Origin of the sequence: Actinomadura citrea, assembly GCF_013409045.1 — a bacterium.
In the GTDB taxonomy this organism is placed as follows: Bacteria; Actinomycetota; Actinomycetes; order Streptosporangiales; family Streptosporangiaceae; genus Spirillospora; species Spirillospora citrea.
In genome coordinates this window covers 388,449-832,981 of record NZ_JACCBT010000001.1, presented here as the reverse complement: position 1 = coordinate 832,981, position 444,533 = coordinate 388,449, and the positions used below count along the sequence as shown (strand labels likewise).

Genomic DNA, 444,533 nt, shown 5'->3' with positions numbered 1-444,533 from the left:
GGCAAGGGACTCCAGGCACTGGCTGAGTCCCCACCGGTCGCTGATCTCGGTCAGCAGACCGGCCGCCTGGCGCATCCTGGCCGCGGTCAGGCTCGGGTCCTCCTGCCACCAGGCCGCGTACGCCAAGGTGATCAAAGCGTACGCCTCGAAGATCGACGCGTGGTGGGCCTCCGCCAGGGCGAGGAGTTCCTCCCCCAGGGCCGCCCCCTGTGCCGGGCTCTGGGCGGCCATGCCGAAGGAGGCGGCGTAGTGGAGGTTCACGGCGACGGCATGCAGGTCGCTCCTGGCGCGGTGGCGGGCCCGCGCGTCCTGGAGCAGCGCGAACCCGTCACCGGTGTCACCGCCGGCCAGCACCGCGATCCCGCGTGCCTCAAGACCGAGGGCGAGCGCCTTCTCGTCTCCGCTGCTCCTGGCGGCGGCGCCGCACTCGTCCGCACGCCGTCCGGCCGTGTCGAGATCGTTCTGGTAGGCGGCGAACAGCGCGTCGGCCCACAGCGCCTTGACGCGGCCGTCGTCGGTCGGATGTGACAGTTCGAGCGAGCGCTCCAGCCAGTGGCGGCCCTCCTGGACGGCACCCGCGAGCAGCCATGCCGACCACAGGCTGACCGCGATCCGCAGTCCGGAGGGGACACTGTCCTCCCGCAGGCACAGATCCAGTGCCAGACGCAGGTTGGGCATCTCCGCCAGCGTCGCCCGGTAGCGATCGAACTCGTCGGGCACCAGCAGATCGATCCGGTTCCGCTCGGCCAGCCGCCGGTAGTGGTCGCGGTACCGGCGGTGCAGTTCCGGCTCGTCCTCGTACGCCAGCCGCTCGCGCCCGTAGGCGCGAACGCTCTCCAGCATGCGGTAGCGGCTGCGGAGACCGCCGCGCTCAGTGATCAGTATGGACTTGTCGATCAGCCCTGAGATCAGGTCGAGGACGTCCTCGGATTCGATCCCGTCGCCGGAACAGACCGCTTCGGCGTCCTCGAGGTCCGCCCCGCCGGGGAACACCGACAGCCTCGCCCACAACCGTCGCTCGCCGGGCGTGCACAGACCGAAGCTCCAGTCGAGGGTCGCGTACAGGGTCCGGTGCCGTGGCAGGACCGCGCCGTCGGGGCCCGCGAGCCGGTCGAAGCGCCGATCGAGCTCCGCCGCCAGTTCCGCCAGCGGTATCGTGTGCAACCGCGCGGCGGCGAGTTCGATGGCCAGGGGGAGCCCGTCCAGGCGCCTGCACAGCCGGGCGAGCGCGGGCGCGGTCTCCGCGTCCAGCGTGAACCCCGGCCGCGCCCGGGCCGCCCGTTCGGCGAACAGGCGCACCGCATCGCTGTGCGTGATGTCCTGGACGGCGGCGCCGACCGGCGGGACCGCCAGCGGCGGCACCACCAGCACTTGTTCGCCGTCCACTCCCAGTGCCTGCCGGCTGGTGGCGAGGATGCGCAGCCGGGGCGCACCGCCGAGCAGCCTGGCGGCCAGTTCGGCGCACTCCGGGAGCAGGTGCTCGCAGTTGTCCAGGACGAGAATCAGACGTTTGTCGGCCAGATGGTCCACCAGGGCCGGAAGGGACCGCCGGCTGTTGCCGCGCAGTCCCAGAGCGGCCGCCACCGTCGTCTCCAGCAGCTGGACGTCCTGCATCGTGGCCAGATCCACGATCTCGACCCCGGCCGAGAACCAGCTCCGCAGGTCGGACGCCGCCCGGCGCGCCAGCCGGGACTTGCCGACCCCACCGGCGCCGGTCAGGGTCATCAGCCGCGTTCTGCGCAGCAGGTACCGCACCTCCGCGATCTCCTGGACGCGGCCGACGAATGCGGAGCGCTCCCAAGCCCTGTCCGGCACGATCTCCCGTTCACCCATGGCGCCTCGTCGCCCGGGGGGCCTGCGCGCCGGCCGCCCGTTCGTGATCGTTGAGCCAACCGGCGATCTGGACCCGGGAATGGAAACCGAGCTTGTTCATGATGTGCTCGATGTGCCCCTCCACAGTCCGCTGGGAGATCACCAGATCGGCGGCGATCCTCCTGTTGCTCGCCCCCTGCGCCACCAGCTGCGCGATCTGCGTCTCCCGAGGTGTCAGGGGGGACGGCACGTCGAGGTCGCGGTCCCCCGTGTCCGCGGGCGGGGTCTCCTCCAGCGCGTAGGCGAGCCCGTCCTCGGCGGACATGCCGGCTCCGCGCTCGGTCTCCGACCGGAGGGCGGACGAGCCGAGCGCCCGGCGCGTGTCGTCCTCGCACGCGTCGTGGTACCGCACCAGGTGCCCGTACCCGGACAGGACCGCGCCCACCGCCTTCCACACGGCCCCGGCGATCCCGAGCAACCGGGCCGCCCGCGTGAACTGCCTCTCGGTGGCGGCGACCCAGGCCAGCACCTCCAGGTTGACCCCGATGCCGAGGGGGTCGTCGAGCGAACGGTTGAACCGCAGGCTCTCCCGCTCCATCGCGGCGGCGCGCGCCGCATCGCCCTTCCGCCACACCTCCACGCCCAGGGCCATCATCGCGTACGCCCTGTGCCACCCTTCCCCGTGCGCCTCGCACACCGCGATGCCCCGTTCGCCGAGGGAGACGGCGCGTGTCGAGTCGCCCAGGAAGGAGTGCGCGAGCGAAAGTCTGATCAGTGCCAGCGCGTGGCCCACCGGGTCCCCGGTGGCGGTGTGGCGCTCCACCGCCTCCTCGTAGAGGCCGATCGCGGTGTCGGCGTCCTGCCGGTACATGGCGATCATCCCGGAGTAGAGGGCGACATAGCCCAGGATCTCCTCGCGTCCCCGCCGCTCCCCGATGGCCCGGCTCTCCTTCAGCATCGCGGCGGCGTCGTCCAGGTCGCCCTGAATTATCGCCAACCAGCTGTTGGACCACAGCGCCCTGGCACGGATCTCGCTCTCCCCGGAGTCCAGGGCGAGCGCCCGGTCCATCCAGCGGCGTCCCTCGGCCAGGTAGAAACTGGTGATCCAGTGGTAGAGCAGGTCGGCGGCCATCCCCAGGCCGACCTGGATCTCGGCCGGGTCGGCGAGGCAGCTCTCCAGCGCGGTGCGCAGGTTGGCGTGCTCAAGCTGGAGCCTGCCGAGCCAGGCGATCTGGTCGGGGCCGAACAGCCGGGCGCGGGCCTCGGCGGCCATTCCCCGGTAGTAGTCGCGACACGCGCGCCGGATCCGCGGCGCCTGCCCGGATTCGGCGAGCCGCTCGCGGCCGTACTGCCGGATGCTCTCCAGCAACCGGTACCTGACCACGCCCACGTGATCCTCACGGCTCAGGATCGACTTCTCCATCAGGGCGGCGATCAGGTCGACGATCTCCGCGCGGTGGATCCCGTCCCCCGAGCACACCTCCTCGGCCGCCTCCAGATCACAGCCGCCGGTGAAGACCGACATCCGGGCCCACAGCACGCGTTCCTGCTCCGTGCACAGCAGGTGGCTCCAGTCGATCAGCGCGCGCAGCGTCTGGTGCCGCGGCAGCACCGCGCGCGAGCCCCCGGTGAGCAACCGGAAACGATCGCCGAGCCGTTCCAGCAACTGCTCCACCGACAGCGCCCGGAGCCGCACGGCCGCCAGCTCGATGGCCAGGGGGAGCCCGTCCAGCCGCCGGCAGACGCTCTCCACGGTGGCCCGGTTGGCGTCGGTGACGGCGAACTCGGGGACCACCGAGCGGGCGCGGTCGGCGAACAGCTGCACCGCTTCCGGCATCGGCCGCGTCCCGGCCGTCCCGTGCGCGTCGAGGGAGCTCAGCGACAGGGGCGGGACCGGGAACGTCCGTTCGCCCGCGATCCCCAGCACGTGCCGGCTCGTGGCCAGTATCCGCAGTCGCGAAGCCGAGCGCAGCAGCGTCTCGGCCAGCACCGCGCACTCCTGTTGGAGGTGCTCGCAATTGTCCAGCACCAGCAGCGCGTGCTCGTCCCTCAGGCGTTCGACCAAGACGTCCATCGGCGGGCGATGGGAGTGATCCCTGATCTCCAACGCCTCCATGATCGACGCGATCAGCAACTCCGGCCTCTCCACCTCGGCGAGTTCGACCATCCACACGCCGTCCGGGAACGCCCGCCGGAGCACGGTCGCCATCCGCGTGGCCAGCCGCGTCTTGCCGACCCCGCCGACTCCCGTAAGGGTCACCATCCGCGATTCCGACAGCATGCTTCTGGCCTCCGCCAGCTCCTGCCGCCGGCCCACGAAACTCGTCGTGTCCGCGGGCAGCCGCGACGATCGACGTCCGCCTGCCGCGTTCGATGCCGCTGAAGCCATCACCGCCCCACACGGCGCATTTAGCACCTGTTACGCACCCGAATACCTCCAATCTAGGCACGCCGCTCACCGATCCATCGCCATGAGCTGGTCAAAAGGTCCTAGGCAGGAGTGGGGGCCGTCAGGCGGTCCATGAGCTGGTGCATGCAGGAGCGGAACCAGGCAAGGGCCGCCGGGTCCATGGCGCTCACCATCCCGTGGCCGCGGGCGAACACACCGGAACTGATGAAGCCGTACACGCACCAGACCATGGGGGACAGGACGAAGTAGGGGTCGATCTCGGGTGGGACCGCATCGCGAATTCTGCGGGTGCACATCCGGAGGAGGGGACGCTGGTAGCGGTCCTCCAGATCGCGGATGTCAAGGGCGTCGGCTCCCCACCGGTGCATCCACACCGCATGGATGAGCGGGTGAGAGACGTGGTAGTCCAGGTAGGCGTCCAGGATTAGGTGAAGGGCGGCGCGAGGGGAATCGGTCGTGTCGACCGCCTTCCGGAGCGTCTCGTACTCGTCCTCGTGAGCGCGTTCCATGATGTCCAGGTAGAGCTCGCGCTTGCCGCCGACCAGGTCGGTGAGCCGTGCGGCCGGTACGCCCGCGGCGTCCGCGATGAGCCGCAGATCCGTCTCGTCGTACCCCAGCGCGGCGAAGAGCCTGGTGGCCGCCTCGATGATCCGGCCACGCGCCGCAGCATCGTCCATGCCCTCACGCTACGGCGGGCCGCGCGACGCCCTTCTACCCTGGAGGTAAAGGAACCGGAACGGGACCGAGCACGGCGCGCCCGCCCTGGGTAAGGGTCTCCCCATGAGCAAGGTCAAGCGGCTGCCCCGGCGCGTGTACGAGCCGGAGCTGGCCCGCCTCCAGTCGGACCTGGTGAATCTCCAGGAGTGGGTGCGCAGCGAGGGCGCCCGCGTCGTCGTGGTCTTCGAGGGACGGGACGCGGCCGGCAAGGGCAGCACGATCAAGCGGGTCACCGAGCACCTCAATCCCCGCGTCGCCCGGATCGTCGCGCTGCCCGTCCCGACCGACCGCGAGCGCACCCAGTGGTACTTCCAGCGCTACGTCGAGCATCTGCCCGCCGCCGGGGAGATCGCCCTGTTCGACCGTTCCTGGTACAACCGGGCGGGCGTCGAGCGCGTCATGGGCTTCTGCTCCAAGCAGGAGTACACGCGCTTCCTCCACCAGTGCCCCATCTTCGAGCGGCTGCTGGTCGAGGACGGGCTCCTCCTGCGCAAGTACTGGTTCTCCGTGAGCGACGCCGAGCAGGAGCGCCGCTTCCGCAGCCGCCTGGCCGACCCGATGAGACGGTGGAAGCTGTCGCCGATGGACCTGGAGTCCATCACCCGCTGGGAGGACTACTCCCGTGCCAAGGACGAGATGTTCGTGCACACCGACATTCCCGAGGCGCCCTGGTATGTCGTGGACGGCGACGACAAGCGGCGCGCACGGATCAACATGATCGCCCACCTGCTGTCGACGATCCCCTACCGCACGGTGGAGCCGCCGCGGCTGCCGCTCCCCGAGCGGCCGCCCCCCAAGGGCTACGAGCGGCCGCCGCGCGACATGCAGACCTACGTCCCCGACCACTCCGCCTCCCTCCTCCGATGACGGCGGTCCGCATGCCCCGAGCCGCCGCCGGTCCGGTTAGCGTCGCCGCATGCCGCTGACCGTCGCCGGCCGCTTCGCCGCGTACGGGCCCTCGCACTGGGCGGCGCTCGGGCTGTTCGCGATCGGCTGCGCCGGCCTCGTGCTCGTCGGCCGCGCCCAGCGGGCGGAGACGGAGCCGGGCGCGGGGTTCGGCGGCCGGGCGCGGGGCTTCGGCAAGGCGTACGCGCTGGCGATCGTGTACGTGATGATCGGCACGCAGGTCCACACGCTGCTCCCCGGGGAGTGGCGGATCGGCGGTTCGCTGCCTCTCCAGCTGTGCGACGTGGCCTGGCTGACCTCGGTCGGCGCTCTGTGGACGCTCGGCCGGCGATGGTTCGCGCTGACGTACTACTGGGGCCTCACCCTGTCGGTCCAGGGCCTGCTCACCCCTGCGCTCAACGGCGCGGACTACCCCGGCATCGACTATTTGGGCTTCTTCGGGATGCACCTGATGATCGTGTGGTCCGCGGTGTACCTGACCTGGGGGCTCGGGATGCGGCCGGGCTGGGGCGACTACGGGTTCGCGGTCGCCGTCACCGTGGCCTGGGCCGTCGGCACGTTCGTCTTCAACGTGGGCGCGGGGACGAACTACGGGTACCTCAACGAGAAGCCCGGCACCGGTTCCGTCCTGGACGTGATGGGCCCCTGGCCCTGGTACGTGCTGGTCGAGGCGCTGGTCATCCTGCTCGGCTGGGCTCTGATCACCTGGCCCTGGACCCGCGGGAGCCGGACGCGCCGATCCCCCGAGGCGTCCCGTCAGCGGCTGTAGTCCAGGAACAGCGTGCCGTTCTTCCCCCGCTCGACCTCGGCCAGCCCCCACGCCTGGACGCCGTCGCCGTCGAACACCCGCCGGCCGTGTCCGACCACCGACGGGGCGACGACCAGCCGCAACTCGTCGACGAGCTGGGCCCGCAGCAGCGAGCGGGCCAGTTCGACGCTGCCGTGGAGGCCGATGTCGCCGCCGGGCTCCTGCTTCATGGCGGTGACGTAGCCGTGGACGTCGGTGGTGACTCGGGTGGTGTTCGCCCATTCCTTGCTGAAGGCGCTGGAGGTGACGACGTGCTTGTGGGTGCCGTTGATGAACTCGGCGAACGGCTGGAAGTCCGACGCGGGCCAGTGCCCGACCCAGTAGTCGTACGTCCCCCGCCCCAGCAGGACGTCGTCCTGCTTGGCGATGACCCGGCCGAGGTAGTCGACCATCTGGGGACCGTCGTCGGCGAGCCAGTCGCCGTCCTCGTAGGCGACCCCGTCCAGCGACATCAGGTGGTAGAGCACGACCTTGCGCATGTGGTTCCTCCGGTGATCGAGCGTGTGGGACGGCGGACGCGGCGCGGCGGCCGGTGCCGCTACTTCTTGACGGGGTCGGATCCGGCCCGCTTGACGATCTGGTCGCCGGGGCTCACCGACTCCCAGAGGGAGCCTTCGACGCGGACCTTCCTGGTCTTGCCGTCGGTGAAGGTGACCTTGAGGTAGTGGTAGAGGTTCGACCCGTCCGGCATGTTGCGGGACTTGCCGGCGACGACGCCTTCCCACGCCTCGTCCTTGTGCACCCGCCGTGACCTGAACATAAGCCCGCCTGCCCTTGGTGATGACGTTCTCACTTGCTGTGATCAGGTTAGGGCGCCGTGATCCCGCGGGGCCTCGGTCGCTGGAGGGGTCTTGTCGATGCGACTTCAGGGTGAGGGGCGGGGGCGGACGATACCGAGGTCGTAGGCCATCACGACGGCGTGGACGCGGTCGCGGGCGCCGAGCTTGCGCAGGACGGAGGAGACGTGGGTCTTCACGGTCGCCTCGGCGAGGGACAGATATCCGGCGATCTCGGCGTTGGAGGCGGCCCGGGCGACCAGCGTGAGCACCTCCACCTCGCGGTCCGTCAGTTCGGCCAGCCGTCCGGGCCGGACGGGTTCGGTCGGCTGGACGGCCACGAACCGGTCGAGGAGCCGGCGCGTCACGGTCGGCGCGAGCAGCGCCTCGCCCCGGGAGACCACCCTGACGGCGTCGGCCAGTTCCGGCGGGCGCACGTCCTTGAGCAGGAAGCCGCTCGCCCCTGCCCGCAGCGCGGCGTAGAGCGGCTCGTCCAGGTCGAACGTGGTCAGGATGATGACCTTGGGCGGGTCCGCGGCGGCGGTGATCTGCCGGGTGGCGGCGATGCCGTCGGTTCCGGGCATCCGCACGTCCATCAGGACGACGTCGGGGCGCAGCCGGGCGGCCTCCCGGACGGCCTGCTCGCCGTCGCCCGCCTCGCCGACGACCTCCAGATCCTCACGGGCATCGATGATCATGCAGAATCCGGCCCGGACCAGGTCCTGGTCGTCGGCGACGAGCACCTTGATCGTCATGGAGGCTCCCTCGGGGGCGGCCGGGCACGGCCCCGGACCCCCGGCCGGGTCGGGTCCCGCCGCCGGCGGCCCGCCCATCATCGCAGCGCGCCCGCGCGCCCCGGCGATGTCCCGCGAGAGGAGCGCCGCGGTCACCGGGTCGTCGTCTCCCAGAACCCGCAGCCGTGCTCCGCCGCGGCGTCGACGGTCCGGATCGCACCCGGCGCGAGGCTCAGCGGCGCGGTGCCGGGCCGCCAGCGCGGTGCGCCCCGGTGGTTCGGGTCGCCGGAGCGGGCGAAGGCGCCCCAGTAGCCGACCATGGTCCGGGCCAGTCCCTTGCGGTCCCGGTTCACCAGCAGGTCCCTGCCTCCCAGGTCGAAGAGGTACGGCAGGTCGGTGGCATGGGCGGCGCCTTGCGGGACGTCGGGGACATGCAGGCCGTTGACGTTGGGCGCGTTCTCGTCGGCGAACTCGTAGGAGTACACGGTCGTGCGCGCGGCGAGGTCCCGGGCGCCGGCCAGGGTGGAGCAGGCCCAGGACGCGTCGGTCAGGACCGTCGCCCAGGCCAGCCCGGCGGACGGGTACCGCGACAGCGGGTACCGGGCGGCGACCTTGCGCGCGTCGGCCCCGAACGCCTGCTCCAGCAGCCGGGGATAGGTCGTGGACGTGATCAGCTTCGGGTCGTACCGGATCGCGCCGGCGACGAAGGAGCGGGCCTCGTCGTGAGTCCCGCCGATGAGCACCGGAACGTGGGCGAACGCGCCCGCCCGCAGCGCCGTCGCCGGATCCCGCGGCAGCAGCTCGGTCCCGTAGGCGAGGTGGTCGGAGAAGGACGGCGAGTGCGGAAGGAGTTCGGCGTTGGTCTTGCCCCGCAGGCATGCCAGCGCGTCCTTGCCGGTACAGCCCAGCTCCTCGGCGGCGGCCAAGCCGTCGTCCTGCCCCTGGGCGACGGGGACGTAGGGCCGGTCGGCGGGCGCCCCGGGGAACAGGCCGCCGGCGGGCCAGCGCAGCCCGCACGACCCCGACGAGATGATCGCCTTGCTGATGAGCCCCTCGGCCTCGGGCGAGGTGAGCAGCGCGCAGGCCGACATCGCCCCCGCCGACTGGCCGAACACGGTGATGTTGCGCGGGTCCCCGCCGAACGCCGAGGCGTTGCGCCGCGCCCACCGCAGCGCCGCGATCTGGTCGGCGAATCCGAAGTCGCCCGAACCCGCGAGCCCGGGGAGCCCCAGGTAGCCGTATATCCCGAGCCGGTAGTTCACCGTGACGACCACGGCCTTGCCCTCGGTCGCCAGCCGGACGGCGTCGTAGTCCTTCCCGCTCCCCTGCGTGAAGCCGCCGCCGTGCCACCACACCATCACCGGCAGGGCACCGTGCTGTTCGCGCGGGGCGGTGACGTTGACGTAGAGGCAGTCCTCGCTGGGCGGCTTCTCGGTCTCCGGCGACGAGTCCTGCATGCAGTCGTTCCCCGGCCGTCCGGCGTCCCTGACACCGCTCCAGGGACGCGGATTGCGCGGCAGCGTCCAGCGGCGGGCACCGGTGGGCGGCTCGGCGTAGGGGATGCCAAGGAACTGCCGAGACTTCCCCTTCACGACGCCCCGCACGCTCCCGGAATCCACGCGCACGGTCAGCGGCGCTTGCGCGGGTTCATGCGCCGAACGGCACGCCATCAGCGCCCCCGTGGCCGAGACCGCCGCGAGCACCGTGGACACGCTTCGGACACCAGGGGACACGCTTGTGAGACCCGCCATCATCACGACCACCCGTCTGATCACGTCCGCCGTCCGGCGGCACCGGTTCGAGAGCAAGGACGGGATGACCCGCCGATTCGACGCTAGGGAACCCGGCGCCCCGTGGCCTCAGCCTGACGTTCGGTCTTGGACCCGCGACTTCGGACGGAGCGGCGGGTCCATCTCCGCCCACAGACGTAGGTGCGGGCCTGGACGTCCCGACCATCCCGGCGAACGGGCTCGCGTCAGATCCAGCCTTGTTGCCAGGCTCGGTGGGCGGCGGCGTGGCGGGTGGGGGCCTGGAGTTTGGTCATGGCGGTGGAGAGGTAGTTGCGGACCGTGCCGGGGGCCAGGTGGACCTGGGCGGCGATCTCGTTGACCGAGGCTCCGGTGCGGGCGGCGCGCAGGACCTCCAGTTCGCGGTCGGTGAGGGGGCAGGCGTCCTCGGTGAGGGCGGCCGCGGCGATGTCGGGGTCGACGTAGCGGCGGCCGGCGGCGACGTCGCGGATGATCTCGGCGAGCCTGGACGCTGAGGTCGTCTTCGGGACGAAGCCGCGGACGCCGGCGGCCAGGGCGCGGCGCAGGACGGCGGGACGGGCGTGCCGGGTGACCAGGACGATCTCGGTCGGCAGTGCGGCCCTGATCTCCTCGGCGGCGCGCAGGCCGTCGGCGGGCGGCATCTCCAGGTCCAGGACCGCGATGTCCGGAACGTGCTCGCGGGCCAGGCGGACCGCGTCGGTGGAGGTGGACGCCTCGGCGACCACCGCGAGGTCGTCCTCCAGCGCGAGGAGGGACGCCAGGGCACTGCGGAGCAGGTCCTCGTCGTCGGCGATCAGGAGTCGGATCATCGGCCCTCGCCGTTCCCGGCGGGCAGCGACGCCGTGAGTTCGAAGCGGTCGGCGTCGCGGGTCCAGGTGAGGTCGCCGCCCGCGGCCCTCAGACGTTCGGCGAGGGCGTTCAGGCCGGTGCCGGGGGCGGCGCCCGGCTCGGACGCGCCGTCGTTGCCCACCCGGAGGCGGGCGACGCCGCCGGTGACGCGGTAGTCGACGGACGCGCGGCTCGCCCGGCTGTGGCGGAGAAGGTTGGTGGTCGCCTCCCTCATCACCAGGCCCAGGAGGTGGCGGGCGGTGTCGCCGACGGCGGCGGGCTCCGCGGTCGTGCGGGCGTCGATGCCGGCGGAGGCGAGGATCCGGGTGGCGTTGGCGATCTCGTCGTCCAGGCTGGTGCGACGGTAGCCGAGGACCACCGCGCGGGTGTCGCGGAGTGCGTCGGCGGCCAGTTGCCGGACGTCCCGCATCTCGGTGGCGGCCCGCGGCGGGTCGGTCTCGGCGAGCCGGGCGGCCAGTTCGCTCTTCAGGGCGATGACCTGCAGGTGGTGGCCCTGGATGTCGTGCAGGTCGGCGGCGAACCGGAGGCGCTCGTCCTTGACGGCGAGTTCGGCCGACAGGCGGCGCGCCTCGTCCAGCCGTCCCGCGATGTCCCAGGCCCACAGGGGGCCGAGCATGGCCCAGACGACGAACGCGGTGATCCCGGGCGGGAACAGCGCGGCGTACGCCAGGTCGCCGTCCCCGCTCAGGAGGCTGACGGCGCCGCCGGGCAGCGCCGCGGCGAGGACCGCGCCGGCGATCAGCCGGCGGCGGTGCCGGCGGTCGAGGTAGGTCGCGGCGACCGCCGTCATGATCGCGGGTGCGATCGGCCACAGCCCGTAGTTGCGCACGGCGAGGGGGCAGACGGCGAGCACGAGCGCGGCCAGCGCCCCGGCGGCGGGCCCGCCCGCGGGCGGACGGGGCCGCGCACCGGCCGACAGCCGCGCGTTCAGCAGGGCCACGACCGCGGCGACCTCGACCGCCAGCGCGGCGGCGCTGAGGACGCGCGGCTGGATCGGCACGTCGCCGTCCAGGATCCATTCGCCGGTGAAGAGGATCAGGACGCCGACGTTGGTGCCCGGCACCGCCCACCAGGTGTAGCGGCGGAACCCCGCCAGCCCCGTCTCGTCGGCTCCTGTGCGCACGCCGTCATTGTTCCAGCGGACGGCCCCCGGGCCGGGGGTCATTTGTCCGGTATCCGCATGACAGATGTCATCCGCGCACGTGGTGGTCCGTCACTACCGGGGACGTTCGCGCTGCCCGAGGGTGAGGGCGTCGCCGACCGTAGGAGGAACACCGTGCAAGGACAGGAGACCGCGCACCATGGCCGGGGCCGCGCGCTGTTGCGGCGCTGGCCCACGGCGGTGGCCCTGGCCGCCGCGGCGCTCATCGTGGGCGGCGGTCTCGGAGACCTGGACGAGGCGGTGTCCGGGTTCGGCGAGCTGATGCTCCTGCTGCCCCTGGAGTACCTGATCCTCGACCGGATCGGCCGGCGCGGGGCGTCCTGGCCCGTCGTCGGGTCCCTGGTCGTGGCCATCGTCGCGATCGACATTCTGGACGTGGTCCCGCTGTCCGCCGTCATCGTGGCCGCCGCGCTGGTCCTGCTGGTCTGGGGAGTGGTGGCCGGGACGCCGGACGGGCGGGCGATCTTCGGGGCGCAGGCCGCGGGGATGCTCGGGTTCGGTGCGATGGCCCTCGTGGGCCTGGCGGTGGACCCCGACCTCGGCCGCTACCTGGTGGCGGCCGGCTGGCTCCTCCACGGGGTGTGGGACGTCGTCCACCTGAAGCTCGACAAGGTCGTCTCCCGCTCCTACGCCGAGGCCTGCGGCGTGGTGGACGTGGCGGTCGCCGCCATGCTCGTCTTCCTGCTCTGACCGCCGCCGGCACGGTCCCGCGGAGCCGATCTGGATCAGCACCGGCCCGCGCCCCGGGAACGGGAGGCCCGCGAGGACCGGAGGGGGGAGGTGGACGGTGAGGTGACGGTGTCGCCGAGGGGGGTGCGGGTGTAGAAGGTGCGGCCGGCGTGGCGGGCTTCGGTGATGAGGCCGTTGTCCCTGAGCACGGCGGCGTGGCGGGACAGCTGCGAGGCGGAGATCCCGGTGCGCCGCAGGATGGCGGTGGTGGGGGTGCCGAAGGTGACGGTGGCGAGGATGGCCGCGCGGGTGCCGCCGATCAGCTTGGACAGCGCGTCCGGGACGGGGCCGGGCGCGGGGGTGTGGTCGATCGGGTAGACCAGCAGGGGCGGCAGGTCCGTGTCGGCGAACGCCACGGGCGAGCCGGAGCAGAACCATGACGGGATCAGGGTGAGACCCCGGCCGTCCAGATGCACGCTGTGCTTGATCGGGTAGGGGGTTTCCAGAACGCGGTCGCGCGGGTGCCAGATCGCGGCGGGGAACAGGTTCGCGAGCATCGTGTGGACGCCGCGGGTGGCGTGGACGGCGGCGAGCCGGGTGCGTTCGGTGGCGATCCGGTCGGTGATCGCGGGCCAGAGCGGGACGAGTGCGCTGTTGAAGTAGGCGCGCATGGTGTCACCGAGCAGGTGCAGTGCGGAAAGGCGGCCGTGGGCGAGTTCGGCGCCCCAACTGGGCGCTCCGCTCCGCGTGGTGAGCCGGTGCAACTCGCTTCCGATCCGGCCGCGAGGAGTGGAGAGGACGGCGTCCAGACCTACCTCGAAGCCGTACATTCCTTCATAGGGCGTTAGGAAGTCTGGAAAGTAGGACGAGGCCGGCGCCAAGGGCAGCAGGTGGCGATGGACGCGCAAGCCGAGACTCTGCCCGGAAAGGGCTGCCAGAGTGTCGGCCCGCCACTGCGCCACATCGGCCGGAGACGCGCCGGGCGTGCTTCCGGGCTGGAGCTGGTGCAGGCTGAGTACCAGTTCCCACTGGAAGTGCGGGTCGGAGCAGACCCGGACGCGCGCCAGATCCTGCATTGTGAAATGTACCGATAACCGTGACATCGTTCCCCCGGTCGCGGTGACCACTCCGGCCAGTATGGTGCGAGCCGGCCTTTTGCGCGAGGACACAAACGGGTGGACCGGCTGACAGTTCTTTGTCCAAGCTGATATGTGTCCGAACCCGGACGATCATTCAGAACACAAAGAGCCAGGAGAGAACATGTCGAATCCGATGACGCGGTTCCGGGCGGCCGGGGTCGTGCTGGCGGCGCTGGCCGGTCTGGGCATCGCGCCCGCGCCGGGCGCGAGCGCCGAGCAGGCGGCGGCGACGGGCTACATGCACCTCTGCCGGAACAACAACGGTACGGCGTGCACCGCCTACTCCCCCGCGGGCGCCTGCCGCCCGATGGCGCCCGCGGTCTTCAAGTCCGCGATCAACGGCTCGAACCAGGGCCAGTACGTCTACCCTTCGCACAATTGCCAGGGTCCGGGCCGGTACCTGCCGCCGAGCGCTCACGTGAACGATTACACGATTCGCAGCTACCGGCACAGCTAGGCCTCCGGTGGGTGGTCCGCGGTGGTGCCGCCGACCACCCACCGTCTCCGGGCCGGCGAGGGACGCCGCGATCGGGCTATTCGTCGTCGGACTCCGTGGGGGCCAGGTCGGTGGAGGTGCCGGTCAGGGAGCCGTTCGACGAGCCCGGGGACATGCCGCTGGACGCGCCGCTCACCTCGTTGATGATGTCGCTTCCGGGGCTGCCGTCGCCCTTGGCGAAGTTGAGGGAGCGGTCCATCTCCAGCAAGCTGTCGTTTCCGGCGTCGTCGCCGCTGTTGTAGGTGTTCAGGGCGTTCACCCCGATGCTCGGAGAGTTCGTCGCCGAGGCCGAGGCGGTGTGCGCGCCGAAGGAGGCGAACGCGGCGATGGCGAGGAGGGAGGCGATGAGGAGGCGGTGCATGATGTCCTTTTCAGGCTTTCGCGGGGCTCGGCTCGGGGGCTGCGAAGCGTTGTGCGAGCCAGGAGCACACCAGTAGCTGGAGCTGGTGGTAGAGCATCAGGGGGAGGACGACCGTGCTGACGCGGGCGTCCTCGAACAGGACGGTCGCCATGGGCAGGCCGCTCGCCAGGCTCTTCTGGGAACCGCAGAACAGGATCGCGACGTGGTCGGGCCGGGAGAAGGCGCCGAGGCGTGAGACGAGTCCCGTGGCCGCGAGCGCGAGGGCGAGCAGGGCCGCGACGACGAGGGTCAGGGCGCCGAGTTCCGCCGGCGCGAGGTCGTTCCACACACCGTTGACGACGCCTCGGCTGAAGGCCGTGTAGACCACGAGCAGGATCACCGCGCGGTCGTAGCGGGACAGCGCCCGGCGCCGGGCGCGGACCTGGTCGCCGATCCAGCGCTGGGCGACCTGGCCGAGCAGGAAGGGCAGCAGGAGCCGGACCGCGATATCGCGGACGGTGCCGAGCGAGAACCCGCCGTCGCCCGCCGAGACGAGCGCGGCCGCCAGCAGCGGGGTGAGGACGACGCCGAGCAGGTTGGACAGTGAGGCGCTGCAGATCGCCCCCGCCTCGTTGCCCCGTCCGATGGAGGTGAGCGTGATCGACGTCTGCACGGTGGACGGCAGGACGCACAGGAAGACCACGCCCGCGTACAGGGGCTCGCTGAGCAGTGCCGGGGTCAGCGGCGCGCAGGCGAGCGCCAGCGCGGGGAAGACGAGGAACGTGACGGACGAGATCGCCACGTGCAGGCGCCAGTGGCGGAGCCCGTCCAGCGCCTCGGCGGTGCGCAGCCGTGCGCCGTAGAGGAAGAACAGCAATGTGATCGCGACCGTGCCCGCGTGGTCCAGGCCCGCGGCGAAGGCGCCGTCGGCCGGGAACATCGCGGCGATTCCCACGGAACAGAGAATCGCCGCGATGTAGGGGTCGATGTGCAGCCGCGTCAGCGTCGCGGAGATGGTGCGCATTGGCCCTCTGCTTCTTGTGACGTGCCGCCATCGGCCACCGGACGGGGTCAGGCGAGAAGGCCCGCCGGCTCCGGATCGGAGTGGTTGCGGCTGATGTTGCGCTCCAGCAGGGCCAGCGACTCCCGGACCCCGACGCTGTTCGCGGTGTGCTCGGGCAGGCGGCCGTCGTCGCGCTTGAGCCGGACGATCGCCTCCTCCATGGCGCTCTGGGCGGCGAACAGGCACGGGGTGCTGTAGATCGCGACCTTCACCCCGAGCTCGGTCAGCTCGGGCAGCGAGATGCGCGGCGACTTCCCGCCCGCGATCTGGTTGAACAGCAGCGGCTTGTCGCCGATCACCGACCGGACCCGGCGGATCTGCTCGATGCTCCGGACGCCGTCGACGAGGACGACGTCCGCGTCGGTCCGCGCCAGCGCCTCGGCGCGGGCCAGGACCTCGTCCTCCTCTCCGGCGTCGGTGCGGGCGACCACGACGAGGTCGCGCCGGGTCCGCAGCACCATGTCGAGCTTGTCGAGGTACTCCTGCAGCGGCAGGATCCGCTTGCCGTCCACGTGCCCGCAGCGCCGCGGCCGCTGCTGGTCCTCCAGGATCACGCCGGACGCGCCGATCAGCTCCAGCTGCTCGATGACGTGGCAGGCGACCTCGGGGTCCACGTAGCCGTCGTCGATGTCCACGAGCAGGTGCCGCCCGGGGAAGGCGAGTCGCAGCCGCTGCACGAACGCGACGATGTCGGGCCAGGCGATGAAGCCGATATCCGGAAGGCCGTAGTGCGACGCCGCGAAGCCGAAGCCGGACACGAAGAGTCCGTTGTAGTGCTGTGCGGCGACGGAGGCGGAGAACATGTCGAAAACCCCGATCAGCGGGGTGGTCCCCTCCGACAGGATCTCGCGTCGCAGCTCTTCTCCGTAGTTCACCTTTCTCTCCTTTCGTCGTGTTGGGCGCGGGCGACTTGTCCGTCTAAGACGGAACGCCACACTTTGTGGCGAGCACACGGCAGTCGGTATTCCGTGTCGTGAATAGTTACCCATGCATCAAGCAAAATGCGGGTAAAGAAAGTCGAGGGAAGAGGTAAAAAGGTAAAGGATTCAGTCCGCTTTGAAGGACATTAGGGGGAATTGCGCTTTTACTCGTCGAAGCCGTTCACGGAAGTGCGCTTGACCGTGCCGGCCCCGTCGCGAGCGCCCCGCCGTCCGCCGGCGAGCGGACGCTCCCGGTGAACACCAGGTGAACGCACCGGAACCGGCGGATTTCTATGCCCCTCGAAATACACATTGAATATCTAGTGCTTTTCACGTGCTAGAAGGAGGCCGTTTCCCTCAACTACTCTCCCGTAGCTGTGGTCCCCGCGAGAAGGCCAATACGCCGGCGCATGCACAGGAGCATGCGGGTCCGGCTCATGTCGGTCGCCGCCATCTTTCTCGCGAACGCATTTCCCCGCAAGCCCGCCGAGGAATTCATGGCGAGCGCGGCCCGCTGTGCGCGGGACAGGACGGCCCCCGGCGGCATGAACCCCCGATTGGAGAACCGTCATGCGCAAACTGCTGCACGCGACGCTGGTCGCGTGCGCCCTCGCGCTCGCGATGTGCGGTGTGACGTCCGCGAACGCCGCCGAGCCCGCCGGTGAGGGCGGGGTGCCGATCATCGGCGGCCACAACGCCACCGAGACGTACTCCTGGATGGTGTCGCTGAGCAACGGCTGCGGCGGCAGCCTGGTCGCCGCCCAGTGGATCGTCACGGCGAACCACTGCGGCGCGGCGTCGCAGGCCCGGATCGGCTCGACGTACAAGAGCTCCGGTGGCGAGGTCCGCCAGATCGACCGGCGCACCACCCGGTCCGGTACCGACCTCACGCTGATGCACCTGTCCGCCCCCGCCCAGTCGGCTCCGGTGAAGATGGCGCAGTCCAACCCCGCCGCGGGTACGCCCGTGCGGCTGCTCGGCTTCGGCTGCATGAGCTGGCCGAGCTGCAGGACCGCCTCCGTCCTCCAGGAGATCGACCTGACGATCCTGTCCAGCAGCAGGTGCGCGGCCGGCGGCGGCACCGCGAACGACGTGTGCGTCTCGGGCGACCGGACGCACTCGGCCTGCCACGGTGACTCCGGCGGCCCGGCGGTCGTCGGCACCCGCGGCGACTGGACGCTCGTCGGCGAGACCCACGGCCCCGGCGACAACATGGGCGAGTGCGCCACCACCACGCTCTACACCGGCATCGCGCCGTACCTGTCGTGGATCAACCAGCAGATCGGCCGTTGACCCCCGGTCCCCCACCCCGTAGGAGTTCCCCCATGTCACTTCGCAAGATCATGGCGGCGCTGGCCGTCACGCTCGGGTTGTCCTTCCTGGTGCCCGCGCTGGTCGTCGAGCCGGCGTCGGCCGCGGCCCCGGCCGCGGTCCGCACGATCTACTACGACGCCAGTGCCGCACAGGAGTTCAGGGCGGCCGTCGACCAGGGCGCCGCCGCCTGGAACGCGGCCGTGCCCGCGATCCAGCTCAGGGCCGCGACCGGTGCGCAGGCCACCGTCAAGGTGTACGCCGACAACGGCTGGCCCCGCACCTACATGAACGGTTTCGGCCGCGCCACCATCTACATGGGACGCGAGGCGGTCAACGACGGCTTCTACCCGCCGAGGATCGCCGCGCACGAGCTCGGGCACGCCCTCGGCCTGCCCGACAACCGCAACGGACGCTGTGACTACCTGATGTCCGGCCACAGCTCGCCGACGTCCTGCCAGAGCACCACCCCGCACTCGACCGAGGCGGCCCAGGTCACCCGCAACGCGGGCGGCCTGGTGCCCGCGGCGCTCAGCCGGGAGACCCGGTACGTGGACTGCTTCGTCTTCTGACCGTTCGCCACTCTCCTGACCGCGCCGCACAGCGGGCACACCGGCAGCACGTGCCCGCGGTGCGGCGCGTCCGGCCCTCCCCCGGGCGGCGCGGGCCCGCGGAGTCGTCCCGTGCTGGTGGCGGCGGGCCTCATCGGGTAGGGAGGAACAAAAGGGGAGTTCGGTCCTGGCCGAATCGCGGGGGCGGGCTCCCGGTCGTCGCGGGGGCGAGTCGATGCGAGGTGGGTGGCGATGTGCAGGTGGATGGCCTACTCCGGGGATCCCGCCCTGGCGGAGGCCCTGCTCTTCCGGCCGGCCCATTCCCTGATCAACCAGAGCCTGCGCTCCCGGCTGGGAGAGGAGACCACGAACGGGGACGGCTTCGGCATCGGCTGGTTCGGGGAGAGCCGGCTCCCGGGCGTGTACAAGAGCGTCCTTCCCGCCTGGAACGACCCGAACCTGCGCGAGATCAGCCGGGAGATCCGCACCCGGATGCTGTTCGCGCACGTCAGGGCCTCGACCGGCGCCTCGGTGCAGCGCAGCAACTGCCATCCGTTCCGGCACGGGCGGTGGCTGTGGATGCACAACGGGGCCATCGCGGACTACCCCAGGCTGAAGCGGGACGTCATGCTCGCGGTCGACCCGTCGCTCTACCCCGAGATCGAGGGCACGACCGACTCCGAGGCCCTGTTCTACCTGGCGCTCACCTTCGGCCTGATGGAGGATCCGCCGGGCGCCGTCGCCCGCACCATCGGCCTCGTCGAGGACCTCGGGCGGCGCCGCGGAGTGCCCGATCCGCTGCAGATGACGGTGGCCACGAGCGAGGGTGAGTCGATCTGGGTGTTCCGCTACTCCAGTCTGGGACGCACGAGGTCGCTCTTCTACTCCACCGACATCGCCCAGCTGCGCGGGCTCTATCCAGGGCTCGACGTCCTCCAGGGGCTCGGGACGGACGCGCGGTTCGTCGTGTCCGAGCCGATCCACCATCTTGAGGGCGCGTGGAGGGAGGTGCCGGAGAGCTCGTACGCGATCGTGCGGCCCGGCACGCACGAGCTGCACCCCCTCGTCCCCGTCCGGACGCGCCAGGAGACCACCGCCTGACCGTTCCGGCGGCGGTTCCGGCGGCACCTCCCTCAGGCGGGCTTGGCCGGGGCGATCAGCCGCCAGGCACGGGGGTGCAGGGTCCAGGTACGGCTGGTGTAGGGGCCGGACACCTCGCCGTCGCTGTTGCTCCGGAACTCCTGTCCGCTGATCCTGACCTTGCGGGCCGTGGTGTGCAGGACGTCGTCCCGGTAGCGGTGGCTGCCGTCGCGCAGGTGCAGGGCGTAGGCGATGCGCGCGACGGGTCCGGTGGCGGCGGAGACGACCAGTTCCAGCTTCCCGTCCCCGGGATGCGCGTCCGTGGCCAGCTGGGCGGAGCCGCCGGCGATGCCGGGCGCGTTGCTGAGCGCGACCATCAGGAACTTGCCCTCGGCGACGAGTTCACCGTCCGCCTCGACCCGCTGCCGCCACCCGGAGTGGCGCAGGCCCGCGATGATCGCGCCCAGCGGGAACGCCGCGACCTTGAGCCTCCTCTTGAACCGTGTCGCGCTCTCCGCCGCCGATGCGCCGATGCCCACGTGCACGGCGTTCAGCGTGACGCGGTCGTCCTCGTCGACGATCATGTCCAGCTCGCGGTGCCCGCCGTCCAGCAGGAGGCGGACGGCCTCGTCGGGGTCGAGCGGGATGCCGAGGTTGCGGGCGAGGTCGTTTCCGGTGCCCATCGGCAGCAGCCCGACCGTCCGGTCGAGCTCGCCGCGCCGGTGCAGGGTGCGGACCAGGCGGTTGATGGAACCGTCCCCGCCGGCGGCCACGACGACCGCCTTGCGGTCCTGGTCCAGCGCCTCGTCGAGGTCGTCGGGCGCGACGCACGGGCAGACGGTGACCTCCTGCCCGGCGTCCCGGATCAGCGCGGCGACCCGGTCCAAGGTCTGGGCGTCGTGCGTTCCGGCCTTGGCGTTGGTGAAGAGAATCATGGTCCTCAGATCGGCCGTGCGGGGCCTCCGGGGGGCATGGCACGGCGACGGAGGCCTGGGGGGATCCCACACCGCTTCTGCCTTCCCTCCCGCGCCCGGATGATGCAGGTCGCGGGGTGTCGGACGGGTCACGGCGTCAGGGCGCCGGGGAGTAGCTCTGCAGGTCGCCCTGGCGGGCCTGGACCGGGGCGTTCAGGGACCCGCTGCCCGCATGCTGGAAACGCAGGGTGAGCGGAACGAGCTCGCCGGACTGCAGCGGCTTCCTGAGCCCGCGCAAGATGATCTTTGGCGCCGGCCCGACCTGGACGTCCCGGCCGGCCGGGAGGGCGATGGTCCCGCCGACGATCTCGGCGGACGCGGCCTGGGGCGAGGAGACCGACGTCAGCGTGTCGGCCCCGGGCCGGGGGGCCGGGCTCCCGGAGGCGTTGAAGCTCTCGACCTCGCTGGGCGAGTTGACCATGGTGAGGTAGACGGGCGCCGACCCGCCCTGCGCGATCGTCCGCCCTTCCTCGCCGCCGAGGACGAAGAGGTTGCGGATGGCGACCTGCCCGATCTGCCCGGCCACCCCGGCCGCGGGCGACACGTCGGTCTCCGTGGGATCGTCGCCGCAACCGGCCAGGAGCGCGCTCGCCAGCAGTACCGGCGCGGCCGTGACGAGCGCGGCGCGTGCGGTCCGAGCGAAGTTCATCGTCTCCCCGATCTGACGTCACCCCGACCTGCCGAAGATCCCGCAGGGCGGAGCGGACCAAACCCTCGCGGACGTAAAGCCGCGGGAACCTCCGCACGAGCGGCGCCGCGGCTCCCCGGCCTCCTCACCGGGTGACGCGGATCTTGGATTGGCCGTGCGGGAGCTCTTCCCAGTCGTCCATGAAACGGGCGGTGAAGCCGTGGCTTTCGGCCAGGGACGTCAGGGTCTCGGTGCGGTAGTAGAAGTCCTCGCGCAGCACGTGGTGCTCGGTTCCGTCGGTGCGGTCGAAGGTGAAGTCGAAGAATCCGCCGGGGGCCATGACGCGCCCCACATTCGCGAGGCACTCGTCGATGACCTCCAGCGGCGAGTGGCTGAAAACGCTGTGCGCGTGCACGACCGTGAAGTGCTCCGCCGGAAGGAAGCGCAGTTTCAGGTCACCGACCAGCGTCAGGTGCGGCAGTTTCTCGCGGAGGTCGTTGCGGACGAGGGTGTGCTGCGCGGCGAGCAGGATGTCGGGCGAGATGTCGATGCCGTAGTAGTTGCCGGCGTCGAGGTGGTCGATGAACCGCCAGCCGGCGCGCAGGTTGCCGCAGCCGATCTCCAGGAGGCGGTCGTCCGGCTTGAGACCGTGCCTGAGCAGGTAGTCGAACTGCATCTGGCCGAGGGCGAGCCAGCGTTCGCGGGTCGGGCTGCCGACGGCGGCCTCCGGGCTCCTGGCCGCGTCCGCCTTCATGACGGCCCGGTAGTAGGCGACGTGGTCACGGCTGGAGACCCGGAATTTCAGATCTCGTGCCACTCGTGACAGATATGTGCCGATCTTTTCCGGGTTCTGCGCGGCATAGCGAAGCCGGTAGGCCAGGCTCGCGCGATTCCGGCTGGTGGGCGGCAGTGCTTTCGTCATCGGGCTCGTCCCCCAAAGAGCACCTGCGGTGATGCCCCGTGACCTACCCGTCCGCCGCGTTCCGTAAAAGCGGGGACGCGGCGGACGGGGCGAGCACGATCACACGTGGACCCGCGGAAGGTCGAAGTCATCGAAAAGGGACGGGTCCATAAAACTCGAAATGTGCGCGATTCCGGAATGGGTGGGAGTGATGACCATGATGGAATGCGCGCGCAGAACGCCGTCGTCGCCGCGCAGGTACGCGCCGAAGGCGGGCTGGCCGTTCGCATGGACGGGGACGAGCAGGTTGGGATCGCGGCCGGAGGGCAGCCGGGCGGCGAGCAGCCGGCCGATGGCCTCCCGGCCGCTGAACCAGTGCGGAACGGGCGGCATCTCCCAGGCCGCCTGCTCGGTGAGGAGCCGGGTGAGCGCGGGGATGTCGACCGTCTCGAAGGCCCTGGCGAACCGGTCGAGCAGTTCGCGGCGCCCCGGCTCGTCCGGCTCGGTGATCTCGTCGCTGGCGGGGACGAGCCGCTCCAGGCGGGACCGGGCGCGCAGCAGCGTGCTGTTGACCCCCGCACCGGTCATCCCGAGCATTCCGGCGACCTCCGCGGCGGGCCATCCCAGCACGTCCCGCAGGACCAGCACGGCCCGCTGCCTGGCCGGCAGGTACTGCAACGCCGCGATCAACGCCAGCCGCAGCCCGGCCCGCTCGGCGACGACCGTCGCCGGATCCTCCGGGACGCCGCCGACGAGGCGGTCGGGCAGGGGCCCCAGCCAGGGCACCTCCGGGACTCGCGACCCGGGCGGCGGCACGTCGTCGGTCGGCGACGCGAGACCGGACGGCAGCACCCGCCGGCTGCTGTGCTCCAGGGCGTTCAGGCAGGCGTTCGTCGCGATCCGGTACAGCCACGTGCGCAGCGACGCCCGGCCGTCGAAGGTCGCATACGACCGCCACGCGCGCAGGTACACCTCCTGGACCAGGTCCTCGGCGTCGTGGACGGAACCGAGCATCCGGTAGCAGTAGGCCAGCAGCTCCCGCCGGAACGGATCCGTCATCCGCCCGAACTCCTCGGGCCCGGCATCTCTCTCATCGGTCTTCATCAGGACGCACCTCCCCATGTACTGACCGGAGGCCAGGGCCGGATTCGTCGGCTTCCGCCCGCTGAACATCGCCCGCGCGGCCGGTTTGTACAGGCGATGGCGAGCCTCGCCTGACTACCTGGAGGGAACGCGCATGGCGCAGAGGACAAGCGGCAGGCTGCTCGGCCTGACCGCGACGGCGTCGCTGATGGTGGCGCTGGACGCGACGGTGGTGACGACCGCGCTGGCCAGGATCCGGCTGGACCTGTCCGCCACCATGGAACAGCTCGAATGGACCGTGAACGCCTACGGCCTCAGTTTCGCCGTCCTGCTGATGACCGGCGCCGCGCTGGGCGACCGTTTCGGGCGCCGGCGGATGTTCGTGAGCGGGCTCGGCCTGTTCACGGCCGCCTCGGCGGCCTGCGCGGCGGCGCCCGGCATCGGCTGGCTGATCGCCGCCCGCGCCGTCCAGGGGTGCGGGTCCGCGCTGGTGATGCCGCTGGCGATGGCGCTGCTGAGCGCCGGGTTCCCGCCCGAGCGGCGCGCCCGGGCCCTCGGCGTCTTCGCCGGGGTCACCGGCCTGGCGGTGGTGGCCGGGCCGGTGGTCGGCGGAGTCGTCACCGAGGGGCTGGCCTGGCAGTGGATCTTCTGGCTCAACGTGCCGATCGGGCTGGTGGTCGTCCCGCTGGTGCTCCGGTACGTCCCGGAGAGCCGGGGCGGCGGCGCCTCCTTCGACCTCGGCGGCGTCCTGCTGGTGACGGGCGGCGCGCTCGGGCTGGTCTGGGGCCTCATCCGCGCCGACGGCTCCGGCTGGGACGCCTTCGAGGTGGACGCCGCGCTGGCGGCCGGGGCCCTGCTGCTGGCGGCCTTCGTCGCGTGGGAGCTGCGCGTCCGGGAGCCGATGGTGCCGATGCGGCTGCTGCGCTCGCGCGGTTTCTCCGCGGGCAACGCCGCCGGGCTCCTCATGTACGCGGCGCTGTACGGTTCGCTGTTCTTCATGGCCCAGTTCCTCCAGACGGTGCTCGGGGCCGGGCCGATGACCGCCGGGCTCCAGCTCGTTCCGTGGACGGCGACCGTGACCGTGGTGGCGCCCGCCGCGGGGGCGCTCGTGAACCGGGTCGGGGCCCGTCCCCTCACCGCCACCGGACTGGCCCTGCAGGGCATCGGGCTGGGATGGATCGGCCTCACCGCCGGGCCTTCGACCGCCTATCCGGAGCTGATCGCGCCCATGATCGTCGCGGGGGCCGGGATCAGCATGGCGATGCCCGCCGCGCAGACCGCGGTCATCAACTCCGTCGCGGCGCGGGAGATCGGCAAGGCGTCCGGCGTCTTCAACGCCCTGCGGCAGCTCGCCGCGGTGCTCGGCGTCGCGGTCGCCGCCGCGCTGTTCACCGCCAAGGGCGGCTACGGGACCGCGGAGACCTTCTCCGACGGCTTCGGACCCGCCCTCACCCTCACGGGCGCGCTGTCGCTGGCCGGTGCTCTCGCCGGCCTGTTCATGCCCGGACCGGACCGGGCGGCCCGGACGTCCCCGGCGCCGCCGGTCCCGCGGCGCGCCCCCGAGCCGACCCGCTGAGACGCGGAGACGCCGCGCCGTCAGGCGGGTTCGCGGCTCACCGGAGTCCGGCGGCGTAGTCGGCGAAGCGCTCGTCGACCTGCTCCGGGGTGAGGCCGAAATCCGCGAGCGAGTACCGGTGGGCGGGTTTCGCGGCGCCGGTGGAGCTCTCGCCGTGGAGCCTCGTCATGGCGGCGCGGGCGTCGTCCGTCAGCGGCAGCCCGAACTGCGCGTAGACGGACTCGACCGTGCCGATCGGGTCGCGGACGAAGTCGTCGTAGTGGACGTCCGCGAACCGCGCCGGGTCGTGCCGCTCCCGTTCGGCGCGGAACCGGTCGAGGCCCCGGCTCCACAGGTCGAGCTGGTCGCGGCCGATCGTGGCGCCGGTGAACACGTCCGACCATCCGGCGGTGGCGTGCGCGGCGAGGCTGCACATGGACGCCATCGCGGTGCGCGGCGTGCGGTGCGTCTGGACGATCAGCGCGTCGGGGTAGACCTCCAGCAGCGCGTCCAGCGCGAACAGGTGGCTGGGGTTCTTCAGCACCCAGCGCCGGCCGGGGTCGTTCAGGCCGATGAGCCGGAGGTTGCGCCGGTGCCTGCGGTAGGCGTCCGTCCAGTCCTGCCCGGCGAGCCAGGACGAGTAGGTCGGCAGGTGCGCCAGGCACTCGAACGAGATCGACAGCATGCTCTGGCGGAGCAGCTGCCAGCACTCCTCGACCGAGTCCGCCGAGATGTAGTGGACGCCCATGAACTCGGGGTTCTCCACGTGGTGCCGCCGGTATCCGGCGTCGATCGCCTGGAAGACCGGGTCGTCGGCCCAGGTCCCGCGCGGCGGCCGCGGCTGCGGCACCTCGGCGAGCCACAGGTCGAGTCCCTGGTGCGCGGGGTCGGCGGTGAGGAGCCGGTGCAGCGCCGTGGTCCCGGTGCGGGGCAGGCCGGTCACGAAGATCGGCCGCTCGACGGCGACGTCCGCGTGTCCGGGGTGCCGCCGCCAGGCCGTCTCGGAGAACTGCCGGGCCACCAGGGCGCCGCGCAGCAGCGCGCGCTGCGCCTTGTTGCCGAGCGGTGTGAGCCCGGCGTCCCCGGCCAGCGACTCCAGCAGCACCTTCAGTCCGTCGAGGTACTCGTCGCCGCCGAAGTCGTCCGTCCCGGTGATCTTGCTGGCCGAGGCGTGGAGGTCCTCGACGGTCCCCACGCTGTCGCGACCGTTCGTCATCGGTCCGCCCTTCCTAGTGGTGCCACTCGCCGGAGTTGACGTCCAGGCACTGACCGGTGACGGCGCGGGCCAGCGGCGACAGCATGAACACGGCGGCGTCGGCGACCTCGTCGGGCTCGGGCAGCTTGCGCAGGTCGGTCGTCGCGGCGTTCTCGTCGTAGACCTGCTGCGCCGTCACGCCGCGCTTCTCCGCGAGGTGGTGGAAGTACCACTTGAGGTTGGGCGCCCAGATGTAGCCGGGCGCGATCGTGTTGACGCGGATCCCGCGCGGCCCGAGCTCGGTGGACAGGTTCTGTGCCATCGCCAGCAGCGCCGCCTTGGCCATCTTGTAGGCGCCGAACGTCCGCCGGGAATGCCGCAGCACCGCCGAGTTGATCATGACGACGGAGCCGCGGGACTCTTCCAGCACCGGGACGAACAGCCTGGTCAGATGGAGTGCGGCGAGGACGTTGGTCTCGAAGCCCGCCCGCACCGCGTCGAGGTCGACCTTCGTCAGATCGGTCAGCGGCGGGGTGGCGAAGGCGTTGTTGACCAGGCCGTCCACCCGGCCGAACGCCTCCCGCGCGGCCTCGGCGAGCCGCTCGCAGGCCGCCGCGTCCCGGATGTCGGTCGGGACGGTCGCGGTCCGCCGCCCGAGCTCCTCGACCTCCTTGGCGACCTCGGCGAGCCGCTCCTCGTTGCGCGCGGCCAGCACGACGTCGGCCCCGGCCTTGGCGCACTGGAGCGCGAGCCCCCGGCCGAGTCCCGGGCCCACGCCGGAGACGACGACGACCTTGCCGTCCAGCAGTCCCGCGCCCATCAGCCGAGCATCCTCTTCGCGACGGCGGTCTGGCGGGCGGCGATCCGCTCCGCCCATTCCTCTCTCCCGACGCGCTGGCCCTCGTGGAAGGGCAGGGCGCGCGGCAGATCCTCGAACGGCACGACCTCGACGCTCGGCCCGTCCTCGGGCGTGAGGTCCCGGGTGAGGCGCTGCCAGCGGAACTGCAGGTAACCGCGGCGGTGCCCGGTCCGCTCGATCCAGTTGGCGAGCCCGGGATCGCGCTCGCTGACGACGTACCGGATCATGCCGTCCTCGTCCACGCGGGCCTGGTCGGTGGTGAGGCTCGTCTGGTGGTTGATGTAGTCGAGCGAGACGTACCACATGCTGCCGAGCTGGAAGCCCTGGTAGGGCGCCACTTCACGGTCGGCGGCCGGGGCGGTGATGACCATCGCCTCGTCCTCGTCCAGGTCGTAGTGACCGACGGACGAGAACTGCGTCGCCAGCCCGCCGGGCGTGGGCCGCGGCTCGGTGAGCGTGTTGACCGGCAGTTGCAGGTAGTGCCATTCGGGGAAGGCCAGGAAGGTCCGGATCCGGGACACCAGCATTCTGCCCGCTATCTCGTACCGCCTGGCCATCCGGTCGGACGGGACGGGCAGCGGCGAGGTCCCGAGCGTGTCCGCACGGTGGATGCGGATCTCCCCCCGTCTCTCGCTCTCCCAGTCGCTGAAGACCTCGCGCACGATGAGCATCGCGGAGCCGGGGGCGAGCGCGACGTATCCGGGCCCGGCGTCCCGTCTCGGCGGGCCGAACCGCAACTGGAACGTCCCGTCCTTCGCGATGTCCAGCTCGCGGTCGTCGAAGGCGGTGAGGCTGTCGGGCGACTTCGCGGGCGAGTAGTCGCCGTTCATGATCTGGAAACTGAGGTCGGCGGTCGTCCCCCGGCGCCCGGTCACGACGTATTCGGCGTCGTCCCGGATGTAGGCGTGGAAGTACAGCGTGTCGGGATTGTCGAGCCCGAGCTTGGTGTAGGGCCCGGTGGACGACGCGAAGAACGGATAGTCCTGCTGGTAGGCGCCCACCATGTGCAGCGACGCCTTGATGCTGCCGGCCAGGTAGTCGAGGCCCTCGGCCAGGTCCTGGTCGGTCTTGACGTGCGGCGCGGCGCGGACGATCCGCTCCGCCTCCACGACCGCGTCGGCGAACGAGCGCGTCGCGGCGCCCAGGCGGTCGGTGCTGCCTTCGGCTGGGTCGGTGGCCACCGGGCTCTCCTCGGTTCGCGGGCGCGAGGCCGTGCTCTGGCGGAACGGAGATTAGAACGCGTTCTAAGTGGGCGGCAACACCCGCGTCCCGCTCAATGGGAGGTGGTGAACTTCAGGCTCGGCGCGTCGTCCAGCGACACCATGTACTCGTAGGTCCGCCGGTGCCCGGTCTTCTCGACCCGCCATCGGCCGCCGTCCCGCCGGTAGACGTCGTGGTAGAAGGCGGCACCCCGGATGAGCAGCCGGGCCCCCGGGAGGACGATCGTGTCGTCCAGCGACCAGATCCCCGTCGCCCGGTCCCCGTCGAGGTCGATCTCCGGGCATCCGGCCGTGTGCGCGCTGATCTTGTCCGGCCCGAGGTTGGACCGCATGTACTCGACGATCGCGTCCCGCCCCTCCAGCCTGAGCGTCTTACCGAGCACGGGCGTGTCGTACTCCGCCACCGCGTCCTCGGTGAACACCTCGGCGAACTCGTCCCACAGCTTCAGGTCGACGCACCGCAGGTACCGGTACTTGAGCCGCCGAATCTCTTCCAGGGCAACCAGGTCCATGCGCCCAGCCTCCTAGCTCCACCCGCAAAACACAAGAACACGTTCTACCCCCGCGCCCTGCGCCGGGGGCGGGGCGCACCTCTCCGGCCGGGCCAAACATCCGGCAAAAGGTTGGAATCGGTTGATCGGCACCCACCGGACCGACGCCCACCGGACCGGGCAAGATCCCCGCGCCCGGATTCCCGTGCCCGGCAGGGGAGGCGAGCGCCGGGCGTCCCAGGCGACGGACCCGGGTCCCCGGAGGCCGCCCCGCGCCCGGACGGCCGCGGTCGCCCTTCCGGTCCGGCGGCGGCGATTACGCTGGTAGGGGTGATGGCACCGGTCATTCTCGTGGTGGATCACGACGCGGGTTCGCGGCGTGTACTGCTCGCCGACCTCACGCGACGGCTGGGCGAGGCGTTCACCGTGAAGGGTGCGAGTTCGCCCGGGGAGGCCTGCGACGCGCTGGAGGAAATGGCGCGGGCGAAGGAATCCGTCGCGCTGCTGATGGTGGACGACGCCTGCGCCGACGTCCTCACGCGAGCGCATGAGTCGTATCCCAATGCCAAGCGCGTGCTGATGGTGGACCGCGACTACACCTCGACCAGTCCGGCGGTCCAGGCGATCGCCCTCGGGTACGCCGACTACCACCTCGTCCGGCCGTGGACGAACGACGAGACGATGCACCGCGCGGTGAGCGAGTTCCTGTCCTCGTGGACGGAGGAGCAGGAACCGACGTTCGAGCTGTTCCGCGTCGTCGCCGAATTGGACGACCCCCGGGTGCTGCGGCTGCGCGACGTGATGGCGCGCTTCAACCTGCCGTTCGTGGTCCACCCGCCCGGCGAGGAGACCGGGCGGCGGCTGCTGCGGGAGGCCGGCGTCGACGCGTCCCGGCTGCCGGTGGTGATCCGCTACGACGGCCGGGCGTACGTGGACCCGCAGGTCCCCGATCTCGCCTGCGCGATCGGCGTCAGCGTCGTGAACGACCTGGAGGTCTGCGACATCGCGATCGTCGGCGCCGGGTCGGCCGGGCTGACGGCGGCCGTGTACGCGGCGTCCGAGGGGCTCGACACCGTGCTGCTGGAGCGCGCCTTCTCGGGCGGGCAGGCCGGGACGAGCCCGATGATCAGGAACTATCCGGGGTTCCCCCACGGCATCGCCGGCGGCTACCTGATGGAGCGGACCTGCGAGCAGGCGTGGCTGATGGGCGCGCACATCGTCTTCGCCCAGCAGGCGGTCGCCCTCGAAGGCCGCGGCGACCGGCGGGTGGTCCGCATGGCGGACGGCTCCGAGGTCAGCGCACGCGCGGTGCTGATCTCCACGGGCGTCGACTGGCGGCGGCTCGGCGTCCCCGGCCTGGAGGCCCTCGTCGGCGCCGGAGTGTTCTACGGGATGGCCGTGGGCGAGAGCCGCGCGATGCGGGGCCAGGACGTCTTCATCGTGGGCGCCGGGAACTCGGCGGGCCAGGGCGCGCTGCACCTGGCCAAGCACGCTCGCACGGTCACGCTGGTCGTCCGGGGCGACAGCCTGGCGAAGTCGGCGTCGACCTACCTGGTGCGCGCCATCGAGACGACGCCGAACATCGTCGTCCGCCGGCGGACCGAGGTGGTCGGGTGCGGCGGCGGCGAACGCCTGCGGTCCCTGACGCTCGCCGACCGGGTGTCGGGCACCACCGAACGCGTCCCGGCCGCCGCGCTCTTCATCATGATCGGAGGGGAGCCGCACACGCGGTGGCTCCCGGACGGCGTCGCCGGCGACGAGCACGGCTACCTGCTCACGGGCCGCGAGATCTACGACCGGGACCCGCCCCGCTGGCCCCTCGACCGGGACCCGATGCCGCTGGAGACGAGCATGCCCGGCGTCTTCGCCGCGGGAGACGTGCGGAAGGACTCGATCAAGCGGGTCGCCTCGGCGGTCGGTGAGGGCGCCACGGCCGTCCGCTCGGTCCACGAATACCTGGCGCTCTGAGCCGCCCACGCCGGTTATCGGCCGTTTTCGGAGACGGTTGGCGGGTTCCGGGGACGGGGACGCGCTCGGCGCGGCACTCTGAGGCGGTCGAAGTCGCATGAAGGGCGCGGCGGCGGAGCGTCCTTCCGCTTGTCTTGGAGTGTGGTCCTGTGGTGGACGGTTCGGTTGAGGACGTCCCATCGGAAACGGCTGAGAGCGCCGAGCCCCGGGACGGGGAGGCGTCCTGGCTCGGACGTGGAGTCGCGTTGTTCACGCCCGTGTTCGCTGTGGCGGCCGGTTGGCTCGCCGGAGTCGTGGCGCAGCTCGTGCCCGGGGCTCACCTCGACGAGACGCAGGTGACGACGTTCATGGTGGCCGCGACGACCGCGGCGCTCGGTTCCGGGTGGAAGTGGCTCCAGGGATGGCAGCAGCACGAGCGGCTCGTCGCCGACGGAAAGGCCGCGCCCGTGAGGAGCAGCCGGGAGCGGCGGAGTCGCAAGGCGACGTGAGGCGGGTGCCGGAAAGGTAGGCATAGCTCTACCGCGATGCGGGGGGCACGCCCACGGACAGGCCGTGTCCCGCCCGGCAAAGTGTTCCGCAGATGCCGCCCCCACTCGCACTTGAGAAAGGCACTCTCGTGGACACAGTTCTCGCCCGGCGCTTCACCGGATGGTCGTGCCTCGCCGCCGCCGTCGCCCTCATCGTCGAGGTTCCGCTGTACTTCGTCTACTCGGGCCCGCCGCCGGACTCCAATGTCCTCTCCCGCCTTCTCCTCGGAATCCTGGCCCTCGGATTCCTGCTCCTCTTCGTGACGGGCTTCCGCGAATTCGTCAAGAGCGTCGACCCGCGGTACGAATGGGCCGGGAACTTCGCCTTCGCCGCCGGGCTCGCCTACGTTCTGGTCACCCTCATCTCCAGCGGCCTCGAGGCCGGGGCCGTCATCGCCGCCGACCGTCCGATCGACCCGACCATCTCCGTCAGCGGGACGTACATCCTGTACGGGTCCATCGGTCGCATGCTGCTGGGGTTCTTCCTGGTCGCGCTGGGCTACGCGGTGACGAAGACCGGTGCGCTGCCGCGCTGGACGGGGAAGTCCGCCTACGTGCTGGCCGCGGTCAACTTCGCCTTCATTCCCTCGCTCTTCTTCGGCAACGACCCGTCGTTCTTCTACGCCGCCAACGGCTGGGGCACCACCGCCTCCCTGGGCGCCATCCTCAGCTACTGGCTCCTCCTGATGGGCGTCGTCACGCTCAGGGGTGAGCGAGGCGCCACCGGCCGCCTGGCGCAGGGGACGCACCGAGTCCACGGCTGACTTCAGCGAAGTGCGCCTGACGGCTGCCGGAGGCATATCGCCCCGGCGGCCGTCAGGCCATTTGGCGACCTGGGCGCGTGCGACGGCGGTAAGGGTGCCGAGAGGTTCACCAGCCGGCATTGGACGGTCGCCTCACGTTCATCCGGCGGCCGTTTTCTCTCGCTAGTCATGGTTCGTGCGCGCCATTTTCGTGCTTCTAGCCCTCGCACTCGCACTGGTGGGATGTGCGACCGCCAAAGCCTCGATCCGCAGCCAGGACGTCATCGTGGTCGGGGTCAAGGCGGACCAGCCCGGGTTGGGGCTGAGGAAGAACGGGGTGCTCCAGGGTTTCGAGGTCGACGTGGGCGGCTACATCGCCCGCCGCCTCGGGGCGTCCCATGTGACGTTCCGCGAGGTCAGGTCCGACGACCGGGAGCAGCTGCTGAACCAGCACGCCGTCGACCTGGTGCTCGCGTCCTACTCGATCACACCGGACCGGGCCAGGCTCGTCCACTTCGGCGGGCCCTACTACGTCGCTCACCAGGACGTCATGGTGCGGCGGAGCGAGACCCGCGTCCAGAGCGTGCGCGATCTGGCCGGGCGGAAGATGTGCCAGGCCAGCGGGTCGGTCTCGACCGAGCGGGTGGTGGTCGGTCTGAGTATCGCCGCAAGGCTCGTCCCGGGATCGTCCTACAGCGACTGCGTGGCGAAGCTGCGATCCGGGACCGTGGACGCCATCTCCACCGGCGACCTGGTCCTCGCCGGGTTCGCGGCGCCGGACCTGAGGATCGTCAACGCGCCCTTCACCGACGAGCGGTACGGGGTCGGGATGCGCAAGGACGACGCGGACGGGTGCGAGGCGGTGAACCGGGCCATCACGACGATGTACCAGGACGGGACGGCCGGCCGCCTGCTGGACAGGTGGTTCGGGAAGAGCGGGCTCACGCTCGTCCGCGAGGTCCCCGAGTTCGAGGGCTGCGCGTAATGTCGGCGGCTCTGGCTATGGTCGGGACGTGGCTGAGGACAGGGACGCTTGGGACGAGCTCTTGGCAGCGGGCTTCCTGCACGCCCTGCGGGAGGCCCACCGCGAGGCGACGCTGGCCGTCTTCGGCGGGCTGAGCCGGGCGGCGGGGTTCACGGAGCGGACGTACGGGGTCGGCGCCTTCGACGCGCTCGCGTCGCAGATCGACCGGGTCTTCGAGGCCGAGCCGCAGGTCGTCCGCGACGATCTGAACGGCTCCCCCGGCTGGCGGTACGGGCCGTACCGCGTCCTTCTCAAGCGGCACGAGTTCGGGAACGTCAGGGGCATCCGGTGGGACCGCGACAGCCCCACCAAGCAGGCCGTGGCCAGGCAGACCTACGTCGAGGACCCGCAGCTCGTCCTCCCGCTGGGCATCGAGGCGCGCGACACGCCCGGGGTCGTGACGCTGGTGCTCGCGCACAGCGCCACCGAGGCGCCGCTGGAGATGGAGCTCTTCCTGGGCCGCCCCCGGTGGAACGCCGACGGCGGCACCGCCTGGCACTGGGTCACACCCCTGGACGACACCATCGGGCCCGATCCACGTCGTAAGCTCGTCGAGCGGACGATGCCGCTGTGGGACGACCGGGAGGACGACGTCCCGATGCGGCTCCGCGGGGAGACGAAGACGGCCTAGCAGAAGGTGGCGCGGGGTGCTGTTCGACTGCGAGCGGCTGACGCTCGCCCGGCGGCTCAGGGGCCTGCGCAAGAACCAGCTCGCGCAGGCCGTCGGGACGACGCCGAAGGCGATCGGGCAGTACGAGGCGGGCGTGCAGAGGCCCGAGGAGCCGACGGTGCGGCGGCTGGCCATCGCGCTGGGCGTGCCCGTCGAGTTCTTCCAGAGCGGCCGCAGCCCGGTCTCCATGGACGGGGCCCATTTCCGGTCGCTCCGCTCGACGACGCAGATCGAGCGGGACCAGGCGCTCGCCTACGGGCGGATCGCCACCGACGTCGTCGCCGTCCTCGAACGGCTCGTCGACCTGCCCGAGGTCGACCTGCCCGAGTACCCGGTCTCGCCGGAGGAGATCGCCGGCCCCGGGCCCGCCGAGGCGGCGAGGCTGACCCGCAAGGCGCTGGTCGAGCGGGCCGGGCCGGTGCCGCACGTCGTCCGGCTGCTGGAGTCCCACGGCGTGCTCGTCCTCGTGCTGCCGCGGGCGGCCGAGCGGGTGGACGCCTTCAGCGTCGGCGTCCACCCGAGGCCGATGGTGTTCTTCAACCCGGCCAAGGGCGACTACTGGCGCAACCGGTTCGACGCGGCCCACGAGCTGGGGCACCTGGTGATGCATGCCGACGCCGAGCCCGGCGAGAAGATCGTCGAGGACCAGGCGCACCGGTTCGCGGCGGAGTTCCTCATGCCGGAGGCCGACATCGCGGGCGAGCTGCCCGCGGGCCCCGACTGGGACCGGCTGGCGGAGCTGAAGGCGTCCTGGGGCGTCAGCATGGCGGCGCTGCTCTACCGGGCCCGCACGCTCGGGATCATGACGGAGTCCGCGTACCGCAACGCGATGAGCGCGCTGAGCTCGCGCGGCTGGCGGCGCCAGGAGCCGGGCCCGGCCCGTCCGCTGGAGCAGCCGACGATGCTCACCCGCGCGCTGGAGGTCGTGGAGGGCGCGGGCACGGATCGTGACCGGATCGCCGGAGACGCCCGGGTCACGCGCGCCGATCTGGACCTGCTCGTCCCGCGGCGGTGACCCCTACTGGAACGCTCCTGCCCGCGCGTTCCACACAATGGCGGGATTTGTAAAGCCGCTGCGCCAGATAGGTATCCCTGTCGAGGGGTTTCCTGCGCGTTCACCATTGCCTGTGAGACCCTCCGAGAGTGTTGCCGGACCACGTACGGAACGCTGGAGACCTGGTGCTTGACAATCGGCTGGCGAGTCCCACCGCGTTGCGCATGCAGCTCGGGGCGCGGTTAAGGCGGATGCGCGAGGAGAGCGGTCTCAGCCGGGCGGAGGCCGGCGAGGTGATCCGCGGCTCGGCGTCCAAGATGAGCAGGCTGGAGCTCGGACGGCACGGTTTCAAGATCCGCGACGTTCTCGACCTGCTCACCCTCTACGGCGTCGAGGACGAGGACGAACGGAATGGTTTCGTCCAACTCGTCCGGGAGGCGAAGAAGCCCGGCTGGTGGCAGGGCCACGGCGATATCGTGCCGGGCTGGTTCGAGCAGTATCTCGGCCTTGAACAGTCGGCGGCGACGATTCGCACTTACGAGGTGCAATACATCCCCGGCCTTCTGCAAACGCGTGACTACGCGCGGGCCGTCATCGGCCTGGAACACCATGACGCGGCCTATGGCGGCCTCGAACGGCGCCTCGCCCTGCGGCTGCGGCGGCAGGAGGTCCTGCACCGCCCGACCGGCCCGACCACGCTCTGGGCGGTGATCGACGAGGCGGCGCTGCGGAGGCCGATCGGGGGGCCGCGGACGATGCGCGGCCAGGTCGAGCACCTGATCGCGGTGTCGGAGGACATGGCCAACGTGAAGGTGCAGGTCCTGCCCTTCGCGGCGGGCGGGCACCTGGCGCTGGGCGGGCCGATCACCATCGTCCGGTTCGCCGAGCACGACCTGGACGACGTGGTCTACCTGGAGCAGCTGACCGGCGCCCGCTACCCCGAGGGCCAGGAGGCCGTCCGCTACCAGAAGATCATGGACCTGCTGGGCATCCGCGCGGCCCGCCCCGCCCGTACCGCGACCTTCCTCCGGGACCTGCTCGGCGAGCTCTGATCCCCCGTCAGGACGAGCCGCTCCCCCGCTGGTGGGAAGAGCGCCGCCCCCGCGCTCATTAGCGTCCCCCGTGACGTAAAAGGACGATTCTGCGGGCGGCGGAAAATGGACGGTTCGGCAACGATCATCGCTTTCCTCATCGGAACGGCGATCAACACCTGGGTCATGGCGTACGGGGCGAGGAGACTTCTCGACACCCGGTTCCCCCTGTTCCGGACGCTCGTGGCGGGCGCGGTCGGGCAGGCCGTCGCGAGCCCGATCATCAGCGCGCTGATCGGCGACCTGCGCGCGAACCGGGACCCCGCGCCGCTGGGGTGGTTCGTCTGCCTCGGCTTCGCGTGCGCCCTCCTCGTCTCGATGACGATCCTGGTGCTGTGGGAGGCGTTCGTCCCGACAGGGACGGTGCCGTCACCGCTCCACTGGTTCGGCAACGTGCGGTCGCGGATCGCGCGCACCCGCCGCTACCGGCGCATCTCGTTCATCTTCCTGCGCCACGGCCTCGGTCCCTACCTGCGCGGCCGCGCCCGCCCGAGCGCACACACCGCGCGCTCGTTCACGCACGCGCTCGAACAGGGCGGCGTCGTGTTCGTGAAGCTCGGCCAGGTCCTGTCCACACGGCGGGACGTCCTGCCGCCGGAGTTCGTCCAGGAACTGGGGCGGCTCCAGGACTGCGCCGCCCCCGTCCCGTGGCCGCAGATCGAACGCGTCCTCCGCGAGGAGCTCGGCGACCCGCACGAGGTCTTCGCCGCCTTCGACCGGACCCCGCTCGCCGCCGCGTCCATCGCGCAGGTGCACCGTGCCGCCCTCCGGTCCGGCGAGGAGGTCGTGGTCAAGATCCAGCGGCCGGGCGTCCGCGCGGTGGTCGAACGCGACCTCGACATCGTCGGCCGCCTCGCCCGGACGCTCCACGACCGCGCCGGATGGGCCAGGTCGTTCGGCGTCGTCGACCTCGCGAACGGCTTCGCGACCGCGCTGCGCGAGGAACTCGACTTCCGCGTCGAGGCCCGCAACATGGCCTCCGTCGCGGCCACCGCCCGCAGCGGCGACGTCGTCATCCCCCGTCCCCACGACGACCTCTGCACGAGCCGCGTCCTCGTCATGCAGCGCCTCGACGGCGTCGCGCTCAGCAAGGCCGGCCCGCGCGTCGACTCCGCCGGCCTGGACCGGACCGCCCTCGCGCGCACCCTCCTCGACACGGTGCTGCGCCAGATCGTCCTGGACGGCGTCTTCCACGCCGACCCGCACCCCGGCAACATCCTCCTGCTCGACGACGGCCGCCTCGGCCTGATCGACTTCGGCTCCGTCGGACGGCTCGACACCGAACTGCGCGGCTGCCTCCAGCGCATGCTCATCGCCATGAACCGGGGGGACGCGGTCGCGGTGACGGACGCGTTCCTCGAGGTCGTGGCCCGCCCGGACGAACTGGACGAGCAGGGCCTCGCCCGCGCGCTCGGCGCCTTCATGGCCCGCCACCTCGGCCCGGGGACCGCCCCGGACATGACCATGTTCACCGACCTGTTCCGCCTGGTCGCGAGGTTCGACCTCGCCGTCCCGGCCGAGATCGCGGCGGTGTTCCGGGCGCTGGCGACACTGGAGGGCGGCCTGAGCGAGCTCGCCCCCGGCTTCGGCATCGTCACCGAGGCGCACGCGTTCGGCGAGTCCTACCTGCGAGAACGGCTCCACCCCGCCTCCCTGCGCGATGCCGCGAACGACGAACTGCTCAACCTGCTGCCGATCCTGCGCCGCCTCCCCCGCCGTCTGGACCGCATCACCGCCGCAGCGGAGGCGGGCCGCCTGAGCCTGAACGTCCGCCTGTTCGCCGACGAGTCGGACCGCCGCACGGTCACCGGTCTCCTCCAGCAGGTCCTGCTCACCATCCTCGCGTCGACCGCCGGCGTGATGGCGGTGCTGCTGCTGGGCCTGAAGGACGGCCCCGCGATGACCCGGGACGTGACCCTCTTCCAGTTCTTCGGCTACTGCGGCCTGGTCATCTGCTCGGTCCTCTCCCTGCGCGTCCTGGCGGTGGTCTTCCGCCGCTGACCCCGTCTCACGGACCCGCTGATCGAACATGTGTTTGACCCGGGTGGGTACAGTGGGGGGATGTTTCAAGGGTCGTTGCTGGACGACACGGATGAGAGCGGTCCGCGGTCTCTGAGTGCGGCGCGGCGGACACTGTTGGAGCGCGGCGCCTGGGTGGACGTCCTGCCCGGGTGGATTCCCAACGCGGACGCGCTGTTCGAGCGGTTGCTCACGTCCGTCCCGTGGCGGGCCGAGCGGCGGCGCATGTACGACAAGGTCGTGGACGTCCCGCGTCTCCTGGCGTTCTACGACGAGGATGCGGAACTGCCCGATCCCGTACTGGACGAGGCGAAGACGGCGCTCGACGAGCACTACGCCGAGGAGCTCGGCGAGCCGTTCCGGACGGCCGGTCTCTGCCTCTACCGGGACGGACGCGACAGTGTCGCGTGGCACGGCGACACCATCGGGCGCGGCGCCACGCACGACACGATGGTGGCGATCCTGTCGGTCGGCACCCCGAGGAGCCTGCTGCTCCGTCCGCGCGGCGGCGGGCCGGCGATCCGCCGCGAGCTGGGGCACGGCGACCTCATCGTCATGGGCGGGAGCTGCCAGCGGACGTGGGAGCACGCGATCCCGAAGAGCGCGCGCGTGGCCGGTCCCCGGATCAGCGTCCAGTTCAGGCCGCGCGGGGTCCGCTGAGCGGGGCGGGCACGCCTCACCTCATGGCACCATGAACGGTGATTCGTGAGGAGGCCCGTTGCAGCGTCTGGTCGTGTCACACTCCTCCCCCCGGGCGTATCGGACGGTGCTGGAGGCGCTTCAGGCGCCACTGGCGTACGCCGCCGCCGGGCGGCACATCCTGATCGAGCCGGGGTTGTATCCCAACACCGGGTTCCGCAGTTCGGGCGACTTCGTCATGACGGCCGTGGGCGGACCGGGTTCGGTCACGCTGGACGGCGCCACGGACGCGACGGTCGAGGTCACCGGAAAGGTGACGCTGCAGGGACTGATCGTCCGCAACTGGAGCGCCGAGGGCCTCGCGCTCGAACTCGCGGAAGGCAGCGTCCTGGCGGAGCACTGCGAGTTCACGACCCGCTCCGACCTGGCCGTGCGTGCGTCCCACGGCGCGCAGCTGGCGCTCAGGGAGTGCCAGGTGCAGGACGGCGCGGTCGTGTACAGCGCCTCGTCCGGGGTCATGGAGGGCACCTCGGTCGGCGGGACGGAGGGCAACGCGGTGGCGATCCGCAGCGGCAGCACGGTGACCCTCCGGGAGTGCCGGATCAGCGACGCGGGCGGCCACGGCATCTGGGTGACCGAGGGGTCGCGCCCGCTGATCGAGCAGTGCACGATCAGCGACCCGACGAGCGCCGGGATCCGGGTGGACGACCGCGCGGACGCGGCCATCCGCAACTGCGCGTTCCACGGCTCGGGCCAGTCGTCCCTGATCGCCCTGGAGAAGGGCAAGGCGGTCGCGGAGGACTGCCTGATCCAGGACGCGGGCGCGGACGCGCTGTGGGTGGCGACCGGCGGCTCGCTGACCGCCCGGCGGATCAAGATGGAGTCGCCGCAGCGGACCGGCGTGGTCGTCGAGAAGGGCGTCGCGCTCCTGGAGGACTGCGACGTCAGGAATGCGGGCACCAACGGCCTGTCCCTCACCGCGCACGCGGAAGTCACGGTCGTCCGGGGCCGGATCACCGACGCGGGAAAGATCGGCGCGGGGCTCGGCCCAGGCGCGCGCGTCGTGCTGGACGGGACGAGGATCAGCGGCAGCGGGCTCGCCGGGGTGAGCGTGGAGGCGGGCGGCCGGCTCACCCTCCGCGACTGCACGGTGGTGGACAACCACGGCGCGGGCGTCATCGCCGGCGAGGGCGCGCACATGGACGTGACCGGCCTGACCAGCGAGCGCAACCAGAAGCCGGACAGGCTGGACGGCAGGCCGCGCGGCGGGACGACCACGCAGGTCACCGAGCCGACGCCGGCGGAGGAGCCGCCGAAGCCGGAGGGAGAGCCCACGGCCTCGAAGGGGCCCGAGGCGGCGCCGCCGTCCGGCGAAGGGGCCGACGGGAAATCGGCGGATGTGCTGCTCGCCCGGCTGGACGGGATGGTGGGTTTGGCGGGGGTGAAGCGTGAGATTCGTAAGTTGACGAATTTGCAGAAGGTGGCTGAGCGGCGGCGGTTGGCGGGTTTGCCGCCGGGGCCTTCGATTGGTCGGCATATGGTTTTTGCGGGTCCGCCGGGGACGGGTAAGACGACGGTGGCGCGTTTGTACGGGGGGATTCTGGCGGCTCTGGGTGTGGTGGAGAAGGGTCAGGTCGTGGAGGTGAGCCGGGCTGATCTGGTGTCGGAGAACGTGGGTGGGACGGCGTTGCGGACTTCGGAGGTGTTCCGGCGGGCTTTGGGTGGGGTGTTGTTCATCGATGAGGCCTACACGTTGTCGCGTAGGGCGACGGGTACCGATTTCGGGCAGGAGGCCATCGACACCCTGGTGAAGCTGATGGAGGACCACCGCGAGGAGGTCGTGGTGGTGGCGGCGGGGTATTCGGCGGAGATGCGTGAGTTCCTGGCGGCCAACCCGGGGTTGAAGTCGCGGTTCTCGCGGACGGTGGAGTTCGAGAACTACAGCCCCGCCGAGCTTTTGCAGATCACCGAGTCGCACGCGGTCAGGGACGGGTACCGGCTGGCCGAGGACGCGCGGGCGGCGATTCTGGCGCATTTCACTTCGGTGCGGCGGGATGCGACGTTCGGTAACGGGCGGGCGGCGCGGCAGGTGTTCGAGGGTGCGGTGGAGCGGCAGGCGCAGCGGCTGGCCGATCTGGAGGAGCTTCCCTCGGGTGAGGTGTTGAGTTTGCTGGTCGCCGAGGATCTGGATGTGGGCGGGGGGCTGGCGGCGCGGTTCGGGGAGGCCCGCGATCCCGCGCAGGTGAGCACCGTTCTGGCGCGGTTGACCGCGATGACGGGGCTGGAGGAGGTCAAGCGGGAGATCGGTGACCTGCTGGACGTGCTGGCCTCGGCGCGGCGGCGGCGCGCGGCGGGGTTGGAGGCCGAGCCGTTCACCGGGCACCTGATCTTCGCGGGGCCGCCCGGCACGGGCAAGACGACGGTGGCGCGGTTGTACGGGGAGTTGCTGACGGCGTTGGGGGTGCTGGCGCAGGGGCAGGTGGTGGAGGCGGCCCGGGTGGATCTGGTCGGGCAGTACGTGGGGCAGACCGCGCAGAAGACCACCGAGGTGTTCCAGCAGGCGCGCGGCGGGGTGCTGTTCATCGACGAGGCCTACACGCTGGCGCGGCCGGGCGGCTCGGGGCACGACTTCGGGCAGGAGGCCATCGACACCCTGGTCAAGCTGATGGAGGACCACCGCGACGAGGTCATCGTGATCGCCGCCGGATACACCACCGAGATGGAAGGGTTCCTGGCCACCAACCCGGGCCTTGCCTCCCGGTTCGCGCGGACGCTGAACTTCACCCCCTACCCGGTCGACGGCCTGGTCTCGATCTTTGTCGGCAAAGCCCAGGCCGCCGACTACCGCGTCCCCGAACACACCCGCCAGGCCCTCACCACCTACCTCACCACCAACCGCGACCGGTTCCGCGAAGGCAACGGCCGCGAAGTCGACAAACTGGTCCGCTCGGCCATGACCGCCCACGCACGCCGCACCGAACAACTCGCCAACACCGGCGCCCAACTCACCACCGAACAACTCGCCACCCTCCTCCCGGAGGACGTCACCCCGTAGCGGTGTGCAGCAGGTCGCGGACGGCGGTCCGGTGATCGCCGGTCCGCCACGCCAAGGCGAGCCTGCTCGGCGACAGTCCCGTCACCGGCACGGTGACGATCCCTGGGCGCCGGTAGATGGCGGCATTGCCGGACGCCATCAGCACCACACCGCTGCCGTCCTCGATGGCGGCGAAGGTCTCGTCGGCGTTGGAGACGGTCGCGCCGATCCGGACGGGCCTTCCGGCACGTTCGTCCAAGGCGAGCCAGAAGTCGCGCAGGGGCCCCGCCTCTTCCGGGAGCGCGATGAAGGGTTCGTCCAAGAGTTCTTCGAACGCGATGGCCTCGCGCCCGGCGAAACGATGGTCGTCCCTGAGCGCGACGCAACGCGGCTCCTCCGCGACTACCTGGACGTTGAACGCGTCCTGGCGCGGGATGGGCAGCCACACGAAGGCGACGTCCACGTCGCCCTCGCCAAGGCCGGCGGTGGGATCGTCCCAGTTCACCTGCCGGAACCGGATGCGCCACGTGGGGCGGCGCTCCGCGAACCGCTCCCGCATGTCGGCGAGAAGGCCGCGCCCGATGCTCGTGGACATCCCCACGGTCACCACGGACGCCTCGCTCGCCGCGGCGTCGCTGACCGCGCGCTGCGCCCCGTCCCACGCGAGGAGCATCTCGCAGGCCGCGGGAAGCAGCGCCCGTCCCGCCGCGGTCAGCGAGACGCTCCGCCGGTCGCGGTGCAGCAGGCGCACCCGCAGTTGCTCCTCCAGTTGCCTGATCTGCTTGCTCAGCGCCGGCTGCGACACGAACAGCCGCTCGGCGGCGCGGGTGAAGGAGAGCTCCTCGGCGACCGCGACGAAGTACCGGAGGTCCCGGAGGTGCGCGTCCATAGCCGAAGGTAATCACGGCCGGTATTGGACGCGCGACCCCGGGCCGCATGATGATCGTTCCAGCATCCAACGGGAGGGAACGGCATGACGGTCTCGCTGGTCACCGGGGCGAACCGGGGCATCGGCCGCGACGTGTGCGCGCAACTCGCCGCACGCGGCCACCGGGTGCTGCTCGGGGCGCGCTCGGCGGAGGCGGCCGAGCGCGCGGCGGCCGAGACCGGCGCGACGCCCGTCCGGCTGGACGTCACCTCCGCGGCGGACGTCGAGCGCGTCGCGGCCGAGATCGGCGAGCTGGACGTCCTGGTCAACAATGCCGCGATCACCTACGACACCTGGCAGCGGGCGTCGAGCGCGGACCTGTCCGTCGTCCGCGCGGCCGCCGAGACCAACCTGTACGGGCCGTGGCGGCTGACGCAGGCCCTCCTCCCCGTGCTGCGGCGCAGCCGGCACGGGCGGATCGTCAACGTCTCCAGCGAGGCCGCCTCGCTGACCAACATGGGCGGCGGCACTCCCGCCTACACCGCCTCCAAAGTCGCTCTCAACGCCCTGACCTGCATGCTCGCCGCCGAACTGCGCGCCGACGGCATCCTCGTCAACGCGGTCTGCCCCGGTTGGGTCGCCACCGACATGGGCGGCCCGGGCGGCCGCCCCGTCGCCGAAGGCGCGGCCGGCGTGGTGTGGGCCGCGACCCTGCCCGACGACGGACCGACCGGCGGCTTCTTCCGCGACGGCCGCCCCCTCCCCTGGTGAAAGGCCCCTTTGATGATCTTGGTGACGGGTTCCACCGGAAACATCGGCTCCGAGCTGGTCGACGCCCTCGCCTCGTCCGGTGAACCGGTGCGCGCCCTCGTGCGCAAGCCTCCGGCGTCCCGGCGCGACGGCGTCGAGTACGTCACCGGCGACCTCGACGACCCCGCGTCCCTCGCGCCCGCGCTGGACGGGGCCGCCGGCGTCTTCCTGCTGCCCGGCTATCGCGACATGCCGGGCGTCCTCGCCGAGGCCCGCCGCGCCGGGGTCGGGCGGGTCGTCCAGCTTTCTGGCGGTTCGGCGGGCAGCGGCGACATGACCAACGCCGTCAGCCGCTACATGATCATCACCGAGCGCGCCGTGCGCGACTCCGGCCTGCCGTGGACGATCCTGCGCCCGACCGCGTTCATGTCCAACGCGTTCCGCTGGCTCCCGCAGCTCCGGGCGGGCGACACGCTGCGGCTGCCGTTCGCGAACGTCCGCGCCGCCGCGGTGGACCCGCGCGACATCGCCGCCGTCGCCGCGAGGGCCCTGCTGCGGGACGGTCACGCGGGACAGATCTACCACCCCACCGGCCCGGAGTCCCTCCTGCCCGCCGAGCAGGTCGCCGTCCTCGGCGAGGTCCTCGGCCGCGACCTGCGCTTCGAGCCCCAGCCGGACGACGAGGCCCGCGCCGAGATGAGCGCGCAGATGCCGGTGGAGTACGTCGACGCGTTCTTCGACTTCTACGTGAACGGCTCGCTGGACGAGTCGGTCGTCCGCTCCACCGTCCAGGACGTCACGGGCGGGCCGCCCCGGTCCTTCCGCCAGTGGGCCGAGGCGCACGCCCCCGCCTTCGCGTGATCCCGCTCGCCGAGATCACCGCCGCGACGCGCGCCCTGCAGGCCACCGCCGACCGGCTGGACGACGACCGCGTCCGCGCGCCCTCCCTGCTCCCCGGGTGGACGCGCGGCCACGTCCTGACCCATCTCGCACGCAACGCCGACGGCGGGACCCGCCTGCTGACCTGGGCGCGCACCGGTGTCGAGACCCGCGAGTACCCCAGCCTGGACGCCCGCGCCGCCGAGATCGAGGAGGGCGCGGACCGTCCGGCGCGCGTCCTCGCGGAGGACGTCCGGCAGAGCGCGCGGCGGTTCGCCGACGCCTTCGCACTCATGCCTGACGAGGCCTGGGGCCGGGTCGTCCAGTGGACCGCGGGCGCCCGCCACCCGGCCGCCCGCGCCGCCGACGCCCGCCTCACCGAGGTACTCGTCCACCACGTCGACCTCGACGCCGGCTTCACACCCGCCGACTGGCCCGCCACGTTCACCACCCGGATGCTCGCCAGTGTCACCGCGTCCTACGCCCGCCGTGACGACGCCCCGCCCCTGCGGATCCACGCCACCGACACCGGCGAGGAACACGGCCATGGAGGCGTGCTCGTCACCGGTCCCGCACCCGCCCTCCTCGCCTGGCTACTGGGCCGCTCCCCCGGCACCGACCTCACCGGCCCCGAAGGCGTCGAACTCCCCTTCCTCTACTGACGCCTACTGCGCCGGGCAGGTGGTGCCGGGTGGAGGGAGGGTGAGGGACGTCAGGTAGGCGTCGATGGTGTTCTGCATGCAGGGGCCGCGGTCGTAGCTGCCGTGGCCTGCGCCTTCGTAGGTGAGCAGGCGTCCTGTGGGGCCGAGTTGCCGCGCGACGTTCCGTGCCCAGGCGTAGGGCGTGGCGGGGTCGTGGACGGCGTTGGACAGCAGGATCGGCGCGCTGCCGCGGACGTCCAGGCGGTGCTGCGGGTTGCGGACGGGCTGCGGCCGGCCGAGGCAGGCGGAGATCGCCATGACGGGACGCGCGAACGTCATGTCGGGCGCGACCTTCTCCGTGCGCCGCATGAGCCTCGCGTACTCGCCGTAGTCGCGGACGGGCAGGCTCCAGTCGGAGCAGAACTGCGCGGTGAAGGGGTCGGTGGCGGTCTCCCCTGCCGCCTGGGCGGCTGCCGGACGCGCGCCGGCCCTCAGGGGCGGGGCCGCGTCCAGTGCGGCCAGTTTCGACGCGAGCTCGGCCCAGTCGGGGCCGTAGAAGCTCTTGTAGGCCATCAGCACGAGACCGAACTCCGGCAGCGCGGTGCCCGGCGATGAAGGGTCGGGCAGTTCGCCGCGGTCGGCGCGGGCGCGCAGGTCACGCCAGATGGCCCGGACGTCCTTGCCGTGCAGGGCGCACTCCCGGGTGCGCCCGCACCAGGCGGCGAACTGGTCGAACGAGTCCTGGGCGGCGGCCAGTTCGGACGTCAGGAAGCGCCGGGCGTCGGGGATGCTGTGGTCGTCCACGCTCTCCAGCACCATCGCCCGGACGCGTCGCGGGAACGTCTCGGCGTACATCTCGCCCAGCAACGTGCCGTACGAACTGCCGTGGAAGGTCAGCTTCGACTCGCCCAGGGCGGCGCGAATCGCGTCCACGTCCCGGACGGTGCTGAGCGTGTCGGCGTGGTCGTAGAGCGGGCCGGTGCGGGCGCGGCAGTCGGCCCGCAGGCGCGCGTTGTGGTCGAGGGTCGCCCGGAACTGCGCCGCACTCTTGATCATCGGCGAGGGGGCGGCCCTGAGCAGGTCGGCCGAGCACGTCACCGGGTGGCTGGCGCCGATGCCCCGCGGGTCGAAGCTGACGATGTCGAAGCGTCGCCGCAGCTCGTCGCTGAACCGGTCGATCCCGCCCTTGAGCCTGGTGACGCGCTGGACGCCGGAGTCGCCGGGACCACCGGGGCCGAACACGAGGGTGCCGACGCGGGCGTCCTGGTCAAGGGCCTGGCGGCGCGCGATGGCGAGGCCGAACGTGGGGCCGTCCGGCCGGGACCAGTCGATCGGCAGCCGCAGGGTCGCGCACTCGGCCTTGCCGTCGTCGCCGCATGCGCGCCAGCCGATGGCGGACGGGGAGCGCGGCGCGGGCGGCGTGGGCGAGGCGGTGGCGGGGAGCGCGACGCCGGCCAGCGCCACGGTCCCGGCCGCGGCCGCGCCCACGAGAGCGAGCCTGTTCCTTCGCAGCATGGAAGTCCTTCCGGTGCGGGGACGTCGGAGCCCGCGTCCTCGGAAGCGGGCGACGGTCCCCGGCCCGGCCGTGGCCGGGGAACGCTGACGATCAAGCTAGGTGCGGTCCGCGCACCGGAACAGGGTGATCAGGGGCGATTCAGGGTGGTTTCAGGGTCCACTCAGGGTTCGATCCGACCCGACCGAAGTTATCCGGCCCTTGTCAGAAATCGCCCGTAAATACCAACGAAAGCCGTACTAATCGACAATTCGGGAGGCAGAAAATGAGTCCCGTGACTCAACGCCACTCGAGCTCTCCGTTCCTGATGGCGGTCAGGAGGGCTTTCCACTCGGCGGGGTCGAGCGTGAGGAAGCCTGCGGAGGCGGCGCGCGAGTCGCGGACCAGCACGGCCGGGCCGGCCACCGCCACCTCGACGCATTCCTGACCGCCGCCGCTGGCGCTGCTCTTCCGCCAGCTCACCGCCGCTCCCCGATTCGACCGGTACACCATCCAGCAACCCTCCATCCATTGCCGGCGGGTGCCGTCTCGCCAACCGATCGGACAAGAACACCCGCCAGGCGAGCACCAGCAGGGCACGACAAACCACGACCTTGTGGAAAATTTCCCGATCACGAGTGTAAACGGTTCTAGTTATCCCGCCTACAAGGGAACACAAGATCACCCTGCGTGTTATGACGGCCACTCGCCTTGTCGGTGTCCGATGCGGCAGTCACCTCCGTCGCATGGTCGGGTTCCAAACGGGAGTCAGGCCATGAGGTCCTCGGCGGCCTGCCGCAGCAGCGCGATCGACTCGTCCGCCGGCAGCGCCTGCTCCAGCAGCAGCTCGAAGGTGTCGCGGTACTCGGTGATCCGCTCGTCCTCACCAGTGATCATCACGCTGGCGCCCGGCCGCGCCTCCAGCCAGAGGACGTCGTCGAGGTCGCCGTCGAACTCCAGAAGGCTGAACGGCCCGTCCAGCCCGAGGTGCGCACCCGCCTTGAACGGGATGATCCTGACGGTCAGCAGGTCGTCCCGTTCGCACGCGTCCGCGATGTGGTTCAGCTGGGCGGGCATGATCGCCGGATCGCTCTTGATGCCGACATGCCGCCGGATGACGGCCTCGTCGATGATGTAGTGCTGGCGCGGCGGGTTCTGCCGTTTGGCGAACTCCAGCTGGCGCTGGATGCGCAACTTGGCCGCCAGCACTCTCGCCTGCTCAGAGATCTTGCCGGTGGACAGGACCTCGGCGTACTCGGCGGTCTGGATCAGACCCGGGATGACGGTTCCGTGGAACTGCCGGATGAACGCCGCGCCGGCGGAATACCCGACATAGGAGAGAAAGCTCGGGTCCAGGTCTCCGCGGTAGGCGTTCCACCAGGCGGGTTCCCGCGCACCGCGGGCGAGCGCCTGCAACCGCTCCTGGCGTCCCTCCGAGGTGACGTCGTACACCGCGAGCAATGCCTGCAGATCGGTGCGGGTGATGGCGTTCTTGCCGCCTTCCACCCGGATGAGCTTGGACGGAGACCACTCAAGCTGCCGTGCCACCTGCTCCTGCGTCAGCTTCTTCTCTTTGCGCAGGCGGACGAGCTCGGTGCGCAGCAGCGCACTCTGGACTATGGGGCCCTGGTCACTGACCATTGGTTCGCTCACTCTGAGTAGTGCATGCCACCCCACTGGATGCTACATGGCAGACGGGGACCTGGCATCCCACTCCCCGACACGACGCTACATGTCCCGGACATCTGATCTTCGCTCCGGCCACCAGACCCCGCCATATCGCCCAAAACTCGCGTCGGTAGCTTCCAGAGTGCTGCATACCGTCGGACTCTGTTGTAATGTGCTACATAGCAGATTAGCAGACGACGTCATGCAACGAGACGCGATGCCACATCCGAGGGCGGATGGGGTTGAACACAGGGTGAGGTCTCGGCCGGGGACGGCGCACCACGGCCAAGACGGACCGCAGGCGGAGACGGGCCGGCCGCAGGCGGGAACGAGGAGGACCGCACGCGCCACACGGGGAGGCCGAAAGGGGAGACAGGATTCCGGCGTCGCCAGGAGGCGGCACCGGACGAGGAACACCAGAAGAAAGCGATGCCAGCGAAGGCAACAGAGTCGCCCGCCGCTTCCCGCCGATCAACGGTTTGGCAGCCACGACGATCGGCAGGAGAGCGGAGAGCGACTCCCGGGGCCGCACGAGACAGCCGGGCCGATCCGCCCGCATCCTCTGCCAGGACGCAGAAAGATCCGGGCTGACCTGCCAAAATGTCTCTGCGGACTCATCTAGTCTAACCGCGACCACGCGGTGCGGACCATAGGTGATGTGACTCCGGTCACCCGCGGGCCACACCGGACCTACCCGGTGCCCCGGCGGACGACGGAGTCGCCATTCGAGGCATGGGGTCCCTGACATGTCCAGACAGCACGTACCGTCCCCCACCTTCGCCGTCCACCCCACGAGTCCGGCGGGCTCGTCGCCGCCCGCCCGGCGGGGCGACGGACGGGTGGACCGATGAACGAGCACGCCCGCCACCACGACCCGGACAAGATCGTCCCCACCGAGATCGTCCCGCGTTCCCGGTCCGTCCGGCGGACCGAGACCGCCCGGCGGCCCGGGTTCTGGCACGGGCTCACCACCGTCGAGCGCGCCGCGTTCCTCGCGCAGGCGCGGGAGGTCGTCCACCCGGTCGGCGCCGTGCTGTGGACCGAGGGCCAGGACGCCGACCACACCTTCGTGATCAAGTCCGGCTCGGTGCGGATCTCCGTGGAGCGGGACGGCCGCGAGCGCTTCGTCGCCTTCCGCGGGCCCGGCGACATCATCGGCGAGCGCGCCGCCCTGCTGCTGCGCCGCCGCTCGGCGACCGTCGTCGCCATGGACTCCCTCCACGTCCTGCGCCTGACCACGCAGGAGTTCGTCGCCTACCTGAGCGACCATCCGCACGTGGTCGCCGTCCTCGAACGCGAGATGTACGACCGGATGACCGAGCAGGGCCCGGGCCGGCCGCCGCGGCGCGCCCACCCCGGCGGCGCGGCGCACCCGTACGGACCCGCGGCGCAGTACGGATCGCCGCAGCCGTACGCCATGGCGCAGCTGCCGGTGGTCCCGAACTATCCGTACGCGATGGCCGGGCCGTTCGTGGTGGCCGCCCCGTACTCCGCGCCCGACCCGCGGGCCGGAGGCGCGACCTACATCGTGGAGCCCGCCGCCGCGATCAACGGCGCGGGCGCCGCGTCCGGGGCGACCCCGACCGTCCCGTGCCGCACCGTGCCCGCCAACTCGCTGCCGCCCGCCAACTCGCTGCCGCCCGCCCGCTCCCTCCAGCCGGCCCTGGAGGCGGTCGTCGAGGCACCCAGCGAACGGCCGACGCAGCCCATGGTCCTCCCAGACGACGACGCCCCGTCCTGGGCCGGCCAGAACTGCACCATCGTGTACACCGACGTCGCCGGGTTCAGCTCGCCCGAGCGCAACGACGCCGACCGGATCGGCGTGCGCCGCGCCATGTACCGGGCCCTCCGCGAGGCGTTCGAGGAGTCGGGCGTCCCCTGGGACGCCTGCCACGTCGAGGACCGCGGCGACGGCGCGCTCATCGTCATCCCGCCGCAGGTGCCGACGGCCACCGTGATCGACCCCATGCTGGTCTCGCTGGGCCTGCGGCTGCGCCGCCACAACCACCGCGCGACCGGGGCCGTCCGCGTCCAGCTCAGGGTCGCGGTGAACGTCGGGCCCGTGATGCCCGACCCGCCCGGAGTATCCGGCTCGTCCATCATCACGACGGCCCGGCTCCTCGACGCCGGCCCGCTCAAGGAGCGGCTCGCCGCGACGGGCGCCGACCTCGGCGTCATCGCGTCCAGGTTCGTCTACGACTCGGTGATCGTCCCCAGCCCCGGCCACGTGACCGCCGCCGAGTACGAGCGGATCACCTGCCGGGTGAAGGAGTCCCACCTCGAAGGCTGGATCCACCTGCGCGGCCTGGCCGCCCATCCGGCGGTCTGACCGGCCGCCCCCCGGCCCGTCCCCCGCGCGGGCCGCCCCCAGACCACCACGACCCCGCGCCGTCGCCGCGGGGTTCTCCGCTTTCACGCCGCCGTGCGGCTAACCGGGCGGCCTGCCGTCATGGTCGGGCGGTATCCGCAGGACGAACCGGGCGCCGCGCTCGCTGTCCTCGATGGTGAGGCTGCCGCCGTGCAGCCGTGCGATCTCCCTGGCGATCGGCAGGCCGAGGCCGGTGCCCCCGGGGTCGCGGGCCTTGCTGTCCTGCAGGCGGGCGAAGCGCTGGAACACAAGGTCCCGGTTCTCCTCGGCGACGCCCACGCCGTCGTCGACGACCTCCAGCACGGCGGTGCCGTCCTCCCGCGACACCTTGACGTCGACACGCGACTCGGCGTGCCGCTCGGCATTGTCCAGCAGGTTCGTCAGCAGGCGGACGAGCCTGAGCCGGTCCCCGCGCACCGTCACGCCCTCCTGGAGATGCGGGACGATCCGCTTCGTCCGGTCCGACCTCGCCAACTCGATGGTGACCAGCGCACCGAGGTCGACCGTCTCGACGTCCTGCCAGGCGGCGGCGTCCAGCCGGGCGAGCTGCAGCAGGTCCGTCACGATCGCCTGGAGCCGTTCCAGGCTCTGCAGGACGTTCCGCGCGGTCTGCGGCCAGTCGACGTCGTCGGGGAACAGGAGCGCCTCCTCGATCTGGGCGCGCGCGGCCGCGATGGGGCTGCGCAGATCGTGGGACGCGTCGGAGGTGAAGCTGCGCTGCCGTTCGAGGGCGCTGTCCAGCCGGTCCAGGGTCGCGTTCGCGGCCTCCGCGAGCCGCCTGATCTCGTCCCGGCTCTCCGGCACCGTCACCCGGCGGCCCGACCGGTGCGCGGTGATCTCCGCCAGCTCGGCCCGGATCGCGTCCACGGGGGCGAGGGTCTGGTCCACCGTCGTCCAGGCGCGCAGGCAGCCCAGCAGGATCACCAGCAGCGAGACGCTGGCCAGGAAAATGATCAAGCCTGGGCTCACGTACCAGGGGATGATCGGGACGGCGGCGTAGATCAGCCAGTCGCCGCCCGGCCTGAAGATGCGGAAGCCGATCACCCACAGGCACCGGTGGCGCCCCACCGGCGAGCACACCCTCCGGGTGGCGTACACGCGCGTCTCCGACGGGACGAAGCTGGCGAGCGGACGGTCGGCCGGCGCCCGGCCCGAGGTCCCCGCGATCACCGTCCGCTTCACGTCCACGACCTGCAGCATGACGCCCGGCACCCCGTCGAACCGGTCGGGCGCCGACCCGCGCCGCAGCTCGTACGACAGCCGGAGCGCGGCCGCGTTCGCCTCGCCGCGGGAGGAGTCGGTCTCCGATCCCCGCGCCTCCACGAGGATCAGCGTCGTCACGATGGCACAGATAACGGCGGTGACCGTCCCGGCAATAACGGTCATCCGCACCCGTATGGACCATGTGCGCCGTCCGTACACCCGACCTCCCGCAGGTGAGGTAATCACCGCACACGCCCGGATCAGTCCTCTGAACAGCAGCGATGCAGCCAAGACCGGCAAAAGAATTGGTTGCCGGACCGACCGGGCATGCAGAAGCCCGGGCGCTGGGAGGGCACGCGACTAGCATGTCCCGTTATGGAGCTGCGCCAGCTTGAGTACTTCGTGGCGGTCACGGAAGAGGCCGGCTTCACCAGGGCCGCGGCCCGGTTGCACGTCGCCCAGCCCGGCGTGAGCGCCCAGATCCGGCAGCTGGAGCGGGAACTGGGCCAGCCGCTGCTCGACCGCTCCGGTCGGACCGTCCGGCTGACCGAGGTCGGCGCCGCCGTCCTTCCCTACGCGCGCGCCGCGCTCGCCGCGGTCGAGGGCGCCCGGCTGGCGGTGGACGAGCTGACGGGCCTGCTCCGCGGGCACGTCACGATCGGCACGATCGACTGGATCCGGTCGCTGGACCTTCCCGGCATGCTGGCCGGATTCCACCGCGACCACCCGGACGTCGAGATCACCGTCGTCCAGGAGGATTCCGCGACGCTGACCGAAGGACTCCGCACCGGACGGATCGACCTGGCTTTCCTCAGCCTCGGCGGCGACCCGCCCGAGGGCGTCGCGACGCGGGTCGTCATCGAGCAGGACCTCGTCGCCGCCGTCGCCCGCGGCCACCCGCTGGCGCGCAGGTCCACGATCAGCCTGCGGGCCCTCGCCGAGGAGAACCTGATCTGCCTGCCGAAGGGCACCGGGCTGCGGGCCGTCCTGGACGGGGCCTTCGCGGACGCCGGCCTGCGCCCGCGCGTCGCGTTCGAGGCGGGCGAGCCGCCGGTCCTCGCCGAGATCGCCGCGCACGGCCTGGGCGTCGCCGTGCTGCCCGAGTCCGCCGCCCGCGGCCGCCCGGACGACCTGCGCGCGCTCCCGGTCGTCCGGCCGCGGCTGACCGGGCGGATCGCCCTGGCCTGGCGCACCGAGGGGCCGCGCAGCCCGGCGGCGCGGGCGCTGATCGCCCGCGCGCGCCGGTGGCCCGCCTGATCAGGCCGCCCGCTCCGCGGAGTCGTCCACGACGCGGTGCAGGACGTCCGGCCTGTTGGTGATGATCCCGTCCACGTCGAGGTCGATCGCCCGCTCCATGTCGCCGGGAGCGTCGATCGTCCAGGTGAGCAGGTCCATCCCGGCGTCGTGAACCTCGTCGACGTAGGACTCGGTCAGGCCACCGAAGGCGGGATTGACCTGATCCGCGTACTTCGCGAGCTTCGGCAGATCCGCGGCCTTCGGGGTACCGAGGAGGCCGGTCGGCACCTTCGGCAGGACGGCGTGGAACCGCCGCACCGACTCCCAGTCGAACGACTGGACGACGAGGCGCCGCTCCCGCGGGTCGTACCGGAGCCAGGACGGGAACCGCCTCAGCTCCGCCGCGATGCGTCGCTCGATGCCGGGGTACAGCCCGGGGTTCTTGATCTCCAGCAGCAGCCCGAGGCCCCTGCCGCGCATCCCGGCCAGCACCTGGCCGAGCGTCGGGACGCGCTCGCCCGCGTACTTCTTCGCGAACCAGCCGCCGGCGTCCAGCCTCCCGATCTCGGCGAGGGTGAAGTCGGCGACCTTCCAGGGCTTGCGGCCGGGGTAGACCTCCTCCGCGTTCGTCGTCCGGGCGAGGGTGGCGTCGTGCATGATCACGAGCTGGCGGTCCCTGGTCTCCTGGACGTCCAGCTCGAACATGTCCGCCTTCTTGGGCTGGGCGAGCCGGAACGCCGCCAGCGTGTTCTCCGGCGCGTACGCGGACGCGCCCCGGTGCGCGACGTTCAGGACGCCGGCGTCCGGATCCGGGGCCTGGGCGGGGGCGGTGCGCGGGCGCGGTTCCGGGGCGCCCGGCAGCAGGGACAGGGTCGGGTCGGGGCCTGGACGGGCGTCGGCGGGCGCCGCCGGGACGGCGACGGCCGCGGTGGCCAGGACGGCGAGGAGCGCGAGACGATTCCGCCGGTGCATCAGTCACCTCTCGGGAGCCGGGCTGTCCGCCCCAACCCTCGGCCCGTCCGGTGACGCCGGAGTTACAGATCGGTAGCAGACTGTGTACCGAAGGTGACGATACGCATCGGGTCCCGTCAGGACGAGTCAGACACGGCCGTACCGCCGGAATGGCCTCCGGGCTCTTCGGGACTGCCCTGCCCCGCGGCTTTTGCGCTCTTGGCCGCTTTCGCCAGCACCAGTGCCCCGAACAGCAGCCTCCTGCTGCGCCTCAGCGGGCGCGGGAACCTCGTCCGTCCCGTCCCCGGCGCGGCCCGTGGAGCGGGGATCACGGGACGCGCCGGGCGGCGGGGCGTGCCCAGCCGTGTCGGACGGCTCCGCCCGCGCAGCGTCACCGACCGTCCGAGGTCCCACTCGTCGGACTCGGCGAGGTGCGCCAGCTCCAGAACGGTCGCCGAGGCGAGCACCCGCCCCTCCTCGTCCTTGGCGAGGTCGCTGAGCCGCGCCGCCTCGTTCACCGGATCGCCGATCACCGTGTACTCGAACCGCTCCTCCGCGCCGATGTACCCGGCGACGACCGGGCCCGCGGACACCCCGATCCCCGCGTCCAGCATCGGCACCTCGGCGCGCAGCCGCACCGCCAGCTCGCGGGCCGCGCCGAGCGCCCCGCCGGCCGAGTCCTCCACCTGGGTCGGCGCCCCGAAGATCGCCAGCGCCGCGTCCCCCTCGAACTTGTTGATCCAGCCGCCGTGCTTGGCCACCGCCGACACCACGACGCCGAAGAACCGGTTGAGCAGCCCCACCACCTCGTCCGGGCTGCGCGTGTCGGCCAGCCTGGTGGACCCGGTCAGGTCCACGAACAGCACGGCCACCTCGCGCGTCTCGCCGCCGAGCGTGACGACGCCGCGCTCCAGCGCCAGGTCGGCGACCTCCTCGCCGACATGCCGCCCGAACAGGTCGCGCAGCCACTCGATCTCCCGCAGCCCCGCGACCATGTGGTTGAACCCGGCCTGCAGCTGCCCGACCTCGCTCGCGTCGTACACGTCCACCTCGGCGCCGAGGTCCCCCCGCTCGACCTGCGCCATCCCGCTGCGCACCGCCTTGATCGGATCGGCGATCGCGCGCGTCGCCATGTAGATCACGCAGACCCCCGCGAGCAGCGCGGCGCCGCCGAGGCCGAGGATCGTGATCGCGAGCTGGGTGACGTTGATGTCCGGCGAGGCCAGCGCGGCGATCGCGACGCAGATCAGGCCGAACACCGGGATCGCCGTCCCGAGCGCCCAGGCGAGCATCACGCGCGTCGTCACCCCGGGCAGCCGCAGCCTCTTCGGACGCTCCGCGCCCAGCACCAGCGCCGCCGCCGGCCGCAGCAGCCGCTCCGACAGCAGGTAGACGATCGTGCAGGTCGTGCCCGCGCCGAGCAGGCACGTCAGCCCCGTCTTCACCGCCAGCCGCCCGGTGAACAGCATCATGTCGAGCGCCGCCCAGCCGAGCGCGCCGACCCCCCACAGCGCCCCGACGAGCAGCGTCAGCCGCAGCGGCCCGAGCAGCACGGCCCGGCGCTGCCGCCGGTCGGGCTCTCCCCCGTCCCGGACGAACGTGACCACGGGACGCCACAGCCACAGCCCGCACAACAGCGCCGCCGGAGCCGCGACCACCGGATAGCTGAAGAACGCCACCGCGTTGACCAGATGAACGTAGTCGCGGTCGTCCAAGGGCGGATCGGGCACCACGAACGTCGCGAACAGCAGCACCACCAGCGAGCCGATGATGTTCGCGACACCCACCACGACCAGCAGGACCCACCGCACCCGGATCTCGAGCCTGCTGGTCACGCGCGCCTCCGGAGGGAAGGAACCGCCCATGAGGGATCATCCCACGGCGGGCGCCGTCCCGCCGTGGGATGTCCTCACTCAGGCGCTCGTACTCTCCTCCGCCAGCGGAACGGGCACCCGCGCCTCCTGCGAGCTACGCCGGACGAACAGCCAGCCGACCACGACCAGCGCTCCCCAGGCGGCCATCACGTAGAGCGCGATCCGCGTATCGGCCTCCCACGCGATCGTCACCGTGACGAACGCGAAGAACGCCAGCACGGCCCAGCTCGTGTAGGGCGCCCACGGCATCCGGTACGGCGCCCTCGGCAGCTCCCCGGCCGCCGACCGCCGCCGGTAGACCATGTGCGCGACCAGGATGACCGTCCACACCAGCAGGGCCCCACCGGTGGACACCGACGTGATGTACTCGAACGCCTTCTCCGGCACGACCGCGTTGACGACCACCCCGATGCCCATGACCAGCGCGGAGATGACGACCGTCAGAACAGGCACACCGCGCCCGTTGAGCCGTCCGAGCACCTTCGGACCGTCCCCGTTGACGCCCGCCGTCCGCAGCATGCGGGACGTCGAGTAGAGCCCGCCCGCGTTGCAGGACGACAGCGCCGCCGTCAGCACCACGAAGTTGACGATGTCCGCCCCGCCCGGAATGCCGATCTGGTCGAACGCCAGGACGAACGGGCTCGCCCCGCCCTTGAACGCCGTCCACGGCACCACCGCGAGGATCACCAGCAGCGACCCCAGGTAGAACAGCGCGAACCGCACCGGCAGCGCGTTGATCGCCCGCGGGATGTTCTTCTCCGGATCCTTGGCCTCGCTCGCCGTCACGCCCACCAGCTCGACGCCCAGGTAGGCGAACATCACCATCTGCAGCGTCATGATCGTGGCCCCGGCCCCCTCGGGGAACACGCCCCCGTGGTCCCACAGGTTCCCGACCCCCGCGGTGTCCCCCGCGTCGCTGAACCCGAAGACCAGCACCCCGAGCCCGACCAGGATCATCATCACGATCGCCGCGACCTTGATCATCGCGAACCAGAACTCCAGCTCGCCGAAGAGCTTCACCGAGATCAGGTTCACCACGAACAGGACCACCAGCGCCACCAGCGCCGTCTGCCACTGCTCGACGCCCGGCCACCACTTCTGGATGTACTTGCCGGCCGCGGTCAGCTCCGCCATCCCGGTCGTCACCCAGATGATCCAGTACGTCCAGGTCGTGGCGTAGCCCCAGAACGGCCCGAGGAACTCCCGGGCATACCCGGCGAACCCGCCCTCGGCCCGCCGGTACGTCAGCAGCTCGCCGAGCGCCCGCATGACGAAGAACAGCGCCAGCCCCGCCACGGCGTACGTCAGGATCAGGCTGGGCCCGGCCTTGGCGATGTTCTCCCCGGCGCCCAGGAACAGCCCGGTGCCGATCGTCCCGCCGATGGCCAGCATCTGGACCTGGCGGGTCCCAAGCCCGCGTTGGTAGTCCTCCGCGCTCTGGTCTGGGAGCTTCGCGACCACACGGCCTCCTCTCTACAGCCGCCCCGCAAGGGGCGGCAGCGCCACCCTCCGATCACGCACCGTTGCGCAACCCGGACAGAGTAGGAGCCCCAAGCACAAACACGAAACACTCTTGTCCGCCCGGTTTCTCCCCGCCCGGATCGTCCCCTCACCCGCCCGGGGTAATCGAGTTGGCGACCCCCTCGGCCATCGCGTATGCTCTCGGACGTCGCCAAGCGCCGGACACACCGGCCAAGACACCCCTCCAGAGCCGCTAGGCTCGGAGACGCAAGGTCCTGTGGAGCAGCTAGGAGTGCTCGCCACCCTGTCAAGGTGGAGGCCGCGGGTTCAAATCCCGTCAGGACCGCCAGACGCGCCGACGCGCGTCCTGGGCAGGTAGCTCAGTCGGTACGAGCGTCCGCCTGAAAAGCGGAAGGTCGGCGGTTCGACCCCGCCCCTGCCCACCTCAAGGACCAGCAAGAACGCCCCGGAGCCATGTGGCCCGGGGCGTTGTGTTTGACGGCAACGGACGTCATCAGGAAGCGGACGGTCAACCTCGCAGTATGAGCTAGAGGTTATATTGGTCGGGTGCCCTGGGACGTCATCCTCCTTGAACCGGTTGAGAGCTGGTTCCTCAAGCTGTGTGAATCCGAGACGGACACTGCGGCCTTGATCGAGCAGGCCGGCCGAGGTCGGGCCGACGCTGGGACGACCGCTGGTCGACACACTGGAACACAGCGAGCTACGCAACCTCAAGGAGCTGCGGCCCGGAAGCCGAGGCCGATCGGAGATCCGCATGCTGTTCGTATTCGATCCAGATCGGGCAGCGATCTTTCTTGTGGCCGGAGACAAGGCCGGGCAGTGGTCACGCTGGTACGACGAGGCGATCCCACTGGCGGAAGCCCGGTACGCCGAGTACCGGGCAGCGAAGGATAAGGAGGGCGGACGATGAGCACCGGACGTCGCTGGCAGGACATCAAAGCCGAAGCACACCGCCGCAACCCCGAACTGGCCGACCCCGAGCGCCAGGCCCAGGCCCGCGCCGAACTGGACGCCTACGTCGCCGGCCACCACCTCAAAGAACTCCGCAAGGCCATCGGCAAGACACAAGCCGAGGTCGCCCAGATCCTCGGCGTCAGCCAGTCCCGCGTCTCCCAGATCGAGAACGGCGACCTCGAAGCCATGGAGCTGGAGACACTCCGCGCCTACGCCACCGCACTCGGCGGCCACGTGGACATCACCGTCAGCGTCGGCCCCCACTCGATCAAGGTCGCCTGACAGCACTGACCGGTGACGGCAACCCTGACGGCAACGATGGCCACCAGACAGCACCGTGGGCGCACGTCGAGCACCGTCTGACCTTGGTCAACGGGGTGGCCGCAGGGTGGGTGCTACTTCTGAAAAGCGGAAGGTCGGCGGTTCGACCCCGCCCCTGCCCACCTCATGTGACCAGCCAAAGGCCCGGAACCACTCGCGGTTCCGGGCCTTTTGACAGCAACAGCAACGACGCGCGTTCGGCGCCTATCCGGCATGTCTACGCGGCAACCGAAGCCAGCGAGCCCTGGCCGCAGAACTCTGCGAGCTGACCAACTCTGACACCGTCACTCGACACGAGGTCTCGCTGGGAACGCGGCGAAAGCATCCCCGACGACTGGTTGCCCTACCTGGCCCGCGCGCACAACATCCCCCTAACCGTCCTAGAACGCAGCCCAAGCCCGCGCCACGACCCCCGCCCCGACGGGACTCCGTTCGACCTATCGGCCTTCTTCGCCGACGGCCAGTCCCTGAAGAACCGCGTAGCCAACGCATGGCACGGCCCTAAGTCAGGGCGGGGCGTGGCCTAGATGAACTGCATGACGACGAACCCCCGGAAATCGGTCCGCGACACCACTCAACCCCCTACGTGGCGCACATGAAGAAAGCCGTACGGCACCCCAGATAGCCGCCACAGCCCCGGCACCCGCAATTCGCAACTCCAACCCACAGAGCGTCACAGGGTGCCGAAAGTGGTTCCGATGGCCGTCATCCGCTCGACGGCGAGGGCCGGGTCGAGCAGGGCTTCGGGGGTGTGCAGGCCGGGGCCGGCGGGTTCGCCGCGCAGGCCGAGGAGCCGCTCGACGCCGAGGGCGATGCCGAGGGCCGTGAGGGGGCGCTGGCCGGCGGGGTGGAAGAGGTGGCGGCGGGTGCGGAGAGGGTCGCCGGACGGGCCGGTTCCCTCCAGGTCGATGAGGACCTCGGTGGAAGCCGGCTCGCCGCGTCTACGGCCGGCCGAAGCGCCGACGGCGAAGTCGAAGTGGACGTCACCCGCCCCGGTGGCCAGGGCGAGACTCGGGACGTCGAGGATGGCGATCCGCTGGCCGGGCAGCACGACACCGTCGATGCTGGGCACACCCACCTCCGCCTCGGCCCCGGAGACCCAGGTGAAGGCCCCGTCCTGGCGCACCAGGCCGGCGGAGGTGACAGCGGCCAGGCGCTCCAGGTCGTCGAGCGCTGCCGGTCCGCCGGCGTCCTGGTCGTCGAGGACGGCGGCGATCCGGATGGCGTCGAGCCGCCCGAACTCCCGGGCCAGGTCCATGACCACGAGGACGACGAGGCCGGCCAGATAGTGGCTGGCCAGCAGCACCGGAACGGCACTCGCCCGCTGGGCGGCGGCGACGACCTCCGGGGCGATGCCGACCAGGCCGCTGGAGATGCTGAGGTAGGGCAGGCCGCGCTCCTGGGCGTAACCGAGCCCGTGCAGGCGGGAGTCACGCACGGCTGCGACCACGGCGGAGAAGTCCTGCTCGGCGGGGAGGCCGAGGTCGGGACGCTGAAGGTCGAGGGTGACGGCGATGGCGTTGCCGAGTTCGTCGGCGACCTTGCGGGCGCGGTCGAGGTTGCGGCCCGCGATGGCCAGGGGCAGGTCCGGGTGCCACTCCCGTAGGACGGCAGCGGTGTCCGAACCCGCCTGACCCGATCCGCCCATGATCAAAACCGGCTGCTTCATCTGCAGAGTCCTCTCACTCACATCAAGCTACATTTTGTAGCCTACACTTTGTAGCTTAGGCTGGTGTCGTGACGCAAGGGAGGACGATGAGGGCACCGACGACCCGCCTGTCCAAACAGGCCAGGCGAGAGCAACTGCTCGACTCGGCGACGGCGATCGTCCGCGACCGTGGGGCCGACGGCCTGACCCTGGTCACGCTGGCCGAGGCCGCCGAGGTGAGCAGGCCGATCGTGTACGACCACTTCGGCACCCGTCAGGGGCTTCTCATCGCGCTCTACCGGCGGCTCGACGAGCAACACCGGGCCGCGCTGACGCAGGCACTGACGGAAGCAGGGCCTGACGCATACGGGGTCGCAGGGCTGATGGGCCAGGCCTACCTCACCTGCGCCACAGCCATGCCGGAGCTCAACGCGATCTCGGCGGCGCTGAAGGGGAGCCCGGAGATGGAAGCGGTCCAGCACGAACTGCTCGATGACTACACCGACCTGATGGCCGACGCGCTGGCCCCCCACTCCGGCCTCGGCGCCCAGGCGCTCCGGCTGCGCTGCGCCGGCGCACTGGGCGCCGCCGAGGCGATCGCCGCCGAACTCAACCACGGGCGCACGACCGCCGCCGACGCAACCGACGCGCTAACCGACCTGATCATGAGCTGCCTGGCCGCCGCGCCCCGCCGCTAACGCGACTCGCCGTTCGCATGGCTTCGTCCGCGTGTAGCGGCAACGTTCGTTGATGAGTTTGGGCAACACCCTTGATCGGACCTGTCCCATCGGGAAGTGGAACGCGAACGGCAGCCGCCACAGGTACGACGGCAGCACCAGCAGCGGCAGCGCGTAGGCCAGCCGCATAGCCCAGCGGGGGGCGGCCGTTCGGTGTCGCTGGTAGCCGGGACCTTGTGCGTAATTGGCTTGGGCGGCACCTTTCGTCCACGTACAGTGCGCTCCTGGTAGCCCTCCCGGAGGTCGCAGGAGAAGGCAAGGCGGTATGAGGAGCAGGAGCCCCCAGGAGAAGAAGCAGCTCAGTTACGCCAAGGACCGTCGCAACGCGTACGCGGAGAACGATAAAAGTTCCAGGAACGCGGTTCGGCTGAACAAGCGATTTCCCAATCGTGCCAACCGTCATCGCCTTCATCAGCTTCTTCAGGAAGCCGCGGGCAGTCCCGACATGGGGAAGGCGATTGAGGTTGAGGAGCGTCTGGCACGTCGGCGGCCGAAGACATGGCGCAAGGAGCCCGGCCTGCCGTTGGGAGATTGGGTCGAGAGCAGATTGCAGCGGCGTCTCCGTCTGGAGGACGACGCACGGGCCGATGAGGGACGTCTTGCCCGCGTTCGACGGCGTGGCCGGCGGGTCAAGCTCCGCACTCTTCCCAAGGCACGTGTCGCGACCGAGGGCACCGTCGAGCGGCGTTGGTAGCGACTACTTCTGTTCTCGCCGTGATCTGATGGTCGCTTCGAGTGACCGTCAGGGCGTGGACGAGGCTGGGGCGAGTGGGCGAGTCTGGCGGGAGCAGGTGCGTCGGCGATGGACCGCGGAGCAGGACCGGGACGCCCTGGCCCGTCTCATCGAGTACGACGCCGACCCGTTCGAGGTCGAGACAAGTCCGTTTCAGGAGTTGCTCGGGCCGGCCAGCGCGAGGTCGAGTACGTCGATGCCGACCGGTGTGCGGGCGGTGTCGATCCGGCTCACCGACCACGGACCGGGCAGCCGGTGCAGCAGCCCGCCTATCGCGATCGCGACCTGATGCCGGGCCAGGTGCGCGCCGAGGCAGAAGTGCACGCCGTGGCCGAAGGACAGGTGTTGGCCTGGAGCGCGGTCCGGCCGGAATCGGTTCGGCTCGGTGAACACTCTGGGGTCTCGGTTGGCGGAGAGGATCATGGTGATCACCCGCTGGCCGGCCTCGACCGCGTGTCCGGCGATGCTCGTCGGGCCGGTGGTGAACCGGTCGGTGCCACCGGTCGGCGGGAGAAACCGCAGGACCTCCTCGATGGCGCTGGGCACCAGATCGGGGTTCGCGCGCAGTGCGGCCAGCGCGTCCGGGTGAGCCGTCAGGCACAGCACGGTGTTGACCAGCAGCGTCTTGGTGGTCTCGTGGCCGTTGATGAGCAGCAGTGTGCAGAAGTTGAGCAGCTCGTCTTCGGTGAGCCGGGTGCCGTCCGGTTCGGCGGCCAGGAGGACACTGATGATGTCGTCCCGGGGGCGGGTGCGACGATCTGCGAACGCCTCTTGGAAGTACTCGGTCAGCTCGGTCCGCGCGGCTCGGAACACCGCCTGCCGTGCCGGGTCCTGGGCGAACGCGCCGGCGAAGGAGGTGATCGCCTCGGTCCAGCGCACGAAGTCCGGCTGCCGGGCGGGCTCGATGCCGAGCAGCGCGGTGATGGTGTGCACCGGCAGTGGGTAGCCGAGCCGGCCGATCACGTCCAGCTCACCGTCCACTTCGGTCAGTTGGGTTCGCACCGTGTCGGTGATCCAGGGCAGCAGCGTCTGAACCGCGCGAGGAGTGAAGGCCCGGCTGACGAGCTTGCGCAGCAGTTGGTGTCGCGGTGGGTCGATCGCGGCGAGGCTGCCCAGGACCGGGTTGTTCCGGTGCGGCACGGGTCGCGCGCTGTAACGCAGTTCGTCGGAGGAGAACGCCTGATAGTCGGTCAGTACCTGCTTGACTTCGGCATGGCCGTGTACAGCCCAGGCGCCCAGACCTTCCAGGTAACGCATGCCGTCGCCGACAAGACCGTGCCGCGCGGTTTCTCGGTGCCAGTCGAGGATCTTCTCGACGACCTCATTGCCCATGCCGCGAGCGTGTCATCCTGGGGCTGGCGAAGCTTGGAGAAAACGGACATCGCGCAGCAACGTGTTCGGCGGCACACCCACCGCTTCCCGGAACTCGGCGAGCAGGTGCGATTGGTCGTAAAAGCCACTACTTGCCGCGATATTGGCCCAGTTCGGAGGTTCGCCCCGAGCCAGTGCAGACTGCGCGGCGGCCAGTGCCTCGTGCAGTCGGACCACCCGGATGTAGGCCTTTGGCCGGAGCCCGACGGCGACCACGAACCGGCGCCGCAACTGCCGTTCGGACAATCCCACCTCAGCCGCGTGTCGGCCCACAGGAGCGCCCGGTGCCGCGTGCATGAACGCCACCACCTTGCGCACCCGTTCGTCGACGCGGCACTGCCCCGCCCGCGCCCGTACCAGCGCCAGCGCGCCCGCAAGCCGTGCCTGCGCCGGCCCTGGCAGGCGCCCGACCTCGATGGGTGCCCCGGCCAGCGGCACCTCGTCGGCCGCCACTCCGAACAACCCGGTCACGGTGCCCGGTCGCAACCGCACTCCGACCAGCGCTCCGCCCTTGGGCAGCGGCCCCTGCCGGCAACGTGTCTCCGGCCCGGCCAGCCGGCACCGCCCGTCCGGCATCACCACCAGGTCGACGGCGGGCTGCGGTAGTGCTCGAGGCGCCGCAACGCCTCCCACGATCCAGCACCCGACCACGAGGCGGGCCAGGTCGGCGGGAACGGGCAGCTCGGTCACAGGTGCAGTCAACCCGCCCGGCACCCGGGAGGCCAACGATTAACGCAGTGCGGCTCCTTCTGAAGAAGACCCTGACAGGCGGCTTGGCGGGACGCCCCGATCGGTGTGCCGGCGTCCTGCTTGGATGCGCCGGGGGCCGGTGCCTACGTCAGGGGTAAGAGGTGTCGTGGACGCCTGCCGGGGCGCCCATGGCGTCTTGGAGTGACTCCAGGAGCTTTTTCAGGTCGCGTCCCTTGGGCTCGTTCAGGAATGTGGTCACGGCGGCGTAGACGTCCACCGTCGCGTTCGGATGGGCTGCGTCGTGCTCACCCATGAGAAACCGGGCGAAGGTGGGGGATTCCGGGTCCTCGTCGAGCACCCATTCGCCGCCGACGTCGCTGAACATGTACTCGGCGCAGTACGCGGTCAGAAGCAGGTCGAAGGGCTTGTAGCCGATCATCTCGAACGGGGTGAGGTCCTCGGAGGCGCAGATCGTGCTCATGTGCGTGAGGCCGTGGCTCGGGTGTTCGAGGAGGATCTCGGGTGGGTTCCAACGGGAGAGCTGGCCCAGGTGGACGACCAGTTCGCGACTCGCTTCGGCCCAGGTCGGCAGCAGTTCCCGGCGCTCGTCGCGGACACGGGTGGCCGCGTCCGGGGTCAGCGGGTCGGGCAGCGGCTGCTCCGGATCGAACGGGTACGCCATGAACTCTCCTGATCTTGGAACGGTCGGACACCGACACCAGCGTCGAGCGATCGGACAGGATCGCAGACCTCGGCCCGCTGTTCCCTGAGCATCGCCTCTTCGAGATCACGCCCAGTGGTGCTCTGCTCGGAGACCGTCGACGAGGATCGACAGCAGGCGCGGTCCTCGTGCGTCGAGTTCGGCGTCGTCCAGCCGCGACAACCAGCTGATGAGCACGATGACGTCGCGGGCTTCGGCGTCGGCGCGGACGGTGCCGGCCGATCGGCCGGCGGCCAGCAGCTGCTCCACCGCCTCACCGATCGGGCCGAGGCTGTGGGCGGCGAGGTCACGCCACGTCGCGGCCTCGACGGCGGCGAACACGTCGCGCTTGACCCGGGCGTAGGCGGCCACCCGATCGAACCACGCCGCCAGCGCATCCAACGGCCGATGGGTCGCCAGGAGACGCGGAGCGGCGGCTACGAGGTCCTCCACTTCGTGGCGGTACACCTCGGCGAGGAGGTCCTCGCGTGTGGGGAAGTGCCGGTAGAGGGTGCCCTGCCCGATGCCGCAGGCCTTCGCGACGGCGTTGAGCTTCAGCTCCCCCGGCCCGCGCACGAGATCACGTGCGGCCTGAAGGATTCGCTCCCGGTTGCGCTGTGCGTCCGCACGCCGCGTCCCGCCGCTCTGGACGGAAGCGGACACGTGTCCGCTAAGGTCGTCGGTATAACCGGACATGTGTCCCATTCTAGGCGGAGGTTCCTCATGACCACTCACGGCAAGGTCATCGCCATCACCGGCGCCAGCAGCGGAATCGGTGAGGCGACGGCTCGCCACCTCGCCTCGCTCGGTGCGGCCGTCGTGCTCGGCGCCCGCCGCACCGAGCGGCTGGACCGGGTGGTCGCCGAGATCGAGGCCGCCGGCGGCGCGGCGGCCGCCACGCGGGTGGACGTCACCCGTCCCGAGGACCTGCAGTCGCTCGTCGCCCTCGCCGTCGAGCGCTTCGGTCGTCTGGACGTCCTGGTGGGCAACGCCGGGGTCAGCCGGATCGGTTCCGTGGCCGACCTGGACGTCGAGGGCTGGTCGGCGATGGTCGACGTGAACGTCAAGGGGATCCTGCACGGGATCGCCGCGGCCCTGCCGGTGTTCCGCCGTCAGGGCGGCGGCCACCTGGTCACCGTCGTCTCGACGTCCGGCCTGAAGATCGTCCCCACCCAGGCGGTGTACGCCGGGACGAAGAACGCGGTACGAACCCTTCTTGAGGGCCTGCGGCAGGAGAGCACCGACGGGGTCCTGCGGACCACGTCGATCTCCCCCGGCTACGTCCGCACCGAGCTCATCGACAACGCCGTCGACGATCCGGCCGTGCGGGAGCAGGCCAGGCGGAACATGGCCGACCTCGGTATCGACCCCATGGCGGTGGCTCGGGCGATCGCCTTCGCGATCGACCAACCGGACGACGTCGAGATCGGGGACCTGACCATTCGACCGACCCGCCAGGGCTGAGCCGTTCGGTTCGTGTCATGGCCATGCTCGCTCGGCGCGGCGCCATCGCTGCGGGGTGGTGCCGTAGCGGTTGCGGAAGCGGCGGACGAGATAGGTGGCGTCGCGCAGGCCGGTTCGGGCGGCCACGGCGTCGAGGGGCAGGTCGGTCTCGCGCAGCATCCGCCGGACTTCGATCATGCGCCGTTCGGTGATCCATTCGAGGAGGGGACGGCCGGTGCGCCGGCGGAGCACGGTCGTGAGGTGTCCGGGCGTGTAGCCGAGCGTGCGGGCGACGTCCGCGGCGGAGACGGGCTCGCGGAACGTCGCCTCGATCTCGGCGAAGACCTGCTCGACGAGCGGGTCCGGCGCGCCGGGAGCTGAGGGTGCCAGTCGTGCGGCCGCGACGAGGAGGCGGGTGAGCGTGGCGGCGATGGCCTCGCGGGCCCCGAGACGGCCTGGGTCGGCGAGTTCCCCGGCCAGGTCCGTCAGCAGCGCCGACCAGGTCGCCCGGTCGGGTTCGGCGACCCGGCCGTGCCCGGCGCCGGGCCCGAACAGGGCGAGGAGGGGATGGTGCGTCCAGGTCAACGGGGAGACCGAGGCCAGGGCGGGGACCGCGTCCGGCGTGAACGCCGCCGACCACGCGCGGCTGTGGGCGAGTTCGGTGACGTCCGCGACGCCGATGACCTGCCCGGGCGACACGGCGTGGACCTGTCCGGCGCGCAGCGGCCGTTCGGCGCCGCCGATGACGACCGAGCCCGCGCCTTCCTCGACGTAGACGAGGACGAGGAAGTCGTGGGCGTGCCGGTGGTCCGGCGGCAGGTCGGCGTGGGCGGTTTCGGTGTCGAAGCGGGTCACCGAGATGGGAGGCAGGCCGGGGCGCTGCTGGTAGCGGTAGACGGGCGTCCCGTCGAGCCGAACCGTGCGCAGCCTCGACTGGGAGCCCGGCGAGGCGCTGACCGAAGAATGTCCCATGACTCCCAACGTATGTCCTGCTCGGTAGCCGCGGAATGTCCAAGACTCGGAGGTGACGACGGCAGGCCTGTCAGGGACGCTTCACGGCAGACCGCCACCGAATCTCTGGAGGGGCACCCATGGACGTTCGCATCCTCGACCAGCGCACCCCGGAGGAGCGGGACCGCCCGTTCCTGCCTGGCGCGGGCAAGACCTGGCTCCTCCCGTTCTATGACGTCTTCTCCGGGGTGGCCGGCGTCCGGGCACTGCACGAGCGGGCGGTCGGACTCGCCGGTATCGAGCCTCGTCAGGCGGTGGTCGACGTCGGCTGCGGCACGGGGAACCTGTCGCTCGCCGTGCTCGCGGCCCAGCCCGCCGCGCGGGTGACCGGCCTCGACCCCGATGCGGACGCCCTGCGCAGGGCCGCCCGCAAGGCGCGCCGCCGCGGCGTCGATCTCACCCTCGTTCGGGGATACGCCGACCGGATCCCCGCCCAGGACGCCTCCCTCGACCATGTGGTCTCGTCGTTGGCCCTGCACCACCTCGATGACGACGGTCGGAGCGCGTTCGCGCGCGACGCGCTGCGTGCCCTTCGACCTGGAGGAACGGTCACCATCGTCGACTTCGGCGGCCCCTCGTCCAATGTCGGGGGCGCCGACCACTCCACGCATGGCCATGGCCACGGCCGCGGCCTCGCCCACGTCCTCCGGCACCTGCCCCGCCTCAGACGGGCCCGGCCGGCGCACAACCACGTCATGTCCCACGACCATGGCGACGGCGTCGTCGCGCTGCTCGCCGCGGCCGGGTTCGACGACGTCCGGGAGGTCGCGCACGCCCTCCGAAGGTTCGGCCGGGTCACCTTCGTGCAGGCGACCCGCCCTTCGAGCTGACACGCACGTCATCGATGCTTCGGACGAGGGCGGAGCGCCTCAGACGTCGGCGAACCTGGGCGCCGGGCTCGCGGTCCGGGTCAGGGGACGAAGGTGATCTCGGGGAACCTCGGGGACGGGCCGGACAGCAGGTTGCCGTCACGGTGCCGCAGGTGAAGGTCGAAGAACGCGGTCAGGTAGGCGCGCTGGGCGGCGATGGCCCGGTCCGCGGGGATCGTGCCGAAGGTGGAGTCCAGCCTCGCGATCACCTCGGGTGGGAGCGGCACGGCCTTCTCGAGTTGCCGCACGAGCGGGGGCATGTCGGTGTAGGTCTGGTGGGCGGCGCCGCTCAGCCGGAGGTCGAGGCGCCAGCCCCGCAGGTTCGACCAGAACTCCGTCCAGGTCGAGTCGTTGAATCGGCCGTGGGTGGGGCTGCCCATCAGCATGAACGGGCGGTCGAGTCCGGTGGCGGCGGCGGGCCCGTTGATGCTGCCGTCCAGGTCGACGCCGGCGCGGACACGGCGGTCCTCCGCCATGATCTCGGCCGCCGTGTCGCCGCCGACCGAGTGCCCGAACATGCCGGTCCTCGACAGATCCAGAGTCCCCCGCAGACCGCGGGGCAGCCTGCGGTGTTCGGCGTCGGGATTCTTCCCGGCGTCCAGCTTCGCGAGTGCGTCGAGGACGAACCTCGTGTCGGCCTGGCGGACCCTCAGCGACTTGGCGTGCTCGGCGTCGGACGGCTCGGGCGGCTGCTTCCCGAGCTCCAGCCGGCCACCGGGGAACTCCACGAACGAGGCCTCGTAAGTGTGGTCGATGGTGACGACCACGTAGCCCCGGCTGGCCAGGTCCTCGACCAGCGCCGTGTTGAACTGGCGCATCCCGGCGAATCCGGGGGAGAAGAGCACCACCGGATGGCTGCGCGGGCGTGGACCGGCGGCGGGCGCGTCCTGGTAGGCGTGGGTCAGCGGAAGGTCGACGTTGTCGAGTGATGTTCCGAGGCTCTGGCTGGTCTGCTTCTTGTAGAGCGCCGCCGACTTCGGCGGAAGCCAGGGGGCTCGGCGTTCTCCGCGGGTTCTCGCGGCCGGATACCACACACTGATCATCAACTCGCGCGGTGACGGACGTGAAATCCACGGGTCCTTGCGGGAACGGTCGACCAGGTGCAAGGACGTCGTTCCGATCCGGTGCGGACCGGTCGGCTCCGGCAAGGTCAGCTGGACGCGGCCGTTCCGCTGCCCGGACGAGGCGAGAGCGGCCTTCCCCGCAGGAGCGTCCCCTTTCGCGACGGCCACTCCCGCGGCGGCGAACACGAGCCCGATGGTCCCGGCGGCGGCCACCGCCGCCCGGAGCCGTACCGAACGGCGCCTCACTGTGCTGGAATCCGCGTTGGAGATCATTGCCTGAGACTGACATCGCGGGAACGCCGATGACAGGCCGCCGGCACTGGCTCAGGGTAAGACCCGGGACAACCCTGAAGCGGTCTCCGGGTCGGCACGACCGCCGCGGCGCAGGCCCTTGGCCGGGCGCTCAGGCGGCGACCTGGCGCCGGTCGCATCCCTCTCGGGTAGGGGCGGCGGGTTCCCCTTGCAGGACGATGCGTGGTCGATCACCCGCCGTTCATGCTCCGTGCATGCAACTGATCTCCAGGACGGTGGGAATGCCGGCGGCCGCGCTCGCCGTGGTCGCGGCAGGCGGCATGGCCGCCGGCCCGGCAGGAGCAGGGACTCCGCAGCCGACGCCGCAGAGCGGGGCGGGTTGCGTGCCGGTGGCCCGTGCGGTGTGCGGAACGATCCAGGTGCCGCTGGTGCGGGCTCGTCCCGAGCTCGGCGGCACCACGGTGGCCTACGTGTTGGTCGGGCACCGCGACACGTCCCGACCTGCCGAGGGAACGGTGACGATCAATCCCGGGGGCCCCGGCGATTCCGCAATCGCGTCCGCCTCCCGGTACGCGAAGATGTTCGGCGGCCTGTTGGAGGACCACGACCTGCTGCTGGTCGATCCGCGCGGGGTGAACCGCTCCGATCCGGTCACCTGCGGAGCCCTCGGTTCACTGCCCGCGACCCGTGACGGGTTCGTACGGGCGATCGGCGAGTGCGGTCGGGCGCTGGGGGCTCGCGCGCGCGGCTACACCTCGGCCGAGACCGCCGACGACATCGAGGCCGTCCGCGCCAAGCTGCGGATCGGGCGGCTTGACCTGCTCGGAGAGTCCTACGGCACCTACCTCATGACCGTCTACGCGCAGCGGCATCCCGGCCGGGTGCGCTCCGTGGTGCTCTCCAGCGCCTACCCGCTCGACTTCGACATGTGGGCACGTCCCAACGCGAGCGCCGCCCGCAGAGCGCTGCGGCTGATGTGCCGGCGCAGCGCGGGCGCCTGCGACGGTGACCAGGTCCTGCGGGATGTCGCGCGGCTCGCCCAGCGGCTGCGCGCGAGGCCGATCCCCTACACGCTGGACGGCCCGCAGCGCCTGCTGGACGACACCGCCCTGGCCGCGATCGTCTACGCCTCGGCCAAGTCGGCCCCCGCCGCGATCGGCGACATTCCCGCGATGGTCCGCGATGCTCTGCAAGGCGACACCACGGCGCTGGTCGACGCCGCCCGGCAGGTGGCACCGCTGAGCGGGTCGGCGCTCCGCCGGGAGGAGCAGCAGCCTTTCAATCCCGAACTGGCCGCGGCCGTGATGTGCAACGACTACCCGACGCTGTGGAACCGCAGGGCGCCGGTCGCCGCCCGGCTCCGGCAGTTCTCCGCCGGGCGCGCGGCACTGCCCGAGCGGACCTACTGGCCGTTCGGAAAGACGGCCTGGACCAGCATGAGCTACGACCAGGGCGACGCATGCGTTCGCTGGCCCGACCGCCGCGGCCCGGTGCAGCGAACCAGCGGGCCGTTCCCCGACGTCCCGGTGCTGGTCGTCTCCGGTGACCTGGACGCCAACACCCCGACCGCCATGGGACGGCAGGCCGCACGTCAGTTCCGCCGCGCCACGGTGGTGGAGGTGCCCAACGTCGGTCACGTGGCCGAGCAGGAGCCCAGCGGCTGCGTGGCCGCGATCCAGACCGGCTTCATCCGCGGCCTGCGAGTCCCCGGCACCTCCTGCCTGGCCGGCATCCCCCCCGCCCCCGTACGGCCCTGACGGGCTCGGATTCCGTGAACCGACAGCGAGGGCTTCGGTGTGTTCGGTCGTCCGGAACGCGTGCACTGACGGACCGGAATAGGTGGCTCTCCGTCGGCCCGGCGACACGGTGAGGGGTAAGGAGGGGGCACCTTGACCCTGTGCCCACAAACAAAATGAAAGAACAAGAAACGCTGCATATCCAGCAGCAGAGGCTCGGGGCGATACGGGACGCGATCTCGGATCTCCCCGGAGCGAAGTTGACCGGACCCGCCTGGACTCTCAGCTCCGAGAAAAGGGCGCTGGATCTGCTGATCGCCACAGCGCTCTCCCCGGTGTACGTGCCGACGGCCGCCGTCGGGGCTTCGCTGATGTTCCTGGCGGACGGCCGTGCGCCGGTCTTCCGGCAGTGGCGGATCGGCAGGGACGGCGTCCCGTTCAGGCTCCTTCACGTCCGGACGATGCGGGACGGCCGAGGGATGGACGCGAGTCGCGGCTCCGACGACCCTCGGGCGACCCGCCCTGGGAAAGTCCTGCGCAAGGGCACCTTCGACCAGTTCCTGGAGGTGTACCACGTGCTCCGCGGTCACATGGCGATGGCCAACCCGCGTCCCCTGCTGCAGTTCGACCGGCGGCTGATGAGGGAAGTCCTGCCCTCTTCCGTGTACAGGGAGTGGGACTGGGCGTCGACCATCGGCCGGCCCGGCATGTACAGCACGTTCGGGAACGAGAGCATCGGCCTGGAACCGCAGAGCGAAGCGTTCCTGCTCCGGCGGTCGGAGTGCGACATCGAGGACGCGCACTGCGCCTGCCTGGAACGGGACCTGAGAATCCTCGGTGACACGGCGAAGATCGGCTGGTCCTTCGTCAGCCGCGCTTCGTAGGTCGCCGGGCGTCAGGAAGGGAGGGCCCGGCCGCCGGCCGGGCCCTCCCCCATCTGTTCGCCCCCGTGCCGGCCGGGGACGCCGGTACACCCGCATCGCCCGGTTCCCTCCCCCGGACGGCGGCGCCGAGGGCCTGCTCGGGTGACGGGCCGGAAGTAGGGTTGGGACGTGTTCTCCGGGCAAGGGCCTTCTCTGCGGGAGTTGGCGGTTCAGGCGCTGTCGTCGGTCGAGCGCGGGTACGACCTGCTGGCTCCGAAGTTCGACGACACGCCCTTTCGGACGCCCGACCGGGTTCTTGATGCGACCGCGGAGTCGCTGCGGCCGTACGGGCCGTTCGGTCGGGGGCTGGACGTGTGCTGCGGAACGGGTGCGGGCATGCGGGTGCTCGGGCCTCTGTGCGAGGGACGCGTCACGGGGGTCGACTTCAGCGCGGGGATGCTGGCGCAGGCGCGGCAGGCGCACCCGGAGGCCGAGTGGGTCCGGGCGGACGTCCGGGCCCTGCCGTTCGACGGGGCCTTCGACCTCGCGGTCACCTTCGGAGCACTCGGGCACCTGCTGCCCGGCGAGCGGCCCGCGCTCTTCGCCGGGGTCCACCGCTCGCTACGCCCCGGCGGGCTCTTCGCCTTTCCGGTCGGGGCGCCGCCGCCCATCGCGTCCCGCCTGTACTGGGCACTGCTCGGGTTCGACGCGGTCATGCGGGTCAGGAACGCCGTGTGGCGTCCCCCGTTCGTCATGTACTACCGGACCTGTCCGCTGCACGCGCTCAGGAGCGATCTGGCAGCTGCCGGATTCACCGTGACGACCGTCCCGTTGGCGGCTCTGGGCACGCGTGAGGACGGCAGTCCGCGCGGGCGGCTCGTGCTGGCGCGCAGGCCCGAGTCGCAAGACTGAGGTCCGCGCTCAGCCGGGGTGGGCCGGAAGGTCCCGATGGCGGCGGAAAGGGCCTGCCAGGAGGGTCGTGCCGGTGAGGGCCAGCGCGCTCGTGGTGATCCACATGGCGGGCCGTACGCCCAGCGCCGTGCCCAGAGTGCCGCCCGCCAGGGCGCCCAGGGGGATGGTGCCGTACCCGACCAGTTGCATGCTCACGGTGATCCGGCCGAGCAGCGGGCGGGGGCTGTAGGTCTGCCGGAAGGTTCCCTTGAGGACGTTGCCCGCCGCGACACCAGCGGCGATGACGAACCCGCCGGCGAAGGCCGGAAGGAGCCCCGCTCCCGGTGCGGCGAGGGGGATCAGCAGGCCGAACGGCGCGGCGCCGATCTCGGCGGCGAGCAGGGTGCGGGCCGAGCCGAAGCGGCGGGACGGGACGGGCGCCGCGGCGGCGCCGAGCACGGCGCCCAGGCTGGTCGCGGCGGCGAGGGCGCCGACCGTGCCCGGGGTGACGCCGACCTCGCGGACGAGGAACACGACCAGGATCGACTGGTACCCGAACAGGCAGATGTTGCTGGCGGCCGAGAACAGGGTCAGCACCCGCAGGTAGGGGTCGCGGGCCACGAAGCGGAGGCCCTCGGCGATCTCCTGGCGCAGCGTCCCGCGCCGGACGCGCGCGGGGCGAGGCTCGCGTGTCCGGATCGCCAGCAGGCACGCGGCCGAGACGAGATAACCGGCCGCGTCGAGGAGGAGCGCGTTCACCGCGCCCGCGAGCTGGGTGACCAGACCTGCCAGACCGGGGCCGCCGACCTGGGCGGCGGCCTCGGTCGCCTGCACTCTGGCGTTGCCTTCGGCCAGTTCGTCGCGGTCCAGCAGGGACGGCAGGTACACCTGGTAGGCGGTCTGGAAGAACACGCTCGCGCCGCCGGCGCCCAGCGCGACGGCCGCCAGGTGGGCGAGGGTCAGCCGGTCGAGCCAGGCGGCGGCCGGGACGCTGAGGAAGAGCAGCAGGGCCAGCAGGTCACAGGCGAGCATCACCGGCCGGCGCGGCAGGCGGTCCACCCAGGCGCCCGCCGGGAGGCCGACGAGCAGCCAGGGCGCCCAGGCCGCGGCCGAGAGCAACGCCACTTGGAGGGTGCTCGCGTCGAGGGTGGAGACCGCGACCAGCGGGAGGGCCACGCTGGTGACGCTGCTCCCCAGCCTGCCCGTGGCCTGGCCGATCCAGAGCAGGCGGAAGTCGCGGTGCCGGCGCAGGCCGCCGCGCGCCGGGGCGGTGACGGTCACGGTCCGGCCGGGGCGGTGGTCACGGTTCGGCCGGGACGCCGTGGGCGAACAGGAAGACGGGCTCGCGGGCCTGCCCGTCGTCCGGGACGTCCCGCCGCTCCCACCGTTCGAGCAGCGCGAGGATCTCCTGCTCCAGCTCGCCGAGTTCGGCGGGCGTCAGGTGCAGCCACCTGTCGACGGAGAAGGCCGCCCCGTTCCATTCCTCCCGCTGCTCCCGGACGGCGTGCCAGGCGCGGACCAGGCCGATCTGCCGATCGAGGCCGAGCGAGACGGCCGCGCCGGCCACCGCCTGGCGGGACGGGTCGTCGTCGAAGTCGCCGGTGACCCAGCGCAGCTCCGGTGCCGCGAGCCGCCACCAGCGTTCGCGGCGGTCTCTGGCGAGTTCCGGCGCCTCCGTGATCAGACCCGCGGCGGCGAGCACCTTCAGGTGGTGGCTGATGTTGGCCACGGCCTGGTCGGTCCGGTCGGCGAGGGCGCTCGCGGTGGACGGGCCGTAGACCTTGAGGACGTCCAGGAGGCGCCGGCGGAGCGGGTGCGACATCGCAGCCAGCACTCGGGAGTCGGTCACCTTGGGCGCGCCGTTCGGGTCGGTCATGCGGCCATCCTCACATGCACAAGAACTATTGCGCAATAGCTCTTGTATAGTGCGCCAGCCGATGGTGGCCATGTCCAGGCTGGTCGAAGCCGGGCGGCCGGGGAATGCTGGCAGCAAGGGCGGTCGCGGGTTGGGGGGCGTCATGCCGGTACGGGTGGGCGGAATCGAGTTGCACGCGGGTCCGACGGCGCTGGGCGGGCCCGACGATCTGGACGCGGTGATCCGGGAGTTCATCGGCGGCGCGCGGCACACGCTGAGGATCGCGGTCCAGGAGCTGGACTCCCGGGCGGTCACGGACGCGATCCTCGCCGCGCGGGCGGCCGGGGTGCGGGTGCAGATCATCCTGGAGGGGGACTACCTGCGGGAGGAGCGGCCCGCCGCGGACCCGTGGGCGGCGGCCGGGTCCAACGAGGAGAACCGGCTCATCTACGCGGCGCTGCTGCGCGCGGGGGTGGATCTCATCACCGACCTGAACCCGGCGATCTTCCACCAGAAGTTCGTCGTGCGGGACGACGGCGAGTCGACGGCGGCGGTGCTGACCGGGTCGGCGAACTTCACGCTCACCGACACCGGCAAGAACCCGTCGGGGACGCAGAAGGCGGGCAACAACCTCAACCACGTGGTGGTGCTGCGGGGCCAGCGGGCCGCGTCCCTCTACCTGGAGGAGTTCCTGCGGATGCGGTCGGGGACGTTCGGGGCGCTGCACGAGCGGGTCGAGGCGCGTCCCGCGGAGTTCCGGCTGGGCCGGGTCCGGGTGAAGCCGCTGTTCGCGCCCCGGCACGGGCCCGAGATGGAGATCATGAAGCAGATGCTGAAGGCGTCGGCGAGCGTGGACTTCGCGATGTTCACCTTCGCCCGCTCGTCCGGCATCGACGACACCATGATCCGGCTCGCGCCGTCGATGCGGATCCGCGGCGTGCTGGACCACGGGCAGGGCGTCCAGGCCTGGGCCGCGACCGAGCCGCTGAAGGCCGCCGGGGTGGAGCTGTTCGCGAACAGGCGGGGCACCGGGGTACGGAAGGTGCACCACAAGCTGATGGTCGTGGACGAGCGGCTGGTGATCGCCGGCAGCTTCAACTACACCGCGCCCGCGACGACGCTGAACGACGAGAACATCATCGTGCTGGGCGACCTGGAGGAGACCCGCGAGGACGCCGAGACCGGCCAGCGGGCCATCGCCGCCTACGCGCTCAAGGAGATCGAGCGCGTCATCACCGAACTGGCGGAGCCCGCGTAGGCGGGTGGGCGCGGCAGGGCGGACGGCCACGGGCACAGCGCTGCCACATTTGCCTCAACGGGACGTCAAATGCATAGGCGGCATGGTTTGCCCAATACGCATCAAAGGGGACTTCTCGACATGAACATGCAGTTCGATCGGGAGGTCTCATGACGACGAGGATGTCCTACGGGGGCCGATCGGCCTCGACAAGCCAGGGCTACCGAATCTCCGGATGGCTCACCTTCGCGGGGGTGCTCTCCATCGTGGTGGGTGCTTTCAACGTCATCGACGGGGTGGTGGCCCTGTTCAAGGACAGCTACTACGTCGCGAACTCCAACCAGATCCTGGTCTTCGACTTCACCGCCTGGGGCTGGTACTGGCTCGTCCTCGGCGCCCTGCAGATCGTCGTCGGTGTCGGAATCCTCACCGGGAAGATGTGGGCGCGGGTGGTCGGCGTGTTGTTCGCGTTCCTCGCCGCCATCGGGCACCTCGCGTTCCTGGCCGCGTTCCCCCTCTGGTCGGTGCTCACCATCGCGCTGTGCATCCTGCTGATGTACGCGCTCATCGCCCCGCCCCCGGGCGCACGCGGAGACTGACGCCCGGGCGCGGGACGCGGACAGCGGGTGGGCGCCGCACCGGCGGACCGGCTGGGTGGGAGGCGCCAGGCGCGCGTCGTGGTGCTGATGGGCTGCGTCCTCGCGCTGAACGCGGCGGACACCGGGGTCATCGGCGCGATCGTCCACGAGCTGCGCAGCTCCCTGCACATCGGCAACACGCAGGTCGGGGTGCTGACGGCCGCGCCGGCGGCGGTCGGCGCGGTCGCGACGGTGCCGGTGGGGCAGCTCACCGACCGGGTGCGGCGGGTGCCGCTGCTCGCGGGCAGCGTGGTGCTGTGGAGCGTCGCGATGGTCGTCGGGGGGCTGGCGGAGTCCTACGAATGGCTGCTGGCCTCCCGGGTGGCGCTGGGCGCGGTGACGGCGACGGCGGGACCCACGGTGGCGTCCCTGATCGGGGACCTGTTCCCGCCCGAGGAGCGGGCCGCGACGTACGGGCGCATCCTCGCCGGGGAGCTGGTCGGGGTCGGGTTCGGGCTGGTGGCGGGCGGCAACATCGCCGCCTTCGCGAGCTGGCGGGTCTCGTTCTGGTTCGTCGCGCTGCTGGGGTTCGTGCTGGCCGTGCTGTTGTGGAGGATGCTGCCCGAGCCGGCGCGCGGCGCGCGGGCGACCTCCGGCGGACGGGGCGGGGAGGAGCTCGCGCAGCGGCAGGTGGGCGAGGCGGGCGTGCGGCCGGACCCGCGCAACGTCCTCACCGAGGACCCCGAGCGGATGACGCTGCCGCAGGCCGCCCGGTACGTGCTCGCCATCCGCACGAACGTGATCATCATCCTGGCGTCCGCGATGGGCTACTTCTTCTTCGCCGGGCTGCGCACGTTCGCGATGGTCTTCGTTCTGGAGCGGTACGCGGTCGGGCGGGGCGGGCTGTCGGCGTTCGTGCCGGTCGTCGGGGCGGCCGCGCTCGCCGGGGTGCTGATCGGCGGGCGGCTGGCCGACCGGCTCCTGCGCGGCGGGAAGGTGACCGCGCGGGTCGGCGTGCCGGCCGCGGCGTTCGCCGCGTCGGCGCTGCTGTTCCTGCCCGCGCTGCTCACCGACCGGGCGCTGATCGCGCTGCCCCTGCTCACGCTCGGCGCCGCCGCGCTGGCCGCGGCGAACCCGCCGCTGGACGCGGTGCGGCTGGACGTCGTCCACTTCCGGCTGTGGGGGCGCGCGGAGGCCATCCGGACGATCGTGCGCATGTCCGGGGAGGCGGTGGCGCCGGTGCTGTTCGGCTGGCTGTCGGGGGTGCTCGGGGCGGGCCGGGCGGCGGGCGTCGGCCTGGACCGGGTGTTCCTGCTGGCGCTGATCCCGCTGCTGGCCAACGGCCTGCTGCTGCTCAGGGCGCGGCGCGCCTACCCGCGGGACGTCGCGTCGGCGCTGGAGTCCGAGCGCCGCTACGCCAGGGGCTCCTAGTCGTCCTTCGGCGGGTCGTTCAGGACGCGGTAGCGGTCCAGGACGCGTTCGAGCTCGCGGCGGTCGCGCTTGGTGGGACGGCCCGCGCCGCGCTCGCGGCGGCCGATCGGGATGAGCGCCTCGCGCGGCGGCGGGGGCGGGCTCTTGTCGATCAGGCACTCCTGGGCGGCGGGCGCGGAGACCCGCTTGCGGACGATCTTCTGCACCACGACGATCCGCTCCCGCCCGTCATGGCGGAGCCGGACGACGTCCCCCGGCTTGACCGCGGTGGACGGCTTGGCGCGCTCGTCGTTCACGCGGACGTGGCCCGCCCGGCACGCGGTCGTCGCCATCGAGCGGGTCTTCAGCAGCCGCACGGACCAGATCCACAGATCGACCCGCACGGACCCCTCATCGCCCATGCGTCCATGATGTCACTTCGGCGCGGGCACCCGCTGCGTGCTGATCCACGCGTCCGCGCGCTCCCAGTTCTCGTAGAGCCAGCTGACGCGGGCGTCGCGGTCGCCGGGAATGTCCTCGGCGGGCACGCGCCACCAGCGGGCGCGGACGGGCCCGGTCAGCGGGACGCGCCGCCAGATGTCCCCGGCCGTGGCCATGTGGTCCAGCCCGCAGTGCGCGACGAACACCACGTCGGCGGACGGGGCGGAGTCGAGCACGGCCAGCACGCCGCCGGGGCGCGGGGGCATCACGTTGCGCATGGCGGCGGCGCGGGTCGCCTCGTCCGCGCGGCGCATCCGGGCCAGCCGGCGGATCGCGCGGCGGCGGCGCTCCGGGGAGAAGTTGCCGCCCTCGGGGAAGATCAGCAGCGCCTCGCCGGGGCCGAGTCCCTCGGCGAGCCGGCCGACGGCGCCGGCGGCGCCGCCCGGGGTGACGAACACGTTCGGCACCCGGTTGGCGGCGATGTCGATGCAGGGGTCGAGCTGGAGCAGCGCCTTCATGACCACCCGGGGGCGGCGCCGGTACTCGGTCAGCAGGTGGTGGACGATCAGCAGCGCGTCGCCCGGCCCGGCGTGCCGGCTGAGCACGATCAGGGGACGGTCGCCGCCGGAGCCGTCCCAGGTGCCGTCCACCTCGACGCGCAGGCCGAGCCGGCGCTCCGCGGACGCGTAGAGGGCGCCGACGTAGCGGCGGATGATGTCGTAGTGCCGGTCGTCGTGGGTGCGGCGCCGGAGCCACAGCCAGAGGCATTCCAGGACGGCCGCCGTCTCCCGCGTCCCCCACGTGAGGGTGAACCAGAGCAGGCGCAGGGCCCGCTTTCGCTCGCGTCCGGCCAGGGACGTCACCACGTAGCCGACCGGGAAGAGCACCACGACCAGAAGGGTCAGGACGAACAGCAGTGGCGTGCACACCAGGCGGCGCACGAAACGGGGTGGCAGCATCTCACGCTCGCTCTTTGAGGTATTTCAAAGATGCCTGATAGGCGCGCTCGATGTGACCCTGGATTCCGGACGCGTTCCTGTAGCGGACCTGGGTGAGGTCGACTCCTGCCTTCTGCGTCCTGGCCCCGGCGGGCAGGACGTGGACGTTCAGGCCCTCCGGGAGGTTCGCCATCTCCTCGAAGAAGCGGTGCCGGCGCGCGATCTCGAAGGCGACGAGGCCGACCTCCCAGGGCCGGCGCGGGGGGGCGAGGGCGCGCTCGATCCGGCCGACGTGCAGGACGTAGATGTCGGTGGCGCCGAGCATCACGGCCCGGCTGACCGGGATGCTGTGCACGAGGCCGCCGTCGTAGAAGTGCCGCTCCCCCACCCGGACCGGCGGCAGCAGCCCCGGCGCGGCCGACGAGGCGAGCACCGCCGGGATCAGCGGGCCCTCGGTGAACCAGTGCGCCATCGCCGTCTCGATGCCGGCGGCGACGCACTGGAACGGGACCTCCAGGTCCTCGAACGACGGGACGGGGAGCAGCTCGTCCAGCATGCGGCGCAGCGGCTCGCCCGAGTGCAGGTGCGTGCCGGACCGGGCGAGCCTCCACAGCCGGGCGAGGACGGGCGAGCCGAACACGTCGCGGACGGACTCGTCCGACCACAGGCTGGTGAGCCGCTCGACGGCCGCGTCCGGCCCGGCCGCGACGAACACGCCGTTGAGCGCGCCGATCGAGGTCCCGACGACGAGGTCGGGACGGACGCCGGTCTCCCGCAGCGCCCGGAGCATGCCGACCTCGTGCGCGCCGAGCACGCCTCCGCCCCCGAGGACGAACGCCGTCCGCGGCTCCCGTTCCACCCGGTCTCCCTTCGCGCTCCGCCCGTCGGGCGCTGGATGCAGCTTCACCCAGGGGAAGAGGGATAAACCGGACCCGGAACGGGCGACCCCATGACCTGCGGGGCATCCGCCGAGGGGGCCGGCCGCCCTGGGGGTGGGGCGGGCGACCGGCCCCCGGCGCCGGACGCCGGTCGGTGCTGGAAGCGGGTCAGTGGTGGACGCGGGTCAGTGGTGGACGCGGGTCAGTGGTGGACGCGGGTCTTCAGGCCGTAGCCGTAGGGGAACAGCGGCCGGTAGTCCCGGTCGCCGACGTTGATCGGCTCCTGCGCCTCGGCGCGCGGCCAGGTCACCGGGAGCCTGCCGGTGAAGGCGCGCCTGCCGAACAGGACGTCCGCGACACCGGCGCCCTCGCTGCCGGGCAGCCAGGACATGACGAACGCGTCCGTCTTCGCCAGCTGGTCGGTGACGATCTGCGGGCGTCCCGCGACGTCCAGGACGACGCAGGTCCTGATGGCCGAGCAGACCTTGTCGACGGCGGCCTCGTCGGCGTCGGACAGGTTCAGCGTGTGGCCGTTGCCGACGTCGCCGACGCCCTCGGCGTACGGCTTCTCGCCGACGACCACGATGCCGACGTCGTTGCCGGCCGTCGGCGCCGAGGCGTCCTGGCTGTAGGTGACCTGGGAGGAGTTCTGCCTGATGCCGTCCAGGATCGTCGTGCCCGGGATGATGTCGCCGGACGAGCCCTGCCAGGTGACCGTCCAGCCGCCGGCCTGGTTGCCGATGTCGTCGGCGTTGGCGCCGGCCACGTAGATGCGCTGGTTCCTGCGCAGCGGCAGCGCGTTCCCGGAGTTCTTCAGCAGGACCTGCGACTTGGCGACGGCCTCGCGGGCGACCGCGCGATGCTCGGGCGACCCGATCGTCCCGGCGTTGCCGCGGTCGGTGTAGGGGTGCTCGAACAGGCCGAGCTCGAACTTGGCCTTCAGGATGCGGGCGACCGCGTCGTCGATCCGCGACATCGGCACGCGGCCCGCCTGCACCTCCGCCAGCAGCGTCTGGACGAACTGCGGCGTGCTGTAGGGCTCCATGAACATGTCCATGCCGGCGTTCACCGACGTGCGGACCTGCGTGGCGTAGTCGCCCGGGATCTGGTGGATCGCCTCCCAGTCGCTGATGAGGAAGCCGTCGAACCCGATCTTCTTCTTGAGGACGTCGGTCAGCAGCTCCTTGTGCGCGCTCATCTTGACCGGGTTGCCGACGCCGTCCTCCTTCCAGTCCACGCTGGAGAACGACGGCATGATGCTGCCGACGCCGTACTTCTTGACCGCCACGACGTAGGGGGCCAGGTCGACCGCCGCGAAGTGCTCGCGGTCGGTGACGGTGACGCCCTGGTCGATGGTGTACGTGCCGCTGGTGGACGAGCCGAACACCGTGTCGCCGTCACCGGCGAAGTGCTTGGCCGTCGCCAGGACGTGGCGGTTCGTGGCGAGGTCGCTCCTGCGCCGTCCCTCGAAGCCCTCCAGACCGGTCTCCATCTGAACGACCAGGCGCGGGTCCTCGCCGAAGCTCTCGTATGCGCGTCCCCACCGCAGGTCACGGGTGACGCAGACGCAGGGGGCGAACACCCACTGGGGTCCGGTCGCCTTCGTCTCGATGGCCGTGATCTGCTCCTCCCGGCGGACGAGGCCGGGGTCGCGGGTCGCGCCCATCGCGATGTTGTGCGGGAAGACGGTGGCGCCGACGAGGTTGTTGTGGCCGTGCACCGAGTCGACGCCGTACAGGAGCGGGATCTTCAGGCGGGTCGCCAGCGCCTTGGACTGGTAGGCGTCGACCATGTCCGCCCAGCCCGCGGGGGTGTTGTCGGCAGGCGTCGATCCGCCGCCGGACAGCACCGACCCGAGGGCCAGCTTCGTGATCTGGTCGCGGTCGCCGTCGATGGCGCCGCGCTCGGCCTGCGCCATCTGGCCGATCTTCTCTTGCGGGGTCATGCGGCCGAGCAGGTCCTTCACCCGGTCCGCCACGGGCAGCCGCGGGTTCAGGTACGGGGCCTGCCGGGGGCCGTCGGCGGCGGCGGACTGCGCAGCGAGGGCCGAGGGAAGGGCGGCGACGGTCGCGAGCGCGACCAGTGATCGCCCGATCCGGGTGGCGATGGCACGTCTGCGGGAGTGTGGCAACTCGTCCCTCCTGGGTCGCTCCGAAGGACGCCGTGCGGCCCGGCGGACCGCGCTCGGCCGGACGCCGGGGTCCTGGCTCGCCCGGACGGCCATGACCCCTGCGCCGGCGACGTCACCTGGAACCTCCCCCGCCGCCGGGCGGCTGTCAATGGATCTTCACCAGCCCGGCCGCGGCCTTGTGGAAATCATGGAAGAGGGCTTGACGGAGACTAAATTCACAAGTTGAATCATGGATCGAACAAAGCCGGTCGGGCGGGTGGGGGGCGCGCATGCCCCACCCGCCCGGCCGCTGTGCGCTCGGGGCGCCCGCGCCCGCCGAAACGTGCCGCAACTCCTGCCCCGTTGGCCACACCCGGCCATCCAGCGTTCGCGCGGGGCCCTACCCCGGCAGGCACGACCCCGGCAGGCACGCCGGAGCGGGTGCCCCGCCGGCCGGCGGGTGAGCATCGACCGGCGGGACGCTCCGCCATCCGGGGTGGCTCGAAATCAGGTCACGCGGAGGGGCCGCCGCCCTCACCGCGCTCCTCGCGGCGGGGACCGCGGGCGCCGTCGTCGCGCGTGACCTCGATCCGCTCCTTGCGGAGCTCGCCGCGGACGGTCTGCTCGTCCTGCACCTGCTCGGTGCGGAGCCGGACGCGCTCGACCGGCACGGTCTCCTTGGAGATGACCGGACGCTCCTCGTAGAGGATGATCTCCTGGTCCGCCTCGGCGATGGTCACCTGCGGGTCCGGACGGCCGCCGGCGATGGGCTCGCGGTCGATCCGGATCTCCTCGTGCGAGACCGGGATCGTCTGCTCGACCATCTCGGTCTCGATCCACTTGCGCACCCGGACGCGGCCGGCCTCGTGCCGCTCGGTGCCGATGCGCATCTGCTCCTCGGACCGGGTGATCTCGGTCATCGGCGCCTCGGCGCCCTCGCGCGCCGACTGGGGCGGCATGGACCGCCCGGCGGCCCGCTCACCGGCCGAGCCGCGCTTGCCGCGCTCGGGGTGGACGGCCATCCCGGCGGCGCCCGCCGTCCCCGCGGTCCCGGTCGTTCCCGTGGTTCCGGCCGTTCCGGTGGTGCCCCTCGTCTCGGCGGTGCCCCGGGTGTCGGTGGTGTCGCTCGTGTCGGTGGTCTCGCTCGTGTCGGTGGTGCCCGTGGCGGCGGCCGTGCCTGCCGCGCCCGCCATGCCCGCGCTCTCGGTCGTCTCGGACGTGCCCGTCTCCGCCTCCCCGCCCGTGCGGCGGCCGCCCGGGGGACGCACTCCGTAATGCCGGTACAGGTCCACGATCTGCGCATGCGACAGGTGCTCGTCGGCGTCGACGTTCGGGGCGCCCTTGATGGTCTCCTTGTCGTACGGGACCTGCAGCGCGTCCTCTGCCTTGTGGGCCCCGGACAGCGGGACGAAGCTCTCACGCATCCCGAACCAGCCGGTGTGCACGGTCACCCACTCCGGGGAACCGGAGTCGTCGTTGAGGTAGACCTGCTTGACCGTGCCGACCTTCGTCCCATGGGTGTCGGTCACGCTCATCCCCATGAGCTCCCGCACCTGTGTCTGCGTCTGCACGTTGAGCACCTCCGCTTCCGTGAACGCTCCCGGACGGCGGGGGGCCGGGGGGAGGTGGAGCCCGCCACTCGGTAGCGGTGTTCAGTTGATCCCGAGTTGCCGCATTACCTGCTGCTTTTCCGGACAGGGTCGCTATAAACGCGTTTGCAGGATTATGGGGGACGATCTACCACATATTTACAGTGACCACCCCGTCGCCCCCGCCCCCCTTTTCCGACATAAGCCCACAAGCGACTCATTTGCGAATGGCGCCTTTGTCAATATGGTGATCATTTTATCCGGGCACGGTTTTCCTCGCCCCGCTCCACGCGAAGACTGCGAGGGACGTTCCCACACATCGGAGAACCGATATGCGTGACTTTTCTCGGACGCCCCGGCGGCCATGGGCGGCACCGGCGACAGCGGCGGCCACCCTGGCGGCGGCGGTGTCGGCCGCCCTGGCGTGCACGGCGTTCACGGGAGCCGGGGCCACCGCGGTCCGGCGCCCGCCCACCTGGTGCAAGCCCGGCGGGGCGCTCACCGCCCGCGCGATGCCACAGAAGATCAAGATCGCCGACTGCGACCTGCGCGGACGGGCGGTGCGCGGCGCGAACGGGCTCACGGCGACGGTCCCGTCCGACGGGACCAGCCTGATCGCGTACGCGCTGCGCACCGACGGCGCCGCCGAGCTGCGCATCCGGGTGGACTCCCGGGCGGGCGAGATCAGCATCGGCACGTCCGGCGACCGGGTGCCGCAGGGCAGGCCGCGCCAGTTCCGGGCGCCGGCGGACGCGTGCCAGGACGGCGCGTACCGTCCCCAGCCCAGCAGGTGGCCGAAGGGCACCGCCGTCCAGTGGAGCTACTACGCCGGGACGGCCGGCCTGCCGAGGGATCCCATCGCCAGGGGCATCGCCACCATGGCCGAGGCCCGCACCGACTGCACGGGCGCGGGACGCTTCACGCCCCCGCCGGACGTGACCGGGCGCTACGCGGGCCAGAGCAGCCGGCCCCCGAACGTGACGGGCGCGGCCGCCTGCGGGACCCGGGACCGGGCCAACACGTTCGGCTGGCTGGCCATGCCGAGCGCGGAGACCCCGGTCCTCGCGGCGACCTGCTCGTGGTTCTCCGGCGCGACGACGGTCGAGACGGACATGGCGGTGCAGGCGCGGGGCAAGCGGTGGTGGACCGGCGGGACGTGCCCGTCCGGGAGCTACTCCGCCGAGGCGGTCGCGGCGCACGAGGCGGGCCATGTCTTCGGCCTCTCCCACGTCGAGGGCGCCGAGCACCGCATGCTCACGATGACGCCGTCCCTCGCGTCCTGCGACAACGGCCCCGCCACGCTCGGCAAGGGCGACTACGACGGACTGATCGCTCTCTACGGCGGACGCTGAGCGGCGCGAGCCGCACGCGCCGTCCCAGCGTCCCGCCGCGGAGCGGAATCAGACCCGGTGCAAGTTCAGGCACAGGGCAGGTCGAACACGGAGCAAGTCGAACACGGAGCAAGCCGAACACGGAGCGGGCCGGGCTCGGCTCAGCGCTTGGGGTCGATCTTGCCGACCACGACGAGGCGGTGCCGGTCCGAACCCTTGGGCGTGCAGGTGACGAGCGTGAGGTACCTGCCGTGGGGCGCGCTGGCCCGCCTGAACGGCACCGGCTCCAGGGCCCGCCGGTCCCGGGGGTCGATCACGCGCTTGGTCCGCACCCGGTACACGTAGGATCTGCGGCCCACCCGCAGGACGATCCGGTCGCCGCGCCGCATCCTGTCGAGCTGGTAGAACGGGGCGCGCCAGGTCGTCCGGTGGCCGAGCAGGACGGCGTTGCCCTCGTGCCCGGGGAGCGCCGTCCCCGGGTAGTGCCCGGCGCCGCGCCGCAGCACCGCCTCGCTGACACCCTGCCTGACGCCCATCTTCAGGCCCATCCGCTTGATCCGGATTTGCGCGATCAGCGCGCCGGCCCGCGGCCGGGACGCGGTGACCGCCGCCGGAGCGGTGGCCACCGCCGGAGCGGCGTGCGCCCCGGTCACGACGCCGGTGACGGGCACGGCACAGCACGCGGCGAGAGCCGCCGCGAACAGGGACTTTCGGTCGAGCATGGTTCCCCTCCATCGATCGGGGCTCTGCTGACACCGGTGACATGGGAAGGGGCGGCACGTCTGCCGCCCCTTCTCCGTCGTTCGTCGGCCGCGGATCGTCATCCAGGCCGACGCTTGCTCAGTGCAGGATCGGAGTGCCGAGGTTGACGGGCGCGTCCTTGCCCGCGGGCACCTTCGGGCCGATCTGACCGGGCTTGACGTCGACTCCGGGCACCTTCACGGTCCTCCTGAGCCCGTCCACGAACCCCTTGACGGCCGGCAGGGCGTCCGCGCGGCGGTAGTTCGGGGCGGTTTTCGGCGCGGTGTTCGCGATGCGGGAGCCTTCCGAGCGCATCGTCGAGGGCAGCTTCTTGTGCTTGGCGGCCGGACGGTGCTTGGACGGCTTGTAGGGCTTCTTCTTCGGCGTCCGCAGGGTGGGCGGCAGCTCCTTGTGCCCGTGCCCTTCCTCGACGGTCGCCCCGCCCTTGCACTGCGCCTCCGCGAGGCCGAGCAGCGAGACGGCGTTGCCGCACGCGTTGATCGGGGCCTTGATCGGGATGTAGGCCTGGGTGCCGTTCGCGGCGCCGAAGTTGCCCTTGCTCGTCATCTTCACCTTGGGGTCGCCGGTCCGCTTGACGGACGCGCCGCCCTTGCACGCGGCCTGCGCGGCGCCGAGCACGCCGACGGCGTTGCCGCAGACGTCGACGGGGATGCTGATCGGCGCGAACACCTGGGTGCCGTTCAGCAGCCCGAAGTTGCCGGCGCTCGTCATGTCGACGCCGCGGCCGCCGTGGTCGCCGCCCCAGCCGCCGCCGTCCCAGTCGCCGGCCGTCCGGTAGGCCGAGCCTCCGGCGTGCCGGTAGCCGCTCTCCTTGACGGACGCGCCGCCCTTGCACTGGGCCCGCGAGAGCCCGGCGACCGCGACGGCGTTGCCGCAGACGTTGACGGGGATGCTGATCGGCGCGAACACCTGGGTGCCGTTCAGCAGCCCGAAGTTGCCGGCGCTCGTCATGTCGACGCCGCGGCCGCCGCCGTGACCGCCGCCGAACGCGGACTCGGCGGCGTTGGCCGGGACCGCGGTGGCGAAGGCGGTTCCGACGGCGAGGGCGCTCGCGGCCACCAGAGCGGCGCGGCCGGTGTTCCTGGACCAGATACGCATGATGTGTAGTGCTCCTGTCGGTTCTTTGCGAATCGGTGGTGATCGGTGGTGATCGCTGCGCGGCACCATCCGGGTGGGCGCAGGACTGGCAGCGGCCAGGCGCGGCCATTGCCTTCCGGGAAAGATCGAGGTGAGGGCGGGCGGCGTGCGTCGCGCACGCGGCCGCCGTGAACCGGCCGTTCACGGCCGGGCGGGGGTTCCTAGTCGGGGACGACGGAGGGTCCGCCGGGCGCGGCCACGTCGCGCAGCGCCGTACGGCGGAAGGTGCCCGGGTCCGCGGCGGACGGCGCCGCCGCGTAGGGGCGGTTCAGCAGATCGGCGATCGGGGCGAACGGATGCCCGCCCCCCGAGCCGCCGCCGCGCGGGCCGTCCTGACCGGACGGGAGCGCGGGCCCGGGTGAGGGAGCGCGGTGGTCGCCGCGGCAGCCCGTGCAAGGCTCGGCGCTCTCGTGCGCCGGTCCGGCCGCGGCCACCGTGAACGGCACGGCGGCGGACCTGGTGTGCGCCTTGGCGACGGGCGCCGCCTCGGCCGGTACCTGGTCGACGCCGCGCCGTGCCTTCGGCCCCTGCCGGGCGTCGGGCATCGCGCCCTCCGGCAGCAGCGGCCGCTGGTCCGTCACCCGGTGGACGAGCCCTCCGATGACGGGACGCCCCTGAAGGAGGTCGGGCACCCCCACGTGCGGGACACCGGCCTCGTCGGCCACGTCCCGCACCTGACGGACGGCCCGGTCCTTGCCATCGAGCACATCCTGCTGCCGCGCCCGAAGGTAGCGGACGGGATGGTCGCCGATCTCCCCCACGCCGCCGGAGACGGCGCCGGGAACAGAACCGGGGACCGCGCTTGGAACAGAGCCCGGGACGGCATCGGGAAGAGCTCCCGAGACGCCGACCGGAGACTCGAAGCGCCGCCCCTGCCCGTGATGGCGAACGTGCCCGTGATGGCGAACCCGCCCGTCGTGACGAACCCGGCCGTCGTGACGGACCAGCCCCTCATGGCGAACCCGGCCGTCGTGACGGACCTGCCCGTCGTGACGGGACCGGCGGGTGTGGTCGGCGGTGAGGTGATCGAGTGCGGCCGCGGCGTCCAGGTTGGCGACGCGCGGGGCCTGGCCGATCAGGCCGTGGTCGTCCTGCGCGGCGTCCGGGCCGGCGGCGGGGTGTGCGGCCCGCTCGGCGGCGAAGGCGGAGTGGGTCAGCGCGGAGAGCGTGAGCCATCCCGCGAACACGAGGCCCGCGATCGCGACCATGCGCACCAGAGCGGAGGGGAGGGCGTGCCGCGGCCGACCCTGCGGGCGCTCGGCCCCGCGCTGGATCGGTTCGGTGTGCACAGCCGCTTCCCCTCGTCGTCGCGGCCGTCTTCAGGCCGCTTTCTGGTCCCGGTCGTTCCGGTCGGCAAGAACGTAGCACCGCGACGGAACCGATCAAGGAGCCATTGGCCGGTCTCCCGGCGTGTCTTCCCATCATTTACCGTGGCATTAATCTGGCTTTTATCGCGGCCGGTTTCCCGGCACCCATCGCCCTTTTTGCCAGGCTCTTGCATTTTGTCGATACGCACACGCTTTCTTCGGGGCCTCGGTGCCCTTGCGGGACCGGCAGGCGCCGCCCGTATGCCTGGCGTCCGGGAGAAGCATGGCGGACGGTATCGGTGCGCTACATTCGGTGAACAGGCGGTCACTCCTGGCCGTCCAGCGAGGAGCCTGCGATGATCGATCCCTCGTCCGCGATGGGGCGCCTGCTGCCCGCGCGTACCCATCGCCCCCGGCGCGAGGCCCGCCGGTTCGTCACCCGCGCCGACGCCGACCTGATCATGCTCTCCACCGTTTCCACCGCTCAGGAGGCGACGCCCGCGCGCGGCCGGTGCGGCGCGTGGACGCTCTACTCGCGCCTGCAGTGGTCCGTGGCCGTCGCCAGGGCCGAGCGCGCGCGCCGCCGGGCGCGGCCGCCCTGGGTGTGACGACCGGCCGGTTCCGGAGAACCGGAAGCCGGCGGGCGCCCTGAGGCGCACCGCCGGCCCGGAGGAGGATTTTTCACCGCTGGGACGAGGTTCCCGGCTCCAGAAAGCCCGACGGCCGGCCGGCCGGCACCCGCACGCGCGGCGTCCGCCGGACGATGTGGTGCGCGATCCGCCGCGCGGCGAAGTCGGCGCCGTGCACGAACCGCATGACCGGCCCGAAGGTGGGGGCGGCGGCGAGGCCGGCGAAGTAGAGGCCTGGCGTGGACGCCTCGAAGTCGCGGCTGAGCACGGGCGCGCCGAGCCGGGTGGCGATGCGGTCGCGCAGTTCGGGCGCGAGCAGGCTGAGCCGCTCGACGTCGGGGACGTACCCGGTGGCGGCGATGACGTGCTCGACCTCCGTGACGAGGCGGCGCCCCTCGTGGTCGGTGGTGGTGAGGGCGACGCCGTCGTCCTGCTCGACGGCCTTGGCGGGCAGGCGGCCCGTCGAGACGCGGATCCGCTCGTCCAGCCGGTCGCGCAGCCACCACGCGCCCGCCGGCGGGAGCGTCTCGCGGACGATCCGCCGCCGGGTCCGCTCCGGCAGGTACCGGACGAGCCCGGGCCGCTCCGCCCACAGCCATGTCCGGTACCCGGTGCCGAGCCCGGACCTCGGGCCCTGCCGCAGCAAGGTGCGCGGCGACCGGTGCTCCTCGGGGACGGTGTTCCAGTCCAGGACGCGCCGCCGGGCGATCAGGTGCGGCCGCGCCCCGGCGTCGGCCAGCAGCACCGCCGTCTCCAGCGCGGACTGCCCGGCGCCGACGACCGCGACCTCCTTGCCCGCGAACAGGCCGAGGTCGCTGTGGGCGCTGCTGTGCGAGACGAGCCAGGACGGCATGCCCGCCAGCTGCTCCGGGATGTGCGCGAACGGCCCGACGCCGACCGCGACGACGACCGCGCGCGCCGCGATCGCCTCGCCCGACGACAGCGTGACGAGGTAGCCGCCCGCGACGCCCTGCTCGACGTTCACGACCTGCGCGTCCTCGGTGCCAGGGACGGCCTCCGCGGCGAACCAGCGCCCGTACTCCACGAACGTCTCCAGCGGGATCGGCTGCCCGACCCGCCAGCCGGGGTGGCGGTCGGTGAACCGCAGGCCCGCCTGCGGCGCCCCGAGATTGGATGCGAACGGCTCGGACTTGAGGAACATGCCGAGCGGCATGTTCGCGTCCCAGAACCGCATCGGCTCGCCGATGACCCGGACGTCGAGCCCGAGGTTCTGCAGGTAGGCCGCGGTCGACAGGCCGTAGGGCCCGGCGCCGGCGATGACGACGTCGCTGGCCGAGTCGCTCATGTTCGATTCCCCCCGTGTGTGCGTGGTGTTACCTGGTGCGGAGCCGCTCCACGGCGCGGAGCGCGCTGCGCCGCCCCATGGCTAGGAAGGGCGGCAGGTCGTCGCCCGCGTACCAGGCGAACTCGTCGGCCGCCCGCAGCGGGCGGAGGGTCTCCCGCAGCGGGCGCAGCCGCGGAAGCCGCGGCGATGCGGGACGCGAAGGCGTTCCGTGGCGCGGGCGCCGGGCCGACCGCGCGAGGTAGTGGTTCTCCACGAGCAGGTTGCGGCCGGGCGCGGGGCGCGCGTCCGGGACGGGCCGGCCCGACTGGTGCAGGTGCAGGACGCGCGCGAGGTCGAGGCCGTCCCGGTCGGTGAACAGCCGGAACTGCGCCCCGATGCGGGGGTTGAAGTCCAGCAGGTGGTGGACGCCGCCGGCCGCGTCGAACCGGAAGTCGAGGTCGACGAGCCCGCGGCAACCGAGCAGGTCGACGATGCGGACCGCGAGGCGTTCGAGGTCGGGGTTGGCGACCCACTCCCCCGCGACCGTGTGCCCGGCCTGCGGCGGGTGCGCGAGGTGCTTGCGGCCGGTTCCGCCGAACAGGCAGTCGCCGTTGTCGTCGAAGTAGCCCTGGAAGAACCAGTCGCCGCCCGCGGGCGGGATGCGCCGCTGCAGGATGAGCGGGCCCGCGCCGCCGTCCGGGTGACGGTCGCGCGTGGCGGCGAACAGCCGGTGCAGTTCGCCGAGCGTGGGCACCAGCGTGGTGCTGCGCAGCCCGGGGCGCAGCCGCCACGGCCGCGCCCATTTCGCGATCAGCGGCAGCCCGAGCGCGGCGGCGGCCTCGTCGACGTCGGCGGCCGACTCCGGCGTCAGGCTCGGCGGGCACGGGACGCCGTGCCGGTGGCACGCCTCCAGCAGCCGGGCCTTGTCGGCGACGCCGCGGGGGACGCCGGGGTCCTGGCGGGGGAAGACGAAGTGGGGTTGGAGACCGTCCGCGTGCTCGGCGACGAAGATCGCTCCCGCGTCGTCCATCGGGACGAGGAGCGCGGGTCGGCCGATGCGCTCGGCGATGGTCCGCAGGTGGAGCAGCAGCTCGTCCGCCCGTTCGGCGGGCGGGCCCCAGGGGTGCCCCCGGTACAGGTAGCGGGAGCGGGACGAGGGGTTGTCGCGCCCTTCGAGGATCGCGTGCACGGGGACCCCGGCGCGGCCGAGGCTGCGGATCACCGCCAGGGTGCCGTGGTGGAAGAGGTTGCGGTCGGTGCGCAGCAGCAGGACGGGAAGGCCCGGGTCGAGGCGCACGTTGCGGGACCGGGTGGCCCGCGGCCGGCTGTCGAAGAACATTCGTTCAGACCCATTCCCTCGTATCGCGGCGCACGGCATCCCTTCCTCACGGTAAATTTTCACATTTTCCGCCCGCCCGGCTTTTTCGCGGTGGGCTTCTAAGGGCATACGATACGCATGCGAGCTGCGGATATCCATTCGGCAGGACGACCGTCCGGACCCCGGCGGAAAAGGTCGCCGTTCTGGTGTCCACTCCCTCCTATTCTGGCTGCATCTGTGGTGCTGTTCGCGCTCATGGCGTCGGCTCTGGTGACGTGGCAGCAGCCCCGGGCAATTCACCGATGGACGGCACATGTGCCGTTGGGGGCGTTTCTGGGGTCGGGCCCGGAGGGCGTGGCCCGGGTGGCCCGCTTCGAGCGCTGGCTGGGCTCGACCGTGACGGTCGGGCGCACCTACCTGCCGGGTGACGACTGGCCGGGAATCGAGGGCCCCCGGGAGATGCTGGCCGCGTGGGCGCACTGGAAGGCCGCCGACCAGCGCCGCATGCTCGTGGTCAACGTCCCGATGATGGCGCCGAACGAGGCGGGGCTCCCCACGCCGGTGCTGGCCTCGCTGCTGCGCGCCGGCGCGCGCGGCACGTTCGACCGCCACTACCGGACGCTCGCCGGGCGGCTGGTCTCCCTGGGCGCGCGCGACACGGTCATCGTCCTCGGCTGGGAGATGAACGGGGAGGTCTACGCCGGGCGGTGCGCCCCGGATCCGTCCTCGTGGAAGGCGTATTGGCGCAGGATCGTCGGCACCATGCGCGCGGTGCGGGGCGCGCGTTTCCGGTTCGATTTCGCGCCGAACCGGGGACCGGACGCGATCCCGTGGACGGACTGCTATCCGGGTGACGACGTCGTCGACATCATCGGTTCCGACAGTTATGACCAACCCGAGGGAAAGTCGTTCCAGGATTTCGTCCACGAGCCGTACGGTCTGCGCGAGCAGGCGGAGTTCGCGACCGCGCACGGCAAGCCCCTCTCGTTTCCCGAATGGGGCTTGTTTCGCAATTCCGACAATCCCGCCTATGTGCGGGGGATGCACGACTGGATCATGTCGCACGACGTCCTCTACCAGACGATCACCGACTACTGCCCGCACGGGGTCTGGTCGTGCGGCGGCGGCAACCCGCGCTCCTCTGCCGCCTACCGGGAGCTGTTCGGCGGCGTGACCGCCCCGCCACCGCCGGGCAAGGGCCCCTTCACCCCGACACCGGCCGCCTCCGCTCCGGCCGCCTCCGCCCCGGCGGCCCCGGCCGCCCCGGGATCGGCCGATCCGGTGCCCTCCGCACCGACCGCACCCGCACCGACCCCACCCATGCCGACCCCGCCGGCGGCGCCCTCACCCGCGGCGCCGTCCGTCACCTCGTCGATCGGGCCGCCCTCCAGGCCGCCCGCCAAGCCGGTGACGCCACCGAGGCCGCCGTGGACGGGGCCGCCCGCCACCGCCCGCGCGTCCACCAGGGCCTCCGCGGGGGTCTCCCCGAACCCGGCGACGTCGCGGGTGACGGCCGCGAGGAGCGCCACCGTCCGGCCGATGTCGTAGGCGGCGGACGCGGCGGCCGCCGCGCGCCCCTCCCGCTCGGCGATGCCGGGGAACAGCAGCCGCCCGGCCATCTCCTCGGCGAGCGCCGCGGGGTCCTCCATGGGCACCAGCGCGCCCAGGCCCGGACGGACGACCTCGGTGATGCCCGGGATGTCCGTCCCGACGAGGGGGCGCCCGGTGGCCAGCGCCTCCAGCGCGGTCAGTGGCAGGCCCTCCCACCGGGACGGCAGCACGACGAGGTTGGACGCCGAGAGCCAGTCCCGCGGGTCCTCCACCGCCGGGACGAACCGGACCCCGGCCACCCGCTCGCGGCGCAGCCGGTCCAGGTCCTCGCCGTCGCCGACGATGGCGAGCTGGGCGGAGGGGCAGCGCGCGGTGACGCCCGGCCACGCCGCGACCAGGACGTCCTGACCCTTCTGCCGGGTCAGCCGTCCGACGCACACCGCGAGCGGCGCGGCCGCCTCCAGGCCGAGCCGGGTCCGGGCGGCGAGGCGCGCGTCGGCGTCGGCGGGCGTGAACCGGCGCCGGTCGACGCCGTTGCGGACGAGCCGGTACGGCCCGCGCACGCCCGCGCGCATGCCCTCGCGCAGCTCGCCGATCCCGACGCAGACCAGGGCGTCGCTCCACCGGGCTCCGGCGCGCTCCCACAGGCGGCTGAGGGTGTCCAGCCGGCCGGTGGCGGCGAGCCACGACCAGCCGTGCGGCTGGAAGATCGTGGGCGTGCCGAGCGGGCGGCGCAGCAGCCGCCCGGCCAGGCCCGCCTTCGAGGAGTGCAGGTGCACGACGTCCGGGGCGAAGCCCTTCACCAGGCGGCGGAGGCTCAGCGCCTCCAGCAGGGTGCGGGGGCCGGGGGCGCGCCCGGCGTCCCAGTTGAGCCAGGGCACCCCCGCCGCCATGCACCGTTCGGGCAGGTCGCCGCCCGGCGGGCAGGCGACGGCCACCTCCCAGCCGCGCCGGCGCTGGTCGCCGGCCGCCTGCCCGACGTAGACGGCGACCCCGCCCGCGTTCGGCTGGCTCACGTGCAGGATCCGCAGCGCGGTGTCGTCCCGCGGGTCAGTCATGGAGCAGCGGGGACGCGCTCCCGGACAGGCCGGCGTGCGCTCCCGGTCCCCCGCGCCGCCGCTCCGCCAGGTACGCGCGGGTCCGGGCGAGCCCGGCGTAGGCGGCGGCCGAGGCGGTCCGCCCGAGGATGATCCGCTCGTTCCGGACGGGCGTCGGCCGCCACTTCAGCTTGTACGGCTCGTCCCCCCGCAGGAGGCTGACGCCCTGGCGCTGCAGGTCGCGGGCGAGGGCGAGGTCCTCGCGCAGCATCATCAGCGAGACGTCCACGCAGGACCGCAGGTCCGGAAGCGCGCCGTACAGGTAGGCGCCGACGTGGCGGTGCCCGATCAGGACGAGGTCGCTGGCGACAAGCCGGTCGTCCCACCGGTACTGCAGGACGGCGGCGCGCCCGTCGCGGACCATCCCGGCCGCCGCCTCGGCGAGGTGGCGGCGGAACCGCCCGCGGGTGTGCTCGGGATTGATCGGGCGGCCCCGCCACTGCCGGACGTGCAGGTCGAGAAGCGCGTGCACGGCGTCCGGGACGCGGTCCGCGGGAACGCTCTCCGCCGTGATGCCGCGCACGTCGATCTTGCGGAGCTTGGCGCGCATCTTCCCGGCGGTGCGGCCCGGGAGCCGGTCCAGGACGGCGTCGATGCCCGTGTCGAAACCGGCGCCCCCGCCGGCGGGCAGTTCGAGGCACACCGAGGACGGCGTCCGCCACGCGCGGCGCGGCCACTGCGCCGCCACCAGGTGCGCCGCCGAGCCGGGACGGACCTCCCGCAGGTCGAGCGCGCACCATCCGCGCTCGTCCAGCAGGGCCCTGGCGAGGTGCCGGACGGCTCCGCCCGCGTAGTCCGGGTCGAGGAGGACGTCGGTGAAGTCGCTCTGGTCCGCGGCGATCGGGACGAGCACCGGGAACCCGTGCCGGACGCCCGCCGCCAGCGGCGCCGCCGCGACGAGCCGGCCGCGGCACCGGACGGTGGCGAGGCGGAGCCGCCCGCGCGCCCCGTACCAGCCCCACCACGCCTTGATCCACTCGTACGCCTGGAAGGGCGTCGCGGCCGGGCTGCGGTCGTAGAGGTCGCGCAGGTCGTCGGCCAGGGCGATGAGGGCCTGCTCGTCCCGGTGCACCTCCGCAGACCATTCGGTGTGGCCGCTCGGCGAGGCGGCCAGTGGTGAGGGCGCGGTCACGGTCATGAGCCCACCTCCACCCGTCCGGTGGGGACGGGACCGGGGATGGCGGCCGTGCCCCCCGCCGAGGGGACGCGGCCCCTCTCCCGCCGGCCCGCCCGCTCGCGCCGTCCGCTCATGACGGCGGCGGCGAGCCCGGCGAGCAGGATCCCCGACGCGGTGCCGACGGCGACGCCGAGCGGCAGGTTCGGCGACGACGGCGCGGCGGGCGGCTCGGCGAGCGTCATCAGCGCGACGCGGACGCCGGTGTCGGAGCGGTGGGACGTCCCGTACCGGACGAGCGCGTCGGCGGCGGCGTTGGCGAACGCGGCGGCGTCGCCGGCCGTCCGGCCGCTCCCCGCGAGCTTGATCAGCGGGGTGTCCGGCGAGGTGGACGCCTGGATGTGCTCGCGGGTGGAGCCGTTCTCCCCGTCCGGCAGCGGGAGCGAGGAGTAGGCGAGGGTCTCCGGGAGCGGCGCGAGCCGCCCGAACGCCTGCGCGAAGCTGACCGCCGCCGGGCCGGACTGGCCCTGCCTGGCCTCCACGACCAGGACGAACGCCGTCGCGGTGTAGGTGGTGGGCGCGAACACCGCGTAGCCGAGCCCGCCGAGGAACCCGGCGAGCACGAACGCGATGGGCAGGCCGAAGCGCCGGACCGTCGCGGTGACCCACCCGCGCAGGCGCCGGGCGGCCGGGCCGACCCGGCCGGCCCGACGCACCGATCCCGGCGGTCTCTGCGGCCTCCTCCTGGCGTCACGTCGCTGCATCATGAGCCCTTTCTCGTATCGGTTCGGCCCCGCCCGCGAACGGACCGGGGCGGTAGAGCCGGGCGAGCTCGGCGGCCCGCTCGGCGACGGCGTAGCGGGCGACGGCGGGCGGCACCCGCGTCCGGTCCCGGGGCCGGCGCAGGACGCGCCCGAGTTCGGTGCTCCAAACCCCGGCGTCGGAGGGCAGGCGGCGCGCGTCCGGGGCGTCGCCCGGCGGCAGGCAGTCGAGGGCGGGGCAGGCGGTGTAGCGGACGGGCAGCCCGGCGGCCAGCCCCTCCAGGACGCCGAGCCCGAACGTCTCCTGGACGGACGGCGCGGCGAGCACGTCCATGGCGGCGAGCGCGCCCGCGACGTCCGACGACGCCCCGGCGAAGACCACGCGGCCGGAGACGCCGCGCTCGTGCGCCAGCCGGGCGAGCGCGTCCCGCGCCGGACCCGCGCCGACGAGCAGCAGCCGGACGCCGTCCAGCCGCGCGATCGCCTCGACCAGCAGGTCGAACCGCTTGGTCGGGACGAGCCGCCCGACGCCGCCGACGACGGGCTCGTCCCGGCCGATCCCGAGGCGGCGGCGCGTCGCGGCCCGGCGCGCCGGGTCGAACGCGAAGGCGGCGGCGTCGACGCCGTTCGGGATCACGACGATCCGGCCGGGGCGCACGCCCCAGGCGCGGAGCCGGGCGGCGACGGCGGGCGACACCGCGACGGTGGCGGATCCGAGCCGCTCGGTCGCCCGGTACAGGGCCCGGACGCCGCGCGTCGTGGCCCGGCCCTCGATGTGGCCGTCGCCGAGCGAGTGCTCGGTGGCGATGACGCGGGGCGCCCCGGCCATGCGCGCGGCGATCCGGCCGTACACGCACGCCCGGTAGAGATGGGTGTGGACGACGTCGTACCGCCCCCGGCGGATCAGCCGGGCCAGCCGGGGCAGCGCCCCGAGGTCCCGGTTGCCGCGCATCCCGATCTCGTGGACGGGCACGCCGGAGCGGCGGATCTCCGCGCCGACGGCGCCGGCCCGGGTGAGGGTCGCGACCTCGCAGGAAACGGGCAGGTGACGCAGCAGCAACGCGAGCTGGCGTTCGGCGCCGCCGTGCTCCAGTCCGGTGATGACGTGCAGGACCCGGGTCACACGCGGCTCCTCCGGCGCAGCTCGTGCCGGACGAGCTTGACGCGCAGCCGCAGCGGGCCGTCCCGGTCGCCGACATAGGTGCGCGGCAGCGCGTGCCGTCCCGGCTCCTCGGGGCGGATGTCGCACGCGTAGTCGTATCCGGCGGCGCGCACGGCCTCGACCTCGCGGGCGGTGGCGTGCCCGTAGGGGTAGGCGAAGCCGGTGACGGGGCCCTCGACGAGGTCCTCCAGAACGGCGCGGCTCTCCTCCAGCTCCTCGCGCAGCTCGGTGTCGTCCGTCTCGGGGAGCGAGACGTGGTGGCGTCCGTGCGAGGCGACCTCCATGCCGACGCCCGCGACGGCGCGGATCTGCTCGGCCGTCATGAGCGGCTTGCGCGGTCCGTCGTCCCACGCGTTGTAGGTGCCGATCCGCCCGGACACGACGAACACCGTCGCGCCGAACCCGTACCGCACCAGCGCCGGGACGGCCCGGGTCGCGAAGTCGGCGTACCCGTCGTCGAAGGTGAGGCCGACCAGGCCGCGGGCCCGTCCGGCGGCGTGCGCCTCCAGCAGCTCGCGCGTGCCGACGCCGCGCAGGCCGCGCGCCCGCATCCACGCCATCTGCCGCCCGAAACGCGCCGGCGACACCGTCACCAGGTGCGGGTCCTCATCGAAGTGGTCGACCGAGTGGTACATCAGTACCGGCGGCGCGTGCCGGATGCCCTCCGCCGTCCGCGCCGGCCCCGGCAGCTGCGCCGGCCCCGGCAGCTGCGCCGGTTCGGTCAGATGAGTCGGTTCTGTCGGCTTGCTCACTGCTGTCCCCCGATTCGATGCGGCCGCGCCGGTGGCGCCCACCGAACGGCCGTGAAGCGATCCTTGGAGCGACGAGGTCGGGTCCCGCCAGGACGGCGAGGACGGCGAAGACGGCGGCGACCGCGAGCCCGCCGGCCGCCAGCTGGAGGAGCACCGGCGCGTCCAGGGCCCCGGCGGCGAGCATCCCCGCGGCGCAGGCCCCCGCGGCGGCGAGCACCAGCCGCGACACGTCGGCGGCGACCCGGCGCAGCGGGACGGGCGCGACGCCGCGCCGCAGCCCGGCCAGCATCAGGACGGCGGCGAGGGTGATCCCGGCGGCGTTCGCGGCGGCCAGCGCGAGCGTCCCGGCGGACGCGGCGAACGCGCCGCCGATCGCCGCCGTGACGGCCAGGCCCGCGGCGAGCACGGCCGCCGGGCGCCAGGTCGGCTTCCTGCCCGCGAAGAACGCGCGGGCGGCCAGGCCGACCGCCATCTGCCCCCACAGGCCGAGCGCGTACACGCGCAGGATGGCCGCGGTGCTCGCGGTGTCGGCGGACGTGAACTCGCCGTGCTCGAACAGCACCCCGATGACGGCCGGCGCGCACGCGACCAGGAACGCGGTCGCGGCCAGCACCATCGCGCTGGCGACGGCGAGGTCCTGCCGGATGCGGCGGGCGACCTGCGCGGTGTCCCCGTCCGCCGACGCGCGGGCGAGCCTCGGGAACGTCACCGTCACGATCAGCAGCGACAGCACCATCGGCACCTGCGCGACCTTCTGCGCGTAGTTCAGGTGCGAGATCGACCCGGCGGCCAGCCCGGCCCCGAGGAACCGCTCCACGAACACCTGCGCCTGCCGCGTGACCGTGTAGACGACGATGGGGGCGATGGCCGCCAGACCGAGCCGCACGTCCACGCTCCCGGCCGGCGCCGGCGCGTCCCGCAGGCACCGGACGAACGCCGGGAGCTGCACCGCGACCATCAGGAAGCTTCCGGCGGCGACACCGATCGCCGCACTGGTGATGCCGACGGCGCCGGACAGGCCCGCGATCAGCGCGAGGATGCCGACGTTGTAGGCGAGGTAGATCGCGGCGGGCGGCCCGAACCGGTGGTGGGCGCGCAGCGTCGCGCTCATGAAGCCCGCGACGCCGAACGTCACGACGGTGACCGCGGTCAGCCGGACGCACTGGACGGCCGGGCCCTGCTCGGCCAGGCCGGGCGCGAGGGCGTCTACCACCGCGGGCGCCGCGAACGCCAGCGCGCCGGTGATCACCGACAGGCCGAGCACCATGCGGGGCAGGGCCGTGCCGACGAGGGGGCGCAGGCCGTCCCCGCGCGCGAGGAGCCGCGTGATGACGGGGACCATGAGCAGCGCCATGGCGTCCTCGATCAGCAGCGGCGAGACGGTCTCGGGGATCGTCCAGGCGACGAGGAACGCGTCCGTGCTGCCGCTGGCGCCGAACAGGTCCGCCATCACGAGGTCGCGCAGGAACCCGAGCCCGGTGCCCGCCGCGATGAGCACCCCCGACACCATCGCGGCCCGTCCCACCGAACCGGGGGCCCGCTCCTTCCGCAGACGCTCGCCGCGCTCGGTCATGACGTCCTCCCGCCGGGGGACGCCATGGCCGCGGAAGCGCCGGCCGCCCCGAACGCGCGTGCCGCCGTGAGGCCGAGGATGACGCCGACGAGCGCGCACGTGGGCCCGCCCAGGTCCGCGTACAGGAAGTTGATCAGCAGAAAGGCCAGGAGCCCGACGCTCGCCAGCCAGAACGGGTCGCGGGCGTCCCGGCGCCTCCACAGCCCGGCGACGATCATGGCGAGCAGCGCGGCGAACCCGGCGAGGCCCACCACGCCCTGCTCGGACAGGAACAGCAGGTACTCGTTGTGCGGCGACAGGAGCGGCTGCCGCACGTAGCCGTTGACGGGGTCGTCGGTCTCGCTGCCGGACGACAGCTCGATCGTGGCGTAGGTGTCGCGGTAGGCCGGGAAGTTCTTCACCCCGACGCCGGTCACCGGGTGGTCCTCCCAGATCCGGACGGCGGCCGCCCACAGGTTGTAGCGGTCGTCCACGGACTGGTCCGGGTCGCTGACCGAGCCCACCGTCGACCTCGCGCGCTCGACGACGGCCTGCGACCCGCCGCCCGCGACGCCGAGCAGGACGAACATCAGCGCGCCGCAGCAGGTCAGCACCTTGACGGCCGTCCACCGGTCGAACAGCACCAGGGTGAGGACGGCGGCCGCGCCGAGCGCGATCCACGTCCCGCGGCTGAGCGCGAGCGCCAGCGCGGCGCCCATGACGGCGATCCCGGCGAGCGCGGACGGGACGGCCGCGGCGCCGTGCCCGGGCGCCGTCAGCGCGAAGGCGATCAGCACGAGGAACGCGAATCCGACGACGATCGACATGGCCATCACGTCGAGCGCGCCGAACGTCCCGACCGCGCGGATGTTCCGGCCGCCCATCGACGCGCCGTTCCCGGTGACCGCCTGCCAGATCCCGTACGCCGCCTCCGCGAGGCCGAGGCCGAGCACCGACCAGCAGACGGTGGCGAGGTCGCGCCGGTCCCGGACGAGGACCACGACGGCGAGCGGCACCAGCACGAAGACCTGGAGGTCGCGGACGAACCCGGCGAGGCTGGAGCCGATGTCGGCCGAGTGCACGGTGCTGATCCCGAGCGCCGCGACCAGCGGCCCGAACGCCGGCAGGGCCAGGCGGGGCAGGCGCGCTCTTCCCGTGACCAGCATCCCGGCCGCGACCAGCACGAGCACGACGCTGGCGACGTCCCCGGCCGTGACCTGCGTGCCGGGCCCGAACGCCTGCGCGCCGGGCGGGATCCCGGCGCACGCCACGACCGCCGCGACCAGCAGGCTCGGGCGCCTCGGCAGCGGCCTCGCCAGGAAGGGAGCGGTGGCGGCGTGCGCCGTCATGCGGGGTCCCGGAAGAGCATCGCCCGCGCCGTCAGAAGCAGGATCTTCAAGTCGCCGGTGAACGACCAGTGGTCGATGTAGTGGTTGTCGAGCCTCGCCCGGAGCTCGATGGAGGTGTCGCCCCGGAACCCGTGGATCTGCGCCCAACCCGTCATCCCGGCCGGGACGCGGTGCCGCGCCACGTAGCCGGGGCAGGTGCGGGAGAACTGCTCCACGAAGTGGGGGCGTTCCGGGCGCGGCCCCACGAGGCTCATGTCGCCGCGGATGACGTTCCACAGCTGCGGGAGCTCGTCCAGCGACGTGGCGCGCAGGAAGCGGCCGACACGGCCCATCCGCTCGTCGTCCTTGACGGTCCAGCGGGTGTCGGCCTCCTGCTCGTCCGCGGGCTTCAGCGTCCGGAACTTCAGCAGGACGAACTCCCCGCCGCCGAGCCCGATCCGCCGCTGCCGGAACAGCACCCCCGGGCCGCCCTCGGCCCGGACCGCGACCGCGCACGCCGCGAGCAGCGGAAACGCGAGCACCAGGACCACGAACGCCACGACGACGTCGAGCACCCGCTTGGCGCAGCGGGCAGCCGGGTCGCGCAGGCGCCACTCCACCCGCGCGCACGGCAGCCCGGCGAGGTACTCGCGCCGCCCCGGCGCGACCGGGACGACGTCCGACGGCGGCTGGACGAGCAGCGTCTCGCAGGGCAGCGCGAACGACAGCCGCAGCACCGCGTCCAGGCGGTCGGGCGGCACGTCCTCCGCGACGACGACCAGCGTCTCGATCCCGTGCGCCTCGACGAGCGACGGCAGGTCGGAGGTCTCCCCGAGGACGGGCGCCGCGCCCGGAGTTCCCTCCGGGTCCCCCGCGGACACCTGCCCCGCCACCGCGAGCCCGAGATCGCCGCGTTCGCGCAGGACGTCGAGCACGTGGGCGGCGGTCCCGCCCGTCCCGACGACCAGCGTGGAGCGGGCCCGGGAGCGGCGGCTGCGGTAGGTCCTCACCATCGCGTTCACGAACCCGCGCGTGCCGAGCTGCACCGTCCCGCAGAGGGCGGCCGTCCACAGCCAGGCCGGGGCGTCCGCCCGCAGCAGCGCCGCGATCCCGCAGACGAGCAGCGTGCGGAGCAGGAGCGGCGGCGCGTCGGCGAACAGGGACGGAGCGCGGCGCGCCCGGTACAGCCCGGCCGCGCCGTTGAGCCCGACGACCGTCAGGGCGGCGAGACCCGGCAGGACGCCGCCTCCGGTGAGTGACACGGCGGCCGCCATCGTCCAGCCGTCCAGTACGGCGAGGCCCACCGGGCACAGCCCGGCCAGCATCCGCGTCCTTCGCGGAACGACCGGCCGGCCGCCCGCCGAAAGAAGGTCCGGAGGGACCGCGCCGGAGTCGACGGAGAAACTCAGCCCCTGGGCTCTCATCGCGCGTCCCCTTCACAGACAAGCACCTTGCGGGGCCGTCGCAAGCGGCCACGGATCAGAATCGCACCTGGTCAGAGCACAAATCGCCGCTTTTAACCGGGGCCGCCGCAGTCTTGAAGAGAAGATCGACAGGGCGGTCGCCACGGACATGGCCTCAGAAAGATCATGCGAAGTGGCCACCGCATGCGAACCTCTGCGAGACCATGGACGTCTATAGGTGAGTCGGACGCCGAGACCTGCCGTCCCGCCTCCGAGTGGGACGGGAATAAAAGGCCGTTCCGTATTCGATCTTGTAGCCGGACCCGCGTCGCGCGGGATCCGGCGGGCTGTTGAGGGAGAACGGTGCGAGGTAAGGCGTTGGTGGTGGCGCTCGTCCTGGGCCTGGCGACCGCGTGCGGCGGGAGCAGCGGCGGCGGCGATGGCGGCGGCGGGACGACCACGAAGGGCGACGACGGCGCCCCCCAGGTGACGATCACTCCGGCGAACGGCAGCGGCAAGGCGCGCCCCGACCAGGGCGTCATGGTGTCGGCCGCGGGCGGCAGGCTCGGCGACGTGTCGGTGAAGCTGAAGGGCGCCGACGTCCCCGGCAGCCTCTCCGCCGACAAGACCAAGTGGCGCTCGACGTGGACGCTGCAGCCTGGCGGCAGTTACCAGGTGTCGGCCACGGCGACGTCCGACAAGGGCAAGTCCACCACCGCGACGAGCGCGTTCCGGACCACCCGCTCGACCGCCGCCACCCGCGTCAACAACGTCGTGCCGAGCCAGAACGAGACGGTCGGTACCGGGATGCCGGTCTTCGTCCAGTTCAACAAGGCCGTCCCGGAGAAGGCCAAGCCCGCCATCGAGCGCGCCATCGAGATCTCCTCCACCACGCCCACCGAGGGCGCCTGGCGCTGGCTGACCGCGGGCGAGTCCTTCAACGGGCTGCCCTCGGTCGTCTTCCGCCCGAAGCACCCGTGGAAGGCGCGCCAGACCGTCACCGTCAAGGTCCACTTCGCGGGCCTGAAGATCGGCGACGACGTCTTCGGCGACCGCGACACGATCCGCACCTTCAAGGTGGGCGACTCGCACGTCGTCAACATCAACGCCAGGACGCACCGCGCCGTCGTGAAGAAGAACGGCCGCGTCGTCCGCAACTGGGGCGTCAGCCTCGGCAGCGGCGGCGACGTCCAGGGCGACGGCGTCGACCACCTGCTCACCACCAGCGGCGTCCACCTGACCATGGACCACGTCCGCCTGGAGCGGATGCGCCCGCCCGGCAAGAAGAAGGGCGACCCCGGCTGGTACGACGAGAAGGTCCCGTGGGCGACCCGCATCTCCAACAGCGGCGAGTACATCCACCAGAACATGGACGACCCGACCTGCCTCGGTAACCGCAACTGCAGCCACGGCTGCGTCCGCTCCCCCGCGAGCGACGCGCAGTGGTTCTTCCACTGGTCCTACCGCGGCGACCTCGTCACCATCAGCGGCACCAAGCGCAGCCTCCAGTGGACGAACGGCTGGGGCTACTGGCAGCTCTCCTTCTCCAAGTGGACCAGCGGCAGCGCCCTCGGCAAGCCCATCACCACGTCCCACGCCTGACCCGTCCCGGCCACTACCCTTCGTGACCAACAGGTCGCGGGGGGGTGCCCGGGTGGCAGCGAGAATCATCCTTCACATCGGCGTGCAGAAGTCGGGCACGACGTTCCTGCAACAAGTGCTGCAGGCGAACGCCGAAGCACTCGCCGACGCGGGCGTCCGCTACCCCGTCAGCCCAGACTGGGCCCGGGGGAAGCGGACGGTCGCGAACCACGAATGGGCGAGCTACGGGCTGCTGGGCACGGAGTTCCCCTGGGTGTCGCGGGACCGCGCGTCCGAGGAGACCTCCTCCTGGCAGACCCTGCTGGACGACGTGAAGTCGACGCCCGGCACGGTGCTGCTCTCGGCGGAGGCCCTGGCGGTCATCCGTAAATCCGCGATCCACCGCCTCCTGGACGCCCTGGGCGCCGACGAGGTCGAGGTCGTGGTCACGGCCCGCACCCTGGGCTCGGCCCTGCCCTCCCTCTGGCAGCAGCACATCCGCAACGGCCGCACGATGACCTTCGAGCGCTACCTCTCCGGTCTCGCCACCCAGCGGGAGAAGGGCCGGGACCACATCGAGACGGACCCGTCCGCCCACCTGTGGCGCGCGTTCGACCTCGGCGGCCTGACCCGGCGCTGGTCGGACGCGGGCATCACCCGCATCCGTGTCGTCACCACTCCCGGCACGCCCCCGCGCCTCCTGTGGCAACGGTTCGCCGAGGCGATCGACCTCCTCGCCTTCGCCGAACCGCCCACCATGCCCACAGACCGCGCCCACACCGGCCTGACGGCTCCGGAGACACTGGTCCTCTCGTCGATGAACGCGGCCATGAAGCAGACGTCCTGGAGCGGCCAGAACGCCGACTGGATCCGCCAGGCCGTCACGGCCCGCTTCCAGGCCCGCCGCCAACGCGGCGGCAAGGTCGCCATCCCGCCCGAATGGCAGGCCCGTCTGGCGGAGTGGAGCGAGGAAGACCTGGCCGCCCTCCAGCACACGCCCGCCCAGATCGTCGGCGACATCGAAGACCTGCGCTACGACCCGTCCTCGGACCCGGCATCTCCGCCGACCCCCGAGGAGATGGCCCAGGCCGGCGCCGAAGCGGCCCTGGCCCTGGCAGCGGTGGCCCTCCAGGAGACCATGATCCAACGCAACATCCGCCGCCTACGCCAGCGCCTCACCACGTAGCCGGGAACATCCGCCCCTTCAGCACCAGATCGACTCGTTCCCCGGCAGCCTTGGCGTCCCCGCACGGGAAGAGGGCCTTCCCCCGCTGGACGTCCTGGTAGACCCACGCCCCACCGACGACCCGCACCCGCAGAACCATCCCCACGTCCTCAGCGACCCCACTGGCATAGACCCAGAGCAGCGGCGTGGGGAACTCGCGCCCGTACAGCTTCACGCACCGCCACCCACGCGCCCCGACCGCGAGCGCGAGCAGATCCAGATACCGGACGGACCTCCGCCTACGCCATCGCCTCAGCACGAGACCCTCGCCCACACCCACTTGCCGGTCTCGCCCTCGGCGACCCCGCACCCGGACGCCAACGCCTGCACAAGCGGCAGCCCCCAGCCACCCGTCCCGTCGTCGTACCCGTCGTCCAGCGCCCGAGCGTCCGGCCCGAAATCCCCCGGCCGCATCGCAGGCCGCGTCACCGGCCTCTCCTCAGCCGAGTCCCACACCGCGACCAGGACGCCCCGCGCCTCCCGCACGCACCTGATCCTGATCTCCCGCTCCCCCGCGACCCGCACGGCATTGGTGACGAGCTCCGCGACGATCAGCAGAACGCTCTCGGCCACCCTCTCCAGCCCCCATTCCGAGAGCCGCAGCCCGACCACCGTCCGCACCATCCCCGGCACCGTCCGATCAGCCAGGCAAGAAATGTCCACCTCGCCCACACCCACGGCTTCTACCACCATTTCCACCACCCCCCTCTCTCCAAGTCGTCGAGACAACAGTGCGATCGCCGAGTTAAATTGGCCACACTTTCAATCGGACCGAAAACAAAGGATCTTCAGGAGGGTCGGCAATGGAAAGTCACGACTCACTCGATCCGGGATCATCACTCTGGGACCTCGTAGCCGTTCAGCTGCGACTTCTCCGCCTGAACCACCGTTGGACGTGCCAGCAAGTGGGGGACGTGGCGAACGCCTCTCGGTCGCATGTTTCAAACTGGGAGGCAGGCCGCCGACGCCCCAACCAGGCGAATCTCGTGCCGTTGGACGAGGCATGGGGCACGGCAGGATTACTGACATCCCTCGCCGAACACGCCAAGGACGGCCACGACCGCCCCCGCGTAGGCGCCTTCTTGCAGTACGAGCGCAACGCCACGTCCATCAAGGCCTACACGTCCGACGTCGTGTTCGGCCTGCTCCAGAGTGAGTCCTATGCTCGCGCACTCTTCCAGAGAGGCGGCGTGGTGGAGGACGTCGAAGGAGCCGTCAGAGAACGCCTGGAGCGGCAGCAGCGCCTTTACACGGCCAACCCGCCTCACCTCTGGGTAATACTCGCCCAGCCGGTCCTGTGGTGGCAGGTTGGGGGCGCAGAAGTGATGGCCCAGCAACTCGCCAACCTGCTCCGAATGGCGGAGCTCGACCACGTCAGCCTGCGGGTGCTTCCCGTCTCAGCAGGATGGCCGGGAGTGAGTGGTTCACTCAGCCTCATGAGCACACGCAACGCAGAAGTCGCGTACCTGGAGTCCGGGCGCATGGGACGACTGGTCGATCGCCAGTCCGAAATACGGGAGTTCAGCGTACGCTATGACAAGATCGGAGCGCTTGCGCTCCCCGAGGACCAGTCAGCGGCGCTGATCAAGCACATGTTGAGGTTGATTGAATGATCACTTGGCGCAAATCCTCTCGCAGTGACGAGACTGGTGGCCAGTGCGTCGAGTTGGCCGCACTCCCCCACGCGATCGGCATCCGAGACAGCAAAGCCCCCGGCGCAGGTCACCTCACCCTCACCCCTCACGCCTTCGCCGACCTCGTCACCCGCGCCAAGCGAGACTCTCTGCCGCGTTGACCTGAGGACCCTTGCCCATGCTGACGATCCGGTGTGCTGGGCGCTCACGATCAAGCCATGGCCCACTGACCTATAGGCTGATCTGCGCGAACTTCGCCTATCAGGATCGATCGGGGTGACCGGACCGCGATGCCGACTCACGAGTGGACCATGGCCGATGATGACCATGGCTCGCGTCCGCGCCCGAGGCGGAAGACCTTCTTGATCTTTTCCCTGGGTGTGCCGGGGCTCCTGGGGCTGCTCGCCGCGCTCTACTCGATCGGCGCGCTGGGAGGGAACACCTCGTCCCCCGGCCCGAAGAGCTACAGCACCCAGGTCGAATGCCGGGTGAACACATCCGGGTCACAGGGCACGGTAACGATCAGTGGCACGATCAGGGGCGACGCGAAGAGCTACACGGTCACCGTCGAGGTCATGGATGCGGCCTCCCACCAGCGGGTCGGCCTTCAAACCTTCGAGGTTCGCGGCACGAACACCTTCGAGGGAACCACTGCGGCGCAGGCTCCGATCGGATCCGCAGGCATCGAATGCAAGATCACCAAGGTCGCCTGAGACGCCATCTCGTTCCCGGTGCGGGGCCAGGTCGCCCCTCCCCCGGCCGGTTTCGCGGCGGAGGCACCGCCACCGAGCCCTTCAGCACCAGCTCCATCCGCTCGCCAACTCTTCGCGGGCGTCCGGTGCGGCCCGCCCTGGGCTGCCGGCGCCGGGCCCGCTCAGATCGGTCCTTGCCTGACGCCGTTCGACGGCCCCGGGTGACTCGAGCAGATCAGGCGGCCGGGAACACGGTCCCGGCCGCCTGCAGGGGGTTGGTTCTCCGGCCTTACTTCTTCGAAGCGTCACCGGAGGACTTGAGGTCCTGCCCCTGAGGGGTCGCTGTTCCGGCCGCGCGGACCATGCCGGCGCGGCGGGTGATGGAGTCGGCGAGGACACCTGCGAACAGGGCCAGGCCGACGGCGCAGTAGACGGCTCCGCCGTGGCCGAAGACGAGCAGGTAGCCGCTCCGGCCGAGAGCCGCGAAGCCGGTCCCCAGGATGGCGTACCTGCCGACCGTGCCGAAGAGGGCGCTGACTGCGCTGGAGCTGATGGCGAAGAAGGCGCCGACAACACCGCCCAGCGTGGCGACCTCTCCGACATGGCTCGCGCTGATGGCGCCGGCCATGGAGACCACGAGGACCACACTGCCGGCGATACCACCGACGAGCGCGGCGACGAGGATGGCGCGAAGGATGGTGCCAGCCTTCATAGGTTCTCTCCCGATTTCGTTTTTGCCCGCTTACTCGCACGGGTTCGGAAGAAACCGTACCGAGTCGGCCGCATCGGCGGGGACCGGCGGGTCTCGTATGAGCTGAGACGAGATCGTCGGAGACGGTGTCGATTCACTGGCGTAAATCCACTCGGTCAGAAGATCACGGCAACTGCGTCGAACTGGCCGCACTCCCTCAGGCGGTCGGCATCAGGGACAGCAAAGCCCCCGGCGCAGGTCACCTCACCCTCACCCCCCACGCCTTCGCCGACCTCGTCACCCGCGCCAAACTGGGGAGACTGCCGCCCTGACCTACCGCCCTCCGGGACGGAACAAGTAGGAGACGATGTGACGGAAGATCTCCCCGTGTGGCGTAAAAGCACCCAGGGCACCTCCGTCCAGTGCGTGGAAGTGGCCCGGCTTCCCCACGCCGTCAGCATCAGGGACAGCAAGGCACCCGACGCCGGTCACATCACCCTCACGACTCACACCTTCGCCACCCTGCTCGACCTTGCCAAGCAGGGCGAACTCCCGTAGCACCAGGTGGGGCGGCGTGGACGAGCGGTCTTCCAGTCCGAGTTCGCCGTGGCTCCGATATCGATCGACCCACTTCGAAGCGCACGCCCGGGACACCCCATCTCGGCTGCGACATGCGCAATCGGTCTCGTCCGGCAACGCTCGACCAGTCGACGGCGTCCCTCCACGGTGAGGGGCACGTTCCGGTGTGTCATGCGGTGGAGCCAGGCGCGGAGGGCCGCTTGGTGGTGTCCCGCCTGGAGATGGCCTCTGCCACCTCATCAAGGGCGGTGCGCAGGAAGGCGCCATAGGCGTCCCGACGGAGGTTGGGGGCGTGCTCTTTGGCCGCGTTGATGTGCTCGGTGGCCGCGTCGAAGGACCCGAGTCGGCGGTAGGCGTCGGCCAGGTTGACCGGGACGCCGTGCTCCAGGCCATCAGTGATCTGCTCCAGGAGACGAGGAGACGCCGGTACTGACGGCCTCCCCCGCAAGCTCCCCGTCCCGCCCTCTGGGGCATCGCCATCACGATCACCGGCGTGGATCCCGGGCCTGCGTGCGGACACGCGTGCCGCTACCGTCCAGGTGTGATCACTCCGCCGCCCTTCGCCTTGCTGGAAGACCTGCTCGGCAGCCGGACCGACGATCCTCGGCTGGCCGACCTGCACCGGGCCCACGGTCTGCGACCGCCGCCGACGTTCCCCGACAGGGACGGCTGGGACGGCATGGGTGTCACCGAGCAAGGGTGGGAGATGGCCTACAAGGCCACCGTGAGGGTTCCCGATCGCTACCCCTCACTCCGTGTGCGCGGCTGCGGTCCGGTGATCGGCTATGTCACCAAGGTCTACATCACCGAGTCCTACCCTGCGCCGGTGCGGGACGGTCTCACGGTCGCGCTGCCCGAGCCGGAGGCGCGCGCACGGGCACTGGACAGCATGACCGCGGAGTACGGGAACGTGGTCCACGTGCTGCACCGCGACGAAGAGAGCACGTTCGAGGTGCGGTACCACGAGGACGGCCGGTTCATCTGGTACCTGCTGACCCTCAACGAACGCGCCGAGAACGACCCCGAGCTGCTGCGGGCGGCGGCACCGGATGCCCGGGAGATCCCGTTCTGGCCGTCCCTCGACCCCGATGAGTCCTTCCCCACCGCCCTGCGGGCGCTGAAGGTGCACCAGGACGCCTCCGGCCTCGACGGCCTCGACTTCGAGACGTCCGACCACTTCGAGTCGGGGGCGGTCGCGTCCTGGACCGGCGACGACGACGCCGACCGGGAGTTCCGCGTGTTCGGGACGGACGGCAGCGGCGGGCAGGTCGCGTTCTGGCGGGTCCATGAGGGACTCCCGATCGAGCAGCAACCCGTCGTGCTGTTCGGAAGCGAAGGCTACGTCGGCCCGGTCGCCAAGGACCTGTGCGACCTGCTCCACCTTCTCGCCGCCGGCGTCGGCCCTTTCGAGGCCGCCATGGCGTACACATCCGACGAGGACATCGACGACGAGGACACCGCCCTGCGACCCGAACTCGCCCGCATCGCCGAAATCCACCTCCAGCGCCGCGAAGGCCGAACCCCGAAGGCGGTCGTCGAGGACGCAGAGAACGCATACGCCGACGTCAGAGACCGTGTCGACGCCCTGAGCAGATGAACCTGGCGCGGCACGCCGGTGAGCTACGCACCACCCGAACCCGAGCACGACAGCCGGAGCATCACCAGCGTTACGGCAAGCTCTTGAGGAGTCGGGGAAGGGGCGGTGTCGGCGTGAGCGGCGTTCAGGATGATCTCGTGCTCCGGCCGGACTTCCGGGCAGGACTGATCGTTCTGGCCGTCCTGGCGGCGGCCACGGTGAGCATCGTCGCCGCGATCCTGATCGGCGACGCCCCGGCCGTTTTCGCCCTGATCGTGGGCGGCCTGTTCGCCGTGCTGATCCCCCTGGGGATCGGGGCCCTCCTCAGCGCCCGGATCACCCTGACGGCTCACGAGTTGGTCGTCCAGGGACTGTTCGGCCGGAAGCGCCGGCCACGCTCGCGCGTCGCAGAAGTCGTGCGCGCGAGCATCATCGCGCCCCGCGGAGGGGCGGGCGAGAGCCTGTTCCTACTCGACGCGCAACGCGCCCTGCTCTTCAGGGTGCAGGGCGGTCTCTACACGCGCGAGGATCTCACCCGGTTGGTGGACGCGCTCGGCGTGCCCTGCGGCGGGCCCGAGGGTCCCGTCGACGCCAAGGAATTCGCCAAGACGTATCCGGGCCTTGTGTCGTGGGCCGAGCGGCATCCCTACCGGATCGCCTTCGCGGTCGCCGGCGTCGTGTGCGCCGGAGCCATGGCGCTGGCGCTCGTTTCGATCGCGACGGCGTCCTGACCGGTCCTGAGTGCCCCCACTGCGGCCTCCACAGGGAACGCGGCCGTCACGGCGGAGTGGGGCCGGTCGAGGTCACCGGCCCCACCTGCGCATCGGGCTCAGTTCACCGCGGGGGGCTGGTCGGCGATGGAGATTTTCAGCTGCGCCGAGTTGGTCAGCACGCTCCCGACCGGCGCCTGCGCCTCCCGGGCCTTGGTGACGACGCTGCGATGTCCGAGGAACTCGTAGGTCTTCTCGTCGAAGATGTACTCCTCGCGGACACCAGAGCCGGCCGTGGCCAGCGTGACGGCGACGCCGGTCCGGCCCGCCGCGTCCACCGCGCGGCCGACGGTCGTGACGCCGTGGATGGCCGCCGCCGCCCGGAACAGCGCGGCCCTCTGCGCGCGGGGCATGTAGGCCTCGGTGAGCATGCCTCCGACGTTCTGCCACGCCGTGGCGTCGGCTTCGGGGCCGGTGCCCAGGCCGATGTACAGGTGCTCGTACATCTTCGCCGGATCGACCGGCAGGCGGCTCAGGTAGGCGTAGTCGTTGCGCAGGTGCTCGGCACGGTCGTCGAAGTCGGCGGCCTTGGACAGCGAACTGTTGCCGACGTCCTGACGGGCCTGGGACGGGACAGGCCATCCCGGGTAAGCCTTGGGCTCCAGCTTCTTGGCCCACAGGACGCCGTGTGTTGCGTCGCCGTCCACGGGCAGCCAGATCTTCCGTTCCTGCCGGTCCAGGTACCGTTCGTGGCGACCGCCGGAGTTGCTCTCGACGGTGTCCGTGGTCCGCGAGGCGAAGACCAGGAACTGGCCGGGACGGGGGTGCAGCTCCGGGGACTTGGCCGCGCTGTCGGCGGCCCGCTTGAGCACCTGCACCGACGCCACGGGCATCGTGTGCACGACCTGAGGAGCGCCGGGCTCCCCGCCCGCGTTGACCGCGATGACCCCGGCCGTGGCGGCGGCAGTCAACCCGGCCGCGAGACCGACCCATCCCCGCCGGGCCCGCCGGCGGCGGTCGGAGGTGCGCTGCACGGCGGCGCGCTCCCGATCCGGGCTCGTTTCCTGAATGGCGTTCATCAGTAGGCGCTCCTCGGCCCGCACGTCGGTCAGGTCGAGCTCGGGGACGTCCGAGCGGAACCGGTCGAGCTCGGTCATCTCATTCATGGACGGGCTCCTCACGGACGTAGATATTGGATTCGGTCGCACCGAGGTGCCTGCGAAGCCTGTGCCTGGCCCGGTTGATGCGGGACCGCACCGTCCCGACGCGCACGTCCAGCGCCTGCGCGGCCTCCGCGTAACTGAGATCGCCCCAGGCGACCAGGAGCAGCGCGTCGCGGTGCCCCCTCGGCAGCGCGGCCAGCGCCCTCGCCAGCGCCCTGGCGGACGCCCCCGCGCTGAGCCGTTCGTCACTTCGCTCCGTGAACGGCTCCATCACCGGGTCGGTGCCCATCCGCTCCAGGACGCGGAGCTGCCGCACCTCCGCCCGCACATGCCGGCCCATCAGGTTGGTGGCGATCCCGTACAACCAGGGACGCGCGTTCGGACGAGCCAGGTCGTACCGGTCGCGCTGCCGGAACGCGGCCAGGAACGTCTCGGCCACCACGTCCTCGGCCGCATCGGCGCCCAGCCGGCGGATCACGTACCGCTTGATGTCCGGGGCGTATCGCCGGAACACCTCGGCGAACGCCTCGGGCTCCTGCCGGGAGCGCCTGATGACGGATGCGTCATCGGCGTCCTCTTCACTCGCAGTGCTCATACACGGCCTCTCGGCTTCGGGTCGGGACACCCGTTGTTGCCGAGCCGCCCGCTTCCGGTTCCCACTTCCTGGCGGTGGCAGCCGACTCCGGGGGCACATCGCCGGGGCGGACACGGCGGCGCGCATCGGCCCTCAGCGCGGTCTCGATGACATGCCCGCCGCGACCATGTTGGCAGCCGCCTACCGAGGGATGATGTCCAGAATCATGTCGAGGGATCTTTGGCCGTCGGGCCCGGTGAAGGATCCGACCGTCCTGAAGCCGTTCTTCTCGTAGTAGCGGATGGCACGGGGGTTGTCCGCCAGGACGCCGCCCCACAGGATGATCCTGCGCTTGCCGAGTCGCCGGGCGACCTCGCATATGAGCGGAAAGACCTGCGTCGCCAGCCCCTTGCCCTGGTGTTCGTCGGCCAGGGTCGGGCCGAACCGGCAGTCGGTCCCCTCGTCCAGGTGGATTCCGGCCTTGCGGTAGCGCGCGACGTCGTTCTGCGGCAGCGAGAGACTGAACTCCAGCAGCCCTACGATCCCGCCCGACGCTTCTTCCTCCAGCACCAGACGAAGCTTGTCGTAGCGCGCGATGGCCGAACACAACTCCCGGGCGGCCGCCAGGTCGTGGCCGTCGAACGTGCTGAACCTTCGAGTCTCAGGGGACAGCCCCGTGAGGAAACCGGCCAGGCTCTCGGCGTCGGTGCGGGCCATGGGGCGAAAAACGAGGCGCGCGCCATCGGGCGACTCCAGATGGCGGGTCAGGACTTTCGGGGGCCTCGGCGATTCGCGCGAGGGCGAGCATAAGACTCCTTCGTACGTCCCTACTGCGCTGAGACCGCGGCGGCACGCGGGGATCACCGGGGGGCTGGAGGTGCTTCGAGAGGCGCGGACTAGTCTTCGGCACCATGACCTACCAGCAGGAACAGCGCACTGTCGAGGCCAAGTTCGAGATCACCGACTTCGACGAGAGCGTGTACGAGGAGCCTTCCGAGGGGCCCAGGATGACCCGGGTCGCGATCCGCAAGCGGTACCAGGGCGTGATCGACGGTACGGGCGTCGCGGAGGTGTTGACCACCCAGGGAGGTGCCGGCGGCGGCTATGTGGCATCCGAGCGGATCGAGGGGACGCTCGACGGGCGACAGGGCACCTTCGTCATCCAGCATTTCGGGCTCGCCGACGGGGAGGAGCAGAGCAGCCACGGCAGCATCGTCCCCAACTCCGGAACCGGAGGCCTGGCCGGCATCTCCGGCCAGGCGATGGAACGCGAATTCCAGGTTCTCACCCTCACCTACACGCTGTAGACCAACGCGACGAGGGGTGGCAATCCAGCGCGTTCACCGATGAGCGGCCAGCACCGCCGCGAGGCCTTCTTGCAGATCCTTGACGAAGTACTCGGGAACCTCCAGCGACGGGAAATGTCCCCCGCTTTCGGGCGACCTCCACCGGACGATCTGTCGGTACCGCTCCTGTGCCCAGGGGCGCGGACACTTCTCGATGTCGCGGGGATACATACTGATCGCCGACGGGACGTCGACCCGAAGTTCGGGATCGAGCGAGTTGTGGCTTTCGTAGTAAATGCGGGCCGCCGATGCGCCGCTTCGCGTCAGCCAGTAGAGGGTGACGTCGTCAAGAATCCTGTCTCTGGAGATCGTCTCGAACGGGCTGTCCTCGGTGTCCGACCACTCGGCGAACTTGTCGAGGATCCAGGCGAGAAGCCCGACCGGTGAGTCGACGAGCGAGTAGCCGATGGTCTGCGGTCGGGTTGCCTGCTGCTTCGCGTACGCCGCGCGGTGCCGCCAGAAATCGCGGGTTTCCTCGGTCCACCTGCGCTCGACCGCCGTCAGCCCGTCCGTCGTCAACCCGGGCGGCGCCTCCGCGAACAGTGTGTGGATGCCGAGAACGTGCGCCGGGAACCTGCCGCCGAGAACCGTGGTGATATTGCCTCCCCAGTCGCCGCCGTGGGCTGCGAACTTGCTGTAGCCGAGCCTTCCCATCAGTTCCACCCATGCGGCCGCGATCTTTTCGGTTCCCCACCCGGTGGTGGCCGGCTTGTCGCTGTAACCGAAGCCTGGCAGCGACGGGACCACGACGTGGAACGCCGGCGCGTCCGCATCTTTCGGATCCGCCAGCTCGTCCACCACATCGATGAACTCGGCAATACTGCCCGGCCAGCCGTGCGTCAGGATCAGAGGAGTGGCGTCCGCGCGCGCGGAGCGGCGGTGCAGGAAGTGAATTCCCAGATCATCAATGGTCGTGCGGTACTGGCCGACACGGTTGAGGCGCTCTTCGAACGGCCGCCACTTGTACCCGGTGCGCCAGTAGTTCACGACATCGACGAGGTCGGCGAGAGGAACGCCCTGTTCCCATCGGCGAGGGTCGGGCGCGGCGCGACGGACCGTCTCGGCCTCCGGTAGCCGCGCCGCGGCCAGTCGCGCCCGCAGGTCGTCGAGGTCGGCGTCAGTCGCGCGGGCTTCGAATGCTCGGACGTCGCTGGTCGGACGGGGCATGAGACCTCCTGGCCATCGAGGAACCGGCTAAGACGGTTCTAACATGCCGTCACGACGGCATGCAACCGGCTAAGGTGGTTCCATGCGTGCCGGCTTCCCTGACTTTCGCCTCGGTACCGTGCTGGCGACCAGCTTCACGGGGACTCTGACGGAGCGTCACGGCGACGCTCTGGAGCGCATCCCCACGCCGCACCGACTCGTCGACTGGCTGGCAGTGAACGGCCTCGCCGTGGACTCCTGCACCCCTGCCCAGCTCGACCTCGCCCGGGAACTGAGGGAGTCGATCCACCTCGCCGCGACAGCGGCCGCGATCCAGGACGCTCTCCCCGCATCCGCCGTCCAGGTCATCAATGACCGCAGCGCCGAGGGCCGGGCCGCTGCGATCCTGACGCCCGAGGGCAGGCGGCAATGGCGGCTCAGCTCGGCCTCGTGCGTGGAGGACGCCCTCAGCGTGATCGCCGCCGACGCGATCAGCATCCTTGCCGGCGAACGAGACGGAAAACTGGCCTTGTGCGCATCGCCGACCTGCCGGGCCGCCTTCTTCGACACCAGCCAAAGCCGCACCCGCAAATGGTGTGACATGAACACGTGCGGGAATCGCCAGAAGAAGGCGCGCTTCAATGCCAACCAGCGCAAACACTCCAGCTCAGCGGAGTGATCGTTGCGCCGCCGCCCCGCGGGTGAGCGCTCCCCCGGATCCACGCTCTCCACCGGGGCGCCGGCGCGGGCTCCGCTCGGCGTCAGCGGGGGACGGTCACGACGATCTTGCCGATCTGGGTGTTCGACTCCAGGTGGCGGTGGGCGTCGGCCATGTCGGCCAGGGAGAAGGTGCGGTCGATGACGGGGCGGAACGCGCCTGAGCGCAGGCCGGAGGTCACGAAGGCGGCGGCGCGGCGGAGGCGTTCGGGGTCCCTGGTCGTCTCCAGCATCGTGTACGTGCGCATGTTCAGTGCCGGCATGCCGAGGTCGATGCCCGGATAGGGGGTCGGTTCACCGCTCAGCGCCCCGTACACCAGGAGCGTCCCGTCGGGTGCGACCAGCCGGGCCAGGTCCGTCACGCCGGGGCCCGCGACGGCGTCGAAGACGAACTCGGCGCCCCGGCCGGTGGTCGCCGCGAGCACCCGTCCGGCCACGTCGTCCGACCCGGTGACGATCACTTCGGCCGCGCCCTCCCTGAGCAGCGCGTCCTTCTTGGCGGCGGTCCGGGTCAGGGCGATCGGGGTCGCCCCGATCCGGTCGGCGACATGGATGGCGGCCAGCCCCACGCTGCTGGACGCCGCGTTCAGCACGACCGTGTCGCCGGGCCGCATGCCGCCGACCTCGACCAGCGCGCCATAGGCCGTCAGATACGGCATCCACACCGCCGCGCCCTCGACCGCGCCGAGGCCCTCGGGACGGGGCAGGACGGCCGAGGCGGGCACGATCGCCCGCTCGGCGTAGACCCCGTACTCGTTCTGCGAGAACCCCGGCACGGTGCTGACCGGCTGCCCTGGCCGAAACCAGCCGGCGCCCACGCCGACCGCCTCCACCACGCCCGCCGCCTCGGTGCCCAGCCTGGCCGGGAACGCCTTCACCGGCTCGATGTAGCGGCCGGTCCGGAACAGCACCTCGGCCCGGTTGAGCCCGATCGCCTCCACGCGGATCCGCAGCTCACCCGGGCCGGGTTCGCCGACCTCCACGTCCTCAAGCCTCATCACCTCGGGACCGCCGAGCTCGTGGAACATCACCGTCTTGGCCATTGCGCAGGCCCTTCCTCGTAGCAGGTCGGTCTACTGAACCCCTAAGTACGATCGCTGTCAAACTTTGATGGGTGTCGTACTATGGGTTCCATGGAGGCCGACCGCATCCCGTCACACCCCGACGTCGGGACGATCCCGCTGCAGCAGATCCTCGAAGCCCTTGTCGACCCGGTGCGCCGGAGCATCGTCACGAAGCTCTGCGAAGCCTCCGCCGACATCCGTTGCGGGGCCTTCGACCTGCCGGTGAGCAACTCCACCGCCACGCACCACTTCCGGATCCTGCGCGAGGCCGGGCTCATCCGGCAGTACTACGTCGGCACCTCGCGGATGAACGCCCTCCGGCGCGACGAGATCGACGAGGTCTTCCCGGGGCTGGTCGACGCCATCGTCACCGCCGACCGCACGTCCCCTCAGCCCGCCTAGCGCCCTCGCGGGGGGCCACCGCCCGGCGAGCTTGGGTGGTGAAGGCTTCGACGGCGTTGACGACCGCCTCGAAGCGGAGCGAGCGGAAGAGGTCGAACGAGTGCTGGGCGCCCGGCAGTTCGGCGTACACGACGGGGTTCGTCGAGACGCCGCGCAGACGGTCGACGAAGAGGCGGGTGCCCTCGATGTGCACGAGGGTGTCGGCGGTGCCGTGCGCGACGAAGAACGGGGGAGCGTCCGGCCGGACGTGCGACACGGGCGACGATGGTGAGTCCACTTCGCCGTCGAGGCCCCCGTGGTATCCGTACAGGGAGATCGCCCCGGTCACGGAGGTGTCGGCGGCCTCGAAGCCGGGCTGGAACGCGGGGTCGCTCGGCGTCAGCGCCGCCATGGACGCCAGGTGCCCGCCCGCGGAACTGCCCGCCACGAACAGCGTCGAAGGATCGGCGCCGTACTCGTGCCCGTGCTCCCTCACCCAGGCGATGGCCCTCTTGGCGTCGACGAGGTGGTCGGGGAAGTCCGCGTCCGGCCGGAGCCGGTAGTTCGCGCTCACGCACACCCATCCCTGGCTCGCCAGGCGGTAGAGCAGCGGGCGCGCCTCCTTGTTCTTGCGCCCGCCGACGAACCCGCCGCCGTGGAAGTAGACCAGCACCGGGCCGCCCTCGGGACGCGAGCGGTGCCGGTAGACGTCCAGCCGGTTCCGCTTGCCCGCGGGCCCGTAGGCGACGTCGGCCACCCGCTCGACGTCGCGTCGCCGGACGGAGAAGGGCCTGAGCACGATGCGGACGAGCGGAACACCGCGCTGCGGTCCGGGCGCGTCGCTGCCCAATGCCTCGACCAGGGCGTTCTCCAAGACGGGGCCCGCCAGCAGCCCCCGCCGCGCGACGACCGCGAGCCCGGCCGAGGTGAGGACGGCGGCCCCCAGCGTGGTCCGGGCGGCGGGTGACGCGAGATCTCCCTGGACGGCCGCGAGCAGGGTGGACGCCAGGAGCCAGGCGAGGCCGACGAACGGGAGCTCGTTGATCGCCAGCCCCAGCCGGAAGCTCAGCGTCCCGAGGATCCGGGGGCCGCGCCGAGGCGCCACCGCGAAGCAGGTGAGGGCGGCTTCGACCGCCGTCAGCGCCCGCCCCGACTTTGGTCGGATGCCACGCCCCCGTCCGGCGCGTGGAGCGGGCCCTCACCGCACCGCGCGGCAGCCTCACCCGTCCCAGTCCGGTCAGTCGCCGGCGGCGATGCAGAACGGGTGGCCCGCCGGGTCGATGAGCACCGCCCACTCGCCCTCGCCGGGCTGGGTGTCCGGGCGGCTCGCGCCGAGAGCGAGCAGTTCCTTCACCGCGACCTCGACGTCCGTGACGGCGAAGTCCAGGTGCGCGTGCTTGGCGGGACCGGGCCACGCGGGGGGCCGGTAGCCCTCGATCCGCTGGAGCGCCAGCTGCGGCGCGGACCCGTTGCCGAGGTAGACGACGTCGTCGTCGCCGTAGGCGACCTCCCAGCCGGTGGCCTTCCGGTAGAACTCGGCCAGCGCGGTGTGATCGGCGCAGTCGATGATGACCGCGCCGAGAGCGTTGAGGACGGACATGGGACCCCCTGCTGACGAACATGACGGGAACGAACGACCGGGCGCCTTCTCAGCGCCCCGCGTGCGACCAGCCTGCCGACACCGGCGGTCGCGGGCTTGAAGATCCTTGTGCTCGGACCGTCCGGCCGCACGTCCGGCGGGGACGGGTCACAGATCGGGGACGAGGGCCGCGGCCAGGAAGCCTCCGTTGTGGAAGCGGGTGTAGGTGACGACCTCTCCTATGGGGACGACGCGGGCGAACGGGACCTCGGTGGGATAGGCGGCGGTCCGCAGGTCTGCCAGGAAGGCGTCGTCGGGGAGGCCGGCGGCGACCTCCGCCAGCCGCGGGTCGCCGGACGTTCGGGCCGTGGCGACGGGCAAGGGCTCGACGACGTCCAAGGGATGGCGGGAGAGGGAGTCGTCGGCGCCGTACAGCCATTCGGAGAACGCGCGGCGCAGGTCGGTTCCCGGCTGCGCCGCCTCCAGGGTGAGGCGCACTCCCGTGACCAGGTTGTCGATCCAGGTCAGGAAGTCCGGGGCGACCAAGCGGGCGTACGGCTCTTCCCAGAAGCTGAAGACGCGGCCCCATGCGCCGCTCTCGGGATCGACGTCCACGTAGTAGGTCGTCGCGGAGCCGTCGCTGTGCAGGATCCAGCTCGCGGACTCGTCCTGCAGCGGCCAGTACTCGTTGACCACCGGCACATGGTTGTCGGGAAGGTTGAAGTCGAAGACGTGCGGATGGCCTCCGACCGTGAAACCGGAGGTTCGTTCGAGGAGCGCGCGAAAGTCGTCGGGCACGCTCGTCGCCCACGAGGAGATCTCCTGGCCGCTCAGCGGCGGCGCGAGCTCGACCTGGCCCCCCGAGACCGCGGCGAGCGCCTCCAGCCGGGCGATGACCTCGTCCACCATCGGACACCCACTTCCCCATTCGTGTGACCGAATTCAAGCACCGGCCGCGGCCCGCCGCCTGCTGGTCAGCGAGACCACCGTGAAGACCCATCCGCTGCACCTCTACCGCAAGCTCGGCGTCCGGGACCGCGCGTCGGCGGTCGCGGCGGCCTACGAGCGCGGCCTCCTCGGCTATCCGATAACTACCTGTTCGCGGGGGAGGTGCGAAACAGGGTGGTTCACTAGGATGCTCGCGTGCGCGAAGATCAAGAGGTCCCGGACGACGGTGTGCTGACCGCGCCGATCCGGTTGCCGGGCGGCGCGCCGGCGGCCGCGGACGAGCCCGTGGAGCGCGCCATGAGCAGCGTTCCGGCGCCGGTGGGCGCGTTCGGGCAGGACGTGGAGCGGCTGGCCGGGCTGGTCGCGCAGCTCGTCGAGAGCGCGGGCGTGCTGGGCGTGCGGCTGGACGGCGAGGTCCGCGACGTGCTGGCCGGCGCGGAGAAGGCGTTCGCCGAGGCGCGGGACGCGCGGCGGGAGGCCGCCCAGGCGGACATCCTGGCGAGCGAGGCCGAGGCCCGCGCCGAGGCCGCCCGCCAGGAGGCCGTCGAGGCGCAGGAGGACCTGGTCAAGGGGCTCGCCGCCGCCAAGGCCAGCGTCACGGCGGCGCAGGAGAGCGAGGCCAACGCGTGGAAGGAGGCCGGCGCCCACCAGCAGGCCCGCGCCACGTCCGCCAACGAGGCCGCGAGCGCCGAGGGGCTCCGCAAGCGCGCGGAGGCGGCGTGGAGCACCGAGCACCAGGCGCGCACCGAGGCCGAGCGCGAACGCGACGACCTCGCCGCGCGGCTGAGCAACGACCAGATCGCGCTGGCCACGGCCAAGAGCGACCTGGCGGACGCACGGGTCGAGCTGGCGGACGTGCGGGCCGAGCTGTCGGAGGCGCGCGCCAAGCTGGAGGCCGCGGCCGAGAGCGAGCGGCGGCTGCGCGCGGAGCTGAGCGTCGTGCAGGGCGAGGTCGCGGGGCTGAGCGTGGAACGCGACGCCGCGACGGCGCGGGCCGCGGATCTGGCCGCGCGTGCCGAGCGCGCCGAGCAGCTCGCCGACACGGCGGACGCCCGGATCGACGGCGAGAGGGCGCGGGCCGACCGGGCCGAGGAGCGCGCGGACGCCGCCGAGATCCGCATCGACCGCGACGCCGCGACCGTGCGGGCGTTGCAGGACACCTTGCGCGCGGCGCTGGACCTCCCGTCCGTGGACGATCTCGACGACGGCCGTGGCGTGCGGGTCGGCGACGTGGGCGCGGTCACCGCCCAGCCCGGCGGCCTGGTCGGCGTCGACCAGGTCCCGGAGCTGATGGACGGTGAGCTGGCCGGACGGTTCGCCCGCGCGATCCTGGCCGTCCGCGTGCACCAGGCGACCCGCCGCGCGATAGAGGACCCGCCGGCCGAGCCCGAAGAAGCCGAAGCCGGGGAGTAGCCCCCGCGCGTCGGAGGCCGTCAGGCTTTGCCGGGACGGCCGGGTGCCCTGTTCTTGAGCGGGAGTTCCACAAGGCGGACGCAGAGCATCGTCACGGCGAAACCTGCCAGGCACTCCACCAGAAGGTGGGTGAGCACTGGAATGTCGCCGTACGCCCCGATATGGAACACACCGAGGCGGATGAGGAGCGGCAGACCCACCATGGCCAGGAGCGCGCAGGTCCGGCGGCCCTGGGCGGACCTCGACAGGGCGGCGCACGCGAGCACGGCGATGCCCAGAACGGCCGCCAACTGAAGGCGGCCCCACATCTGCGCGAAGCCGTAAGCCCGGTCAGGGTCCTTCATCAGATTCGGTATGTCGAGGTCGCCTTGGAGGAGGAGGGTGAACAGCGGCTGCGACGAGAGCGCGACCAGGAGACCCGCCGTGACCGCGGCCCCGGTGACCCGGGCGCGACCGAGCAGGCGGGCGCCGTGCCGGGGGCCCGGCGACGCGACCAGCGACGCTGTGGCCAGCAGCGCGAGCGGCAGCGGGGTACCCGCCACGGAGGACGCCACGAACGCGTACGGGGCCTCCTCGAAGTTCGCCGCCCAGATCGCGAGGACGACCTGCGCGGCGGTCACCGTGCAGGCGGCGGTGGCGGCGTGGCGGCGGGCTCCGCGCCAAGCCAGGGCCGCGACGACCGTCCACGCCAGCCAGAACGGCGCGGTGCCGAAGTAGACGGGGAGCATGCCCCACAGGGTGGCGCCGTCGTCGATCCGCCTGCCGGCCAGTATCCCCGTCTGCGGGACGTTGAGAGCGAACCGCGCCCCGTCGGCCAGCAGCATGAGCATCGAGACGAACCCGGCCACGGCGAGTGCACCCGGCCACGGCGACCCGGTGGCGTCGCCGGCGGCGCGGCGCAGGCGGATGCGGGCGGCGCCGAGGAGCAGGTCGGCCGCGTCGGCGAGCGACGGCCGGGTCTGCCCCGGCCGGGCCGCGGACAGCAGCACGTCCAGCATCTCCTCCCCGTGCTCGGCGCGGTGAGCGGCCGGGTAGCAGGCCAGGAGGCGGCGGTAGCGGAGTTCGAGCGCGCTCACCGAAGCCCCCCGAAGGCCGGGGCCGCACCGCCGCGCGGGCGCGGGAAGGCGGCCAGGCGGCGGGCGGCGACCTTCGTCCGGTGCTGGAGCGCCTCGACCTCGGCGGTCAGCGCGGCGGCGCCGTCCTCGGTGAGCCGGTAGTAGCGGCGCAGCCGGCCGTCCACGACCTCCTCGCGGTCGGGCGCGATGAGCCCCTCGTCCTGCAGCCGGTCCAGCGCCGCGTAGAGCGTGCCTGCGCGCAGCCGGGCGCGCCCGGCGGAGATCTGCTCGACGTCGGCCATGATCCCGTAGCCGTGCTGCGGGCCGTCCGCGAGCGCGGTGAGGATCAGGAACGTCGGCTCCTGCATCGTCTTGGGCATGTCATCGTTATATATCGATCATCTGACTATGGCAAGGGTCACCTCAGCGCCCCGGGGGCCGTGGGCGGGACGGCGGGACGGTCGGGCAGGACGCGGTCGATGCGCTCGTAGGGGCGGCCGGGTTCGGGACGGGGGTCCTTCTGGCCGCGGTTCGGCCAGAAGGCCATGGCGCGCTCGGCCTGGGCCGTGATGGTGAGGGACGGGTTGACGCCGAGGTTCGCGGTGACCGCCGAGCCGTCCACGATGTGCAGGCCGGGGTGGCCGTGGACGCGGTGGAAGGGGTCGACGACACCGGTGTCGGGCGTCTCGCCGATGACACAGCCGCCGATGAAGTGCGCGGTCGTCGGGATGTTGAAGAGGTCGAACCACGTCCCGCCGGGGGTGGCGTCGAGTTCCTCGGCGAGCATCCGGACGGCCTGGTGCGCGACGGGGATCCAGGTGGGGTTGGGCTCCCCGGCGCCCTGGCGCGCGACGAGCCTGCGGCGGCCGAGGCGGCCGCGCTTCTCGCCGACGGTGATGGAGTTGTCGGCGGTCTGCATGACGAGGGCGATGACGGTCCGCTTGGCCCAGTCCCTGAGGGACAGGCCGCGCAGGATGATCGTCGGATGCCGGGCGGCCTGGCCGAGGAACTTCAGCCAGCGGGGCGCGCCGCCGCCGTCGACCAGCAGGGTCCTGATGACGCCCATGGCGTTGTTGCCCGCGCCGTAGCGGGTGGGTTCGATGTGGGTCTTGTCGTCGGGGTGGAAGGACGAGGTGATGGCGAGGCCCGTGCTGTGGTCGACGTCCTTCTCGCGGTGCCAGACGGTCATGCGCTCGACGCCGAGAAGCGCCTCGGAGTTGGTGCGGGTGAGCTCGCCGAGGCGCGGCGACAGGTGCGGGAGGCGGCCGGCGGCGCGCATGCGGTGCAGGAGGCGCTGCGTCCCGTAGGTCCCGGCGGCGAGGACGACGTGCTCGGCGGTCAGCGTCCGGCGGCGCCTGCGGAGCGGGCCGGTGTGCTCGACGGTCACCTCGTACCCGCCGGGCTCCCGGGCCGCCAGGGCCGTGACGGTGGTGTCGGGGATGACGCGAACGCCCGCCTTCTCCGCCAGGTACAGGTAGTTCTTGGTGAGCATGTTCTTCGCGCCGACCCTGCAGCCGATCATGCAGGAGCCGCAGCCGGTGCAGGTGGTGCGGCGAGGGCCCGCGCCGCCGAAGTAGGGGTCGGCGGTCTCCTCGCCCGGCTTCTCGCCGAAGAACACGCCGACCGGCGTCGGATGGTAGGTGTCGCCGACGCCCATCCGGTCGGCGACCCGCTTCATCGCCTCGTCGGCGGGCGTGACGAGCGGGTTCACGGTGACGCCGAGCATGCGGCGGGCCTGGTCGTAGAACGGCGCCAGCTCGTCCTGCCAGTCGGTGATGTGGCCCCACTGGCGGTCCTTGAAGAACGGCTCCGGCGGGACGTAGAGGGTGTTGGCGTAGACGAGGGAGCCGCCGCCGACGCCCGCCCCGGCCAGGACGAGGACGCCGGCCTTCCCGCCCACCAGGTGGACGCGCTGGATCCCGCGCATCCCGAGGCGCGGCGCCCACACGTACTTGCGCAGCCGCCAGGACGTCTTGGGCAGCGTGCCCTCGTCGAAGCGGCGCCCGGCCTCGATCACCGCGACCCGGTAGCCCTTCTCCGCCAGCCGCAGGGCCGACACGCTGCCGCCGAACCCCGAGCCCACCACGATCACGTCGAAGTCACAGTCATCGGACACCGCACACCACCTTCGTCGGGGGGAACGAAGGGGCCGAGTGTGGCCCCTTCGCTGCGTCGCGCGCCATGCACGCAACGCAGCGATTACGGACCCGTGTTTGTCATCGGAGTGACAAACACGGGCACGACAAAGGGCCTCCCGGCGAACGATGCGCGACTTGAGTCGCATCGTGCCGAGAGGCCCTCCATTCAAGCCGGCTGACTTTTCAAGCCGGCTGGCCCTTCAGGTCGGTAGACCCTTCAGGCCGCCCTCCCCGTCGCCAAGACGAACCCGGGCTCGCCGGGACGAATCGGAGCAGGGTCCGGGTCGATGTGACGCACCACCAGGTCGGTGGAGCGCGACCCGAGGCTGGCCTCCACGTCCGCCACACCGACAGGGGTGGCGGGGAAGCGGATTCCGTCCACCTCGTAGCCGTGCGAGTCCTCCATGTACCCGGCGCAGAACGGCGATCCCGGCTCCATGGCATTGCCGAAGTTGCGGTTCGCCGTCTCGTACTCCGAGCGGAGGTCCGAGAGTGACTCGGCGACCCAGAACATCGTCCCCATGGTGAACCCCCGACCGCTCAGGTCAGTGAGGATCGACCCCTGCTCCACCGTGGCGATCTTGGACACCTTTCACCGTGCCCAAGCAAAATCCCCCACGTCGGCGTGCCGGCGGACCACCTTCCAGAACGGGGCCCAGGACGCGTCGAGCCTCGCCACCTGGCGGCGGAGGTACTCGACGTTCCTGAGCGAGAACTCGAGGAGGGTGATCTTGTCGCAGAACGGCAGCATGGCCAGCGCCGGGTACAGGTTGGCCCCTGCTCCGGCATCGAATCCGCTGCAGCCCCGTGCTCCCGACCCGGCGAACCACTTCACCATGATCTCGAGCATTTTCCTGTCATCGCCCCTCATCAGGCGATAGTTATTGCCGTGGTAGGCGTCCGAGTCGAACTCGGGCCACCTCGCCTCGGCGTTCGAGACCAAACGGTCTCGGTCACCTTTCATGGCAGTGCCCTTTGTTTGTGGCCACTGGAGAAGAATGGACCGTCGCCGTGGGATCCGACTCGAACGTCATTCCGAAGACGTTCAGCGACATTTCCCGCCCGCTTTTTCCAGACGTCCCCAGATGGTCGCCCTACCATGCCCTTTGCGGCATGGTCGGACCTGACAGTCCGGGCTCCGGGGGCATCGTCAACCAAAAATTCCCGCGCACCGGAATCTTGGCGGACCGTGCGCGATCCGCGCCGTAACGTGAGCATGGCCGACCGCGTCGAGCCGTCGCCGTCCCGGCGGAACCACCGGTCGCCCGCACCGCCCGGGGAAGAGACGGGCTCAGCGGGCGGGCGCCTGGCCGCGGTCGCCGTTGACCATTCGCGCGTGCAGGATCAGCTCCATTTCCCGGCACCGCCGCGGGTCGCGCAGTTCGTCCCCGAAAAGGTCCCTCAAAGCGCGCAGGCGGTAGCGGACCGTCTGCGGGTGGACCCGCAACCGGCGGCTCGCGTCGGCGGCGTTGAAATTGTGCTCCAGCAGGGCCAGCAGCGTTTCGGCGAGCCTTTCCCGGCGGGGCGGCGGGACGGCCAGCAGCGGCGCGAGCCGGACGGCGGCCGCGTCGTCGATCAGCTCCCCCGCCCGCGACACCACGAGCACGGGGACGTGCTCGGCGCTGCGGATCAGCCCGCCGTCCGGGATGACGCCGCGGGTCGCGAGGGCGAGGGTCTCGCGCGCCCAGCGCAGCGAGTCGGCGGCGCGCGCGACGGGTACGGCCGGGCCGAGGGCCACCGTCCAGTCGCGCAGCGGCGCGGCGGGCAGCAGGCCCCGTCCCCTCCCGTCCGGGTCGGGGACGATCAGGCACGGCTCCGCCGCGGCGAGGTCGGCCAGCAGGCCGTCCGGCAGCGCGAGGGGTGCCGGCGCGGAGCCCGATCGCCGTCGCCGGGCGGTCGCGACGGCGACGGTCACGGGCAGCGGCCACCGCGCGTCCGCCGCGAGGGCCGCGACCCGCGCCGGGGCGGCGGGCGGTTCGGCGAGCAGCAGGTGCAGCAGTTTCGCCCCGCGCCGCCGCCGGGTCGGCTCCTCGCGGCGGTCCCTGCGCTCGGCGACCTCGGCGGAGTACCCGGCGGCGATCACCTTCGCGACCGCGTCCATGTAGCAGAACTGGGCGTCCACGACGAGGCTGAGCGCGGCGCGGTCGAGGTCGAGGCCGCCGGGGACGGCGCCGAGCGTCCGCCACGCGACGAGCGCGGACCGGCGCAGCGCCTGGTGCGTCTCCACGGGGTCGCGGCCGTCGCGCGCCAGGTGCCGCCCGACCCGCAGGTAGAACGCGGCGACCCGCTCCCAGCCCGCGCCCGGGTCCTCGACGAGGTCGCAGAAGTGCCGTATCCCGGCGGCGATCCCGGCGCGGGCGCGCCCGGCCTCCTCCTCGCCGATCTGCGGGTCGGCCCGGCGCAGTTCGGCCAGCAGCCCGTCGGCGGCCCGGTCCACGTGCGGCCGCAGCCGCCGCGCCACCCACGCGGGCACCGCCTCGAACGCGCGGACGTCCAACCCGGTTCGCACCATGCGCCGATCCCCCCTGACGAACGCCCGCCGACCCGCGGAGCGCCTCCCCAGCTTCGCGGACCGCCCGGGAAAAGAGTTGTCGCCGAAATAACCTGTTCCGCGCCCTTTCCTGGAGTCATCTAACAAATCCCCAGCTCAGCGGCAAGCCAACGGCCTCCACGGCTCGCGTGGCGACAAAGCGAACCGGCTCCCACCCACAGGGTGAGAGCCGGACAAATTAACCGCCCAGGGCCTGTCCAGTGCGCGGGACCGGCCTCGGTCGGATTACTTCTTCTTCGGGGGGGTGAGCACCTTGATGACGAGCCGCGCCGTGGTGGTGATCGCCGTACCGGCGATCTTGCCCATGTCCGCGGCGACCTGGTCGGCCGGCTTCTTACCCTTGGTCACATCGGTCATCTCCTGGTTTTGCGCGAAATTGCTGCGATCGACTGTCGACCGCACGACGAACCGTCTTAGTTTCCGGCCCGGTTGTCAAGCGAAACGACCGCCTCCCTCGTGCGGCCGGGCCCGCCCGTCCGACCGATCCGAGGTCAGCCGGGGGTGAAGGTGTCGAGGGCGGTGATTTTCCATTGGCCGTCGCGACGGACGGCGGTGACGGTGAGCATGGCGGGGGCGTGGGTGCTCTCGCCGTCGCCGGTGCGGGTGGTCTGCTGGTCGGCGAAGACGAGCACGGCCGCGCGGTCCCCGGTCAGGGTGGTGACGGCGCTGTCGGTGACGCGGGTGCTGAGCACGGTCCGCGCCTTCGGGGCGTCCTCGCGGACCTTCCCGAAGACCGCTTCGTGCCGGCGGACGGCATCGCCGGTGAGGAACGCGCGGACGGCCTCCGAGGTGCGGGACGGATCGGTGTAGTCGTAGGAGAAGACCTTGCCGATCATGTCGGCGACGGCGCCCTTGACCTCGCTGGTGGCGGCGCCGTCGGTGAGGGCGGTGTTGCGGGTGGACGGGTCGTCCCCCAGGCCGTCCGCCTGCCGGAGCGCCCACACGCCGAGCGCGGCGAGCAGGACGGCGGCGAGGCCGAGCGCGATGGGCGAGGACGCGCGGGCACGCCACCACGCGGTGGTCTGCACGGCCCTGTCACCAAGCTCCGCCATGTCACGCGCCTTCCGCCGATGCCTGGCCCAGCGTGCTGAGCTTCCAGCCGCCGGGCGTCCTGGTCAGCTCGCCGACCAGGCGGCTCTGCCTGGTGGCGGGGTCGCCGTCCGGAGGGGTGACGGTGATCTCGACGGCGACCAGCATCCGGGCCTTGCCGGAGCGCTCGTCCAGTTCGGCGACGGCGGCGTCCAGGATGCGGGCGCTGGTGATCGTCCGGGCCTTGGCCACCTGCTCCTCGAAGGCCGGACGGCCCTGCGTGATCTGGCGGTGCAGGTCGCCGGTGGTGGAGTCCTGCCAGGTCTTCAGGCCGGGCCCGAGGGAGCGGTAGTCGAGGGTGTTGAGGTTCTGGACGCCCTGCTGCCCCGCCTCCAGGACGTCGTCGCGCGCGCGGGAGTAGGCCCGGGCGTCGTCGTGCGCGGCCGCATACCAGGACCAGCCGGCCCAGGCGGCGAACAGCGCGGCGAGGACGAGCAGGGCGGCCGCCGTCCGTTGCGGGGTGTCGTCCGGGCTGTGCAGGGTGCCGTCCGTACGGTGCAGGGTTGCGTCTGCCATGCGAGCCCCTCAGGCCGAGGTGAGACCGGTGATCGTCCAGTGGCCGCGGTCGCGGTGCGCGGTCACCATGAGCTGCGCGGCCGCGGGCGTCCCGTCCGGTTCGCCCGCGCGGGTGGCGGTCTGGTCGAGGAAGACCAGAAGCCGGGCGTCGTCGCCGGTCAGCGAGACGACCCCGGCCCGGACGACACGGGTGGCGAGCGTGACGCGCTGGGCCGGGGCCTGCTGCCTGACCTGCGCGAAGAGCCGCCGGTACTCGTCCAGTGCCCGGCCTGCCAGCTCCCGCCCCGCGGCCTGCTCGGTGGCGGCGACGTCGTCCGGCGCGTAGCTGAACACCCGGGCGAGGGCCGTCGACACGTCCCCGATCACCTCGGTCGTGGCCACGTCGTCCAGGACGGCGAGGTCGTGCGCAGGCTCCTTCTCGCCCCTCAGCCCGTGGTCACGTGCCGTCCCGGCGGCGGGACGCAGGGCCAGCGCGAGCACGACGAGCGCGAGCGCGACGGAGAACGGCCGGTAGAGCCCGAGCAGCCGCCTCATCGTGCACCGACCGGGATCGCGGTGAGCGATTCGAGCTTCCAGCCGGACGGCGTGCGGACCGTCCCCATCTCGAACCGCTTGCGCTGCACCGTGGGCGCACCGCCCTGCAAAGCCAGCTTCACCTGCACGGACGCGATGACCTTCGCCTTCCCCTCCCGGACGTCGAGCGACGTGACGGCGGCTCCGGTGACGGTCGCCGCGGCGGTGGTCCGCGACTGGCCGATCTTGGTGCGGTTCCGCGGCTCGTCCCGGGCGAGCTGGTCGTGCAGCGCGCCGGTGGAGGCGTCCCGCCAGGCGCGCAGCCCGGCGTCCACCCGCGCGGGGTCCATCGAGTTGAGCGCGGCGATCTGCTCTCGGGCGCTCCGCAGCACGACGTCCCGCGCGCGTTCGGGCCCGCTCCGCGCGTCCGGTTCGTCTCGCCACACCGTCCAGCCCGACCAGGCGAGGAACACGGTGGCGGCCGCGATCGCCGCCCACCCGACCAGCCCCCATCCGGCGAGGAGCCCGTCCCGCCGCCTCCGGGCCCCCCGCTCGGCGCTCGCGGTCATCCGCCTGCTCCCTCGACGCCGAGCAGGCCGCCCATGCCGGCGGGTCCGTCCGCGACGCCCGGCAGAGCGAGCGCGCCCGGAAGGGCGGGCGAACCAGCGGAGAGCACCGAGCCCGCCCGCGCCGGAGCCGGGACCGGACGTCGCGGAGCGTTTCCCGCGCCGCGCACGTTCACGCCGCTCGACGGCGGCGCGCCGCAGTGGGCGGCGGTGTTGAGCGCCGGGCCGCGCGAGGTGTCGAGGCCGTTGCGGTACTTCGTGCCGCCGTAGCCGCTCGTGCAGTCCGGCGGGTTGAAGAACGTCGTGACCATCCCGAAGTTGAGCCTGCCGTCCTGGGCGACCGACATGCCGGTGGAGACGGCCGCGGGCAGCTTCGCCAGGAGCTGTTCCAGGCCGTCCGCCCGGGGTTCCAGCAGCTCGGACGTGGTCAGCAGGTTCGCGACCAGGACGCTGAGGGACGGGTCGAGGTCGCGCACCAGCGTCCGGAACTCGCCCGCCGCGCCCGGCGCCGTCGCCACCAGCTTCCGGAAGGCCGGGTCGGACTTGCGCAGCTGCTCGGAGAGGAGCCGCGCGTTGCGGCCGAACGCCTTCAACGACGCGGCCTCCTGGTTCTGGGTGCGCAGGACGGTCTCGCCATCGCCGATGAGCGAGATGGTCGGCTCCGCGTTCTCGTTCGCGGCGCGGGAGAGCGACCTCGTGCCGTCCAGCAGGACCTGGAGGTTGGGTCCCTGCCCGGCGAACGCCTGGCCCAGCTCCCCGACGACCGTCCGCAGCGCGTCGGTGGGGACGGACGAGGCGAGCGCGTTCACGCTGGTGAGCAGGTCCGTCACCGGGGCCGGAGTCGCCGTGGACGAGCGCGGGATCACCGAGCCGCCCGCCAGGAACGGCCCCGCGGACGTGGCGGGGCGGAGGTCGATGTACTGCTCGCCGATCGCCGACCGGTTGGCGACGACGGCCTGCGTGCGTGCAGGAACCCGCGGCGCCGACTTCTTGATCTTCAGGTCGGCCAGCACGCCGTCGCCGGTCAGGTGCAGCGCGCCGACCCGTCCGACCGATGTGCCCCGGTAGGTGACGTCGGCGTTCTCCGCGAGGCCGCCCGCCTCGGCGAGGTCGGCCCGCACGACGTAGTGGTCGCGGTAGCCGACGTACCCGCCGAGGTCGGCGTAGGAGAGGCCGACGTAGCCCATCGCCAGCAGGCCGACGACGAGGAAGACGAGGTTCTTGACCCTGGTGGCGGCGGTCAGCATCAGTCCCCCTGCGCGGGCTTGATCGGCGGGACGACCTGCGTCCCGGGCCGGGCGGTGATCTGGAGGTAGACGTTCAGGTAGTCGCCCTTCACCGCGGGCAGGACGGCGTCGGTGAACGGATACGTCACCAGCACCTGCAACGCGTTCGGCAGGTCGCGGCCGGCGTCGGACAGCTTGCGCAGCGTCGGTTCGAGGGCGCGCAGGTCGGCGATCATGTCGTCCTTGCTGCGCCGGACGGTCGTGACCGCCGCACGCGACAGCCCGTCCAGCGACCGCAGCATCCGGACGAGCGCCCCGCGCTGCTCGGCCAGCACCGCGAGGCCGGGTTCGATGTCGTCGAGGGCGACGCCGATCTGGTCCTTGCGGCCGCGCAGCGTGGCCGACAGCCGGTTCAGGCCGTCGAGGGCGTCGGTGATGCCCTGCCTGTTCGCGTCCAGGTCGCCGACGAGCCTGCGGGCCTGCTCCAGCAGCGACCGGACCTGCGGCTCGTTGCCGCCGAGCGCCCGGTTCAGCTCGACGGTGATCGTCCGGAGCTGCGCGATGCCGCCGCCGTTCAGCAGCATCGACAGCGCGCCGAAGACCTCCTCGACCTCGGGGTTCCGGTTCGTCCGGGATTCCGGGATCACCCCGCCGTCCGCCAGCGCGCCCGTCCCCGCGGCGGTCTGGGCCCTGCCCTGGGGTCCCGCGCTGAGCTGCACGAACTTCTCGCCCAGCAGGCTCGACTGGCGCAGCTCGGCGTAGGCGTTCGCGGGGAGCCGGACATCGCCGTTGACCTTCATGGTGACCTCGGCCGTCCAGCCGTCCCGGGGCAGCGCGACCTTCACCACCCGCCCGACCGCGACGTCGTTGACCTTCACCGCCGACTGCGGGACGAGGTTCAGCACGTTCGCGAACCGCGCCCGCACCGTGTACGGGTGGTCGCCGAGGTCGGCGCCGCCCGGCAGCGGGAGGTCCGCCGCGCCGGAGAAGCCGCAGCCGCCGAGGGCGACGCAGGTCAGGGCCGTCCACACGACCTGCCGGATCATGGCTCCGCCTTCCGCGGCCCGGCCGCCGGCAGCGGCGGGGCCAGCTCGCCGAGGTTCTGCCGCCCCATCAGCGACCGCGTCGCCGGGTCGTAGGCGTTCAGGATGTTGGTCGCGTTGAGCGGCTGGACGTCCAGGGCCTCCGCCAGCGACCGGCGCTGCTTCACCAGCAACTGCGTGATGTCGGCGAGTTTCCCGACGTTCCCGGCGATCTGCTTCCGGTTGTCGTGCACGAACGCCTTGACCCGGGCGAGCGCCTCCGCCAGCGCCCGCAGCGCGGCGTCGAGCTCCTCCCGGTCGTCGGCGAGGAAGCCGGAGACGTCGGCGAGCTGTCGCTCCGCCTCCCTGACCTGCCCGTCGTTGGTCTTCAGCGTCGTCGTGAACGTCTGGAGGCCGCGGATCGTCGCGAACAGGTCCTTCTGCGAACCGGACAGCGTCCTGGCCGCCTGCGCCATCCGCTCGGTGGTCGTGCGGATGTCGCGCCCGTTGCCGCTCAGGTTCTCCGCGCCCGTTTCGAGGAGCCGCGACAGCGCGCCGTCCTTGTTCAGGCCCTTGGGCCCGAGGTCGGCGGCCAGCTTGCGGATGCTGTCGTAGACCCTGTCGAGCTCCATGGGCGTCGCGGTCCGGTCGGCCGGGATCACCGTCCCGGCCGCCATCTTCGGGCCGGACGTGTAGGCGGGCGTGAGCTGGACGTACCGGTCGGCCACCAGGCTCGGCGCGACCGCCACGGCCTTCGCCCCGGCCGGGACGTCCACGCCGCGGTCGACGGTCATGACCGTCCGGACCCGGGTCCCCTCGGCCCGGACGGAGTCGACCGTGCCGACCTTCACGCCGAGCACCCGCACGTCGGAGCCCCTGTAGACGCCGACCGCGGTCGGGAAGTACACGGTGATCCGGGTCCCGCCCAGGTCGCGCAGGGCGACCAGGACGACGGCGGCGACCACGACGGCGAGCCCGGCGGCGACCAGCGGGACACTCATCCGGCGCAGCATCAGCCGCCCCCCTTCTTCGGCGGCATGCACCCTTTGTCCGGAGCCTTCGCTCCGTACTCCTTCGGGACGAGCCCGCACAGGTAGCCGTCCATCCAGCGCCCGTTGCCGAGCGTGTTGCCGAGCAGCCGCGTGTAGGGGCCGGCCGTCCTCAGCGCCCGGTCGAGGTCGTCCTGGTTCCTGCGCAGCAGGTCGGTGACGCGGCCGAGGGCGCGCAGCGTCGGGCCGAGCTGCCGCTGGTTGTCCTCGACGAGCCCGACGAGCTGCCGCGACAGCGCCTGCGTGCCGGTGAGCAGCGCGTGGATCGCCTCGCGGCGGCGCCGGATCTCGCCGAGCAGCAGGTTCCCGTCCCGCAGCAGCGCCTCGACGTTCGCGCTCTGGCCCGCCATCGTCCCGGTGACCTGCCGCGAGTTGGCGAGCAGCCGCGCCAGCTCGGCGTCCCGCGACGAGATCGTCTTCGACAGCGCCGAGACGCCGTCCAGCGCCCCGCGCACGCTCGGCGCCGTCCCGGAGAACGTCGTGGAGATCGCGTCCAGGCCTGCGGCGAGCTTGGCCGAGTCGACCTGCCCGACCGTCCCGGCGAGGTCCTCGAACGCCTTCGTCACGTCGTAGGGGGAGGTCGTCCGGGCGAGGGGGATGCGGCGGCCCGGATCCTGCGGCCGGGCGCCGAGCGGGTCGACGGCGAGGAACTTGTCGCCGAGCAGCGTCTTGATCGCGATGGCGGCGGTGCTGGCGTCCCCGACCCAGGTGTCGCGCACCCGGAAGGCGACGGCGACCTTCGCGCCGTCCAGCCGGACCCCCGTGACCTCGCCGACCTTCACCCCGGCGACGCGGACCTCGTTGCCGGGACGCAGCCCGGCGGCCTCGCCGAACTCGGCCGTGTAGCGGGTGCCGCCGCCGATCACCGGCAGGTCCCTGGCGTTGAACGCCAGCAGGCCCAGCGCGATGATCAGCACGAGCGACACGACCGCGACCGCGACCGGGTTCCGCTCCCGGACGGGTCTCAGCCGGGGCCGCCGGCGGGCGGACGGGCGACTCTTCTTCATGCGCCGCACCTTTCGGCCGTGAGCGGGACACCGGTGGGCGGCGGATGCGCCTCGCCCGGGTACTGCCGGTAGGTGGCGCCGCTGAGGTCGGCCTCGCAGAGGTAGAGGTTCATCCACGACCCGTAGGAGGCGATGCGCCCGATCGCGGTCATCTTCACCGGCAGCAGCCGCAGGAACGACTCGACCTTCGGGGAGTCGTCCGACAGGTTCTCCGACAACCGCCCGAGCTGCGCGATGTCGCGCCTGAGCGGTTCGCGCCCGTCGCGCAGCAGGCCGGTGGTGGTGCTCGCGAGGTCGTCCAGCGCGCCGATCGCCTCGCCGATCGCGGCGCGGTCGGCGGCCAGCCCGGACACGAGCCGCCGCAGCGTCCCGATCAGGTCGCCGAGCTCGTCGCCACGCGAGTTGATCGTGTCGAGGACGGCGTTCAGGTTGTCGACGACCTGCCCGATGACCTGGTCCTTGTCGGCGATGCCGCGCGTCAGCGACCCGACGGTGGACAGCAGCCCCTCGACCGTCCCGCCCTCGCCCTGCAGCACCTGCACGATCGACCCGGCGAGCTGGTTCACGTCCCGCGGCGACAGCGCCTGGAACAGCGGCTGGAATCCGTTGAAGAGCTGCGTCAGGTTCAGCGCGGGCGCCGTCCGCTCGACCGGGATGGTGGCGCCGGGCCGCAGCGTCCCGCCGGTCCCGGCGCCGCGCCCGAGCTCGACGTACCGCTGCCCGATCAGGTTCAGATACTTGATCGTCGCGGTGGACGCGGCGGGCAGCCGGCGCCCGCGCTCGACGGAGAACGACACGAGCGCGACGCGGCGGTCCACGACCTCGATGCGGCCGACCCTGCCGACCTCGACGCCCGCGATCCGGACGCCGTCGCCCTCGCGCAGCCCGGACGCGTCGGTGAACCGCGCCCGGTAGGAGACGGTGTCGCCGCCGCCGGTCCGGGTGATGCTGAGCGCGAGCATCGCGGTCGCCACCACGGTCACCGCGACGAACACCAGCGACTTGACCAGCGGCTTCGCCAGCCCCCTCCGGTTCATTTCAGCCTCACCTCCGTGCCCCGGTAGACGGGCCCGACGAGGACGCTGCTCCAGTCCGGAAGCGCCTCCGGGACGTCCTGGAGCCCGGGGGCGAGCAGCTCGTTGACGAGGCGGTTCTCCTCGGGCGAGTTCGGCAGGCCGAGCGCGCCCGGCGCCACCGCGACGGGCGTGGCCGCATCCGCCGGGGCCGACCTCGGGACGGCGGTCCCGCCCACCGGGTAGCAGTGCGGGCCGCTCTTGTCGGTGTAGCGCGGACGGTCCTTGCCCGGGACGTAGCGCCCCTTGGACGGCAGCGTCCTGACGTTCACGTGCAGTCCGGGCCGGCCGGTGCCCTTGCCGAGCACCTTGTCCATCACCGGGACGAAGTCGGTCAGCATCCGAAGCGTGCACGGGTACTCGGGCGAGTACTCGCTCAGCAGTTCGAGCGTCGGACGGCTCGCGGCCGAGAGGCGGATGACGTTGGCGGAGTTCTCGTGCAGGAAGTCGGCCAGGTCCTGGGAGGCGTCCGTCACCGACGCGTACAGCCGCGCGAGGTCGTTCCTCTGCTCGACCAGCGACCGGCTCGTGTAGCCGAAGTCGTGGAGGGCCTGGAGGATGTCGGGCGCGGCCTCGGTGTAGTCGCGGCTCACCTCGACGAGCAGCCTGATGTCGCGGTTGAGGGCGGGCAGGCTCGGGTTGATCTTCTTGAGGTAGGCGTCCAGCTCGACCATCGTCCGCCCGAGGTCGGCGCCCCGCCCGTCCAGGGCCTGGGACACGGCGGTGAGCGTCGCCGCCAGCTCCGCCGGCCGGACGGCCGTGAGCAGCGGGTACAGGTGGTCCATCACCTGCTGGAGCTCGATCGCGTTCGCCGACCGGTCCTGGCTGATGACGCTGCCGGCGGTGAGCCGCTCGGGGGACGGCCGCGCGGGCGGGACGAGCGCGACGAACCGCGCCCCGAACAGCGTCGTCGGCAGGAGCTGCGCCGACACGTTGCGCGGCAGCAGCCTCACCTTGTCCGGCCGGATCGCGAGCCTCAGCGTGGCGACGCCGCCGTCCGAGGAGACCTCGCGGACCTCGCCGACGACGACGCCGCGCAGCTTCACGTCGGCGTGCGGGCGCATCTCGCTGCCCGCGCTCGCCGTCCGCAGCGTCACCCAGGCGACGCCCGTGAACTTCTTGCCGTAGACGGCGATCGACAGCCAGACCAGCAGGACCGGCACGAGCAGGAACGCCACCCCCGCGAGCCGCCGGCCCAGGGTCCCGCGGGCGTTCACCCGGCCACCTTCACCGTCGTGTTGGTGCCCCAGAGCGCGAGGCTGAAGAAGAAGTCGCTGACGCTGATCAGGACGATGGACGTGCGGACCGCGCGGCCGACGGCCCGCCCCACCCCGGCCGGTCCCCCGGCCGCGCGGTAGCCGTAGTAGCAGTGCGACAGGATCACCAGGACGCTGAATACCAGCACCTTGAAGAACGACAGGACGACGTCCACCGGCGACAGGAACAGCCCGAAGTAGTGGTCGTAGGTGCCCGCCGACTGCCCGTTGACCAGGACCGTGACCTCCCGGGACGCCAGGTAGGCGCACAGCAGCCCGATCGCGTACAGCGGGAGGATCGCGACGGCGCCCGCGACGATCCGGGTCGTCACCAGGTACGGCAGCGACGGGATGCCCATGACCTCCAGGGCGTCCACCTCGTCGCTGATGCGCATGGCGCCGAGCTGTGCGGTGAACCCCGCGCCGACCGTCGCCGACAGCGCCAGGCCCGACACCACCGGGGCGATCTCGCGGGTGTTGATGTAGGCGGAGGCGAACCCGGTGAACGCCGAGGTCCCGATCTGCTGGAGGGCCGAGTAGCCCTGCATGCCGACGACGACGCCGGTCGCGAGGGTCATCGCGACCATCACGCCGATCGTCCCGCCGATCACTCCGAGGCCGCCGCTGCCGAACGCGACCTCCGAGAGCAGCCGCTGCACCTCCTTGCGGTAGCGGTGGACGGCGCGCGGCGTCCACAGCAGCGCCCGGACGTAGAAGACGCCCTGGTCGCCGGGCTGGTCCAGCCACGCGAACCACCCGGCCGGTCCCGCTCTCAGTGCGGCCATGCTCAGCCTCCCTTCGGCGGGACGACCTGGAGGTAGATCCCGGTGATCACGAGGTTGAGCAGGAACAGGAGCAGGAACGTGATGACGACCGACTGGTTCACCACGTCTCCGACGCCCTTCGGGCCGCCCTTCGGGTTCAGGCCCCGGTAGGCGGCGACGATTCCGGCGACGAAGCCGAACAGCAGCGCCTTCGCCTCACCGACGTAGAGGTCGGGGAGCTGGGCGAGGGCGGAGAAGCTCGCGACGTACGCGCCGGGCGTCCCGCCCTGCATCATGACGTTGAAGTAGTAGCCGCCCGCGACGCCGACGACCGAGACCAGGCCGTTCAGCAGGAACGCCACGGCGACGCAGGCGAGGACGCGCGGGACGACGAGCCGCTGGACGGGCGAGACGCCGAGCACCTCCATCGCGTCCAGCTCTTCGCGGATCGTCCGGGCGCCGATGTCCGCGCAGATCGTCGAGCCCGCCACCCCCGACACCAGCAGCGCCACGATCATCGGGCTGGCCTGCTGGATCACCACCAGGACGCTGGCGGCGCCGGTGAACGACTGCGCGCCGAACTGCTGGGTGAGGGAGCCGACCTGCAGCGACGTCACCGCGCCGAACGGGATCGACACGAGCGCGGTCGGCAGGATCGTGACGCTGGCGATGAACCAGAACTGCTCGACGAACTCGCGGACCTGGAAGGGCCGCCGGAACGCCATGCCGAACACGGTGGCGCCGAGCGCGAACATGCGGCCGGCCTCGCGCAGCGCGCTCAGCGGATACGTGGCCAGGGGCGGCATGCGCACCTCCTTGCTGCTCTCCCGGTCCCCTCGGGTGGGCCGATATCGTCGAGGCCCCATCCCGCTGGAGGGACCCCTGTGAACCGACTTCATCTGGCGGCTCTGCTGCTCGTCCCGGCGCTGGCCCTCACCGCGTGCGGGGGCGACGGTGGGAAACCGAGACCGTCGGCCCCGGCACGGGCCGAGGCCACGGACTCTCCCTCCGACGCCCCGGGCGCGGGCGACTCGGCCAGGGGCGGTTCGGCCAAAGCCCCGGCGGGGGTGCCGACGTCCGCGCCGCCGAAGGTCGTGAACGCGTTCGTCGCCTGCATGCGGAGGCAGGGCGTCAAGGTGCCGAAGGACACGACCGGCTGGCGGCCCGACCCCCAGGACGGCCGGACGCAGAAGGCGCTCATGGCCTGCATGAAGTCCGCCGGAGCACCCAGGTCCTGATGCGGCGCCACCTCGTGGCGCGGTGTCGTCGCGTGGCGCGGTGTCATCTCTTGCATGCCGGCGCCTTGGCGAACGCCGCGGCCAGCTGCGGGTTCGCCCGGAGGTCCTGCTCGGGTCCCTGGTAGCCGCTGTACTGCCCGAACGCCTTGCCCATCTGGTCGACGGCCCGTTGCAGCGACCGCTTGTCGGTCACCTTCGCGCGCTTGAGGTTCTTGGACGCGGTGGAGACGGTCGAGTGCGTCCGGGTGAGGTTGTTCATGGTGGTGGAGAACACGGCCTGGCCGTTGTCGACGGGCGGCGCGCCGAGCCCGGACAGGTTCGTCTCCAGCGTCCGCATCCGGTCGGAGATGCCGTCGAGGAGCCGGACGAGCGACGCCTTGGACTTCAGCACGCTCGCGCTGTCCAGCTTCGGCGCCTGCATCGGGGCGCTCTGGGTGAGGACGCCGCAGGCCCTGCCCGCCCAGGCGACCTCGGGGCCGTCCTTCTTCTCCGAGCCGCATCCGGCCGCGGACAGTGCGGCCGCCGCGGCCAGCGCCACAAGGGCGACGGATCGCCGAACCATGGTTGTCTCCTTCTCGGGGGTGGTGACCGCTTCAGCGGGTCGGGTTCAGCAGTTGGAGGTCGCGGGCTTCCCGGCGAAGCGGTCCGCGAGGAACGCCATCGCGTCCTCGTTGCCGCGGTAGACGAGGGTGATGTGGCCGACGCCGTCCCAGGTCTTCCACGTGACGGGGACGCCGAGCTTGCAGTAGTCGTCCCGGAGCTGCCTGGCCTGCCCGTACGCGACGATCTCGTCGGAGACCGAGTGGTACTGGAAGACGGGGACCTTCACGGGTTCGGCGCCGAGCTGGTTCTCCGCCACCCGGTTCAGCCACGCCTCGGTCGCGAACGGGCTGGTGGTGAAGTAGTCGGGGATCGTCCTGCCCTTGTAGTCGAGCAGCAGCTCCAGGGTGCAGGCGCCGCCCTCCAGGCCGTCGACCATGGCGCGGCCGGCGTCGTTGAGGTAGGACGCGAGGTCCAGCTCGGGGTAGGCGTGGTCCATGCCGACCATCGAGTAGAGGAGGAAGCCGAACGGGTCCCGGCCCTCCAGCGGCAGGCCCACGGCGGCGAGGTCGGACGGCACGCCGCCGCCGACGACGCCCGTGAGCTTCAGCTCCGGCGCGTACGCCGGCTGCTTCTGTCCCGCCCACATCGCGGCCGCGCCGCCCTGCGAGTAGCCGCGGAACGCGACCTGCGCGTCCTTCGAGAGGCCCGACTCGGGGAGCCGCTGCGCCGCGCGGACCGCGTCGATGACGGAGTGGCCCATGGAGTCGACCACGTAGGTGGTCGCCGGGTTCTCGTGGTAGCCCTCGTAGTCGGTGACGGCGACCGCGTAGCCCTTGCCGAGCATCGCGTTCAGCGCGGCCTGCTCGTAGAAGGCGCCCTGGTCGATGAACCTGGACGGCGCGCAGCGGAACGCCGGGCCGCTGGTGCCGGGGCCGAACCCGACGATCGGGGCCTTCGCCGCGTCCGCCTTCTTCGGCACGAGGACGATCCCCGTGACGGCGACGGGTGTGCCGAGCGCGTTGGTCGACAGGTACATGACCTGCCAGGCGTCGGCGAGCGAGCGCGCGGCCGGAGGGCCGGCCTTCGCGGGGCGCGCCCGGATGACGTCGCCCGGGGAGCCGGCCGGCAGCGGCGAGGGCGGGGTGTAGAAGGCGTCCCCGGCCGGGCCGGGGTCGGTCGCCGGGGCCGCCGACGCGGGCGCGGTGGACGCGGGGACGGCGCAGAGCGCGGCCAGCAGCGCGACGGCCAGGGCGAGGAGCGCCGTGCGCCGGGGGTGGTGGTTCGGCATCCCTGCTCCTAGCTCGTCTTCTTCTGGGTGCTCGGCTTCGGGGTGAGCGTCACGGTGATCGCGTTGCCGGGGCCGGCGAGGGAGGAGCCGAGCGCGCCGGTGAGCGCGCCGCAGCCGTCGATCGGCGGCAGCTCGTAGACGCCGGTCAGGACGCCGCCCGCCTTCGGGTCGAACCCGGCGGCGGAGGTCAGCGTGATGCCGGACGGCTGGGACGTCCGGCACGCGTCGCCGCCCCCGACCGGCAGGAAGCCGAACACCGTGAACGCGGGGAAGCGCGCGGTCATCCTGGAGGTGGTCGTGAGGACGCCGTCCTTGTACGTCCCGGTCGTCCCGCCTTCGGCGGCGAACGTGACGTCGGCCGTCACGGGCAGGAAGCCGAGCATCGAGAACCGTGCCTGGGACGGGTCGAGCGTGAGAGCGCCGGTGACCGCGCCGCCGTCGACCTTCGTGTCGAGGGCGCCGGTCAGCGGGAGCGTCCCGCCGGACGCCTTGATCGTGGAGGAGCCCCGGAGGGCGTAGGAGTACGGCGCGGCCCCCGGGCCGCCGTCCTCGTCCACGATCTGGAAGGAGGCGAGGACGCCGTCCTGCCCCGGGTCCTGCGTGCATTCGGACTCGAACGTGCCGAGCCCGGAGGCGCCGCCGTCGTCCGTCCGCGGGGTCAGGGTCAGGACGAGGTTCCCGACGGTGACCTTGCCGGGCCCGGCCTGCGTGAACGTCAGGTCGGGCGCCGTGCCGCGTCCCTTCACGGTGAAGCCGCCGGACGCGGGGATGGGCGTCCTGTCCAGCGCGGAGTCGACCTCGACGGGCAGGCCGTCCGGCATCTCGGGGACGGTCAGCGTCGCGTCGGCCAGCGCGTGGCCCTCCAGGGTCGTCGCGTACAGCGCCCGCAGGCCCCGCGCGGACCCGGCGCCCACCGTCGACACCGAGTCGACGACGATCCCCGGCATCACCTCGCCGATCGCGACCCGTTCGGGGACGTCCGCGCTGAGCTCCACGTGCACCGGTTGGGGCCCGAGGAGCGGGAACGTGCAGTGGTAGTCCAGCCCGAGGGTGGCCGGGCCCGCCGCGGCGGTGCCCGTGCCGGCGAGGCTCGACGCCAGCAGGGCGGCGGCCAGGGCCAGGGCGGCGCCCGTTCTCTTCGTCTTCGTCACCTGTCGACCTCGCCTCGTACGGGACGGGCCCCTCACCGCGCCTGAACTTCATCGCGCCTGCTGCGCGCCGCGTTCGCGGCGCGGCGGGGGCCCGCCTTGGTTGACCGTCAGCTCACCGCCGCCGTCACGCCTTGGGCGTGAGGGTCAGGTCGATGGTGTTGCCGTCACCGGCGGTGAAGAGGTTGAGGATGCCGGTCAGCGGCCCGCACTGGTCGATCGACGAGAGCGAGTACTGGCCGCTGATCTTGCCGCCGACGCCCGGGTCGAAGAACTCGCCCGCGGGCGACTGGAGCTGGATGTCGGACGGCTTGGTCGTCTGGCAGTTCTCACCGCCGCCGATCGGGATGGCGCCGAACGCGTTGAACGACGACATCTTGGTGATGACCTTGCTGTTGGTCGTCAGCTGGCCGTCCTTGTAGAGCCCGGTGGTCGGGCCCTGCGTGACGAGGCCGATGTCGGCGGTCACCGGCAGGAAGCCGAGGATCTGGAAGTTGCCCTTCGTCGGCTCCAGCCTCAGGTCCGCGGAGACGGCGCCGGTGTCCAGGTTCAGGTCGGCACCGACGGAGCCGGTCAGGGGCGCCTTGCCGTTCGGCGCCTTCACGAACGTCTCACCGGCGAGGGTGAAGTCGTAGTGCTCACCGCCGGTGGGGGTCGGAGTCGGGGTGGGAGTGGGAGTGGGGGTCGGGGTGGGAGTGGGGGTCGGGGTGGGAGTAGGCGTGGGGGTGGGGGTCGGAGTCGGGGTGGGGGTCGGCGTGGGGGTGGGGGTCGGAGTCGGGGTGGGGGTCGGCGTCGGAGTAGGCGTCGGAGTGGGGGTCGGAGTCGGGGTGGGCGTCGGGGTGGGGGTGCCGCCGTCGGTGATGGTGAAGTGGGCGAACGGCTCGTCCTGCCCCGGGTCCTTGGTGCAGACGACGTCCTTGCCGCCGGCCCAGACCTCGCTGCCGTCGGCCTTCTTCGGGTTGATGTGCTGCGTCAGCCCGACGATGGTGATCTTGCCCTCGCCGGTCTGGCTGAACACCAGCTGCGGCGCGTCGCCCTCGGCGACCAGGTCCCAGGTCGCCCCGGCCTGCTGCGGGATGTCGACCTTGTTGATGACGACGTCCGTCGCGACCGGCAGGTTCGGGTCCTCGGGCACCGACACGACCGAGTCGGCGGAGGCCGTGCCCTCCAGCGTGACGGCCTTCACCGCGCGCAGGCCGTTGGTGATGGCGCCGGTGATGTGCGCCGTCGACTTGATGTGGAACGGCGGCGACAGCTCCCCGACCTTGATGGTCGACGGGAAGTCGCTGTCGATGTCGACGGTGAGCGGCTGGTTGCCGATCAGCGGGAAGACGCAGTGGAAGTTCAGCGTCTGGTGGATCGGGTCCGCCAGGGCGGGGCCGACGCCGACGACGCCGAGCAGGGAGAGGCCGAGGCCCCCGATGGCCGCGGTCGCGAGGCCCTTGGCCGTGCGCCGCTTGCGCGTACCGAGCTTGTCGTCCAACTTTCTGCCTTTCGTCCGGAACCAGATTTCCCGTACGTTTCGAATCGGTAAATTACCGGCCGCCATCGGGCGAGTCTCCACGATCGACTGACAAAAACGAAGACGTTCACGCTCACCGTTCAACGGCTTTTCAAAAATGTTGTCCCGCGCGCATGATCCGACATTTCCTCGACTTTCTCAGGGCAGCATCCGATCACCGGACGACAGTATTTCTGCACTTTGTCATCCGGTGCTCGAATTACCGGTGCGGGCCGATCAGAGGTGCTGGTAGGTGGTGTAGTCGGAGGCGAAGTCGTTGTAGTGGAGGAAGTTGGTGAAGCTCATCGTGATCGTGGCGTCGAGGCCCTCGACGTAGTGCCACCACCCGATCGGGATGAACAGGAGCTCACCGGGGGCGAGCGTGCACTCCAGCACCTGCGCCCCGCGCATGGCGGGGAACCTCTCGTAGTCGACGTCGCTCCCGTCGACCTCCGAGTAGCAGTGCAGCGTGTTGTAGACGTGGGCGGTGTCGTGCATCGGCACCATCCGGACCTTCTTGCGGCCCATCACCTGCGCCATGAAGTTGTTGGTCAGGTCGTGGTGGTAGGGCGTCTTCGTGCCGGGCGGGCCGAGCCAGAAGAAACTGCGGCCCTTGGCCTCGTCGCCGTCGAGGTACTCGGAGATCGGGTCGACGTCGTCCCACAGGACGTCCAGTGCCCGCTGGTTGCGGGACGCGTTGTTGGCCGTCATGTAGAAGTCGTTGGTCGTCCCGGCCGCCTCGACCATGTCGACGTATTCGCGGAACGGCATCAGCCGCTTGTGCTTCGGCCCGTTGATCTCGTAGTTCTCGTCGGACTCGCGCCCGAACTGCACCTCGACCTCGTTGTCGCCGCACGTCTCCCGCAGATGGTCGAAGTCCCACTTCGTGAGCGCGGGCCACGACTTGAGCATCCCGGTGATGATGACCGGCCTGTTCTGGAAGTAGTACTCCTCGAAGAACTCGTCCCGGGAGAGGCGCTCCCGCCGGACGATCTCGCCCCCGCCCGCGCGCATCCGGGCGAGCCGCCCGTAGACGGTCAGCGTCCACTCGCGCTTGCGGAGCCGGTTGGCGACGCGGGTCGCGCCCAGCACGTACGGGCTCGCCAGCGCGCCGGCCACCTCGCGGGCGGCCTCCTCCTCTGTGAACCCGTTGCTCGTCAGCCCCGCGCGGATCGCTTCCGGCGGGTTGCCGAGCAGCAGGTTCTCGGCGATCCAGCGGCGCCACTGGTCCTTCGGTCGGGTGGTGGTCACGGCGTTCCCTCCGTGTTCGGTCAGCAGGCGTGTTCGGTCAGCAGGCGTGTTCGGTCAGCAGGCGTTCGGTCAGCGGGCTCGACGTTCAGCCCGCAGGGAGTGGGGCGGTGCGCGCGGGCGCGGGGACGACCGGCGGGCAGCTGATGTCGGCGTCCGGGATGCAGGTGGCGCCCAGGCTGACGCGCAGCAGGTTCCCGGGGCCGGAGACGGTCCCGTTGAAGAGCGGGCCGAGGTCCTCGCCGACGCCGCAGCCGGTGAAGCGCGGGATGCTGAACGAGCCGTCGAGCATCCCGCCCTCCAGGACGCTGGTCATCTCGCCCTTGAGGGCGATGTCGGCGTCGGTCGCGGTGCGGCAGTTCCCGCCGACGTTCAGCGGTGTGCCGTTGACGGAGACGTCCGAGATGCGGATCGACATCCGCATGTGGGCGTTGACGGACTGGATGCCCGTCTGCATGTCGCTGACGGCCTCGAACGTCCCGTAGTCCTCACCGGGCCTCAGGGGACGCTGCGTCATCTCCATCGTCGCGGTCGTCGGCATGAACCCGAAGGTCAGGAACGTCGACCGCGATCGCAGGGGCGAGACGAACCGCTGCCGGACGGAGGCACCGGTGTCGGTGAGCGAGTAGACGAGGTTGGTGAGGGCCGGGCGGCCGAACTCCGGATCGTTCAGGATCGCGGCGCCCTTGAGCTTGGTGACGTTGGAGAACCCGGACAGGTAGACGCATCCGGGGTACCAGTCGTCGGTCGGCCCGGTGAACTTCCCGCACTCGGCCGGGGTCCCGCCGGGCGCCTCGGCTGCGGCCCGCTTCCCCGTCTTCGGCGGCATGGGCTTCGGCGGCGCGGGCGCCGCCGGGGCCGTCCCGGCGGGTACGGGCACCGTGGCGAGGACGTGCTCCCCGGACGGCTCGCACCCGATGGTGATCGCCGGCTTCGCGTCCTCGGGGACGCCGCCGTGGGCGTCGCGGGAACTCAGCTCCAGCGCCAGGTCTCCGGCGGTGAACGTGAGGTCTCCGGTCCCTGCGGGCGTGACCGGCGGGACGTCCCCGGACGCGGCCAGTACCAGGTCGGCGCCGTCCGTGACCGGGGTGGCGGGCGTGGCGAGCCCCGGCCAGGTCGCCGGGGCGGCCTGGCCGTTCTGCCGCACGGAGACGCCGAGTTCCGCGGTGCCGACGACGGAGGCGCCCCCCGGCGCGCTCACCTCGGGCACCGCGGCCTCGGGGATCGTCACGCTCACCGTGACGTGCCCGGGCCGCACGGGCCGCCCGGCCGTCCCCGTCGCGGGGAACGTCCCCCGCACCCGGACGCCGACCTCCCGCGACGTCCCGGACGGCAGCCGGCACGCGTACGTCAGGGCGGCGTCGGCCTCCTGCGCCCGCGCCGCGCCGCCCGGCAGCGATCCGGTCACGAGCGCGCCCAGCCCGACGGCCGTCACGGCACCGAGTCTCCAGCGGGCCGGGGTCCTCATCGTCGATCACCTCTCCTGGAACTGCTGCGGATGTGCGGGCCGGCGAGAGGTCACGTCCAGCCGGGGAGCCACAGGCGCGCCTGCCAGCCCGCCTCCGGGACCGGCCGGCCTGTGAGGATCGGCAGGAGGTGGGCCAGGTTCACCGCGACGAGCGCGAGGTAGGCGGCCCCGGCGGCGCCGAGCAGCAGGCGCGGCACCGGGCGGTCCCGGTACGGGGCGGAGACGCCGTCGAAGAGCAGGACGATCGCGAGGATCGCGAACGGCAGCATCGGCAGCGCGTAGGTGGAGTACATCGTCCGGCCGGCGAGCGCGGCCGGGAACCAGGGCAGCCAGCTCGCGAGGTAGCCGCCCACGACCGCCACGGCCCGCCAGCTGCGCGCCGCGAACGCCCAGACCACCATGCCGAGCAGCGCGACGATGGAGAACCACCAGATGGCGGGCGTCCCCAGGTGGGAGATCTCGCTGACGCAGGTCGCGGCGCCGCAGCCGTCCCTCCCCCGCGGCACGGAAGTGCGCCACATGACGGCCGGATGCCCGAGGACGGGCCACTGCCACGGCCACGACCGGCCGGGATTCACCTGCGTCACACCGTTGTGGAAGTCCAGCGTCATCGCGTGGTAGTGCCACAGCGACCGGAGCGGATCCACGAACGACGGCCACAGGCCGCTCGGATGCGCCTCGGCCCAGCGCCGCTGGAAGCCTGGGACGTTCTGGCCGAAGAGGGCCTTCTGCAGGGACGTCCCCGAGACGAACCAGCCCCACCAACTGGCCAGGTAGACGATCCCGGCGACGACCCACACCTGGAGCAGCGACGGCAGGAGGTCGAGCCCGACCATGCCACGCCACGGCCGGGCGGCCCCGGCGTCCTTGCGCGCGTTCCCGTCCCAGATCAGCGCGAGCGCCCAGAAGAACACGAGCACGTAGGCGCCGGACCATTTCGTGGCACAGGCGAGGCCGAAGCAGACCCCGGCCACCAGGCGCCACCCGTGCCAGACGAACGGCCCGCCAAGCCTCCCGTGCTCAGAACGCGCGACGAGAGCGACGCGGGTCCGGTTCCGATCGGCGACGAGGCAGCCGAACCCGGCCAGCACCCACACGAGCAGGAAGATGTCGAGCATGGACGCGCGACTCGACACGAGCCACGAGCCGTCCAGCGCGAGCAGCAGCCCGGCCGCGCAGCCGAGAACCGTCGAGCCGGTCAGCCGCCGGGCGATGCGGGCCAGCAGCAGAACCGCCAGCACGCCCGCCACGCCGGCCGCGCACCGGAAGCCGAACGGGCCGGAGCCGAAGACCGCCATTCCGGCGGCGATGAGCCACTTCCCGAGCGGCGGGTGCGCGGCCCACTCGCCGCCGCCCGCGAGCCCCGCCACCGGATGCCCGGCGAGGAAGGAGGAGTCGGCGAGGCCGCCGCTCGGTCCGCGCCGCCAGTTGTGCTCGACCCCGTAGTGCAGGAACGCCCAGGCGTCCTTGGCGTAGTACGTCTCGTCCCAGACGAGGGCGTGCGGGGAGCCCAGCCGATGGAACACCAGGAAACCGGCGAAACCCGCGACGAGCAGCGGCCCGAGCCAGCCCCACGCGGACGCGCGCCGGCCGGCCGGCGCGTCGGTCGCGGACGCCGGTTCTTCCACCGCTACGGAGGCGGTCACCGTGCTCCCCCCTTCGCTACGGCGTGGACGGGGAGAAGAACCGTATTGAGCGGCGGACCACCGGATGAACCCAGTCCGCGACGAAGAAAAGGAGCCGTTTACTCACCTCTGTGAGTTTTCTAACGCCCCGCCTCGGGAACCCGAATGCCGTTATAGAAACCAGCGACAACATTCCCGAAAGCCGCTGTCCCGCAATGCGCAATTTCCGCACCACGAAAGCGGCCATGCCGCGACCGGCGCGTCAGCCCGCCGTCCAACGGCGGAGTTTCTCGGGGTTGCGCACCACCCAGATGTGCTGGATCCGGTCGCCTGCGACCTGGAACGCGAACACCGTCACGATGACGCCGTCCTGCTGAGCCACCAGGCCGGGCTGACCGTTGACCGTGCGTTCCAGGAACGTCATGTCGCCGGGCCTGCGCCGGGCGATCTCGATCCAGGCGCGCGCGATCTCCTCGCCGCCCTCGATGGGGCGCGGGAAGGTGACGGCGAGGCCGCCGCCGTCGGCGATCGCCGTGGCGTCGGGGTCGAGCAGGCGGATGAGGGCCTCGATGTCCTTGGCCTCCCATGCCCGCTTGAAGGCTCTGACGATGCCGGCGTGCCGGGCCGCCGGAGTCGCGGAAGGCTGCGAGGCGCGGACGCGGCGGCGGGCCGAGGAGGCCAGCTGGCGGCATGCCGCCGGGGTACGGCCGACGATCTCGGCCACCTCGGCGAAGGGGTGGCGGAAGACGTCGTGCAGGATGAAGGCGACGCGCTCGGCCGGGGTCATCGATTCGAGCACGACCAGGAAGGCCAGGCTGAGCGACTCGTCCAGGGTGACCCGGTCGGCCGGGTCGGCGGTCGCACCGCCCGGCCGCCCGCTGATCCATTCCGTGCGCCCGGGCAGCGGCTCGGGGATCCAGTCGCCCACGTAGGTCTCTCGCCGGGCACGGGCCGAGCCGAGCATGTTGAGGCAGATGCGGCCGGCGACCGTCGTCAGCCAGGCGCCGGGCGACTCGATGGCGTCCTGCCGCTGCGGGGACATGGCGTACCAGCGGGTGTACGTCTCCTGCACGGCGTCCTCGGCCTCGGCCAGGGAGCCGAGGAGCCGGTAGGCGAGACCGATCAGCCGGCGCCGCTCACTCATGAGCGCGTCCAGGCCCGGATCGGGCCGGCCGTGTCCTTGCCCGGGTCCGGTGGTCATGGCGCCGGCACCTCCCTCGGTCGAATCCGCCCGCACCAGACCGACAAGGCAGGGCCCCGGAATGTGAGGCCGGTGCGTCGCCTCACGATCCGGCGGCCTGTGTTGTCGAACCGCTGAGACGAACCCGTCATCCAGCGAACAGGAAGCTCAGAGACATCATGACGACCCCCGTACCGGCCACACCGTTCACCCGCCCGGCGCCCGCGCGGCAGCTGGAGCGGGCGGCCGCCGCGCTGACCGCGCACGGTTTCACCGTGGAGATCCTCGACGACGCCGCCGCCGCGCGCGCCCGCGTCGGCGAGCTGATACCGGCGGGCGCCAGCGTGTTCACCGGGGCCAGCGAGACCCTCCGCCTGTCCGGTCTCGATGAGGACATCAACGGCAGCGGACGATATGAGGCCGTCAAGCCGCGCATCCTGGCCATGGACCGCGCCACCCAGATGGACGAGATCCGGCGGCTGTGCGCCGGCCCCGACGTCGTCGTGGGCAGCGTCGCCGCGGTCACCGAGACCGGGTCCCTCGTGGCCGCCTCGGGCAGCGGAAGCCAGCTGCCCGCCTACTCCGGCGGCGCCGCCCGTGCGATCTGGATCGTCGGGGCGCAGAAGGTCGTCCCCGACCTGAGCACCGCGCTGCGCCGCGTCGAAGAGCATTGCCTCCCGCTGGAGAACGCCCGGACCCAGGCGGTCCACGGCTGGCCCAGCGCGGTCAACCGCGTTCTCATCCTCAACGCGGAGTACCAGCCTGGACGCGGCACCGTCCTGCTGCTCCGCGAAACCATCGGTTTCTGAACCGGGCGGCCGGAAAGCGTTCAGGGCCGCCAGACCTTTCGGTCTGGCGGCCCTGGTCGGCCGGTTCACGGTCAGGCCTTGTTGTAGGTGCGCTTGGCCCAGAGGTAGGAGAGGACGGCGAGGCCGGCGCACCAGGCGGCGGCGATGGCGCCGCTGTTGCCGATCGGGGTGCCGAGCAGGAGGCCGCGGACGGTCTCCATGATCGGGGTGAAGGGCTGGTACTCGGCGAACCAGCGCAGGGCGGTGGGCATGGAGTCGGTGGGGACGAAGCCGCTGCCGAGGAACGGCAGCAGGATCAGCGGCATCGGAGCGTTGCTGGCGGCCTCGGGGGTCGAGGACTTCAGGCCGAGGGCGACCGACAGCCAGGTGACGGCCACGGCGAACAGGGTCAGCATTCCCGCGGTCGCCAGCCATTCGAGGGCGTTGGCATTCGGGCGGAAGCCGATCGCCAGGGCGATGCCGATGAGGACGGCCATCCCGAAGAGCTGCTGGACGACGCTGGCGACGACGTGGCCGGTGAGGACCGAGGCCCGGGAGATCCGCATGGTGCGGAACCGGGCGACGATGCCCTCGGTCATGTCGGTGGCGACCATGACGGCGGTCCCGGTCGCGGCGGTGGCGGCCGTCATGAGCAGGATGCCGGGGACGACGTAGTTGACGTAGGCGTCGCGGCCGCCGCCGAGCCCGTTCCCGAGCGTGCCGCCGAGGACGTAGACGAACAGCAGCAGGATGATGACGGGCGTGATGATCAGCTGCACGGTCATGGACGGGTAGCGGATCATGCGCTTGAGCTGGCGCCGGACCATGGTGGAGGAGTCGCGCGCGGCGAGGGTGAGGGTGCTCATCGGAGGGCCTCCTTGCTGTCGGCCTTGCTGTCGGCCTGGTCGTCGGCCTCCCGGCCGGTGAGGGTGAGGAAGACGTCGTCGAGGTCGGGCGTGTGCACCGACATCTCGTCGATCTCGATCGAGTGCTCGTCCAGGACGGCGAGCACGTCCCGGATCATCCGGACGCTGCCGTCGCTCGGCACCTGCAGGGTGAACGCCTCGGGGTCGGGGGTGCCGGCGCCGAGGGCCAGCGCGGCGGCGTCGAGACGGCCCGGGTCGCCGAACTTCAGCTGGATGTGGCCGCCGGGGATGCGCCGCTTCAGCTCCTCGGCGGTGCCCTCGGCGATCAGCCGCCCGTGGTCGAGGAGGGCGATGCGGTCGGCGAGCTCGTCGGCCTCGTCCAGGTACTGCGTGGTGAGGAAGATGGTGACGCCGTTCCGGACGAGGTCGCGGACGATGCCCCACATGGCGCGGCGGCTGCGCGGGTCGAGGCCGGTGGTGGGCTCGTCCAGGAAGATCAGGCGCGGGTCGCCGACCAGGGTCATCGCCAGGTCGAGCCGGCGCTGCATGCCGCCGGAGTAGGTGGAGGCCGGCTTGCCCGCCGCGTCGACCAGGTCGAACTTCTCCAGCAGCTCCTTGGCCTTCCGCCTGCCCTCGCCCTTCGGCAGGTGCTTCAGGTCGGCCATGAGGAGGAGGTTCTCCTCGCCGGTCAGCAGCTTGTCGACCGCCGAGTACTGCCCGGTCACCCCGATCGCGCCGCGCACGTCGTCGGCCTGGCGGCCGAGGTCGAACCCCGCGACGCGGACCTCGCCCTCGTCGGCGCGGATCAGCGTGGACAGGATCTGGACGGTGGTGGTCTTGCCCGCGCCGTTCGGGCCGAGCAGGGAGAAGATCGTTCCTTCGGGGACGGCCAGGTCGATGCCGTCCAGGACGACCTTCTCGCCCTTCTTGTCGCGGTAGGACTTGCGCAGTCCGCTCGCCGCGATGGCCAGGTCGGTCATGTGCTGCTCCTTGGGGGGTCGCTTCGGGGGCCGCGGGTCAGAGGCTGCGGGCGGTGATGTCGCCCTGCGTGGTGGTGGCGTGGATGTCGAGTTCGGCGGTGCCGTCGTTCTTGAGGGCGTTGCTGATGCGGCCGTGGCCGGTGCCGGCGTCCAGCGAGGCCGACGTCCCGGCGGCGGCGCCGACCGAGATGTCGCCGGACTGGGTGCGGAGGACGACCTTGCCGCGCACGGCCTCCGCGATCCGGATGTCGCCCCGCTGGGTGCTGATCTCCGCGGGGCCGCCCAGCCGGCCGACCTCGACGTCGCCGTCGGTGGCGGTGAGGCGGACGCTCGCGGCCTCGTCCAGCTTGATCGAGCGGTAGGCGCCCTCGAAGGCGACGTCGCCGAACCGTCCGACGGCCCGGAACTCCGTGCTGGCGGCCTTCGCCTCGACCCGGGAGCCGGTGGGCAGCTGGACCGTCACCTCGATGGATCCGGAGGCGCCGAGGTACTGGTTCTTCACCGGGACCGCGATCCGCAGGACGCCGTCGGCGTACTCGACCGTGGTCTGCTCCGCGGCCTTCACGTCGCGCCCCTTGGAGGCGTCGGCGGGCAGGACCTCGACCGCGGTGTCGGCCCGGTCGGCGGCGATGAGCTGGATGCGCCCCGCGGGGACGTCCAGGACGGTGGCGATCGGGGCGGGGGTTTCGAACTTCTGCATCGTGCTCTCCTTGCGGCTCGTCGTTTCTGACATCGCAAAAGCTACGTTGCTTTCCAGAATCGCACAACAAGCTCTTTGCATCGGAACAGCATCCTTGCAGGTCAGAGCACTGGAATCATTGCAACGTTCTGTCGACTAACGCAACACTCCATCCTTCGATCGTTGCAATGCAATGAAGGTGAACGCTATGGTGAAGGCGTCAGGCACCATCCGGCAACGCCAGGGCCCTGCGGGGCATGAAGGGGGTCGTGATGCCGGGAGGCAGGCTCACCCAGCAGGAACGCCAGCAGATCGCGGTCGGGCTCGCCGACGGACTGGCCTACGCCGAGATCGCCCGCCGCCTCGACCGCCCCACCTCCACGGTCACACGCGAGGTGATGCGCAACGGCGGCCCCACCGGCTACCGCGCCGACCTGGCCCACCACGCCACCCAGCGCCGCACCCAGCGCCGCACCCAGACCGCGCCCCGGGGGGCGCAGGCCGCGCCGCAGCCCTACGGACGCGACGCCGAGGCCGTGCAGGAGTTCCAGGAGGCCCTCACCACCGTGCTCATGACCTCGGGCCTGCCCAAGATGATGGCCCGGGTGATGGGGTGCCTCTACACCGCCGACACCAGCCTCACCGCGTCCGACCTCGCCCAGCGCCTCCAGGTCAGCCCCGCGTCCGTCTCCAAGGCGGTCACGTTCGTGGCGGACCTGGATCTCATCCGCCGGGAGAGCGACGGCCGCCGCGAGCGCTACGTCATCGACAACGACCTCTGGTACCAGTCGATGCTCCGCAGCATCCGGGACAACGACCGCTTCAGCGAGACCGCACGGCAGGGCGCCGCCGTCCTCGGCCGCGACACCCCGGCCGGCAACCGCCTGGAGAACGCCGCCCGCTTCCTCGACTTCGTCAGCGAGAGCCTGAACCGCGCCGTTGAACAGGCCCGCGACGTCCTCTACACCAAACCCGAGACGCCTCCGGCCGGCGCCGAGCCGGACCCGGACCGCGGCTAGCGGCCGCCCGGCGAGCCTGGCGCCGGCCCGCCTCATCACCGGGGCGGTTCCGCGGGGTCAGCGGACGCGGTAGAGGCCGGTGATCGGTCGTCCTCGTGGCGCAGCTCACACGAACGCCCTGTCAGAAAGATGGGGCCGCCGGTGTCTCGTGTCCGTCAGGAGGCCCCGCGAGCGATTCGCGTGGCACGCCGCACCACGAGTGAGGACGAAGTCATGGCGACCACGAAGGCGCCCGCGCCGCCCGGCTCGCGCCGCTGGGCCGCGCTGCCGTTCATCGGCCTGGCCCAGCTCATGATCGTTCTGGACGGGACGGTCGTGAACATCGCGCTGCCGTCGCTCCAGCGGGACCTGCAGATCTCCGACGGCGACCGGCAGTGGATCATCACCGCGTACACCCTGGCGTTCGGAAGCCTGCTGCTGCTCGGCGGCCGGATCGCCGACTACACCGGCCGCAGGCGGGCCTTCCTGATCGCCCTGCTCGGCTTCGCCGGCGCGTCGGCGCTCGGCGGCGCGGCGGCCGACTTCGAGATGCTGCTGACGGCTCGCGCCCTGCAGGGCGGGTTCGGCGCGCTGCTCGGCCCGTCCGCGCTGTCGCTGCTGGCCGTGACGTTCACCGAGCCGAAGGACCGCGCCAAGGCGTTCGGGATCTGGGGCGCCATCTCCGCCGCGGGCGGCGCGATCGGGCTGCTGGCCGGCGGGGCGCTGACCGACTACCTGGACTGGCGCTGGTGCCTGTACATCAACATCCCGATCGCCGTGATCGCGGCGGTCGGCGGGTTCGCGGTCATCACCGAATCCCGGCACGCGGGCCCGGCCCGGTTCGACCTCCTCGGCGTGCTGCCGGTCACCGGCGGGCTGGTCGCGATCGTGTACGCCACCGGCCGGGCCGGGTCGGACGGCTGGGGCTCGGCGAAGGTCATCGGCCTGCTGACCGCGGGCGCGGTGCTGCTCGCCGTGTTCGCCCTCGTCGAGAGCCGCGTCGCGCAGCCGCTGCTGCCGCTGCGCGTGATCGCAGACCGCACCCGCGGCAGCGCCTACCTGGCCGTGGGCCTGGCCGTCATCGGGATGTTCGGGGCGTTCCTCTTTCTCACGTACTTCATGCAGGTCGTCAAGGGATACTCGCCGGTCAGGACGGGTGTGGCCTTCCTTCCGATGGCCACGGCGGTGCTGCTGTCGGCCGGCGGGCTCACCACCCGGCTGCTGCCCAGGGTCCCGCCGCGCGCGCTGATCGTCCCCGGCATGCTCATCAGCTCCGCCGGCATGCTGTGGATGCTGACCCTGGAGCCCGGCACCCCCTACGCCGCCGGCGTCCTGGTCGCGCAGCTCCTGCTCGGATTCGGGGCGGGCATGATCATGCCGCCGGCCCTCGACTACGCCACCCACGGCGTCGACCAGGGCGACTCCGGCATAGCCTCGGCGAGCGTCAACACCGCGCAGCAGATCGGCGGCTCGATCGGCATCGCGCTGCTCAACACCATCGCCACCGGGACCACCGCGGACTACCTCTCCTCGCACGCCCCGCACGGCCCGAGCCCGGCCATCGCCCGGCAGGCACTGGTGGAGGGCTTCGGCGCGGCCGGCGCCTGGTCCGCCGGGATCCTCGTGGTCGGCGCGCTCATCGTCGCCGTCCTGATGAACACCCCGCGCCCCGAGCACCGCACCTCCCCCGAGCACGCCGGCGCCCCGAACCCGCAGCCGGAAACCCCCGCTCACAGAGTCTGACAGCGGCGCGTTCGCGTGGATTTCGGGTCCATCGCTCAGGGCCTCGAAACCCGCCCTGGGCCTCGCGGATTCACGCGGGGCCCGTGGCGGGGGGACGGCCGCGGAGGTAGGTCAGGACGGCGAGGACCCTGCGGTGCGTGTCATCGGTCTGGGGGAGGTCGAGCTTGGCCAGGATGCTGCGGACGTGCTTGCCCACGGTCGCGTCGGTGACGACCAGCCGCCGGGCGATGGCGGCGTTGGAGTGTCCTTCGGCGATCAGGGCGAGCACCTCGTGCTCGCGCGGGGACAGCGCCGCGAGCGGGTCCCGGCGGCGGCCGATGAGCTGCCGGATGACCTGCGCGTCCACCACCGTGCCGCCGTCGAGGACCTGGCGCAGCGCGGCGACGAAGTCGGCGACGTCCACCACCCGGTCCTTGAGCAGGTAGCCGACCCGGCGGCCGTCGCCGGAGTCCAGCAGGTCGGCTGCGTAGCTCAGTTCGACGTACTGGCTGAGCGCCACCACCGCGAGGCCCGGGTCGGCGCGCCGCAGCCGCACGGCGGCGCGCAGTCCCTCGTCGGAGAAGTCCGGCGGCATCCGGATGTCGGTGACGACCAGGTCGGGACGGTGCTCGGCGACGGCCGCGAGCAGGGCCTCGGCGTCGTCGACCGCGGCGACGACGTCGAAGCCGAACCTGGCGAGCAGCCCGGCCAGGCCCTCCCGCAGCAGGACACCGTCCTCGGCGAGGACTACCCGGACGGCGGTCGGTTCGGTTCGCAAGGGAGCTCCACACGGACGAGGGTCGGGCCCCCGGCGGGGCTCGACACGAGCAGTCTGCCGTCGATCACCGCCACCCGGTCGGCGAGGCCGGTCAGCCCGGTGCCGCGGGCCGGGTCGGCGCCGCCCGCGCCGTCGTCGGCGACCTCCACGGTGAGGACTCCGCCGGCCAGGCGCGCGGACACCGCGGCCCGGTCGGCGCCGCTGTGCTTGGCGGCGTTGGTGAGCGCCTCGGCGGCGGCGAAGTAGGCCGTGCTCTCGACCTGGCGGGGCGGCCGTCCGGGCAGGTCCGCCTCGACGGTGACCGCGAGCGGGGACCGGTCGGCCAGCTCGCCCAGCGCCGCCGCCAGGCCCCGGTCGGTGAGGACGCGGGGGTGGATCCCGTGGACGAGTTCCCGCAGCTCGGTCATGAGCCGTTTGGCCTCCGCGTGGGCGTCCGCGACGCTGTCGGCCGCCGGTGAGCCGGGAGGCAGGTCCACGCGGGCGATCCCGAGCTTCAGGGTGAGCGAGAGCAGTCGCTGCTGGGCGCCGTCGTGCAGGTCGCGCTCGATGCGGCGGCGCTCGGCCTCGAACGCGTCGACCAGCCGGGCCCGGGACCGCGCGACCTCGACCAGCTCGGCCTGGAGCCGTTCACCGGAGCCGTGGCGCAGCAGCGCCCGGGCGAGCGCGCCCTGCGCCCCGGCGACCAGGGCCAGCAGGTACGGGACGGCGGGCAGCAGCGCCAGCCCCGCGACCGCGTAGGGCAGCGCGGCCTCCGCGTCGGCGATCGTCACCGGGCCGAGCACCATCGGTCCGTCGCCGCCGAGCAGGATCAGCGGGGCGGCCACGGCGCCGAACTCGAAGGCCAGCGCGGACAGCAGCGCCGCGTACAGGACGGGGACGGCGGCGGACAGCAGCAGGAAGTAGCCGAGTGCGCGCCAGGTGACCGGCTCGGTGTAGCGGGTGCGGAGCCACGGCAGGACGCCCCGCTCGGGCGGCCGCCGATGCCCCGGTCCCGCCGGGCGGACGTCCACCATGCGGAGCCGGCGCCGTTCCACCCCGGTCAGCGGGATGGTCGCCGCCGGCCCGAGCCCGGCGACCAGCAGGAGGCCGAGGACGGCGGGCAGCGCCCGCTCGCCGAGAGCGGCGTCCGAGGCGGCGGCCAGGAGCAGCGGCATGCCGAGCAGCAGCAGCGGCAGGCCCGCCGCGACCACGACGGCCACGGTCGACAGCAGGTAGCCGGCGGCGCGCCAAGGCCAGGCCGTCAGCAGGAACCCGCGGCGTCCCATCGCGGCCAGCAGGGTGGGCGGCGGGTCGTTCGGCACAGGCGTACGGTAGCCGACCCCGTGACCCGCCCGGCCCGCGCGAACACCGAGGTAGTGACAGGCATACCTCCAAGTTGGTGGATCACCGTGATGCGGCCGGCGGCGCCTCGGCGGTGGGATCGGAGCATGAGACGAAAGCTCCCCGCGCGGATGGCCGCGCCCCTGGCCGGCATCACCGCGGCAGCGCTGATCGGCGGGCTCGGATACGCCTGGCCCCGTCCCGCCCCGGCCGCGGCGCAGGCGGCGTCCCACCGGTCCACGGGCTGGTCGCAGAGCTGGGGCGCGGCGATGCAGCGCCCGATCGCCGGCGGCGAGGACGAGGGGCCGAACTGGTCGGTGGAAGGCTTCGGCGACCACTCGCTGCGCCAGGTCGTCCGGCTCAGCGCGGGCGGCGCGAAGGTGCGGATCCGGCTGTCCAACCGGTACGGGACCCGGCCCCTGCCGGTCGCCGCCGCGGCCGTCGCCCGCTCGGCGGGCGGCGCCCAGGCATGGCCGGGCACCACGGCGGCGCTGACCTTCGGCGGGGCGCGGTCCGTCACCGTGGCGCCGGGCGCCGAGATCGTCGGTGATCCGGTGCCGCTGACCACCGCGCCGCTGGAGAAGCTGGCGGTCACGCTGCGGTTCACCGGCGCGACGGGGCCCGCGACCTTCCACCGCTTCACCACCCAGCCCGCCTACCGCGCCTCCGGCGACCACCTGTCCGACGAGGGCGGCGGCGCCTACACCAGCTCCACCGACGCGCTGTACTACCTGGCGGGCGTGGAGGTCACCGGCGGGAACGGCGCGGGCACGGTGGTCGCCTTCGGCGACTCGCTCATCGACGGCGTCGGAGCCGCGCCCGGCGCCGACGCGCGGCTGCCGGACGCGCTGGCCGAGCGCCTGGCCGCCGGCCGCGACCCGCTCGGCGTCGTCAACGCGGGCATCGGCGGCAACCGCCTGCGGCACGACTCGGCGTGCGGCGGGGAGAAGGCCACCGCCCGGTTCGCCCGCGACGTCCTGGACCGTCCCGGCGTGCGGGCGGTGATCGTCCACCTGGGCGCCAACGACATCCGCGACACCCCCGGCGACCCCTGCCTGCGGCCGGGCGGACCGGCGACCGCCGCGCAGGTCATCGCCGCCCAACGGCAGCTGATCCGCGCCGCCCGGGCCCGCGGCCTCAAGGTCGTCGGGACGACCATCCTCCCGATGAAGGGCGCCCTCTTCCCCGTTTGGACGCCCCAGGTGGAGAAGAACCGCGACGCCGTCAACCACTGGATCCGGACCAGCGGTTCCTACGACGCGGTCCTGGACGCCGACCGCATCATGGCCGACCCCGCCGACCCCGACCGCCCGCGGCTCTCGTATGTGTACCAGGACGGTCTGCACCCCAACGACGCGGGCTACCAGGCCATGGCACGCGGCGTCGACCTGCGGGCCCTGCGTTGACGGCTCCCGCCCCCGCGCATGCCGCCGTCCCGGTCGCGCCGGTGCAGCTGTACCAGGTGAGCAGGCACTACGGGACGGGCGAAGCGCGGGTTCAGGCCCTGGCCGACGTCAGCGTGACCTTCCCCGCCGGTTCCTGGACCGCCGTGATGGGCCCCTCCGGTTCGGGGAAGTCGACCTTGCTGCACTGCGCCGCGGGCCTGGACCGGGTGACCTCGGGGCGCGTCCTGCTCGCCGGGCAGGACGTCACCCACGCCACCGACGCGACGCTGACCGGGCTGCGCCGCCGCGCCGTGGGGTTCGTCTTCCAGAACTTCAACCTGATCGGCTCGCTCACCGCCGAGCAGAACGTCGCGCTCCCGCTGAAACTGGCCGGCGCCCGGCCGTCGCGCCGGGACGTGCGGGCCGCCCTCGCCGACGTGGGCCTGGACGACCGCGCGCGGCACCGTCCGCGCGAGCTGTCGGGCGGGCAGCAGCAGCGGGTGGCGATCGCCCGCGCCATGGTGACGCGGCCTTCGGTGCTGTTCGCCGACGAACCCACCGGGGCCCTGGACACCGGATCGGCCCGCACGGTCCTGCGGCTGCTGCGCCGCATGGTCGACACCGAGGGGCAGACCGTCGTGATGGTCACCCACGACCCGGTAGCGGCGGCGAGCGCCGACGCGGTCGTGTTCCTGTCCGACGGCCGGGTCGCGGACCGCCTGCCGCGCCCGTCCGCCGCCCAGGTCGCCGAGCGGCTCACCCGGTTGGAGGGCTGACCCGTGCTGCGCATCTCCGCCAGCACCGTCCGGGACCGCTGGCCGCTGTTCGCCGGGGCGCTGTTCACCGTCTCCCTGGGCGTGGCGCTGGTGCAGTCGTCGGTGATCGTGCTGGTCTCGACGGGCGAGCCGAAGATTCCGCCGGGCGCCTCCGGCCGGACGGCCGAGCAGATCCGGGAGGGGTACGTCGGGGCCGCCACGCTGCTGGGCATGGCCACACCGCTGGCGATGTTCCTGGCGGTGTTCATCGTGGGCTCGACGTTCGCCTTCGCCGTGGAGCAGCGGCGCAAGGACCTCGCCCTGCTGCGCATGCTCGGCGGGAGCCGTCCGCAACTGGTCAGGCTGCTGCTGGGCGAGGCGTTCCTGCTGGGCCTCGCGGGCAGCGTCCTCGGGATCCTCCTGGGCGTGCCGGGCACCTGGCTCCAGGCCCGGCTGCTGATCGGAATCGGGCTGCTCCCCCGCGGCTTCTCCGCGCACTGGTCTCCCGGGATCCTGCTGCTGTCGCCGGGCGTGGGGATCGGCGTCGCGGTCTTCGGAGTGCTGTCCGCCTCCTATCGGGCGGCCCGGGTCCGTCCGCTGGACGCCTTGCGCGACGCCCCGCGCGCGGCCCGGGTGATGACCGTCGGCCGCTGGCTGTCGGGGGTGTCCTCCCTGGCCCTGACGGTCATGCTAGTCACGGCCGGGCACGGCGCCGACCTGCTGGGCGCCCTGCTGATCGGGATGGCCGTGTCGATCTTCGGATCGATCGCCCTCAGCGCGCTGAGCCCGCTCGCCGTCCCGCTGGTCGGCCGGGTGCTCGGGACGGTGCTGCGCACCGGCGTGCTCGGCGAGCTGGCGCAGGCGAACCTGCGCGACGCGGTACGGCGCAGCGCCTCGACGGCCGCGCCCGTCATCGTCCTGGTCGGCCTGCTGGTCGGCCTGACCGGCGCGCTGAACTCGCTGGCCCGCGCCACCGGCGCGGACCTCGAACGGATCACCGCCGCCGACCTGGTGGTCAGCTCGGACGGGGCCGCCGCCGCCCGGATTCCGCAGATTCCCGGCGTCGCCCTGGCGTCCCCGCAGAGCCAGGTCGAGATGTCGGTGACGTCCCGGCATCGTGTGGAAGGCCGTTCCTACCGGCAGACCCGCTATTCGGGAATCACCGCCGTGGACGGCGCCGCCTACCGGCGCACCCACCGCCTCACCCTGCGCTCCGGCTCCCTGGACGCGCTGCACGGCCGCACCGTCGCGATCGGCCCCCAGCTGGCCGCCGAAGGCGTCCGCAGCGGCACCGTCACGGCACGGATCGGCTCCCGCAAGGTCGAGCTGCGCACCGTCGCGCGCCTGCCGGAAGTCCTGGAGAACGGCAGCGACAACTTCCTGGTGCCGCGCGACCTCGTCCCTGCCGAGATGCTCGCGGACGCGCCCACGGAGACCCTGGTGCAGGTCGCCCCCGGCACATCGGCGCAGGCGGTCGCCGCCCGGATCCGCGCCGCCGGAGGCGGCGAGGTGCGCACCCTTCACCAGTGGGCGGACGCCAGAGTGGCGGACCAGCAGCGCGGCACCATGGGGATCATGGCCGTCCTGATGGGCATGTCCGGCCTCTACGCCGCCATCGCGGTCATCAACGCCGTCGTGATCGCCGCCGCCGAACGCCGCACCGAGTTCGCCGTCGCCCGCGCCACCGGCCTGACCCGCGCCCAGGTCGTCCGGATGGCCGTCATCGAGTCCGCGGCGGTCACCTTCATCGGCCTGTCCCTGGGGGCCCTGGTCGCAGCGGGGGCTTTGGCGGGCTTCTTTCCGAAGATGCACGGCGTGCGCGTCCTCGCCGTGCCCTGGACCCTCCTCGGCCTGCTGACCGTGGCCGCCCCGGCCATCACCGCCGCAGCCGCCGCCCTGACCGCAGCGGCGGCGACCAGGCCGTCCCCCACGGCCCTGGTCGCCGCCCGCGAATAGATCCCGGCTCGGGCCGGTGCGGCGTCCATCAAGGTGGAAAAAGGGTTGGATCGAGGCGGCGCCGCGCTGATACCGTCGCGCTCGGCCGTGAAGACGTCGCTAGGAGGTGAGACCCGTGAACCCTGTCACCCATGGGTGCTCCCTCAGCCCGTCACGGTCCGGCGGCTGACGATCGGTGTCGCCAGGAGCGCCTGAAATCGAGGCACTCCTGAAGGAGACTCCGATGAACGCAAAGCCTTTTACATCCGGCCTGAGCGAGCACGCGGTGAGAATCACGCGCGTCGCGGACAGGCACTGGCACGCACTGGACGACGACCTGGTGGTCGGCCGCGGATATGCGGAGCACCGGCCCGACGGACGCCTGTTCGTCAGCATCGACGCCTGGCACGACGCCGCCTTCGACCAGCTCGCCGAGGCGATGTCGGCGGAACTGCCGGCACCGCTGTACGCGGTGGTCGATGAAGCCGATGTCGCATTGACGGCCAGGTGGCGCCGAGCCGGTTTCAGGATCCGGCGCCGCGAGTGGGAGTACGTCATCCCAACCGACCCGCGGGCCACGGGGCTCGAAGAGGTCCTGCCGCCTCCGGGCGTGACGATCGTCCCCGCCGGTCAGGCGGACGAGGGCATGCTGCGCGCGGTGGACCGCGCTGTCCGTGACGAGGTCGAGGCGACCGTCGGGTGGTGGCAGTCGATGCCCGCGGAGGTGCTCCCCCGCTCCGAAGACGACACCATCGTCGACCCGTCGAAGTACGCGGTGGCCGCGGCGCCGGACCGCTACCTGGGGCTGATCCGGGTGGTGACGGTCAGACGGCCGCGCATCGGGCTGGTCGCGGTCCGGGCCGGCGAGCAGCGCCGCGGCATCGCGCGGGCCCTGCTGGCCCACGCGCTGGGGACGCTCCACCGCTCCGGTTTCGCCACGGCCTGGGCCGAAGTCCAGGAGTCCAACCAGGCGGCGTCGGCACTGGTCGAGGGCATCGGGGCCCGGTCGGTGAGCAGCAACCTGGAGCTGGTCCGATGACGAGGAACAAGCACGGCCTCGAACTCGAAGGCAAGGTCGTCGAGTGCCTGCGCGCCGCCATGTTCACCGTGGAGTTCGAGAACGGCCACCGCGTGCTCGCGCACATCAGCGGCAAGATGCGCCAGAACTACATCAAGATCTACCTGGAGGACCGGGTACTGGTGGAGCTCTCGCCGTACGACCTGACGCGCGGCCGGATCGTCTTCCGCTACCGCAACTAGCGAGGCCCGGCACCTTCCGAGACAGCTGACCCTGGGGCCCCGGTCACGGCGTTCTCGCGTGGCCGGGACTCCGATGATCTCCAGCGCCACCCCCGGGGCGGCGATCACCCGATCGAACCCGGGGTGGACCCGTCGGAGGAGGGCAGGGGCTTTCGCGTCGCCCTCCCCCGACGTCTCAGGCGGACTCGGTGGGGAGGTCGGCCTCCACCCAGTCCTGGATGCCCTCGCGGTACTTGCGGACGTTGGTGTAGCCCAGGGCGGTGAGCCGGTCGGCGACCTGGCCACTGTTGGCGCATGCCGGGTTCGAGCAGTAGGTGACGATCGCGGCGTCGCGGTCAGGGAGCAGGGTCGGCGCCTGGGCGTCGACGTCGGCCAGGACCAGCTCGACGGCGCCGGGCAGGTGCTGCTTGGCGTAGTACTCGCCGCCCAGGGTGTCGAGGACGGTCACGGAGCCCGTCTCGATCGCGGCCTTCAGCTCGTCGCGAGCGATGAGTGCGGTCATGCCGCTACCTCCTGATTAATAGGACTATGGTCCGGTTGTGTTCGATGACGTTACCGGACCGCAGTCCGATTAAGCAAGGAATCCACGGACCCGCAGTCGGCGTTGAGCCCGCCCGTCCGGCGAGGTGGGGGAAATGCGGTCGCACCCCAGGGGGTCGGGTGCGGCCGCTCGCCGGACGGGCGGGAGTTCTAGAGGGTCAGCCGCGCCCAGACGACCTTGCCGCGACCGCCGCCGACGTGCCGGTATCCGCAGCCGCCCGTAGCGAGGAGCCTCACCATCATCAGGCCCCGCCCGCCCTCGGCCTCGACATCGGCTTCCGGTACCACCGGTGGCGCGTGGGACGGGTCCCACACCCGGAACTCGATGGCAAGGTCCACGAGCGTGACCCACGCCTGGATCTCGTGCCCCTCGACGGCGTGCACCACGGCGTTCGTCGCCAGCTCCGACATGATCGTCCGCCCGACATAGTCGAGACGAGCCAGCCCCCATGCCTCACACGCCTGAGACACGAGCGACCGCGTCAGATACACGCTCTCGGGATAAGCGCGCCAGCGGAGAGCGAACTCGTTCGGCGCCTTTGACGGACGCTTGTCCCGCATGTCCTGAATGCCATTCATCCCCGGGCCACCTTTCTCCCTGAACCCTGCCCACACCTTCCCGCCGCCGATTACGCTTGTCGTGTTTCGTTCAGTGATCCCTAGTTGAAGGATCTTGAATGGCGCGAGTGGATCGCTTGGACCCCGACCACAACCTGTGGCACTGGTTGTCCGTTGACCTGCGAGTTTGGCGCGAGGAGCGCAATCTTTCCCAGGTGAATGTAGCCCAGATCTGCGGCGTTGATAATTCCACAGTTTCGAACTGGGAATCGGGCAGCGCGAAAATCCCCCAACGACACACCGAAACTCTTGATCGAATTTGGCGCACTCGTGGCCACTTCGCCCGACTTCGGGGCCTTGCTGACAGCAGCCACGACCCGAACTGGTTCCAGCAGTTCGCCGCATACGAACGGCGAGCTTCAACCATCAGCCCATACTCAGCACTGGTGATCCATGGGCTCCTGCAGACTCCGGACTACATGCGCGCGTTGATCATCGGCGGCCAGAACATCGAAGATGTGGATGCCGCAGTCGAAGAGCGCGTGGCGAGGCAGGAAGTCCTGTCAGGGTCACATCCACCCAATCTCTGGGTGCTGATCAAAGAGTCAGTCCTCTGGGACATCATCGGCTCTATGGAGATCATGAGAGCACAACTTGCACATCTGATCGAGGTGAGCCAACGCCGCAACGTCGTCGTTCGTGCCGTGCCGCGCAGCGTAGGAGCACATCCAGGAGTTGATGGCTCCTTCACCCTCCTCGAAGTAGATCGAAAGGGAGTGGCTTGGTCGGCGGCGGTTGGCGGCGGGCGTCTAGTCACGGATCCTGCCAAGGTCCATGACTACCGGGTACGGTATGACCGAATTGGCGCTGATGCCCTGTCCCGAGACTCCACGCGGAATCTCATAGCCAAGGTCATGGAGGCAATGTGATGAGCAAGCCAATGTGGCGCAAGTCCCAGCGAAGCGGCACAGGTGGTGCTGGCGGCGAAGAATGTGTGGAGGTGGCCGCTCTCGCTGAGGGACGCGGCATCAGGGACAGCAAGGCACCCGACACCGGCCACCTGGCCCTCTCCCCCTCAGGGTTCGCGCACTTCATCGCCTGCGTGAAGCGCGGGGACATGGACATCTGACTCCTCCGCCGAACACGGACGGCCTCGCGCGCGATCAGGCGTTGGTGCTCTCCGACTGGCTCGACCGGATGGAGGGCAATGCGGAGTTCGCCAGGCTGGTGAACGAGGACCGAGCAGTGTGGTCGCAGTTACCGTTCGGGGGCGGGAGCCGTCGCTCCCTCGATCGCGCGTGCGGCGACGTCGGCGGGTGCAGCGGCGATCACGTCGTCGAGCGCGGACCGGGAGATTTCCAGGTCGGTGATGGCCTTGGTGATCCGCTCGCGCTCCCTGAACAGGTCGGCGAGCAGGTCGGAGCATGTCGGCACCAGGCGCTCGTCCTCGTCGCGCAGGCAGGGGAGGATCGTGGCGATGGAGGCGGTGCTCAGGCCGGCGGCGAGCAGGCTGCGGATACGGCGCACGGTGCCCACGTCCGCCTCGTCGTATTCGCGGTAGCCGCTGGGACGCCGCTGCGGGTGGAGCAGGTGCTGCTCCTCGTAGTAACGCAGCAGCCGTTCATGTACGCCGGTCCTGCGGGACAGCTCACCGATCCGCACGTGATCCTCCTCACGGATGCCCTGCCGGCGGGCGGCGCCGATTGACTCTCACATCGATGTGAAACTCTAGCGTCTCGCGCATGAGCAAGAGCTTCGCCTCACTCGCAGCCTTGTGCGCGAGCGTCTTCGTCGTCGGCACGTCGGAATACCTGGTCGCGGGCATACTGCCCGAGATCGGCGCGGATCTTCAGGTCGCACAGGGCACCGCCGGGCAGACGGTGACCGCCTACGCGCTGGGGGTGGTGATCGGCGGTCCTGTGGTGACGGTGGCGACCGCGCGGCTGCCCCGCAAGGGCCTGGCGATCGGGCTGATGCTGCTGTTCGCCGCGGGCAGCGCGCTCAGCGCCCTGGCCCCGACGTTGGAGATGCTGCTGGCCGGGCGGGTGATCTCCTCGCTCAGCCACGCCGCGTTCCTGGCACTGGCGCTGGTGATGGCCACCAGCGTGGTGCCTGAGCACAAGACCGGCTCGGCGATCGCCACCGTCGCCTCCGGGTTCACCGTGGCCACTTTGCTCGGAGTTCCCCTGGGCTCGCTGCTGGGACACGCTGCCGGGTGGCGCGCCCCGTTCGCGGTGCTCACCGCGCTCACCCTGGCCTCCGTCGCGTTGCTGGTCCTGGTGCTGCCGAGGCAGCAGGCGCCGGCCATGAGCGTGCGCGACGAACTGCGTGTGGTGACCCGCAAGCCGGTGCTGCTGGCCATCGCCACCACCGCGGTCGGCTTCTCCGGTGTCGCCGTCGTGTTCACCTACATCGCGCCCCTGCTCACCCGCGTCACCGGCTTCTCCCCGGCCGCCGTCTCCGCCCTGCTGCTCGCCTACGGCGCGGGCAGCTTCCTGGGCAACCTGGCCGCCGGGAAGCTGACCGACAAGTCCATGACCGCGACCGTGCGCGGCGTGTTCGGCGGCCTGACCGGCGTGCTGGCGGCCACGCCGTTCGCCGCCGCCTGGCAGCCCACCGCTGTTCTCGCCGTCCTCGTCCTGGGCCTGCTCGCCACCGCCACCATCGCCCCCTTGCAGGGCCTGATCCTGCGCCACGCCGGGGCGGCGCCGACCCTGGCGGTCTCCGTCAACGTAGGCGCGTTCAACCTGGGCGCCGCCGCCGGCTCCGCCCTCGGCGGGCTCCTCGTCGCCGCGGGCGCGCTGCGCTGGACCGGACTGGCCGGAGCCGTGCTGAGCCTGACCGGCCTGGCCCTGACCTACCTGATCCTGCCCCGCAACAGCACCACGCCGCAGACCGACAACGCCGCGGTCTCCATCGCCGCCTGAACGTCCACCCCTCACTCGCTGGAAGGTCCTCCCCTGACCATGCATGCCATCCAGATCGACCGCCACGGCGGCCCCGACGTCCTGACCGTCCACGACATCGCCGAACCCGCCCTCGTCGCCGGAGAAGTCCTCATCCGCACCACAGCCAGCAGCCTCAACCCGGTGGACTGGAAGACCCGAGCCTGGGAGGTCGGCCCGCCGCTGCCGGCCACGCTCGGCTGGGACCTCTCCGGCCGGATCGTCGCCGGCACCGACCCCGCTCACCAAGTCGGCGCGGCCGTTATCGCCATGTCCGCGCAGATCGCCACCGGCCGCGGCACCTGGTCCGAGCACGTGGCTCTGCCCGGCCATCTGGTGACCACAGCGCCGACCACCATCCCGTTGGCCGACGCTGCGGCCCTGCCCCTGGCCGGGGTGACCGCCCTGCAGGCCCTGCGCACCGCCGAACTGGCCGCCGGCGAGCGCATCCTGGTCATCGGCGCGGCTGGGGCGGTCGGCGGCCTGGCCGTCCAGCTCGCCCGTCGAACCGGCGCTCACGCCGACGCCCTGGTCTCCCGGCCCGGACACGAACACGCCGCCCGGGAGCTCGGCGCACAGCAGGTCTGGCACCGCCCGGACGACCTGCCCCGCGACCGCTACCCGGTCATCCTCGACACCGCCGGCGTCGACGCGGGCGCCGCCCTCGCCCCCAGGGGACGCTACGTCTCCATCGCCGACCACCCCCTGCCCGACGTGCCCGGCGCCCAAAAGAGCTATGTCCAGGAGGACGCCGCCGACCTCGCCCACCTCGCTCACCTCGTCGACACCCAGGAACTGCGCCTGCGGATCGCCGACCGCTACCAGTACACCGACATCCGCGCCGCCCACGAGCGCTACGAAGCCGGCGGCCTGCTCGGCAAGATCCTCATCACCTTCTGAAGCATCCCCGCCCACAGGGCTACTGCCAGGTCGCGGTCTCGGGGTCGATGCCGTGACCGCGGGCGGACTCGTCGATGATCTGACGGAACCAGGTGGCGAGGCCCTCACTGATCCCGTCGTAGTGCGATGCGAAGCCGGCGTCGGTCTCGAACATGCGCCCCAAGCACACCTGCATCTGCCGGGTCAGCGGAAAGAAGGTGGAGAACAGTTCGCGGTGCCGCTCGACGAGCGCGTCCGCATCCGGGCTGCCAGGAGCGGTCCCGCGCCCCATCGCGTCGGCCAGGTCGTGTTGGAGCGCGCCCATCGCGGCGGCGAGCGTCTGCCATTGGGCGCGCGTGCGGGACGCGGAACGCTCGGCGAACTGCGCCCACTGCACGGAACCACCCCAGACGGATCGGGCCGTTTCCGACCGGCGCGGGTCCCAGTCCTCTCCGAAGATCTCCGTCTGCTCCTCGTCGCCGAGAAGAATGCCGCGCTCGTGGGCATCGGTCATCCGCTCCAGCCGCTCGTCGAGCTGCTGGAGGCCACGAATGCGCTCGGCGAGCCGGGAGCGCTGCTCGCGCAGCCTGGCACCGATCTCCGTGGTCGCGTCATCGAGCACCGACCGGATCGCGTCCAGCCCGAGGCCGGTCTCCCGATACGCCACCACCCTGTGCAGGCGATCGAGATCCGATGCGGTGTAGAGGCGATACCCCGCCGACGTGCGACCGGACGGCGGCGCCAACCCGATCTCATCCCAGTGATGGAGGGTGCGAACGGTCACGCCGACGAGGTCGGCGGCAGCGCCGACCGTCGCGCCGCCATCGATCGCGTGGTCACCCATGAACGCCATTGTCGTCATCCGCCGCCGTGTCCGGGGCGACGATCCCGACCGATGCGAGGTACTTCCCCTCAGCGCTCTCGGGATCGAACGGCCTCGCCGCGGTCAGCACCACGCGCACGCCCTCCGGGGTGATCACCTCGACATCACGGGTGTTCCACGGGGTGTCACGAGGGTCCGTCACGTTCCCCGGCCGAAGCACGCGGCAGGCCGCGGCGAGAGGATCGAGCTGACCGAGGACGACCGAGAAGCTCACCCGCATCCCTGACGCGCTGGGCGTCGCGGTGTCCGCGGTCGCCGGCACAAGCAGAACGTCCTGGAACGCCCACCGGCGCAGATGCACCACCTGGCCGGGAATGCCGAACAGTTCGATGAAGCCGAGACCCCGCACCCAGAAATCGGTCGATGCTTCCAGATCGTCCGTTGGGATCGTCACGAACATGGGCATCCCGTAGATCCCGCGGAACGGATCCGGTGCGACCGCATCCGGGCCCGGCGCGGGCACAGGACTCATCTCGAAGGCATTGAAGAAATCGCTCATGCGCTCCAGCGTGAGCCCTCACGCTACGTCAGGGTCAACCGCCACGATGGTGGCGGTGGCCGTCATCGAGGGTTGCGACGGACGCCGATGTCCTCCAGCGTGACGGGGTTTCCTGCTTCGCTCCGCACCTCCACCCGGACGGCGGCACCGGTGTCGTGTTCGACGTGCAGAACCGGCGGACGGCCGTTGTGGAGGTACTTGTCGCCCCACTGGATGAGGCCGAGGATGGCCGGCAGTAGGTCGCGGCCCATCTCGGTCAGCACATACTCCTCGCGGGTGCGGTCGCCCTCGTCGCGGTAGGGGCGCTTGGCGAGAAGACCGGCCTCGGTGAGCTGGCGCAGTTGCTTGGCGGCCGCCCGTTCGGTGATGCCGACGCGCTGCGCGAAGCCGCCGAAGCGGGTGGTGCCGTAGTAGCACTCGCGCAGTATCAGCAGCGCCGACCGGGTTCCCACGACCTCCAGGGCCTTGACCAGCGAGCAGTGGACCGGCTTCCAGGATCCGAGGTCGGCGAGCGCGCCCTCCATGACAGCAGACATGGCCCCCATGCTATCCGTGGTGACTTGATCCGGTTATAGTCAGCTCGTGCTGGCTATACCGAGGGTCAGTCAGCATGCCGCTGCACAGGCTGGACCAGCAGCCCCAGAGCACCCACCCGGATTGGAAGCCCCATGCCCCCCGAAGCACTGACAGCCCGGACATCGCCGGCGCAGCGTGAGCGCCCGACCGCCATCGTCGTCGTGCTCTGCGCGGCGGCGTTCATGGCCATGCTCGACGTTTTCGTGGTCAACGTCGCGTTCACCGCCATCGGACGGAGTTTCCCGGGTTCGTCGTTGCCGGACCTCAGCTGGGTTCTCAACGGGTACGCCATCGTTTACGCCGCGCTGCTGATCCCGGCCGGACGTCTCGCCGACCGGCACAGCCGCAAGAGGGGATTCCTGGTCGGCCTGGCCGTGTTCACCCTGGCCAGTGCCGCGTGCGCGGCCGCTCCCTCACTGTGGTGGCTCGTGGCGTTCCGCGTTCTGCAGGCGGCCGGCGCCGCCGCGCTCACCCCGGCCAGTCTCGGCCTCATGCTCACCGCGCTGCCTCCCGAAAGGCGCGCGGGCGCGGTGAAGGTCTGGGCGACCACCAGTTCCCTCGCCGGCGCCCTCGGCCCCGTCGCCGGCGGCCTTCTGGTCCAGGTCTCCTGGCACTGGATCTTCCTGATCAACCTGCCCGTCGGGCTGCTGGCCTTCGCCGCCGCGCATCGCCTGGTCCCGGACAGCCGCGACGAATCCGTCGTCCGGACGCCCGACCTCACCGGCGCGACCGTCCTCGCCGTCGCGATCGGTGCGGCCGCGCTCGGCCTGGTGAAGGGCGACGCATGGGACTGGACGGGCGCCAGGACCCTGACCGCCTTCGGCGTCGCGATCCTCGGCGTCGCCGTCATCGCCGCCCGGATCTCGCGGCGTCCCGATCCGGTCATCGACCCGGCGCTGTTCCGGGTGCGGACCTTCGTGTGGGCCAACATCACCGTGCTGGTGTTCTGCACCGCGTTCGGCGCGCTCTTCTTCAGCGTCGTGCTGTGGCTGGAGACCGCAGCCGGGTTCTCCGAGATCCGCACCGGACTCGCCATCGCTCCGGGTCCGCTGATGGTGCCGATCTTCGCCGCCGTCGGCCAGCGCATGGCGAGGCGTGTGCCGGTCGGCCTCCTGGTGGCCCTGGGAAATCTGCTGTTCTGCGCCGGTACGGTGATGCTCGCCGTCGGCGCCTCCACCGACCCGCGCTACATGACGCAGATCCTGCCGGGATGGATCATCATCGGCATCGGCATCGGCCTGGCCCTGCCCGGCATGATCGGTGCCGCGACGAGCGATCTGCCGAGAACCCAGGCCGCCACCGGCAGCGCCGTGGTGAACACCTGCCGGCAACTCGGCTACGTCCTCGGCGTCGCCGTCCTGATCGCCGTCCTCGGCTCCCTCGACGGCTCGTCCCATCACGTGCGAACGGCCTTCCAGCACGGCTGGTGGCTCATCGCCCTCGCCGCGGCCCTCAGCGCCGCCACCGCCCTCGGCATCAGACCCGCACAAGCGACCACCACCGTCCAGCGTCCCGCTCGTGGCCGGTCGCGGGTGTCCGCCCGGCTCACGCGACGCCAATGAGCCGAGATTTGGTCGCCGCTGATGTCGAGAACGCGGGGCCGGCTCCGTCCCAGGGGCACGAGCGGCCGAGAACGGCCCGCTCGACGGCATCGAGACAGGAGCGACGACCATGGAGCAGCACGAGATCAACGAGATCCTCGACCGGCCGTTCAGCCAGGAGCTTCTGGCCCGCGATCTGACCCGCCTGGCCTACGTCGCCAAGGACGGCACGCCCCGCAACGTGCCGATCGCGTTCGTGTGGAACGGCTCGGAGATCGTCATGTGCACCTCGACGAACGCCCCGAAGCTGGCGCACCTGCGCCAGAACCCGATGGTCGCCCTCACGATCGACACCGAGGTGCATCCGCCGAAGATCCTCCTCATCCGCGGCAGGGCCGAACTGGACCTCGTCCAGGGCATCCCGGACGAGTACCTCCAGATGAACGGCAGCTACGAGATGACCGCCGAGCAGCGCGTCGAGTGGGAGGCCCAAGTCCGCTCGCTCTACGACGGCATGTTCCGTGTCGTCGTCACCCCGACCTGGGTGAAGCTCATCGACTTCGAGACCACGCTGCCCACCGCGGTCGAGGAACTGGTCCGGCAGAAGCAGGAACGCCAGAGCGCCTGAGATCAACGCGGCGGAAACGGAGACCACCACCCGAAGGAGAGAGCGATGGCCAAGTACCTGCTGCTCAAGCACTACCGGGGCGCGCCCGCGTCGGTCAACGACGTGCAGATGGACCAGTGGACCCCGGAGGAGCTCACGGCCCATTGCCGGTACATGGAGGACTTCGCCGCGCGGCTGGAGGCCACCGGCGAGTACGTCGACAGTCAGGCGATCTCCCCGCAGGGCACGTTCGTCCGCTTCGACGGCGAGGGCCGCCCGCCGGTCACCGACGGTCCGTTCGCGGAGACCAAGGACCTGATCGCCGGCTGGATGGTGATCGACGTGGACACCTACGAGCACGCACTCGAACTGGCCGCCGAACTGTCCGCGGCGCCCGGCGCGGGCGGGAGACCGGTCCAGGAGTGGCTTGAGGTGCGGCCGTTCTTCGCCGCGATGCCCACCGTGACCGAGTGATGAACCGCCGCTGCGCGAGCTCGCGCCCGCACTGAGGACGAAGGTTCCCGTGGCGTTACTCGTCCATCAGTGCGGGTCTTCGTAGCGGGCGGCGATCGTGGCTGCGCGGTCGCGCAGCGAGGTGCGCAACCACTGCGGGGCGAGGACTTCCGCGCCGGTGGCGAGCTGCCACAGCGCCCACACGGCGTGTCTCGAATCTTGGAAGGTCACCTCCAACCGCAGCCACCCGTCCGTGTCGTCTTCCTCGGCGAGGACGGCCAGCGCGGTGCCCACCAGTTCCTCCCGCCGCGCCGGGTGCACCCGCGCGAGAACGGCGACCTGGTCGCCGCCGGTCCGGAACCGCGTGCTGCGCTCTTGCCAGGCCCGGTCCAGGTCGACCCGCTCCGTCCGCTGTGCGGGTTCGTCGAGTTCCTCGGCGGCCAGGACCCGTGACAGCCGGTACGTGCGATCCGCGCCGGACCTCGTGGCCAGCAGGTAGCCCTGGCCCCGGACGGTGACCAGGCCGATCGGGTCCACCGTCCGCCACCGGGGGGCCTGGTCCACGGCCGCGTAGTGGATGCGCAGCTTGTGTCCGGCGAACACCGCGCGCCGGACCTCGGCCACTACCGCGTCGGGCACTTCCTCGGCGACCTGCCTGCGCGCGAGAAGGTCGGCCTCCGGATCGATGAGCAGTCGCCGGGCCGCGTCGGCCGCGGTGTCGCGATAGCTCGCGGGCAGCGCGTCGACCACCTTGAGCATGGCCGAGGCGAGAGCAGAGCCGAGACCGAACACCTGTGCCCCGCGCCGCGATCCGGCGACCAGGAGGGCGAGCGCCTCGTCGTGGTTCAGCCCGGTGAGCTCGGTCCGGAAACCGGGCAGCAACGCGAAACCGCCGTGCCGGCCGCGTTCGGCGTAGACCGGGACCCCGGCCGCGGACAGCGCCTCGATGTCGCGCAGCACGGTCCGGGTGGACACTTCCAGCTCGCGGGCCAGCGCGGTCGCGGACAGCCGGCCGTGCCGGCGCAGCAGCAACACCAGCGAGACCAACCGGTCGGCACGCATACCAGGAACCTACCGAAATACACGACAGGAGATGTCGTGATTCGTTGGGAGGCTCTCACCACGACGTCAGAGAGCGGCCACTGCGCCGGCGACGTCCGCACTGCCGACGAATCGACTGGAGCTGATAAGGCAATGGAGCGAACGACGATCAACCCGTGGACGTGGTCGGTGGACCTCGGCTACGACCAGGGCGAGGTCGCCTCCGGGCACACCCGGACCCTGTACTGCTCAGGACAGACCGCGATGAGCGCGGACGGCGAGCCCCAGCACGCCGGCGACATGGCGGCGCAGCTGGCACTGAGCATCGACAACCTGGAGGCCGTGCTCGGCGAGGCCGGGATGTCCCTGGTGAACCTCGTCCGCCTCAACGTCTACACCACCGACGTCGACCTGCTTTTCCAGCACTACGGCGTCCTGGCGGCGCGGCTGGGCGCCGCCGGGGTGGCGACCAGCACCACCATGCTGGGAGTGACACGCCTGGCCATCCCCACCTTGATGGTCGAACTGGAAGGAACCGCCGTCGCCTGACGCGCCCCGTCACCGCTGCTGCTCGTGCCGGCTCATCCGGCACGGGCGGCAGGCGGTGGTCGATGCCCGCTGCCAAGACCGGACGTGAGAGAAGCGTCCCGGCTTCGGGTGGCTCGATGCCACCTTCCGCCGGGACGCCCTACTACCCGAGATCCACGAAGCTCCAGCTCAGTGGACCTCAGTTGTGCCGTCGTCGCTGTCGCACAGCGACGCTTCAGGCCTCAGAGCCGGCCCGCGGCACCGTCAGGTGACGGAAGGCGGGCGGCCGAGTGGGGTCCACCCACAGCGGGAACATCGGCCTTGCCCAGCGGGCGCAGCCGGTCCTTGTGGACCTCGGCGACGACGACCTTGTTGCCGTTCACCGCCTCGGCGACCTTGAAGTCGACCAGGAGGCTGGAGAGCCGGTAGGCCTCGACGCCACTCATCGCCATGACGGTGACGAGGTAGTCGACGACCTCCTGGTTGGCGATCCTCATGGCCGTGTAGAGATCCGCGTGGATCCCCATGCACCAGACGTGATCGTCGTTCTCCGCGCGCGGGTACTTCAGGACGCCGCACTTGTGCACGATGAACTGGACGGTCACCGCCATCGAGTGCTCGATGGCGGTCTGGTCGACTTCGCCGTGACCTTGCGCGCCGTGGGTGTCGCCGATGTAGAACATACCGCCCGGCAGGAAGACCGGGAGGTACAGCGTCGAACCCGCGACGAGATCGCGAAAGTCCATGTTGCCGCCCCACCTGTCGGGTGGATTGGCGGAAACGATGCCGACCGAGGCCGGCGGCGCGACCGCCATGATCCCCGCGAACGGCCCGAAGGGGATCTCGATCCCGCCCTCGAAGGGGTAGAAGCGCTGATCGGGGTCGAGCCGGAACAGACGGGTGGATCGACGCTCCAGCAGATCGTCGAGCACCCCGCAGCCCGGGCCGGTGACGTTGACGCCGTAGGGAACGCGCGGCGAGACATCCAGAACGCGGATCTCCAGCACGTCGTCCGGTTCGGCGCCCTCGATGCCGATCGGCCCGGTGAGGACGTGGCCGCTGGCCCCGTTCGGGCGTGGCATCGTCGCCATTTCCAGCAGCTCGGGCAACACCTGGCCGGCGGGCACCCCCAGTGCCTCGAAGTAGGCGACCGGTCCCTCGGGGGCGGTCGCCCCGGCCCAGCTGACGGTGTTGATGGTGACGCACGCACCGGACTTCACCGTCAGTACGGGTTCCGGGTCGGGGGTGAAGCGACCCCAGCCCGCGGTCTTTCGACTGGTCTCCAGTACGACCGGCTTCGGCAAGCCGTCTCGGAGCCTGTCGGGCATCTCACTCATGCGAGACATCCCTTCTCTGGTTTTTTAGGCGCTTGGCCTTACCGCCTTGTGCGGCCTTGCAGCGGAGACCGTCCGTCCCCCATCGCGCCTGGCAAGCTCGGCTGCGGCCGGGCGCGAAAAGGCTTTGGGCCTCATTCGGCAGCTTCATCAGGAGGGCGGCAATTCGTCTTTTGTGAGGTCAGCCGGGTGGTGATGAGCAAGGAGCGCCGGGCCCGTCGAGGGGCCCGGCGCTCCTTGGTGTCGTCCGCGGGGTGTCAGATGCGGGTCATCGTGGACTGGTATCCGCCGCCACCCGGGTAGACCCACTCGCCGGTGAGGGACGAGCCGTCAGGACTGAAGGTGCCTTCGAAGTAGGCGGGGCTGCCTTTCGCGCCGCCCCAGATGGTCAGTTTGTCGCCGGTGAGCTCGTAGACGTAGTCGAAGGTGTTGCCGAACGAGTCGTAGTACCGCGACATCACGTCCTCGCCGGCGGGCTCGCCGAACGGGCGGAGGTTGCCGATCACTTCTATGCCGGTGGCGGGCTCGCCGAACTGGGTGAGGTCGACGTGCTGGAGCAGGAAGTAGCCGCCGGGCATCCACTCGTAGCGCACGGTCCCTTCCGCGCCGCCGGTGACCTTCCAGGTGCCGACCAGGCGGTCGAGGGCCTGCACTTCGGCGCTCGGCTGCTCGGTCTCGTTCGGGGTGGCCTCGGACATCGCGTCCTCCTCTGTGTGGATGTTCGCCGGTACCTCGGAGCGGCTGGACGATTTCGGACATGACGGTGGTGTGACGTAGGCCACTCCGCGATGGTGTCGAGATCCGGGACGCGGCCCCGAGGTAGCGGCGAGACCCCATCGAAGAGGAGATTCCATGGCCACCACCGCCGCCACCGCCCCCTCGGCCCGGGCCGCCCGCCGGACGTCCCGCGCGCTGATCGCCGGCGCGCTCGCCGGGCCGCTGTTCTTCGCCTCGGCCGTCACCCAGATGGTCCTGCGGAACGGCTTCGACATCACGCGACACCCGATCAGCCAGCTCGCCACCGGTGAGGTGCCCATGTCACCGGATCGCATGAGCCTGCAGATCGCCCTGAACGGCCTGGTCGCCTTCACCTGGACGACCGTCGTCGCGCTGGTTCTGCGCCGCCGGGACATACACCCCGGCTGACGTGGCTATACAACGGGAACCCGCCTCGCGCACGTTGAACCACGCGCACTGGTGAAACAGAGGAAAAATCATCATGAAGTACCTGCTGCTCAGCTATACACCCGCCGTCGCCTGGGACGCCGCGACCGCCGACACGCCGTCGGAGGAGGCGCTCGCCGCGTTCGCCGAGTACCAGAGGTTCGAGCAGGAGCTGATCGAGACCGGCGAGTTCGTCACCAGCGAGGGACTCGGTCACCCGGTGGTCAGCACCACGGTCCGCAGGGCACCGGACGGCGTCGTCGCCACCGACGGGCCGTTCGCCGAGCTCAAGGAGGTCCTGGCCAGCTTCGCCGTGGTCGACGTGGCCGGCCGGGAACGCGCCGTGGAGATCGCTTCGCGGATCGTCGAGGCGCTCGGGGAGCCGATCGAGATCCGGCCGATCATGGGGGAGGAGTTCACGGAATGAACGGCGACGTCGAGCATCTGCTGCGCACGGAGGCGCCACAGGTGCTCGGCGCCCTGGTGCGGCGCTTCGGCCGCTTCGACATCGCCGAGGACGCCGTGCAGGAGGCGCTGCTGGCCGCGAGCAGGGACTGGTCCGCCCACGGCGTGCCGGAGGACCCGCGGAGCCGGCTGATCAGGATCGGCTACCGGCGGATGGTCGACCTGCTCCGCTCCGAGCAGGCCCGGCGCCGGCGCGAGCACGAGGCCGGGATGACCGAGTGGGCCATGCAGGCGCCGGCCCGCCGGGCCGGTCCCCCGCAGGAGACCGATGACAGCCTCACCCTGCTGATGCTGTGCTGCCACCCCGCGCTGAGCACCACGTCCCAGGTCGCGCTCACGCTGCGCGCGGTCGGCGGCCTGACGACCGCCGAGATCGCGCACGCCCACGGCACGACCGAGGCCACCATGGGGACGCGGATCAGCCGCGCCAAGAAGCAATTGGCCCGCGCCGGCGCCCGCTTCACTCCTCCGACCGACGCCGACCGGGACGCCCGGATGGCCGCCGTGATGCAGGTGCTCTACCTGATCTTCAACGAGGGCTACACGGCCACGGCGGGCCGTGAACTCGCCCGCGTCGACCTGACCCGGGAGGCGATCCGGCTGACCCGCATGCTCCGCGCCTCGCTCCCCGACGACGCCGAGGCGACGGGGCTGCTGGCGTTGATGCTGCTCACCGACTCCCGGCGCCACGCGCGCACCGGCGCCGACCACGAACTGGTGCCGCTGGACGAGCAGGACCGCACGCGCTGGGACCCCGACCTGATCCGTGAGGGCACCGAGCTGATCGACGGCGTCTGGAACCGCGGCGCGGCGGGCCCGTACCGGCTTCAGGCGGCCATCGCCGCCGTGCACGCGGCGGCCGCGTCGCCGGAGGAGACCGACTGGCCGCAGATCGCGATGCTGTACCTGTGGCTCGAACGCCTCGCCCCCACCGCGCCGATCCGGCTCAGCCGCGTGGTGGCGGTCGCCCAGGCGTACGGACCGGCCCGGGGCCTGGCCCTTCTGGACGACCTCGACCACCGGCACCACCTGGACCGGGATCCCCTCACCCGGCAACGCGAACGCGCGGTCCGCGCCCATCTTCAGCAGATGACCGGCGACACCGCCTCCGCCGCCGCCTCCTACCGCCAGGCGGCCGCCCTGACCGACAACGAGGTCGAGCGGCGCTACCTGCTCGACAAGGCCGCTCGCCTCAGCTGACCGCACGGCCGGCCTCTGCGAGGGACGGCGTCCGGCCGACGCGGGCACGACCGGGGTGAGTCGGGTATCGAGATATCGTGGTCTGTCGGTTCGACTGGAAGGAGATGGGCTGATGGCCGCGGCGGCGGGGCTCGGGCCGGAGGAACTGATCGAGGCGTTCAAGGCCCTCGGCAACCCTGCCCGTCTGCAGATCATGCAGTGGCTGAAAGACCCCGAGAGGCACTTCGGCGACTGGGAGCCGATCGCGGACCGCCGGGCGGTCGGCGTGTGCGTCACGCACATCCAGGCGAAGGCGGGGCTCGCCCAGTCGACCGTCTCCAGCTATATGAGCACGCTCGAACGGGCCGGGCTCGTGCGTCCCACCCGGGTGGGCAAGTGGACCCACTACCGGCGGGACGAGGAGCGGCTGGCACGGCTGGCGGAGGCGCTCGCCGTCACCATCTGATTGACGAATCGCGATATGTCGATATGATTTTCTCATGTCGACCTCGGACGCTGCTCCCATCGCCCTGATCGTCCACGCTCATCCCGAGCCCCGCTCGTTCACCACCGCCCAGATGACCACCGCGGCTCAGGCCCTGCGCGACGCCGGGTACCGCGTCGACGTCCTCGACCTGTACGCGGACGCATGGGCTCCGACCCTTGCCCGCGACGACTTCGCATCGGTGGAAGGCCACTTCAAGCCGCAGGCCGAGCAGATGCGCGCGGTCAAGGACGGGACGCTCGACGCCACCGTCCAGGCCCATCTCGACCGCCTGCTGGCCGCCGACCTGCTGGTGCTGTCGTTCCCGATGTGGTGGTTCTCGCTGCCCGCCGTCCTCAAAGGGTGGGTGGACCGGGTCTTCGCCATGGGCGCGGTCTTCGGAGGGGAGTACGGCCTCTTCCGCGACGCGGCGCTCGCCGGCAGGCGAGCGATGCTGCTGTTCACGACCGGCGGTTCCGGTGAGTCGTTCCAGCCTGGCGGCGCCTTCGGCTCGTTGGACGACTTCCTGTTCCACATCCACCGCGGAATGCTGGAGTTCGTCGGCTACCAGGTGCTCGATCCCGTGGTCACCTACGGCCCCGCCCACATGACCGACCAGGAACGCGCAGCGGCTCTGGAGACCGTCAGAGAGTCCATCACGCTCGTCACGGCGGATCCCAGGTCACGCGACGCTTCCTTGGTGTGAGTCCGGTCATTGGGCTGAGTCCGGACGCCGCCGGGCCGTACCGTTCACCCGCCCGCTTGAGCATGTCCTACTTTTTCCTGTAATCGGGGGGAGGGCGGCGGGGTCTCTTTGACGTGGCCGAGCGGTTCGGTCCGGTGGCGCGAAGGGATGCGGATGGACGGCGGCGAGGAGCGGCTGGTCGCGGCGGCGCAGGCGGGCGACGCGGCGGCGAGGGAACGGCTGGTGTCGACCTGCCTGCCCCTGGTGTACAACGTCGTCGGCCGGGCGCTGGACGGCCACGCGGACGTGGACGACGTCGTCCAGGACACCATGCTGCGGATGCTGAACGGCCTCGGCGGCCTGCGCGACCCGTCGCGGTTCCGGTCCTGGCTCGTGGCGATCGCGATGAACCAGGTGCGGCGGCGCTGGTCGGCGAACCGGAGACGTCCCGCCGTCGGCCTGGACGCGGCGCACGAGATCCCCGATCCCGGCGGCGACTTCGTCGAGATCACCATCGTCCGGCTCGGGCTGTCCGGACAGCGCAAGGAGATCGCCGAGGCCACCCGGTGGCTGGACCCGGCCGACCGCGACCTGCTCTCGCTGTGGTGGTCAGAGGTTTCGGGCGAGCTGACGCGCGCCGAGCTGGCCGCGGCCCTGGACGTGAAGCGGCGGCACGCGGCCGTGCGCGTGAACCGGATGAAGGAGCAGCTGGAGACGGGGCGGTCGGTGGTCCGCGCGCTCGCGGCGACGCCGCCGTGCCCGGGCCTCGCCGAGCTGACGGCCTCATGGAACGGACGGCCCACGCCGGTGTGGCGCAAGCGGATAGCGCGGCACGCACGCGGATGCGACGCCTGCCGCGCGCACCGGCACAGGCTCGCCCCGGCCGAGGTGCTGCTCGCGGGCATGGTCCTCGTCCCGCCCCCGGCCCACCTGTCGGCGGCGGAGCTGGCGAACGTCAAGCTCTCGGGCGCGGACGTCGCCCTGCACGCGGCGCGCGGCGCCCGCACCGCGGTGATCGCCGGGACGGCCGCGGTCGTGGCGGCCGCCGTCGCCGTCTGGTTCCTGGCCATGCCCGACCACGGGCGGCGCCCGTCCGCCGCTCCCCCGAGCACGCCCGTGGCCACCCCGAGCGCGACGCGGGCCTCCCCCGAACGGCCGTCGCCCACTCCGTCCAAGACCCGCCGCTCGCCGGTGCCCCGCAGGACGTCCGCGGCGCCCCTCGGCCCGGGACGCCAGGTCATCCGGCTCGCCAACCTCCAGCGGGCCCGGCACGGCTGCCGGCCGCTGCGCGAGAATCCGATGCTGACCAGGGCGGCCCAGAGGCACTCCGCCGACATGGCCGCCCGGCGCGTGCTCTCCCACGACGGCGCGGGCGGGCAGGACCCGGGCGCCCGCATCACCGCCGCCGGATACCGGTGGCGGGCCTGGGCGGAGAACATCCAGCAGGGCGCAGCCACGCCGTCCTCGGCGGTGTCGAGCTGGATGACCAGCTCCTACCACCGCGCCAACATCCTGAACTGCGCCTACACCGAGATCGGCGTGGGCGTCGTGTCCGGCTCCGGCGGCCCCTGGTGGACGCAGGACTTCGCCTCTCGGCAGTGAGGCGTGCGCGCCGGGGCGACCTGCGGCGGCCCCGGCGCGCGCGCCCGCGCACCTCAGCGGGTGCCGAAGTTCTGCGTCCAGTACGGCGTCCCGGACTTGAGCGTCACGCCCACGCCGATGTTCTTGAACCGGCAGTTCAGGATGTTGGCGCGGTGCCCGGAGCTGTTCATCCAGGCGGACATGACGGCGGCGGGCGTCCGCTGGCCGTACGCGATGTTCTCGCCGTAGGTGGACCAGCGGTAACCGGCGGCGGTGATCCGGTCACCGGGGTTCTTGCCGCTGGGGTCGGTGTGGTCGAAGAAGTCGCGGGCGACCATGTCGTCGGAGTGGCCCTGCGCGGCGGCCTGGAGCCGGGAGTCGACCGTCAGGGCACCGCAGCCGTTCTTGGCGCGCTCGGCGTTGGTCAGGGAGACGACCTGCTGGGCGAGCGTGCCGCCGCCGCTTCCCCCGCTACCGGGCGCCGTGGAGCGGGGCGACGGTGTGGTCGGCCGCTTCTTCTTCGGCGGACGCTTCGTGGTGTGCTTCGCGGGCTTCTTCACCACGGTCGAGCGTTTCGCGGTCTTGGCGGCCTTGGGTTCTGCGGCCGTCACGTTCGTCTTGGCGGGGGACGGGGCGGGTGCAGGTGCCGCGTTGTCGGCGACCGGCCGGGAATCGGCCGGGGCGTCGGAAGAGACGGTCACGCCGTAGGCGACCCCCGCCGTCAGGGCGAGCACGCCCGCGCTCGCGCCGACGGCGGCCCACCACCGCCCGCTCGGACGCGTCGCGCGTCCGTAGCTCCCGCGACGCGTTCGGGGACTCCGCCTCGACCCCGCGCTGTTCCTCTCGCTCACGTCAGCCTGCCTTCCGGGTTTCCAGGGATTTGTCGGACACCTGGGAGACCCGGCCGCTCCATACGGATAACAGAAACTAAGTCCGGAATCCGAAAAACGTGGCTTACCTGCGGAAACGGCTCGGCAGCCGGCGAGCTTCGGCGGCTGCGGAGGTCCGGGCTCGCGTTCGTCGTGGAGGGAGAGAACGGTCGCGGCGCGATCGCAGCCGAAATAAAGCGCTTTCACTCACTGAGATCTTGCGTATTCTCCTCGTGACCCCTGGGGACGGCGACGGGAAGGACGCGGGATGAGCGGACGCGGAGGCGGGGCGCGGTGAATCCGTACGGAGGAGGCCAGGCGCCGGGACCGGGGTGGCAGCCCGGACCGCCGCCGCAGGGCCCGTGGCAGCCGCAGGGCCCGTGGCAGCCGCAGGGTCCGTGGCAGCCGGCTCAGAGGCGCCGGCTGACCTTCGGACGTCTCTTCAATCCGTTCGCCGTGGGGACCGCGGTGTTCACGCCGTCCCGGCCGGACCGTGTGCACGACCCGGCGGTGAAGAAGGTGCAGGTCTGGCGAACGATCGTCGGCCTGGTCGCCGTCACGTGGATGCTGTTCTCCTATGGGCTGGCATCGGACGCCGACGCCGTCATGGACGATCGCTTCGGCCAGATCCGTACCACCCTCATCACGCTGGCGGTGACGTTCCCCGTCGCCGTCGCGGTCTTCATCGCGGCGGCCCGCCCGCCCAACCGGCGCATCTTCCTGCGCCGCGCCGCCAAGCCCGCCGGGGCGCTGCTCGCGCTGTTCGTCACGCTCGGCACGCCGAGACTGATCACGGGGCGGGGCTGGGTGACCGAGGACACGAACTGGACGGCGTCACCGGGGCGGGTGGTCCTGCTGTTCGCGATCGGCGCCTTCCTGCTGTGGCTCGGCCCCTTCGGCCTCTACGGCATCGTGCAGTCGCTCGTGCACGTGTTCCGGACGGCGGACCTCCACGAGACGGTTCCACCGCTGCTCGCGACACTGCTCGTCTGGGAGGTCGCCGTCGTCGACCTGTTCCAGGGCGCCTACGCCGGTGTGCCGTTCGGGGTACGGGTGGCCTTCATCCTGGGAGCCCCGCTGTCCGTCACCGCCGTGGCGATGTGGGAGTTGCGGCGGCTGCGCACGCGGCACGGCATCACCCTGCGCGGAGCGCTCCGCCGCTGAACCGTCACGGTCGCCCGAGCGGATCGCGCCGTGCGAGGCGTCTCCGTTCGGCCGAGGCGCACAATGCGGGTAGGAGAGGGGCGGTGCGAAGAATGGAACGCGAGCACTACGGTCGCCTTCTGCGGCTCGCCTACCTGACACTGGACGACGGAGACCACCCGCTCTCGCGCGCTCGCCGGGCGGTCGCCGGGGCCATGCGGGTGCGGCGCGGTGGTTATCCGGCCATGCGGGCGCGGCTCGTCGCGATCCTGCTCACGGACCCGCCGACCGGGCGGCACCGGCTGCACGGCCTCCTCTTCGAGCCCGCGCGGATCGGGCCGGGTCCCGTCCGGGCGGCCTTGCTGGAATCCCCGCGGCATGAGCGGCTCGCCTACCTGCTGCGCCGGGACGGTCTCACCGCTCCCGAGGTCGTCGCGGAGCTGAGCGTCCATCTCCCGGTCGGCTTCGGGGACGTGGACCGGATCATCGACGCCGTGGACGGCCGGACGGACATGGACGAGGCCGCGCAACGGGCCGAGATCGAGGCGTTCGAGCCCGACCTCGTGCGGCTGCGCCCGCCGCTCGCCGTCCCGTCCGCGAGACGTGCCGCCGTGGCGGGCGTGGTCGCGGTGGCGCTGCTGGCGGTCGCCGGGGCCGTTTCCATCCGGATGGACGATGGGCGCGGCGCACCCGCCGTGGTCGGTCCCCATGCGTGGCGGGCGAGCGGCGCGCCCACCGTCGACGAGTGGCCCTCCCAGGGCGGGCTCCTCCACGACGCGAGGCTGCTGCGGCGGGCCGCGGACGCCTGGCGGGACGACCACCGCGATCCGCCGCTCGGCCGCGTCGCCGTCCTGTACGCCGGGACGGTGGACGGGGCGTCCCTGGTCGTGCTGCGCGACTCCCCCGGCCCTCGGGACACGCCCAGCGTGGCGCAGTACTTCGAGCGGCGGAGGTCGCGGGGCGTGGAGTCGGTCCGCAAGCTCGGGACGGACGCGGGGCAGCTCGTCATGGTGGGCATGACGTGGCGCTACCTCGTGCCGCCATGGCTGCGGGACGTGCGGGTGGCGGTGCCGTCCGGGCGGGCTCCGGACTGGCGGCCGGTGGCCGTCCGGGACGGGCTGAGCGCTCCGCTGCCGTGGCACTGGTTCACGCCGCGCTGCCAGAACTACCTGGTGTTCCAGATGACGGCCGGGTCGTGGACGGTCACCCAGCTCGCCTCGAACGATCCACGGTCCGCGGCGCCGCGCGTGTGGTTCCGCGACCCGCCGGAGCAGGGGGAACGGTCCAGGTGGGCGGCGTTGAACGCGGTCGCCTGCTCGGGGGCGGCGACGCTGAGCGAGTCGGGCGACCTGCGGCTGGGGCGGCTCTGGAGCGGCGAACTGCCCGACGGCGGCGGCCGGGCGACCCTGCTGACGGTGGACGCGTCCACGCCGTGGGGCGCTCCGGGCCGCTCGCTCCTGATCTCCGAGGACGGGCAGGCGCTGTCCGAGCGGGGCGGGACGAACAGCGACCACACCCCGTCCGGCGAGACGGCGGCCGCCGCGGTGTGGTGGCGGTCGTCCCGGCGCTGGCATCTGCTGGCCGCGGCCGGGCCCGGCGTCGCGCGGCTGAAGTCGGTCGGTGAGCTGGGCTCCCACGAGGACGCGGCGGACCGGCGGAGCGGGTCTCCCCTGCTCGTGGTGCCGGGCCCGCGCGCCGGCGCCGCGGCCCGCCTGCCGGTCGTCCAGGTCGTGGCGTACGAGCCGGACGGAGACCGCACGGTCGTCACCCCTCGGTGACGGGACCCGGAGCGTCGGCGGTCACTTGAGGTTGGCGGTGAGGGTCCCCTCGGCGCCGAAGAGCTCCTCGCGCCAGCGTTCCAGCACGTCGGTGCTGTCGAAGTCGTCCGGGTGGAAGCCGGGCCTGTTGTAGGCGCGCAGGCGCCGGATCACCTCGCGCTTGAGGAACGGGGAGTGCCGGAGCGCGGCGAGGCTGCGGCGCAGCCGTCCCGGACGGTAGGTGGCGGGGTCGCCCAGCAGCGAGATGAACGTGCCGGTGACCATGAGGAACAGGAACCCGGCGCTGATGACCCGCATGGTCCGGACGCGTGTGCGCTCGGTGCCGCCGACCTGCCGGAAGACGTCGAACGCGACGGCCTTGTGCTCGGACTCCTCCAGCGCGTGCCACAGCAGGATCGACCGGACGCTGGTGTCGCCGAGCAGCTCCTGCGCGCGGGGGTCGGTGAGCAGGCACTCGGCCGCGGTCGCGGTGTAGTGCTCCAGCCCGGCGGTGAAGCCGAGGCGGACGATCGGCGGCAGGAAGCGGTCGGCGAGGCGCAGGTCGCGCCGGACGACGGCGGAGATCCGATGGGTCGGGTAGCCCATCGCGCGCAGGGTCTTGTTGAGGTGGTCGTGCTCGCGGCCGTGGACGACCTCCTGCCCGATGAACCCGCGCACCTGCTCGGCGAGCTCCGGGTCGGTGATGCGGTCGCGGTAGTGCCGCACCGACCGGACGAAGAAGTCCTCGCCCGGCGGGAACGTCGCCGACAGCAGGGCCACGAGGTGGCTCATGACGAGGTCGCCGTCCACGTAGTGGCGGCGCAGGGATCCCTTCGGGTGGTCGAAGGCGACCCGGCGGGTCTGGATGGCGTGCTGGGTCATGCGGACTTCTCCTCGGACGCGGGGGACGTGTGGGGGGCCGAGTAGACGTAGTCGTCCAGCGGGAACGTGCGGGCGGCGTGCGCGGCCTGCGCCGCGCTCGTCGGCCGCAGGTAGGGGGTGTCGCCGTGATGGTCGAAGTAGTAGCTGTTGGCGGTCGCGCAGCCGTTGGTCGCCCACAGCGAGCCGGCGAGCCGCTCGCGCATGCGGTTCGTCCAGCGCTCGGTCGGCTCGGGACGCACCTCCACCGAGGTCGCGCCCCGGCGGCGGGCCTCCTGGATCACGCGGACGACGTGGGCCGAGGTCGTCTCGACGAGCTGGTGCCAGGTGCCGCCGACCCAGCCGTACGGCCCGAACATCATGAAGTGGTTGGGCAGCCCGGGGATGCTGATGCCCTCGTAGGACGCGAGCCGGTTCTCTGTGTAGAACGTCGCGAGATCGAAGCCGCCGCGGCCGCGCACCGGGGTCCGGCGGTAGACCTCCGGGTCGCTGGCCAGGCGGAACCCCGTCGCGAGGACGATGGCGTCCACGTCGCGTTCGCGGCCGTCCACGGTGCGGACGCCCGTGGGGGTGACCCGGTCGATGGCGTCGGTGACCAGTGCGACGTTCGGGCGGTTGAAAGTCCTGAGGTAGGTGTTGGAGACGGACGGGCGCTTGCAGCCGAGGCCGTAGCCGGGCGTCAGCCTCCGGCGCGTGTCGGGGTCCTTGACCTGCGTCCGGTACCAGAGCGATCGGGCCAGCCGCGCGCCCCCTTGCGCGAGGTAGGGCGCCTTGCCGTGCCCGACGACCAGGTCGACCAGGATCTTCTCGACGCCGCGTGTGGCGGTGCGGCGTACCGCGTCCTGGACGCGCGGGGCGCGCCGGAACAGCCACCGCACCGGGCTCGGGACGGGCGCGTCCAGCTTCGGGCCCACCCAGATCGGGGTGCGCTGGTAGACGTCGAGGCGAGCGGTCCGGGACGCGATCTCCGGGACGATCTGGACGGCGCTGGCGCCCGTCCCGACGACCGCGACCCGCTTCCCGGTCAGGTCGTAGCCGTGGTCCCAGCCGGACGAGCGCAGCACCGTGCCGGTGAAGTCGTCGAGGCCCGCGATGCCGGTCGGTTTGGGATCGACGAACGCGCCGATCGCGCTGACCACGAAACGGGCCGTCACCTGCCCGGCGGGCGTCCGCAGGCGCCAGAGCCCGGCGTCCTCGTCCCAGACGCGCTCGGTGACCTCGGTGCGCAGGCGGACGTGGCGGCGCATGCCGTACCGGTCGGCGAGCCGGTCGAGGTACTCCTTGACCTCGGAGCCCGGCGCGAACACCCGGCTCCAGCGCGGGTTGAGGGCGTAGCTGAACTGGTACGCCTGCGCGGGCACGTCCACGCCGATGCCGGGGTAGACGTTGTCGCGCCACGTCCCGCCGATGTCGCCGGCGCGCTCCAGGATGACGAAGTCGTCGATGCCGGCGCGCTGGAGCGCGATCCCCATCCCGATCCCGCTCAGCCCGGCCCCGATGATCGCGACCTCGGCGTCCGGCATGGCACCTCCTACTATTGGAGCACTTGTCGAATATACCCCTGGAGGTCCACCCCGCCAGGTGTCGTCAGGTACACCCCCGCTCGGGTTCTGGGCCCAGTGCCGCCGGGGGCGCCCGCCGGAAAGCTTGATCACGTTCAGCGGACGACCTTCCAGGAGGAACCCATGTCGCGGATGCCCCTCACCGCCTCGCTCGCCTCGGCCACCGCCCTGATCGCCGGGGCTGCCCTCGTCGCGGCCCCGGCGGCGAGCGCCGCCCCGTCCCGCGGCCCGCACGGGCTCGACCGGAAGGTGCGGGCCGCCGCCGACCGGCTCGTCGCCGACGGCGCGCCCGGCGTGATCGTGATGACCCGCCGCGGCGGGCACGTCTCGCATGTGACCTCGGGCGTGTCCGACAAGGCCACGGGCGCGCCGATGGACCACCGGCTGCTGTTCCGGATCGCCAGCGTGACCAAGTCGTTCACCTCGACGGTCGTGCTGCAGCTCGCCGCCGAGCACCGGCTGTCGCTGGACGACACCGTGGACAGGTGGCTGCCCGGCGCCGTCGCGGGCCACGGCAACGACGGCTCGAAGATCACCATCCGGCAGCTGCTCGCGCAGACCAGCGGCCTGAACGACTACACGCCCGATCCGCGAGTGATGTCCGACCCCGCGCGGGCCTGGACGCCCGAGGAGCTCGTCGCGATCGCGATGGAGAAGCCGCCGCAGTACGCGCCCGGGACGAGCTGGAACTACTCCAACACCAACTACGTCCTGGCCGGGATGATCATCGAGAAGGCGACCGGACGACCGGTGGGCACCGAGTTCCAGCGGCGCATCTTCACGCCGCTGCGGCTGCGGCACACGTCCTACCCGACGACCGATCCCTCGTTCCCCGGCCGGTACGTGCACGGGTACTACTACGACTACGGGGACGTGAGCACGCAGATCAGCCCGTCCAGCGCGCGGACGTCCGGCGGCATCGTCAGCACGGTGGACGACGTGGCCCGGTTCCACCGCGCCCTGTTCACCGGCAGGCTGCTGCCGCCGAAGCAGATGCGCGAGATGCGGAACGTCCGGCCGGTCGACGACGACGGGGTCGTGGAGGACTACGGCCTCGGCGTCGCCCGCATCAAGTTCTCCTGCGGGTACGCGTGGGGCCACGACGGCGGCTTCCCCGGCTACCGGACCTGGACCTACACCAGCGCCGACGGACGCAGCCAGGCCGTCATCACCTACAACGAGTCCAAGCTGGAGTACGACAAGACCTTCCGAGCCGACCTCGCCAAGGCCGCCGACACCGCCTTCTGCGCCTGATTCCGGATCCTTGGGCGGCGTCCCGGCGTCCACCCGAGGAACCGTCACGGCGGGTGTGCTCGGTTATAAGCAGATGAGCAGCGATCGCAGGGTTTTGTTCCTCCGCCCTACAGAAGAAGGGTGCGCGCGGTGCGTACGGTCGGGACGTCCCGTGCACAGCCGGGCAGACGGAGGTGTGCCGATGAACAGTACCGAGGTGTGCCGATGAACCGAGCCCTCGCCTCCGGCGTTCCCGCCGCGCATCTCCCGCCGCGGCTCGCCGAGCTGATCCGGCCGGAGCTGCCGAGCCTCGCCGAGGAGATCGTCGCCGAGATCCGCCGTGCCATCCCCGAGTACGCGCGGCCGCTCGACGGCCCCTACGGCCACGTGCTGCGGCTCGGCGTCGAGCGCAACCTGGCCGCGTTCGCCGAGCGGATCGCCGCGCCGTCCGGGTCGCCGGCCGGCGACGACCCCGCCGGGACGGCGCGGATGCTCGGCCAGTACGAGGCCCACGAGGGGCGCAGCATGGACAGCCTCCAGGCCGCGTACCGGATCGGCGGGCAGGTCGCGTGGCGCCGCGTCATGAAGGTCGCGCCGCGCCACGACATCTCCTCGGCCGTGCTGTCGCGGCTGGCCGACGCGCTGCTGGCCTACATGGACGAGCTGGCCGCGCAGTCGCTCGACGGCTACCTGCACGCCAAGGCGCGTCCCATCCTCGCCCTCGACGAGCGGCGCCGGCGGCTGCTGCGCCTCCTCCTCGCCGTTCCCGGCCCGGACGGCGCCGATCTCCAGGAGGCGGCGGACGGGGCCGGGTGGCCGCTGCCGGACGAGGTCACGCTGGTCGCCGTCGAGCCGGAGGCCCCCTGCGCCTGGACGGCGCTGGACGAGGACGTCCTCGCCGAACTGGAGTGCCCGGAACCGCACCTGCTCCTGCCCGGTCCGTTCACCCCCGGGCGCCGGGCGATGCTGGACGAGGCGCTCCCGGGCCGCCGGATCGCGGTCGGCCCCGCCATGCCGACAGGCCAGGCCGCGGACTCCCTGCGCTGGGCGCGGCAGGCGCTCGGCCTCGCGCTCGACGGCGTCCTCGACGGGCCGGTGACGCTGTGCGAGGAGAACCTCGTCACGCTGTGGCTGCTGTCGGACCCCGCGCTGGTCGAGCAGCTGACCCGGCGGCGCCTCGGCATCCTGGACGGCATGACCCCGGGCCAGCAGGACCGCCTGACCGAGACCCTGCGGACCTGGCTCGTCACCCGCGGCACGGCCGCCGAGATCGCCGAGCAACTGCACATCCACCCACAGACCGTCCGGTACCGGATGCGCAAGATCGAGCAGACCCTCGGGGACGCGCTGGCCGACCCGGAGGCCCGGTTCGGCATCGAGGTCGCGCTCCGCGCCGCCCATCTGCGGTCGCGCCGTCCCGCCCCCGCCCCGCACCATCCGGCGGTGGGGCACCGCACGCCCGCCCGCCCGCGCAGTCTCCGACATTTGCGATGATCTGCGGGTGAACATCACGAAGCGGACCCGTATCCGCCTGATCGGCGCGGCGGGCGCCGCCCTCGGCACGCTCGGCCTCGGCGCGTGCGGCTCCGCCGCCGTGCCCGCCGCGGGGCACGGCTCGGGGTCCGCCACGGGGCCGGGCGCCGCGACACCGGCACCTCCCACCATGCCGGCGGTGCAAGGGCTGCCCTCGTCGCCCACCCCGCCTCCTTGCACGCCGGAGGGCATCGCCGTCTCGATGAACGAGCCGGACAGCGCGATGGGCCTGCGCGCGGCGCAGATCGAGCTGAGCAACTGCGGGCGCCGCCCGTACCTGCTGAACGGCTACCCGGCACTGCGCGTCCTCGACGAGAGGCGGCAGCCGTTCGACGTGACGACCGTGCGCGGCACGAAGGAGGTCAAGGACGCCGGGCCGAAGCCGCTGACGATCCGTCCGGGCCGCAAGGCCGTGTTCGTGATCGTCTGGCGGAACAGGGTCACCGATGCGAACACGGTGGCGGTGGCCGGGAAGTACCTGGAGGTCCGCCCGGCACCCGGGCGGCCCGTCGTGATCGTTCCGGCCAACGGGCCGATCGACCTCGGTACCACGGGACGCCTGGAAGGGACCGCCTGGCGGCTCCCGACCCGGTGACTCAGCGAGGCGGCGCCTGGACCTTGCCGATGCCGAGCGTGTTCTGGGCGGGCATCAGGCCGGTCTCCAGCACCTTCACCAGGATCGGCATCGTGAGCTGCGCCAGCCGCTCGGCCTTGGCGGCGCCGAGCGTCCGCCACGGCTCGTGGGCGAGGTCGTCGGTCGTCCGCTCGACGTCGTCGCGCAGCTCACGTCCGCGGTCGGTCGCGGCGCCGTCCGCGTCGACCAGCCCGCGGGACGCGAGGCGGTCGCGGGCGGCGGCCCACTCCTCGCCCGTCCAGCCGCGGCTCGCGAACGTCTCCACGGACGCGGCCCCGACGGCGGCGAACGACACCAGCGCCTCGACCGGGTCGAGCCCGCGGGTGAGGAGCGCGGCCACGTGCCCGTCCCCGCGCTGCTCGCGCAGGATGCCGATGGCGTGCCACAGGACGAGGTGCGGCTCGTCCGGCCAGGGCAGGTCGGCGTTGGCGGCGGCGAGCGGGCGTCCGGCGGTGCTCGCGGCCTCGGCGGCGGCGCGGGCCAGCTCGGCGGCCTCGGCCAGGTCCGGGCCTGCGATGCCGTCGCCGAGGAGCGTCCGGTACATGCGGTCGACGGCGCGCATACGGGCTTCCAGAACGCGGTCGGGCGGCGCGACGGTCCAGGCGGCGGGGACGTGTTCGGCCACCATGCGCGGGCTGAAGCTGTAGAAGGCGGACGACACGGCCTGGCCACCCGCGGCGCCGAGCGGTGCGGCGCGCCAGGCGAAGTAGCTCGGCCAGCGTGTCTCGACGTCATAGCCGAGCCCCCGCGCCTCGGCGAAGACCTCGGGGGAGTACCAGAACAGGGCGTGCACGGGTTCGAGCTGATGCCACATCTGCCGTGCGAAGCCGGGATCTTCCGCCATCACGCGGTCCTCTCTCTCGGGATCACCTCCACTCTATCTTGACATTGCCTAGATTGACACTGCCCAGCTCGGTGCCGCTTTGGCGGGTCTCCCGGTTCCGCCCGCGGTCCGGTGCGACCGGCCATCCGCCGGGGGGCGCGCTGATCTGGGACGGCGGCACGGGCGGCGCCCCGCCCGGACGGGACGGCGGCACCGCGGGCCGCGGGTGCGGCCGGGACGGCAGGACGGCCGGCCGCTCGCGCGGCCCGCCCGATCCGGGGGACGTCCGGCCGCGGGGAGCGAGCAGGGCCCGGCGTTCGTGGCGGGGGAACGCCAGCAGCGCCAGGACGGCCAGCCCGACGCCCGCGGCCCGGAGCCAGAACGGACCGGCCTCGCGCGGCCACGGCTCCGCGTACAGCAGCGTGGCCGACAGCAGCAGGTGCGTCTTCGCCGTGACCGTGACGACGGTGACGATGACGGTGAGTCGGCAGCGCTGGAGGCCGATCGACAGCAGCCCGACGCCGAGCACGCCCGCGAGCAGGAACAGGTACGGGTGCGGCGAGGACGGCACGTCCGCCGCCCGGCCCGCCGCGAACATCATCGCCATGCCCTGCCCGAAGACCTCGGTCGCGCCGAGCAGGACGCCCGCGCCGATCCCGTAGGCGATGCCCGTCAGCGGGCGCGCGTGCCGGCCGCCGACCGCGCGGTCGCGCACGCAGAACATCCACAGCGGGACGGCCAGCGAGGGCCCGCACACCAGCGCGGCCTTCCACAGCGGCAGCGCGGCCGCCGCGGCGCCGACGCGGTGCGACGCCGCCCCGCCGTGGCCGGGCAGCCCCGGCAGCACCGACAGCGCCGCGGTGACCATGGCGGCGACCGTGATGAGGACGGCGAGCCACTCGCGCGAGGTGGGCCGCTCGCCGAAGCCGCTCATCCCGACGGCCAGCAGCAGGACGAGGCCGAGCCCGTAGGCGGGCAGCGTCGCCGCGACGGGCAGGGCGACCAGCGCGGTGGCGGAGAGTCCGAAGCCCGCCATCAGCACCGCGAGCCCGGCGAGCCAGCGCGGGCTCCGCACGAGCAGTCCGGCGGCGTGCAGCGGATGGCGGCCCGAGAGCGGGCTCATCCGCCCGGCGGCCGTCTTGAACAAGACATACGCGACGATGTAGACGACCTGCGCAGCGCAGGCGAGGACGACCGCGTGCATGCGTTCCTCCCAGGGGTGGGAGCCCCAGCGTGACATGGGGAAGGTGTGCGGTGATTCTGGCCGGAAGACGGAGAAGTTCCCGGTTTTGTGCGCCCGGGTGAGTAGTGCCCCACGCGACGGAGATGTTTTTCATGATGTGCGGTTGAAGCGGCGACTCCTGTCGTAAGCTCCGCCACCTAGGCCGACCTGTCACGGAAAGGCCGAAGATCAAAGCGTACGTCGCGTTACCCGGTCACTCAGTGCAAGTGAATGATTGCGGAGCGCTACTCGAACCGAGTGTGGTGATGCAGTGACCGAGGGGATGGAACGGCTCGGCGAACCGATCGGCTTCACCGGGGAGGGCGACGGCGGCCGCCGCGCCCGCCGCGCCGTCCGCGAGCGCGCCGCGAAGGTCTTCGCGGACGAGACGCTCCTCGACGACGTCGAGCTGATGACCGCCGAGGGCGTCGCCAACGCCATCCTGCACGGTTCCGGCCTCATCAGCGTCACGATCGCCACCGACGGAAGGCGCCTGCACGTCGAGGTGTCCGACGACGGCCCCGCCCAGTCCGACCCCGACGGCCCGCCCCGCCTCGACCACGGCCGCGGCCTCACCGTCATCGACGCCCTCGCCGACGAATGGGGCCTGGACCAGACCCCCCACCGCACCCGCCTCTGGTTCATCATCGACGGCCGCCGCCCCTCCGCCACCGTCTGACCCCGTCAGGGGTGGAGGGCGCGGCGGAGGACCTTGCCGGTGGGGTTGCGGGGCAGGGCGTCCAGGAAGCGGACGTCGCGCGGGACCGCGTAGCGGGCCAGGTGGTCGCGGACGTGGGCGCGGACGGCGTCTCCGTCGAGGGTCTCGCCCTCGCGCAGGACGACGAACGCGGCGGCGCGCTGGCCGAACTCCTCGTCCGGGACGCCGATCACGGCGACCTCCCGTACCTGCGGCAGCTTCTCCAGCACCTCCTCGATCGCGCTGGGGAAGACGTTCTCTCCGCCCGAGACGATCATGTCGTCGTCGCGGCCGTGCACGAAGAGCCGGCCCTGCCCGTCGAGGTGGCCGACGTCTCCGAGGCTCATCAGGCCGTCGCGCATCTCCTTGGTGCCGCCGCTGGTGTAGCCGGCGAACAGCAGCTCGTTGGCGGCGAAGATCCGGCCCGTGGTGCCGGGCGGGACGGGGTCGCCCGCGTCGTCCAGGACCGCGACCCGCGTCCCGGGCGGCGGCGTGCCCGCGGTGTCGGGGCGGGCGCGCAGGTCGGCGGGCGTCGCGATCGTCACCCAGGACGCCTCCGTCGACCCGTACAGGTTGTAGAGGACGTCGCCGAACCCGTCCATGAAGGCGGTGGCGAGCGTCGCGGGCAGCGCCGAGCCGCTGACGGCCGCGATCCGCAGCGCGGACGTGTCGTGCTCGCGGCGCGCGGCCTCCGGGACGTCCAGGACGCGTTGCAGCATGACCGGGACCGCGACCAGCGCGGTCGCGCGGGTCTGGTCGATCGTGCGCAGCGTCTGCTCGGGATCGAACCGGGCCCGCAGGACGATCGTGGCGCGCAGCGAGACCGCGATCTGGAGCATCGCGTAGCCCCAGGTGTGGAACAGCGGAGCCTCGATGAGCATCCGCTCGTGCACCCGGTAGGGGATGCGGGACAGGATCGACGCCAGCGGCGTCAGCCCGGGGCGCGAGTGCCGGTCGGCGCCCTTGGGGCGGCCGGTCGTGCCGGAGCTGAGCACGATCGTCCGGCCCGCTCTCTCCGGGGGGCCGATCGGCGCGGCGGGCGCCGTGACGATGAGGTTCTCCAGCTCCGAGCCCGTCCCGCCCGCGGTGACCACCCGCACGGTCGTCGGCACGGCCGCGATGAAGCCGGCGAACTCCGCGTCGGCGATCACGACCTCGACCTCCTGCTGCCGCAGGACGGTCACGAGCTGCTCGGTGCTCATGCCGGTGTTGAGCAGGACGAGGTCGGAGCCGCGCTTGCTGCACGCGACGAGCGCCTCGACCATGCCGCGGTGGTTGCGGCACAGGACGGCGACGCGCGGCGCGGCGCGGGAGCCGGGGCCGGAGAGGGCGGCCGCGAGACGGTCGGTGCGGGCGTCGACCTCGCCGTAGGTCAGCTCCCCGGCGTCGTCGACGATCGCGACGGCGCCGGGGTCGCGGGCGGCGGCGGAGGCCAGCGTCCCGCCGAGCAGGGTGCCCCAGCGGCGCAGGGCGCCGAGCTGGCGGGCGACCCTCAGCGGCGGTCCGGGACGCCACAGGCCGCTGCGGGCGAACATCCCGCCCGCCCGGCCGACCGACACCGCGCGGCGCCCGAACTCCGATCGTCCGCTCATCTGCCGCCTCCGGGGTACGGGGTTGGGGGTACCGACCGTACGGACGGAGGCTCTCGTCCTCTTCTGACTCGGCCCAGCTCTTCGACCGGGCTTTTGTCAGGAGCCTGACAACGCGCGGCCCTCCGCGGCGGGCGCGGGGACGTCCTGCCTCGCGGGTTCCGACGAGCCCCCGAGGTCGAGGCTGTCGCGCAGCGTCACCGGCTTGAGGAACGCCGCCGCGGCGATGCCGACGATCGCGATCGCCGCGGAGATCAGGAAGATGTGGCCGGTGGCGTCGCCGTAGGCGGCCCGGACGATCTCCTGGACGGGCGCGGGCAGCGCGCGGATGTCGAGGGTGCCCGCGTCGCCGCCGCCCGCGCCCGGGCTCACCCCGAGGCTGCGCAGCCCGTCGGCGATCCGGTCCGCGACCTGGTTCGCCAGGACGGCGCCGAGCACCGAGACGCCGACCGTCCCGCCGAGGGAGCGGAAGAACGTGACCGTCCCGCTCGCGGCGCCGATCTCGTCCAGGCGCACCGAGTTCTGCACGACGAGGACGAGGTTCTGCATCGTCATGCCGACTCCGGCGCCGACCAGGAACATCGCGGCGCCGATGAAGACGAGCGAGGTCTGGTGGTCGATGGTGGCCAGCAGGCCGAACCCGGCGGTCAGCACGACCGTCCCGATGAGGATGTAGGGCTTGACCTTGCCGGTCTTGGAGGCGAGCCGCCCGGCCACGGTGGACGCGCCGAACACGCCGAGCATCATCGGGAAGGTGAGCAGGCCCGCCTTGGTCGGGCTGTAGCCGCGCCCGATCTGGAAGTACTGGCCGAGGAAGACGGCGCCGCCGAACATCGCCATGCCGACGGCGAGGCTGGCCGTGATGGCGAGCGCGGTGTTGCGGCGCGCCACGATGTCCAGCGGGACGATCGGCTCCGCCGCGCGGGACTCGACCCACACGGCCGCGGCGAGCAGCGCGACGCCGGAGCCGGCCATCGCGGCCGTCTGCCACGACGCCCAGGCGAAGTTCTCGCCGACGAAGGTGACCCAGATCAGCAGCACGCTGACGCCGGCGGCGATGAGCGTCGCGCCCACATAGTCGATCTTGACGTCCGGCCGCCGGACGTGCGGGAGCCGCAGGGTCTTCTGCAGCAGCCCGAAGGCCACGACCGCGAACGGCACGCCGATGAAGAAGCACCAGCGCCAGCCGAGCGCGGAGTCGACGATGAGCCCGCCGAGCAGCGGCCCGCCGACCGTGGCGACGGCCATCACGCCGCCGAGGTAGCCGTAGTAGCGGCCCCGGTCCCGCGGACTGATCATCGCCGCCATGATGATCTGGACGAGGATCTGCAGCGCTCCGACGCCGAGGCCCTGCACCGCGCGGAACGCGATGAGCTGCGCGGTGCTGTGCGCGAACCCGGACGCCACCGACGCCAGGACGAAGATGCCGACGCCCGCCTGGAGCAGCATCTTCTTGTCGTAGAGGTCGGCCAGCTTGCCCCAGATCGGGGTACTGGCGGTCGACACGAGCAGCGTCGCGGTGACGACCCAGGTGTACTGCGACTGGCTGCCCTTGAGCGCACCGATGATCTGCGGCAGCGCGGTGGACACGACGGTGCTGCTCAGCATCGCCACGAACAGCACCAGCAGCAGGCCGCTGAGCGCTTCGAGGATCTGGCGATGCGACATCGGGGCCGATCTCGCGGGGACCTGCTCGGTCAAGGAACGCCTCCGGGTGAAGTGGGCCACGGTGAGGTGGGCCTCTCCGGGTGAAGTGGGAACGAGGGGATCAACTCCCGCCTCCGAGACTTTATTCCCACTGCGCAAAATTTCGCGCTGGGCAGGTTTTTGCCCGCTAGGCTGGTGCGACCATGGAGACCACCGGCGGGCTGCGCGAGCGCAAGAAGGAGGCGACGCGGAGCGCCCTGCACGAGGCCGCGATGCGCCTCGCCGTCGAGCACGGTCTCGACGAGGTCACCGTCGAGGCCATCGCCGACGCGGCGGGCGTGTCCCGCCGCACCTTCTCCAACTACTTCGCCGGCAAGGAGGACGCCCTCCTGTACGGCGACGAGCAGCGGATGCGCGCCGTGTTGGAGACCTTCTCGTCCCGTCCGCCCGGCGAGTCGTCCTGGACGGCACTGCGCGCCTCGCTGGACGTCCTGCACGCGGAGACCGGCGAGCTGGACCCCCGGTGGGCCGCGCAGACGCGCCTCGCGCGCAACCACCCGTCCGTCCTCGGGCGGCAGCTCGCCAACTACGCCGAGTTCGAGCGCGCCCTCGCCGACCAGATCGCGGCCCGGGACGGCCTGCCCCGCCTGCGCTCCCGCGTCATGGCCGGCGCCTTCATGACCGCGCTGCGCATCGCGTCCCTGACCTGGATCGAGGAGCAGCCTGTCCGCCCCCTCGCCGAGGTCGCGGCCGAGACCCTCACCGAGATGGCCCGCGACTTCCGCTGACCGGCCGGTCGCCGGTCCGTCAGGGGCGGGGGATGTTGCGCAGGTTGCTGCGGGCCAGGTCGAGCATCTTGCCGACGCCGCCGGTGAGGACGGTCTTGCCGGCCGACAGCGCGAAGCCCTTCACCTGCTGCGGCGTGATGCGGGGCGGGATGGACAGGGCGTTCGGGTCGGTCACGACGTCCACCAGGTAGGGGCCGGGCGCGGCGAGCGCGCGCTCCATCACGGTGCGGACGTCGGACGGGCGCTCCACCCGCGCCGACTCGATGCCGGCGGCCTCGGCGATCGCGGCGTAGTCGACGGGCTCGTGGTCGGTCTCGTAGGACGGCAGACCGTCCACCATCATCTCCAGGCGCACCATGCCGAGCGACGCGTTGTCGAACAGGATGATCTTCACGGGGACGCGGTGCAGCTTCACCGTGAGCAGCTCGCCGAGCAGCATGCCGAGACCGCCGTCGCCGGAGATCGAGACGACCTGGCGTCCGGGCGCGCCGAACTGCGCGCCGATGGCGTGCGGGAGCGCGTTGGCCATGGAGCCGTGGACGAACGAGCCCATCACGCGGCGGCGCCCGTTGGGGGTGATGTAGCGCGCGGCCCAGACGTTGCACATCCCGGTGTCCACGGTGAAGATCGCGTCGTCGTCGGCGAGGTCGTCCAGGACGCCGGCGACGTACTCGGGGTGGATCGGGATGTGCCGGTCGATGTCGCGGGTGTAGGCGGAGACCACGCCCTCCAGCGCCCGCGTGTGGCGGTGCAGCATCTCGTCGAGGTAGGAGCGGTCGTGCTTCTGCTCGACCTTGTCCAGGACGAGCCGGATCGTCTCCCCGACGTCCCCGTGGACCGCGAGGTCGAGCGGGGTCCGGCGCCCCGGCTTGGACGGGTCGTCGTCCACCTGAATGGTGTTCTTGCCCGGCAGGAACGGGTCGTAGGGGAAGTCGGTGCCGAGCAGCAGGACGAGATCGGCGTCCTGCATCGCCTCGTAGCAGGCGCCGTAGCCGAGCAGGCCGCTCATGCCCACGTCGAACGGGTTGTCGTACTGGATCCACTCCTTGCCGCGCAGCGCGTGGCCGACCGGCGAGAGCAGCCGGTGCGCCAGTTCGATCACCTCGGCGTGGGCGTCCCGGACGCCGGAGCCGCAGAACAGCATCACCTTCCGCGCCCGGTTCAGCGCGCCGGCGAGCTGCTCGACCTGGTCGGACGGCGGGCGGACGATCCCCTTGCGGACGAGGAAGTCGTGCTCGCCGGTGGGGGCGGCCGTGTCACTGCCCGCGACGTCGCCGGGGAGGGTCAGCACGGCGACGCCACCGAGCCCGATCGCATGCTGGATCGCGGTCCGCAGGAGGCGCGGCATCTGCTCCGGGGTGACGATCGGCTCGCAGAAGTGGCTGCAGTCGACGAACAGCCGCTCGGGGTGGGTCTCCTGGAAGTAGCCGCTGCCGATCTGCACGCTCGGGATCTGCGACGCCAGCGCCAGCACCGGCGCGCCCGACCGGTGCGCGTCGTACAGGCCCTGGATGAGGTGGGTGTTGCCGGGGCCGCAGCTGCCCGCGCACACGGCGAGCCTTCCCGTGGTCTGCGCCTCGGCCGCCGCCGCGAACGCGCCCGCCTCCTCGTTGCGGACGTGCACCCAGTCGATCCCGCGCGTCCGCCGCACGGCGTCCACGACCGGGTTGAGGCTGTCGCCCACCACCCCGTAGATCCGCCGGACGCCGGCCTGCCGCAGCACCTCGATGAACTGGTCGGCGACGGTCGCCATTCGCCTCTCCCCCGCTGAGTCCCCCCGGCACTTCTCTCCGCTCCGGCAATGCCCGATGGCTCACGTCTGACACCGGGCCGGCTGACACTCGCGCCCCACAGGAGTTAAATAGTCAATCCATGAACTAGATCGGCGGGCCGGCGAGGGAATGAGCACGGGCAAATGAGCACGCAGAGATGAGCACCCACAGATGAGCGCGGACGGCGGGGCGGAGCTGGACTTCTGGTCGTTCGTCGATCTCGCGGGACGGCGGCTCTCGGAGGAGTTCGGGTTCCGGCACCGGCTGGCGACGCGGCTGCTGCTGACGCTGAACCGGGCGTCGGCGATCGTCACCTACGACCTGGAGTCCACGGTGCACCGGCCGCGCGGGCACTCCTGGTCGGCCTTCCGGCTGCTGTTCGTGACCTGGCTCGCCGGGCCGCTGGAGCCGGGCCGGGCCGCCACGCTGGCCGGGATGAGCAGGGCCGCCGTCTCCAACCTGAGCAAGACGCTCGTCGCGGACGGGATGCTCGTGCGCACCCCGGGCGAGCGGGACGGCCGGTCGGTGATCCTGTCGCTGACCGAGCGGGGACAGGACGCCATGCTGGAGATCTTCGCCGGGCAGAACGAGCGCGAGCGGCAGTGGGCGGACGTGCTCACCGAGACCGAGCAGCGGATGCTCATCATGCTGCTGGACAAGCTCATGGCGGGGCGCGGGTCGTTCGACGTCCGCGAGCGGAGCTGAGATTAGGGACTTCCCTCCAGAGGGAGAACAGCCGTAGGGTCGACAGAAAGTAGTAAATGCATTAATCATCGGAGGCGAGGGAGCATGGCCCACTACCGCCGGGTCGGCCACGTGCCGCCGAAACGCCACACCCAGCACCGTCACATCGGTCACGGGGACGGCGAGGAGCGGCTTCACTTCGAGGAACTGATGGGCGAGGAGGGCTTCTCCTCCGACTCGTCACTGCTGTACCACCGGGAGATCCCGTCCGCGATCGTCGACTCGCGGGTCTGGGACGTTCCCGACCAGACCACGACGCCCAACCATCCGCTGCGGCCGCGCCATCTCAAGCTGCACGAGCTGTTCCCCAAGGAGACGTGGTCCGAGACCGACGTCGTCACCGGCCGCCGGGTCGTCCTCGGCAACGGCGACGTCCGGCTCTCCTACGTCGTGTCCGCCGCGGACTCGCCGCTGTACCGCAACGCGACCGGCGACGAGATCGTCTACATCGAGTCCGGCACCGCCACGGTCGAGACGATCTTCGGGGCGGTGGACGCGGAGCAGGGCGACTACGTCGTCATCCCGGCCTCGACCACGCACCGGTGGCTGCCGACCGGGGACCAGCCGCTGCGTGCGTACGCGATCGAGGCCACCGGCCACGTCGCGCCGCCGAAGCGCTACCTGTCGCGCTACGGCCAGTTCCTGGAGAACGCCCCGTACTGCGAGCGCGACCTGCACGGCCCAGGCGAACCCCTCCAGGCCGACGGCACGGACGTCGAGGTCCTCGTCAAGCACCGCACGTCGCGCGGCATCACCGGCACCCGGCTGACCTACGCGCGCCACCCGTTCGACGTCGTCGGCTGGGACGGCTGCCTGTACCCGTTCACGTTCAGCGTCCACGACTTCGAGCCGATCACCGGCCGCGTCCACCAGCCGCCGCCCGTCCACCAGGTGTTCGAGGGCCACAACTTCGTGGTCTGCAACTTCGTGCCGCGCAAGGTGGACTACCACCCGCTGTCGATCCCGGTGCCCTACTACCACTCGAACGTGGACTCCGACGAGATCATGTTCTACTGCGGCGGCGACTACGAGGCGCGCAAGGGCTCCGGCATCGGGCAGGGCTCGGTCTCGGTGCATCCGGGCGGCCTCGCGCACGGCCCGCAGCCCGGCGCCTACGAGCGCAGCATCGGCGTCGAGTTCTTCGACGAGCTGGCGGTCATGGTGGACACCTTCCGCCCGCTCGAACTGGGCGAGGGCGGCCTGGCCTGCGAGGACGAGGCGTACGCCTGGACGTGGGCGGGGCGGCGATGACCTCCCGGTTCGCGACCCCCCCGTTCACGCTCCCCCGGTTCGCGCTGGGCCTGTGCGACGACGCCGCCGTCTTCCCGCCGGGGCTCGCGCCGCTGGCCGACGCCGTCCCGGCGCACCGCGACCACCGCGCCGCCGCCTACGCCGGGCTCGTCGGCCCGCTCGTGCTGCCCGCCACCGCGCTCGACGCGCTGTACCCGCTGCTCGGCGGCGAGCCGCTCGACGTGTCGATCACCGCGCCGAACGGCCCGTGCGAGGCCGCGAAGGCGGTGGGCGTCGCCGCCGACCTGCCCGTCGAGGTGCGCGGGCTGGAGGTCGCCGTCCCGCCCGGCATGGACCCGGAGGAGTTCTTCCGCGTGCTCGGCCGCCCCGGCGTGCCCGTGTACGTCGAGATACCCCGCGACGAGCGGCGGCCCGCGTTCATCGAGGCGGTCGCCGCGCGCGGCGACCGCGCCAAGTTCCGCACCGGCGGGGTGAAGGCCCACCTGTACCCGGGCCCGGACGAGCTGGCCGCCGCCGTCACGGCTGTCGTGGCCGCCGGCGTGCCGTTCAAGGCGACGGCGGGGCTGCACCATCCCGTCCGGAACACCGACCCGGAGACCGGGTTCCACCAGCACGGCTTCCTGAACCTGCTGCTCGCGACCGACGCCGCCCTGGGCGGCCGCCCGGACGCGGAGCTCGCCGCCGTCCTGGCCGACCGCGACGCGCCGTCGGTCGCCGCCCGCGTGGCGGAGCTCGGCGAGGCGCGCACGGCCGCGGCCCGCGCCCGCTTCCTGTCGTTCGGGACGTGCAGCATCACCGACCCCCTGACCGAACTCGCGGACCTCGGGCTGCTCGGGTCCGCACTCCTGGAGACCTCCCGATGACCCGCATCGCGATCCCCGAGGACTCCCTCTTCGGGCTCGCCAACCTCCCCTACGGCGTGTTCTCGACCCCGGGCACGGCGCCCCGCGTGGGCGTCCGCGTGGCCGACTCCGTGGTGGACCTCGCGGCCGGCCTCGGCGACGGCGTCTTCGCCGCTCCGTCGCTGAACCCGTTCATGGCCGAGGGCCACGCGCGCTGGGTCGAGGTTCGCGAGCAGATCCTCGACCTGGTCTCCGAGGACGTCCCGGACGAGGCCGTCCACCCCCTCGACCAGGTGACGCCGCACCTGCCGTTCGAGGTCGCCGACTACGTGGACTTCTACGCCTCCGAGCACCACGCGTCCAACCTCGGCCGGCTGTTCCGCCCGGACTCCGAGCCGCTCATGCCGAACTGGAAGCACCTGCCGGTCGGGTACCACGGCCGCGCCGGAACGGTCGTCCCGTCCGGGACGCCGATCGTGCGCCCGAGCGGGCAGCGCAAGGGCCAGACCGCGCCCACCTTCGGGGAGAGCCGCCGCTTGGACGTCGAGGCCGAGGTCGGCTTCGTGGTCGGCACCGGCTCGGCGCTGGGCGACCCGGTGAGCGCGGACGACTTCGACGAGCGCGTGTTCGGGGTAGTCCTGGTCAACGACTGGTCGGCCCGCGACATCCAGGCGTGGGAGTACGTGCCGCTCGGCCCGTTCCTGGGGAAGAGCTTCGCGACGTCGGTGTCCCACTGGGTCGTCCCGCTCCTCGCCCTGGAGGCCGCCCGCGTCGCCACGCCGCCGCAGGATCCCGAGCCGCTGCCCTACCTGCGCGAGAAGAGCCCGTGGGGCCTGGACCTCGACCTCGCCGTCTCCTGGAACGGGCAGGTCGTCTCCCGGCCGCCCTATCGGGAGATGTACTGGTCGCCCGCCCAGATGCTCGCGCACATGACGGTGAACGGCGCCTCGTCCCGCACCGGCGACCTGTTCGCCTCCGGGACGGTCTCGGGCCCGGCCAAGGACCAGCGCGGCGCCTTCATCGAGCTCACGTGGGGCGGCAAGGAGCCCGTGACGGTCAACGGCGAGCCGCGCACCTTCCTGGAGGACGGCGACGAGGTCTCGATCACCGCCTCGGCCCCCGGCCCCTCCGGTGCCCGCATCGGCTTCGGAGAGGTGACCGGCCGCATCCTCCCCGCCCGCTGACGGGGTTTCAGAGGCCGGCGAGGAAGGCGAGCATCGCCTCGTTGACCTCGCCGGCCGCCTCCATCTGGACGAAGTGACCGGCGCCCTCGATGACGTGGACGTCGCGCAGGCCCGGGACGTGGGCCTCCATCTGCTCCAGGGCGTCGGAACCCATCATCTGGAGGACGGGGTCACGCTCGCCCACGAGGAACAACGTGGGAACGGTGACAGGCTCGTCCGGACGGTTCTGCTTCTCGTTCCAGACGTGGTCGTAGGCCCGGTACCAGTTGAGGCCACCGGTGAAGCCCGTCCGGCGGAACTCGTCGGTGTAGAAGGCGAACTCATCCCGCGACAACCACGGCCATGGCAGGGGCGGGGCTTCGGGGAGCACATCGAGGTATCCGTTGCCTTCGCTTGGATGCCGCCAGACATCGAGGTACCGGTAGCCGCCGCTGAGCGCCCAGAAGACGTTCGCCAGGAAGCGCTCCGGTTCGGCCCCCAACTCCTCGTCCGCAGGGCCCTCCTCCTGGAAGTAGTACACATGGACGAAGTGCTGTTCGGCCATCCGCGCGTAAAGCTCGGTGGGCGGGCGGTTCGAGACGGGCATGCGCGGCACGCTCAGCTGCATCAGCGCCTTGACCCGCCCGGGGGCCCACTGGGGCAGGTCCCAGACGAGAGCGGCCCCGAAGTCGTGGCCCGCGAAGACGGCCTCGTCGATGCCCAGGGCGTCCAGGACGCCGACGAGGTCGGCGACCGTGTGCCGCCGGTCGTAGGCCCGCGGCGAAGGCGGGCGGCTGCTGCGCCCGTATCCCCGCATGTCGAGGGCGATCGCCCGGTACCCGGCCTCGGCCAGCGCCGGGAGCTGCCGCCGCCAGCTGTACCAGAGGCCCGGGAAGCCATGGCACATCACCACCGGGACGCCGTCGCCCTGCTCGACCACGTGAAGGGTGACGTCGCCCGCGTCCAGCATGCGGTGACGTTCGCGGAAGCTCATGCCGGGCCCTCCCTCCGGTAGGACGATCCTGAGGCCTCGCGCTCGGCACGGTGCGCCGACCTCCCGTTCACCGGGACGGCGGCTGGACGGGCGGCCGTCCCGTCGGCCAAGGTCGGTCCACCATGTCGCAGTCCCCGAGTCCCGACCTCGCCGCGCGCGTCGCCCGGCTGGAGGCCATCGAGGAGATCAAGGCGCTCAAGCACCGCTACCTGCGGGCCTGCGACGCCAAGGACCCGGAGGAGTTCCGGGCCTGCTTCATCGCCTCGGGCGCCTCGATCGACTACGGCCGGCTGGGCGCGTTCGACGACGCCGAGGGCATGGTCACGGTCTTCGAGGCGATCGCGCTCCGGAAGGTCGACGGCAGGAACGTCGTCCTCGACATGCACCACGCGATGCATCCGGACATCACCGTGCACGACGGGACGCGCGCGTCGGGCCGCTGGACGCTCAAGTTCCGCCAGGTGAACCTGGAGGACGGCACCGAGTCGGTGAGCACCGGCGAGTACGACGACGATTACGTGGTCGAGGACGGCCGCTGGAAGATGGCCAGGTGCCACTTCCGCCGCCACTGGACGATCACCCGTCCGCTCGGCCCCGGCTGCCGCGTCGACCAGGCGACCGGCCAGGGAGCCGCGCGGCCCGGCTAGAGTCGCATCCGATGAGCAGCGCGAACCTGGTGAGCAGCATGGAACCGATCTTCCGGACGGCCGCGGCGGACGACGTCCCGGCCCTCGTCGCGCTCGTGGAGAGCGCCTACCGCGGGGACTCCAGCCGCGCCGGATGGACCACCGAGGCCGACCTCCTCGACGGCCGGCGCACGGACCCGGACGCCGTCGCGGCCGTGGTGCACGACCCGCGCGCGGTGATGCTGGTGGCCGAGTCGGACGGCGTGCTCACGGCCTGCTGCCAGCTGGAGGACCGCGGCGGGCACGCCTACTTCGGCATGTTCGCGGTCAGCCCGTCCCAGCAGGGCGGCGGGCTCGGCCGCCGGGTCCTCGCCGAGGCCGAGCGGCGGGCGCGCGAGCAGTGGGGCGCGGCCGAGATGCACATGACGGTGATCAGCCTGCGCGAGGACCTGATCGCCTGGTACGTCCGGCGCGGCTACGCCCGGACCGGCAGGACGAGCCCGTTCCCGTACGGCGACGAGCGCTTCGGCCTGCCCAAGCGCGACGACCTGGAGTTCGAGCTGCTGGTGAAGAAGCTCCGCTGACGCCTGACGCGAGGTGGGGCGCCCGGAGATCGCCGAGACGCCCGCGTAGCTGACGCACGGCGAAGCGCCCGGCCGGCAGGGGGCCGGCCGGGCGCTTCGCGGGGAGCAGGGTCAGGTCAGGTGATGTTCTTCGGCCGGTAGGCCTTGTACTGGCTGCCGCTGGACAGCCCGTACGTGCGGGTGCGGTGGTCGGTGCCGTAGCCGCCGCGCTGCTCGTACGCCCAGTAGGCGGTGTGCTTGCTGCTGGTCCACTTCTCGAAGATCACGACGTGCCGGGTCGTGTTGCTCCCGATCGCGTCGATGATGAGGTCGCCCTTCTTCAGCTGCGACATCGAGATCCGCTTGCTGTAGGTGGACGAGGCCAGGCCGACGGTGTTGGGGCCGGGCTTGGGCAGGCGCAGCGTCATGGACGCGTAGCCGGAGCAGTCGGTGCGGTAGCCGCCGTGGGTCTTCGACTGGCTGTAGGGGACGCGGCTGCCGGTGTGCGGGTGCCAGGTCTTGGCCCGGGCGATCACCTGGTTCCGGGTGACCTTCGGGACGGCCGCGACCGCGACCTGGCCGTCCGCCGCCTGGAGCTGGACGCCCCGCGCCGGCGCCGGGGGCGCGTCGGGGGTGGACACGCCGTACAGGCCGAAGGCGGTTCCGCCGGCCAGCGCCAGGGAGCTGACGCCGAGGAGAACGGTCCGAGGGGAAGCCATTGGCAATCCTCCGTGAATTGTGCGGGAATTGCGCCCCGTCGGGCGCGGAGTTCGGGGGTGTCGATCGACCCGGCACACGATAGGGATCATCATGCGCCATTCGGCAGGCCCCCCGGAAAGGTTGGGACACCGGGACGCACGAGACGCTTCCGAACTGCGAGAACGCCGTCCCAGCAAGGCATGGCGCGGGACAACGAGACAGCACTGAATGGGCATGGCGATCACATTCGGTACCTATTCGAGAACACTGGGTGATCAAGCTTCGGTTCACTTACCGGCGCAGAGGGAACTGGGCATAATGGCCAGCCCTGCCCGAGGGAGACAAGCAATGAGCCGAAGACGACCGCCGACTCCGCTGCCCGACGGCCTGCCCGAGGCGGTGCGGATCCTGCTCACCGAGCTGCGCGCCCTGAAGGAGGAATCCGGGCTCGATCTGCGCGCCCTGGAGCGCAGGACGCATGCGAGCCGCTCGTCCTGGAGCCGCTGGCTCGGCGGGGAGACGTGGATCCCGGCCGACGCCGTCGTCTCGCTCGCGGACCTGTGCGGCGCGGACGCGCGCCGCCTCGCCGTCCTGTGGGAGGTGGCGGACGAGGCCAGGCGCTCGGCCCCGTCCGCGGTGGAGGTGGCGACCACGGCCGAGCCCCTCACCGCCGCCCCGCACCCCACCGAACCCGACACCGCAGAGCCCGGCACCGATGCGGTGCCCGTCACCGACACGGTGCTCGTCTCCGACCTGAGCCGCACCACCGACCTCGGGCCCGGCGAGCCCGTGCACGCGGGGTCATGGGCCGGGCGGACACGTCCCCGCCGGTTGCTCTTCCTCGGTGCCGTCGCCGGTTGCACGCTCGTCGCCGGGAGCGCCGGGGTCGCCCTGGGCGCGGCGTTGCAGACACCGCCGGTGGCCGGGGACGCGGGCGCCCGGCCGTCCGAGACGGCCCGGCGGCCCGTCAAGGTGCTCAGCCGCCACGACGTCCTGGTCCGGACCCGGTCCTGGCATCCGCACAGCGCCCGGCGGGTGCCCTACGACCAGAACGCCGGCTTCCAGGGCTACCGGACCGACGGCTCGGGGTATGCGTCGATGGCGCTCGGGCTGCCGAAGCCCGGCCCCAACTCGGCGCTGCTCGAGGCGTCCTACTGCCGGCGGATCCCGATGGCCTCGCTGCTCCCCGGCGATCTCGTGATCAAGGCCAGCGGCGGCGCCGACGTGCGCGAGGTCCTGGTCTTCGAGCGGTGGACGAGCCCCGCCCGCCGCGCCTACTGGGCCTACCAGCAGCGCCGCGGCTACGGCACCGACCATCTGGTCCGCGGCGACGGCCTCACGCCCGGCGCCGACCATCACGGCTGCCGCCCCTACAACGTCCAGGACGACCCCGTCGGCTGACCCTGTCGGCTGATCCTGTCGGGCTGACCCCGCCGCACGTCCGGGCCGCGCGGCGCGAGTATCAGGACCGGGCCGGGACCAGGCGGAAGGCGACGAAGGCGGGGGACCGCTCCAGCTTGGCGTGGTCTTCGGGGTGGCGGTCGGCCATCTCCGGGGCGGGACGCGGCTCCAGGAGCTCCTCGATGAGGAACCCGGCCGCGCGGAACTCGGCGCAGATCGCCGTCAGGGGGCGCCGCCACGCCCGGATCGGCCAGTCCCGTTCAGTACTCAGCGACTCCTCCACCGGCTCTTCGAGGAAGTAGGAGCCGCCCAGGCGCAGCCACCCCGCCATCGGGTGCTCGGTCGAGAGGACGAGCGCGCCGCCCGGGGCCAGGAGGCGGCGGAACTCCCTCAGCAGCGCGACCCGGTCGTCGAAGTAATGCAGGGCCAGCGCGAGCACCACCAGGTCGACAGAGGCGTCCGGCATCCAGGCCACGGGCGTGGACAGGTCGTGGACGCGCAGGTCGGCGCGGCCTCCGGTGCGCTTCCGCGCCATGTCGACGAAGGTCGGGCTGACGTCGCAGCCGGCGACGTCGGCGCCGCGCTCCAGCAGTTCCCGGGCGTAGAGGCCGGGGCCGCACGCGGCGTCGAAGACGGTGAGGCCGGCCACGTCCCCCGCGAGGCCGAGGACGGCGGGACGGTCGTAGAGGGCGTTGTAGGAGCTGTCCTCGGCGTGGGTGGCGTACTCGTGGGCGAAGCGCTCGTACATGCCCCCGATCGTGCCATAAAGATCAACCGGGCGTGTCAGGAGGACGACCTGCCCCAGTCAGGCTCCGGCGGCCGGCTCCCGCTGCGCTTCCCTGTGGGCGGCGCGCGACTCCTCGGCGAGGCGGTCCAGCTGCGCGACGCGCCCCTCGTCGCGAGTCAGGTTCTCGCCGGTGGCCGGGTCGAACAGGTGCGCCCGCGTCGTGTCGATCCACAGCTCCGCCTCGCGCCCCGGCGCGATCATGCTGGCCGCGTCCAGCGCCACGACCGCCTGCGTCCGCAGCTGGTCGCCGTCGAGCTCCCGCGACAGGTCGCGCAGCTGGGCGGTGAGGTCCTCGGGCGCCTCGTACGGGATGTAGGCGTACTGCTCGTTGCCCAGCCATTCGGTCACGTCCACCCGGATCCGCACGAGGCTGCCGCGCGCCCGCTTCTCCTCACCGACGAGCGAGGCGTCCTCGAAGTGCTCCGGGCGGATCCCGACGAGGACGACCGACCGGTCGCCGATCGCGGCGGCCTTGCGCGCGTCGCGCAGCTCGAACCGGCCGAGCGGCGTCTCCAGGAACACGCCGTCGTCGGAGCGATCCACGGACGCCGGCAGGAAGTTCATGGACGGCGACCCGATGAACCCGGCGACGAACAGGTTGACCGGCTCCTCGTACAGCTCGCGCGGGCTCCCCACCTGCTGCAGGTCGCCCCTGCGCAGCACCGCGACCCGGTCGCCGAGCGTCATCGCCTCCGTCTGGTCGTGCGTGACGTACACGGTGGTGACGCCGAGGCGCCGCTGGAGCCGGGAGATCTCGGTGCGCATCTGCCCGCGCAGCTTGGCGTCCAGGTTCGACAGCGGCTCGTCGAACAGGAACGCGTCCGCCTGCCGGACGATCGCGCGGCCCATCGCGACCCGCTGCCGCTGCCCGCCGGACAGGTTCGCGGGCTTGCGGTCCAGATGCTCGGTCAGCTCCAGCAGCTCGGCGGTCTCGCCGACGCGCCGCCGCACCTCGTCGCCGGCGACCTTGGCGAGGCGGAGCGGGAAGGCGATGTTCTCGAACACGCTGAGGTGCGGGTAGAGCGCGTAGTTCTGGAACACCATCGACAGGTTCCGCTGCCGCGGCGCGATCTTGTTGACGACCCGGTCGCCGATGAGCATCTCGCCGGACGTGATGTCCTCCAGCCCGACGATCATCCGCAGCAGCGTGGACTTGCCGCAGCCGGACGGCCCGACCAGGATCATGAACTCGCCGTCCCGGACGTCGAGGGAGACGTCGTTCACGGCCGGGAAACCGTCGCCGTACCGCTTGACGATGTTCTTCATGGTGATGGCGGCCATGGTCTCCCTCTCAGCCTTTGACGGCGCCGGACGTCAGCCCGGCCACGATGCGGCGCTGGAACGCCAGAACGATGATCACGACCGGGACCGTGACGACGACGGCGGCGGCGCAGATGGCGGTGGTGGGCTGCTCGAAGTAGGACTCCCCGGTGAAGAACGCCAGCGCCGCCGGGACGGGCCGGGCCCGGTCGGTGGAGGTCAGCGAGATCCCGAAGACGAAGTCGTTCCAGCAGAAGAAGAAGGTCAGGATCGCGGCGGTGAACACGCCGGGCGCCGCCAGCGGGACGATCACCTTGCGGAACGCCTGCCAGGTGGTGGCCCCGTCCACCTGCGCCGCCTGCTCCATCTCCCACGGGATCTCGCGGAAGAACGCCGACAGCGTCCAGATCGCGAGCGGCAGCGCGAACGAGATGTAGGGGATGATCAGGCCCGGCCAGGTGTCGTACAGGCCGATGTTGCGCCACAGGTCGAACAGCGGTCCGACCAGCGACACCACCGGGAACATCGCGATGGCGAGCGCGAACGACAGGATCAGCCGCTTGCCGGGGAACTCCAGCCGCGCGATGGCGTAGGCCACCAGCGTCGCGAACACCACCCCGACGAACGTGGCGATCAGCGAGATGCCGATCGAGTTGATCAGCGCCGAGGTGAACAGGTCGGTCTTGAAGACCGTCTCGTAGTTGTCCCACGTCCAGGTCTTCGGGAAGAAGCCCTGGACGTTGCCGATCTCGCTGGGCTGCTTGAACGACAGCATCACGATCCACACGATCGGGAACGCCGTCCACACCAGGATCAGCAGCGAGGCGACGATCCACAGCGACTTCGAGCGCGCCGACTCCATCAGCGGTCACCTCGCACCTGGGAGAGGTCCACCCGGAACCCCTTGATGAACACGGCGGCGATCAGCACCACCGACAGGAACAGCAGCACCCCGACGGCGTTGCCGAGGCCGAGCTCGGTCCGGGTGATGATCTGCTGGTAGGTCAGGAACGACAGCACCTGGGTCTTCTCCTGGCCCGACGTCATGATGAACACGTTGTCGAAGATCCGCCACGCGTCCAGCGTCCGGAACAGCACCGCGACGAGGATCGCGGCCTTCATGTTGGGGATCGTCACCCGTTTGAGGCGCTGCCACGCCGTCGCGCCGTCCACCGTCGCGGCCTCGCCGAGGTCGGCCGGCACCTGTGCCAGCCCGGCGAGGAGCAGCAGGGACACGAACGGGGTCGTCTTCCAGATCTCCGACAGGATGATCACGAACAGCGCCGCCCAGCGGTCGGAGAACCAGGCGAAGTCGCCGAGCCCGAACCAGGAGTTGACGAACCCCGACTGGACGTCGAAGGCGTACTTCCAGGCGAACGCGGAGATGACCGTGACGATCCCGTAGGGCAGCAGGATCGCGGTCCGCACCGTCCGCCGCCCGAAGACGGCCCGGTGCATCACCATCGCGAGCGCGAACCCGATGACCAGCTCCACCCCCACCGTGGCCACGGTGATGATCAGGGTGGTGAGCACCGTCTGCCAGAACAGGGCGTCCGACAGCGCGGTCGCGTAGTTGCCGAGGCCGACGAAGTGCCGGTCCTCGGGCGCGGTGATCCGGTAGCTGAACAGCGACTCGTAGACGGCGTTGACCAGCGGATACGCGGTGACCAGCAGCATCACCACCACGGCGGGCAGCGAGAGCAGCAGCCCGAGCCTGCGCTCGGCGCGGCCGCGGTCGGAGATCTCCGGGCGGGCGGGGGCGCCGTCCGAGCGGTCGATCTTCGGTGCCGTTCCTGCGGACGTCATCCGGACACCTTCCTTTCCGAGCCTCGCCTCACAGCAGCGCCTGGTCGCCCAGGACCGCCCGGGCGAACTCCGCGGACCGGCGCGGCGTCGTCGCGGGGTTCACCGACGCGGGCGGATGCCAGCGGTTCTGGACGGCGCCGGACAGGTCGGCGTAGTAGGGGGTGGCCGGACGGGGCGCGGCCGCGGCGATGGAGTCCCGCATCAGCGGGGCCATCGGGAACTCCTTGAGGATGTCGGGATCATCGAAGATCGCCGGGCGGGCGGCGACGTTGCCCTCGTCGAGCATGTACCGCTTCATGTTGGCCGGCGAGGTGATGCACCGGGTCGCCTCCACGGCCAGGCCCTTGTGCCTGCTGTACGCGCCGACGCCGATCTCGATGCCCCCGAACGGGGGCTTGCTCGGCTGCCGCGGGTCGACCCGCGGGTAGCGGGCCCAGCCGAGGTCGCCGACGATGTTCTTGCCGATGGCGCCCGCGTCGGCGTCGCCCTTCTCGGCCCGCCAGACGTAGCCCCAGTTGAGCAGGAAGCCGCCGCGCGCGCCGTTGATCGTCGCCCGGGACTGCTCCTCGATGTCGGTGGACAGCGTCGGGCTCGCGGCGGAGGACCGGGCGAGCCTGCGGATGATCGACGCCGCCCGCCCGGCGGCCGGCGAGTCGATGTCGATGCTCGCGTCGTCGCCCTTCTCGGCGTTGCTGATGATGCGGCCCCCGGCCGAGGCGATCAGGGAGTTGATCCACACCATGTAGCCCTCGTACCGGTTGCCCTGGACGCCGATGGTGGTGTTCGTCCGGACGGCCGCGTCGATGAGCTTGTCCCAGGTGAAGTCGGGCGCGTTCGGGTCGATGCCCGCCTTCTTCGCCACCGACCTGCGGTACCACAGCAGCTGCGTGTTGGCCCAGAAGGGCGCCGCGTAGAGCTTGCCCTCCCACATCGAGCTCTGCACGGCGGGGGCGAACACGCCGTCGGTCAGCGGCGCGGCCTCGCCCTTGGTGAACGGGCGCAGGAACCCGGCGTTGGCGGCCTCGGCCACGAAGACCGGGTCCAGGCTCATGAGGTCGAGCCCGGAGTCCTTGGCGGCCAGCCGTCTGATCAGCTGCTCGCGCTGCTGCGTGGCGTCGCTCGGCAGCAGGGACGTCTCGATCCGGTACCGGCCGCCCGCGGCCTGCGTGCAGGACTTCGCGAGGGCCGCCTGGCCGCCGTTGTCGGGGTTGACGTACCAGGTGAGCTTCGGCGTCCCGCCGCCGTCCCCGCAGGCCGTGAGCCCGCCGGCCAGCAGCGCCAGCGCCACCGCGCCCCTGAGCCAAGCCGAACGCGCCCGTTCCGCGGGACCGTGCCGCCCGGCCGCCCTCTCCCGGGGCCGGGTCTGTCCCGCCTGGTCGCTCTCCGTTCGATCGACTCGCTCGCCCATGGGGCCTCCCGCAGCTCCCACCGGACTGCGGGCACTTCGCCGGGCCGCACCCTCGGCGGGATTGGTCCCCCATTCGACCATCGGATCGCGTGAGTGTCGAGATCCGGAGCGTCACCGGAAGGCGAGGGTCGTGGCACGTCTGTGAGAAGCCCCTGGTCGGCGCATGAAGAAGGCGCGGAGGGAGCGCGGGCCCCGACCGACCCGCGCTGCCCTCCGCGCCTTCGCCTGATGGGAGATACGGCGTGGTGGACGGCTCTAGTAGCCGCCGCCAGACCCGTAGCCGCCTCCGCCCCCGCCACCGGACCCCGTGCCGACGGCCTTCTTGCCGGTCGGGGTGGTGGCCCACCAGACCCCGCCGACGCCCTGGCCCTTGGTGTCGCCGGGCTGCTTGTCCTGCTCGTAGTAGTACATGGGCCAGCCGTCGATCGTGAGCTGGCACTTGCCGTCGTCCTTGCGCTCGATGAAGTTGACGACCTTCTTCGAGACGCCTTCGAGCTTGAGGTGCTTCCAGCCGTTGAAGACGGCCGGCGGCCACGCCTTCTTGCACGAGCCGAAGCAGTTGGTCGTCGGCGGCTTGTTCTTGTCCTTGTCGAAGCGGTAGAGCGTCATGCCCTTGCCATCGGTCAGGATCAGGCCGAGCTTCGGGTCTCGCTTGGCCTTGACGACCGTCCAGCCCTTCCAGCGGTTGCCGTTCGCCTGCTTGAGCGGGGCCGCCTTCTTGCCGGTCGGCGCCGCGGCGTACCAGGTTCCGCCTACGCCCTGCCCCTTCGTGTCACCGGGGCTGCCGTCCTTGGCGAACCGGTAGAGCGGCCACCCGCCGAGCGTGACCTGCCACTTGCCGTCCGGCCGCTTCACCTTGCCGACCAGCGACTGCTGGACGCCCTTGACCTCGGTGTTCCCCTGGCCCGCCCACACCGGCGGCCACGCCTTGGCGCACGCGTCCGCGCAGGTCGACGCGGGCGGCCGGGCGGTGTCGTTGTCGAAGCGGTAGAGCGTCATGCCCTTACCGTCGGTGACGACCCTGCCGAGCTTGGTGACGCTGGCCACCTCCAGCACGGTCGGCTCGGGTGCGGGCGACTCGGACGGCTCGGCCGACGGCTGCGTCTGCGTCTGAGAGCCCGCGGCGTTCTGCCTCCCCCCGGCCTTCTCCTGCCCGCACCCGCTCAGCACCAGTCCCGACGCCGTGAGGGCGGCAGCAGCCGGGATCGCCCAACGTGGGAATTTCATGTCGTGTCCTCCAGGTCGTCCTGGGCCCCGGCTCCGGTTCCAGGTCCCGCACGTCGATCGAGGTGGAGCCGCCGCTCTCCCGGATCGAGGAGGAATACGGTGAACGCCTCGGAGCGGGTTCAACCGCCTGGAACCGGTCACCCCCGCGCCGAGTCACATTCTGGTGCCGCATGCCTGCGGCGGTGGACGAGGAAGGCTGCGGTGACCACGGGAAACGACTCAGCGGGCGGCCCGGTCGACCTGACGAAGAAACGTCCCCCGGCGCCGGTACCGGATCGCGGTCCGGGTCCGGGTCCGGCGTGGATCGTCGTGCCGGCCCGCGTGGTGGCGCTGATCGTCGTGATCCCGCTGCGGTTCGGCTGGGACCTGGCCGTGCTGGCGGCCCGGGGCGTCCGGGCGGCCTGGAACGTTCTCGTGCGGGTTCCGGGCCGGTTCGCCCGGCTCCTCGGCCGGATGCTGCGCGGCGCCTGGCGCGCCCTGTACCGCCGGCTGCTCGCTCCGGCCGGACGGCTGCTGGCCGCCGTCGGACGGGGCGTCGCCGCGCTGCTCGACCTCGTCCTCGTCCGGCCGCTGCGCTGGCTCGCCGTCGTCGTGGTCCTCGGCTTCCTCCGGTGGTTCGGGCGCGGGACCGGACGGCTGGCCCGGTGGGTCCACCGCGTCCTCATCGCGCCGATCGGCCGTTTCCTGGCCCTGCTCGGACGCGGCCTCGCAGGACTGCTCGCGTTCCTCCTGCTGCGTCCGCTCCGGGCGCTCGGCCGCGGAATCGCCTGGCTGTTCGGCGTCCTCGGGAGCGGCCTCGGCCTGCTCCTCAAGGGCATCGGCCTGCTGATCGGAGTGCTCGTCGTCCTGCCGGCCGTGCTGCTGTGGCGCTACGTCCTGCGCCCGCCGCTGCTCGGCATCGCCTGGCTGGCCCGCGCCCTCTGGGCCGGGCTCACGTGGGTCGGCCGCCGCACCCTCACCCTCCTGGGCGCGCTCGGCGGCGCACTCGCCACCGGCTGGCGCGCCTTCGCGGCGGCGGTGGCCTGGTCGTGGCGGCTGATCGGGCGCTGCCTGGCCTGGCTGGGACGCGTCCTGATCGTCGCGCCCGCACGGGCGATGTGGCGGTACCTCCTGGCCCCGGTCGTCGCCGGTGCCGTGGGAGCATGGCGCCTCGCCGCCCGGATCCTCCGTTGGCTCTGGCGAACGCTCGTCGTCGTCCCGGTGCGGGTACTGGTCGTCGCCCCGGTCCGCTGGGTGCGGCAGAGCGTCCTGCGCCCGATCGGACACGGCATCCGCTCAACGTGGCGGGCAACCGTACGCGACCCTCTCCGCGCTGTACGCCGGACGATGCGGGAAGCCGCCCACGACGTCCGCCTCACACTCCGCCGCACCTTCCGCGGAAGGTAGAACGCGCCGGCCCCTGAGTGGACCGGCGCGTTCCGTTCGCTACTCGTCGTCGCCGGAGGTGCGCCGCTCGGTGCGTTCGCGCATCTTGCGGAGCAGTTCCCTCTTCCTCTCGGCCGCCGTACCGGCGCCGCCGTCGGCTGCCTGCGCTTTCCCGCCGCGCAGCTCGCTGCGCGACAGGTTCTTGCGCTGGCCGCCCACGCCGAGCATGCCGTTGCGGCCTCGGCTCTTGGACATGAGGTTCTCCCGTTCGGCTGGGTGTGTCGTGGTTCGTTCGCACCCAGGTCCGGCCGCGCGGGAGCGTGCAGCTCAGACGCCGATCGCGTCCCGGCCGGACCTGCCGGCGGGACGGTCGCGGTAGACGCGCTGCGGAGTGGGCCACCAGGCGGTGGCCTCGGCATGGAGAAGCATGCGGTCAGGTTAGGCGGCGGTTCGGCGCCCCGCGAACGATTTTCCCGCGGCCCGGCTGAGATACTGGCGGGTGATGTATCGACTCCTTTTCTCACTGGTCATCGCCCGCGTCCCGGCGGAGAGCGCCCACCATCTGACCCTGCGCGCGCTGCACGCCGTCCAGGCGGTGCCCGGAGCGGTGCCGCTGCTGCGGCGGCTGTTCGCGCCCCGCGACCCGGCGCTGGCCGTCCGCGCCCTCGGGCTGGACTTCCCGAGCCCGCTCGGCCTCGCCGCCGGGTTCGACAAGGACGCCGTCGCCTACGCGGCGCTCGGCGCGTTCGGGTTCGGCCACGTCGAGATCGGGACGGTGACCGGCCGCCCGCAGCCCGGCAACCCGCGCCCGCGGCTGTTCCGGCTCGCCCCGGACCGGGCGGTCGTCAACCGGATGGGCTTCAACAACGCGGGCTCCGAGGCCGCCGCGCGGCGGCTCGCCGACCGGGCGCCGGGGACGATCGTCGGCGCCAACATCGGCAAGACCAAGGTCGTCCCGGAGGCCTCGGCCGCCGCCGACTACGTGGCGAGCACCGAGCGGCTCGCCCCGCACGCCGACTACCTCGTGGTCAACGTCAGCTCCCCCAACACGCCGGGCCTGCGGAACCTGCAGGCCGTCGAGCATCTGCGCCCGCTGCTGACGGCCGTGCGCGAGGCCGCCGACCGCTCGTCCGCCCGCCGCGTCCCGCTGCTGGTGAAGATCGCGCCGGACCTCGCGGACGACGACGTCGACGCCGTCGCCGACCTCGCCCTCGAACTCGGTCTCGACGGCATCATCGCGACCAACACCACGATCGGCCGGGACGCCCTGCTCAGCCCGCCCGCGCTGGTCAAGGAGACCGGCGGGCTGTCGGGCGCGCCGCTGCGCGAGCGGTCGCTCGAGGTCCTGCGCCGGCTGCGGTCCCGCACGGGCGGGCGGCTCGCACTGGTCTCCGTCGGCGGGGTCGAGACGGCCGACGACGTGTGGGAACGCGTCCGGGCGGGCGCGACCCTCGTCCAGGGCTACACCGGCATGATCTACGGCGGCCCGCTCTGGGCGCACCGGGTCAACCGCGACCTGTCGCGCCGCCTGCGCGGCAGCGCCTTCCGCACCCTGGACGAAGCCCGCGGCTGACCCTCGGGAGACGTCCGTCCGGTTCAGGCGAAGAAGCCGTCGGCGATCAGCTCCGGCAGCACGGCCGCGGCGTGCGCGTGGACCTCACCGGGGTCCGTGTCCGTGAGCTCGGCGATGGCGTCCAGGAGCGGATCGAGGGGCAGGGTGCCGTCGCAGACACCCGCGAGGGCGGCCTCGACCGTCCCGACACCGGCGGCGCGGCGGAGCCGATCCGTCTGCCGCAGGACGATCCGCTCCGGGTCCTCGGCGCCGGGCGGGCCGATCTGTTCCTGGACGAGACCGGGCGCCGCGGCGAGCCGTCGTCCACAGGCTGTGGAAAACTCCTCCGCCTTCACGAGGCCGTCCAGCACCTCGTGGACGTACGCGCCGACGGGCTGCTCGACGGCGTGCCGCACCTCCTCGATCCGGACGGCCGGGCGCTCGCTGCGCCGCAACGTGATCCAGCCGAACCCGATCCCGGTGGCGTCCCGCTGCTCGAACTCGTCGAGCCACGCCTCGTACCGGGCGCGGTATTCGGGCGTGCCCGCCTCGCAGGAATCCCGCAGCCACAACTCGGCGTACTCCGCCGGATCCTGGACGTCCCGCTGGACGATCCACGCGTCGCAGCCGTCCACCCACGCGCCGACGCGCTCCTCCCAGGGAACCCCGTCGACATGCAGCCAATTGGCCAGGAGCTGGCAATATCCACCGTCGTTCAGGTACCGGGAGGCGCTCTCGACGAGCCGCCGGCAGAAGTCGTCGCCCGCCATCCCCGACTCGCGGTAGGTGAACCGCCGGTCGCCGGGCGGCGCGACGACGAACGGGGGATTCGACACGATCAGGTCGAACCGGCGGCCCTCGACCGGCTCCAGCAGCGACCCGCGCAGCAGTTCCGCGCCGTCCACGCCGGACAGCGCGAAGCTCATTTCGGCCAGTTCCAGCGCCCGCGGGTTCACGTCCGTCGCGGTGATGCGCGCGCCCGGCGAGCGCCCCGCCGCGTGCACGGCCTGGACGCCGCAGCCGGTGCCCAGATCGAGCACGTTGTCCACAGGCCTGTGGACAACCAGCCGGGCGAGATTCCCGGACGCACCTCCGGTCCCCACCACATGATCGTCCGCTGGAACGCGTCCGTCCCCGGGCCGCACCTTCAGATCGGACACGGCGTAACCGGCGTGCCCGTCGCCGTCCACCGCCTCCAGCGGCTCGACGCGCAGCAGCGCCCGCACCTGCCCGCCCGACACCTCGGCGAGCCCCACCGCCACCAGCGCGTCGGCGGCGACCGCGTCCTCGGGGACGGGCACCTGGAGCCAGAACAGCCGGGTCAGCACCTCGACCGGCGACCCGCCGGCCGTCGCCCGCAGCGCGGGCACGATCTCGTCCCGTGCCAGCGCCCCGCCGGCGACCGGGCCGAGCGACGCGCGCACCCCCGCGACGGTGTAACCGGCCCCGAGCAGCAGTTCGCGCACACGACGAAGATCAGGCATCCGCTCATCCTGCCCGCTGCGGGCCCGGCGCGCGTCCCGGATCGCCGTTCGCGATCAGCCCAGGTAGGCCTGGAAACCCGCGGCCAGGGACTCGGCGATGCGCTGCCGGAAGGACGCGCTGGACAGCTTGTCGGCGTCGCCCTGGTTCTGCATGTTGCCGCACTCGATGAAGACCTTGGGCACGGTCGACATGTTGAGACCGCCGAGGTCGTCGCGCCGGTCGATGGCCTTCTTGCCGAGGTAGTTGGAGTACGGGATGCCGGTGCCCTCGTGATAGGCGTTCCGCAGCGCCTCGCCCAACTCGGCGGAACCGTTCACCATCTCGGAGTTCCGGCCGATGGAGAGCGGCTCGATGATGTGGAAGCCGTGACCGGACGCCGCCGCCCCGTCGGCGTGGATGGACAGCGCGGCGTCGGCCTTGAGCCGGTTGCCGAGCGCGGCGCGCTCGGTGACGCAGGGACCGACGCTCCTGTCGTCCTTGCGGGTCAGCGAGACCTTCGCGCCCCGGGACTTCAGGATGCCGGCGAGCCTCTTCGACACGTCCCAGGTGAAGGCGTGCTCGGCGTAGCCGGCCCTGGTCTCGGTGCCGGTCGTGTCGCACGCCTTGCTGCCGTTGCCGATCTTCACCTGCCGGTTGATCTCCGACGGGTGGTCGGCGTTGCCGCCGTTGTGCCCGGGGTCGATGACGATCACCTTGCCGTCGAGCGACTCGGCGTCCCCCCCGGCGGACGCGGGCGCCTTGCCGCCCTTGGCGCCCGGGGACGCCGTCCCGGCCGTCGGCGGCCCGGCCGCCTCACCGCCGGACGCCCCGGAGGAAGCGTTGCACGCGACGAGCGCGCCCAGGCACAGCGCGATACCGGCGACCGCGGGGCCGCCTCGATGAATTCGCACAGGCCGTTTTCCTCCGTGATGACTTCGTTACCGACCCTGACAGTCTGCACACCGGCGCAGGTTCGTCAAACGGAGTCGGGGAAATCAGCCGCGCAGGGGGTCCTCCTTGCCCAGCAGGGCCGCGAGCGCGCGCGCCTCGTCGGCGTCCAGGCCGAGGACCACGCGGGGCCGCCCCCACGGGTGGTCGATCGAATGGGCCACGTAGCTGGCGACGGACTCCGACACCTGCTCGGCGAGGCCGCGGGCGTGCCGCCACTCCGACCACGCGCGTTCCAATTCGCTCGCCGCGCGCTGCGCGCACGACACCAGTTCCGGATCACGCACGACCTGTTCCCCTCTGGGTGAACGGACCCTCTCCCGACCGCCGGCAGGCCCGGCCCGGCGGCCATCTGCGAGGCCGCCCGGGACTGCCCGCCGACGATGAAGTCCCATTAACCACCTGGCCGCGGGTCCCGTCCCGGCGAATGCGGCAGGCTTGGCCTCCCCCATACCCGGCACGCACCGTCCCGGGAAACGATCGACCATCCCCGTACCGCGGCCATAACCGGCGCCGGCGGCGGCGACGCGGCCCCGACGCAGGACGTCACAAACCACGAGAGCACCGCGACGGCGCCGCGATCGTGGGTCACGTGAGCGACGGCCACCAGGACGACGGGCCTCGGGAGCACGGCCGCGCGGAGCGGGGCGGAGCTGCACGGGGGGCGTCGCGAGCCAGGGCGGCGGGCGTCACGACGCGCGGATCACGGCACGCAGCGGGCCGGCGGGAGCGAGGGGAAGGCGGGGGACGTCCTGAAGCGGCGCACAGGCGGGGTCACATGGCGGGAGCGGGCCCCGTCGTCGAGCGGACCACCAGGTGCGGGACGACCAGCTTCTGCCGCGCGGCGCGGGACGGGTCACCGATGCGCGCGGTGAGCATCTCGGCGGCCACCCGGCCCATGTCGCGGCGCGGCTGGTCGACGCTGGTCAGCGAGATGTGCCGGATCGCCGCGAGATGGGTGTTGTCGTAGCCGATGATCGAGAGGTCCGCCGGGACCCGCATGCCGAGCTCGTCGGCGGCCGACAGCGCCCCGGTGGCGACCAGGTCGTTGGGAGCGAAGATCGCGGTCGGCCGGGCGTCGCGGCGCAGCAGGGAGAGCGCGGCCCGGTAGCCGCCGTCCTCGGTGAAGTCGCCGGGCTCGACGACGATCTCGGCGGCCAGGTCGTGCAGCCGCATCGCCTTCTCGTAGCCGGCGCGGCGGTAGCGCGCGGTGGTGGAGCGCGCGCCCTCGATGTGCGCGATCCGGCGGTGGCCGTGCTCGACGAGGTGGTCGACCGCGAGGCTCGCGCCCAGCTCGTCGTCGTCCACCACGATGTCGACGCCGACCACGTCGCGCTCGCCGACGACCACCACGGGGACGCTGGCGGCGGCCTCCTTGAGCGACTCCGGGACGACGCTGAGCAGCACCAGCCCGTCCACCCGCATCTCCAGGAACGCCTCGACCGCCTCGGCCTCGAACATCGGGTCCCAGCGGCCGCTGCCGACCAGCATTCGCAGCCCGGCGCCGTGCAGGCTCTCCTGGAGCCCGTCGAGGAACTCGGCGAAGAACGGGTTGTGCAGGTCGGCGACGATGGCGCCGATCAGCCGGGTGCGTCCCTCGACCAGGCTGCGCGCCACGGCGTTCGGGCGGTAGCCGAGCTCCCGGGCGGCCTGCAGGACGGCCTGCCTCCGGCGTTCGCTCACGTGCGGTGACCCTCGCATGACCAGCGAGACGAGCGATTTGGACACTCCGGCGCGTTCGGCCACATTGCGGATCGTCGGTTTCGGCGCGGGCACCGCCTTGCCCTCGTCGCGCGGTGCGGGAGAGGGCTCGCTGCGCGGCCGGGGCACCGCGCCCTCTCCCAGCATGTCGTGCGGGGGATTTGCTTCTTCAGCTGACATGGCACTCCGTCCAGGGGAACCTGCAGGACCTGCCGCGGCAGCGCCCCGGTGGGGGGATTCGGCGCGCCGCCCTCCGCTCGGGAGGAGATGCCATGATGCCGCGCCTCACCCCCATAGCGCCGCGACAGCGAGTAACGGGCATCCGACAATGGTGGTTCGGGCCTGTGGTGTTCTGGATCACAGTCGCGCCGGGGAACGGACACGACCCGGCGGCGGGCCCGCCACCGGCGCGCTCGGTGTGCACCCCTGACCGCGCCCGGCTCGGATACCCTGCCCAGGTGGGAGATCGTGCGGGGGCCGGTGCAAAGGCGCGCAGCCGGCCGAACGGCGGGCGCGGCCGTCGTCGACTCAGCGTGGACGAGCGACGGGACGAACTGATCGAGGCGGCGCTGCAGCTGTTCAGCACGCGCTCGCCCGAGGACGTCTCGATCGACGACGTCGCGGCGAAGGCGGGAGCCTCCCGCGCGCTGGTCTACCACTACTTCGGCGGCAAGAACGAGCTGTACATCGCGGCGCTCGGCAGCGCCGCGAAGCACCTGTCGGTGCTGCTGGAACCTCCCACGGAGGGCAAGCCGCTCGAACGGCTCCGGATCTCGCTGAAGCGCTACTTCGATTTCGTGGAGAGCCACGCGGCCGGTTACACGGCACTGCTGCGCGGCGGGCCGGCCGACCGCTCGGGCGAGGCCGGCGAGATAGTGGACGGGATCCGCCGGCTGCTGCTGGACCGGATCCTGCACTCACTGGACGTCGACGTTCCGCCGCCGATCCTGCGCATCACGCTGCGCTGCTGGATGGCGACCGTGGAGACCGCCGGCCTGGACTGGCTGGAGAACCGCGACGTGTCCCGCCCCGACCTGGAGCGGCTGCTGGTCGACCAGCTCGTGGTGATCATGCAGATCTCCGGCAGGCACGACCCGGGCACGGGTGCCCTGTTCGACCGCCTGGCCCACGAAGAGATGAGCCATTAGCCGCGCGGAGACGAACCAGTAACCGTTCGACCTGCGGTTATCGCCACGACGTGCGCGGAATTTCGGACATCCAACTCGGCTGCGTCCACAACCGGACACAACCCCCGGAACGGAACTCCGTTGTTCCGACGACCGCGTGCTCTGCCTTCGGGAGCGAGCGCCGCGGCTCCGGGACCGCGGTCTGCCCCCGGGAGCGGGCGGTCTGGTGCCCGTCCCGGGGACAGTGCGGCTTCGGCGTTCGGGACCGACGGTTCTCGGATGACCGTGGTCCCGTGTCGGCCAGGAGACCACCGAGCGGGTCCCCGCACGCAACTCGGGCGCGAGGTCCGTTCAAGGGCCTCCTGGCCGCCCCCCTCTTGCGCTGTGCGCCCGGAGGGCTCCCCTGGAGCCCTGCCGGTCGGCGTGACTACTCCGAGCGCTGCTGCGGGATTCCCGCGAGCAGCGCCCGCACCTCCGCCTCGCGGTACCGGCGATGCCCGCCGAGCGTGCGGATCGACGTGAGCTTTCCCGCCTTCGCCCAGCGCGTGACGGTCTTGGGGTCGACGCGGAACATCGTCGCCACCTCCGCCGGCGTCAGCAGGGGCTCGGCCTCTGGCGTACGTGCTGACATGTTTGCGGCCTCTCCTCCGTGGACCGATGACAGCGATCCTGCGATTGATCCTCGCGTGGTCACTGATGTCCCCTATGGCCCGAAAGAGCCACTATGACATCACAACGTGTAACCTTGCCACCACTCAGCGCAACAAGCAAGTTCCTGGCGGTAGTTGCGTGCAAACATCCCCGCGAGAGCGGGGTGGTGTGCGTGTCCGGTGGCGACTGGGTCACGCTGCGTGATTCTAGCGACACGTATAGTCGTATCGCGCGCGGATTCGGGAAATTTGTTTTAGTTCGCGGCCTCCAGCGCCCGCACGGGGCGCCAGCGGGCCAGGAGACGCTTGTACATCGCGACGGTCAGCTCGACCTCACCTCGCTCCATACCGGTGAGGGCCACGGTCATCTCCGCGACCGACTCGTCAGTACGGAGCGTGGTGTCGTCCAGGAGATGGACGAGCCCGCCGTAGTCGAGTTCCACGAGCGCGCGGGGATGGAACTCGCCGAGCCACCGGCCGAGGGTCTCCAGCCGTCCCGCCGACAGGAGGTAGACGTCCTCCGTGCCCTCGCCGAGGTTCTCGCGCACCACCGGGAGCGCGGCCGCCACCCGGCGGCGGGCCTCCCCCATCGAGGTGACGTAGATCAGGGTCCGCGCGGGCGCCGCCGTCGCCGGGCCGTGGGCCGCGAACTCCTCGGCCGTGTCGTCCGCCGGCCGGTGCCCGGCCCCCGGCGTGCCGAGCATCAGGCACCGCTCACCGCGCGCGAACGGCACGAACCAGTCCAGCGGGACGTGCCAGGTGCTCGTCAGGATGTGCGGGCGGAGGGAGCGGCCGGCGTTCTTCCATTGCTCGAAGTCGCTGCGCACCCGCTCGGAGAGGGGCGGCGGGACGAAGGCCGCCGCCACGCCCGCCGCGTGCTCGTCCCTGAACCGCTCGAAGGCCAGCCAGGACCGCAGCCGCGTCCCCCACGGGCACACGTAGATCATGTCCTCCAGGCGCCGCACGTAGGCGTCCCTGCTCTCCCGTTCCGGGACGACCTCGGGCGGCGAGCCCGTCAGCCTGAGCACGGCCTCCCGGTTCTCCACCCCGAGCGCGTGGATCCGCCTGGGACGGCGCCTGGAGTCGGCGTAGACCGTCCACAGGGTCCGCGCGGGCTCCGGGAAGGCGGTCACCGGTTCATAAACCCGTAGGTACGCCGCGTACGGAAGCACCATCGCATCGTGACATGAGAATCGCATCGTGGCAGGAGATTCGGTCGGGCGTGGCGCCATCGCGCGCCCTAGGCTGATCTTAGAGACAGAGAGGAGGGCACTACCGTGCCTAATGTCTTCGGGGCGCCCCACAAGGGCACCGAACCCCGACACGAGCAGGTCGTCTTCTGCCAGGACGAGGCCAGCGGCCTGCGCGCCATCATCGCCATCTACTCCACCGCGCTCGGCCCGTCCCTGGGAGGCACCCGCTTCTACCCGTACGGCTCCGAGGAAGAGGCCCTCGCCGACGTGCTGAACCTGTCCCGGGGCATGGCGTACAAGAACGCACTGGCCGGGCTCGACCTCGGCGGCGGCAAGGCCGTCATCATCGGCGACCCCGCCACGGACAAGTCCGAGGCGATGCTGCGGGCCTACGGGCGGTTCGTCCAGTCGCTGAACGGCCGGTACTACACGGCGTGCGACGTGGGCACCTACAGCGAGGACATGGACATCGTCGCGCGCGAGTGCCGCTTCGTCACCGGACGGACGGTCGCGCACGGCGGCGCCGGCGACTCGTCCATCCTCACGGCGTTCGGCGTGTTCCAGGGGATGCGGGCCGCGGCCGAAACGGTGTGGGGCCGTCCGACGCTGCGCGGCAGGCGGGTCGGGGTGGAGGGCGTCGGGAAGGTCGGCCACCGCCTGGTGGAGCACCTGCGCGAGGACGGCGCGGACGTCGTGATCTGCGACGTGTCCGAGGCCGCCGTCGACCGCGTCCGGGCGCTGCACCCCGAGGTGGAGGTCGTCTCCGACGCCGACGCCATGGTCCGCACGGAGCTCGACGTGTACGCGCCGTGCGCGCTGGGCGGCTCCCTCGACGACGACACCGTGCCCGTGCTGGCCGCCAAGGTCGTCTGCGGCGCCGCCAACAACCAGCTCGCCCACACGGGCGTGGAGAAGCGCCTCGCCGACCGCGGCGTCCTGTACGCGCCCGACTACGTGGTGAACTCCGGCGGTGTGATCCAGGTCGCGGACGAGATCGAGGGCTTCAACTTCGACCGCGCCAAGGCCCGCGCAGCGGGCATCTACGACACCACCCGGAAGATCTTCGCGCTGGCCTCCGACGAGGGCGTCCCGCCGGCGGTGGCCGCCGACCGCCTCGCCGAGCGCCGGATGTCGGAGGTCGGCAGGCTGCGCGGCATCCTTCTCTGAGCTCCCGGAAGGCGCGGCCTCCGCGCTTGCGGAAGGCGCGGCCGGGGGGTGGGATCCCTAGACCTGTTTAGACCGTTGCAAAACCGTTGTGAGGGCCGCCGTGGGGCGGCGTACGACCGTCCCACGGTGGCCTTCCCACGTTGACGTGACCACCGGATACACTGCCGTTATCAGCAACAGGGGCGCCGCCACGTACCGTCGATGTACCGAGCCAGGCGCAAAACGGGTACGGTTGTACTCGTGACTGACGCATGGCTCATCAGGCACCGGTTCGTGTGGTACACGCGCGCGTTGATGGGCCCACGAAAGCCCTGACCATCGAGGGGGTCGAGCCAATGGGTCGCGGCCGAGCCAAGGCCAAGCAGGTGAAGGTTGCCCGGCAGCTCAAGTACAACACCGGCAACACGGACCTCGACCGCCTTAAGGATGAACTGGGAGTCAGCGACTCCGGCGAAGACTCCTATGACGAGCTCGTCGAGAAGTACGCCGACTACGCCGACGACTACGGCACGGAGACCCGCAAGGACGGCACCTCCGGTTGACCGTTGGACAGCACGCCACCGCCCGCACCGCCGGGCGGTGGCGTTTGTCATGAGCCGGAGCACGCCCGGGGACCGCCGCTCACGCTGAGCGACCCCACGGGCCGCGTCCGGTGTCCGGCATGCCCTTGTTGACCTGAGAGGTCCGAGAGACGCTCAGCGTCCCGTTCAGCCCCGCCCGCGAGGCGGGCAGGGCCGGCGGGTCAGCGGAGGGTCGCGTCGCCGGTGCCTTCGGTGATCTCGCCGAGGGGCCAGGACGGGACGCCGCGGGAGGCCAGCAGGCGGAGCGCCTCGTCGGCGCGGTCCGGGGCGACGATCGCGGCCATGCCGACACCGAGGTTGAACGTCTTGTCCATCTCGGCCTGCGGTACGTCGCCGTGCGCCTGGAGCAGGCGGAAGACGGCCGGGACCTCCCAGGACGAGCGGTCCAGCACGGCGTCCACCCTCGGCGGAAGCGACCGGGCCAGGTTCGCCGCCAGCCCGCCGCCCGTGATGTGCGCGAACGCCCGCACTCCGCCGGCCTCGGCCAGGGCAAGGCAGTCCTTGGCGTAGATGCGCGTCGGGGTGAGGAGCTCCTGGCCCAGCGGACGGTCGAGTTCGGCCGGGCGGGTCTCCAGCGTCAGGTCCGTCGTCGCCAGGATGTGCCGGACGAGCGAGTACCCGTTCGAGTGGATACCGGACGACGCCATCGCGAGCACGACGTCGCCCGCCCTCACCCGTTCCGGCCCCAGGATCCGGTCGGCCTCGACGACGCCCGTCCCGGCGCCCGCCACGTCGAACTCGTCGGCCTCCAGCAGGCCGGGGTGCTCGGCCGTCTCGCCGCCCACGAGGGCGCACCCGGCCAGGGCGCACGCGTCGGCGATCCCCCCGACGATGTCGGCGACGCGCTCCGGAACGACCTTGCCGCAGGCGATGTAGTCGGTCATGAACAGCGGTTCGGCCCCGCACACCGCGAGGTCGTCGATGACCATGCCGACCAGGTCGTGCCCGATCGTGTCGTAGACGCCGAGACGCCGCGCCAGGTCGACCTTGGTACCGACGCCGTCCGTGGACGTCGCGAGCAGGGGTCTGGTGTAGCGCAGCAGTGCCGAGGCGTCGAAGAGCCCCGCGAACCCGCTGACGTCGTCGACGACCTCGGGCCGCCGCGAACGGGCCACCCGGGACTTCATCAGCTCGACGGCGCGCTCGCCCGCCGCGATGTCGACGCCTGCGGCCTCGTAGGAGGTCGTCGGGCGGTCCGTCATCGAGTGGCCTCCAGCAGGTGCTTGCCGCGGGCGTCCTGCTCCACCGGGATGGGGTACTGGCCGTCGAAGCACGCCCGGCACAGGCTGTCCTTGGCGATGTGCGTGGCGGAGATCAGCTCGTCCAGGGAGACGTAGCCCAGCGAGTCGGCGCCGATGGAGTCGCGGATCTCCTCCACCGACAGGTTCCCGGCGATCAGCTCGGCCCGGGTCGCGAAGTCGATGCCGTAGAAGCAGGGCCAGGAGACGGGCGGGCTGGAGATCCGCACGTGCACCTCGGCGGCGCCCGCGTCCCGCAGCATCGACACGATGGCGCGCTGGGTGTTGCCGCGCACGATCGAGTCGTCCACCACGACCAGGCGTTTGCCCTCGATCGCCTCCCGCAGCGGGTTCAGCTTCAGCCGGATGCCGAGCTGGCGGATCGTCTGGGACGGCTGGATGAACGTCCGGCCGACGTAGGAGTTCTTGACCAGGCCCTGGCCGTAGGGGATGCCGGACGCCTCGGCGTAGCCGATCGCGGCCGGCGTGCCCGACTCGGGCGTCGGGATGACCATGTCGGCCTCGACGGGGTGCTCGCGGGCCAGCCGCCGCCCGACCTCGACGCGGGTGGCCTGGACGCTGCGCCCGGCGATCGTCGTGTCGGGCCGCGCCAGGTACACGTACTCGAACAGGCAGCCCTTCGGGCGCGCCTCGGCGAACCGCTCGGACCGCACGCCCTCGCCGTCGAGCGCGATCAGCTCGCCCGGCTCGATCTCCCGGACGAACCGGGCGCCGACGATGTCGAGTCCGGCCGTCTCCGAGGCGACCACCCAGCCGCGGTCCTCCAGGGCGCCGAGCACGAGTGGCCGGATGCCCTCGGGGTCGCGGGCCGCGTAGAGCGTCCCCTCGTCCATGAAGACCAGGGAGAACGCGCCGCGCGTCGCCGGGAGGATCTCCCGGGCCGCCTCCAGCGCGCCGCCCTGGCCGCGCGCGGCGAGCAGGGCGGTCAGGACCTCGGTGTCGGTCGTGGCGGTCAGCTCGCCGGGGTCCAGCCGCGCGGCCAGCTCCGGCGTGTTGATGAGGTTGCCGTTGTGGACGAGCGCCAGCCCGCCGTCGTCGGTGGACCGGAACGTAGGCTGCGCGTTCTCCCACGTGGGCGAGCCCGTCGTGGAGTAGCGGCAGTGGCCTACGGCGATGTGGCCGCGCAGGGTGTTCAGCACCGACTCGTCGAAGACCTGGGCGACGAGGCCCATGTCCTTGAACACGACGATGCGCGAGCCGTCGCTGACGGCGATGCCCGCCGACTCCTGCCCGCGGTGCTGGAGCGCGTACAGCCCGTAGTACGTGAGCTTGCTCACTTCGGCCCGGGCCGCCTCCTCGGCGGGAACCCAGACGCCGAAGACCCCGCAGGCGTCCTGCGGAGCACGGTCGGAGGGATCGATGTCGTGGCTCAGACGTCCGTCACGGAGAGGCACGTTCGCCAGTCTAGATGCCCGGTTCACCTGCTCCGATCGGTGGCATCTCCTTAACCGACCTTTACTCCCTGAAACCACGGGGATCACGGGGTGCGGGGGAATCTGGGGACGACACGTGGAGGAACGCATGACGATGCCCGGGTACCGCACCCACTCGCCCCCCGCGCCGCCGTGGCGGAGCACCCTGGCGCGGGCCTCCCAGGTGCTCGGGATCGTCGGCCTGGCCGGGCTCGCGGCGTGCTTCGCGGGGATGATCCCGGCGCTCGTGGGCCTCGTCCTGGGGACGGTCTCGCTCGTGCGCCGCGACCCCGACCGGCGTCCCGCCCTCGTGGGGGTGGTCTGCTCCGCGGTCGCCCTGCTGATCGGCTCCGGGGCGCTCTTCTGGCTGGTGAGCAAAGCGGCCCAGTGCGGGGACGCGGCCCGGTACCCGGACGACCTGTCCCGGCGGAGCTGCGTCGAACGCGAGTTCCCGTTCGCCCAGGCGACCCCCTAGTGACCCGGTCCGGCCCGGCCGGATCTAACCGCCCGGCTGGTCGGCCAGGGCGCGGACGGCCTCCTGCCCGAGCGCCGAGGCGTACACGCGCAGATCTTCGATGAGGCCGCCGAAGCCGGGCTTGGCGGGCTCTCTGCCCAGGTAGATGGGCCCGGCCGGGGTGACGACGGGATGTTCCAGCGAGGCGGCGGAGTCCTGCTCCCCGTCGACGTAGAGGGCCATGCCCCGGGTGTCCACGACGAAGGCGATGTGGGCCCATTCGCCCACGGTCAGCCTGGCCTGGCTGTCGATGTAGTCGGGCCCCTTGACGGTGAACAACTGGACGCGCAGCCGCATCGCGTCCGGGTAGAGCCACAGGCCGAGGCCGCGCGCGTCGTTCTCGGCGACGGGCTTGTAGAGGAGGCTTCGCCACTCACCGGTGGGCCCCTCGTCGACCCGGACGAAGAAGGCCAGGCCGAACCCGAAGATCTGGCTCAGGACGAGTTGCGGCGCCGCGGGGATCACGGCGCGGTCGTGCTCGCCGAGCGCCAGCGCCTCCCCGTCCCGTCCGGGGACGATCCGGGCGGTCTCCGCCAGCTCGGCGGAGGGGGCGGCTCCGGCGGTGTCGGCCGCCCGGCGGCCGTCCACGGTGCCGGCGTCGAACGTCCAGTGCGCGATCAGCACGGGGATCACCTCCGGTAAGGCGCGCGTTACCCGCGCACGCTATGCGCGCCTTACCGTCCCGTCGAGCCCGTCCCGTCGAGGGGAACCCTCAGTCGAGGGGCAGCGGGAGGTGGGCCGTCAGGTCGGCGCGCGGGCCGCTCGCCCGTACCCGTCCGTTCGCCGCGGCGTCTTCCCAGGTGAGGCGGCCGGTGGCCAGCGCGATCCACGTGGCGGCGTCCATCTCCACCACATTCGGTGGCGTACCCCGGGTATGGTGCGGGCCGTCGATGCACTGAACGGCGGCGTGCGGAGGGACCCGGACCTCCACCGAACGGCCGGGGGCAAGCTCGGCCAGCCGGTCGAGCAGGTACCGCACCGCTCCCCTGACCACCGGACGGCTCGCTTCGGCGCCTCCCGCCTCGATGCCGGCGAGGACCGTGTCCAAGGCCGCGCGGCGCAGCGCGGCGGGCTCGTCCGCGCCGGTGTAGGGCGCCAGCCCGAGCGCGGCGCGCTGCTCGTTCAGGACGGTGGGGGAAAGCGGTGTTCGCGGCATCGCCGACGACGCTACCGGGTCGGCCCCGGTACCGCGCAGGCGGTAGAAAGGACCCCGGTGCCAGGCATGGGGGTGCAGGGAACGGGAAGGCCGGGGACGCCGTCCCCGGAGGAGACGGAGGTTCGTCAGATGCCCGAGGCGCTGCCCCTGCAGCCGGGCGACCCGAGACGGCTCGGCTCGTTCGAGATCACGGGACGGCTCGGCGTGGGCGAGCAGGGCGCCGTCTTCCTCGGCGGGGACCCGTCCGGGCGCCCCGTCGCCGTGAAGGTCCTGCACGTGCGGTTGAGCGGCGAACCGGTCGCCCGGTCGCGGTTCGCCGACGCGTTCGCCCCGGCCCGGAAGGTCTCCGGCTTCTGCACGGCGGCGATCCTGCACGCCGACGTGGAGGGCGACCGCCCCTACGTGGTGAGCGAGTGGGTCGACGGGCCCTCCCTCCAGCAGCTCGTGGACGAGGAGGGCGTGCGCGGCGCCGTCGTCGTGGAGCGCGTGGCGATCGGCATGGCGATCGCCTTGGCCGCCGTCCATCGCGCGGGCGCCGTCCACCACGATCTGAAGCCCGGGAACGTTCTTCTCGGCCGGGACGGCCCCCGGATGAGCGACTTCGCCATCGCCCACGCCATGGAGGCCGTGAACGTGGCGTTCCGCGGGCACATGACCGAGGACCCCGGCTACAAGTCCCCCGAGCAGTTGAGCGGCATGGGCATCGGCCCGGCCGCCGACGTGTTCGCGTGGGCGTCGACCGTCCTGTTCGCCGCCGCGGGCAAGCCGCCGTTCGGCGAGGGCTCGCCGTCCGAGGTGATGCAGCGGATCGTCTACGACGAGGCCGACCTGTCGGAGCTGCCCGACTCCCTGCGCGAGGTGGTGACGGCCGCCCTGGCCAAGGACCCGGCCGAGCGTCCGATGGCCAGGACGATCCTCGAACGGCTGCTCGGCAGGGGCAGCGCGCTCACCGAACGCCTGCCGGCCTCGATGGTCGAGGAGGGCCGCGCCCTCGCGACCGGCGTGATGGTCCGCCACACCCTGCCTCGGGTCACGCCGCCTCCGCGTCCCCCCATGGATGCCCCGGGAAGCCCCATGGGAGCCGCTCCCCCGGCCGGGTTCACGCCGGGCCCCGCCACGCCCCCCGGACCGCTTCCGGGACCGCCTTCGGGCCCGCTTCCGGGGCCGGCCGCGGACTCCGCGTCGCCTTCGGTGCCGCTGCTCGGGAAGCTCTCGCGCTCCCGCCGGGCGCGTCCGGAGCCCGGCCCGCAGCCCGAACCGTCCGCCGCCGACCTCGACCCCGCCGCGTTCGAGGCGACCACGACCTTCAACGCGGTCGGCCTGAACCGGCCCGAGCAGCACGCCCACGCGGGCGGGCGCGACCAGGCCGAGCAGACGGCGAGGTTCGACGCCGTCGGGACCGACCGGACGGCCACGTTCGACGCCGTCGACATGACGCCCCCGCCGGACCCCACCGCGCCGAACCCGCTCATCCCAGGGCTGGGACAGGGGCGCGAGGGCGGCGGGCACCGCTCCCCGAACCGCCCCTCGCCCTTCGCGGCCCTCGCGAAGATGCGGCGCCCCGGCAACCACGTCCTCGGCCTGGCGCTGTCGCTGGCCATCGGCGTCAGCGTCGGCATCGCCATCATCGCCCTGGTCCTGTGGCCCCAGTTGAAGGCGGACGACGACGGGTCGCCGCCCGACAGCACCAACACCTCCGACAACCGCCCGGTGACCACGATCCCGGCCTCGTTCGCGGGGACGTGGAAGGGGACGGTGGTCAACACGGGCCGCAACGCGTCCTTCCCGGTGGAGATCACGTTCCAGACCGGCGGGACGACCGGGCGCGCCCTGTACCCGCGGGAGAACTGCAACGGCACCCTCCGGCTCGCCCGGGGCACCGAGAGCGCGCTGAAGATGAACCTGGAGATCGGCAAGCCGTGCACGTCCGGGGTCGTGCAGGTCACCCGGCAGCCGGACGGGACGCTCCAGTACACCTGGACGAGGCCGGGGACGAGCCTCGGCTACGGAGGACGGCTCAGCCGGACCTGACCCGCTTCTGCCAACTCCGGCAATGCGTCCACTTTGTCGCCTCATATCAGGACAGTTCCGCTAAGGTTTTCCCTCGATCGAAACCATCGATCATGAGCGGGACGCCTCCGCGCGCTCCCCGGCAGAAGGAGGAGCCTTGCGGGCTGTCCACCGAAGGCTGCTGCTCGTCGGCTCGGTCGCGGCGTGCCTCGGCGCCGCCGCGGCGTTCCCGGTGCTCGCCGACGACGCGTCGTCCCTGGTGAAGGTGACGGCGGCGGAGGGCACCCCGGTGCCCGGCCGGTACATCGTCACGCTGAAGTCCGGCGCGTCCACCGACGCCGCCGCCAAGAACGTCAAGGCGACGGGCGTCCGGCGCTTCGACGGCGTCCTGAACGGCTTCGCCGCGCGGCTGAGCGACGACCAGCTGAACAAGCTGCGCCGCGACCACCGCGTCGCCGCGATCGAGCAGGACCAGATCGTCAGGGCCACCACGACCCAGCGCGCACCGCTGCCCTGGGGACTCGACCGCATCGACCAGCGGTCGGCGAAGCTGTCCAAGACCTACACCTACAAGTCGTCCGGCGCGGGCGTGAACGCCTACATCATCGACACCGGCCTGGACGTCAAGCACAAGGAGTTCGGCGGCCGCGCCTCGATCGCCTGGGCGGCGAGCAGGTTCAACGGCGACGGACGTGACTGCAACGGCCACGGCACCCACGTCGCGGGCATCATCGGCTCCAAGACCTACGGCGCCGCCAAGTCCGTGAAGCTGCGGGCCCTGCGCGTCCTCGACTGCAACGGCGAGGGCTCGATGTCGGACATCGTCGACGCCGCCAACTGGCTGCGCACCCACGCCGCCAAGCCGGCCGTGGCGAACATGTCCCTCGGCGGCCCCAAGTCCACGGCGGTGAACACCGCCGTGATGAACCTGTCCAAGTCCGGGGTGTTCACCTCCGTCTCCGCCGGCAACTCGAACGCCGACGCCTGCAAGGTCTCGCCGGCCGGTGCCGGCTGGGTCATGGCGGTCGGCGCGACCACCAAGAGCGACACGCGCGCCTCGTTCTCCAACTGGGGCAAGTGCGTCGACATCAACGCCCCCGGCTACGGCATCTACTCGACCTGGCCCGGCGGCGGCCACAAGGCGCTCAGCGGAACGTCCATGGCCGCCCCCTATGTCAGCGGTGTCGCCGCCCTCTACCTGTCGACCCACCCGAAGGCCACCTTCCCGACGGTGCAGAAGGTGCTGAACGACAACTCCACCCACACCCTCAAGGGACTGCGTTCGCAGCCCAACAGGCTCCTGTGGAAGGGCAAGCTGTGAGTCCCGTCACGTAGGATGGCCCGGCTCCCAGCAAGGGAGCCGGGCATCTCGCGCCTTCGCCTCGCCCCCTCACCGCAGGGGTCTACCCTTGGCGAGGCAGACGGCTCTTTAACGTTCCTTGACCTTCGGCCATGACGAGAGGAGATCATGTGGAGACCCCCGCCTCCACCCGTCGGCACGCTGACCGCCGCCCTCGCCGGCGACACGCCGCCGCGGCTCTCGTGGCCCTCGCCGCCGCGGTGCCCATGGTCGCCGCCGCCACTCCGTCCGCGGCCGCGCCGGCGTCCCTGCCCCTCGACCCGGGCGACAGCGGCAAGTTCGCGAAGCTGAACCGTCAGATCGAGCAGCTCGACAAGGAGTACGGCGGCGACCTCGCCAAGCTGAAGGACGCCGAGTTCGCCGCGAAGAAGGCGCTGGACAAGTCCAACGACCTCCAGCGCGACCTCCAGGAGGCCCGCGGCGTCGTCGCCCAGCTCGCCGCGTCCCAGTACATGACGAACGGCGAGGACCCCACCGTCACCTTCCTGGCCGACGCGGACCCCTCCGACCTGCTCAGCAACGCCACCCTGGTCAGCCACCTCGCCCAGAACAAGGCCGGCAAGGTCGCCCAGATCCAGAAACTCGTCAACGACCAGCTGACGGCCCGCAAGCAGGCCCAGCAGAAGATGACGGAGCTGACCAAGGAGATCAAGGACCTGAGACGGCGCAAGTCGCAGATCCAGTCCCTGGTCAAGAAGTACAAGCCCGAGTCCCCGAGCGTCGGCATGGGCGGCGTCACCCCGCGCATGCTCAAGGTGAAGAACACCCTCGACCTGGAGATGGGCCCCTTCCCCACGATCGGCTGCGTCCGGCTCACCGGCGACCCCCAGGACCACGGCTCAGGCCACGCCTGCGACTTCATGGTGACCACGGGCGGCGTCATGGCCTCCGGCAGCGCCAAGTCCCTGGGCGACCGCACCGCCGACTACGCCATAGCCCACGCCAGCGCCCTCGGCATCAAGTACATCATCTGGCGCCAACGCATCTACGACCTCCGCAGCCCCGGCTGGCGCTCCATGGAGAACCGAGGCGGCGTGACCGCCAACCACTACGACCACGTCCACATCTCGGTCTTCTAGCCGCATCCAGCCCGGCCAACGCCGCGACTGAACCGTTGACGACCGGCTGGACGTACCCCGGCTCTGCAAGGCTCCGCTGGTAGACGCGTGCGCCTTGGGCGCAGGTCAACGCCATGACCGACGGCAGTGCCATTGCGTGTGCCCGTTCGGTCGGGTGCGCAGCGGTCAGCGGCGGGCGAGTTGGCGTTCGCCGCCCGCGCCGGGTCGGTACTCCAGGCCGTAGTGCCGGAAGACGGCTTCCTCGTCCTCGGCGGGCAGGACGTCATCGGTGCCGATCGCCGGGCAGTGCTTGACCAGCGACCTGTCGTGGGCGACCCGCACGTAGCCGGGCCCGGCGGTCGCGCCGTCCAGCGGGACGAAGGTCAGCCGGTGGCGGGTGGGCAGGCCGATCCGCACGGTGGCCATGGCGGGTTCGTCGGTGCTGGTGTCGACGTAGACCGACTCCAGCGTGCCGATCTTGCGTCCGCCGGGGTCGATGACGGGATGCGTGCGCCATTCCCGGATCTCGGCCAATTGGATCATCATGGCTCCTTTCACTGGGCCCCATGGGATCGGGGGCCCCAGTCTTCGTCGTCCAACCCGTCCCAGGTCGGCAGGTCCCTTGCCGGTCCGCGTTGCCGGCGGGTGCCCGTGCCTCGTGGCCGCGCGGCACGGGGCGATATGGCGGCGGGTTCGTCCAAGCGGGGTTTGAGTCGCCGGTAGCGTTCCTCGGCTTCCTCGACGCTGAGGTCGAGGACGGCGGCGATCTGTTCGAAGCCCATGCCCGAGGCTTGCGCGGTGTTCAGCAGGCGAGCTTCGGTCTGGTCCATGACCAGGCGGGCGGTGCTCAGCACCACCAGTGCCGCGGCCACATCCACCGGCTCGGGGCTGTCGCCGTTGCCCTGCAGAGCCTGGTCACCGGCGGTGATGACCGCATCGATCGCCTCGCGGTCGGGCAACGGCCGCTTGCTGGCCTCCCAGAGGAATTCGTCCACGCCGGTCGCGTGCCGGGCGGTCAGATAGGCCCGTGCCTGCTGGACACTCTGGGGCGCCGGAACGGGCAGGTCGACGAAAGCGACCGCCTGCGAATGGAGGACGGCGTCGTTGTGCGGGGGAATGCGCTGCGGGGCGTGGCCGGCCAGGCCCGGGTCCGTGGGAGCGTTGCGGATCGTCGGGCTCCGGATGATGGCGGCGCGGTCTGTGGCGGTCATGGGGCTCATCTCCGGTTCACTCGCGTCGATCAGGGATCGTGACGTCTCCAGATCCGCAACAGGGGAAGGAGTCCAGGGCCGCCCTGCTCGGGGAGGAGCGGGACGACCCTGGAGCAGACCGGCGCAGCCCCCGCGGTGACCGGCCAATCTCAGTCAACTCCTGCGCCCCGATTATGGACACAGGCGATCGACGCACATGCCATCACTTTTGCTGATGACCGTCGCCCGACAGGAACAGCACGTTTTTTCCAGTATATCCCTTCAGAAATCATTTCTGGATTTTACGGATATTGCCGAATATGCGGGTAGACTTAAATTATCCGGCAAGACGACATCCCCGTTCTGAGGTTGATCCGCCGTACCGGCTCACCCCGAGAGGGGAGTCATGCCGATCTCGCACAGTCCGCGGGTCAGCGAACGAACTGGTCGCACCAGCCGAACCGGTCCGGCGCCCGAGTCGACCCCGCCTCGCCCTGGATTCCCCGAGCCGCGCGAGCCCCGGCTCGCGCCGCGGGTGACGGCGACCCGCACCGGAGTGGTGTGGTCCGGTCTGTGGGCCGTCGCGGTCATCTTCATCGTCTTCATGGTGTTCGTGGTGAGCAACACCGGCGATGTGCGGGTCTCATTCGCCGGTACGAGCGGCGTCCTGCCGCTGGCGGTGGTGCTCATGGCGGCGATGGCCGCCGGGACCGCGGTCGCGCTGATCCTGGGCACCGCCCGTCTCACCCAACTGCGCCCGCTGACCCGCAAGCGCCTCCGATGAGAAGCGGCCCGCCGCATCACCCGAACTCCAACGGAAGGCGCCCACCATGTGGACCACCACCGAACGCCGCACAACGATCAGCCTGTCGCCACCTTCGACTCCACGGCTGCGGCTGCGTCCCGTGGCCCCTCCCGGCTCGGCGCGAACTGTGCTGGACGGTGCCTGGTGGCCCCGGTCGACCGACCCGGTCGCGGAGTTGCCAGGGCTGATCCTGGCCCTGCAGGACCACGGCCCCATCGACGACCACAGGCCCATCACCCATGTCCTGCTCCGGGTGGACGACTGGGACGACCGTCCACGCCGGCTGCGCATCGACGGCCCGGACGACGCGCGGGTGGTGCGGCTCAGCTGGTTCGACTCCCTTCCACCCGGGCTGCTCACGGCGATCCACGCGGACGGCCGGCGCGTCGATCTGCTCACCGTCCCGGCCTCCACGTCTCGGGCCGAGGCCGAGGCCGCGATGGAACTGGCGTCGCACCCCGCCAACCACCTTCACACCCCCGACCTGCTGGCCCCCCTCACCCCACCATCCGGCCGGACGAACCGGGCCGGCATCCGCGACGAGTCGGAGAGCGCCTGGGAGTCCGAGGGCGGGCGCTTGCGAGAAGACCTCGCGGCGCACTGATCCGGCCCCCGCCCGTCATCGGACCGGGCCGAGCGCCAGGGCCCTTCCACGATCGGAGATCGTCATGACCGCTGTCACTCCCGCCCCCGCACAGGCCGCCGGGGGCCTGGTCCGGGCCCCAGACGAGGTGAGCATGCCCACCCGCCGGCGTCCTGGGCACACCATCGTCGCGTTGACGGGCGCCTTGGACCGCGCCGCCGCTCCGGCGCTGCGCGAACACCTGATCGGAGTGTTGCGGCACAGCGGCCGACTGCTGATCCTCGACCTGAGCGAGGTGGCGTCCGCCGACGCCGCCGGGCTGGCCGTGCTGATCGGTGCCCAACGCCGCGCCGCCGGATTCGGCGTCATCGTGCGCCTGACCGCCCCCGGCCCGCAGGTCGCCGCGCTGCTGCGCTCCACTGGGCTCGAGCACGCACTTACCGTCCAGCCCACCCAGGAACTCCGGGCCGGACTCGCCGCCTGACCGCGATGACGCCCGGTGTCCAGCCGTCTCGCACTGTGGTTCCTCGATCTCGGCCGCGTCAGGAGACGACGAAGGCGACCCCTGTGATGACCAGGCAGATCACGGCCACCGCGATGGCCATGCCGCCGACGAGCCCCATCATCAGCCGCAGATATTCATCTCTCATGGTCATCGGACATACCTCCTGTCGTCCGGCACGGTCACCGAGCCCGGGGGACCGGCGCCGCGAAGGCGGCTAGCGTCGGCTCCGTCGCAGCCGCCGGGTGCGGCCGTCGCGGGTGAGAACGTCAGCGTCGGGCGGGTCGTCGCGGCGCGACGGCGCGAGGGGGTTCTGCGGCCCGCCGTCCGCTTCGTCGTCGATGGCGTCTCGGCGGCTACGGGCGGACCATGGCTTCGGGGGTGACATGCCGCCCACGACCAGCGGGAGCAGCAGCACGGCTACTCCGGCGGCCATCAAGATGGTGCCCACCGTGGGCAGATCGATACCGCGTATGGATCCGGTGATGGCGAATGTGAGGATCGCACCGATGGTCAGCAGCGCGATGCCGCCGGCTACCGGCATCACACGCCGCCCTTCAGGGAATTCGAGTGATCGATCCAGGCGATGAGGTTCATGACCGAACTCCTAGACGAGCCATGAATTCGATGACTGCCAGGATCGGTCTTCCGGACCGGTCGAAGCAGCGGCCCCAATGCGCCGCAGAGAGTACGGCCACCGGGCCGACATGCCCGTTCGTTCTTATCCAACCCCGTCCCACCATCGGGGGAAACAGTCGATTTCCGAACATTCTTTCTCCCGAGGAGATGACGGCCGGACGCCGCCAACGGACCAGGCGACGTCGGAGACAGGAACTGGGAGCGGACGGGGCGTCCCCACAAGGTCGTTGACCGCCTGTCCCCTGGATGGATCACCGGGGTCCGGCGTCGACTCGGCCATGGCTTCCCGACCCGGACAAGCCGACCGGGTTCCGAGGTTGCCGAGAGCGCATGTCCGGACCTAGGCGCTGTCGCTGGGGAAGCAGGGCGTGTGCTCGCGGATGATCCGGTGGTGAGCCCGGCGGCGAGCAGGGTGCGGATGACAGCCGGGTTCTTCGGTCACAGCAGTGGTCTGGTGAGGTGGTCGGCGGAGCCGCCGCGCCACTCGATGAGGAAGAGGCTGGCATCGTCGCTGGTGACCCCGCCTCTTTCCCGCATGAGCGTGTGGGAGAGTTTCCGCACCATCTGCTGCACGGTCGCACTCGCGGGCCCGACGCGTTCGATGGTGGCGATCAGGCGTTCCTCGCCGAACTGCTCCCCGCCGGTCGTGTGCTCTTCGATGAGGCCGTCGGTATAGGCCAGGACCCGGTCGCCGCGGCGGAGCTGCTCACTGTTGATCCGGGGTGTCGAGCCGCCGAAGCCCACGGGCAGCGTCCCGGGACCCTCCAGCACTCCGATGACTTTGTGATCACGGATCAGCATCGGCGCCGGGTGGCCGGCGTTGACCCATTCCAGGTGGCCCGTCCCGATGTGCAGGCGCATCATCTGCGCGGTGACGAAGTGGTCGGGGCCGAACTGCTGGTCGATGGCGGTGTCCATGAACGCGTACAGCTCGGCGAGGCCGGCGTCGGCGCGCCTGGCGTGCCGGTAGGCGCCCACGGCGACGGTGGCCAGTACGGCGGCGTTCAGGCCGTGGCCCATCGCGTCGATCATGGCCAGGTGCAGGATGTCGTCGTTGAGGGCGTAGTCGAGGCTGTCGCCGGCGACGTCGTAGGCGGGCTCCAGGATCCCGGCGATGGCGACCTGCGGCGTCATCATGGTGAGCGGGGGCAGCAGTGACCACTGGATCTCCGCGGGCACGCTCATCGGCTCGCGTCGCCGGGTCCGGAAGAACTGGTCGGTGTAGCGGTTCTTGGTCACCAGCATGTCGGCGACGAGCCCCGCGAGCCGTCGGAGCAGTCGGCGTTCGTCGTCGTCGACCTCGTCGAGGGTCAGGGACATCACCCCGATCTCGTCGCTGCCGTCCAGCAGGGGCAGGAACATGCGCACACCGTCGGTCTGCGGGTCTTCGACGATGCGCTCCGTCAGGAACGCGCGCCCGGCGGGGGAACCCTCCAGCGGCAGGGGCTCACCGTGGGTGAGACCCCTGCCCCGCAGCGGCACCAGCGCCAGCTGGGCGTAGTCCTGCAAGAGGATCGAGACGTCCCGGCCGCCGATCGCGCGTATCTCCTCGGCCACCAGCGGTGCGATGAGCTGGGGCGGCATCTCGTGCGCCCGGTCCAGCAACTGGCCCAGCAGCCGCTCGCCGAAGCCTTCGCTGCGATCCAAGGCGCCCTCGGGCCCGGTCCGTTCCCCCACAGCCGGTTGTGTTCCCCCATGTCGACCTGTTGACTCTATGTGTCCGAGAATATTCAGATTGCGAACGACTCGGCCCGGCGGGTCGTCGGCCACCGGACGCTTGGCTGGATTCAGACCCTGCGTTCGTGGACGTAGCACCATCGCCAGGTGGATCCCGGCCCCATGGCGGCCGCGACCGGATGGTCGGTCTCCTGGTAGTGCGCTTGTGCGTGCCGGTGCGGCGAGTCGTCGGAACAGGCCACCCAGCCGCAGGTCAGGCAGATGCGAAGAGCCGTCCACACGCCTCCGTGCGCCTCGCACGCCGGGCAACCGCGCGATCGTGGAGCGACGGGCGTCAGCCGGTCCGCGTGCTCGCAGTGGGGTGCCGAGCCGTTCGGGCTGGCGGGCGCAATCGAGGTCATGATGTGGACTCTCATCTCGTGGTTCATCGAGAGCCCCCTTTCCGAGCACCGCGGCGCGCTGCCATTGGATCAGTACTCGAGTTCTGGACGTGCTGACGCCGACGGCGTGCATGCGATGTGGCACCTGCCGAGGCAGGAATCAGGCTTGTGGTCCCTGGAGAGAATCGGTGTGCCCTTAGCGCCCACTACGTGCCCTTAGCGCCCACTACCAGTCGACCTCAGTTTTCAACCGACCGTAACGAGCGATCCGAGCAAGCGCGATCAGTGGGGGCGATAACCGCCGGTAGAGGCCGTTACCCGTAGCGTGCGGTCGGCTCCAGCGGGGCGCGGCTCGTTCGCGCACGGCATGAGGGGGTGTCCGGCGCCGGGTCGGCGAACTCTCCAGGCGCACGCCGCGATGTAGTCTCCTTGAGAAGGTCTCGCTGTTCGGCCTCAGAAGGCGGGGACGTGGAACTGCGCCAGCTCCGCTATTTCGTGGCCGTTTCCGAGGAACTCAATTTCGGTCGCGCCGCCGCCCGCGAGCACATCGTGCAGTCGGCCCTGAGCCAGCAGGTACAGCGGCTGGAGCGGGAGCTGGGCGTGCGTCTGCTGGACCGCACCACGCACTATGTCGCGCTGACTCCCGCAGGAGCGGCGTTCCTGGTCGAGGCGCGGCAGATCCTCGCTCACGTGGAGCGCGCCGCCCAGGTCGCCCGTACCTCGCAGGGCATCTTGCCGACGTTGCGGGTGGGCATCATCGACGCCAGTTACGACTCGATGCCGCAGATCCTGCACGAGGCCCAGGCGCTCTACCCCGACCTGGTGATCCACCAGGTGGAGGTCGGTGTCCCCGAGCAGTACCAGCAACTCCTCGACGGGCGCCTGGACGTGGGCATCGGCCGCGCCGCCCTGGCGCCGCAGGGCGTCGCCTCGCACATGTTCCGCCGGGACCGTCTCGGAGTCCTGGTCCCCCGCGGGCACCGGTTCGCCGACCTGGACGCGGTGCCGGCCGAGGCCCTCGTCCGTGAACCGCTCCTGCTCGCCGAGGAGATGAAGGCCCCGGAGTTCAACCAGTTCACCGTCGAGATGTGCAGGGCCGCCGGCTTCACCCCGACGGTGTACCAGGGCACCGTCGACAGCATCCGCGCCGCCTCCACCCTGGTCGCACAGGGCCGCTGCCTGTACTGCGTACCCTCCTCCTGCATCTCCGCGCTCCCGGGGACCATCTGGCGGCCGCTCAGCGAACCGGCCTCCTTCTACCCCTGGTCCATCCTGTGGCGCGCCACTGACGACTCCGACCAAGTGCGCGCCGTCGTCACCTGCGCCCGGAACATGTCCGAACGACTCGGCTGGCTGCCCGCGGCGGACCGAACGACCAACTGAGCCCCGAGCCCCAGCCCGCTCCCGGCGATCGGCCGCTGTGATCTAGGGTCGGGGGATGGGTGAAAAGCGGGAGCTTCCGCGGTATCGGGTTCTTACCGGGCCTGATGACGAGACGTTCTGCCGGCGGGTCAGTGAAGCGCTCGACTTGGGCTATGAGCTGCACGGATCCCCGTCGGTCACGTTCAACGGGGATCGCGTCATCGTCGCTCAGGCGCTCACTCGCCGGCCGGGCTAGCGGGTGACATGCGAAGGGCGCCCCCGGCATGGGGGCGCCCTTCGCTTTGCCTGAGTCAGTCGGCGTAGGTGGGGAGCATGCGTTCGTGGGCCTCGCGAAGCTCGGAGAGGCCGATGCTGAACAGCTCCTGCTGGTCGCCTTCGGGGCCGCGGCCCGTCACGTGCAGGCTGTCGCCGCCTGCCACGCCGATCTGGCTGACCGGGACGCCCGCCGACTCGCACAGGGCCGCGAGGCGGGACTCGGCGCCCGGGCGGACGACGACCATTGCGCGGGCGACCGACTCGCTGAACAGCGAGACGAACGGGTCGCCGTGCAGGGTGATGCGGGCGCCGAGGCCGCCGCGCAGGCACGACTCCACCAGCGTCTGCGACAGGCCGCCGTCGGAGAGGTCGTGCACGGCGTTGACCAGGCCGTCGCGGACGGCCGCGACCATCACCGACGCCAGTGCCGCCTCGGCCTTCAGGTCGACCAGCGGCGGCAGGCCGCCCAGGTGGCCGTAGACGACGTGCGCCCATTCCGAGCCGCCGAACTCCTCGCGGGTCTCGCCGAGGAGGGCGATCGTGGCGCCGTCGGTGGTCAGCGACATGTTCACCCTGCGGCGCACGTCGTCGTGGACGCCGAGGACGCCGATGACCGGGGTCGGGTTGATCGGGGTGGTGCCCGTCTGGTTGTAGAAGCTGACGTTGCCGCCCGTCACCGGAATGCCGAGGTACTGGCAGCCGTCCGCCAGGCCCTCGACCGCCTGCGCGAACTGCCACATGACGCCCGGGTCCTCCGGGGAGCCGAAGTTCAGGCAGTTGGTGACGGCCAGGGGCCGTGCGCCGGTCGCGGCGACGTTGCGGAACGCCTCGGACAGCGCGAGCTGCGCGCCCGCGTACGGGTCGAGCCGGGCGTAGCGGCCGTTGCCGTCCAGGGACAGCGCGATGCCGAGGCCCGACTCGTCGTCGATGCGGACCACGCCGGCGTTCTCGGGCATCGCCATGACGGTGTTGCCCAGGACGTACCTGTCGTACTGGGAGGTCACCCACGTCTTGCCGGCGAGGTTCGGGGACCCGGCCAGCCAGAGGACGGTCCGGCGCAGCTCGTCGCCGTTGGACGGGCGGGTGAGCCGTCCCGGGGTGTCGGACTGCAGGGCGCCGAGGTCGTGCGGGGGCGCCAGCGGACGGTGGTAGACGGGGCCCTCGTCGGCCGCCGTGACCGGCGGGATGTCGACGATCGTCTCGCCCCGCCACGTCATGACCAGCCGGCGCGTGTCGGTGACCGTCCCGATCACGGTGGCCGGGATCTCCCAGCGCGCGCAGATCTCCATGAAGCGCTCGACCTTGGCGGGCTCGACCACCGCCATCATGCGCTCCTGCGACTCGCTCATGAGGATCTCCTCAGGGCGGAGCGTCTGGTCGCGGAGCGGGACGGTGTCGAGGTCGACGTGCATGCCGCCGGTGCCGGCCGCGGCCAGCTCCGTCGTCGCGCACGACACCCCGGCGGCGCCGAGGTCCTGGATGCCGACCACGAGGTCCTCGTGGAACAGCTCCAGGCAGCACTCGATGAGCAGCTTCTCCATGAACGGGTCGCCCACCTGGACCGACGGCCGCTTCTGGTGCGACTCCTCGTCGAAGGTGGCCGAGGCGAGCACGGACGCGCCGCCGATGCCGTCCGGGCCGGTCAGGGCACCGAACAGGATCACCTGGTTGCCGGGGCCGGGGGCCACCGCGCGCTTGATGTCCTCGTGCTTCATCACGCCGACGCACAGCGCGTTCACGAGCGGGTTCTGCTCGTAGCAGGCGTCGAAGACCGTCTCGCCGCCGATGTTGGGCAGGCCGAGGGAGTTGCCGTAACCGCCCACGCCGGCGACGACGCCGGGCAGGACGCGCTGGGTGTCGGCGGCGTCGGCCGGGCCGAAGCGCAGCGAGTCCATGACGGCGATGGGACGCGCCCCCATCGACATGATGTCGCGGACGATCCCGCCGACGCCGGTCGCGGCGCCCTGGTACGGCTCGACGTAGGACGGGTGGTTGTGCGACTCCACCTTGAAGGTGACCGCCCAGCCCTGGCCGATGTCGACGACCCCGGCGTTCTCGCCCATGCCGACGAGGAGCTTGTCGGTCTTCGGGGCCTTGTCGCCGAACTGGCGCAGGTGCACCTTGGAGCTCTTGTAGGAGCAGTGCTCGCTCCACATGACCGAGTAGATCGCCAGCTCGGCCGAGGTGGGCCGGCGTCCGAGGATGCTGCGGACGCGCTGGTACTCCTCCTCGTTCATCCCCAGCTCGGCCCACGGCTGCGGACGCTCGGGGGACGCGGCGGCGACGGCGACCGTGTCCGTGCCCTGGTCGTAGTGCGCGGACGCCTCGATGGCGGGCTGCGGACCGGTGCCGCGCCCGAGGGCGGGCTGCGGCCCCGTTCCCCGTCCGACGGCGGGCTGGGGGCCCGTCCCGGAGCCGATGGCGGGCTGGGGGCCCGTGCCGCGCCCGACGGCGGGCTGGGGGCCGGTGCCCGAACCGACCGCGGGCAGCGGACCCGTTCCCGGGCCGACCCTGGGCAGCGGGCCCGTCCCTGGGCGGACGGCGGGCAGGGGCCCCGTGCCGAGGCCGACCGCGGGCTGGGGACCCGTGCCCCGTCCGATGGCGGGCATCGGGCCGGTGCCCGGGCGCACGGCGGGCTGCGGGCCCGTGCCGCGGCCGATGGCGGGCTGGGGGCCGGTACCGGTGCCCACGGCGGGCTGCGGGCCGGTGCCGTGACCGACCGTGGGCTGCGGGCCGGTGCCCGTGCCGCGGGTGGGCGGCGGCGGCGCGGCGAAGGGGCTCAGGTCGGGCACGGTGAGCGACGGGTCCACGACGGTGGACGTGGGGTCGCCGCTAGAGCGCTCCTCTTCCAGGGCGCGCGCGAACTCCTGGTCGGACACCCCCTGGGACGCCGCAGGGCCCGGGGCGGGCTCCGCGTCGTTCAGCACCGGGATGGGCCCGGTGAAGGGCCCGGGGGCCGGTTCGGGGGCCGGGCCCTGGGAGCCGGGCTGGTCCTCTTCGAGGATCGCCTTGAAGCCCTGCGTCACAGCAGGGTTGATGGGCTGGAGCTCCGGGTCGTCCGCGTCGGACTTGAGCTCGCCGAGCCACTCCATCGAGGGCTCGTCCTCGTCTCGCATAGCCCTTCCGGAAGCGTGGGGCCGTTGCTCACTCATGCGTTGACCAGTCTCTTGACGATCGAGGTGAAGAAGCCGAGGCCGTCGGTGGACGGCCCGGTCAGCGACTCGACGGCGTGCTCGGGATGGGGCATGAGCCCGACCACGTTGCCGGCCTCGTTGCAGATCCCGGCGATGTCGTCCTGGGAGCCGTTCGGGTTCAGGTCGAGGTAGCGGGCGACGATGCGGCCGGAGTCGGCCAGTTCGATCAGCGTCTCCCGGTCGGCGGTGTAGCGGCCGTCCCGGTTCTTCACCGGGATCACCAGTTCCTGGCCCTCGTGGTACTCGGACGTCCAGGCGGTGTCGCCGTTCTCGACGCGCAGCCGCTGGTCGCGGCAGACGAAGTGCAGCCCCGCGTTCGGGAGCAGCGCGCCGGGCAGCAGATGCGACTCGCACAGCACCTGGAACCCGTTGCAGATGCCGAGGACCGGCAGGCCGTCGCCGGCGGCGGCCACGACCTCGGACATCAGCGGCGCGAACCGGGCGATCGCCCCGGCCCGCAGGTAGTCCCCGTAGGAGAACCCGCCGGGCAGGACGACGGCGTCGACCCCCCGCAGGTCGCGGTCGCCGTGCCAGAGGGCGATCGGCTCCGCGCCGGCAAGCCGCACCGCGCGTGCGGCGTCCTTGTCGTCAAGGGAACCTGGGAAGGTGATGATCCCAACCCGGGCAGCGTCCATCTGTTCTGTTCCTCCGAAATGAGGTGCGGCCGAGACGATCGGGATCTCCTCCGCCGATCAACCCCGATGCGCGTCGCATTCCCCCGCGCGCAGGTCCCAATCTACCCGGCGTTGGGAATGAGGTTGCTGTCGAGGCGCCGTACCAGCGCCCCGTCCCTCCAGGTCAGCCGCTTTCGCAGGTGAACGACGGTACCCCGGTCGGGCGCGGAGTCGATGTCCAGGTCGTCCACCAGCGCGCGCATGAGCCTGATCCCGCGCCCCGACTCGCTCAGCGGCTCGGGTTCCGGCGGGGCGGACCGGAGCCCGCGGCCCCAGTCCACGATCTTGAACAGGCAGGTGCCGTCGTCCACGTGCCCGGTCACCTCGTAGTCGCCGTTCGCGCGGGCGTGCTCGATCACGTTCGTGCAGGCCTCGGAGATCGCGACCAGCAGGTCGTCGACGCAGTCCTCCGCGACGCCGAGCCCTCGCAGGGCGTCGCCCGTCACCCGCCGGACCACCGGGATGCTCAGCGCGTCGCGCGGCAGCGCGAGCGAGAACCGCATATCCACCCGGACACCTCGTGTCATGCTCCGGGCGTCCCGACCGTGCCCCCGGTCCCGGAGCGTGCTCGACGACTCAACGCAGCTAACACTTCCCCGGAGGAATCTTCCGTAACCGCCACAGTCGCGGTCCCGCCATTTGGAACGGGCCATGTCGCGGCCGGAAACCGAGCGCCGTTCTACCGCCGGTGCGGGCGGCGGGCCGGTATCGGCCACGCCCCCGGACGGTTACAGAACGTGAACCTCGTAGTTCTCGATGACCGGGTTCGCCAGCAGCGTCTCGGCGATCTTGCCGACCTTCTCCAGGGCCGCCTCGTCGGCGTCCCCCTCCAGCTCCACCTCGAACCGCTTGCCCTGCCGGACGGCCACGACCCCGTCGAACCCCATCTGCGGCAGCTTGCGGGCGATCGCCTGCCCCTGCGGGTCGAGGATCTCCGGCTTGAGCATGACGTCCACGACGACACGCGCCACGGTCGCCCCCTCACTGATCTGCGCTTTTGCTTACGATCCTGAAGCGTACGGCACCATGGCCCATCACGAGCCATCAGCACCCCCGGAGCCTGCCGATGAACATCGAGGACCTCACGCCCGTGGAGCGCCGCCTGTGGGAGGCGTTCCCCAAGGGCGAATCCATCGACCTGTCGTCCGGCGACCAGGCGATGGACGACATCACACGCTCCGACCGGTGGGGACGTGACCGGATGGTCAGGGCGGAGGTCCTCGTCGCGCTGCTCGTCGGCGCGGTGGAGGCCGAGCCCGGCCAGGTCGCCGCCGTGCGGCTCGGCGGCGCCCGCATCACCGGCTCGCTGAACCTCGGGCACGCCGAGGTCCACGTCCCGCTCGCGCTCACCGGCTGCGACTTCGACGAGGCGCCGCACCTGTACTGGGCGAGCATGAACAGCGTCCACCTGATGCGCTGCCGGCTGCCCGGCCTGATCGCCTCCGGCACGCGGGTGGACGGCCACCTGTGGCTGGAGGGCAGCCGCATCAACGGCGGCCTGTGGCTGGACGGTGCGAACATCACCGGCATCCTCAACATGTCGGGCGTGCACCTGTCCAACCCGGGCGGGGACGCGATGCTCGCCGACCGCCTCTCGGTCGAGGCGAACGTCTACTGCGACCAGGGGTTCGCCGCCAACGGCGAGGTCCGGCTGCCGGGGGCCCGCGTCGGCGGCCAGCTGATCTTCCGGGGCGCGCGGCTGTACAACCCGTCCGGCGCCGCCCTGTACGCCAGCCGCCTGGACGTGGCCGCGAACGTGTTCTGCGACGGCGGGTTCAGCGCCGAGGGGGAGGTCCGGCTGCGCGGCGCCCGCGTCGGCGGTTACCTGTCGTTCGTCGGCGCCCGCCTGTCCGCCCCCAAGCGGACCGCCCTGAACGCCGACGACCTGTCCGTCGAGACCGACATCTACTGCTCGGACGGGTTCACCGCCGTCGGCGCCGTCAGCTTCTCCGGAGCCCGCGTCACCGGGCAGCTCAGCCTGCGCGACGCCCGCCTGCTCCACGACGAGGGGACGGCACTCGGCCTGCAGCGCCTCCAGGCCGAGGAGCTGCTGATGCGCACCGCCGAGCCGATCAAGGGGACCGCGGACCTGTCCTACGCGCGCATCAACCTGCTGCGCGACGACGCCGCTTCCTGGCCGGAGCGCCTCCAGCTCGACGGCCTCCAGTACGAGACCCTCGAACCCCCGCTCACCGCCCGCGAGCGGCTGGCGTGGCTGCGCCGCGACACCGACGGCTACGCCCCGCAGCCCTACGAGCGGCTCGCGCAGACCTACCGCTCGCTCGGGCTGGACGCCGACGGCCGCTCCGTCCTGCTCGCCAAGGCACGGGACCGGCGCAGGACGCAGGGCGTCCCCCGGAAGATCGTCGGCTGGTTCCAGGACGGGCTGGTCGGCTACGGCTACCGCCCGTTCCGCGCCGCGAGCTGGCTGATCGGCCTGCTCGCCTTCGGGACGATCGTCTTCTCGATCCACCGGCCCGACGTTCTGGACGAAGGCCACAAGCCGCATTTCAACGCGTTCTTCTACACGCTCGACCTCCTCCTGCCGATCGGCAGCCTCGGTCAGGAGATGGAGTTCGCGCCCAAGGGCGTCTACCAGTGGATCGCCAACTTCATCGTCGCCGCGGGCCTGCTCCTCGGCCTGACGGTCGCGGCCGGGGCCACCCGCGCGCTCTCCCGGGAGTAGCGGGGGTCGGGGGCCGACGCCGGGAAACGGCGGACGTAACGTGCGTCACGTCCGGGTCGCGGGGTAGGGCCGGGGGTAGGACCTCCGGTGGTGGGACTCGCATCGCGGTGACGGGGGCTTGCATCGCAGGGTGTGATGTCTGCCACGATGGCCTTGCGGCTTTTGTCCCTTACCGGGGACGGGGCCGTTGGCATCGGCCGGCCACGCGGCGACCCCGCGTGACGGCCCCGAACGAGGAGTGTCATCGATGACGATCGACTCCGTGCGCGGCGCGCCCGACACCCCGAAGGTCGCCGAGCCCGAACTCGTCCAGCTGCTCACCCCCGAGGGCGAGCGGGTCGAGCATCCGGACTACCCCCTGGACCTCGGCGCCGAGGACGTGCGCAGCCTCTACCGCGACCTGGTGATCGTGCGGCGGATCGACCAGGAGGCCGTGGCGCTCACCCGGCAGGGCGAGCTCGGCCTCTGGGCGTCGCTGCTCGGGCAGGAGGCGGCGCAGATCGGCTCCGGGCGGGCGGCGTCCGCCAACGACATGGTCTTCCCGACGTACCGCGAGCACGGCGTCGCCTGGTGCCGGGACGTGGAGCCGCTGAAGCTGCTCGGCATGTTCCGTGGGATCAACCACGGCGGGTGGGACCCGAAGGAGCACGGCTTCCACCTGTACACCGTCGTGATCGGCAGCCAGACGCTGCACGCGACCGGGTACGCGATGGGCATCCAGCGGGACGGCGTGCTCGGCACTCCGTCGGCGGGCGCCACGATCGCCTACTTCGGGGACGGGGCGACGTCCCAGGGCGACGTGAACGAATCCTTCGTGTTCGCCTCGGTCTTCAACGCGCCGATCGTGTTCTTCTGCCAGAACAACCAGTGGGCCATCTCCGAGCCCCTGGAGCGGCAGTCCAGGATCCCGCTGTACAAGCGTGCGCAGGGTTTCGGCTTCCCGGGCATCCGGGTGGACGGCAACGACGTGTTCGCTTGCCTGGCCGTCACCAGGAAGGCCCTGGAGAACGCCAGAACGGGTCAGGGCCCCACTCTCGTCGAGGCGTACACGTACCGGATGGGCGCCCACACCACGACCGACGACCCCACGCGCTACCGGCTCAAGGCCGAGGAGGAGGCGTGGAAGCTCAAGGACCCGATCGAGCGCGTCAAGGCGTATCTGGTGCGCGGCGACCTGGCGGACGCCGGGTTCTTCCAGAAGGTGGAGGACGAGGCCAAGCAGATCACCAGGGAGCTGCGTGAGGCGTGCCTGGCGCTGCCCGACCCGGAGCCGCTGTCGATGTTCGACCACGTGTACGGGGACGAGCACCAGCTGATGACCGAGGAGCAGGAGCAGTTCGCCGCCTACCTGGCGTCGTTCGAGGAGGAGGCGAAGTGAGCACCCTGACCCTCGGCAAGGCCCTCAACGAGGGCCTGCGCAAGGCCATGGAGGACGATCCGAAGGTCCTGGTGATGGGCGAGGACGTCGGCAAGCTCGGCGGCGTCTTCCGCATCACCGACGGCCTCCAGAAGGACTTCGGCGAGGAGCGGGTCATCGACACCCCGCTGGCGGAGTCCGGCATCGTCGGGACGGCGATCGGGCTGGCGCTGCGCGGCTACCGTCCCGTGGTGGAGATCCAGTTCGACGGGTTCGTGTTCCCCGCCGCCGACCAGATCATCACGCAGCTGGCGAAGATGCGGATGCGCTCGCTCGGCGCGCTGGAGCTGCCGGTCGTCGTCCGGATCCCGTGCGGCGGCGGCATCGGCGCGGTGGAGCACCACTCCGAGTCGCCCGAGGCGTACTTCACGCACACCGCCGGCCTGCGCGTGGTGGCGTGCTCGAACCCGCTGGACGCCTACTCGATGATCCAGCAGTCGATCGCCTCGCCCGACCCGGTGATCTTCTTCGAGCCCAAGCGCCGCTACTGGGACAAGGCGGAGGTCGACACCGACTCGGACGCGACCGGCTGGACACCGCTGCACCGGGCCGCGGTCGTGCGGCCGGGCGAGCACGCGACGCTGCTGGCCTACGGGCCGGCGGTGAAGACGTGCCTGGAGGCCGCCGGGGCCGCCGCCGAGGAGGGGCGGGAGCTGGAGGTCATCGACCTTCGCTCGCTGAACCCGCTCGACATCGGCACGGTGACCGACTCGGTGAACCGGACGGGACGCTGCGTCGTCGTCCACGAGGCCCCGGTCTTCAACGGGTACGGCGCCGAGCTGGCCGCCCGGATCACCGAGAAGTGCTTCTACCGGCTGGAGTCGCCGGTGCTGCGCGTCGGAGGGTTCTCCACCCCGTACCCGCCGTCCCGCATCGAGGACCATTACCTGCCCGACCTCGACCGCATCCTGGACGCGGTCGACCGGACCTTCGCGTGGTGACGCCGGTGAGCCAGCCCAAACTGTTCAAACTGCCGGATGTGGGCGAGGGCCTGACGGAGGCCGAGATCGTCAAGTGGCACGTCCAGCCCGGCGACACCGTCGAGGTGAACCAGACCATCGTCGAGATCGAGACGGCGAAGGCGATCGTGGAGCTGCCCTGCCCGTTCGAGGGCGTGGTGACCGAACTGATGGTCACCGAGGGGCAGACCGTGGACGTCGGGGTCCCGATCATCGCGGTGGACGCCGGCGGCGAAGGCGGCGTGGCGACGCCGGTGTCCGAGCCCCCGGCGCAGGCGGCCGCGCTCCGCGAGGAGGGCGTCCCGACCGTCAACGAGCCGGGCATGGTGTCGCCGCAGGAGCCGCCGAAGCGCACACCCGTCCTGGTCGGCTACGGCGTGAAGGAGGGGACGACCAGGCGCCGTCCCCGCAGGCCGGCCAACGGCGCGGCGCCCGCGGCTCCGGCCGTGCCCGCACCCGCGCCCGTCCCGCAGGCGCCGGCCGCCCGCCCGAGCCCTGCCGGGAACGGACTGCCGCTGGCCAAGCCGCCCGTCCGCAAGATGGCCAGGGATCTCGGGGTGGACCTGGCGTCCATCACGGGGTCGGGTCCGCAGGGATCGATCACGCGCGAGGACGTCCTCGCCGCGCAGTCCGGGGCCCCGTCGCACGCTCACACGGCTCCCGCCGCGCCGGTCCAGGCGGGCCCGCGCGAGGAGCGGATCCCCGTCAAGGGCGTCCGCAAGGCGACCGCGGCGGCGATGTCCGGGTCGGCGTTCACCGCACCGCACGTCACCGAGTTCCTCCAGGTGGACGTGACGCGGACGATGGAGACCGTCAAGCGGCTCCGTGAGCTGCCCGAGTTCGCGGACGTGAAGGTGTCGCCGCTGCTGCTGGTGGCGCGCGCGCTGCTCACCGCGGTGGCGCGCAACCCGATGGTGAACTCCACGTGGGCGGACGGCCCGGACGGCGCGGAGATCGTCCTCAAGCGCTACGTGAACCTGGGGATCGCGGCGGCCACCGACCGCGGCCTCATCGTCCCCAAGGTCAAGGACGCGCACGACCTCGACCTGCCGGGCCTCGCTCGCGCCCTGAACGAGCTGGCGGCGAAGGCCCGCGCGGGCAAGGCGTCCCCCGCCGACCTGTCCGACGGAACGATCACGATCACGAACGTCGGCGTGTTCGGGGTGGACTCCGGGACCCCGATCCTCACCCCGGGCGAGGCCGCGATCCTGGCGTTCGGCCAGATCCGGGACATGCCGTGGGTCCACGAGGGCGAGCTCGCGATCCGCAAGGTGACCACCCTGGCGCTCTCGTTCGACCACCGCATCGTGGACGGCGAGCTGGGCTCCCGCGTCCTGCGCGACGTCGGGGACATGTTGGAAGACCCGATCCGCATGCTCGCCTGGAGCCGCTGACGGTTCCGTGGGGGCCGGCCCAGAGCCGGCCCCCACGCTCAGGAGACGGGAACCTTCTCGACCTTGCCGAACGGTCCGGCGTCAAAGGTCACGGACGTGACGTCGCCGGGCGGGGCGGGAAGGTAGACGAAGCCTCGAACGGGCTGGCTGACCGCGGTACGGAACACTGCCCTTCCAGGGTCGACGTAGTTGGTCGGACGGCCTGGCGTGGCAGGGCCGACACGAACGGCGCGGTAGACGTCCTTCTGGCCCGGCACCTGGATCGAGAACGCCCCGAACACGCCACCCGGGTAGCTCGGGTTCGGATAGGACGCGTCCGGCGGCGTGGTCCCGGGGCCCTCGTTCACGATGTCGAACACGGCGACGACGTAGGCGCCGTCCCGGTAGAAGGGCTTGACCTCAAGGCGCCTCTTGGCGGCGCCAAAGGGAGCCGTGCGTGAAGCGACCTTCTGACCGTCCTGCGCCCGGAAGGAGGCCGGCTGGACGGAGCCCGGCGCGGTCGACTTGAGCTGGTAGGTGATGTCAACACCGTCACCGTCCTGCTTGCCGTTGGCCGTGTAGGTGAATCCGGCGCCGAGCTTGGTCTTCACCTCGCTCAGGACGGCCTGGGCCCGCTCCCCGGACAGTTTCGCGTCGCCGGCATGTCCCTCGAACGTCAGCGCACCCGCCGCCTTCGCCTTGATCTGCTGAGCGACCTCGTCGAGGACGGCCTTTCCCTGGCTCGACAGTTTGCCCGAATTGCTCTCGAACAGGCCGTCGCTGCGCAGGCTGACCGTAACGCTCGATCCGCCGGACGAGACGGTCCGCTTCTCCCCCTCGACGATGTCGTACAGGTCGACGGGGTTTCCACCCGGCACGGTCGTCGAGGGCGAACCCGACGGGGAGGTCGTGATCGGGGACGGGGCACCCGCCATGAACGGCTCGGCTCCGACCTCCGGCTCGGCCCCGACCGAAGGGGAAGACGACGCCGAGGGGGACGACGGGACCGACCCGCCAGGCGGCGCGGACGAGAGGGACGGCGTCGCCGTCGCGGACGGCGTGCCAGACGCGGCGACCACCGGGATCCCGGTGAACTCTCCGCCCGTCCCGGGTGTGATCGCGGTGACCTTCTGGACGGTCGCCGGAATCAGCGGGTAGTCGGCCGCCATCTCCCGGGTCGTGCCGGGCGCGAAGCCGGAGCCGCTGGTGGTGCCCGTCGGCTTGTAGAGCCGGCGCCCGGCCGTGTCCAGCAGCGCGACCTCGAACGGCACCGACTTCACCGACGAGTCCAGCGACGTCACGCTGTAGCGCAGCACCGACTTGGCGGCCTGCCGCTCGACGCCCCTGATGTCCACGCGCGCATGCAGCCCGTCCGCACCGCCGAACCACCCCTCCTTGGCGAACGCTCCCGGAGGCTCCACGGTGGGACGGGCCCCACCCGCACGGACCGTCGGCGGAGCGACCTTCTCAGCCCGGTCGGCATCGGCGCATCCGGCGACGACCAGCAGTCCAGCAACAGAGACGGCGAGGGGCAGCGCACGCATCGTTCATCCGGTCGAGAGGAGACGGGCGAGGGACCCGGGCAACAGTAGTCAACCGCGACACCCCCCGCCATAACCCCAGCAAGGCCCACCATCTCGCGCCATCTCGCACAGAATCCGAGTCGGGGGGAGCCGCTCGTCCAGCCGGTACACGGCGCCGCCGAGGGGCCCGAGACGGCTGTAGAGGTTCAGGACGATCTCGGGTCCGGACGGCGGGAGTCTCGGCACACCCGGGCAACCGGAACTCGCTAGAATAAGGCAGTTTTTTCACCCGGATACCGGTTCAGTCGACGCTTCCAGCGCCAAATGGGGAGTCGTCGCGGCAGCGACTGTCGCATACCCGGTCGAGCAGCAGGCGATCCACCCAGCGAAATGAAGAGGCGAGACGATGCCGGTGACCGACCACCAGATAGCCACCTTGCGAGCTCAACTCACCGGACGAATCGACGAGCACCGGCGACTGCTCTCCCAGATGGACATCGCCACGGCCAACCAGTACCTGTCACTGGCGACCGCCGCCTTCTTCGAGGCGGCGCTGCGGCGCTTCGTCCGCGATGGATCACCTGTGGACGACGCCGAGATCATCGAGTTCGTCACATCGGTGCGGCTCCGGCTCGGCGACCCCGACGACCTGGACGCCCAGACGGCCGAGACACTCATCAAGATCGCGGTCGAGAAGTCGCCCGTGGAAGCCCAGAACGGCATCAGCGCTGACGCCGCCAATGGCACGAGGATCATACTTCTGTCAGGTATGGTCGGCGATTTGGACCTCACCCCTGACCAGCTTGAGGAATTCCTGAACGCGGCTCGACGCATGACGGACACGGCATTCGCGTGACGGCTTGTCCAAAGCCGTGAGAACGGCCGCCAGACCGGCGCGGCGGCCGGTGTCCTGGCTCGGACACCGGCCGCATGGGCCTATTCCTTGATCTCGTAGCGCAGGAGCAGGATGCCGTTGTCGAAGGGGGCGGCCTCGATCAGGTTCAGGTCTTGGCGATCCTCGAAAAGGCGCGTTCCCCTGCCCCGTGACGCCGGGCAGACCAGCATCCGGACTTCGTCGACGACGCCGGCGGCCAGCAGGGAGCGCATGAGGCTCAAGCTCCCCCACAGCCAGATGTCCTTGCCGCTCTGCTCCTTGAGTTCCCGGACGGTGGCGGCCGGGTCGCGCGTCACGGTCGCGGCGGTGAAGTCGCCCCAGGGGGCGTCATCCAGCTTCGAGGAGGCGACGAACTTGGCGAGGTTGTTGAGCTTCTCGCCGTACTCGCCTTGCTCGGAGGCGTTCGGCCAGTAGTCCTTGGTCTGCGCGTAGGTGTTCGCACCGAGGATCATCGTGTCGACCGAGTCGATGAACCCCATCACCGCGGCCTTGAACGCGGGATCGGACTTGTCGGAGAACGGCTCCACCGCCACGTAGCTGAGCCCGCCGTCCTCCTCCGCGGCGATGTTGTCGACGGTGACCCACTGCTGGACTATGAGCTTTCGCATGGTGCCGGATCTCCTTCGTCACGCGGCCGGTCGTGGCCGCTGGTGACCCTGGGACGGAGCCGGCACCACGTTCTCGACATCCTCCACGGGTCGTGTCCGAAAATATTTCAGCGGCGGCGTCCCGGCAGCACTGTGGCCCTGCCCGGGCGGGCAGGGCCACAGTGGCGGGGGCTAGAAGGAGTCTTCGGGGAGGTCCATCACGTCCAGGGTGGTGGACTCGGTGATGGCGCGGTCGGAGGCCAGCCGGGGCAGGACGGTCTGGCAGAAGAACTGCGCGGCCGCGACCTTGCCGGTGTAGAACGCCTGGTCGGCGTCGGACACGTCGCCGCCGAGCGCGTTCAGCGCCACCTCGGCCTGGCGGCACAGCAGCCAGCCGACGATCAGGTCGCCGAGGGCGAGCAGCAGGCGCGAGGAGTTGAGCCCGATCTTGTAGAGCTCCTTCGGGTCCTCCATCGAGCCGAGCGCCCAGCCGACCATCGGGTCGATGATGCCCTGCACGTCGTCGAGGGCCCGGCCGAGGAGCGCGCGCTCGTTCTTGAGCCGGCCGTTGCCGGCCTCGGAGCCGGCGAACTCCCGGATCTCCCCGACGAGCACCTTGAGCGCCTCGCCGCTGTCCCGCAGGATCTTGCGGAAGAACAGGTCCTGGCCCTGGATCGCGGTGGTGCCCTCGTACAGGGTGTCGATCTTGGAGTCGCGGATGTACTGCTCGATCGGGTACTCCTGCAGGAACCCGGACCCGCCGAGCGTCTGCAGCGACTCCGCGCCGAGCAGCGCGTACGCCCGCTCGGAGCCGAAGCCCTTCACGATCGGGAGCAGGAGGTCGTTCACCTTCTCGGCGGTCTCGTCCTTGCGGCCCTCGAACTCGGCGAGCTGCACGGCGTCCTGGTAGGACGCGGTGAGCAGCACGAGCGCGCGCATGCCCTCGGCGTAGGCCTTCTGCGTCATGAGGCTGCGCCGGACGTCCGGGTGGTGGGTGATCGTCACCCGCGGAGCGGACTTGTCCGTCATCTGCGTCATGTCCGCACCCTGGACGCGCTCCTTCGCGTACTCCAGCGCGTTGAGGTAGCCGGTCGACAGGGTGGCGATGGCCTTGGTGCCGACCATCATCCGCGCGTACTCGATGACGAGGAACATCTGCCGGATGCCCTGGTGGACGTCGCCGACCAGGTAGCCGATCGCCGGGTGCTTCTCGCCGAGGGTGAGCTCGCAGGTCGTGGAGACCTTGAGGCCCATCTTCTTCTCGACGTTGGTCACGTAGGCGCCGTTGCGCTCGCCGAGCTCACCGGTCTCCACGTCCACCAGGTACTTCGGGACGAGGAACATCGACAGGCCCTTGGTGCCGGGGCCGGCGCCCTCGGGGCGGGCCAGCACCAGGTGGAAGATGTTCTCGGACATGTCGTGCTCGGCCGAGGTGATGAAGCGCTTGACGCCCTCGATGTGCCAGGTGCCGTCCGGCTGCTGGACGGCCTTGGCGCGCCCGGCGCCGACGTCGGAGCCGGCGTCCGGCTCCGTCAGCACCATCGTGGCGCCCCACTGCCGCTCCAGGGCCAGCTCGGCGAACTTCTTCTGCTCGGGCGTGCCGATGTGCCAGAGGATCTGCGCAAAACCGGGGCCGGAGGCGAACATGTAGACGGCCGGGTTGGCGCCCAGCACCTGCTCCGCCACGGCCCAGGTCAGCGAGCGCGGGGCGCCGCTGCCGCCGAACTCGGGGGCGAGGTCGAGGCGGTACCACTCGGAGTCCATCCACGCCTTGAACGACTTCTTGAAACCCTCGGGCATCGTGACCGTGCCCGTGGCGGGGTCGAACGCCGGCGGGTTGCGGTCCGCGTCCTCGAAGGAGGCGGCGAGCGGACCCTCGGCCAGCCGGTTCACCTCGTCGAGGATGCTGCGCACGGTGTCCTCGTCCAGTTCGGCGTACGGGCCGCTGCCGAGGAGGTCCTGGCGCCTGAACACCTCGAAGAGGTTGAACTCCAGGTCCCGGAGGTTGCTCTTGTAGTGCCCCATTCGAGACTCCGTCTGGTTCCGGCGGTGACCGGAGGCCCCGCTACGTACTGGTCAGTAACTCAACATCATGCTACCCGCTGGTAACCACTGACAACCACCCCAATCGTGCGGTTTCCGGGGAGGCAGGCCACATCGATACCACGTCCGACAACTCCGCGTGACCCACGTCACGGAGAGCCCCTGAGCCGCACCCTCCTACGCCCCGCGCGCGAGGGGTGGCAAGATCAGGCGGGCGCGAATTCACCGCGGTGCACGAGGAGGTGCCCAATGAGGCAGGAGGAGGAGGCCGCCCCGAGGCTGACCGTCATCGGGACCGGCTACCTCGGTGCCACGCACGCGATCTGCATGGCCGTGCTGGGGTACGAGGTCCTCGGCGTGGACGTCGACCGGCGCAAGATCGAGCGGCTGGCGTCGGGCGAGGTCCCGATCTTCGAACCCGGGCTGCCGGAGCTGCTCACCAAGGCGCTCGACTCGGGCCGGCTCCGGTTCACCACCTCCTTCGCGGAGGCCGGAGAGTTCGGGGACGTCCACTTCGTGTGCGTGGGGACGCCCCAGCAGGCCGGTTCGGACGCCGCCGACCTGACCTACGTCGACGCGGCCGTCCGCTCCCTGGCGCCGCATCTGCGCCGCAGGTCCCTGGTCGTCGGCAAGTCCACCGTGCCGGTCGGGACGGCCGCGCGCCTCACCGGCCTCGTGCAGGAACTGGCGCCCGCGGGGACCGACGTCGAGCTGGCCTGGAACCCCGAGTTCCTCCGCGAGGGCTTCGCCGTGGACGACACGCTGCGCCCCGACCGGCTGGTGTTCGGCGTCACGTCCGACTGGGCGCACGAGCGGCTGCGGGCGGCGTTCAGGCCCGTCCTCGACCTCGGCACCCCCGTGATCCGCACGGACCTCGCGACCGCCGAGCTGGTCAAGGTCGCGGCGAACTCCTTCCTCGCCACGAAGATCTCCTACATCAACGCGATGGCCGAGGTCTGCGAGGCGGTCGGCGCCGACGTCAAGGACCTCGCCGACTCGCTGGCGCTGGACGACCGCATCGGCGGCAAGTTCCTGCGGCCGGGCCTGGGGTTCGGCGGGGGCTGCCTCCCCAAGGACATCCGGGCGTTCGCGCACCGCGCCGAGGAGATCGGCGTCGGCCAGGCCGTGTCGTTCCTGCGCGAGGTGGACGACATCAACCGGCGTCGCCGCGCCCGCACCGTCGACCTCGTCCGGGATCTGCTCGGCGGCGACCTCGCCGGCAAGCGCGTCGCCGCGTGGGGCGCCGCGTTCAAGCCCAACTCCGACGACATCCGGGACGCGCCCGCGCTGGACGTGGCGCGCACCATCCACGGTCTCGGCGGGGACGTGCGCGTCTACGATCCGGTGGCCCTCGACAACGCCCGCAGTGCGTTCCCCGAGCTGACCTACGGCGAGAGCGCGTTCGACGTGGCGCGGGAGGCCGACGTCGTCGTCCTGCTGACCGAGTGGTCGGACTTCCGGGAGGTCGAGCCGGAGGCGCTGGCCGGGGTCGTCCGGCACAAACGGGTCGTGGACGGGCGGCACGCGCTCGACGCCGCCCGCTGGCGCGCGGCGGGCTGGGAGTACCGGGCCCTGGGCCGCTCCTGAAAGAGGTGTCCCCGCGCCGAGCGGCGCGGGGACGGGTGAGGCGGGAGCCGGCTCGCTACCGCCCGGGTGTCACTGGCTTCCGCCGGTGAGGCGGCGAGCCTCGGCCGTGGTCTCGGTCGCCTTGTCGTGCGCCTCGTCCATGGCCGTCTTGTTCTCCGGGGTCGGGTCCTTCAGGTACGCCTGACCGGCCTGGTACAGGTCGGTCTGCGCGGCGTCCATGTTCTGCCCGGCCTCGTGAGCCTCGGGGTTCTGGGCGCTTTCGTTTGCCATGGGTCTCTCCGTTGTGAGTGCGTCACCGCGGCTACCGCGGCGGAGCTCCGCATCCGATCGTCCGCGCAGGCCTCACCTGCGCGGGCCCCAGAGGATGAGGAGGCTCATGGAGAGCCGTCCGGCAAGCCGACGGACCCGCAACAGGCGGCCGGGGCAAGCGCTCATCGGCGATGCGTGCGGGGCCGGACCATTTCCGGCGCGGGGGGAACATCGCCCGTTCCCGGGCCGTTGGCGATGGTGAGGGCCACGCTCAGAGCGGGGCTTCTCCCGGACGAGGTGCGCCGTACCCGGAACGCGAAGACGGCGCGTGACAGTACTCGTCTCGTTCTCCGGGAGCGCCACCATGGCCTGGATCCTCGTCATCGTCGCCGGCCTCTTCGAGGTCGCCATGGCCCTGTGCCTGAAGGCCAGCAAGGGCTTCACCCAGCCGCTGGAGTCGGCGGGATTCCTCGTGTTCGCCGTAGCGTCCTTCGGCCTGCTCACCGTCGCCCTCAAGCACCTGGAGGTCGGCACCGCCTACGCCGTCTGGGTCGGCATCGGGGCCGTCGGGACGGCGACCCTCGGCATGCTCGTCATGGGCGACGAGGTCTCCGCGACCCGCATCGTCGCGCTCGCCCTCATCGTCCTCGGGGTCGTCGGGCTGAACCTCGCCGGAGGCGGCCACTGACCGGCAGGACGGAGGAGCGGCACGAACGGCCAGGAACGGCCACCGCCATCGCAGGTAGGCCAAGTTTCCGGAACGTAATCTCCCGTAACAGCGTCTATGGGACGAGAGCGCGGGGAGTCGCTCGAACACGGGAGGACGGACCTTGGTCTTCAAGAAGCTGCGTCAGGCGATGGGCATCGGCGGCCCCTCGATCGAGACGGTTCTGCACGACCCGAACACGACGCCCGGCGGCGTCGTCACCGGCGAGATCGCCATCATCGGAGGCCAGTTCAACTCCGACATCACGTCGGTGAATCTCGCCCTGCGCACCAAGGTCGAGGTCGAGTCTGGCGACAACGAGTACAGCTCCAACCTGGAGTACGCCAAGTTGCCGGTCGCGGGCGGGTTCAGCCTGCAGGAGGGCGCGCGGCACAGCATCCCGTTCCAGTTCCCGATCCCGTGGGAGGCGCCGCTCACCCACATGTACGGGCGGCAGCTGCACGGCACGACGGTCGGGATCGCGACGGAGCTTGAGGTGGCGGGCGCGGTCGACCCGGGCGACCTCGACCCGATCGCCGTCCACCCGCTGCCCGCGCAGGAGCGCCTCCTCGTGGCGTTCTCCAACCTCGGCTTCCAGTTCCGCAACGCCGACTGCGAGAAGGGCCGCATCTGGGGCGTCCACCAGGAACTGCCCTTCTACCAGGAGATCGAGTTCTATCCGCCGGGGCAGTACGCGCGCGGCATCAAGCAGCTCGAAGTGACGTTCGTGTCCTACCCGCAGTCGATGGAGGTCGTGCTGGAGCTCGACAAGCGCGGCGGGGTGTTCACCGAGGGACATGACGCGTTCAGCCGGTTCACGGTCGACTACGCGACCGTCGAGCACACCAACTGGGAGCAGCAGCTCGACGGCTTCCTGCGGGACGCCGGGCGCAGGCGGGGCTTCTTCTGATCGCCGTCCAGCCGTCCGGCCGCTCATCGGAGATCCCCTTCGCGATGTTGATCGCGGAGGGGACCTCCGCGTAGAAAGAGGCCCGTGCCCCTGCCCCCCGGACTGAGCGAAGCGGAACGGCGCCTGTGGACGGCGTTCCCCAACGGCTCGGCCGTCGTCCTCGGCGACGACCGCCCCGCCGGCCCCCTGCCCGACCGCATCGTCCGCGCCGAGATCATCACCCGGCTGCTGCTCGGCGAGTGCGAGCCCCGTCCCGGCGCGGTCGCGGCCGTCCGGCTCCGCGGCGCCTACGTCACCGGGCGGCTGGACGTCGCGGGCGGCCGCGTCGAGGCCGAGCTGCTGCTGGAGGACTGCCGGCTCGTCAAGGAGCCGGTGTTCGCCAACGCCGAGACGCGCCAGCTCCGGTTCTCCGACTGCCGGATGCCCGGCTTCGACGGCGGCGGCCTGCGCGCCGACGGCTTCCTCAGCCTGTCCGGCTCCGAGATCGAGGGGGAGGTCCGGCTGCCGCGGGCGCAGATCCTCGGCGGCCTGCGGATGAACGGGACGCGGGTCACCGCGTCCGCGCCGGAGAAGTGGGCGGTCTCCGGCGGCGCCCTCGTCGTGGACGCCGGGGCGTTCATCAGGGACGCCGAGATCACCGGCGGGATGCGGTTCGTGGGCGCGCGGATGAACGGCGGGCTGTTCATGGAGCGCACGACGCTCACCAACCCGGGCCGCATCGCCCTGGACGCGCAGAACATGGTCGTCGAGGACACCGCCGAGCTGAGCCACGGGTTCAGCACGCTCGGCACCATCCGCCTGCGCAGCGCCCGCATCAACGGCGTCCTGTCGTTCTCCCGCAGCCGCCTGGACTCCTCCGACCCGGCCCGCATGGCGCTGCACGCCAGCCACATGCAGGCCGACGAGCTGCTGCTGTGGCCGGCGGAACGGATCAAGGGCCGGGTGTCGCTGTCGTACTCCAGGATCGACCTGGTCATGGACCATCCGGACATCTGGCCGGACGAGCTGTACCTGAACGGCATGACGTACCAGACGCTGCGCGGCGCCGAGTTCAAGGACCGGCTCAGCTGGGTGTCGCGGGACGCGGAGTTCCACCTCCAGCCGTACGAGCAGCTCGCCAGCTGGTACCACAGCATCGGCCACGACGATCTGGCCCGGAAGGTCCAGCTCGCCAAGCTGCGGGCGCGCCGCCGCGGGCTGCATCCGGTCCCCGGGGCGTGGAACCACGTGCTCGACTGGACGGTGGGGTTCGGCTACCGGCCCTGGTTGGCGTTCGCGTGGTTCGCCGCACTGCTGGCCGTCGGGACGACGGTGTTCTCGATCGAGCATCCCCGCGCGGTCAAGCCGCCGGACGAGCTGCCCTCCTTCCACGCGCTGATCTACACCCTGGACCTGCTGATCCCGCTCGACACGTTCGGGCAGCAGCTGTCCTACGACGCGGTGAACTGGTCCCGCTGGGTGGCGTACGCGCTGGTCGCGACGGGGTGGGTGCTGGTGACGGCGTTGATCGCCGGCGCGACGCGGGTGCTGCGCCCGAACTGAGCCGCGGACCGTCCCGGGGCGGAACCGAACCAGGGCACCGCCCCGGGCGTCCATCCGGGGTAGGAATCCACGAGAATGGGACGCCATGGGCACGTATCTGATCACGGGCGCGACGGGCGGCATCGGCACGGCGGTGGCGGAGCTGCTGCGCGAGCGCGGGCACGACCTCCTTCTCACCGGCCGCTCCGCCGAGCGCCTGGACAAACTCGCCGCGACGCTGCGCGGAGGCGCGCACGCGGCCACGCAGGTCATCAACCGGGGAGCGGTCGCCTCGCCGCCGCGCGCGGCGTCCATCGGCACGATCGCACTCGACCTGACCGAGCCGCGGCGCATCGAGGCGCGGCTCGCGGCGGCCGGGATCCCCGCCCGGCTGGACGGCGTCGTCCACGCGGCGGGGATGGTGCATCTGGGGACGGTCGCCGGCACCGAGGCCGACGAGTGGCTGGAGCACCTGTCGGTCAACCTGGTGTCGGCGGCGGAGCTGACGAGGCTGCTGCTGCCCGCGCTGCGCGCCGCCGAGGGGCACGTGGTGTTCGTCAACTCGACCGCCGGGCTGCGCGCCAACCCCGAATGGTCGGCGTACGCGGCGAGCAAGTTCGGCCTGCGCGCGCTGGCCGACTCGCTGCGCGCGGAAGAGCCGTCCCTGCGCGTCACGACCGTCTACCCGGGGCGGACGGCCACGGAGATGCAGCGCAGCGTGCGCGCCCAGGAGGGCCACCCCTACGCCGAGGACGACTTCGCGGCTCCCGCCACCGTCGCGCGCGTGCTGGTCGCCGCGCTGGAGACGCCCCGGGACGCGGTCGTCTCGGACGTCACCGTCAGGCCGAACCCTTCGCGGAGCTGACGGCCGCGTCGCCGCGCCACGGCGACGCGGCCGCCCCTCACGCGTCAGGACCGACGGGGCCGAGGTCGTACCGCCCCGTCGCCGCCGCGCCGATCAGGCGGGACCGGTCGCCCGCCGCCGTGCCGCGAGCGCCATCCCGCCGCCGGCGAGGACGGTGGCCAGACCCGCCGCGGCGAGCGCGGAGTCCATGCCGGCGAACGTGCCGGTGGACCCGCCGGTGGACGTGCCGCCGGCGCCCGTCTCCACGCCGCCGGTGGGAATGACGCGGATCCTGTGCAGGTACTTGACGTCGATGAACCCGTGCCGGAGCTGGACCGGGACGTTGCCGCGAATCTCGGTGAACCCTTCCTTCTTGCAGTCGGCCCACGGCTTCTGCTGGTACTTCAGGACGCCCACGATCTTCGCGTGCACGCTCGGCAGCTCGTGGACGTTGAGTCCGTCCCGGGCCGTGACGGAGTATTCGCAGAGCTGCGTATCCGCCCGCGCCTCCGCCGCCCCCGACCCCATCACGACGAACGCCCCCGCGGCCGCCCCGGCGGCCGCTACGGCCATCGCTCTTCGCACGCTCATCCTTCTCCCCCTGCTCGTTCCCCCTGGTGGGCGAGCTCGCCCGCCTCGGGGTGACCGATACCCGGCGAAAATCAAGAAGAGCCATGGCAACGACAAAACAATGGAGTCACCAGATTGACATCCATTCTCCGCAAAAGGGATTTTTAGCGACATACCCGGGATGGCGATCGGGCGGTGCTCAGGGCCCTGCTCGCGGAGAGCCTCCGCTCCCGCTTCGCCTGCACGCGGCGGGCGGCCGGCGTCAGCCGGATGCTCCCCGGGGGGCCTCGATCTTGCCGCGGCGCAGGAACCACGAGGCGAGGACGCCGCCGAGCAGGCCGAAGAGGTGACCCTGCCAGGAGACGGTGGGGTCGCTCGGGAGGACGCCGAGCAGCATCGTCCCGTAGACGGCGACGACGGCGACCGCGATGGCGATGTCGGGCAGCCGCCGCTCGAAGATCCCGCGTCCCACCAGGTAGCCGAAGAACCCGAAGATCAGGATGCTGGACCCGAGGGTGTTGGCGGGACTGAGGAACCACACCCCGAGCCCGCCGACCACGATGATGATCAGGCTGGCGGCGAGGAACTTGGCGATGCCCCGCGCCGCCGCGGCGAACCCGAGGATCAGGAACGGGACCGTGTTGGCCGTCAGGTGCCCGAAGCCGGCGTGCATGAACGGCGCGGTGAAGATGTCCGGCAGGTCGTTCACGTCGCGCGGCTGGATCCCGAACCGGTCGAGCCAGCCGTTCGTCGTGTAGTCGAACGCCTCCAGCACCCACATCACGATGGTCACCGTGAGGATCAGCACCGCCGACCCCAGGGCGCGGACGCCGTGCTTCGCCAGGCCCTCGGAACGTTGCCGGTCGGGGGTAAAGCTCATGTCAGCCACCGTAAAGTCTGTGCGTCCCTGAATCCCCCAACGCACTGGACGGTCGAAAGGTGCCGGTGGCCTTCCTGCGGGGCGGCCCCTTCGTCCGGCTGCCGCCCGAGCGGCCCGCTAGGCGGCCGACGCGTGCTCCGACTCGGAGGCGTCGCCGCGCACCACGATCACCGGCAGCGGCCGCCGCGCCGGGGCGTCGGCCGTCCGGCGCAGGTAGCGCCGCTCCTCGGGGGTCGTCCCGCCCCAGATGCCGTCGGGCTCGCCCACCCGCAGCGCCCACGCGAGGCAGTCGGCCCGCACGGGGCAGTGCGAACAGATCTCCTTGGCCGCGTCCTCCTGGGCCTGGAGCACGGGCGCGGAGTAGCCGATCGGGAAGAACAGGTCGGGATCCGCGCCGCGGCAGATGGCGTGGTCGGTCCAGTGTTCCTCGTTCTCGGTGTTGTGCATTGACTGGGTGTTGTGCATTGACCCGGTGTTGTGCATTGCCTTCTCCCTGCGCGGCGATGAGACCGCCGTCCGAGCCGGGGGGTCTCCACTCAGCGTAGTACTACACATCGTAGTACTACAAGACATGAGCGAACGCTGCAACTTAGCGCCCCGATAACCTTGGAGGTGTGCAGAGTGATCAAGAAGTGACCTTCCGCGAGGCGACGGTCGACGATCTGCCCGAGATCGTCCGGCTTCTCGCCGACGATCCCCTGGGATCCACCCGCGAAACACCGGGTGAGGAGATACCGGAGGCCTACTTCCGAGCGTTCACCGCGATCGAGGAGGACCCCAACAACACCCTGGTCGTGGCCGAGATCGCCGGCGCGGTCGCCGGCACGCTCCAGCTCACCTTCATCCCCGGCCTCACCTACACCGGCGGCGAGCGCGCCCAGATCGAGGGCGTCCGCGTGGCCGCCGAGCAGCGCGGCGCCGGGCTCGGCCAAGTCATGATCACCTGGGCCATCGACCGGGCGCGCGCCCGCGGCTGCCGCGTCGTCCAGCTCACCACCGACCGCCAGCGCCCCGACGCGATCCGCTTCTACCAGAAGATCGGCTTCCGCCCGTCCCACATGGGGATGAAGTACCACCTCGCCTGAGCCCGCCAGGCGAGACCGCGTCACGGGACGAGGGCGTCCCGCCACCGGGCCGTGTCGGTGTACTGGTGCAGCCAAGAGATCCTGCCCTCCGTGACACGCCAGAGATGCGCGAACTCCGCCTCGTACGAACGGCCGGTGGCCCTGGCCCTCCCCCGGTAGCGCCCGGTCACCACGACAAGGCCGTCACCGGTCTCATGCCAGGTCTCGGCATAGGGGGCCGTGTCGAATTCGGTGAAGACCGCTCCCCACACCCGCACGAGGGTCTCCTCGGGGCCGCGGAAGGCGCCGCCCGCGCCGCACGGCAGCCCGGGCGCCGTGTGCGCCTCGAACTCCGGGTGGAGGAGCGCGAGGATCGCCGCCCCGTCGGCCGCCTGGGTCGCGGTGTAGAAACCCCGAACGATCTCGGACGCCGTCATGGCCGCTCCTTTTTAGAGGTTATGTTCTAGAATATCCTCACTACTATCATCGGAGGGCGCGCGATGGGAAGACCGGCCAAGTTCGGCGAGGACCGGATCCTCGACGCGGCGCTGGCGGTGACGGCCGAGGGCGGGCCGTCCGCCGCGACGATCGCCGCCATCGCCGAGCGCCTCGGTGCCCCGTCCGGCTCGCTGTACCACCGCTTCGGGTCGCGCGACCTGCTGCTCGCCACCCTGTGGACCCGCTGCGTCCGCCGCTTCCAGGAGGGCTTCGTGGCGGCCCTGGACGCCGGCGACGCCGTGGCGGCCGCCCTGCACACGCCTCGCTGGTGCCGCGGGCACCCCGCCGAGGCCGCCGTCCTGCTCCTGCACCGCCGCCGCGACCTCGCCGCCGCCTGGCCCGCCGAACTGACCGGCCCCCTCGACGCCCTGAACGCCCGGACGGCGGACGCGCTGACCGCGTTCGCCCGGCGCCGCGGCGTCGACCGCGAGCGCGTGCTCTTCGCCACGGTCGACGTCCCCTACGGCGCCGTCCGCCGCCACCTGCTCGACCACCGGGCCCCGCCGCCGGAGGTCGACGAGCTGATCATCACGGCCTGCCGCGCGGTCCTGGTTCCGTAGCCGTCGCGGAAGGATTCTGTTGGTGTTCACCTTGGCGTGGAATGCTGGCTACCTGGGTGTGTTTCCCGATTGTCACCCATCCTGAGGAGCAGCGCGTGGCCGAGCGGCATCTGGAGATCGAGCAGAAGTACGACGCCTCGGCCGGGTTCGTCCTGCCGGATCTGGACGGGCTCACCGGCGTGGCGTCGGTCGGGGAGCCGGAGGTCCGGGAGCTGCACGCCACCTATTTCGACACCGCGGACCTGCGGCTGGCGGCCAACAAGATCACGCTGCGGCGCCGCCGGGGCGGGCCCGACGCGGGCTGGCACCTGAAGATGCCAGCCGGGCAGGACGAGAAGCACGAGTTCCGGGCACCGCTCGGGCGGCCCCTCCTCGTCCCGGCGCGCCTGTCCGCGCTGGTCGCTGCGCACACCCGCGGGGCGGAGCTGCGGCCCGTCGCGACCCTGGAGACCCGCCGGACGGTCGTGCGCCTGCTCGGCGCGGACGGCGAGGCCCTCGCGGAGGTCGCCGACGACCTGGTGACCGGGCGCGGGCGCGAGGCCGAGCCCGAGCGGTGGCGGGAGATCGAGGTCGAGCTCGGCACGGGCACGCCGGAGCTGCTGAAGGCCGCGGGCAAGCGCCTGCGCAAGTCCGGCGCGAAGAAGGCCAAGTCGGCGTCCAAGCTGGCGAGGCTGCTCGGGGACGGCGTCGCGCCGTCGGAGGCCGCGCGGCAGCGGGCCGAGGCCCGGTCGCGGATCACGGCGGCGACCAGCAACGGGAAGGCCCCTGCGATCACGACCGGCGAGGTCGTGCTGGCCTACCTCGCCGAGCAGGTCGAGGCGATCCTGCGGTTCGACCCCGGGGCGCGGCTGGGCGAGGACGACGCCGTCCACCGCATGCGGGTGGCCGTGCGCCGGACGAGGAGCGTCCTGCGCAGCTACCGGCCCGTCCTGGACGCGGAGCGGACCGCGCCGCTCGGGCCCGAGCTGCGGTGGGTGGCGCAGACCCTCGGAGAGGTCCGCGACCTGGAGGTGCTCCGGGTCCGGTTCGCGGAGGCGCCGCGCTTCCTGCTGGACGACCTGGAGCGGCACGAGCGGGCCGCGTACCGGCACCTGAACTCGGCACTGCGGGACGCGCGGTACTTCGCGCTGCTCGACGGCCTCGACGGGCTGGTCGCCGACCCGCCGCTGGCGGCCGTGGCCGGCAGGAAGGCCCGCAAGGAGCTGCCCGCGCTCGTCACCCGGGCCTGGGAGCGGATGGCCGGGGACTACGCCTCGATCAAGACCTCCGCCGATCCCGACCTCGCGCGCCACGAGACGAGGAAGGCGGCCAAGCGCGCGCGGTACGCGGCCGAGCTGGCGGTCCCCGTGCTGGGCGCGGCGGCCAAGCGGGTGGTGAAGGACACCAAGCGCATCCAGGAGGTCCTCGGCGCCCACCAGGACGCCGTGATCGCGATGGAGCACCTCGAACGGGCCGCCGCCCGCGCCCGCACGACCGCGGACGCCTTCGCGGTCGGCGTCCTCTACGGCAGGGAGCAGGCGGAGGCGGAGAAGGCCCGCGACCTCCTGACGACCACCTGGTCACGGACGCTGGGCCCGTCGTTCTAGACCCGCATGAATCCCGGGTCCGGGCCTGCGCCGGACCAAGGGCCGTGCGGATCCGGGCCGCACAGGTTCAGCGACGCGGGCGTGCCTAGGACTCCGCAGTCCGGGGGGTGTGGCGTTCCAGGGCGGCCAGCGTGCCGTCGGCCAGGTGGACGGTCCAGAACTCGGCCTTGTCGAGGGTCGTGTCGTCCGGGACCTTCTCGCCCAGCTTCCGGCAGAGGCCGGCGATGAGCTCGGAGACGATCTCGCCGTGCGTGCTCACCAGCGCGGGCGTGCCCGCCATGGACAGCAGCCGCTCCACGGCCTGGTCGGGGTTGGTCTCGCCGACCGTGAACGCCGCTTCCGTCTCGACGGGCACGCGGACGCGCCGCGCGTAGGGCAGGACGGTCTCCAGGCAGCGCGCGGTCGCCGAACTCACGGTCCGCAGGGGCCCGTAGGAGAGCAGCAGCGCGGCGAGGTCCGCCGCCTCGGCGCGGCCGGCCTCGTCCAGCGGGCGCAGCTCGTCGGCCTCCCGCCACGCCCTCTTCTCCCCCGCCTGCGCGTGCCGCAGGATCACCAGCGGCGCGGTGTGGAGCGGCCCCCGCAGGAACTCGCGGAGCAGGTCGGCGTCGTGCCGGTAGCTGAGCCGGGCCTCGGCCTCCTCCGCCGGCAGCCACACCAGCTCGTCCACCTCCTCGTTGGGAGTGAACGCGCTCACGGCGACCGGGCGGGCGGCCCAGTACTCGACCCGCTTGGTCCGGGTACCGATCGGATAGGAGACGGTCGGCAGCCGCCGCCCGAGGCGGGGGACGACGCCGGTCTCCTCCTCGATCTCGCGGACGGCGGCGCGCAGCACGTGCTCGCCCGGGTCGACCTTGCCCTTGGGGAGCGACCAGTCGTCGTGGCGGGGGCGGTGGATCAGCGCGAACTCGGGGCCGTCCCGCCACAGCAGCGCCCCGGCGGCCCTGATGACGTCAGGCATCGATCGTCCTCCACCGGCGGCTCTTCACCAGGTGGGTCTGGATGTCCTGGAGGACCTCGCCGGGACGGGCCCGGCTGCGCGTCCAGGTGCCGTCCGAGTCCAGCGCCCAGGCGTGGGTGTCCTCCTCCATGGCCCGGTCCATCAGGGCGAGCAGGTCGTCGCGCTGGGGCCGGTCGTTGACGGTGACGAGGGCCTCGACGCGGCGGTCCAGGTTGCGGTGCATCAGGTCGGCGCTGCCGAGCCACACCTCCGGCTCGCCGCCGTTCTCGAACGCGAACACGCGGGAGTGCTCCAGGAACCGGCCGAGGACGCTGCGCACCCGGATCGTGTCCGACAGGCCGGGCACTCCGGGACGTAGCGCGCAGATCCCGCGAACCCAGACGTCCACCGGTACCCCGGCCCGGGACGCCCGGTAGAGCGCGTCGATGATCACCTCGTCCACCAGGGCGTTGCACTTGATCCGGACGCGGGCGGGGTGCCCGGCCCGCCGGTTGTCGATCTCGTGCTCGATCCGCTGGACGAGCCCGGAGCGCAGGCTGTTCGGCGCGACGAGCAGCCGGTGGTAGGAGCTCTGCCGCGAGTAGCCGGTGAGGTGGTTGAACAGGGCGCTGACGTCCTCGCCGACCTCGGGGTCGGCGGTGAGCAGCCCGAAGTCCTCGTACAGGCGGGCGGTCTTCGGGTGGTAGTTGCCGGTGCCGATGTGGCAGTAGCGGCGCAGCTGGCCCTCGGACTCCTGCCGGACGATCAGCGCGAGCTTGCAGTGCGTCTTCAGCCCGACGAACCCGTAGACGACGTGGCAGCCGGCGGTCTCCAGCTTGCGCGCCCAGGCGATGTTGGCGCGCTCGTCGAACCGGGCCTTCAGCTCGACGACGACCACGACCTGCTTGCCGGCCTCGGCGGCGCTCATCAGCGCGTCCACGATCGGGGAGTCGCCGCTCGTCCGGTACAGCGTCTGCTTGATCGCCAGGACGCGCGGGTCGGTCGCGGCGTCCTCGATCAGCCGCTGGACGGTCGTGGTGAACGAGTCGTAGGGGTGGTGGACGAGGACGTCGCGCTCACGGATGGCGCTGAAGATGCTCGCGTCCTCGGGCAGCGCCTCCTTCGACGGGACGAAAGGGGGGTACCTCAGCTCCGGGCGGTCCAGGTCGGCGATGGCGGCGAGGCCGCCGAGGTCCAGCGGCCCGACGACGCGGTAGATCTGGCCCTCGTCCACCCCCAGCTCGGAGGTGAGCAGGTCCAGGACCCCCTCGGAGATCGACTCCTCGACCTCCAGCCGGACGACGGGGCCGAACCGGCGGCGCAGCAGCTCGCGTTCGAGCGCCTGCAGCAGGCCCTCGCTGATGTCGTCGTCGATCTCCAGGTCCTGGTTGCGGGTGACCCGGAACGCGTGGTGCTCGACGACCTCCATCCCGACGAACAGCTGCCCGAGGTGCGCGGCGATGACGTCCTCCAGCGGCGTGAACCGGTCGGGGGACGCCTCGATGAAGCGCGGCAGCAGCGGCGGCACCTTCACCCGGGCGAACATCGTGGCGTCGGTCTCCGGGTCGCGGACGATCACCGCGAGGTTCAGCGACAGGCCCGAGATGTAGGGGAACGGGTGCGCGGAGTCGACGACGAGCGGGGTGAGCACGGGGTAGATCCGGTCGCGGAAGAGCCGCCGCAGCCGCTCCTGCTCGGTCTCGGCCAGCTCGTCCCAGCGCAGGAGGTCGATGCCCTCGTCTTCGAGCGCGGGCAGGATCTCCTTGCGGAAGCACGACGCGTGCCGCTGCATCAGCTCGTGCGCGACCGCGCCGGTGCGCGCCAGCACCTCGCGGGGCTGGCGGCCGCTCGCGGACTGGACGGCCAGGCCGGTCGCCATCCGGCGGGCGAGCCCGGCGACGCGGACCATGAAGAACTCGTCCAGGTTGCTGGAGAAGATGGACAGGAAGCGGACGCGTTCGAGCAGCGGCAGGCCCGGATCCTCGGCGAGCTCCAGGACGCGCTGGTTGAACCTCAGCCAGCTCTCCTCCCGGTCGAGGAAGCGGTCGTCGGGCAGCGCCTCGGTCTGCGGGGGGACATGTCCTGGGTTGACGGTCATGCCAGAATTTTCCCTGACTTAGGTTAACGAAAGTCGAACTTGCGGGTTCCATCGATGTATCTGATACGTCGATCATTCCCGCGGTTCACGCAGATCACTCCGTCCGGCCCTCCCCGCCGGGCGTGGCCGGGTGGTTGCAACGACCTGGCCACCGGGAGACCTTCACTGCGCGCCCCCGCGTGGGTAGAACGAAGACCGTGACTCCTCACGAGGCTTCGCCGCCCACGGTGTTCTGGCCGCGCTGCACCGCCGTCGACGGCTGCACCGGCCGGGCCGCGGGCGACCTGGGCGGCTGCCCCGCCCACCTGCGCCCCCGCGAGTTCGAGCGGTTCATGGGCTCGCTGCGCCCCGGCGCCGATCTCGACCTGCGCGGCGTCACCGTCCCGCCGTGGCTGCTGGACGGGGTGCTGGACGCCGCCACCGGGCCCGACGGGCGGCCCCACCTCGGCCGGACCCGGTTCGACGGGGCGGTGCTGCCCGCGGACGCGGGACTGCGCGGCTTCTGCGTCGAGGGCGACAGTTCGTTCGACGGCGCCCGCTTCCTCGGCGGCGCGTCGTTCTACGACGCGCGGTTCTTCGGGAACGTGTCGTTCCGGGGGGCGCGCTTCGGGCGCAACGTGTCCTTCCACGAGGCCCGGTTCCACCGGCACGCCTCCTTCGAGGAGGCCGTGTTCACCGGCGACGCCCTCTTCGGCGCGACGCGGTGGCACGCCGACGCCGCCTTCCGCGGCGCCGTGCTCATGGGCGCGGCCTGCTTCGACCGCGCGCGGTTCGGGCGGGACGCGGCGATGCAGGGGGCGTGCTTCCGCGGCGACGTGTCGTTCAAGCGCGTCCAGGTGACGCGGCACGCCCGGTTCGAGCGGGCGCGGTTCCGGCACGGCGCCTGGCTCGGCCCGCTGGCGGCGGGCGGCCGGATCGCGCTGTCGGACGCGACCGTGCACGGCGGGCTGCGGGTGCACGCGGCGGCGCGCCAGGTCATCGCCCGCGGCGCGATCGTCCACGGGGAGGCCGACTTCCGGCTCCGCCACGCCGAACTCGACCTGGAGGACGCGGTGTTCGAGGGCCCGGCCGCCGTCCGGGCGCTGGCCCACCCGATCCAGGGGCTCGCCGAGCCCGCCGGGACCGGCCCGTCCGGCGTCCGGCTGCTCTCGCTGCGCCGCGCCGACGCGACCCGGCTGCTGCTCGCCGACGTCGACCTCAGCGGCTGCGGCTTCCTCGGGCTGCGGCGGCCGGACGCACTGCGGATCACGGGCGACTGCGCGTTCGCGACCGCGCCCGGACGGCGCAGGCCGCGGCCGTGGCGCCGCCGCGACCGTGCCGTCCTCGCCGAGGACCTCGCCGGCGGCGCCGGCCACGACGACCGGCTGCACACCCTGTACCTGGCGCTGGCACGCGCCACGGCCGACTCCGACCACGACCGCCTCGCCCGCGACTTCCGTTACAGCGCGCTGGAGATGCGGCGGCACGGCGAGCGCGACCCGTGGCGCCGCGCCGGCCTGCACCTTCTGTGGATCACCTGCGGATACGGGCTGCGGGCCGGACGCGCCGTGGCCTGGCTCGCCGTCATCATCGCGCTGCTGTGCTGCGGCGTGTCATTGGTCCGCCACGACGACCGAACGCGCCACGACAACCGCATGGGGAGCGTCCGCGCCGCCCACCCGGGCGCCCGTAGCACATAGGCGCCCGGAAGCCCGCTAAAGGCGGGGGGTTGTTTTGTCAGACCCACGCGTAATGATTCTTGTTATGAGCAGAGACACCCATCCGGGGGTGCAGTGCCCGCACTGCCAATCGCATCTCGCGCTCGTCCCCGTGACTGGAAACCCCGTGTCCGGAAACTCCGCCGCCGCACCCGTCCCCGTCCTGCCGATCGTGGCGAAGGAGGAATGGCAGCCTCCGCCCGTCGCCGAGGTGCTCGCCGTTTACGCCGGCCGCGCCAAGGACACCGTGACCGCGGCGCGCGGCGCCGCCAAGGTCCGCGAAAGCCTGAACCGCGCCAAGGCGGCCGCCGCGGGCCGCAAAGCCGCACAGAGAACCGCGCGCCGCACTCCCAGAAGCGCCTGATCACAACCCGGCCACTAACGCCGGGAAGGGACGGCACCGCGCCGGCACCGTCCCTTCCGCAATGACGTCAGCGCGGCTTGGAATCGGTCCATTCGGCGCCGACCAGGGCGGTGGAGTTCATCGTCCGCCCCACCGGGACGCTCGCCCCGGCCGCCGGCGCCACCATGACGTTCCTGCTGGCCAGCGCGGTGCCCGACGCCAGATCAATGATCATTTCTTCCCGGATCACGCCCTGCGGCGTCTTCTCGTCCACCGCGATGGCGTTCCCCGTCCGCCCCTGCGAATCGGTGACCTTCCCGAGCGACCGCACCGCCGGGAGCCCCGCCAGCATCCGGAACGCGGCCGCCCGCACCCCCGGCTTCACCGGCATGTCCATCACCAGTCCGCGCGCCACGGTGTAGAGCCACCGGTCCGACGCCATCGGCCGGTTCGACTCGGTGTCGTGGCCCTTGTACCAGCGCAGCAGTTCGGCCTTGAGCCGCTTCGGGTCGGACGGCAGCGACCGCAGATCCTTCATGGTCACGTTCCGGCCCAGCCAGAACACCTTGTCGCCGTCGACCAGCGCGGAGCCGTTGAAACTGCGCGGACCGGGCGACGTCTTCACCGTGAACCCCTTCAGGCGTCCCTTGCCGCCAGGCACCACGGGAATCTCGATCTTGAATGTCCCGGGCGACCCGGCACGCCGCCACGCCTCCTCGTCCTCCTTCGTCGCGGGCTTCGCCCCCAGTTCCTGCCCCGCGGCCCACGCCTTGCCGCCGGGCCTGCTCGGCGTCCAGCTCTCCGCCCTGCTCCTGACCGTGACGGCGTAGCGGCCGCCGCCCTTCCCGACCGTGTACGTGGAGGACGAGACCGTCACCTGGTGCCAGAAGGCCCGCATCGTCTCGGTCTGCCCGTCCGCCTTCTCGGCCGCCGCGAGCAGGACGGTCCGCGCGTCGAGAACCCGCTCGCCGCCTCCGCCCTGCTTGCCCGGCTCCGTCCCGTCCCCGCCGGGGGCGACGAACACCGCCGCCGCGGCGACCGCACCCGCCGCTGCCACCCCGGCCAGCCCCAGCCCCCAGGCCGGCCGCACCCGCCGCCGCACGGGCACGGCGCTCCCGGTCTCCGGACGCGGCGCCGCCATGGCCCGCGCCAGCTCGTCCCGCCGCACGCCCTCGTCCACCGGCGCCCCCGGGCCCATCTCCTCAGGCCTGGCATCCCGCAACACCCGCATCACATCCTTCATGCCGTCTCCTCCTTGATGAACCCGACCTGCGAACGTGCTCCCTGCGCCGCCGCGCCACCCGGCCCCGGTCTCGTGTCGGCCCGGGTGGGCGGGTGGGGCGGGTCCGGTCGGGCGCGTGCCGTCCGGGCGTCGGACTGCTCGTCCTCGGCCGCGCGGACCAGGCGGCGGCGCGCGCGGTGCAGGCGCACCCGCAGCGCCGCCGGCGAGCAGCCGACGACCCGGGCGGCCTCGCGCGGGGTCAGGCCCTGCCAGGCGATGAGGATCAGGATCTCCCTGTCCCCCTCGGGCAGCGCCGCCATCGCGCGCAGCACCGCGAGCCGCTCCGCCACGTCCTCGGCGACGTCGCCGGTCTGGCGCGGCGCCCACCGGCCGAGTTCGGCCGCGAACGACTCGCGGCGCACCCGCGCGCGGTGCCCGTCGCGCAGCACGTTCCGGGCGACGCCGAGCAGCCACGGCAGCGCCGGGTCCGGGACGTCGGCGAGGCGCCGCCACGCCACGGCGAAGGTCTCGCTCACCACCTCGTCCGCGACCTGGCCGCCGGCGCGGGCGGCGGCGTAGGCCCACACGCGCTGGCGGCACTCGTCGTAGATCGCGGTGAAGCGCTGTTCATCGGGGGCCTCGTCTGCCACCGCGTGCTCCTCCGTCCGTCCGTTCAGGTCATGTCACGAGGTAGTGGCGCGGGGGGCGGCATCGTTACCGGAAGGCGAGCAGGTTCCGCCGGGAGAGCGCCGTTTAGCCGCTCCGCGTGCCCCCAGGGCGCCCGATACCTCTAACATTTGCTCGATGACAAGGGCCTCCCACCTGACATCGGCCCGGCCACGCCGGACAGAAGGAGCTGAGACATGGCCGCGATGCCCAGTCGCGGTGCGGAGCGGCTTCTCGGTGTCGCCGGTTCCCCGCACCTCCTTCTCGTCGAGGACGATCCCGGCGACGCGTTCCTGTTCGAGGAGCTGCTGACCGAGGCGCAACCCGGCCTGCGGATCACCGTCGCGGCCACGCTCACCGAGGCCCTCGCCGCGCTGCGGTCCGACATCCAGTGCGTCATCGTCGACCTGTCCCTCCCGGACGCGCAGGGCCTCGACGCCCTCCACCAGGTGCGCGAGCACGCCCCGACCACCGCCGTCCTCGTGCTGACCGGCCTCGCCGACGCCCACGTCGGCGTCGCGGCCGTCGCCGCCGGCGCCCAGGACTACCTCGTCAAGCAGGACGCCGACGGCGCGCTGCTCACCCGGGCGATCAGCTACGCGATCGAGCGCAAGCGCGCCGACGAGTCCGAGCGGCAACTCGTCGAGGCGCGGGCCCTCAGCAGGGAGAACGCCCGGCTGGAGCGCGGCCTGCTGCCCGTGCCGATCCTGCACGACACGACGCTGCGGCACCACACCCGCTACCGGCCTGGACGCGACCGCGCGCTGCTCGGCGGCGACTTCCACGACACAGTGGAGACCGCCGACGGCGCGGTGCACGCCGTGATCGGCGACGTGAGCGGGCACGGCGCGGACGAGGCGTCCCTCGGCGTCCGGCTCCGCATGGCATGGCGGACGCTCGTCCTCGCCGGGCACACGGGCTCGCGCCTCCTCGACACCCTCGACGCCGTACTGCAGCACGAGCGGTGGAGCGACGAGATCTTCACGACCGTCTGCATGGTGACGATCGCGCCCGACCGGCGCACCGCCCGGGTGCACCGGGCCGGGCATCCGTGCCCGCTGTTCTTCTCCCCCGGCGGCGTGGAGCCCCTTCCGGACGAGCCGCGGGGCCCGGCGCTCGGGCTGCTCCCGGGCGCCCGATGGCCCGCCGCCGACCTGGAGCTCGGCGACGAGTGGGGGCTGCTGCTCTACACCGACGGGCTGATCGAGGGGTCCGCCGGCGAGGACGGCGGGCACCTCGACGTGGCCGGCCTGCTGCGACTCGCCGAGGCCGCGCACGAGGAGGGGAGGCAGGGCGACGTGCTCGTCGACGGGCTCATCACGGAGGCCGAACGGCTGAACGGGGACGTCCTGGCCGACGACCTCGCTCTGCTGATGCTGAGCCGCGGGGACGACCGGTGACCGCCGCCACGCCCGCCGAGACCGGCGAGGAGCCGCGGGCCGCCGGACCGGGCGCCGTGCTGCCCGGCGCGCAGATCCCCGAGGGTCGGGGGATGGGCCGGGTCCGGCTCGTCCAGATCTACCGGATCGGCTCCGCCGTCCTCGGCGCCCTTCTGCTGGCCACGTTCGTGCAGGCCGGCATGGCGCTGTACGGCAACGAGCAGGCCCGCGACGTCCTGATCGAGCGCGTCGACCCGGCGACGCTGGAGCAGTTCCGGCTCTCCACCGCCGTGACCGGCCAGGACACCGCCATCCGCGCGTACGCCGAGGAGGGCGGGCGCGAGCACGTCGAGCAGTACCGGGCCGCCGTGCGCCAGGAGGCGGCGTCCGCCGCCCGCATGCGCCGCCTCCTCGCCGGGGTTCCCGGGCACGAGGAGGTCGACCGGCTCCTCGCCAGGGCGACCGCCGACTCGCGCGCCTGGCGGGCGGGGTTCGCCGACCGGGTCGCGGCCGGGCCCGGCGGTCAGGGCATCGACCGCGGTGAGAGCCGGCTGGCGAGCCGGCTGCTCGTGCAGGCGCGCGGCGACATGACGCCGCTCCAGACCGGCATCACCGCGCTGCACGACCGGGCCGCCGCGAAGCTGAACTCCCGCGCGAGGACCGCCCAGTGGTCCACGTTCGCCGCGCTCGCCATGGTCGTCGCCGCCGCGCTGCTGCTCGCCCTGCTGTTCCGCCGGACCGTCCTGACGCCGGTGTCGACCCTGACCGGACGCGTCCGCGCCGTCTCCGAGGGCGACTTCGGGCACCGCCTCGACGTCCCCGGCCCGGCGGAGATCAACGAGCTGGCGGTGATCATCGACGCGATGCGCGCCCGGATCATCGAGGAGTGGCGCACCAGCGAGGACAAGTCCCGCCGGCTCGACGAGCAGACCGAGGAGCTGCGCCGCTCCAACGGCGAACTGGAGCAGTTCGCCTACGTCGCGAGCCACGACCTGCAGGAACCGCTGCGCAAGGTCGCCAGCTTCTGCCAGATGCTCGAACGCCGGTACGGGGACCAGCTCGACGAGCGCGGGCGGCAGTACATCGCGTTCGCCGTGGACGGCGCCAAGCGCATGCAGGCCCTGATCAACGACCTGCTGAGCTTCTCCCGCGTCGGCCGGCTGTCGCGCCCCGAGGACTCCGTCGACCTGGACGAGGTCGTCCGGCAGGCGCTGGACAACCTCTCCACGCTGCGCGAGGAGACCGGCGCCGAGGTGGACGTGGCGGAGCTGCCCGACGTGCCCGGCGACCGCACCCAGCTGGTCCAGCTGTTCCAGAACCTCGTCGGCAACGCGATCAAGTTCCGCCGGGAGGGCGTGCCGCCGCGCGTCACCATCGACGTCCGCCGCACCGGGGACGAGTGGGAGTTCGGCTGCGCCGACAACGGCATCGGCATCGACCCCCGCTACGCCGACCGGATCTTCCTCATCTTCCAGCGGCTGCACTCGCGCGAGGAGTACACCGGCACGGGGATCGGCCTGGCGCTGTGCAAGAAGATCGTCGAGTACCACGGCGGCCGCATCTGGCTCGCCGCCGACGAGCACGCCGAGCCGGACACGGTCACCCCCGGGACCACGTTCCGGTGGACGCTGCCGGCACAGCCGTCGACCGGCACTGAAGACGGTGCCGGAGAGGGCACCGGAGATCCGGACGACTGAGCACCCCGGGTGAGCTGGTCCGGAGCCCGGCGAGGGCATCCTGATCCCCGCCCCCACCACCGCGCCCATGTCCCCCGACCCGGGCGAGGACGGGCTGTTCGGCTTCGGCGTTCGCCGGATCGACGGCTGCGTCGGCAGGATCGTCAGGCGTCCTCACCGGCCGCGTCGGCCTTGCCGGCGTCCGGGTCCCGTCCCGTCCAGTCGACGCACACGACCACGGCGTCGTCGGCCGGCTCGGTGCCCTCGTGAAATTCGACGTAGTGGCGGACCATGGTGCGGACGGCCTCGGGCGGATCCTGCAGCCGGGTGGCGCGCATCGCCTGGGGCAGCCCGGCGTCCCCGTACATGACCCCGGCGGGCGACCGGGCGGCGTGCACCCCGTCGCTGACGATGACCAGGCGGTCGCCCGGCTCGACGGCGAACTCCTGGGGCACGTAGCGGGTGTCGCCGAACATCCCGAGCGGCATCTGCGCCACGAAACCGATCTGCTCCGTCGCGCCGCCCCGCATCCGGCTGATCCTCGGTGAGCCCGCGTCGATGGCCCGGACCCGCCCGTCGGCGAGGTCGAACTCCAGCAGCAGCGCGTCCACGAGCCGCTCGCCCCGGTGCCGTCCGAACACCGCCTCGTCGGCGAGCTCGGCCTGCTCGACGATGTCGCCGCCGGACCGGCGCGCGTTGCGCAGGGCACTGATCGCCAGATGGGTGAGCTCCGCCGACTCGGTGCCCGACCCCATCCCGTTGCTGACGGTCAGCGTGAACCGCTCGCCGGACGTGGCCCAGTCGAACGCGTCGCCCCACACCGCGTACGCGGGCTCCAGCTGGCCCGCGAAACCGAGCTCGGGCGCCTGGTAGGCGGGCGCGGGCAGCAGATCCCACTGCATCTCGGCGGCCAGGGTCAGCCGCGTGCGCCGTCGCAGGCGCCGGTACCGGTCGGTGGCCTGGTCGGCGATCTTGAGGGCGCGGGCGAGCACGCCCGCGAAGTCGTCCAGCCAGGGCGGTCCGCCGTCCGGAAGCCGCACCGACAGGATCCCGATCCGCTCCCCCTTCACGGTCAGCGGCAGGTGGGTGAGCCCGTCCCCGTCCTCCCGGACGACCCGCTGCGACGCGAACGCCCGGCCGGGCGGGGTGTTGTCCACGGGGACGTCGTCACCGGCGGCGAGCGTCCGGACGAGGTACGCCTGCCGGTAGTCGATCATCAGGACCTCGGTGTCCGCACCGCCGGCGTGCCGGCCGAGGATGGCGGCCGCGACGGCGATCACCTCGTTCGGCGGGGCCGCCCAGATCGCCTTCCTGGCGGCCTCGAACGGCCCGTTCTCCCCAGGTGCACCGTGCATCTCGATCCTCGCCTCGTCGCGCACGGTCCCGGCGGCCGGCGGACCCGCAGGTCCCGGGATGCCGTGGGCGACGTCGTGTGTAACAGTGGAGGGCATGGTGGCCACGTCGGGTGAGGACGCCGCGGAATCCGCGGCTGCGCTCGATGATGCGGCCTCCACCCTGTTGAACGTGTGGTCGCGCGCCCACAATGCCCCGGATGTCCCTATTCCGTCCACGCAACTGCGTGCGCTGTTCGTCCTGGAGCGGGGGCCCGTCAACATCAGCAGCCTGGCGGGCGAACTCGGCGCGCTGGTCTCGTCGGCGAGCCGGCTGTGCGACCGGCTGGAGGCCGCCGGGCTGCTGACGCGCGACCCGGGGCGCGACCGGCGCCAGGTCACCGTCCGGCTGAGCGCCGACGGTCAGGCGCTCCTCGACCGGCTCCGGCTGCGGCGGCGCGAGGACCTCACCCGCGTGCTGGCCGAGATGCCGGCCGCCGCGCAGGCCGCGCTGCTGTGGGGGCTCGCCGAGTTCCACGAGGCGGCCACCCGTCCCGGCGACGACGGCGGGTCCCTCTCCATGCTCGCGTGAACCGTCCATTGAATCCGTTTTCCCCGAAAAGTCGTGACGCTCCGCAAAGTGTCTTCTAAATAGAGCATTATCTACATTTACGGCGGCGGCCTCCGGAGCGTTTTCGCCATTCTCGATACGGCCGCCCTCACCACTACTAACATCCCCGCTCATGGCGACCATACGTGCCCCTCGGCATTCCCTGCGTGCCGCCACCGCGGGCGGGATCACCGCTGCCCTGCTCCTTTCCGCCGCCGGCTGCGGCGGCTCCTCCTCCGGGCACGGCGCGGCGTCGGCCGGAACCAGGGGCGGGGCCAAGGGCGGAAACGCCGCGCCCGCCAAGGTCCCCGAGGCCACGACCTTCACGACCGTCACCGGCGCGCCGGCGGACACCACGCCCGACGGCGCCACCGACGGCCTCGTCGTGCACCCGACCAGCCCGGCGCCGGTGTTCGACCGTCCGGCCGGCCACCGCTTCGCCACCCTTCCGACCACCGAACTCGACGGCCCCACGTGGGTGCCCGTCGTGGAGACCTCCGGCGACTGGCGGAGAGTGCTCCTGCCGAGCCGTCCCAACGGGGCGACCGGTTGGGTTCCCGGCACCGCGCTGAAGACCGCGCGCACGCCCTACACCGTCCGCGTCGACCTCACCCGCAGGCGGCTCGTCCTGGAGAGGTCCGCGCGCCCGGTGGGACGCTGGCCGGTCGCGGTCGGCGACGTCCGGACCCCGACGCCGACCGGCCGGACGTTCGTCATGGCGACGCTCGCCCCGGCCAAGAAGACGCCCAGTCCCATCGTCCTGCCGCTCGGTACCCACTCGGCGACCCTCGACACCTTCGGCGGCGGTCCCGGCACCGTCGCACTCCACGGCTGGCCCGACACCTCGGTGTTCGGCAAGGCCGTCACGCACGGCTGCGTGCGCGTGCCCGCGGACGCGCTGAAGGCGCTGTCCCGGGTGCCGCTCGGTTCCCTGGTGTTCATCTCGGCCTGACCGGCCGGCACCACTCCCAGCTCACACCAGAATCGGAGTACGTTCATGCGTCACATCCATGCCGCCAGACGTTTCGCCACGGCCGGGCTGCTGGCCACCGGCCTCGCCGCGGCCGCCGCCCCGGCGCCGGCGCTCGCCGCCGCCCCCGGGAGCGAGGGCTCGGCGTACGGTCTGACCGTGACCGGGCCGCTCGCCGTCCCGCCGGTGCCCGCCGTCTCCTCCAGCACCGGCCGGGTCAGCAAGAGCCTGCTCCGCGAGGACCGCACCAAGCTGGTCAAGGCGTCCGCGCTGGACGTCGACGCCTCCGCCGCCCGCGCCCGCTCGGCCGTCACGCACCTGTCCGTCCCGTCCGCCAAACTGCTGGCCGACGCGGTCACCGCCAAGTGCACAGCCGGGAAGGGCGGCGCCCACCTCGCCCGCGCCACGCTCGCCGGTAAGCGTCTGGACTCCACCCCGCCGCCGAACACCACCGTCCCCGTCGACGTGGACGGCCTCGGCCGGACGGCCCTGGTCCTCAACAAGCAGCAGCGCATGGCCGACGGCCGCCTCGCCGTCACCGCCATGGAGCTGGCCCTGCCCGGCAAGAAGGGCGCCATCCGGGTCGCGTCCGCCACCTGCGGCAAGGCCGCCGGCCCCGCGCACGGCCCCGCCGAGGCGCCCGCGCCGACCCCGGTCGAGCACGACCTGCCGGTCACCGGCTGACCGCTCCCGAGAGCCGCGGCCCGGCGGGCACCCGCCCGCCGGGCCGTTCCATGCCGTCAGCTCGCCAGCGACTTCTCGAAGTGCACGATCGACCCGTTCCGGTGAGCGCGCCCGGCGATCTGAACCCCCTCCGTGAAAGCCCGCATCAACCGAAGCCCCCGCCCGTGCTCGGCCAGCGGCGGCGCCTCCACGCGCTCCCACGCCGCGGCCCCGTCCGCCCCGTCCACCGTGCCCCCGTCGATGACGTCCACGACGCACCGCGCGCCGTCCATCCGCGCCCGGACCTCGTACTCCATTCCGGCCGCGGCATGCTGAATGACGTTCGCGCACGCCTCGCCCAGGGCGAGCGCGATATCGGCACGGATCTCGGAACCCACTCCGAGCCCGCGGAGAGAGGCGTCGAGCGTGTGCCGCACCAGCGGAGCGCTCTCTGCGTTCCTCGGCAGGGTCATTTCAAGAACGACCTCCATGCCAATCGCCTCCGTTCCCTCTAGCACACAGATTTCCCAGCGCTAACCGAGAGAAACTTTTTTGTGCTTATTGCAGCGCTCTCCTCCGGCCGGCGCATGGGTGTCGCGGGCCCGGTCACCGGGGTGGAAACATCACCGTGGAGGGTGCGCCCCTCCTCACGGGGCTTACTCGTCCACGTCGCCTGCCAGGTGGCGGGCGGCCGCGGCCTGGTTCTCGTCCAGGCCCTGGTAGTCGCTGCGACGGTTCTGTTCGGCCTGGTCGTCTATCCACTTGCCGTGCGCTTCCCAGGCGGCCTGCTTGCTGACGCCCATCGCGCCCCCGATCTGGGCCCAGGAGGCGCCCGCGCGGCGGGCCGAGCGGACGGCGAGTTGCCGTCCGTAGACCGCCTTCCTCGCGATCACCTCCCCCAGCGCGAGGAGTTCGAGGACCTCCTCGCGCCGGAGCGGCGGTTCCCCTACGGCGTCCCGGACCCACAACTCGTCGTACCGGGCCGCCGCAGTCGTCAGCGTGACGTCTCGCTCGATCCCATCTGGAGTGACCATGATGCGAGTGTGTTCGTCAAGTGGTCTTGACGTCAAGCATCCTTGACTACTTTTCCAGGGCGCGTGCCTGCTCCACCCATCCGGTGAACAGGTCGGCGTCGACGTCGTCCAGGTCGCGCAGCTTCACACCGGCCATCTGCCTGGACATGGACTCCAGGCGGACGGAGCCGCCCTCGATCAACTGGCCCTTCCAGAAGCCGAACGTCACATGCTTGGAGTACGCCTTGAGGAAGCAGACCGGCTTCTGTCCCGGCTTGTCCCCGAGGCTCCAGGTCGGCTGGCCGTGCCACAGCGCGGGCTCGATCTCGGGCATCGCCTCGCCGACCACCGCGAGCGCCTTCTCCAGGACGTCCCGCAGCCCCTGCGGCACGTCCGCCACGTACTGCTGAACATTCGCGTGCTTACCCATGTCGATCCCCTCTCGTCACGAACGCGTCGCTCGGCGGACGGGCGGATCGACAATCGGGAGAGATTTCTTGCCTGTGGCGTGGGTCACTTGACCCTGCGGAGGCGCCGGGCAGACTGGGGCCGTGGTCAAGTCGCTGCGTCCCCAGAACTACAACGAGGTCCTGTACGTCGGGCACTTCTTCCGCAAGGGCGTGCCCGTGCTCATGGACCTGACGGACCTTCCGGACGGCGACGCCAAACGCCTCGTCGACTTCGCCACCGGCCTGGTCTTCGGCCGCGGCGGCGCCCTCGACCGCGTCGACCGAAAACTCTTCCTCCTCCAGCCCTGAGAGCCGGATGCGCGCGGGGGCGGTCGATCCGCCCGCGTCGAGGTCGCGGTCGGCGTGATGGGGTTCATGTGCGCGAATTCCGTTCCGCGCTTCCCTGATTCTGTCGGGCGACGACACTATTCTGCCCCGCATGCCCCAGAACGAGAATCTTCTCGTCATTCCTGATGATTGGCGTGCCGCACTCCATCCACGTCGCGGTGGGACGCACGGACCTTCGCTCGAACTCGACACCGGCGCCGTCTACGCCGTCCAGCAGTGGGTGAAGGAGACGCGCGACGAGATCGACCACCTGCTCGACGACCCGCAGAGCCTCGGAGACCTGGTCGGGCCCGCCCGCGCGCACCTGCGGGGCGAGGCGAACCCTCAGGGCGCCGCCGTGATCGCGGCCGGCCTCGCCGCGGAGTGGCCGTTCAGGGACGACTACGCCTACGGCGAGGAGCCGTTCGCCACCTTCGCGGACGCGTGGATCGCCGAGCACGGCCTGGTGTTCGCCGCCACGGCCACGGTCGAACTCAGCGGCGTCTTCGTCGACGGCTACGCCTGGGAGGAGCGGGAGGACGGGCGCCATTTCAGGCTCCGCCGTCTGGACGAGCAGGACCCCGGTTACAACCGCGGTCTGGATTGCCTCGAACTGGTCGCGGCTCGGGTTCGCGGCTTTCTCGCGGCCGCCGACGAGTCGGAGTACCGGCAGGCGGTCGACGCGCTGGGCGAGCGCCGCCGTGACGGCATGCGGCGCCTGGCCGCCGCGTACCTGGTGCCGACGCAGACCGCGTGGGTCGACGAACTCTGCGCCTCCCTGCCCCGGTTGCAGCCGCATACCTGGATGATGGTGCTGCGCACGATGGGGTCGGCCGACCATCTCGCCACACTGCTCACCGGGGAGAGCGGGTGGTACTGGCTCAACGGCAGACCGGGCGTGCTCCCCACGGCCGTCGAGGGCGTCGGTCCCGCGCTGGCCCCGACGCTGGCCACCGTCGCCGAGGAGGAGACCGAGACCGGCCGCGACCCCTACGAGTTGCTGCGGGCACTCGGTGTGCTGGCCACGGACGAGGCATTCCGGCTTCTGGTGGACCGCCTCGACCGGCCGCACGCGCACAAGGCCGTGATCGAGACGGCGCGCCACTTTCCCCGGCGGGCGCTGCGGCTGCTCGGCGAGGCGGCCGCGTCGGGGCCGTCGCCGATCTCCTCCTACGCCGTCCGGCTGCTACGCGACCATGTGGCGGCCGGCCCCGACCTCGTCGCCGCTGTTCTGCCGCGGCTGTCCGCGCCGGCCCGCGCAGTCGTCGAGTCGATCGACGAGTCGGCCGCCCGCTGGGCGCCGGAGGCCGCGGCGGAGTCCCTGCCGAGGCTGCTGGTCGAGCCACCGTGGACACGGGAGCGTCCCCAGTTCAAGCGGGTGGCCGTCAGGGGCCTCGAACCGCTGACCGCCAGGAAGCCGGAGTCGGAGGGGCGGGCGGAGATCCGTGCCCTCATTCCCGCCGCGCTGGGAAAGACCGGCCCGCAGCGTTTCAAGGCGGAGGCGGCTCTTCGGCGCATCGCCGGGGCCGAAGGCGACGAAGGAATCCTCGAAGTGGCCGGTGAGTACGGCGCCAAGGCCGCGAAGGCCGCCAAGGCGCTGCTCGCCGCAGACCCCTTGGACGACCTTCCGGCGGAGATGCCGCGGCGGCCGGTCTGGCAGGACCCCTACCTCCTCCCCCAAGTGCTCCTTCGGGAGAACGGCCGGGCTCTTCCCGCCCACGCGGTCGACCACATCGTCACCATGCTCTCCATCTCCAAGCCGGACAAGCCGTACGCGGGCATCGACGTCGTCAGGGAGATCTGCACCCCCGCCTCCCTCGCCGCACTGGCCTGGCGGCTGTTCGAGTTGTCGGGCCTGCGCGAGCAGAGTTACGCCGCAGATGACTGCTCCTGGGTGCTGACGGCCCTGGGGCTGTTCGGCGACGACGAGACGGTGCGCAGGTTCACGCCGGTGATCCAGGCCTGGCCGGGCGACGGCGGCCACAGCAAGGCGGTCAAGGGCCTGGACGTCCTGCTCGCGATCGGCGGCGACGTGGCACTGATGCACCTCCACGACACGGCCACCAAGGTCAGGTACAAGGGCCTCAGAGGGAAGGCGCAGGAGCGGATCGACGTCCTGGCCGAGGATCTCGGGTTGAGCCCCGATCAGCTCGGCGACCGGCTCGTTCCCGACTTCGGGCTGGACGAGCGGGGCGAGATGTTCCTCGACTACGGCCCGCGCGGCTTCACCGCGGGCTTCGACGAGCGGCTCCGGCCGTACGTCGTCGACGACACCGGTCAGCGTCGCGCCGCCCTGCCCAAGCCGGGCGTCCGCGACCACCAGGAGCTGGCCCCGGCCGCCCACCAGCGGTTCGCCGCCCTGAAGAAGGACGTCCGGACCGTGGCGGACGAGCGGCTCCGGCGCTTCGAGCGAGCCATGATCGTGCAGCACCGGTGGAGCGTCCAGGAGTTCCGGACCCTCATCGTCGATCATCCACTGGTGCGCCACATCGCCCGGCGGCTGGTGTGGATCACTGAGGAGGGCCGCGCGTTCCGCCTCGCCGAGGACAGGTCGTTCGCCGACCTCCACGACGACGAACTGACTCTGGCCGAGACGGCCCGGGTGGGGGTGGCCCACCCGCTCCACCTGTCCCGCGACCTGGAGGCGTGGGCCGAGGTGTTCGACGCCTACGAGATCAACCAGCCCTTCCCGCAACTGGGCCGTCCCACGTACGCGCTGACCGAGGAGGAGCGCGCGGGCACCGAACTGGGACGCTTCCACGACGTCACGGTGCCGGTCGGCAGGCTGGTCGGCATGGAGAGGCGCGGATGGCGGCGGGGCAGCGCCGAGGACAACGGCATCCAGGTCAGCGTTCTCCGGGAACTGCCCGGCGGCCGAGCCCTCGTCATCAGCGTCGATCCGGGCATCGTCGTCGGTGACATCGGCCACTGGCCCGAACAGCGAATCGACCGCGTCCGGCTCGACCAGGACGCCGACCTCGGTCGGCGGGCCGGGCCCCGGCCCCTGCGGTTCTCCGAACTGGACGCGATCACCGCCTCCGAAGTCCTCGCCGACCTCGCCGAACTGACGGCCACCTGATCGCCGGGACGGCCTGGACCCGCCCGATCGGGCGACCGGACGTGGGCGGGTGAGGCCGGTTCTTCCTAGCCGAATTGTTTGAGGATGCGTTTGGCGGTGCTCTGGATGTGGACTTCGTCCGGGCCGTCGTAGATGCGGGCCTCGCGGGCGTGGCGGTACATGCGGGAGAGGGGGGTGTCGTCGGTGAGGCCGGCGGCGCCGTGGGTCTGGATGGCGCGGTCGATGACGTTGTGCAGCATGCGGGCGCCGACGACCTTGATGGCGCCGATCTCGATGCGGGCCTGGTCGCCCGCGTCGATCTGCTCGGCGGCCTGGAGGGTGAGCATGCGGGCGGCCTGGATCTCGGTGTAGGAGTCGAAGACGTGCTGCTGCATCAGCTGCTTCGCCGAGAGGGGCTCGCCGAACGCGACGCGGGAGCCCAGGCGTGCGCACATCAGCTCGAAGGCGCGCTGGGCCTGGCCCAGCCAGCGCATGCAGTGGAAGATGCGGCCGGGCCCGAGGCGCTCCTGCGCGATGACGAAGCCGTGGCCGCGCGGTCCGAGGAGGTTGTCCGCGGGGACCCGGACGTCGTTGTAGGCGACCTCGTAGTGGCCGCCGTTCAGGCCGAGGACGGGCGTCTCCCGGACGATCTCGTAGCCGGGCGTGTCCGTCGGGACGATGATCATGCTGAACGAGCGGTGCGGGGACGCGCCCTCGGGCTCCGTCCGGCACATGACCGTGGTGTAGGCGGCCTCGCCGGCGCCGGTGGTGAACCACTTCCGGCCGCTGATGACCCAGTGGTCGCCGTCCAGGACGGCCTTCGTCTGGAGCTGGGTGGGGTCGGAGCCGGCGTAGGCGGGCTCGGTCATCGCGAAGCTGGGGGAGACCTCGCCGGCGACCATCGGGGCGAGGTAGCGGTCGCGCCACCGGGGGCTCGCGTACTTGTGCAGCATGAGCGAGTCCTGGAGGGTGAACGTGCCGAGGGCGAGCTGCCCCCACTCGCTGCGTCCCTGCACCTCGTTGATGTAGACGTAGTCGAGGAACGGCATGCCGCCGCCGCCCAGTTCGGCGGGGTGGCCGAGTGCCCAGAGTCCCTCGTCCTTCGCCTCCTGGCGCAGTTTCAGCAGTTTCTCGCGGTCGCCCGCGTTCAGGGCGGGCTCGGCCGGTTCGACGCGTTCGGTCATGAAGGCGTGGACGGCGTCGCGGACGTCCCGGACACGATCGGGCACGGGGAACAGCATCAGCCCTCCCCGGTGAGGTCGGCGGAGATGTCGCGATCGCCGTACCCCTCGGGCGCCGCGACCTCGACGATCGGTTCGGGACGGTCGTCGAACTCCAGCCGCAGGGCCCGGGACATCGTCGCGTGCATGTCGTACATGCAGGTGATGTAGGTGAGCTGGAGGATCTCCTTGTCGGGGAGGTGCTTCCGCAGCACCTCGAAGACGGCGTCGGGGACGCGGCCGCCGTCCAGGACGAGGCAGTCGGTGTAGGCGAGGACGGCGCGTTCGAGGGGCGCGTAGCAGTCGGCCGTCTGCCAGTGCGGGATGGACTCGATCTTCTCTTCGGGCATGCCGAGGGCCCGCATCTGCTTGCAGTGCTGGGAGAAGACGAACTGGCTGCCGCGCGCCCACCCGGCCCGGCACTGGCCGAGCTCGCGCAGGACGGGGTCGAGGTCGGCGCCCCGGTACAGGGCGAAGCCTCGGACGGCGTGCCGGAACACGTCCGGGGACTGGGCGAACACCGTCCACCAGTCGCCCGGCGAGCCGGTCGCGGTGCCGTGGTCGACGGCCGGGTCGCGGTCGGGCGCGAACAGGTGGTCGTAGAAGAAGAGGATCTGCTCGTCGGTGACTTCGGCGCGGGGGACCTCACGCAGTCGCGGCATGCCTGTCCTTCCCGGCGGTCCGGTCGGCGGCGGTCTTCGGTTCGTGGGAGACGTCGGACGCCTCGAACGTGCGCGTCCAGCAGGCGAATTCGAGGAGGATCCCGTCCGGGTCCTGGAAGTAGAACGACCGGACGAAGACGCCGTCGTGCACCTCGCCGGAGACGCCCAGCGGGCTGTCGTCGTGGTTGAGGACGGGGCTTACGGTGACGCCCTTGTCCTTGAGCCGCCGCCGGTACTCGTCGAACTTGTCGGTCGGGACGTGGAACGCGACGTGGTTCATCGATCCGACGGCGCTGAGCAGTTCGCCCTGCTCGGGCCGCCCCTTGGGAGCGGAGACCCCGGGGACGCCGTCCGGCGCGTCCGGGAACCAGAAGAACGCCACGCAGTCGCCGCCGCCGCAGTCGAAGAAGAAGTGCTGCCCCATGCCGCCCGGCAGGTCGATGGTCTTGATCAGGGGCATGCCGAGGACGCCGGAGTAGAAGTCGACCGTGCGTCTCATGTCCGACGACACCAGCGCCAGATGGTTGATGCCGCCGAGTTCGAACTCGGTGTTCATGGAACCTCCTTGCGGCGGGAGTGCGCCACGGAAGTTGACTTGACAGTCATATCAACTTGCCTGATGCTCGAATATCGTTCCCGGGTTGTCAACCCCCGGCGGGAGGAACCACGGCGATGCGCAGCGGCGACGATCCCGGCGGCCGGCCGCTCACCGAGCGCGGCGCCCGGACCAGGGAGCGCCTGCTCGCCGCCGCACGCGAGGTCTTCGAGGAGCGCGGCTTCCTGGAGACCCGGGTCGCGCACATCACCCGGCACGCGGGCGTCGCCTACGGCTCCTTCTACACCTACTTCCCCACCAAGGAAGCGGTGTTCCTGGAGGTCGCCGACCGGCTGTTCGAGGAGATGACCGACCACGCGCTGGTGCCGTCCGCGGGGCCGGGCCCCGCCGACCGCGTCCGCCGCGCCAACCGCGCCTACTACGAGGCCTACCTGCGCAACGCCCGAATGATGGCGATCATCGAGCAGGTCGCCACGTTCAACGAGGAGTTCCAGGAGCTGCGGCGCAAGCATCGGGCCTCCTCGGTGGGACGGTCCGCGCGGGTGATCGCGCGCTGGCAGCGGGAGGGGCTCGTCCCGTCCGACCTCGACGCGGAGACGGCGGCGGGCGCCCTCGCCACGATGGTCGACCACTCCCTGTACCTGTGGATCGTCCAGGGCAGCGATCCGCAGGGCGCCGAACGCCTCCTGGAGACCCTGGACACCCTCAGCGTCCGCGCCCTCGGCCTTCCCGACTAGGAGAGCCATGGAACCGACCCGCGACCTCGCCGCCTCGCTGGCGGACCGGCTCGGCGCCCGGGTCACCGGGCTGCGCCGGCTGTCCGGCGGCGCCAGCCGGGAGACCTGGTCCTTCGACGCGGACGGCCGTCCGCTCGTCCTGCGCCGCGACCCGCCCGGCTCCCTCGATCCCACCGCGATGGGCCGCGAGGCCGGCCTGCTCGCCTCCGCCGCGGCGGCCGGCGTCCCGGTCCCGGGTCTGGCCGATCACGGCGACGACCTGGACGGCGCCCCCTACATGATCATGGAAAGGCTGTCCGGGGAGACGATCCCGCGGCGGCTGCTGCGCGACGAGCGCTTCGCGGGCGTCCGTCCTGGCCTGGCGCGTGAGCTGGGCGGCATCCTGGCCCGGCTGCACACGATGTCGCCCGTCCCGGGGCTGCCCGGCGACGACGCCCTGGCCGCGCTCACCGAGCACTACGCGGCGTTCGAGGCCCGTCCGGCCGTGGAACTGGCGCTGCGCTGGCTGGACGGGCATCGCCCGGCGCCCGGCGCCCGGACGGTCGTCCACGGCGACTTCCGCAACGGCAACCTGATGATCTCCCCCGGCGGCGTGACCGGCGTCCTGGACTGGGAGCTCACCCACCTCGGCGACCCGGCCGAAGACCTCGGCTGGCTCTGCGTGAAGGCGTGGCGGTTCGGCTCCCCGCACCCCGTCGGCGGCTTCGGTACGCGTGAGGACCTCCTCGCCGGCTATGCCGCCGCCGGGGGCACGCCGCCCACGCTCGAAGAGCTGCACTGGTGGGAGGTCTACGGCACCCTCCGCTGGACGATCCTGTGCCGCCACCAGGCCGAGCGTTTCCTCAGCGGTTCCGACCCTTCGATCGAGTACGCCGTCCTGGGCCGGAAGGTCTGCGAGCAGGAACACGATCTGCTCCTGGCCCTGGGATTGACGGAGCCGGCGACCGTGCGGGATCCGCTGGAAGGTGCGGTCACGCCGGACAACGCCCCGCACGACCGGCCGGACGCGCACGCTCTCATCGACGCCGTGGGTGCGTTCCTCGCGGAGGCCGAACAGCCCGACGACCGCCTCCGCTTCCATGCCCGCGTCGCCGCGTCCGCCCTCCGTATGGCCCGCAGGGAACTCCTTCTAGGCGACGCCCACGGAATCGCCCACCAGAACCGGCTGAAGCCCCTGGGATGCGCGACCGACGCCGATCTGGCGGAGGCCGTCCGCACGGGTGCCCTCGACGACCGGATGGACGAGGTCGTGGCCGCGGTCCGAGCCTCGGTGACCGACAAACTGACGGTCGCGAACCCCCGCCACCTCTCCCGCCCCGGCGGCTGACGCCGCCTGACGGGAATCGCCGGACCCGCTCACGGGGCCTCGACGGCAGAGATCACGTACCTCAGCACCTCGGCGTCGCGGATGCGCGCCGCCTGCTCGGGCCCGGGGCCGTCGCCGCGGAAGCGTTCGACGTCCTCGCCGGACTCCCAGCGCTCGTACACGTTGATCCGGTCCGGTTCCAGCATGTCGGCGGACAGCGCGAAATCGAGGCAGCCCGGCGCGGACCGCGCCGTTTCGACGACCTTCCGGCAGCCGGCCAGATAGGCGTCCCGGGCCTCGGCGTCCACGTACAGCCTTCCCGCAATGATGATCATTTGGGCCTCGCCGTCCACTCGGTGCCGGCGGCCGGGTCATGCGCGAGCGTCCTCGGCATCCCCTGCCGCACCCTGGTCACCAGTACGGACACGGCCGGCGCGAAGAAGTCATCGCCGGTGCGGCGACTTTCCGCAGCCGGGGCCTGTGCCCCGAGCGGCCTGGGAACGGCGGCGAGCCACCGGCCCGGGAGGACCGGTGGCTCGCGCTCAGGGCGACGCGGACCCGTTCAGCAGTACTTCGAGGAACCCGTCCGACCCCACGAGCACTTGTCCGCCACCCGGCCATCGGCGTACAGGAGGTACGCGGTGTCACCGGTGTTGTTCCACACGTACCACTTCCGGCCCCAGTAGCGGTGCGCCGCGCTGTTGGAGCCCCTGCCGGTGTGAAGGTAAACCGACTTGCGGCCCTTCAAGGTGAAGGAACCGAAGGTGTACGTGTACCCGGTCTTGTCGCGGACCTTGACCCCCTTCAAGCTCCTGGACGACTTCGACGTGTTGAACAGCTGCACCCATTCGCCGTTCAGCGACGCGTTCGACCCCTTGTCGCTCCCGGGCGAGTCGTAGTACACCCGGTAGATCTGAACGGCGCTCGCGGCCTCCGCCGGCGTCGCCACCAGCACCCCGCCCGCCACCGCGACGGCGGCGGCCCCCGTAACGAGAAGCTTCCTCACCCCTGGGCACCCCTTCGATCGACGAATCCCTAGATGTACCGGTATTCGCCGACCCGTGGGGGGTTATGGCCGTGTCCGGGCCGGAGGCCAACCGCAGGCCCCGACCGCGCGTCCCACTTACCGCGTTGTCCCAGGTAGTCCGGGGAAACACGGGGTTCTCAGACCTCCTCGGGATCGCGGCCGACCGCGTGCCGCCCGCCGTCCACGGGGACCACGGCGCCGTTGACGAAGCTCGCCTCGTCCGAGAGCAGATACGCGACGGCGGCGGCCACCTCGTCCGGCCGCCCGACCCGCCCGACCGGGTGGAGCAGGCGCATCTCGTTCTCGATGCGCGCGGCCTCCCCGGGCTCCTGCCGCCGGAGGAAGTCCTCGTACCGCGCGGTGGTGATCGACCCGAGCGCGACGACGTTCGTCCGGATACCGTGCGGCCCGTAGTCGACGGCCAGTGCGCGGCTCAGCCCCTCCACCGCCGCCTTCGCCGTGGCATAGGGCAGCGAACCGCGCACCGGCCGCTGCGCCTGATGCGACGACACGTTGACGATGGCGCCGCCCGCCCCCGCGTCCAGAAAGCGCCGGACGGCGGTCACCGACCCCACCACCGCCGGGTCGAAGTTCAGCGCCACGAGTCGGAGCAGCTCCTGCGGGGACGGATCGACGACGTCCCGGAACACCGCCGCGTTGTTGACCCACCCGGCGAGCGTCCCCGCGTCCTGCGCCGCGTCCGCGGCCCGCTCCGCGACCTTCTCGTCCGCCGCGCTCCCCACGACCGCCGTCACGTCCGCCCGCTCCCGAGCCCAGTCGACCGCCGCCGCGTCCACCTCGATGACGACGACATGCCCGCCGTCCGCCGCCAGCCGCTCCACGATCGCCCGCCCGACGCCGCGCCCGCCACCGGTCACCACATAAGCCCGACCCACGCCGCCCCCTCCCCTGGACCCATCTCCATGATCGCCCGCCCCCGGCGCGACGACCACACCCGGCGTCCGGCTCCCGGGCGCCCTGGGCGGCGGCGTCGGCGCGGCCACTTCGGACGTTTCCGCTGATGCGGCCCGCAACCCGCACTCTCCGCGATAGGTTCGCTACGTTCCGGAATGGATCGCGACAAACCGGAGGGGCCATGCACGCCCGGGACTCACTGGACCCGTCACGCTCGATGTGGCATTTCATCGCGGTTCATCTGCGCCGCCACCGCGAGGCGAACGGCATGTCGGGGCAGGCCCTCGGCGACGTCCTCGACTGCGACCGCTCGACCGTCTCCCGGTACGAGTCCGCGACGCTTCACCTGAAGCCGTCCCACGCCGAGACCGTCGACCGCCTCTGGAACACCGGTGGGATGTTCACGGACCTGGTCGGCTTCGCCGGCGCGGCGGACGAGGGCGACTGGCTCTCGTCCCTCGCCGGGTTCGAGCGGCGCGCGTCCCGGATCCGCATGTGGGAGCCCACGGTGATCCCCGGCCTGCTCCAGACCCCGGACTACGCCAGGGCGGCGCTCACGGCCGGGCCGGCGAACGACCTGGACGCCGACCTGGAACGACGGATGGCACGCAGGTCCGCCGTCTTCGACAGGGAGACGCCTCCCCGGATGACCGCGTTCGTGAGCTGGGCCGCCCTGGCGCAACTGGTCGGCTCGCGCGAGATCATGCGCGACCAGATCACCCACCTCCTGGCGCTCGGCGAGCTGCCGCAGGTCAGCATCCGCGTGGTCGAGAACCAGGCGGGAGCCCACCCGGGCCTCGACGGACCGATCACGGTCCTCACGGTGGACGACCGCGATCTCGCCTATGACGAGGCGACGACGCGGGGGCGGTTCCTGATGGATCCGCTCGCCGTCCAGGAAGTGGTCGTGAAGTACGACTCGATCAGTGACATCGCCACTCCGATCGGCCCTTCCAGGCTCCTTCTGGAAGCCGAATCGGAGCGATGGGCATGACCTCTTGGCGCAGGTCGAGCCGCAGCGGCACCAGCGGGCAGTCCAACTGTGTCGAGGTCGGCCGACTGTCCGGCGATATCGTGATCCGCGACAGCAAGAACCCGGCCGGCTTCCGGTTCAGGCTCTCGGCGGACGACTTCCGCCGGCTCGCCGCCGATATCAGGCGCGGAACCTACGACGCACCCTGATGCGCCGTTACCATTCGGCCGCCATGGCGGTTCTCGTTCGGCCCGCCATAAGCCGTACCGGAGCAATATTCACGAACTCATGGCGCAAGTCAAGCCACAGCGGTACTGGAGAACAGTTCGACGGTGCCGAGATCGCACGGCTCCCCCAGCCATCGTGTTCGTGACCGCGGGGGCCCGCCCGCTCGACAGTTCGCACCATTGGTGAGGGATTTTCGGCACCCGGCCGCCCGGATCAAGGACGTAGCCCGCGACCTGCACCGACTCGCGTCGTCGCCCAGAAAAGGTCCCGCTGGCGGGACCTTTTTCGGATGTGCCTTAAACCGCGCCACGGCAGTATCCCGGATCGAATGGCACAAGTCGAGTCGCGGCGGGACCGGCGGGACCGGCGACGCCGTCCACCTGTGGCCGCCCATAAGAGCATTTCGAAAGACGCGCCCATCTGCGATACGTGTTGAGATGAGGAAGGTCTCCGTCATCTCATGGAAGGTGATCGCCGGTGGCGAACGTACTGGAAGAACGCGGCGGGCTGCGGTCGGTGGTGCATTTGCTCAACACGCGTCACCACCGCGCGGCCCTGAACATCTACGCATTCATCGTCATCGCCCACTGGGCCGAGCACATCGTCCAGGCCATCCAGATCTGGGTGCTCGGCTGGCCGGTCCCCGAGGCGCGCGGAGTGCTGGGCGTGCCGTTCCCGTGGCTGGTCACCTCGGAGTGGATGCACTACGGCTACGCGCTGATCATGCTGATCGGGCTCTTCCTGCTGCTGCCCGGGTTCACCGGACGGGCCCGCACCTGGTGGGCGGTCTCCCTCGGCATCCAGGTCTGGCACCACTTCGAGCACCTGCTGCTGCTGGTGCAGGCGATGTCCGACTCCAACATCGCGGGACGTCCCGCGCCCACGAGCATCATCCAGCTGCTGGTGCCGCGCGTGGAGCTGCACCTGTTCTACAACACGCTCGTCACCATCCCCATGGTGGTGGCGATGTACCTGCACAACAGGCCGAACGCGGCCGAGCGCGAAGCCATGCGCTGCTCGTGCGCCGCACCGCTCCGGCGCAGGCCCGTCCCCGAAGCGGCGTGACGGCCGGTGACGCTCGAAAGGCCGCGGACCGCGCCGCCCCGGCGCCCGCGGGGCGTCTCGCCGTTCGGAGTGCTCATGGCGGTGTTCGGGCTGGGTCTGATGCTCCTGGTGATCCCCAACGCCGGGCCCGTGCTGCGCGCGTCGCAGACCGGGAAGGGAACGCCCGGCGTCTTCACCGCGCGCGAGCGGAGCTGCATCCGGCATCCCGGTCATGAGGCGTGCACGCTGCGCGGGGCCTTCCGCTCCGACGACGGCTCGGTGGAACGTCCCACCGTGGCCCTGTACGGCAGCGGCAAGGGCCTGCGCGAGGGGGGCGGCGCCCGCGCCCGGGACGTCGGCCGCTCGGGGACCGTGTACCTGCGGGACGCGTCCCACGAGTGGATCATGAATGTGCTGCTGCTGGCGGCCGGCGGCCTGCTGATCTTCGTGGGCCTGCGCCGGCTGCCGGCGCGCCGCGGGCGGGAGGCCGGATCACCGGTGGCGGACGAGTGAGCCGAGGGCGGCCTCTCGCGGCAGGCGACCGGCGCCGGGCGTCAGGCGGGTGAGGACTCGCAGAGTTCGACGATCCGCTCGCAGGCTTCGGTGATGTCGGTGATCGGGAGGCCGCCCGACTCTCCGGAACCGGTGCGCCAGCGGAACCTGGCCGCCTCGCACCAGACGGTCAGGCCGCGGCCGTCGGTGAGGGCGGTCCCGCCCGTGCCCTCCTCGGCCTCGAAGTGGCCGAGGCCCCGCTGGACGAGCATGGCCTGGAGGTCCTTGGTCGCGTAGGGGCCCTCGACCCTCCACACGTGGCGGCGGCGGACGGTGTGCGGGAGCGGCAGGGCGAACCAGGTCGCCTTGCCGCGGGCCGCCGGCGTCCGCAGCCGCGACCGGGACGGGTGGTGGCCCCAACGGCCCTGCGTCAGGAGCTCGACGATCGTCAGGCCGCGGCCGTGGTCGGACCGGCCGGGGGCGGTGCCGCGGGGACACCAGTCCCTGCGCGTGTCGAAGGCCTTGACGACCAGTTCGTCGCGGCCATGGCCGTCGCCGCGCTGGTAGACCCAGAGTTCGGCGCCCGAAGGGCCGTCGGCGGACGGCGCGTGTTGCAGGACGTTCGTGGCGAGCTCGCTGACCATGAGCTTGATGTCGTGGACGTCCTGGACGGACAGGCCGAGCGCCGGGAGCAGGGCCGTGACATGGGAGCGGGCGACACGGGCGATGGAGTCGTCCGCGGGCAGGGGCAGCGCCGCGCAGCCGCCGTCCTCCAGCCTCCAGGGGATCTCGCACATCGTCGCGGTCTTCGTCATGGCGCCCACCCTCGGGGTTGCGGAGAGATCGCATTCAGACAATCGCGACATGTGCCTTTTTCTTCGCGAGTCGCTATGTGTGAATCACAGATCTAGCGTCGCACACCTTCCGCCGCCCGGCCCGCGTCATGAAAAGAAAGTTGCATCTACGAGTGAGACGTTCACTCAGACGCCCAAATGTCCCTATACCACGCTTCACTCTCGCGTCCCCTGCGCGTACCGGCGGTACCGGGACGCGCCACCCCGCGCGCTGTAGCGTGGTCGGCGCCTGAGAGAGGGCAACGCACATGAAAGATCCCCCAGGGGTGCAGCCCTGGGGGATCCGCGTGCGGCCCGGTCTCAGCGGTCGTACCGGCCCGCCCGCACATCGTCGAGGAACGCGGCGAACACGGACCGGGAGACGACGTGCGCCCCGGCCTCCGGTGTCCTGCTGTCGCGCAGCGCCGCGGCCGTGTCGAGATCGGCGACCTCGACACAGCCCCCGTTGCTGCTGGCGCTGGCGGTCGCCTTGACCCACCGTGCCTGGGAGAGGTCCATGTCGGTGCTACTCCAGAGTTGAGATCACTTTCCTCAGATGCTCCGCGGTGTCGGCGGGACTGAGCGCCGCCTGGCGGATCTGCTCGAAGATCTCGTCATAGGCCTCCACGTCGTCGGGGATGTCGATCTCCTGGACGTCCGCGTCGTTCTCCAGGAAGACCATGGGCGGCTCGCCGCCGGGGAACCGGAAGATGTTGACCAGCGTGGACATGCCCGGGTGCATCCCGTCGGCGAGGCGCAGCAGTCTCAGCTCCACGTTCGGACGCTCGGACATGGCGAGCAGGTGGGCGAACTGGGTGCGCCGATCGCCCGGATCGCCCCACTCGTACAGCAGGGACGCCTCGGTGATGACCGCGGTCAGCTCCGGCGCCGTCCCGTCCCCGCGGTCGAGGATCTGCTGTCGCCGCAGCCGCGCCCGCATCGCGCGCTCCCGCCACTCCGGCGTCCTCGTCCCGACCGACAGCAGCGCCTGCATGTACGGCAGGGTCTGCAAGAGCCCCGGCAGGACCAGCGGCATGACCACCCGGATGCTCGACGCGTCGCTCTCGAAGCCCGGGAACTCGTTGCCGAACACCTCGGGGTAGTCACGCCACCAGGCCCGCCGCCGGGCGCGGCCCGCCAGTTCCTCCAGCTCGCCGAGATCGCTGCCCTCGTAGATGCGCGCGAGGTCGCGGATATCGCTGAGCTCGGGCCGCACCCAGTTGTTGGCCTCGAACCGGCCGACCTTCCCCCGCCCCCAGTTCAGCCGGTCGCAGACCTGGTTGGCCGTGTATCCGGCCTCGACGCGCAGCTCCTTCAAGCGGCGTGCCAGCCCCCGCTTGGCGATGGTGGCCCCGTAAGCGTCGCTCACCGGCGCCACCTCCCTCGACCTACGGCCGGCATCAGCATACGCCTTCCGAATTTGTGAATCACAGATTTGGCCGGTTCAGGAAGCGGCGTGGTCGAACTCTCCCTTCCGTACCCCGTCGAGGAAGCAGGCCCACTCGTTCTCGTCGAACACCGAGATCAGTTCCCCGGTCGTGCGCAGCAGGGTCCACTCGCCGGCGAAGGCGACCTCGATGCCGCCCTCGTCGGTCTGCGTGCGCCGCCACTCCAGGACGCCGGGGTCGAGGCCCAGTTCCTCGACGGACGGCTTCCTCACCCTTCCCTCCTCGCCACCGCGCAGTAGGCCCACCGCGAGCCGTCACTGTCGGCCGCCTCCGGATCCTCCGCGCCCCATTCACCGATGTAGCAGACCTTCGCCGCCGCCCCCTCCCACGGCGGGACGATCTCCATTCCGGTGAAGAAACGCTCGATCTCCGTGCGCGACCGCGGATGAACGCTCGCGGTGGACTTGGCGTACACCTCCCTGAGCGTGCCGACCGCCCGGTCGGCCTGCCGGTCGCCGGTGCCGGCCGACAGCACCAGGTAGCTGCCGGGCGCGAGCCGGTCCATGTACTCCCGGACGATGCCCCACGGGTCGTCCTCGTCCGGGATGAAGTGGACCAGCGCCACGACCAGCAGCGCGACGGGCCTGGTCAGGTCGACCATCTTGCCGGTGACCTCGTGCCCGAGCAGCCCGTCGGGGTCGCGGAAGTCGGCCGTGATGAACGCCGTCCCCGTGGACCCCGCCAGCAGCTTCTCGGCGTGGGCCCGCACCATCGGATCGTTGTCGGCGTACAGGACCCTCGCGTCGGAGGCGACCGCCTGGGCCGCGTCGTGCGTGTTGTTCATCGTCGGCAGGCCCGCGCCGATGTCGATGAACTGCCGGATCCCGCGCAGGGCGAGCCATCGCACCGAGCGCTGGAGGAAGCCGCGGTTCGCCCAGGCCGTGTCCCCGGCCTCCGGCATGTTCACCAGGACCTTCTCCGCCGCCGCGCGGTCGACCTCGAAATTGTCGGTGCCACCCAGGTAGTAGTCGTACATCCGGGCGGGGGTGGGGACCGTGGTGTCCACTCCGGGTGGAGCCTGCTCGGTCTCGCTCACCCATCGCTCCCTTGCCACAACTTGTGATGCACGAATTATGAAGCAAGGGTCGCCCCTCCCGCGCCTTTTCCGCAAGGGTCCTCCGGATTCCGCTCGGCCCGCGCCCGCGGGGTTCGCGCCCCCTTCGGAGGGCATGACCGGCCCCAAGGGGGAAAGGCATGAAAACCGAATCGGATCTCGCGCTGCGCCACCTCTCGTTGCAGTTCATCGGCAACACGACGACGCGCTGCCGCACTGCGGTCCGTACACCCTGCTGACCGACGACTCCACCGCCGCGCCTGGGGAGACCCACGCCCTCCGTCACCCGTGAGGCCCGGCTTATCTGCTGTGAGCTGGGTAAATACACCAGAGAACCTACGGTTGGACAGAACATGTTCGAGATCGAGGACATCCGTCAATGGCGCGGCCGGGACGTGATCGACCCGTCCGGGAGCAAGATCGGGCCGCTGGAGGCCGTCTACGTCGACACGCTCACCGACCAGCCCTCGTTCGCCACGGTCAGGGTCGGCATGCCGACCCGGCAGCGCCTGGTCTTCGTGCCGCTGGCCGGTTGCACGCTGGGCCCGGCCCACCTCCGCGTCGCGCACGACAAGAAACAGGTCAAGGGCGCTCCGGGGATCGACACCAACGGCGAGCTGTTCGCCGAGGCCGAACCGGAGGTCTTCGCCTACTACAGGCTCCCCTACCGGGCGGCCCCCGACGAGCGGCTCCTCGCCCGGCGCTGACGTCCCGCCCGGCGCTAGCGTCCGTCGAGCAGGGGGCGGCGGGGGTCCCACACCGTCCCGTCGCGCTGGTCGCGGCGGCGCCGGGCGATGCCCGCCAGCGCCTCCAGCACGACGCGGTTGGCCAGGGCCGAGGTGATGTCGGCATGGTCGTAGGGCGGGGAGACCTCCACGACGTCGACGCCGGCGACCGGCAGCTCGTAGGTGACGCGCCGGACCGCGTCCAGGAGTTCTCGCCCGGTCAGCCCGCCGGGCTCGGGCGTGCCGGTGCCGGGGGCATGCCCCGGATCGCACACGTCGATGTCGACCGACAGGAACACCCCGTCGCACCCGTCGGTGGCGATCTCGAACGCCTCCGTCAGGCACTCGTCCAGGCCGCGGGCGACGATCTCGGACATCTCGTAGGAGCGCATGCCCTGCGCGGCCATCCATTCCAGCGTCTCGGGTCCGGGCCAGTACCCGCGCAGGCCCAGCTGCAGGAACCGGTCGCCGCGCACCGCCCCGGACTCGATCAGCCGCCGCATCGGCTGCCCGTGCCCGACCAGCGAACCGAAGTTCACGTTCCCCGTGTCGGCGTGCGCGTCGAAGTGGACCATCGAGACCCGTCCGGCGCCCAGGTGGTCGGCCACCCCTGCGGCGTCGGGCCACGCGATCGTGTGGTCGCCGCCCAGGATGAGGGGGATCGTCCCGGTACGGGCGACCGCGTACACCGCCTCCTGCAGTGATCGGACGGAACGCTCGGCGTCCCCGGAGTACATCTCGACGTCGCCGGCGTCGTAGACCGTGAGGTCACCGTGGAGTCCGTCCACCCGCAGGGCCAGGGACGGGCGCGAGCCGTTGTGGGGCAGGTAGCAGGACTGCCGGATGTACTGCGGCCCGAACCGGGTCCCCGGCCGGTGGGACGTGCCGCCGTCGAACGGGGCCCCGATGATGACCACGTCGGCGTCCCCATACGTGGACGGGTCCGACCAGGTGCAGCGCGGCACCCCCAGGAACGTGAGGTCGGGACCGAACTGTGGACCGTACCTTTCCGGCATTGGCCACCTCCACCGTCTCCCTTCCCCCACCGGGCTCGTCCGATGTGCGAACGGCCCCGTCCCGAACGGATCTCGGGACGGGGCCGTGCCGTCGGGCGAGTGTCAGCCGCCGACTCCGGAGGCCTCCGCGGCCGCGATGATCGTCGTCGCGTCCTCGGGCAGCAGATGACCTGCGCTCACCGACGCCTGCGCGGCCGCCCGGACCTTGCCGACATAGTCGGCATGCGTCGGGTACAGCGCGCTGAGCACCGGCTCCGCCGTCCACGGAAGGGACGGATCGGACGGGTCGCCCGCGTCATGCCGGTCCCAGGGATCGGCGCCGCCGTTCCACGGGTCCCGGGCGCCGTACAGGCCGCAGAAGACGCCGCTGCCCGCGGTGTCGCGCATCCCGGTGAGGGTCCGGGTCGGCACCGCGACGTCCGGCAACCGGACTCCCCCGGCCGCCAGCCCGGTGCGCGGGTCGCGCAGGACCGTGTCGAGCGGCGCCCCGCTCGCCGGCCGCGCCCCGCCGCGCGCCCACGCGTCCAGACGGCGCAGCGCCGCGTTCATCGAGTAGTGCCCGGGCCCGTCGTTGAACGGGGCCGACCCGGCCGCGCAGTCGGGCGCCGGCGCGGCCGACCCCGCCGACTTCTTCAGCGTCGGGCCGCCCAGGTCATAGGCCCACTGGTCGCCGTGCGAGGTGCCGGCCAGCTCCCAGTGCACGACCCGGTCGGTGTCCGGCTGCCGCGCGGCCGACGCCAGCGGGACGTCGGTCTCGGTCAGCACCACGAAGGTCGGCACGGTCAGGTCCGTCCGGATCCGGGACGGGTTCGGCATCCACAGGGTGTCGGCCAGTTCGCCGCTGATCGGGGCCCCGACCGCGCCGTTGCTGTGGATCATGAAGCCGTCGTAGACCCGCGCGACCGGCTGGACGGCGTTGGCGTAGGTGGTCATGAGCCCGGCGGACTGCGACTCCCCGTCCGCCAGCAGCGTCCTCACCGCCAGCCCGCCGAGCGGGTCGGGCCCGTCCGGGCTGCGCAGCGCCTGCCCGGCCTGGGAGAAGATGTCGTAGGAGAAGGCGTCTCCCGGGTGGACGAGGCCGCCGTACCGGGCCGGGTCCCACCCCTTGAGCCCCCGGATCTCCCCGAGCCCCCCGTTGACGCCGACCGACTGCGCCGAGACGCCGACCCAGGCGTACCCCTTGCGCAGCAGCTCGTCCCGAGCGAACCAGTAGTCCGGGGACAGCTCCATCTGTCCGCTGACGTTGAGCCACTCGACCACGACGGTCCCGTTGAACTTCGCCGGATCGGAGGGGCGCCGCACCAGGAGCCTGGTCTTGTAGGGGGCCTGCCCGGACGCCCGGACGTCCCACCGGCCGTTCGACGTCCACAAGCCGGACTTGGCGTACGAGGTGGCGGTGCCGGCGATGAAGTACTCGCTCTCGGTGTACCCGAACGACCCGAGATCCTCGGCCGCCGCCAGGAACGGGAAGCCGTGGCCGCCCGGCGGCGGGACGGTGACCACGGGGCCGGGTGCCGCGGCCAGGGCGGGCGGCGACGCGGACAGCAGGGCGGCGAAAAGCCCCGCCCCCGTCGCCGCGGCGGCGACCCGCCGCCAGGGAACCCGCAGGGAGAAACGCACGGTGACCTCCACGATGTCAGGGGGCCACAGTGTGCGCCGCCCGCGCCGTCCTCCACATCGCGCGAATCACCAGTCATGGAAACGGCGCCGCCCCGTCCAGAACATGGACGGGGCGGCGCCGTTCTCTGGTTTACCAGCGGTACCAGCGACCGCGCTTGCCGGACGGGCCGGCGCTGCGGAGCACGAAGCCCAGCAGCCACAGGATCAGGACGATCGCCGCCACGACCCACAGGATCTTGAGAGTGAAGCCGACGCCGAACAGGATCAGCGCCAGCAGAAGCACCAGGATCATCAGCCACGGCATGGGGGGTCCTCCTCGGTGGTCTGCCTTATGTTTCATTCGGGCCGTTTTGTCCCCGGCAAATGAAGCTTGATGCACGGCAAAGGTCTCATTTCGGACACGCAGCGGAATGGTCCGGGAGGCGGCACCGAGCAGACCGCCCACATCCGACCACCGCGCCCATGACACGTGGCCGGCTCAGAACTCGGTGAGGGGTTCCGCCTCGTAGGCCCGGTGGAGCAGGTCCAGGAAGCGGGGGGCTTCGGGCACGGGGGTCGGGCCGATCCGGTGGACCGCGACTCCCGGGGTCCAGGAGTTCATGACCACGGCGCCGGCCAGGTCGGGAAGGTCGGCGGGGGTGATCTGCCGGACGCGCTGGGGGACGCCGAGGCGGTCCAGTTGCCGGCGGACGATGCCCATCGTGGTCCCGACCAGCATCTCGGCGTCGGGCCACACCACGGCGTCGCCGTCCCAGAAGGCCAGGTTCCAGATCGTCGCCTCGCTGAGGCGCCCCCGGCGGTCGACGAAGGCGGCGTCGTCGAAGCCGTCCTGGACGGCCCGACGCATGAGGTAGGTCTTGGCCACCTCACCGACATGCTTCAGGGCGGGCAGGAACCGGTCGTACTCGACCGTCGCCAGCGTCAGCGGTCCCGCCGGACCGGACGCGGGCGGCCCCGTCCGGACCAGGACGTCGGGCTCCGCGTGATCCCCATCCGCGCTGAACTCCCCCGACGACGAGTACATGGTGGCCGTCAGCGAGACGTCCGCGGGTCCCGCTTCCAGCGCCGCCCGCAGACAGGACCGCACCCGCTCGTCCGGCAAGGCCCTGCCGAACAGCTCCATCGAGGCGGACCCCAGCCGTTGCAGATGAAGGTCGAGGCCCCGAACCTTGCCGCCGCGCACCTGCATGGCGGTGAAGTGGGCATAGCCGGCGAAGGCGAGCGGCGCGAGCTCGTCGATGGACGCGGCGTGGCCGTTGCGTTGGACGACAGGAGTGGGCATGGTGCTTCTCTCCAGCGGGGCGGAACGATCGCTTGCACGTCGACGTTAGGCATTCACACTGGTGAGAAGGTCAATCCAGGGCGGTGACATGCTGATCGGGGAGTTGTCCCGGCGTACGGGGGTCAGCCCGCGGCTTCTGCGGTACTACGAGGAGCAGGGCCTGCTCCAGGCCGAGCGCGGCCCGAACGGCTACCGCCGCTACGGCGACGACTCCGTGCTCACCGTGCGGAAGATCCGTGTCCTGCTGGACGCGGGCCTTTCCTCCGAGGTGATCCGTCAGGTGCTCCCCTGCACCCGCAGCGACCAGCCGGATTTCGACTGGTGCGCGGACATCCGCGATCTCCTGGACCGAGAGATCGCGGCGCTCCACGCACGTATCGAGGGCCTCCAACGCAACCACGACGCCCTCACCGGTTTCCTCGCCCGCCGTTCACCAGACGAGTAGCCACCGGCCCGCGATCGATGACCGAGGCTTCGCCACCGGCGTGCGAGGGGGCCGGGCCTGGTCCAGCGCGGCCAAGACGACGCCCGGCCGTCCCTCGGGCGCCCCGCTCCTGCGGTTACCACGGGCCCCTACGAGCCACGCGTGACCTGGGGGGCGGCGCTATGAGGCTGGGGTTCGGGTGAGGAGGTGGCGGGTCCTTCGGTGGGCGCCCTCGTTGGCCATGTCGGACTGGGCTCCCGGTGGGGGCACCCGGACTTCGATGCGTCCGTTCTGGATCCGCGCCTCGTAGCACGGTTGCGGCGCGCTGGCCGGGCCGCGCTCGATGCCGCCGTCGTCGAGGCGGAACGTGCTGCCGTGCCACGGGCAGGTGACGCAGCCGTTCTCGATCGTCCCCTCGCCCAGCGGACCGCCCATGTGAGTGCAGGTGGCGGCGATGGCGTGCAGCTTCGTGGCCGTCCGGTAGAGCAGGATCCGCACTCCGTCCGCGTCCGCCGTGCGGTGCTCGCCCTCGGCCAGTTCGGACGCCGCCAGTACCGGAGTCCAGTCGTCCGGGCCCTGCTGCCACGCGGTGCGGTTGACGTTGAGGCCCCTGGTGAAGGTCAGGTGGCCGCCGAGGTAGGCGCTGACCCCCATCGCCGTGAAGCCGGCGAACCGCAGGGCCTTGGCCTTGCGGGTGCGCGCGAAGAGGGACGCCGCGTACAGCGCCAGCGCCGCTGTGTTGATGCCCGCGTGGACGAGCCCCACCCTGCGCTCAGCCCCCAGCGTGTCGCACCAGTCGTTCAACCCGGTGAGGGCGGTGGGCACGGCGGCGGCCACTCCGGCCGCCGTCAGCAGGTCGGCGACGGGTTCGGCCTCGGATCCTCCGGCGAGGTCCAGCAGCCCGGCCATGCTCCACGCGCCGATCGCGGCGTCGGTGAGCGCCGGATGCAGCGGGTGCCCCAGCTTGGTCCCGCTGAGGAGATCGCGGACGATGCGCGGCCGGACCGCCCATTGGACCGCGGAACTGACCGGTTCGGCGACCTTGTCCAAGCCCTCCGCGTTCTCCAGCCGGTGGACTGCTCTGTGCGGCATGCTCATAACGCCCTCCCCCAGACACGACTACACGTTCGCTCCCTATCCCCCGAACACCCCCTGAAACCGTTCACCCCTCACCTCGCCCCAGCCACAGGCGACATCGGGAGCCTCCGGACGTCCCTGCGCAGCGTCTCGGTCTGGCCCACGGCGCCCTCGGTGAGCACCGCCCCACATGTCCACTATGCTGGACGCCGACCGCTTCGCGGTCGTCTGGAGCGGGTGACGTGGAGGCTGGATGATGTTGCGCTTCGAGCTCGACGACCTGGCCCGGCCAGAGGTGCACCGGCTGCTGGAGGAGCACCTGGCCGACATGCACGCGACCTCGCCGCCCGAATCGATCCATGCGCTGGACCTGAAGGGGCTGCGCGGCCCGGCGGTCGCGTTCTGGTCCGTCTGGGACGGGCCGGAGCTGCGCGGATGCGGCGCGCTCAAGGACCTCGGCGGCGGCGATGTCGAGCTCAAGTCCATGCGGACGGCGCGAGCCGCGCGGGGGGCGGGGATCGGATCGGCCATGCTCCGGCACCTGCTGACCGTCGCCGCCGAGCGCGGTCACCGGCGGGTCCTGCTGGAGACCGGAAGCCAGGAGTTCTTCGCGCCGGCCCGGCGGCTCTACGCGCGGCACGGATTCACCCCGTGCGCACCGTTCGCCGACTACGTGCACGACCCCAACAGCGTCTTCATGGAGCTGCGGCTCGACGCCGAGGTGACGGCATGTCCACTTTGATGGAGGATCCGAACGTCCTCGGACGGCGCGTCAAGGCGGAGCGCGCGCGGCGCGGCTGGTCACTGGCTCGGCTCGCCGACGTCTCCGGTGTGTCCCGAGCGATGATCAGCAAGATCGAGCGCGGTCAGAGCAGCCCGACCGCCGCCCTCCTCGGCAAGCTCTCCGCCGCCCTGGAGCTGAGCATGACCGAGCTCCTGTCATCGGCGGACGGCGCCGCCCCCGGCCAGGTGCGTCGCGCGGCCGACACCCCTGACTGGACCGACCCCGACACGGGCTACCTGCGACGGCAGATGTCGAGGCCGGGATTTCCCGCCGACGTCACCGAGATCGTCCTGCCCGCCGGTGCCCGGGTGCCCATGCCGGCCGCGTCCTACGCGTTCATCGCCCAGCTCGTCTGGGTGCTGGACGGCAGGCTGAGCCTCGTCGAAGGGACGGCCACGCACGTCCTCACCGCGGGTGACACGCTCGAACTCGGCAGGCCCCAGGCGCGCGAGTTCGTCAACGAAGGCGACGGCGAATGCCGTTACGTCGTGATCGTGACCCGCAAGGCCACAGCCTGACCGGGGACGGGACCACGTCCTCCGCCGACCGGCGACGTGGAGGCCGCAAGGCTCCCCCCGAACATGCTCCTGTCCGCCCGGACATAGGATCAACGCCATGGCAATGCGGCTCGTGCAGATTGCGGTCAAGGCTCACGACGACTCCGCACTCGGCCGGTTCTGGGCGGAGGCGCTCGGCTGGAGTATCTCCAGCGAAGGGCCCGGCGTCACCAACCTCCAACCTGAGGGCTTCACCTATCCCGACCCCGTCGCCGTCTGCATGGACATCCTTGCCGTCCCGGACCCCAAGACGGTGAAGAACCGCGTGCACGTGGACTTGGCCACCACCTCCGCGGCCCACCAGGCGGAGTTGGTCGCGCGCCTCCAGGATCTCGGGGCGACGCCCGTGGACGTGGGCCAGGGCGACGTTCCGTGGACGGTCCTCGCCGATCCGGAAGGCAACGAGTTCTGCGTGCTGGAGCCTCGGCCGATCTACCGGGATACCGGACCGATTGCCGCGGTGGTGGTCGACTGCGCGGACCCGCGGGCCATGGCCCGGTTCTGGGACGAGGCGCTGGACTGGACCCTGCACGAGGTGACCGACGACCATGCGGTGATGCGCTCGGCAACGGGCGTCGGACCGTATCTCGAGTTCCTCCGCACGCCCGATGTGAAGACCGTGCTGAACCGCATCCATATCGACCTCCGGCCGTACCCCGGCGACGATCAGGCGGCGGAGGCGGCCCGGCTGCGGGCTCTCGGCGCCACCGACGCCGACGTGGGCCAGGGCGACGTTCCGTGGACGGTCCTCGCCGACCCGGAGGGCAACGAGTTCTGCGTTCTCACGCCGGGCTGACGCAGAGCCGCGCGCTCATCCGCCGGCGCAAAGGAAGGCGCCAAGGCCTTCGTGGAACGCCGACTCCCAACTGGACCCCCACTGACCGCAAAGCCCGATCGCGAACGGGAAGTGAGCACGCGGGCCTTTCTGTGCCGCGCCGGATGGCGGGAACCGCGCGAGGCGGCCAGGAGGCCGACGCAGTTCTTCTCTTGGACCGGTGAATGGACATCCGGCCCGGTCCGTTTTCTGATCCAACCGGGGGGAAGCCAGCAGTTGAGCCATGACGGACGCACAATGCTCGGGTGACCCGACCCAGAATCCGTGTCGCCGCCTACGTGATCAGGCATCGCTCCGGCCCCGAACTCCTCGTCTTCGACCACGTCGGCATGCCCCAGGCCGGCACCCAGGTCCCCGCCGGCGGCGTCCACGCCGAGGAGGAACCAGAGCAGGCCGTCCTGCGCGAGGTCGTCGAGGAGACCGGCCTGCGCACCATCTCCGTGGTGGAGCGACTCGTCGTGGACGACAAGCCCCATCCCGACACCGGCCGGCCGCGCAGGACCACCTACTTCCACCTTCACGCTCCGGCGACCACCGCGGACGCGTGGAACCACGCGGTATGCGGCGATGGCGACGACACCGGCCTGACCTTCGCCTGTCGTTTCCTGCCGCTGCCGCTGACACGACCCCTGGCAGATGATCAAGACGCCTGGCTGGGCCGGATCGCCCCCCAATGGGCCACCACGCCTGACGACCAGCGGTGACAGGCGTCCTCTCGCCCCTCAGGCGAACAACAACGGCGCGTCTCGCCGGAGTGTCCATTCCGGCCGGCCCGAGAACCTGGCGGGAGCCATGCGGAGGCTCAGGGAGGCACGGCGAACCCGCATGATCGCCCCGGGCGGCCGACTCCATGGCGTCGGCGCGGAAGCTGCCGGGATTGTTCGGGCCCGCCACGGAACCGATCGGCCGTCACAAGCATCACATTAGGCGAGAAAGGTGCAACGGCACCCGGCAGTCTCTCGCTGCGGTACCTTGCACGCTCCCCCCATTCCCAAGCATGGAGGAATACATGCGGCGTGTCGCCATAGTGACCGTCCTCTCCGGCGCCCTGGCCGCCGGAGTCCTCGCCGCGGGTCCGGCCGCGCAGGCGGAGACCAAGCCCGCCGACAAGTTCGGCAAGGAGGTGACCACCACCAGCCAGGAGGCGCTCTCCAAGAAGGACCTCATCTCCGAGGCCCAGACATCGGGGCAGCCGCTGACCGCCGCGGAGAAGTACTCGGTCCAGGCGGCCGAGTACTGCCGGACCTACACGCGCATCCGCGGCTACAAGGCCTCCAACGGCAAGTGGATCATCGCGGTGACCAACCGCCTCAACTGGTGCTACAACGGCTCTTACGTCACCCGCTACCGCGCCTCCTACAAGGCCTACACCTACAACAAGTACAAGTGGGTGTGGAAGGGCTGGGCGATGAAGAAGGTCACCCACCCCAGCAACTGGGCCTACGCGACGTCCTACGCCCAGGGCGCGTTCCGCTACACGGGGAACGGCAAGACCTACAAGCCGTACGTCATCATCCGCGGCTACAAGAACGGCGCCTACAAGTGGAAGGCCGGCGGCTGAGCCTGCCGCGTCGAAGCACGACCGCACCATGAGCCGCCGTTCCATTCGCCGACAGTGGTCAACCACTGCGCTGGGGCCGGCCCGGGCGACCGAACCGGCGCCATGGTGACGAAAGCAGATCACGCGGGCTGATTCACAGGCCGAACACGGCCCGCACAAGGTGATCAGGGAAGCTCCTGGTCGGCCGGGTGTGCGCACACCCTGGCCGCCAGGAGCTTCCTGCTGTTCCGGGTCCGCGGTGGGCGCGATGGCAGCAGGCGGCTTGTGACCCCAGCCGAGGTCCATCGCGGGAACGGCGCCACGGCGAACGCTCGCGGCCGACTATGCCGGCGCGCTCGACGATCCCAGTCGATCAGCCAGGAGCCCCTGAAAACGCGGGCACGTCATGATGTCGTCATGCGGGCATTCACCCTCGATCATGTCGAGGGCGGCCTGCGCCCGGGCGATCCGCACCAGCAGCCTCTCGCGGTGCCGGACCGTCACCTCATGGCGCTCCGACGTGGACCGGGCGGCCAGCATCGTGCGGATGTCCGCGAGTCCGAAGCCCGCCTCCTTCGAGATCAGGATCGCCGCCACCCGGTGCACGTCGGCGTCGGTGTAGCGGCGACGGTCGCCCGCGCGGGCCGGTGCCAGCAGCCCTTCCGCCTCCCAATGGCGCAGCACGTGGGTCGGCAACCCGAACTGCGCCGCCACCTCGCCGATTGACTTCATGTCGACATTAAGTCGCACAATGACGGCCATGTCCAAGCTGCTCACCATGCTCGACGCCTTCGACGAGCTGCCCCAGGTCCGCAACCTGCGAGAACACACCTACGAAGCGCTGGGCGACACGATGGTCGACGTCGGCTGCGGGAGCGGCCGCGCCATCGGCGAGCTGGCCGCCCGAGGGGTGAGGGCCATCGGCGTCGACCTGGATCCCGCCATGATCGAGATCGCCGTCGAACGCTGGCCCGCAGGCGAGTTCCACGTCGCCGACGCCACCGCGCTGCCTCTCGACGACGGCTCCGTCACCGGCTACCGCGCCGACAAGATCCTGCACGCCCTCGCCGAGCCCGAGCAGGCCGTCGCCGAGGCCCGCCGGGTCCTGACCCCCCATGGCCGCGCGGTGCTCATCGGCCAGGACTGGGACACGTTGGTGATCGACTCCGACGATCCCGAACTCACCCGCTCCCTCGTCCACGCCCGCGCGGACCGTATGGCGCATCCCCGGATCGCCCGCCGGTACCGGAACCTCCTGCTGGACAACGGGTTCACCGACGTCACCGTCGAGGTCCACACGATCGTGTGGACCGACGCCGCCTGCCTGCCGACTCTCGCCAACATCGGCGGAGAAGGCCCCTGGCTCGACGACCAGGCCGCCAGGGCCCGCGACGACCGCCTGTTCGTCGCCATCCCGATCTTCGTCGCCTCGGGAACCCGCGCCGCTTGAGCACCGGTCCGGCCTCGGCGGCCGACACCCGCTCACCCGTCACAGGTGAGCGATCAACACGCACGGCCGCCCCGGAGGGCGCGCTCATGCGAAAGCGGCGGGGAAGCAGTGATACCTCCCCGCCGCAGAGTTGGTGCGGCGTCATGAGAACCGCACTCATGGTGCCGACCGGCCTGGATCACCCGTAGGCGAACCCGCGGCCGACCAGCTTCTTGAGGCGCCGGACCACCCTGCGGAACCTTCTCCGCTGAACGGCCCTCGCCTCGGGCGGCAGCCGGAGCAGGGACGCTCCGGCGGCGATCACACTGATCCATGACATCCCGACGACCTGCCAGATCGTCGGGACCTTCTGCTCCATGATCAGGTCGACCAGCAGCCCGAGCAGCGGAATGACGCTCCACAGAATCGTGTAGACGGCGTCTCCGAGCGCCTTCCTCGCCCTCATGTGCAGGTACCTGGGTACGACGACGGTCATCAGCGCCGTGCAGAGCAGCGCCAAGAGGACCCCCCAGGACCAGCCGACCGACAGGTCCTCGCCCGCCAGCTTGGCCCAGATGGCGAGACCGACCACGCCCAGGCCCGTGCCCAATGCCTGGAACTGGTCGGCTTCGGCACCGCCCCGATCGACGTAGCTTCGGGAAAGCGCCATGTAGATGATGCCGGAGAGAGCCGATCCGATGGACCAGATGACTCCCCACGGACGCGCCGCGATGTGCCATGCCTCGATGGAGACGGCAAGGCCCAGCACGATGAGCAGCGGCACCAGCATCGCCGCGAACCGCTGCCCCGTCTGCCAGACCTCCTTGGAGTAGGTCATGGTCGAGACGGCGAACGTGATGGCGTTGATGGTGGCGAGAGCCGTCCCCGTCGACGTCATCGCCAGGACCATCATCCCCCGGCCCATGATGTTGCAGCCGGCGAAGACGACGATGGCCCCCACCGCTCCCCAGGTGAACAGGAGCCGCTGAGGCCGCGGTTCCGTGAGACGGGACGGCCCCAGAATCCGGAGCCTGAGCCTGTATGCCACGAGCAGCAGGACTGTCGCGCCGATGCCGTACTCGGCCGTCGTGATGACCAGAAAGCACAACGCGACCGCACACATGGCCTTCACGGCTCTCCGGGTGTACCGGAGCCGCTCAGGCCGCTGCAGCATGTGGCGGAACAGCCCCAGGATCTGGAACCTGCGCCCGTACACCACGAGCAGCAGGACTGTCGCGCCGATGCCGTACTCGGCCGTCGTGATGACCAGAAACGACAACGCGACCGCACACATGGCCTTCACGGCTCTCCGGGTGTACCGGAGCCGGTCAGGCCGCGGCTGCGTATGGCGGAACAGCCCCAGGATCTGGAGCCTGTACGCCACGAGCAGCAGGACCGCCGCGCCGATGCCGTACTCGGCCGTTGCGACGACCAGCGCGGACATCGTGATGCCTTCGAGCAGGTAGTTCTTGAAGATCGACCGCCCGAACAGCTTCGACGAACCCTCGACGAGGGTGAGACCCGCGCCTAAGGCCAATCTCTCCGGCCCCACGGCCGGTGGAGTTTTCATTTGTAGATCCCCTCGAACGGGCGCGCAAGGAGATCAGCTCTGAGCCGGTCCCCTGGAGATCGCGCCGATGGATGCGACGAGACTCCGCAGAACCGGAAAATTTCTCTGGTTTGTGAAGTTCGAGAGGATCATATGCCCGGCATAGCGCCGGACGGCAGGACCGACGGCCAGAGATGCATCAGGCATCCGTTCGGAAGGCGCCCCCGATCGATCGCGGGACCTTCGCACACCCACCGTCAGCAAGCACTGGCACTCCGCGCCCACCGGTCCGGACGCTCGGGGCGGCGCGGCGGCGGCCAGGGGCCGACCACGCGCAGCCACGTCAAGCCTCGCCTACGAGTTCGGGCTTCGCGGTTGCCGATGGCGTCGGTTCCACGACGGTCTTCTCCGGAATGTGCCTTCGGGCACCCACTACAAACGAAAGAAGTCTGTGATGCTTTTGTCCGCTGTCGTCATTTTCCTGCTGGGCGTCCTGGGAGGGCGCGAGGCGAAGGCGAAGCCCTGCGAGAACCCGAAGGACTGCAAGAGGCTGAAGGACCGCGGGGGCCTCATCACGGCCGCCGCCGGGTTCGTGGTCTTCGTCCTGGCGGGCCTGCCCAACGTGATCCTCGCCGCTGCCGTGCCGGGTTTCCTGGTGGGGCTGCTCACGACGAAGAAGCCCTGGGTGGTCTGGCCCGTGGCCATCGTGGCGATCCTGATCGCCCTGAAACTGAGCAGCTGAGCCTCAGGACCACCATCCTGAGGGCCGGCAGGCTCATGGTCTGACAACCCGGTCCGAGCTCATGTGCGGACGGGGTGACCCGGTGTCCCGGCGGAGAGGCGCAAGCCTCCCCGCCGGGACATTCTTGTCATAGGACCAAAGACCCGCAGGTGGAGCCATCTACGGCGCAGAGATCGACCTCGTATCCCGACGGTCGACGGGCAGTGCGCTACGCAAGACGCGGGCTATGAACCTGCCCAACCAGCGGCATTCGAGTAGGGACTCGTGCCATTGGGAGATCCCCAAGGCGCTCGTCCAGGCTGCTCGGAAGCGGGCCGCAGGGCACCTCCTCCGATCGTTGCCGATCTTGGTCCGCCGAGGACTGTAGAGAGGAGTCGGCCAGAAGGCCATGGACCCCTCACCAGAGGGTCCATGGCTTGATCGGCCATAAACCCGTCCCGGCCAGGCCAGGATCAGGAGAAAACAAATGAGATCAATGAGATTGCCCATGCTCAGGGGCCCGCAGATGGGGGCTGCCCTCATGCTGGGCTCGGTAGTGATCGTCGGGGTGGGCTTCGTGTTCACCCGGGTGCTGTCGGCCCCTCTCCAGGGGACCCTGGGGATGACGGTCTTCGGTGGTGGCATCCTCGTCGCGATCGCGCTCGTGAAAGACGGCGTCCAGGGACTGGACCCGCGCAAGCTGACCCCGCGTCAGCGGAGGGGGATGCTGCAGCACGCGCTGACCAGCTCGCTGATGAAGATCGGCGGGCCCATCGCGTTCGCTTTCATCGGTGCGGGCCCCTACGCCAGCATCACCGCGTTGGGGAGCCTCCTCGCCGGCCTTCCCAAGACCACGGGGACGGGTCGGGCCCTTCGGGTTCCGATCTTCCTCGCCGTACTGATCGCGACCGGTGCCCTGCTGGGCGACCAGAGCGTCAGCCTCCTGGGGATCGGTGCCGCACTCGCCGCGGCCACGCACCCCTTCAACCTGCCGAGCCAGGCCAAACTGCTCGGCGACAAGCGCGACCAGGGTGTCGCACAGGCCAACGTCATCTGCATGTTGGTCGTCATCCCGGTGTGCTTCCCGTTGGCCGAGTACCTCGGGACACCCATCGGGGACTGGTCGTGGGGCCCCACCGAGATCGTCGCCATGGTGGGGGCAGGGCTGTTCGCAACGGCCCTTGCCGCCGTCATGCAGACGCGCGCGGGCATCTACCTGACCAAGGGCGGCATGGGGGTCTGGGCCGCCACGGCCCCGGCTCTCCAGCCGATGGTGGCGGTGGCACTGGCTCCCGCCCTCTTCGCCCTGTTCGGCATCGCAACGGTGAACCCGGGCCCCGTCCAGTGGGTCGCCTTCGGGATCGTCACCTCCACGTCCGCCATCACCGCACGGCTGGACGCGGAGGCCGCCGAGGCCACGGCGGCCGCGAAGGCCGCGGCGGCTGCGGAGGAGACACCGACAAGACGGGACTGACCCCGTCCCAACTGTTCCGGTGACGCTACGACAACTGCGTCGACGCGCCACCCGGACAGCCGCAACACGAGAGCCCGGCCTCCGCCGGGCTCTCACATTTTCGCGACCTCACCGTCGCCTCCAGAAGTCACCTGCAAGCAGGTGGGCCCTACAACGCGTCCTTCGGCGTCCGCCCGGCTCTGGCAGCCCGGACGTCCGAGGTGTTCGCTACGGTCCCCGCATGATCACCCGTCCTACCGAAGACCTTCGGCGGCTCGGCACCCTTCCCGACTCGTTCCTGGAGCGGGTCGACCAAGCGCTGCTCGCCTTCGAAGCCGAGCTGACCGTCCTTGACCTCACCTCCGACCAGGCCATCATGGCCACGGTCGAACGCGTGGTCGTCGCGCTGAACCAGATCGACGGCACCGACGACCACAGCTTCGACACCATCGACCGCGAAGCACTGTGCGAATACATCGACCAAGCTCTCACCCAGACCGGAGTCGATGTCGAGGCACTGGCACACCGGCAGGGCATCGACCCGGCCGCGCTCACAGACCAGTGGCGAGACTGGTGAACACCCGGGCAAACCGGTTCGGTTCCGCCTGGAGCGCTGCCGGAGTCGCACGGTTCAGGCCCGGTGCGGCTCGGGGGCACCGCTCGGGATCGCGTTGAGGAGGCGCTCCCAGTCGGGGTACATCGCGAGCTTCTTCTGGTGCATGGCGATGATCTTCTCGTTCAGATGCGGGTCGGAGTCGTCCGAGAACCGGACGTGGGTGAGACGGGCCAGGTACGGCAGGATCTCGGGGTCGCCCGCCAGGTGGGCCGGGTCGTGGATGTAGCGTTCCAGCGCGGCCAGGTCCGGGATCGCCACGCAGTATCCGTGGGTGAGGCCGTCGTCGGCGTCGCCCAGCTCGGGCCCGACGAACGAGAAGGACGTCGACTCCACGGCCGAGGTCCGCCGCATCGCGGCGAGGACGGCCTCCTTTCGTTCCGGAGTGGTGTCCGCCTTGAAGCCGAAACGCTGCGTGATCACGATCATTCCGCTCTCCTTCACAAGGTGTGCTTGTGACCGTAGGGCCCGTCGGCAAGACGACCAATGCCGCAGAGTCTCGATTTCATAAGTGATCGTCTTCCGACTAGCCTTTCCGCATGGACGTGCTGAGCGACGTGATCGCCGTGATGCGCACCGGTGCGCCCCGGTCGGCGCGAGTGGAAAGGCACGCGCCGTGGGGCCGGCGGTTCCGCCACGCGCCCGGCACGGCCGGGTTCGAGGTCGCGCTGGCCGGGTCGTACTGGCTGCTCCCCCGTGAGGGCGACCCGATCGCCGTGGGCGCAGGCGACGTGCTGTTCTTCCCTCATGGAGGCGAATACGGCCTGGCGGACGCGCCCCTCACGCCGCTTGCCGATATTCCGTTCCCGGGGGTGGACGAGGACGACCCGGACCGCCCGTCCGCGACCGGGCCGCCGAGCGCCGTCGTCCTGTGCGGCGCCTACCAGCTCGACGCCGACCGCGGGCATCCTCTGCTGGACGACCTGCCCGGCATCGTGCACCTCCCAGCCCGGGTCGGCCGCCAGTCCTGCCTGCGCGCTGCGGTCGACCTGCTCGGCTCGGAACTGCAGGAACCCGGCCCGGGCGCCGGCGCGGTCGTGCCGTCACTGCTGGACACGCTGCTGGTCTACATCCTGCGCACCTGGCTGGACGAGCAGCCGGCCTGCGGCGGGACCGGCGGGTGGGCCACGGCGCTGGCCGACCCCGCGGTGAGGGCCGCGCTCGACGCCGTCCACAGCGATCCGGCGCGGCCCTGGACGGTAGCAGAGCTGGCGGACCGGGCGGGACTGTCGCGGGCGGCGTTCGCCCGCCGGTTCAACGCACTCGTCGGACGGCCACCGCTGGCCTATCTGACCTGGTGGCGGCTGACCACTGCGGCGCGGCTGCTGTGCGAGTCCGACGCGCCGCTCGGCACGGTGGCCGAGCAGGTCGGATACAGCTCGGAATACGCCTTCGCCAACGCCTTCAAGCGCGCTTTCGCGGTCGCTCCCGGCCGCTACCGACGGATGCGCTGACCCGCCGCGGGCACGTCCACGACCGCTCAAGAGATCCGGCGGCCGGCAGGCCGCCTGCCAGGGCGCGCCGCGGTACGGACGCCGGAGGGCTGGCGCTTCCGCGAGGTACGGATCACGCCCGCCTGGACACGCGAGAACTGATCTCTCCGGGAGGAACGCCGCTTCAAGATCGCGAGTGAGGCCCAGCGCGGGGCAGCGCGTCGACCAGGTCCACGTCGGCGGCCGGGACCTCACCGACGTGGACCTGGTCGACGCCAGCGCCCACCTGGTCGCTCACCCCCCGGAGTCCTAGGTCACCACTTGTTGGACCAGTAGATGGCGTCCATGGCCACGCGGACCGGCGGGGCGCCGTTCCGGATGTGCTTCCAGTTGGCGTCGTTGAGGCTGTAGTTCAGCCGGTAGTGGCCGGAGGCCCTGGTACGCAGGTCGCTGTGCCGGAGGCCGGCGATCGGGGCGTAGCGCACCCGGTGCTGGGCTCCGATGAGCGCGGGCGCGGCGCTGGAGGAGTTGACCGCCTCGTCCCGGTCGGTGGCGAGCAGCGTCCAGTCGGTGCCGCCGTCGGCCTGGGGCAGCTGCGGGCCGAGCCAGTTCAGGAACGAGTTCATCCCGCTCATCTCCCGGCACTGCTTGTCGGACGCGCAGAACGTCGGCACGATGGCGCCCTTGTGCGGCGTGCCGAGCGTGACCACGTCCTGGATCAGCAGCTTGGGCGGCCAGCCCGGCTCGTGGCGTGCGGAGCCGGCGATCGCGGCGCGGGCGACCAGGCCGCCCATGGAGTGCGCGACGATGTCGACGGTCTGGCCCTTGGACGAGTAGTTCTTGTAGATGTTCTGGGCCAGCTGCCTGCCGAGATCCTTGATGGAGGTGTCGGTCGACCCCTTGGCGATCCGCACACAGCCCTTCGGATCGTCGGTGGAGTAGTAGCCGACCCGGTGGAACTTGCCCGTCCAGCCCCAGCCGCGCATCGCCTTCACCGCGCCGGTCCACTTCTCGGCGCATCCGGTGTCGGTGACCTTCTGCCGGTACCCCTTGATGAGGTAGACGGGCGTGTTCGCCGAGTCCCCGCTGACACGGGTGGCACCGGCTGCGATCTGCGCGGCGGTCAGACTTTGGGCCGCCTGGACGGTCTTGGTGCCCCCGGCGCTCAGCTTGGTCTCCCGAGCGGGCAACGCGTCGCATGCCACCAGTCCCAGACCGGTCGTCATCACGAGGCCGGCGGCGGCGAAGGCAGCCTTTCTCCGGACGGTGATCGCCATGATTCATCTCCCCTTCGGTAACTGCTGGAGAAATTACTTGAGGTAAATCACGGGAGGGCAGGGCTGAAGGACCTCAATGCGCCGCTGGAATTTTGGGGCCCTAGGGCTCTAGTGGGATGCAGGGACCCCGGCAGCGGGCCCGGGCCCGGGGTCCGTGCAACCTCCCCCAAGTATCTCGTCCGCGCAGTTCAGAGCCTCGCAGAATCATCCGTTGAGTTTCAGAGATTGCCAAAGAAGCGCTGACGAAGAACTTCGTCAGGTATTCGCCGGCGCCGATCACAATTACACGATGATCAAGGGTTGACCTGCTCACCCGGCCCCTCTAATCAGCACGCCGAGGTCAGCCGAAGCAAGTGGCTGGGCGGCGCCACGGGCCCCAGACATCGGTGCACGCTGGCACGCCTGGAGCCAAGCGCCGACGGCAAGTGGCCCACCACCGCTGAGGTCACCACGCCGAGGAGGACCTCCACTTCGCGTTCAGCGCAGGTGGTGCCGTACGTGACCACGGTCCCGTGAAGCTGCATCGCTGAACTCGCCGAAACCGGCTGCCGCGCCACCGAAAGCATCACCCGGCACCAGCAACCCGAACCGCCGGGACCTGCGGTCCGCACCGACGCAGAGTTCACTTATCGGCTCCACCGGGGTTATGGTCGGCCGGTGTACGTCCTCCTGTCCCTGCTCTTGGTCATGGCGCTGGCGCTTCTGCTTCTGCTCACCCTGGTGATCTACGGACGGCTCGTGGTCCGCAACCAGCGCAAGGCCCTCGGAGCACTGCGTCAAAACGGCCTCGCGTTCCTATGCCGTCCAACGCTGGGCATGCAGAACCTGGCTGGATTCATCCTCAGCGTCGACCAGAACTCGGTCGCACTGTGGAAAGTCGGGCTCGGTCAGCCGGTGCAGATACGGATCTTTCCCAGCACTGGTGCCAGAGTCGCCCCGACCACGGTGAAGGTCAATCTTGCACGCAGGTCGTCCGGGCTGTCCATTACCTCCGCCGCCACAGAACGCCTGGACGTCGTCATCTATCCAGATCCTACGATGTCGTACTCGTCCCCCGCTGACGGCGCTTTTCTCGACCTCGTCCGCGACAAGATCCAGGAGAGCCTGGCACGCACTCCCGGGTCCTACGAATGACCGCCGGCCGCCTCCAGCAATGCTGCCACTTACTTCCGCCACGCCTGCACGAACGCGACAGGCCCCGGGCGCTGCTTGCCCCCTCGCCTGGCCGACCTGAGGCGCGAACCTCCTGATCCGCAGCAACGAGGCGCAGCGTCAGTGATGAGTCACTGGCCTGGGCCTCCAGCCTGGTAGCGGTGACGGGAATTGCCGGCGCCCGCCTGCTGACCTGGCCGCTCTCCAACGCCGTGGCGGCCTTTCTCTTTTGAGACGTTGGCCGCGATGCCACTATGATCGCTCGATGTCGCTCACGGTGCGATGGATTCGGCTGCTGATGGCGGTATCGGCAGCCGGCTTTGCAGGCGCCGCCTACGCAATCCGCGCCACAATGGACGGGCCCATCGAACAGTACTCAGGTGCCGCCTTGTCCGCGGCCATCGTCTACACGATAGTCATCTTCATACGGCCCCTGATCTCCCCCCTGCCCGCTGGCAGCGCCGCGACCGCATACTGCTGGCTCATCGAGTTCGCACAGCTCACCGCCCTGCCCGCGGCACTCTCCCAACGCAGCTGGCTCGCGCGTCAGCTACTAGGCGCCCAGTTCGACCTCATTGACGTTGTCTGGTACCCCGTCGGCGTCATCCCCTTGGTCGCCGCGCATTGGTTCCTTCAGGCCCGCACACGTTCCCGAACAGGCCCGACACCCGTTGAGCCTTAGCTGAGCGCTATCAGGATATTCATACTCTCGGACCCGGGCCTCCTCGATGGAGGGGGGACGGGAACCGAACCCGCTGCCAGCTTGGAAATCAAGCCGATCATGCACGCCAAGGCCGCCGATCTGGCAGACCACGGTGCCGCAAGTGACCGTGAATGACCCCTGCTCCCGCTGGCTAATGGCTCCCTGATCGTCCGCCGCCGCACCTGTCGACCTCCTGAAGGTACGGGCACGTGGCCGCGCGTCGTCTCGACGGCCGGCGCCCGAGACGGCGGCCGGGCCGGTGCCGCCGGAGCCGCCCAGGCCCTGCCCACCCGGCCCGCCGCGATTCCCCAGGGCATGCCCTACGAGCCCGTGTCCGCACCCCGCGGCCGGCCCGCCCTGCAAAAGGCCGCGGCCGCGCCCGGGTCGTACACCGCGAAGATCATCGGGCAGTACCAGAGCAAGAACAACTGGTGCGTGCCGACGTCGAGTTCGATCAGCCTGCGCACCCTCGGCATCAAGGTGAGCCAGGCCACCCTCGCCAAGAAGATGAAGACCGCGGGCCCCGGCACCACGGCCAGGCAGGCGCTCCCGGTGCTCAACGCCTACGCCAAGCCCAAGCACCTCGCCTACCGGACCGGGGACGACATCAGCACCGGCACGAAACTGCTGACCAAGGTCAGGTACGACGCGGGCGTGCTGCACCGGGCCACGGTCCTCGGCGTATGGGCCGACGATCTGCCCTGGAACACCAAGCAGGGCTTCCCCAACCACACTGGGCACGCGATCGTCGTGTACGGCTACAACGCCAGCAAGAAGACCATCACCGTCTGGGACCCGTGGAAGGCGACCGGCGGCAAGCACACCATCAGCGCCGCCAAGCTCTCCGCCGTCTCCCAGAAGGGCGGAATGTTCGTCATCAACCCCACCCTCTGACCAAGCCGAACCGGCCGTGCCTGAGCGGCGGACGCCTCTGCCGACCGACGCGCTAGAAGACCGCCGCCGGGCCCTGGCCGCCGCCGATGCCCATCGCCTCCAGGCCGTACCGACTCAAGTGCGGTCTATGCCGTACGTGGGGTCGGGGCGCTGGGTGGCTTGGCGTTGGCGTGAGAGCTGGTCGAAGATTTCCTGGTGGTATCTGTCTTCGAGGGCTTCCTTCCCGCTCGGAACCAGGGCGATGAGCATCAGGGTGATGACGGGGCACCCGCCGATCCAGATGATCAGCGGCCAGGTCAGGGAGAGTACGCCCGCGCCGGTCGGGGCCGGTGCGCTGTGGTCCATCGTGAAGCCGGCGGCCGCCATGCCGGTGTAGTGCATGCCGCTGACGGCCAATGCCATGATCGGGATCGCGCCGGCCATCGCCAGTTTGCTTCGGACATCGCGGGTCACCCACAAAGCGGCGGTAGCGGCCACGACGGCGATGACCACGGACAGCGCGACAATGCGCATGTCGTAGTGAATCGATCCCTGGACCTGCATCGCCGCCATGCCCGTGTAGTGCATGGCGGCGACGCCGACGCCGGTGAGCAGGCCGGCCAGCAGCAGCGCCGGCAGCTTCGCCCGGCTGTAGCCGACCACGAACATGCCGACTGCGACTATGCCGACCGCGATCAGAAGACTCAGAGCGGTCAGGGGGATGTTCCAGCTGACCTCCGAGCCCTCGACGGTGGTACCCACCATCGCGATGAAGTGCATGGCCCAGACCCCGGTGCCGCCGATCGACACCGCTGACCAAGCTAGCCACAGGTTGCGAATGGCGCGGGTACCCACCCATGCCCGGCTCGTGCACGCCAGGCCGAGTCCGCAGCCGAGGCATGACACCAGATAGGCGAGCAGAGGGGCATACGTCCAGTGTTCCATCCCGGTTTCCATGTGGCCCAAGGCGAGCTCCAAACCCTCTTCTTGTGAAGAGTGGTGCCGTGAACGCGGTCGTTCGGACGGACCGTAATCGACTACGTTGGGTAACTATCAGGGTTCCTAGTTCGCCTCATCGAGGTTGCGCTGACGCTCCGGCCGGAGAAGATTGCCAAGTCAACACACCATCCGCGGCAATTGCAAGATCATCTCAGCGCATCCCGTCATGCACAGTGTGTAGTTATAGTCGTGTCGTTTCACGGCGAGGCGGCCGGAACTGTGCGGTTCTCAGGTGGCAGGAGCCCCTTGCCGGAAGGCGAAACCGCCCATGCGGCCCCACCGCCACGCGCGCGCTGCCGTGCCCGCCGGAGGTGCGAGTCGAGCCACACATCAGGGCGACCATAGGCAGAGAGACGTGTTGCCGAATCGTGCTGTTGGGGCGAGCGCGGCAACCTGGCGGCGGTCGTCGCCTCGTGTCGTTGTTGCAAGCCCTGCGTGACTGGAGCGTCCATTGACCGTCATCACGACGTTTCTCGACCGCCAACTGGCCGCGGATGCCAAGTACGGAGGACAGGCGGACCTGGATGAATGTCCGCCGCTGCCTCCAGCACTCGATCGGCATCTGCGGTCCTGCACCCGATATTCGCCCGCCTGGCTGCGCGTCAACCAGGAGATTCGGGCCCGCTGCACCCAACGCCCCGCGCTTGTTCGGCTGCTGGCGTACACGTATGCCGGGATGCCCGACTACCGGCCCGCCTGGCGGCCGATCCTCACCCAGGGCCGTGTCCCCTCAGGTCCGGGCACCGATCTCTTGCTGGAGCGGTGGCGCGGTGAGGAACGCTTGGCTCGCGAGGCCGCCGAGGAAGCCGGCCTGGACTTCGCCTGGCGGGAAGTGGACCGCCAGGATGGCCAGGGCCTGGTCGTTGATGGTGCCGGTCGCCCTCTGTGGGAGGCCGCCGTCTATCCGGAAGACGGCTTTGTCATCTCCCGCTACGGGCCGGGCCGTGTTCTCCGCGAACTGGCGGCCCGGCGCGAGATGCTGGCGCGTCTCGATCTCTCTGCCGGAACCGACCAGCTCCTCCGCCTTCTCGCCGAGCCGTATGCAAGGTAGGTGGCCAGGGGAATGTTGCCCACGAGCTGTGGACGGGCCCGCTGGCGAATTTCTGCAAGAGGAGCGGGCGACGGGCTACGTCCGCTTCAGGTCATTGCAGAGCGCGTCGCCATCAGCCTGACGCTAGAAGCGCTGGACTGACGTGTAGCGACAGCCTTTCGTCTTCGCTTCGACAAATTCGATCCCGCTATACGGGGTGAAATCACTCTCACAGTTCAAGAACTTCAGTCCGGATTCCTTGAGTTTCTGCCGAAGGATGGCTTCGATCTCGTCACTGGCACCTCCGGTGTCCCGGACGGTGAAGCCCATTCCGACCCTCTCCGAGGAGACGGAGTCGTAGTTCTTGTAGAACCGCTCGATCGTAGAGTTGTCCGTATCGATGAGCAGGAACTCGACCGCGAACTTCTGCTCCTGATACCAGCAGATGGCCTTCTTCTTTCCACCGCGGCTCCTGTCGGAAACCTGGAGCTCCACGCCAGGACCGGTCGTCTGCATCCGCTGGCAAGAACCGAGGGCCGGTTTGAGAAGTTCGGCGATCTCCTCGAACGAGCTCGCCTTGGGCATCTTGGTGCCCTTTTCGGAGTCGCCCTTGCTGTTGGCACCAGCGCCGCCGGCGCAGCCCGCCGCCAACAAGGCCGTGATGGCCAGGCAGGCAAGATTCCGAAACTTCATGACGTTCCCTCTCTCAGCGATGCGCACAAAGTTGAGACAGGCAGGGCAGAGCATGCCCTGTCCAAGGTCTCGGTGGAGCATGGTCACACCGTAGGAGAGCTGAGCATCCGGCCAAGCGGAAGTTTTCTGCTGGAGGAGAATTATCCAGGTCAGCCGGGGTTGTTTTCGGTCGTGAGGACCGCTCCGCGAGGGGTCAGGGTGTGCAGGACGTGTTGGCCCTGCCGTTCACTTTCGACGAGCCCGGCGTTGCGAAGGATCTTCAGATGTCCGGAGACCACTGAAGGACGCAGTCCGGCCATGGCGGCGATACCGCCCGTCGTTGACGCGGTGCGCAGAGAGACCAGGACCTTGGCGCGGTTGTCGCCCAGGAGGGCACCCAACGCTTCGTCGTGTGCAGTTCTTCGCGATGCGACCTGCAGTGGGTAAACCACCACAGGAGGAAGCTTGGGGTCGACGATTGCTACAGGCGATCGGTCGCAAAAGTAGGAAGGAATAAAGCAGATGCCACGCCCTCCCAGGCGGATGTCCCAGTCCATGGGATAGGGCGCGGAGAGCACGGGATCATTCCAGGTGAACGGGTACATGGAATCGAGCAGGGAGGAGAAACTGCGCTCCAGCGCGCTCAGCCTCTGCGAGCGATCCATCTCGAGAGCCGCTGCCACCTGGGTCCAGTCCGGGCGTATCAGCCTGTCATTAATGATCTGAAAGGATCGGGCCACGTCCTGCATGGCCTCCCCTTCGCCGCGGGCAAGGCTGCAGGTCCAATTGGGGAGAGCGCGACGCTTCGATGCGAAGCCCAACTCGTGCCTGATCCGGCTGCGCGGCGTCGAGCGAAGGGCGTCCAGTCCCGCGTCAAGACCCTCCATGGCCTCAATGGGCGTGAGGAAGTCGGGAAAGTAACTCGCATCAGCAGGTGCGAGGTCCATGAGGAGACGGCACGCTGAACGGACTTCAGGATCGATCTTCCGCCGGGCGTTCGCCTTCCAAGCGCTCAGCCGTGGCGTCAACCGGCCCGCGGGTGCGACGAGGACGTGGGTTCCAAGCACCGCCTCCCACATCGGGTCGGATTGCCCGGCCAACTGCATGAGCAGCAGGTCTTGGCGCGTGAAATGGATCCGCAGGACGCCGGCCATGGCCAGGAGCCTAGCGGCGGCACCGGTGAGGTCCGCCTGGCCGTTGGAACGGGCCAGTGAACGCGCTGCCTTCAACTCATGGCGGCCGAGCTGCTGACCTGCGCATCTCGGCCTGCTCGGAACGGCGACAGCCCCCGATCCTCCGAGGGTGAGCGGGGAAGCGGGGCCGGACACGGCCCGAACACCGGAAATCGTGTGGCAGCGACCGCCCCTACCACCAGCCCGCCTCAGCGAGATGGTGCGACAGACAGTTTCGCGCGGGTGAGCGCTTCGGCTCGCGGGGGCTGGGGGTACGGTCAGGCGACCGTCGAATGTATTGGATGGCACCATGGCGGGTCCGACACCTGGGCAGATCGAGCACTATGTGCGAATGTTCGAGCAGTTGAGCGACCTTTCGGAGTATTCCTCGGTTAAGGAAAACCTGGCTTGGACGGTGGTACGCCCTCGCCAGGCGCGGTTGACCGTGGATGACGTAGTACGCCGGCTGCACGGTGAACCGGACACCATGACGACGGACCGGCCGGCTGATTGTGTCTCTGACCTCGAATACGACGACCTAGCTGACACGGTCTTCCTCGAGCAGCGCGGCGACGCCGTCATCATCGTGGGGTTCGGCACCGCCACCGCCGAGGAGGAGGCGTTGCGGCGGCTTAGCCAGAGCGCCACCGTCCATTCGGTGTTCTGGGCGATCAACAACTTCAACAGGCTCTACTACATCGTCGATGGCGTGGTGGTCACCGAACTGGACATGCTGCGCCCGCTGGACCGGTGGGGTACCGCCCCGGAGGCATTGACCGACCACCTCGATGCGTTGCGCGACCTCCACGATCGCTCCGGCCCGGGCCCGGACTGGGAGACCGCGATGGCCACCCTGGAGTCGTTGACCGCCCAGCGACTCGATCCTGACTGGTTTGCCCGTCCTCAACTGCTTGCGAAGGTAGGCAGATCGCATCATCGCGGACGGGCTTGACGCGCTCGTCCGGGCCGAGCAGGGCCAAGACGACGATGATGACGGCGGTGCGGCGGGCTCTCTGATCCGGCTGCCCAAATGGCACGCGGGTGTGACTGAGCCCCCACAAGGCCAAGGCCCAGGCTCGGCGGAAACCGCTGACCTGGGCCTTCGTTATGGAGCGGGTGACGGGAATCGAACCCGCGCTGTCAGCTTGGGAAGCTGAAGTTCTACCATTGAACTACACCCGCGTGGGGGCGGCCTGGAGGCGCCCGCGTTTTGGTTACTGTACCGGATCGTCGGTGGGGGTGTGGCGTGGGATAGCTTTCTGGGGTGCTGCTCTCCGATCGCGACATCAGGGCCGAGCTTGAGTCTGGGCGAGTGAAGATCGACCCGTACGAGCCGGTCATGGTTCAGCCGTCCAGTGTGGACGTGCGGCTGGACCGGTACTTCCGGGTGTTCGAGAACCACCGGTATCCGCACATCGATCCCGCTGTGGAGCAGCCGGATCTGACGCGGCTGGTGGAGGTGGAGGCCGACGAGGCGTTCGTGCTGCATCCCGGGGAGTTCGTGCTGGCCTCGACGTACGAGGTGTTCGGGCTGCCCGAGGATCTCGCGGCGCGGCTGGAGGGGAAGAGCTCGCTGGGGCGGCTGGGGCTGCTCACGCACTCGACGGCGGGGTGGATCGATCCGGGGTTCAACGGGCACGTGACGCTGGAGCTGTCGAACGTGGCGACGTTGCCGATCAAGTTGTGGCCGGGGATGAAGATCGGGCAGATGTGCCTGTTCCGGACGAGCTCGCCGGCGGAGTACCCCTACGGGTCGGCGAAGTACGGGTCGCGGTACCAGGACCAGCGGGGGCCGACGCCGTCGCGGTCGTACCAGAACTTTCACCGGACGAAAGTGTAGTCAGTTCGTTACCCGAACGTGACGGAAATCACCAAAAGATGAAACATGTTCTCTGGCCGGGTAGTTTCGGGCGACGCACAGGCATGGCGTCTGGTTGACAGCCTCTTTAGGTGAGGCCCGGGCGCCTGGACGGACGAGGCGACCCGTTTCCGCGCATCGACGTGGGAACCCGGAAGGAGATCGTGTCAGTACTCCGCGCGGAAAGCGTCACCAAACTCTTCGGCCGTAAGGCGGCGGAGGCACAGCGGAAACTCAGGGCGGGGGCCGATCTGTCGGTGGTCCGCGACCTCGGGGTCACCCCGGCGGTGGTGGACGCCACGTTCGAGGTCCGGCAGGGCGAGATCTTCGTGGTCATGGGCCTGTCGGGGTCGGGGAAGTCGACCCTCATCCGGATGCTGAACGGGTTGCTCGGCGTCACGTCCGGAAGTGTCGAGATCGACGGCCAGGACATCGCCAAGCTGCCGCCGAAGGCGCTGCGCGCGCTTCGGCAGAACAAGGTCAGCATGGTCTTCCAGCACTTCGCGCTGTTCCCCCATCGGACGGTTCTGGCCAATGCCGCGTACGGGCTCGAGGTCCGCGGTGTTCCCAGGGAAGAACGAGAGAAGACCGCCCGGGAGTTCCTGGCCCTGGTGGGTCTCGAAGGCTGGGAGAACAAGGTCCCCGGTGAGTTGTCGGGCGGAATGAAGCAGCGGGTGGGGCTTGCCCGCGCGCTCGCTTCGGGCACCGACATCATCCTGATGGACGAGGCCTTCAGCGCTCTGGACCCGCTGATCCGCCGGGAGGTCCAGGACCTGCTCCTGGACCTGCAGAGCCGGTTCGGCAAGACGATCGTCTTCATCACGCACGACCTGAACGAGGCCATGCGCATCGGCGACCGCATCGCGGTGATGCGGGAGGGCCGGATCGTGCAGATCGGGACGGCCGAGGAGATCCTCACCGATCCCGCCAACGACTATGTCGCTCAGTTCGTCGCGGATGTGGACCGTACCAGAGTGCTGACGGCGGCCTCGGTGATGGAGAAGCCGCTGGTCACGGTGCTGGCGTCGACCGGGCCCAGGACGGCCCTGCGGACGATGCGCGAGCAGCAGACGTCGGCGGCGTTCGTGGTCGGGCGGGACCGCAGGCTCGTCGGACGGGTGCGGGCGACCGTGATCGCGGACGCGGTGCAGGAGAACGTCCAGACGCTGGACGGCCTGATCGACCCCGAGGATCCGGCGCCGGTGGCGCCGGACACCCCGGTCGCGGACCTGTTCGTGCGGGTCGCCGAGAGCGATCTGCCGGTGCCGGTGGCGGACGAGAAGGGGACGCTGCTCGGCGTGATCCCCCGGGTGACGCTGCTGGCGGCGCTCGGCGCGATCAACTCCCACGTGGAGGAGATGGTCGAGGAGGACGAGCCGGAACTGGCGCTGACGAAGGAGGGCGGCGGCGATGAGTGACGCTGCGATGAAGCTGCCCCGGGTTCCGGTCGGCGAGTGGTTCGACAGCCTGGTGACCTGGTGCACCGACAACCTGGCGTGGCTGTTCGACGGGATCGGCTCGGCGATCGAGGCGTCGGTGGACGGGCTGACGAGCGTCCTGACCGTCCTGCCGCCGCTGGGGCTGACGCTGGTGCTGGCCGTGATCGCGCTGGTGCTGAGCGGCTGGAAGCTCGGCCTGTTCACGATCCTCGGGTTCGCGCTGGTCGACAGCATGGAGCTGTGGGAGTCGGCGATGGACTCGCTGGCCCTGGTGCTGGTGTCGGCGGTGGTGTCGACCGTGGTGGCGATCCCGATCGGCATCGCGGCCGCGCGCAGCGACGTGGTGAGCCGGATCGTCCGGCCGGTCCTGGACTTCATGCAGACGATGCCGGCGTTCGTGTACCTGATTCCGGCGATCTTCTTCTTCAGCATCGGCTCGGTGCCCGGCGTGGTGGCGACGGTGATCTTCGCGATGCCGCCGGGGGTGCGGCTGACCGAACTCGGCATCCGCGGGGTGGACCCGGAGATGGTCGAGGCGGGCGAGGCGTTCGGCACGCCGCCGGGCCGGATCCTGACCCGGATCCAGATCCCGCTCGCGATGCCGTCGATCATGGCCGGGGTCAACCAGCTGATCATGCTGTCGCTGTCCATGGTCGTCATCGCCGGCATGGTGGGGGCGGGCGGCCTCGGCGGCGAGGTGCTGGAGGGCATCAACCGGGTGGACGTCGCCAAGGGCTTCGAGGGCGGCATCGCCGTCGTGGTCCTCGCGATCTACCTGGACCGCCTGACCGGCGCCCTGGGCGAGGGGCCGAGCATGCTGCGCGCGCTGTTCACGCGCCGCCGCGCCGCCGCGACCGTCCCGGTCGCCGTCGCCTCCGCCGCGGGAACGTCCAACTGACTTCCCGCTCCCCCCACTTCACCATGCAAGCCAACGAAAGGACGCGCATGCGCTCCAAGTTCAAGGGCCTGACGGTCGCCGCGCTGACGCTGACGCTCGGGCTGAGCGCCGCGGCGTGCGGCGACTCCGACTCCGGCGGGGGTGGGAACGACAAGGAGATCACCATCGGCATGGTCTCGGGCTGGGCCGAGGGTGAGGCCGCCACCGCCCTGTGGAAGAGGCTCCTGACCGACAAGGGCTACAAGGTGGAGGTCAAGACCCTCGACACGGGACCGCTCTACGCGGGCATGTCGAAGGGCGACGTCGACCTGTTCGTGGACTCCTGGCTGCCGGGCACGCACGAGGACTACTGGAAGCAGTACGGCGACAAGCTGGAGAAGGTCGGCGTCTGGTACGACTCGGCGCCGTTGACGATCGCGGTCCCGAACTACTCCCCGCTCAAGACGCTCGACGACCTGAAGGGCAAGGGCGGCCAGTACGGCGGCAAGATCGTCGGCATCGAGAAGAGCTCCGGCCTGTACCGGGTGTCGCAGGAGGAGATGCTCCCCGCGTACGGCCTGAAGGACGAGTACAAGGTCACGACGTCCTCGACGGCGGCGATGCTGACCGAGCTGAAGAAGTCCATCGACGCCAAGAAGGACATCGTCGTCACGCTGTGGCGCCCGCACTGGGCGTACACGAAGTACCCCATCCGCGACCTGCAGGACCCGAAGGGCGCGATGGGCAAGCCGGACGGCATCAACACCATCGCCCGCAAGGACTTCGGCAAGGACCAGCCCGAGGTCACCGGCTGGCTGAAGAAGTTCCGGATGGACGACAAGCAGCTCGGCTCCCTTGAGGACCTGATGGAGAACCAGTACAAGGGCAAGCCCGAACAGGCGGTCGACGCGTGGCTGAAGTCGAACCAGAGCTACGCCACGTCCCTGACGGGCTGACGCCGGGAACGTTCCCGAGGAGGGCCGTCCGGATTTCCGGGCGGCCCTTCGTCAGCTCGCGAGCCCGACGCTGAGCAGCACGGCGAGGAGCCCGAGCCCGGTGGCGGCCAGGGTCATGATCCGCGGGTGGACGCTGTGCGCCTCGGGCAGGATCTCGGCGGCGGCCAGGTACAGCAGGACGCCGGCGAAGACACCCAGGTAGGGGCCGAGGACGGCGTCCGGGACGGTCGCCAGCATGCCGATGGCGGCCCCGGCGACCGGGGCGGCGGCGTCGGCGAGCAGCAGCAGGACGGCGGGGCGCCGGTCGCCGCGGTACAGCGAGGCGGCGGTGAAGGTGTTGAACCCGTCCGCGAAGTCGTGGGTGATGACGGCGAGCGCCACGAAGACGCCGGTCTCGGTGCCGGACTGGAAGCCGAAGCCGATGCTGAGGCCGTCCACGAGGCTGTGCAGGACGAGGGCGAGCGCGGCGAGCAGCCCGCCGGAGCCTGAGCCGTGGACGTGCTCGTGCGGGGCGTACTCCTCCTCGTGGGCGCGGTGGATCGCCACCGCCTGCTCGACGACGTGCAGGAGCACGAAGCCCGCCGCGAAGCCGATCATGGAGGCGGGGACGCCGAACGGGCGGTGCCGCGTCAGCTCCAGCGACTCGGGGATCAGGTCGAACGCGACGACGCCGAGCATCAGTCCGCCGGCGAGGCCGAGGACGAGGTGCCGGTGGTCGCGGACGCGCATCGCGGTCAGGCCGCCCGCGAGCGTCATCAGGAACGCGAGGAGGGACACGAGCACGGCCATCCCCAGGTCTTACCAGCGAGCCCGCCCCTCAACCGTGGCCGGAGCGCGAACCGGCCCCGCCCCCGCCGGAGCGGGAACGGGGCCGTCGAGCAGGCGCCCCTATTCGGCGGCGACCGCCTCCTTCGCGGGGGCGGTGCCCTCGCCCTTGATGGAGCGGATCAGGAGCTGGGAGACGTCGACGACCTCCAGCGACTCCTTGGCGTCGCCCGCGTTCTTCTTCTCGTTGATGGCGTCGCCCAGCATGACCAGGCAGAACGGGCAGGCGGTGGAGACGGTGTCGGGGTCGGTCTCCAGTGCCTCGTCCACGCGCTCGGTGTTGATCCGCTTGCCGATGCGCTCCTCCATCCACATCCGGGCGCCGCCGGCGCCGCAGCAGAAGCCGCGGTCCTTGTGCCGGTGCATCTCCTTCGTCCTGACGCCGGGGACGGTCGCCATGATGTCGCGCGGCTGCTTGTAGACCTTGTTGTGGCGGCCGAGGAAGCAGGGGTCGTGGTAGGTGATGTTCTCCTCGATCGGCGTGACCGGGGTGAGCCTGCCCTCCTCGACCAGGTGCGCGAGCAGCTGGGTGTGGTGGACGACCTCGTAGTTCCCGCCGATCTGCGGATACTCGTTGGCCAGGGTGTTGAAGCAGTGGGGGCAGGTCGCGACGATCTTCTTGACGCCGGCGTCGTTCAGCGTCTCGACGTTCTGCTGGCCGAGCATCTGGAAGACGAACTCCATGCCGAGGCGGCGGGCCGGGTCACCGGTGCACGCCTCCATGGGGCCGAGGACGGCGAACTTGACGCCCGCGATGTGCAGCAGCTCGGCGACGGCCTTGGTGGTCTTCTTGGCGCGGTCCTCCAGGGCGCCGGCGCAGCCGACCCAGAACAGGTACTCGGTGTCCTCGGAGACCTTGTCGTCGACGACGTCGACCTCGAAGTCGAGCTCCTCGATCCATTCGAGGCGCTTCATCTCGGACATGCCCCACGGGTTGCCCTTGTTCTCCAGGTTCTTCAGCATGACGCCGGCCTCGGAGGGGAACGAGGACTCGATCATGACCTGGAAGCGGCGCATGTCCAGGATGTGGTCGATGTGCTCGATGTCGACCGGGCACTGCTCGACGCACGCCCCGCAGTTGGTGCAGGACCACAGGACGTCGGGGTGGATGACGCCGTCTTCGCCGACGAGGGCCTTGTCCACCTCCATGGCGAGCTTCTGCTCGTCGGTGAACGCGCCGCGCGCGTCTTCCGACGCGGTGAAGTAGGGCGCCTTGGCCAGGGCGTGGTCGCGCAGCTCCAGGACGAGCATCTTCGGCGACAGCGGCTTGCCGGTGTTCCAGGCGGGGCACTGCGACTGGCAGCGACCGCACTCGGTGCAGGTCGCCATGTCGAGGAAGCCCTTCCAGGTGAAGTCCTCGATCTTGCCGCGACCGAAGACGTCCTCGTCGGGGTCGGCCTCCTCGAAGTCGAGCGGCTTGCCGCCCGACATCATCGGCTGCGCGGCGCCGAGGCCGTCCGGGCGGCGCTTGAACATGACGTTCAGCGGGGCCAGGAAGATGTGCAGGTGCTTGGAGTGGACGACGAAGACCAGGAAGATCAGCGCGACGGCGATGTGCACCAGCAGGCCGACCGACTCCAGGACCTCCAGCGTGTGGTCGCCCAGCCCGTCGAACAGGTGGCCGACCAGGTAGGAGAAGTAGGCGCCCTTGCCGTAGGGGAGGTTGCCGCTGGCCCACTCGACGCCGCGGAAGAAGAACATCGTCCAGATCACGTTGAAGATCATGAACAGCGTGATCCAGGCGCCGGACAGGTGCGAGCCCTTGAACCGGGACCCTCGGTCCAGCCGCTTCGGCGAGTTCTTGATCCGGATCGCGGTGAAGACGACCAGGCCGGCGGTGCAGGCGAGGGCGATCGTGTCCTGGACGAAGCCGATCGGCGGCCAGGTCTGCAGGCCGGGGATCTTGGCGTCCAGCCCGAACAGCAGCGCGACGCCCGCCTCCAGGTAGACGGTGATCAGCAGGATGAACGCCCACATGACCGCGGCGTGCGCGGCGCCGGCGACGGTCCACTTCAGCAGCTTGCGCTGGCCGAGGACCTCGACGGCCTGGCCCTCGACGGCCTTGGTGGGCTCACGCTTGACCTGCAGCGTCCGCTGGGGGTCGGGCTGCCCGCTCTTGGCGATCGCGTACAGGAACAGCACTCGCCTCCCGGCGAGCGCCAGCGCGACCGCCGCTCCGGCGAGCCCGATGACCAATGTGATCCAGAACACTGTTCCGTCCTCCTGGGGTACGGGCGATGGCAGCCAGCGTAGGGCTCGCGTCAGACTGCTCTCCATCCGGGGCCCGAATACTACTCGGTAGTAGCTTACGAGTCACATCCCCTGGTCAGAACAGTCTGCGCGATGTCCGGACCGCTGAGGCCCTCGATCTTGGTCTTACCCGCGCAGCGATGAGTATCCGGCGGTTCCCGAGTCCATATCACGGGACGGGATACGTCCACCTGCGTCCCGTCCAGCGGTATACGAAACGGAAGGATCCCAGATGACCTCGATGCCCGACCTCGGTCCGGCCGCGCGGCGGATGGCCGGCCTGCTCGCGGAGGTGCGCGACTCCCAGCTCACCGGGCCGACGCCCGCCGGCGGGATGTCCCTCGGCACCCTCGTCGACCACGTGCACGGCCTGGCCCTGGCCTTCACCCGGGCAGCGGCGAAGGACTTCCCCGACGGCCCGTCGCAGCCGCCTTCCGCCGACGCCGCCCGGCTCGCCCCGGACTGGCGGTCCCGCGTCCCCGAGCAGCTCGACGCGCTGGCGGCGGCATGGCGCTCCCCGGACGCGTGGCAGGGCATGACCCAGGCCGGCGGCATCGACCTGCCCGGCGGCCAGGCGGGCCACGTCGCGATGAACGAGCTGGTCGTGCACGGCTGGGACGTCTCCCGCGCCATCGGCCGGCCCTACGACGCCGGTGCGGACGAGATCGAGGCGTGCCTCGCCTTCGTCGCCCCGTCCGTCGAGCAGAGCGGCGGCCAGGGCGTCCCGGGCCTGTTCGGTCCCGCCGTCGACGTGAGCGGGGACGCGTCCGCTCTCGACCGCCTCATCGCCATGACCGGCCGGGACCCGTCCTGGACGGCGGAGCGGACCTAACTCTCGGAGCGCTCGGAGACCTTCAGGAGGAGGTCGTGGACGAAGTACGCCTCCATCGGGCGTCCTCCAAGCTGGAACGGCATGACGTGGTAGTACATGTACGGGCTGCGCGTGGGCTCCCACCCGAAGAACGCCTCGGCCTCCAGCCGCAGGACCGACCAGGGGCGCATGTCGTCCGCCGACCGCATCGGCTCGCCCGCCCTGCGCACGAACCTCCGGTCGAGGACGTACTCGCCGACCTCGGTGTCCATGCTGGTGTGCTCCAGCCAGAAGTCGGGCCAGAGCGGGAGGGCGAACCGGTGCCGGGAGGGACCGCCGCCGACCGGATCGCCCAGGATCGCCGCCAGATCCTTGATCTTCGGTGACTGCATGGCGCGCCACCGGCGGACCTCCTCCACCAGGCCGGCCGGAGGGTCGTCGTAGGGCGCCGGAAGGGCCGGGAGAGACTCCGGGGCGATGCCGCGCATGTCGTCGAGCACGTACAGCTGATAGCCCTCCACGGTCATCGAGCGAGGGGGGCGCGGCTCGGGGTCGGCGAACCGCTCGCACGACCAGCACCACCACGGCTCGGGCCCGCCCATGCAGCCGCCGGTGAAGTAGATCTCACGACGCTCGTGCCGCCGGTACAGCTCGTCGCCGACGGGCATGCCGGACTCGACCGGGACCAGCGGACCATCACACCGTTCGCACTTCGGACTCATGACCCCTCAGACGCCACCGGCCCCCCTCGTGTTCGGCGAAGGCGGGGGCGGATCGGAACCGTCTTCGGGGGTCACGCATAGGACGGGCGGGCGGGGGTCAGATGATGCCGCTGGTGTAGATCTTCGTGTACGCCTGGCTGCCGACGAAGGGGTTGTCAACGGCCCACAGGTACCCGTTCTGGTATTCCGGCACGTCGAAGTTGCACATCACCCAACCGCCGTCCGCACCGCGGTCGTTGAAGCATTCCCGGTACCACGAGGCGGACGATTCGTTGTCCTGGAGCGTGGCGGCGGCGGACGCTCCGTTCGCCTTGGTGTCCTTCACCCACACGCGGTCGCCGTACTCGGCGAAGCATGCCTTCGCGCCGCTCGTCGACACGCACCAGACGCTGGAGTCGTCCTCGGCCGGCGGCGCGCCGCTCGGCGTGCCCGTCGCGGCCGATGCCACGGCCGCCGTCCCGGCCGTGATGAGCACCGCCGTCGCGGGAACCACCATCAGCGCGCGCATCAACCTGTTCATGCCATTCCCTCCACTGCCCAGCCGATTCGCTGGTCTCACGGTGACTCGCGACATCCAACCACGGGCCGCCCGCGACGCATGCGGCCGATGTGATCGCGATGTGGGCGTTCCGGCGGCGCCACCGCGTGCCGGTCAGACCCGCTCGAAGATCGCGGCGAGGCCCTGGCCGCCGCCGATGCACATGGTCTCCAGCCCGTACCGGGCCTCCCGGCGGTCCATCTCGCGCGCGAGGGTGGCGAGGATGCGGGCGCCGGTCGCGCCGACGGGGTGGCCGAGGGAGATGCCGGAGCCGTGCACGTTGACGCGGTCCCAGTCGGCGTCCTTCAGGCCCCATGCGCGGGTGACGGCGAGGACCTGCGCGGCGAACGCCTCGTTCAGCTCGATGAGGTCCATGTCGGCGAGGGCGAGGCCGGCGGCGGCGAGGGCCTTGGCGGTGGCGGGGACGGGCCCGATGCCCATCGTCTCGGGCGGCACCCCGGCGCGGCCCCAGGAGACGAGCCGGACGAGGGGCCGCAGGCCCAGCTCGGCGGCGCGTTCGGGGGTGGTGACCACGCAGGCGGCGGCCGCGTCGTTCTGGCCGCTGGCGTTGCCCGCCGTCACGGTGGCCTCGGGGTCCTTCCCGCCGAGGACGGGACGCAGCCTCGCCAGGCCCTCGACGGTGGTGCCGGGACGCGGGTGCTCGTCGGTGTCGACGACCGTGTCGCCCTTCCGCGACCGGACGGTCACCGGGACGATCTCCTCGGCGAACACCCCCGAGCGCTGGGCGGCGACGGCGCGCTCGTGGGACCGGACGGCCAGCTCGTCCTGCTCCCGGCGTCCGATGCCGTATTCGCGGCGCAGGTTCTCGGCGGTCTCCAGCATCCCGCCCGGGACGGGGTGGTGGACGCCGCCGGCGGTGACGCGGCCCCGCGCGAGCGCGTCGTGCAGTTCGAGGGACGGCCCGCGCACGCCCCAGCGCGCCGCGGTCGTGTAGAAGGGCGCGCCGCTCATGCTCTCCGCGCCGCCCGCGATGACCACGTCGCTGACGCCGGTCTGGATCTGCATCGCGGCGTTCAGGACGGCCTGGAGCCCCGACCCGCAGCGCCGGTCGAGCTGGGCGCCGCCGACCGTGACGGGGAGCCCGGCGTCCAGCGCGGCGACGCGCCCGATGGCGGGGGCGTCGGAGGTGGGGTAGCAGTGCCCGAGGATCACCTCGTCGATCGCGTCCCCGGGCAGGCCGGTCCGCTCGACCAGGGCGCGGACGACGGCGGCGGCGAGCTCGGCGGCCGTGACGGTCGTGAGGGCCCCGCCGAACCGGCCGATGGGGGTCCGCAGCGGCTCGCAGATCACCGCGTCGCGCATGGTGGTCTCCTCGGGACGGGGTCGCGGGGCACTTCGCAGGGTACGGCCCCCGCCCGGGAGGGTGGCGTCCGGGCTTGCGCCCGGTGGAGGGTTGAATGCTGGGTACCCACGGCGGTGGCGAACCGGGACGTGGGCCAGAGGGCTGGGCGAGCGCGGGAGGCGACGTGGAGCAGTGGGCGGGCCGGGCGACGACGATCCGGGTGATCGGGGCCGGGGCGATGGGGCGCGGGATCGCGCAGCTCGCCGCGGCGGGCGGGCTGACGGTGGAGCTGGCCGACCTGCGGACGCAGGCCGTGATGGAGGCGACCGAGTACGTCGCGGCCATGTTCGACAGGCTCGCCGCGAAGGGGCGCATGACGGCGGCCGACGCGCAGGCGGCGAAGGGACGGCTCCGGCCTGTCGGCGAGCCGCTCACCCCGTTCCAGGACTGCGACCTCGTCGTGGAGGCCGTCCGGGAGGACATGGAGACCAAGCGGGAACTGTTCAGGTCTCTGGAGAAGGTCTGCCCGGAGCACACGATCCTCGCGACCAACACCAGTTCGCTGCCGGTGACGGCGATCGCCGCCGCACTGGACGACCCGTCCAGGCTGGCGGGGCTGCACTTCTTCAACCCGGTGCCGCTGATGAAGCTCGTCGAGGTGATTCCGGGGACGCGCACGGCCGAGTGGATCCCGGACGCGCTCGCCGACCTGGTGAGGCGTCTCGGTCACACTCCGGTGCTCGCGCCCGACGCGCCCGGCTTCCTCGTCAACCACGCTGGGCGCGGCCTGGTGACGGAGGCGTTGCAGATCCTCTCCGAGGGCGCCGCCGAGCCCGTGGACATCGACCGCATCGCGCGGGACGTCCTCGGACTGAAGATGGGGCCGTGCGAGCTGCTCGACCTGACCGGGATGGACGTGTCGCACCCGGTGATGGAGTCCGTCTGGACGGGCTTCTACACCGAGCCGCGGTTCCGTCCGTCCAGGATCGGCAGGGCGCGCCTGGAGGCCGGGCTCCTCGGACGCAAGACCGGCGAGGGCTTCTACAGGTACGTGGACGGGGTGAAGCAGGAGCCCGCCGAGGCCGGCGTCCCCGCCACCGATTTCCGGCCCGTCTGGTTCCAGGAACCGCAGCACCGCGAGACGCTGGGGATGCTGTTGTCCGAGGCCGGGGTGGAGGTCGAGGCGGGTGACGAGCCGTCCGGGGAGGCCCTCCTGCTGGTCGACGCATCGACGGACATGAGCGTCGCGGACCAGGTCGCGAACGGCCTCCCCGGGGAGCGGACGCTGGGGATCGACGGGTTCTTCGGGTTCTTCAGCCGGATCACCCTCACCGTGCAGCCCGCGCTCGATCCGGAGGTGGGCCGCGCGGCTCTCGCGTCCCTGCTCGCCGCGGAACGGCCGGTGACCGTCGTGCGGGACGCGCCCGTCGCCGTCGCGCCGCGGCTGCTGGCGTCGATCGTCAATGTGGGCTGCGGCATCGCCGAGCAGCGCCTCGCCGCCCCGGAGGACATCGACACCGCCGTCCGGCTCGGGCTCGGCTACCCGCGCGGGCCGCTGGAGTGGGGCGACCACGTGGGCGCCGACCGCGTGCTCGGCGTCCTGAACCAGATGCACGAGTCGACCCGCGACCCGCGTTACCGTCCGAGCGCCTGGCTGGCCGAGCGGGTCGCGCTCGGCCTGCCGCTCACCGAGACGGGCACGGCCCCGTCCGACCTCATGTCCTGACGGCCTCCGGCGCGTCCGCGGTCACGGGACGGCGGGCGCGCACGACGAACGCTGCGAACAGCGCGGCGGCCAGCATCGCGCCGCACGCGGCGAACGAGGCGGTCGACACCGCGTGGGCGAAGGCGTCGCGTGCGGCGCGGGCGAGGCCGAGGTCGCCGAGGGCCAGGGCCTCGCCCAGCGAGTGGCGCGCCGCCGCGGGCGCGGTGCCCGGCAGATCGCGGGCGTAGGCGGCGGAGACGACGCTGCCGAGGACGGCGACGCCGAGCGCGCTGCCGAGCTCCTGGCCCGCGTCGTTCACCGCCGAGCCGACCCCCGCCTCATCGGGCGGGACGGCGGCCATGAGCGTGCTGTAGGCGGGCGGTGTGCCGAGCCCGGCGCCGAAGCCGACGACGACGAGTCCGGCCGCGAGCGCGGCGTAGCCGTCGTCCGGTCCGGTCAGCCCGAGGGCCCCGAACCCGGCCGCGAGGACGCAGAACCCGGCGACGAGGGCGGGACGGGCACCGAACCGCGACTCCAGCGACGCGCCGAGGCCGTTGCCGAGGCCGGCGGAGACGGCGACCGGCAGCAGCGCGAGCCCGGCCTTGAGCGGCCCGTAGCCGTGCACGAACTGGAGCAGCTGGGTCAGGGCGAACAGCATCCCGGCCAGCGCGAACCCGAACAGGGCGATCATGGCGGCGGCCCCGGAGAAGTCGCGGTCGCGCAGCAGGCGCAGGTCGAGCATCGGCTCGGGGTTGCGGTGCTGCCAGGCGGCGAACAGCGCCAGCGCGGCGGCGCCGGCGGCGAGCCCGCCGAGCGTGCGGGCGCCGGTCCAGCCGTGCGCGGGGCCGGAGATGACCGCCCACACCAGCGCCGACATCCCCGCCGTGGACAGCACGGCGCCGGGCACGTCCGGGCGGCGGCGCACCCCGCGCGACTCGGGGACGAGGACGAGCAGCCCGGCGACGGCGGCAACGGCGACGGGAACGTTCACCAGGAAGACCGAACCCCACCAGAAGTGCTCCAGCAGGAACCCGCCGAGCGTCGGCCCGGCGGCGAGCCCGACCATGGAGGTCGCGCCCCAGATGGCGAACGCCTTGCCCCGCTCGTCCGGCCCGAACACCTGCGCCATGATCGACAGCGTCCCCGGCATGAGGAACGCGCCCCCCACGCCCATCAGCGCCCGCATCGCGACGAGCTGGGCGGGGCTCTCCGCGAAGGCGGCGAGCAGCGAGCCGGCGCCGAACAGGGCGAAGCCGACCAGCATCGCGCGGCGACGCCCGTACCGGTCGCCGAGGCTGCCCGCCGTGATCAGCAGGCCGGCGAACACCAGCGAGTAGGCGTCGATCACCCACTGGACGTCGGACGTGGTGGCGTCGAGGTCCCGCAGCAGGGACGGGATCGCCACGTTGAGGATCGTGTTGTCGACCACGACGACGAACAGGCTGAGGCACAGCACGCCGAGGATCTGCCAGCGCCGCGGATGCGGGGCGGGGGGTTCGTCCATGACCACTCCCAATTCTCGTACAGCGTTCGAGTTGACTCGCACACTGTACGACCTGACTCGCACGGTGTTCAAGTCCCGGTACTCTGTACGAGAACTGGGGAGGGGCATGCCGATGGCCGAGGAGAACAGGACGCCGTCCGTCTGGGTGCGGCCGGAGCGCGCGCGGCGCGCCCAGCCCGCCCTCAGCCGGAGGCAGATCGTCGACGCCGCGCTCGACCTGCTCGACGCCGAGGGGCTGGACGGCCTCAGCATGCGCCGCCTCGGCACCCGCCTGAACTCGGGCGCGACGTCGGTGTACTGGCACGTCGCGAACAAGGACGAGCTGCTGGAGCTCGCCCTCGACCGGGTCATGGCCGAGGTGGCGGTCCCGTCCGGGGACGACTGGCGGGCCGACGCGACCGGCTACGCGCGCAGCCTCCGCGCGATGATCCACCGGCATCCGTGGACGGTGACGCTGTTCGGCGGCCGCCCGATGATCGGCCCGAACGCGACCCGCGTCCTGGACGAGGTCCTCGCCGCGTTCGGCTCCGCCGGGTTCACCGGCTTCGACCTCGAATACGCCTGGTCGGCGGTGGTCGACTACGTCATCGGCGCGGCCGGCAGCGAGGCGAGCTGGCAGCGCGCCCAGCCCGGCACGTCCGCCGCCGAATGGGTCGACAACCTCGGCCCCTACCTGGACCGGCTGGACGAGGAGCGCCCCGGTCTCGCGTCCCACATCCGCGAGATCTGGATGAAGGAGACCGGCGACGTCCTGGAGGGCCGCTTCGCGTTCGGGCTCGCCTGCGTCCTCGACGGGCTGGAAGCGCGCAGGCCCCCCGCCCGGTAGCGGGCGGGGGGCCTGCGGCGGACGCCGGTCGGGAACCCGATCAGAAGGGCAGCTCCGCGGGCGGCTTCGGCCTGGCGTCGGTCCAGCCCGCCCCGCGGACGGCCTGGTACTCGATGACGAAGCCCGGCTTCATCTGCGCATACGGACCGCCCGGCTGGGTCAGCACGTACTGCCGGGACAGCAGCGCGCCGGTCCGCTCGTCGAAGACGATCGTCTGGCGGGCGCGGTAGGTCCCCTGCTCGGCCTTCGGCCCGCCGTACTCCCCGGTGACCGTGACGGCGCGCTCGTCGGAGGCCAGCGCGACGCCCCGGCGGCCCAGCGGGTCGGTGACCCGGCCGATCGCGTGGACGCCCGGCTGCGCGGCCAGCGCCCTCATCAGGCCCGACCGCACCTTCGGCGGGATCGGCGTGCCGAGCAGCGCCGACACCCGCATGATCTTGAGGGTGGCGAGCTGCCCGGGCCCCAGCCGCAGCTTCTCCGCCTTCGCCCGCTTCGGGTCCCGGCCCACCGCCATGCTCATCGCGTCGTCGTCCAGGAACATCTCGGCGAGCTTGGCCGGGTCGGTCGGCAGGTTCCGCAGCTCCTCAACCGACTTGTCCAGGAACGTCCCGCCCCCCTCCCGGTCGATGCCGACCTCGGGACCTTCCGACCGCCACCGCGACGCCCTGGTGGTGTAGGTGAAGTAGTGGTCGTTGGACCAGACGCGGATGGCCGACGGCGACCCGGCCTTGCGCCACAGCGCCTCGTCCTCCGGGGTCTGCGGGCGGGCCGGCAGGTCACGGGCGTAGTAGGCCTCGCCCATGCCCTTCCTCGCACCGGCCCAGTTGAACGTCTCGTCGTGCGCACCGAAGATCGCGTACGTTCCCGTCCTCGCCCGCACCACGTAGGCCTGTCCGCTGATCCTCTCGGCGGACCAGTAGTTGCCCGTCGGCTGCTCGGCGGCCTTGTCCGCCGCCACGAGCACCGCCTGCCTGCCGAGGTCGAGGGCCCCGGGGGGCGCGTCCGGCGGCGAACCCGGCGAGCCCTGGCCGGTGACCACGATGGCGACGGCCGCCGCGACTCCGGCCGCGACGAGCCCGGCGCCCAGCTGGACCGGCCGGCCGAAGCGGCGCCTTCCCGTCCTGGACGGCCGGACGCGCTTCCCGCCCGGCGCCATCGCGTCCTCCAGCCTGGCCAGCGCCCGCGCCGACGCCTCCGCCGACGGGGGCGGCGGCTCGCCCAGCAGCCGCCGGACCCGGGCCGTCTCGTTCATGTCGATCTCGTTCACGCGGGGGTCTCCTCAACGATCAGCGCGGGATTGGTTCCGCCGAGCGACTCCCTCAGGCGGCGCCGGGCACGGTGCAGGCGGGACGCGACGGTGCCCGTCTTGAGGCCGAGCGCCTGCCCGACCTCCTCGTAGGTCAGGTCGGCCAGCGCCACCAGCAGCAGGACGTCCCGGTCCCCGCGCGGCAGCCGGGCCAGCGCGTCGGCGAGGTCCGCGCCCGCGCCGCCCGCAGTGACGCGCGCCGTGACCCGGTCCTCGTGGCCGTCCTGGACGTGCTCGGCGGGCGTGCGCGCCAGCGCCCGGTAGCGGCGGCCCTCCGTCCGCCGGTGCAGCCCGATCAGCCGGGTCGCGATGCCGTACAGCCACGGGCGGACCGTGCCGCGGTCGGGGTCGAACCGGCCGCGCTTGTTGAACGCGGCGAGGAAGGTCTCGGCGGCGATGTCGTCCGCCGCGTCGGCCCCGAGGCGCCGCGCCGCGTACCCGTGGATCGCGGAGAAGTGACGGTGGAAGATCTCCGCGAACGCGGCGGGCTCGCGCCGCGACCGGACGATCGCCGCCGCGTCCGAGGCGTCGGAGCCGGACGCGTCCGGCTCCGCGCCGGAACGGGACCCGGGATCCGGCGGGTGGTGGTGGGCCATGGGGGTGATCCTCGTCGTCGGGGGAGTGCTCGGTCACCCGTTCTCAACCGATCCCCCGATCACCCTTCACGCGAACGCGCCCTCCGCCCGGACGTCGGGCGGAGGGCGCGCGGGCGGACGCGGCTACCGGACGCGGTAGGCGCGGATGATGCGCTGGTCGACGCCGCTGCCGCCCGCGTCCTTCGCGCTGACGCGCAGCGACACGGCCTGCCCCTTGACCGGCGCCGGGAGCGGAGCGCTGAACCGTCCGCCGCCGAGGGACCTCGCCTGGACGGCCTGCCAGGTCCCGCCGTCGTCCGCGGACGTCCAGAACCGCAGCCCGGTGACCTCGGCCCGCCCGGAGCCCGCCATCCGTGCGACGGTGAACAGGGCGGGCTCACCGGACGGCTGGTTGAGCAGGTCGAGTTTCAGGTCGTAGTCGACGAGAAGGAGCGGCAGGTTGGCGCTCCTGTGGCCGGGCGGCTCGCTGGAGCGGAACGTCCACGACGTCGACGTGCGGGTCGACACCGGAATGACGGCCGACGCGTCGTTCTCGTACGTCAGCCGGTACTCCGCCTCCTTGGACGGGACGGTGAACTCGCCGAACGGGCCGTTCTTCTCGCCGACCTTCTCGTCCCCCGCGAACAGCGCCATGTGGCCCTTCACCTCGTGCATGGCGCAGTCGAAACCGTCCGGACGGGTCTGGAGGTCGACGAGCGCGACGCGCATGCTCTGCCCGGTGCGGGCCGCGGGGTACCGGGCGCAGCCGCTGGGCGTGACGCCGGTGCCCGAGTAGGGCCCGGGGCGCAGCGGCTGGCGGCCCCAGCGCTCGGAGACCCGCTCCCCCGGCTTCAGCTCGCTGAAGGGCGCCTGGTCGACCCAGAACTCCTCACCGAACTTGACGAACCCCTCGTCCCCCCACAGCAGGCCGGGGCCGGTCGAGACGTAGTCGGTACGGGACGTTCCGGGCTTGACGTCACCGCTCCCCTCGAACGCCAGCAGGCCCTCCGGGGTGGTGCCGTAGCGCTTCTCGATCATGGGAGTGCCCGGGTCCCCGTCGAACGCGGCGAACCGCTGGTCGACGCGCGCCATCCGCTGGAGCTCGGCGCCGGTGACCACGTGCGTCAGATCGGCGGGGATGCCGTTGCCCAGGGGGTGGAGGACGTCGTAGACCGTGCCGGGCGCGGTCAGCCGATGGTTGGTGTACGCGCGGAACGTCCCGGTCTCCACGCCGTCCATCGGCTGGGCGTACACGGGCGCGTTCGCGGGATCGAAGGCGTACGCGCTGAACCACCACAGCCCCTGGCCCGCGTCGCGGACGATGTCCGCGGACAGCATCGCCTGCTCGGTCTCGGTGCCCTCGACGCGCGCGCCGACCCGTACGGCGGCGGCGCCGTCGAGCGTGACGGTCGTGGGCCCGCCCACGACCACCTCGGGATCGCCGGCCAGGGCCGAGCGCCAGTCGCCGCCGTCGTCCACGTTGCCGAGGACCGAGTAGCGGCCGTCGGGGACGCGGACCGTCGCCGTCCCGGTGGCGTCGACCCACTCGGCGAACAGCGCCATGTCCGCCAGGTTGACCACCGTGGCCGAGGCGGAGAAGTTCGCGGGGTCGGTGCCGGGCAGCGGGGTCGCCCTGATCGTGAGATCGTGCGACGGAGGCTCGACGTAGAACGTCACGGGCGTTCGGAGGACGGCGCCGCCGCCCTCCGCCGTCACCACGGCCGTGTACAGGCCGGGACGGCCGGCGAGCCCGGCCGCGTCCACGGTCAGCGGGGCCTCGCCGGTTCCGCCCGCCGGGACCTCCACATCGGACGGGACGCTCGCGGCGCCGTTCGCCGGATGACCGCCACGGTCGACGACCTCCACGCTCAACCGCATGCGGACGGCCTCGGGGGCCTCGGACGTCCAGCCGAGCCTCGCGGACAGAGCGCCGTGCTCGGGGAACCGCGACGTGCCGAGATCGACGATGCCCTGCACGGGGAGGACGGGCCTGCTCGCGGCCTCGCCCACGTCGAGGCGCCCGGCACCGCGCTCGTAGGCGTCACCGCCGGTCGCGGGGTCGGCCGTCCCGACCAGGGCGGCCTTGAGCCGGGAGGGCTCCCAGTCCGGGTGCTTCGCGGCGAGCAGCGCGGCGGCGCCGGCGACGTGCGGCGCGGCCATCGACGTCCCGGACGCCCTGGTGTAGGCCGCCCCGGTCGGGGTGCCCATGGCGGTGCCCTCAGCGCGGGCCGCGATGATGTCGACGCCCGGCGCGACGATCTCCGGCTTGGCGACGTGCCCGCGCGGCCCCCGGCTGGAGAACTCCGCGAGCCGGTCGCGGGCGTCGACCGCGCCGACGGTCAGCGCGGCGTCGGCCGTACCGGGCGCGCCGACCGACCCGACCAGGCCGTCGTTGCCCGCCGCGACGACGAACAGCGTCCCGTGCGTCTTCGTCAGGTCGTTCAGGGCCAGCGAGAGGGGGTCCGTGCCGTCGGTGGGGCCGCCGCCGAGGCTCATGTTGACGACGTCGGCGCGCGACGCGGCCCACTCCATCCCGGCGATCACGCTGGAGTCGGTGCCGGAGCCCTCGTCGTCGAGGACCTTGCCGATCAGCAGGTCCGCCTGCGGGGCGACGCCCCTGCGCTCCCCGTGGGAGGCGGCGCCCGTTCCGGCGACGGTCGAGGCGACGTGCGTGCCGTGCCCGACACGGTCGAGGGCGTCGGCCGCCTCGGAGAAGTTCCTCGTCTCGACGATGCGTCCCCGGAGGTCGGGGTGCCCGGCGTCCACGCCGGTGTCCAGGACGGCGACCTTCGCGCCCTTGCCGGTGTATCCGGCGCTCCAGGCTCCGGGCGCGCCGACCTGCCGCAGGTTGCGGTCGAGCCTGTCCGCGGGAGCCGGGGCGAGGGCGCGGGGCGGCGTGGCGAAACTCGCTTTGACCCTGCCGTCCAGCCAGATGTGCCTGATCCCGCCGGTGGCCTTGACCGACGGCATCCCGGCCAGCGCGTCGCCGAGGCGCCGCGCGCCGCTCTTGGGCTGCCGGGCGGCGACGGCGCCGATGCTCGGGAGTTCCCGCGTCGTGCCGAGCGTCCCGCCGAGCGCCTTGCGGGGGCTCGTCCCCGCGGACCGCTGCACGATCAGCGGCAGGTCGTCGCTGCGGGCGTCGTCGTAGCCCTGCGCGATCAGGGCGGTGACGTCGAACAGTTCGGGATCGATCACCCGGCCGACCAGGCCGGCGACGTCGACCGGGGTGACCACGACGTGCCCGTCCGGACGGATCTCCTTGCGGAACGAGCGCTTCTCCCGGCCCGGGGCGGGGGTCACCGAGACCATGGGCGGGCGGCCCTTGACCGTCCGCACCCCGACCACGTCCCCGGTCAGCAGGGTCACCTTCCAGGAGCGGCCGGTGTCCAGGCCGCCCGCCGGGCGCGGTGCGGCCTGGGCGGGCGGCGGGACCGCGGCCAGCGCCCCGGCCGCCAGCAGGAGGCCGAGCAGGGCCCGGCTCCGGCGTCTGTGGGTCATCGAGTCTCCTCAGCCATCGCCGTCCCGCGATGGGACGGTCGATGTTGATCAACCGCAGCGGCTGATCGGCTTCACGGCGGAGACTCGATGGGCCCGGTTCCGGAGCCGAACGACGAAGGGCGAAAGTCATGCCGCAGTCGGAGAACGGGTTTCGACCGTGGTCGGATGACCGGGAGACGCGGGCGGCCGAAGCTGGGCGGCATGACATCACAGACGAAGGCTCCCCCGGCGATCAGGGTCGAGGGGCTGACGAAACGGTACGGCCGGCGCACGGTGGTCGACGATCTGACGTTCACGGTCCGGCCGGGCGCGGTGACGGGCTTCTTCGGCCCGAACGGCGCGGGCAAGACGACGGCGCTGAAGGCGGTCGTGGGACTGGCGCGGCCCTCGGCGGGCACGGTGTCGGTCCTGGGAGCGCCGGTGGCCTCGACGGTGCCGGACGCGCGCCGGATCGGCGTCCACATCGAGCCGTGCGGCGCGCACCCGGCCCGGTCGGCCCGCGCGCATCTGCGGGCGCTGGCGCTGTCGGCGGGGTTGCCGCGCCGCCGCGTCGAGGAGGTTCTGGAGGTCGCCGAGTTGACGCGGGCGGCGGGCCGCCGGGTCGGCGCCTTCTCGCTCGGTATGCGGCAGCGGCTCGGGCTCGCCGCCGCGCTGCTGGGCGACCCGGAGATCCTGGTGCTGGACGAGCCTGCCAACGGGCTGGACCCGCAGGGGATCCGCTGGCTCCGGACGATGCTGCGGGACAGGGCGGCGAAGGGCGGCACGGTGCTGCTGTCCAGCCACCTGCTCGCGGAGGCCGCGCAGACGGTCGACGACGTGGTCGTCATCGACCGTGGCAGGCTGGTGCACGAGGGACCGATCAGTGAGGTGGAGTCGCTGGAGGACGTGTTCCTGGAGCTCACCGGAGGGTTGGAGCGGTGATCGGCCTGCTTCGAGGGGAACTGCTCAAGTCGATGACGACCCGTGCCGTGTGGGGATTCGCGGCCGGGGGGATGGCCTTCGCCGCCCTGAACGCGGTGCTCGTCGCCGTGGCGTCGGGAACGCTCGACGAGGTGCCGGAGAAGAAGGAGGCGCTGTCGGGGCTCCCCGTCCTGCTGCTCCTGTGGGGACTGGTCGGCGCGGCGGGCGAGTACCGCCACCGGACCGCCGCGCCCACGGCGCTGGTGGCCCGGCGCGGCCGCGGAACCGTCCTCTCGGTGCGGATCGCGGCGTACGCGCTGACCGGGCTCGGGCTGGCGCTGCTGATCAACGCGGTCGCGGTCGGCGTGGCGCTGCCGCTGCTGGCGGACCAGCCCGGCCCGGATCTGACGTCCGGCCAGGTGGCCGGGGTCGTGGCGGGCAACGTCTCCGCGCTCGTGCTGGCGACGGTGCTGGGCGCGGCGCTCGGTGCGCTGATCCGCAGCCCGGTCGTCGGCGCGGTGGTCCTGCTGATCCTGGCACTGGTGGTGCAGCCCCTGGTGGGCGGGGCGTATGAGCGGGAGGCGAACCTCTCACCGTTCGGCGCGGCGGGCGTCATGACGGGCGGGACCCACAACACGACCCTCACGGTCACGCAGGCCGGCGCGGTGTTCGCGGTCTGGACGGTGCTCGTGGTGCTGGTCGCGGTCGGGTTCGAACGACGGCGTGACCTGGCGTGAACGTCGCGGAGAGGATTCGGGCGGTGCGGGGCCTGCAGGCCGCGCACCGCCCGGTGCTGTTCGACATCGTGCTCGCCGTGGTGGCGACCGTCGTGGAAGTGGGGCTGCTGTTCAACGACGGCACCCGGGCCGCGCCCCTGCCGATCGCCGTGACCGTCCTCGCCGGTGCGGCGCTCCTGGCCCGCCGCCGGTTCGGGGTGGCGGTGACGGCGGTGACGGCCGTGACGGCTGCCGCGGTGACCGCGGCCGGGTACTCGCCCGGGGGCGCGCCGGCCGTCGTCGCGCTGTGGTCGCTCGCCGGAACACGCGACCGGCGCGTCTCGCTCGCGGTGCTGGCACCGATGGTCGTCTTCCTGGAGGCCGACGACATCTGCAGCCCGCCGGTGTCGATCGGGGCGTGGATGCTGGGCGCCTACATGCAGACGCGCCGCCGCTACGTCCAGGCGGTGGAGGAACGAGCCGCCACCCTCGAACGCGAACGGGAGCAGCTCGACCTGATCGCGGCGCAGCGCGAACGCGACTCGATCGCCCGCGAACTGCACGACATCGTCGCCCACTCGGTGACGGTGATGCTGATCGGGGTGCGCGGCGCCCGCGACGTCCTCGCCACCGAACCGCAGGTGGCCGCGCGGACGCTGGAGCGGGTGGAGACCAGCGCCGAGCAGAGCCTGGCCGAGTTGCGCCGGATCCTCGTCCTGCTGCGCGGGCGGGAGGCGGCGGACACGCGACCGCAGCCGTCACTGGCGGACCTGGGCGAACTGGTCGCCGGGTACCGCGCGGCGGGGCTGCCGGTCCGCCTGGAGATCGCCGGGGAACCGCTGGACCTGCCGAGCGGGGTGGAGTTGTCGGCCTACCGGATCATCGAGGAGGCGTTGACCAACGTGCTGAAACACGCCGGGGCGACACTGGTCACGGTACGGCTGAACTACGGCGGAGCGGACCTGGAGGTCCGGGTCCACGACGACGGGGCGGGAACCGGCGAGCCGGGCCCCGGCGGGCACGGCCTGGTGGGGATGCGGGAGCGGGTCGCGGTACTCGGCGGCGAGCTGGAGACGGGCCGGGGCCCCGGCGGCGGGTTCCGGGTAGCGGCACGGCTGCCGATCGGGGGGCGGGCGTGACGATCCGGGTGCTGATCGTCGACGATCAGGAACTGATCCGGATCGGTTTCCGGCTGTTCCTGCAGACCCGGGGCGACCTGGAGGTCGTCGGCGAGGCCGCGGACGGCCGCGAGGCCGTCGAGCGGGCGGCGGAGCTGCGGCCCGACGTCGTCCTGATGGACGTCCGGATGCCGCGGATGGACGGCGTCGAGGCCACCGCCCGCCTCACCGCTGCCGGCCGTCCGCCTCGCGTGCTGATCCTCACCACATACGACCTCGACGAGTACGTGTTCGGCGCGCTGCGTGCGGGGGCGTCGGGATTCCTGCTGAAGGACGCGCCCCGCGAGCGGCTCCTGGAAGCGATCCACGTCGTCCACCAGGGCGAGGCGCTGCTGTCCCCGTCGATCACCCGCCGCCTGATCGAGGACTACGCCGACCGCACCGACCCGGTCCGGCCGTCGCCGGACCTGCTGACCGCGCTGACCCCGCGCGAGCGCGAGATGCTCCTGCTCGTGGCCCAGGGCCTGTCGAACCAGGAGATAGCGGCGCGGCTCGTCGTCACCGAGGCCACCGTCAAGAGCCACGTCGGCAGCGTGTTCGCCAAGCTCCACCTCCGCGACCGCGTCCAGGCCGTCGTGCTGGCCTACGAGCACGGCATCGTCGTCCCGGGCCGCCGTCCCGACCCTCGCTGAGGACCGCTGGTCACGGTCGGGACGGGGACGTCGCCGTCAGGGCCGGTGGGCGGACCCGCCGACGGAACCCGTGCCGGGAACCGGAATAGGGCACTCATTCGTCCTGTTGTAGAGGTCGTCAGCAAAGTTGAGTCCGGTCGACTCAAGTCATTTGACAAGGACGAGGGGCGCCGGGCAACCTAGCGGACAGAAGACTCAACCGGCCGCGCCTCGGGGGCGACCGGGGCTGCGATAACACCGGATACGACGGAGGACGAGAAACATGGCACGTGCGGTCGGCATCGACCTCGGGACGACCAACTCGGTCGTCGCGATCCTGGAGGGCGGCGAGCCCACCGTCATCGCGAACGCGGAGGGGTCGCGGACCACGCCGTCCGTCGTCGCCTTCGCCAAGAACGGCGAGGTCCTGGTCGGAGAGGTCGCCAAGCGCCAGGCGGTGACCAACGTCGACCGGACGATCCGGTCGGTCAAGCGCGAGATGGGCACCGACTGGAAGACCAAGATCGACGACAAGGACTTCAACCCGCAGCAGATCAGCGCGTTCGTGCTGCAGAAGCTCAAGCGGGACGCCGAGTCCTACCTGGGTGAGACGGTCACCGACGCGGTCATCACCGTCCCCGCCTACTTCTCCGACCACCAGCGGCAGGCCACCAAGGAGGCCGGCCAGATCGCGGGCCTGAACGTCCTGCGCATCATCAACGAGCCGACCTCGGCGGCGCTGGCCTACCACCTGGAGAAGGAGAACGAGGCCACCATCCTGGTCTTCGACCTCGGCGGCGGCACGTTCGACGTGTCCCTGCTGGAGGTCGGCGACGGCGTGGTCGAGGTGAAGGCCACCAGCGGCGACAACCACCTGGGCGGCGACGACTGGGACAACAAGGTCGTCGACTGGCTGGTCGAGCGGTTCAAGAACGCCAACGGCGTCGACCTGGCCAAGGACAAGATGGCGCTGCAGCGGCTCCGCGAGGCCGCGGAGAAGGCCAAGATCGAGCTGTCCGGCTCGTCCGAGACGCAGATCAACCTGCCCTACATCACCGCGTCCGCCGAGGGCCCGCTGCACCTGGACGAGAAGCTCACCCGCGCCGAGTTCCAGCGGATGACCTCCGACCTCCTGGAGCGCACCAAGGCGCCGTTCCAGCAGGTGCTGAAGGACGCCGGCATCTCGGTGAAGGAGATCGACCAGGTCGTCATGGTCGGCGGCTCTACCCGGATGCCCGCGGTCTCCGAGCTGGTCAAGGAGCTGACCGGCGGCAAGGAGCCGAACAAGGGCGTCAACCCCGACGAGGTCGTCGCGATCGGCGCCAGCCTCCAGGCCGGCGTGCTCAAGGGCGAGGTCAAGGACGTCCTGCTGCTGGACGTGACCCCGCTGAGCCTCGGCATCGAGACCAAGGGCGGCATCTTCACCAAGATCATCGAGCGGAACACCACGATCCCGACCAAGCGGTCGGAGACGTTCACCACCGCCGACGACAACCAGCCGTCCGTGGAGATCCAGGTCTACCAGGGCGAGCGCGAGATCGCCGCGTACAACAAGAAGCTCGGCACCTTCCAGCTCACCGGCCTGCCGCCGGCGCCGCGCGGCGTCCCGCAGATCGAGGTCACCTTCGACATCGACGCCAACGGCATCGTGAACGTCAGCGCGAAGGACCAGGGCACCGGCCGCGAGCAGTCGATGGTCATCACGGGCGGCAGCGCGCTGCCCAAGGACGACATCGAGAAGATGATGCGCGACGCCGAGCAGTTCGCCGAGGAGGACCGCCGGCGCAAGGAGGAGGCCGAGGTCCGCAACCAGGCCGACACCCTCGCGTACTCGACCGAGAAGTTCCTGCGGGAGAACGACGAGAAGGTCCCCGCGGAGCTGAAGACCGAGGTGGGCGATGCGGTCGCCGAGGTCAAGAAGGCCCTGGAGGGCACCGACGTCGACGCGATCAAGGGCAGCGCCGAGAAGCTCGCGCAGGTGAGCCAGAAGATGGGCGCCGCGATGTACGCGCAGAACCCCGAGGGCGCCCAGGCCGGCGCCGAGGACCACGGGCCGACGGCCGGCGCCCAGGGCGGCGAGCCGCAGGACGACGAGGTCGTCGACGCCGAGATCGTGGACGAGGACAAGCCGAAGGGTGATGCATCGTGACGTCCTCTCCCAACGGGGACGAGGAGAAGGAGGGCCCGGTGATCCGCGACAAGCGGCGCATCGATCCCGAGACGGGGGAGGTCCGGGCGCAGGCGGGGGAGTCCTCGCCGGCCCCGGAGGCCCCGGTGGGCGGGGGCGGCGCCAAGGCCACGGGTGAGGAGGACTCCGCGCTGAAGACCCAGCTGGCGGAGCGGCTCGCCGACCTCCAGCGCCTGAAGGCGGAGTACGACAACTACCGCAAGCGCGTCGAGCGCGACCGGGTCGCGGTCCGCGAGCAGGCCCTCGGGCAGGTGCTGTCCGAGCTGCTCCCGGTGCTGGACGACATCGGCCGCGCCCGGGACCACGAGGAGCTCACCGGCGGGTTCAAGTCCGTCGCGGAGAGCCTCGAGGCGGTCACCGGCAAGCTCGGCCTGGAGCGGTACGGGGAGAAGGGCGAGCCCTTCGACCCGGTCGTGCACGAGGCGCTGATGCACTCGCTCTCGGCCGAGGTGACCGAGACGAGCGTCACCGACGTCCTGCAGCCCGGCTACCGGATCGGCGAGCGGATCCTGCGGCCCGCCCGCGTGGCGGTGGCCGACCCCGACCCGGGCTCCGGGGCCGGCGAACCCGGCGACGGGCCGGGCGACGCGGACGACGAACCGGGCGAATGACTCCCAGGGGGCCCGCCCGCGAGGGCGGGCCCCGCAGGGGCCTGAAGACATGTGGCAAGTGGCGATAGCAGAAGGCGGGGCGCCGTGAGCACCAAGGACTACCTGGAGAAGGACTACTACAAGGTCCTCGGTGTCGCGAAGACGGCCTCGCAGGAGGAGATCAAGAAGTCCTACCGGAAGCTGGCCCGCAAGTACCACCCGGACGCCAACAAGGGCGACGCGGAGGCCGAGGACCGCTTCAAGGAGGTCTCGGAGGCCTACGACGTCCTGTCCGACGAGAAGCGCCGCAAGGAGTACGACGCGGTGCGCTCGATGCCGGGCGGTTTCCGCGGCCAGCAGGGGGGCGGGTTCGGCTTCGACCTCGGCGACCTGTTCGGCCAGACCGGCGGCGGGACGCAGCCGGGCGGCGCCGGGGAGCGCATCGGCGACCTGTTCGGCGGCCTGTTCGGCGGGCGCGGCGGCGCCGGCGGCGGCACCCGCACGGCGGGGACGCGGCGCGCGCGGCGCGGCGCGGACGTCGAGACCGAGGTGACCCTGTCGTTCGGCCGCGCGATGAACGGCGTCACCGTCCCGATCAAGCTGACCAGCGAGGCGGCCTGCAACGGCTGCCGCGGGACGGGCGCCAAGGCCGGCACCGTGCCGCGCGTGTGCCCGAACTGCGAGGGCACCGGGCACGAGACCCGCAACCTCGGCAACTTCGGCTTCCAGGAGCCGTGCAAGGAGTGCCGCGGCCGGGGCCTGGTCGTGGACGACCCGTGCCCGATCTGCCACGGCAGCGGCCGCGCGACCGGCACCCGCACGATCCAGGCCCGCATCCCGGCGGGCGTGGCGGACGGGCAGAAGATCCGGCTGAAGGGCAAGGGCGCCCCCGGCGAGAACGGCGGCCCGGCCGGCGACCTGTACGTGAACATCAAGGTGCTGCCGCACAAGGTGTTCGGGCGCAGCGGCGACAACCTGACGCTGACCGTCCCGGTGACCTTCCCCGAGGCGGCGCTCGGCGGCGAGATCCGGGTGCCGACCTTCCAGGGGCAGCCCGTCACGCTGAAGCTGCCCGAGGGCACCCCGAACGGCCGCAAGTTCCGCGTGAAGGGCCGGGGCGCGCCGCGGCGCGACGGCACGAAGGGCGACCTGCTGGTCACCGTCGACGTGCACGTCCCGCAGAAGCTCGACGAGCAGACGCGCGAGGCGCTCGACCGGCTCCGGACGGCGGGGGCGGGAGACGACCTGCGCGCCGACCTCCTCCAGCAGGCCAGACAGGAGTGATCTTCATGGATCCCTTCGGCGACGACACTCCGGTCTACGTGATCTCCGTGGCGGCGCAGCTGTCCGGACTGCACCCGCAGACGCTGCGCACCTACGACCGGATGGGCCTGGTGTCCCCCGGCCGGACGGCGGGCCGGGGTCGCCGCTACTCGATGCGGGACATCGTGATGCTCCGCGAGATCCAGCGGCTCTCCCAGGAGGAGGGCATCAACCTGTCCGGCATCAAGCACATCCTGGAGCTGCAGCGCGACAACGTGCGGCTCCGCGAGGAGCTCGCCAAGGCGCACGCCGCGCTGGAGGAGCTCGCGAACGAACTCGAATCGACCCGTGCGGTCGCGGCGCGGCTGGCGCAGCAGCGGCGGCACGGGGAACCGGGCCGCACTCCCGGCGCCGACCTCGTGCCCATCAGGCGCACGAGCGTCGTGGTGTGGCACGAGCGCAACTCGGACTGAACAGGGCAACTGTCGGGGGTCTGGGGGGTCCCCCAGATGGAACACGGCTACGGGGTGGGGTCATGGACTACAAGCTGACGCAGAAGAGCCAGGAGGCGCTGTCGGTCGCGGTCCGCAGGGCGGCGGCCGAAGGGCACCCCGAGGTGGATCCGCAGCACCTGCTGGTGGCGCTGATCGGGCTGCCGGACGGGACGGCGGTGCCGCTGCTGGAGGCGGTCGGCGCCGACTGGCAGGTGATCCGGCGGCGGGCCGAGGAGCAGCTCGCGGCGATGCCGAAGGCGCAGGGGTCGACGGTGGCGACGCCGCGGCTGTCCGGCCAGCTCCAGCGGTCGGTCAACACGGCGGCCAACCGCGCGCAGCAGCTGGAGGACGAGTACGTCTCGACCGAGCACCTGCTGGTCGGGCTGGCGGCGGACGGGGGTCCGGCGGCGGGCCTGCTGAAGGAGTTCGGCGCGACGCCGGAGGCGCTGCTCGACGCGTTCGAGAAGGTGCGCGGCCACGCCCGCGTCACCAGCGAGAACCCCGAGGGCACCTACCAGTCGCTGGAGAAGTACGGCGTCGACCTGACGGCGGCGGCCCGCGACGGCCGGCTCGACCCGGTCATCGGCCGCGATCCGGAGATCCGCCGCGTGATCCAGGTGCTGTCGCGCCGGACGAAGAACAACCCGGTGCTGATCGGCGAGCCCGGCGTCGGAAAGACGGCCGTGGTGGAGGGCCTGGCGCAGCGGATCATCGCGGGCGACGTCCCCGAGTCGCTGCGCGGCAAGCGGCTGGTCTCGCTGGACCTCGGCGCGATGGTCGCGGGCGCGAAGTACCGCGGCGAGTTCGAGGAGCGGCTGAAGGCCGTCCTGAACGAGATCAGGCAGAGCGAGGGGCAGGTCGTCACGTTCATCGACGAGCTGCACACCGTCGTCGGGGCGGGCGCGGCCGAGGGCGCGATGGACGCCGGCAACATGCTGAAGCCGATGCTGGCCCGCGGCGAGCTGCGGATGATCGGCGCGACGACGCTGGACGAGTACCGGGAGCGGATCGAGAAGGACGCCGCCCTGGAGCGCCGGTTCCAGCAGGTGTTCGTCGGGGAGCCGACCGTCGAGGACACGATCGCGATCCTGCGCGGGCTGAAGGGCCGGTACGAGGCGCACCACAAGGTGCAGATCAACGACTCGGCGATGGTGGCGGCGGCGACGCTGTCCGATCGCTACATCACCTCCCGGTTCCTGCCGGACAAGGCGATCGACCTGGTGGACGAGGCCGCGTCCCGGCTGCGCATGGAGATCGACTCCCGGCCGGTCGAGGTCGACGAGCTGCAGCGCGCCGTCGACCGGCTGAAGATGGAGCAGATGAACCTGGAGAAGGAGACCGACGAGGCGTCCCGGCAGCGCCTCGAACGGCTCCGCGCCGACCTCGCCGACAGGCAGGAGCAGCTGAGCGGCGTGAACGCCCGCTGGGAGCGGGAGAAGGCGGAGCTGAACCGGGTCGGCGAGATCAAGGAGCGGATCGACCAGCTGCGCGGCGAGGCGGCGCGGGCCGAGCGCGACGGCGACCTGGAGACGTCCTCGCGGCTCGTCTACGGCGAGATCCCGGCGCTGGAGAAGCAGCTGGAGGAGGCGTCGGAGGCGACCGAGACCCGCGACACGATGGTCAAGGAGGAGGTCGGCCCGGACGACGTCGCCGACGTGGTCGCGTCCTGGACCGGCATCCCGGCGGGGCGGCTGCTCGAAGGCGAGACCGCGAAGCTGCTGCGCATGGAGGACGACCTCGGCCGGCGGCTGATCGGGCAGGAGGCCGCGGTCCGCACGGTGTCGGACGCGGTGCGCCGCGCCCGCGCGGGCATCTCCGACCCCGACCGCCCGACCGGCTCGTTCCTGTTCCTCGGCCCGACGGGCGTCGGCAAGACGGAGCTGGCGAAGGCGCTCGCGGAGTTCCTGTTCGACGACGAGCGGGCGATGACCCGCATCGACATGAGCGAGTACTCCGAGAAGCACAGCGTCGCCCGCCTGGTCGGCGCGCCGCCCGGATACATCGGGTACGAGGAGGGCGGCCAGCTCACCGAGGCCGTCCGGCGCCGCCCCTACTCGGTGGTCCTGCTGGACGAGGTGGAGAAGGCGCATCCGGAGGTCTTCGACATCCTCCTGCAGGTGCTGGACGACGGCCGCCTCACCGACGGCCAGGGCCGCACGGTCGACTTCCGCAACACGATCCTCATCCTCACGTCCAACATCGGGTCGCAGTTCCTCGTCGACCCGACGCTGGAGAACGGGGCCAAGCGGGAGGCGGTGTGGAACGCCGTCCGGAACTCGTTCAAGCCGGAGTTCCTCAACCGCCTGGACGACGTGATCCTTTTCGACGCCCTGTCGACCGACGAGCTGACCCGCATCGTCGACCTGCAGGTGGACCGGCTGGCCGACCGCCTCGCCGACCGGCAGCTCACGCTGCGGGTCACGCCCGCGGCCCGCGAGTGGCTAGCGCTGACCGGCTACGACCCGCTGTACGGCGCGCGCCCGCTGCGCCGCCTCGTGCAGACGGCGATCGGCGACCAGCTCGCCCGCGAGCTGCTGTCCGGCGAGGTCCGCGACGGCGACGAGGTGGTCGTCGACCTCGACGAGGCCGCCGACCGCCTGACCGTACAGCGGTCCGGCGGCCTGAAGCTGACGAAGTGACGCGCTGACGAGGTGACGTGAGAAAGGCGGCCCCGGGGACTCCCCCCGGGGCCGCCTTCGCGGTGCGTCAGACTTCGAGGTTCTCCTCGATCTCGCGGAGGCGGTGGCGGGCCAGCGCCAGGTTTCCGCGGGTGCGGTCGAGGGCCATGTAGAGGAACAGCCCCTTGCCCTTGCGGCCCGTGACCGGCCGGATGACGTGGTACTGGCTGGAGATGCTGATGAGGATGTCCTCGATCTCCTCCTTGATGCCGAGCTGCTCCATCGTGCGGAGTTTGGCGCGCACCACCTCGGTGTTCCCGGCGCCCGCGACCTGCAGGTCGAGGCCCTTGGAACTGCCGAGCTGGCCGAGGGTCATCCCGCTGTTGTAGTCGACGACGGCGACGCCGATGGCCCCGTCGATCGTCATCATGTCCTTGAGGGCGAGGTCGAGGTTCGACATGGGTACTCCTCTTTCCTGGTCGTGGGTGGTTCGTTGTCGTGGTGCCGCGCCGTCGTGGGCGCCGCTCCGTCAGGGACGGCGCGTGCCCGTGAGGCAGGCGGCGACGGCGCGGGCGGCGGGCCGCGACTCCAGGTGGAGGCGGCCCACGTTGACGTCCGGATCCGCGAGGACGGTGAGGGACGCGGTGGGGCCGGCGGCGTAGATGACCACGTAGCCGTCCACGCCGCGGATCACGACCTCGTGGAAGGCGCCGCCGTGCGCCGTCTGCGCGATCCGGTGCGCGAGGGACAGGCCCGTCGCCGTCACGGCCGCCATGCCCGCGGGTTCGACCGATCCGGGCAGGTCGTGCGCGATGAGCAGCCCGTCCACCGAGGCCACCAGGCTCCCGCCGAGCTGCGGGACGCGGGCCCGCAGCGACCTCAGCTCGGCCACCACCGCCTGCTCGGCCGGCCGCACCGCCGCGGCCCCCGCGCCCGGCCCGCCGGGCGTGCCCGGTAGGCCCGCCCCCGCTCGTTTCGCCACCTTCGCCAGCCTTTCGATCAAGTGAGCCACTCGGTCCCCAGCACGATCAGCGGAGCTCCACCAGCGCCGTGTGGAGCCGGACGAGCAGGTCGCGGTCCGCGGGCGCCCAGTCGGCGGAGACCTCGTCCCGGACCGGCGCGGCGCCGGGCCCGTCCGGTGGGCCGGTCCTTACCAGCGACGCCGCGGCGAGCCCGCGCACGGCGAGCAGGCACGCGAACACCGTCCGCCCGAGCTCGCCGGCCAGCTGCGCGGGGGTGCGCAGGCCGTCGGCGTTGAGCAGGATCTCCGCCTGGAGGCCGGTCAGGATGACGCGCTGCCGCCTGACGCGCCGGACCGGCACCACCGGCGCGACGTCCACGCTCCCGTCGGGCCAGGCGGCGTCGAGGAGGGCGCGGCGGCGGCGCTGCTCGTGGACGAGCGTCGCCACGGTGACCCGCCGGGAGCCGCCGCCCGGCGGCCCCTCGGTGAACGCCGGCTCGGCCCGCGAGGCGAGCAGGAGGCAGGCGGCGTCGAACATCGCGAGCAGCCCCGCCAGTTCCGGGTCGGGCCCGTCCGGCAGGTCGCCGGGACCCGGCGTGTGCCGGCTCTCGGCGAGGGTGACGGCCCCGCGGTCGACATGGAACGCGCCGTCGCCGCCCACCCGCAGCAGGCCGGTGGCCTTCTCCCGTTCCAGCGCCGCCAAGGCTCCGGCGACCCCTCCCGCGTTCGCGTCCGCCATGTCATCCGCCCGTGATCTCGCCGAGGAGGTCGCGCATGCGGAGCCGGGCGAGCGCGATGTTGCCCTTTTCCCGATCGAGCAGTAAATGGACGAAGAGATGCCCGTCGAGATTCGCTCCGGTCAGGGCCAACACGTGATATCCGTCCGTTCCGCAAACGATGATCTCCTCGACGTCGTCACCCGCCGCGGTGGCGCTGAGCGCCGGCGACGCCAGCACCGCCCGCACCACGTCGGTCGCGCCGGCCGCGTCCTCGTGCTGGTCGAGGACGTCCTCCCGGCCGGCCGCCGCCACGGCGAGCCCGCTGGCGCAGTCGACCAGCGTGACCCGCCGCGCCCCCGGAATGGTCATCATCGACGCGAGGCACCCGTCAATGCCCAAGCCCATTTCCCCACCGAATGAGAGTTGCAAGAACTCGACCATAGCCAGAACATTGCCGCTCGCAACGCCAATCCGTAAATTTCCCGCGACAATCATGTATGGGGTATAAATACCGCACGGTATGACGGGCGGTCAGGATCGTTGTGAGGCGCCGGCCCTGGAAATCGGCTCCCTCCGGGCCACCGATGGGGGTCGTCCGCAATCGCGTCGGCCGGCGCGCCGGGGCGGCTCTTTACGCTGTGAGCGTGCAGTCGTTCCGTACAGAACGTACAGAAGGCAGAGTTCTCTCATGAGGCTTCTGATGCTGGGCGGGACGGAGTTCGTCGGACGTGCCATCACCGAAGAGGCGCTTGCCCGCGGCTGGGACGTCACGGTCTTCCACAGGGGGCGCCATGAGCCGCCCCAGGGAGTCGCGTCGTTGCGCGGCGACCGCACCGCAGAGGGCGGCCTCAAGGCGCTTGAGGACGGGGAATGGGACGCCGTCGTCGACACCTGGTCCGGCGCACCGTTCGTCGTCCGAGAAACGGCGCGCCTGCTCGATGGACGTGTCGCGCGGTACGTCTACATCTCCAGCCGTTCGGTGTACCGGTATCCAGAACCGTCCGGGCTCGGCGAAGAAGCCGAGGTGGTCGACGGCTCCCCGGACGACGGCGAGGTCGACTACGCGGCGGCGAAGCGCGGCGGAGAACTGGCAGCACTCGACGTGTACGGGGACAACGCCCTCCTGGTGCGGGCGGGCCTCATCCTGGGCCCGTACGAGAACATCGGGCGGCTGCCCTGGTGGCTGTCACGTATGGCGCGGGGCGGCGACGTCCTGGCGCCCGGCCCGCGCGACGCCGGTCTCCAGTACATCGACGTGCGGGACCTCGCCATCTGGACCCTGGACGCCGTCGAACACGGACTCGGCGGCCCCTACGACCTGGTCAGCCCGCCCGGCCACACGACGATGGGCGAGCTGCTCCAAGCCTGCACCGACGTGACGGGGTCGAGCGCGAACCTCGTCTGGACGGCCCCGGAAACGATCCTGGAAGCGGGCATCGAGCCGTGGACCGACCTTCCCGCCTGGCTTCCGCCCGGCGAGGACTACGACACCCTGCACCAGGGCAACGTCGGCAAGGCCCTTGCCGCGGGGCTGCGTTGCAGGCCCGTCCAGGAGACGGTCGCGGACACCTGGGCCTGGCTCCAGTCGATAGGCGGCACGGCACCGCAGCGTCCCGACCGTCCCGTGCTCGGCCTGCCTCCCGAGAAGGAGGACGAGGTCCTGAACCCCCGCTGACCTCCGGCGCGGGCCCGGCCCTCACCACCCTCGCGGCCCGGTCACAGGGACGCCGTGCGGCCGGCCGCGCGGTGGACACAGGGGCGCCCGTCCGCTAGAGAGGCGTTCTATGACCGCTTTGGTACTCGGCCCCCACCTCCGGCACGTGAGTCACCGCACCGCGACGATCTGGGTGGAGACCGATCGTCCGTGCGAGGTCAGGGTCGTCAACCGGGAGCAGGGGGTCGACGCCGCCGCCCGCACCTTCACGGCGCACGGCCACCACTACGCCGTCGTCGAGATCGACGGGCTCGCGCCAGGGGCGCGGATCCCGTACGAGGTGGTGGCGGACGGCGAGACCGTCTGGCCCGAGGCCGGCGCAGGATTCCCCCCGTCCCAGATCAGGACCCTGCGCGAGCACGGCGAGCTGCGCATCTCCTTCGGCTCCTGCCGCCGCTCGCCCGGCACCGTGGAGGAGTACGGGCACGACGCCCTCACCGCGTTCGCCGACAGGCTCCGGACCGGCGGGGAGGACGCCGTCTGGCCGGACGTCCTGCTCATGGTCGGCGACCAGGTGTACGCCGACGAGCTGACCCCCCAGATGCGCGAGTTCATCGGCGGCCGCCGCGCCCCGGGCTCGCCGCCGGACGGCGAGGTCGCCGACTACGAGGACTACACCCAGCTCTACAAGCTCGCCTGGCACGACGACCCGGCCGTCCGGTGGCTGCTGTCCACCGTCCCCACCTTCACGATCTTCGACGACCACGACATCCGCGACGACTGGAACACCTCCTACACCTGGCGCCGGCAGATGTGGGCCCAGCCCTGGTGGAAGGCGCGCATCACGGGCGGCATCGGGTCGTACTGGATCTACCAGCACCTCGGGAACATGTCGCCCCAGGACCGGGCGTCCGATGCCGTCTTCGAGGCCGTCCGGGCGGCCTCCGACGAGACCGGCGACGCGGGCGACGTCCTGGACGCGTTCGCCGAGAAGGCCGACAAGCACCCCGAGACCATGCGCTGGAGCTACTCCCACGACTGGGCCGGCACGCGCCTGATCGTCGTCGACAGCCGGTGCTCCCGCCTGCTCACGGCCGACCGGCGCGGCATGCTCGACGACGAGGAGTTCGACTGGCTGGACGGCCGCTGCCAGGGCGGCATGGACCACCTGCTCATCGCCAGCTCGCTCCCCTACCTGCTGCCCATGGCGATCCACCACGCCGAGTCGTGGAACGAGGCCGTCGCCGAGGGCGCGTGGGGCAGGCGCGGCGCGGCGGTCGGCGAGAAGATCCGCCAGGCCGCCGACCTGGAGCACTGGGCCGCGTTCGAACGGTCGTTCCGCGCCGTCGCCGCCGGCGTCGTCTCCGTCGGGCGCGGGGAGCGCGGCCCCGCGCCGGCGAGCATCTCGTTCCTGTCCGGCGACATCCACTACTCCTACCTGGCGCGGATCACCGAGCCCGCCACCCAGTCGAAGATCACCCAGATCGTCTGCTCGCCCCTGCGCAACCCGCTGGAGGGCAAGTTCCGGTGGGCGAACCGCATCGCCTACTCGCGGGCCGCCGGACGGCCGTTCCGCTTCCTGGCGAAGCTGGCGAAGGTGCCCGCCCCGCCGGTCCGGTGGCGGATGACGAGCGGCCCCTGGTTCGACAACGCCATCGCCACCGTCGAGCTGTCCGGACGCGACTGCGGCGTGCGGTGGGAGACGCCGGGGACCAGCGGCACGATGTCCGAGATGGGACGCGCCGGCATCACGTGACGGGGCTGGGTGTCCCGGCCATGACGCGGCTCGCGTTGATATCTGTGACCAAAACGAGCGACAACAAGTGGTCACTCAGTCACAATGAGCAAGCATGGAGCCAGGGGACGACAGGACGGCGCCCGGCGACGCCGAGCCCAGCGATGCCGCGCTCATCTCCCGGATCCGTGAGGGGGACGACGCCGCCTACGGAACGCTCTACCAGCGGCACCTGCCCGCCGCGCGCGGGCTCGCCGGCCATCTGGCCGGGCGCGAAGCCGCCGACGACGCCGTCCAGGACGCGTTCGCGAAGGTCCTCTCCGTCCTCAGGCGCGGCGGCGGGCCCGACTCCGGGTTCCGGCCCTACCTGCTCACGGCCGTGCGGCGGACGGTCTACGACCGGCAGCGCCCCGACGTCCACCCCACCGACGACACCGGGACGTACGACGTCGGGGAGCCCTTCGACGACCCCGCGGTCGAGGAGTGGGAGCGTTCGATCGTCGCGAGGGCGTTCCTGTCGCTGCCCGCGCGATGGCAGACCGTCCTCTGGCACACCGAGGTCGAGGACGGGAAGCCGGTCGACGTCGGCCCGATCCTCGGCCTGACCGCGAACGGCACCGCCGCGCTCGCCCACCGGGCCCGCGAGGGGCTGCGGGAGGCCTACCTGCAGATGCACCTGAACGGCCTCGACGCCGGCGACGCGTGCCGTCCCGTCCTGGACAAGCTCGGCGCCTACGTGCGCGACGCCTTGCCGGGCCGCGAGTCCCGCAGGGTCAAGCGCCACCTGGACGGCTGCAAGCGCTGCAAGAGCCTCCATGGGGAACTGGCCCATGTGAGCACAGCGCTGCGCGACGTCATCGGACCGCTCGTCCTGGGCTCGGCGAGCGCCGCCTACCTGGCGTCCAGGGGCGGCTTCTTCCTGTGGGTGCGGCGCCTGCCCAGGCGGCAGCAACAGGTACTCGCCGGGGCCGTGGTCACCGTCGCCGGGGCCGTGGCCCTCGGCCTGACGCTCGTGTCCGACGACCGGCCCGCACCCGAACCGCGCACACCGCCGCCCGCCGCCGAGCCGGTCGCCCCGCCCGCCGCCCGACCGCCCGCCGTGACGCCGCCCGCGGCCAGGCCGCCCGCCGCTGAGCCCCTTGCGAAGCGGCACGCTCCCGTCCGTCCGGCTGCGGCCGAGCCTCGGGCCCGGCCACCGCACCCGGCGCCGAAGCCTCGGGAGAGACCGCCGCATGTGAAGAAGCCCGCCGAGCCCAGCCCGGCCCCATCTCGTCCGATCGAAAGCCCTGGAGGGCTGCTGGTCCACATCAAAATGCGGGTGCCGCTGCTGTCGGCCGAGGTGGGCGTCCATCTGGACATCGACCTGCCAAGCGGCGAAATCCCCTCCATACGGCACTGCGCCACCCTTACGGCACCGCTCACGGCCACGGCCGCCATCCGGGGTTGAAGCGAGGGTCGCGGGCACGCCTGGACTGAACCCGCCACCTGATTCTTCCCGTAAAGATCCTTCGGAAGGGCCGGACGGAGCCTAAAGGGCTGGTAGCGTCCGCCGCGGCTCCCGAATCCTTGTTACCGAGGAGTCGCCAACCGGCGGCTTGCCATGAAAGAGTGGCGAATCGCCGTAACGGCCTACCGGGCAGACGGGCTTCACTACGCTATAAGCGCCCGGTGACGTTACGCCGAAATGGGCACGCTGTGAGCTCCCGTGTTGAGGAAGGACGGTGCCGCATGGATCGCTGCGCGCTGTTCGTGGACGCCGGCTACCTGCTGGCGGACGGTGCCATGGCGGTACACGGCACGCGCCATCGCGAGACCGTCTCGTGGGACTTCGGCGGCCTCCTGCAACTCCTCGGCAACCTCGCCAGGGAACGCACCGGCATGCCGTTGCTGCGCTGCTACTGGTACGAGGCGACGGTCGAGGGGCGCCGCAACCCCGAGCACGACGCGCTGGCCGACCTGCCCGGCCTCAAGCTGCGGCTCGGCCGGATCCGCCCCGGCCGCCGCGAGGGCGTCGACACCGAGATCCACCGCGACCTGATGGCCCTGGCCCGCAACGCCGCGCTCGCCGACGCCGTCCTGGTCAGCGGCGACGAGGACCTCGCCCAGGTCGTCGCGGACGCCCAGGACCTCGGCGTCCGCGTCACGGTCGTGCACGTCGCCGTCGACGGCAACTGGACGATCTCCCGGGTGCTGCGCCAGGAGTGCGACGACCTCATCGAGATCGGCTCCGGCCACCTGCGCCCCTACGTCAACCTTCTCGCCGGCGTCGACGGCGGCTCCTCGCTCGGGACGAGCCCGCTGTCCAACGGGCACGGCGCCACGAACGGGCACGCCGCCTCGCTCGGCCCGCTCCAGAGCACGTCGAGCAACGGGCCGCCGCCCGCGTCCCCGCTGAGCATCCCGCCCGCGCCCGCTCCCGCGTCCCCGTCCCCGGCCGTCCGCGACCTCGGCCCGGCCATGACGGGCGGGCTGGGCGGCGGATCCTCGCCGGCCGGCGGATCGTCCTACGGCACCGGCCCCATGCCGCTGCCCGGCGGCACGGGCGGCGGGCTCGGCGGATCGTCCTACGGCACCGGCGGGCTGCCGCTCCCGCCGAACCCCGCCCCGACGGCCGCGCCGTCCCCGGCGCAGGCCCCGTCTCCGCCCGCGCCGCCGCCCTCCAGCCCGCAGTACGGCTCATCCCCCAGCCCGCAGTACACCTCCTCCCCCATCCCGGCGCCCTCCCCGCCGCCTCCTCCGCAGACCATGCACTCGCAGCCGGCGCCGTCCGGCGGCCAGCACGGCCCCTACACCGGCCCGCAGCAGATCTCCCCCGTCCCGGTGCAGCAGACGCCGACCCTCTCGGACGCCGTCAAGGCCGCCCACCAGGAAGGCCAGGACTTCGGCGAGTCCGTCGCCCGCGACGCCCCCGCGCTGTGGCTGGAGGCCGTCCTCGCCCGCAAGCCGCGCATGCCGTCCGACCTGGAGGCCCGGCTCCTGCAGGGCTCCTCGCTGCCCATCGACTTCCTGCTGCACGACGAGGTCCGCCACGCCCTGCGCCGCGGCTTCTGGGACGCGCTCGAACGTTCACGCAGGTGACGTCCAGTCATTAGCACCGGTATTCCACGATCATCATCGATTCGCCCGCTTCGGCCGGGCGGTGCCGGGTAGCGTTGAACCGTGACGCATGTGACGGAAGACGATCTCGACGACCTGGAGTTCGACACCCTGCGCACCGGCGATCACATCTCGGCGGCCCGTCGGCTGTCCGAGCTGGCCGAGTCGGTGTCCGGCGGGGTGACACGCGCCAACGTCCTGCTGCGCGCCGGCGAGCAGTGGCAGCACGCCGGCGACCACGCGAGGGCCGCCGAGCTGTACCGCAGGGCCATGGAGGACGGCGGCGAGACCTACGGCGACCCGCGCGCCTACCTCGCCGACGCGCTCTTCGAACTGGGCCGCGGTGACGAGGCCCGCGCCCTCGTCGACGAGATCCGCGCCGACAAGCCGCGCGACCCCGAGGTGTACCGCGCCGTCGCCGAGGTGCTCTACGCCCAGGGCGACGCCACCGGCGCCCACGAATGGGCCACCAGCGGCGCCGACGTCGTCCTGGCCCTCCGCGACCGCGCCGTGGGCACCGGCATGGGCGGCGGCCCCGACGAGGCCCCCGCCCCGGACGCCGACTCCCTCACCCCGGGCCTGGACGACGTCGCCCTGGCCGAGGACAGCCTCGAAGCCCTCCTCCGCCTCCGCTACCGCGCCCGCATAGACCTGGGCCGCAACGAAGACGACTACGACGCCCTCCTAGACGACCTCCTAAAGAACTCCTGATCCCCCAGGGGGCGCCCCCTGGAACCCCCGTCACGAGCCGGGCGACCTCCAGGCGCTTGGAGCGCCTTCCAGCCACCCGACCCGCGCTGTGTCTGCCCAGGAGGCGTCCCCCTGGAAAGACACCTCACAACCGGGCTATGAGTTCGCTTAGGGATTGGGCTGCGGCGGTGGGGGGCTCGTGTTCGGTTGCGGGCCAGCCGCGCAGGTGCGCCTCTCTGACGGCCTGATCGTGCTTGGGGGAGGCGGAGCGGTCCGCGTGGGTGCGGAGGTAGCCGCAGGGCGCCTCCGGCCAATCTGGGGCCGTGGGGAGGTCGTCCTGCGGGGCGCCGTGGTCGTGTCGGGCCGGGCGGGGGAGATCGGCGTCGACGAAGACGTAGCCGCCTACGGGGCGGTGGGCGGCGCGCTGGGCGAGGCCGATGCCGGGCAGCAGGGGGCCGGCGGCGCCGTGGGCCACGAGGACGAGCGGGGGCACCGGGTCGGTCGCGGTGATGGTGAGCGAGACGCGGGCGATGTAGCGGGGGCCGGCGTCGTCCGGGACGTCCGGTGCCACGACGTCCAGGCCGTAGGAGCGGAGCATCTCGGGCAGGTCGCCCCAGGAGGCCGCGGTGGCGCCGGGGGCGTGCAGCAGGACGACGGTTCCGGGTGTCACCCCGCGAACGTACACGGCGGCGGCGGAGCGCGTACGCAGGGTGATTAGGGTTCTGCACGTGAGCGATCGCGAAGAGCTGCTGCAGAAGATCAAGAACAAGGCCGTAGTGCACGGGGACTTCGTGCTGTCCTCGGGCAAGCGGGCGTCCTGGTACGTGGACCTCCGCCGGGTGACGCTGGACGGGGCCGCGGCCCCGCTGGTGGGACGGGTCATGCTGGACGAGACCGCCGACCTCGACTACGAGGCCGTGGGCGGGCTGACGCTCGGGGCGGACCCGGTGGCCGCCGCCATGCTGCACGCGGCGGCGGCGCGCGGACGGGCGCTGGACGCGTTCGTCGTCCGCAAGGCGGGCAAGGCCCACGGGCTGCAGCGCCGGATCGAGGGGCCGGACGTGGCGGGCCGGCGCGTCCTCGCGGTGGAGGACACCTCGACCACGGGCGGCTCCGTGCTCACGGCGGTGGAGGCGCTCCGCGAGGCGGGGGCGGAGGTGGTGGCGGTCGCGACGATCCTGGAGCGCGGCGCTGCCGACCGGATCGCCGGGGAGGGCCTGGAGTACCGGCACCCCTACGAGGTCGCCGACCTCGGTCTCGGCTAGCGGGCCTTGACGAGCCACTGGGCGCGCTGGCCGTTCGGCTCGCGCGGCTGGACCTTGCCGTAGATCGCGACCTGCAGGGAGCCGCCGTTGAGGGCGACGACCTGCAGGGGCGCCTCCTTGAACTGCAGGGTGTCGCCGGTGTTGAGCGTGCTGTTGGCGAGCACCTTGCCGCCGGCGTCGGCGACGCGGACGACGACCGTCGTGGGCTGCCCGGTCACGCGGATCACCAGCGGGAGCGGCGCCGTGGGCGACGTCGTGGTCTCGTTGCTGCTGGGCGTGGTCCGCCCGCCGCCACCCGACGGCGAGGCCCCCGTCGCCGGGCCCTTCTTGTCGGGCTCGCTCATGATCGCGTTGACCAGGGCCATGCCCCCGACGATGAGCAGGGCCAAGGCAGCCATCACGGCCAAGGCCGCGATGACTATGCGCGCGAGACCCCTAGGGTCCGACCGGTGACGTCCCACATGGGGAGGTTAGCGATAACTGTCACCGCTGAGCGACGGACGGGACTCTTCCGGACCATTCTTATTCGGACCGTGGTCCGCTTTGCGGCCCTTCAGGACCTCCCGAATGATCGGAATGACCGAGAGAACCAGGATGACCGCTACGCCCGGGAGGATGTATTTCTCAACGTCGGGCACTTCGGACCCGAGGAAGTGGCCGAGGAGGAACAGCGCGTCCGTCCAGACGATGCCGCCGATCGCGTTCCAGATGAAGAATTTCTTCGCGTCCATGCCGAGCATCCCGGCGAGCGGGTTCAGGAACGTCCGGACAATCGGGATGAATCGGGCCAGCACCACCGCCTTCGCGGGGCCGAACCGGTTGAAGTAGTGCTCGGCCTTCTCCACCCACTCCTGCTTGAAGATGCGCGAGTCGGGCCGGTCGAAGAGCCTGCGGCCGTAGCGGGCGCCGAGGAAGTGGCCGAGCTGGGCGCCGGCGATCGCCGCCACCGGGCCGCCGACCAGCAGCCAGGGCAGCGACAGCGACTGGAACTCCTGGCCGTTGACGGTCGAGACCGCCGTGAGGATCCCCGCCGTGAACAGCAGCGAGTCGCCCGGAAGGATGCAGCCGACCAGCAGGCCGGTCTCCGCGAAGATGATGGCGAGCACGCCGATCGTCGCGAACGTGCCGAAAAGCTGCAGCCATGCGGTGGGATGCAGCCACTCGGTGATGTCAAGGGGAAGGGCAGTGAGATCCACACCGCGAGCGTACCTTTCCCCACGCTCCGATTAGGCGAGATACTGGGCGCGGACGGCATGCCCGACCCGGAAACCGCGTGACCTGGGCAGTCACTGGGTACGCGGACGTCCGGGAGCTACCGCCCGGCCGGATGCCCGGCGGCACCCTGCGTATGAAAGGACGCTGACAATGCCCATCGCAACGCCCGAGGTCTACGCGGAGATGCTCGACCGTGCGAAGCGCGACGGCTTCGCCTTCCCCGCGATCAACGTGACGTCCAGCCAGACGCTGAACGCCGCGCTGCGCGGGTTCGCGGAGGCCGAGAGCGACGGCATCGTGCAGGTGTCCACCGGCGGAGCCGACTACCTGTCCGGCTCCACGGTGAAGGACATGGTCACGGGCGCGACCGCGCTGGCCGAGTACGCCCGGGTCGTGGCGGCCAAGTACCCGGTGAACATCGCCCTGCACACCGACCACTGCCCGAAGGACAAGCTGGACGGCTTCATGCGGCCGCTGGTGAAGATCTCGCAGGAGCGGGTGGCGCGCGGCGAGGAGCCGCTGTTCCAGTCGCACATGTGGGACGGGTCCGCGGTCGAGCTGCACGAGAACCTGCGGATCGCCGCCGACCTGCTGGAGGAGTGCGCCAAGGCCCGGATCATCATGGAGATGGAGATCGGGGTCGTCGGCGGCGAGGAGGACGGCGTCGCCAACGAGATCAACGAGAAGCTGTACACGACGCCGGGCGACGCGCTCGCGACCGCCGAGGCCGTCGGCGTGGGCGAGAAGGGCCGCTACATCCTGGCCGCGACGTTCGGGAACGTGCACGGCGTCTACAAGCCGGGCTCGGTCAGGCTGCGTCCCGAGGTGCTCAAGGAGATCCAGGACGCGGTCGGCGCCAAGTACGGCAAGGACAAGCCGTTCGACCTGGTGTTCCACGGCGGCTCGGGCTCCACGCTGGAGGAGATCCGGGAGGCGGTGTCGTACGGCGTCGTCAAGATGAACGTCGACACCGACACGCAGTACGCCTTCACCCGCCCGGTCGCCGAGCACATGTTCCGCAACTACGACGGCGTGCTGAAGGTCGACGGCGAGGTCGGCAACAAGAAGCAGTACGACCCGCGCGCCTGGGGCAAGGCGGCGGAGGCCGGGATGGCCGCCCGCATCGTCGAGGCCGCCGAGAACCTCCAGTCCGCCGGCAAGAAGCTGAAGTAGCGGAGCCGGCCGGGGGCCGCACGGCCCCCGGCCACGCCCGTTGCCTGACGAAACGCGGGTAGGCTCCGAAGCGTGGCACTGCCCCGCACGTACGACTCGCAGAACTGCTCGATCGCCCGCTCGCTGGAGGTCGTGGGCGACCGCTGGACGATGCTGCTGATCCGCAGCGCGTTCCAGGGCGTGCGGCGCTTCGACGACTTCCAGGACGCCCTGGGCGTGGCCCGCAACGTCCTCACCGACCGGCTCAACCGGCTCTGCGACGAGGGCATCATGCGCCGCGTCCCGTACCAGCAGCGGCCGGAGCGGCACGAGTACCGGCTGACCCGCAAGGGCGTGGAGCTCTGGCCCGCGGTCATGACCCTGATGATGTGGGGCGACCGCCACTACGCGCCCGGCGGCCCGCCCTTGATCATCGGACACCGGGGCTGCGACGGCACGCTGACCCCCGCGTTCACGTGCGGCTCCTGCGGTGCGCACCTCGGCCCCGCCGACGTCGACCCCCGCCCCGGCCCCAGCGCCTGATCAGCCGGACGCCCCTCCGACCGGAGTCGGTTCCCGCCTCGCCTCCCTTTCCGGACGGGCCCTTTCCGGACGGGCCGAGACGCGGCCCGAGGACTCGCGAACCTCGGCGGAGCGGCTGTGCTTCCCGCCCTCCCTCGGTACCATCCGAGCGCAGGCGCGCAGAGAGGACGGCAGGGCGCGCGGTTCGGCGTGGAGAAGAAAGAGCTGCTCAAGCGCCGGCAGCCGTGGTCGACCCGCGGCCGCCGGGGGCCTGGGTACGCTACCGCCGCCGCTGACCCGCGACTGATCGGCGGTTCGATGAACGACCGTTTCGTCCGGGTGGCCCGGAGCGGCGCGGAGGAACAGATCGCGCACGTCTCGCTCGTCCGCCACGCCTCCGCCGAGGGGCTGGTCGCGCGGGTCTACGACCAGCTCGAACGCGACTTCGGCATCCTCGCGCCGCCCGTGATCCTGCACTCCCCCGTCCCCGACCTGCTCGCCGCCGTGTGGATGATGCTGCGCGAGACCCTGGTCGCGACGGGGAGGGCCGACCGCGCGGCCAAGGAGGCCGCCGCCGCGGCGGTGTCGCTCGGCAACTCCTGCCCCTACTGCGTGGCGGCGCACAGCACCACGTTGCACGGCCTCGTGCGGGGGCGCGACGCGGCCGCGATCGCGGCGGGCAGGCTCGGCGACATCGGCGACCCGCACATCCGCGCGGTCGCCGGGTGGGGCGAACGGTTCGGCACGCCCGGGGCCCCCGAGCGACCGTTCCCGCCCGAGCAGGCGCCCGAGATCGTCGGGACCGCGTTCGTCTTCCACTACTACAACCGGATGGTCAACATCTTCCTGGGCGAGTCGCCGTTCCCCCCGAACGCCCCGGTGCGGGCGCACGGCGCGGTGAGCCGGGTGGTGGGCCGCCTGATGGCCGCGAGCTCGCGCGCCCGCCATGCCCCCGGCGAGTCCCTCGGCCTGCTGCCGGCCGCGCCGGCGTCCGGCGACCTGCCCTGGACGGCGGGCAACGAGGTGATCGCCGATGCGTTCGCGCGCGCGTCGGCGGTCATCGACCGGGCGGGCGAGCGGGTGGTGCCGGAGCCGGTCCGGGACCTGCTGGCCGCCGAGCTCGCCGGATGGGACGGGCGCACGGCCGAGCCCGCGCGGATCGACGAGGCCGTCGGCGGTCTGCCCGCGCCGGACCGTCCCGCCGGGCGGCTCGTGCTGCTGACCGCGCTCGCCTCGTACCGGGTCGGCCCGGCGGTCATCGCGGAGTTCCGCCGCGACGACGGCGCGGACGCCCGCCTGCTGGGATGCCTCGCATGGGCCGCGTTCACCGCCGCGCGGGCGGCGACGGCCTGACCTGCGGACCGCGGCGACCGGGGCCGCCTCGCACAATTCCGTCCTCCTCGGGGCCCTTGCCCGGCCCGCAGGAAATTGCGACCATCGGCCCATGGTGGTTCGGCTCACCGAGGAGAACTGGGCGGCGACCCGGAAGTATCTGCGCGAGACCGGCGACCGGTTCGCCGGGCTGCTGACCTCGCCCGGTTCCCAGACCAAGGCCACCGCCACCTGGACGGTCACCGATACGGCGGCGCACGTCGCCACCCTCGCACGGATGTATCACCAGATGGTCGATCCCGCCGGTTGCGAGGATCCACTGGCCGTATCCGAGGACCTCATCCGGAGCACGATCGTCGATACGGTCGACACCGCGAACGAGGAATTGCTGCGCCTTTTCCCCGAGCGCGATCCGCAAGCGCTCGCGGACGTCCTGGTCCGCGATATCGACCGGCTCCTGACGGCGACCCGGGACGCCGATCCGGCGACGGCGCTGCCCTGGCTGGGAGGCTCGCGCGTCCCGGTCGGCGGGCTCCTGGCGCATCTGCTCAACGAGCTCCAGATCCACGGGCGCGACATGGCCCGGCCCATGCGCATGCGCTGGGACGTCCCGCCGCAGGAGGCGGCGCCCTTCTTCGAGATGTTCCTCGTCGGGGTGACCGAGTACGGGTACGGGCGGCTGCTGGAGGGCCACGGCCCCGCGCCCGCCGGACGGATCGCCGTCGAGTTCCGCTCCGACCACACCGCCCCCGTGGTGATGGCGATGACCGACGGGTTCGTCACCGTGGAGGAGCCCGGCGACCGCCCCGACGTGCGGCTCTTCTTCGACCCGACGGCGCTCAACCTGATGCTGTTCGGACGGATCGGCAGAGCGCGGGCGGTGCTGAGCCGAAAGGTCGTCATTCGGGGCCGGCGGCCCTGGGTGCTCCCCGCATTCCTCCGCATCATGCGTCTTCCCTCATAAACGGCGACGCTTCGCTTTCGCCGGCCCCCCTCACGGGGGAATCGGCCGCCGTCACCGATGACTTCTCGCCGCGCCGGAGGTCTGTACAGGTGATCATTCCAGCGAGCTGAGGAGCCGAATGCGTGAGGCGACCGGCGCATCGGCGCCCCCCCGATCGAGCGCGTGCATCCTGGAGCGCTCGATCGGTTTTCTCCTGACCGCCGTCCAGCCCGTGACGCGGTCCATGCTCGCGCACCCGACGCCGTGTGCGGCATGGGATCTCAACATGCTGCTGCTGCACGTCGACGACTCCCTCGCGGCGGTGCACGAGGGCCTGGCGGCGGGCCGGGTCGGCATCCGTCCGGTCGCGGTCGACGCGTCCGGCGACCCGGTGTCGGCGCTGCGCGTCCGCGCCGTCCGCCTGCTCCGCCACTCCATGGCCGCCTCCGGCCGCCCGGACCGCGGCGCGGGGACGGCGGCGGTCGGCGACCTGCGCCTCCCCGTCGAGGCGGTGGCCGGCGCGGGCGCCCTGGAAGCGGCCGTGCACGGCTGGGACATCGCCCAGGCGACCGGAGAGAGGCGTCCCCTCCCTCCGGACCTGGCCGCCGACCTCCTGGACGTGTCGAGGACGCTGGCGCCGCCCCGCTGCCGGCGGCCGCTGTTCGGCGAGCCGGTGGATCCCCGCCCGCACGCGTCGCCCGGCGACCGGCTCGTCGCCTTCCTCGGCCGCCGCCCGATGACCTGAGAGGACCCTCCCAGGAGGTTGCTTCACACAACTTTCTGCGATCCAATAAGTTTCGTGAAGCAACTCGATGTGCGCAGCGTCGCCCGCATCCCCACCGCGCCGGACGACGTCCGGATCCGCCCGTACGGCGTCACCGACCGCGACCGCGTGCGGCGGATGTCGGACCGGCTGTCGGCCGCCAGTCTCTACACGCGCTTCTTCTCCGGCATGCCCCGCATACCCGACCACTACGTCGGCCTCCTGGAGAGCCTCGACCACTGGGACCGCGAGGCCCTCGTCGCGCTGGACGGGGACGAGATCCTCGGCATCGCCGAGTACGTCCGCGACGCATCGCGGACCTGGCGCGCCGACCTCGCCGTCCTCGTCGCCGACCCCTGGCAGCGCCGGGGCCTCGGCAGCGTCCTCGTCGGCTGCCTGTCCGAGCTCGCCGGACGGCGCGGCATCACCGAGTTCGACGCGGACGTCATCCTCACCAACCGGCAGGCGCTGATGTTCGTCCGGAGCGGCTGGCCGGCGGCCCGATCCACCAGGGACGGCGGCTCCGCCCACTTCCGCCTGCCGCTCCCCGTGCCCGCCTGACCCCGGCCGGTTGAATCCGGACGGGGGCGCCCGCTTACCATGACCGGCATGACCCAGAACCTGCTCGGCGGCCCCGCTCCGACCGAACTTCCGGACAACGTCGAGGCCCGGACGGCCCTGGAGGAGGGCGTCGACCCGTTCGAGGTCGCCGCGCGCCACCCGGACCACCCGGGCGCGTGGGCCGAGCTGGCCGACCGTTCCTTCGCCAAGGGCAGCGTCATCGACTCCTACGCGTTCGCCCGCACCGGCTACCACCGCGGGCTGGACCAGCTGCGCCGGGCGGGCTGGAAGGGCCACGGCCCCATCCCGTGGGAGCACGAGCCGAACCGCGGCTTCCTGCGCGCCCTGCACGCCCTCGCCAGGGCCGCCGCAGCCATCGGCGAAGAGTCCGAGGCCGAGCGCTGCAAGACGTTCCTGCGCGACAGCAGCGCCGAGGCCGCCGACGCCCTCAACGGCTCCTGACGCACGGGACGGTCCGCCGCCGGCGGACCGTCCGAGGGCCCGGCCGCCAGGGAAAGGCGGGCGGGCCCTCCCACGGCCCGGCCGGCCTCCGGTTTCCTTGTCGCCCTCCTGCGGGTACGCTTTGATCGCAAGAGGCCCCTTCGCGCTTGCAGCGACCGGGGCCTTCGTCGTGGGAAGGAAAGTGGCATGCCTGCCATCGTTCTTGTCGGTGCCCAGTGGGGAGATGAGGGCAAGGGCAAGGCGACAGACCTGCTCGGTGGGGACGTCGACTACGTCGTCCGCTACCAGGGCGGCAACAACGCGGGCCACACCGTGGTCATCGGCGACAAGAGCTACGCGCTGCACCTGCTGCCGTCCGGAGTGCTGTCGCCCGACGTCATCCCGGTGATCGGCAACGGCGTGGTGATCGACCCGGCCGTGCTGCTGCAGGAGATCGACGGCCTGCGGGACCGCGGCATCGGCTGCGAGCGGCTGCTGATCTCGGCGAACGCGCACCTGATCATGCCCCACCACCGTGCCCTCGACAAGGTCACCGAGCGCTACCTCGGCAAGGCCCGGATCGGCACCACCGGCCGCGGCATCGGCCCCACCTACGCCGACAAGATCAACCGGATGGGCATCCGCGTCCAGGACCTGTTCGACCCGAACATCCTCACGCAGAAGCTCGACCTGGCCCTGCGCGAGAAGAACCAGGTCCTGACGAAGGTCTACAACCGCCGCCGCATCGAGACCGGGCCGATCGTCCAGGAGTACCTGGCCTACGGCGAGCGCCTCAAGCCGTTCGTCGCCGACACCACGCTCGTCCTGAACAAGGCGCTGGACGACGGCAAGGTCGTCCTGCTGGAAGGCGCGCAGGGCACGCTGCTGGACATCGACCACGGCACCTACCCGTTCGTGACGTCGTCCAGCCCCACGGCCGGCGGCGCGTGCGCGGGCTCCGGCGTCGGCCCCACCAAGATCAGCCGCGTGATCGGCATCCTCAAGGCCTACACGACCCGTGTCGGGTCCGGGCCGTTCCCCACCGAGCTGCTGGACGAGCAGGGCGAGTACCTGCGCACGACCGGCGGCGAGTACGGCGTGACCACGGGCCGCGACCGCCGCTGCGGCTGGTTCGACGCCGTGATCGCCCGCTACGCAACCCGCGTCAACGGCATCACCGACTACTTCCTGACGAAGCTGGACGTCCTGTCCGGCCTGGAGCAGGTCCCGGTGTGCGTCGCCTACGAGGTCGACGGCGTCCGGGTGGACGAGCTGCCCACGACGCAGACCGAGTTCCACCACGCCAAGCCCGTCCTGGAGTACCTGGACGGCTGGCAGGAGGACATCACGGGCGCCGAGAAGTTCGAGGACCTCCCCGCCAACGCGCAGGCGTACGTCCGGGCGCTGGAAGAGATGTCCGGCGCCCAGATCTCCGCGATCGGCGTAGGCCCAGGCCGCACCCAGACCCTTTCCCTACGACCCCTGGTCTGACCTCGCGTTCCCCTTGAGCTCACCCGTTCCTCACCGGGTGTTCGGTGACGGACGGTAGCGTGCGTTCGGTGATCTCTTCCGTCGAGGTGCACGGACACCGGGGGGCGCGCGGCCTCCGTCCGGAGAACACCCTGCCCGGCTTCGCCCACGCCCTCGACCTCGGCGTCGACACGATCGAGCTGGACGTGGGCCTGTCCTCGGACGGCGTCGTCGTCCTCGGCCACGACCAGGTGCTCTCCCCCGCCGTCCTCGCCGACACGGGCCCCGCCTGGCCGGGCGACCCCGCCTACCCTTACCTCGGCAAGCCCGTCCGCGAACTGTCCCTCGCGCAGTTGCGGACGCTCGACGCGGGCCGCGGCTGCGAGGCCGCCCCGATGCCCGGCACCCGCATCCCCACGCTCGCCGAGGCGTGCGCCCTGCTGGCCCCCAGCGGCGTCGGGCTCTCCGTCGAGCTCAAGACCGACCCGTCCTGGACCGGCGAAGAGGTGGAGCTCCTGACCGCCTCCGTGGCGGCCGTGCTGAGGGCCTTCGGCTGCACCGGACGCTCCCAGCTCCTGGCCTTCGACTGGCGCGTCCTGGCCGAAGCCCGCCGAAACCACCCGGACCTGGGCCGCGTCGCCCTGATGGAGCGCAAGACCCTCGTCCCGGAAACCGACTGGCTCGCAGGCCGCTCCCCGGCCGACCCGGTGGCCGCCGCCTTCACGCTCGGCGCCACCGCGGTCTCCCCCGAGCACCACATCACCACGCCCGCCCTGATAGACCAGGCCCACTCCCTGGCCCTCCCGGTCATCGTCTGGACGGTGAACACCCCCACAGACATGGCCCGCTTCATCAACTACGGCGTAGACGGGATAGTCACCGACTACCCAGACCGCCTCGGATCCCTCCAAGCACCAGCCCCCGCCCTCTGAAACAGGGCCTCACCCGACCCGCGCCCCCAAGCGCACAGACCCCAGCCACCGCCGCAACCCCGCAACCCCGCAACCCCGCAACAACCTCAAGGGTCGCGATCGCGTCCGAAGGCAGATTCGAGCGAAGCAAGAATCTGATCGCGCAGCGAGCCGCAAGGCGAGCCGGAGCGATGCCAGCGATCGCCGCGTTTCTCGACGATGGAGGGCCGCCAGGCCCGAAGGAGGAGAAAAACGCAAAAAACTAGAGCCAGCCGTTGCGGCGGAAGCCTCGGTAGAGGGCGAAGCAGGCGAGGGAGATGACGCTGAGGATCATGGGGTAGCCGTACTGCCAGCGGGTTTCGGGCATGTGGTCGAAGTTCATGCCGTAGACGCCGGCGATGGCGGTGGGGACCATGAAGATGGCGCCCCACGCGGAGATCTTGCGCATGTCCTTGTTGTCGGCGACGGTGACCTGGGTCATGTGCGCCTGGAGGATCGGGTTGAGGAGCTCGTCGTAGGACTCGACCTGCTCGCGGACGCGGGTGAGGTGGTCCTCGACGTCGCGGAGGTACTCCTTGATCTCGGTCGGGACGAAGCGGCGGCCGGTCAGGTTGCGCAGCGGGCCGGCGAGCGGGCCCACGGCGCGCTTGAGCTGGATGACCTCGCGCTTGAGCCGGTAGATGCGGCGGGACTCGTCGGTGCGCTCGGGGGAGAAGACGGCCTCCTCGACCTCGTCGATGTCCTCCATGACGGCGTCGGCGACGCTCACGTAGCCGTCCACGACGCGGTCGGTGACGGCGTGCAGGACGGCGGCGGGGCCGAGGGCGAGGCGCCCGGGGTCCTTCTCCAGGTCGCGGCGGACGGGGCCGAGCGCGCCGTGGGCGCCGTGACGGACGGTGACGACGAAGTCGGGGCCGCAGAACAGCATGATCTCGCCGGTCTCGACGACCTCGGCACCGCTGGGGCCGCTGGAGACGTAGCCGACGGTCTTCATGACGACGAAGTGGACGTCGTCGTAGCGCTCGAGCTTGGGGCGCTGGTGGGCGTGGATGGCGTCCTCGACGGCGAGCGGGTGCAGGCCGAAGACCTCGGCGAGGTCGGAGAGTTCGCCGGCGGACGGCTCGTGGAGGCCGACCCAGACGAAGCCGGCGCTGTCACCGTCGGGGACGAGCCGGCCGTCGCGGACGAGGCGGACGGCGTCGGCGACGGTGGCGGTGCAGACGCGGTGGCCGTCGATGTAGGCGGCCCAGTCGATGACGGCGGAATCGCGGTTCGCAGCCTGCACGCCGCTGGGGCGGCCGCGCGTCTTGAACAGCGCGCGGCTCGGGCGGACTCGTGTCATGGCCATGGGAGGTGCTCCTAACCCGCCGGCCACGCACGTAGCGCGCGCTCAACCCAAGCTGGTCAGCGAAGGGAGCGCGCGAGGGCGACGGCCGGGCGCCAGAGGTAGGCGGACGGTGGAACAGTCCTGCTCGGACTGTGAGGGTTCTCCGGCGAACTGCAAGTATCACCAGGACTCATCCCGACCACCTCCTTTCGGGCACCTCGACACCGGGCGGTCAAGCCCGTGGCAGCCTACCAGCCGATATGTAGGACGCCGCCCGTATCGTTGAGGTTCACACATCCCCGGTGTGATGGGGGCCTCACCCCGCTGCATGCCCCTTCGCGCAAGGGTTATGCCCGCCCTGCACGGGGCGGGGGACCAGTAGGCTCGCGACGTGCGAGTACTCGTCCTTGGATCAGGTGGCCGCGAGCATGCGCTCGCCCGCGCCCTGCACCGCGACCCTTCCGTCACCGCCCTCCACTGCGCCCCGGGCAATCCGGGCACGGCAGAGATCGCGGACAATCACCAGCTCGATCCGACGAACCGCACGGCGGTGGTGGAACTGGCCGCGCGGCTCCGGGTCGGCCTGGTCGTCATCGGTCCGGAGGCCGTGCTCGTGGCCGGCGTCGGCGACGCCCTGCGCAAGGCCGGCATCCCCTGCTTCGGGCCGGACCGGGCCGCCGCCAAGATCGAGGCGTCCAAGGCGTTCGCCAAGGAGGTCATGGCCGCGGCGGGCGTGCCCACCGCCGACGCGCGGGTGTGCGAGTCGAGCGGGGAGGTCGAGGAGGCGCTCGACGCCTTCGGCCCGCCGTACGTGGTGAAGGACGACGGGCTCGCGGCCGGCAAGGGCGTGGTCGTCACCGAGAGCCGCGACGAGGCATTGCGGCACGCCGACGCCTGCGACCGCGTCGTTGTGGAGGAGTACCTGGACGGTCCCGAGGTCTCCCTGTTCGCGCTGTGCGACGGGCAGCAGGCCGTCCCGCTGCTGCCCGCGCAGGACTTCAAGCGCGCCTACGACGGCGACGAGGGCCCGAACACCGGCGGGATGGGCGCGTACACACCGCTGCCCTGGGCGCCGCCCGAACTGGTGGACGAGGTCATGTCCACGGTCGTCCAGCCCACCGTGGACGAACTGCGCCGCCGCGAGACCCCGTACGTCGGCGTCCTGTACGCCGGGCTCGCGCTGACGTCCAGGGGCGTACGGGTGGTGGAGTTCAACGCGCGCTTCGGCGACCCCGAGACCCAGGTGGTGCTGGACCGGCTGGCCACCCCCGTCGCCACGCTGCTCCAGGCGTGCGCGATCGGCGGGCTCGACCCGAGCCTGCGGCTCGAATGGCTGCCGGGCGCGGCCGTCACCGTGGTCGTGGCCGCCGAGGGCTACCCGGCCGCCCCGGTGAAGGGCGACGAGATCACCGGCCTGGACGAGGCCGCCGCGGTCGAGGGGGCCTACGTCCTGCACGCGGGCACCGCGCTCGGCGGCGAGGGGCAGCCGGTCGCGAACGGCGGACGGGTCCTCAACGTCGTCGGCACCGGGCCCGACCTCGCCACCGCCCGCGCCGCCGCCTACGAGGCCGCGTCCAAGATCGGCCTGCGCGGGTCCCACCACCGGACGGACATCGCGCTGAAGGCGATCTCCATGCCATGATTACCTGATTACCTGATTACACCGATACAAGGTAGGTCGAGCATGGCTTCCCCCTCCGTGCCGGTGGGCGGAGAGGTGTACCGCGTCACGACGCTGGAGCTCTTCTTCGACCTGGTGTTCGTCTTCGCGGTGACCCAGCTCAGCCACGTGCTGGTCAAGGAACTGAACGTGCTGGGCCTGGTCCAGGTCGTGCTGATGTTCGGCGTCCTGTGGTGGATGTACGGCGGCTACGCCTGGCTGACCAACACCCTCACGCCCACGACCGCGGGACGGCGCCTGCTGCTCCTGGTCGGGATGGGCGGGTTCTTCATGGTCGCGCTGGCCACCCCGACGGCGTTCAAGGGCGGCGGTGTCCTGTGGGGCGTCGGGTACCTGGTCCTGGTGCTCGCCCACGTGACGCTGTACGCGCAGGGCAACCCGAACATCCTGCGCGTCCTGCCGGCCAACCTCCTCGCGGCCGTGCTCATCATCGTCGCCGGGATCTTCGACCACGGGCCGGCGGTGTACGTGCTGTGGACGCTCGCGCTCGTCGTCCCGATCGTCCAGCCGTACATCGTGCCGGCGGGCGGGCTGTTCACCATCCAGCCCGCGCACATCGTCGAGCGGCACGGGCTGCTCGTCATGATCACGATCGGTGAGTCGGTGATCGCGGTCGGGGCGGGGGCCGAGCACGCGCACCTGGACGCGGGGCTGGTCGTCGCCGTGCTGCTCGGGCTGGCGCTCGCGGCGGCCTTCTGGTGGAGCTACTTCGCCCGCGACGACGAGCGCGCCGAGGAGTCGCTGACCGCCGCCGACGACGTGCGCCGCACCCAGATGACGATGTTCGGCTACTTCTACGCCCACATCCCGCTGGTCGTCGGGATCATCGTCGCGGCGGCCGGCATGGGGACGGCCGTCGGGCACGCCTGGGACGGCCTGCACACCGGCTCCGCGCTCGCCCTGGCGGGCGGCGTCGCGCTCTACCTGGCGGGCGACGTGGCGTTCCGCCGGGCCGTCCGCATCGGGCCGTCCCGCATCCGGCTCGGCGCCGCCGCGGTCGCGCTCGCGGCCGCCCCGCTGGGCCTCTGGCTGGCCGCCGCCGAGATCGCCGCCCTCGTCCTGGTGGTCGCCGCCGCGCTGGCGCTCGAACACGCGGCGACCCGGCCGGACGCCGCGGTTCCCGGCCTGGGACAATCGTCGGGTGATTGAGCGCTACACCCTTCCGGAGATGGGACGCGTCTGGAGCGACGCGCACAAGTACGAGCTGTGGTGCCAGGTGGAGGTCCTCGTCGTCGAGGCCCACGCCGAGGCCGGCACGATCCCGCCGGAGGTGGTGGAGCCGGTGCGCAAGGCGCCGCCGCCGACGCCGGAGGCCGTGCACGCCATCGAGGCGGTGACGCAGCACGACGTGATCGCCTTCCTGTCGGCGTGGGCGGACAACACCGAGCCCCGCGAGGCCGCCCGGTTCGTCCACTTCGGCATGACGTCGTCCGACCTGCTCGACACGGCGCTCGCGCTGCAGCTGGTCGAGGCCACCGACATCCTGCTGGAGAAGGCGGACGCGCTCGTCGCGACGCTGCGCGACCACGCGCTGGCCCACCGGGCGACGCTGCGGGTCGGGCGCACGCACGGCATCCACGGCGAACCGGACGTGTGGGGCCACCGCGTCGCCGACTTCGCGTTCGCCATGGGCCGGTCCCGCGACCGGCTGCGGCGCGCCCGCGAGGCCGTGGGCGTGATGGCGATCTCCGGTGCGGTCGGGACGTACTCCAACATCGACCCGGCGGTCGAGCTGCACGTCGCGCGCAAGCTCGGCCTGAAGGCCGCGGACGTGTCGACGCAGGTCGTCCTGCGGGACGGGATCAGCGAGTGGGTCTCGTCCCTGGCGATCATGGCGACGGTGTGCGAGGCGATCGCGCTGGAGGTGCGGCACGGGCAGCGCACCGAGGTCCGGGAGCTGTGGGAGCCGTTCGGCAAGGGCCAGAAGGGCTCGTCGGCGATGCCGCACAAGAAGAACCCGATCATCTCCGAGCGGCTGGCGGGGATGGCGCGGATCGTGCGGGCCCAGATCGTCCCGGTGCTGGAGGGCATCCCGCTGTGGCACGAGCGCGACATCTCGCACTCCTCCACCGAGCGGATCGCGCTGCCTGACGCCTCCGTCGCGCTCGACTACATGCTGAACCTGACGAACCGCCTCATGTCCGGCCTCGTCGTCGACGAGGCGCGGATGCGGGAGAACCTGGATTCGACCGGCGGGCTCATCTACACCTCGACCGTCCTGCTGGAGCTGGTCGAGGCGGGCATGTCGCGCGACGACGAGGCCTACCCGCTCGTCCAGAAGGCCGCCATGCAGACGTGGGAGACCGGCGCTCCGTTCCGCGAGACCCTGCGCGTGCACGCGGCGGAGGCGGGCCTCACGCTGGACGAGAAGCGCCTGGACGAGGTGTGCCGCCCCGAGCGCTTCGTCAAGCGCCTCGGCCCGATGTTCGACCGCCTGACCGCTCTCAGGTAGGAGGGGCCGTGCAGGGGACCCTGACCGAGCTGAACGCCTACCCGCTCAAGAGCGGCGGCGGGACCGCGCTGCGCAGCGCCGAGCTGACCCCGCGCGGCCTGCCGTTCGACCGCGAGTTCATGCTGGTCACCCCCGAGGGCCGCTTCCTGTCCCAGCGCGACCACGCCCGGATGGCGCTGATGCGCCCGTCCTACGACGGGACGGTCCTCACGGTGGACGCCCCCGGCGCCCCGCGGCTCGTCCACAAGGCCGCGGACGAGGGCGAGGTGCGGGAGGTCTCCGTCCAGCGGTCGCAGTGCCAGGGCGTCGACCAGGGCGACGAGGCGGCGGCCTGGTTCGGCGACCTGCTCGGCGCCGACTGCCGCCTCGTGCGCTTCACCGGCCTGCGTCCCACGTCCCGCGGCGGGGGCGAGGTCATGTTCGCCGACGGCTACCCGCTGCTGGTGATCTCCGCCGAGTCCCTCGCCGACCTCAACGCGCGGCTGGACGAGCCGCTCCCGATGAACAGGTTCCGCCCGTCCCTCGTCGTCGAGGGCCTCGGCCCCTACGGCGAGGACGAGGTGCGCCTGCTGCGCGTCGGCGAGACCGTCATCGAGATGGTCAAGCCGTGCACCCGCTGCGTCATCACCACCACCGACCAGCGGACCGCCGAGCGCGGCCGTGAGCCGCTGCGGACGCTCGCCTCCTACCGCACCCGGGACCGCGGCATCCAGTTCGGCCAGAACTGCGTCCCGCGCGTCCTCGGCACGCTCAGGGTGGGCGACCCGGTGGAGGCCGTGGCGGCCCGCACCCCCTGATGATCTTCAAAACCCCGGCGGCGGAGGGCCGCCGCCCCTAGGCTCCCCCTGGGAATTTTCCCGGGGAACGCGAACCTTTGGCGTGTTCCGGAGGTCTCAACGAGCAGACTGACGCCCGCGGGGCCGGGCCGGACGCCACACCTCCGGCCCGATGGTTTACTGGGGTCGCGTCGGCAGCGGGGGGACACCGTCAGGCACGCTCGGCCCTCGTGCTCCCAACTGGATCGCACAGCAAGCGCACCCGAGAGGAAGTTAGGCGGCATGAGCATGGGCCACGAGGTTCGCTACCGCATGCGCGGCGGCCGACAGCTGCACGGCACGGTCTTCATCCAGGGGGCGAAGAACGCAGTCCTGCCGATGATCGGCGCCTCGCTGATGGCCTCCCGGGGACGCACCGTGCTGCGCAACGTCCCGATCATCGAGGACGTGCGGCGGGCGGTGGAGCTGGCGCGGGCCATCGGCGCCAAGGCCGAGCTGCACGAGACCGAGCGCACGCTGGTGATCGACGCCTCGACGCTGAGCAGCCCCGTGCTGCCCGCCGAGATCGCGTCCCGGTTCCGCGGCTCGTTCCTGTTCGTCCCGGCGCTGCTGCACCGCCTCGGCGAGGCGGTCATCGAGGGCGTCGGCGGCTGCAACCTCGGCAGCCGCAACCTGGACTTCCACTACAACGGCTTCAAGCGGATGGGCGCCACGGTCACCGAGCACGTGGCCGACAACGGCGACGGCATCATCCACATCAAGGCCGGCGACCTGCGCGGCGGCACGCTCTACTGCGACACCCCCTCGCACACCGGCACCGAGAACCTGATCATGGCGGCGGCGCTGGCGCACGGCACCACGCTGATCAAGAACGCGGCACTGGAGCCGGAGGTGCTGGACAACATCGCCATCCTCCAGGCGATGGGCGCCCGGATCAGCGGCGGCGGCACCGGGTTCATCACGGTCGAGGGCGTGGACGAGCTGACCGCCGTCGAGCACACCGTGATGCCCGACCGGATCGACGCCGGCGTGTTCGTGATGGCCGCCGCGATCACCGGTGGCGACCTCAGCCTCGTCGGCGCCTCGCTGGAGCACCTCGGCGTCGCCGCCGACAAGCTGGAGCAGATGGGCGTGGAGTTCCACCAGCAGGGCGCCGTCCTGCAGGTGCGCCGCGACCGGACGCTCCGCCCGATCAACGTCATCACCGACGAGTACCCGGGCTTCGCCACCGACCTGCAGTCGCCGATCATGGCGGTGTCCTGCCTGGCCGAGGGCCCGTCCTACATCTACGAGCGGATCTTCGACGGCCGCTTCAAGCTGGCCGGCGAGCTGGCGAAGATGGGCGCCGACATCGAGGTGGACGGCAACCGCGCGAAGGTCAACGGCCCGCGCGGGCTGCGCGGCGCCGAGGTCGAGGCCCACGACCTGCGCTGCGGCAGCGCCCTGGTGCTGGCCGGCCTCGCCGCCGAGGGCGAGACCACCATCACCTCCGCCTACTACCTCGACCGCGGGCACGCGCACACGGCCGAGCGGCTCTCCCAGCTCGGTGCCGAGATCGTCCGAGAAGTCGGTTAGCGCCGGGGCGCCCTCGCGGCGCCGCGAGGTCCGGGGCCACCGCGCGCCGCTCGGCCGAATGTGGCCTCGGGCCTGACCAACTCCTGGTTGATCCCTGACGAGCCGTGTAACGATCCGCGGCAAATCCGTTGAGCCGTGCGTTACCGCCTGGTCACGCACGGCTCGGGCGGAGCTTCCTTACCGCCCGAACACCGACTCTCTGACCTGCGATGTCATGCGTGGAACGGTCCGAATCGACCGGACCGTAACGCGGTAAAAAATCACCGACCGCCCCGGGGCGCACGGTCTGGACGGATCACTCGTCTTTCCGGAGCAGGCGAGATCGGGTCGCCGGATTTCGGCCCTCGCGTAAACCAAACGGACACCGCAGGGGTCCCTCCAGTACGTAGGAGCGTCAGGAAGGGGCCCCCGCTGTGATTTCGGGTCTTGTTTTTCAACTTCGGACATCCGAAGATGCAGGATCAAGACTGGCCGATTGGTGACAAATTACTGACCAAGGGGTCGCGTAGGTTACTTTTTCGCCGCACTCTTGATTCGATTTCGCGTCTGGGTGTCACATCGCGTCGCCCTGACCCGATCTGCCAGCTAGAAGGAGATCTCCTCCGCTTCGCGAGGCGGGAGGGAGCTCGGGCAAGACGGACCTCCTCCACTTTCCGGAGGCGGGTTCGCGGGAAGTCGAATCGCACGGGAACTGCGGGTGCTGGGTCAGAAGGCAGGGGCGTCAAGCCATGAGTCAACCGTTGGGCGGAACGTGCGCGATCAGATGGCCGGGGCGGCGCCCCCGCCGAGAGGCCGGATGGGAAGCGAGCGATCACCGATGACGGCGGCGCGAACGGGGTCCGTCACCCCCGACCTCACGATCGGGGTCGTCGGCCCCCATGACCTCGTCGAACGGGTCATGCTCATGGGCCACGGCCCCACACCCGTACCGAGCAGGCTGGTGGCCGCCGCGTACCGCGACGAGCAGGAGGCGGCCGACAAGGTCGTGCGCCTCGGCTCGGGCGTGGACGTGTGCCTGTTCGCCAGCCCGGTCCCGTACGACTTCGCGCGCAAGGCCGGCGTCCTGACGATGCCCGCCACCTACGTGCCGCTGAACGGCGCCGCGCTGCAGGGCGCGCTGCTGCGGGCCTCGCTCGACGAGCGCTTCGACCCGTCCAGGGTCAGCATCGACGTGCTCGGACGGGCCGAGGTCGAGGAGGCCTACTCCGAGATCAGCCTCGGCACCGAGCAGGTGCACCTGCGCGAGGAGGCCGCCGGTCCCGGCACGCTCGCCGCGTTCCACGAGCGGCTCTGGCGGCGCGGCGCGACCACCGTCGCGATGACCTGCGTGCACGCCACCGCCGAGCGCATGGAGATGGCGGGCGTCCCGACCATCCGCGTCCGGCCGACCGGCGCCGCGATCCGCAGCTCCCTGCAGACCGCCGCGCTCCTCGGCGCGCACCACCGCCTGGAGGAGTCGCAGCTCGTCGTCGTGCTGGTGGACGTGCCGACCCTCCGCGAGACCCCGCGCCGCGTCACCCCGCGCTACTGGCGCGACGAGCTGAAGCTGGCCCTGCACCGGGTGCTCCTCCAGGAGGCGCACCGGATGAACGCCTCGGTGTGGCCCGTCGACGACCACAGCTACCTCGTCATCGCCACGCGCGGCTCGGTCACCGCGTCCACCGAGGGCTTCCGGACGCCGCCGTTCGTCGAGCGCGTCCGCGAGGAGCTCGGCCTGGCCATCGAGGTCGGCATCGGGATGGGCCGCACGGCCCACGAGGCGGAGAACCACGCCCGCGCCGCCCTGGCACGCTCCCAGAGCTCCCAGCGGGCGCAGGGCTTCGCGCTGGACCGCGACGGCCGCGCGCTCGTCCCCGCGCCCCGCACGCCGCCGCGCACCCAGCCGCAGGCCAAGCCGAAGGGCCTGGAGATCCTGGCCCGGCTCGCCGACAAGCTCGGCGACCAGGAGCAGCCCCTCATCGTGGACGCGGAGAACGCCGGCAAGATGCTCGGCGTCACGCCCCGCACGGCCCGCCGCCTCCTGCGCACGCTCGTCGAGGAGGGCCTCGCCTGGCCGCTCCCGCCGAACCGCACCCCCCAGCCCGGCCGCCCCCGCCAGCTCTACCGCCTGATCGTCGAAAAGCTGGGGCCGGCGAAGACGAGCTGAGGGGGCGGGCTGCGGTCAGCGCCTGAAGGTGCCGGCGACGGCCAGGAAGGCGTCGTTCTCCTCGGGGGAGCCGATGGAGACGCGGGCGCCCTCGCCGTCGAAGGGGCGGACGCTCACGCCGTGGGCGTCGCAGGCGGCGGAGAACTCCATCGTGCGGTCGCCGAGGCGCAGCCACACGAAGTTGGCCTCGGTGGGCGGGACCGTCCAGCCGTCGGCGAGGAGGGCGGCGCGGACGCGGTCGCGCTCCTTCACCGTGCCCTCGACCCGTTCCATCAGCTCGTCGGTGGCGTCCAGGGACGCGATGCCGGCGGCCTGCGCGACGGAGTTCACGCTGAACGGCAGGAACGTCTTGCGGATGGACCCGGCGACGAGCGGATGCGCCACGAGGTAGCCGATGCGCAGGCCCGCGAGCCCGTAGGCCTTGGAGAACGTGCGCAGGATCGCCAGGTTCGGGCGGTCGCCGTAGAGGGTGAGGCCGTCGGGCACGTCGTCGTCGCGGACGTACTCGCGGTACGCCTCGTCCAGGACGACCAGGCAGTCGGCGGGGACCCGGTCCAGGAACGCCTCGATCTCCGCGCGGCCGACGGCGGTGCCGGTGGGGTTGTTCGGGTTGCAGACGAAGACCACGCGCGTGTTCTCGGTGATGGCGTCCGCCATCGCGCGCAGGTCGTGGGTCTCGTCCCGCAGGGGCACCTGGACGCTCGTCGCGCCCGACAGCGACACCAGCAGCGGGTACGCCTCGAACGACCGCCACGCGTACACGACCTCGGCGCCCGGCTCGGCGACCGCCTCCAGCAGCATCTGGGTCATCCCGACGGAACCGCAGCCCACCGCGACGTGGTCGGCGGGGACGCCGCAGAACGACGCGATCGCCTCGGTCAGCGAGGTCGCGTTGTTGTCCGGGTAGCGGTTGACGTTGCGCGCCGCCTCGCCGATCGCCTCCACGACCGAGGGCAGCGGCCCGTGCGGCGACTCGTTGGACGACAGCTTGAACGAGCGCCCCTCGGGCGACACCACGACCTTGCCGGGCCTGTAGGCCACGAAGCGGTCGAGGACGGAGCGGAAGCGGGGTGTGGTTGCCTCGGACACCGTTGTCCTCCAGATTGCACAGGGGTGATGATCCCCAGCCTACGCAGCGTTCCTCATCATCCAACAAACAGCCACGATCCGGACGAACTCCCAGTCCTGGGTGTCCTGCGGCCACCATCCCCGCTTGAACGCGTCCTCCGCGAAACCGTGCAGGTACCCCATCAGCTCGTCCGCGCCGGGGGGTTGGCCGGGCGCGCCGAGCTCGTCGCGGAGGCTGGCCACGTGCTGGTCGACGGCCGCCGCGAGGCCCGGCGAACCGGCCATCTCCGCGACGCCCGCCTCACCGATGTCCCGGACGAGCAGGCCGAGCACTTCGGGCGAGTCACCGTTCATAGGGGGTGAAACTAGCAACGGTCCGGCGCTGCTCGGAACATCACCCCAGGTAAAAGCTCATCCGCGGGGCCGCAGCATGGGCGGCCTCAACTGCTCGGCATCGCCCCTGCGGTAAAGGCGCGCGGGACGTCCGCCGTCGCGCGTCGTGGTCTGATCGGTCGGGATGAGGAACCGGTCGGCGCCGGTCACCTTCCGATGGAAGTTCCGCGGGTCCAGGGTGGTGCCCCACACGATCTCGTAGACGCGCCGCAGCTCGGCGACCGTGAACTCGGGCGGGCAGAACGCCGCCGCCAGGGAGGTGTACTCCAGCTTCGCGCGCGCCCGCTCCATCCCGTCGCCGAGGATCCGGCGGTGGTCGAACGCGGCCCGGTCGTGGTGGAGGAGGTCGTCCACGGCCGTCCACAGCACCTGGGCGCGGCTGGAGGCGGGCAGGTCCGGCGCCAGCCCCAGGTACGCCACGCTCACCACCCGCTGCCGGGGGTCGCGGTCCGGGTACCCGTAGGTGGCGAGCTGCTCCAGGTGGATCCGCACGTCCGCGAGCCCGGCCCGCTCGGCCATCAGCCGGGCCGCGGCCACCGGCAGGTCCTCGTCGAGCTGGATGAACCCGCCCGGCAGCGACCACGCCCCCTCGTACGGCGGCCGGTCGCGCCGCCACCGCAGAGCGCACAGGCGCTGCTCCCGGACGGTGAGCACCACGAGGTCGACGGAGACGGCAAGCCGGGGCACGGGCATGCAACGAACTTAGCGGGGCCGGCCCCCCACTGAGGCCAGGAAGGCCCGGCGGGGCCGGGCCTTCCGCGCATCGGCGCCTAGTCTTCCTTGGGGATCTCGACGGGGACGGTCGCGGCCGGGACGCCGTTGTGGCCGTTGGCTCCCGCGGGGGCGCTCTGGTTCAGCCCGGCGAGCAGCTGGCGGGCGACGCCGAGGCCGGTGCCGCCGAGCGTGAGGGCCTTGGCGAGCATGTCCTCGACGCCCTGGGCGCCGTTCAGCACGACCATGTTGTCGACGTTGCCGAACACGCCCGCGCCGGCCTCGACGATCTGCGGCCACTGCTCGGCGAGCTGCTGGGCGATGACGGCGTCGGTGTTCTCCGCCAGCGCCTCCGCGCGGGCCTTGATCGCCTCGGCCTCGGCCAGACCCTTGCGCCGGGTCGCGTCCGCCTCGGCCTCACCCATCAGCCGGATGGCCTCGGACTCGCGCTGGGCCTTGAGCTGGACCTCGGTCGCCGCGGCCTGGGCGTAGGAGATGCGCTCCTCGCGCTCGGCCTCGGCCAGCTTGACCTGCTCGTAGGCGCGGGCGTCGGCGGGCTTGCGGATCTCGCTCTCCAGCCGCTTCTCGGTGCGCTCGGCCTCCAGCTCGGCGTTGCGGGTCTCCTTGAGGATGACCTCCTGGCGCGCCTGCTGCGCGGCCTGCTGCACCTGGCCCTCGTACTCGGCCTTCTTCATCTCGGTGTCCCGGATGACCGCCGCGTTCTGCCGCTCGGTCTCCTGCTCGCGCTCGGTGGCCTCCTGGTTGCGCTCGGCCTCGGCGATGCGGGCGGACGAGGCGACCCTGGCGGCGTGCGGGCGGCCGAGGTTGGTGATGTAGCCGGTCTCGTCGTCGATCTCCTGGATCTGCAGGGAGTCGACGACCAGGCCGAGCTTGCTCATCTCGTCGGCGGCGGAGCCGCGGGTCTCGGAGGTGAGCCGCTCGCGGTTGAGGATCAGGTCCTCGACGGTGAGGTTGCCGATGATGGAGCGCAGGTGGCCGGTGAACAGCTCGTGGATCGCGCCGTCCATCGAGTTCTGCTGCTCCAGGAAGCGGCGCGCGGCGTTGGCGATCGACACGAAGTCGTCGCCGACCTTGTAGATGACCACCCCGCGGACCTTGACCGGGATGCCCTGCTGCGTCACGCAGTTGACCTCCAGGTTCGCGGCCCGGCTGTCGAGCCGCAGCCGGCGGGCGACCTGGAAGCCCGGCAGGACGGACGTCCCCTTGCCGGTCACGATCTTGAACCCGAGGCTGTCCACGCCGTCGATCGGCTTGGACCTGGCGCCGAGCCCGGAGATGATCAGGGCCTCGTTCGGCTCGGCGACCCGCCACACCATCTTGAACAGAACGATCAGCACGATGACGGCGACGACGACACCGATCGCCAGGACGAGCACGGGCATACGGGCCTCCTCCTCCGGGGGTAGGGCGGCCGGCCCGAAGCGTCAGGCCCGTCCGCGTTTCCCATCAGACGCGGCAGAGGGGTGTTCGGTTCGGTCTCCGAACCGGATCTTCACGTCCGCATCAGGCCAGGCTCCGCGGGACGCTCAATGGGCCAGCGCGGGCGCCACGTACACCGTCCGGGGCGGGTGGTACTCGACCACGACGACGATCGAGCCGACGCCGATCTCGTCGCGCGGGTCGACGGAATGGGCGTAGAACGCCTCCGCCCCGCCGCGGACCGCGATCATGACCTCGCCGACCAGCCCGGGTCCGATCCGGCCGGTCACCCGGCCCTCCTTACCGATCAAGGAAACCCCCTGGCCCGGTCCGCCCGGAGCCGCTCTCCGCGCCGCGTAGGGCGAACGCTATCCGCTGCGCGGCGGGGACGGCGAGCGGCGGGACTCAGGACAGGACGCGCCCGGCCTGGGCCAGCGCCTCGCCGGCCAGGCGCTCGGCGTCGGCGCGGGTGGCGCCGGGCCCGAAGACGGTGATCGTGGCGAGGTAGCGGGGGCCGCGGAACACGACGTACCACGTCCGGGTGCGGGTGCCGCCGCCGACGGTGGCGACGCCGATGGTGCGCGAGCCCTCGCCGATCTCGCCCTTCGGCGCCTCGGCCACCTTGTGCGCGGCCCAGGTGGACCCCACCCGGGTGCGGAACTTCAGGCAGCCGGGAGGCACGCGGGCGTTGACCTGCTTCTCGGCGTCGGCGGCGGACAGGCTCATGAGGGTCTCGGTCGCGGTCAGGCCGCGGCCGCCGGTGAACGAGACGAGCGCGGCGGGCACGTCGCCGGCCACGTCGCCGCCCGGACGGGCCTTCCCGCAGGAGGGCTTGTCCAGGACGGCCTCCCGCTGGAGCCTGGAGGCGTTCTGGATGGCCTTCAGCGAGCCGTACTCGCCCCAGTCGGGCTCGCCCGCACGCCGGTAGCCGGACGGCTGCTGGAGCAGCGCCTGCGCGAGCTGGGCGGAGGTGTGGCCGATGCCCGCCACCTCGGCGCGGGCGGTGCCGCGCACCTGGCGGGCGCGCTCGGCGTCGCCGCCGCACGCGGTGGCCGCGACGGCCGTCGACAGCAGCAGCGTGACCGGGAGGAGCCTGTGCGCCATGGCGGCGACACTACGGCGCGAAAGGGGCGCACCGCCCCGGACGACACGCGGGTCAGCCCTTTTCGGCCCGCTCGTTGTACTCCGCGGCGTACTCCTGGCCGGACATCTTCTGGATCGTCTCGACGATCTCGTCGGTGATGGCGCGGCGGGCCTTGGCGGGCGGCAGGTCCCGGTAGTGGGAGAAGTCCATCGGCGGGCCGATCCGCACGGTGGGGCGCGGGCCGAACACGCGCGGGAGCCCCGCGCCGATCGGCTGGATCTTCTCGGTGCCCTCCAACGCGACCGGCAGGACGCGGGCGCCGGACTCCAGGGCGAGCCAGCCGATGCCCGTCCGGCCGCGGTAGAGGCGGCCGTCGGGCGAGCGGGTGCCCTCGGGATAGATCGCGAACGCGCCGGCGTTGTCGAGGACCTCGGCGGCCTGCTCCAGGGCGCCCATGGCGGCCCGCCGGGCGCCGCGCCGCACCGGGACGTGGCCGAGGTTGGTGAGGAACCAGCGGACGAAGCGGTTCTTGAGCCCGCCGCCCTCGAAGTAGGCCGCCTTGGCGATGTAGGTGACCGGGCGCGGGACCGCCAGGGGGATGATGAAGCTGTCGATGAACGACAGGTGGTTGCTCGCCACGATGAGCGGCCCGTAGCTCGGCACGTTCTCGCCGCCCACCACCCGCGGACGGAAAAGCAGCCAGAGGATCGGACGCACCACGCGCGTCATGAACGTGTAGAACACCCAGCCTCCCGAATTTCGCCACCGCCACTGTAACCTCTGCACCGATCCGGGCCCGGGTCAGCGTCCTCCTTTCCCGCCCCAGAGAGTGCCATGAATGACCAAAGTGCTGGTCAAAGGCCGGGTGGACGGGATTCGAGGCCATTCCTTACTGCCAAGTAAGTTTCTCTTCGGTAAGTTATTACCTCGTTTACCGGATCTCCCGGGAGGCACCCGGATGCCCCGGGCGCATCGTCAGGTACAGTCGGGACCGGGGATCAGACGGGCGTCCGGACCCACGTTACGGTCCGAGCCGGGGGCGGGCGACCTGGTCCCTTACCCGGGAACTGCTTGGAATGCGGGCACGGGTGCGCAATCCTGAGGAGTCACCTGAGATGGCCGGGTACCACCGGAGTGGGGCGTGAGGTGACGATGGACTTCGACATCAGCCTGATGCGCGACGACCGCTGCACGCTCGTTCGCGTGAAGGGCGACATCGACGTCGTGTCCCGAGCGCGCTTCGAGGAGGCCCTCTTCGAAGCCGTCGAGTCGGGCGAGGCGATGGTCGTCGACATGCGCGAGGTCACGTTCTGCGACTCCACCGGCCTGAACGCGATCGTCGCCGCCAACCGCCGCGCCGGCGAGCACGGGACGCACCTCGCGCTGGTGGCGCTGCCGCCCCGCGTCCAGCGGGTCTTCCGCATCACCGGGCTCGACAAGTTCATCCCGATCCACGAGACGCTGCGCGAGGCCGTCACCGCCTTCCCGTCCACCACTCCGTAGGGCCCTGCCCGGCCGGGTCAGGTACAGCCCTCGAACTGGGGCACGCTGGTCGTCAGCTTGAGCCCCGACTTGCCGAACCACGTGTTCAGCAGCCGCTGGGCGGTGCCGTCCTGGTACATGTCCGTGATCGCCCGGTTGACCTCCTCGCAGCCCTTGAGGTCCCCCTTCTTCAGGCCGACGCCGTACTTCTCGTCGGTGAACGGCGCGTTGATCATCCGTCCCGGGCGGCCGGTGGCGAACCCGGCGAGGATCAGGTCGTCGGTCGACACCGCGTCGAGCCGGCCGCCGGCGAGCGCGTCCATGCAGGCGCCGTAGGTGTCCACGGTGACCGGCCGCGCGGCCACCTTGCGCTCCTCGATCACGCGGCGCCAGGAGTTCGACCCCTTCACCTCGCAGATCCGCTTGCCCTTCAGGTCCCGCACGTCCTTGATCGCGGCGGCGTCGGCACGGACGAAGGTGTCCTGGTGGGCGACGTAGTACGGCCCGGCGAAGGTGACCTTCGACTTCCGCTTCGCCGTGATCGAGTACGTCGCGACGATCATGTCGACGTCGCCCTTGGCGAGCGCGTCCTCACGGACCGAGGAGTTCGTCGTCCTGAACGTCAGGCGGCTCTTCGGGACGCCCAGCTTGCCGGCGATGTAGGTCGCGACGTCGACGTCGAAACCCTCGTAGACCCCGTCCGGGCGCTTCACGCCGAGGGCCGGCTGGTCCTCCTTCACGCCGATCACGAGGGAGCCCTTCTCGGCGACGGACTGCTCCTCCTCGGCGCCGAGGCCGCAGGCGGACAGCAGCGCCGCCGCGGCGAGGACGGCCCCCGGGGCGGCGATGGCACGGGTCGCGCGCATGGCTTGGTCTCCTTGATCAGGCGAACTCGGTCAGCGGAACTCGGCCAGCCGGGGACGGACCCCCGCGATGATCAGTGCGGCGATGACGACGGCGGCCACCGGCGGCACCGCGTTCCAGCCGCGCAGCCCGCCGTCGGCGTCCCTGATCGCCTTGTCGAAGGCGTCCTGGTGGACGGCGGTCAGCGAGCTCAGCGCCGCGTCGTAGGCGTCGAAGTCGCGGATCGCGTTGGACGTGCGGCCCATCCGCAGGTCGACCGCGCCCGACCGGTTCCCCGCCGACGCCAGCTGCCGCATCCGCGCGTCGTTGCGCTGGACGGCGATGTACGCGCGCAGCATCTTCACCACCGCGTCGCCCTCACGGCCGCTCCAGGCCGTGCTCGCTTCGCTCTCGAAGAGGCCGAGGAACGGCTCGGGGCCCTTGTCGGGCCTGTACGGGGCGACCTTCTGCTCCAGGCCCGCGTAGTAGTTCTCCAGGTTCACCGGCTTGTCGCCGATGTCGGGGTAGATGACCGACAGCGACTTGTCGAGGTAGGTCTGCTCGTAGGTGTCGGCGCGGCCGGGGTCGAGGAGGTAGCGGCTCTCGTCCCCGAACGCGCTGTGGCTGATCGCGCGGGCCCGCGAGAGCTGCAGGATCGAGTCGAAGCCGTCCTCCTTGGCGGTCCTGATGTGCCCCGCGTGGGCGGTGAGCAGGCCCGCCCCGACCGCGGTGAGGACGACGGTCGCGAGCGTCGCCAGCACCAGCGCCGGGTTGAGCACCCGCCGGAACGTCCGCACCAGGTATAGCTGCGTCGCGATCAGGAGCAGCAGCACGACCAGACCGGTGAGGGCGACCCAGGTGCGCCCGGTGAGCACCGCGGACCGCTTCGTCTCGTACGACTGCCGGACGTTCGCGCCGGTGTCGAGCGTGATGTTGTACGCCTTCGGCAGCAGTTGCAGCCTCATCAGGTCGGTGGCCTGCCGGTAGGCCTCCAGTACCTGCTGCGGCGTCTCGCCGGGCGCGTGGTTCGACTGCGCGTCGAGCTGCATGGCCTGGCCGACGAGCCGCTCGTACCTGCCGAGGCCGTTCAGCACCTCCTGGACGGTCCGCCGCAGCGCCGGGTCGCGCCCGGCGAGCTGCGCGGCCTGCACCGCCGCCGCGTCGGCCTCCGCGCGGCGCCTCTCGTACACCCGCAGGGTCTCGTCGTAGCCGATGCCGAGGCCGTGCTCGCGGCCGATCAGCAGGATGCTGGAGACCTGCGCGTCCATGTCGCTGAGCGCGAAGTACAGGGTGCCGGTCGCGACGACCTGCGGGCCGGCGTCGTGCCCGATCGTCTCGACGGAGTCGCGCGCGTTGCCGATGGCCACGGTGAGGACGGCCAGCAGCGCCACGAGCGCGGCCACGCAGAGCACGACATGCGCCCGGATGCGGCCCGGGATCGTCTTGAGCCACCGTCCGCGCACGAACGTCCTCAGGCGGCCGCCGCGCCGCGTTTCGGCAGGCGTCCTTCCCGGGGGCTGTGCGGGCGGGGCGGGCGGGGCGGGCGGCCGTGGAGCGGGAGCCGCCGGCGGTGCGGGACTCATCGTCATGACGTGCCCTCCTGCAGGGACAGCGTGATGGTCGTCCAGGCGCCCACATGGATGCGGTCGCCGTCACCGACCGGAACGGGCACGTTCACCGGGATCGGCTCCGTTCCGCCGTTCACCGTGGTGCCGTTGGTCGAACCGGGGTCGATCAGGTTCCACGCGCCGTCCGGCCGTGCGAGCAGGACGGCGTGCAGATGCGAGACGCCCGGGTCCTCGGGCGGCGCGCTGAGGTCGATCTCGGGCAGCAGCGCGCGGGAGGCGCTGCGCCGCCCGATCCGGATCTGGCCGCCGAGCAGCGGGACGCGGCGCTCCGGGCAGTACGGCGGGAACGCGAGCCCGCCTCCGTCCGGTCCCATCTCCGCGACGACCGAGTCGAAGTAGGCGCGGTCGGCCATGACCAGCGCGTGCGGGCCGGCCGCGGGGGCCGGGACCGGCCGCGGGACGACGGGCACGCTGCCGTCCCGCTGCTGCGGCACCAGCGGCACCGCGTGCGCGGTGCCCGCCGGGGTGAACTCGACGGTGTAGACCGTGCCGGTCTCGAAGTCGTACCCGTCCTCCTCGCAGAAGCGGCCGGAGCGCGGCGTCCCGCAGTGCGGGCAGGCCGGCTCCTCCGCCGCCGCGGGCTCGGCGGCCGGCGCGGGCGCGGGCACCGGCGCGGGCGCGGGCTCGGCGAACTCGGCGCGCTGCGCGCCGTCCATGAGGTCGCCGCACACGTCGCAGTAGTCGGTGGACTGGGACGTGTGCCCGCTCGGGCAGACCGGCATGGGCCTCAGCCCCCTGCCTCGTCGCCGTGCCGGGTCCGCACGGTCCGGACGGAACGGGTGTCGAGCGACATCTCGTCCGCCTTCGCCACGTCCCGTTTCAGCCGCACGGTGCCGTGCGCCGGGTCGACCACGTCCACGACCTTGTCGAGCAGGCCGGAGATCTGCTCGTTGCCGACCTCCCGCGCCAGCACCACGGCGCGCCCGAGCCGGGCGGTCGCGGTGTCCTCGTCGCCCTCCCGCCGCGCCTCCAGGCCCTGCTGGATCGCCTCGGCGAGCTCGGACTGCCCGGTGTGGTGCGCGACGCGGCCGTTGATGCGCGTCGACCTGGCCTCGTCGTCGGTCCACTCGGCGATGACGTTGCCGGACGCGAGGACCTGGTCGCCCGCGACGAGCTTCACCCATGCGGCCCGCATCTGCCGCCCCACGTCGCCGGGCTGCACCTCCACGCACAGGTGGTACTCGCGGTTCTCGTCGCCCCACGCGCCGAGCGGGTAGTCGCCGGTCTGCGCGCCCGAGGCGCCCCGGCGGCCGGTGAGGTCCTCCACGGCGGGGACCATCTGCTTGATGAACCGCAGCCGCGCCTGCTGCGGCGTCCACACGCGCAGCGTCACGTCCGCGACCTGCTTGCTCATCGCGGCCCGCGTCATCGCCAGGAAGTCGGCCTCCAGGTCGGCCGGGTCGGGGACGTCCAGGAACCCGCCCAGCAGCACCGAGGTGATCTTGCGGAGCTCGGCGACGTTCCAGTCGGTGCCGACGCCCCGCGCGTCGCACAGGAAGCGGCCGGTGCACTGGCGCAGCGCCGCGTCCAGTTCCTCGTCCGACTCGTGCTGGTTCTTGCCGTCGGTGAGCAGGATCGCGTGCTTGACGGCCCCTTCGGCGACGGCGTCGTGCCCGGTGAACAGCCGGTCGGCGAGCCGCAGCCACGACCCGATCGCCGTCCCGCCCGCCGCCTCCAGCCGCCCCACCGCGTCCACCGCGCCGCGCCGGGACGCCGCGTCCGCCCGGACGAGCCGCTCCCCCTGCGGGTAGACCATCCGCGGCCGGTTCGCGCCCGCGACCACCGCGAAGTGCACGCCGTCGCGCAGCACGTTCACCGCCGCCCGCGCCGCCCGCTTCGCCGCCGCCATCTTGCCCCGGTAGGACATCGACCCGGAGGTGTCGATCATGATGATCTCCGCGGCGGGGGCGCGCCCCCCGTCCGCCACCGGGCCCGGACCGCCGGACGAGCGCGCCTCCACCGAGACGATCGCGTGCATCTCCCGTCCGCCGGCCGGGAGATAGGGGTTCTGGTCCACCCGCACGGTGAACTCCGGAAAATCGCTCATCTGCCCCGCTCCCTGCTCGGTCCTGGCGGCGGGTAGCGAAGGACCGCCACCGTCACGTTGTCGTGCCCGCCCGCGTCCAGTGCCGCCCGCAGCAGCCGCCGTGCCGCGTCCAGCGGGCCGTCCCGGCCGGTGAGGGCCACGGCCGCGAGGTCGGACGGCTCCGGCAGGTCGTTCCACAGCCCGTCGCTGCACAGCACCACCAGCCCGGGGCCCGTCGGCCGGAACGCCGCCACGTGCGGGTCGAGCGGGCCCGCGTCCGCCCCCAGCCAGGCTGTCAGCACGTGCGCCCGCCGGTCGGCCCACGCGTCCTCGGCGCTCATCGCGCCCTGCTCGATCATGGACGAGGCCCACGAGTCGTCCGTGGTGAGCCGGCACGAGCCCGCCGCCGACAGCCAGTAGGCGCGGCTGTCGCCGACCCACCCGACGGTGATGCCGCCCGCGTCCACGACGGCCGACACGAACGTGCACGCGGGCGAGGAGTCGGGATCGCCGGGCATCCCCGCCACGACCTCGCCCGCCCGCGCCGCCGCGTCGCGCATCGCGCCCCGCGGATCCACGCCGGCCGTGACGCGGCCCGTCAGCACGGCCAGCGCCGCCTCGGCGGCCAGCCGCGACGCCTCCTCCGACCCGGGCGCCGTCGCGACCCCGTCGCAGACCACCGCGCACACGCCCGCGGGCAGCGCCGCCAGCGCGAACGCGTCCTCGTTGCGGCTGCGCCGCAGCCCGAGGTCGCTCACCGCCGCCCCGAACCGCCCGGCCTCGGCCTCGACGTGCTCCCGCCCGCTCGGCTGCCGCAGCCCGCACTGCTCGCAGTACCCGTCGGCCCCGACGGCCCCGCTGCCGCAGTCCACGCAGGCGCTCCCGGCGGCGATGCCCCCGCCCGGACCGGCCGGGGGCGTGCGGGGGTCGGGCCGCCGCTCCGGCGGGAGGGCCCGGCGCGGGGCCGGGACGGGCACGGACGGGACGCCGCGCGACGCCGGGGGCGGCGAGGCGTGCGGAAGGGCGGTGCCGAGCGGCGGGGTCCTGGGCGTGGTGGGGTCGGGGCGTCCGCACTCCTCGCAGAAGCGGTCGCGTTCGTTGACGGGCTGGCCGCAGGTACGGCAGAGCGCGACGGGGGTGTGCTGGTCCGCGTTCATGGTCAGAAGAGCGTCCTCGGGCGGACGGCGTTGGCCCGTTTGACCATCGCGTGGCGGTGCTCGGCCCCGTCGGCGAGCTTGGCGAGCACGCGGTAGACGTCCTCCAGCTTCTTGCGGAGGGCCTGCTCGTCCAGGTCGGTGCCGAGGATCTGCTGCCGCACGCCGGGCGGGGCCGAGCCGCGGTCGGCGCGGACCCAGGTCAGCGCCGCCTCCAGCACCTCGGCGGCGAACGCGGCCGACCGCTCGGTGTCCAGGCGCAGGGCCGACAGCCGCCGTCCCGCCTCGATGAGCGCGGGCGCGTCCAGCTCGGCGGGCCCGCGCCCCCGGACGGTGGTGGCGACGGCGGCGAGCTGCGCGGCGAGGTAGTGGCTGGAGATGCGCGGGACCGAGTCGAGGACGCGTTCGGCGGACGCGCGGTCGCCCGCCGCGAGCCGCGTGCGGGCCAGCCCGAACGCGGCGCTGACGTGGGTGGGATCGGTGCGCCAGACCGTCTCGTAGTAGTAGCCCGCGGCGGCAGTCTCGCCCAGGGTCTCGTGGCAGAACGCCAGCGCCAGCTTGGGCGCCTGCTCGCCGGGAGCGAGGTCGTACAGGTCGTTGAACACCGCGACCGCCTCGGTGCCGCGCCCGCCGGCGAGGGCGCGCACCCCCCGGTACCAGTCGACGCGCCAGTCGTCGGGGGCCTCGGCGGCGATGTCCTCCAGGAGGTGCGCGGCCCCGTCGAGGTCGCCCAACTCGATGCGGACGCGCACCAGCGCGAGCCGCACCTCGCGGGACGCGGCCGGCGCGGAGGCCAGGGCCGCGGCCAGGTCGGCGGGGTCGCGGGCGGTGAGCCCGGCGAGGAACGCCGCGGCCGGGTCGGAGGCGTACACCAGCGGGACGGGCAGCGCCGCCGCGGCGGCGGCCGGCTCCACCGGCGCCAGGATCGGCGGCGCCCCCTCGCTGCGCCCGGCGCCGTCCAGGCCGCCGACGATCTCCGTTCCGGCGGTCTGCTGCTCGGGCCCGAACAGCGGGGACGGCGCGGGGCGCGGGCGGCCGTCCTCGGCCGACAGGACCTCCCGCAGCACGCCCGTGAGCTGCTCGGCCATCTCGGCGGCGGTCTGGAACCGGCGGGCCGGATCGGGGTGCGTGGCACGGCGCAGCAGCCGGTGGTAGGACTCGTGCCGCTGGAAGAGCGGCACCTCCTCGCGCGGCGGCAGGCTGCGCAGGTGCCGCCCGGTGTAGCCGCGGAACGCGAAGCTCAGCACGGCCAGCGTCCGGCCGACGGTGTAGAGGTCGGAGCTGACCGAGGGACCCTGCGAGCCGATCTCGGGGGCCTGGTAGCCGGGCGTGCCGAAGATCGGGCTGTCCGCGTCGAACGCCCGCCGGACGCCGCCGAGGTCGATCAGCTTGAGCTGCTCCTCGGACTGGATGGCGTTGTCGGGCTTGAAGTCGCAGTACAGCAGCCCGACGCCGTGCAGGTAGCCGAGGGCGCTCAGCACCTCCAGGCCGTAGGCGATGACCTGGCCGAGCGGCAGCGACGCCTGGTCGCCCTGCGCCTGGCGGGCGCTGAGCAGGATGTCCTTCAGCGAGCGGCCGCCGACGTACTCCATGACGATGTAGCCGGACTCGCCGTGCCGCACGAAGTTGTAGATCTTGACGATGTTGGGGTGCTCGACCTCGGCGAGGAACGCGCGCTCGGCGGTGGCGGCGGCCAGCGAGTCGGCGTCGCCGGTGTCGAGCAGGCCCTTGAGGACGACCCACCGCTCGCTCACGTTGTGGTCGCGGGCCAGGTACACCCAGCCGAGCCCGCCGTGGGCGAGGCAGCCGAGCACCTCGTACTGCCCGCCGATCATCTCGCCGGGCCGGAGCTTCGGGGTGAACGAGAACGGGTGCCCGCAGTTGCGGCAGAAGCCCTCGGTGCGTCCCGGGCGCCCGCCCCGGCTGCGCCCGACCTTCTCGTCGCACTTGCTGCAGAAGCGCCGGTTCTCCGGCACCTCCGGGTTCTCCATGATCGCCGAGGCCGGGTCGCGGGCCGGCACCGGCGGCACCTCGACGAGCCCGGCGCCGAGCATCCCGCGCCTGGCCGAGCCGCTGGAGCCCGTCCCCCGGGTGCCGCCGCGCGAGGCCGTCCGCCCGGACCCGACGCTGCCCGACCCGCTCGTCGGCGCGCTGCCGTACGAGGAGCCCTGCCCGCCGCGCCCGCTCTGGCCGGACGAGCCCGGCGGCATGCCCGCGGGCGGCGCGGGGGTCACCGGATTGGTCACCGGCGTCTGCCCGGGGGCGGCCGCCGGAGCCGGGCCCGGGGGCCGCCCGTACGCGCCCGGGTAGCCGGGCATCGCGGGCCCGGCCGGACGCACGGGCGCCGCCGTCCGCGCGGGCTGCGCCGGACCGGCGGGCGACGGACTGATGGGCGCCGGACCGGTGTGCGACGGGCTGAACGGCGCGGAGGGACGCGACGGCGCGGACTGGGGCGCCGACTGGGGTGCTGGATGGGGTGCCGACTGGGGCGCGGAAGGTGCTTGCTGGGGCGCCCACTGCGGTGACGAGTTCGCCGGGGGCGGCGCGGCGGCGGCGGGAGCCATGCCGCAGACGTCGCAGAATCCGTCCGCCTCCACCTCGCCCGTGCAGCCGGGCTGGGTGCATCGGTTCATCGCCGGGTCCCCGTCTCGCTCTCGCACGCCCTGATCGCTCGCTGGTACTCCGCCAGGACCGTGGTCGCCCTGCGCAGGTCGCAGGGCGCCGTCCACAGCACCTCGCGCGCCTCCCCGTACAGCACGGTGAGCCGCTCGTCCTCGGCCAGGCCGAGCCTCGCGGCCTTCGCCCGGTACGCCTCCAGGCGCCCCCGCAGCTCGCCCCGCCGGTCGAGCAGGCCGGCACTGAGACGCAGATCACCGCGCGCCCGTTCCAGCGCCTCCTCCACGGCGCGCTCCAGTTCGGCGAACCGTCCCGCCATCTCGACCCAGCGGCCGGCCTCGCGCAGCCGTTCGAGGGCGGCGAGCCGATCCCGCAGCGCGGCGCCGAGGCCCCGCGCGGGCTCCGGGAGGTTCGGGGAGTGGATCTTGTCGAGTGCCGTCGCGTGGGCGTCGTGGGCCCGCCGCTCCGTCTCCTCGACCTCCCCGACGGAGGCCGCGACCCGCGCCGCGAGCTCCTCGTAGTCCTCGCGCATGCGGGCGACGCCGGCGAGTTCGTCGCCGAGCGAGGTCAGTATGGCGCAGACCCGGTCGAGGCGGGAGGTGTCGGCGCGACCGTCCTTGACCAGCGAAAGCGGGTCGGTGCGGACGAGCCGGCCGAGCGCGGTCAGCTCGCGGCCGACCCGGTCCAGCTCCGGATGCCGGGTGCCGTCCAGCGCGTGCGCCAGCCGGGCCGTCCTGCGCCAGCTCTCCTCGGCGTCCTCCAGCGGCTGCAGCAGCGCCGACCAGGCGGCGTCGGCGGCGGCGATCTCGCCCGCGACGAACTCGTAGGCATCCGCCATCATCCCGACGGCCTCGTCCAGCGTGATGCGGCGCTCCTGCGGGCCGAGCAGCGTCCGGTGCTCCAGCGGGATCTGCCCGTCGGGCAGTTCCACCGACTGGCCCGACAGCAGGCCCGACAGCTCCATCAGCGCGGCCGGGTCCAGCCGGGGCGAGCGTTCGCGGAGCTCGCCCGCCGCGTCCAGGACGCGCTGGTAGGCGTCGAACAGCCGCCACAGCGTCGCCAGCCGGCCCTGCGCGACCTCCCAGCGCCGCCACGTCTCGCCGGTGAGCCGGGCGCCCTGGAGCAGGCGGCCTCCGTCGTGGCTCTCCAGTTCGAGGAGGTTCGAGGCGATGCGGTCGCGCTCGTCCCGCAGCGTGCGCAGGGCATGGTCGACGCCTTCACGGCTCATGGGCGCAGCGGCCCCTGCCCCGCTCTGGTCCAACGTCTGCCCCGCGATCGTCTTCTCCGGTCCCCCCTGAGCATGCCCGCAGAGCCGGTCTGGGAGCACGGACCGGTCCAGTATCGGACGTACGCTCTCATACAAGTGTGATCCGTGACACTAACCGAGACAAGGTGCTTTCCGTCTCGACAGGTCCGCGTCGCGAGACCGCCGCTCTCCGCTGATCCTCACGTGCCCGTACCCTGTGCAGGGGGAACCTCGTTGTCCCTGGTGACGTTACGACAGATACGTCATTTAACGAGAGGAGTGGTGAGTCCGCGGTGTCGGACCCCAGTCATAGACCCGGTGCCACATGCTGAGCGCGGCACTGGGTGTTCTCGCGGTGATCGTCCTTACCGCCGCCACCGGATACTTCGTCGCCCAGGAGTTCGCCTACGTCGCCGCCGACCGCGCGACCCTGGAGCAGGCCGCCGAACGCGGCGACACCTCCGCCCGCAGGGCCCTCAAGGTCATCGGCAGTGTCTCCTTCATGCTGTCGGGCGCGCAGCTCGGCATCACGATGACGACCCTGGTCGTCGGCTTCATCGCCAAACCCGCCCTCGCCGAGCTGATCCAGCCGCTGCTGGGCCTGGTGGGCATCCCCGAAGGGGCCACGGGCGCGATCGCCCTCGCCACCGGCTTCGTCGTGGCGACGCTCATCCAGATGCTGCTCGGCGAGCTGTTCCCGAAGAACCTGGCCCTGGCCCGCGCCGAGCAACTGGCGCGCGTGCTGGCCGCGTCCACGCTCGTCTACCTGACGGTCGCGGGGCCGCTGATCCGGCTGTTCGACCGCGCGGCGGAGCGGCTGCTGCGCGCCGTGGGCGTCGAGCCCGTCGAGGAGCTGCACAGCGGCGCGACGCTGGAGGAGCTCGGCGACATCATCGGCAAGTCGCACAGCGCCGGGCACCTGCCCGCCGACCTGTCCGGCCTGCTCGACCGCGCCCTGTCGTTCGGCGACCTCACGGCCGACGAGGTCATGGTGCCGCGCCCGCACGTCCGCGCGCTGCCGGCGACCGCGCCCCTCGCCGACCTGGTCGCGCTGATCCGCGAGACCGGTCACAGCGCCTACCCCGTCTACGGGCAGGAGGTCGACGACGTGGTCGGCGTCGCCGGCGTCCGCGAGGTCGCCGACGACACGCTCGACCCGTCCACCCCGGTCGGGTCCGTCGCCCGGCCCGCGCTGCTGGTGCCCGGCAGCCAGCCGCTGTACGGCGTCATCGAGCACATGCGCGACTCCGGTGAGGAGTTCGCCTGCGTCGTGGACGAGTACGGCGGGCTCGCCGGCATCCTCACCTTCGAGGACGTCGCCGAAGAGCTCGTCGGGGAGATCGCCGACGAGACCGACGGCCCCGAGGACGCCCCGACGTCCGGGCCGGACGGGTCCTGGCTGGTCGACGCCGGCATGCGCATCGACGAGGTCGGCCGCCTCACCGGCCTCGACCTGCCCGAGGGTGACGCCTACGACACCCTCGGCGGCCTGGTCATGGCGGAGCTGCGCCGGCTGCCGAGCCCCGGCGACCGCCTCACCGTCGAACTGGACGGCGGCGCCGTCGAGCTGGAGGTCGTGAGCGTGGCCCGCCGGGTCGCCGAGAAGATCCTGATCCGCGCGGCCGCCCCCGCGGACGTCCCGTCCGGCGAGGAGGAGGTCGCGTGGACCCGCTGACCTCGCTGCTGATCACCGCCGCGCTGCTGCTCGGCAACGGCTTCTTCGTCGCCGCCGAGTTCGCGCTGGTCGCGGCCAACCGCCCGCAGCTGGAACGCGCCGCCGCGAAGGGCAGCCGTCCCGCCGTGGCCGCCGTCGCGGGCGTCCGCGAGCTGTCGCTGATGCTGGCCGGCGCGCAGTTCGGCATCACGATGTGCTCGCTCGGCCTCGCCATCGTCACCGAGCCCGCCTTCGAGCACTTCCTCGAACCGCCGCTGCACGCGCTCGGCGTCCCCGAGGCGGGCTCCAAGGCCATCGCGCTCGGCTGCGCGCTCGCCGTCGTGACCTTCCTGCACATGGTCGTCGGCGAGATGGCCCCGAAGTCGTGGGCGATCGCGCACCCGGAGCGGTCCGCGATGATCCTCGCCCTGCCGTTCCGCGCGTTCGCGAAGGTGTCCCGCCCGATCCTGTCGGCGCTGAACGCGGTGACCAACGCGCTGCTGCGCCTCATCCGCGTCACGCCGAAGGACGAGCTGGACAGCCACACCGACCCGGCGCGGCTCAGCCACCTGGTCGGCGAGTCCCGCCGCCTCGGCCTCATCGGGCGCCGCGACCACGAGCTCCTGCACCGGGCGATCTCCGCGCGGGAGGCCACGGTCGGGCACCTCGTCGTCCCCGCCACGTCCGTCACCACGATCGACGCGGACGCGACCGCCGCGCAGATCCGCCGGACCGCCACCGCCAGCGGCCACAGCCGCCTCCTGGTCCGCGACCTGGACGGCGCGATGACGGGGATCGTCCACGTCCGGGCCGCCATCATCGAGCCGGGCGACGAGCGCCGCGCGGGCGAGCTCGCGCACCCGGCCCCCGTCCTCACGGCGGAGACGACCGTGCTGGACGCGGTCAGCCGCATGCGCCGCGGTCGCGCCCAGCTCGCCGTGGTCAACGACGACGGCGACGAGTTCGCCGGAATCGTCACCCTGGACGACCTCCTGGCGGAGCTTCTGGCCAGCAACCCGCACTGACACAGCCCGCGTACCTGCGACGACACCGCAGGTGTCGAGGTGCTGCAACGGGTTTTCCGGTCCATCATCGGAGGATGAGCGGACACGGTCACGGTCACGGACACGGGCACGGTCACTCGCGGAAAGGGCGCCTCGCCCACCTGGTGCGCCCGCACTCGCACGAGGCGGCCGACAAGGTGGACTCGGCCATGGAGGCGAGCGCCCAGGGCATGCGCGCTCTGTGGATCTCCCTGGCGGCCCTCGGCGCGACCACGGCGCTGCAAGCCGCCGTGGTCGCGTTCACCGGCTCGGTGGCGCTGCTGGGCGACACGCTCCACAACGCCGCCGACGCGTTGACGGCCGTCCCGCTGGGCATCGCGTTCCTGCTCGGCCGCCGCCCGCCGTCCCGCCGGTACACCTACGGCTACGGACGCGCCGAGGACCTGGCCGGTGTCGTCATCGTCCTGGCCATCGCCGCGTCCTGCGCCGTCGCCGGGTACGCCGCCGTCCAGCGCCTGGCCCATCCACAGCCTGTGGACCACGTGGCCGCCGTGGCGGGCGCCGCGCTGGTCGGCTTCCTGGGCAACGAGCTGGTGGCCCGCTACCGCATCCGCACGGGCCGCCGCATCGGCTCCGCCGCGCTCGTCGCCGACGGCCTCCACGCCCGCACGGACGGCTTCGCGTCCCTGGCCGTCCTCCTGGGCGCCGCCGGCGTCGCGCTGGGCGCCCCCTGGGCCGACCCGGTCGTCGGACTGCTCATCACGGTGGCGATCCTGACCGTCCTGTGGCAGACGGCCCGCGAGGTCTGGCGCCGCCTGATGGACGCCGTGGACCCCGCCCTGGTCGACCAGGCCGAAGCCGCCCTCTCCGCCACGCCCGGCGTCCGGGGCGTGGGCGACGTCCGCCTCCGGTGGATCGGCCACAGTTTGCGCGCCGAGTGCGACGTGGTCGTCGACCCCGCCTCCACCGTCGTCCGGGCCCACCAGATCGCCGTGGACGCCGAGCACAGCCTCCTGCACGCCCTGCCCCGCCTCACCGGCGCGGTGGTCCACCCCGACCCCGAACCCCGCCCCGGTGAAGATCATCACGCCGCTCTCGCGGGCCACCGCTGAGTCTGCGGCCTGTGAGACGTTAGTCGGGAGCAGAAGGGGAACATACTGGCCCCGGACGATCGATCTGGGACGGGATGGCGTCGTGAACCAGCCTTCGGAAACCAACGGACCCGACGAGAACACCAGACCCCCCTACGTCCCGGACTCCGACCTCCCCACGGTCATCGTCCCCCTCCCCGGCACGGACGAGCAGGAACCGTCAGCCGAGGCCACCCAGGCCCTTCCCGTCATCCCGCCGTCCCCCGAGCCCGAGCCTGCTCAGACCGACGAAATCCCTGACGCACCGTCCGAGGCCACGCCGCCGGTCGGCGGCCGGCCCGGCGAGAGCCCAGCCGCGACTGCCCCTGAACAGCCCATGAACGACGCGGCACAGCACGTCCCACCAGAGGAAACCGCGGACGACCGGCCCCTCGGTGACGCGCCCGCCGCGGAGACGACGGCCGTTGATCTGCCAGACCTCGGCGAGGTGGACGCCGAGTCGACACGGCACAGCCCGCTGGAGAACCCGCTTCCGGCAGGGGACGCCGCCGGCGCGGAGCCCGTCGGCGGCGACCGTCCCACCGACGCCCCAGCGGAGGCGGCGCCGATCGCCGATCAGCTCGCCGACGACGCGGCCGCGGCGGAAGTGGCCGACGGCGGCATGACCGATCAGGAGACTGTGCCTGTGGTCCCGCCCGCCGGTGACCTTGCCGACAGCGAGTCGACGGCCGCTCACGAACCGCCCGAGGCGGCGTCGCTCGTCGGCGACCGGGCTGCCGGTGGCGCTGAGGCGGCGCGCCACGTACCGGCAGAGGACGTGGAGCCCGCGGCCGGCGGGGAGCCGGTCGTGGACGAGGAGCCCGCCGGTGACGTTCCCGGCGTGGAGGAGGGCATCGGGGGCGAGGGGCTTGATCCTCGGGCGGTCCTGGGGACCGTGCCCATCGACGTCGCCGAGCCGACGCCTCCGTTGGGGACGGACGCGGGCGAAGGGGGCTGGCGCGAGCTGGTCGAGAGCGTCTACGGGCCGCTGAGCGAGTTCTACGAGGGGATCGACGCGCGCCTGCGGGAGGTGCCCGAGGACGTCCCGCCCGTGGGGTGGGCGCCGCACATCGCGGCCGTCCGGGCGCTGCGGGACGGTCGGGCCGCGGGGGAGTGGGACGTGCTCGCCCGGTTCCTGGTGGCGCCCGGGACGCTGGAGGGCGCGGAGGGGCTGCGGCTCGTCCAGGTGGACGAGGGCGACGAGGCCCAGGTCGTACGTGACGCGGTCAAGGAGCTCACGGAGTCGGACGGGCGGGCCCTGCTGATCGCCCCCACCCCGGAGAAGGCCGCCGAGCTGCTGCGCGCCGTGGAGGGCGACCCCGACGTCTTCTCGCTGCTGATCGAGACGCAGCCGGAGACGGCGGAGGCCCGGTCGGTGCGGACGCAGGGACTGCCGCCCGTCGAGGCGCCGCCCGCCGAGCAGGAGCCGCCGCCCCTGCGGGAGCCGGGGTCCCACGGGACGGTCGAGTTCAGGCCCCTGGCCGGCCCGCTCCCGGAGCCGGAGGCCGTGGTGACCAGGGCCGAGCCGCTGCCCACGCTGCCGCCCGTGGAGCCGGTGGAGCCCGGGGAGGGGCCGTCGGCGCCGGAGGCGCGGGTCCGGTCGGCGGCGCTCCGTCCGGTCGGAGAGGCGTGGCGGCTGTCGTGGCAGACGGAGGCGCGGCTGCTGCAGCGCGGCTTGATGTCGCTGGAGCAGTGGCCGCGGGACGCGGCGGCGCTCCAGTCCGTCCAGGCGGAGAACCTGCGGCGGTCCGAGCAGCTTGAGGCGGAGAAGGCGGGTCTGGCCCGCGCGATCGAGGAGGCGCGGGCCGCGGCGGCGGGCGCGGAGGAGGCGGCCGCCGCCGGCGACGCCGAGGCGGAGCGGCTCTCCGGCGTCCAGGAGGAGGCCGAGGCGGAGCTGGCGGGGCCGCGGGCCGAGGCGGAGCGGTTGCAGGGGGCCGCGGACGAGGCGGGCGCCGAGGCGGCCGCGCTGACGCGGACGGCCGACGCCACCTATGCGCGGTGCGTCCAGATCGACGAGCGCGCCAAGACGGCGCAGTCGGAGTTGCAGGGCGCGCGGCAGGCGGAGGCGTCCCTCACCGACGAGCTGACGCGGGCGAGGGAGGCGCTGCCCGGCGCGGCCGAGGAGGCGCACCGGCTGACGGCGGCCGACGCCGACGCCGCGGCGGAGGGGCACGCCGCCTACTACCGGCTGGTGTCGGCGGAGTCGGCGCTGTCGGCGCTGCGCCGCAAGATGACGCTCGGGCAGCGGCTGCACGTGGCGTCGCCGCCGTCGGAGCTGCGCGGCCTGCGCGCCGAGGTCAGGACCCGGACGCGGGAGGCGGACGAGGCGGCGACGCGGGCGCGGGAGGCCAAGGAGGCGGCGGAGCACGCGGAGCGGTTGCGGCGCGGGCTGGCGTCGTTCGTGTCCGAGGGCGGGGCGCGGCTGAAGGCGGCGCAGGAGGCGCAGGAGCGGCTCGGGACGGAGCTGACCTGGCTCGCGGCCGAGCGGGAGAAGGTCGGCGCCGAGCACCGGGAGCAGGCGCGGCAGGCGTCGGAGGCGGTCGAGCGTGCCACCGAGGCGGGCCTGCGGGCCCGCGCGGCGCACCAGGTCGCGCAGGCGATCGAGGAGCGGGTGACCGCCGCCCGGACGTCCCGCGAGGCGGCGCTCGCGGCCGCGGCGCGGGCCCGGTCGGACGCGGAGACCGCCACGGCGCGCGCGGCGGAGACCGCGTCCGAGCTGGCGCGCCGCGCCGAGGAGGCGGCGGCGGAGATCGCCGCGCGGGAGGCCGAGCTGGAGACGGTGGCGGCGGCCGAGGGGCGGTCGCGGTCGAACGTCCTGGAGATCTGCGGCGCCGACCCCGACGACGACCCGGAGGTCGTCCCCGCGCACCAGCGCCGTGCGATGGCCCGGATCGAGGAGCTCACCGGGTACCTGGAGGGCGGCCGGGCGGCGGGGAGCGAGGTCCTGCTCCGCACCGCCGACCTCGTCGTCGGGACCCCGGCGGGCGCCGGGCTGACCGTCCGCGACGAGGAGTTCGACGCGCTGATCGTCGCGGACGCGGGGACGGTGACCGACGGCGAGTTCCTCATCGGGGCCGTCCGGGCGCGCCGCTGGATCCTCGTGGGGACGGCCGGAACGCGCCCGCCGGGATACCGGGAGTACGCGGGCTCGCCGTCCGGGCGGCTGGAGCTGAGCCCGTTCGAGCGCGCCTCGACGGCCGCGCCCGGCCTGGCGGGCTAGTCCCGGTCCCGGTCCCGGCCCCGGCCCCTGTCCTCGTCGCCGTCGGGGAGGAACAGGTGGAGCAGCCAGCCGACGACGCCGACGACGATCGCGCCCCAGAAGGCCGGCCAGAACCCGGTCACGTGGAACGGCAGGTCGAGCCCTTCCGCCAGCTCGCTAGTCAGCCAGAGGAGCAGCGCGTTCACGACGAGCCCGATGAGCCCGAGCGTGACGACGTAGAAGGCACAGCCGAGGGTCTTGATGATCGGCTTGAGGACGGCGTTGACCAGCCCGAAGATGACGGCGACCGCGACCAGCGTGAGGATCCGCCGGGCGGTGGTCTGATCGCCGAGCGTGATGCCGTCGATCAGGACCGTGGCGACCCACAGGGCGACCGCGGTGGCGCCGACCTTGAGAAGAATGCGCACGCCACGCATCATGCTGGCCGGGAACCGGCCATGTCATCCCACTGCGAGACGATCCGGGCGGAGACTCCCGTCATCACCGCGGATGACCCGCCCGGCGCCGCGTCCTACTCGGTGCGGTCGAAGAACGGGGAGGTGGCGGCGGCCTGCGAGCGGGTGTCGGACCTCCCGCCCGCGACGCGGGCACCCTGCACGGCGGGCTCGCGCGGCGCGCCCGTCCGCGCGGCGTCCCGCCGGGGCGGGCTCTGCCGGACGCGGGCCAGTTCGCGCTCCAGGCGGCGCTTCTCCATCTCCAGCGTGGTCAGCGACTCCTCGTGCTCCTCGCGCAGGTCGCGCAGGTCGCGGCGGGTGCGGATGCGGCGGGCCGCGCCGGTGAAGGCGAGCGACATGCCGGCGAGGAAGACGAGGGCCACGCCCGCGCCGGAGAGGAACACCTGCCATTCGCTCTCCAGGCCCGGGACGGTCTGGCCGAAGACGACGAGGTCCGCCGGGCCGGTGTTGTCCATGACGACACCGGCGCCGACCGTGATGGCGGCCGCGACCAGGAGAAAACCGAGGAACACCATGGGCAGATCTCCTCTGCAGTGACTCCGGAGGGGGAACGGAGGCCCCCCACCATGCCAGACCAAAAGTCGATCATGTCGGATTCGCCGGATAAATGCTGGTCAGAGGCATTCGTCCGAACCGACCGCGCCGGGTTCCGATGTGATCGCGGCGGGTAGTGACGGGACGTCGCGACGAGATCCGTGGAGGGCCCCATGCCCGTGCAGGCCATCGTGTTCGACCTGGACGGCGTCCTGATCGACTCCGAGCCGGTGTGGGAGGAGGTGCGGCGCGGCTACGTCGCCGAGCGCGGCGGGCGCTGGCTCCCCGACACCCAGGACCGGCTCATGGGCATGAGCACCGAGGAGTGGGCGGACTACATCGCCTCCGACCTCGTCGACGGCGTCACGGCCGAGGAGGTCGCCTACGAGGTGGTCGACCGGATGTCGCAGCGGTACGCGGACGGGCCGCCGCTGCTGCCGGGCGCCGAGGACGCCGTCCGCCGGATGGCCGGGTACCGCCCGCTGGGGCTGGCCAGCTCGTCCCCGCGCGCCCTGATCGACCTCGTGCTCGGGCATCTCGGGGTGGACGGCCTGTTCCGCGCCACCGTGTCGACCGAGGAGGTCGAGCGCGGCAAGCCCGCCCCGGACGGCTACCTCACCGTCGCGGCGCGGCTGGAGGTCGCGGCGCGCGACTGCGTCGCCGTCGAGGACTCCGGCAACGGGCTCCGGTCGGCGCACGCGGCGGGGATGGCGGTGATCGCGATCCCGCGTCCGGCGCACCCGCCCGCGCCCGACGCATTGGCGCTGGCCGCGCACGTCGCGGACGGCCTGGACGAGCTGACGCCCGAGCTCGCGGAGGCGGTCGTCCACAGGTGAAGGTTCGGGGGACGGGTGTCCGCGGCGGTTCGTAGTATGGCCCGGTGACTTCCCCTGAGACCCCGGAGACCCTCGACACCCTGCGGCGCGTGTTCGGCTACGACGCGTTCCGGGACGGCCAGCGGGAGATCATCGAGCATGTGGTCGCCGGTGGGGACGCCCTCGTCCTGATGCCGACCGGCGGCGGCAAGTCGCTGTGCTACCAGATCCCGGCGCTCGTCCGGAAGGGCACCGGCATCGTCGTGTCGCCCCTCATCGCCCTCATGCAGGACCAGGTGGACGCGCTGCGCGCCCTCGGCGTCCGCGCGGGCTTCCTCAACTCCACCCAGGACTTCGACGAGCGCCGCGTGACCGAGGCGCAGTTCACGGCGGGCGAGCTCGATCTGCTGTACCTGGCGCCGGAGCGGCTGAAGCTCGCCGCGACCGTCGAGCTGCTCGACCGGGGCGACGTCTCCCTCTTCGCGATCGACGAGGCGCACTGCGTCTCGCAGTGGGGGCACGATTTCCGCCCCGACTACCTGACGCTGTCCGGCCTGCACGAACGCTGGCCCGAGATCCCCCGCATCGCGCTGACCGCGACCGCCACCGAGGCCACCCGCGGCGAGATCGCGTCACGCCTCCGGCTCGAACAGGCCCGCCACTTCGTGGCGAGCTTCGACCGTCCCAACATCCAGTACCGGATCGAGCCGAAGACCGACGCCAAGCGCCAGCTGCTGCGCCTGCTCCAGAGCGAGCACAAGGGCGACGCGGGCATCGTCTACTGCCTGTCCCGCAACTCGGTGGAGAAGAACGCGGCGTTCCTGAGCGAGAACGGCATCGAGGCCCTCCCCTACCACGCGGGCCTCGACGCCGAGATCCGCGCGGCGAACCAGGCGCGGTTCCTCCGCGAGGACGGCCTCGTCATGGTCGCGACCATCGCCTTCGGCATGGGCATCGACAAGCCCGACGTCCGCTTCGTCGCGCACCTCGACCTGCCGAAGTCCGTCGAGGGCTACTACCAGGAGACGGGCCGCGCCGGACGCGACGGCCTCCCGTCCACCGCCTGGCTCGCCTACGGCCTGCAGGACGTCGTCAACCTGCGCAAGATGATCGACGGTGGCGAGGGCGACGCCGCGCACCGCCGCCGCCAGGGCATGCACCTCGACTCCATGCTCGCCCTCTGCGAGACGGTCGAGTGCCGCCGCGTCCAGCTGCTGAACTACTTCGGCCAGTCCGGCGAGCCCTGCGGCAACTGCGACACCTGCCTCACGCCGCCCGAGACGTGGGACGCGACCGTCCCCGCCCAGAAGGTCCTGTCGACCGTGGTCCGGCTCGACCGCGAGCGGCGCCAGAAGTTCGGCGCCGGCCACGTCGTCGACATCCTCCTCGGCAAGAAGAACGCGAAGGTCATCCAGTTCGACCACGACTCGCTGAAGGTCTTCGGCATCGGCGCCGAACTGCGCGACGTCGAGTGGCGCGGCGTCGTCCGCCAGCTCCTCGCCCAGGGCCTGATCGCGGTGGAGAGCAACCACGGCACGCTCGTCCTGACCGACGAGAGCGCCGGCGTGCTGCGCGGCGAGCGCAAGGTGATGATGCGCCGCGAGGCCGAACGCCCCGTCGCGAAGGCGGCGAAGACCGCCAAGGCGGCCAAGGCCCAGGTCGAGCTCCCCGCCGAGTCGATGCCGATCTTCGAGCGCCTCCGCGCCTGGCGCGCCGCGACCGCCAAGGAGCAGGGCGTCCCCGCCTACGTCATCTTCCACGACGCGACCCTGCGCGAGATCGCCACGGCCCTCCCCACCTCCCTGGCGGCCCTGGGGCGCGTCAACGGCGTGGGCGAGAACAAGCTCGCCAAGTACGGCGACCAGGTCCTCGAAACCCTGGCCTCCGAGTAGACCAAGGCCACCGCCCCGCCTTCTCCGCAGGGCAGCGGGCGGTGCCCCGACCTCAGGCGAGGGACGAGAGGCGGCGGAACGCGTCCGATCCTCCAGGCGGTGCTCGGGAACTCTCAGGGTTCTCCCAGGCTTCCGCGTGGACTTCTGCCAGACGCGACCGCTTACATGTCCGGCATGCGAAACAACCGGAAGACGATCGCGGCCGGGGCCGGTGCCGCCGGGCTCCTCGGGCTCGGGCTCTACTTCTCCGTCCCCGCCTTCGCCGACGATCCCGCTCCCTCCCCCTCCCCCACGGCGCACGCGGGCAAGGGCCATCCCGGCAAGGGGCACCCCCTCCGCCGGGCGCGCGCTCTGCGCGGCGTCCATGGCGAGGCCACCGTCAAGCGCAAGGACGGATTCCACCTCGCCACCTGGCAGCGCGGCAAGATCACCGCCGTCTCGGCGACCGGGGTGACCGTCCGCAGCGACGACGGCGTCTCCTGGACGTGGACGTCCGACGGCAAGACCCACGTCCGCAAGAACGGCGAGAAGTCGTCCCTCAAGGGCCTGGCCGGCGGCGACCAGGTGCTCGTGGCCGGGGAGCGCTCCGGCGGCACCCGGACCGCGCGCGTGATCCGCGTCCCCCGGGACCGCTAGTGCACCGGCGCTCACCGTGCCGGGTAGTTTCGGGCGGGTGAGCCCGATGTGCCGGCACGAGGCCGGCGAGGGAGCGAGCTGCGGGAGCCGATGAGCGAGACCCGGCGGGTCCTCGTCGTGGACGACGAGGCCAACATCCGTGACCTCATCGAGGTCGCGCTGCGCTTCCACGGCTTCGCGACCGCCACCGCCGGCACGGGCGAGGAGGCGCTCGGGGCCGTCCGGGAGTCTCGGCCCGACCTCGTCCTGCTGGACGTCATGCTGCCCGACCTGGACGGCTTCGAGGTGTGCCGGCGGCTGCGCGGGTCCGGCGACCAGATCCCGGTGATCTTCCTGACCGCGCGGGACACGCCGTCCGACACCGTCACGGGTCTCACGCTCGGCGGTGACGACTACGTCACCAAGCCGTTCTCGATCGAGGCGCTGATCGCCCGGGTGCGGGCCGTCCTGCGCCGGGCGGCCCCGCCGGAGCCCTCCGCCGGGCCCGTGCTGCGCGTCGCCGACCTCGAACTCGACGAGGCGCACTGGACGGTACGGCGCGGCGGCGTCCCCGTCGAGCTGTCGCCGACCGAGTTCCGGCTGCTCGCCTACCTGATGCGCAACGCGGGCATGGTGCTCTCGCGCGCCCAGCTCCTCGACGGCGTGTGGGGCTGGGACCACGGCAACCCGCAGGTCGTGGAGACCTACATCAGCTACCTGCGCCGCAAGCTGGACCCGCTCGGCACCCCGCTCATCCACACCCAGCGCGGGGTGGGCTACGCGCTGCGGCCATGACGCTCAACGCCCGGCTGCTCACCGGCCTGCTCGCGATCACCACCGCCGGGCTGGCGATCATGGGCCTGGTCAGCGCGCTCGTCCTGAACGGGTACCTGATGCACCGCGTGGACGGCCAGCTCCAGGCGACCCGCGACCGCGCCGTGACGCGTCTGCTGCGTCCCGGCCTGCCCGAGCAGGGCGTCGCCCCCGCGCAGTTCGTCGTGCTGGCCGTCGGCCCGGCGGGGCGGGTAAGGGTCCTCAGCGGGGACGCGCCCGCGCCCGAGCAGGCCGTCCGCGAGGTGGGGCGACTGGGCCCGGACGAGCTGGCCGCCCGCGCGCGCGACCTCGAACCGTTCTCCCTTCCCGGGTTGCGCGCGGTGGCGCGTCCCTGGGGGAAGGGCTTCGTCGTCGTGGCGTCCCCCCTCACCGAGATCCACGCGGCCGTCCGCAACCTCGTGCTGTCCGAGATCGCCACGGCCGCCCTCCTGCTCGCGGTCCTGCTCGTGCTCGGCCGGTGGCTCATCCGCCGCGGCCTGCTGCCGCTGAGCCGGATGGCCGCCACGGCGCATGCCATCACCGCGGGCGGCGACCTGCGCGCCCGCATGCCCGCTCCCGGACGGCGCACCGAGGTGGCCCGCCTGGCGTCCGCCATCAACGTGATGCTGGAGCGGATCGAGCAGGCGTTCTGGGCGCGCAGCCGTTCCGAGGCCCGCGTCCGCGAGTTCGCCGCCGACGCGTCCCACGAGCTGCGCACGCCGCTCACGGCCATCCAGGGCTACGCCGAGCTCTACCGGCACGGCGCGCTCGGGCCGGACGAGCTGCCCGACGCGATGCGCCGCATCGAGGAGGAGGCCCGCCGGATGAACAGTCTCGTCACCGACCTCCTCGAACTCGCCCGCCTCGACCGCGAGGCGTCCCTGCACCCCGCCCCCACCGACCTCGCCGCCCTCGCCCGGGACGCCGTGGCCGACGCGACCGTCGCCGCCCCCGACCGTCCCATCGTGCTGGACGCCCCTGACACCCTGGTCGCGACCGTCGACGAGGCCCGCATCCGCCAGGTCTTCGCCAACCTTCTGGCCAACGTGCGGGCCCACACACCCCCCGGAACGCCCACGACCATCCGTCTGGCGCCGGGCCTCATCGAGGTGGCGGACGAGGGGCCGGGCATGTCCCCGGAAGACGCCGCCCGCGCCTTCGAACGCTTCCACCGTGGCACGCAGGGCGGTACCGGCCTCGGCCTTCCCATCGTCGCCGCCATCGCCGCCGCCCATGGCGGACGGGCCGAACTGCTGTCCGAACCGTCCAAGGGGACGATCGTCCGCATCACGCTGGGTTCCCACTGAGCGGGACCTGCCGGTGCCGCCGAGGGCATCGTCCTGCACAGTCCGAAGGTCGGCTCCCCGAACCGAAGGAACCGCAGCATGGCGGGCTGGAGTCATCGGTACGCGCGCATCAACGGCCTGGACGTCCACTACGTGGAGCAGGGCGAGGGGCCGCTCGTCGTCCTCCTGCACGGCTTCCCGCACATCTGGTTCAGCTGGCGCCACCAGATCGGTCCGATCGCCGATGCGGGGTTCCGCGTCGTCGCGCCCGACATGCGCGGCATGGGGCACACCAGCGGCCCCCGGGACCACCGCGAGTACGACGTCGACCGCATCGTGGGCGACCTCACCGGCCTCCTCGACCACCTCGGCGAGGAGAAGGCCGTCTTCAGCGGCCTGGACTTCGGCCTCTTCGCCGCCTACGACCTCGCCCACCACCACCCGGACCGCGTCGCCGCGATCATCGGCCTGGAGAACCCCTTCTTCACCCCGAGCGACGAGTCGCCCCTGACGCTGGCCGCCCGCCAGGCCGAACGGCACTTCAACCACATCCACTACTTCGCCGAGCCGGGCGTCGCCGACCGCGACCTCGCCGCCGCGCCCCGCGCGTTCCTGCGCAAGGTCTTCTACGCGCTTTCCAGCGACTACCACTACCTCGACGTCTGGCGGCAACCTCCGGGCACGTCCTATATCGACGCCCTCCCCGAGACGCCGCCGCTCCCGTGGACGTGGCTGACCGAGCCGGAACTGGAGTTCTACGTCGACGCCTACGGCCGCAGCGGCTTCACCGGCGGGCTCAACTGGTACCGGGCGATGGACCTGTCCTGGGAGTACCGCAAGTCCTACGGCGACCGGAAGAATCCCGTCCCGTACTACTTCATCGGCAGCGAGCAGGACGCCGACCTTGAGGGCTGGCACGGCGACGACCCCCTGAACAGGCTCGGCGACCACCACGCCGACGTCCGCGGCGTCCACATGATCAAGCAGGCCGGCCACATGATGCAGATGGAGAGGCCCGCCGAGACCACGGCGGCGATGCTCGGATTCCTCGCGGGGAGCGACAGGTGAGCCTCACCGGAGACCGGGTCGTCGTGGTCACCGGCGCCAGCCGCGGCGCCGGGAAGGGCATCGCGCTGGCCCTCGGCGCGACCGGCGCGACGGTCTACGTGACGGGCCGGACCCGCTCGGAGGGCGACGCCGACCTTCCGGGCACGGTCCTCGCCACGGCCGAGGAGATCGACGCCCGCGGCGGCACCGGCGTGCCCGTGATCTGCGACCACTCCGACGACGCGCAGGTCGCGGACCTGTTCAGGCGGGTGGAACGCGAGCACGGCAGGCTGGACGTCCTCGTCAACAACGCGTTCACGATTCCGGACGGCCTCACCCGCGAAGGGCCGTTCTGGGAAAAGCCGCTGGGGCTCCAGAGCATGTTCGACGTGGGGATGCGCTCCGCCTACGTGGCCGCCTACTACGCCGCCCCGTTGCTGGTGAGGAACAAGGCGGGCCTCGTCGTCAACACCTCCTCTTTCGGCGGACGTTGTTACATGCACGGCCCGGCCTATGGCGCGGGAAAGGCCGCCGTCGACAAGATGGCGCACGACATGGCGGTCGACTTCGAGCCCTACAATGTCGCCGTCATCTCGCTGTGGATGGGTCTGCTGAAGACCGAGCGCAACAGAGCGCTCTTCGAGGGCGTCCCCGACCGGTACAAGTCGTTCGCCGCGGGGGCGGAGTCCGCCGAGTTCAGCGGACGGGTGATCGACGCGCTCGCCCGGCACCCGGAGTTCATGCGGTGGAGCGGGCAGGTCCACATCGGGGCCGAACTCGGCGCCGAACTGGGCGTGGTGGACGTCGACGGAAGCAGACCCCGGTCCCACCGCGGGCACCTCGGCGACCCGCCCATCTTCAGCCCCGCCGTCGTCAAGTAGTCGGCAACGCCTTCGCCAAGGCTTGCCCGCCCAACCGATCGGCCATTCAACGAAGCTTCCCCATTGAGAGGGGATACCTTCCGCACGAGGCAAATGATTTCACATATCGGGGGACGCCGTTTCGCCCCTCCGCCTCAGTGACCGTGATTAGTGGGGATATGCCGGAAATGCCCCGCGAAGGGGCGCCTGACCTGACGTGCGAGCGGAGTTATGATCCGAAACAGGGCCGAGGAGATAACGGTCCCATCCGGGACGTCCGGACGTCCGTTGTCCGCATTCCTTCGTCCATCCCTGTCCGGCCGAGACCGCGCGAGACAAGGCGATGGGACTCCAGCGAGGAGGCACCATGACCCACGTCGAGCAAGAGTCCATCCCGCACACCCCGTCCGGTATCGCCGATCCGGCCCCCCTGGGCCTGGCGGCCTTCGCCCTGACCCTGTTCCTTCTGTCCGTCAAGAACGCCGGGTGGACCGACGGCACCGACGCCTGGCTGGCCTACGCCCTCGCCTACGGCGGCCTCGTCCTGATCCTGGCCGGCATGTGGGAGTTCCGCGGTCGCAACGTGTTCGGCGCGACGGCCTTCTCGTCCTACGGCGGCTTCTGGCTCGGTCTCGGCCTCTACGCCGTCCTCATCGCCGGGGAGACGACTCCCGCCCAGGAGGCCAACGACCTCGGCTGGATCCTCCTCGCCTTCGCGATCTTCAACACCTACATGATGCTCTGGGCGACCCAGGTCAACCAGGCCGTCCTGGCGGTGTTCGTCGCCCTGGAGGCCACGGAGATCATCCTGTTCATCGGGAACTTCGCCACCAGCGAGACCACGATCAAGATCGGCGGCTACCTCGGCGTCCTCACCGCGATCTGCGCCTGGTACGCCTCCGCCGCCGGCGTCATCAACGGCATGACGGGCCACACCTTCCTCGGCGTCGGCAAGCCCCTCAGGCACCGCCTGGTCCCCGGCACCGAACCCCGCTGACCCGCGGCTCCCTCCCGGGCCGGATCGCGGGGACGGCGCTAAGGTGATGGCGTGACCCCCCGTCCGGAGAATCAGGCGCGCCTCGTCGGCGACGACGACCGCGACACCGCCGTGCAGCGCCTGCGGGAGGCGTACGCCAAAGGGCACCTCACGCACGAGGAGATGGACGAGCGCCTCGACCAGGTGCTCAGCGCCAGAACCCACGGCGACCTCGCGACGCCCCTGGCCGCACTCCCGGACGAGGACGCAGGCCCCACGTCCACGATCGGCGCCGCCACCGGACGGATCAAGCGTCGCGGCCCCTGGCGGGTACCCCGCGTCCTCAAGGTCGAGTCCGCCTTCGGACGGGTGCACCTGGACCTGTCCAAGGCGATCATCGATCACCCGGTGGTCGACATCGAACTGCAGGTCGGCACCGGCCGTGCCAAGATCACCGTCCCTCGTGACGCGATCGTCGAGATCGAGGGTCTGCGCACCGGGCTGAAGGACGCGCGCTACACGCCCCGCCGCCCCACCCGCCCCGGCGGGCCCAAGATCCGCATCACCGGCGCCATGGGCCTCGGCCGCCTCAAGATCCGCCACGCCCGCCGCTAGCGATTCCCCGGCCTCGCGGCCCTCGCGTCCACGACCCGGCTCGGACCCGACCACCGCCGCGCCAACTCGACGTCGTCGGTGACGAGTTCGCCACCCGGTCAAGCGTTCTCCGCCTGTTCGAGTTGTGGACGGTGGGCGACGCGGTCCGCCGTGTAGGGGGTGAAAGCCCAGGTGGCGAGGGCGCAGAGCGCAAGCGTCGCGCCGAGGACGGTGGGGCCGATCCAGCCGGCGGCGTCGAACAGGGCCGTCGTCGCGGCCGCCCCCAGGGCCGAGCCGAGGGAGTAGAAGACCATGTAGGCGCCGATGGTGGTGCTGGTGCGGTCGGGGTAGGCGGCGGTGAGGGTGTGCTGGTTGCTCACGTGGACGGCCTGGACGGCGAAGTCGAGCACGATCACGCCGAGGACCAGCAGGGGCAGCGACCACGAGAGCTGTCCGATCGCGGCCCAGGAGACGAGCAGGAGCCCGAGTGCGAGGCCGGTGACCCGGCGCGCGTGCCCGGCGTCGCCCCACCGTCCGGACCGGGCGGCGCCCAGAGCCCCGGCCAGCCCCGCGACACCGAAAAGCCCGATCTGCGCTTCGCTGAGATGCCACGGCGCACCGGCCAGCGGCAGGGCCATGCCGCTCCACAGGGTGCCGAACGACGCGAACAGGAAGAACGCGATCAGCCCACGGCTGAGGAACACCGGCCGCACGAACAACCCACCGAGGGACCGGAGCACCTGTCCGTACCGTGCCCCGTCAGAGCGGACATCCGCGGGCAGCACGGTGAGGGTGAGCAGGGCGAGCACGCCGGCGAGGGCGGCCAGGGCCAGGTAGACGCTCCGCCATCCCCACAGGTCCGCGAGGACTCCCGCCACGACCCGCGCGCCGAGGATGCCGATCACCACGCCCGAGGTCACGATGCCGAGGTTGCGCCCGCGCTCGGCCGACGGGGAGATCGACGCCGTGTACGCGACCGCGGTCTGCACCACCACCGCGAACACGCCCGCCGCGGCCAGTCCGGAGAAGGCCGCCCAGGCGACCGGGGCGGCCGCGGTGGTCACCGCACCCGCGGCCACGAGGCCGAGGTGCGCGGCGATCAGGCGCCGGCGGTCGAGCATGTCGCCCAACGGCACCAGCAGCACCAGTCCTGCCAGATAGCCGAGCTGGCCGGCGGCCACGAACCAGCCGAGCGAGTCGACCGGAACGCCCAGATCGCGTCCCATCACGCCCAGTACCGGCTGCCCGGCGTAGACGCTCGCGACCGCGACCCCGCACACCGCCGCCAGCAGCAGCCTCGTCCTCCCGTGCACAGCCCACCTCCGTTTGGTTTCATTTTGAAACTGAACGGAGGGTAGGTCAGAATGGTTTCATTACGCAACTCGTTGGAGGGCTGATGGCACGCGACGAGACCGACGGGCAGAACCCCGCGTGGACGGACCCGGTCTGCCCGGTCGCCCGCACCGCCGACCTGGTCGGCGACCGGTGGAGCCTGCTCATCGTCCGCGACGCGATGGACGGCGCCCGCTCGTTCACCGACTTCCAGCAGCGCACCGGAATCGCCCGCAACATCCTCAGCGACCGGCTCCGCAAGCTGACCGCCCACGGCCTGCTCACCCAGGTCGACGCCCCTTCGGGCAGGCGCCGGCTGTACGCGCTCACCGAGGCGGGCAAGGACCTCTTCCCCGTGATCGTCACGCTGCGGCAGTGGGGCGAACGCCACGCCTTCACAGCGGGCGAGACGCACTCCGTCCTGGTCGACGACGACGGTGCCCGCGTACCCGACCTCCTGCCCATCGCAGCGAACGGCGCGCCCCTGACGAGCGAAACGACCTCAGTACGGCGTCCCACAGAGCGCGAACCGTCCTGAGCGGACCCTCATCTGGACGCGTTCGACCTCGAACCCCGATCCGGGGCGGCCGCGTGAATCCACTGCGCGAGGGTTCGAAGGTAACCCGGGGCAAGCACACCACCCCGTTGCACTCGATGGTCGGCTCCGGGGAACACCTCCACGGTCAACGTCGCCCGCTGGTCACGGTCGCCGTCACAGGCGACGGCACTGAACAGCCGGATGCTGTCGGCGACGGGAACGAGCTCGTCAGAACCACCGAAGATCGCCAAGTGGGGACATCGCGATCGGCGCGCATCGGGCAGGGGGTCATGATCCTGCTTGCGCTTGAGGAACTCCCAACCATCGGCGTCGACATCACCCCAGTAGGCGGCCAGACCTGGCGGATGCCCGGCCCGGGCAACGAGCCGGGTCGCCTCAGCGAAGTCGGCACCACGTCGACCCGCCTCCACCAGCCGGTCGTAGAGCGCCAAGACGTCGGCATTGTCCTGCTGAGATTGGGTGCCGGACGCTTTGACAGCGTTGGCCACCGCGTAGCGTTCCTGTTCTGCCGGGGTCACTCCAGGGCAACTGTTGGTGATGACCCAGGACGGTGCATCGCGGGCGGCCGCGCGCAGGGCTACCCAGCCGCCCTCACTGTGACCGAACAACCCGACCGCCTCGTCCGGCACCTCCGGCTGCGCGCGCAGGAAGTCCAGCGCCGCCAGCGCGTCGGAGGCCAGGTCGTCCATCGTCGCCGCACGCCACCGGCCCGACGACCGCCCCACACCGCGCTTGTCGTAGCTGAGGACCGCGATCCCTGCCTCCAGCAGATATCGACGGATCGGGCGGAAGTAGCCGTCGTTGTCCCGATCCGACGGTCCCGAGCCCCCGATCAGAACCACGCCTGCCGCTGCCCCTTCACCAGGAACCCCGAGCGAGCCGGCCAACGAGACGTCCTCTGCACCGAACCAGACTTCCCGCACATCCCACCCACTCGGCATGCCTCAGGCTACGAGCCACACTTCACGACCCACTCGAGAATCACGAGGAAGCCTTGAAGCCCCCGGAGGCGTCTTGGCCGCCGATGGCGGGGCCTGCCGGCCAGAGCGTTGCCAGATCCGTGGGCGTCAACGGGTCTCGGTAGGCGGCCTGGAGGGCGGCTGTCCTGGTGGCCTGGTCTGCGGCGGCGAGGTTGGCGAACCAGTCGATTCCGGCAGGGTAGGCCCAAAGGTATGAGCGAAGTTGCGGGTCGGCTCCCCTGTCCGCGAGGACGTCGGCAACCGCGGCCTCGGTCGTCCAGGGCATCCGGAAACGGGCGCGCTCGGCCAACTCCGCGATACCTGCCCCCTGATTGAGGGCGATGTGCAACTCGGCGCGCACAAGTTGGTTGTAGTGGTCGAACTTGGTGCGAGCGACCAGTTGTTCGTCATCGGGAGCGACGAACAGGGGGAGCGCTTGCGCGAGCCCTTCGAGCAGGACCTGTTGCGGCGCGTGCACCGACATCAGACGCACCCAGGGGACCTCCTGCGCAGCGGCCCGGGCCGTCCAACTCGCGCTTTGGAGACCGTGGCCGAGTACCTCGTGAAGAGCGAACTGGCGGGCGGCGACCTTGGTGAAACCGGCGCGGCGAAGGTTGAGGCGCAGCCGGACATTGTCGCCGGAACCGTCCAGCCAGTACGCCCAGTAGGCGTCCACCTCGGCGGTCTCGATGGTGAGGTTGAACGGGGCCTGGCTGCCGGTGGCCTGGCGGACGACCGTCTCGTAGTCTCCGGCGGCCTGCCTGATCGCGTCGGGCGCCTCCTCGGCCTCGATCGGCCCCTCGACCGCCCTCAACTCCCGGACGGTCTCGGAACCCCACCCGACCCCCAGCGCGCCGAGTGCCTGGCGGGCCTGGTCACCGCGGTAGGCGACGTAGTCGTCCCGCCAACCGACCGCGGCGCACCCTTGAGTGGCCCGGACGTAGTCGCCCAGCGGCGGGTGTTCACCCATGAGCGCGCCGAGATAGGCGAGATCGGCGGTCAGACGGGTGGTGAGACGGTCGGCGCCGGCCTCGACGGTGCGGGCGCGCAGATCGGCCAGGCGCCGGTAAACCGCAAGACGGCTGGTCGCCGGCTCGGTGGGTGCGGTGGTGGGTGCGCAATCGAAGTCGATGACGGCCGCCGACCCGCGCTCCGCCTCGTAGGCGTGCCACCCTCGCAGGGTCGTCTCGATCTCGTCTCGCAGCTTCACGAATCGCTCCCAGCGCAGCGTCACGCCCGGCTCGGGCGCAGGCGATCACGGCCCGGTGCCCTTGCCACCGACATCCCATACGAAGCTATCCGCGACTGGGTTCTCCGTCCCGCCCGGATGCTTGCGGGATCTCGGGCGCACAAGTGCAACCAGCGGCCGAGGCCCCCATGGCGCACGCAAGAGGCCCCTCCCGAGATCGGAAGGGGCCTCTGAGCTGTGCGCACCCGAAGGGATCCGAGATTCCCAAACGATCACCGGCCCCGTCCGAATATGTTCGCGCCAATTCGAGATCATCCGTCCGTGTGGCTCCCAACATGGCTTCCAGGGAGCCACAGGGCCACGGCTCCGGAGGGCGCTGCCCAGATCACCAACTAAGGGCCGCTGAGCAGCGCACGGCTGCACTGCATGGCTCTTCCTCCGCGCGCCCGTTCCGCGCATGTTCCGGAACTTGTTCGTCAGCTGTAGAAGTGCCTGCCGTACTCTTCGCGGCTTACCGTGAAGTCCTCTGGCCGGGTCTCCCGAAGAAGCTTGTACCGGGCGTCGAAGGCATCGATGGCCTCGGGAATGCTGTAGCCGAACACCTGCCGCAAGATCATCATGGCCGGAAGGATGCGGTGGCTCACGATGTGATCGTCGATCTCGGGCCATCGATCGGCATGCCGCGAGTCTGTCACGCGGGCGGCGGTCGGCACCGATCCGGAGGGTGCACCCGCGCGGACGGCGCGCAACCCGTGACAGACCGATCCGCGCGGGAGTGCCCTGCGGGTCCAGGAGGGGTCTGGGGAACCACGGGGTTCCCCAGTCGCGCACGCTCAACCGATCTTCCGGCAATCTCCCCCTGACGACTCCAGCGGTGCTCAACCACAGTCACGCCCTGGTCGGCAGCAGTGGCTCAACCCGCTCCCACAGGCTGTCGGCCACGATCCATGGAGGCTGCTCACCCTTACGCACCCGCCCACACCACACCCGGACATCACGCCATGTCGCATCACATGCACAATTTGTTATGACCTCTTAGGGAGCCGTCGGATACACCATCCAGGCGCCTTCGGGGCCCACTACCAGCCCGCCGTACCGGCTCACCACGCGCGGAGCGGCACCAGGCCTGACCTCCCGGTCCTTGCCTGAACGGGCGTCCAGGACGACCGGGCCGTTGGGCGTCGTCCCGTAGACCGCGCCGTGCCAGAACGCGGTGACCTTCGGGGCGAGCCGCCCGTCGGACGGCAGGCGCCACAGGGTGTCCAGCGTGCCGGCGTCCAGCCCGACGATCCCGCCGTCCGCCCCGTTGCACAACAGGGTCTCGGCGCCGTCGGAGACGCAGTGCCACCTGTATTCGAGGCCGAGGTGTTCGCGGGGTTTTCCAGTCTTGATGTCGTGCAGGACCGTGGAGCTCCTGTCCCTGACGGAACCCGTCGAATGGTGCAGTGAATACAGGCCGGGTCCGGCCGGTTCGGCCTCGAAGGTCGGCACCTCGTACTCCTTGGACGCCCACTCCTGCCGCTGGTCGGTGGCGCGCAGCCCGAGAAGCCGGTAGTGGAGCAGGTCTCCGGTCTGTCCCGCGATCACACCGCCGTCCAGCCCGATCGCGTCGAAGCCGCGCCGGATCCAGCGCACCTTGTGGGCCGCGAGATCGGCCACCACGGTCCCGCCGCCGCTCCAGTTCAGCACCGCGGTCGTCGCGTCGACCCCGACCACGCTGACCGGATTACCCCAGGGGGCGCTGTCTTGGGGCAGAGGCAGGTCATCGTTGAGGACGTTCTTACCGCTCGCCAGGTCTACTCCGATGAGTTCGATCGCCGCGCCCGAGGGCGTGGTGCCCTGCCCGGGGACCTCCGTCATGAACGCCGCGAGCGCCGTCCGGCGGCCCTGCAGCATGACCACCGTGGCGCGCGTGTCACTCGACCGGCTGAACAGTTTCTTGCGCGGTCCTGTTTTCCACACCTGCCGACCCGTGAGGATGTCCACTCCGTACATCACGCCATCGGCGACCGACACCGCAGTGCGATCGTCGAGCAGCACGGGAAGCGCGCCGTAGCTGGTCGTGTAACCGGACTGCCTGGCCTCGGCCGGCAGTTCGACCGCGCGCCGGGTGTCGAACCGGACGGGAGGGTCGGCGACGGGGACGGCCGGGGCCGTCGCGGCACTCGACCGTCCGGTCGCGGACTTGCCCGCGGTGGCTCCGGCCTTCGGGTGACCGCCCCCGCACCCGGTGAGGACCACGGCCATGGCCACTGCTGTGCAGATCCATATTCTTTTGTCCACAATGCCGATCGTACGATCGATTGACACGGCTGAGAAGACCGATCACCGCAACAGCTCCGAAGGCGCCATGACTAAGGGTCGTAAGAGTCCGACGGCTTGACTGGAGTGATGGGCGACGAGAGCACGCCCAAGTCCAGTTTCCTGGCAACCAGAATTTCGGATCTGCCACACAGAAGGGGACCCTAAGACCCCCCTTGTCGGCTGCTAGATTCTGTCACATGAAATAAGTGCCGCGGCTCGCCTTTCGCTGTCACGTGAGGGGCGGGGCCGGCGGATATGGCCGAAGGCCACCCCGTAGGGTCCGGCAAGACCCTCGCCGACCACAGAGCCGACCGGAAGGCCCGGGTCCTGGCGCGGCTCGCTGAGGCTGGCGTCCCGGTATCCAACCCGGCTGACCCGAACGCCGTCCACGTCTGGGAACGCGCCGGGCCCGGCCGATCCCGACGTCAAGCCGACCGAAGCGCGGCTCCTGCACCTGATCAACGAACGCATCCAACGGCGCCGCCAGCTCGACGCCGCGGCACAGAACGACACCTCTGAACTTTCGGCAACTGCGGAGGCAGCGTGACGACTGCGGCGACTGGGGCGGATGAACCGCTCCTTTGGAAGCCGGAACCGGCGGCCGTGAAGCTCGGCATCGGACGCACCAAGGTCTATGACCTAAGGGTGGACACTCACGATCGATCAGGCGAAATCGCTGCTCGACACGGTGACTGGCCACCGCTTCGAGGTAACAGTCATGATCGCCTTGGCCTACGGGCTGCGCCGCGGTGAGGTTCTCGGACTCGTCGCTGGACTGGGATGCAGGCACGGTGCGGCTCACACACGCCGTGAAGCGACTCAAGAACCGAGACAAGGCGAGCAAGCGTAAGACGTGCCTGGTGCTCAGCGAACTGAAGACGCCCAAGTCACGCCGGACTCTGGTCCTCACGCCACAGCTCGTGGCCAAGCTTCGGCGGCGCCATACTCAGCAGGCTGAGGCCAAGATCGCGGCCGGTGGGCTGTGGAACGATCACGGGCTGATCTTCGCGAGCGAGGTCGGAACACCGATGGATCCCGCGACAACTTCTCGCGCACCTTCTCCAAGCTGGCCAAGCGCGCGGAGCTCGGCCACTGGCATCCGCATGAGCTGCTGCACTCGGGGGCCTCGCTGAGGCTGGCTCAAGGGACGCCGTTGCACGTGGTCTCCGAGATCCTCGGGCACACGTCGATCGCGATCACCAAGGACGTCTATGGGCATCTGCTCGTCGATGACAAGCGGGCGGCGGCTGAGGCCATGAGCGGTGCCCTCTTCGGGGCCTGATCGGATCCTGCGGCTCCCAACGTGGCTCCCATGGCGCACGCAAGAGGCCCCTCCCGAGATCGGAAGGGGCCTCTGAGCTGTGCGCACCCGAAGGGATTCGAACCCCTAACCTTCTGATCCGTAGTCAGATGCTCTATCCGTTGAGCTACGGGTGCCTGCCGGAGTTACTGTACCGGCTCCGGGGACTCGACTGCGAATCGATTGACGGACGCGAGCGGCCTGCAGTGTGACTTGAGTCACGGAACCCTTGGTGGGGTAGGTACGCCAAAGGGGTGATTAGGCCGGGTGTGACCTGCGAGGGTGTAGCCCGTCCGAAAGCCCAACCCCCTGAAGGAGAATCCCCATGCGCATGTCCGCCACCAAGCTGGTCGGCGTCCTCGCCGTCGGTGGACTGATGCTCGGTTCCACGGGCTGTGGCGCGGTCGACGCCATCGCCGGCGGGAAGAAGAAGACCGCCTGCAAGAACATCGAGACGGAGCTGCGGAGCTTCTCCACCGGCGGAATGTCGATGTCGTCCCCCAGCGGCGCCTCTGCCACCGCGCAGAAGTTCTCGGACACGGCCTCCAAGGTGCGTTCCGAGGGCCAGAGCGCCGGCGGGGACGTCGAGACCGCCGCGACCGCGTTCGCGGGCGACCTCGACGAGACCGCGTCGATGCTGCGGCAGGTGCAGTCCGGCAGCACGACGCCGCGCCAGCCCGACCTCGCGGGTATGCGGCAGCACGGCAACGACCTCGCTGAGGCCTGCGGATTCACCGGGTTCCGGCTCGGCGGCTGACGCCCGGCGCGATCCGCTCCCGCGGCCCCGGGAGCGCGGCGCCCGGACGTGTTTCCGACTATGCTGTCGGGGCCAAGGTTCAGACTTTGCCGGTTGGCTCGCCAACCCGGTAACCTGTCCTGGGCCTGATGGCTCCTGGAGGATTCGCCTAGTCCGGTCTATGGCGCCGCACTGCTAATGCGGTTTGGGTGCAAGCCCATCCGGGGTTCAAATCCCCGATCCTCCGCTTCTCTGACCAGGGACTTCGTCCAAGATTGCGATCTTGAGCGAAGTCCCTGTCGCATTCCAGATGTCCGTTCTTCCTGGCCTGGTGTGCACATGGTGTGCACGGGAGGTCGGCGGAGTGCTTTCGTCTCGGACGATGTGGCGGCTGGCTGTCTCGGCTTTGATTACCCTGCGTGTTGACCGCGCCGGTTGCGTCGGTCCGCGAATGAGATCACGTTGGGGGCGTTGGAGGGTCTCGGCTGCGACCGGCGAGGGACGACCGCGGCCACCGCCTCGGCCGCTGCCCGGGACACCTCTGGGAGCACCGAGGTGTAGGTGTCGGCGGTGAACGAGTGGCGGGCATGACCGAGCGTCTCGCTGATCACTTTCATGTCGACGTTGCCGAGCAGGGCGAGCGTCGCGGCTCCGTGCCGTAGATCGTGGAAGCGGATCGGCGGCAGAGGCTCACCTCCGGTCGCCGCCTGGACGGTGCGAACGGAGATCCGGTGGTGACGGGCGATCCTGTCGATGGGCCAGCCCTCGATGGAGTGCTTGTCCTGGACGAGTCCGTACTTCTTGATCAGTTCCTCGAACCGCGTGGAGATCCACTGGGGACGCAGGCGTGCCCCGTCCTCCCGGGTGAAGACCCGTCCGGAGTCCACCCACACCTCGGGGCCGGCGGCGGACCTTTCACGTTCCTGAACGGCCCGCCAGTCCAGCAGTACGGAGATGGTCGCCTCGTCCAGCGCCACGGTGCGCTCGCCGGCCTCGGACTTGGTGTCGTCGTACTCGTCGGCCTGGCTCTCGGAACCAGGACGCGTCTCGCGGACGGTCAGCGTGCCTGCGCCCTGGAGGTCAGTATCCGCCCAGGCCAGTCCCGCGACCTCGGCACGACGCAGCCCGCGAAATGCGACCAGGTGGAAGAGGGCGTACAACCGCTCGTCCGCGATGAAGTCGAGGAAGGCGCCCGTCTGGGCGGGCGTCCAGACCATCACCGGGCCGGGCATCTTTCCGGTCTCCTGCCACCGCTGGACGCGTTCGGTCGTCCAGACGAGCGGCTTCGCCCGCCTCCCTCTGATGCGAGGTGTTTCTACGTGCGCGATCGGGTTCTCCCTCAGGCGCTTGGACTTCACCGCCCAGTTGAGAGCCGAGAGCAGAACCGCATAGATCTTCCTCACCCGCGTCGGGGAGATGGGCTTGGTCTGCTTGCGGCGGGGAGCCTCTCCGACCTTGAGGTGTCGCGTTGAGTACGCGCGGACTTCAAGCAGGCGCCGGAGCATCTCGCTCGGCTTCGCCCCCTCGGGGAGGGGACGGTTGATTTGCAGGATCGCCTCGTACAGGGCGATCACGTGCTTGTCCCTGAGGTCGACCAGCTTGAGGTGTCCCAGCCCGGGCACCAGGTAGAGCTGGACGATCTCCGTATAGTCCGCGAACGTCGAGCTGGACAGGCTCTCCTTCTTGGCCGGAAGCCAGATCGTCTCCAGGTACGCGCCCGTCTTCAGGCTCCGATCGAGCTCTCGTCCATGGATCTCGAACTTGGCCAGTTCTTCTGTGAGTGCTTGCTGCGCGGCCTTCTTGGTCTTGAACGGGCCGACGGTCGGCTGTCTTCGTCGTCCGCTGCTTCCTGCGGGTGCGTCGTAGCGCGCCCACCATGCTCCGTGGTCGCGGATGACCAGCTTCGGGCACTTGCCCGCGGGGTACTTCTCGCCGGTCTCGGGATTGCGGCAACCGCAGCGCTTGTAGGTCGTGCCTCGCATGTTTCCTCCTCCGGGAACGATTCCTTTCGTGGTGTCGGGGGTTGCGAGACGGCTCTGCGGGGTTGCTCTACTTGTGAGGCCGTTTCCCAGTCGGACACCACTCGAATTGCGTCGAGCTCCTCGTCGATCTCGGTGAGCGTCAGGCCGACGTCAGGGGCTTCACAGAACGCTTCGTGCCGGACAGCGAGGCCCTCGATCGCCTCACGGGCAGAGGGTGGCGGGAGGTCCCAGGGCACGGAATCGAGGTAGTGACGTTCTGCTGCCGCTCGCTCACGGTGAGTCAACTACAACCGGGTAGATCTTTTCAAGTAGAGCCTTGAAGGTTGAACACCGAGGTCAGACGCCCTGCACCGGCATGCCGAGCTTCGTCGCCATCCCGGTGCCGGGCGTCTCTCACCGACATGCCAGCCGCCCGTGGTTCATCCGGAATCGGCGAGCAAGCCGGCTCCTGAGGGACTACGTGACGCCGAGCAGCTTGCGGAGTTCCGCGGTCGGCACGCGGTAGGTGGTGCCGACTCGGATGATGCGGCAGGGGAAGTCGCCACGCTTCGCCAGTTCGTAGGCGTACGTACGGGAGAGTCCAAGTGCGCGAGCGGCGGTCATGATGCTGACGACCGTGGGGAGAGTGTCGAGGTCTTTGTGGTGCATGGTCTGCATTCGGATGCCTCCGTGTCTTGGTGTGTGGAGGTGGGGTGATGCTTCGCCATGGCGAACTTGTTAGCGGCGCTGGCGGCTTGGGTGAGTTGGTGCCGTGGGGCCGGTCGGTGCGGGGCGACTGGAGGCCGTGGGTGGCAGCGGAGCCCACGGGTTGGGAAACGCGGCCATGGCGAGACGCGCTTGTGAGGGCATGGCTGCCTGTGCGGATTGACGTGGCGCGTTGTCGGGGTCGGCGGGTTTTGCTGCGGGGACCTGGGCGGTGGCTTTTCGGGCGGCGTCGGCTTGGGCTTGGCGGTGCTGGAGTCGACGGAGCTCAGCGATGGTGTCGAGCAGGTTGATGAGGTTGGAAATCAGCAGCATCGCCGACTCGGCCGTCCGGTCCATGGCCCCGATTAGCGCGAGGAGCCGGGCTGTGGTCCGCAAGGCGTCGCCGGCAGGAGTGGGACGGGGAAGACGCCCGTAGGGTGCGCGAGCGGCGCGGTCGTAGGTGTCGGCTGCGCGGCGGAGGTGGTGGTTGTCGGTTGCTTCGGCAGCCGCGTGAAGGGCATCGGACGCAGCCCAGCAGGCGTCCTGGCCTGCATGTGGATTGGTCGCCAGGTCGCGCCGGAGATGAGCGGTGGCGTGGGCAGCGGCACGGGCGGCGTCGTCATAGAAGGCCTGCCGTTCCTCAACAGTGAGGTCGTTGTCGATCGTTGGCGCGGGGCCGGTGGCGGGCGAGGTCCAGCGTTGCTGGAGGCGCGTCAGTGAGAGGTCATCTGCAAGGCGGCTTCCCGCGTGCCAGGTCGGTTCTTCGTCACCGTGGTCGGTGGGGAACGCGACGGCGTAGCCGGTGATCTGAGCAGGCAAGTACTGGCTGTAGCGCGCCTTGACCAGGAGGCCGGAATTCTGAAGTCGGTCAAGGAACTCGGCGGTCGTCCGGGCTTCGTCCGCAGCGCGGCGGACGGTCGTCCGCAGCACGGCCCGCTTCGTCCGGCCGGACAGGTGCCGTCCGTCCAGCGGACGGACGGCGGACGAGCCGCGGACCGAGCCGTCCGCACCTGCCCAGCGGTGGCGAAGTTTGGGCAGCGTGAGGTCCGAGGCAAGCTTGCCTCCCCCGTACCAGACCGGCTGCCCGTCCGCGTTCACATCACCGGGCGCAGCCACCGCATATCCAGTCAGTTCGCCGGCCGTCCGCTGGCTGAACCGCCCCTTCACCAGGACACCATCGGCCTGGAGGCGTTCGAAGAACTCGCTTTCGCTGCACGCGCCACCGGCTGCCACCTGGACTTTGCGGCGCAGGAGGGTTCGGGATGGCACCGGCTGGCCACGGCGGACGGCCTTCTCGATCTCGGCGCGTTTGGGGCGGCGGGCGGCTGTCCGGTCCGCCGGCGCCGTGGAACGCAGACCGAACCGCTCCTCCACCGCCCGGCAGGCGTCGCGGACTCGGTAGCCGTCGTTCCATACCTCCGGGCGGCCGCCGTCCGGTCGCGCCAGTGTGGCCACGATGTGGACGTGGTCGTCGGCGTGGCGGACGGCGATCCAGCGAACGGAGTCCACGTCCCCCGTCGATGCCAAGCCGGTCCGGCTCATGATCTTGGCCGCGATCTGCGCCCACTGCCCATCGGTAAGAACCGGGCCCTCAGGCGCGGCCCGCACAGCGCAGTGCCAGACGGGCTTGCGGTGGTTCCGTTCACCGAGCAAGGCCAGCGGCTGTGTCAGCAGACCCTCCAAATGACGAAAGTCGCGGCGACCATCCGGCCCTACCCCCGGCTCCAGATCGGCCGCTTCCTCAAAGCCCGCCACAATGTGCGGGTTGTGATGCTCGCCGTTGGTGCCCGGGCCGTAGAGGTACCGCAGCAGCCCCTGGACCCGGACGCCCCGCAAGACCTTCCCGATCACGACGCAACGCTCAGGGCCAATGCCTTCGCGATCACGGCAGCCGCCTTCTCAACTCCTCGGCCAGGTCGTCCAGCTTGCGGACCGTCTGCGCGGCGGCACGGGCGTACCACTGGATCGTCGACGACACCTCCCCCGAATTCAGCGCGGCGACCGCCTGGTTGAGGTTGACGCCGATCCGCTGCGCTTGACCACGCGCCTGCATGACGGCCTGCAGTACCTCGCGCATCTCGTTGTGCTCTGCTCGCGGCGTCCCGCTCGCCGCAGCCAACAACGTCAGCGCCGCCCAGGCCGCGGTCGCCAGCCGCTCACGCTCTGCCGCCCTCGACACCGCCGCGTGCTCATCCTCCGACAACAGGACGTACAACACCCGCCTCCGCCTCGACTCGCCATGAGCTCGGCGGTTGCGTCGCCTCGCCATGCCCGCCGAGGACTCGCCGCACCCCTCTTCGACCATCAGCCTCCTGACCTGGGATCGCGCTCGATCCCGCTCCCACTGCGGACCGCGCCCGGTCCGCAGCCAATAACGCTTGCGTTTTCCATTTCTTGCCCTGCGCCCTGCGCCAGCGGGGCGCAGGGACAGCGTTGGCGCCCAGCTTCTCTCATCGCACGCGAGTCGACTACTTCAAGCATCGGCGTGTCGTACTGTAGTTTAAAATCAACAGGACAGCAGACTGAAGTCGCTCACCTGAGACCCGTCCGGCGTCCCAAGGAGCCGATGAGCGACCTCGCGAGCTTCCCGGCCGGTGTGGGCAAGAGCGGGGCTGCCATCATCGGAGCATGAGCGACTGGGAGCTGTTCCTCCAGGAGGTTTCATGGTTCCTCCAACCCGGCGAGAACGTCGTAGTGGGCGAGGCACAGCCGTGGACCCGCGGATCAGCCGAAGACCTGCCCGAACTGTCCGCACTGCTCGACTCGACGACTCTCACCCCGATCTCCGTCGGAGACACCGCGTACGAGTTGCTGGCATGGGGGTCACCGGACGCTCGACGGGGATGGCTCTGCCACCCGCCCGAGGATGGGGACGGCGAGTTTCTTCCGAAGGCGCACATGAGCTTCTGGAAGCTCTGCGGCGGAATCGTCGAGAGATTCGGTGAACCCGGCACCTGGTGGTGCAACCAGAACCAAGTGCTCACGGCCCAGGCGACACGTGTACGAGTCTCAGACGTCCTGGCCGACTACGCGTGGCTCTGGGAAGGAGACGGCCTGAAGGTCTCCATCAACCCAGTTGAGTACTACGTCGTCGCCGTAGAGGCCAACGGGAACCTCACACTGGCGCATCGGGACGACGGTCGGCTCCTTCTCTTCGCACCAGACCACGCGTTCGAAGATGTCACACCCCTTGACGGTTCCCCTCCATACTCGCTGCTCACGATCAATAATGTGCCCGACCTTGCGACCTGGATAGAGGTATGCGCTGCGGCTTGGCGACATCAATAGGCCGACGAATATCAGAACCCGCAGGCGCCCGCGCCGCCGCAGATCTGCCGACGAGTGGGCGAGCCGTGGCCCGCGATCTGGCACAGATCGGCACCGTCGTACGCGACAAGGGCAGGCAACGGTACTGTCGCGGCCCTGGTCGGCGATGGCCTGGTGGCACGGCGGTCGGTGCCTGCTCAGGCTTCCTCGTCCCCGTGCCGACGGAGTGCTTTGTCCGCGATCCGGTTGGAGAGCTTGCCCGTCGCTGACCTGGCCCGGTCGAAGGTCTCGTTTCCAAGGCGCTTGGCGGTATCGACGCGGTCCACTCCTGTCTCCAGCGCCTTGTCTCTAACCTCCTTGGCCGCGTCCGCCCAGCGTCTCGCCTCCGACGACTGCCGAGCGCCCTCGATCCCGAGCCGCTCGTGGAATTCGACGATGGCCATCGAGACACGGTTGCTGGACTGCACAACGGCCGGGGCCTTCGAGGGATGCAGCAGGACCTTGGTGTTGGCCGTGCCGACGGCCGTCCCCATCCGGGCCATCAGATGCTCGGTGCTCCGTGCGATGAGTTCCAGCCTGGTCTGCCGGGCTGCCCTCAGCCCGAGGCGATGCCCGTCCAGCTCCTCCGGGGACACGTCCAGCACCCGGTCGAGTTCGAGCACGGCGATCGCATCCTGCAGTTGGAAGCTGCGAGCCAGAACGGCCAGCCACTCCCGTCCCCTGGTCTCTGCCTCCTTGGCCGCCTTGGCGAGATCGCCGACCTTGGTGTTGCGTTCCAGCTTCTCCGTGACCGCATCGAGTTGGCGCAGCGCATACGCCTGGGTCTCTGCGATCGTCGTCGGCGCGGTCTGCACCTTCGACCACGTGACTTCGTCGACGCGGCCCCGCTTCTCTCGGATGGTCATGGACTCCTCGATGACGAGGCCCACTCCGATCATCCGGGCCAGCACAGCGTCCTTCTGGGCACGGAGCACATCGTCGACCTTCTCGTCGATCGTGGCGAGGTAGTCGGTGATCTCATCCATGGTCTGCTGCATCGCAACCTGCGCCATGATCCCCGCAGCACCGGCCAGAATCGCCGGGTTACTCAGAAGCGATCCGGGCCCTTTCACGAACTCGACGAATCCCTTGATCTGGCCCTTGTTGCCCTTCAGTACGCCTGTACTAAGACCCGACTTCTTACTTTCCCTCAGTCCATACTTATTGATCGCTTGTGCGGACTCCTTGGTCAGCTTCACCCAGCGACCTGAGTTGGCGGCGATCTCGGACCCTGATTGGGCCACTGCAGCACCGGTGTTGAGGGCAGACCCGAGCCGCTGCAGTCCGAGGTCCTTCGACGGGAGTCCCTCAGAGGCAAGGAAGTGCTCGACAGTCGTCGGATCCCCGATGACCGCCAACCCGTCACCGTCACTGATCAGCTGAATCTCTTCATCCATCGTCGGCTCCTGACGTGCGGGGAGAGTGAATTCTTCAGGCGCCGCGACTGCGTCGCCACACGCACAACCGAACTCATGCCGTACCGGCGACCAGCCCCGCAAGGGACTGTACTGAGCGTGGCGGCGGATGGTGGGCTGCTGGCCTGTTGTGGCACTTGGCTGGGGGCCGACCGCCTTTTCTCGGCTGGCCGAGCAAAGCGGGCCCCTCGGCGGCTACTTCAGGAGCCACTCGCCGGCCTGAGGGCCGAAGCCGCTGTCGAGAGCGAACTGGAATTTGGCGATCTTGGCCTTCTTGGGGACGGCGAAGACCAGGTATCCCTTGCGGCTGCCGCCGGGCGCCAACTTGACGGAGCTGCCGATGGACGGGCCCTGGGCAATGTCGCTCATGGCCTCGTCGTACTGCTGGTCCTGGCCGTCGATGAGCTTCGCGCCGTTCCCGGGAGAGTCGTCGTAGGTGGTCGAGCCGACGTTCTTCAGGCGGATCTGGACGGCGGCGAACCGCTGTCCCTGCTCGGGGACGTTGAACTCGTCCTTCGGCTTGGCCGATGAGATGGCCTTCACCACGGTCACTTCAAGCTTGAGGTCGTCCTCGTTGCTCTTCAGCGTGATGGTGTCGCCGATCCCAGCCGGGGCGGCGTGCGACTTTGCCGAGGTGCTGTGCGACCCGGAGCCTGCGGGCTTCTTGTCGGGGCTGCTGGTCACCTCGGTCCCTGTGCACGCCGTGAGGGCGAGGGACAGGACAGCCGGCATGACGAGGAGGAACTTCTTCATTTCGACTCCTTTGGCGTGAGTGGCTGCGCCGGGGGCGCCCGCTTGAGCGGACGGCTCGGTGCGGCGCAGCACAAGCTAGGCGGATACCAGGCCCTCTCCTATTCAGATCTGCGATAAGGAGGGTTATCGACCATTCGAGACGACATCTACGAAGAGTTGGGCGTAGCTTCTGGGCTCGTTGCGATTCGCAGGTCTCGCGAACCTCCGGAGCCGCAACGTTCCCTTCCTTCACCGGCCGGGTCATCGAGTTGTTCGACCCGGCCGTCTTCCCCGGAGGTATCGCCATGGACGCTCTCGTGTTCACCATCCTCTTCTTGCTGTCGGCAGCCGTTTTCGGTGTCCTCGGATACGTGCTCGCGCGCACCCGGTCCGGCACCGAACGAAGCCGGTTGCTGGCCGATCAGAAGGTCGTCCAGAACGAACGTGACCAGGCGCGCACACAGGCCGCCGAGCTGCGCTCGGAGCGAGACGACGCCCGCAACAGGGCCGAGAAGGCGGAGGCATCCCGGACGGTACTGGCCGCCCAGTACGGCGAGCGGGGAGAGCAGATCGCCCGGTTCGACAACGAGCTGGCGTCGACGCGGGAGAAGCTGCAGGAGGTCGAGAAGGAGAAGGCGCTGCTGAGGGAATCGGTGCAGGAAAGCGTGCAGCAGGCTCGCTCCCTCGACAGCCGCCTGCAACAGAGTCAGCAGGCTGAGGCGAAGCTCCAAGGAGCCATCGATCTGCAGGAGCAGACCCTGGCCGGGATCAAGCAGGACCTGGCTGTCGCCCGTGAGGAGTGCGACGGACTGCGCCGGCAGCAGGAGCAGGTCGAGGCGGCGCGCAAGGAGCTGGACAAGCTGCGCGACGAAACCACCCGGCAGCAGACCGAGCAGTTCGAGGCGTTCGTGACGAAGATGCTGGAGTCCTCGCAGGACCGGCTGATCGCCACGGCGGACGACCGGCTGGGGTCGGCCAGCCGTGCGATCAACGAACGGCTGGCGGACATGGCCCAGCGGCTGAGCACCTTCGACTCCAAGCGGAGCGACAACGAGAGCCGGCTCGACGAACAGCTCAAGATGCTGGCCGACGCGAACGTCGAGAGCAGCAGGCAGGCCCGGGCGCTGGCCGACGCGCTGCGCAAGCCGCAGGTTCGGGGCGACTGGGGCGAACTGCACCTCAAGCGCGCCGTCGAGTTGGCGAACATGGAGGAGCACTGCGACTTCGAACTGCAGAAGCACATCGAAGGCGACGAGGGGGCGCTGCGTCCCGACATGGTGGTGCATCTGGCCGGTGGTAAGCGGGTGGTTGTGGATGCGAAGGTGTCGTTGGCCGCGTTCCTGGACGCCCTGGAAGCCACTGACGACGCCGAGCGGGACCGCCACATGGCCGACCACGCCCGGCATGTGCGCAAGCACATCGACGCGCTGGCGGGCAAGGAGTACTACCGGAACGTCGCTGGCAGCCCGGAGTTCGTGGTGATGTACCTGCCGAGCGAGGCACTGCTGCAGGCCGCGCTCGACAAGGAGCCCCGCCTGATGGAGTACGCCGCGGAGAAGCGGATCGTCATCGCCACGCCCACGGTCCTGATCGCGATGCTCCGCACGGTCGCGATCGCCTGGACGCAGGCGGCGCTCCAGGAAAACCTTCGCCAGGTCCACGACCTGGGCCGCGAACTGCACAAGCGGCTCACGACCATGGCGGGTCACTTCAGGCGCCTCGGCAGCGCCCTGGACGGATCGGTCAAGGCCTACAACGAGGCGATCGGCTCGCTGGAGCTACGGGTCATGGTCACGGCGCGAAAGTTCAAGGAGTTGAAGGTCGTCGAGGCCCATCCCGCCTCGCTTGCCCCGGTCGAGGTTGCCGCTCATCCGCTGAAGCGTCCGGAACTGCTGGAGGCGGCGTCGGCTGAGCCTGCCGTCCGGGTCGTGGAGTCCACGGAAGAGAGCTCCGAGGAAACCCCGGAAAGCGCTTGATAAGGGCCGTTATCGGCCATCGCGAAAGTCCAGCTCTGCTGATTGCTCTAGTGTCGGTCGCGCGGTGAGAGGAGGTGCTGACGATGGCTGTTGCTCGTGACGAGATGCTCTTGATGTCGATGACCGAGATCGCCGAACTGGCGGACGTCCGGAGGCCAGTCGTCAGCACCTGGCGCCGCCGCTATCCCGACTTCCCGCAGCCGGTGACCGAAGAGCGGGGGCAGCAGCTCTTCGAGGCCACGCGCATCGTCGACTGGCTGGTCGAGACCGGACGGGCCGAGCGGGGCGAGATCGAAGGGGACCTGCGGGTCCACACGCTCGCCCGGCTCGGCGCCCAGTTGCCGCCTCGCACGCTGATCCCAGCGCTGACCGCGCTGATCTGCCTGCGGCACCTGTCCGGCGACGAGCCGCTCGACGACGAGACGTCGGGCCTGATGGCGCGCCTGCGGGAGCAGGCGGACGAGACCGACCCGGACGACGAACTGCTGGCCTCGGAGATCCGCGGGCTGCGCGCGCCCTGGCTGCCGGCCGCAGTGGACGAACTGGTGGAGGCCGCCTGGAGCACCCAGGGGGCATTCGAACGGATCATGCAGGTCCGCGATCGCCTCGGCGCAGCCGGCCTGTCGTCCGGCCGGCTGGACCCGGTGCTGGAGTCCCTGGTCGCGGGGTTGGCCGACGCCCGCGCCCTCGCCGACCGTGACGGCGAGGTGCGGCTCGTTGACCCGTCCGCTGGCATCGGCGACCTGCTGATCGCAGTCGCCAGCACGCTCCGCGACGACCAGGTCCTGCGCGTCACCGCCTGCTGCGCCGACCCGGTGTCGGCCCGGTTGACGCGGCGGCGCCTGGCCGTTCGCGACGTCCCCGAGGTTGAGTACGAGGTGCGCACCGAGCCGGAAGGCTGCCTGGACGAGGCCACGATCGTCGTCACCCAGCTGCCTTACAGTCCAGCCGAAGAACGCTCCGCCGCACTCTCACTGATCGCACTAAACGACCTGTTGCTGCCGCTGCCCCCGGGCGCGACCGCAGTCGTCGTGGCGCCAGCGGACACAACCACCGCGCTCGACCCGACCAGTGAGGCCGGGGTCCTGCGCGGACAGCTGCTGGCCTCCGGTTCGATCAAGGCTGTCATCCGGCTGCCCGGCGGACTCGTCCCCTACCGCCCCGGATACGAGCTCGCGTTGTGGGTGCTCACCGCCGACTACGCAGTGGGGGAGCGCGGCAAGGTGCTTCTGGCGGACGTGTCCGACCGCGCCCTCACTCCCGGTCTGGTCGATGCCCTCGTCACCGACGTGCTGGTCTGGCGTGACGAGCAGTTCGATCCCGAAGCCCATCGCCGTATCCACACCGTCGCGACCCCGGTCAGCGCGTTGATCGCCTCGCCACGTCCGATGCTCCCCCGCTACCTGCCGTCCCAGGACGATCTGCGCTGGGACGTGCCCGAACGCGTTGCCCGCTCGCTTGAACTGGAACGCGTGGTGTGGGAGGCCCGGCCAGACGCGCCCCGCCTGAACAGTGATCTGTCTGCCGTCCTCAGGCCGCGTCCGCCGCGCACCACGACCATCGCGGAACTCTCCGGCAGAGGCCGAGCGAAGGCGCTGTCGCTGCGAAAGGGCACGCGCCTGCTGGCCGGGCTCATCCGCCCCGCCTCCAGCACGGTGAACGCGACGAATTCCCATCCCGTCTTCGGCCCTCCGGAAGTCCTCGGCGAGAGCGAACCGGGCAGCCGCCGCGTCGACCGCTTCGAATTCGAGAGAACCTGCCCTGGTGCCCGGCACAGCAAACCCGGCGACGTCATCATCACTACCGTGCCGCGACCGTCCGCCGCGGTCGACCACGACGGTCACTCGGTGGTGGAGTTCCCCGCCCGCATCTTGCGCATCGAGGAGGATGGCAAGAAGCATTTCACACCGCGCGTGCTGGCCGCCCTGCTGGACCGCGCGGGACGAGCCGACGGAGCCATCCGGCCGGCGCAGCGCCTGCAGGAACTGGCCTTGCCGCTACTGCCCCCGTCCGAGGTAACGCAGTTGGACCGCCTGCTGGCTGACCTGGACGACCGGCGAGACCGCGCCCGCCGCGAGATCGCCGCCTTGGACGAGTTGCGCCGCATCGCCGCCACCGGCCTCGCCGACGGAACCCTGACCCTCACCGACCCCATCGTCTGACGCGCGACAACCCGAATAGAGGAGATAGATGCCGCCCCGCAAGAAAGCCCATGCCGGACAGGCCGAACTGCCCGGCGTGTCCACGATGGCGGAGCTGAAGGCGATCCTGTGGAGGTCCGCGGACAAGCTCCGCGGCTCGATGGACGCCGCCCAGTACAAGGACTTCGTCCTCGGGCTGGTCTTCCTGAAGTACGTCTCGGACGCCTTCGCCGAACGCCGCGACCAGATTCGTGACGAGCTCGTCGCCGACGGCGTGCCGGAGTCGCGTCACGAGTCGTTCTTGGACGACAAGGACGAGTACGAAGGCGAGGGCGTGTTCTGGGTTCCCGAGGGAGCCCGCTGGTCCGACCTTGCGGCGCAGGCCAAGTCCGGCGCGATCGGCGAGCTGATCGACGGGGCGATGGACGCGGTCATGAAGACCAACCGGTCCCTGGCCGGCGTCCTGCCCCGGATCTACAACCAGAACAACGTCGACCAGCGCCGCCTCAGCGAACTCGTCGACCTGCTCAGCGACGCCCGATTCACCGGTCACGACGGCAAGTCCGCCCGCGACGTGCTCGGCGAGGTCTACGAATACTTCCTGGAGAGGTTCGCCCGGGCCGAGGGTAAGCGTGGGGGCGAGTTCTACACGCCCGCCAGCGTCGTCAGGGTCCTGGTGGAGATCCTTGAGCCCTACAAGGGACGGGTGTACGACCCCTGTTGTGGCTCGGGCGGCATGTTCGTCCAGGCCGAGAGGTTCGTTCTCAACCACCGGGGACGCCGCGACGACATCGCCGTCTACGGCCAGGAGGCCAACGAGCGCACCTGGCGACTGGCCAAGATGAACCTGGCCATCCACGGCATCGGCGGCGACCTGTCCACCAAGTGGGCCGACACCTTCTACGAGGACCGCCACCCCGACCTCAAGGCCGACTACATCCTGGCCAACCCGCCGTTCAACATGTCGGACTGGTACCGCCGGACCGATGACCCCCGGTGGCGCTTCGGCACCCCGCCCGCGGGCAACGCCAACTTCGCCTGGATGCAGCACATCATCTCCAAGCTCGGCACGCGCGGCTGCGCTGGCGTCGTCATGGCCAACGGCTCGATGTCCTCCAAGCAGTCCGGCGAAGGCGACATCCGCACCGCCCTCGTGGAGAACGACCTCGTCGCCTGCATGGTCGCGCTGCCCCCGCAGTTGTTCCGCACCACGCAGATCCCGGCCTGCCTGTGGTTCTTCACCAAGGACAAGTCCGCTCGCGCCGGCCACATCGACCGCCAAGGCCAGACGCTGTTCATCGACGCCCGCAACATGGGCACGATGCTCGACCGTACCGAACGCGTCCTCACCGACGACGACGTCGCAAAAATCGCCAACGCCTACCACGCCTGGCGCGGCACCCCCAGTGCCCGCGAGGCGGGCCTGACGTACGAGGACGAGCGCGGCTTCTGCTACTCGGCCGCCACCGACGAAATCCGCACGGCCGACCACATCCTCACCCCGGGCCGCTACGTCGGCGCCCCCGAGGCCGAAGAGGACGACGAGCCCATCGCCGACAAGCTCGACCGCCTCACCAAGGAACTCTTCACCCATTTCGAAGAGTCCGCCCGCCTCGAACAAGATATCCGGAAAGCCATGAAAGTGATTAGCCAATGAATTCTTCTTCAAATTTCTCCCCATTGGGAGAACATGTAACCCTTCAACGAGGAATAACTTACAAGAGCTCTCTTCTGGGGGAGCCCGGCGCCACTCTCCTAGGCCTTTCGTCCATCTCCAAGGACGGTGGGTTTCGAGCAGACTCCCTACGCACATACGGCGGAGATTCTCCCCCGAAGATTACTCTCCAACCGGGTGATCTATTTGTCTCCCTCAAGGATGTAACCCAGTCTGGAGATCTGCTCGGCTCTATCGCAAAAGTGCCGCCCTATATAAAACGAGGTCGCCTTACACAAGACACCGTAAAGCTAAGCATTAAAAGCGATCTCGATGCGAAGTACATCTATTGGCTGCTACGTACCCCCCAATACAGAGAATACTGCCGCTCCCATGCAATGGGAACAACTAATCTATCATTGGCGCGCGATGACTTTCTCGCCTTTTCTATCCCAGCTCCTACGACTGATCGACTCACGCTCATAGGCCTACTCGAGGCGCTCGACAGCAAGATTGCCGTCAACGACCGCACGATCCTCACTTGCATAGAACTGGCGAGCAGCCTCCTCCAGCACGAAACCAGAACGAATGAAACGACAAATATCAGCCTAAAAGAGGCCGCTTTCTGGCTGTCTGGAGGGACTCCTAAGACGAGCGAAGCTTCATACTGGTCAGGGGATTTGCCCTGGATATCTGCGTCCAGCCTCAAGAGCTTCCTCATTGGAGATTCCGAGCGCAGACTGACAGCAATCGGTGCATCTTCTGGAACGAAGGTGGTTCCACCTGGAACCACGATCTGCATTGTCCGTGGCATGAGTCTTAAAACGGAATTCCGCATGGGAATAACCACGCGCGAAGTCGCTTTTGGACAGGACTGCAAGGCCTTCATTCCGCGTGGACACATCACGCCACACGTGTTCGCTTACAGCCTGTGGAACAATCAAACCAACGTCCTAAAACTCGTAGACGAAGCCGGGCATGGCACTGGGCGGCTCGATAGCGAACTACTCGGGGCCATTCAGCTTGCTATCCCCAGCAAGGAACGAATAGGTCCGCTGGAGGAGCGTCTGGCACAGTTGACCCGCCTCGGCGAGATTCGTCGTCAAGAGTCAATGAGGCTAGGTCGTTTGCGGGACACGCTGCTGCCGAAGCTCATGTCAGGGCAGGTCGGGACCAGCGACGCGGAGAAGGTCGTGGAGGATCCCGTATGAGCGGCTACAGCGAGGCCGACTTCGAGCATGACGTGCTGGGCACGCTCGGCGAGCTCGGCTGGGAGTACAAGGACGGCAAGCAGATCGCCGTGGGCTCGGGTGAGCGGGAGTCCTGGGACGATCTGATCATTCCGAGCCGACTGCGGGACGCGATCGTCCGGATCAACCCGGGCCTGCCCGCCTCGTCTGTGGACGAGACCGTCGCCCTGGTGCTGTCGCCGCAGTCGCAGGACGCGAAGGCGGAGAACCACCGGATTCACGGGTACCTGACCGACGGCATCCGCGGCATCAGCTACGTCGACGAGTACGGCGCGGAACAACATCCGACCGTCCACCTGATCGATCGGAACGACCCGTACCGCAACGACTTCGTGGCGGCCAACCAGGTGATGGTCGTCAAGGGCGAGGAGCGGCGCCGTTTCGACGTCGTCCTCTACATGAACGGGCTTCCGGTCTCGGTCTTCGAGCTGAAGAAGATGAGCGACGAGCGTGCCACGCCCGAGGCTGCCCACGCGCAGCTCATGGCCTACGTCAAGGATATCTGGGACGCGTTCCGCTGCAACGTGGTGTGCCTGGTTTCGGACGGCGTGACCACCAAGTACGGCACCGCGTTCACTCCCTACAACCACTTCGCTCCTTGGAACGTTGACGAGCACGGCAAGCCGAAGGAGCAGCCCGCGGCCGCGTGGGAGAACAGCGAGCTGAACCTCACGCTGCACGGGCTGTTCAACCAGCGTCAGTTCGTGGCGCTTCTAACCGGCTACGTCGCGTTCGCCCAGTCGGACGAGGGTGTGCAGAAGCGGATCGCCAAGCCGCATCAGTACTTCGCGGTGTCCAAGGCGGTCGACAAGACGATCGAGGCGGTGCGCAGCAACGGCAAGGCCGGTGTGGTCTGGCACACCCAGGGGTCCGGCAAGTCGTTCGAGATGGAGCTGTACTCCAACCAGGTGCTCAAGCATCCGGCGCTCGGCAACCCCACCATCGTCGTGATCACCGACCGCAACGACCTAGATGACCAGCTCTTCGAAGGCTTCAACGCCAGCGAACTGCTGCCAGAGAAGCCCGTCCGTGTCGACAGCCGTCACGCTCTGCGCACCGAATTGTCCAACCGGCGTACCGGCGGCATCTACTTCACGACTCTGCAGAAGTTCAGCAAGACGACCGAGGAGAAGAACGCCGGGCGGGCGCACCCGCTCCTCTCGGACCGTCGCAACATCATCGTAATTGTCGACGAGGCCCACCGCAGCCACTACGACAGCCTCGACGGCTACGCCCGGCACCTGCGGGATGCGCTTCCCTACGCGACGATGATCGCCTTCACCGGCACGCCGGTGTCCGAGATCGACCGCAACACCCAGGACGTGTTCGGCGGCTACATCGACATCTACGACCTCACCCGGGCCGTCAAGGACGGCGCGACGGTGCCCGTCTACTACGAGAACCGCCTGATCCAGCTCGAACTGCCCGAGGGCATGGACCCCGAGAAACTGGACGAAGAGGCCGACAAGGCGACCGAGGGCTTGGACGATACCGAACGCAAACGAGTCGAGCACGCCACTGCCACGCTAAACGCCGTCTACGGTGCGCCCGCCCGGCTGGAGAAGCTTGCCGCCAACATCGTCGAGCACTGGGAGACGCGATCGGAGGCGATGCGGCCGTTCATCGATGCACCGGGCAAGGCAATGATCGTGTGCAGCACGCGGGAGATCTGCGCCGATCTGTACGAGCAAATTATCGCCATAAAGCCGGACTGGCACTCTAATGACGTCAACACCGGCAAGATCAAGGTCGTCTACAGCTCGTCCACCAGCGACCCCGACAAGCTCCGCAGGCACCGGCTGCGCCCCCGCGAGCAGAAGACCGTTCAACGGCGTATGAAGGACGCCGGCGACGAGATTGAGCTGATCATCGTCATGGACATGCTGATCACTGGCTTCGACGCGCCCCCGCTGCACACGCTCTACCTGGACCGCTCGATGCGCGGCGCGCAACTCATGCAGACCCTGGCGCGCGTGAACCGCACGTTCCGCAACAAGCAGGACGGTCTCATGGTCGGCTACGCACCGCTCCATGAGAACCTGATCGCAGCGCTGGCCGAGTACACCACCGACGACCAGCACACCAAGCCGATGGGCCGCGATCTCGACGAGGCGATCACCAAGGTCCGCGACCTTCTCGACGGCATCGCTGAACTGCTCAGAGACCATCCCTGGCGCCAGATCCTGCAAGCCGGGACGCCCACCGCCTACCGCGACGCCGTCACGGGAACCGCCGACCACATCTGGAACCCGCAGCACCCGCTCAACCAGCCCGACGCGTCCGATCCCGACAAGGAGACTCTCAAGGAGAAGTTCCTGCGCTGCGCCGCGCGCCTCGCGCGCCTCTACGCCCTGTGCGCGACCAGCGGCGACCTGAACGACGTCCGCGACGACACCGCGTTCTTCCGGGACGTGCGCGTGGTAGTCGTCAAGCTCGACGCCGCCCGCCGCCAGGCCGAAGGCCGTCCCGTCCCCGCTGAGGTCGAGCTGTACCTGAAGCAGCTCACCGCGAGCGCGATCGAGGCCGGAGACGTCATCGACCTGTTCAAGGAAGCCGGCCTGGACCGGCCGGACCTGTCCCACCTGGACGAGAACTACATCAAGAAGATGCAGGCCGCCAAGCACCCCGCCATCGCGATCGAGGCACTGCGCCGGCTCGTCCAGCAGGAGATGCGCAAGGTCACCAAGCACAACATCGTGCGCCGGCAGAGCTTCTCCGACCGCCTGCTGGACCTGATGCGCAAGTACACCAACCAGAACCTCACCGCCGCCGAAATCATCGCCGAACTCGTCGCGATGGCCAAGGAGGTCGCCGCCGACGCCAACCGGGGCCAGCAGTTCAACCCGGCGCTCAGCAACGACGAGCTTGCCTTCTACGACGCGGTCGCCGCGAAGGACACGGTCCGCACCCTGATGGGCGACGACCAGCTCGCCGCCATCGCGCGTGACCTCGTCAAGGCCGTCCGCCGCAACCTGTCCACCGACTGGACCGCCCGCGACGACGTCCAAGCCAAGCTCCGCTCCATCATCAAGCGCCTCCTGGCGCGGCACGGCTACCCGCCCGAGGAGCAGCCCGACGCCATCCAGAAGGTCATCGAACAACTCGAAACCTTCGCCGACGAGTGGTCCCCCGCCGCCGACGGCTGACCAAGCAACCGAGATCCACACCAACCGCGCCGCGCCGCGGATGTTATGAGTGGTCGATGACCGCGAAGACGATCTTGCCGACCTTGTCGGCCAGGGCTCGGATGCCCCAGCAGCGGGCGTACTGGTCGACGATGAACAGGCCGCGGCCCGTCTCGCTGGTCGCGTCAGCGGCCAGCATTCGCGGGAGGCCGCAGGCGGTGTCTTGGACCTCCATCCACAGGGCGTCGTCCTCGGTGCGGCTCAACCGCAAGATCACGTCACTGTCCGTTGCGGATGGAGCGTGCTGGAGGGCGTTGGTGACCAGCTCGCTCGCCACCAGGCACGGGACGAAGTCGTCCATGCCCCACTCCCCGATGACCAGCCGCACGAACCGCCGCACCTCCGCGACGACCGCAAGGTCCTGCTTCACCACCATCTCGTTCTCCGTCGCCGCCTGCCCCATGACCTCTCCTCACCTTGTGTGGCGTACAGCACACATTGAGCCACTTTCAGGTCTACGATGTGCCTACCACGAAGACCCGGTAGTTCTTGGGAAGTACCTGATGGTCGTTGGTATCTTCCGTCGAGAGGTAAGAGCCATGCCCCCACGGCGTCAGCGTCCTCGCGAATCACCCGCCCTCGTCGCCTTCGGCCGTCAGATGCGCCGGATGCGGGACGCCAAGGGGGTCAAGCAGGAGACCATCGCGCAACTGACAACGATGAGCGGTGCCCAAATCAGCCGGATCGAGAACGGGAAGAGGCGAGCAACCCGCTCCTTCGTCGAGATTGTCGACGACCATCTGGAGGCCAGCGGCTCGCTCATTAACCTGTGGGAAGACCTGAACAAGGACGGCCACCCGGTCCCAATCTGGTTCGACTGGCCCCAGATCGAAGCAGATGCGGCGATCCTCCTTTGCTACGAGCACTCGGTGATTCCTGGTCTCGCCCAGACTCCGGCCTACGCACTGGCGATCTTGCGCGGCAACAAGGAGGCCTCCGACGTTCGAATCGAGCGCCAGGCCATCCTCACCAGGGACGACAGCAAGGCTCCCCCCGCTCTACTGCTGCTCATCGATGAGCAGGTGCTCACCCGACTCGTAGGTACTCCCGAGACGATGAGGGAACAGTTGGAGCACCTGATTGCCATCAGCTCGTTGCCGAATGTCACGGTTCAAGTAGTCTTGGGAAGTGGCGAGCATGACGGCAACATGGGGGCCTTCGTGGTCGCGACGATGGAGGATCGCAGCGAGGTCGCGTACATCGAGACTGCCGTCCGTGGCATCACGACGGACAACCCCGCGGAACTCTCCATCTTGGCGCGTACTCTAATTGACCTCCGTTCCCGGGCACTCACTCAAGAAATGTCCAGCGAACTAATCCGAAAGGTCATCCAAGAAAAATGGACCTGACAGACGCCAAGTGGCGCAGGAGCAGTTACAGCGGCTCCAACGGTGGCAACTGCGTCGAGCTGGCTGAAACAGTTGCTGCGTCGGTGGTGGCGGTGCGGGACAGTAAGGACCCCCACGGTCCCGTCCTCCTGCTGACCCGTCTAGCCCTGCGCACGGCCGTCCAATCGACCGCCGACACGCACTGACCACCTAGCACCCACCGCCCCGGACCTGCCGAACAGCGGCGAGTCGTCCCGTCCCCCGATCTGGACGACCCGCCGCACCCCACCCCCACGGGCATGCCCTGCGCCAGTCCATCTACCCCAGGGGCAAATCCCGGCCGGGCGGCACGTCGCCCGAGACAACTCGGAGTCAGCCCCGCCGTCGCAGGATCCTCGCTTCGCTCGCAGTCAGGCCATAGCCACACTTACCAGTAACAGCGACAGACCGTAGAGCCCGATGGCAAGGTGGAGGACTACCCACAGCCGATGAAGGCGGATGCGATGCATCCGGGGGAAGGCAAGGTAGTGATCCGCCCGGGCTTGCACCAGCTTTTCATCAGTGCCCAATACACCGCGCTCTGTGAGTTCTCTGGTCAAAGCGCGTGCCTGAGACAGGTGGTAGGAGGCCCTCTCGTAGTACTTTGAGACAGTCACAGCGCCATACAGGCCAGCCATTGAGATGAAGACGCACAAGGGTAGGACGTACAGCGAGAAGCGCTGCTGAACGATCAGAGCGCTCAGGGCCGCTGTGATGACGATCAGGAGGTTGGTCAGCGTCGAACGCTGAGTCTCACACTGGCGCAACTGCTCCCGATGCTCCTTCCAGTAAGCGCGTATCGCTTCCTCTGAAACCTCGGCCATCCGACTCCACCTCGCCTGCATTTGGATACCATGTGCTGCAAGGGCCGTCCTAATCCACAGGCGAACCTCGTCCAGCGGAGACACAGTAGCGTGAAAGTCTTCATAAGCAGCGTCCGGAAGGGCTTGGAGGTAGAGCGTGACTCCCTCCGCGGCCTGATCACGGCGTTGGGCCATACACCAGTTATGTTCGAAGACTTCTCGGCCCAGAGCACGCCGAGCAGGGAGGCGTG

Annotated in this window: 439 protein-coding genes, 5 tRNA genes, 3 pseudogenes and 1 riboswitch (2 of these 448 cut by a window edge); of the genes and pseudogenes, 214 read left to right on the top strand and 233 right to left on the bottom strand. The window is 71.4% G+C overall.

The genetic code is table 11. The features are described 5' to 3' along the window. The 3 genes from BJ999_RS04175 to BJ999_RS04165 all read right to left on the bottom strand — a co-directional run. Positions 1-1,833 carry the 5' portion of an ATP-binding protein gene (locus BJ999_RS04175; RefSeq protein ID WP_179832044.1) on the bottom strand. The gene continues 237 nt to the left of window position 1, outside the view, so only the first 1,833 of its 2,070 coding nucleotides appear in the window; the start codon lies at positions 1,831-1,833; the stop codon falls past the left edge of the window. Continuing rightward, positions 1,826-4,075: an ATP-binding protein gene (locus BJ999_RS04170; RefSeq protein ID WP_244983780.1), complete on the bottom strand. Its 2,250-nt coding sequence runs from the start codon at positions 4,073-4,075 to the stop codon at positions 1,826-1,828. The genes BJ999_RS04175 and BJ999_RS04170 overlap by 8 nt, the downstream gene beginning before the upstream one ends. Positions 4,076-4,302: 227 nt before the next feature. Continuing rightward, a complete protein-coding gene (locus BJ999_RS04165) occupies positions 4,303-4,899 on the bottom strand; it encodes a TetR/AcrR family transcriptional regulator (protein WP_179832042.1) in 597 nt (198 codons plus the stop codon). A 103-nt stretch (positions 4,900-5,002) separates the two neighbouring features. Here BJ999_RS04165 and ppk2 point away from each other — a divergent pair, with 103 nt between their 5' ends. Together ppk2 and BJ999_RS04155 are read left to right on the top strand one after the other, a co-directional pair. Next, the gene (gene ppk2 / locus BJ999_RS04160) at positions 5,003-5,806 is read left to right on the top strand and encodes a polyphosphate kinase 2 (RefSeq protein WP_179832041.1); all 804 of its coding nucleotides are present in this window, start codon (positions 5,003-5,005) and stop codon (positions 5,804-5,806) included. 49 nt (positions 5,807-5,855) lie between these two features. After that, positions 5,856-6,614 carry a YwaF family protein gene (locus tag BJ999_RS04155; protein WP_179832040.1) on the top strand — a complete coding sequence of 253 codons (759 nt, stop codon included), beginning with the start codon at positions 5,856-5,858 and terminating at the stop codon, positions 6,612-6,614. Here the strand turns inward: BJ999_RS04155 and BJ999_RS04150 are convergent. The 6 genes from BJ999_RS04150 to BJ999_RS04125 all read right to left on the bottom strand — a co-directional run bounded on the left by BJ999_RS04150 (position 6,602) and on the right by BJ999_RS04125 (position 11,904). Then, positions 6,602-7,132 (bottom strand): dihydrofolate reductase family protein, encoded by a 531-nt coding sequence (locus BJ999_RS04150; protein ID WP_179832039.1) that lies wholly within the window; start codon positions 7,130-7,132, stop codon positions 6,602-6,604. The genes BJ999_RS04155 and BJ999_RS04150 overlap by 13 nt on opposite strands. A 59-nt stretch (positions 7,133-7,191) precedes the next feature. Further along, complete coding sequence (locus BJ999_RS04145) at positions 7,192-7,413, bottom strand: DUF7489 domain-containing protein (protein ID WP_179832038.1); 222 nt, start codon at positions 7,411-7,413, stop codon at positions 7,192-7,194. Positions 7,414-7,518: 105 nt separating this feature from the next. Continuing rightward, positions 7,519-8,184, bottom strand: coding sequence for a response regulator (locus BJ999_RS04140; protein WP_179832037.1), 666 nt, complete (start codon positions 8,182-8,184; stop codon positions 7,519-7,521). Positions 8,185-8,315: 131 nt separating this feature from the next. Beyond that, positions 8,316-9,875, bottom strand: coding sequence for a carboxylesterase/lipase family protein (locus BJ999_RS04135; protein WP_229810246.1), 1,560 nt, complete (start codon positions 9,873-9,875; stop codon positions 8,316-8,318). Between the two features lie 263 nt (positions 9,876-10,138). After that, complete coding sequence (locus BJ999_RS04130) at positions 10,139-10,741, bottom strand: response regulator transcription factor (protein ID WP_179832035.1); 603 nt, start codon at positions 10,739-10,741, stop codon at positions 10,139-10,141. After that, positions 10,738-11,904: a sensor histidine kinase gene (locus tag BJ999_RS04125; RefSeq protein WP_229810247.1), complete on the bottom strand. Its 1,167-nt coding sequence runs from the start codon at positions 11,902-11,904 to the stop codon at positions 10,738-10,740. Before BJ999_RS04125 ends, BJ999_RS04130 begins: the two co-directional genes overlap by 4 nt. Positions 11,905-12,057: 153 nt before the next feature. On the opposite strand from BJ999_RS04125, the gene BJ999_RS04120 reads away from it, so the two are divergent. Further along, the gene (locus BJ999_RS04120) at positions 12,058-12,633 is read left to right on the top strand and encodes a hypothetical protein (protein ID WP_179832033.1); all 576 of its coding nucleotides are present in this window, start codon (positions 12,058-12,060) and stop codon (positions 12,631-12,633) included. Positions 12,634-12,668: 35 nt separating this feature from the next. On the opposite strand, the gene BJ999_RS04115 is transcribed toward BJ999_RS04120, so the two are convergent. Continuing rightward, positions 12,669-13,688, bottom strand: a complete 1,020-nt coding sequence (locus BJ999_RS04115) for a winged helix-turn-helix domain-containing protein (RefSeq protein ID WP_179832032.1) — start codon at positions 13,686-13,688, stop codon at positions 12,669-12,671. Between the two features lie 184 nt (positions 13,689-13,872). Between BJ999_RS04115 and BJ999_RS04110 the strand changes: the two genes are divergently transcribed. After that, on the top strand, positions 13,873-14,208 hold the full coding sequence (locus BJ999_RS04110; RefSeq protein WP_179832031.1) for a hypothetical protein: 336 nt from the start codon (positions 13,873-13,875) through the stop codon (positions 14,206-14,208). Between the two features lie 76 nt (positions 14,209-14,284). Here BJ999_RS04110 and BJ999_RS04105 read toward each other — a convergent pair whose 3' ends face one another. Genes BJ999_RS04105 through BJ999_RS04095 form a run of 3 tightly spaced genes read right to left on the bottom strand, consistent with a single transcriptional unit; the run spans position 14,285 to position 16,525 of the window. After that, positions 14,285-14,608, bottom strand: a complete 324-nt coding sequence (locus BJ999_RS04105) for a hypothetical protein (protein WP_179832030.1) — start codon at positions 14,606-14,608, stop codon at positions 14,285-14,287. Between the two features lie 10 nt (positions 14,609-14,618). Beyond that, complete coding sequence (locus tag BJ999_RS04100) at positions 14,619-15,611, bottom strand: bile acid:sodium symporter family protein (protein WP_179832029.1); 993 nt, start codon at positions 15,609-15,611, stop codon at positions 14,619-14,621. A gap of 47 nt (positions 15,612-15,658) precedes the next feature. Continuing rightward, positions 15,659-16,525: an isocitrate lyase/PEP mutase family protein gene (locus BJ999_RS04095; protein WP_179832028.1), complete on the bottom strand. Its 867-nt coding sequence runs from the start codon at positions 16,523-16,525 to the stop codon at positions 15,659-15,661. A gap of 615 nt (positions 16,526-17,140) precedes the next feature. On the opposite strand from BJ999_RS04095, the gene BJ999_RS04090 reads away from it, so the two are divergent. The 3 genes from BJ999_RS04090 to BJ999_RS04080 all read left to right on the top strand — a co-directional run bounded on the left by BJ999_RS04090 (position 17,141) and on the right by BJ999_RS04080 (position 19,533). Continuing rightward, the gene (locus tag BJ999_RS04090; RefSeq protein WP_179832027.1) at positions 17,141-17,863 is read left to right on the top strand and encodes a S1 family peptidase; all 723 of its coding nucleotides are present in this window, start codon (positions 17,141-17,143) and stop codon (positions 17,861-17,863) included. A 32-nt stretch (positions 17,864-17,895) separates the two neighbouring features. Beyond that, positions 17,896-18,453, top strand: a complete 558-nt coding sequence (locus tag BJ999_RS04085) for a snapalysin family zinc-dependent metalloprotease (RefSeq protein ID WP_179832026.1) — start codon at positions 17,896-17,898, stop codon at positions 18,451-18,453. A 231-nt stretch (positions 18,454-18,684) separates the two neighbouring features. Next, positions 18,685-19,533 (top strand): class II glutamine amidotransferase, encoded by an 849-nt coding sequence (locus tag BJ999_RS04080; protein WP_218934930.1) that lies wholly within the window; start codon positions 18,685-18,687, stop codon positions 19,531-19,533. A 32-nt stretch (positions 19,534-19,565) separates the two neighbouring features. Here the strand turns inward: BJ999_RS04080 and BJ999_RS04075 are convergent, their stop codons facing one another. The 4 genes from BJ999_RS04075 to BJ999_RS04060 form a co-directional block, all read right to left on the bottom strand. Beyond that, the gene (locus BJ999_RS04075) at positions 19,566-20,447 is read right to left on the bottom strand and encodes a diacylglycerol/lipid kinase family protein (RefSeq protein WP_179832025.1); all 882 of its coding nucleotides are present in this window, start codon (positions 20,445-20,447) and stop codon (positions 19,566-19,568) included. A gap of 136 nt (positions 20,448-20,583) precedes the next feature. After that, a complete protein-coding gene (locus tag BJ999_RS04070) occupies positions 20,584-21,135 on the bottom strand; it encodes a copper chaperone PCu(A)C domain-containing protein (protein ID WP_179832024.1) in 552 nt (183 codons plus the stop codon). Positions 21,136-21,259: 124 nt separating this feature from the next. Next, entirely contained in the window at positions 21,260-22,036 is a 777-nt protein-coding gene (locus tag BJ999_RS04065; RefSeq protein WP_179832023.1) for a class I SAM-dependent methyltransferase, read from the bottom strand. A gap of 99 nt (positions 22,037-22,135) precedes the next feature. Then, positions 22,136-23,119 (bottom strand): sigma-70 family RNA polymerase sigma factor, encoded by a 984-nt coding sequence (locus BJ999_RS04060; RefSeq protein ID WP_179832022.1) that lies wholly within the window; start codon positions 23,117-23,119, stop codon positions 22,136-22,138. 133 nt (positions 23,120-23,252) lie between these two features. Between BJ999_RS04060 and BJ999_RS04055 the strand changes: the two genes are divergently transcribed. Further along, complete coding sequence (locus BJ999_RS04055) at positions 23,253-24,674, top strand: MFS transporter (RefSeq protein ID WP_179832021.1); 1,422 nt, start codon at positions 23,253-23,255, stop codon at positions 24,672-24,674. Between the two features lie 37 nt (positions 24,675-24,711). Here BJ999_RS04055 and BJ999_RS04050 read toward each other — a convergent pair whose 3' ends face one another. The 4 genes from BJ999_RS04050 to BJ999_RS04035 form a co-directional block, all read right to left on the bottom strand. After that, positions 24,712-25,869 carry a sulfotransferase family protein gene (locus BJ999_RS04050; RefSeq protein WP_179832020.1) on the bottom strand — a complete coding sequence of 386 codons (1,158 nt, stop codon included), beginning with the start codon at positions 25,867-25,869 and terminating at the stop codon, positions 24,712-24,714. 13 nt (positions 25,870-25,882) lie between these two features. After that, a complete protein-coding gene (locus BJ999_RS04045; RefSeq protein WP_179832019.1) occupies positions 25,883-26,668 on the bottom strand; it encodes an SDR family oxidoreductase in 786 nt (261 codons plus the stop codon). Further along, on the bottom strand, positions 26,668-27,888 hold the full coding sequence (locus BJ999_RS04040; protein WP_229810248.1) for a hypothetical protein: 1,221 nt from the start codon (positions 27,886-27,888) through the stop codon (positions 26,668-26,670). The genes BJ999_RS04045 and BJ999_RS04040 overlap by 1 nt, the downstream gene beginning before the upstream one ends. A gap of 92 nt (positions 27,889-27,980) precedes the next feature. After that, complete coding sequence (locus tag BJ999_RS04035; protein ID WP_179832018.1) at positions 27,981-28,439, bottom strand: nuclear transport factor 2 family protein; 459 nt, start codon at positions 28,437-28,439, stop codon at positions 27,981-27,983. Positions 28,440-28,751: 312 nt separating this feature from the next. On the opposite strand from BJ999_RS04035, the gene BJ999_RS04030 reads away from it, so the two are divergent. The 10 genes from BJ999_RS04030 (at position 28,752) to BJ999_RS03985 (ending at position 41,148) form a co-directional block, all read left to right on the top strand. Next, positions 28,752-30,386, top strand: a complete 1,635-nt coding sequence (locus BJ999_RS04030) for an NAD(P)/FAD-dependent oxidoreductase (RefSeq protein WP_179832017.1) — start codon at positions 28,752-28,754, stop codon at positions 30,384-30,386. Positions 30,387-30,631: 245 nt separating this feature from the next. After that, the gene (locus tag BJ999_RS04025; protein WP_179832016.1) at positions 30,632-30,874 is read left to right on the top strand and encodes a hypothetical protein; all 243 of its coding nucleotides are present in this window, start codon (positions 30,632-30,634) and stop codon (positions 30,872-30,874) included. Positions 30,875-31,002: 128 nt separating this feature from the next. Further along, entirely contained in the window at positions 31,003-31,677 is a 675-nt protein-coding gene (locus BJ999_RS04020; protein ID WP_179832015.1) for a hypothetical protein, read from the top strand. A gap of 175 nt (positions 31,678-31,852) precedes the next feature. After that, positions 31,853-32,641 (top strand): glutamate ABC transporter substrate-binding protein, encoded by a 789-nt coding sequence (locus tag BJ999_RS04015; RefSeq protein WP_179832014.1) that lies wholly within the window; start codon positions 31,853-31,855, stop codon positions 32,639-32,641. 28 nt (positions 32,642-32,669) lie between these two features. After that, entirely contained in the window at positions 32,670-33,311 is a 642-nt protein-coding gene (locus BJ999_RS04010; RefSeq protein WP_179832013.1) for a hypothetical protein, read from the top strand. 16 nt (positions 33,312-33,327) lie between these two features. Further along, positions 33,328-34,365, top strand: coding sequence for an XRE family transcriptional regulator (locus BJ999_RS04005; protein ID WP_179832012.1), 1,038 nt, complete (start codon positions 33,328-33,330; stop codon positions 34,363-34,365). A 203-nt stretch (positions 34,366-34,568) separates the two neighbouring features. Continuing rightward, on the top strand, positions 34,569-35,396 hold the full coding sequence (locus tag BJ999_RS04000) for a helix-turn-helix domain-containing protein (protein WP_179838310.1): 828 nt from the start codon (positions 34,569-34,571) through the stop codon (positions 35,394-35,396). A 105-nt stretch (positions 35,397-35,501) separates the two neighbouring features. Further along, the gene (locus BJ999_RS03995; protein WP_179832011.1) at positions 35,502-37,436 is read left to right on the top strand and encodes an ABC1 kinase family protein; all 1,935 of its coding nucleotides are present in this window, start codon (positions 35,502-35,504) and stop codon (positions 37,434-37,436) included. A 135-nt stretch (positions 37,437-37,571) separates the two neighbouring features. Beyond that, positions 37,572-38,114, top strand: a complete 543-nt coding sequence (locus tag BJ999_RS03990; RefSeq protein WP_229810250.1) for an alpha-ketoglutarate-dependent dioxygenase AlkB — start codon at positions 37,572-37,574, stop codon at positions 38,112-38,114. Between the two features lie 73 nt (positions 38,115-38,187). Then, positions 38,188-41,148 (top strand): right-handed parallel beta-helix repeat-containing protein, encoded by a 2,961-nt coding sequence (locus tag BJ999_RS03985; protein ID WP_338070760.1) that lies wholly within the window; start codon positions 38,188-38,190, stop codon positions 41,146-41,148. On the opposite strand, the gene BJ999_RS03980 is transcribed toward BJ999_RS03985, so the two are convergent. Next, positions 41,138-42,016, bottom strand: coding sequence for a LysR family transcriptional regulator (locus BJ999_RS03980; protein ID WP_179832008.1), 879 nt, complete (start codon positions 42,014-42,016; stop codon positions 41,138-41,140). The genes BJ999_RS03985 and BJ999_RS03980 overlap by 11 nt on opposite strands. A gap of 84 nt (positions 42,017-42,100) precedes the next feature. Between BJ999_RS03980 and BJ999_RS03975 the strand changes: the two genes are divergently transcribed. From BJ999_RS03975 to BJ999_RS03965, 3 genes are read left to right on the top strand one after another with little or no spacing between them, the layout of a single operon-like run. Further along, positions 42,101-42,766: an SDR family NAD(P)-dependent oxidoreductase gene (locus BJ999_RS03975; RefSeq protein ID WP_179832007.1), complete on the top strand. Its 666-nt coding sequence runs from the start codon at positions 42,101-42,103 to the stop codon at positions 42,764-42,766. Between the two features lie 21 nt (positions 42,767-42,787). Next, positions 42,788-43,606 carry an NAD(P)H-binding protein gene (locus tag BJ999_RS03970; protein WP_218934929.1) on the top strand — a complete coding sequence of 273 codons (819 nt, stop codon included), beginning with the start codon at positions 42,788-42,790 and terminating at the stop codon, positions 43,604-43,606. Continuing rightward, entirely contained in the window at positions 43,603-44,286 is a 684-nt protein-coding gene (locus tag BJ999_RS03965; RefSeq protein WP_179832005.1) for a maleylpyruvate isomerase family mycothiol-dependent enzyme, read from the top strand. Before BJ999_RS03970 ends, BJ999_RS03965 begins: the two co-directional genes overlap by 4 nt. 3 nt (positions 44,287-44,289) lie before the next feature. Here BJ999_RS03965 and BJ999_RS03960 read toward each other — a convergent pair whose 3' ends face one another. The 3 genes from BJ999_RS03960 to BJ999_RS03950 form a co-directional block, all read right to left on the bottom strand. Then, complete coding sequence (locus BJ999_RS03960) at positions 44,290-45,780, bottom strand: alpha/beta hydrolase (protein ID WP_179832004.1); 1,491 nt, start codon at positions 45,778-45,780, stop codon at positions 44,290-44,292. A 277-nt stretch (positions 45,781-46,057) separates the two neighbouring features. Then, a complete protein-coding gene (locus tag BJ999_RS03955) occupies positions 46,058-46,240 on the bottom strand; it encodes a DUF397 domain-containing protein (protein ID WP_229810213.1) in 183 nt (60 codons plus the stop codon). A gap of 285 nt (positions 46,241-46,525) precedes the next feature. Continuing rightward, positions 46,526-47,410, bottom strand: coding sequence for a helix-turn-helix domain-containing protein (locus tag BJ999_RS03950; RefSeq protein ID WP_229810212.1), 885 nt, complete (start codon positions 47,408-47,410; stop codon positions 46,526-46,528). 862 nt (positions 47,411-48,272) lie between these two features. Here BJ999_RS03950 and BJ999_RS03945 point away from each other — a divergent pair. After that, complete coding sequence (locus BJ999_RS03945; RefSeq protein ID WP_179832002.1) at positions 48,273-49,754, top strand: Crp/Fnr family transcriptional regulator; 1,482 nt, start codon at positions 48,273-48,275, stop codon at positions 49,752-49,754. Between the two features lie 99 nt (positions 49,755-49,853). On the opposite strand, the gene BJ999_RS03940 is transcribed toward BJ999_RS03945, so the two are convergent. Beyond that, complete coding sequence (locus BJ999_RS03940; protein WP_229810211.1) at positions 49,854-51,134, bottom strand: sensor histidine kinase; 1,281 nt, start codon at positions 51,132-51,134, stop codon at positions 49,854-49,856. Positions 51,135-51,371: 237 nt separating this feature from the next. Between BJ999_RS03940 and BJ999_RS03935 the strand changes: the two genes are divergently transcribed. After that, positions 51,372-52,253: a LysR family transcriptional regulator gene (locus BJ999_RS03935; protein WP_179832000.1), complete on the top strand. Its 882-nt coding sequence runs from the start codon at positions 51,372-51,374 to the stop codon at positions 52,251-52,253. Here the strand turns inward: BJ999_RS03935 and BJ999_RS03930 are convergent, their stop codons facing one another. The 3 genes from BJ999_RS03930 to BJ999_RS03920 form a co-directional block, all read right to left on the bottom strand. Further along, the gene (locus tag BJ999_RS03930) at positions 52,254-53,204 is read right to left on the bottom strand and encodes a glycerophosphodiester phosphodiesterase (RefSeq protein WP_218934928.1); all 951 of its coding nucleotides are present in this window, start codon (positions 53,202-53,204) and stop codon (positions 52,254-52,256) included. It abuts the gene before it with no gap. 116 nt (positions 53,205-53,320) lie between these two features. After that, entirely contained in the window at positions 53,321-55,018 is a 1,698-nt protein-coding gene (locus BJ999_RS03925) for an adenylate/guanylate cyclase domain-containing protein (RefSeq protein ID WP_229810210.1), read from the bottom strand. 78 nt (positions 55,019-55,096) lie between these two features. Further along, positions 55,097-56,518, bottom strand: coding sequence for an amino acid permease (locus tag BJ999_RS03920; protein ID WP_218934927.1), 1,422 nt, complete (start codon positions 56,516-56,518; stop codon positions 55,097-55,099). 271 nt (positions 56,519-56,789) lie between these two features. On the opposite strand from BJ999_RS03920, the gene BJ999_RS03915 reads away from it, so the two are divergent. The 4 genes from BJ999_RS03915 to BJ999_RS03900 all read left to right on the top strand — a co-directional run bounded on the left by BJ999_RS03915 (position 56,790) and on the right by BJ999_RS03900 (position 57,775). After that, positions 56,790-56,867 (top strand) — tRNA-Asp (locus tag BJ999_RS03915). Positions 56,868-56,887: 20 nt separating this feature from the next. Further along, positions 56,888-56,961 (top strand) — tRNA-Phe (locus BJ999_RS03910). 239 nt (positions 56,962-57,200) lie between these two features. After that, the gene (locus BJ999_RS03905; protein WP_373292712.1) at positions 57,201-57,449 is read left to right on the top strand and encodes a type II toxin-antitoxin system RelE/ParE family toxin; all 249 of its coding nucleotides are present in this window, start codon (positions 57,201-57,203) and stop codon (positions 57,447-57,449) included. Continuing rightward, a complete protein-coding gene (locus BJ999_RS03900; RefSeq protein WP_067807575.1) occupies positions 57,446-57,775 on the top strand; it encodes a helix-turn-helix domain-containing protein in 330 nt (109 codons plus the stop codon). The genes BJ999_RS03905 and BJ999_RS03900 overlap by 4 nt, the downstream gene beginning before the upstream one ends. A gap of 712 nt (positions 57,776-58,487) precedes the next feature. On the opposite strand, the gene BJ999_RS03895 is transcribed toward BJ999_RS03900, so the two are convergent. Beyond that, positions 58,488-59,483: an SDR family oxidoreductase gene (locus tag BJ999_RS03895; protein ID WP_179831998.1), complete on the bottom strand. Its 996-nt coding sequence runs from the start codon at positions 59,481-59,483 to the stop codon at positions 58,488-58,490. Between the two features lie 86 nt (positions 59,484-59,569). On the opposite strand from BJ999_RS03895, the gene BJ999_RS03890 reads away from it, so the two are divergent. Beyond that, on the top strand, positions 59,570-60,160 hold the full coding sequence (locus BJ999_RS03890) for a TetR/AcrR family transcriptional regulator (RefSeq protein ID WP_179831997.1): 591 nt from the start codon (positions 59,570-59,572) through the stop codon (positions 60,158-60,160). A 925-nt stretch (positions 60,161-61,085) separates the two neighbouring features. Here the strand turns inward: BJ999_RS03890 and BJ999_RS03885 are convergent. The 4 genes from BJ999_RS03885 to BJ999_RS03870 form a co-directional block, all read right to left on the bottom strand. Then, a complete protein-coding gene (locus tag BJ999_RS03885) occupies positions 61,086-62,264 on the bottom strand; it encodes a cytochrome P450 (RefSeq protein WP_179831996.1) in 1,179 nt (392 codons plus the stop codon). 12 nt (positions 62,265-62,276) lie between these two features. Further along, positions 62,277-62,993: a helix-turn-helix domain-containing protein gene (locus BJ999_RS03880; RefSeq protein ID WP_179831995.1), complete on the bottom strand. Its 717-nt coding sequence runs from the start codon at positions 62,991-62,993 to the stop codon at positions 62,277-62,279. 148 nt (positions 62,994-63,141) lie between these two features. Continuing rightward, positions 63,142-63,675 (bottom strand): hypothetical protein, encoded by a 534-nt coding sequence (locus BJ999_RS03875; RefSeq protein ID WP_179831994.1) that lies wholly within the window; start codon positions 63,673-63,675, stop codon positions 63,142-63,144. A 105-nt stretch (positions 63,676-63,780) separates the two neighbouring features. Continuing rightward, positions 63,781-64,389: a TetR/AcrR family transcriptional regulator gene (locus tag BJ999_RS03870; protein ID WP_218934926.1), complete on the bottom strand. Its 609-nt coding sequence runs from the start codon at positions 64,387-64,389 to the stop codon at positions 63,781-63,783. 27 nt (positions 64,390-64,416) lie between these two features. Here BJ999_RS03870 and BJ999_RS03865 point away from each other — a divergent pair, with 27 nt between their 5' ends. Beyond that, positions 64,417-65,157, top strand: a complete 741-nt coding sequence (locus BJ999_RS03865) for an SDR family oxidoreductase (protein WP_179831993.1) — start codon at positions 64,417-64,419, stop codon at positions 65,155-65,157. 15 nt (positions 65,158-65,172) lie between these two features. Here BJ999_RS03865 and BJ999_RS03860 read toward each other — a convergent pair whose 3' ends face one another. Continuing rightward, positions 65,173-66,108, bottom strand: a complete 936-nt coding sequence (locus BJ999_RS03860) for a helix-turn-helix domain-containing protein (RefSeq protein ID WP_179831992.1) — start codon at positions 66,106-66,108, stop codon at positions 65,173-65,175. A 119-nt stretch (positions 66,109-66,227) separates the two neighbouring features. Here BJ999_RS03860 and BJ999_RS03855 point away from each other — a divergent pair, with 119 nt between their 5' ends. Further along, positions 66,228-66,977 (top strand): class I SAM-dependent methyltransferase, encoded by a 750-nt coding sequence (locus BJ999_RS03855; RefSeq protein ID WP_179831991.1) that lies wholly within the window; start codon positions 66,228-66,230, stop codon positions 66,975-66,977. 80 nt (positions 66,978-67,057) lie between these two features. On the opposite strand, the gene BJ999_RS03850 is transcribed toward BJ999_RS03855, so the two are convergent. Further along, positions 67,058-68,353 (bottom strand): alpha/beta hydrolase family protein, encoded by a 1,296-nt coding sequence (locus BJ999_RS03850; protein WP_179831990.1) that lies wholly within the window; start codon positions 68,351-68,353, stop codon positions 67,058-67,060. 233 nt (positions 68,354-68,586) lie between these two features. Here BJ999_RS03850 and BJ999_RS03845 point away from each other — a divergent pair, with 233 nt between their 5' ends. From BJ999_RS03845 to BJ999_RS03835, 3 genes are all read left to right on the top strand, one after another. Then, complete coding sequence (locus BJ999_RS03845; RefSeq protein ID WP_179831989.1) at positions 68,587-70,089, top strand: alpha/beta fold hydrolase; 1,503 nt, start codon at positions 68,587-68,589, stop codon at positions 70,087-70,089. 239 nt (positions 70,090-70,328) lie between these two features. After that, the gene (locus tag BJ999_RS03840) at positions 70,329-70,952 is read left to right on the top strand and encodes a sugar transferase (RefSeq protein WP_179831988.1); all 624 of its coding nucleotides are present in this window, start codon (positions 70,329-70,331) and stop codon (positions 70,950-70,952) included. A gap of 201 nt (positions 70,953-71,153) precedes the next feature. Then, the gene (locus tag BJ999_RS03835; protein ID WP_218934925.1) at positions 71,154-71,843 is read left to right on the top strand and encodes a class I SAM-dependent DNA methyltransferase; all 690 of its coding nucleotides are present in this window, start codon (positions 71,154-71,156) and stop codon (positions 71,841-71,843) included. A gap of 9 nt (positions 71,844-71,852) precedes the next feature. Here BJ999_RS03835 and BJ999_RS03830 read toward each other — a convergent pair whose 3' ends face one another. Next, positions 71,853-73,103, bottom strand: a complete 1,251-nt coding sequence (locus BJ999_RS03830; protein ID WP_179831986.1) for an MFS transporter — start codon at positions 73,101-73,103, stop codon at positions 71,853-71,855. Between the two features lie 19 nt (positions 73,104-73,122). Further along, the gene (locus BJ999_RS03825; protein WP_179831985.1) at positions 73,123-73,698 is read right to left on the bottom strand and encodes an ArsR/SmtB family transcription factor; all 576 of its coding nucleotides are present in this window, start codon (positions 73,696-73,698) and stop codon (positions 73,123-73,125) included. Between the two features lie 142 nt (positions 73,699-73,840). Between BJ999_RS03825 and BJ999_RS03820 the strand changes: the two genes are divergently transcribed. The 3 genes from BJ999_RS03820 to BJ999_RS03810 all read left to right on the top strand — a co-directional run bounded on the left by BJ999_RS03820 (position 73,841) and on the right by BJ999_RS03810 (position 76,923). Further along, positions 73,841-74,935 (top strand): phospholipase D-like domain-containing protein, encoded by a 1,095-nt coding sequence (locus tag BJ999_RS03820; protein ID WP_179831984.1) that lies wholly within the window; start codon positions 73,841-73,843, stop codon positions 74,933-74,935. Between the two features lie 149 nt (positions 74,936-75,084). Continuing rightward, the gene (locus BJ999_RS03815) at positions 75,085-75,513 is read left to right on the top strand and encodes a DUF7144 family membrane protein (protein WP_179831983.1); all 429 of its coding nucleotides are present in this window, start codon (positions 75,085-75,087) and stop codon (positions 75,511-75,513) included. Positions 75,514-75,540: 27 nt separating this feature from the next. Then, positions 75,541-76,923, top strand: coding sequence for an MFS transporter (locus BJ999_RS03810; RefSeq protein WP_179831982.1), 1,383 nt, complete (start codon positions 75,541-75,543; stop codon positions 76,921-76,923). Here BJ999_RS03810 and BJ999_RS03805 read toward each other — a convergent pair. The 5 genes from BJ999_RS03805 to BJ999_RS03785 all read right to left on the bottom strand — a co-directional run bounded on the left by BJ999_RS03805 (position 76,920) and on the right by BJ999_RS03785 (position 82,840). Then, a complete protein-coding gene (locus tag BJ999_RS03805) occupies positions 76,920-77,324 on the bottom strand; it encodes an RNA-binding S4 domain-containing protein (RefSeq protein ID WP_179831981.1) in 405 nt (134 codons plus the stop codon). The genes BJ999_RS03810 and BJ999_RS03805 overlap by 4 nt on opposite strands. A gap of 12 nt (positions 77,325-77,336) precedes the next feature. Then, complete coding sequence (locus tag BJ999_RS03800; protein WP_179831980.1) at positions 77,337-78,302, bottom strand: 1-acyl-sn-glycerol-3-phosphate acyltransferase; 966 nt, start codon at positions 78,300-78,302, stop codon at positions 77,337-77,339. A gap of 1 nt (position 78,303) precedes the next feature. After that, complete coding sequence (locus tag BJ999_RS03795; RefSeq protein ID WP_179831979.1) at positions 78,304-79,140, bottom strand: patatin-like phospholipase family protein; 837 nt, start codon at positions 79,138-79,140, stop codon at positions 78,304-78,306. Positions 79,141-79,361: 221 nt separating this feature from the next. Next, positions 79,362-81,290: a glycoside hydrolase family 3 protein gene (locus tag BJ999_RS03790; RefSeq protein WP_229810209.1), complete on the bottom strand. Its 1,929-nt coding sequence runs from the start codon at positions 81,288-81,290 to the stop codon at positions 79,362-79,364. 491 nt (positions 81,291-81,781) lie between these two features. Then, positions 81,782-82,840 (bottom strand): PRC and DUF2382 domain-containing protein, encoded by a 1,059-nt coding sequence (locus BJ999_RS03785; RefSeq protein ID WP_179831977.1) that lies wholly within the window; start codon positions 82,838-82,840, stop codon positions 81,782-81,784. 350 nt (positions 82,841-83,190) lie between these two features. Between BJ999_RS03785 and BJ999_RS03780 the strand changes: the two genes are divergently transcribed. Beyond that, the gene (locus tag BJ999_RS03780) at positions 83,191-84,210 is read left to right on the top strand and encodes a matrixin family metalloprotease (protein ID WP_179831976.1); all 1,020 of its coding nucleotides are present in this window, start codon (positions 83,191-83,193) and stop codon (positions 84,208-84,210) included. Between the two features lie 140 nt (positions 84,211-84,350). On the opposite strand, the gene BJ999_RS03775 is transcribed toward BJ999_RS03780, so the two are convergent. The 3 genes from BJ999_RS03775 to BJ999_RS03765 form a co-directional block, all read right to left on the bottom strand. Beyond that, positions 84,351-84,911, bottom strand: coding sequence for a class E sortase (locus BJ999_RS03775; RefSeq protein ID WP_179831975.1), 561 nt, complete (start codon positions 84,909-84,911; stop codon positions 84,351-84,353). Positions 84,912-85,029: 118 nt separating this feature from the next. Beyond that, complete coding sequence (locus tag BJ999_RS03770) at positions 85,030-86,049, bottom strand: chaplin family protein (protein ID WP_179831974.1); 1,020 nt, start codon at positions 86,047-86,049, stop codon at positions 85,030-85,032. 200 nt (positions 86,050-86,249) lie between these two features. Then, complete coding sequence (locus tag BJ999_RS03765; protein ID WP_179831973.1) at positions 86,250-87,377, bottom strand: hypothetical protein; 1,128 nt, start codon at positions 87,375-87,377, stop codon at positions 86,250-86,252. Positions 87,378-87,751: 374 nt separating this feature from the next. Here BJ999_RS03765 and BJ999_RS03760 point away from each other — a divergent pair, with 374 nt between their 5' ends. After that, a complete protein-coding gene (locus tag BJ999_RS03760; RefSeq protein ID WP_179831972.1) occupies positions 87,752-88,003 on the top strand; it encodes a hypothetical protein in 252 nt (83 codons plus the stop codon). Positions 88,004-88,076: 73 nt separating this feature from the next. On the opposite strand, the gene BJ999_RS03755 is transcribed toward BJ999_RS03760, so the two are convergent. Then, positions 88,077-89,330, bottom strand: a complete 1,254-nt coding sequence (locus BJ999_RS03755; protein ID WP_179831971.1) for an NAD(P)-binding domain-containing protein — start codon at positions 89,328-89,330, stop codon at positions 88,077-88,079. Positions 89,331-89,358: 28 nt separating this feature from the next. Then, complete coding sequence (locus tag BJ999_RS03750; RefSeq protein ID WP_179831970.1) at positions 89,359-90,648, bottom strand: carboxylate--amine ligase; 1,290 nt, start codon at positions 90,646-90,648, stop codon at positions 89,359-89,361. Between the two features lie 117 nt (positions 90,649-90,765). Between BJ999_RS03750 and BJ999_RS43410 the strand changes: the two are divergent. Next, positions 90,766-91,536, top strand: a pseudogene (locus tag BJ999_RS43410) (glycosyl hydrolase); the annotation flags it as partial. A 239-nt stretch (positions 91,537-91,775) separates the two neighbouring features. Here the strand turns inward: BJ999_RS43410 and BJ999_RS03740 are convergent. From BJ999_RS03740 to BJ999_RS03705, 8 genes are read right to left on the bottom strand one after another with little or no spacing between them, the layout of a single operon-like run. Then, positions 91,776-93,236, bottom strand: a complete 1,461-nt coding sequence (locus tag BJ999_RS03740) for a glycosyltransferase (protein WP_218934924.1) — start codon at positions 93,234-93,236, stop codon at positions 91,776-91,778. Beyond that, on the bottom strand, positions 93,229-94,413 hold the full coding sequence (locus BJ999_RS03735; protein WP_179831969.1) for a GNAT family N-acetyltransferase: 1,185 nt from the start codon (positions 94,411-94,413) through the stop codon (positions 93,229-93,231). The genes BJ999_RS03740 and BJ999_RS03735 overlap by 8 nt, the downstream gene beginning before the upstream one ends. Beyond that, positions 94,410-95,105: a Wzz/FepE/Etk N-terminal domain-containing protein gene (locus tag BJ999_RS03730; protein ID WP_179831968.1), complete on the bottom strand. Its 696-nt coding sequence runs from the start codon at positions 95,103-95,105 to the stop codon at positions 94,410-94,412. Before BJ999_RS03730 ends, BJ999_RS03735 begins: the two co-directional genes overlap by 4 nt. A gap of 34 nt (positions 95,106-95,139) precedes the next feature. Then, positions 95,140-96,273 carry a glycosyltransferase gene (locus BJ999_RS03725; protein WP_179831967.1) on the bottom strand — a complete coding sequence of 378 codons (1,134 nt, stop codon included), beginning with the start codon at positions 96,271-96,273 and terminating at the stop codon, positions 95,140-95,142. Continuing rightward, positions 96,270-96,947, bottom strand: coding sequence for a polysaccharide deacetylase family protein (locus BJ999_RS03720; protein WP_179831966.1), 678 nt, complete (start codon positions 96,945-96,947; stop codon positions 96,270-96,272). Before BJ999_RS03720 ends, BJ999_RS03725 begins: the two co-directional genes overlap by 4 nt. Beyond that, positions 96,919-98,637: a lipid II flippase MurJ gene (locus tag BJ999_RS03715; protein WP_179831965.1), complete on the bottom strand. Its 1,719-nt coding sequence runs from the start codon at positions 98,635-98,637 to the stop codon at positions 96,919-96,921. Before BJ999_RS03715 ends, BJ999_RS03720 begins: the two co-directional genes overlap by 29 nt. Beyond that, positions 98,634-99,965 (bottom strand): O-antigen ligase family protein, encoded by a 1,332-nt coding sequence (locus BJ999_RS03710; RefSeq protein ID WP_179831964.1) that lies wholly within the window; start codon positions 99,963-99,965, stop codon positions 98,634-98,636. Before BJ999_RS03710 ends, BJ999_RS03715 begins: the two co-directional genes overlap by 4 nt. After that, entirely contained in the window at positions 99,962-101,269 is a 1,308-nt protein-coding gene (locus BJ999_RS03705) for a sugar transferase (RefSeq protein WP_179831963.1), read from the bottom strand. Before BJ999_RS03705 ends, BJ999_RS03710 begins: the two co-directional genes overlap by 4 nt. Before the next feature lie 441 nt (positions 101,270-101,710). On the opposite strand from BJ999_RS03705, the gene BJ999_RS03700 reads away from it, so the two are divergent. After that, positions 101,711-102,949, top strand: coding sequence for a L,D-transpeptidase (locus BJ999_RS03700; protein ID WP_229810207.1), 1,239 nt, complete (start codon positions 101,711-101,713; stop codon positions 102,947-102,949). A gap of 52 nt (positions 102,950-103,001) precedes the next feature. Next, positions 103,002-104,114: a hypothetical protein gene (locus BJ999_RS03695; RefSeq protein WP_179831962.1), complete on the top strand. Its 1,113-nt coding sequence runs from the start codon at positions 103,002-103,004 to the stop codon at positions 104,112-104,114. On the opposite strand, the gene BJ999_RS03690 is transcribed toward BJ999_RS03695, so the two are convergent. Then, the gene (locus BJ999_RS03690) at positions 104,104-104,253 is read right to left on the bottom strand and encodes a hypothetical protein (RefSeq protein WP_189269922.1); all 150 of its coding nucleotides are present in this window, start codon (positions 104,251-104,253) and stop codon (positions 104,104-104,106) included. The genes BJ999_RS03695 and BJ999_RS03690 overlap by 11 nt on opposite strands. A gap of 152 nt (positions 104,254-104,405) precedes the next feature. Beyond that, positions 104,406-104,777: an ATP-binding protein gene (locus tag BJ999_RS03685; protein ID WP_179831960.1), complete on the bottom strand. Its 372-nt coding sequence runs from the start codon at positions 104,775-104,777 to the stop codon at positions 104,406-104,408. Between the two features lie 179 nt (positions 104,778-104,956). Between BJ999_RS03685 and BJ999_RS03680 the strand changes: the two genes are divergently transcribed. The 3 genes from BJ999_RS03680 to BJ999_RS03670 all read left to right on the top strand — a co-directional run bounded on the left by BJ999_RS03680 (position 104,957) and on the right by BJ999_RS03670 (position 106,500). Continuing rightward, positions 104,957-105,766, top strand: coding sequence for a helix-turn-helix domain-containing protein (locus BJ999_RS03680; RefSeq protein WP_179831959.1), 810 nt, complete (start codon positions 104,957-104,959; stop codon positions 105,764-105,766). Beyond that, positions 105,763-105,948 carry a DUF397 domain-containing protein gene (locus BJ999_RS03675; protein WP_179831958.1) on the top strand — a complete coding sequence of 62 codons (186 nt, stop codon included), beginning with the start codon at positions 105,763-105,765 and terminating at the stop codon, positions 105,946-105,948. The genes BJ999_RS03680 and BJ999_RS03675 overlap by 4 nt, the downstream gene beginning before the upstream one ends. A 150-nt stretch (positions 105,949-106,098) precedes the next feature. Then, positions 106,099-106,500 carry a hypothetical protein gene (locus tag BJ999_RS03670; RefSeq protein WP_179831957.1) on the top strand — a complete coding sequence of 134 codons (402 nt, stop codon included), beginning with the start codon at positions 106,099-106,101 and terminating at the stop codon, positions 106,498-106,500. 268 nt (positions 106,501-106,768) lie between these two features. On the opposite strand, the gene BJ999_RS03665 is transcribed toward BJ999_RS03670, so the two are convergent. After that, positions 106,769-107,191: a hypothetical protein gene (locus BJ999_RS03665; protein ID WP_179831956.1), complete on the bottom strand. Its 423-nt coding sequence runs from the start codon at positions 107,189-107,191 to the stop codon at positions 106,769-106,771. Positions 107,192-107,316: 125 nt separating this feature from the next. Between BJ999_RS03665 and BJ999_RS03660 the strand changes: the two genes are divergently transcribed. Both BJ999_RS03660 and BJ999_RS03655 read left to right on the top strand, forming a co-directional pair. After that, positions 107,317-107,502: a DUF397 domain-containing protein gene (locus tag BJ999_RS03660; protein WP_179831955.1), complete on the top strand. Its 186-nt coding sequence runs from the start codon at positions 107,317-107,319 to the stop codon at positions 107,500-107,502. A 37-nt stretch (positions 107,503-107,539) separates the two neighbouring features. Continuing rightward, a complete protein-coding gene (locus tag BJ999_RS03655) occupies positions 107,540-107,728 on the top strand; it encodes a DUF397 domain-containing protein (protein WP_179831954.1) in 189 nt (62 codons plus the stop codon). 6 nt (positions 107,729-107,734) lie between these two features. Here BJ999_RS03655 and BJ999_RS03650 read toward each other — a convergent pair. Both BJ999_RS03650 and BJ999_RS03645 read right to left on the bottom strand, forming a co-directional pair. Further along, positions 107,735-107,922: pseudogene (locus tag BJ999_RS03650) on the bottom strand (helix-turn-helix domain-containing protein); the annotation flags it as partial. Continuing rightward, entirely contained in the window at positions 107,919-108,197 is a 279-nt protein-coding gene (locus BJ999_RS03645; RefSeq protein ID WP_218934923.1) for a hypothetical protein, read from the bottom strand. The gene BJ999_RS03645 and the pseudogene BJ999_RS03650, both read right to left, overlap by 4 nt. Before the next feature lie 93 nt (positions 108,198-108,290). Here BJ999_RS03645 and BJ999_RS03640 point away from each other — a divergent pair, with 93 nt between their 5' ends. Together BJ999_RS03640 and BJ999_RS03635 are read left to right on the top strand one after the other, a co-directional pair. Beyond that, entirely contained in the window at positions 108,291-109,346 is a 1,056-nt protein-coding gene (locus BJ999_RS03640; RefSeq protein WP_179831953.1) for a hypothetical protein, read from the top strand. A gap of 113 nt (positions 109,347-109,459) precedes the next feature. Continuing rightward, complete coding sequence (locus BJ999_RS03635; RefSeq protein ID WP_179831952.1) at positions 109,460-110,056, top strand: hypothetical protein; 597 nt, start codon at positions 109,460-109,462, stop codon at positions 110,054-110,056. A 98-nt stretch (positions 110,057-110,154) separates the two neighbouring features. On the opposite strand, the gene BJ999_RS03630 is transcribed toward BJ999_RS03635, so the two are convergent. The 3 genes from BJ999_RS03630 to BJ999_RS03620 all read right to left on the bottom strand — a co-directional run bounded on the left by BJ999_RS03630 (position 110,155) and on the right by BJ999_RS03620 (position 112,636). Further along, a complete protein-coding gene (locus BJ999_RS03630; RefSeq protein WP_229810205.1) occupies positions 110,155-111,201 on the bottom strand; it encodes a CU044_5270 family protein in 1,047 nt (348 codons plus the stop codon). Then, entirely contained in the window at positions 111,194-111,793 is a 600-nt protein-coding gene (locus tag BJ999_RS03625) for an RNA polymerase sigma factor (protein ID WP_179831951.1), read from the bottom strand. Before BJ999_RS03625 ends, BJ999_RS03630 begins: the two co-directional genes overlap by 8 nt. Positions 111,794-111,973: 180 nt before the next feature. Further along, the gene (locus BJ999_RS03620) at positions 111,974-112,636 is read right to left on the bottom strand and encodes a GNAT family N-acetyltransferase (protein ID WP_268247790.1); all 663 of its coding nucleotides are present in this window, start codon (positions 112,634-112,636) and stop codon (positions 111,974-111,976) included. Between the two features lie 47 nt (positions 112,637-112,683). Here BJ999_RS03620 and BJ999_RS03615 point away from each other — a divergent pair, with 47 nt between their 5' ends. Beyond that, positions 112,684-113,079, top strand: a complete 396-nt coding sequence (locus tag BJ999_RS03615; protein WP_179831949.1) for a DUF3224 domain-containing protein — start codon at positions 112,684-112,686, stop codon at positions 113,077-113,079. A 33-nt stretch (positions 113,080-113,112) separates the two neighbouring features. Here the strand turns inward: BJ999_RS03615 and BJ999_RS03610 are convergent, their stop codons facing one another. Next, positions 113,113-114,285: an epoxide hydrolase family protein gene (locus BJ999_RS03610; protein WP_179831948.1), complete on the bottom strand. Its 1,173-nt coding sequence runs from the start codon at positions 114,283-114,285 to the stop codon at positions 113,113-113,115. Positions 114,286-114,367: 82 nt separating this feature from the next. On the opposite strand from BJ999_RS03610, the gene BJ999_RS03605 reads away from it, so the two are divergent. Next, positions 114,368-114,943 (top strand): CGNR zinc finger domain-containing protein, encoded by a 576-nt coding sequence (locus tag BJ999_RS03605; RefSeq protein ID WP_179831947.1) that lies wholly within the window; start codon positions 114,368-114,370, stop codon positions 114,941-114,943. An 82-nt stretch (positions 114,944-115,025) separates the two neighbouring features. Here BJ999_RS03605 and BJ999_RS03600 read toward each other — a convergent pair whose 3' ends face one another. Continuing rightward, complete coding sequence (locus BJ999_RS03600; protein WP_179831946.1) at positions 115,026-116,024, bottom strand: zinc-dependent alcohol dehydrogenase family protein; 999 nt, start codon at positions 116,022-116,024, stop codon at positions 115,026-115,028. Between the two features lie 90 nt (positions 116,025-116,114). Here BJ999_RS03600 and BJ999_RS03595 point away from each other — a divergent pair, with 90 nt between their 5' ends. Next, complete coding sequence (locus BJ999_RS03595) at positions 116,115-116,447, top strand: ArsR/SmtB family transcription factor (RefSeq protein ID WP_229810204.1); 333 nt, start codon at positions 116,115-116,117, stop codon at positions 116,445-116,447. Here BJ999_RS03595 and BJ999_RS03590 read toward each other — a convergent pair. The 3 genes from BJ999_RS03590 to BJ999_RS03580 form a co-directional block, all read right to left on the bottom strand. After that, a complete protein-coding gene (locus BJ999_RS03590; RefSeq protein WP_218934922.1) occupies positions 116,413-117,531 on the bottom strand; it encodes an alpha/beta hydrolase in 1,119 nt (372 codons plus the stop codon). The two genes, BJ999_RS03595 and BJ999_RS03590, sit on opposite strands and share 35 nt — an antisense overlap. A 132-nt stretch (positions 117,532-117,663) precedes the next feature. Beyond that, positions 117,664-118,026, bottom strand: a complete 363-nt coding sequence (locus tag BJ999_RS03585) for a VOC family protein (RefSeq protein ID WP_179831944.1) — start codon at positions 118,024-118,026, stop codon at positions 117,664-117,666. Between the two features lie 147 nt (positions 118,027-118,173). Then, complete coding sequence (locus tag BJ999_RS03580) at positions 118,174-118,914, bottom strand: SMI1/KNR4 family protein (RefSeq protein WP_179831316.1); 741 nt, start codon at positions 118,912-118,914, stop codon at positions 118,174-118,176. On the opposite strand from BJ999_RS03580, the gene BJ999_RS43955 reads away from it, so the two are divergent. Together BJ999_RS43955 and BJ999_RS03570 are read left to right on the top strand one after the other, a co-directional pair. After that, complete coding sequence (locus BJ999_RS43955; RefSeq protein ID WP_179831943.1) at positions 118,898-119,188, top strand: response regulator transcription factor; 291 nt, start codon at positions 118,898-118,900, stop codon at positions 119,186-119,188. The two genes, BJ999_RS03580 and BJ999_RS43955, sit on opposite strands and share 17 nt — an antisense overlap. Then, on the top strand, positions 119,149-120,366 hold the full coding sequence (locus BJ999_RS03570; RefSeq protein ID WP_179831942.1) for a coiled-coil domain-containing protein: 1,218 nt from the start codon (positions 119,149-119,151) through the stop codon (positions 120,364-120,366). The genes BJ999_RS43955 and BJ999_RS03570 overlap by 40 nt, the downstream gene beginning before the upstream one ends. Positions 120,367-120,386: 20 nt before the next feature. Here the strand turns inward: BJ999_RS03570 and BJ999_RS03565 are convergent, their stop codons facing one another. The 19 genes from BJ999_RS03565 to BJ999_RS03480 form a co-directional block, all read right to left on the bottom strand. After that, positions 120,387-121,442, bottom strand: a complete 1,056-nt coding sequence (locus BJ999_RS03565) for a hypothetical protein (RefSeq protein ID WP_179831941.1) — start codon at positions 121,440-121,442, stop codon at positions 120,387-120,389. Further along, positions 121,439-121,801 carry a PadR family transcriptional regulator gene (locus BJ999_RS03560; protein WP_179831940.1) on the bottom strand — a complete coding sequence of 121 codons (363 nt, stop codon included), beginning with the start codon at positions 121,799-121,801 and terminating at the stop codon, positions 121,439-121,441. Before BJ999_RS03560 ends, BJ999_RS03565 begins: the two co-directional genes overlap by 4 nt. Positions 121,802-121,839: 38 nt before the next feature. Continuing rightward, positions 121,840-123,537, bottom strand: a complete 1,698-nt coding sequence (locus tag BJ999_RS03555) for a GMC oxidoreductase (protein WP_179831939.1) — start codon at positions 123,535-123,537, stop codon at positions 121,840-121,842. A gap of 239 nt (positions 123,538-123,776) precedes the next feature. Continuing rightward, positions 123,777-124,148: a hypothetical protein gene (locus BJ999_RS03550; protein WP_179831938.1), complete on the bottom strand. Its 372-nt coding sequence runs from the start codon at positions 124,146-124,148 to the stop codon at positions 123,777-123,779. Between the two features lie 3 nt (positions 124,149-124,151). Further along, entirely contained in the window at positions 124,152-124,502 is a 351-nt protein-coding gene (locus tag BJ999_RS03545; protein ID WP_179831937.1) for a hypothetical protein, read from the bottom strand. A 348-nt stretch (positions 124,503-124,850) separates the two neighbouring features. Beyond that, positions 124,851-126,071 carry a helix-turn-helix domain-containing protein gene (locus BJ999_RS03540; RefSeq protein ID WP_179831936.1) on the bottom strand — a complete coding sequence of 407 codons (1,221 nt, stop codon included), beginning with the start codon at positions 126,069-126,071 and terminating at the stop codon, positions 124,851-124,853. A 264-nt stretch (positions 126,072-126,335) separates the two neighbouring features. Beyond that, positions 126,336-126,467, bottom strand: coding sequence for a hypothetical protein (locus tag BJ999_RS42790; protein WP_268247789.1), 132 nt, complete (start codon positions 126,465-126,467; stop codon positions 126,336-126,338). A 134-nt stretch (positions 126,468-126,601) separates the two neighbouring features. Continuing rightward, positions 126,602-127,162, bottom strand: a complete 561-nt coding sequence (locus BJ999_RS03535) for a nuclear transport factor 2 family protein (protein ID WP_179831935.1) — start codon at positions 127,160-127,162, stop codon at positions 126,602-126,604. Position 127,163: 1 nt separating this feature from the next. After that, positions 127,164-127,715, bottom strand: coding sequence for a nuclear transport factor 2 family protein (locus tag BJ999_RS03530; protein ID WP_179831934.1), 552 nt, complete (start codon positions 127,713-127,715; stop codon positions 127,164-127,166). A gap of 9 nt (positions 127,716-127,724) precedes the next feature. Continuing rightward, positions 127,725-128,249: a hypothetical protein gene (locus BJ999_RS03525; RefSeq protein WP_179831933.1), complete on the bottom strand. Its 525-nt coding sequence runs from the start codon at positions 128,247-128,249 to the stop codon at positions 127,725-127,727. Further along, positions 128,246-128,797: a hypothetical protein gene (locus BJ999_RS03520; protein ID WP_179831932.1), complete on the bottom strand. Its 552-nt coding sequence runs from the start codon at positions 128,795-128,797 to the stop codon at positions 128,246-128,248. The genes BJ999_RS03525 and BJ999_RS03520 overlap by 4 nt, the downstream gene beginning before the upstream one ends. After that, on the bottom strand, positions 128,794-130,041 hold the full coding sequence (locus BJ999_RS03515) for an MCE family protein (RefSeq protein WP_179831931.1): 1,248 nt from the start codon (positions 130,039-130,041) through the stop codon (positions 128,794-128,796). Before BJ999_RS03515 ends, BJ999_RS03520 begins: the two co-directional genes overlap by 4 nt. Then, entirely contained in the window at positions 130,041-131,066 is a 1,026-nt protein-coding gene (locus BJ999_RS03510) for an MCE family protein (RefSeq protein ID WP_179831930.1), read from the bottom strand. The genes BJ999_RS03515 and BJ999_RS03510 overlap by 1 nt, the downstream gene beginning before the upstream one ends. Then, positions 131,063-132,043, bottom strand: coding sequence for an MCE family protein (locus BJ999_RS03505; RefSeq protein WP_229810203.1), 981 nt, complete (start codon positions 132,041-132,043; stop codon positions 131,063-131,065). The genes BJ999_RS03510 and BJ999_RS03505 overlap by 4 nt, the downstream gene beginning before the upstream one ends. An 11-nt stretch (positions 132,044-132,054) precedes the next feature. Further along, positions 132,055-133,098, bottom strand: a complete 1,044-nt coding sequence (locus BJ999_RS03500) for an MCE family protein (protein ID WP_179831928.1) — start codon at positions 133,096-133,098, stop codon at positions 132,055-132,057. Next, positions 133,095-134,135, bottom strand: coding sequence for an MCE family protein (locus BJ999_RS03495; RefSeq protein WP_179831927.1), 1,041 nt, complete (start codon positions 134,133-134,135; stop codon positions 133,095-133,097). Before BJ999_RS03495 ends, BJ999_RS03500 begins: the two co-directional genes overlap by 4 nt. Beyond that, entirely contained in the window at positions 134,132-135,388 is a 1,257-nt protein-coding gene (locus tag BJ999_RS03490; RefSeq protein ID WP_179831926.1) for an MCE family protein, read from the bottom strand. The genes BJ999_RS03495 and BJ999_RS03490 overlap by 4 nt, the downstream gene beginning before the upstream one ends. Next, positions 135,385-136,212 carry an MlaE family ABC transporter permease gene (locus BJ999_RS03485; RefSeq protein WP_179831925.1) on the bottom strand — a complete coding sequence of 276 codons (828 nt, stop codon included), beginning with the start codon at positions 136,210-136,212 and terminating at the stop codon, positions 135,385-135,387. Before BJ999_RS03485 ends, BJ999_RS03490 begins: the two co-directional genes overlap by 4 nt. Before the next feature lie 2 nt (positions 136,213-136,214). Then, positions 136,215-136,997 (bottom strand): MlaE family ABC transporter permease, encoded by a 783-nt coding sequence (locus tag BJ999_RS03480; protein ID WP_179831924.1) that lies wholly within the window; start codon positions 136,995-136,997, stop codon positions 136,215-136,217. 78 nt (positions 136,998-137,075) lie between these two features. On the opposite strand from BJ999_RS03480, the gene BJ999_RS03475 reads away from it, so the two are divergent. Continuing rightward, positions 137,076-137,429, top strand: coding sequence for a hypothetical protein (locus BJ999_RS03475; protein WP_179831923.1), 354 nt, complete (start codon positions 137,076-137,078; stop codon positions 137,427-137,429). A 43-nt stretch (positions 137,430-137,472) separates the two neighbouring features. Here the strand turns inward: BJ999_RS03475 and BJ999_RS03470 are convergent, their stop codons facing one another. The 8 genes from BJ999_RS03470 to sigJ form a co-directional block, all read right to left on the bottom strand. Then, positions 137,473-137,991, bottom strand: a complete 519-nt coding sequence (locus tag BJ999_RS03470) for a hypothetical protein (protein ID WP_179831922.1) — start codon at positions 137,989-137,991, stop codon at positions 137,473-137,475. A gap of 45 nt (positions 137,992-138,036) precedes the next feature. Next, on the bottom strand, positions 138,037-139,260 hold the full coding sequence (locus tag BJ999_RS03465) for a lipase family protein (protein ID WP_179831921.1): 1,224 nt from the start codon (positions 139,258-139,260) through the stop codon (positions 138,037-138,039). A gap of 8 nt (positions 139,261-139,268) precedes the next feature. Further along, complete coding sequence (locus BJ999_RS03460) at positions 139,269-140,411, bottom strand: DUF6801 domain-containing protein (protein ID WP_179831920.1); 1,143 nt, start codon at positions 140,409-140,411, stop codon at positions 139,269-139,271. Between the two features lie 124 nt (positions 140,412-140,535). Further along, the gene (locus BJ999_RS03455; protein ID WP_179831919.1) at positions 140,536-141,891 is read right to left on the bottom strand and encodes a DUF6801 domain-containing protein; all 1,356 of its coding nucleotides are present in this window, start codon (positions 141,889-141,891) and stop codon (positions 140,536-140,538) included. Positions 141,892-142,146: 255 nt separating this feature from the next. Then, positions 142,147-143,160 carry a cupin-like domain-containing protein gene (locus BJ999_RS03450; RefSeq protein WP_179831918.1) on the bottom strand — a complete coding sequence of 338 codons (1,014 nt, stop codon included), beginning with the start codon at positions 143,158-143,160 and terminating at the stop codon, positions 142,147-142,149. 85 nt (positions 143,161-143,245) lie between these two features. After that, positions 143,246-144,625, bottom strand: a complete 1,380-nt coding sequence (locus tag BJ999_RS03445) for a DUF6801 domain-containing protein (RefSeq protein ID WP_179831917.1) — start codon at positions 144,623-144,625, stop codon at positions 143,246-143,248. 50 nt (positions 144,626-144,675) lie between these two features. After that, the gene (locus tag BJ999_RS03440; RefSeq protein ID WP_179831916.1) at positions 144,676-146,271 is read right to left on the bottom strand and encodes a dolichyl-phosphate-mannose--protein mannosyltransferase; all 1,596 of its coding nucleotides are present in this window, start codon (positions 146,269-146,271) and stop codon (positions 144,676-144,678) included. Between the two features lie 241 nt (positions 146,272-146,512). Next, positions 146,513-147,451: an RNA polymerase sigma factor SigJ gene (gene sigJ, locus BJ999_RS03435; protein WP_179831915.1), complete on the bottom strand. Its 939-nt coding sequence runs from the start codon at positions 147,449-147,451 to the stop codon at positions 146,513-146,515. A 158-nt stretch (positions 147,452-147,609) separates the two neighbouring features. Between sigJ and BJ999_RS03430 the strand changes: the two genes are divergently transcribed. Further along, positions 147,610-148,239, top strand: coding sequence for an LUD domain-containing protein (locus BJ999_RS03430; protein ID WP_179831914.1), 630 nt, complete (start codon positions 147,610-147,612; stop codon positions 148,237-148,239). Between the two features lie 71 nt (positions 148,240-148,310). On the opposite strand, the gene BJ999_RS03425 is transcribed toward BJ999_RS03430, so the two are convergent. The 3 genes from BJ999_RS03425 to BJ999_RS03415 are packed head-to-tail and all read right to left on the bottom strand — an operon-like array spanning position 148,311 to position 150,764. After that, entirely contained in the window at positions 148,311-149,084 is a 774-nt protein-coding gene (locus tag BJ999_RS03425) for an ABC transporter permease (protein ID WP_179831913.1), read from the bottom strand. Beyond that, a complete protein-coding gene (locus BJ999_RS03420) occupies positions 149,081-150,064 on the bottom strand; it encodes an ATP-binding cassette domain-containing protein (RefSeq protein ID WP_179831912.1) in 984 nt (327 codons plus the stop codon). Before BJ999_RS03420 ends, BJ999_RS03425 begins: the two co-directional genes overlap by 4 nt. 37 nt (positions 150,065-150,101) lie before the next feature. Continuing rightward, on the bottom strand, positions 150,102-150,764 hold the full coding sequence (locus tag BJ999_RS03415) for a DUF4097 family beta strand repeat-containing protein (protein WP_179831911.1): 663 nt from the start codon (positions 150,762-150,764) through the stop codon (positions 150,102-150,104). A 251-nt stretch (positions 150,765-151,015) separates the two neighbouring features. On the opposite strand from BJ999_RS03415, the gene BJ999_RS03410 reads away from it, so the two are divergent. Together BJ999_RS03410 and BJ999_RS03405 are read left to right on the top strand one after the other, a co-directional pair. Beyond that, on the top strand, positions 151,016-151,762 hold the full coding sequence (locus tag BJ999_RS03410; RefSeq protein ID WP_179831910.1) for a GbsR/MarR family transcriptional regulator: 747 nt from the start codon (positions 151,016-151,018) through the stop codon (positions 151,760-151,762). Positions 151,763-151,975: 213 nt separating this feature from the next. Beyond that, positions 151,976-153,484, top strand: coding sequence for an MFS transporter (locus BJ999_RS03405; protein ID WP_179831909.1), 1,509 nt, complete (start codon positions 151,976-151,978; stop codon positions 153,482-153,484). A gap of 70 nt (positions 153,485-153,554) precedes the next feature. Here BJ999_RS03405 and BJ999_RS03400 read toward each other — a convergent pair whose 3' ends face one another. Next, on the bottom strand, positions 153,555-154,241 hold the full coding sequence (locus BJ999_RS03400) for a response regulator (RefSeq protein WP_179831908.1): 687 nt from the start codon (positions 154,239-154,241) through the stop codon (positions 153,555-153,557). After that, positions 154,211-155,542 (bottom strand): sensor histidine kinase, encoded by a 1,332-nt coding sequence (locus BJ999_RS03395; RefSeq protein WP_229810202.1) that lies wholly within the window; start codon positions 155,540-155,542, stop codon positions 154,211-154,213. Before BJ999_RS03395 ends, BJ999_RS03400 begins: the two co-directional genes overlap by 31 nt. A 126-nt stretch (positions 155,543-155,668) precedes the next feature. Between BJ999_RS03395 and BJ999_RS03390 the strand changes: the two genes are divergently transcribed. The 5 genes from BJ999_RS03390 (at position 155,669) to infA (ending at position 160,896) form a co-directional block, all read left to right on the top strand. Next, on the top strand, positions 155,669-156,967 hold the full coding sequence (locus BJ999_RS03390) for an SGNH/GDSL hydrolase family protein (RefSeq protein ID WP_179831907.1): 1,299 nt from the start codon (positions 155,669-155,671) through the stop codon (positions 156,965-156,967). Next, on the top strand, positions 156,964-157,722 hold the full coding sequence (locus BJ999_RS03385) for an ABC transporter ATP-binding protein (protein WP_179831906.1): 759 nt from the start codon (positions 156,964-156,966) through the stop codon (positions 157,720-157,722). The genes BJ999_RS03390 and BJ999_RS03385 overlap by 4 nt, the downstream gene beginning before the upstream one ends. Positions 157,723-157,725: 3 nt before the next feature. After that, a complete protein-coding gene (locus BJ999_RS03380) occupies positions 157,726-159,657 on the top strand; it encodes an FtsX-like permease family protein (RefSeq protein WP_179831905.1) in 1,932 nt (643 codons plus the stop codon). A 265-nt stretch (positions 159,658-159,922) separates the two neighbouring features. Next, positions 159,923-160,675 carry a GNAT family N-acetyltransferase gene (locus tag BJ999_RS43405; protein WP_218934920.1) on the top strand — a complete coding sequence of 251 codons (753 nt, stop codon included), beginning with the start codon at positions 159,923-159,925 and terminating at the stop codon, positions 160,673-160,675. Continuing rightward, the gene (infA, locus tag BJ999_RS03370; RefSeq protein WP_179831903.1) at positions 160,672-160,896 is read left to right on the top strand and encodes a translation initiation factor IF-1; all 225 of its coding nucleotides are present in this window, start codon (positions 160,672-160,674) and stop codon (positions 160,894-160,896) included. The genes BJ999_RS43405 and infA overlap by 4 nt, the downstream gene beginning before the upstream one ends. A gap of 175 nt (positions 160,897-161,071) precedes the next feature. Here infA and BJ999_RS03365 read toward each other — a convergent pair whose 3' ends face one another. Together BJ999_RS03365 and BJ999_RS43400 are read right to left on the bottom strand one after the other, a co-directional pair. Further along, entirely contained in the window at positions 161,072-161,398 is a 327-nt protein-coding gene (locus BJ999_RS03365; protein WP_179831902.1) for a rhodanese-like domain-containing protein, read from the bottom strand. 188 nt (positions 161,399-161,586) lie between these two features. Further along, positions 161,587-161,997: an ATP-binding protein gene (locus tag BJ999_RS43400; protein ID WP_338070794.1), complete on the bottom strand. Its 411-nt coding sequence runs from the start codon at positions 161,995-161,997 to the stop codon at positions 161,587-161,589. A gap of 116 nt (positions 161,998-162,113) precedes the next feature. On the opposite strand from BJ999_RS43400, the gene BJ999_RS03355 reads away from it, so the two are divergent. Together BJ999_RS03355 and BJ999_RS03350 are read left to right on the top strand one after the other, a co-directional pair. Further along, positions 162,114-162,923 (top strand): helix-turn-helix domain-containing protein, encoded by an 810-nt coding sequence (locus BJ999_RS03355; RefSeq protein ID WP_179831900.1) that lies wholly within the window; start codon positions 162,114-162,116, stop codon positions 162,921-162,923. Then, positions 162,923-163,123 (top strand): DUF397 domain-containing protein, encoded by a 201-nt coding sequence (locus tag BJ999_RS03350; RefSeq protein ID WP_179831899.1) that lies wholly within the window; start codon positions 162,923-162,925, stop codon positions 163,121-163,123. The genes BJ999_RS03355 and BJ999_RS03350 overlap by 1 nt, the downstream gene beginning before the upstream one ends. 128 nt (positions 163,124-163,251) lie before the next feature. Here BJ999_RS03350 and BJ999_RS03345 read toward each other — a convergent pair whose 3' ends face one another. Next, positions 163,252-163,656 carry a MerR family transcriptional regulator gene (locus BJ999_RS03345; protein ID WP_179831898.1) on the bottom strand — a complete coding sequence of 135 codons (405 nt, stop codon included), beginning with the start codon at positions 163,654-163,656 and terminating at the stop codon, positions 163,252-163,254. Positions 163,657-163,736: 80 nt separating this feature from the next. Here BJ999_RS03345 and BJ999_RS03340 point away from each other — a divergent pair, with 80 nt between their 5' ends. Together BJ999_RS03340 and BJ999_RS03335 are read left to right on the top strand one after the other, a co-directional pair. After that, positions 163,737-164,921: an MFS transporter gene (locus BJ999_RS03340; protein ID WP_179831897.1), complete on the top strand. Its 1,185-nt coding sequence runs from the start codon at positions 163,737-163,739 to the stop codon at positions 164,919-164,921. Between the two features lie 39 nt (positions 164,922-164,960). Beyond that, the gene (locus BJ999_RS03335; RefSeq protein WP_179831896.1) at positions 164,961-165,839 is read left to right on the top strand and encodes an NADP-dependent oxidoreductase; all 879 of its coding nucleotides are present in this window, start codon (positions 164,961-164,963) and stop codon (positions 165,837-165,839) included. Between the two features lie 19 nt (positions 165,840-165,858). Here the strand turns inward: BJ999_RS03335 and BJ999_RS03330 are convergent, their stop codons facing one another. The 3 genes from BJ999_RS03330 to BJ999_RS03320 form a co-directional block, all read right to left on the bottom strand. Further along, positions 165,859-166,662 (bottom strand): MerR family transcriptional regulator, encoded by an 804-nt coding sequence (locus BJ999_RS03330; RefSeq protein WP_229810200.1) that lies wholly within the window; start codon positions 166,660-166,662, stop codon positions 165,859-165,861. Then, on the bottom strand, positions 166,655-167,200 hold the full coding sequence (locus BJ999_RS03325) for a VOC family protein (RefSeq protein WP_179831894.1): 546 nt from the start codon (positions 167,198-167,200) through the stop codon (positions 166,655-166,657). The genes BJ999_RS03330 and BJ999_RS03325 overlap by 8 nt, the downstream gene beginning before the upstream one ends. 62 nt (positions 167,201-167,262) lie before the next feature. After that, positions 167,263-167,736 carry a winged helix-turn-helix transcriptional regulator gene (locus tag BJ999_RS03320; protein ID WP_179831893.1) on the bottom strand — a complete coding sequence of 158 codons (474 nt, stop codon included), beginning with the start codon at positions 167,734-167,736 and terminating at the stop codon, positions 167,263-167,265. A gap of 132 nt (positions 167,737-167,868) precedes the next feature. On the opposite strand from BJ999_RS03320, the gene BJ999_RS03315 reads away from it, so the two are divergent. The 3 genes from BJ999_RS03315 to BJ999_RS03305 all read left to right on the top strand — a co-directional run bounded on the left by BJ999_RS03315 (position 167,869) and on the right by BJ999_RS03305 (position 170,398). Further along, a complete protein-coding gene (locus tag BJ999_RS03315) occupies positions 167,869-169,338 on the top strand; it encodes an MFS transporter (protein WP_179831892.1) in 1,470 nt (489 codons plus the stop codon). Positions 169,339-169,447: 109 nt separating this feature from the next. Further along, complete coding sequence (locus tag BJ999_RS03310; protein ID WP_179831891.1) at positions 169,448-169,945, top strand: pyridoxamine 5'-phosphate oxidase family protein; 498 nt, start codon at positions 169,448-169,450, stop codon at positions 169,943-169,945. A gap of 45 nt (positions 169,946-169,990) precedes the next feature. After that, positions 169,991-170,398, top strand: coding sequence for a YciI family protein (locus tag BJ999_RS03305; RefSeq protein WP_179831890.1), 408 nt, complete (start codon positions 169,991-169,993; stop codon positions 170,396-170,398). A 66-nt stretch (positions 170,399-170,464) separates the two neighbouring features. Here BJ999_RS03305 and BJ999_RS03300 read toward each other — a convergent pair whose 3' ends face one another. Then, positions 170,465-171,439 carry a helix-turn-helix transcriptional regulator gene (locus BJ999_RS03300; protein ID WP_179831889.1) on the bottom strand — a complete coding sequence of 325 codons (975 nt, stop codon included), beginning with the start codon at positions 171,437-171,439 and terminating at the stop codon, positions 170,465-170,467. A 132-nt stretch (positions 171,440-171,571) separates the two neighbouring features. Between BJ999_RS03300 and BJ999_RS03295 the strand changes: the two genes are divergently transcribed. Beyond that, positions 171,572-171,967 (top strand): RidA family protein, encoded by a 396-nt coding sequence (locus BJ999_RS03295; RefSeq protein ID WP_179831888.1) that lies wholly within the window; start codon positions 171,572-171,574, stop codon positions 171,965-171,967. 221 nt (positions 171,968-172,188) lie between these two features. On the opposite strand, the gene BJ999_RS03290 is transcribed toward BJ999_RS03295, so the two are convergent. After that, the gene (locus BJ999_RS03290) at positions 172,189-173,073 is read right to left on the bottom strand and encodes an acetamidase/formamidase family protein (RefSeq protein ID WP_189269920.1); all 885 of its coding nucleotides are present in this window, start codon (positions 173,071-173,073) and stop codon (positions 172,189-172,191) included. Between the two features lie 464 nt (positions 173,074-173,537). Next, the gene (locus BJ999_RS03285) at positions 173,538-173,978 is read right to left on the bottom strand and encodes a hypothetical protein (RefSeq protein WP_179831886.1); all 441 of its coding nucleotides are present in this window, start codon (positions 173,976-173,978) and stop codon (positions 173,538-173,540) included. A gap of 154 nt (positions 173,979-174,132) precedes the next feature. Here BJ999_RS03285 and BJ999_RS03280 point away from each other — a divergent pair, with 154 nt between their 5' ends. The 6 genes from BJ999_RS03280 (at position 174,133) to BJ999_RS03255 (ending at position 178,859) form a co-directional block, all read left to right on the top strand. After that, positions 174,133-174,426: a DUF998 domain-containing protein gene (locus tag BJ999_RS03280; protein ID WP_179831885.1), complete on the top strand. Its 294-nt coding sequence runs from the start codon at positions 174,133-174,135 to the stop codon at positions 174,424-174,426. Positions 174,427-174,499: 73 nt separating this feature from the next. Beyond that, positions 174,500-174,871, top strand: a complete 372-nt coding sequence (locus tag BJ999_RS03275; protein WP_179831884.1) for a YciI family protein — start codon at positions 174,500-174,502, stop codon at positions 174,869-174,871. Further along, positions 174,868-176,109, top strand: a complete 1,242-nt coding sequence (locus tag BJ999_RS03270) for an RNA polymerase sigma factor (protein ID WP_179831883.1) — start codon at positions 174,868-174,870, stop codon at positions 176,107-176,109. The genes BJ999_RS03275 and BJ999_RS03270 overlap by 4 nt, the downstream gene beginning before the upstream one ends. 112 nt (positions 176,110-176,221) lie before the next feature. Next, positions 176,222-176,554, top strand: a complete 333-nt coding sequence (locus BJ999_RS03265; RefSeq protein ID WP_179831882.1) for an ArsR/SmtB family transcription factor — start codon at positions 176,222-176,224, stop codon at positions 176,552-176,554. Between the two features lie 34 nt (positions 176,555-176,588). Beyond that, entirely contained in the window at positions 176,589-177,278 is a 690-nt protein-coding gene (locus BJ999_RS03260) for an NAD(P)H-dependent oxidoreductase (RefSeq protein WP_179831881.1), read from the top strand. A gap of 153 nt (positions 177,279-177,431) precedes the next feature. Continuing rightward, a complete protein-coding gene (locus BJ999_RS03255; RefSeq protein WP_179831880.1) occupies positions 177,432-178,859 on the top strand; it encodes a sigma-70 family RNA polymerase sigma factor in 1,428 nt (475 codons plus the stop codon). A gap of 53 nt (positions 178,860-178,912) precedes the next feature. Here the strand turns inward: BJ999_RS03255 and BJ999_RS43395 are convergent, their stop codons facing one another. After that, complete coding sequence (locus BJ999_RS43395) at positions 178,913-179,689, bottom strand: CAP domain-containing protein (RefSeq protein WP_338070759.1); 777 nt, start codon at positions 179,687-179,689, stop codon at positions 178,913-178,915. A gap of 474 nt (positions 179,690-180,163) precedes the next feature. On the opposite strand from BJ999_RS43395, the gene BJ999_RS03245 reads away from it, so the two are divergent. After that, positions 180,164-180,871, top strand: a complete 708-nt coding sequence (locus tag BJ999_RS03245; protein ID WP_179831878.1) for a hypothetical protein — start codon at positions 180,164-180,166, stop codon at positions 180,869-180,871. 83 nt (positions 180,872-180,954) lie between these two features. Continuing rightward, positions 180,955-182,628 carry a hypothetical protein gene (locus tag BJ999_RS03240; protein ID WP_179831877.1) on the top strand — a complete coding sequence of 558 codons (1,674 nt, stop codon included), beginning with the start codon at positions 180,955-180,957 and terminating at the stop codon, positions 182,626-182,628. Positions 182,629-182,649: 21 nt separating this feature from the next. On the opposite strand, the gene BJ999_RS03235 is transcribed toward BJ999_RS03240, so the two are convergent. Both BJ999_RS03235 and BJ999_RS03230 read right to left on the bottom strand, forming a co-directional pair. Then, positions 182,650-183,489, bottom strand: coding sequence for a metal-dependent hydrolase (locus BJ999_RS03235; protein ID WP_179831876.1), 840 nt, complete (start codon positions 183,487-183,489; stop codon positions 182,650-182,652). Next, entirely contained in the window at positions 183,486-185,009 is a 1,524-nt protein-coding gene (locus tag BJ999_RS03230) for a flavin-containing monooxygenase (protein WP_179831875.1), read from the bottom strand. The genes BJ999_RS03235 and BJ999_RS03230 overlap by 4 nt, the downstream gene beginning before the upstream one ends. A 162-nt stretch (positions 185,010-185,171) precedes the next feature. Between BJ999_RS03230 and BJ999_RS03225 the strand changes: the two genes are divergently transcribed. From BJ999_RS03225 to BJ999_RS41710, 3 genes are all read left to right on the top strand, one after another. After that, positions 185,172-186,302: a serine hydrolase domain-containing protein gene (locus tag BJ999_RS03225; RefSeq protein WP_179831874.1), complete on the top strand. Its 1,131-nt coding sequence runs from the start codon at positions 185,172-185,174 to the stop codon at positions 186,300-186,302. Between the two features lie 204 nt (positions 186,303-186,506). Continuing rightward, positions 186,507-187,775: a PucR family transcriptional regulator gene (locus tag BJ999_RS03220; RefSeq protein ID WP_179831873.1), complete on the top strand. Its 1,269-nt coding sequence runs from the start codon at positions 186,507-186,509 to the stop codon at positions 187,773-187,775. Between the two features lie 7 nt (positions 187,776-187,782). Further along, positions 187,783-188,409 carry a DUF4232 domain-containing protein gene (locus BJ999_RS41710; RefSeq protein WP_179831872.1) on the top strand — a complete coding sequence of 209 codons (627 nt, stop codon included), beginning with the start codon at positions 187,783-187,785 and terminating at the stop codon, positions 188,407-188,409. Between the two features lies 1 nt (position 188,410). On the opposite strand, the gene BJ999_RS03210 is transcribed toward BJ999_RS41710, so the two are convergent. Continuing rightward, positions 188,411-189,292 carry an SCO6745 family protein gene (locus BJ999_RS03210; protein ID WP_179831871.1) on the bottom strand — a complete coding sequence of 294 codons (882 nt, stop codon included), beginning with the start codon at positions 189,290-189,292 and terminating at the stop codon, positions 188,411-188,413. Between the two features lie 22 nt (positions 189,293-189,314). Continuing rightward, a complete protein-coding gene (locus BJ999_RS03205) occupies positions 189,315-190,475 on the bottom strand; it encodes a hypothetical protein (protein ID WP_179831870.1) in 1,161 nt (386 codons plus the stop codon). Positions 190,476-190,764: 289 nt separating this feature from the next. On the opposite strand from BJ999_RS03205, the gene BJ999_RS03200 reads away from it, so the two are divergent. After that, positions 190,765-191,172, top strand: coding sequence for an ATP-binding protein (locus BJ999_RS03200; RefSeq protein ID WP_229810198.1), 408 nt, complete (start codon positions 190,765-190,767; stop codon positions 191,170-191,172). Positions 191,173-191,177: 5 nt separating this feature from the next. Here the strand turns inward: BJ999_RS03200 and BJ999_RS03195 are convergent, their stop codons facing one another. Together BJ999_RS03195 and BJ999_RS03190 are read right to left on the bottom strand one after the other, a co-directional pair. Continuing rightward, positions 191,178-192,782 carry an AMP-binding protein gene (locus tag BJ999_RS03195; protein ID WP_179831869.1) on the bottom strand — a complete coding sequence of 535 codons (1,605 nt, stop codon included), beginning with the start codon at positions 192,780-192,782 and terminating at the stop codon, positions 191,178-191,180. Between the two features lie 96 nt (positions 192,783-192,878). Beyond that, positions 192,879-194,447, bottom strand: coding sequence for an MDR family MFS transporter (locus tag BJ999_RS03190; protein ID WP_179831868.1), 1,569 nt, complete (start codon positions 194,445-194,447; stop codon positions 192,879-192,881). 182 nt (positions 194,448-194,629) lie between these two features. On the opposite strand from BJ999_RS03190, the gene BJ999_RS03185 reads away from it, so the two are divergent. Further along, the gene (locus BJ999_RS03185; RefSeq protein ID WP_179831867.1) at positions 194,630-195,214 is read left to right on the top strand and encodes a TetR/AcrR family transcriptional regulator; all 585 of its coding nucleotides are present in this window, start codon (positions 194,630-194,632) and stop codon (positions 195,212-195,214) included. Positions 195,215-195,233: 19 nt separating this feature from the next. Here BJ999_RS03185 and BJ999_RS03180 read toward each other — a convergent pair whose 3' ends face one another. After that, on the bottom strand, positions 195,234-196,967 hold the full coding sequence (locus BJ999_RS03180; RefSeq protein WP_179831866.1) for a pyruvate dehydrogenase: 1,734 nt from the start codon (positions 196,965-196,967) through the stop codon (positions 195,234-195,236). A 190-nt stretch (positions 196,968-197,157) separates the two neighbouring features. On the opposite strand from BJ999_RS03180, the gene BJ999_RS03175 reads away from it, so the two are divergent. From BJ999_RS03175 to fahA, 4 genes are all read left to right on the top strand, one after another. Continuing rightward, a complete protein-coding gene (locus tag BJ999_RS03175) occupies positions 197,158-197,691 on the top strand; it encodes a MarR family winged helix-turn-helix transcriptional regulator (protein ID WP_179831865.1) in 534 nt (177 codons plus the stop codon). A gap of 84 nt (positions 197,692-197,775) precedes the next feature. Further along, positions 197,776-198,981 carry a homogentisate 1,2-dioxygenase gene (locus BJ999_RS03170; RefSeq protein WP_179831864.1) on the top strand — a complete coding sequence of 402 codons (1,206 nt, stop codon included), beginning with the start codon at positions 197,776-197,778 and terminating at the stop codon, positions 198,979-198,981. After that, positions 198,978-199,844, top strand: coding sequence for a hypothetical protein (locus BJ999_RS03165; RefSeq protein ID WP_179831863.1), 867 nt, complete (start codon positions 198,978-198,980; stop codon positions 199,842-199,844). Before BJ999_RS03170 ends, BJ999_RS03165 begins: the two co-directional genes overlap by 4 nt. Beyond that, entirely contained in the window at positions 199,841-201,007 is a 1,167-nt protein-coding gene (gene fahA / locus BJ999_RS03160) for a fumarylacetoacetase (RefSeq protein ID WP_179831862.1), read from the top strand. The genes BJ999_RS03165 and fahA overlap by 4 nt, the downstream gene beginning before the upstream one ends. 7 nt (positions 201,008-201,014) lie before the next feature. On the opposite strand, the gene BJ999_RS03155 is transcribed toward fahA, so the two are convergent. After that, complete coding sequence (locus BJ999_RS03155; RefSeq protein ID WP_179831861.1) at positions 201,015-201,980, bottom strand: alpha/beta fold hydrolase; 966 nt, start codon at positions 201,978-201,980, stop codon at positions 201,015-201,017. Positions 201,981-202,102: 122 nt separating this feature from the next. Between BJ999_RS03155 and BJ999_RS03150 the strand changes: the two genes are divergently transcribed. Together BJ999_RS03150 and BJ999_RS03145 are read left to right on the top strand one after the other, a co-directional pair. Continuing rightward, positions 202,103-202,627 carry a nuclear transport factor 2 family protein gene (locus tag BJ999_RS03150; protein WP_179831860.1) on the top strand — a complete coding sequence of 175 codons (525 nt, stop codon included), beginning with the start codon at positions 202,103-202,105 and terminating at the stop codon, positions 202,625-202,627. Positions 202,628-202,638: 11 nt separating this feature from the next. After that, positions 202,639-203,190, top strand: a complete 552-nt coding sequence (locus tag BJ999_RS03145; RefSeq protein WP_218934919.1) for a GNAT family N-acetyltransferase — start codon at positions 202,639-202,641, stop codon at positions 203,188-203,190. A gap of 116 nt (positions 203,191-203,306) precedes the next feature. Here BJ999_RS03145 and BJ999_RS03140 read toward each other — a convergent pair whose 3' ends face one another. Continuing rightward, positions 203,307-203,888: an NlpC/P60 family protein gene (locus BJ999_RS03140; RefSeq protein ID WP_218934918.1), complete on the bottom strand. Its 582-nt coding sequence runs from the start codon at positions 203,886-203,888 to the stop codon at positions 203,307-203,309. A gap of 328 nt (positions 203,889-204,216) precedes the next feature. On the opposite strand from BJ999_RS03140, the gene BJ999_RS03135 reads away from it, so the two are divergent. Next, positions 204,217-205,269: a helix-turn-helix domain-containing protein gene (locus tag BJ999_RS03135; protein ID WP_179831859.1), complete on the top strand. Its 1,053-nt coding sequence runs from the start codon at positions 204,217-204,219 to the stop codon at positions 205,267-205,269. Between the two features lie 61 nt (positions 205,270-205,330). Here BJ999_RS03135 and BJ999_RS03130 read toward each other — a convergent pair whose 3' ends face one another. From BJ999_RS03130 to BJ999_RS03105, 6 genes are all read right to left on the bottom strand, one after another. Next, positions 205,331-206,017 (bottom strand): class I SAM-dependent methyltransferase, encoded by a 687-nt coding sequence (locus tag BJ999_RS03130; protein ID WP_179831858.1) that lies wholly within the window; start codon positions 206,015-206,017, stop codon positions 205,331-205,333. Between the two features lie 57 nt (positions 206,018-206,074). Continuing rightward, entirely contained in the window at positions 206,075-207,337 is a 1,263-nt protein-coding gene (locus BJ999_RS03125; protein WP_179831857.1) for an ABC transporter ATP-binding protein, read from the bottom strand. A 10-nt stretch (positions 207,338-207,347) separates the two neighbouring features. Then, a complete protein-coding gene (locus BJ999_RS03120; RefSeq protein ID WP_179831856.1) occupies positions 207,348-208,178 on the bottom strand; it encodes a carbohydrate ABC transporter permease in 831 nt (276 codons plus the stop codon). Continuing rightward, positions 208,178-209,122: a carbohydrate ABC transporter permease gene (locus BJ999_RS03115; protein ID WP_179831855.1), complete on the bottom strand. Its 945-nt coding sequence runs from the start codon at positions 209,120-209,122 to the stop codon at positions 208,178-208,180. The genes BJ999_RS03120 and BJ999_RS03115 overlap by 1 nt, the downstream gene beginning before the upstream one ends. A 28-nt stretch (positions 209,123-209,150) precedes the next feature. Then, positions 209,151-210,530, bottom strand: a complete 1,380-nt coding sequence (locus tag BJ999_RS03110; RefSeq protein ID WP_179831854.1) for an extracellular solute-binding protein — start codon at positions 210,528-210,530, stop codon at positions 209,151-209,153. 255 nt (positions 210,531-210,785) lie between these two features. After that, positions 210,786-211,757 carry a hypothetical protein gene (locus BJ999_RS03105; protein WP_179831853.1) on the bottom strand — a complete coding sequence of 324 codons (972 nt, stop codon included), beginning with the start codon at positions 211,755-211,757 and terminating at the stop codon, positions 210,786-210,788. Positions 211,758-211,958: 201 nt separating this feature from the next. On the opposite strand from BJ999_RS03105, the gene BJ999_RS03100 reads away from it, so the two are divergent. Next, a complete protein-coding gene (locus BJ999_RS03100; protein ID WP_179831852.1) occupies positions 211,959-213,143 on the top strand; it encodes a hypothetical protein in 1,185 nt (394 codons plus the stop codon). A 39-nt stretch (positions 213,144-213,182) separates the two neighbouring features. Here the strand turns inward: BJ999_RS03100 and BJ999_RS03095 are convergent, their stop codons facing one another. After that, a complete protein-coding gene (locus tag BJ999_RS03095; protein WP_179831851.1) occupies positions 213,183-213,377 on the bottom strand; it encodes a DUF6243 family protein in 195 nt (64 codons plus the stop codon). A 247-nt stretch (positions 213,378-213,624) separates the two neighbouring features. On the opposite strand from BJ999_RS03095, the gene BJ999_RS03090 reads away from it, so the two are divergent. Beyond that, a complete protein-coding gene (locus BJ999_RS03090; RefSeq protein WP_179831850.1) occupies positions 213,625-214,695 on the top strand; it encodes a quinone-dependent dihydroorotate dehydrogenase in 1,071 nt (356 codons plus the stop codon). A gap of 23 nt (positions 214,696-214,718) precedes the next feature. On the opposite strand, the gene BJ999_RS03085 is transcribed toward BJ999_RS03090, so the two are convergent. The 4 genes from BJ999_RS03085 to BJ999_RS03070 form a co-directional block, all read right to left on the bottom strand. Next, positions 214,719-216,158: a DUF7059 domain-containing protein gene (locus tag BJ999_RS03085; RefSeq protein ID WP_179831849.1), complete on the bottom strand. Its 1,440-nt coding sequence runs from the start codon at positions 216,156-216,158 to the stop codon at positions 214,719-214,721. Between the two features lie 54 nt (positions 216,159-216,212). After that, positions 216,213-217,049: an N-acetylmuramoyl-L-alanine amidase gene (locus BJ999_RS03080; protein ID WP_308427234.1), complete on the bottom strand. Its 837-nt coding sequence runs from the start codon at positions 217,047-217,049 to the stop codon at positions 216,213-216,215. Positions 217,050-217,133: 84 nt separating this feature from the next. Beyond that, a complete protein-coding gene (locus BJ999_RS03075) occupies positions 217,134-217,373 on the bottom strand; it encodes a hypothetical protein (protein WP_089315141.1) in 240 nt (79 codons plus the stop codon). 487 nt (positions 217,374-217,860) lie between these two features. Further along, on the bottom strand, positions 217,861-218,967 hold the full coding sequence (locus BJ999_RS03070; protein ID WP_229810197.1) for a LacI family DNA-binding transcriptional regulator: 1,107 nt from the start codon (positions 218,965-218,967) through the stop codon (positions 217,861-217,863). Positions 218,968-219,320: 353 nt separating this feature from the next. Between BJ999_RS03070 and BJ999_RS03065 the strand changes: the two genes are divergently transcribed. Continuing rightward, positions 219,321-219,935: a TetR/AcrR family transcriptional regulator gene (locus tag BJ999_RS03065; protein ID WP_229810196.1), complete on the top strand. Its 615-nt coding sequence runs from the start codon at positions 219,321-219,323 to the stop codon at positions 219,933-219,935. Positions 219,936-220,341: 406 nt separating this feature from the next. On the opposite strand, the gene bldC is transcribed toward BJ999_RS03065, so the two are convergent. Continuing rightward, positions 220,342-220,545, bottom strand: coding sequence for a developmental transcriptional regulator BldC (gene bldC / locus BJ999_RS03060; protein WP_012850682.1), 204 nt, complete (start codon positions 220,543-220,545; stop codon positions 220,342-220,344). 273 nt (positions 220,546-220,818) lie between these two features. Next, positions 220,819-221,739, bottom strand: coding sequence for a DUF8083 family protein (locus BJ999_RS03055; RefSeq protein ID WP_476723711.1), 921 nt, complete (start codon positions 221,737-221,739; stop codon positions 220,819-220,821). Between the two features lie 102 nt (positions 221,740-221,841). Between BJ999_RS03055 and BJ999_RS03050 the strand changes: the two genes are divergently transcribed. Further along, positions 221,842-222,924, top strand: a complete 1,083-nt coding sequence (locus BJ999_RS03050; RefSeq protein WP_179831847.1) for a Leu/Phe/Val dehydrogenase — start codon at positions 221,842-221,844, stop codon at positions 222,922-222,924. 335 nt (positions 222,925-223,259) lie between these two features. Further along, on the top strand, positions 223,260-223,466 hold the full coding sequence (locus tag BJ999_RS03045) for a DUF3073 domain-containing protein (protein WP_179831846.1): 207 nt from the start codon (positions 223,260-223,262) through the stop codon (positions 223,464-223,466). Positions 223,467-223,666: 200 nt separating this feature from the next. On the opposite strand, the gene purM is transcribed toward BJ999_RS03045, so the two are convergent. Beyond that, positions 223,667-224,707, bottom strand: a complete 1,041-nt coding sequence (purM, locus tag BJ999_RS03040) for a phosphoribosylformylglycinamidine cyclo-ligase (RefSeq protein ID WP_179831845.1) — start codon at positions 224,705-224,707, stop codon at positions 223,667-223,669. Further along, entirely contained in the window at positions 224,704-226,158 is a 1,455-nt protein-coding gene (purF, locus tag BJ999_RS03035; RefSeq protein ID WP_179831844.1) for an amidophosphoribosyltransferase, read from the bottom strand. The genes purM and purF overlap by 4 nt, the downstream gene beginning before the upstream one ends. A 127-nt stretch (positions 226,159-226,285) precedes the next feature. Here purF and BJ999_RS03030 point away from each other — a divergent pair, with 127 nt between their 5' ends. Then, positions 226,286-226,651, top strand: coding sequence for a hypothetical protein (locus BJ999_RS03030; protein WP_179831843.1), 366 nt, complete (start codon positions 226,286-226,288; stop codon positions 226,649-226,651). 24 nt (positions 226,652-226,675) lie between these two features. On the opposite strand, the gene BJ999_RS03025 is transcribed toward BJ999_RS03030, so the two are convergent. Both BJ999_RS03025 and BJ999_RS03020 read right to left on the bottom strand, forming a co-directional pair. After that, positions 226,676-227,314 (bottom strand): LamG domain-containing protein, encoded by a 639-nt coding sequence (locus BJ999_RS03025; RefSeq protein WP_179831842.1) that lies wholly within the window; start codon positions 227,312-227,314, stop codon positions 226,676-226,678. Positions 227,315-227,402: 88 nt separating this feature from the next. Further along, positions 227,403-227,846 carry a sterol carrier family protein gene (locus BJ999_RS03020; RefSeq protein ID WP_179831841.1) on the bottom strand — a complete coding sequence of 148 codons (444 nt, stop codon included), beginning with the start codon at positions 227,844-227,846 and terminating at the stop codon, positions 227,403-227,405. Positions 227,847-227,975: 129 nt separating this feature from the next. On the opposite strand from BJ999_RS03020, the gene BJ999_RS03015 reads away from it, so the two are divergent. The 3 genes from BJ999_RS03015 to BJ999_RS03005 all read left to right on the top strand — a co-directional run bounded on the left by BJ999_RS03015 (position 227,976) and on the right by BJ999_RS03005 (position 232,295). Then, positions 227,976-229,877 (top strand): serine/threonine protein kinase, encoded by a 1,902-nt coding sequence (locus BJ999_RS03015; protein WP_179831840.1) that lies wholly within the window; start codon positions 227,976-227,978, stop codon positions 229,875-229,877. A 136-nt stretch (positions 229,878-230,013) separates the two neighbouring features. After that, positions 230,014-231,177 (top strand): S8 family peptidase, encoded by a 1,164-nt coding sequence (locus tag BJ999_RS03010; RefSeq protein ID WP_179831839.1) that lies wholly within the window; start codon positions 230,014-230,016, stop codon positions 231,175-231,177. Between the two features lie 149 nt (positions 231,178-231,326). Further along, on the top strand, positions 231,327-232,295 hold the full coding sequence (locus BJ999_RS03005; protein ID WP_179831838.1) for a coiled-coil domain-containing protein: 969 nt from the start codon (positions 231,327-231,329) through the stop codon (positions 232,293-232,295). Positions 232,296-232,460: 165 nt separating this feature from the next. On the opposite strand, the gene BJ999_RS03000 is transcribed toward BJ999_RS03005, so the two are convergent. Together BJ999_RS03000 and BJ999_RS02995 are read right to left on the bottom strand one after the other, a co-directional pair. Then, positions 232,461-232,820, bottom strand: coding sequence for a PRC-barrel domain-containing protein (locus BJ999_RS03000; RefSeq protein ID WP_218934914.1), 360 nt, complete (start codon positions 232,818-232,820; stop codon positions 232,461-232,463). 8 nt (positions 232,821-232,828) lie between these two features. Continuing rightward, on the bottom strand, positions 232,829-233,485 hold the full coding sequence (locus tag BJ999_RS02995; RefSeq protein WP_179831837.1) for a hypothetical protein: 657 nt from the start codon (positions 233,483-233,485) through the stop codon (positions 232,829-232,831). Between the two features lie 385 nt (positions 233,486-233,870). On the opposite strand from BJ999_RS02995, the gene BJ999_RS02990 reads away from it, so the two are divergent. The 3 genes from BJ999_RS02990 (at position 233,871) to BJ999_RS02980 (ending at position 235,336) form a co-directional block, all read left to right on the top strand. Next, entirely contained in the window at positions 233,871-234,248 is a 378-nt protein-coding gene (locus BJ999_RS02990) for a DUF1049 domain-containing protein (RefSeq protein ID WP_218934913.1), read from the top strand. A 46-nt stretch (positions 234,249-234,294) separates the two neighbouring features. Further along, positions 234,295-234,873, top strand: a complete 579-nt coding sequence (locus BJ999_RS02985; RefSeq protein WP_179831835.1) for a DUF5994 family protein — start codon at positions 234,295-234,297, stop codon at positions 234,871-234,873. A 64-nt stretch (positions 234,874-234,937) separates the two neighbouring features. Further along, positions 234,938-235,336, top strand: coding sequence for an STAS domain-containing protein (locus BJ999_RS02980; protein WP_179831834.1), 399 nt, complete (start codon positions 234,938-234,940; stop codon positions 235,334-235,336). Positions 235,337-235,571: 235 nt separating this feature from the next. Here BJ999_RS02980 and BJ999_RS02975 read toward each other — a convergent pair whose 3' ends face one another. From BJ999_RS02975 to BJ999_RS02965, 3 genes are all read right to left on the bottom strand, one after another. Continuing rightward, the gene (locus BJ999_RS02975; RefSeq protein WP_179831833.1) at positions 235,572-235,898 is read right to left on the bottom strand and encodes a DUF6458 family protein; all 327 of its coding nucleotides are present in this window, start codon (positions 235,896-235,898) and stop codon (positions 235,572-235,574) included. Between the two features lie 533 nt (positions 235,899-236,431). Beyond that, entirely contained in the window at positions 236,432-237,640 is a 1,209-nt protein-coding gene (locus BJ999_RS02970) for a PP2C family protein-serine/threonine phosphatase (protein ID WP_229810195.1), read from the bottom strand. 140 nt (positions 237,641-237,780) lie between these two features. Beyond that, entirely contained in the window at positions 237,781-238,071 is a 291-nt protein-coding gene (locus tag BJ999_RS02965; RefSeq protein ID WP_179831831.1) for a UBP-type zinc finger domain-containing protein, read from the bottom strand. Positions 238,072-238,518: 447 nt separating this feature from the next. Here BJ999_RS02965 and BJ999_RS02960 point away from each other — a divergent pair, with 447 nt between their 5' ends. Together BJ999_RS02960 and BJ999_RS43390 are read left to right on the top strand one after the other, a co-directional pair. Then, positions 238,519-239,433, top strand: a complete 915-nt coding sequence (locus BJ999_RS02960) for a LysR family transcriptional regulator (RefSeq protein ID WP_179831830.1) — start codon at positions 238,519-238,521, stop codon at positions 239,431-239,433. Positions 239,434-239,488: 55 nt separating this feature from the next. Beyond that, positions 239,489-239,668 carry a DUF1737 domain-containing protein gene (locus BJ999_RS43390; RefSeq protein WP_179831829.1) on the top strand — a complete coding sequence of 60 codons (180 nt, stop codon included), beginning with the start codon at positions 239,489-239,491 and terminating at the stop codon, positions 239,666-239,668. 55 nt (positions 239,669-239,723) lie between these two features. Here BJ999_RS43390 and purL read toward each other — a convergent pair whose 3' ends face one another. The 4 genes from purL to purS all read right to left on the bottom strand — a co-directional run bounded on the left by purL (position 239,724) and on the right by purS (position 244,527). Beyond that, positions 239,724-241,925, bottom strand: coding sequence for a phosphoribosylformylglycinamidine synthase subunit PurL (gene purL / locus BJ999_RS02950; protein ID WP_179838294.1), 2,202 nt, complete (start codon positions 241,923-241,925; stop codon positions 239,724-239,726). A gap of 911 nt (positions 241,926-242,836) precedes the next feature. Then, positions 242,837-243,517: a phosphoribosylformylglycinamidine synthase subunit PurQ gene (purQ, locus tag BJ999_RS02945; protein WP_179831828.1), complete on the bottom strand. Its 681-nt coding sequence runs from the start codon at positions 243,515-243,517 to the stop codon at positions 242,837-242,839. A 101-nt stretch (positions 243,518-243,618) separates the two neighbouring features. Continuing rightward, the gene (locus BJ999_RS02940) at positions 243,619-244,059 is read right to left on the bottom strand and encodes an ATP-binding protein (RefSeq protein WP_218935522.1); all 441 of its coding nucleotides are present in this window, start codon (positions 244,057-244,059) and stop codon (positions 243,619-243,621) included. Between the two features lie 225 nt (positions 244,060-244,284). After that, complete coding sequence (purS, locus tag BJ999_RS02935) at positions 244,285-244,527, bottom strand: phosphoribosylformylglycinamidine synthase subunit PurS (RefSeq protein WP_089315160.1); 243 nt, start codon at positions 244,525-244,527, stop codon at positions 244,285-244,287. A 95-nt stretch (positions 244,528-244,622) separates the two neighbouring features. On the opposite strand from purS, the gene BJ999_RS02930 reads away from it, so the two are divergent. From BJ999_RS02930 to BJ999_RS02915, 4 genes are all read left to right on the top strand, one after another. After that, on the top strand, positions 244,623-246,242 hold the full coding sequence (locus tag BJ999_RS02930; RefSeq protein WP_179831826.1) for a hypothetical protein: 1,620 nt from the start codon (positions 244,623-244,625) through the stop codon (positions 246,240-246,242). 247 nt (positions 246,243-246,489) lie between these two features. Continuing rightward, the gene (gene pdhA / locus BJ999_RS02925; RefSeq protein WP_179831825.1) at positions 246,490-247,620 is read left to right on the top strand and encodes a pyruvate dehydrogenase (acetyl-transferring) E1 component subunit alpha; all 1,131 of its coding nucleotides are present in this window, start codon (positions 246,490-246,492) and stop codon (positions 247,618-247,620) included. Further along, a complete protein-coding gene (locus BJ999_RS02920; RefSeq protein ID WP_179831824.1) occupies positions 247,617-248,600 on the top strand; it encodes an alpha-ketoacid dehydrogenase subunit beta in 984 nt (327 codons plus the stop codon). Before pdhA ends, BJ999_RS02920 begins: the two co-directional genes overlap by 4 nt. Positions 248,601-248,605: 5 nt before the next feature. Then, positions 248,606-250,012 carry a dihydrolipoamide acetyltransferase family protein gene (locus BJ999_RS02915; RefSeq protein WP_179831823.1) on the top strand — a complete coding sequence of 469 codons (1,407 nt, stop codon included), beginning with the start codon at positions 248,606-248,608 and terminating at the stop codon, positions 250,010-250,012. 38 nt (positions 250,013-250,050) lie between these two features. On the opposite strand, the gene BJ999_RS02910 is transcribed toward BJ999_RS02915, so the two are convergent. Then, positions 250,051-251,535 (bottom strand): OmpA family protein, encoded by a 1,485-nt coding sequence (locus BJ999_RS02910; RefSeq protein ID WP_179831822.1) that lies wholly within the window; start codon positions 251,533-251,535, stop codon positions 250,051-250,053. Positions 251,536-251,920: 385 nt separating this feature from the next. On the opposite strand from BJ999_RS02910, the gene BJ999_RS02905 reads away from it, so the two are divergent. Further along, positions 251,921-252,370, top strand: coding sequence for a hypothetical protein (locus tag BJ999_RS02905; protein WP_179831821.1), 450 nt, complete (start codon positions 251,921-251,923; stop codon positions 252,368-252,370). Between the two features lie 80 nt (positions 252,371-252,450). On the opposite strand, the gene BJ999_RS02900 is transcribed toward BJ999_RS02905, so the two are convergent. Together BJ999_RS02900 and BJ999_RS02895 are read right to left on the bottom strand one after the other, a co-directional pair. Then, a complete protein-coding gene (locus tag BJ999_RS02900) occupies positions 252,451-253,017 on the bottom strand; it encodes a dihydrofolate reductase family protein (protein ID WP_179831820.1) in 567 nt (188 codons plus the stop codon). Positions 253,018-253,188: 171 nt separating this feature from the next. After that, positions 253,189-255,021 carry an acyl-CoA dehydrogenase gene (locus BJ999_RS02895; RefSeq protein WP_179831819.1) on the bottom strand — a complete coding sequence of 611 codons (1,833 nt, stop codon included), beginning with the start codon at positions 255,019-255,021 and terminating at the stop codon, positions 253,189-253,191. A 267-nt stretch (positions 255,022-255,288) separates the two neighbouring features. Between BJ999_RS02895 and BJ999_RS02890 the strand changes: the two genes are divergently transcribed. Beyond that, positions 255,289-256,626 carry a UDP-glucose dehydrogenase family protein gene (locus BJ999_RS02890; RefSeq protein ID WP_179831818.1) on the top strand — a complete coding sequence of 446 codons (1,338 nt, stop codon included), beginning with the start codon at positions 255,289-255,291 and terminating at the stop codon, positions 256,624-256,626. Positions 256,627-256,695: 69 nt separating this feature from the next. Here BJ999_RS02890 and BJ999_RS02885 read toward each other — a convergent pair whose 3' ends face one another. After that, positions 256,696-256,896 carry a hypothetical protein gene (locus BJ999_RS02885; RefSeq protein ID WP_179831817.1) on the bottom strand — a complete coding sequence of 67 codons (201 nt, stop codon included), beginning with the start codon at positions 256,894-256,896 and terminating at the stop codon, positions 256,696-256,698. 252 nt (positions 256,897-257,148) lie between these two features. Continuing rightward, a riboswitch (guanidine-III (ykkC-III) riboswitch) is annotated at positions 257,149-257,206 on the top strand. A 33-nt stretch (positions 257,207-257,239) separates the two neighbouring features. On the opposite strand from BJ999_RS02885, the gene BJ999_RS02880 reads away from it, so the two are divergent. The 4 genes from BJ999_RS02880 to BJ999_RS02865 all read left to right on the top strand — a co-directional run bounded on the left by BJ999_RS02880 (position 257,240) and on the right by BJ999_RS02865 (position 260,877). Next, positions 257,240-257,563 (top strand): DMT family transporter, encoded by a 324-nt coding sequence (locus BJ999_RS02880; RefSeq protein ID WP_179838293.1) that lies wholly within the window; start codon positions 257,240-257,242, stop codon positions 257,561-257,563. A gap of 142 nt (positions 257,564-257,705) precedes the next feature. Then, positions 257,706-258,491, top strand: coding sequence for a sporulation protein (locus tag BJ999_RS02875; protein ID WP_179831816.1), 786 nt, complete (start codon positions 257,706-257,708; stop codon positions 258,489-258,491). Positions 258,492-258,575: 84 nt separating this feature from the next. Further along, complete coding sequence (locus BJ999_RS02870; protein WP_179831815.1) at positions 258,576-260,033, top strand: hypothetical protein; 1,458 nt, start codon at positions 258,576-258,578, stop codon at positions 260,031-260,033. Between the two features lie 85 nt (positions 260,034-260,118). After that, the gene (locus BJ999_RS02865; protein ID WP_179831814.1) at positions 260,119-260,877 is read left to right on the top strand and encodes an SDR family oxidoreductase; all 759 of its coding nucleotides are present in this window, start codon (positions 260,119-260,121) and stop codon (positions 260,875-260,877) included. 93 nt (positions 260,878-260,970) lie between these two features. On the opposite strand, the gene BJ999_RS02860 is transcribed toward BJ999_RS02865, so the two are convergent. The 3 genes from BJ999_RS02860 to BJ999_RS02850 form a co-directional block, all read right to left on the bottom strand. Then, positions 260,971-261,447, bottom strand: coding sequence for a hypothetical protein (locus BJ999_RS02860; RefSeq protein WP_179831813.1), 477 nt, complete (start codon positions 261,445-261,447; stop codon positions 260,971-260,973). Positions 261,448-261,688: 241 nt separating this feature from the next. After that, entirely contained in the window at positions 261,689-262,306 is a 618-nt protein-coding gene (locus BJ999_RS02855) for a rhomboid family intramembrane serine protease (protein ID WP_179831812.1), read from the bottom strand. Between the two features lie 117 nt (positions 262,307-262,423). Further along, positions 262,424-262,753 carry a WhiB family transcriptional regulator gene (locus BJ999_RS02850; protein WP_179831811.1) on the bottom strand — a complete coding sequence of 110 codons (330 nt, stop codon included), beginning with the start codon at positions 262,751-262,753 and terminating at the stop codon, positions 262,424-262,426. A gap of 185 nt (positions 262,754-262,938) precedes the next feature. Between BJ999_RS02850 and BJ999_RS02845 the strand changes: the two genes are divergently transcribed. Then, positions 262,939-263,391 (top strand): GNAT family N-acetyltransferase, encoded by a 453-nt coding sequence (locus BJ999_RS02845; RefSeq protein WP_179838292.1) that lies wholly within the window; start codon positions 262,939-262,941, stop codon positions 263,389-263,391. 20 nt (positions 263,392-263,411) lie between these two features. On the opposite strand, the gene BJ999_RS02840 is transcribed toward BJ999_RS02845, so the two are convergent. Then, entirely contained in the window at positions 263,412-263,807 is a 396-nt protein-coding gene (locus BJ999_RS02840; RefSeq protein ID WP_179831810.1) for a nuclear transport factor 2 family protein, read from the bottom strand. A 63-nt stretch (positions 263,808-263,870) separates the two neighbouring features. Between BJ999_RS02840 and BJ999_RS02835 the strand changes: the two genes are divergently transcribed. After that, complete coding sequence (locus tag BJ999_RS02835) at positions 263,871-264,428, top strand: TetR/AcrR family transcriptional regulator (RefSeq protein WP_179831809.1); 558 nt, start codon at positions 263,871-263,873, stop codon at positions 264,426-264,428. Between the two features lie 95 nt (positions 264,429-264,523). Then, entirely contained in the window at positions 264,524-266,014 is a 1,491-nt protein-coding gene (locus BJ999_RS02830) for a CYTH and CHAD domain-containing protein (protein ID WP_218934911.1), read from the top strand. Between the two features lie 85 nt (positions 266,015-266,099). On the opposite strand, the gene BJ999_RS02825 is transcribed toward BJ999_RS02830, so the two are convergent. Together BJ999_RS02825 and BJ999_RS02820 are read right to left on the bottom strand one after the other, a co-directional pair. Next, positions 266,100-266,972: an NUDIX hydrolase gene (locus BJ999_RS02825; RefSeq protein ID WP_179831807.1), complete on the bottom strand. Its 873-nt coding sequence runs from the start codon at positions 266,970-266,972 to the stop codon at positions 266,100-266,102. Then, entirely contained in the window at positions 266,965-269,049 is a 2,085-nt protein-coding gene (locus BJ999_RS02820) for an RNA degradosome polyphosphate kinase (RefSeq protein WP_179831806.1), read from the bottom strand. Before BJ999_RS02820 ends, BJ999_RS02825 begins: the two co-directional genes overlap by 8 nt. A 197-nt stretch (positions 269,050-269,246) precedes the next feature. Here BJ999_RS02820 and BJ999_RS02815 point away from each other — a divergent pair, with 197 nt between their 5' ends. Both BJ999_RS02815 and BJ999_RS41705 read left to right on the top strand, forming a co-directional pair. Beyond that, complete coding sequence (locus tag BJ999_RS02815) at positions 269,247-270,728, top strand: pentapeptide repeat-containing protein (protein ID WP_179831805.1); 1,482 nt, start codon at positions 269,247-269,249, stop codon at positions 270,726-270,728. Between the two features lie 145 nt (positions 270,729-270,873). Further along, a complete protein-coding gene (locus BJ999_RS41705) occupies positions 270,874-271,110 on the top strand; it encodes a hypothetical protein (RefSeq protein ID WP_229810194.1) in 237 nt (78 codons plus the stop codon). 67 nt (positions 271,111-271,177) lie between these two features. Here the strand turns inward: BJ999_RS41705 and BJ999_RS02805 are convergent, their stop codons facing one another. Both BJ999_RS02805 and BJ999_RS02800 read right to left on the bottom strand, forming a co-directional pair. Then, a complete protein-coding gene (locus tag BJ999_RS02805; protein WP_179831803.1) occupies positions 271,178-272,332 on the bottom strand; it encodes a CU044_5270 family protein in 1,155 nt (384 codons plus the stop codon). Further along, positions 272,329-272,961, bottom strand: coding sequence for an RNA polymerase sigma factor (locus BJ999_RS02800; RefSeq protein ID WP_229810193.1), 633 nt, complete (start codon positions 272,959-272,961; stop codon positions 272,329-272,331). Before BJ999_RS02800 ends, BJ999_RS02805 begins: the two co-directional genes overlap by 4 nt. A 213-nt stretch (positions 272,962-273,174) precedes the next feature. Between BJ999_RS02800 and BJ999_RS02795 the strand changes: the two genes are divergently transcribed. Both BJ999_RS02795 and BJ999_RS02790 read left to right on the top strand, forming a co-directional pair. Then, positions 273,175-274,377: a PP2C family protein-serine/threonine phosphatase gene (locus BJ999_RS02795; protein ID WP_229810192.1), complete on the top strand. Its 1,203-nt coding sequence runs from the start codon at positions 273,175-273,177 to the stop codon at positions 274,375-274,377. Further along, complete coding sequence (locus tag BJ999_RS02790; RefSeq protein WP_229810191.1) at positions 274,374-276,053, top strand: sensor histidine kinase; 1,680 nt, start codon at positions 274,374-274,376, stop codon at positions 276,051-276,053. Before BJ999_RS02795 ends, BJ999_RS02790 begins: the two co-directional genes overlap by 4 nt. 143 nt (positions 276,054-276,196) lie before the next feature. On the opposite strand, the gene BJ999_RS02785 is transcribed toward BJ999_RS02790, so the two are convergent. Beyond that, positions 276,197-277,387 carry a PP2C family protein-serine/threonine phosphatase gene (locus BJ999_RS02785; RefSeq protein ID WP_179831802.1) on the bottom strand — a complete coding sequence of 397 codons (1,191 nt, stop codon included), beginning with the start codon at positions 277,385-277,387 and terminating at the stop codon, positions 276,197-276,199. A 94-nt stretch (positions 277,388-277,481) separates the two neighbouring features. Between BJ999_RS02785 and BJ999_RS02780 the strand changes: the two genes are divergently transcribed. The 3 genes from BJ999_RS02780 (at position 277,482) to BJ999_RS02770 (ending at position 279,627) form a co-directional block, all read left to right on the top strand. Next, a complete protein-coding gene (locus BJ999_RS02780) occupies positions 277,482-277,955 on the top strand; it encodes a MarR family winged helix-turn-helix transcriptional regulator (protein ID WP_179831801.1) in 474 nt (157 codons plus the stop codon). Positions 277,956-278,106: 151 nt separating this feature from the next. Further along, positions 278,107-278,925: a L,D-transpeptidase gene (locus BJ999_RS02775; RefSeq protein ID WP_179831800.1), complete on the top strand. Its 819-nt coding sequence runs from the start codon at positions 278,107-278,109 to the stop codon at positions 278,923-278,925. 45 nt (positions 278,926-278,970) lie between these two features. Next, positions 278,971-279,627 carry a choice-of-anchor P family protein gene (locus tag BJ999_RS02770; protein ID WP_179831799.1) on the top strand — a complete coding sequence of 219 codons (657 nt, stop codon included), beginning with the start codon at positions 278,971-278,973 and terminating at the stop codon, positions 279,625-279,627. 56 nt (positions 279,628-279,683) lie between these two features. Here BJ999_RS02770 and BJ999_RS02765 read toward each other — a convergent pair whose 3' ends face one another. The 3 genes from BJ999_RS02765 to BJ999_RS02755 form a co-directional block, all read right to left on the bottom strand. After that, a complete protein-coding gene (locus BJ999_RS02765; RefSeq protein WP_229810190.1) occupies positions 279,684-280,079 on the bottom strand; it encodes an ATP-binding protein in 396 nt (131 codons plus the stop codon). Positions 280,080-280,262: 183 nt separating this feature from the next. Then, positions 280,263-280,640 carry a hypothetical protein gene (locus tag BJ999_RS02760; RefSeq protein ID WP_179831797.1) on the bottom strand — a complete coding sequence of 126 codons (378 nt, stop codon included), beginning with the start codon at positions 280,638-280,640 and terminating at the stop codon, positions 280,263-280,265. Positions 280,641-280,686: 46 nt separating this feature from the next. Beyond that, the gene (locus tag BJ999_RS02755) at positions 280,687-281,049 is read right to left on the bottom strand and encodes a DUF1801 domain-containing protein (protein WP_179831796.1); all 363 of its coding nucleotides are present in this window, start codon (positions 281,047-281,049) and stop codon (positions 280,687-280,689) included. Positions 281,050-281,170: 121 nt separating this feature from the next. Between BJ999_RS02755 and sepF the strand changes: the two genes are divergently transcribed. Together sepF and BJ999_RS02745 are read left to right on the top strand one after the other, a co-directional pair. Then, on the top strand, positions 281,171-281,377 hold the full coding sequence (gene sepF / locus BJ999_RS02750) for a cell division protein SepF (RefSeq protein WP_179831795.1): 207 nt from the start codon (positions 281,171-281,173) through the stop codon (positions 281,375-281,377). Positions 281,378-281,507: 130 nt separating this feature from the next. Beyond that, on the top strand, positions 281,508-284,474 hold the full coding sequence (locus BJ999_RS02745) for a DUF4132 domain-containing protein (protein ID WP_179831794.1): 2,967 nt from the start codon (positions 281,508-281,510) through the stop codon (positions 284,472-284,474). Between the two features lie 65 nt (positions 284,475-284,539). Here BJ999_RS02745 and BJ999_RS02740 read toward each other — a convergent pair whose 3' ends face one another. From BJ999_RS02740 to BJ999_RS02730, 3 genes are read right to left on the bottom strand one after another with little or no spacing between them, the layout of a single operon-like run. Next, complete coding sequence (locus BJ999_RS02740; RefSeq protein WP_179831793.1) at positions 284,540-285,694, bottom strand: acyl-CoA dehydrogenase family protein; 1,155 nt, start codon at positions 285,692-285,694, stop codon at positions 284,540-284,542. After that, positions 285,694-286,335: a carboxymuconolactone decarboxylase family protein gene (locus BJ999_RS02735; protein WP_179831792.1), complete on the bottom strand. Its 642-nt coding sequence runs from the start codon at positions 286,333-286,335 to the stop codon at positions 285,694-285,696. The genes BJ999_RS02740 and BJ999_RS02735 overlap by 1 nt, the downstream gene beginning before the upstream one ends. Further along, on the bottom strand, positions 286,319-286,891 hold the full coding sequence (locus BJ999_RS02730) for a VOC family protein (protein ID WP_179831791.1): 573 nt from the start codon (positions 286,889-286,891) through the stop codon (positions 286,319-286,321). The genes BJ999_RS02735 and BJ999_RS02730 overlap by 17 nt, the downstream gene beginning before the upstream one ends. A gap of 116 nt (positions 286,892-287,007) precedes the next feature. Between BJ999_RS02730 and BJ999_RS02725 the strand changes: the two genes are divergently transcribed. Both BJ999_RS02725 and BJ999_RS02720 read left to right on the top strand, forming a co-directional pair. Next, complete coding sequence (locus tag BJ999_RS02725; protein ID WP_179831790.1) at positions 287,008-287,628, top strand: TetR/AcrR family transcriptional regulator; 621 nt, start codon at positions 287,008-287,010, stop codon at positions 287,626-287,628. A 7-nt stretch (positions 287,629-287,635) separates the two neighbouring features. Next, positions 287,636-288,955 (top strand): phosphotransferase family protein, encoded by a 1,320-nt coding sequence (locus BJ999_RS02720; RefSeq protein WP_179831789.1) that lies wholly within the window; start codon positions 287,636-287,638, stop codon positions 288,953-288,955. Positions 288,956-288,984: 29 nt separating this feature from the next. Here BJ999_RS02720 and BJ999_RS02715 read toward each other — a convergent pair whose 3' ends face one another. From BJ999_RS02715 to BJ999_RS02705, 3 genes are all read right to left on the bottom strand, one after another. Then, positions 288,985-289,269 carry a putative quinol monooxygenase gene (locus tag BJ999_RS02715; protein WP_179831788.1) on the bottom strand — a complete coding sequence of 95 codons (285 nt, stop codon included), beginning with the start codon at positions 289,267-289,269 and terminating at the stop codon, positions 288,985-288,987. A 227-nt stretch (positions 289,270-289,496) separates the two neighbouring features. Then, on the bottom strand, positions 289,497-289,940 hold the full coding sequence (locus BJ999_RS02710; RefSeq protein ID WP_229810189.1) for a lamin tail domain-containing protein: 444 nt from the start codon (positions 289,938-289,940) through the stop codon (positions 289,497-289,499). A 158-nt stretch (positions 289,941-290,098) separates the two neighbouring features. Further along, positions 290,099-290,857 (bottom strand): SDR family NAD(P)-dependent oxidoreductase, encoded by a 759-nt coding sequence (locus tag BJ999_RS02705; RefSeq protein WP_179831787.1) that lies wholly within the window; start codon positions 290,855-290,857, stop codon positions 290,099-290,101. Positions 290,858-291,057: 200 nt separating this feature from the next. On the opposite strand from BJ999_RS02705, the gene BJ999_RS02700 reads away from it, so the two are divergent. The 4 genes from BJ999_RS02700 (at position 291,058) to BJ999_RS02685 (ending at position 293,634) form a co-directional block, all read left to right on the top strand. After that, complete coding sequence (locus BJ999_RS02700; protein ID WP_179831786.1) at positions 291,058-291,870, top strand: helix-turn-helix domain-containing protein; 813 nt, start codon at positions 291,058-291,060, stop codon at positions 291,868-291,870. Continuing rightward, complete coding sequence (locus BJ999_RS02695) at positions 291,861-292,058, top strand: DUF397 domain-containing protein (protein ID WP_179831785.1); 198 nt, start codon at positions 291,861-291,863, stop codon at positions 292,056-292,058. Before BJ999_RS02700 ends, BJ999_RS02695 begins: the two co-directional genes overlap by 10 nt. A gap of 496 nt (positions 292,059-292,554) precedes the next feature. Further along, positions 292,555-293,142 (top strand): hypothetical protein, encoded by a 588-nt coding sequence (locus BJ999_RS02690; protein ID WP_179831784.1) that lies wholly within the window; start codon positions 292,555-292,557, stop codon positions 293,140-293,142. A gap of 6 nt (positions 293,143-293,148) precedes the next feature. Then, a complete protein-coding gene (locus BJ999_RS02685; protein WP_179831783.1) occupies positions 293,149-293,634 on the top strand; it encodes a hypothetical protein in 486 nt (161 codons plus the stop codon). 41 nt (positions 293,635-293,675) lie between these two features. Here the strand turns inward: BJ999_RS02685 and BJ999_RS02680 are convergent, their stop codons facing one another. From BJ999_RS02680 to BJ999_RS02660, 5 genes are all read right to left on the bottom strand, one after another. Then, positions 293,676-294,428, bottom strand: coding sequence for an ATP-binding protein (locus tag BJ999_RS02680; protein WP_179831782.1), 753 nt, complete (start codon positions 294,426-294,428; stop codon positions 293,676-293,678). Between the two features lie 339 nt (positions 294,429-294,767). Continuing rightward, on the bottom strand, positions 294,768-294,965 hold the full coding sequence (locus BJ999_RS02675) for a DUF397 domain-containing protein (protein ID WP_179831781.1): 198 nt from the start codon (positions 294,963-294,965) through the stop codon (positions 294,768-294,770). A gap of 7 nt (positions 294,966-294,972) precedes the next feature. Further along, positions 294,973-295,815, bottom strand: a complete 843-nt coding sequence (locus tag BJ999_RS02670; RefSeq protein WP_179831780.1) for a helix-turn-helix domain-containing protein — start codon at positions 295,813-295,815, stop codon at positions 294,973-294,975. A 75-nt stretch (positions 295,816-295,890) separates the two neighbouring features. Next, positions 295,891-296,106, bottom strand: coding sequence for a DUF397 domain-containing protein (locus tag BJ999_RS02665; RefSeq protein WP_179831779.1), 216 nt, complete (start codon positions 296,104-296,106; stop codon positions 295,891-295,893). Further along, the gene (locus BJ999_RS02660) at positions 296,103-296,930 is read right to left on the bottom strand and encodes an SAM-dependent methyltransferase (RefSeq protein ID WP_179831778.1); all 828 of its coding nucleotides are present in this window, start codon (positions 296,928-296,930) and stop codon (positions 296,103-296,105) included. Before BJ999_RS02660 ends, BJ999_RS02665 begins: the two co-directional genes overlap by 4 nt. A gap of 371 nt (positions 296,931-297,301) precedes the next feature. On the opposite strand from BJ999_RS02660, the gene BJ999_RS02655 reads away from it, so the two are divergent. After that, the gene (locus BJ999_RS02655) at positions 297,302-297,655 is read left to right on the top strand and encodes a PRC-barrel domain-containing protein (RefSeq protein WP_179831777.1); all 354 of its coding nucleotides are present in this window, start codon (positions 297,302-297,304) and stop codon (positions 297,653-297,655) included. A 14-nt stretch (positions 297,656-297,669) separates the two neighbouring features. Here the strand turns inward: BJ999_RS02655 and speB are convergent, their stop codons facing one another. From speB to BJ999_RS02635, 4 genes are all read right to left on the bottom strand, one after another. Continuing rightward, positions 297,670-298,689, bottom strand: coding sequence for an agmatinase (gene speB, locus BJ999_RS02650; RefSeq protein WP_179831776.1), 1,020 nt, complete (start codon positions 298,687-298,689; stop codon positions 297,670-297,672). 102 nt (positions 298,690-298,791) lie between these two features. Continuing rightward, complete coding sequence (locus BJ999_RS02645) at positions 298,792-300,309, bottom strand: alpha/beta hydrolase domain-containing protein (RefSeq protein ID WP_179831775.1); 1,518 nt, start codon at positions 300,307-300,309, stop codon at positions 298,792-298,794. A 130-nt stretch (positions 300,310-300,439) separates the two neighbouring features. Beyond that, complete coding sequence (locus BJ999_RS02640) at positions 300,440-300,613, bottom strand: hydrophobic protein (RefSeq protein ID WP_089315210.1); 174 nt, start codon at positions 300,611-300,613, stop codon at positions 300,440-300,442. Between the two features lie 174 nt (positions 300,614-300,787). After that, complete coding sequence (locus BJ999_RS02635) at positions 300,788-301,591, bottom strand: aminotransferase class IV family protein (RefSeq protein WP_179831774.1); 804 nt, start codon at positions 301,589-301,591, stop codon at positions 300,788-300,790. Between the two features lie 88 nt (positions 301,592-301,679). On the opposite strand from BJ999_RS02635, the gene BJ999_RS02630 reads away from it, so the two are divergent. Beyond that, on the top strand, positions 301,680-302,036 hold the full coding sequence (locus BJ999_RS02630) for a MerR family transcriptional regulator (protein WP_179831773.1): 357 nt from the start codon (positions 301,680-301,682) through the stop codon (positions 302,034-302,036). Between the two features lie 159 nt (positions 302,037-302,195). On the opposite strand, the gene BJ999_RS02625 is transcribed toward BJ999_RS02630, so the two are convergent. Next, complete coding sequence (locus BJ999_RS02625) at positions 302,196-303,107, bottom strand: Rieske (2Fe-2S) protein (RefSeq protein ID WP_218934909.1); 912 nt, start codon at positions 303,105-303,107, stop codon at positions 302,196-302,198. A gap of 238 nt (positions 303,108-303,345) precedes the next feature. Here BJ999_RS02625 and BJ999_RS02620 point away from each other — a divergent pair, with 238 nt between their 5' ends. From BJ999_RS02620 to BJ999_RS02600, 5 genes are all read left to right on the top strand, one after another. Then, on the top strand, positions 303,346-303,834 hold the full coding sequence (locus BJ999_RS02620) for a GNAT family N-acetyltransferase (RefSeq protein ID WP_218934908.1): 489 nt from the start codon (positions 303,346-303,348) through the stop codon (positions 303,832-303,834). Next, positions 303,822-304,394 (top strand): helix-turn-helix domain-containing protein, encoded by a 573-nt coding sequence (locus BJ999_RS02615; protein ID WP_179831771.1) that lies wholly within the window; start codon positions 303,822-303,824, stop codon positions 304,392-304,394. Before BJ999_RS02620 ends, BJ999_RS02615 begins: the two co-directional genes overlap by 13 nt. A gap of 97 nt (positions 304,395-304,491) precedes the next feature. Further along, a complete protein-coding gene (locus BJ999_RS02610) occupies positions 304,492-305,229 on the top strand; it encodes a VOC family protein (protein ID WP_179831770.1) in 738 nt (245 codons plus the stop codon). 284 nt (positions 305,230-305,513) lie between these two features. After that, entirely contained in the window at positions 305,514-305,972 is a 459-nt protein-coding gene (locus tag BJ999_RS02605; protein ID WP_179831769.1) for an NUDIX hydrolase, read from the top strand. 305 nt (positions 305,973-306,277) lie between these two features. Next, positions 306,278-306,829 carry a hypothetical protein gene (locus BJ999_RS02600; RefSeq protein ID WP_179831768.1) on the top strand — a complete coding sequence of 184 codons (552 nt, stop codon included), beginning with the start codon at positions 306,278-306,280 and terminating at the stop codon, positions 306,827-306,829. 321 nt (positions 306,830-307,150) lie between these two features. Here the strand turns inward: BJ999_RS02600 and BJ999_RS02595 are convergent, their stop codons facing one another. Then, complete coding sequence (locus tag BJ999_RS02595) at positions 307,151-307,570, bottom strand: MerR family transcriptional regulator (RefSeq protein WP_218934907.1); 420 nt, start codon at positions 307,568-307,570, stop codon at positions 307,151-307,153. Here BJ999_RS02595 and BJ999_RS02590 point away from each other — a divergent pair. Continuing rightward, positions 307,569-308,258 carry a methyltransferase domain-containing protein gene (locus tag BJ999_RS02590; protein WP_179831767.1) on the top strand — a complete coding sequence of 230 codons (690 nt, stop codon included), beginning with the start codon at positions 307,569-307,571 and terminating at the stop codon, positions 308,256-308,258. The two genes, BJ999_RS02595 and BJ999_RS02590, sit on opposite strands and share 2 nt — an antisense overlap. 178 nt (positions 308,259-308,436) lie before the next feature. Here BJ999_RS02590 and BJ999_RS02585 read toward each other — a convergent pair whose 3' ends face one another. Next, on the bottom strand, positions 308,437-309,774 hold the full coding sequence (locus BJ999_RS02585; RefSeq protein WP_218934906.1) for a DMT family transporter: 1,338 nt from the start codon (positions 309,772-309,774) through the stop codon (positions 308,437-308,439). A 466-nt stretch (positions 309,775-310,240) separates the two neighbouring features. On the opposite strand from BJ999_RS02585, the gene BJ999_RS02580 reads away from it, so the two are divergent. The 3 genes from BJ999_RS02580 to BJ999_RS02570 all read left to right on the top strand — a co-directional run bounded on the left by BJ999_RS02580 (position 310,241) and on the right by BJ999_RS02570 (position 312,537). Next, the gene (locus tag BJ999_RS02580; RefSeq protein WP_179831765.1) at positions 310,241-310,528 is read left to right on the top strand and encodes a hypothetical protein; all 288 of its coding nucleotides are present in this window, start codon (positions 310,241-310,243) and stop codon (positions 310,526-310,528) included. 505 nt (positions 310,529-311,033) lie between these two features. After that, complete coding sequence (locus BJ999_RS02575) at positions 311,034-311,981, top strand: hypothetical protein (RefSeq protein ID WP_179831764.1); 948 nt, start codon at positions 311,034-311,036, stop codon at positions 311,979-311,981. Positions 311,982-312,201: 220 nt separating this feature from the next. Next, positions 312,202-312,537, top strand: a complete 336-nt coding sequence (locus BJ999_RS02570) for a hypothetical protein (protein ID WP_179831763.1) — start codon at positions 312,202-312,204, stop codon at positions 312,535-312,537. Between the two features lie 54 nt (positions 312,538-312,591). On the opposite strand, the gene BJ999_RS02565 is transcribed toward BJ999_RS02570, so the two are convergent. Beyond that, the gene (locus BJ999_RS02565; protein ID WP_179831762.1) at positions 312,592-313,002 is read right to left on the bottom strand and encodes a Dabb family protein; all 411 of its coding nucleotides are present in this window, start codon (positions 313,000-313,002) and stop codon (positions 312,592-312,594) included. A gap of 110 nt (positions 313,003-313,112) precedes the next feature. Between BJ999_RS02565 and BJ999_RS02560 the strand changes: the two genes are divergently transcribed. Next, positions 313,113-314,027: an AraC family transcriptional regulator gene (locus BJ999_RS02560; protein WP_179831761.1), complete on the top strand. Its 915-nt coding sequence runs from the start codon at positions 313,113-313,115 to the stop codon at positions 314,025-314,027. Between the two features lie 293 nt (positions 314,028-314,320). Here the strand turns inward: BJ999_RS02560 and BJ999_RS02555 are convergent, their stop codons facing one another. Then, entirely contained in the window at positions 314,321-315,283 is a 963-nt protein-coding gene (locus tag BJ999_RS02555; RefSeq protein ID WP_179831760.1) for an esterase/lipase family protein, read from the bottom strand. Between the two features lie 657 nt (positions 315,284-315,940). Here BJ999_RS02555 and BJ999_RS02550 point away from each other — a divergent pair. The 3 genes from BJ999_RS02550 (at position 315,941) to BJ999_RS02540 (ending at position 318,032) form a co-directional block, all read left to right on the top strand. Then, positions 315,941-316,417 carry a hypothetical protein gene (locus tag BJ999_RS02550; protein ID WP_179831759.1) on the top strand — a complete coding sequence of 159 codons (477 nt, stop codon included), beginning with the start codon at positions 315,941-315,943 and terminating at the stop codon, positions 316,415-316,417. Positions 316,418-316,700: 283 nt separating this feature from the next. Then, positions 316,701-317,117: a ribosomal maturation YjgA family protein gene (locus BJ999_RS02545; protein ID WP_179831758.1), complete on the top strand. Its 417-nt coding sequence runs from the start codon at positions 316,701-316,703 to the stop codon at positions 317,115-317,117. A 336-nt stretch (positions 317,118-317,453) separates the two neighbouring features. After that, entirely contained in the window at positions 317,454-318,032 is a 579-nt protein-coding gene (locus BJ999_RS02540; RefSeq protein ID WP_179831757.1) for a C39 family peptidase, read from the top strand. Between the two features lie 114 nt (positions 318,033-318,146). Here the strand turns inward: BJ999_RS02540 and BJ999_RS02535 are convergent, their stop codons facing one another. After that, the gene (locus tag BJ999_RS02535; protein ID WP_179831756.1) at positions 318,147-318,989 is read right to left on the bottom strand and encodes an MHYT domain-containing protein; all 843 of its coding nucleotides are present in this window, start codon (positions 318,987-318,989) and stop codon (positions 318,147-318,149) included. A gap of 472 nt (positions 318,990-319,461) precedes the next feature. Between BJ999_RS02535 and BJ999_RS02530 the strand changes: the two genes are divergently transcribed. Then, positions 319,462-320,061 carry a DUF6221 family protein gene (locus tag BJ999_RS02530; protein ID WP_179831755.1) on the top strand — a complete coding sequence of 200 codons (600 nt, stop codon included), beginning with the start codon at positions 319,462-319,464 and terminating at the stop codon, positions 320,059-320,061. Between the two features lie 123 nt (positions 320,062-320,184). Here the strand turns inward: BJ999_RS02530 and BJ999_RS02525 are convergent, their stop codons facing one another. Together BJ999_RS02525 and BJ999_RS02520 are read right to left on the bottom strand one after the other, a co-directional pair. Further along, positions 320,185-320,814: a hypothetical protein gene (locus BJ999_RS02525; RefSeq protein ID WP_179831754.1), complete on the bottom strand. Its 630-nt coding sequence runs from the start codon at positions 320,812-320,814 to the stop codon at positions 320,185-320,187. Between the two features lie 68 nt (positions 320,815-320,882). Further along, positions 320,883-321,866, bottom strand: coding sequence for an ArsR/SmtB family transcription factor (locus tag BJ999_RS02520; protein ID WP_179831753.1), 984 nt, complete (start codon positions 321,864-321,866; stop codon positions 320,883-320,885). Between the two features lie 370 nt (positions 321,867-322,236). Between BJ999_RS02520 and BJ999_RS02515 the strand changes: the two genes are divergently transcribed. Continuing rightward, a complete protein-coding gene (locus BJ999_RS02515; protein ID WP_179831752.1) occupies positions 322,237-322,836 on the top strand; it encodes a DUF6461 domain-containing protein in 600 nt (199 codons plus the stop codon). Positions 322,837-322,992: 156 nt separating this feature from the next. On the opposite strand, the gene BJ999_RS02510 is transcribed toward BJ999_RS02515, so the two are convergent. Then, positions 322,993-323,066: transfer RNA gene (locus BJ999_RS02510), tRNA-Gly, on the bottom strand. Between the two features lie 82 nt (positions 323,067-323,148). Between BJ999_RS02510 and dcd the strand changes: the two genes are divergently transcribed. The 4 genes and pseudogenes from dcd (at position 323,149) to BJ999_RS02490 (ending at position 327,014) form a co-directional block, all read left to right on the top strand. After that, positions 323,149-323,724 (top strand): dCTP deaminase, encoded by a 576-nt coding sequence (dcd, locus tag BJ999_RS02505; protein WP_179831751.1) that lies wholly within the window; start codon positions 323,149-323,151, stop codon positions 323,722-323,724. 182 nt (positions 323,725-323,906) lie between these two features. Continuing rightward, positions 323,907-325,160 (top strand): quaternary amine ABC transporter ATP-binding protein, encoded by a 1,254-nt coding sequence (locus BJ999_RS02500; RefSeq protein ID WP_179831750.1) that lies wholly within the window; start codon positions 323,907-323,909, stop codon positions 325,158-325,160. Between the two features lie 163 nt (positions 325,161-325,323). Continuing rightward, positions 325,324-326,079, top strand: a pseudogene (locus BJ999_RS02495) (ABC transporter permease); the annotation flags it as partial. 47 nt (positions 326,080-326,126) lie between these two features. After that, positions 326,127-327,014 carry a glycine betaine ABC transporter substrate-binding protein gene (locus tag BJ999_RS02490; RefSeq protein WP_179831748.1) on the top strand — a complete coding sequence of 296 codons (888 nt, stop codon included), beginning with the start codon at positions 326,127-326,129 and terminating at the stop codon, positions 327,012-327,014. Between the two features lie 51 nt (positions 327,015-327,065). On the opposite strand, the gene BJ999_RS02485 is transcribed toward BJ999_RS02490, so the two are convergent. After that, positions 327,066-327,803 (bottom strand): ZIP family metal transporter, encoded by a 738-nt coding sequence (locus BJ999_RS02485; protein ID WP_179831747.1) that lies wholly within the window; start codon positions 327,801-327,803, stop codon positions 327,066-327,068. 99 nt (positions 327,804-327,902) lie between these two features. Further along, a complete protein-coding gene (locus BJ999_RS02480; RefSeq protein WP_229810188.1) occupies positions 327,903-330,050 on the bottom strand; it encodes a (Fe-S)-binding protein in 2,148 nt (715 codons plus the stop codon). 271 nt (positions 330,051-330,321) lie between these two features. Between BJ999_RS02480 and BJ999_RS02475 the strand changes: the two genes are divergently transcribed. After that, complete coding sequence (locus tag BJ999_RS02475; protein ID WP_218934905.1) at positions 330,322-330,921, top strand: TIGR03086 family metal-binding protein; 600 nt, start codon at positions 330,322-330,324, stop codon at positions 330,919-330,921. Here BJ999_RS02475 and BJ999_RS02470 read toward each other — a convergent pair. The 3 genes from BJ999_RS02470 to BJ999_RS02460 form a co-directional block, all read right to left on the bottom strand. Beyond that, positions 330,918-331,568 (bottom strand): hypothetical protein, encoded by a 651-nt coding sequence (locus BJ999_RS02470; RefSeq protein WP_179831745.1) that lies wholly within the window; start codon positions 331,566-331,568, stop codon positions 330,918-330,920. The two genes, BJ999_RS02475 and BJ999_RS02470, sit on opposite strands and share 4 nt — an antisense overlap. Positions 331,569-331,719: 151 nt before the next feature. Continuing rightward, the gene (locus BJ999_RS02465) at positions 331,720-332,142 is read right to left on the bottom strand and encodes a hypothetical protein (RefSeq protein ID WP_179831744.1); all 423 of its coding nucleotides are present in this window, start codon (positions 332,140-332,142) and stop codon (positions 331,720-331,722) included. Positions 332,143-332,274: 132 nt separating this feature from the next. After that, entirely contained in the window at positions 332,275-333,483 is a 1,209-nt protein-coding gene (locus BJ999_RS02460; RefSeq protein WP_179831743.1) for an acetyl-CoA C-acetyltransferase, read from the bottom strand. Positions 333,484-333,647: 164 nt separating this feature from the next. Between BJ999_RS02460 and BJ999_RS02455 the strand changes: the two genes are divergently transcribed. Continuing rightward, complete coding sequence (locus tag BJ999_RS02455; protein WP_179831742.1) at positions 333,648-335,189, top strand: 3-hydroxyacyl-CoA dehydrogenase; 1,542 nt, start codon at positions 333,648-333,650, stop codon at positions 335,187-335,189. On the opposite strand, the gene BJ999_RS02450 is transcribed toward BJ999_RS02455, so the two are convergent. Then, positions 335,179-336,672, bottom strand: a complete 1,494-nt coding sequence (locus BJ999_RS02450) for an MFS transporter (protein WP_179831741.1) — start codon at positions 336,670-336,672, stop codon at positions 335,179-335,181. The two genes, BJ999_RS02455 and BJ999_RS02450, sit on opposite strands and share 11 nt — an antisense overlap. Positions 336,673-336,703: 31 nt before the next feature. On the opposite strand from BJ999_RS02450, the gene BJ999_RS02445 reads away from it, so the two are divergent. After that, complete coding sequence (locus BJ999_RS02445) at positions 336,704-337,498, top strand: TetR/AcrR family transcriptional regulator (RefSeq protein ID WP_218934903.1); 795 nt, start codon at positions 336,704-336,706, stop codon at positions 337,496-337,498. Between the two features lie 40 nt (positions 337,499-337,538). Here the strand turns inward: BJ999_RS02445 and BJ999_RS02440 are convergent, their stop codons facing one another. The 3 genes from BJ999_RS02440 to BJ999_RS02430 all read right to left on the bottom strand — a co-directional run bounded on the left by BJ999_RS02440 (position 337,539) and on the right by BJ999_RS02430 (position 342,877). Beyond that, a complete protein-coding gene (locus BJ999_RS02440; RefSeq protein ID WP_179831740.1) occupies positions 337,539-338,765 on the bottom strand; it encodes a CU044_5270 family protein in 1,227 nt (408 codons plus the stop codon). Beyond that, on the bottom strand, positions 338,762-339,400 hold the full coding sequence (locus tag BJ999_RS02435) for an RNA polymerase sigma factor (RefSeq protein ID WP_179831739.1): 639 nt from the start codon (positions 339,398-339,400) through the stop codon (positions 338,762-338,764). Before BJ999_RS02435 ends, BJ999_RS02440 begins: the two co-directional genes overlap by 4 nt. A gap of 123 nt (positions 339,401-339,523) precedes the next feature. Continuing rightward, complete coding sequence (locus tag BJ999_RS02430) at positions 339,524-342,877, bottom strand: S8 family serine peptidase (RefSeq protein ID WP_179831738.1); 3,354 nt, start codon at positions 342,875-342,877, stop codon at positions 339,524-339,526. Positions 342,878-343,078: 201 nt separating this feature from the next. On the opposite strand from BJ999_RS02430, the gene BJ999_RS02425 reads away from it, so the two are divergent. The 9 genes from BJ999_RS02425 (at position 343,079) to clpB (ending at position 353,456) form a co-directional block, all read left to right on the top strand. After that, positions 343,079-343,798 carry an ABC transporter ATP-binding protein gene (locus BJ999_RS02425; RefSeq protein WP_179831737.1) on the top strand — a complete coding sequence of 240 codons (720 nt, stop codon included), beginning with the start codon at positions 343,079-343,081 and terminating at the stop codon, positions 343,796-343,798. Next, positions 343,795-344,514 (top strand): ABC transporter permease, encoded by a 720-nt coding sequence (locus tag BJ999_RS02420; RefSeq protein ID WP_179831736.1) that lies wholly within the window; start codon positions 343,795-343,797, stop codon positions 344,512-344,514. Before BJ999_RS02425 ends, BJ999_RS02420 begins: the two co-directional genes overlap by 4 nt. Before the next feature lie 23 nt (positions 344,515-344,537). Further along, positions 344,538-345,632 (top strand): sensor histidine kinase, encoded by a 1,095-nt coding sequence (locus BJ999_RS02415; protein WP_218934901.1) that lies wholly within the window; start codon positions 344,538-344,540, stop codon positions 345,630-345,632. Next, the gene (locus BJ999_RS02410) at positions 345,629-346,303 is read left to right on the top strand and encodes a response regulator (RefSeq protein WP_179831734.1); all 675 of its coding nucleotides are present in this window, start codon (positions 345,629-345,631) and stop codon (positions 346,301-346,303) included. The genes BJ999_RS02415 and BJ999_RS02410 overlap by 4 nt, the downstream gene beginning before the upstream one ends. A gap of 262 nt (positions 346,304-346,565) precedes the next feature. After that, positions 346,566-348,431, top strand: coding sequence for a molecular chaperone DnaK (gene dnaK, locus BJ999_RS02405; RefSeq protein ID WP_179831733.1), 1,866 nt, complete (start codon positions 346,566-346,568; stop codon positions 348,429-348,431). Continuing rightward, positions 348,425-349,081 (top strand): nucleotide exchange factor GrpE, encoded by a 657-nt coding sequence (gene grpE, locus BJ999_RS02400; protein ID WP_373292711.1) that lies wholly within the window; start codon positions 348,425-348,427, stop codon positions 349,079-349,081. The genes dnaK and grpE overlap by 7 nt, the downstream gene beginning before the upstream one ends. Positions 349,082-349,165: 84 nt before the next feature. After that, a complete protein-coding gene (dnaJ, locus tag BJ999_RS02395; RefSeq protein WP_179831731.1) occupies positions 349,166-350,344 on the top strand; it encodes a molecular chaperone DnaJ in 1,179 nt (392 codons plus the stop codon). A gap of 5 nt (positions 350,345-350,349) precedes the next feature. Further along, the gene (locus tag BJ999_RS02390; protein ID WP_179831730.1) at positions 350,350-350,796 is read left to right on the top strand and encodes a heat shock protein transcriptional repressor HspR; all 447 of its coding nucleotides are present in this window, start codon (positions 350,350-350,352) and stop codon (positions 350,794-350,796) included. Positions 350,797-350,858: 62 nt separating this feature from the next. After that, positions 350,859-353,456 (top strand): ATP-dependent chaperone ClpB, encoded by a 2,598-nt coding sequence (clpB, locus tag BJ999_RS02385; protein WP_179831729.1) that lies wholly within the window; start codon positions 350,859-350,861, stop codon positions 353,454-353,456. A gap of 67 nt (positions 353,457-353,523) precedes the next feature. On the opposite strand, the gene BJ999_RS02380 is transcribed toward clpB, so the two are convergent. From BJ999_RS02380 to BJ999_RS02365, 4 genes are all read right to left on the bottom strand, one after another. Further along, entirely contained in the window at positions 353,524-353,895 is a 372-nt protein-coding gene (locus BJ999_RS02380) for a hypothetical protein (RefSeq protein WP_179831728.1), read from the bottom strand. 69 nt (positions 353,896-353,964) lie between these two features. After that, positions 353,965-354,417 carry a roadblock/LC7 domain-containing protein gene (locus BJ999_RS02375; protein ID WP_229810187.1) on the bottom strand — a complete coding sequence of 151 codons (453 nt, stop codon included), beginning with the start codon at positions 354,415-354,417 and terminating at the stop codon, positions 353,965-353,967. 46 nt (positions 354,418-354,463) lie between these two features. Further along, positions 354,464-355,135 (bottom strand): transcriptional regulator, encoded by a 672-nt coding sequence (locus tag BJ999_RS02370; RefSeq protein ID WP_179831727.1) that lies wholly within the window; start codon positions 355,133-355,135, stop codon positions 354,464-354,466. A 1-nt stretch (position 355,136) separates the two neighbouring features. After that, a complete protein-coding gene (locus BJ999_RS02365) occupies positions 355,137-355,556 on the bottom strand; it encodes a hypothetical protein (RefSeq protein ID WP_229810186.1) in 420 nt (139 codons plus the stop codon). Positions 355,557-355,803: 247 nt separating this feature from the next. On the opposite strand from BJ999_RS02365, the gene BJ999_RS02360 reads away from it, so the two are divergent. From BJ999_RS02360 to BJ999_RS02340, 5 genes are all read left to right on the top strand, one after another. Further along, on the top strand, positions 355,804-356,790 hold the full coding sequence (locus BJ999_RS02360) for an NAD-dependent epimerase/dehydratase family protein (protein WP_179831726.1): 987 nt from the start codon (positions 355,804-355,806) through the stop codon (positions 356,788-356,790). Between the two features lie 109 nt (positions 356,791-356,899). Then, positions 356,900-358,525, top strand: a complete 1,626-nt coding sequence (locus tag BJ999_RS02355) for an alkaline phosphatase D family protein (protein WP_179831725.1) — start codon at positions 356,900-356,902, stop codon at positions 358,523-358,525. Positions 358,526-358,619: 94 nt separating this feature from the next. Then, positions 358,620-359,951 (top strand): sigma-70 family RNA polymerase sigma factor, encoded by a 1,332-nt coding sequence (locus BJ999_RS02350; protein ID WP_179831724.1) that lies wholly within the window; start codon positions 358,620-358,622, stop codon positions 359,949-359,951. A 281-nt stretch (positions 359,952-360,232) separates the two neighbouring features. Continuing rightward, the gene (locus BJ999_RS02345) at positions 360,233-361,582 is read left to right on the top strand and encodes an NYN domain-containing protein (protein WP_179831723.1); all 1,350 of its coding nucleotides are present in this window, start codon (positions 360,233-360,235) and stop codon (positions 361,580-361,582) included. An 81-nt stretch (positions 361,583-361,663) separates the two neighbouring features. After that, entirely contained in the window at positions 361,664-362,311 is a 648-nt protein-coding gene (locus BJ999_RS02340; RefSeq protein WP_229810185.1) for a tetratricopeptide repeat protein, read from the top strand. A 124-nt stretch (positions 362,312-362,435) separates the two neighbouring features. Here BJ999_RS02340 and BJ999_RS02335 read toward each other — a convergent pair whose 3' ends face one another. Then, complete coding sequence (locus tag BJ999_RS02335) at positions 362,436-362,960, bottom strand: lipase family protein (RefSeq protein ID WP_179831722.1); 525 nt, start codon at positions 362,958-362,960, stop codon at positions 362,436-362,438. 58 nt (positions 362,961-363,018) lie between these two features. On the opposite strand from BJ999_RS02335, the gene pyrE reads away from it, so the two are divergent. Beyond that, positions 363,019-363,555 carry an orotate phosphoribosyltransferase gene (pyrE, locus tag BJ999_RS02330; protein ID WP_179831721.1) on the top strand — a complete coding sequence of 179 codons (537 nt, stop codon included), beginning with the start codon at positions 363,019-363,021 and terminating at the stop codon, positions 363,553-363,555. On the opposite strand, the gene BJ999_RS02325 is transcribed toward pyrE, so the two are convergent. Both BJ999_RS02325 and BJ999_RS02320 read right to left on the bottom strand, forming a co-directional pair. Next, positions 363,552-363,953, bottom strand: coding sequence for a RodZ domain-containing protein (locus BJ999_RS02325; RefSeq protein ID WP_179831720.1), 402 nt, complete (start codon positions 363,951-363,953; stop codon positions 363,552-363,554). The two genes, pyrE and BJ999_RS02325, sit on opposite strands and share 4 nt — an antisense overlap. Positions 363,954-364,025: 72 nt before the next feature. Then, positions 364,026-364,751 (bottom strand): DedA family protein, encoded by a 726-nt coding sequence (locus tag BJ999_RS02320; protein WP_179831719.1) that lies wholly within the window; start codon positions 364,749-364,751, stop codon positions 364,026-364,028. A 169-nt stretch (positions 364,752-364,920) separates the two neighbouring features. On the opposite strand from BJ999_RS02320, the gene fbaA reads away from it, so the two are divergent. The 9 genes from fbaA (at position 364,921) to BJ999_RS02275 (ending at position 372,886) form a co-directional block, all read left to right on the top strand. After that, positions 364,921-365,943, top strand: coding sequence for a class II fructose-bisphosphate aldolase (gene fbaA, locus BJ999_RS02315; protein ID WP_179831718.1), 1,023 nt, complete (start codon positions 364,921-364,923; stop codon positions 365,941-365,943). 72 nt (positions 365,944-366,015) lie between these two features. Beyond that, complete coding sequence (locus BJ999_RS02310) at positions 366,016-366,465, top strand: winged helix-turn-helix transcriptional regulator (RefSeq protein WP_179831717.1); 450 nt, start codon at positions 366,016-366,018, stop codon at positions 366,463-366,465. 297 nt (positions 366,466-366,762) lie between these two features. After that, positions 366,763-367,797 carry a carboxymuconolactone decarboxylase family protein gene (locus BJ999_RS02305; protein ID WP_179831716.1) on the top strand — a complete coding sequence of 345 codons (1,035 nt, stop codon included), beginning with the start codon at positions 366,763-366,765 and terminating at the stop codon, positions 367,795-367,797. Between the two features lie 91 nt (positions 367,798-367,888). Further along, positions 367,889-368,740: a maleylpyruvate isomerase N-terminal domain-containing protein gene (locus BJ999_RS02300; protein WP_179831715.1), complete on the top strand. Its 852-nt coding sequence runs from the start codon at positions 367,889-367,891 to the stop codon at positions 368,738-368,740. A 118-nt stretch (positions 368,741-368,858) separates the two neighbouring features. Further along, complete coding sequence (locus BJ999_RS02295; RefSeq protein ID WP_179831714.1) at positions 368,859-369,464, top strand: TIGR03086 family metal-binding protein; 606 nt, start codon at positions 368,859-368,861, stop codon at positions 369,462-369,464. Positions 369,465-369,518: 54 nt separating this feature from the next. Further along, entirely contained in the window at positions 369,519-370,043 is a 525-nt protein-coding gene (locus tag BJ999_RS02290) for a GNAT family N-acetyltransferase (protein ID WP_229810184.1), read from the top strand. Between the two features lie 39 nt (positions 370,044-370,082). After that, positions 370,083-370,505 (top strand): DUF3151 domain-containing protein, encoded by a 423-nt coding sequence (locus tag BJ999_RS02285; RefSeq protein ID WP_179831713.1) that lies wholly within the window; start codon positions 370,083-370,085, stop codon positions 370,503-370,505. 186 nt (positions 370,506-370,691) lie between these two features. Continuing rightward, positions 370,692-371,975, top strand: coding sequence for an adenylosuccinate synthase (locus BJ999_RS02280; RefSeq protein WP_179831712.1), 1,284 nt, complete (start codon positions 370,692-370,694; stop codon positions 371,973-371,975). Positions 371,976-372,043: 68 nt separating this feature from the next. After that, the gene (locus tag BJ999_RS02275) at positions 372,044-372,886 is read left to right on the top strand and encodes a glycerophosphodiester phosphodiesterase family protein (protein WP_179831711.1); all 843 of its coding nucleotides are present in this window, start codon (positions 372,044-372,046) and stop codon (positions 372,884-372,886) included. 241 nt (positions 372,887-373,127) lie between these two features. On the opposite strand, the gene BJ999_RS02270 is transcribed toward BJ999_RS02275, so the two are convergent. Next, complete coding sequence (locus BJ999_RS02270; RefSeq protein ID WP_179831710.1) at positions 373,128-374,213, bottom strand: magnesium and cobalt transport protein CorA; 1,086 nt, start codon at positions 374,211-374,213, stop codon at positions 373,128-373,130. A gap of 370 nt (positions 374,214-374,583) precedes the next feature. Here BJ999_RS02270 and purD point away from each other — a divergent pair, with 370 nt between their 5' ends. The 6 genes from purD to BJ999_RS02240 all read left to right on the top strand — a co-directional run bounded on the left by purD (position 374,584) and on the right by BJ999_RS02240 (position 382,822). Further along, positions 374,584-375,834 carry a phosphoribosylamine--glycine ligase gene (gene purD, locus BJ999_RS02265; RefSeq protein ID WP_179831709.1) on the top strand — a complete coding sequence of 417 codons (1,251 nt, stop codon included), beginning with the start codon at positions 374,584-374,586 and terminating at the stop codon, positions 375,832-375,834. Positions 375,835-375,876: 42 nt separating this feature from the next. Next, positions 375,877-377,022 (top strand): low temperature requirement protein A, encoded by a 1,146-nt coding sequence (locus tag BJ999_RS02260; protein WP_179831708.1) that lies wholly within the window; start codon positions 375,877-375,879, stop codon positions 377,020-377,022. Continuing rightward, positions 377,015-378,325 carry an adenylosuccinate lyase gene (gene purB, locus BJ999_RS02255; RefSeq protein WP_179831707.1) on the top strand — a complete coding sequence of 437 codons (1,311 nt, stop codon included), beginning with the start codon at positions 377,015-377,017 and terminating at the stop codon, positions 378,323-378,325. Before BJ999_RS02260 ends, purB begins: the two co-directional genes overlap by 8 nt. Positions 378,326-378,333: 8 nt before the next feature. Then, positions 378,334-379,122 carry an MOSC domain-containing protein gene (locus BJ999_RS02250; protein ID WP_179831706.1) on the top strand — a complete coding sequence of 263 codons (789 nt, stop codon included), beginning with the start codon at positions 378,334-378,336 and terminating at the stop codon, positions 379,120-379,122. Between the two features lie 267 nt (positions 379,123-379,389). Next, a complete protein-coding gene (murA, locus tag BJ999_RS02245; RefSeq protein WP_179838279.1) occupies positions 379,390-380,676 on the top strand; it encodes a UDP-N-acetylglucosamine 1-carboxyvinyltransferase in 1,287 nt (428 codons plus the stop codon). A gap of 817 nt (positions 380,677-381,493) precedes the next feature. Next, positions 381,494-382,822, top strand: coding sequence for a transcriptional regulator (locus BJ999_RS02240; protein ID WP_179831705.1), 1,329 nt, complete (start codon positions 381,494-381,496; stop codon positions 382,820-382,822). Positions 382,823-382,837: 15 nt separating this feature from the next. Here BJ999_RS02240 and hisC read toward each other — a convergent pair whose 3' ends face one another. The 7 genes from hisC to BJ999_RS02205 form a co-directional block, all read right to left on the bottom strand. Further along, positions 382,838-383,911 (bottom strand): histidinol-phosphate transaminase, encoded by a 1,074-nt coding sequence (hisC, locus tag BJ999_RS02235; RefSeq protein ID WP_179831704.1) that lies wholly within the window; start codon positions 383,909-383,911, stop codon positions 382,838-382,840. Positions 383,912-383,950: 39 nt separating this feature from the next. Further along, positions 383,951-384,244: a DUF6401 family natural product biosynthesis protein gene (locus BJ999_RS02230; RefSeq protein WP_179831703.1), complete on the bottom strand. Its 294-nt coding sequence runs from the start codon at positions 384,242-384,244 to the stop codon at positions 383,951-383,953. 57 nt (positions 384,245-384,301) lie between these two features. Continuing rightward, positions 384,302-384,976 (bottom strand): NUDIX hydrolase, encoded by a 675-nt coding sequence (locus BJ999_RS02225; RefSeq protein ID WP_179831702.1) that lies wholly within the window; start codon positions 384,974-384,976, stop codon positions 384,302-384,304. Between the two features lie 77 nt (positions 384,977-385,053). Beyond that, complete coding sequence (locus tag BJ999_RS02220; protein WP_179831701.1) at positions 385,054-386,397, bottom strand: flotillin family protein; 1,344 nt, start codon at positions 386,395-386,397, stop codon at positions 385,054-385,056. A 144-nt stretch (positions 386,398-386,541) separates the two neighbouring features. Next, positions 386,542-386,724 (bottom strand): hypothetical protein, encoded by a 183-nt coding sequence (locus BJ999_RS02215; protein WP_229810183.1) that lies wholly within the window; start codon positions 386,722-386,724, stop codon positions 386,542-386,544. 115 nt (positions 386,725-386,839) lie between these two features. Continuing rightward, positions 386,840-387,538 carry a hypothetical protein gene (locus tag BJ999_RS02210; RefSeq protein ID WP_179831699.1) on the bottom strand — a complete coding sequence of 233 codons (699 nt, stop codon included), beginning with the start codon at positions 387,536-387,538 and terminating at the stop codon, positions 386,840-386,842. Positions 387,539-387,590: 52 nt separating this feature from the next. Beyond that, a complete protein-coding gene (locus BJ999_RS02205) occupies positions 387,591-388,262 on the bottom strand; it encodes a lysophospholipid acyltransferase family protein (protein ID WP_179831698.1) in 672 nt (223 codons plus the stop codon). A 408-nt stretch (positions 388,263-388,670) separates the two neighbouring features. On the opposite strand from BJ999_RS02205, the gene BJ999_RS02200 reads away from it, so the two are divergent. Continuing rightward, entirely contained in the window at positions 388,671-389,021 is a 351-nt protein-coding gene (locus tag BJ999_RS02200) for an STAS domain-containing protein (protein ID WP_179831697.1), read from the top strand. A 17-nt stretch (positions 389,022-389,038) separates the two neighbouring features. Here BJ999_RS02200 and BJ999_RS02195 read toward each other — a convergent pair whose 3' ends face one another. From BJ999_RS02195 to BJ999_RS02170, 6 genes are all read right to left on the bottom strand, one after another. Continuing rightward, positions 389,039-389,866 carry a glutamate ABC transporter substrate-binding protein gene (locus BJ999_RS02195; RefSeq protein WP_179831696.1) on the bottom strand — a complete coding sequence of 276 codons (828 nt, stop codon included), beginning with the start codon at positions 389,864-389,866 and terminating at the stop codon, positions 389,039-389,041. A gap of 30 nt (positions 389,867-389,896) precedes the next feature. Then, on the bottom strand, positions 389,897-391,306 hold the full coding sequence (locus BJ999_RS02190; protein ID WP_229810182.1) for a hypothetical protein: 1,410 nt from the start codon (positions 391,304-391,306) through the stop codon (positions 389,897-389,899). Positions 391,307-391,428: 122 nt separating this feature from the next. Beyond that, positions 391,429-392,193: an FHA domain-containing protein gene (locus tag BJ999_RS02185; protein WP_179831695.1), complete on the bottom strand. Its 765-nt coding sequence runs from the start codon at positions 392,191-392,193 to the stop codon at positions 391,429-391,431. A gap of 5 nt (positions 392,194-392,198) precedes the next feature. Beyond that, the gene (locus BJ999_RS02180) at positions 392,199-393,518 is read right to left on the bottom strand and encodes a vWA domain-containing protein (protein ID WP_179831694.1); all 1,320 of its coding nucleotides are present in this window, start codon (positions 393,516-393,518) and stop codon (positions 392,199-392,201) included. Then, the gene (locus tag BJ999_RS02175) at positions 393,515-394,654 is read right to left on the bottom strand and encodes a PP2C family protein-serine/threonine phosphatase (protein WP_179831693.1); all 1,140 of its coding nucleotides are present in this window, start codon (positions 394,652-394,654) and stop codon (positions 393,515-393,517) included. Before BJ999_RS02175 ends, BJ999_RS02180 begins: the two co-directional genes overlap by 4 nt. Before the next feature lie 2 nt (positions 394,655-394,656). After that, complete coding sequence (locus BJ999_RS02170) at positions 394,657-396,705, bottom strand: serine/threonine-protein kinase (RefSeq protein ID WP_229810214.1); 2,049 nt, start codon at positions 396,703-396,705, stop codon at positions 394,657-394,659. On the opposite strand from BJ999_RS02170, the gene BJ999_RS41700 reads away from it, so the two are divergent. After that, on the top strand, positions 396,599-396,961 hold the full coding sequence (locus BJ999_RS41700; RefSeq protein ID WP_229810216.1) for a hypothetical protein: 363 nt from the start codon (positions 396,599-396,601) through the stop codon (positions 396,959-396,961). The two genes, BJ999_RS02170 and BJ999_RS41700, sit on opposite strands and share 107 nt — an antisense overlap. Before the next feature lie 319 nt (positions 396,962-397,280). On the opposite strand, the gene BJ999_RS02165 is transcribed toward BJ999_RS41700, so the two are convergent. Further along, positions 397,281-398,495, bottom strand: a complete 1,215-nt coding sequence (locus tag BJ999_RS02165; RefSeq protein WP_179831691.1) for a hypothetical protein — start codon at positions 398,493-398,495, stop codon at positions 397,281-397,283. Between the two features lie 343 nt (positions 398,496-398,838). Between BJ999_RS02165 and BJ999_RS02160 the strand changes: the two genes are divergently transcribed. The 4 genes from BJ999_RS02160 (at position 398,839) to BJ999_RS02145 (ending at position 405,521) form a co-directional block, all read left to right on the top strand. Then, positions 398,839-400,188 (top strand): hemolysin family protein, encoded by a 1,350-nt coding sequence (locus BJ999_RS02160; protein WP_179831690.1) that lies wholly within the window; start codon positions 398,839-398,841, stop codon positions 400,186-400,188. Next, positions 400,176-401,192, top strand: coding sequence for a hemolysin family protein (locus tag BJ999_RS02155; RefSeq protein WP_179831689.1), 1,017 nt, complete (start codon positions 400,176-400,178; stop codon positions 401,190-401,192). Before BJ999_RS02160 ends, BJ999_RS02155 begins: the two co-directional genes overlap by 13 nt. A gap of 74 nt (positions 401,193-401,266) precedes the next feature. After that, positions 401,267-402,283, top strand: coding sequence for a cation diffusion facilitator family transporter (locus BJ999_RS02150; protein ID WP_179831688.1), 1,017 nt, complete (start codon positions 401,267-401,269; stop codon positions 402,281-402,283). Positions 402,284-402,365: 82 nt separating this feature from the next. After that, positions 402,366-405,521, top strand: coding sequence for a hypothetical protein (locus tag BJ999_RS02145; RefSeq protein ID WP_179831687.1), 3,156 nt, complete (start codon positions 402,366-402,368; stop codon positions 405,519-405,521). Here BJ999_RS02145 and BJ999_RS02140 read toward each other — a convergent pair. Then, a complete protein-coding gene (locus BJ999_RS02140; RefSeq protein ID WP_229810181.1) occupies positions 405,518-405,928 on the bottom strand; it encodes a phage holin family protein in 411 nt (136 codons plus the stop codon). The two genes, BJ999_RS02145 and BJ999_RS02140, sit on opposite strands and share 4 nt — an antisense overlap. 104 nt (positions 405,929-406,032) lie before the next feature. Continuing rightward, on the bottom strand, positions 406,033-406,491 hold the full coding sequence (locus BJ999_RS02135; RefSeq protein ID WP_179831686.1) for a hypothetical protein: 459 nt from the start codon (positions 406,489-406,491) through the stop codon (positions 406,033-406,035). 192 nt (positions 406,492-406,683) lie between these two features. Between BJ999_RS02135 and BJ999_RS02130 the strand changes: the two genes are divergently transcribed. The 9 genes from BJ999_RS02130 (at position 406,684) to BJ999_RS02090 (ending at position 415,429) form a co-directional block, all read left to right on the top strand. Beyond that, a complete protein-coding gene (locus tag BJ999_RS02130) occupies positions 406,684-407,346 on the top strand; it encodes an HAD family hydrolase (RefSeq protein ID WP_179831685.1) in 663 nt (220 codons plus the stop codon). Positions 407,347-407,390: 44 nt separating this feature from the next. Beyond that, complete coding sequence (gene recQ, locus BJ999_RS02125; protein WP_179831684.1) at positions 407,391-409,217, top strand: DNA helicase RecQ; 1,827 nt, start codon at positions 407,391-407,393, stop codon at positions 409,215-409,217. A 174-nt stretch (positions 409,218-409,391) separates the two neighbouring features. Beyond that, the gene (locus tag BJ999_RS02120; RefSeq protein WP_179831683.1) at positions 409,392-409,853 is read left to right on the top strand and encodes a DUF5666 domain-containing protein; all 462 of its coding nucleotides are present in this window, start codon (positions 409,392-409,394) and stop codon (positions 409,851-409,853) included. Between the two features lie 90 nt (positions 409,854-409,943). Then, positions 409,944-410,627, top strand: coding sequence for a response regulator transcription factor (locus BJ999_RS02115; RefSeq protein WP_179831682.1), 684 nt, complete (start codon positions 409,944-409,946; stop codon positions 410,625-410,627). Further along, positions 410,624-411,952 carry a sensor histidine kinase gene (locus BJ999_RS02110; RefSeq protein ID WP_179831681.1) on the top strand — a complete coding sequence of 443 codons (1,329 nt, stop codon included), beginning with the start codon at positions 410,624-410,626 and terminating at the stop codon, positions 411,950-411,952. Before BJ999_RS02115 ends, BJ999_RS02110 begins: the two co-directional genes overlap by 4 nt. A 78-nt stretch (positions 411,953-412,030) precedes the next feature. After that, a complete protein-coding gene (locus BJ999_RS02105) occupies positions 412,031-412,999 on the top strand; it encodes an alpha/beta hydrolase (RefSeq protein WP_179831680.1) in 969 nt (322 codons plus the stop codon). Further along, positions 412,996-413,859, top strand: coding sequence for an SDR family NAD(P)-dependent oxidoreductase (locus BJ999_RS02100; protein WP_179831679.1), 864 nt, complete (start codon positions 412,996-412,998; stop codon positions 413,857-413,859). Before BJ999_RS02105 ends, BJ999_RS02100 begins: the two co-directional genes overlap by 4 nt. A 346-nt stretch (positions 413,860-414,205) precedes the next feature. Then, positions 414,206-414,835: an acetate uptake transporter gene (locus BJ999_RS02095; protein ID WP_179831678.1), complete on the top strand. Its 630-nt coding sequence runs from the start codon at positions 414,206-414,208 to the stop codon at positions 414,833-414,835. 51 nt (positions 414,836-414,886) lie between these two features. After that, positions 414,887-415,429, top strand: coding sequence for a DUF1707 SHOCT-like domain-containing protein (locus BJ999_RS02090; RefSeq protein ID WP_179831677.1), 543 nt, complete (start codon positions 414,887-414,889; stop codon positions 415,427-415,429). A 98-nt stretch (positions 415,430-415,527) separates the two neighbouring features. Here the strand turns inward: BJ999_RS02090 and BJ999_RS02085 are convergent, their stop codons facing one another. Next, positions 415,528-416,721, bottom strand: a complete 1,194-nt coding sequence (locus tag BJ999_RS02085) for an MFS transporter (RefSeq protein ID WP_179831676.1) — start codon at positions 416,719-416,721, stop codon at positions 415,528-415,530. A gap of 83 nt (positions 416,722-416,804) precedes the next feature. Here BJ999_RS02085 and BJ999_RS02080 point away from each other — a divergent pair, with 83 nt between their 5' ends. Then, positions 416,805-417,278 carry a winged helix-turn-helix transcriptional regulator gene (locus tag BJ999_RS02080; RefSeq protein WP_179831675.1) on the top strand — a complete coding sequence of 158 codons (474 nt, stop codon included), beginning with the start codon at positions 416,805-416,807 and terminating at the stop codon, positions 417,276-417,278. An 8-nt stretch (positions 417,279-417,286) separates the two neighbouring features. Here the strand turns inward: BJ999_RS02080 and BJ999_RS02075 are convergent, their stop codons facing one another. From BJ999_RS02075 to BJ999_RS02060, 4 genes are all read right to left on the bottom strand, one after another. Next, positions 417,287-418,240, bottom strand: coding sequence for an alpha/beta hydrolase family protein (locus BJ999_RS02075; RefSeq protein ID WP_179831674.1), 954 nt, complete (start codon positions 418,238-418,240; stop codon positions 417,287-417,289). Between the two features lie 40 nt (positions 418,241-418,280). Next, on the bottom strand, positions 418,281-419,468 hold the full coding sequence (locus BJ999_RS02070) for a hypothetical protein (RefSeq protein WP_179831673.1): 1,188 nt from the start codon (positions 419,466-419,468) through the stop codon (positions 418,281-418,283). Between the two features lie 455 nt (positions 419,469-419,923). Continuing rightward, positions 419,924-420,160 (bottom strand): hypothetical protein, encoded by a 237-nt coding sequence (locus tag BJ999_RS02065; protein ID WP_179831672.1) that lies wholly within the window; start codon positions 420,158-420,160, stop codon positions 419,924-419,926. Between the two features lie 322 nt (positions 420,161-420,482). Further along, entirely contained in the window at positions 420,483-421,730 is a 1,248-nt protein-coding gene (locus BJ999_RS02060; RefSeq protein WP_179831671.1) for an outer membrane protein assembly factor BamB family protein, read from the bottom strand. Positions 421,731-422,733: 1,003 nt separating this feature from the next. Between BJ999_RS02060 and BJ999_RS02055 the strand changes: the two genes are divergently transcribed. Continuing rightward, on the top strand, positions 422,734-423,033 hold the full coding sequence (locus BJ999_RS02055) for a tyrosine-type recombinase/integrase (RefSeq protein ID WP_179831670.1): 300 nt from the start codon (positions 422,734-422,736) through the stop codon (positions 423,031-423,033). Between the two features lie 82 nt (positions 423,034-423,115). Here the strand turns inward: BJ999_RS02055 and BJ999_RS02050 are convergent. After that, positions 423,116-423,188 (bottom strand) — tRNA-Arg (locus BJ999_RS02050). Positions 423,189-423,376: 188 nt separating this feature from the next. On the opposite strand from BJ999_RS02050, the gene BJ999_RS02045 reads away from it, so the two are divergent. After that, positions 423,377-423,808 (top strand): hypothetical protein, encoded by a 432-nt coding sequence (locus tag BJ999_RS02045; protein ID WP_179831669.1) that lies wholly within the window; start codon positions 423,377-423,379, stop codon positions 423,806-423,808. Positions 423,809-423,945: 137 nt separating this feature from the next. After that, positions 423,946-424,034, top strand: a tRNA-Ser gene (locus BJ999_RS02040). Between the two features lie 163 nt (positions 424,035-424,197). Here the strand turns inward: BJ999_RS02040 and BJ999_RS02035 are convergent. The 4 genes from BJ999_RS02035 to BJ999_RS02020 form a co-directional block, all read right to left on the bottom strand. After that, positions 424,198-425,769 (bottom strand): tyrosine-type recombinase/integrase, encoded by a 1,572-nt coding sequence (locus BJ999_RS02035; RefSeq protein WP_179831668.1) that lies wholly within the window; start codon positions 425,767-425,769, stop codon positions 424,198-424,200. A gap of 456 nt (positions 425,770-426,225) precedes the next feature. Next, positions 426,226-426,417, bottom strand: a complete 192-nt coding sequence (locus BJ999_RS02030) for a helix-turn-helix domain-containing protein (protein ID WP_067641242.1) — start codon at positions 426,415-426,417, stop codon at positions 426,226-426,228. 69 nt (positions 426,418-426,486) lie between these two features. After that, on the bottom strand, positions 426,487-428,304 hold the full coding sequence (locus BJ999_RS02025; RefSeq protein ID WP_179831667.1) for a relaxase/mobilization nuclease domain-containing protein: 1,818 nt from the start codon (positions 428,302-428,304) through the stop codon (positions 426,487-426,489). A 31-nt stretch (positions 428,305-428,335) separates the two neighbouring features. Further along, complete coding sequence (locus BJ999_RS02020; protein ID WP_179831666.1) at positions 428,336-428,671, bottom strand: hypothetical protein; 336 nt, start codon at positions 428,669-428,671, stop codon at positions 428,336-428,338. 410 nt (positions 428,672-429,081) lie between these two features. Between BJ999_RS02020 and BJ999_RS02015 the strand changes: the two genes are divergently transcribed. Next, on the top strand, positions 429,082-429,741 hold the full coding sequence (locus tag BJ999_RS02015) for a hypothetical protein (RefSeq protein ID WP_179831665.1): 660 nt from the start codon (positions 429,082-429,084) through the stop codon (positions 429,739-429,741). Between the two features lie 176 nt (positions 429,742-429,917). Here the strand turns inward: BJ999_RS02015 and BJ999_RS02010 are convergent, their stop codons facing one another. Both BJ999_RS02010 and BJ999_RS02005 read right to left on the bottom strand, forming a co-directional pair. Further along, a complete protein-coding gene (locus tag BJ999_RS02010) occupies positions 429,918-431,156 on the bottom strand; it encodes a hypothetical protein (protein ID WP_179831664.1) in 1,239 nt (412 codons plus the stop codon). Between the two features lie 213 nt (positions 431,157-431,369). Beyond that, positions 431,370-431,927, bottom strand: a complete 558-nt coding sequence (locus BJ999_RS02005) for a DUF4352 domain-containing protein (protein WP_179831663.1) — start codon at positions 431,925-431,927, stop codon at positions 431,370-431,372. Positions 431,928-432,211: 284 nt separating this feature from the next. On the opposite strand from BJ999_RS02005, the gene BJ999_RS02000 reads away from it, so the two are divergent. The 5 genes from BJ999_RS02000 (at position 432,212) to BJ999_RS01980 (ending at position 442,073) form a co-directional block, all read left to right on the top strand. After that, complete coding sequence (locus BJ999_RS02000; protein WP_179831662.1) at positions 432,212-433,882, top strand: DNA recombination protein RmuC; 1,671 nt, start codon at positions 432,212-432,214, stop codon at positions 433,880-433,882. 74 nt (positions 433,883-433,956) lie between these two features. Next, positions 433,957-436,044: a TRM11 family methyltransferase gene (locus BJ999_RS01995; RefSeq protein ID WP_179831661.1), complete on the top strand. Its 2,088-nt coding sequence runs from the start codon at positions 433,957-433,959 to the stop codon at positions 436,042-436,044. A 28-nt stretch (positions 436,045-436,072) separates the two neighbouring features. Further along, positions 436,073-437,680, top strand: coding sequence for a type I restriction-modification system subunit M (locus BJ999_RS01990; RefSeq protein ID WP_179831660.1), 1,608 nt, complete (start codon positions 436,073-436,075; stop codon positions 437,678-437,680). Between the two features lie 416 nt (positions 437,681-438,096). Continuing rightward, on the top strand, positions 438,097-438,888 hold the full coding sequence (locus BJ999_RS01985; RefSeq protein WP_179831659.1) for a restriction endonuclease subunit S: 792 nt from the start codon (positions 438,097-438,099) through the stop codon (positions 438,886-438,888). After that, complete coding sequence (locus BJ999_RS01980; RefSeq protein WP_179831658.1) at positions 438,885-442,073, top strand: type I restriction endonuclease subunit R; 3,189 nt, start codon at positions 438,885-438,887, stop codon at positions 442,071-442,073. The genes BJ999_RS01985 and BJ999_RS01980 overlap by 4 nt, the downstream gene beginning before the upstream one ends. Positions 442,074-442,116: 43 nt before the next feature. Here BJ999_RS01980 and BJ999_RS01975 read toward each other — a convergent pair whose 3' ends face one another. Further along, positions 442,117-442,515 carry an ATP-binding protein gene (locus BJ999_RS01975; RefSeq protein ID WP_179831657.1) on the bottom strand — a complete coding sequence of 133 codons (399 nt, stop codon included), beginning with the start codon at positions 442,513-442,515 and terminating at the stop codon, positions 442,117-442,119. Between BJ999_RS01975 and BJ999_RS01970 the strand changes: the two genes are divergently transcribed. Together BJ999_RS01970 and BJ999_RS01965 are read left to right on the top strand one after the other, a co-directional pair. Next, positions 442,412-443,461, top strand: a complete 1,050-nt coding sequence (locus BJ999_RS01970) for a helix-turn-helix domain-containing protein (protein WP_308427232.1) — start codon at positions 442,412-442,414, stop codon at positions 443,459-443,461. The two genes, BJ999_RS01975 and BJ999_RS01970, sit on opposite strands and share 104 nt — an antisense overlap. Then, positions 443,452-443,646, top strand: coding sequence for a DUF397 domain-containing protein (locus BJ999_RS01965; RefSeq protein WP_179831655.1), 195 nt, complete (start codon positions 443,452-443,454; stop codon positions 443,644-443,646). The genes BJ999_RS01970 and BJ999_RS01965 overlap by 10 nt, the downstream gene beginning before the upstream one ends. A 204-nt stretch (positions 443,647-443,850) precedes the next feature. On the opposite strand, the gene BJ999_RS01960 is transcribed toward BJ999_RS01965, so the two are convergent. Then, positions 443,851-444,303 carry a hypothetical protein gene (locus tag BJ999_RS01960; RefSeq protein WP_179831654.1) on the bottom strand — a complete coding sequence of 151 codons (453 nt, stop codon included), beginning with the start codon at positions 444,301-444,303 and terminating at the stop codon, positions 443,851-443,853. A gap of 30 nt (positions 444,304-444,333) precedes the next feature. Here BJ999_RS01960 and BJ999_RS01955 point away from each other — a divergent pair, with 30 nt between their 5' ends. After that, a protein-coding gene (locus tag BJ999_RS01955; RefSeq protein WP_229810180.1) for a DUF4062 domain-containing protein crosses the window boundary here: on the top strand, positions 444,334-444,533 show its 5' portion. It continues 982 nt past the right edge of the window; only the first 200 of its 1,182 coding nucleotides appear in the window; the start codon lies at positions 444,334-444,336; its stop codon lies off the right edge, out of view.

Excerpts from the sequence above, each read along its gene's own strand:
- BJ999_RS03690 (WP_189269922.1), bottom strand. The coding sequence starts at position 104,253 with ATGGTTCTGCGGGTGCGGGTCGTCGGTGGGGCGTGGGTCTACCAGGAC.
- BJ999_RS02540 (WP_179831757.1), top strand. The coding sequence starts at position 317,454 with ATGCCCTACGAGCCCGTGTCCGCACCCCGCGGCCGGCCCGCCCTGCAA.
- BJ999_RS02210 (WP_179831699.1), bottom strand. The coding sequence starts at position 387,538 with ATGGCGCACAGGCTCCTCCCGGTCACGCTGCTGCTGTCGACGGCCGTC.
- BJ999_RS03445 (WP_179831917.1), bottom strand. The coding sequence starts at position 144,625 with ATGAGGACCCCGGCCCGCTGGAGACTCGGTGCCGTGACGGCCGTCGGG.
- BJ999_RS03180 (WP_179831866.1), bottom strand. The coding sequence starts at position 196,967 with ATGGCGACCGTCGCCGACCAGTTCATCGAGGTGCTGCGGCAGGCCGGC.
- BJ999_RS04155 (WP_179832040.1), top strand. The coding sequence starts at position 5,856 with ATGCCGCTGACCGTCGCCGGCCGCTTCGCCGCGTACGGGCCCTCGCAC.
- BJ999_RS03430 (WP_179831914.1), top strand. The coding sequence starts at position 147,610 with ATGACGACCCCCGTACCGGCCACACCGTTCACCCGCCCGGCGCCCGCG.
- BJ999_RS04060 (WP_179832022.1), bottom strand. The coding sequence starts at position 23,119 with ATGAAGACCGATGAGAGAGATGCCGGGCCCGAGGAGTTCGGGCGGATG.
- BJ999_RS43400 (WP_338070794.1), bottom strand. The coding sequence starts at position 161,997 with ATGCGGGACAAGCGTCCGTCAAAGGCGCCGAACGAGTTCGCTCTCCGC.
- BJ999_RS02890 (WP_179831818.1), top strand. The coding sequence starts at position 255,289 with ATGAGGCAGGAGGAGGAGGCCGCCCCGAGGCTGACCGTCATCGGGACC.
- BJ999_RS02460 (WP_179831743.1), bottom strand. The coding sequence starts at position 333,483 with ATGCGCGACGCGGTGATCTGCGAGCCGCTGCGGACCCCCATCGGCCGG.
- BJ999_RS02200 (WP_179831697.1), top strand. The coding sequence starts at position 388,671 with ATGGACTTCGACATCAGCCTGATGCGCGACGACCGCTGCACGCTCGTT.
- BJ999_RS03270 (WP_179831883.1), top strand. The coding sequence starts at position 174,868 with ATGAACGGCGACGTCGAGCATCTGCTGCGCACGGAGGCGCCACAGGTG.
- BJ999_RS02370 (WP_179831727.1), bottom strand. The coding sequence starts at position 355,135 with ATGGCGGACGCGAACGCGGGAGGGGTCGCCGGAGCCTTGGCGGCGCTG.
- BJ999_RS03105 (WP_179831853.1), bottom strand. The coding sequence starts at position 211,757 with ATGAAATTCCCACGTTGGGCGATCCCGGCTGCTGCCGCCCTCACGGCG.
- BJ999_RS02225 (WP_179831702.1), bottom strand. The coding sequence starts at position 384,976 with ATGCCCGTGCCCCGGCTTGCCGTCTCCGTCGACCTCGTGGTGCTCACC.
- BJ999_RS02525 (WP_179831754.1), bottom strand. The coding sequence starts at position 320,814 with ATGCTCCACCGAGACCTTGGACAGGGCATGCTCTGCCCTGCCTGTCTC.
- BJ999_RS03155 (WP_179831861.1), bottom strand. The coding sequence starts at position 201,980 with ATGAGCTTCCGCGAACGTCACCGCATGCTGGACGCGGGCGACGTCACC.
- BJ999_RS02995 (WP_179831837.1), bottom strand. The coding sequence starts at position 233,485 with ATGACCGCCACAGACCGCGCCGCCATCATCCGGAGCCCGACGATCCGC.
- BJ999_RS02430 (WP_179831738.1), bottom strand. The coding sequence starts at position 342,877 with ATGACCCACAGACGCCGGAGCCGGGCCCTGCTCGGCCTCCTGCTGGCG.
- BJ999_RS02485 (WP_179831747.1), bottom strand. The coding sequence starts at position 327,803 with ATGGCCGTGCTCGTGTCCCTCCTCGCGTTCCTGATGACGCTCGCGGGC.
- BJ999_RS02850 (WP_179831811.1), bottom strand. The coding sequence starts at position 262,753 with ATGCACAACACCGAGAACGAGGAACACTGGACCGACCACGCCATCTGC.
- BJ999_RS03230 (WP_179831875.1), bottom strand. The coding sequence starts at position 185,009 with ATGCCGGACGCCGAGGTCGCGATCATCGGGGCCGGGCTGAGCGGGATC.
- BJ999_RS02075 (WP_179831674.1), bottom strand. The coding sequence starts at position 418,240 with ATGCCGAGTGGGTGGGATGTGCGGGAAGTCTGGTTCGGTGCAGAGGAC.
- BJ999_RS03420 (WP_179831912.1), bottom strand. The coding sequence starts at position 150,064 with ATGACCGACCTGGCCATCGCGGCGAGCGGACTGCGCAAGTCCTACCGC.
- BJ999_RS01975 (WP_179831657.1), bottom strand. The coding sequence starts at position 442,515 with ATGGGGCAGGCGGCGACGGAGAACGAGATGGTGGTGAAGCAGGACCTT.
- BJ999_RS03615 (WP_179831949.1), top strand. The coding sequence starts at position 112,684 with ATGACCTACCAGCAGGAACAGCGCACTGTCGAGGCCAAGTTCGAGATC.
- BJ999_RS02975 (WP_179831833.1), bottom strand. The coding sequence starts at position 235,898 with ATGCCGGTAGCCGGCGGCATCGCGCTGCTGACCATCGGTGCGATCCTC.
- infA (WP_179831903.1), top strand. The coding sequence starts at position 160,672 with ATGACGAGGAACAAGCACGGCCTCGAACTCGAAGGCAAGGTCGTCGAG.
- BJ999_RS01990 (WP_179831660.1), top strand. The coding sequence starts at position 436,073 with ATGCCGCCCCGCAAGAAAGCCCATGCCGGACAGGCCGAACTGCCCGGC.
- BJ999_RS03780 (WP_179831976.1), top strand. The coding sequence starts at position 83,191 with ATGCGTGACTTTTCTCGGACGCCCCGGCGGCCATGGGCGGCACCGGCG.
- BJ999_RS02150 (WP_179831688.1), top strand. The coding sequence starts at position 401,267 with ATGAGCGGACACGGTCACGGTCACGGACACGGGCACGGTCACTCGCGG.
- BJ999_RS03750 (WP_179831970.1), bottom strand. The coding sequence starts at position 90,648 with ATGTTCTTCGACAGCCGGCCGCGGGCCACCCGGTCCCGCAACGTGCGC.
- BJ999_RS03760 (WP_179831972.1), top strand. The coding sequence starts at position 87,752 with ATGATCGATCCCTCGTCCGCGATGGGGCGCCTGCTGCCCGCGCGTACC.
- BJ999_RS02715 (WP_179831788.1), bottom strand. The coding sequence starts at position 289,269 with ATGATCATCATTGCGGGAAGGCTGTACGTGGACGCCGAGGCCCGGGAC.
- BJ999_RS03310 (WP_179831891.1), top strand. The coding sequence starts at position 169,448 with ATGGAGCAGCACGAGATCAACGAGATCCTCGACCGGCCGTTCAGCCAG.
- BJ999_RS03320 (WP_179831893.1), bottom strand. The coding sequence starts at position 167,736 with ATGTCTGCTGTCATGGAGGGCGCGCTCGCCGACCTCGGATCCTGGAAG.
- sigJ (WP_179831915.1), bottom strand. The coding sequence starts at position 147,451 with ATGACCACCGGACCCGGGCAAGGACACGGCCGGCCCGATCCGGGCCTG.
- BJ999_RS02580 (WP_179831765.1), top strand. The coding sequence starts at position 310,241 with ATGCTTTTGTCCGCTGTCGTCATTTTCCTGCTGGGCGTCCTGGGAGGG.
- BJ999_RS03705 (WP_179831963.1), bottom strand. The coding sequence starts at position 101,269 with ATGCTGGCCGGGCTGTGCCCGGTGGGCCTCGCCGTACTGGACGGCTGG.
- BJ999_RS02655 (WP_179831777.1), top strand. The coding sequence starts at position 297,302 with ATGTTCGAGATCGAGGACATCCGTCAATGGCGCGGCCGGGACGTGATC.
- BJ999_RS02470 (WP_179831745.1), bottom strand. The coding sequence starts at position 331,568 with ATGCCCGTCGGCGACGAGCTGTACCGGCGGCACGAGCGTCGTGAGATC.
- BJ999_RS02880 (WP_179838293.1), top strand. The coding sequence starts at position 257,240 with ATGGCCTGGATCCTCGTCATCGTCGCCGGCCTCTTCGAGGTCGCCATG.
- BJ999_RS02260 (WP_179831708.1), top strand. The coding sequence starts at position 375,877 with ATGGCTTCCCCCTCCGTGCCGGTGGGCGGAGAGGTGTACCGCGTCACG.
- BJ999_RS03090 (WP_179831850.1), top strand. The coding sequence starts at position 213,625 with ATGTATCGACTCCTTTTCTCACTGGTCATCGCCCGCGTCCCGGCGGAG.
- BJ999_RS02010 (WP_179831664.1), bottom strand. The coding sequence starts at position 431,156 with ATGGATGAAGAGATTCAGCTGATCAGTGACGGTGACGGGTTGGCGGTC.
- BJ999_RS03860 (WP_179831992.1), bottom strand. The coding sequence starts at position 66,108 with ATGGGACATTCTTCGGTCAGCGCCTCGCCGGGCTCCCAGTCGAGGCTG.
- BJ999_RS02795 (WP_229810192.1), top strand. The coding sequence starts at position 273,175 with ATGGCCGCGATGCCCAGTCGCGGTGCGGAGCGGCTTCTCGGTGTCGCC.
- BJ999_RS02560 (WP_179831761.1), top strand. The coding sequence starts at position 313,113 with ATGGACGTGCTGAGCGACGTGATCGCCGTGATGCGCACCGGTGCGCCC.
- BJ999_RS03720 (WP_179831966.1), bottom strand. The coding sequence starts at position 96,947 with ATGTACCACTCGGTCGACCACTTCGATGAGGACCCGCACCTGGTGACG.
- BJ999_RS02520 (WP_179831753.1), bottom strand. The coding sequence starts at position 321,866 with ATGGCCGGCGTCCTGCGGATCCATTTCACGCGCCAAGACCTGCTGCTC.
- BJ999_RS03110 (WP_179831854.1), bottom strand. The coding sequence starts at position 210,530 with ATGGGCGAGCGAGTCGATCGAACGGAGAGCGACCAGGCGGGACAGACC.
- BJ999_RS02450 (WP_179831741.1), bottom strand. The coding sequence starts at position 336,672 with ATGGACGAACCCCCCGCCCCGCATCCGCGGCGCTGGCAGATCCTCGGC.
- BJ999_RS04170 (WP_244983780.1), bottom strand. The coding sequence starts at position 4,075 with ATGGTGACCCTTACGGGAGTCGGCGGGGTCGGCAAGACGCGGCTGGCC.
- BJ999_RS42790 (WP_268247789.1), bottom strand. The coding sequence starts at position 126,467 with ATGACCGATGTGACCAAGGGTAAGAAGCCGGCCGACCAGGTCGCCGCG.
- BJ999_RS02860 (WP_179831813.1), bottom strand. The coding sequence starts at position 261,447 with ATGAGCGTGCGAAGAGCGATGGCCGTAGCGGCCGCCGGGGCGGCCGCG.
- BJ999_RS02515 (WP_179831752.1), top strand. The coding sequence starts at position 322,237 with ATGTTCGAGCAGTTGAGCGACCTTTCGGAGTATTCCTCGGTTAAGGAA.
- BJ999_RS02855 (WP_179831812.1), bottom strand. The coding sequence starts at position 262,306 with ATGAGCTTTACCCCCGACCGGCAACGTTCCGAGGGCCTGGCGAAGCAC.
- BJ999_RS02390 (WP_179831730.1), top strand. The coding sequence starts at position 350,350 with ATGGATCCCTTCGGCGACGACACTCCGGTCTACGTGATCTCCGTGGCG.
- BJ999_RS02115 (WP_179831682.1), top strand. The coding sequence starts at position 409,944 with ATGAGCGAGACCCGGCGGGTCCTCGTCGTGGACGACGAGGCCAACATC.
- BJ999_RS04045 (WP_179832019.1), bottom strand. The coding sequence starts at position 26,668 with ATGGGCGCGGGACTGCTGGACGGCAAGGTCGTCGTCGTCTCCGGCGTG.
- BJ999_RS03015 (WP_179831840.1), top strand. The coding sequence starts at position 227,976 with ATGCCCGAGGCGCTGCCCCTGCAGCCGGGCGACCCGAGACGGCTCGGC.
- BJ999_RS02135 (WP_179831686.1), bottom strand. The coding sequence starts at position 406,491 with ATGGTGTTCCTCGGTTTTCTCCTGGTCGCGGCCGCCATCACGGTCGGC.
- BJ999_RS03130 (WP_179831858.1), bottom strand. The coding sequence starts at position 206,017 with ATGTACGAGCGCTTCGCCCACGAGTACGCCACCCACGCCGAGGACAGC.
- BJ999_RS02350 (WP_179831724.1), top strand. The coding sequence starts at position 358,620 with ATGGAGCCAGGGGACGACAGGACGGCGCCCGGCGACGCCGAGCCCAGC.
- BJ999_RS03680 (WP_179831959.1), top strand. The coding sequence starts at position 104,957 with ATGGAAAGTCACGACTCACTCGATCCGGGATCATCACTCTGGGACCTC.
- BJ999_RS03930 (WP_218934928.1), bottom strand. The coding sequence starts at position 53,204 with ATGCACCGGCGGAATCGTCTCGCGCTCCTCGCCGTCCTGGCCACCGCG.
- BJ999_RS03870 (WP_218934926.1), bottom strand. The coding sequence starts at position 64,389 with ATGTCCGGTTATACCGACGACCTTAGCGGACACGTGTCCGCTTCCGTC.
- BJ999_RS04070 (WP_179832024.1), bottom strand. The coding sequence starts at position 21,135 with ATGAACTTCGCTCGGACCGCACGCGCCGCGCTCGTCACGGCCGCGCCG.
- BJ999_RS02885 (WP_179831817.1), bottom strand. The coding sequence starts at position 256,896 with ATGGCAAACGAAAGCGCCCAGAACCCCGAGGCTCACGAGGCCGGGCAG.
- BJ999_RS03610 (WP_179831948.1), bottom strand. The coding sequence starts at position 114,285 with ATGCCCCGTCCGACCAGCGACGTCCGAGCATTCGAAGCCCGCGCGACT.
- BJ999_RS02325 (WP_179831720.1), bottom strand. The coding sequence starts at position 363,953 with ATGGCTGCCTTGGCCCTGCTCATCGTCGGGGGCATGGCCCTGGTCAAC.
- BJ999_RS03330 (WP_229810200.1), bottom strand. The coding sequence starts at position 166,662 with ATGGGTGACCACGCGATCGATGGCGGCGCGACGGTCGGCGCTGCCGCC.
- BJ999_RS02285 (WP_179831713.1), top strand. The coding sequence starts at position 370,083 with ATGACCGGCATGACCCAGAACCTGCTCGGCGGCCCCGCTCCGACCGAA.
- BJ999_RS02000 (WP_179831662.1), top strand. The coding sequence starts at position 432,212 with ATGGACGCTCTCGTGTTCACCATCCTCTTCTTGCTGTCGGCAGCCGTT.
- BJ999_RS02575 (WP_179831764.1), top strand. The coding sequence starts at position 311,034 with ATGGGGGCTGCCCTCATGCTGGGCTCGGTAGTGATCGTCGGGGTGGGC.
- pdhA (WP_179831825.1), top strand. The coding sequence starts at position 246,490 with ATGACGATCGACTCCGTGCGCGGCGCGCCCGACACCCCGAAGGTCGCC.
- BJ999_RS02895 (WP_179831819.1), bottom strand. The coding sequence starts at position 255,021 with ATGGGGCACTACAAGAGCAACCTCCGGGACCTGGAGTTCAACCTCTTC.
- BJ999_RS02345 (WP_179831723.1), top strand. The coding sequence starts at position 360,233 with ATGGATCGCTGCGCGCTGTTCGTGGACGCCGGCTACCTGCTGGCGGAC.
- BJ999_RS02035 (WP_179831668.1), bottom strand. The coding sequence starts at position 425,769 with ATGCGAGGCACGACCTACAAGCGCTGCGGTTGCCGCAATCCCGAGACC.
- BJ999_RS03770 (WP_179831974.1), bottom strand. The coding sequence starts at position 86,049 with ATGCGTATCTGGTCCAGGAACACCGGCCGCGCCGCTCTGGTGGCCGCG.
- BJ999_RS02760 (WP_179831797.1), bottom strand. The coding sequence starts at position 280,640 with ATGGTCACTCCAGATGGGATCGAGCGAGACGTCACGCTGACGACTGCG.
- BJ999_RS02240 (WP_179831705.1), top strand. The coding sequence starts at position 381,494 with ATGACGGCGGCGCGAACGGGGTCCGTCACCCCCGACCTCACGATCGGG.
- BJ999_RS03515 (WP_179831931.1), bottom strand. The coding sequence starts at position 130,041 with ATGCTGACCGCCGCCACCAGGGTCAAGAACCTCGTCTTCCTCGTCGTC.
- BJ999_RS04050 (WP_179832020.1), bottom strand. The coding sequence starts at position 25,869 with ATGACGAACGGTCGCGACAGCGTGGGGACCGTCGAGGACCTCCACGCC.
- BJ999_RS03825 (WP_179831985.1), bottom strand. The coding sequence starts at position 73,698 with ATGACCGACCCGAACGGCGCGCCCAAGGTGACCGACTCCCGAGTGCTG.
- BJ999_RS02305 (WP_179831716.1), top strand. The coding sequence starts at position 366,763 with ATGAACGACCGTTTCGTCCGGGTGGCCCGGAGCGGCGCGGAGGAACAG.
- BJ999_RS02765 (WP_229810190.1), bottom strand. The coding sequence starts at position 280,079 with ATGACCCTGCCGAGGAACGCAGAGAGCGCTCCGCTGGTGCGGCACACG.
- bldC (WP_012850682.1), bottom strand. The coding sequence starts at position 220,545 with ATGTCAGCACGTACGCCAGAGGCCGAGCCCCTGCTGACGCCGGCGGAG.
- BJ999_RS04035 (WP_179832018.1), bottom strand. The coding sequence starts at position 28,439 with ATGGACCTGGTTGCCCTGGAAGAGATTCGGCGGCTCAAGTACCGGTAC.
- BJ999_RS02160 (WP_179831690.1), top strand. The coding sequence starts at position 398,839 with ATGCTGAGCGCGGCACTGGGTGTTCTCGCGGTGATCGTCCTTACCGCC.
- BJ999_RS03055 (WP_476723711.1), bottom strand. The coding sequence starts at position 221,739 with ATGGTGCTTCCGTACGCGGCGTACCTACGGGTTTATGAACCGGTGACC.
- BJ999_RS03120 (WP_179831856.1), bottom strand. The coding sequence starts at position 208,178 with ATGGAGTCGGCGCGCTCGAAGTCGCTGTGGATCGTCGCCTCGCTGCTG.
- BJ999_RS02220 (WP_179831701.1), bottom strand. The coding sequence starts at position 386,397 with ATGCCCGTGCTCGTCCTGGCGATCGGTGTCGTCGTCGCCGTCATCGTG.
- BJ999_RS03595 (WP_229810204.1), top strand. The coding sequence starts at position 116,115 with ATGGAGGCCGACCGCATCCCGTCACACCCCGACGTCGGGACGATCCCG.
- BJ999_RS02985 (WP_179831835.1), top strand. The coding sequence starts at position 234,295 with ATGTGGACCACCACCGAACGCCGCACAACGATCAGCCTGTCGCCACCT.
- BJ999_RS04110 (WP_179832031.1), top strand. The coding sequence starts at position 13,873 with ATGTCGAATCCGATGACGCGGTTCCGGGCGGCCGGGGTCGTGCTGGCG.
- BJ999_RS02905 (WP_179831821.1), top strand. The coding sequence starts at position 251,921 with ATGCCGGTGACCGACCACCAGATAGCCACCTTGCGAGCTCAACTCACC.
- BJ999_RS04085 (WP_179832026.1), top strand. The coding sequence starts at position 17,896 with ATGTCACTTCGCAAGATCATGGCGGCGCTGGCCGTCACGCTCGGGTTG.
- BJ999_RS03185 (WP_179831867.1), top strand. The coding sequence starts at position 194,630 with ATGGAGACCACCGGCGGGCTGCGCGAGCGCAAGAAGGAGGCGACGCGG.
- BJ999_RS01965 (WP_179831655.1), top strand. The coding sequence starts at position 443,452 with ATGGACCTGACAGACGCCAAGTGGCGCAGGAGCAGTTACAGCGGCTCC.
- BJ999_RS03715 (WP_179831965.1), bottom strand. The coding sequence starts at position 98,637 with ATGACCGAGCGCGGCGAGCGTCTGCGGAAGGAGCGGGCCCCCGGTTCG.
- BJ999_RS02695 (WP_179831785.1), top strand. The coding sequence starts at position 291,861 with ATGGGCATGACCTCTTGGCGCAGGTCGAGCCGCAGCGGCACCAGCGGG.
- BJ999_RS02780 (WP_179831801.1), top strand. The coding sequence starts at position 277,482 with ATGGTGGCCACGTCGGGTGAGGACGCCGCGGAATCCGCGGCTGCGCTC.
- BJ999_RS03045 (WP_179831846.1), top strand. The coding sequence starts at position 223,260 with ATGGGTCGCGGCCGAGCCAAGGCCAAGCAGGTGAAGGTTGCCCGGCAG.
- BJ999_RS04150 (WP_179832039.1), bottom strand. The coding sequence starts at position 7,132 with ATGCGCAAGGTCGTGCTCTACCACCTGATGTCGCTGGACGGGGTCGCC.
- BJ999_RS02990 (WP_218934913.1), top strand. The coding sequence starts at position 233,871 with ATGCCGATCTCGCACAGTCCGCGGGTCAGCGAACGAACTGGTCGCACC.
- BJ999_RS03520 (WP_179831932.1), bottom strand. The coding sequence starts at position 128,797 with ATGACCGCGAGCGCCGAGCGGGGGGCCCGGAGGCGGCGGGACGGGCTC.
- BJ999_RS02355 (WP_179831725.1), top strand. The coding sequence starts at position 356,900 with ATGACCGCTTTGGTACTCGGCCCCCACCTCCGGCACGTGAGTCACCGC.
- BJ999_RS02640 (WP_089315210.1), bottom strand. The coding sequence starts at position 300,613 with ATGCCGTGGCTGATGATCCTGGTGCTTCTGCTGGCGCTGATCCTGTTC.
- BJ999_RS02620 (WP_218934908.1), top strand. The coding sequence starts at position 303,346 with ATGATGTTGCGCTTCGAGCTCGACGACCTGGCCCGGCCAGAGGTGCAC.
- dnaK (WP_179831733.1), top strand. The coding sequence starts at position 346,566 with ATGGCACGTGCGGTCGGCATCGACCTCGGGACGACCAACTCGGTCGTC.
- BJ999_RS03845 (WP_179831989.1), top strand. The coding sequence starts at position 68,587 with ATGCAACTGATCTCCAGGACGGTGGGAATGCCGGCGGCCGCGCTCGCC.
- BJ999_RS02030 (WP_067641242.1), bottom strand. The coding sequence starts at position 426,417 with ATGCACCACAAAGACCTCGACACTCTCCCCACGGTCGTCAGCATCATG.
- BJ999_RS04000 (WP_179838310.1), top strand. The coding sequence starts at position 34,569 with ATGCAGCTCGGGGCGCGGTTAAGGCGGATGCGCGAGGAGAGCGGTCTC.
- BJ999_RS03355 (WP_179831900.1), top strand. The coding sequence starts at position 162,114 with ATGGCGCGAGTGGATCGCTTGGACCCCGACCACAACCTGTGGCACTGG.
- BJ999_RS02545 (WP_179831758.1), top strand. The coding sequence starts at position 316,701 with ATGTCGCTCACGGTGCGATGGATTCGGCTGCTGATGGCGGTATCGGCA.
- BJ999_RS02300 (WP_179831715.1), top strand. The coding sequence starts at position 367,889 with ATGGTGGTTCGGCTCACCGAGGAGAACTGGGCGGCGACCCGGAAGTAT.
- BJ999_RS03365 (WP_179831902.1), bottom strand. The coding sequence starts at position 161,398 with ATGACCGCACTCATCGCTCGCGACGAGCTGAAGGCCGCGATCGAGACG.
- purL (WP_179838294.1), bottom strand. The coding sequence starts at position 241,925 with ATGAACGAGGAGGAGTACCAGCGCGTCCGCAGCATCCTCGGACGCCGG.
- BJ999_RS03665 (WP_179831956.1), bottom strand. The coding sequence starts at position 107,191 with ATGAAGGCTGGCACCATCCTTCGCGCCATCCTCGTCGCCGCGCTCGTC.
- BJ999_RS03505 (WP_229810203.1), bottom strand. The coding sequence starts at position 132,043 with ATGAGTGTCCCGCTGGTCGCCGCCGGGCTCGCCGTCGTGGTCGCCGCC.
- BJ999_RS03150 (WP_179831860.1), top strand. The coding sequence starts at position 202,103 with ATGTCGCAGTCCCCGAGTCCCGACCTCGCCGCGCGCGTCGCCCGGCTG.
- BJ999_RS03685 (WP_179831960.1), bottom strand. The coding sequence starts at position 104,777 with ATGGTGCGGACGGTGGTCGGGCTGCGGCTCTCGGAATGGGGGCTGGAG.
- BJ999_RS02755 (WP_179831796.1), bottom strand. The coding sequence starts at position 281,049 with ATGGGTAAGCACGCGAATGTTCAGCAGTACGTGGCGGACGTGCCGCAG.
- BJ999_RS02490 (WP_179831748.1), top strand. The coding sequence starts at position 326,127 with ATGCGCTCCAAGTTCAAGGGCCTGACGGTCGCCGCGCTGACGCTGACG.
- BJ999_RS02095 (WP_179831678.1), top strand. The coding sequence starts at position 414,206 with ATGACCCACGTCGAGCAAGAGTCCATCCCGCACACCCCGTCCGGTATC.
- BJ999_RS02170 (WP_229810214.1), bottom strand. The coding sequence starts at position 396,705 with ATGCTCGGCGCCGGGCTCGTCGAGGTGCCGCCGGTGCCGGCCCGCGAC.
- BJ999_RS03235 (WP_179831876.1), bottom strand. The coding sequence starts at position 183,489 with ATGACCCAGCACGCCATCCAGACCCGCCGGGTCGCCTTCGACCACCCG.
- BJ999_RS02680 (WP_179831782.1), bottom strand. The coding sequence starts at position 294,428 with ATGACGAAGACCGCGACGATGTGCGAGATCCCCTGGAGGCTGGAGGAC.
- BJ999_RS02295 (WP_179831714.1), top strand. The coding sequence starts at position 368,859 with ATGCGTGAGGCGACCGGCGCATCGGCGCCCCCCCGATCGAGCGCGTGC.
- BJ999_RS02595 (WP_218934907.1), bottom strand. The coding sequence starts at position 307,570 with ATGGCCGTCATTGTGCGACTTAATGTCGACATGAAGTCAATCGGCGAG.
- BJ999_RS04105 (WP_179832030.1), bottom strand. The coding sequence starts at position 14,608 with ATGCACCGCCTCCTCATCGCCTCCCTCCTCGCCATCGCCGCGTTCGCC.
- BJ999_RS02425 (WP_179831737.1), top strand. The coding sequence starts at position 343,079 with ATGACATCACAGACGAAGGCTCCCCCGGCGATCAGGGTCGAGGGGCTG.
- BJ999_RS02725 (WP_179831790.1), top strand. The coding sequence starts at position 287,008 with ATGCGCAGCGGCGACGATCCCGGCGGCCGGCCGCTCACCGAGCGCGGC.
- BJ999_RS02615 (WP_179831771.1), top strand. The coding sequence starts at position 303,822 with ATGTCCACTTTGATGGAGGATCCGAACGTCCTCGGACGGCGCGTCAAG.
- purM (WP_179831845.1), bottom strand. The coding sequence starts at position 224,707 with ATGACGGACCGCCCGACGACCTCCTACGAGGCCGCAGGCGTCGACATC.
- BJ999_RS02775 (WP_179831800.1), top strand. The coding sequence starts at position 278,107 with ATGGCGACCATACGTGCCCCTCGGCATTCCCTGCGTGCCGCCACCGCG.
- BJ999_RS02720 (WP_179831789.1), top strand. The coding sequence starts at position 287,636 with ATGGAACCGACCCGCGACCTCGCCGCCTCGCTGGCGGACCGGCTCGGC.
- BJ999_RS01970 (WP_308427232.1), top strand. The coding sequence starts at position 442,412 with ATGCCCCACTCCCCGATGACCAGCCGCACGAACCGCCGCACCTCCGCG.
- BJ999_RS02730 (WP_179831791.1), bottom strand. The coding sequence starts at position 286,891 with ATGAACACCGAGTTCGAACTCGGCGGCATCAACCATCTGGCGCTGGTG.
- BJ999_RS01960 (WP_179831654.1), bottom strand. The coding sequence starts at position 444,303 with ATGGCCGAGGTTTCAGAGGAAGCGATACGCGCTTACTGGAAGGAGCAT.
- BJ999_RS03675 (WP_179831958.1), top strand. The coding sequence starts at position 105,763 with ATGATCACTTGGCGCAAATCCTCTCGCAGTGACGAGACTGGTGGCCAG.
- BJ999_RS03580 (WP_179831316.1), bottom strand. The coding sequence starts at position 118,914 with ATGGTGGACGAGGTCATCGCCCGGCTGGAGGCGCTCGCCGCGGTCTCG.
- BJ999_RS02630 (WP_179831773.1), top strand. The coding sequence starts at position 301,680 with ATGCTGATCGGGGAGTTGTCCCGGCGTACGGGGGTCAGCCCGCGGCTT.
- BJ999_RS02900 (WP_179831820.1), bottom strand. The coding sequence starts at position 253,017 with ATGCGAAAGCTCATAGTCCAGCAGTGGGTCACCGTCGACAACATCGCC.
- BJ999_RS03800 (WP_179831980.1), bottom strand. The coding sequence starts at position 78,302 with ATGCTGCCACCCCGTTTCGTGCGCCGCCTGGTGTGCACGCCACTGCTG.
- BJ999_RS02280 (WP_179831712.1), top strand. The coding sequence starts at position 370,692 with ATGCCTGCCATCGTTCTTGTCGGTGCCCAGTGGGGAGATGAGGGCAAG.
- speB (WP_179831776.1), bottom strand. The coding sequence starts at position 298,689 with ATGCCGGAAAGGTACGGTCCACAGTTCGGTCCCGACCTCACGTTCCTG.
- BJ999_RS03935 (WP_179832000.1), top strand. The coding sequence starts at position 51,372 with ATGGAGCTGCGCCAGCTTGAGTACTTCGTGGCGGTCACGGAAGAGGCC.
- BJ999_RS03995 (WP_179832011.1), top strand. The coding sequence starts at position 35,502 with ATGGACGGTTCGGCAACGATCATCGCTTTCCTCATCGGAACGGCGATC.
- BJ999_RS03500 (WP_179831928.1), bottom strand. The coding sequence starts at position 133,098 with ATGAAGAAGAGTCGCCCGTCCGCCCGCCGGCGGCCCCGGCTGAGACCC.
- BJ999_RS02175 (WP_179831693.1), bottom strand. The coding sequence starts at position 394,654 with ATGAACGCGGACCAGCACACCCCCGTCGCGCTCTGCCGTACCTGCGGC.
- BJ999_RS04030 (WP_179832017.1), top strand. The coding sequence starts at position 28,752 with ATGGCACCGGTCATTCTCGTGGTGGATCACGACGCGGGTTCGCGGCGT.
- BJ999_RS03125 (WP_179831857.1), bottom strand. The coding sequence starts at position 207,337 with ATGGCCGCCATCACCATGAAGAACATCGTCAAGCGGTACGGCGACGGT.
- BJ999_RS03415 (WP_179831911.1), bottom strand. The coding sequence starts at position 150,764 with ATGCAGAAGTTCGAAACCCCCGCCCCGATCGCCACCGTCCTGGACGTC.
- BJ999_RS04080 (WP_218934930.1), top strand. The coding sequence starts at position 18,685 with ATGTGCAGGTGGATGGCCTACTCCGGGGATCCCGCCCTGGCGGAGGCC.
- BJ999_RS02865 (WP_179831814.1), top strand. The coding sequence starts at position 260,119 with ATGGGCACGTATCTGATCACGGGCGCGACGGGCGGCATCGGCACGGCG.
- BJ999_RS03405 (WP_179831909.1), top strand. The coding sequence starts at position 151,976 with ATGGCGACCACGAAGGCGCCCGCGCCGCCCGGCTCGCGCCGCTGGGCC.
- BJ999_RS02980 (WP_179831834.1), top strand. The coding sequence starts at position 234,938 with ATGACCGCTGTCACTCCCGCCCCCGCACAGGCCGCCGGGGGCCTGGTC.
- BJ999_RS02785 (WP_179831802.1), bottom strand. The coding sequence starts at position 277,387 with ATGCACGGTGCACCTGGGGAGAACGGGCCGTTCGAGGCCGCCAGGAAG.
- BJ999_RS03510 (WP_179831930.1), bottom strand. The coding sequence starts at position 131,066 with ATGATCCGGCAGGTCGTGTGGACGGCCCTGACCTGCGTCGCCCTCGGC.
- fbaA (WP_179831718.1), top strand. The coding sequence starts at position 364,921 with ATGCCCATCGCAACGCCCGAGGTCTACGCGGAGATGCTCGACCGTGCG.
- BJ999_RS02195 (WP_179831696.1), bottom strand. The coding sequence starts at position 389,866 with ATGCGCGCGACCCGTGCCATCGCCGCCCCGGGGGCCGTCCTCGCCGCG.
- BJ999_RS02110 (WP_179831681.1), top strand. The coding sequence starts at position 410,624 with ATGACGCTCAACGCCCGGCTGCTCACCGGCCTGCTCGCGATCACCACC.
- BJ999_RS02805 (WP_179831803.1), bottom strand. The coding sequence starts at position 272,332 with ATGAAGGATGTGATGCGGGTGTTGCGGGATGCCAGGCCTGAGGAGATG.
- BJ999_RS02105 (WP_179831680.1), top strand. The coding sequence starts at position 412,031 with ATGGCGGGCTGGAGTCATCGGTACGCGCGCATCAACGGCCTGGACGTC.
- BJ999_RS03410 (WP_179831910.1), top strand. The coding sequence starts at position 151,016 with ATGCCGGGAGGCAGGCTCACCCAGCAGGAACGCCAGCAGATCGCGGTC.
- BJ999_RS03350 (WP_179831899.1), top strand. The coding sequence starts at position 162,923 with ATGAGCAAGCCAATGTGGCGCAAGTCCCAGCGAAGCGGCACAGGTGGT.
- BJ999_RS02570 (WP_179831763.1), top strand. The coding sequence starts at position 312,202 with ATGATCACCCGTCCTACCGAAGACCTTCGGCGGCTCGGCACCCTTCCC.
- BJ999_RS02635 (WP_179831774.1), bottom strand. The coding sequence starts at position 301,591 with ATGCCCACTCCTGTCGTCCAACGCAACGGCCACGCCGCGTCCATCGAC.
- BJ999_RS03495 (WP_179831927.1), bottom strand. The coding sequence starts at position 134,135 with ATGAACCGGAGGGGGCTGGCGAAGCCGCTGGTCAAGTCGCTGGTGTTC.
- BJ999_RS02185 (WP_179831695.1), bottom strand. The coding sequence starts at position 392,193 with ATGCCGGTCTGCCCGAGCGGGCACACGTCCCAGTCCACCGACTACTGC.
- BJ999_RS02910 (WP_179831822.1), bottom strand. The coding sequence starts at position 251,535 with ATGCGTGCGCTGCCCCTCGCCGTCTCTGTTGCTGGACTGCTGGTCGTC.
- BJ999_RS03625 (WP_179831951.1), bottom strand. The coding sequence starts at position 111,793 with ATGAGCACTGCGAGTGAAGAGGACGCCGATGACGCATCCGTCATCAGG.
- BJ999_RS02270 (WP_179831710.1), bottom strand. The coding sequence starts at position 374,213 with ATGGCCATGACACGAGTCCGCCCGAGCCGCGCGCTGTTCAAGACGCGC.
- BJ999_RS03850 (WP_179831990.1), bottom strand. The coding sequence starts at position 68,353 with ATGATCTCCAACGCGGATTCCAGCACAGTGAGGCGCCGTTCGGTACGG.
- BJ999_RS03340 (WP_179831897.1), top strand. The coding sequence starts at position 163,737 with ATGAGCAAGAGCTTCGCCTCACTCGCAGCCTTGTGCGCGAGCGTCTTC.
- BJ999_RS02465 (WP_179831744.1), bottom strand. The coding sequence starts at position 332,142 with ATGAACAGGTTGATGCGCGCGCTGATGGTGGTTCCCGCGACGGCGGTG.
- murA (WP_179838279.1), top strand. The coding sequence starts at position 379,390 with ATGGGCCACGAGGTTCGCTACCGCATGCGCGGCGGCCGACAGCTGCAC.
- BJ999_RS02825 (WP_179831807.1), bottom strand. The coding sequence starts at position 266,972 with ATGCCTGACGTCATCAGGGCCGCCGGGGCGCTGCTGTGGCGGGACGGC.
- BJ999_RS02360 (WP_179831726.1), top strand. The coding sequence starts at position 355,804 with ATGAGGCTTCTGATGCTGGGCGGGACGGAGTTCGTCGGACGTGCCATC.
- BJ999_RS02820 (WP_179831806.1), bottom strand. The coding sequence starts at position 269,049 with ATGACCGTCAACCCAGGACATGTCCCCCCGCAGACCGAGGCGCTGCCC.
- BJ999_RS03470 (WP_179831922.1), bottom strand. The coding sequence starts at position 137,991 with ATGGTTCGGCGATCCGTCGCCCTTGTGGCGCTGGCCGCGGCGGCCGCA.
- BJ999_RS03525 (WP_179831933.1), bottom strand. The coding sequence starts at position 128,249 with ATGAGGCGGCTGCTCGGGCTCTACCGGCCGTTCTCCGTCGCGCTCGCG.
- BJ999_RS03740 (WP_218934924.1), bottom strand. The coding sequence starts at position 93,236 with ATGACTGACCCGCGGGACGACACCGCGCTGCGGATCCTGCACGTGAGC.
- BJ999_RS03485 (WP_179831925.1), bottom strand. The coding sequence starts at position 136,212 with ATGGCCGCACTGAGAGCGGGACCGGCCGGGTGGTTCGCGTGGCTGGAC.
- BJ999_RS03020 (WP_179831841.1), bottom strand. The coding sequence starts at position 227,846 with ATGCCGCGAACACCGCTTTCCCCCACCGTCCTGAACGAGCAGCGCGCC.
- BJ999_RS04065 (WP_179832023.1), bottom strand. The coding sequence starts at position 22,036 with ATGACGAAAGCACTGCCGCCCACCAGCCGGAATCGCGCGAGCCTGGCC.
- BJ999_RS01980 (WP_179831658.1), top strand. The coding sequence starts at position 438,885 with ATGAGCGGCTACAGCGAGGCCGACTTCGAGCATGACGTGCTGGGCACG.
- BJ999_RS03390 (WP_179831907.1), top strand. The coding sequence starts at position 155,669 with ATGAGACGAAAGCTCCCCGCGCGGATGGCCGCGCCCCTGGCCGGCATC.
- BJ999_RS02610 (WP_179831770.1), top strand. The coding sequence starts at position 304,492 with ATGGCAATGCGGCTCGTGCAGATTGCGGTCAAGGCTCACGACGACTCC.
- BJ999_RS02435 (WP_179831739.1), bottom strand. The coding sequence starts at position 339,400 with ATGGCCCACCACCACCCGCCGGATCCCGGGTCCCGTTCCGGCGCGGAG.
- BJ999_RS03260 (WP_179831881.1), top strand. The coding sequence starts at position 176,589 with ATGTCGACCTCGGACGCTGCTCCCATCGCCCTGATCGTCCACGCTCAT.
- BJ999_RS02590 (WP_179831767.1), top strand. The coding sequence starts at position 307,569 with ATGTCCAAGCTGCTCACCATGCTCGACGCCTTCGACGAGCTGCCCCAG.
- BJ999_RS02625 (WP_218934909.1), bottom strand. The coding sequence starts at position 303,107 with ATGCCGCACAGAGCAGTCCACCGGCTGGAGAACGCGGAGGGCTTGGAC.
- BJ999_RS03315 (WP_179831892.1), top strand. The coding sequence starts at position 167,869 with ATGCCCCCCGAAGCACTGACAGCCCGGACATCGCCGGCGCAGCGTGAG.
- BJ999_RS02165 (WP_179831691.1), bottom strand. The coding sequence starts at position 398,495 with ATGAGCCGTGAAGGCGTCGACCATGCCCTGCGCACGCTGCGGGACGAG.
- purQ (WP_179831828.1), bottom strand. The coding sequence starts at position 243,517 with ATGGACGCTGCCCGGGTTGGGATCATCACCTTCCCAGGTTCCCTTGAC.
- BJ999_RS03285 (WP_179831886.1), bottom strand. The coding sequence starts at position 173,978 with ATGTCCGAGGCCACCCCGAACGAGACCGAGCAGCCGAGCGCCGAAGTG.
- BJ999_RS03115 (WP_179831855.1), bottom strand. The coding sequence starts at position 209,122 with ATGACGTCCGCAGGAACGGCACCGAAGATCGACCGCTCGGACGGCGCC.
- BJ999_RS03980 (WP_179832008.1), bottom strand. The coding sequence starts at position 42,016 with ATGGACGCGCACCTCCGGGACCTCCGGTACTTCGTCGCGGTCGCCGAG.
- BJ999_RS03900 (WP_067807575.1), top strand. The coding sequence starts at position 57,446 with ATGAGCACCGGACGTCGCTGGCAGGACATCAAAGCCGAAGCACACCGC.
- BJ999_RS03895 (WP_179831998.1), bottom strand. The coding sequence starts at position 59,483 with ATGAAGCAGCCGGTTTTGATCATGGGCGGATCGGGTCAGGCGGGTTCG.
- BJ999_RS03300 (WP_179831889.1), bottom strand. The coding sequence starts at position 171,439 with ATGCGTGCCGACCGGTTGGTCTCGCTGGTGTTGCTGCTGCGCCGGCAC.
- BJ999_RS02940 (WP_218935522.1), bottom strand. The coding sequence starts at position 244,059 with ATGCGGTTCTCGCTCGCGCTGCCGCGCGACGCGCTGAGCATCCCGGTG.
- BJ999_RS03875 (WP_179831994.1), bottom strand. The coding sequence starts at position 63,675 with ATGGCGTACCCGTTCGATCCGGAGCAGCCGCTGCCCGACCCGCTGACC.
- BJ999_RS02120 (WP_179831683.1), top strand. The coding sequence starts at position 409,392 with ATGCGAAACAACCGGAAGACGATCGCGGCCGGGGCCGGTGCCGCCGGG.
- BJ999_RS03205 (WP_179831870.1), bottom strand. The coding sequence starts at position 190,475 with ATGCACGCGGTCGTCCTCGCCTGCGCTGCGCAGGTCGTCTACATCGTC.
- BJ999_RS03175 (WP_179831865.1), top strand. The coding sequence starts at position 197,158 with ATGAGCGCGGACGGCGGGGCGGAGCTGGACTTCTGGTCGTTCGTCGAT.
- BJ999_RS03335 (WP_179831896.1), top strand. The coding sequence starts at position 164,961 with ATGCATGCCATCCAGATCGACCGCCACGGCGGCCCCGACGTCCTGACC.
- BJ999_RS02735 (WP_179831792.1), bottom strand. The coding sequence starts at position 286,335 with ATGCCGCGACTGCGTGAGGTCCCCCGCGCCGAAGTCACCGACGAGCAG.
- BJ999_RS03755 (WP_179831971.1), bottom strand. The coding sequence starts at position 89,330 with ATGAGCGACTCGGCCAGCGACGTCGTCATCGCCGGCGCCGGGCCCTAC.
- BJ999_RS03190 (WP_179831868.1), bottom strand. The coding sequence starts at position 194,447 with ATGTCGCATCGCCAGATCCTCGAAGCGCTCAGCGGCCTGCTGCTGGTG.
- BJ999_RS03945 (WP_179832002.1), top strand. The coding sequence starts at position 48,273 with ATGAACGAGCACGCCCGCCACCACGACCCGGACAAGATCGTCCCCACC.
- BJ999_RS03255 (WP_179831880.1), top strand. The coding sequence starts at position 177,432 with ATGGACGGCGGCGAGGAGCGGCTGGTCGCGGCGGCGCAGGCGGGCGAC.
- BJ999_RS02600 (WP_179831768.1), top strand. The coding sequence starts at position 306,278 with ATGCGGCGTGTCGCCATAGTGACCGTCCTCTCCGGCGCCCTGGCCGCC.
- BJ999_RS04075 (WP_179832025.1), bottom strand. The coding sequence starts at position 20,447 with ATGATTCTCTTCACCAACGCCAAGGCCGGAACGCACGACGCCCAGACC.
- BJ999_RS02770 (WP_179831799.1), top strand. The coding sequence starts at position 278,971 with ATGCGTCACATCCATGCCGCCAGACGTTTCGCCACGGCCGGGCTGCTG.
- BJ999_RS04100 (WP_179832029.1), bottom strand. The coding sequence starts at position 15,611 with ATGCGCACCATCTCCGCGACGCTGACGCGGCTGCACATCGACCCCTAC.
- BJ999_RS02740 (WP_179831793.1), bottom strand. The coding sequence starts at position 285,694 with ATGCTGTTCCCCGTGCCCGATCGTGTCCGGGACGTCCGCGACGCCGTC.
- BJ999_RS03540 (WP_179831936.1), bottom strand. The coding sequence starts at position 126,071 with ATGGTGCGAACCGGGTTGGACGTCCGCGCGTTCGAGGCGGTGCCCGCG.
- BJ999_RS04130 (WP_179832035.1), bottom strand. The coding sequence starts at position 10,741 with ATGATCCGACTCCTGATCGCCGACGACGAGGACCTGCTCCGCAGTGCC.
- BJ999_RS03135 (WP_179831859.1), top strand. The coding sequence starts at position 204,217 with ATGAGCCGAAGACGACCGCCGACTCCGCTGCCCGACGGCCTGCCCGAG.
- BJ999_RS02835 (WP_179831809.1), top strand. The coding sequence starts at position 263,871 with ATGGGAAGACCGGCCAAGTTCGGCGAGGACCGGATCCTCGACGCGGCG.
- BJ999_RS03265 (WP_179831882.1), top strand. The coding sequence starts at position 176,222 with ATGGCCGCGGCGGCGGGGCTCGGGCCGGAGGAACTGATCGAGGCGTTC.
- ppk2 (WP_179832041.1), top strand. The coding sequence starts at position 5,003 with ATGAGCAAGGTCAAGCGGCTGCCCCGGCGCGTGTACGAGCCGGAGCTG.
- BJ999_RS02475 (WP_218934905.1), top strand. The coding sequence starts at position 330,322 with ATGACCTCGATGCCCGACCTCGGTCCGGCCGCGCGGCGGATGGCCGGC.
- BJ999_RS03960 (WP_179832004.1), bottom strand. The coding sequence starts at position 45,780 with ATGCTGCGAAGGAACAGGCTCGCTCTCGTGGGCGCGGCCGCGGCCGGG.
- BJ999_RS02840 (WP_179831810.1), bottom strand. The coding sequence starts at position 263,807 with ATGACGGCGTCCGAGATCGTTCGGGGTTTCTACACCGCGACCCAGGCG.
- BJ999_RS03095 (WP_179831851.1), bottom strand. The coding sequence starts at position 213,377 with ATGTCCAAGAGCCGAGGCCGCAACGGCATGCTCGGCGTGGGCGGCCAG.
- BJ999_RS02555 (WP_179831760.1), bottom strand. The coding sequence starts at position 315,283 with ATGGCGATCACCGTCCGGAGAAAGGCTGCCTTCGCCGCCGCCGGCCTC.
- BJ999_RS03855 (WP_179831991.1), top strand. The coding sequence starts at position 66,228 with ATGGACGTTCGCATCCTCGACCAGCGCACCCCGGAGGAGCGGGACCGC.
- BJ999_RS03885 (WP_179831996.1), bottom strand. The coding sequence starts at position 62,264 with ATGGGCAATGAGGTCGTCGAGAAGATCCTCGACTGGCACCGAGAAACC.
- BJ999_RS03670 (WP_179831957.1), top strand. The coding sequence starts at position 106,099 with ATGGCCGATGATGACCATGGCTCGCGTCCGCGCCCGAGGCGGAAGACC.
- BJ999_RS02745 (WP_179831794.1), top strand. The coding sequence starts at position 281,508 with ATGCCCCAGAACGAGAATCTTCTCGTCATTCCTGATGATTGGCGTGCC.
- BJ999_RS02380 (WP_179831728.1), bottom strand. The coding sequence starts at position 353,895 with ATGTCGAACCTCGACCTCGCCCTCAAGGACATGATGACGATCGACGGG.
- BJ999_RS43955 (WP_179831943.1), top strand. The coding sequence starts at position 118,898 with ATGACCTCGTCCACCATCGGACACCCACTTCCCCATTCGTGTGACCGA.
- BJ999_RS04090 (WP_179832027.1), top strand. The coding sequence starts at position 17,141 with ATGCGCAAACTGCTGCACGCGACGCTGGTCGCGTGCGCCCTCGCGCTC.
- BJ999_RS04165 (WP_179832042.1), bottom strand. The coding sequence starts at position 4,899 with ATGGACGATGCTGCGGCGCGTGGCCGGATCATCGAGGCGGCCACCAGG.
- BJ999_RS02015 (WP_179831665.1), top strand. The coding sequence starts at position 429,082 with ATGAGCGACTGGGAGCTGTTCCTCCAGGAGGTTTCATGGTTCCTCCAA.
- BJ999_RS03030 (WP_179831843.1), top strand. The coding sequence starts at position 226,286 with ATGACGATGCCCGGGTACCGCACCCACTCGCCCCCCGCGCCGCCGTGG.
- BJ999_RS03735 (WP_179831969.1), bottom strand. The coding sequence starts at position 94,413 with ATGACCGTGACCGCGCCCTCACCACTGGCCGCCTCGCCGAGCGGCCAC.
- BJ999_RS03070 (WP_229810197.1), bottom strand. The coding sequence starts at position 218,967 with ATGTCAGCTGAAGAAGCAAATCCCCCGCACGACATGCTGGGAGAGGGC.
- BJ999_RS03000 (WP_218934914.1), bottom strand. The coding sequence starts at position 232,820 with ATGATGATCCAATTGGCCGAGATCCGGGAATGGCGCACGCATCCCGTC.
- BJ999_RS03535 (WP_179831935.1), bottom strand. The coding sequence starts at position 127,162 with ATGGCGGAGCTTGGTGACAGGGCCGTGCAGACCACCGCGTGGTGGCGT.
- BJ999_RS03145 (WP_218934919.1), top strand. The coding sequence starts at position 202,639 with ATGAGCAGCGCGAACCTGGTGAGCAGCATGGAACCGATCTTCCGGACG.
- BJ999_RS03480 (WP_179831924.1), bottom strand. The coding sequence starts at position 136,997 with ATGCCGCCCCTGGCCACGTATCCGCTGAGCGCGCTGCGCGAGGCCGGC.
- BJ999_RS03280 (WP_179831885.1), top strand. The coding sequence starts at position 174,133 with ATGGCCACCACCGCCGCCACCGCCCCCTCGGCCCGGGCCGCCCGCCGG.
- BJ999_RS03210 (WP_179831871.1), bottom strand. The coding sequence starts at position 189,292 with ATGGCGGAAGATCCCGGCTTCGCACGGCAGATGTGGCATCAGCTCGAA.
- BJ999_RS03225 (WP_179831874.1), top strand. The coding sequence starts at position 185,172 with ATGTCGCGGATGCCCCTCACCGCCTCGCTCGCCTCGGCCACCGCCCTG.
- BJ999_RS03775 (WP_179831975.1), bottom strand. The coding sequence starts at position 84,911 with ATGCTCGACCGAAAGTCCCTGTTCGCGGCGGCTCTCGCCGCGTGCTGT.
- fahA (WP_179831862.1), top strand. The coding sequence starts at position 199,841 with ATGACCCGCATCGCGATCCCCGAGGACTCCCTCTTCGGGCTCGCCAAC.
- BJ999_RS02045 (WP_179831669.1), top strand. The coding sequence starts at position 423,377 with ATGCGCATGTCCGCCACCAAGCTGGTCGGCGTCCTCGCCGTCGGTGGA.
- BJ999_RS03585 (WP_179831944.1), bottom strand. The coding sequence starts at position 118,026 with ATGTCCGTCCTCAACGCTCTCGGCGCGGTCATCATCGACTGCGCCGAT.
- BJ999_RS03195 (WP_179831869.1), bottom strand. The coding sequence starts at position 192,782 with ATGAGCGGACGATCGGAGTTCGGGCGCCGCGCGGTGTCGGTCGGCCGG.
- BJ999_RS03530 (WP_179831934.1), bottom strand. The coding sequence starts at position 127,715 with ATGGCAGACGCAACCCTGCACCGTACGGACGGCACCCTGCACAGCCCG.
- BJ999_RS04140 (WP_179832037.1), bottom strand. The coding sequence starts at position 8,184 with ATGACGATCAAGGTGCTCGTCGCCGACGACCAGGACCTGGTCCGGGCC.
- BJ999_RS03295 (WP_179831888.1), top strand. The coding sequence starts at position 171,572 with ATGGAGCGAACGACGATCAACCCGTGGACGTGGTCGGTGGACCTCGGC.
- BJ999_RS02365 (WP_229810186.1), bottom strand. The coding sequence starts at position 355,556 with ATGGTCGAGTTCTTGCAACTCTCATTCGGTGGGGAAATGGGCTTGGGC.
- BJ999_RS02180 (WP_179831694.1), bottom strand. The coding sequence starts at position 393,518 with ATGAGCGATTTTCCGGAGTTCACCGTGCGGGTGGACCAGAACCCCTAT.
- BJ999_RS03170 (WP_179831864.1), top strand. The coding sequence starts at position 197,776 with ATGGCCCACTACCGCCGGGTCGGCCACGTGCCGCCGAAACGCCACACC.
- BJ999_RS03630 (WP_229810205.1), bottom strand. The coding sequence starts at position 111,201 with ATGAATGAGATGACCGAGCTCGACCGGTTCCGCTCGGACGTCCCCGAG.
- BJ999_RS03805 (WP_179831981.1), bottom strand. The coding sequence starts at position 77,324 with ATGGGCGATGAGGGGTCCGTGCGGGTCGATCTGTGGATCTGGTCCGTG.
- BJ999_RS02700 (WP_179831786.1), top strand. The coding sequence starts at position 291,058 with ATGCACGCCCGGGACTCACTGGACCCGTCACGCTCGATGTGGCATTTC.
- BJ999_RS02675 (WP_179831781.1), bottom strand. The coding sequence starts at position 294,965 with ATGGACCTCTCCCAGGCACGGTGGGTCAAGGCGACCGCCAGCGCCAGC.
- BJ999_RS03325 (WP_179831894.1), bottom strand. The coding sequence starts at position 167,200 with ATGAGCGATTTCTTCAATGCCTTCGAGATGAGTCCTGTGCCCGCGCCG.
- BJ999_RS03275 (WP_179831884.1), top strand. The coding sequence starts at position 174,500 with ATGAAGTACCTGCTGCTCAGCTATACACCCGCCGTCGCCTGGGACGCC.
- BJ999_RS02930 (WP_179831826.1), top strand. The coding sequence starts at position 244,623 with ATGAACATCGAGGACCTCACGCCCGTGGAGCGCCGCCTGTGGGAGGCG.
- BJ999_RS03305 (WP_179831890.1), top strand. The coding sequence starts at position 169,991 with ATGGCCAAGTACCTGCTGCTCAAGCACTACCGGGGCGCGCCCGCGTCG.
- BJ999_RS03165 (WP_179831863.1), top strand. The coding sequence starts at position 198,978 with ATGACCTCCCGGTTCGCGACCCCCCCGTTCACGCTCCCCCGGTTCGCG.
- BJ999_RS04145 (WP_179832038.1), bottom strand. The coding sequence starts at position 7,413 with ATGTTCAGGTCACGGCGGGTGCACAAGGACGAGGCGTGGGAAGGCGTC.
- BJ999_RS43390 (WP_179831829.1), top strand. The coding sequence starts at position 239,489 with ATGGGTGAAAAGCGGGAGCTTCCGCGGTATCGGGTTCTTACCGGGCCT.
- BJ999_RS02230 (WP_179831703.1), bottom strand. The coding sequence starts at position 384,244 with ATGAACGGTGACTCGCCCGAAGTGCTCGGCCTGCTCGTCCGGGACATC.
- BJ999_RS03975 (WP_179832007.1), top strand. The coding sequence starts at position 42,101 with ATGACGGTCTCGCTGGTCACCGGGGCGAACCGGGGCATCGGCCGCGAC.
- BJ999_RS03605 (WP_179831947.1), top strand. The coding sequence starts at position 114,368 with ATGCGTGCCGGCTTCCCTGACTTTCGCCTCGGTACCGTGCTGGCGACC.
- BJ999_RS04055 (WP_179832021.1), top strand. The coding sequence starts at position 23,253 with ATGGCGCAGAGGACAAGCGGCAGGCTGCTCGGCCTGACCGCGACGGCG.
- BJ999_RS02965 (WP_179831831.1), bottom strand. The coding sequence starts at position 238,071 with ATGACCTCGATTGCGCCCGCCAGCCCGAACGGCTCGGCACCCCACTGC.
- BJ999_RS03815 (WP_179831983.1), top strand. The coding sequence starts at position 75,085 with ATGACGACGAGGATGTCCTACGGGGGCCGATCGGCCTCGACAAGCCAG.
- clpB (WP_179831729.1), top strand. The coding sequence starts at position 350,859 with ATGGACTACAAGCTGACGCAGAAGAGCCAGGAGGCGCTGTCGGTCGCG.
- BJ999_RS02080 (WP_179831675.1), top strand. The coding sequence starts at position 416,805 with ATGGCACGCGACGAGACCGACGGGCAGAACCCCGCGTGGACGGACCCG.
- BJ999_RS03710 (WP_179831964.1), bottom strand. The coding sequence starts at position 99,965 with ATGACGGCGCACGCCGCCACCGCTCCCTTCCTGGCGAGGCCGCTGCCG.
- BJ999_RS04115 (WP_179832032.1), bottom strand. The coding sequence starts at position 13,688 with ATGCAGGATCTGGCGCGCGTCCGGGTCTGCTCCGACCCGCACTTCCAG.
- BJ999_RS03140 (WP_218934918.1), bottom strand. The coding sequence starts at position 203,888 with ATGGCTTCCCCTCGGACCGTTCTCCTCGGCGTCAGCTCCCTGGCGCTG.
- BJ999_RS03220 (WP_179831873.1), top strand. The coding sequence starts at position 186,507 with ATGAACCGAGCCCTCGCCTCCGGCGTTCCCGCCGCGCATCTCCCGCCG.
- BJ999_RS03820 (WP_179831984.1), top strand. The coding sequence starts at position 73,841 with ATGCCGGTACGGGTGGGCGGAATCGAGTTGCACGCGGGTCCGACGGCG.
- BJ999_RS02005 (WP_179831663.1), bottom strand. The coding sequence starts at position 431,927 with ATGAAGAAGTTCCTCCTCGTCATGCCGGCTGTCCTGTCCCTCGCCCTC.
- BJ999_RS03600 (WP_179831946.1), bottom strand. The coding sequence starts at position 116,024 with ATGGCCAAGACGGTGATGTTCCACGAGCTCGGCGGTCCCGAGGTGATG.
- BJ999_RS03085 (WP_179831849.1), bottom strand. The coding sequence starts at position 216,158 with ATGCCTGATCTTCGTCGTGTGCGCGAACTGCTGCTCGGGGCCGGTTAC.
- BJ999_RS03890 (WP_179831997.1), top strand. The coding sequence starts at position 59,570 with ATGAGGGCACCGACGACCCGCCTGTCCAAACAGGCCAGGCGAGAGCAA.
- BJ999_RS03560 (WP_179831940.1), bottom strand. The coding sequence starts at position 121,801 with ATGCCCAAGACGATGCAGGAGCCGACGTTCCTGATCCTCACCGCGCTC.
- BJ999_RS03865 (WP_179831993.1), top strand. The coding sequence starts at position 64,417 with ATGACCACTCACGGCAAGGTCATCGCCATCACCGGCGCCAGCAGCGGA.
- BJ999_RS03425 (WP_179831913.1), bottom strand. The coding sequence starts at position 149,084 with ATGAGCACCCTCACCCTCGCCGCGCGCGACTCCTCCACCATGGTCCGG.
- BJ999_RS02130 (WP_179831685.1), top strand. The coding sequence starts at position 406,684 with ATGCCCGTGCAGGCCATCGTGTTCGACCTGGACGGCGTCCTGATCGAC.
- BJ999_RS03465 (WP_179831921.1), bottom strand. The coding sequence starts at position 139,260 with ATGCCGAACCACCACCCCCGGCGCACGGCGCTCCTCGCCCTGGCCGTC.
- BJ999_RS02565 (WP_179831762.1), bottom strand. The coding sequence starts at position 313,002 with ATGATCGTGATCACGCAGCGTTTCGGCTTCAAGGCGGACACCACTCCG.